The following is a 461,373-nucleotide window of genomic DNA, read 5'->3' on the forward strand; positions in this document are numbered from 1 at the left end:
GAACAGTCTTTTATCAGCGAATATATTGAGTTCACCCGTTACCGCAAATCCAAGGAAAGCAAGGATGCAGGCGACTATCGCTACAAACCTGAGAACAAATCAGAGAACGATTCTGAAGAAAACGATGCGTAAGTGATATGAGCAGCATCCATAGACTGAATGTACAAAAACCTCTGGACTAATCCGAACACACTCGGAGACAGTTCAGAGGTTTTTTGGTGTTAACTATGCTTGATGCCCTTATTTACGAAAGACAAGAGTTTCTTTGCCCAGCAGATGGGGGCGGAGTGTGTTCCAGATCTGAAGACACTGCTCCTGAAGTTCCCAAGCTGCCATGCCAAGGAGTCGAACGCCGATGCCTCCGGTTGCCAGCAAACTTGCACCTGCGAGCATTCGCCCATCTGGTGGCAGCGCAGATCTGACTTGCTCCAACTCCGCAGTACCAAGCCCGGGGGCAATCATCCATAACGCAGCGGTATGTGTGTAGTGAAGGAGAGACGCTGAGTGTTTGGGATCATCGGTATCCGGTTCGAGTCCGAATCGATCCCAGACAGCCAGTTGCTCACCTTGCCATATCTCCGTCAAGCTGCGGTAACGCTCGAATTGGAACGCTTCTCCCCGATGAATCCGTCCGGCAGACCAGATATCTGCATAGGCCAGGATTGCCTGTTCTTCCAGCTCAAAGGTTACAGCGAGCGAAGAAGAACTTCCCTTGAATGGAATGACGCATTCAGGAAAGTATTCCAGCGTGGCCCCCTTTCCCAACCTAAAGTGATGATTAACGGATGAGGGAATGGAAGGTGTAGGATGAAGCCTGGTAGCTGACGTGCTGCTCAGCATGACATGGGTGCCTTCACCTAATTCCCACTCGGAATGATAATGATCCCCGTTAAGGACTCCGGGCGAGACGTCTGACGTGTACACACATAATTCGGTTCCGCCTCCGGGAGGTCGAAAGGATCGGCTAAACCGGAGGGGTGCGCTGTAATAACGATCAGTCATGACAGTCCGGTCGCCTTGAAAGGCAAAGGTGGCCCGAAGCTCGCTGCGGCGTGTGACGGGCGCACCTGCACTTTCATTCCTATTTATCTCTGTTCCCGTGGGGACAGGAGATGAATTAATGCGAGTGAGTGCCATGTTCATGGCTGTGTGAATGCAGATGTGCAGCGGAAGCATCGTCATCCATATATTGATGTTCAAGCCAGTGGACAATCTCGGATACACCTTCACCGCTCATTAGATTAGACATGACATAAGGGCGGCCTTCGCGTACCCGTTCGGTATCATTTTTCATAACTTCCAGGCTTGCGCCAACGTAAGGGGCGAGATCGGTTTTGTTGATTAACAACAGATCTGAACGCGTGATACCGGGACCGCCTTTGCGAGGGAGTTTCTCTCCTTGGGCAACGTCGATAATATAGATGAACACATCAGCGAGTTCCGGACTGAATGCAGCGGAGAGATTGTCGCCGCCACTCTCGATGAAGATCAGTTGCAGATCCGGGAAACGTTCAATCAACTCGTCAACCGCTTCGAAATTCATGGAGGCATCCTCACGAATAGCCGTGTGCGGGCATCCGCCTGTCTCTACGCCGATAATACGCTCTGGTGCCAGGGCGTTCTGACGCAGCAAAATCTCGGCATCTTCCTTGGTATAAATGTCATTGGTGATGACAGCAAGGCTATAACGTGTACGCAGTGCCTTGGACAGCTTCTCCACAAGGGCTGTTTTACCTGAACCTACCGGTCCACCAATTCCAATTCGCATCGGACGACTCCGATCAAATGCCTTACGTTCCCACTCCGGATGATGCGTATGATTAGCTCCTCCACACATAACAATTCCTCCTAAGTTAGATAAAAGTTGTAGTTAAGACATAAACAGCCGCGCGGGTAAGGTCTCATGCCGCATGGCGTAGATTTCCTGGGCGATTCCGAAGCTGTGCATATCTTCCGGGTCATTGTCCCGAATGAGAGCCCATTCCGCTTCGATAACATCAAGCAGTTTCTGAATCAACATCTGCGCTTCGGTTTGTCCGATGGGCAGCAGGCGAAGTGCGCTGTTCACATAAGCGTTCACTGAGGTATACAGATGCCCGGTAACGGCTTCATCCAATTCAATCTCTAGTTGATAGTTGATATAACCGTGAATGGTCGTGATGCCACAATACGCACCGTATTCCCGTATGGCCTCATCAACCAGGGAAAAGTCCATCCATGGATAGAGTGAACGGGCCAGTTTGAGCAGTCTCTTTCCCATTTTGTGGCCGCTTTCCCTGAGTTCCCGAGGGGAGCGCTGGGCGTGGACACGTTTGTCATACAGGGCAAGTAGAGCGGCATCTTGCTGTTTTATCGCCTGATAGACGCCTTTGATGGCAAGACCATCTAGTCGTACAAGACTGGAGTGAAGCTGGCTGCGAATAAACTGTTCAAGCTGCGCGGTATTTTGCACGGTGCCATCATGCGTGTAAGCTTCCAGACCGAAGGAATGGGAGAAACCACCGATGGGCAGGGCCGAATCCAGCAGCTGAACATAACGGAGTAGCTTCGTGCCACTGTTCATCATGAGTGCCCCCTTATCAGCTAATCCGTATTCCTATCAAAACATAAAGTACCGCTGTGCCATAGGCAACTCGTCTGCGGGTTCGCAGGTGAGAAGCTCACCGTCGGCGCGTACCTCGTAGGTTTCGGGATCGACTTCAATGACAGGGGTGACGTCGTTATGAATCATGTCTTTTTTGCTGACTGAGCGACAGCCTTTAACGGGTTCAACCCGCTTTTTCAGGCCCAATGACTCTTTGATCCCTGCTTCTGCTGCGGCTTGGGAGACAAATGTGATCGATCCGCTGGCAATGGCGCTACCATAGGCTCCGAACATCGGTCTGCCAAATACCGGCTGAGGTGTCGGGATGGACGCATTGGGATCACCCATCTGGGCAAATGTGATCATGCCACCCTTAATGACAATCTCGGGTTTAACACCGAAGTAAGCCGGTTTCCATATGATTAGATCTGCCAGCTTGCCAACTTCCACCGAACCGACGAGATGACCGATTCCGTGAGCGATAGCTGGATTGATAGTGTACTTGGCGACATATCGCTTGATCCGATCGTTATCGGAGGGAGAATTCGGGTTGAGCTCAAGTTTGCCGCGCTGTTTTTTCATTTTGTCGGCTGTCTGCCAGGTGCGGATAATGACTTCGCCCACTCGGCCCATGGCTTGAGAATCGGAACTGATGATGCTGAACACGCCAAGATCATGCAAAATGTCTTCGGCTGCGATTGTTTCGGGACGAATCCGCGAATCCGCAAAAGCGACATCTTCCGGGATGGAAGGGTCCAGGTGATGACACACCATCAACATATCGAGATGCTCTTCTACAGTGTTGCGTGTGTACGGTCGTGTTGGGTTGGTTGATGAGGGGATAACGTAGGACTCCCCAGCGGCCCGGATAATATCCGGTGCGTGTCCGCCACCAGCGCCTTCCGTATGGTACGTGTGGATCGTCCGGCCGTTGATTGCAGCCAGGGTGTTTTCGAGAAATCCGGTTTCGTTCAATGTATCGGTATGGATAGCCACTTGAACATCATGTTCCCCGGCGGCAGTCAGACAAGCGTCGATAGCGCTCGGGGTAGTGCCCCAATCTTCATGTAGCTTCAGGCCGATTACCCCAGCTTCAATCTGTTCAATTAAAGGTGCGGTACTGGAACTGTTGCCTTTGCCAAGGTAACCGATGTTCATGGGAAAAGCTTCTGCGGACTCTAGCATCCGGTGGATGTGCCAGGCTCCTGGTGTGCAGGTGGTGGCTTTGGTTCCTGTTGCTGGTCCTGTTCCCCCGCCGATCATGGTCGTGACCCCGGAGGATAACGCAGTCTGAATCTGCTGTGGGCAGATGAAATGAATATGGGTATCAATACCGCCAGCGGTTACAATCATGCCTTCACCGGCGATGATTTCGGTGGAAGCACCGATGACCAGTGCGGGATGAACACCATCCATTGTATCCGGGTTGCCGGATTTGCCAATGGCGCAGATGTGACCATCCCGAATGCCGATATCCGCTTTTACAATGCCCCAATGATCGATAATGATAGCGTTGGTGATAACAGTATCAGGAGTGCCGTCGCTTCGCAGAGCGGTGGTGGACTGGCCCATTCCGTCGCGGATAACCTTACCACCTCCGAACTTGCTCTCATCTCCGTATACGGCATAATCATGTTCAATCTCTGCCCATAGTTCGGTATCCGCAAGTCTTACGGCATCGCCGGTTGTCGGTCCAAACATGGACGCGTATTGTTCACGGCTCATTCGTTTCATGAAGGTTCACCTCCATCTGGTATGGGAGGGGAGAACGTCTTCAGAAATGCCTCCAGTTTCAGTGGATCAGGAGCTTGATCCGCAGAGCCTTCGGTTAATCCGTTGAACCCGTGAATTTGGCGTTTGCCGCCAAAGGTCGTGAGTTCAACAGGTTTCTCTTCACCGGGTTCGAAGCGAACTGCGGTGCCTGCCGGAATGTGCAGGCGATGTCCAAAAGCTGACGTGCGATCAAAGTCCAGTGCTGCATTAACTTCATAGAAGTGAACGTGAGAGCCGACTTGGACGGGGCGGTCGCCGCGGTTAAGGACAAGGAGTTGTAGGGTTAAACGATCCGGATGACAGATGATGTCGTCATCTGGCTTCAAACGGTATTCACCAGGAATCATGGTTTCTCCTGCCTTTCTCAGCGGATGGGTTCATGTACAGTAACCAGTTTTGTACCGTCAGGAAATGTGGCTTCTACCTGTACTTCAGGAATCATATCGGGAACACCATCCATACAGTCTTCACGTGTCAGGATGGTGCCTCCGTATCTCATTAATTCGGCAACACTCATTCCATCCCGTGCTCGTTCCATCAGTTCGGAGGTCAACAAGGCGATGGCTTCGGGAACATTTAACTTGAGTCCGCGTGCTCTTCGTTCACGGGAGAGGTTAGCGGCCACGGTAATCAGGAGTTTTTCTTTTTCCTGCTCAGTCCAGTGCAAGGCAATCCGACCTTTCGCTTATAGTGTCTGATATGTTCATGAATCAAGTTATATGTTAAATATACTCACACAGGGTGATTTCTTTGTCAATAAGCTTCAAGGCATATTAGCAGTATGCATGAAACAGGTAGGCATGAAATAAAATTATGTAAGCTATATTGACATGAAGAGTGTAACGCTCCATAATTTGGATCAACGAACATTTCGGACGCAAATGACCTTAATGTTCGTCAATAGACTAAAAAAAGGGAGTGTAGGCTATTGAAGAAGAGGTCGGTCAAGTTATGGAGTATTTTGCTGGGTGCGGTCATTGTGATGACAGGATGTGTGGAGGGCACTGCGCCGCCTGAGGCTTCAGGTTCAGGTGGTACAGGAGAACCATCTGCATCCGGTGAACCGATTAAAGTTGGCATTCTTCACTCTCTCAGCGGAACGATGGCGATCAGTGAAGTATCTGTTAAAGATGCGGAGATGCTTGCCATTGAAGAGATCAACGCCGCGGGCGGAGTTTTGGGTAAACAGATTGAGCCTGTAATTGAGGATGGCGCTTCGGATTGGCCTACTTTTGCGGAGAAGGCTGGAAAGTTACTGCAACAGGATAAGGTCGCTGCTGTATTTGGTGGATGGACCTCTGCAAGTCGGAAGGCTATGCTCCCGGTGTTTGAACAGAATAAAGGTTTATTGTTTTACCCGGTGCAATATGAGGGATTGGAATCGTCGCCAAATATTTTTTATACAGGAGCAACAACCAATCAACAGATCGTTCCATCCGTAACCTGGTTACTGGAGAACAGGGGCAAGACGTTTTATCTGCTCGGTTCAGATTATGTATTCCCAAAAACGGCCAATCAGGTCATTAAGGCGCAACTCGCAGCAGAAGGCGGCGAAGTGGTGGGTGAGGAATATACACCGCTGGGACATACCGATTATAGTACCATCATTAGCAAAATCAAAGCTGCGAAGCCGGATATTGTATACAATACACTGAACGGAGATAGCAATGTGGCCTTCTTCAAACAATTGAAGGATGCCGGAATCTCCTCGGTTCAGATGACAACCCTCTCGGTAAGTGTGGCGGAGGAAGAAATCCGTGGTATTGGCGCAGACGTATTGAAGGGACATCTGGCTTCGTGGAATTATTATCAGACAACAGATACACCTGAGAATGCAACATTTGTTGCCAAGTATAAAGAAAAATACGGTGCTGATCGAGTGACAGCGGATCCGATTGAAGCGGGATATGTGGCGGTTTATCTCTGGAAGGCGGCGGTGGAAAAAGCAGGATCAACCGACGTGGAGAAGGTGAAGGCAGCTGCCAAGGGTCTGGAGTTTGATGCCCCGGAAGGTAAGGTAACCGTGGATGGAGAGAATCAGCATATCTACAAAACCGTACGGATCGGTGAGGTGCAGGAGGATGGGCAGTTCAAGGAATTGTGGAATTCTGGTGAGCCTGTCAAGCCGGACCCTTATCTGAAAACGTATGAATGGGGAGCTTCCCTCAGCGCTAAATAACATAGAAACCTCGCAATAAAACAGGCAACTCGCTTCAAAGTAGCCGAAACATAAACGAGGGTGTGACAACACACCCTCTTACCATATCGCGGTAAAGCGTTACTGTGATGTGAAAAATGTTACTGCCGCTAATTGAATTCATGTGAAATATCGAGAGTCACGGTATGGAGGAGGGGATAGCGATGGATATGTTTATCCTGCAGATGTTCAATGGTCTGAGTATCAGTTCAATTCTGTTGTTGATTGCATTGGGGCTTGCAGTAACGTTTGGGCTGATGAATGTCATCAATATGGCGCACGGTGAACTGATCATGATTGGTGCATATGCAACGTATGTAACACAAAATCTGTTCATGTCCTATGCTCCAGCGGCGTGGTTTGGTGCCTACTTTGTTGTGGCTCTACCGATTGCGTTCATTGTAGCTGCTCTGATTGGCTGGTTGCTTGAAGTGGTGCTGATCCGGCATCTATATGGCAGGCCGCTGGACAGTCTGCTGGCGACATGGGGTGTAGGCATGATGCTGCAACAACTGGCCCGTACCATATTCGGAGCACCCAATGTGGGAGTATCCAGTCCGGCTTGGCTCAATGGGGGATTGGCGATCTCGGATGGGATTGTATTTCCGTATAAACGAATTTTCATTATCGCACTGGTTGCGGTTGTGCTGCTGTGCATGTATCTCTATATCTATCGAACATCTTCTGGAAGACGAATGAGGGCTGTGATGCAGAATCGGAGCATGGCGGGGTGTCTTGGGATTTCGACCCGGCGGGTGGATGGCATGACCTTTGCGATTGGTTCGGGCATTGCCGGAATTGCTGGCTGTGCATTAACGCTCATTGGTCCGATTGGTCCTTCGCTTGGTACGTATTATATTGTGGATGCGTTCATGGTGGTTGTTTTGGGTGGTGTGGGAAAATTGGTTGGAACCGTGTGTGGTGCACTGGGGATTGGTATGTTCAACACGCTGTTCGAAACCTATACCTCGGCCTCCATTGGCAAGGTGCTTGTGTTTGTATGTATCGTTGCTTTCCTGCAATGGAAACCACGTGGCTTGGTCGCGATGCGCACACGGAGTCTCGATTAACGTGAAGAAGGGGGGTTAGTTCATGTCCGCTTTACTCAAGACTGGCAGTCTGAAAATGAGGATTATCTGGGCGGTTGTACTGATCATGATGTGTCTTGCTCCACTAATCTCCACGGAGTTTCGTCTGAGTCTGTTAGCCAAGTTTTTGGCGTTGGCAATCCTGGCCATTGGTCTCGATCTGATCTGGGGTTATGGGGGTGTGCTGAGTCTTGGGCATGGTGTGTTCTTTGGGCTAGGTGGATACGCGATGGCGATGTATCTGAAGCTTCAGGCCAGTGGAGCAACACTTCCTGACTTCATGGGATGGAGTGGTCTCAGTGGTCTGCCGTGGTTCTGGGAACCCTTTCGCTCTTTCCCGGTGGCGCTGTTATTGGGGATAGCCCTTCCGGCATTGCTCGCCTTTGCCCTGGGGTGGTTTACGTTCCGTAACCGGATCACCGGTGTTTATTTTACCATCCTGACTCAAGCCTTGGTTCTCATTACGGTAACACTCTTTGTAGGTAAACAGGAATGGACGGGTGGAACAAATGGCATTACCGGATATAATTCGATCTTTGGTTTTACACTTCATTCCGCTGGAACGACGATTGCTCTCTACTATATAACGCTTGCTGTTCTGGTGATCGCTTATATGCTCTGTCGTCGAATGGTGAACAGTCGGTTCGGCCAAGTGCTCGAAGCTGCGCGGGATGGGGAGAATCGGGTACGATTCCTCGGATATGATCCGGCAGGATATAAAACGCTGGCTTTTGCTTTTTCCGGTGCGCTTGCAGGCATCGCGGGCATGTTGTTTGTTCTTCAGGTGGGTATTATCTCGCCATCAATGATGGGGATTGTACCCTCCATTGAGATGGTCCTGTGGGTTGCGTTGGGTGGTCGCGGTACGCTTATTGGAGCGGTCATCGGAGCAGTGGTGCTGAATGCAGCCAAAACAGGCATAAGTGAGGCTTATCCCGAAGGATGGCTGTTTGTCATTGGTGGGCTCTTTGTAACGGTCGTTTTGTTCATGCCAAACGGAATTGTAGGAGTGTATCGTCATGTCGTTCGCTTGCTGAAGCGGAGAGGAGAGAGTACGCATGTCCAAGTCACTCGGGAAAAACCTAAAGTCTACTGAGGAATCAGCGGTGTTGGTAGCCGAGGATATTACGGTGGCCTTTGGTGGGTTCGTTGCTGTCAAAGGCATGAATCTGAAGCTGCATGAACATGACCTGCATTTTCTAATCGGACCCAATGGTGCAGGGAAAACAACGATGCTGGATGTGATATGTGGCAAAACAAAACCCATGTCCGGTTCGGTGAAGATGGGGGATGGCACGGAATTAACGCGACTGAAGGAGCACCAGATTGTTCGCAAAGGTGTGGGACGCAAATTCCAGGCGCCATCGATCTTTGCAGGTCTGACGGTACAGGAGAATCTGACGCTGGCAGCGGAGACTCGCCGTTCCCCTTTGCAAGCCATCGGTATTCGTCGATATGGGAAAATGAGTGCTGCCATGGAGCATGTTACCCTCCAGATTGGTCTGCAAGACCGCGTTGATGCTCGTGCAGGAGCGTTGTCGCATGGGGAGAAGCAGTGGCTGGAGATTGGCATGCTGCTTCTGCAGGAGCCGCGGGTGTTGTTGCTGGACGAACCAGCTGCAGGCATGACGGATGAAGAAACACACAAGACCGGGCGACTTCTGCAAGAGATTGCGCGTGAACGCTCGGTTGTGGTGGTGGAGCATGATATGGAGTTTGTGCGAGAGTTCGCAGCCAAGGTAACGGTGATGCATGAAGGAAAACTGCTGAAGGAAGGTACGATGGCGGAGGTACAGGCAGACCCGAAAGTGGCAGAAGTGTATCTGGGCAAAAGGAGGGATGACCATGCTGTCGCTGCAACGAATTGAATCCGGCTACGGGGAAAGCAATGTGCTTCGTGGTGTGAACCTGGATGTACAGCCTGGACAGGTGGTGTGTCTGATGGGTCGTAACGGTGTAGGTAAAACAACGTTGATGAAAACATTAATGGGGCTGCTCAAAACACGCAAGGGCAGTATTCAGTGGCAAAATCAGGAGTTATCCACCTTGGACACAGCCAAGCGGGCAAGGGCAGGGATTGGGTATGTACCGCAGGGGCGGGAGATTTTCCCGCAGCTTACGGTGAAAGAAAACTTATTGCTTGGTCTGGAGACAAGTGCACCGGGAGTAAAAACGTTCCCGGAGGATGTACTGGCGATGTTTCCAGTGCTTGCTACGATGTATGGACGGCAGGGCGGGGATCTGAGTGGTGGACAGCAGCAACAGTTGGCGTTCGCTCGGGCATTGGCTTCGCGTCCGGGGTTGTTGCTCCTTGATGAGCCGACAGAAGGCATCCAGCCTTCTATCGTGGAGGACATTCGGCAGGTTATTTTGCAGCTCAAGGCAAAGGGGAACCTCTCGGTTCTGCTGGTAGAGCAGAGTATTGATTTTGTACGAAGTGCCGCAGATTACATCTATATCATGGACAAAGGAACCATAACCCTGCATGGGACACCGCAAGAACTGGATATGTCGCAGTTTGAACATCATCTCTCCGTATAGTTGTAGTTAGTCGGCCAGTGGAGAAAGGTTTCAGGAGCGCTTGTCCAGGATATTCGAGTATTTCGGATATAACCGCCGGATGCATTCCGGACAGATGTCATGGGTGAATTCGGCGTGGGTATGCTTCTCCAGATAACTCTCAACGGAGTTCCAGTGTTCCTCTTCGTCCTTGATTTGTTTGCAGACGGCGCAAATAGGCAGCAGTCCGCGCAATGTGCGCACTTCGGACAATGCCTTCTTCAATTGGTGTTCTGTCTTTCTCTGTTCGGTAATATCCATGTGTGCAATTAAAGCAAGATCGGTATCCAGAATTGAATTTGAATAAGATAGAGGGGTGAGTTCTACACGAAACCACCTCTTTTCGTTGTATACAGTATACACGCAGATGTCATATGTATGATTTCGATTAAAGGGTATTCCGCGTTCTTTCAAATTCTGTGCGACAAGTGCCATGTTAGCGTTCTTGCCTCGTTTTGCCCAGGCTTCCGTCAGGTGCAGGTAGTGTCTATGACTACTGTGTATATCCGGGTTTGGTGAGCATTGACCAAGTCCCTGTTGCCAGGCACGGTTACAACTTTGGATAATCCAATTGTCATCAACGATGATGAGCTGGTGACGTATGGACTGGAACGACAGCCTCTCCAGATCGGATGTAACATGTCTCATGGATGAGACCCTCCTTTGGCAGAAATCTTATCTCAGTTCATCTGGAATGTCCAAAATATCAGCGACCAGGTGCCTGAATCGGGTTGCTTTGCGTGTGCCGTGAATGAGATTGGATAAACGATAGGGTGGGATGCCATGCTGTTCACAAAAGGTCTTCTGGTCCACTTGAAGTTCGGTTAGCCGTCGTTTGATGGCCCATCCGAACGGAGTAACTGGTTTTTTCTTGTTCAAAAGGGTTCACCCCTGGTTAGAATGTAGTATTCAGCCGCCCTTTCTTCATGTAGTATATATAGAAATGCGAGCTGTACGTTTCATTATATACGTAAATTCGTCATCTAACAATTAAAAAAGACGGAAAAAAGTGTATTTTGTGATTATAAATGGCGTAAATACGTAAATAAAACAAATAAAATGACAAAAAACACGTCGGCAAGGAGGTTGCCGCGTGTTTTTTAGTTTGTTTGAATGAAGGGGAGCAGGCATGAGGAGGAAGAGGATTAGGCCCTGTAGGCATGAAGTCCAGCTCCGAGCATATGGAAACTGGGGAAAAACGATTTCATGGACATCGAGGTTGGCTGTGCCAGTCCATCCGCAGCCGAGGCGCTGACGGTCTTCCATTCATTCTCCAGATCTGTGGCCAGGCGGACCATCAGATCCTTGGTTGTATCGTTGTTCAGGGGAATGACTTTGGAGGCTTCGGTTATGCAGGCATTCATGGCTGAATGCAGGTAACCAAGGACCGCCTCCTCGACCGGGATGTCGAGGTGGTGGTTAATCCAGGCGTGAACAGTGGAGAGGCAGCCAACCGAATCATATTTGGCAAAGATCTGTTCGAGCTGGCTGAATTCAATCCAGGGGTGCAGAGCGCGTGCGAGTCTGATCAATCGTTTACCCATGGCGGCAGCTTGTTCTCTGAGATCTCCAGGGGTTCGCTGAACATGGACGAGCTTGTCGATCAGAGCTATCCGCCATGTATCCTTGTGATCTGTTGCGGTATAGATGCCTTTGATAGCCATACCTTCAAGACGAACGATGCTCGGATGCAACTGACAACGCATGAATGATTCGAGATCTTCAGCATTACGAATGGTACCCTCCCTGATATGGATATCCATGCCGAAGGAATGGGTGAACCCTCCAACCTGAATAGAGGAATCAAGCAGTTTGACATAATCGAGCAGCTTATTCCCACGGTTCACAATCATTCGCCTCCTGTGTTCGTTAAATGTCACTTAAAGTAACATTTATATTCCTTTTTGTTTGCTTTATGTTTGAGAATCCGAATTATATGATAGTTATCATCCCATAAATGTCCGCTTTTTGTCAATAGTATCCGTTAAATTTAATGTATTAAATCTGGAATTTAATATTTGTGTTATTTTATATAACTTATCGTGTTATTTATGTGGCGAAGTGCAGGGAGGACTATATAAGGAAGGACTATATATAAATGAATCAACAAGATCGGCTCAAGCCGGAAAAGAGGGGATCAAATCTAATGATATGCAGTTCATGGGTAAAGATGACGAGATTATGCGATTTTTGATGAAAATGCCTAGCTGAAAAAGAAGTATTAAATAATACTTTACTTTTAGTTCTGAACCCGGTATAATCAATTCTGTTGCCGATTATTTACGACATGCGGTCGTGGTGGAATGGCAGACACGCTATCTTGAGGGGGTAGTGGGCGTATGCCCGTGGAGGTTCGAGTCCTCTCGACCGCATCATATGAACGATTAAAAAGAAGCTTTCCATTAATGGGAAGCTTCTTTTTTTTGTCTTTTTCGAACAGTATGACATCTGGGTTGAAAAAAGGCCATCCATTACCGGAGGAATGTTGCTCTACCTTCCGGCTACGGGTGGCCTGTGTATTATTTTTGCAGCAAATTCTTGATATCTTCTTCAATCTTGTCCGGTGTTGTTTTGGGAGCATAACGTTTAATGACCTGTCCGTTCTGATCCACGAGGAATTTGGTGAAATTCCATTTGATTGCTTTGGAGCCGAGCAGGCCAGGAGCTTCTGTGCTCAGGTGTTGGAAAAGAGGGTGAGCGCTTGAGCCGTTCACATCAATTTTCTCAAACATGGGGAAGCTCACGCCATAATTCATCTGACAGAACTCGGCAATATCGTCGGAAGATCCTTTTTCCTGTGCAAACTGGTTGCTTGGGAAACCAAGCACTTCAAATGGAGCATCTTGAAATTTGTCTTGCAATTCTTGCAGACCTTTGAATTGAGGGGTAAGGCCGCATGAGCTTGCCGTATTCACAATCAGGAGCACTTTGTCACGGTAGTCGGACATTTCAACTTCTTGACCGCGAAGGGTATTCACTTTGTAATCGTAGACTGTCATCTAAATCGCCTCCATTTATTTACTCTTATATCTTCTATTATATTGGTTGCAATTAAATATTGCAAAACTAATATGGTGTTAAAAGAATCAAAACAGGCAAGTTGTGCAGAATACGTGAATGAATTGCGAAGTGATTTACGCCAGAGTGAGAATTAGATAGCCTTGAAGAGATAGATAGAGTATAACTTTGTTGTAAGCGTTATTATGGATAGGAATTGGCAAAAATCTGCCGATTTGGTGATCTGGGCGGACTTTACACCGACATGGCATGGGTGTATGATTCATAACGTAATTTCAATTTAAACTAAAATGTACTTGAAAAACGAAACAAACGATAATATCGCTCGATCTTATCCTTAAGATATACGAACGATGTTTTAATCGCTGAGTTTCCATTCATTGATGAGTGGAAAACGGGGGAACCAACGGAATGCGCTGTCCAGGACAGTGGGCATTCATGGGGTGAATTTTCCGGTGACAGCCGGAAATAGGGCGACTCTCGCGCCCGAATCCGTCAGCTAACCTCGTAAGCGTTAAAGGGAGAGGCAACAAGCCGTACGCTGGTTCATGGTGTTTTCGCCATGGGTTATTTAAGAAGCGTTCGGGAGGCCTTGGTCCCCCACGCTTCTTTTTTGTTGTCTTTTCACGCCAAGGGAGGAACGAATGATGGATACTGAGATGGTCTTAGTGACTGCTCCAAATGAAGCAGGACGCAAATTTATCAAATTGCTGATGTACAAAAAAATGCCGTTTGCCGTTCTAACCAACAGTGCAGGGGAAGAGCGAAGACTCCGTAGAATCGGAGTAGAACATGTCATTCGCATGAATACGGCTGCAGCTCAAAAATGGTTTTTGCCGCAGGGCAGCGTAGGCAACGTGTTTATTTTCGAGAACAGTCTGAATCTGACCTGTCGTTATTTACAGATCTGCCGTTCATGGACATCGAAATCCCTGTGCGTCATTACGGAGCAGAGTCATCCTAAGGGCATCTATCGGGGCATGGGCGCAGACCGGATTGTATATTCGCTCAATGGGGAAGTTGGCTTTCTCCTCAATGGTTAATGCCATAGCTTCTGATTGCTCAGGTGTAAGGTGCCTGTTATAATTGAATGTATTAGAATCAATTTCAGAATTCACTCAAGGTATTATGAAATTGATTCATCGATAAACGGAAGTTTGAGGAGACTCATGCAGGATGGTGAGTCTTCTTTTTTATGGTTTCTATAGGTTGTTCAAAAAGTCCGCTTTTGATTACGAAGGATGCCTAACGGCATCATCAGCATCGAATATGAAATTCAGCCGAAATGTCCGTGGCTCACGTAGTTTTCCCTACGCTCCGCTACTCCATTTCTAGCTTCATTCCATCTTCTTGGTACTGAAAACCAGACTTTTTGAACTCGATTAGGATCAGGAATCACCTGTGGCTTACAAGGAGGAATTGGCGTGCCGGATGTAGGTGGATTGAAATGGTTGTTTTTTGATGTTGGAGATACGCTGGTGGATGAATGGGAGCCGGTTGATGATATTATCGGACAGTTTGTCCGTGAAGCTTGTGCTTTGGGGTATCCGGTGACAATTGAGGCGGTACGCGAACTGTTCGCGAGCTGTTACCGAAAATATGAGCAATGGCCTATGAGAGTGGCGATTCGCACATTTGTTGAAGACGAGGGGCATCAAAAACAGATTCAGGACAAGCTGAAGTTTCAAAAAGATCTTGAACGTCCTTTTCCTTCAGCAGATTTTGTTCTTCAGCAGTTGTCACGGCATTATCGCATTGGCATTATTGCCAATCAGAGTCCTGGAACGGAAGAGAGACTGGAGAGTTACGGCTTGCGGAAGTATGTTGATGTTCTGGCATGTTCAGCTGAAGAAGGAGTGTCCAAGCCAGACCCTGAGTTATACGCTGTGGCCTTGAAGCAGGCAGGTTGTGAACCGGAGGAAGCCGTCATGATCGGAGATCGGATCGATAACGACATTATACCTGCTCGGAATCTGGGCATGCGTACGATTCGAATTATGCAGGGTTACGGAAGATTCCAGCCAGATCTATCGGATGACAAACGTGCGGATTGGACTGTTGAATCATTGGATCAACTCTTGCCGTTACTGATGCCAAATCAGGATTAGATTCAGATGGTTGTTTATTGGATTGCAACAATAAAGGCTGATCAACTGGGTATAAAATACCGGAGTTGATCAGCCTTTTTAGTATTTAGCCAATTAAAATGAGATTAGAACAACCGGATCGTCTGAATGATCAGATATACATTCAGCACAACGATAATCGCGGCAATGACCCATGAGATGATTTTGAGCCACAATTTGTTGGCGAATGCACCCATGCTTTTTTTATCACTTGTGAACATCACCAGGGGAATTACAGCAAAGGGCAATTGAAGCGACAGCACGACCTGGCTCAAAATGAGCAGTTCTTCTGTGCCATGTTCTCCTGCAATGGCTGTCACAATTACCGCCGGGATGATGGCGATCAGACGTGTGACCAGTCTGCGTAGCCAAGCCGGAATTCGAATGTTCAGGAAACCTTCCATAACGATCTGCCCAGCGAGTGTACCTGTAAGGGTAGAGTTCTGACCTGATGCTAACAGCGCCACACCGAACAGGATACTTGCGACCGTAGTACCCAATAGAGGTGTCAGCAGATGATAGGCATCAGCGATCTCAGCAACCTGCGTCATACCAGCACTGTGAAATACAGCGGCAGATACAATCAGGATGGCTGCATTGATGAACAGGGCCAGTGTCAGCGCAATCGTAGAATCCATGGTCGAGTACCGAATGGCTTCTTTTTTGCCCTGTGGTGTCTGTTCGATCTGACGGGTCTGCACAATGGAAGAATGCAGGTACAGATTATGCGGCATCACGGTTGCTCCGATAATACCAATGGCAATATAGAGCATAGCCGGGTTTTGCAGGATCTCAACATTTGGTACAAAACCATGGAGAACACCGCCCATATCCGGTTTTGCCAGAAACAGATCAATCCCGAAGCAGAGGGCAATTGTTGCCATCAGCACAATGACGAGAGTTTCCAAAGCGCGGAAGCCTTTGTTTTGCAGAACAAGAATCAGGAGTACATCAACTGCGGTGATGATAACGCCGTATAACATGGGGATGTTAAATAACAGTTTTAATGCGATGGCAGAACCAATGACTTCAGCCAGATCGGTAGCTGCAATGGCAAGCTCACACAGAATCCATAACATCATAACAACAGGCATGCTGAATCGTTCACGACAGGCTTGAGCCAGATCCCGTCCAGTGACGATACCGAGCTTGCCAGCCAGCGACTGAAGGACAACGGCCATCAGGTTCGATAACAGGATAACGGATAACAAGGTATACCCGAACTGCGAGCCGCCTGCGATATCTGTTGCCCAGTTCCCCGGGTCCATGTAACCTACGGCAACGAGGTATCCTGGGCCTACAAAGGCGAGGAATTTCTTCCACCATGCAGCATTCTGCGGAACTTTCATGGAACTATGTGCTTCTCCAAGGGAAGGGGCCATGCCCGCAGTAGATAATGATTCTCTTGAAGGAGCGTTGAACGGATTTTTTTTACTCATACGATAATCACCTGACTTTGAATTATTGATTTGGAGATATTGATGCGGTACAAACCGCTCATGATATATCTAAATTTTTATGTTTATTGTTACATTGTACTCCTTCAATTATTTTTGTCTAGTGCAACTTTTATGTATCAGCACAAAATTTCGGTTGTAGCTTGAATATGCCCCTTCGTATATTACCCAACCTTAGGGAAAATACAGCCATGGCATTGAAATGCATGAAAATAATAAAGTTGTAAAAGCTGATAAAGATACAAAATTGCGTTTCAAAATGAGCCAGAAGTTTAAATTGAAAGGAAGGCAGTAAAAAACTATATGGATAAGGGAGAGATTCTGAATGGAAGCTTTATATACAGCAGTAGCGACAGTTAAAGGTGGACGTACAGGTTCGGTGACTTCTTCGGATGGCGTGCTTAAGCATGATCTGAAAATGCCAAAAGAGCTTGGTGGCTCCGGTGGTGAAGGTACTAACCCTGAGCAACTTTTTGCCGCTGGATATGGAGCATGTTATGAAAGTGCCCTTGCCAATGTAGCACGCAAAGCAGGTGTGAAATTGGAGGATGTGGTCGTTACAAGTAACGTATCCATTGGTAAAGACCCTGCGGATGACGGTTTTCAGCTGTCTGTTCGTCTGGACGTTAGCATGCCTGGTGTAGATCACAGTCAAGCAGAGGAACTGGCCCGCAAGGCGCATGATTTCTGTCCATATTCCAAAGCAACACGCGGCAACATTGATGTTGTATTAAACGTAGTTTAAGATTTGACTCCTGGTAAGTAAAGGGAACATATAGAGCAGGTTATCCCAGATACCTGATGTTCGACTACAAAGCCCTGCTGGCAATCGGCAGGGTTTTGTGTTGATTATCATATAAGGACATGATGCAGGAGATTAGATGCCAGATCGCGTACTATTTTACATAATTGCACTCTCACTTCATGCTACACATTCCATAAAGGGGGAACGAAGATGAGTATTGAAGAGATGATCGAGCGGCGATTTGTGTGTACAAAATGCAGGGGCACGGATTGTAACATTAAGGAAGTTTCCATGTCAGGAGCAGGCCTGAGTAAGATGTTTGATATACAGCATAATCACTACCTGTTCGTGGCTTGTGCTTCCTGCGGGTATGTTGAAGTATTTGATCCGGATGTCTTGAAAGGGAAAAAACAGGGACAGGTAGGGACGATTCTGGATATTCTGTTTGGCGGGTAGACATGCGCGAGTTGACATTGATCTGAATTTTCTTTAATATAACTTAGTACTGAGTAGTGTCATTGCATGAACCAAATTTGAATTAAACAGGTGATATCCATGTCTTATAGACCGCGTATTGCAGATTTAGAATTAGCTTATGGTAACAAGGAAGACGGATTGTATGAATTCAAAATGAATTTGGTAGACGGTACAAAATGCCGTGTATTCTACACCCGTTCACCGGAATGGAAGATGACCAATATCAGCCGTCTGCAGAAAACCCCTTGTCCAGTATGTCGCAAAGATTTCATTTGCAAATGTATGGACCAGTGGGCAAGTGACCTGCATCAACAGATGATCGATGACCAATGGATGGAAAAGGCAGTTACGGAATAATTGTCGGACAGATACGAGCGTGGGCACAATGCCTGCGCTCTTTTTCTTTATATTTCCCATTTATGCGTGTTCAAAAAGAGCGGTGTTCAGTCTTTTTGAACTACCTCTAGAAATAAATTTAGAATTAGTGAACAAGAAGGCCCAGATTGGGTAAGTTACTCTAACCGCAACAATAGGAGGCAGCCAATATGACAGCAAATCAAACAGATGTGCATCAGGGACATCCGATCGTACTGGTGGATGGTGTCTGTCACTTCTGCCAGGGCTTAACCAAATGGATTATCAAGCGTGACCCGGAAGGAAAATATCATTTTGCATCGCTTCAATCGGATGTAGCCAAGGAATTGCTGAAGAAAGGCAATTTGTCGACAGATAGTATGGACACCTTTGTGCTGATTGAAAATGGAAAATACTATACACGTTCAACCGCCGCACTGCGATTGGCTAAGGGTCTAAAGTTTCCTTATCCGTTGTTATATGTGTTCATCATGATACCGAAATTTATTCGTAATGCAGTCTATAACTGGGTTGCTCGCAACCGTTATCGCTGGTTTGGCAAGGATGAAGCGTGTATGTTGCCTACACCGGAGATCAAAGATCGATTTCTGTGAAAAAGTCTCGTGCGACACATTGTATCCAAATTTGATGATTAATAGCGGAAATAATTGGGTAATGACTACAGATCATATCTATTTTGGGAGGAAAACAACTTGAAGAAGTGGACTACATTAATTATCGGGGCATTATTAGCAGTAAGCTTGGCAGCATGCGGAAACGACACAGACAACACGGCAACGCCGCCAGCGACCAACAATGAAACATCTAACGAGGGTAATACACCTGCGGAGCAGGAAACAAAGATCCCTACCCTGGATGAGTTGATTACCAAAACGAATGCAGCAACCAAAGAAATGAAAAGCTTCACAACTGAAGCAAACATTGATCAGAATCTGAAACTGGATGCTGGTGAACAGTCACAGGATCAACAGGTTAAAACATCGCTCAAAATGGATATCATCAAAGATCCAATGATGATCTATCAAGAGATGAAAATGGAAATGTCTGGGCAGGAAGCGCAGAATGTAAAGCAATACATCACTTCAGATACGATCTATTCACAAGTGGGAGAACAATGGGTTAAAATTCCTGAAGCTCAAACCAAAGAATTGGTGGAGCAGATGAAAGCAAGCATGAATCCAGAAGGTGAATTGGATCAGTTCAAAAAGATTGAGGAAGACACCGAAGTTACAGAAGATGGCGACAATTATGTCATTAACGCTAATGTATCCGGTGATAACGTAAAGGAACTGGCCAAAGCCGTGATGGAGCAAAACGGATCGAATGCCCAGACCCAAGCGATGCTTGAACAAATGAATATTACAAGCATGAAGATGAAATATATGATTAACAAGGAAACCTATCTGCCTGCAGGTACGGATGTAAACATGGTCATGGAGATGGAACAGAATGGACAGAAAATGACGATGGACATGAAGATGAACAGTACATTTTCTAACCACGATCAAGTGGAAGAGATCAAGATTCCACAAGAAGCATTGGATAGCGCTAAATAATTTGGTTATGCCAAATGTGCTGAAGATGATTTAATGCGGTAAGCGAGCATCAATGTATGCCGTTTGTAGGGCACCTCTGAACTAGATTTGTGTGAGCCGAGAGGTTTACCGGATTAGAATCAGGGGTGTTTTTCTGTTTAGCGGAGATTATGGTCAGGGTTGAAGGTGTTATAGTATAGTCATATTGAAGTAGAGAGGGGAGATATAAGATGATTGAATATGCACACATTCACCATGTTAGTCTGGCTGTACGTGATCTGGAAATCGCGAAAAAATTCTATTCGGGGTTACTGGGCATGCAGGAGATTGAACGTCCTCCTTTCCGCTCCACAGGTACATGGTATGCTATCGGAAGTCAGCAGCTTCATCTGCTTCAGCACCCGGAGGGTCACACGTTACGCGAAGCGGGTATTGATACTACAGACGGTCACTTTGCGATCTGGGTCACCAGTTATTCAGGGACTATAGCCTGGTTGGAGCAGCAGGGAATTGAGTATGAAGCAAGACCTGACAGTGTGGCTGGATTCGCGCAGATTTTTGTGCTTGATCCGGACCGTAACATTATTGAGTTCGATTCACCGTACAACTCTTAAGGGAAAAAGGGTTAGAATAAATCCCTTGCTCCCCCAGAAATTGTATGCTATATTATCCATACATTCATAGCACGTGACGGAAGCACCGTCCAAATATCGCATACTCATGCGGTTATTGGACGGTGCTTTTTTGTGCTTTTTGACAGGGAGGGAAGGAAAAGTTGATTGTACTGAAGGTTGTTCTGGTTTCAAAAGATAGAGATTACATTAGCGCCTGGCTTGATTATGTACAGGGAAATTCATCTGGTCTTCATGTGCGTTTCACAGCATTCTCCCAAGGGGATTCGTTCAAGGATCACATGAAAGAGCAAGAAGGTAGAGAATTACCGGATCTGGTTATTGCGGAACCGGAGTTTCTGAATGACTGGCTGAATAACGGGGGAGAAGTATCAGGTGTACCTTGGCTAATGCTTAGTGAAGGGATGGAGGAGGTGGATGAGGCTAAGCGGCTGATGAAATATCAACCCTTGCCTGCTTTGCTGGATGCTGTGATGCATGCTTGCCGGCAGCCGCGCCGTAAGAAGGTTCACCATCCAGGGCAAGAGACTCTCTCCATCGGTGTAGTATCCGCTTCGGGTGGAAGTGGCAAAACGGCAGTGGCCCTGCATATGGCGAAGCAATTGGGACTTGCAGGATATGCTGTTCTCTATCTTAATCTGGAGACGCTGGACAGTACGCTCCCGTTTCTGGAAAAGGGACTTACTAGAAGTGGGCAGCGTCACCCGGATACGGAGACGGGATTGTCACGCCTGTTATACGATCTGAAGGTGGGCAGAAAAGAATCCGGCAAGCAGTTACAGTTACAATCGAAGGGCGTAGACGGATATGTGGTCCGGCATGAAGCGCTGAAATCCGATGTGTTCTGGCCATTATCGAATCGGAAAGAACTGTTGCAAATGACTCGTGAGGATACGTCGAATCTGCTTCGTTATTTAACAGATTGTGGACAGTATGACGTGCTGATTCTGGATGGGGATTCCAGTTGGGATGGGCGCAGTGAAGGGGTGCTGGATACTGCAGATGCATTTGTCTGGCTGGTTGAGGATGATATATCTGCCATGCATCGTTGGGGACAATGGTTACAGCATGCTGAGCGTACGAAGCCAGATTTGTATGAAAGTATGCTCGAGCGTTCACGCTTTGTGGTTAACAAATATCGGGACAATGTCGTCAATGCACTTCCACGCCCTGATCTGCATCTGGATGCAGTGTTGCCCTATATCCCTTCTTGGAAGCAACTCAGTCAGGAGGAAGTCATGCTTAGTTCTCCGATCTTCCAACGTGAAGTGAAGAGATTATGTGCCATGCTGGTACAAGATGGCGAAGAAGAATTGAAGCAGACCGGACGAATTCAGAAGCAGGATCGGTGGGCGTTATGACGGATTCATCCAATAGAATACTGGATCGTGAAGAACAGTTTCAGATGATGCGTAGGGAAGTCAGGGCTGGCCTCGATTTAACCTCTTCCGCAGGAGATGATGAACTGTGGCAGGGGATAGAACGCAAAGTTCTCACCGACCCGAAGCTGGATGATCTGACCTCAGGAGAGCGTCATACGCTGGTACAGCGATTGTTTGATTCCTTTCGTGGATTGGATATTTTGCAGCCACTTGTGGATCATCCCGATATTACGGAAATTATGATCAATAGTCACAAGGAGATTTTTGTGGAGCAGGAAGGTGAAGTCAGCCAGATCACCCTTGAATTTGAGTCCAGGGAACGGCTCGAGGATATCATCCAGATGATTGTGTCCGGGGTAAACCGGATTGTGAATGAGTCTTCTCCAATCGTAGATGCCCGTTTAAAGGATGGTTCGCGGGTCAATATCGTGTTGCCTCCTATTGCCTTGAAAGGACCCACGATGACGATTCGTAAATTCCCCAGTGAACCGATGAAGATGTCTGATCTGATTGAAAAGGGAGCCCTGCATGAAGAAGCGGCAGAATTATTGCAGCAGTTGGTACGGAGCAAATACAACATCTTCATTGGAGGTGGGACCGGATCGGGAAAAACGACCTTTCTGAACGCATTATCACAGTTCATCCCTGCCGATGAGCGGATTATTACCATTGAGGATTCGGCTGAGTTACAGATTGTTACGGTACCCAATCTGGTATCACTGGAAACGCGGAATGCAAACACCGAAGGCAAGGGACAGATATCTATTCGGGATCTGATCAAATCTTCCTTACGGATGCGTCCGAACCGGATTGTGATTGGGGAAGTCAGGGGCGCAGAAGCGCTGGATATGTTACAGGCCATGAACACAGGACATGATGGAAGCTTATCAACTGGGCACGCCAATACCATCTCGGACATGATCAGCAGACTCGAAACGATGGTGCTTAGCGGTGCGGATCTTCCTATTGCGGTTGTAAGGCAGCAGATTAGTTCAGCAATCGATATTTTTGTACATCTGTCCCGGCTACGAGACCGCTCACGGCGGGTGACAGAGATTAGTGAAGTGATTGGCATGCAGGACGGTGAGGTTATGCTGAATCCACTGTTTCGTTTCCAGGAACAAGAAGAGCGTGAAGGCAAAATTATTGGCGGGTTAGTGCAGGTTGGAAAGTTGAATCAGGTGGATAAAATTCAGATGGCTGGGCTCGGGGAATGGCTGGATGAATACATAGAACAATATAGTGTTGGAATAGATTCATCAGATAACAACATGAATTAAAGCCATTGGAAGGTGATTACTGTTGGGTGAAGCCAGACAGATGTTGACGGATTACACCGTATATACGCTTTCCCGGAGACAACGAATGGTCTGTATGCTGATTAGTGGTCTGCTGTTTTTTGGCATCGGAATTCTGTTCTACCATCACTGGTTGGCTGGAGCGATCCTGGCTGCGGGTTGCATATGGGTACCAAAACATTGGACTAAAGTGCTGTTGGAACGAAGAAGAATGACACTCAGTTTACATTTTAAGCAAGCGTTATATGCATTATCTTCGGCACTGGCCGCAGGAAAATCGGTGGAAAATGGATTCAAGGAATCCGTGGAGGATCTGCGGATGTTGAACCCGGAAGCGGATACCGATCTGATTCGTGAGTTCACGATATTGCGGACACGGATGGAGTATGGACAACCAATTGAAGAGGCACTACAGGATTTTTCGGATCGGGCGCAGATTGAAGATATTACGAACTTTGCAGATGTGTTCATTACGTGCAAACGAACTGGCGGGGATCTGGTTGAGGTTGTGCGTCGTACCTCTGCGGTGATTGGTGAGAAGCTGGATATTCAGCAGGATATTATGGTCGCGGTATCGCAGAAAAAGTTCGAATCAAAGGTGATGTTTGCCGCTCCATTTATTTTTCTGATATTCCTCAATCTGACCGCCAAGGACTTTATGGAGCCGTTATATAGCGGGATGGGGTACCTCATCTCTAGTGGAGCATTGGTAGTACTCGCCTGCTGTTATATGTGGATTAATCGCATTATGGATATCAAAGTATAAGGAGCTGAAACGATGCTGCTTCCCGTTATAGTCGCAGGGATGCTCGGAGCGGGATGGCTGGTGCTGGATCGAACCCGGGGGCAGACCTACCGGCATCTGCGCAAGCTGGATATGGAAGGATTACGACTGAAAAAATTGCATGGTCCCTTCCTGTTTATATTGGACAAGTTCGAGATTGGACGCAGATTGCCAGTGCTCATGTTTCGAATGCAACATGCCATTCAGAAAATGTACGGCATACAGCACAGTGGAGAGAAAACGATGCTGTATTGCGCCGAGATGTTGACCTACACGTGGCTCATGCTGCTGGTGGGCTGCCTGTTATCACTCGTTGGAGATATGGGCATCGGAGGTATGGTGGGTGGGCTCGCGCTCGGTGCAGCGTTGCCTTTTGCGCTCTACAAAGACCTCAATACAAAGGTACAGCGAAGAGACCAGGATATTCTTATGGAACTGCCTGAGCTACTGAACCGAATTGTACTGCTGGTTGGCGCAGGGGAAACCGTGCAACGTGCCATCGTTCACTGTGTGACAAGCCAGGGGGAACGGAATCATCCGTTGTACAACGAACTCAGAAAGACGGTGGGGGATTGGAATAATGGTTACTCTTTTCAACAATCATTTGAACAGTTCAGTCGTCGCTGCGGCGTACAGGAAGTGACGATTTTTACGACAACAGTGCTGCTGAATTTCCGACGTGGGGGAGGTGACTTTGTATTGGCGCTGCGGGATCTGTCACATGTGTTGTGGGAGAAACGCAAGGCTGTCAGTCGGGCGAAGGGAGAACAGGCTTCTTCCAAACTGGTGTTTCCAATGGTACTGATCTTTTTTACGATTGTGGTCATGATCGGGGCACCTGCTTTTATGATGATGAATATGTAGGAGGAATTGGGATGATGGAAGTGTTAAAAAACAAGGTAAGCGCATTTTGGAAAGAAGAGGACGGACTCGGCACGTTGGAACTGATTCTGATTATCGGGGTTATTATCATTATTGCTTTGATTTTTAAAAACCAAATTAAGACGTTGGTAGAGAGACTGTTAACTAATGTGAGTAATAAAAGTAATGAATTTTTCGAATAACAAGTTCAAAAAGGAAGAAGGGAGCTTCACCGTTGAAGCTTCCCTGATCTTCCCTGTTGTGCTGTTTATTCTTGTGTTATTGCTTTTTTTCACCATGTACATGTATCAAAAGACATTCTTGAATCAACATGCTTATGCAGCTTCGGAACGTGCAGCCTATAGCTGGGACAACAGCCACAAACAGGCGATGACGGGTGAATATGGTGTTGGAGAACATGACAATCTGTACTGGAGACTGACGGACGATCGTATGCTTGGAGCACTGTTTGGCTGGGCGGGAGCGGATAATCAGGTTAGCGTCTCTATACCTGGTGGTGAAGGTGGCAATCTCTCGGAACAGAAATTAGCACAAGCGGTGCAACATATGCCCTCAGCTATGAAAGGAACGATTGAGTATCAGAATTCTCTGATTCAGCGGAAAGTAACAACCAAGCTGGAACAAGTAATTTCTTTGCCTCTTCCTTCTTTTTTGTTCGATTCAGGTAACCGTGTCCTCACTCAAGGATCGTCCGCAGTTGTTGAACCGGTTGAATTCATTCGAACGGTAGATTTAATCCGGTATTATGCAGCCAAGTTTAAAGGGAAAGGCGGTGCGGCGACCAGTACAGCGGCAGAAGCCGGACTGGTTGTGCAGCATTTTGGCAAAAGCAAAAAGTGAGAAAAGGAGGAGGGCGGAGCTGTTTAGAAAAAAAGACGGTGAGTCGGGAGCCGTAACCCTTTTTTTAATATTAATATTGGCCGGAGTTTATATGTTTGTCGCAATATTTATTGATTACGCTCGTATAGCGGCATTCAAGGTGCAGACCGAACGCATGACTCATGCTGCGATGAGATCCGTCATGTCAGCCTATGACACATCACTCCGGGAGTATGGTCTATTCGGGTATGGCGACAGCAGTGGGGATGCAATTATGGCTAAAGTGTTGAATGATAGCGTGAAGCCTTCAGCTGTAAAAGATGGATTCCCCATTCTGGATATCCAGTGGGATACAACTTCGCTGAGCATGGAGCGTGAACTGGGCAGATACGATATATTTAATCGCCAGATTCAGGAGGATATGAAGTATCGGGCTCCGGTTGATTTTACCCTTGAAGTGATCAATCGGTTCAAACCGATATCAGACGAGATGAAGGAAGCCGCGCACACGGTAGACTTGCTGAAAAAATTACAGAAGTTATATGACAAACGTGAAGAATTACTGGATGAAGCCATTGCCAATCAGACAGAATCCGCGGAGAAACTGAAGAATCTTCCAAAGTTGATCATGGACCCGCCTTCACAGGCCATCTATGAAGAGATGCTGGAAGATACACCAGAGACAGCTGCCGAGGCAGCGGCACGTTATGCAGATTATCTGAACAAGAAACAGGCGGATGAGGGACTGCCATTCAGAGAGCAACAATACATATTGGAACTGGCTCGTTATCGGACTGGTGTTGGTAATGTGGTGACAGGCATCAGCATGATCATACAGCCCGCGTTACAGGCCCATCAAACAAAGCTGGAGGAAGCACAGTCCAAAATCGAAGAAGCGCGCAAAGTTAATGAGGAAATGAAACGTGTGATCGCGGAGGGGGAGAACCGTTCGCAGAATGCGAGCTATGACAACGTGGGCAACTCGAGTTTGCCTGGAACGAGTCCTGCATCTACTGGATCAGGCAGTGAAGCTAAAAGCACGCGTTCTCTTGCTTCGGAGCTTGTGAGGGCAGATAGCCTATTTGATCAATTGAAGGCACGGGTTGTTTCCCAGAATTCGGACTTCTCTAACGTCAGAAGAGACAACATGGAATTGAATACACAGCTTCGCAGTGTCACGGCCATGAGCGGTGTTCCGATTAAACCGGCGGTCAGACAGGCAAGTCAGGTTACGGAACGATATATTGACACCTATGTACGTAGCGGTCCTTCCAATCTCATCCAACAGAGTAAACAGCAGCTGGAGAGTGGTCGTGGGTCGGATGCCCAGCGCAAAGCAAATGACAAAGAATCCAAAGGGAAATTGAAGGAAGTCAAACGAATCTTGTCGCAGATTCAGAATGGAAGCTCGGGTTCCATGGACGCTTTCAAACAGTTGGAGGAATATTACAACGCTAATATTGCTTTTAACGAGGCTAGTCGTGAGGAAGCCAAAAAGGCAGAGATTGCTGGAGATCCCTATGACTCTGGTGGCGATGCCATGAAAGGGATGGACAGTTTGTTTGGCGGGATGTCCGGTCTGCTGGACAGTCTTGGCGACGAATTGTTTCAGAATGAATATGCTTTAGCCTATTTCAACTCCATGGATTTTGGTCAGTTATTTACCTGGACTGAAGGTAGTGGAGATGCTGGTGATGTTTTCAAACTGGAGAATCAGGAACTGGAGTATATCGTTTACGGGTTTCATAATCCTTCGGGTAACATCGCTGCGGCATATGCGGAGATATTTGGTATGCGGCTGGCTATTCGGACGGCAGAAGGGTTAATTGAGCACAGCAAGCTTGGGAATCCACTTCTGGTTTTATCGGCGGCAATCTTATACGGGATTACAAACGCCATCGCGGATATGGTGAAACTAGCAAAAGAGGGCAGTGTGGAATTGTCCAAGTATATCAAAGTCAAACTGACGTACAGGGACCATCTCCGATTGTTCCTATTGATGCATAGCAACAATGAACGCAAAATGTCCAGAATGCTGGCGCTAATTCGAATGAATACCGGTGTGAATCCAGATGAGAAACAGACGTATGCTTCGGGTAACATGCGTAGTAGCATCAAGCTGTGGTTTTTACCAGGGGTGGTTAGAAGCATCGGTGCAGTTATGGGTAGTGCGGACCAAGTTGAAGATGGACGATTTTTCATTGAGCGGAAGGCGGATTATTCCTATTGAATGATCAGGATCGTTTCGGTGGAGGGATTATGGATAAGCAGCAACATTATGAAAAAGAAAGCGCACAAAAGCAGATTCGTTTAACACGAATAATCAGATTGCAGCGTTTGAAGTCTCTCAAAAAGCAGATATGTTCTCAAAAAAAGGAACAGGGTAGCATGGTTCTGGAAGCTTCACTGGTGTTACCTGTCTTTATATTCTTTATCATGTTTCTCATCTTCATAGTGCAAATGACTCTAATCTCCACAGCGTTACAGAGCACGGCGGGTGAAGCGGTGAAGCAATTGTCAACGAAAATATATCCCGTTTCCCTTGCATTCACACCTTCTGATTCTGCTGGCGGAGAAGGTTCAGGAGGGGGTTGGAAGATACCAGAGTTATCACTGACGGAATGGGCAGAAGGTTATGCTTCTTCTCTACCCGAGCCTTTAAGTGATTGGGTACGTTCAGCGGCGGCCAGTGGTGAACAGCCACTACAGGAGATCAAAACATCCGTCTTGGAAACCGTACTTGATCCCACGGTAAAACCGCTGCTTCGACCTTTTATCGAGCCAACGCTGCTTAATATGGAACGTGTTCATGTGAATGGTATTTCGATACCTGATCTCAAAAACAAAACAAATCCATATTTCCGACTTGAACTGAGTTATGAATTGCCTATAAAAGTCCCCTTTCTCAGTAAACGGCTTCGGATTCAGGCTGCTGCGGCAGAACGGGTATGGATTGGAGATACCGGAGAAGGATCAGATGGCAGCGCAGGAGACGGGGATACTGCGGGTTCAGCAACGGTACTGTCGAAGCCTGACCCGGCATACATAGGCAACAATGCAACGATTAAGGTGAAGGTAGAACCAGGAGCGACAGCCAACTTAACGATATTTTACAAGTCAGGTGAAAGTTCTGCGAAGCACATCGGCTGGGCCACCGCAGATGAGAATGGAATTATTGAATGGAATTGGTTTGTTGGTACTCGGACAACAGAAGGAACATGGAGTTTTGTTGTCGAGACAGGGGACGGTGCCAAGACGGAGACTACGTTTACCGTGGCCTCCAGAAAATAAGTGAGGAGATGATGGAGGTGGAGTGGTTTTACATTGCCTGTGGCATATACATCATTGCAGCTTTTATTACAGATATTCGTTCAATGAAAATTCCAAATCGATTGACTTTACCCGTGACTGTTGCAGGCGTATTGGCCCACATCATATGGGGAGGTTGGGATGGTTTCTTGTTCTCAGCCGCTGGATTTGCAGCAGGTTTTGGCATTTTGTTTCTGATGTATGCGATTGGAGCCGTAGGGGCAGGAGATGTGAAATTGTTTGGTGGGATTGGCGCATGGACGGGACTTGCTTTTGGCATTCATGTCATTATTTACTCCGTTTTGTACGCGGGCGCAATTGGTCTAGTAATACTTCTATTCCGTAAAGATTCAGCGAAACGAATTCGAGGCATGGCAGGTAGTCTTGCAGGTTTTTTCATGCTCGGTTCGCTCAAGCTGGTAAACAAAGAGAAGACATTGAAGTTTCCGTTTATGCTGGCGGTGTTACCTGGATTTATCACGGTCCTTGTCTCAGGACTTTTCCCTTAAGTGAAGAAGTAGAGAAATTTGAGAATAACAATGGAAAGAGAGGATTGGCATGTATGGATTAACGAGAGATTTTATTCGTAACGGCGGAGCGTTCATGGTTTTGGAGAAAGCAGACGGGTTACGAATGGAGGAATTGAGCCGTGTACAGATGGGGATGTTGTCCTCCAATCAGATTCCGCGACTTCTTCCTGTTCATATTCGGGAAGTCGATCGAAATGTAACTTTGCAGTACGACATATCAGGGTACAAGATGTTATCTCAGATGTTAAAGTCAAGCAAAATCAAATTGCGTGTTCTGTATGGTTTGTTGTTCCAACTAGCCGATGCCTTCACGGAATGCCGACAGTATATGTTGGAGCCTCGTAAATTATTGATCCAGGAAGAGTCTTTGTTCATTAACGGTTCATTCGAACAGGGTGAACTTGGAATGGTATATGTGCCAATCATGGATACAGTTGAAGTTGATCCAACACCTCAGCAATTCCGTGAACTAGTGATCAGATTGATGGCACATGTACAGGAACTGCAGGGAGAAGGTATTCAGCGTGTTCTGCAGTTATGTGACAACGAACGCTGGGATATCAGACAGTTGCGCGAGCTTCTGCTGGAGTTATACGCTGACGAGCAAGAGAATGGAGGAGGCGCAGCATTTCTCTCGTCCAGAACTTTGGACACACCCAATGATCCAAGAGGTGATCTTCATTCGTCGATTTCTGAGCGAGATAGCAGGCTAGCCACTGGTACTTCTCGGCCATATCAACCCGGTCCTCCCGTTCAAAATGTTGGTGTAGGGCCGCAACTAAATTTCCGTCAGCCGCAGAAAACAAGTGAATTCGAGGTTGAAGACATTCCGGTGAGATCTCGAACCTTTCCAGGCAGGCGCTCACCTGAGCAAGTTCCATTAGAGAGTTCAAACGGTATGGATAAGAAAGGAAGTAACTCGTATGATTCGCTAGAGCGTGTTGATATGGAAGTGGAGGAAAAGCCTGGATCTTCCAAAGTAACTTATATCATATTGGGCTGTATGGTTGCCATGGCATTGGTATGGAGATTTATTTACATGGAGCAACCGGGACAGACGCAGATGATCCTGTGTATGGTACTCAGCCTTGGCTTGCTTGGTGTAGCAGGATGGACGTGGAAGCGTAAGGGAAGCCCTCATAATGCCTCAGAGAATAAGCGGTCTTTTTCATTCAATTTAGGTAAGAACAAAGGTAAGCAGACGGATGATGAAGAGGAGCAATTTCAGGAGAGTTGGCGCTGGAATGCAGCTGAAAGGCCAGTGGAACGCATAAACCAAACGGTTGCATCCGCCTCAGAAGGTGGTAGCGAGCATTCCCGTTTTCAAAATTTGCATATGGCATCTGAACACTCCGAACCACCGTTCGTTCAACGCCATGTGGAAACGGTAGCTTCAACTTCAGAGCTAATTCGACAGGATGCAGTTGCAGAGGCAACCGTGAATTTGCAGAATCTGAGTGGAAGTAATGTTACAGGGGTAGGCCCGGTGATGGCGTTTTATTATCTTGAACGAAGATCGGGAAGCAGTGACCAACATGAACGGATGGATGTGCAAGGAGCATCTTTTGTCATCGGAAGATCAGCAGACATGGTTCAGTGGGTGGACAAAGCGACCGGGGTGTCCCGTGCTCATGTGGAATTGAGCCGGAACAAATCGGGCTATGTGATTAAGGATCTGGGTTCCGTCAATGGAACCATTCTTCAGGGCAATATTCTTGCTCCGTATAAGGAGTATCCATTGGCGGATGGAGACACATTTACACTTGCGGAATCAGTCTACACTTATCGGTCGGTTGGATAAGACATAGTTCAATCAGTCAGATAAGCCGCGGTGTTTCAGATCTTCCAGTGCCTGGGTTAAGGTTGGGAAGGTGAACTGGAATCCGTGGTCGAGAGCTTTTTGCGGAATGACTCTCTGCCCTTGAAGCACGACAACGGATAGTTCTCCGACCAAGGTTTTAATCAGGAAGCTGGGTACGGGGAACCAGTGAGGGCGATGATACACTTTACCGACCGTACGACCGAATTCATCATTGGTAACAGGGTTCGGTGAGGAAGCATTGACCGGACCTGACACTTGTTTATTTTGAATGCTAAAATCAATGAGTCTTACGATATCCATAATGTGAATCCAGCTAGTCCATTGCTTGCCACTGCCGATCTTGCCACCAACACCTAGCATATAAGGAAGTTTCATCAATGGAAAAGCACCTCTTTTATGTCCAAGCACCAGACTCACCCGGATTTTAACGAGTCTTACATCTTTGATAGCATCTGCAGCAACTTCCCATTGTTCCGAGACCCGGGAGGGGAAATTCATTGATTTTTGCGGACTGCTCTCGTCAAAGGTTTCGTTAGGAGAGGTTCCATAGATGGCCATGGCAGAAGCCTGAACGACCACTTCCGGCTTTTGTTCAAGGGATTCTACCAATCGGGCTACCCGCGCTACGGTCGTGACTCTGGATTCAACAATTTCCAGCTTCGCCTTGGTTGTCCAACGTTGATTCAGCGTTTCTCCGGCAAGGTTAACGAGAGCGTCCATACCTTCCAGCAAGTGAGGTTGTTCTTCGACTTGTTCCCACGATATATATGTAAGATTTTTACTTGGATTATGCAAGTCAGGCAGTTTTCGTGTAATAACTTTCACATGGTGCCCGGCTTGCAACCAGTAATCTACAAGTGCTCCTCCTACAAATCCGGTACCTCCACAAATGGCAATTTTCATATCAAACATCCTCTCTGTATTTTCACTGCGCTGATACATACCGTTGGATCGACAAACAGCCCCGTACGGTAAGCAATGCCTGTTGGGAACAACTTACCTGACGGAGCATATCTGTATCTAATTAACCAAATCTATATGCCACTTAACTCATCTTTTATTTTATTTAATCAAATGTTGATAAGGGGAATAATCGATTTTGTTTTTCTCCAAAAATTTTACCAAAAACTTATTGTCCCGCTTCGGTGTGGCAATAATGTATCCTTTGATGCAATGATCTCTCGATACTTCCGTGGCATTGTCTTCGACTGCAATCTTACCGATCTCTGCAGCAATGGAATGTTTGGCGATGTCACGAAATGGCCCGGGCACAGGCTCCACTAGTTGATCCAAAAAAGCTTTGGCTTCATCTGTCCATAAGTGACGGCTGGCTTCAACCCAATAATTCTGCCAATCCAGTTTGGACTTTCCGTCTGCTTTTGGTAGCACTTTCAAAAACTTGCGCATCATGAAAAATCCACCGATACACATGCTGCCTAGCAATAAAAAAGTCCAGAATGCGATCGTATTCATAAACCAATTGCTGGGGGAATAGCTGTTCAGTATTATCGCGTAGGAGTCGAAAATCATTGCGGAGTCACCTCGGTTCATTGATTTTCACGGAAAGACGGATTCCGCCTACCCATGTTCCACATATTAGCTGTAAAAAATAGCCTCTATCCCGAATTATAGCGCATTTCTAGATTTATTTCGATAATCGCGTTAGAATAAGGGATAATTCAGAATAAGGGGGATCAATAATGCTGAAAATCGGCTCCCACGTGTCCTTTTCGGACAAGGGATTATTGAGTGCAACGAAGGAAGCGTCCTCGTACGGTTCCAGTTCGTTTATGATATATACGGGTGCACCACAGAATACACGTCGCAAGCCAATTGAGTCCATGTATATTGAAGAAGGCAAGGTTGCCATGCAAGAGGGTGGAATGGAAGATATCGTTGTCCATGCACCGTACATTGTTAATCTTGGCTCATACAAAGATAATACGTTTAGACTGGCTGTAGATTTCCTTCAGGAAGAGATTCGTCGGACACATGCTATTGGTGTGAAGAACATCGTATTACATCCCGGCGCATTTACAGACAAAGATGCCCACTATGGGATCGGACGGATCGCAGAAGGATTGAATGAAGTGCTGGAGGGTGTGAAAGACACGGATGTGAACATCGCTCTGGAGACCATGGCTGGCAAAGGTACGGAGATGGGTCGCAGTTTCGAAGAGATCGCTCAGATTATCGAGAAAGTAACATATAACGAGCGCCTGACTGTGTGTATGGATACATGTCACATTCATGATGCCGGATATGATATCGTTAATGATTTTGACGGTGTACTGGAACAATTCGATCGTACGGTAGGACTTGACCGCATTGCCGTAATGCATATTAATGATAGTAAGAATGCTGTGGGTGCGCACAAGGACCGTCATACACCAATTGGCTCTGGCTGGATCGGGTTTGAAGCGATTAACAGCATCGTCAACCATGAGAAGCTTCAAGGACGTCCATTTATTCTGGAGACACCTTGGATTGGTAAAGAGTCCAAGACACAGCGTCCAATGTATGAGGTTGAGATTGCGCTGCTTCGTGGGGATGTTGCCGGTCGATTTGGCCAGGAATTCCTGACTGAAGTAGAACAGTTGCAACACTTTTTCAAAGGTAAAGAGATTGAGTCTCGTTCGTATATTCTGGATGTGTGGACGTTGCTCAAAAATGATGCCAAAGCCAAAAAGGCAGATCCGCGCGAACCGCTGGAACGCCTCTATGACATGGTGACTGAAGCTGCACTATTCCCGCATTTGAATGAAGAACAACTGAATCATCGCTTGATTGCATGGCTTGCGGGTTAATCCCGCAGGTCATGGCTTAATTGAAGGAGGAAGAATAACCCGATGGAGATCCACGCTAAACAAGTACGCCCTGATTCTAAAAACCGCGCCGATCGTGCGCGCATGCTTATTTCCTGTCCTGATGGTCCAGGAATTGTAGCTGCCGTATCTCATTTCCTACACCAGCATGGTGCAAACATTGTTCAGTCGGACCAGTATACAATGGACCCTGCTGGCGGCATGTTCTTTATGCGAATTGAGTTTGATCTTCCGCAATTGTTGGTCAATTTGCCGAAACTGGAAGCCGATTTTGCAGAAGTGGCAAGCCGTTTCCAAATGGAATGGACGTTATCTGCGGTTAGCCGCAAGAAGAAACTGGCTATCTTTGTATCCAAAGAAGATCACTGTCTGGTTGAATTATTGTGGCAATGGCAGGCAGGCGATCTGGATGCCGATATTGCTCTTGTGGTCAGCAACCATCTGGACATGAAGGATTATGTAGAATCATTTGGCATTCCATATCATCATATCCCAGTTACAGCAGATACGAAGAAAGAAGCGGAACAGCGCCAACTGGACGTCATCGGCAACGATGTGGATGTGATCATTTTGGCTCGTTACATGCAGATTATCTCTCCGATGTTCATTGAGCACTACCGCAATCGAATCATTAATATTCACCATTCGTTCCTGCCAGCCTTCGTGGGTGGTAAACCGTATGCGCAGGCGTACAACCGCGGTGTCAAAATAATCGGTGCGACAGCGCACTATGTTACGGAAGAACTGGATGGCGGCCCGATTATTGAACAGGATGTGCAGCGTGTAAGCCACGGGGACGATGTAACCGAGCTGAAGCGTATTGGACGTACCATTGAGCGTGTTGTGCTCGCACGTGCCGTGAAATGGCATGTCGAAGACCGCGTGCTTGTTCACGAAAATAAAACCGTTGTATTTTAAGCTCACGCTTTAATACTGTGCAAGGTTGATTCGGAACCACGTAATAGACTAACAATAAAGCGACCCCAATTCGTTTACGAAGCGGGAGTCGCTTTTTTTGTTGTGTTGATATACTTTCCGCACAAGCCAAGCACAATACCAAACAGCAGATGTCCAACAATCCAGTAGAGGATGGCGGACACATCGTATAGGTCTGGCACACGTGATGACATTTGATAGAGTGGGATATAGAGCAAGGACGAGACCGCACCAAGTAAAATTCCTTTGATCATAGGGCGGCCTGAATGCCTTACCCACCACAGATAGAAGATACCGATGACAACGGACACGATTAGATGCAGAGAAAATTCAATGATTTCGGGTAAGGTTGGTGGAAGACCAGGCACAAAATCAATATTCAGCAGCAGGGTATATACTTGTTCACCTGTGTTGGCCTGAATCATTTTGAGGAAAAATCCCAGGACAACTCCGGAGAGAATCCCCGTTAAAATACCAGATATCCAGGGTAATGAGTGTTTTAGCGATGTTGATGGGTGAGCAGCAGGATCTGGCATAATCGCGACCTCCTATGATTGACGCGTGTACATCTGAAAAAAGTAAACCACAGCCCGACTTTCGAATCCATATTCAGGAACATTATATGTGAATTGAGGATGAATATCTAAAAAATGCATGGTTTTCAGGTTAAAGGTTATACTTCATGCGATGGATTTGCGAGGCGCCTTAAGTCTGTTTTTGGAATTTAGTACCTTGTACAGTACGATTTTTGCTTGATAGGCCAAGGAATATTCATCACAGAGCACCGATTTTTCACGAACTTCTAAAAGAAGGTTATGGAAAAGCTTCACGCCAAGTGATACAATACAAAAGTGAATAAGTCAAAATGAAACACTCAAGCGGATTCACTTATTGTGAAATTCGGTTTGCTTGTATGATGAGAGGGATTCGCTTGCGCACCCGACTTATCTAAAGACATGAGGAGGACAAACCATGACTGACAAGAACGAAGCGATTCAAAAGGACGAGAACACTACAATCGACAACCTGTCGATTACTACCGTACGTACTTTGGCGATTGATGCAATTGAGAAGGCAAATTCCGGACACCCGGGTATGCCTATGGGCTCCGCTCCAATGGGGTACCAACTTTTTGCAAAAACGATGACTCATAACCCGGACCACCCAACTTGGGTTAACCGGGACCGTTTTGTCCTGTCTGCAGGACATGGCTCCATGTTGCTGTACAGCTTGCTGCACCTGAGCGGATATGATCTTCCAATGGAAGAACTGAAACAGTTCCGTCAATGGGGAAGCAAAACTCCGGGTCACCCGGAATTCGGACATACTGCAGGTGTTGATGCAACTACAGGCCCACTGGGTCAAGGTATTGCAATGGCTGTAGGTATGGCGATGGCTGAAGCTCAACTGGGCGCAACATACAATAAAGACAAATTCAACGTAGTTGACCACTACACTTACGCAATCTGTGGTGATGGTGACTTGATGGAAGGTGTATCTCATGAATCAGCTTCCCTTGCTGGACGTTTGCACTTGGGCAAACTGATCATGTTGTTCGACTCCAATGACATCACGTTGGATGGTAAATTGGATCTGTCTTCTTCCGAAAGCATCGCGAAGCGTTTTGAAGCTTATGGCTGGCAAGTGCTGCGCGTTGAAGATGGTAACGATCTGCCTGCAATCGAAAAAGCAATTCAGGAAGGTCAAGCAGATACACTGCGTCCTACACTGATCGAAGTTAAAACGGTTATCGGTTATGGTAGCCCGAACAAACAAGGTAAAGGCGGCCACGGCGGTACTCACGGATCTCCACTGGGTGCAGACGAAGCCAAATTGACTAAAGAGTATTACAAATGGGTTTACGAAGAAAACTTCCACGTACCAGCTGAAGTTCGCGATCACTTTGCACAAGTGAAAGATCGTGGTATCTCTGCTAACAAAGCTTGGGACGAGAAATTTGCCGAGTACAAAAAAGCTTTCCCTGAGCTGGCAGCTCAATTCGAAACAGCGATTAACGGCGACCTTCCAGAAGGTTGGGACCGTGATCTTCCTAAATATGCAGCAACAGACAAAGCTCTTTCCACTCGTGTAGCATCCGGTAACGCTCTGAATGGTCTGGCGCACAACGTGCCACAACTGACAGGTGGATCTGCTGACTTGGAAAGCTCCACAATGACTCACTTGAACAACCTGGAGAACTTCACACCTGAAGATTACTCCGGCCGTAACATCTACTTCGGTATCCGTGAATTCGGTATGGCTGGAGCAATGAACGGTATGGCACTGCACAGCGGTGTGAAAGTATTCGGAGGTACGTTCTTCGTATTTACCGATTACCTGCGTCCGGCTGTTCGTCTGGCTGCCCTGATGGGATTGCCTGTAACGTACGTTCTGACTCACGACAGTATCGCTGTTGGTGAAGACGGTCCTACGCACGAACCGATCGAGCAATTGGCATCCCTGCGTATCATTCCTAACCTGACGGTTATTCGTCCGGCTGATGGTAATGAAACTTCGGCTGCTTGGGCTTACGCGCTTGAGAACAAGAGCAACCCGGTTGCACTCGTACTCACTCGTCAAAACCTGCCGATCCTGGAAGGTACGGTTGAAGGTTCACGTGAGAACGTGAAACGTGGTGCTTATGTTGTCTCTGATGCAAAAGATGGCAAAGCGGTAGCACAAATTATCGCTACAGGTTCTGAAGTGCAATTGGCTGTTAAAGCTCAAGTAGCACTTGCAGAACAAGGCATCCAAGTTCGCGTAATCAGCATGCCAAGCTGGGATCTGTTCGAGAAACAAGACAAAGCTTACAAAGAGTCCGTTCTTCTTCCGGATGTTAAAGCTCGTCTTGCGATTGAAATGGCTTATCCAATGGGCTGGGAGAAATATGTTGGAGATCAAGGTGACATTCTCGGAATCAGCACATTTGGTGCATCCGCGCCTGGCGACCGTGTTATCCAAGAGTATGGCTTTACGGTGGATAACGTGGTTAGCCGCGTAAAAGCATTGCTGTAATAGCTTCATAAGCGCTGCTATGATTGGGAGGGCGTCATGCTGTCCTGATCCATGGCAGTAATTTATTTCCGCAGAGATGGGCGGTGACTCGTTATCGCCTTGATCTGTTTTGCCTTTTGTTTTCATTAACTTCAGGGGAGCGGGTACGCATGTCACAATTCGATCAAGTCAGTGTAGTGAAAGAGGCCAACATTTATTATGATGGTCAGGTAACCAGCAGAACGGTTATTTTGGGGGATGGCAGCAAAGTGACTCTGGGCATCATGCTTCCAGGCAGTTATGAGTTCGGTACGGATTCCCGTGAAATTATGGAGATTCTGTCTGGAGATCTGAAAGTATTGCTTCCCGGAGAAGAAGAGTGGCAAGAGATTCAAGGTCAAGCTACGTTCCACGTGCCTGCCGAATCCAAATTTAAACTGGAGATACGCAGCGTTACTGACTACGTCTGCTCGTACCCGGCGGAATAACATAAGAAGGGTAAGCAGAACCGCAACCCGCGGATTCGGTTTACCCTTTTTGCTTCTTGAATTCTAACGACAAAGTTCGAGCTGCAAGCTTGTCAGCCCCGTGGATTTGAAGTATCCTTAAGGCAAGTTGTTTAGAATGGAATACGGACATAATATAAGAGGTTGTTCAAAAAGTCCGCTTTTGATTACAAAGTTTGAACACGCACTATAATCGAAATCAGGAGGTTTTTGAGATCATGGCAAAAAAAGTGACATTTGACTATAGCACGGCATTGCAATTTGTAAATCAGCACGAAGTGGATTATTTCGCAGAACCGATTCGTCTGGCTCATGAGCAGCTTCACAACGGAACAGGAACAGGCTCCGATTATCTGGGCTGGATTGACCTGCCAACGGCTTATGACAAAGAAGAGTTTGCTCGCATTCAAAAAGCGGCTGCCAAAATCCAAAGCGACTCCGAAGTACTGATTGTTATCGGTATCGGTGGATCATACCTGGGTGCACGTGCAGCGATTGAAATGCTGACTCACTCGTTCTATAACAATCTGCCAAAAGACAAACGCAAAACGCCTGAAATCTATTTTGCAGGAAACAATATCAGTTCCACATATGTAACTCATTTGCTGGATCTGGTTGAAGGCAAAGATTTCTCCGTCAACGTTATCTCCAAATCCGGTACAACAACAGAGCCGGCAATTGCTTTCCGTATCTTCCGTGCAGCACTGGAAGAGAAATATGGTAAAGAAGAAGCTCGCAAACGCATCTATGCTACAACAGACAAAGCACGTGGTGCATTGAAAGAACTGGCAAATGCAGAAGGATACGAATCTTTCATTATCCCGGATGATGTAGGTGGACGTTACTCCGTTCTGACAGCTGTAGGTTTGCTGCCAATCGCAGCAGCGGGTATCAGCATCGAAGAAATGATGCAAGGTGCGGCTGACGCATCCAAAGAATACAGCAACCCGAACGTAGCTGAGAATGAAGCATATCAATATGCTGCTGTTCGTAACGCATTGTATCGCAAAGGCAAAGGCACTGAGATCCTTGTAAACTATGAGCCATCCCTGCACTTCGTGTCCGAGTGGTGGAAACAACTGTTTGGAGAGAGTGAAGGTAAAGATTACAAAGGGATCTATCCTGCATCCGTTGATTTCTCTACAGACTTGCACTCCATGGGTCAATTCATCCAGGAAGGTAGCCGGAATATCTTCGAAACTGTTATCCAGGTTACTGAAGTTGCTGAGCATATCTCAATCAAATCCGATCCGGACGATCTGGATGGTTTGAACTTCCTTGAAGGCAAAACTATGGACTTTGTTAACAAAAAAGCGTTCCAAGGAACACTGCTTGCACATACAGATGGTCAAGTACCAAACCTGATTGTGAACATTCCAGATATGACTCCATATTCTTTCGGATATCTGGTATACTTCTTTGAAAAAGCATGCGGTATCAGTGGCTACCTGCTGGGCGTCAATCCATTTGACCAACCAGGCGTGGAAGCTTACAAGAAAAATATGTTCGCATTGCTGGGCAAACCAGGCTTTGAAGAAGAGAAAGCAGCGCTCGAAGCGAGACTTTCCGAATAATTCATCGGTCTGCTCATATAGTTGAATAAGGTAATGTAATTCTAACCGGTAATCACTGTTTGTGTAAGATGCAGGGTTCCCGGATGTAGATAACCAGGGCAGTTCGTCCGCGTTCGCGCGGTGAACTGCTTTCTTGTAAAATGGACTCAGGAAAAGATCAGAAAGTTGGATTTAGGATGATTGAACGTTATCGCACGGTTCGAGGACCGGGCAATCTGGAAATTGTAATCAAGAAGTCGCGATTTATCGGTCATATTATGCCGGTCACGACAGAGGAAGAGGCTGTTGCCTTCATCGATGAGATCAAGAAAAAACATTGGAATGCCACTCATAACTGCTCTGCATACATGATTGGGGAGCGGGACGAGATCCAGAAGCAATCCGATGACGGTGAACCCAGCGGAACAGCAGGGAAACCCATTCTTGAAGTGATCAAAAATCAGAAATTAAAAAATGTGGCAATTGTGGTTACGCGATACTTCGGGGGAATTATGCTTGGAGCTGGCGGGTTAATTCGTGCTTATACGGATGGAGCTGTAGCAGCCATTGAAGCCGGAGAAGCCATTACCAACGTGCTGCATCGTGAAGTGTTTGTTGAACTGGATTATACGTGGCTGGGTAAAGTGGAAAATGAGTTAAGAAGCCGGGAAGTCCGTACAGGTGAAACTGGATTCACCGATAAGGTTACGTTGACTTGTCTTCCGCCGGATAGTGAAACCGAGGCTTTTATAGCCTGGATCACGGATTTGACGCAAGGGCAATCCCGGATCACGGAGGGACAGCGGCTTTATTTTATTGAAGGGGAATAAAATATATGGCTAGAAGAGCAGTCGAACAGGAGTTGTCGAGGGAGCGGATACTGGAGGCGGCGAGGCACCTTTTTATTACCAAAGGATACCGCGCCATTTCGATGCGAAGCATCGGCCAGCATCTGGGCTATAGTCATGGGTCGCTGTATTATCACTTTAAGGAAAAGGCAGAGCTATTCTATGCCATCGTGGTTGAAGATTTCAATCATTTGGGGCATTTGCTGCTACAAGCCATGGTCAGGCCAGTTCGTGATGATGTGAGCAAGGTAGAGCACATTATGATGGAGTTTATTCGCTTTGGTCTGGAGAATCCATACCAATACGAAATTATGTTTATGATCAGGGACGAAGAACTGTTGTCTTATTGTCGTACCGAACAGGGACGTTGCTTCGAATTGTTTGCATCGATTATAAGGCAGTATATGAATGAAGCGAACTGTACGGAAGAGGATATTCAAAGGGTACCGCGTACGCTATTTTTGGCTATGCACGGATTCATTTCTTATTACATTCAGGACCGTTTAACGTTTGTGGAGATTGAATCGTCTGCGCTGTCTCATGTCAAAGTGCTGTGCCGCAATCTGGGTCAGCAGCCTGGCGACCAATAATGGCGCTGTTGTTGCACCCCTACACTTCAGGGCGGTGATTTGTCATAACTTTAATTCTTTATAACGTTGTCTCGCGAAAGTTAATATGCGCAGTAGACCAAGTCAGGCGGCTCCGACCCGAAATGAGGGTGGACCGCCTGTTTGTGTTTGCAAAAATGAACGAGTAGGTGGCAGGCCTATTGGACCCAACTAACCTTCCATGATTTTGAGAAAGTACTCCCGCTCACGTGGTCCATCGAATTCGCAAAAGTAAATGCCTTGCCAGCGGCCAAGCAGCAGTCTGCCTTCGTGAATAATCACCGTCTGTGATGGTCCTGTTGTGATCGATTTCAGATGAGAGGCTGTATTGCCTTCGGCATGTCGATATTCGGGATGCTCCCAGGGGTACACCTCATCCAGGCGTAACAAGACATCGTGTTTCACATCCGGGTCTGCATTTTCGTTGATGGCAATACCTGCCGTCGTATGTGGACAGTAGATGAGCACCGTCCCATTCTGCACCCCGCTACTCTGGACAACCTGCTTTACGTCCCATGTGATATCCTTCATTTCATCTCGTGTGGAAGTGGATATATTCTTCTTGTATAACATGTTAAATCACTCCTTAGGATCTCATTTCTTACCCTCGATTGTACCTTAACCACTACATACCAAACAAACCACATATGAAGACGGATATTTGAATCGCGCAATAACGGAGAGGTCAGAAATAACCTGAAGAAGCGGAAGCTAAAAGCTTTCTGTAGGAAAGCTGCTTCGGAAGCATAAGTTTCGCCTTTATCACCGGATTTCCCCTTAAAAAGGGGATCAAAGAAATCTGGGGATAACAGTGATCGGAAGGTTGTTCTGGCTGCGCAGTGTACAGTGCGATTTTTATTAATCGTTCTCATATGTGGCCCAATTATATTCAATAAAAGCATTGACGATTAGCACTGCAAACTGGTAAAGTATCAGAAAAGCAAAACCAAGTAGACTAATGGGAATAATATTAAAGTAATATCATCCAATTTAGGAAAAATGTCGTATTGAAGCCAGGAAGACTGCCGACCGGAGCTAAAGCCGGAGGCTGGGAGGGAACGCAGCAATGAATACCGTTCTTCGTCATAAGGGATGGACTTGGGGATTCCGCAGTACCGTATTGTTATATTTTATCGTACTTATTGTACTTCCAATCATCGGTGTGTACGTCAATTCCTTCTCTGAAGGATGGAGCAACTTTGTTCAGAGCATTATGGACCCCATCGCGTGGAAAGCCGCACTGCTGACCATTCGGCTGGCTGTCATTGCCACGCTGATTAATGTGGTTTTGGGCACGATGATCGCCTGGGTTTTGACAAGGTATCGCTTTGTGGGCCGATCGTTTCTCAATAGTCTGGTTGATCTCCCGTTTGCACTGCCAACAGCGGTGGGCGGCTTGATGATTATGCTACTTTTGGGTCCGGTCAGTGCCATTGGGAAACTGGCAGAATCTATGGGATTTGAGATTGTATTTCACCAGCCCGCCATTGTTATCGCGATGACCTTTGTCACGTTTCCGTTTGTTATCCGTGCAGTGCAGCCTTTGCTGGAAGAAATAGATCCTTCCGAGGAAGAAGCCTCGTACACGATGGGGGCATCCAAGGCTCGCACGTTCATGCAGGTTATTCTGCCTTCCATGGCACCTGGCATGATCAGTGGGGGGATGTTGGCTTTCTCCAGAGGACTGGCTGAATTCGGGGCTGTTGTGCTGGTGGCTGGTAACATTCCGGGAAGAACACTGACTGCTTCCGTATTTATCTACGGGGAGATTGAAAGTGATAATCCAACGGGGGCTGCTGCTGTATCCGTGTTGCTCCTGACGCTCTCCTTCCTGATCCTCTGGCTGATCAATCTGGTGCAGATGCGGGGGAGAAGACGATGAGACGACTGTTAATCGGACTGACGTTTGCGGTATTTATTGTACTGCTGATCATCCCGCTTGGACGCATTTTTATTGGCGCATTTGAAGACGGGGCAGGTGGATTCCTGAAAGGGTTAATGCGTCCTGAGGCGTTACATGCCTTGATGATGACCGGACTGGTGGTTCTGGTGGTCACCCTGTTAAATACATTGTTTGGCATCATGATGGCTCTTTATCTGGTTCGTGCCGGATGGCTGAGTGAACGGATAAAAGGGCTGCTAAACAGCATTGTAGACCTGCCTTATGCCGTATCTCCTGTCATTGGCGGTTTGATGATTGTGTTGATGTTGGGACCTAACAGCATTATGGGTGCTTTTTTTGAAGGGGTTGGATTCAATGTGGTCTATGCCTTCCCAGGTATGGTGATCGCGACGTTATTTGTTACCTTTCCACTGATGGTCAGAGAGGTTATGCCTGTACTGCAGGAACTCGGTTCTCAGCAAGAGGAGGCCGCATCTACACTTGGCGCCTACGGCTGGAGAACGTTCTGGAGTGTGACATGGCCTTCGATCCGCTGGGCGGTAGTGTATGGTCTAGTCTTGACGGTTGCGCGCTCGCTTGGGGAATTCGGTGCAGTGCTGGTGGTATCCGGTAATATCATGAACAAAACGCAGACAGCAACAACCCTGGTGTATCAGGATGTAGAGAATTTTAATGTAGCAGCCGCAAATGGTGTGGCATTGGTGCTGGTCACCTTCTCCGTCGGGCTGCTGCTCATGATGGAATGGGCCAAGAAGCGAAAGGAAGTGCATTGATATGCATGTAGAAGTCCGTGATCTGAACAAACATTTCGGTGATTTTCATGCGGTAAAAGATGTCTCATTCGATATTGCCAAAGGCCATCTGATCGGTCTGCTTGGACCCAGCGGAGGTGGGAAAACATCCATTCTGCGGATGCTGGCGGGTCTGGAGAATCCGGGTTCCGGAGAGATTCGCTTTCACGGAAAAGTCGTGAATCATCTGCCTCCACAGGAGCGGGGCATCGGATTTGTATTCCAGAACTATGCCTTGTTCAAACATATGACGGTATTTGAGAATATCGCCTTTGGACTCAAGGTCAAGAAGACGCCAAAAGCCCAGATCCGTGATCGGGTGATGGAACTGGTTGAATTGACCGGGTTAAAAGGTTTCGAACAGCGCTATCCACATCAGTTATCTGGTGGGCAGCGTCAACGTGTTGCTTTTGCCAGAGCACTCGCCCCGGAGCCACAGCTGTTATTGCTGGACGAACCGTTCGCGGCCATTGATGCCAAGATCCGTCAGGAACTGCGTTCATGGTTGCGTGAGTTGATTGAGCGAGTGGGAATCACTTCGATTTTTGTAACGCATGACCAGGATGAAGCGATTGAAGTGGCGGACGAGATTATGATTATCAGTCAGGGTCGTCTGGAACAGAAGGGCACACCTTGGGATATCTACAAAAACCCGCAGACACCGTTTGTCGCTACATTTATCGGGGAGTCTACGGTTGTGGAGGATGCCTCCCAGTTGAAAGGATTCGAACATGCCGTCGAGGGTGAACATACCAAAGCGCTGATTCGACCGGAGTATATTGAGATCGGTTTGAAAAACGAGTTCACCATGCTTTCTGCTACGGAAAAAGGCACAGTCAAACATCTTCATTTCCGCGGCAGTGAATGGATGGTAGAGGTGGATGTACAGGGTCATAAGTTAATCACATATCGTTCCCTGGAGAAAACGACATTGGAGATCGGTCAACAAATTCGCGTCCTTGTACACCGTGCATACCTGTTCAATGACTCCAACAGTTGGGTGGTTGAGAACCGACTGAAGGAAGATCCGATGCCGGTGATGATTTAGATCAAGTGGAAGAAAGGGGCTGCCCATGCAGACGAGGAAGAAGAAAGCCATACTCTTATATGTCGCCCTCATGCTTCTGCTCGTCTGCATGACCGCTGGATGCAGCAAGCAGGAGGAGTCAAGCGAACAGAACGAGCCCTCTGGTAACGATTCATCCAATACGCTGGTGATTGGTGCTTATAGTGTAGCGAAAGATGCTGTAGGCGAATTGCTACCCAAGTTCCAAGAGGAGTGGAAGGCAAAAACCGGACAGACGATTAACTTTCAAGAATCCTATGAAGCTTCGGGCACACAGGCAAGAGCCATCGTTGGTGGATTCGAGGCTGATGTGGCCTTGCTCGCGATGGAGAGTGATATCGAGAAGTTGGTCAAAGCCGATCTGGTTAGCTCTGATTGGAAACAGACCCCTAATGAGGGCATGATCACCCGTTCAATTGTTGTTCTGGGCACAAGAGCGGGCAACCCGCTCGGTATTCGTGATTTTCAGGACTTAACCAAGCCAGGAGTGAAGGTACTGTACCCCAATCCAAAGACATCCGGAGGCGCACAATGGGACATTAATGCCATTTATGGTGCCGGATTGAAACTGTCGGAGGAGCAAGAGGGGAAGAAAGATCCTGCCGCAGCCAAGGCTTTTCTCGAACAGGTACATCGTAACGTTGAATCATTGGACAAGAGTGGGCGTTCTTCGATGGCGGCATTCGAATATGGTGTCGGTGATGTCATCGTCACGTATGAAAATGAATTGCTTGCCCGGATCGCCAAAGGTGTAGATTATGACATCGTCATTCCGAAGAATACGATCCTGATTGAGAACCCGACAGTTGTGGTGAATAAATATGCCGATAAACATGGGAATCGTGAACTTGCGGAAGCTTTTGTCGCATATCTGCGTACACCAGATGCACAGCGTATTTTTGCCAAGCATGGTTTTCGTTCAGTAGATCCGGATGTATTTGCACAGACGGAGTCGACATTCCCAACGCCAGAAGGACTATTTGATATCAACTATCTGGGTGGATGGGACGAGGTACGCAGTACGTTGTACTCCAAACGCGGCGTGTGGTATCAAGTGCTCGCTGGATTATGAGTATTGCTGATGTAATCGAATAGGTAAGCGAGCATGTAGATACTAAACCTTCATTTCAATGGAAGTAGAGATGGAGGTTTTTTACTGCCAAAAGGTTATAATAGAGGTATACTGAATCATGATTGTTACATAGTACTAGCAGGAAGGTGTGAGTTGGATGAGTGCAGAGATCAAATTATCCCAAAGTACAGCAATTCGACTGGAGCAGGCCCGCGGTAAGGGGATGACTGAGGAAGAAATTTTAAAAGCTATTCAAGCGAAAGACGTTTCCGCTTTTGACGCCGTGTCTGAAGAGGAATACCGATATAACGAATTTTTCTCGTATGCGGATGAGCATGGTGAAAATCTGGAGGCAGCAGTAAAAGATGGCTACCGGATTACCTTTAACACGCGTGGTGGACTTGGAATCTGGTTGGAGAAAGCCTTCAAGGTACAGCCCGAGAAAGACTTCACAGTGGGTGAAGGAATCATCACCGGATTACAGTTGAAACCGGAGCAGGCAGAGGTACTGGCGAAGCGGCTTGCATCGAACTGGGTCATTACGGATTCGAAGGATGTACCTGCGGGTCGGGAACTGACATTGAAGCTGCGAGCACTGGTATAATTCCAGCGATAGGTGGGTGTGACTCGAATTAATTAGTCGTGGCCTGTGTAAAAGGTAAGGCCTGATCTTCATGCGGATGACCCGCTTATAAGGTTGCATCACATGCTGACGAAGCGTACGCTCCCGAATGGAGCGAAGCATGGAATTAAAGTCTGACGGTGAACGGTCAGACCACAGACTGTCCCGAATTGCAGTGGAGAACTGCAGCGGGATGGTCTTTTTTTTGCAAAAACGGAGGTGGACGATTACAATCTACATATCATTAATTCAGGGGGAATGCGGATTGGATCAGCTAACATTTCTGGGCACAGGCGATGCGATGGGTGTTCCACGTGTGTATTGTGATTGCGACGTATGTACAGAGGCGAGGCTTACGGGAGAGAATAAACGGAAACGCTCTTCTGTTCTGATTGACGGTGGTGGGGATGGTGCGGGTGAACAGTTCATGATTGACTGCGGACCAGACTGGAGATCACAGATGGAGGATCAGGGATTACGTATGGTGCATACGCTGCTCATCACTCATGCCCATTTTGACCATATTGGAGGATTGCCAGAATGGGCGGATGCATGCCGCTGGTTGGGTGTAAAGGGGCGTTTGTATGCACCACGTGAAGTGATTGCCGCCATTCAGGGACAGTTTCCTTGGTTGGCTCGTCATATGGACTTTCTGGAAACGGATGATGATATTGAACTAGGCGGCTGGAAGGTACATTCCTGGAAAGTATGCCATGGACATAACGGGTATTCGTACGCCTATCGATTGGATCAGGGTGGGTATAGCTGGGCGTATTGTTCAGACGCTATTGACCTGAAGGATGCCGAGAAAGAGCCGTTGCACGGACTGGATCTGCTGGTGCTTGGAACAAGCTTTGTGCATGAGCGTGCGGAATTCTCAACACGTTCCGTGTACGATATGCGTGAGGCGCAGGAGCTGCTGTGGGAACTGAAGCCAGGTCATACATATTTTACACATATGTCTCATGACGTCGATGTACGGCAGAATTATAATCTGGATGGAAGTATTACGATTGCCCTTACCGGGATGAAGGTGCCGCTTGGAACATTAAAGCTGGAAACGAATGCGTAACTCAACTTAACTAGCGTAACAAAAATAAATTCAGAAGAGCGTATCCTTTACAAGGGGTTCTTCGTTTACATAGTGTAAGTCAAAATCAATCAGGAACCAGCAAAGGGGGGCCCCCAAGATGGCCTTTGTGAAGTCCGTGGATTGCAGAATCAACAGACCACATGATGATGGTAAACAAGATAAATTCAATATTGAATTTAATGGCAACGACAGAAAAAATCAATTGAACCCAAGCATCCATACCGTACTACCCGATCTGATGGGTTCGTTGTATGCGTATTGTCTATCTCTGACGAAATCAGTTCCAGACACGGAGGATCTGGTTCAGGAGACCTGTCTCAAAGTGTTGTCGTCGAGAGTGGTTGGAACTTCCGGGATGAATAAAGATATAAACTGGGAAGCTTATCTGATTCGTATTGCTCGCAACAGCTGGATTGATATCTTACGTCAGCGGGAGAGATTGGCTTATAAACTGGATAGCTTGAAGCCGCTCCTTCACGAAATGGAGGAGGAAAGGCGATTCGAGGAATTGGAGTCTGCCGTACAACTTCTTGTAAATACGCTACCACCGTGGCAGCGAGTGATATATGTATTACGTGAATTAATGGGTTATAGGGCGGCAGAGACTGCGGAAATGCTGGATACGACAGAAGGCGCTGTGAAAGCAGCGTTAAGTCGTGCTCGCTCTGCCATAGCTGAAGTGAGGCACAGGTTGGAACAATCGGACGCTGAATTGCAGTATGAGGAAGGCGCAGTCGAGGACAATCGGGAGGAACTGCGCAGCTATCTGCTGGCATTTCGTAATGGAGATACAGCTCGAATTATTGATCTGTGCCTGAATCAGACTGATGATCCGATGGCTGTGGCGGGCACGATTTTGCAGCAGGCTTTGCCGTCTCCATCCATGCAGCCAATGATGTACGGGTACTCCACTTCTAGTATGAACTCGATGTCGTATGGAGGTGGGTACACGGTCAACATGGTTGCCTAAACCGAGGAGGCGACACACATGAATGTAGTACCCTATGTAGTGGAACAGACAGCTCGCGGAGAGCGGAGTTATGATATTTATTCACGTTTGCTCAAAGATCGGATCATTATGGTGTCTGGAGAAATTGAGGATCAGATGGCAAATGCCATCGTGGCTCAGTTGTTGTTTTTGACTGCAGAGGACCCGGAGAAGGACATCCAGATGTACATCAACAGTCCTGGTGGGTCGGTGACCGCAGGATTTTCGATCTATGACACGATGCAATTTGTGAAGCCGGATATCTCCACAATCTGTACAGGTATGGCGGCAAGCTTTGGCACGATATTGCTGGTAGGTGGAACAAAAGGCAAGCGTATGGCATTGCCAAACAGTGAGATCATGATCCATCAGCCACATGGCGGTACGCGAGGGCAGGCGTCGGATATGCTGATTCATGCTAACCGTATCATTCAGCATCGTCAGCGTCTTAACAAGCTGTTAGCCGACCATACAGGGCAGTCGATTGAGCGGATTGAGAAGGACTCGGATCGAGACTATTTCCTGACCGCTGCGGAAGCAGTCGAATATGGATTGGTGGATAAGGTCATATCCAGCACATAACATTAGCCTGGGAGGTCATATGACCTTTCGGGCTTGATTAATCAAGAGGACGAACAGGAAACTGACGTCCTCTTTTTGTCGTCCAGATTAGCTAGCCCGTGTCTATGGATCGAATCAGAATGAGAATAATGTGAAATAAAGATTGACCATCGGTAGGTATAGTGTATATATTATATATACACACTATACCTACTGGAAACTACGTAACATCAATGAGGTGAGGAAAGATTAACATTTTAATATCGAATGCTTCGAGCGATCCGATCTACATGCAGATTCTAACTCAGATCAGACAGAGCATCTTGAGCGGAGAATTGGTTGCTGGAGATAGTCTTCCCTCCATTCGGCAGCTCGCCAAGGATCTGCAAGTCAGTGTTATTACAACTAAACGTGTCTATGAAGAGCTGGAGAAGGAGAAACTGATCGATTCAGTTGTAGGCAAAGGGAGCTTTGTATCCGGAGCCAATCAGGACTTTATTCGAGAGCGGCGGATGAAACAATTGGAAGAAAAGATGCTCGAAGTGATTCGTGAGAGCAGAGAACTGGGCATGAGTTCACAGGATGTAATCCATCATCTTACATTGTTGGTTGAGGAGGAATAAGCATAATGAACGCTATCGAATTACGTAATGTAACCAAAACGTATCCCTTATTTAAAGTAGATAATGTATCTCTGGATGTGAAAAAAGGGTATATCACGGGACTTATTGGTCCGAATGGGGCGGGAAAGAGTACTTTGATCAAAATGATCACGGGTCTGATCCAGCCCGATAAGGGGAGCCTCAAGACATTGGGCAGTGAGATGCCAAATCAGGAAGTTGATATCAAGCAACGCCTTGGCATTGTGTCAGATGAATGCTTTTATTATGAGCATCTAACGATCCGGGAGATGACACAAATGATCGCTCCTTTTTACACCAAATGGGATAATAAAGCGTTCAATGACTACTTGGATCAGTTCGAACTGTCTCCCAAAAAGAAAATCCAGGATCTGTCAAAAGGCATGAAGATTAAGTATTCTCTCGCCGTAGCTTTGTCGCATGAAGCGGATCTGCTGATTATGGATGAACCGACATCCGGGCTTGATCCTGTGTTTAGGCGGGAACTGCTTGATCTGCTTGCAGATATGATACAGGACGAAACAAGGTCTATTATTTTCTCAACGCATATTACGACGGATCTGGAACGTATTGCAGACTACATTACGTTTATTAATCAAGGGAAACTGGTGTTTAACGAGGCAAAAGATGATGTGCTGGAAAGGTATACGATTGTAAAAGGGGATATGGGTCTGCTTGATTCCGACATTCGGAAACATTTCATCGGAATACGCGAGACAGCCGTTGGTTTTGAAGCATTGTCGGATCATAAGGCAGAGGCCGAACAGTTATTTGGCAGGTTAGCTCTTTTACAAAGACCTACGTTAGAAGACCTCATTTATTTTACGGCGAAGGGAGGACGCAAATATGCTTAACTTGCTTCGTAAAGATTTCATTGTACTAAAAAGTTCACTGTGGACGATTGGGTTATACCTGGTGGTATTTAGTCTCGCCTTTATACCTAAGAGTGAAATGTCAATGTATTTTGTAGGCATCTACACAGCCTTTGGTTCGGTCATGCTGGCAACCATGATTGATATCAAAAACCATAATCACAATTTCCTGGTCACACTCCCCGTTAGCCGCAAACAGATTGTAAAAGCCAAGTACCTTTCTGCTATAATCTATACGTTATTCGGGGTACTCGCGTCGTTTGGGATTCACCAGCTTGTGAACCTGAATTATCCTGAACTGAACAAGCCGAATTATTCACTTAGGGATATTGTCATTGCCGTAGGCATGGTGCTTGTATTAGTTTCCATATACATGCCTCTTTTCTACGGACTTAGCAAAAAAGGTGCTGGTATCATCAATGCGATATTCATGGTCTGCATGATTATACTGGCGCAACCCGTTGCGTACCTCATGAGTATGGCCAACGAGAACGGTATGATTACCACAACGACAATGGCATCGGTTTCTATAGGCATTATAGGTTTGTTTGTAGTGTCTTATCTTATTACGATCCGCCTGTTTGCAAGAAAAGACCTTTAAGCACAGAGCGGGTGCAGGTAGAGAATATAGAACACCAAAAGTAAAGTCGCCATAAGGCGACTTTTTTTGATGCAGCAGGGTGAGAGGGCAATTGCACTTGATATTCTTCGGATTGGCTTCAATCCAAGAGTATCAAAATGTTACATTTCTTTCGCAAGCGTAATGAGCCTGCTCATCCCTTCCCGAATCTGCTGCTCATGCGCATAAGAGAAGGACAAACGTAGCTTGCGGCTAGCTGAATTATCCGAAGAATCAAATACGGTTCCGGGTACAAAGGCAACGGATTGTTCCATGCATAGGTGGAGCAGTCTCCCTGTATCCACACCCTCAGGAAGCTCCACCCAAAAGTTGAGTCCGCCCTCCGGCCGGGTCCACGTCCAGTCCGTTTCCAGCAGAGATTGTTCCATCACTTCCATCCGTAGCTGGATGGCGGTCCGCAGCTTGGACAGATGTTGATGCATGCGTTCTGACTGAAAATAACGGAGAAAAAGCTTCTGGTTCAGAAGGGGCGATCCGTTATCTGTCAGTGATTTTACAGCCTGTAGTCCTGGCATGAAACGCTTACGGCATATGATGGCTGCAATCCGCAGCCCGGGTGCAACATACTTGCTGTAACTGCGAATGTACAGAGTGTGTCCAGTGGTGTCATAGGTGAAAATCGGTGCAGGAGGTTTCTCCTTAAAATAGATATCATAGGTGCTGTCGTCTTCGAGCAGAAAACAACCATACTGTTCTGCTAGTTCAGGTAACTGCTTGCGCTGTTCTACTGGAACGTTAACGCCGGTTGGATTATGAAAAGTTGGCGTCGTGTAGAATAAGCGTGGTTTCTCCGATTTCATCAGATGTTCGATCTGCTCCAGATCATAGCCATCCGAGTGAATATCCGTAAAGATCAGACGAGCACCTTGTTTACGGAAAATCTCCATTGCTGGTCCATACGTAGGCCGTTCCATCAACACCCGATCCCCGGGTTTGACCAGCGTCCGCGAGATGACGTCAATCGCTTGCTGGGCCCCCGATGTAATGAGCACTTCGTCTGCGGAGAGATAGAAGCGTTCTTTTTTCGTTAGATGGCTTGCCAGCGCACTTCGCAACTCCAGATCTCCCTGAATCGTGGAATACGTTCCGAGCAAACGGGGATATTGATCTAGCAGATCACGCATTAGTTCTCCCCAATAACGGTTGGGCAGCAGAGAGGGATCGATTAACGATTTGGAAAACTGGTATTCTGCTTCAAGGGACTGTACCCGTGCTAGTGAATCCCAATGCAGCCAGGCAGACACGGCGGGATCATCCGCCTGATCCGTTACTGAGAATGGAGTCGCTGGGCTGACATAATAGCCAGACTTATCCTTCACATAAACATTCCCACGTTCTTTTAACTCCTGATAGGCTTTGAATACGGTCAGACGATGTACGCCGAGTAGCTCGGACAGGCTTCGTACAGATGGCAGTTTTTCATGTTCGGCCCACTCTCCCGCTTCTATACGTACAACGAGATAATGGATGACTTGCTCATATAATTTCAGGCTGTTATCTGTCATCATCATGGTTCTGCCCACCCGGCTCACACTCCTTTTGAACTCTATTGTAACAGCTAATGGGAGAAAACTGTTCTGTTTTGTTCATTCTGTTCTGTAGACCATGAGATATGATGGAGAACAGATAAAGGAGTGGTTATCATGGTGGGGATTGCATTTACGGTTATGTGTCTTATTTTCGGTACAACATTTCTGGCTATTAAAATTGGAGTAGAGGCAGGCATGCCGCCTTTTCTGTCAGCCGGATTGCGATTTTTAATCGCGGGAGCGCTGATGTTTGCATGGATGAGGATGAAGGGCCAAGTGAGCTGGTCGCTCCTGTTCCGCAAGGAGATGTTGTTAACGGGAGCGGGGCTGACCTTCGGCACTTTTGCCACATTATATTGGGCTGAACAGCATGTGAGCTCGGGTGTGGGTGCCATTCTGTCAGCGACAGGGCCGCTGATGATTATGTTGATGCAGACGGCGCTGTTACGGCAAAAAACATCTGCCCGTATGATTGTGGGCTGCCTGATCGGGTTCACCGGTGTGGTACTGGTTGTGTTGCCAGGTGTATCGCTTGGTGCAGGTTCCCTATTCATGTGGGGTTGTATCGCGGTACTAGTGGGGGAAGTCTGTTATTCAGCAGGTGCATTGTACTCCAAAAAGGTTATTCATCAGTTCAAGGAGGCTAGTCCTGTAGCGATCAATGCGGTGCAGATGATGTATGGGGGACTGCTGTTATCCCTGCTCTCGGTCGGAACGGAATCGTGGAATATGTCTGCTCTGGACTGGGTGCCTGCCGTCTCGTCGATCATCTATTTGACTGTCATCGGCTCCATGGTGGGGCATAGTCTGTTCTATTGGATTATGTCGCGTACCAACCCGTTGTTTCCAGCAACATGGTTATACATTTCACCACCCATTGCCGTAGGGCTTGGTGCTGTTGTCTACGGTGAGCATGTCAGCTGGGTTACATGGATCGGTGTAGTGCTGGTCGTTTCAGGTCTGCTGGCGATGAATGAGAAGGTGAGCGGTTGGTTGAAGAAAAGAAGTCGTGGGAGGATGACAGTGCAGGCTTCCGAATCTGTTTTAAAATAGGTAAAGTTTGAAGGTATGCAGCTCAATCTCAAAATCAGCCATTGATTTTAGGTTGAGCTGTTTGTTATTTCAACATGATATTCTCGTTAACCAGTAGGTAGTAATATTCATCCATCTGTTCTGCCGTGACATTTTCTTCGAAATGTTGTATCCACCACATCACAAGTAAACGAATCACCCCCGAGTGAAACTCGGCAACAAGTTCTATGGGAAGTGAAAATTGTTTACCTCTTCTCTTCAATTCCAGAAAATCCCGTCTGAATATCTCTCCGATATAATGTATGAAAAAGTTGTTAAACCCCTCATCCTTCTGTTGGGTCTGCACAATTGTCTCCAGTACATTTCCAAACAGAATTTTAGATATGCTTTGCAAAGGCTGCTGTAACCGGTCTTCTACATTCATGTGTAAATAATCCCGAAGGACCCAAGTTAGGGTGGAGGACAGTAGAGCAAATTTATCCTTGAAATGTTTGTAAAACGTTGTTCGGTGAACCATAGCTTTGTCACATATCTCATTAATTGTGATGTTGCTGAATAGCTGGCCTTTCTCACATAACAGATCGAGTAGCGCCATCGTTAACAATTTATGAGTTCGGGTAACTCTCAAATCCACCTTTTTATCAATCATTTTCATCTACATCAGTTCCTTATTGTAGTTTAGCTATATAGTATCAACACATTGATTCTTACATGATACGAGATTTCAAGTGTATATTGGTATTATAAGTAATTTTTTGATAGGGCTACAAGTGTAGATAAAATATGATGGATTAGAGAGGATGAAGTGGCGATGTCCGACATGAAAAAAGCTGTGGTAATCGGGGCAGGTATTGCAGGGTTAATCACTGCAAGGATGTTATCTGATTATTATGATGAGGTATGTATCATTGAGCGAGATGAATTGCCTTCTGAGCCGACGAATCGGCAGGGTGTGCCTCAATCCTTTCATCCACATCGTGTATTACCGCGCGGCGGACTCATTCTGGAACACTACTTTCCCGGATACAATGACGAATTGGTCGCGCTTGGTGCCATTCCTTCACATGAAGAGAAGTTTATGATTGCCAATCGCTACGGTACATTAGTTAATATGGCGAATGCTGCTTCCTCATTCAAAATTGCATCGAGCAGCAGAGCCCTGCTGGAATGGGTACTGCGTCAGCGAGTCCAGAACATAGATCATATAAGTTTCTTAACGAGTACGGAAGTTACCGGGTTAATGGCATCAGAAGATCAGCGTTTGATTACAGGCGTGTATACCAAAGAAAGAGGCCGGGATAACCGGGAAGCAATGCTTGTAGCAGATATGGTTATTGATGCCGCGGGACGTTCTTCCAAATTGATCAGATGGCTTGAACAGATAGGGTTGTCCGTGCCTGAGCCGGAAGTGCTGAAGGTGTCGCTTGGTTACAGCACCCGCTATTATAAGATACCATCCTCTATTCAAAATGATTGGGGAACGGTGATAACAGAGTCCGATCCTGTGCAAGGAACTCGTGCAGGCATGTTGTGGCGCATTGAAAATGATATCGCTGGACTATTACTGTTCAACGCAGGAGGAGATGAATATCCTCCAACCCATCCGGATGAGTTCCAAGAGCAAATCAAACATCTGTTTGCTTCGGATGAAATCGTAGCTTTGGCAGACCAGTTGGAGCCGTTTCAAGGACCGCGGGGATACCGTATTTCCGAGTCTGTCCGTCAACATTTTGAACTGATGGAGAATTGGCCCTCCGGATTACTTGTCCTTGGCGATGCATTTTGCAGCTTCGATCCGATCCATGGTCAAGGCATGACGGTCGCTGCAATTGAAGCCGAGACCATAGCGAAATGTTTGGATGAGCAGCGAATGCATCCTGAGCCGCAGTTTGAGCGCCAAGTGTTGCTTCGTATGCAGCAGGCCATTGAACCGGCCTGGTGGCTTAGTTCTGTGGCCGATCTGCGTTGGAAAGGGGTCGAACATGTTGGGCCTTCCCGAATGAAAGGGGTTGCGTTTGCTCAGAAGTATATAAACTTGTTTACTAAGCAGGCGATGAAAAAGGCGAGTCAGGAAAATAATAAAGATCTCTTTTTTACCCAGTTCCTGATGAATGCTCTAATCCTTCCTCCAAGTGAATACTTTAAAGGTGAAATCCTGAACATGATCCTGAACGACAATGGTTCCAAAGAAGAAATGGAGTTAAGAGCAGAGCTTGGTGTCCAAGATCCGGAGTTATTCCAGCAAAGAATAGATGAGATCATTCCGTCATTTCAACTGGAATTTGATGGGCAAATAAAAAAACTGCTTGAGTCTTTCCAGCATGCCATGAGTAAGTAAAACAATAAATCGTGGTGCGTGAAAGTTACCGCATTGTTGCTCTCAAAACATAAAAAATAACAGAAAAATATACCAAATATAATCGCTAAATAGGATAATGAACATATTTTAAAAATCAAAAAAACAGCCCTGCACGGCGAAATTCGCCGACTGGGCTGTTCGTTGATCTTATTTACTCTGCGTTCAGCACAAACTTCTCGATAACTTCTTTCACGCCGTCTTCGTTATTACTCGCCGTAATGTAATCTGCCAGCTCTTTCAGCGCAGGAATGGCATTTCCCATCGCTACACCAAGACCAGCAACTTCGAGCATCTCATGGTCGTTCCAGGAGTCGCCGATGGCAATACACTCGCTGAGCTGGTGACCGAAATGGTCAGCCAGGAAGGTCAGGGCGTGACCTTTAGTTCCTTCATTGTGCATGATCTCCAGGAAGTAAGGTTTGGACTTTGTGATATGGACTTGAGGTCCGAGCAATTCACGCAAGTCAACGGCAACCTTATCCAAGTAGTCTGGCTCATCGATAATAAGCAACTTTGGTGTTTTTTGTTCGATGACTTTGATGAAATCAGATTCGATGTAATATTGGGTGCCGTTTAATTTGGCATAATCACGCAGCTTGTCGTTTTCCTCACGGGCATATAACTTATCGTCAATGTATGTTTGAAGGTGGAGATTGTTCTCCAGGCAGTAATCATACAATTTGCGGGAAGCTTCCTGTGGAACGTAACGCTCATAGAGGACTTTTTCGTCCAGCAGGTTTTTCACCAATGCGCCTTGATACGTAATGATCGGCACGTTAAGTCCTGTTTGACGAGCCAGTGCTTGTGCGGAAGCATAAGCACGTCCAGTCGCCAGCGTTACAGTTACACCATGGGCAACTGCTTGTTCCAGTGCAGTCTGTGTAGCAGGGGTTACTTCCTTGTTGTCGTTGATCAGTGTGTCATCAATATCGATTGCAATCAATTTGTAGCTCATCTGTGTTTCTCTCCTTTTTTATCTGTATCTATTTGTATCTATACCCGACTTAATCTATATCAGTTCAACTAAACGTTTTACACGATAACGGAGAGGACAGAAAAAACCTGAAGAAGCGGAGCGTTCGCCTGAAAGCTTTCTTAAAGAAAGCTACATCGGAAGCATAAGCTATCCCCGGATTTTCCCTTTGAAGAAGGGAATCAAAAAATCTGGGGATAACAGCGATCGGAAGGTTATTCTGTCATCGGAGTGGCAGGTGTAAACATTCTTGGGTTGAACTTATATACCTACTCTTCCAAAAAAACAAGGCCGATAAAGTCTTCCAGCTCAAGGTTGCCGAAGTAATGTTTTACATCCAGACCTTCCAGAGCTGTACGCACCTCGGTTTCCTCATACCTCTTGCCGCGCAGCATATTTTCGATATCCGCCACATCGCCTACACCGAAGAAGTCGCCAAAGATTTTGATATCTTCGATGCGTCCATCCTTGATGTTCATGCGCAGATCGATGATGCCAACAGGGAATTTGCGTGTGTGCTTCACATTGCTTTCCGGAGACAAGCCATAGTTCCAGTCCCAGTTGTTATAACGCTCAGCGGAGATTTCCTTAATTTTGTCCCAGTCCTTGTCAGTCAGCTTGTATTGCGGGACGTCCTGTGGCTCCATTCTGAAAATGTGACGTAACAGCTCATCGCGGAACTGCTCAATCGTCAGGTTGGTGTCAATCAGATCCCGTATGTTGGCGACCCGGCTGCGCACGGATTTGGTGCTCTTAGATTTGAATTTTTCGGGATTGACGTTCAGGGAAGCCTGAACATGCTCCAGATTCAGATCAAACATCAATGTGCCATGACTGAACATGCGCCCACGTGTGGAAAACTGGGCGTTGCCCGAAATTTTCTTTTCGCCGACTTGCAGATCATTACGCCCGGTCAACTCGGCATTTACACCAAGCTCGTGCAAAGCTTCAACCACAGGTTGGGTGAACTTGCGGAAATTGTGGAAGGATTGACCGTCATCCGCTGTAATAAAGCTGAAATTCAGGTTGCCCAGATCGTGATATACCGCTCCGCCTCCAGAAAGACGACGAACCACCTGCACACCGTTATCCTGAACGTACTCGATATTAATTTCTTCAATCGTATTTTGATGTTTTCCGATGATGATCGACGGACGGTTGATGTAGAACAGCAGATAGCTGTCATCCTCCATCGGCAGATGTTTCAGAATGTACTCCTCAATCGCAAGGTTTACAGAAGGATCTGTAATGCCCTGGTTGTCTACAAACAGCATGGTCATTCCTCCATTAATGTATGTGAGGGATTGCTAGTCCCTTATGTAGTGAACCTTGTATATCAAAAGGAACCGAAATTCCTCTTCTATTGTAAACGAATTATGGTTGGGACACAAAGAAAACAGGATTGACCCACACCTCCCGTGCCATCCATAATAAAAAGGACATACAGAAAGGATGACGGAAGAATGACCGGTTATATCGAAGTGTTCGGACATGGCGGGGACGTGGAGACGGCTGCGTCACGATTTGGGAGGGAAGCCGCTGATTTTCTGGATTTCAGTGCCAACATTAATCCACTCGGTCCACCCAGAGGGGTGCTGGAGGCTATACAGCAAGGATTGCAGTCGGTGATTCGGTATCCCGATCCGGCGCATCGGGAATTCAAAGCACTACTGAGCGAGCGTCTTGGTGTGATGCAGGAGCAGATTTCCGTGGGCAACGGCGCAGCCGAAAGCATGGCGCTCATTCTGCTGGGGCTTGCCCCGCGCAAGGTGGGTACCGTGGAACCGGGATTCTCGGAGTACCGGGCGTTGGCACGACAATTCGGTGCCGAGGTGGTGCATACGGAGGGAAGAGAAGAACTGGCGTGGCGAGCGGAACCCGAGGACATCGAGCAGCTCATGGAAAAGGTAGACCTGCTCTTCCTCGGCCAGCCCAACAATCCAAACGGTGTACAATATCCGCTTGAGGTATTACAGAGGCTTGCCCGCAAAGCGGAAGAAACGGGAACCGTACTTGTCATTGACGAGGCCTTTATGGATTTTATTCCGGTAGACCGGCGTCAGTCCCTGGCAGCACAACTGAATGACTATCCGAATGTGATCATCATTCGCTCGATGACAAAGTTTTATGCCATACCGGGCTTGCGTCTCGGATATGCTCTGGGCCGTGCCGAATACATTCAGGCGATGACAAAGAAACAGGTGACCTGGAGTGTCAACGGTCTGGCGCTCATGGCAGGGGAAGCCTGTCTGCGCAGTGGAGAACGGTACGAACAGGAGACCATGTCACAGATCACGCGGGAACGGGGGCGTCTCATCGAAGGGCTGAAGGCGTACGGATGTACGGTGACACCGGGAGAGGCGAATTTTATTTTGGCACGTGTGCCGGCCCCTTGGACAGCGGCATCAATGCAGGAGGCGCTGGGCCGAAGAGGCATTCTGATTCGTAGCTGTGCCATGTATCCGGGGCTTGACAAAGGGCATGTACGTTTCGCGGTCAAGGATGCAGATGCCAATGCTACATTACTGGAAGGGCTGGGCAGCGTGCTGGAAACCAAGGGATATCCGAATGTCGATCAGACGAAAGATGAGGAACAGGGAGGGAAGCGGCAATGACACTCCCGTTTTATAACTACTTTACGAATGGAGAAACAGAAGAGAATGAATATGCTTCCTCTTCCTGGCCGGGACTGAAGATATCCGCACATGAACGACATATCAAAGCTCAGAGCCCAAGGTCTGCCCAAGCGCTGTCGAGTGCGGTATATGGCGGCGGGATGCTTGAACTGGATCGCATATTTAACATCTATGTGGACAGGCATTACCGCTGTGATGATCCGCCGCGTGATATCGAACAAGCGCTGAATGAATGGCATGAGCCACGCGATCAATGTGCCGGATTATTGACGGCCGTAAGGCTGGAGCATAGCTCCATTCAGGAATATACAAGTGAGGAATTTGGCCTTCTGTGCTGCACCACTGCGGGTGTATCAAATGCCGCACGAGCGGGATCGGAGAGAACGGTATTTGATGCGGCGGGAAATAAGACGATGTCTTCCGGCAGGAAGCGCTCTGCTCCTTCAGCACGGAATCTGACGATGCCATCCTATGTCCCGGGTACAATTAACATCATGCTCTGGTTGAATGGACGCATGACCACCGGGGCGATGGTGAATGCAGTACAGACGGCGGTGGAAGCCAAAGCGGCCGCGCTGGCGGATGCGGGTGTTCTGGATTCGGAGAACGGGTTGCCCGCTACCGGCACCACAACCGACGCCATTGTGATTGCGGTAGGTCAGGCAGTGGAGGAACCTCAGCCGATGATCACTTATGCCGGGACAGCGACTACGGCAGGGGCGGCGATTGGCAGATTGGTATACGACACGGTGACAGAGAGCCTTCGGGCCGGACTGTTATGGAAAGAGAGGGTCAGGAACAAATGACTTTTGAGCTGGAGCATCTATGGACCTGGCCGTTCTGGACAGGCATGGCGGGAGCCTGGATTATTATACTAGCGTACCTGTTGGACCGATGTATCGGAGATCCGCGCTGGATTCCCCACCCCGTGATTGGCATGGGAAAAGGCATCTCGGCGTTGGAGCGTGTTATTCGCTCGCGTGTGATCACAGATTCGGGACTGAAGAGAGCCGGGCTGTTGTTCCCGATGGTGATTGCGGGGGGGTCTTTTGCCATCACATGGGGACTCGTATATCTGCTTGGGCTAATCGACCCTGTCATTGCAACAGTAGCTGAAGTGGTGCTCATAGCAACGACCATTGCTTCAAAAGGACTGAAGGATGCAGGCATGGAAGTATATCGTCATCTGAAGCAGCAGGATTGGCCGGCGGCCAGACGTTCACTGGGCATGATTGTTGGACGTGATACGGCGCATCTGGATGAACCCGAGGTTGTGCGGGGAACGGTAGAGACAGTTGCCGAAAATATCGTTGATGCCATTGTATCGCCTTTATTCTATGCGCTCATTGGAGGAGCTCCACTAGCCATGGCTTATCGCGCCGTCAACACGTTGGATTCCATGGTCGGATATAAAAATGACAAGTATCTGCATCTTGGCTGGGCCTCGGCCCGTCTGGATGATGTGGCGAACTGGATACCTGCCCGGCTGACCGCGATTCTGTTAATCGTGGGTGCCTGGGTCATGAAGCTGGACGCCAAAGGAGCAGCACGCATGGTTGCACGGGATGCAAGACTACATCCAAGTCCGAATAGCGGTTTTCCCGAATCAGCGGTGGCTGGAGCACTGGGCATCCGGCTTGGCGGACATAACGTGTATCACGGCGTTGCTTCATTTCGTGCCTACATGGGTGAAGCCACACGGCCGATGGAAGCCGAGGATATTGTGCAAACGTCACGTCTGATGTTCTGGTCGGCAGGGGCTTTTGTGGTACTATGCGTGTTCATAACGCTGGGTGTGTGGCTGGCAGGAGGGACGTTGTTATGGCCGTAAATGAAGAGAATGCAGGCAATGAAGTACATAGGGATCAACCCGGGCCGCTGAAACGAAACATTCTGTGGGTCCGTCATGGGACAACGTTGTGGAATGTGGAAAAAAGATACCTGGGGCATACCGACATCGGTCTGCTGCCAAATGCCAAAGAAGAGCTGGCTCCGCTTCATGAACAATTGAGCGGTGTTTCGTGGAATGAGGTATATTGCAGTGATCTACTTCGCTGCCGACAGACGCTGGAACAGATTCTTCCTGATGCCATCGGACAGGTGAAGTTCGACTCGCGCCTGCGCGAGAATGATTTTGGACAGTGGGAAGGGCTGACGTATGAGCAACTCAAGGATAACCCTGAATACCGAAACTGGATTGATGCGCCGCAGGAGGTCACTCCGCCCGGAGGGGAGTCGTGGCAGGAGTTTACCGGACGGTTAGATTCCTTTCTTCGAGAGATGTTGTTGGAGGGGCGTTCTTCGATGCACGTTGATGAGGGGCGCGAGTCAACCATAGTTGTGGTTACGCATGGTGGTGTCATCCGGTATGCCTTGTCCCGTCTGATTGCCGGGCTTGGGTTCTGGGATACACATGTAGTACCGGGACAGGCGATTCAGGTTCAGCTTGATCAACAGGGGAATCAGTGGTTTGGCAGCAGAGTGACTTTTCCGCCGATCGGGTTGTAAGGATGTACAATATACCCTATAATCACAACAGAAGTGTGACTTCAGCATGGATACAGATACGCTGCAGGTGTGAAGCCTGAACGAGTATGTAGCATGCAGAAATTACACGACAATGGTTTACCATATCAGCGACCAAGGGTCCCGCGTGTGAAGGCTGTTTTCATGGCAAATTAGTATGAGTCATGAACACACAAGGGTGAAATGGGGAAGCCGGTGCAAATCCGGCACGGTCCCGCCACTGTAAAACAGGATGATTCCTGTAAGTCAGGTTACCTGCCCTGGACGTACAAACCGGTGTTCCTTCGAGGAAAGGACAGCGTTTCGGGCTATTCTATGCGCATGGACAACCCTTGGTTGAACATGTACAGATCGCCATATGCGAGACGTCATCCCTGATCCTGGACGTATGGATTGGGGATTTTTTATTGTTCATGTAAGATGAACCGAGACCAATTTTACACGAGGTCACTCCGATTGCAGTACCATCTTCCGATCGCTGTTATCCCCAGATTTTTTGATTCCCTTTTTTGAAAGGGAAAATCCGGTGATAAAGGCGAACACTTCGTTTCTTCAGATTGGTTCTGCACTCTCCGTTAGCGTGTAAATATTGCAGTTCAAACCTTACACAGGAACACCAAGGCATGGGGAGTAAGAGTTTGAGCACGATGCAAGAAAATAGTACAAATAGAGAAGGGGAGAATAACAGAATGAATTTCAAGAATTGGAAAAACGTAGCGTCCCTGCTAAGTGCAGCGGCACTCGCACTGGCTTTGGCCGGATGTGGCAATGCAACAACAAACGAGGGCACAGGTACTTCACAGCAACCGGCACAGGAGCAGTCCCAAGGCCAGGCGCAGACGGACCTCAAAACACAATATCCACTTACCGTTACGGATGCAACGGGTGAATCGTTCACCTTTGAAAAGGCACCGGCCAAAATCGTATCCGTGTCTCCGGCTGAGACGGAATCCCTGTTTGCCCTTGGTTTGGACGACCAGATCGTTGGTGTATCCGACTATGATGATTATCCGGAAGCGGCAACAACCAAAGCTAAAATGGGCGGTATCACCAAGCCCAATGAAGAGTCTATTATTGCAGCTGAAGCCGACATTGTCTTCACAGGTATCTCCATGAGCGAAGATGCAGTGAAGAAACTGCGTGAACTGGGCATTACCATTTTTAAAACGGATCCTAAATCCATTGACGATGTGATGAACAATATCGAAACCTTCGGTAAAATCACCGATCATCAGGAAAAAGCACAAGAAATCATCACACAGATGAAACAGGACGTGACGGATGTAACCGAAGCGGTGAAGGCAGTTAAACCGGAAGAGAAGAAAAAAGTATACGTTGAATTCTCCCCGGGCTGGACTGTGGGTAAAGGCGAATTCATGGATGAACTCATCACTGTAGCTGGTGGTAGCAATATTGCTTCGGACAAAGAGGGTTGGTATGAAATTAATGAAGAGAACGTGATTGCCTCCAACCCGGATGTGATCCTGTATGCCAACGATGTAATTGATGAAAACTCCAAAACACTGGATCAGATCATCAAGGCGCGCAGCGGCTGGGATCAAATTACGGCTGTGAAAAATGACGCGGTTATTGGCCTGGATGCCAACCTGCTGAGCCGTCCGGGTCCACGTGTAACTCAAGGGTTGAAAGAAGTAGCCAAAGCGATCTACCCTGACTTGTTCCAATGAGTAAAAAGCTGATCCTGTTCGGAACGACGGGCATGGTGCTGCTGGTGCTCACCGTGCTCATCTGCACGGGCATTGGTTCAGTAGCGTTGCCGATCCGGGATATTGCAGGCATCCTGATTCACAAAATTCCCTGGGTGGGCGATTGGATTACAGCGGATTGGAATAAGGCAGCCGAACAGATTATCTGGAAAGTCAGATTCCCACGTGTACTGCTTGCCGTGCTCGTGGGCGCATCGTTGGCAATTGCCGGTACGGGATTCCAGGGGGTTCTTCGGAACCCGCTGGCAGACCCGTTCACCCTGGGCGTATCATCCGGTGCTTCGGTGGGTGCAGCCTTTCTGATTTTCTTCGGATTGCAGTATGCACTGATCGGAATCTGGACGTTGCCACTGGTGGCGTTTTTGACGGGTGTAATCACGTTATGGTTTGTTATGGCACTGGCTCGTGAAGGGCGTAAAATACCTACACATAGCCTCATTCTGGCTGGTGTGGTCATGCAAAGTTTCCTGGGCGCAGTTGTTTCCTTCCTGTCGACCATGTCGAAACAGACGATTAATGAAATTATATACTGGACGATGGGAAGTCTGGCTCTGCGTGGGTGGTCGTATACGGCCATCCTTTTCCCGTATTTTCTGTTAGGGCTGGTCTTTCTCTGGAGCCGCGCACGCTCATTGAATGTGCTTGCACTGGGAGAACGTCAAGCGTCACATATCGGGATCGGAGTGGACAGGCTCAAGTTGTCGGTGCTGGCAGTTGGCACATTGTTGACTGCTGGGGCTGTCTCGGTATCGGGTGTCATCGGATTCGTTGGATTGGTGATCCCGCATATGTTGCGGCTGCTGGTGGGACCGGATTACCGACTGTTGGTACCTTTGTCTGCCATTGGTGGAGCGATCTTCATGGTGTGGGCCGATACCATTGCAAGGTCGTTGCTGGCACCAACTGAAATTCCGCTCGGTGTTGTCACCGCCTTTGTTGGTGCGCCGTTCTTTGCTTACCTGCTGAACCGGAACAAAAAGTTGCAGAAGGGGATGATGCCATGAATTCCAGTACCAGTTTCAACTCGACTTCACTTATCTCCATTAAGGGAGCAGGGAAGTCATATGGCAATCATCAGGCACTGCACAATGTAGACTGGCATGTTGGCGAAGGTGACTGGTGGGGAGTTGTCGGACCAAACGGCAGCGGCAAGTCCACCCTGATCCAGCTTATTGCCGGAACGGAACAGTTAAACGAAGGTCAGATCCGTATCGATGGTCGAGATATCGGCTCTTACAGCCGTAAGGACCTGTCACGCATGATCGCTGTATTGCAGCAGGATGGCTTGCCAGCCATCTCCTATCCTGTAAGAGACGTGGTGGAGATGGGGCGATATCCATACCAGAACTGGCTGGGGCGGGAAACGGGTGATGGGGCACTTGTAGTGGACAGGGTGCTTGAAGACCTGGGATTGACAGAACTGGCGGACAGACCGCTGGATGCACTCAGCGGCGGGCAACGTCAGCGGGTCGCACTAGCCAAAGTTATGGCTCAGGAGCCGCGGTTGCTGCTGCTGGACGAGCCGACCACGTTTCTGGATATTAAATATCAATTGCAGTTCATGGAATTGTTATCGGCATGGCGACAGAGAAATAACATTACGATTGTGGCTGTGCTGCATGATCTGAATCTGGCCGCGTTATTTTGCGATCACATTCTGGCGCTGCGTGAGGGCATGGCGGTTGGAAAGGGTACGCCTCATACATTGATCAACGATGAGAATATCCAGGATATATTTCGCGTCAAACCCGCGATTGTCTCTCATCCCGACCATGCCATACCTCAACTGCTGTTGCGGCGGGACATCGATTAAATGAAACGGGGCAACCCATATTTTGATGAAGGAAGTGCTGGTTGTATGAATAATGAACAGGTGTTGGAGCATTTAACAAGTAAGATTACTGCTCCTGACCAGGAAGTGGCGGCAGAAACCTCTGCGCACGTGGATTCGTTGACGAAGCCGCCGGGGAGTCTGGGCAAATTGGAAGAGCTGGTGATCCGTCTGGCAGGCATGACTGGCAATGCACGTCCGCGTTTTGATCACAGGGCGGTCATTGTCATGGCCGCAGATCACGGCGTAGTGGAAGAGGGCATCAGTGCTTTTCCTGCTGAAGTGACCCCGCAGATGGTCCTGAATTTCCTCGCTGGAGGTGCGGCGGTGAATGTGCTTGCCCGTCACGCCGGAGCAGATGTGATCTGTGTGGATATTGGTGTGAATGCCGATCTTGAACATCCGGACCTGCTTTCCCGTAAAATTCGTAAAGGCACGGCCAACATGGCCCGGGGTGCAGCGATGACCCGGGATGAGGCAGTCAGCGCTATCCTTGCAGGAGCCGAAGTTGTATCAGCAGAGGTGGCGAAGGGAACACAGCTGTTTGTCACCGGGGAGATGGGAATTGGCAACACCACCGCAAGTGCTGCGGTAATGAGCGCGTTAACCGGAGTTGCACCAGCTGCCGCTGTGGGGAGAGGTACAGGGATTGATGATGCAGGCTTGCAGCGCAAGGCTGCTGTAGTCAGCCGGGCGCTTAGCGTAAACGCACCAAACCCGGAAGATGCACTGGATGTTCTGTGCAAGGTGGGTGGACTGGAGATTGCCGGACTCACAGGGGTTATCCTCGCAGCAGCTGCTCATCATTGTCCGGTCGTTGTAGACGGGTTCATCTCTACCGCCGCAGCGCTGGTGGCGAGACAACTTGCACCTCTGAGTACAGCTTATATGATCGCTTCTCATACCTCACACGAAAATGGACATGAAGCGCTGCTGCGTGAACTGGACCTGAAAGCGATGCTGGATCTGGACATGCGTCTGGGTGAAGGCACGGGCGGCGTGCTTAGTCTTCATCTGATTGACGCAGCCTGTCTCATTCTGAATGAGATGGCAACCTTTGCAAGCGCGGGTGTCTCGGATGGAACAAGCCCTGCTCCAGATTCCGTTGCGTCGGTTGATTCATCCCTGCAAGGAGAGAGTTCACGATGAGTGTACTGGTGACAGGCGGCGCACGCAGTGGCAAAAGCTCCTTTGCCGAGCGTCTCTGCATGCAGCGTTCCTCGGAGGCGTGGTATGTGGCGACAGCTCAGGCGTACGATGATGAAATGCGTGAGCGTATCGCGATGCATCAGCATCAGCGGGAGGCATCAGGGTATCTGTGGCACACGATGGAGGAACCGATACATCTGCCTGCTTTGATAAGCCGCATGGGTGAAGGGCATACAGGGACTTCTGCACCCACCATTCTGGTGGATTGCCTGACGCTGTGGCTGACAAATGTTTTGTTAGCGCATGAGCATGACGAGAAGCAGGTGTTACAGGGACATTTGGACGCGTTGGTTGAAGCGATTCGAACCTATCCCGGTTTGCTTGTTTTGGTTACAAATGAAGTGGGAGATGGGATCGTACCGGAATATGCCCTTGGCAGGAAATATCGGGATTTGGCCGGTGTACTGAATCAGCGTATTGCGGCGATATGCGGTGAAGTGTTTCTGGTGACCGTAGGCATTGCGATTGAACTAAAAAGCAAGGAGTACCGCTTATGAAGGATGGCACGCCTGCTCCTCAGCGCAAACATGCGGCGGCAGCCGCTTTTCAATTTTTGTCCCGTTTCCCTGTCAAAATGCAAATCGATTTTGTCCCGCCATTGCTGCGGGAAAGTGTAGTCTTTTATCCGCTGGTCGGTGCTGCGATTGGTCTGTGTGTCTGGCTCGCGGGAGCCTTAAGTGGTGCAGTGCTTCCGGCCTTTCCGGCTGCCGTCCTGACCCTGACGTTATGGGTATGGCTAACCGGAGGGCTCCATCTTGACGGATGGATGGATACGGCGGATGGCTTGCTCAGTTATCGTACACGTGAGCGGATGCTGGAGATTATGAAGGACAGCCGTGTCGGGGCAATGGGCGTGATCGCCTGCGTGTTGCTTCTGATGATGAAGGCTGCGCTGATCGCCGATTTTATTGCCCGGGGCCAGTGGGTGTACGGTGCGCTGCTGATCCTGCCCATGATCTGGAGCCGCTGGTTCATGGTGTATGCAATGTCGGCCTGGCCGAATGCGCGCGAAGATGATGGACTTGCCGTATTGTTTAAAGGTCTGGGTGAGAGGAAGGAGGTCCAGCGTGCACGAAGTTCAGCTGTGGGCCTGACCTTGGTCGCAGGGGCACTTACGTTTGCCTCGGTGTGGCTTTTCAAGCCGGATATGGGGATTGCGGATGCGATGGTGAGTGGGCTGGGAACACTGCCATGGTGGCTATACCCGGTGACGGCAGTTATTATACTGCCTGTGGCGTGTTATTATATCGGCCGATTCGTGGCTGCCCGGATCAGTGAACGGCTCGGTGGTTTAACCGGGGATACGTATGGTGCCATGAATGAGCTGCTGGAGGCGGCTTTGTTGACCGTGCTGAGTGTGCTTCAAGGACTGTTCTGGCTGTAACTTTTGAAATATGAAGCAGTATGGAAAGTGTTACGCATGAGGTTGGGAGTAAGGTGATCTGGATATAACATGGAGACAGGGGGAGAGAGCGTGGAAGATAAGCCATCACAACCAGCGGCGGTACTGATGCTGCAAGGAACGGCTTCCGATGTGGGCAAAAGTGTCATCACAACGGCATTGTGCCGGATTTTTAAGCAGGATGGCTTCAAGCCTGCTCCGTTCAAGTCACAGAATATGGCATTGAATTCCTATGTGACGGAAGATGGCAAGGAGATTGGTCGGGCCCAGGGGGCACAGGCCGAAGCCTGTGGTATTGAGGCGACAACCGATATGAATCCAATCCTGATCAAGCCGGTGAGGGACATGCATTCGCAGATCGTGGTACATGGTGTACCTTTTGCCCAGATGAGTGCATCGGACTACCGTCAGCATTTCCTGCCTGAAGCAAAGCAGACGGTTATGGATGCGTTGAACCGGCTACGGGATACCTATGATATTGTGCTGATGGAAGGAGCGGGCAGTCCGGCCGAGATCAATCTGAAGGACCGGGATATCGTCAACATGAATCTGGCAGGCTGGGCCGATGCGCCGGTGATTCTGATCTCCGATATTGATCGGGGCGGAGTGTTTGCTTCCATTGTAGGTACGCTGGAGCTGCTGGAACCCCATGAGGTGGCGCGAGTCAAAGGGTTCATTATCAACAAGTTCCGCGGTGATCTGTCCCTGTTGCAACCAGGACTCGACTGGCTCGAAGAACGGACAGGCATTGCAGTATTAGGTGTTTTGCCTTACATAAGAGATATTCAGATTGAAGCAGAGGATTCGGTGGTGCTGGACTCCATGCGTCATGGTAAATCCGGCAAAACCGAGCTGGATCTGGTGGTAATCCGATATCCGCGAATTTCCAACTTTACAGACTTTGACGCACTTTCCCGTGAACCGGATGTGAATGTGCGTTACGTGACCTCGCCAGAGGAATTGGGTAGTCCGGATGCCATTCTTCTACCAGGTACGAAGGATACCATAGGTGACCTGGCATTTCTGCGTGAGTCTGGGCTGGAGCAGGCGATTGCGAGCCAGACCGAGCGTGATCATGTTCAGCTCGTAGGAATATGTGGCGGATACCAGATGCTGGGACGTCATCTGAAGGACCCGTTTGCTGTGGAGGCCAATCAGATCCAGGAAGCAAAAGGACTTGGCTGGCTCCCGCTATCGACAACATTTCTTCAGGAAAAGCAGACCGTCAGAGCTTCCGGACGGGTGCAGCCTGATCACCCGATTCGTCTGTATGGTGAGCAAGATGTAGCAGATGCTTCATTACCCATTAACGGATATGAGATTCATATGGGCGTTACGGAGTGTCACGAGCCTGAACGTGTAACCGCATTGTTTGAAATCTCGCATCCAGGTGGTCAACCTTTCCAAGAAGGCTGGGGCTCAGTAGATGGCAGCGTGTGGGGAACCTACCTGCATGGTTTGTTTGAAAGTGATCAATTCCGACGTTCGTGGCTGAATGCCTTGCGTGCAGGAAAGGGGCTGGCTCCACTTCAGGAGACGTATAGTGCGCATGAGCGTAAGGAGATGGAGTTCGATCGGGTAGCTGAATCGTTGCGTTCAGCATTGGATATGAAGCGTGTGTACGAGATTATGGGTGTTCAGGCACCCGAGTGAAACAACAATACCCCCATGTCGGACAAACCGTTCTATAGAAACGGAATGTTAGCGGCATGGGGGTATTGTATATCCTATGATTAAATGAGGTTTAAAACAGGTGATGATAGGTTAATGGTTAACCTGTTAGTTTATTTTGAAATTTTTCATAGCGGATTGCAGCTCTACAGCTTGTTCATGCAGATGACGAACTGTATTCGAATGTGAGTCCATCTCGCTGAGCTGCAGATCTGCTGTTGAAGCAATCTGTAACATGCTCTCACGGGATTTGGTCGTAATCTGTGCCGTTTCTTCAACGGATGCACTCACTTCTTCAGCACCAGCAGATACTTGTTGTGTAGAAGCCGAGACGGTCTGAATGGTCAGATTCACGTTCTGAATCAATTCATTCAGTTGCTGGAAGGCAGAGCCTGCTTGTTGAACGACCCTTGTGCCTGAACCAATCTCCTGGGTTACACGGTTCATGGCATCAACCGAGCGTTCAGCATCTTCACGAATGGTACCCAGATAATCCGAAATTTCTTCGGTGGCTGTCTTGGATTGCTCGGCAAGTTTGCGAACTTCTCCAGCAACAACAGCGAATCCGCGGCCATGCTCTCCGGCACGTGCTGCTTCGATGGAGGCATTGAGTGACAGCATGTTAATCTGTTTGGTGATTTCAAAAATCGAAGCAACAATGGTGCCGATGGCTACCGAACGTTCATTCATAGTTTCAACATATCGCAACGATTCGCTTGCTGTCTGGCCTACACGCTCCATCTGCTCAATGGCATTCTGAGCCAGTCGGTTACCGTTAACTGCCTCGTTGGCTGCTTCACCAATCTGGTCAGACACTTCAGCAGAAGAAGAAGCAATATGCATGATACCTTGCGTAATTTCTTCCATAGCTCTGGCGTTCTCGGATGCGCTTGACGCAATGCTGATGCTGCCTTTTTCTGCATCTTCTGCAGAGCGGCTGGAGTTTCGAACCATACCGGACATCGATTCAACCCGCTGAAGCAGGTCATTGGAGCCTGATACAACTTCATTGGACGTGGACAAGGCACGGCTAATCATTTCTTTCAGGTTATGCGTCATCGTCTGGAAGCTTGCGGCAAGCTGGGCAATTTCATCTTTACCTTTGATCTCTAGTTCAGCGGTCAGATCACCCTGGGATATTTGTTTGCTATGTTGGACGAGCTTGATGATTGGTTTGGTAACTCTTTTGATCATACTAGTGGAGATAAGCCAGCCGAGCACAAACACTAATGCTGTAATCCCAAGGCACAACCAGAAAATCTGGGTAATCTTGTCTTGAATGAACTGGGCATCCATGCTCACAGCCATAATCATGTTACTTCCTGCAATGGGGATAAAGGCTGCTTTATGTACACCAAAGGAATCGGAGTAGACCTCGCTGATTACCATTTCTTTGTTCTCAATAGCTGCATTCATTGCGGGTTCTACACTAATTTCATCCTGGGCTTTCATGTTTGAAGAAGGGTTGGCCACAACGACTTTGGCTGAGCCATCTTGAATAGCAACAACGTAAGCCGCATCCAAATTATGTTCTTTTGCTTTATCTGCCAGGTACGATTCCACGGTCATGGCAGCACCTTCAGAACCGGCTCCGCCACTCTGTACCTGTAGGATTTTGGATGCTGAAGTATTCTTGTATATATCCTGAATGGACGTGTTTAGGACTTTGTCAAACTGCGGTAGCACGTAGCTTTGAATAATATTCATCGATACGGCATAAAAACTAATACTGAACAACAGGGAAGCAACCAGCAGAACGAGGAACAAGGTGCCTCTGATTTTACCGGCAACGGTGCGATTACGAAACATATGATCATCCTTTCACGTCAAGTTCATTAACATTGTCGCTTTTCCGTAATCCTAAGACCTATCTACCAATGAAGAAAGACCTAAATTGAACATTGAGAAAACTTGGGAATAAGCGGATATACCTATATTACAAAATTAACCGGAGGTTGAATAGAACAATTTTCACGATTTGGTGTATTTTTTTCAGAAATAGATGAATCTGTTACATGCATATTACATAATATCAATTAATACCTACCAGAATAGTTTGTTATATGTTATATTGTAAAATGTCTTTGTCGGAAGTACAAAAGATAGAAGAGAAAACCGGATATTCTCCGGTTACACACATGCCTGAGGAGGATTTAAAGAAATGGATACTTTTCTAGTCATATTGAATGTAGTGGTTATACTTGCCTTACTTGGTATCCTCTACTGGATGCAGAAAAAGCATATCTCCTTTACGAAACGCGTATTTGCGGGTCTGGGACTGGGGGTTGTTTACGGGGTTATTCTTCAATTGGTGTACACATCAGGTTCTGATGTAGTTACGAAATCAGTCGATTGGTTCAATCTGGTCGGTTCAGGATATGTTCGTTTGTTGCAAATGGTCGTGATCCCATTGATCATGGTGTCGATCATTTCGGCCATTATGAATCTGAAGGGCAAACAAAATCTCGGCAAAATGAGTGTTTCCATTATTGCCATTCTGTTGATCACCACAGCGATTGCCGCAGGGGTCAGCATTGTGACCAGTCTGGGCTTCAACCTGACTTCCATTGAGATTCAAGGAGGAGACCGGGAGAATGCGCAGATTCAGAAGGTGGAGGAACGGCTTGTTGATGTGAAGGATCAGACCATCCCTCAGCAAGTGTTGGAATTCATTCCTTCGAATCCATTTGCAGATATGACAGGAGAACGTCGTACATCCACACTGGCGGTGGTTATCTTCTCCGCGTTTATCGGTGTAGCCGTTCTTGGACTGGATCGCAAAAAACCTCAGCAGGCGGAGACGTTCCGCGGTATGGTTAATGCGGTATACGCGGTGGTTATGCGAATTGTTACACTGGTGCTGAGGCTTACGCCTTACGGGATTTTAGCACTGATTACAAAGGTAACGGCGACAACCAATGCGGAAGAGATATTAAAGCTCATCAAATTCGTGATTGCATCTTATATCGCGCTGGCGATCATGTTTATTATTCACCTGATCATTATCTCGCTGTCTGGGTTCAACCCGATTACGTATTTGAAGAAGGTGCTGCCAACACTGGTATTTGCCTTTACATCCCGTTCAAGTGCAGCGGCGATCCCGCTGAATGTGGAGACTCAGACGAAGAAACTCGGCGTATCGGACGGCATTGCGAACCTGTCTGCAAGCTTTGGGGCTACGATTGGGCAAAACGGGTGCGCCGGGATCTATCCGGCCATGCTGGCGGTGATGATTGCTCCGACGGTCGGCATCGACCCGCTGAGCTGGGACTTCATTGTGACTTTGATCCTCGTAGTCATGATCAGTTCGTTTGGTGTGGCTGGCGTTGGCGGTGGGGCAACCTTCGCTTCCCTGATCGTATTGTCCACCATGAATCTGCCTGTGGCTCTGGTTGGACTGCTCATTTCCGTGGAGCCGCTGATCGACATGGGTCGTACAGCGCTTAACGTGAACGGGTCGATGACATCAGGACTCGTAACGAGCAGAATTTTGAAGGAAAACGATCGGGACACGTTTAACGATCAGAGTCGTGAGCTGGATTCTGCGGCTCAGGCTTAATACAGAATGGATTAGATAGAAGCTCACATTAAGATAGCTAGAGCCGTCTACAAATCAAGTGAGAAAAGCCGTCCTTCGGAGGAATCCGGAGGGCGGTTTTTTTTGCGGCAATCAAACTATGCTGTGCACAGTGGTGAAGCAGTCTTCTTTTTCTATACACGGTGCAAGGGGAATAGAGGTAGGAAAAACTAGTATGGTCGAGAGGGAAGCGGAGGAATATAGAAGGGGTCGTAGTCACTCAGGCACGCTTGGAGTTATTTAGTTCTGTTCATGGGACGAGAAATGTGATAGAGTATTCATGTTTTGGCCCTGAGCCAAACCGCGGTTCGTAACCATCCCGCGTAATCAAAACTAGGAAGGCAGTGTATGTATTTATGTTTAACTTAGGGTGGGGAGCAGTTTTTGTTCTCGTAACTTATGGATTTTTCCTGCTGTGTTACCGCTTGTTCGGTAAAAAAGGTCTCTATGCCTGGATTGGTGTGGCTACGGTTATAGCCAACATTCAGGTGACCAAAACGATAGATATCATGGGAATTGTACTGACGTTAGGCAACACGATGTATGTCAGCATGTACCTGACCAGTGACCTTCTTAATGAAAAATATGGACCAGGTGAGGCACGCAAGGCCGTATGGTTTGGATTCTTCACGCTCATCATGACAACGGTTCTGATGCAGATGGTGTTGTTCTTTGAACCGGCACCAACAGACTTTGCACAGGAATCTATGGCGAAGTTGTTCGGTCTGCTGCCACGTTTGGCACTCGGAAGTCTGACAGCGTACTTCATCAGTCAGTTCCTGGATGTACGATTGTACTCCTGGCTGCGCAAGGTGGCCCCAGGGCGCAATCAGTTGTGGATTCGCACCAACGGTAGTTCGATCATCAGTTCATTTGTGGATACACTGGTGTTCTGCACAATCGCGTTTGCGTTCATCTATCCTTGGGATGTTTGGCTGGAAATCTTCCTCACGACGTATATTATCAAATTTGTATTAACTGCGGTCGGAACGCCGTTTCTGTATGCTGCACGTAGCTTTAAGTTTAAGGATGAAGCTTAGACAATATTCAAAGAGTATCACTTGAAAAAAACCTCTGCGCGGTCAATTGTAATTCGGACTCTGCAAGGTTTTTTTTCATAGAAAAGACCCGAAACAAGAAAATCCTTTTTACATTTTTATGAAAAAGTTATAATATAAACGACCTGTCGTTATGAGCGTGTATCAATAGGAACGATCATTTCATACAAAGGGGAATCGCACATGTACTCTACACTGCGTTATACACTGGAAAGCAATGGCACAACCTACGAGAATGATAGCATTAATGCCTCGTTATTGGTGGAGTTGATCTCCAATCTGGAATTGCAGGAATTCGTAGTACTTGTACCTTCCGAGCTGGTGGAGGGAAGTATGTATATGCAGGCTGCTGCGCTTGAGGAACCAGGGCAGATGGTGGCGGAGATTCGTTTGCAGGAAGGCGAGGACGGTTTCCGACATTACAGCTGCAGAACAACAGATACGACTGGGATTATTCAATGGTTTCTGGATTACTGGGGGAAGCAACAGCTGCCACAGCTGGAGTCTTGGCAGGATATCACGCATGAGTTTGACTAATGGTAAATGAGTGAGCAGGAATAAAATTACGTAGAATGCAGACGGAGTAATTTAGGATATGCTTTGTATTAATTAAAATCCCGCAATCCATGATATTTATGGATTTGCGGGATTTTTGCGTTCGCGTGTGTACGTGCTACTTTTTCTGTATACAGGCCTGAGGCGTACGCGAAAGGAGTATATTATTTTGAAGATACGGTTCAGCACAGTTTTGTGCAGTTTAGTTCATGATGCATAATATCGGCTAAGCATTGATGTATCTGGGCTATTTTTGACATAGATCCAATTGGATTAGTCAGTAAGGATTTGCAGTTCTTTTGGATATGTCGTCAGAACTTCGATACCCGTCTCGGTCACAATTACATCATCTTCGATACGGACGCCGCCTGCTGCGGTATAGATGCCCGGTTCAATCGTGAATACGGTACCTTCATTCAGGATGTCCATATTCTCTCCATGAAGAGAAGGATACTCATGTACGTCGATACCCAATCCATGGCCTACTCTGTGCATGAAACGTTCGCCGTATCCCGCTTCTTCCGTGACCTGGCGTGCTGCACGATCCACTTCGGCGCAGGTAATGCCTGGTTTCACGATTTGGATAGCAGCTTCGTTTGCTGCGAGCACAGTGTTATAGATGGTTTTGAGTTCAGGAGAGATGTCACCAAAGGCGAATGTACGTGTGATATCCGAGGCATACCCTCCAGCATACACACCCATGTCAAACATCAACAGGTCACCATGTTGCAGTTTCCGTTCACCCGGTGTACCGTGTGGCAGACCTGTTTTGGGTCCCGTGAGCACCATGGTATCAAAGGAAGGACCATCGGCACCCAGCTTTTTCATCTGATACTCCATCTCTGCGACAAGTTCGATCTCGGTTACGCCTGTGCGAACATGAGAGAGTCCTTGACGCAATGTTTCTTCAATCAGATAAATGGCGTGGCGAATGCGGGCTACCTCATCCGGTGTTTTTTTCACACGTAATGTGCGAAGCAGGGGGCCAACATCTTCAAAGCTGGCAGCACCGAGAGCGGCGGTCAGTTGTTCATAACGTGCGACTGTTACGTATTCTTTTTCAAGACCTACCCGGCCCAAGCGCCCCTGATAACGATCAAACAAAGCGTATGGGTTATCGGTATCCGTGTGAGTGGCAATGTTGGATACCGAGGAAGCGGCAGCGGCAGCTTCTGCGTCCAGTGCGGGTACAATCAACAGGGGCTCTTCGCCGCTTGCGAGCACCAGACCGAGGAAGCGTTCATGCGGATTGCTCGCAAATCCAGTTAAATAGTAGATATGTTTTGGATCTGTGATCAGCATGGCGTCCAATCCTTGCCCGGACAGATCGGCTTCAAGACGAGATAAAGGGTTTTGATTCATAAGTGTAGTTGTCCACCTTTCCATTCATACTATCCTTCTATTATAAAAGATTATGATGGAATTCCAAACTGCGGTGATTTCATATCGTCGGAATACCTTGAATTCTCGGTTTAAGCGGCTGGTATGAAGGGTAATACAGGGCGAAACCGCTTAACAGATGAATAATAACACCACAACAATAGAGAGCAATCCATTAATAATACGTTGAAGCTTGACTTATTTATTTTATACAGAAGAACGAAATACGAAGGGAGATGTAATCATGAATAATCGAGTAACCGTTCCGCTGTATGCTTCATTATTAAGTGTGGCACTGTTAACCGCGTCATGTTCTTCAGGCGAACCTTCTACGGGAGGAACAGAGCAGACGTCTCAGGGACAGGGAACAGGTCAGGGACAGACGGCCAACGGAGGCAATACCGGTGCAAGTGGAAATGAGAGTGGAGCGCAGGGAGAGACGGTTATTCCGTATCAGGCTTCCGTACTGGTTGAAGGACTGAATGCACCATGGGAGATTGTGAGTGTGCCTGATGGTCGGATGTTTGTAACGGAACGCCCTGGTGCGATTCGGGTCATTGAGGATGGAAAACTAGCACCTGAACCACTGATTGATTTCTTAGCCCCGTTTAATGAAGAAGGTGAAGGAGGTGAAGGAGGTCTGTTGGGCCTTGCAGCTGATCCGGACTTTGAGGAGAACGGTTACTTGTATGCATACCACTCCTATCTGGAAGGCGACGATATTGCGAATCGGGTGTTACGCCTCAAGGTGAATGATGGCAAAGCGGTCATAGATCAAGAGTTGCTTGGTAACATTCCAGGCGGAACGAATCATAATGGTGGGAGGATCAAAATTGGCCCGGACAAGTTGCTCTATATCACGACAGGTGAGCGTTATGAACCGGAACTGTCACAGAACAAAGATAGCCTTGGAGGTAAAATATTGCGGATAGGTCTCGACGGATCGATCCCAGCAGACAACCCATGGCCGAATTCACCTGTATACAGTATGGGACACCGTAACGCACAGGGACTGGCATGGAATCCGGAAAACGGTTACCTCTATTCCACGGAGCATGGTCAGCGTAATCATGATGAGATCAACCGGATTGTGGCCGGAGAGAATTATGGCTGGCCCGAGGTAGAAGGAGACGACGATGACAATGGCGCATATCAGGCTCCGCTTGCACATAGTGGGAACGATACATGGGCGCCGTCTGGTGTAGCTTTTGTAGAAGAAGGACCTTGGGCTGGATCACTGATTGCTGCAAATCTGCGTGGAGAGCAGCTGCTGAAGGTCACTCTTTCGGAAGATGGCACACAGGTGGAGAAGGTGGAACCCATCTTCGAAGATGAATGGGGCCGGATTCGTAATGTGAGTGCTGGTGAGGACGGGAAGTTATATGTGCTTACGAACAATCGGGATGGACGAGGATCGCCACGTGATGGAGATGACAAGCTGATTGTACTAACTCCGGAGAGCTGAGTCGGGGTCAGGGGAGAGAAAATCAGTGTTGTAGGACAACGTCGAACCGAACTCGTCTCCCCGTAAGGTAGTGGATGGAGTAAGTTTAAAACGAACGGTTGCCGCTTATCTTGAGCCAAAGCCCTGAAGTGCTCTGAATCTGAATCGCTCTAAATAAAATTTTTCTAAAGAACCTGACGCACCTTAAATAGAGGTTTGGCGGCGTTCATAGAATTTAACGAACCTCAGCCACGCTATAATGCCAAAATTCACTCGAAACCTGCGGAAAAACCAATGAAATGAGTAACTAAGGTGTCTGGAGTTCGTTAGAAAAACTTGATACTCAAAATACTGCGTATAGGGTGTCTGAGATTCGTTACAAAACAACACCAGTGCAGTAGAGTAGTAGAAGTGCGTGGTTAACTAAAGGAGCTGTCCCCGTCAAGTTCATGACATTGGGACAGCTCCTTGATTGTAATGTATGTGTCATCCTAATCTTGAATGAGCTACAACGCACAATGCCGCACGAAGAGAAACAGCGTTAATAGGATGCGTTATCGTTCCAAAAAACTCACAGCTCCGCGTTCTTTACTACTCTGCGCTCTCCGCAAGTGTGGCAATACGCTGAGCCGGATCATTCATGTACTCTCCACCGTGATAACAGAGAACCTTATTGAGCTTAAGGTCGGTCAGTTTCTTCAGGCTTCGCAGCGCTTCAGGCATGTCCGGTGTCGCTTGTGGTGCAGGGCCAACCAGTTCATCATCGACCACACGAAGTTCATCGGCAACGAGCAGGAACTGTTGCTCCCCGAAATACAGGCAGATATGACCTGGTGTATGTCCCGGTGTATGAATGACCTGTGTACCACCTTGAAGGGGTAATATGTCCCCGTCTGCCAGCGCTCTGCTAATGTTCACTTCAGGGAGCTGCAAGAGCAGTTGATCTGCCAGTGCCAAAACGGGCGCGGGTAGCAGAGCACGACGTTCAGGCGTGAACTTGATCAAAGGTTTCTCACCTGTTAGATATGGAATCTCATCGGCATGTGCCCAGATTTCCAGATCAGGGATGGCATCCAGCAGAGCTCCCAAGTTACCGATATGATCGATGTCCTGATGAGTAATAATCACACGTTTGACGTCCGAGAGCTGTACGCCCTCTTGTTCCAATGCGGATTGAAGTTCTGCAAATTGTCCGATCATGCCTGTATCCACCAAGGTAACGCCATCTACATCACGAAGCATGACGGGGAATATGGGGCTGTTCCCGGAAGGTGTGGGAATCTGAAGATTTAGCACAGTAATCGAAGTTGTTGGATGGCTCATGGTTATTCGGACCGTAGTCCGGTACACCTCCTTATATTTTTTAGCGATGATTGTTGTTATTCAGGGCGATTATATTTCAAGTGTTTTCTATATTTTTTTACCGTATGGAGCAGTGCTTCGAACGTTTCTTCTTCATTACTGCCGTCCTTAACGATGGTGACAAATGAGAAATTATCATGAACAAGTTTGTTCCTCGTCTGAAACACCAGACTAAGGGCTTCAGCGAAGTTTTCTTTTTCGGGTTCCAGAGCAATGAACTCTTTACTCAGTTCGGCCTGAATAATCTCCATGTTGGAGCGTGCACGGTAGGCAGGAGTTTTCATCAGCTGAGTCGAATTAAACTTTTTCTGATATACGTCTCTGTACAGTTGATGTAACATTTGTTCAATAATGGCGCATAGTTCGATGACCAGTGAAGCATATCTTCGGTTTTTACGTTTTCGGGTGAGCTCACGTGTTTCTTCTTTGTCCAAAATACCGTATTTTTCATACAGCGTAGAATCAACGTTCTGCAAGATTTCCTGATATTCCTGTTCGAGTAGTGCGATTTCAAGTTTGGCTTGTTTTTTAACTTTTTTAAAATCCTCTTTGGTCAGCATACTTGTCCTCCCATGGAAACCGAGATGTGATCCTATCATTATCTCATATTGTCCGTCGTCGCGCCTCTAATTTCGGAACCTCAGGTTCAGAAGGGAAGTACCTCATGTCCAATCAGACAGCAATTGTAACAGGAGCTAACTCAGGTATGGGGTTGGCAACCACCATTGAACTTGCAAGGCAAGGATATCGCGTAATTATGGCATGCCGCAGTGAGAAGCGCGGACAGGAGGCTCTTCAGGAAGCTGTGCGTCAGTCCGGTTCTTCTGCGATTGAATTGATGCTGTGTGACCTGGGTTCACTCGAAAGTATACGCCAGTTTGCCGGCACATTCCGCGAGCGTCATGATCACCTTGACGTTCTGGTTAATAATGCGGGGGTAGTGATGGTTAAGCGGAAGGAAACCTCAGACGGGTTCGAACAGAGTATCGGCATTAACCATCTGGGACATTTCCTGCTGACCTTACTTTTGATAGAACCTCTGAAAGCTGCGAAGCAGGGACGGGTTGTGAACGTTTCGTCAGGTGCCTACAAGGCCGGCAAAATCCACTTCGAAGATCCACATCTGCACAAAGGTTATAATCCGATCAAAAGTTATGCTCAATCCAAACTGGCGAACGTGCTGTTCACTCGTGCACTGGCTAGCAAACTGTCAGGTACGTCTGTCACAGTGAACTGTCTACACCCTGGTGCGGTGGGAACGAGTATTGGCGTAGATCGCAATACCGGATTTGGCACACGCATTATGGCGTTTGCAGGTAAACTTCCATTCTTTCTGTCCCCTGAAGAAGGGGCGCGAACGGCTGTTTATCTGGCCACAAGCCCTGAAGTCGTCGGCATCACCGGTCGTTACTTCTATCAACAGAAAGAGCAGCAGCTGAAGGCACATGCCGTTGCCGATGCTTCAGCTGAGCGTTTCTGGACGTGGAGCGAAGAACAGGTGGGGCTAAGAGATGACGAGAAGTTGTAATTCAGCACAAGCTGATGAGTGACTCATGAATAGAGTCGTTACATATTTTATACTTTTGCCTTCACAGCTTGTTGAATCATTTCGATAACAGCTTCAATACGTTGGATGCCTTGATCTCCCTGACCGTATGCACGGACAGAGGCGGATGAGGCATTTTTCTCATTCTCACCAAGCACGAGCGAATAAGGCACTTTTTCCATCTGGGATTCACGGATTTTGTACCCGAGCTTCTCGCTACGAAGATCTGTTTCTACCCGAATGCCCGCAGCACGGAGTTGGCTCTGTACTTGGAGTGCATAGTCTTCGTAATGATCTGATACAGGCAACAGCTTCACTTGCACAGGTGCGAGCCAGAGTGGAAATGCTCCTGCATAGTGTTCAGTCAGGATGCCGATGAAACGATCGATGGAACCGTAGATGGCACGATGGATCACGACAGGACGGTGTTTCAGACTATCTTCGCCAATGTAAGTGAGGTCGAACTTCTCCGGCATTTGAAAATCAAGCTGGATTGTTCCGCACTGCCAGCTACGCTTCAGCGCATCGAGGATATGAAAGTCAATTTTCGGTCCATAAAAAGCACCGTCCCCTTCGTTAATGCGATACTCCACGCCCCGACGATCTAGTACATTTTGCAATGCGCGTTCCGCTTGATCCCACAGCTCTTCCGATCCCATGGAATCTTTCGGACGAGTGGACAATTCAATCTTATATTCGAATCCAAAGATATCGTACATACGTCCGATCAGTGAGATCGCCTGATTGATCTCGTCCTCGATCTGCTCTGGCATGACGTAGAGATGGGCATCATCCTGGCAGAATGTCCGCACACGCATCATGCCGTTCAGGGCACCTGAGAATTCATGACGGTGAACCTGACCAAATTCCATCATGCGAATTGGTAATTCGCGATAGGAATGAAGTGTATTTTTGAAGATCAGCATATGCCCAGGACAGTTCATCGGTTTCAGTGCAAAAGTGGCATCGTCCACTTCTGAGAAATACATATTGTCCTTGTAATGCTCCCAGTGACCGGATTGCTCCCACAGACGATTGTTCATCATAAGAGGAGTCCGAACTTCCTGATACCCTTCCTGCAATTGCAACTCACGGGAGAACTGCTCCAGTTCAGTGCGAACAGTCATACCTTTGGGCAGATAGAAGGGCATGCCGGGCGCTTCTTCGGAGAACATGAACAGTTCAAGCTCTTTGCCAAGTTTACGATGATCCCGTTTCTTTGCTTCTTCGAGCATGTGCAGATGTTCATCCAGTTGGGCTTTGTTCGGGAAAGCAGTGCCGTAGATACGTTGCAGCATCTTATTATCCGAGTTACCCCGCCAGTACGCACCAGCTACATTCAACAGCTTGAACGCTTTGATCCGACCAGTGGATGGAAGATGGGGACCGCGACACAGATCGAAGAACTCTCCTTGATCATAGATCGAAAGCTCGGCGTCCTCTGGCAAATCCCGAATGAGTTCAAGCTTGTAAGGGTCCTGGATTTCTCCGAAGATACGGAGGGCTTCCTCCCGGTTAACGACCCGGCGACTGATCTTATGATTTTCCTGAATGATTTTGTTCATTTCCCGTTCAATGGCAGCCAAATCACTGATGGACAAGGCATGCTCCAGATCAACATCGTAATAGAATCCATCTTCAATGACTGGGCCGATACCCAGTTTCACTTGTTCTGCACCGTAAATGCGTTTGAGCGCCTGTGCGAGCACATGTGCTGCGCTGTGACGATAACGATACAGACCTTCCGCACTTTCTAAAGTAACGATAACAAGTTCGCAATCTTGCTGGAGCACCCAATCGAGATCGACATTTTGAACATCTACAATACCGCCGATAGCCTGTTTCCCAAGACTTGTACTGATAGATGAGGCAACCGCACCTACAGTGATGCCTGCTTCGTAAGAACGTATCGCGCCACCTTGCAGATGGACCTCAATGGAATGACTGGATGGTTGAAGATCATTTGCTTGGTTGTTTATTTCGTTACCTGATTTGTTGCTTACTGAGTTACTGTTTTCTTGTTTGCTCATGTGAACCACTCTCCATTTCTTAAAATGAAAGCGCAAAAAACACCCGTCCCGGAAAAGGGACGAGTGCGCTTGGCTCGTGGTTCCACCCTAATTTTGGTTATGGTGCACCCTGCTCTCGGCCAGCCGCCGGAACAGAAAACATCATAACCCTCATTGGAATCCGTTATCGGGGATCAGGCGGTGAACTCTACTGGCAACAAGCCAAACATCCGAGGGAAGTTCGAAATGCTGAGGTTCGAGGTCACGGCTGCAGAGGGGTAATTCCGGTCCGTTCGCTGAAGAAGGTTTCACCAATCCCCTCTCTCTCTGGGCAGCACGCAAACGAAATCATGTCTCTGGTCATCGCCAAATATGTTAGATCAACTCATTCAAATTATTCTGAAATGTGTTGCATTCAATATTAATATATTGGAACAGGTGTTATTGAGTGTCGATTATATAGACTGAAAATGGAAAGGTCAAGCGGAACATTTTAATTGGTTTCGGACGGCCCATCCCATATTAAGCGAATGATCGTTCCTTCACCAGGGGTGGACTGTACCTCAATACGACCATTCATGGCTTCGATCAAACCTTTGGTTACCGCCATGCCCAGCCCTGATCCAACGTCCGATGTACCTGTATCTGTACCGCGATAGTATCGTTCAAATAACTTCCATACCATCTCGGAGTCCATGCCTCTTCCATTATCGGCAAACTGAATGCTGAATTCATCTGATTGCTTACCAGAATGCACACTGACAACCAGGATGGACTCGGGCGGATTATGAAGAAGGGCATTGGCGGTCAGATTATCCACAATTCGTTCAAACGACGGAATATGGACAAGTCCATACACAGGCACTTCGGAAGGTTGAAATAGGATGCGACCTTCCCCATATGCCGGATTCCGTTCTGCGCGCTGGATCAGATCACGGAGTAACGTATTTACGTCAGTCTCTTCCACCACAGGTTGATATCCACCACTGCGTAATCGATAGGTCATGGCAAGGTCGTTGACAAGCCTGTCCATATACATGGACTTATCGAGCATTATGCCTGCGAATTCCCTGACTTCCTCCGCGGTCCAGCTATACTTATCCGCCTCAAGCATATGAGCATATCCCTGAATGGAGGAGAGGGGGGTCTTCAGGTCATGTGTTATGCCAGCAATCCACTCCTCCCGCAGAGAATCGGTCTGTTTCCGAAGTTCTTCATCTTGCTTCAAAGTATGAGACAGGGCCTGCATGGAGCGAAGCACTTCAGCATACACGTTGTATTTTCGCTTCCACTTTCCGTTACGACGCTGACTGCGAGGCACTCCAAAGGCTCCGGTAGGTTCCTCGTAATGTCCTCGTTCCAGACGCTGTAACCATTGGAGCATATGCAGCATGGGTGAACCGAATCGGTTGGCATACCAGAAGGCAAGCAAAATGAGCAGAATGATGATGGATACAATCAATACAACCAATGCCGGTTCCAGAATAAAATTGTAGGGGTTCTGATCACTGTTCAACGCCGGATCAACAGGGATGCTAATCAGCCAAGTGGTTTCACTCTGTTCGTCGTACCACGTTGCAACAGACAGGCCAGATCGACTCGGATAGCGAACTTGCAGAACGAGTTCCTGAATGGTGTATTCGGTCGGTACGCCCATGGCTGGTTTGTTGAAGGAAGAAATTTCACGTCCTGACGGGTCCAATATTTGAAGATAAGCATTGGCAGTACGAAGGGCCTCCTGTTGGTTGGGCTGAAGATTAAGCTTCCCGTTGGTAAAAGCAAGATCTGAACGAATGTTATTCATTAAGGACTTGGCCGGGTTACGCTCACCATATAACAAGGTAAAATCCTTTCCGTTCTTCTCCCGGATCAGCATGGCGATCTGATAAGGGAACGGCTTCTGGCTTTCCCAGTATGCAATCAATTCCCCCGGTTTATAGTGAGTAGGAACATCGGCAGGTGTGTGATATTCATCAATGGCGTAACCTTGTTCATCCAGAACCTGGAGCCAGCCTTGATTTTTGTCCACTTGCTTCAGCAATTCGGGGTCATATCGGATGGTGTCATCCGGCATGATCTCTGCTGTACTAATCAATTGGTCCAGACCGTTAAGAGCAAAATCATCGATCAGATTCACTTCATTTACCTTTTGCACGACCCAGTAAGTGGCTACAGAACCAAGCAGGATGATAAGAACGACTGCACCGGCAAGCATCCCGATAAACCGGGTCATTAACCTGCGACGAATACTCATGGGCGTGACACATGTTCCGGCTGAATCAGTTTGTACCCCAGACCCCGGACGTTAACAAGAAACACCGGATTGGAAGGATCGGCTTCAATGCGCTCCCGAATGCGGTGAATATGAACCATCACGGTATTGTCATCACTAATGGCTTCCGAGCCCCAGACCCGCTCATATAGATCTGATTTGGTGAAAATTCGATTGGGATGTTTGCAGAAAAAGAGTAACAGTTGGAACACAAGTGCCGGACAAGATACGGACTCACTTTCAACACGAAGTTCACCAGCCCACTCCAGCACTTGAAACCGTCCAAAGTCGTACACGCCTTCCGATGTGCTGGGAGATGACGTATTTACGTTAGATGGGACATGATCCGAGATCGCTACGCTTTTAGATGGTAAATAACGCTTCAGTAATGATTTAATTCGAGCAACGACTTCCAGCGGATTAAAGGGTTTGGCGACATAATCGTCGCCACCAACGGCGAATCCGGTTAATTTGTCATAATCGGTTGTTTTGGCCGTTAGAAACAGGATGGGCGCATCGGTGACCTGCCGTAGAAAAGGACAGATTTCCAGTCCACTTTTGCCAGGAAGCATGATGTCGAGCACGATGCAATGATACGTCTTGTTGTTACATGCCTCGATGGCAGCTTCGCCTGTTGTAACGGTATCAATATCGAGAAACTGCTCTTTGAGCAGAACGGTTTTGAGCATATGCAGAATAGCCTGTTCATCATCCACAAGCAGTAATGAGACGTTATCCATAGTTTAAAAATGACCTCCTGATCCTTCCGTTGTGTGTATTGCTAATCATACCATCCAAGAAGGCTGTATAGCGTACGAGCTATCTTAACGGAATCTTAATTATACAACCTCAAAAGGCGTTGCAAGTTTAACTACATGTAAGATGGGGTTAGACGAAGGATAAGACTCATTCTGTACACTTAACTGGAAAGTATAACGATTAGGGCGTGTCTAAAAACTCCGAAGGGAGCAGATTTTGCCGAATTTTCGTTCCAAGCAAGGAAGTTTTCCGCAGGCGTGCCGGGGCACGTCAAGGGAAATTGACGCAGCAGGGGGCGAAAAGGCGGTAAAAGATGCACTTCAGCGAGTTTTGAGACGCGTCCTAGCAGAAGGGATGTTGAGAATGAACAGAGAAGGTCATCTGAAATCAGAACAAAATACACATTCAAAATTACAGAATAAAAAGGGCTGGAAGGTGCTTGCGATTACCCTTGGAGCTTGCGTGATATTGTCTGCTTGCGGCAACAGTAACTCCATTACTTCCGACCAGGCGGAGCAGCAGTCAGCCGAACAGGCGTCCAATAATGAAGCGAGCGAGAACTCCAATCAGGAGCAGAACTCAAGTTCAGAGGTGAGCGCGGTGGTTACACCGGACAATTTCATAGATACGCTGATGAACGGTTCAAAGGATGCAATCTATAATCAATTCTCTCCCGAATTGAAGGGGACGTTAACGCTTGAACAGTTCAAAACGACGGCCGATCCTTTTTTGGAGGGTGTTGAATCATGGGAGCAAGTGGTAGACGCCAAAATGAATCAAATATCTGAGGTGGCCTGGAAGGATCAGACTGGGACGAAAGGAATTCGAGCCTATTTTTCCGAAGAAAATCAAATTGAAGGTCTCTCGATCCAACCGCTGCAAGCTCATGAGGACACGGATGCCAAATTCACCAAAACGGAATTTCAATTGCCGATGAAGGGGGAATGGTACGTATTCTGGGGAGGCAATGATGCCTTGTCGAACTATCATTATGAGCATGAAACCCAGCGGTATGCGCTGGATATCGTTCGGACCAAAGAACAATCCAGTTATCAAGGTGATGCAACGGCAAACGAAAACTACTATGCTTTTGGTGAACCACTTTATGCAGCTGCCGATGGTACTGTCGTCGAGATCAAGAACGATATACCGGACAATGTGCCGGGTGTCATGAATCCGGAAGAACCGGCTGGTAACTATGTGGTAATCGACCATGGCAACAGTGAATACAGCATCACCGGGCACATCAAGAAAGGCAGTGTTTCGGTCAAAAAAGGAGATAAGCTCAAGCAGGGGGACCCTATCGGTGAGCTTGGTAATTCGGGAAATTCCAGTGAAGCTCATCTGCATTTCCAGGTATCGGATGGCCCGGATCTGTTCACATCTCGCTCAATTAACATTCGTTGGGCAGACCAGAGTCAGCAGTTCACTCGTGGGAACACAATACAGGGACTTCCAGAGTAATGATGGTGGCGTATCGCCCGCGGTATTGATGAGTAATTCTCTGTCAGAATGTTAGAGGTGACGAAAACTTCTCTTCTCCGTTATAATATCCTCTATGATAATAGAACGATCTGGAATGATGGAGGAATAGCGATGAAACTGGAAGATGTGCAGATTGAATATGCGCGCCTGGAGGACTTGCCGAGGATTGTGGAGATTTATAATTCTACTATTGAGGGCCGTATGGCAACAGCGGATTTGGAGCCAGTGACGGTGGAGCAACGTTTGCCTTGGTTCGAGGAACATACACCGGAACATCGTCCGCTTTGGGTGATGAAGCAGGCAGGACAGGTGGTAGCTTGGGCGAGTCTCAGCTCGTTCTATGGACGTCCTGCGTATAATGGAACGGTGGAAGTCAGTGTATACGTGGATCAGCAATGCCGCGGAATTGGGGCTGGTGGACGTTTGCTCGAAACGGTATTTGCGGCATGTCCTGCACTTGGAATTAAGACTATTCTTGGATTTGTCTTTGGGCATAACGAACCGAGTCTGGGGTTATTGCGCAAGCATGGTTTTGAACAATGGGGTTATTATCCCGAAGTGGCCGTGTTGGATGGTGTGAATAGAGATCTGGCGATTTTGGGCAAAAAAATATAAGTGTCGTTCTTATTCGTAACATAAGAACACTGAAAACCTCCAACCTAAATTAATAGGATTGGAGGTTTTTTTGTCGTTCGACTATATTCTATGCTATGTGAAAGTGTAGGTTGTGTTTACACGCCAAGCTGCTTTTTAATCTCTTGAATCTGTCCCAGATGACGTTCCTCATGATAACTTGTAAAGTCAATCCATTGGGTAAGATCCATCTCACCAAATACGGGATGAGGAAAGGACTTGCTGCGCAGCAGGTCAGGATCATGATCCAATGCAAAGTTGTTTAACGCTTGGTGAGATTCGTCCAGATCACTGCGGACGTCTGCAAGTGCTTCAGGCGCTGCTGGAGGCTGAAGATGGGGTGGTGCCTCGACGGAGCGGCTGCGGTCCAACGATAATTCATATGGTTTTTTGTCCACAGACACCGTCTGTTCCTTCTCGAGGGCCAGGCGGGCTTGTTTTCCAATAACATTTTCCATCAGATTCAGATGTCGTAGTACTTGCATAATACTCCATTGTTGGGGTGAAGGTTTTCGGTTCAATTGTTCTTCTTCGAGTCCAGAGACTGCTTCCCAGATTTGGTTGCGTATATTGTCATTACGAGTAAACATTGTGGAATCCTCTCCTTATATACAGGTTCTATGATGCGGGTAGTCTGTGTATGTTCATTACCCCAAATGTGGATGCTTATTCTATAAGCATTGAGAATGGAAAGAGTGAATGCGAACCTGGGCAACATTATCCTTTGTTAGATGTAATTCGTGGCAAATAAAAAAAAGCCGTTCTCCATGAACGGTTCATTTAAATCCATCCCAAGTCCAAAAAAAGATTGACGGGCTGACCCCGGCAAACTATAATCGGTACAAGTAACTTGATATGTAAGGAGTCCTGACATGATATGTTAGTAATCGACGAGGTGTATCACCATACAGCATTGCAAATATCATCGTCCGATTTATTGTACCTTATCGAACGGCTGAAGGTCAAAAAAGAAAATGAGATCCAAACGCTCAAGCAGAAGATCGAACAGTTCGAACAAAAGCGTCGAGCGGAAGAGATCGCTTATCAATCGTTGTCGCCCGTACGCAAATGGTTCGCGGGCCGCCCCGCATCCCATCATCAGGCGGTGGAGTATATGGTGCAGGTGAAGGAACGTTTTCGCAAGATGGAACAGATTCGCAGACGCATACGTGAATTAGATCAGATCTCAGAACGAATTAAGCATCCGGACAGCATTGAGCGGGACGAGATTGAGCTTGCGCCCGATACAATCCGTGAGCTCAGACAGCTTAGTGAAACGGAGGATGTACAAGCATGACTTTGGAGACGTTAAGCACCGGGATTGATACGGTCTGGGTCGTACTGAGTGCAGCGATGATTTTATTGATGGAGGGTGGATTCGCCCTGCTCGAGGCTGGCTTTGTGCGTTATAAAAATAGTGTGAACATTATTATGAAGGTTTTTGCTGACATTACGATTGGGACGTTACTGTTCTATGCGATCGGTTTTGGACTGATGTATGGTTCGGACGTTGGCGGTTTTGCGGGAGTAACGGGATTTTTCCTGAATGGGGATTTGTCTCACCTGGACGTGCCGGTATCTCTGGAGACATTCTGGTTGTTCCAGGCGGCCTTTACCATTGCCGTTATTTCCATCGTTTCGGGAGCGGTAGCCGAGCGGATCAACTTCCGTGCTTATCTTTTGTATATCATATTGATGACGGCAATCATCTATCCGATTGGTGGACACTGGGCATGGGGCGGCGGCTGGCTTAGTCAGCTGGGGATGCAGGACTTTGCCGGTTCGGCTGTCATCCATGCACTCGGCGGATTCTCGGCATTGGCGGCTGCGATTATCATCGGCCCGCGTAAAGGGAAGTACACGCCACTTGGCGTAAGTGCCATTGCACTCCCGAGCAATCTGCCACTGGCATCTGTAGGTGCATTTCTGTTATGGTTCGGCTGGTTTGGCTTCAATGCGGGTAGTACACTCAGCGCGACAGATGTAAGAATTGGTCACATTGCGATTGTCACGATGTTATCTGCGGCTTCGGGTGGTGCAGTTACGCTACTGTATACGTTATTCCGCTTCAATCGTTCAGATGCACCCTCGGTCATTAACGGTTCGCTTGCAGGACTGGTCGGTATTACGGCAGGCTGTGCTTTTGTTGGCGATGTAGCAGCGATATTCATTGGGGCAGTATCCGGCTTGTTGATGATGGCTGCCACTAACTGGCTGGACCGTCGACAGATTGATGATCCGGTTGGTGCTTTCCCGGTGCATGCTGCATCAGGAATGTGGGGCACGATTGCTGTGGGTCTGTTTGCCACGGATGGTGGATTATTCATGGGCGGCGGCTGGAGGTTGCTGGGTGTTCAGGCACTTGGCCTTACAGCCCTGGTCATCTGGGGATTCGCCATGACCTGGATCGGGCTGAAGTTGATTGGCAAAATTGTGCCTGTACGTTCGACAGAAGAAGAGGAAGATCTGGGTCTGGATATCAGCTATCATGGGGTGATGGCAGCCCATCAGGCCCATGAATTCCTGGACGGTGAGGAGCATATGCGTGCTTACCAGGAAAAGTCTTCTGATCCAAATCGTTAAATGGAATATAGGATAAAGAAGTAGACTGACAAGGAGTGTCAGTCTCTTTTTTCTATATAAATTGAACTACATATTTACACGAGAACGTAGAGGACAGAAAGAACCTGAAGAAGCGAAGAGTTCGCCTTTATCCCCGGATTTTTACCTTTGCAAAGGTGAATCTAAAAAAGTCTGGGGATAACAGCGATCGGAAGGTTGTTCTGTCATCGGAGTGGTAAGTGTAAAATATTCTTAAGTTCAATTTATACAGAAGCAGGGAAAGACGTCCGGGCAGAAGAATATACAGGTGTGAACCTGAATATGTCTCAGCATAGGTGTATTGTCAAAAGGGGAGGATCTATATGATTAAGCCAGAACAATGTGAACGTCTGACCAGAAAAGCCCGTAAAACACTTGAGGAATATGGATTGGGAGTTGCTGCCGATCTGCTGTTGTCCTCAAGCCGCTGGGGAATTCGCCTCGATGTATCCACACTGGACGAATATCGCAGAACAGGAAACTCACGTGTGGGTGGACATCCGGATTTGCCAAGTCGCATGGAATGGCCCGTAGCACAAGAAGGAGTTCCAATGACTTTCCTGGCCCAACTGAACCTGGTGGATTTGTCGCCGTATACGCCGAATGATGGGCGCGGGACTTTGCCTGAACGTGGAATGTTATACTTTTTCATTGGCACGGATGAATCTGCTTGTCCCATTGAACATCGTGTGATTTTTGAGCCGAGTTCTCATAACCTGATAAGGCGAGAGCCTGAAGGTGATACCGCGCTGGATGGAGCCCCGTTTGTTGCACATTCGGTGACCGTGCTGCCTAATCTTGAGTTTCCTACATATGCATACATTGACGCCAATGCGCTGAATGAGCTCTCGCCGCTTCGGCTTGAGACCGATGAGACCGAATCGGAAGTAAGTCTGTATGACCGCTACCTTGAATTCGAGTCGAGCTGGAATCATCCAAGTACGCTGAATTGGGGTGGGATGTTTGGATACCCTGACGGGCAGCATCCGGATGCCGAGCATCGTGCCTTGTTACAGATCGCACTGGGAGAAAAGTACGATTATAATGAGCAGGAGTGTGAGAAGAAGCTGACCAAACATTACGGCGGTGATGAGGATCGGACACGGCAGGAACTATCCGATACGCTGCTACTGTTGAAGATAGATACGCATGATGCTATTGGTTTCCAATGGTGGGATTGCGGGGAGCTGCAATTTTTCATTCGCAAGTCTGACTTGGAGGCTGGACGATTCGAGCAAACGTATTGTTCGTTATACTCAAGTTGAGCAAAGATTTGAAAACAAATAGGCAACAAAATGTCCTGAATCCCGTCTATAAGAAGGAGGAAGGACTTTTTTTGTTCGTAGATTGATAGATTTGGGGTATATATTAAGGAGGGGTATCTTGGTTGAAAACCGATCATATGTTCTGTATAATGGGATAAAAAGGAAGTGTAACTGTTGATTCAATCTGCGTTTAAACATATTGACGTGGCTGTAACATCTTTAATCGATATATGTGATCAGCTGTCGGAAGAAGATTTGGCTTTGACTCCAATTGAAGGTAAACGGCCTGTTGGAGAACTACTAGCCCATTTGTCTGTGATCTGCCGAGCGGATGTTTATATTTCCGAAGGTGCATCGGAAGAAGAGATGGCTCAATTCTATGCAGAGAATCAGCTGCATTCGCTCCGTGAGATCAAGCAGGCTCTGATTGATAACCAGATGTATCTATACCAACGGTACAGGCAGTTTAACACGGAAGAGTTATTACATGTGACGGATTCGTACTGGGGAGCTTCCTATAGTCGGCTGGAGTGGTTACTTGAGATTATGGGGCATGTATATCATCACAGAGGACAATTGTATACGATGCTGACCCTGACGGGCAAAGAACCCGAATCAGTACTTTTTAAATAGAAACGGATAGAATACATATAAGCATGTTATAGGAAATATCATGGGTTAAAGTGGGAATAGACCGACGATACTACACGCCATACGTGAAATAACGGAGGATTCGGGACGTGGAACAACACGATACATGGAATGCATCGATGGACAATACGTTAATTGACAGGTTAAAACAGATTCCTGAACTTGGTCAGGCCACGCGGATTGAACCTGTTATGAAGGGTTATTCAGCAGATACTAAATTCAAAATGTTTATCCCTGGTCAAGGCCATGTGCTGGTGAGGGTGTATGATATTGCTGAGGAATGGATGAAGCAAAGGGAATATCAATATTTGCAGAGCATGCAACAATTAGGTGTACTGTGTCCAGCAACGTTGGGCACAGGTAGATTGGATGAGAAGAACGGATATATGATTCTTAGCTACATTGAAGGCGAAGATGCTTCCGAGAGACTGCCTCAGCTGAATGAACAGCAGCAGTGGGCGGTTGGTTTGGAAGCAGGAGCGCAGCTACAGCTGATTCACCAGTTGCCGATGGAGGGACAGATCGAATCATGGTACATACGCAAGAGCACCAAGCATCAACGTTACGTGGAGCGCTATAAACAGTGCCCTATCGTGATGAAAGAGGATCATGTTATTCTAACGTTTATTGCAGACCATCTCGGTTGGATGAAAAATCGTCCAGATGGATTTCAGCATGATGACTTTCACCCGAGCAATCTTGTCGTTAAGCAGGATAAACTCGTAGGAGTGATTGATTTTAATCGTTATGATCAAGGTGATCCCATTCATGAATTTTTGAAGCTGGGTTTGTTTGCTTCGGAGATCAGTATTCCATATTCCATAGGTCAAATTCAGGGCTATTTCGATGGCAATGAACCGGATGAGTTATTCTGGAGATTGTATTCACTGTATACGGCTATGGCGCTGGTGTCTTCTGTAGTGTGGATTCAGCAGGTGAAGCCTGAAGAGACGCTTGAGATGATGGCCAAGATCGAGCGTGTCCGTGAAGATCACGATGATTTTCGCAGTTTCATCCCTCGGTGGTATACTTTGAACAGGTAAGGAATTATGGAAGGGAAAGGAATAATGCCGTGGCACAGCCAGCAACCATTCTGCTTGTGGATGATGAGCAGGAGATTATTAAACTGATGGAAATTTATTTTGGCAACGAGGGTTATCGGATTCTCACCGCGAATGATGGGCTTGAAGCACTGGAACAATTGAAAAAAGAGTCGATCGATCTCATTATTCTGGATGTCATGATGCCAAATATGGACGGAATCGAAGCTTGTATGAAAATTCGGGAAGAGCAGAAAATGCCGATTATTATGCTGTCCGCCAAAAGTATGGATATGGATAAAATCACAGGGCTAAGCATTGGTGCCGATGATTATGTGACCAAGCCGTTTAACCCGCTTGAACTTGTCGCACGGGCGAAATCCCAGCTGCGCAGGTATCATACCTTCAATGAAGGTCGGGAGAACAAAGAGCACGAGTGGGTTATTGATGATCTGGTCATTAATACCGATACACATGAAGTTTGGGTGGACGAGCAGCCGGTTCGTCTGACTCCGCGTGAATTTGCTGTTCTTGAATTACTGGCTCGTCACCAAGGTTCAGTACTTAGTATGGAACAGATCTATCGTCAGGTCTGGAAGGAAGAATTCATGGAGTCGAATAATACCGTCATGGTGCATATTCGCAAGATTCGTGAGAAGATTGAACTCGATAGCAAACATCCCAAGTTCATTCAGACCGTATGGGGTGTTGGTTACAAGATGATCAAACCGCAATAAACATGTTCATCCACAGGATGTCGTGTAACATGAACACATTCAGGGAGTTCCTACTATGAATTCAAAGTTGATTAATACAGTCCGATGGAAATTTATCTATGCATTTCTGCTGAGCGGTATATTAACTGCAGTTATTTTGTACGGAGGTAGTAAGGTGGGGCAGACCATCCTGGAAGCTCAGACGTATCCGGATTATTCCATTCCAGCCCAAGGGATCAGGTGGTTGGTGAATAATATCGGTTCGGTGCCTTTGATGATTGTGGTAGGCGTGCTTGGTTTTGTGCTGTTTTTTTTCCTGTTCTCACGCAAGGTGATGCGGGTCCTGGATGAAATTACGGCGGGGATTCAGGAGGTTGCCAAAGGAGAGTTATCCCATCGCATCGAAGTGAAAACCTCGGATGAATTCGGAGTCGTTGCTGCAAGCATTAATCAGATGGCTGAACAATTGCAGTTATCGCTTCAGGAAGAGCGTAATGCAGTTGCTGCCAAAAACGATCTGATTACGGGGATATCACATGATCTGAGAACACCACTCACTTCTATTCTGGGATTTCTGGAGTACATCGAGAAGGATCGCTACCAAGATGAGATTGAGATGCGCTATTACGTTAGCATTGCCTATGAGAAATCCTTGACCCTTCGCAAGTTAATTGATGACTTGTTCGAATATACGCGCGTGAGTGGCGGGAGCCTTCCGTTATCTCTGCAAGCGTTGAACCTGAATTCGTTTCTGATGCAGCTGGCTGAAGAGTTTGCTCCCATGCTGGAGGATGCTGGCATGACCTACAAGATCATCGGCGGGCAAGACCCACTATGGATACAAGCTGCTCCGGGGGAGCTTGTAAGAGCATATGAGAATCTGTTCAGCAATGCCATTCGGTATGGTTCGCAAGGTAAACGAATGGAGATTGGGCTGGCCCTTGAAGGTAAAGAGGCTGTAGTCCGCATCAGTAATTATGGTGATCCGATTCCGGCACAAGATCTGCCACATCTATTTGATCGATTCTATCGGGTAGATAAATCCCGTTCCCGCGATACGGGAGGTACCGGTCTCGGCCTGGCGATTGCCAAATCGATGATTGAATTACATCGAGGAAGTATCGTTGCTTACAGTGAAAATGGCAGAACGGATTTTGTTACCCGTTTCCCTGTAACCGTTGCTTCACCAAGTAATTACTCAGAGGAATAAAAATTAAGAATTTGGTAAGAAGTTAACCACTATCTCATTAAGAAATATTCGGTATTCTACCTCTATTACCATATTATTGTATAGAGGGGGATACCGAATATGAAGTCTCAATTCAGTACAGTAAGACTAAGATACATATACATTGGAGGAGCAAGCGCGTTACTGAGCGCAGCGCTCCTTTTTGTCGTTTATCACGTGCTACGGTTTGCCCACAATCACATCCTTCCAGATGCAGCACGGATAACGCGTATGATGAACTGGGGAATCAACCATATCGGAACAAAGCCGCTCTTTATCTTCATTGGAGGAGCCATGTTTGTGATCTTTTTCTGGATTCGATCCCAGAAGATTGCGGAAGATTTCAGTCAACTTGCACGCGGAACAGCCGAACTTGCATTGGGCCACAATCCTGGAAGAATTGATGTTCTAAGTGGTGGTGAACTACGACAAATTGCTGCAAATCTGAATAGGATTGCTATTCTCCAGCATGAGGAAGGACTGAGCAGATCAGAACCGAAACATGAGAGCAGAGAGGCAGAGGGAGCGTCTATTCAGCATGAGCAACCCGGCCTTCAGCAACATAATGAAGAAGACAAGGAGAACACTCAAACTATTTCTACACAGGTTGACCTACCGATAAAACTTACTCTCTACGGTATTCAATCTTCTCTGGATGAGATCATCCAAGGGCGGTGTCAGGACGAGATGGAAGTTCAGCATTGGGTCAGGTTGGCGTATGAACAGACATTGCTGCTTCATCATGCTCTGGAGATTACACAACGAGATAGACAGGAACACGAAGTTTCAATTGAACGGGTACACAAGGAGCCTGAATGTTGAAACACGGGAGCAAGCGATGGATGTATTACGTTTTTGATGTTGCAGTGGTTGTAGTTTTGATATTGACCCTTTTCTATCTCTATCTGATTACTTATGGCGAAGGAATGCTTCGCAATCGTCCAGAGGCCATGCAGGTGGCCTCTTCAACCATGATTACGAATGCAGAGGGGACCGAAATTTCGAGGTTGCATACGGAGACCAAAGGGTATTCCGAATATGCTGAACTGAACGCTATGCCAGATTTATTAAAGATGGCTTTTTTGGCTACAGAAGATCGACGTTTCTACAACCATGATGGACTGGATTTCATCGGACTTGGCAGAGCCATTATGCAAGACATCTTACATATGAATCTGAGTCAGGGAGGAAGCTCCATTACGCAGCAACTGGCAAGAAATCTGTATTTGAATGGGGATAAAACGTTGAGTCGAAAGGTGAATGAGATATCGATTGCGATGGCCCTGGAGAAGAAGTATAGCAAGGATGAAATTCTGGAAATGTATCTGAATCAGATCTACATGGGACACCAGCAGTATGGTGTAAAAGCGGCAGCCTGGCGGTATTTCGGAATTAAGGATATGCACCAATTGAAACTATGGCAGATTGCTACATTAGCTGGAATGCCTAAAGGTCCATCCATATACAATCCAGTAGATTATCCTGAACTTTCCAAACAAAGACGTGCCGTTATCCTTGGACTAATGCATGAACAGGGACTAATTACACGAAAGCAGGTGCTCCAAGCCCGTGATGTCGATTTCACGCCGCCTGAAACCGTATTGAATGCAACAACTTCACCGGGCTTGAGCGAGCCCGCATATGTGTCTGCCGTGGATGCTGTGATTCAGGAGGCTTCTCGGCTCACAGGTAAAAGTGAAGCAGAGATTCAATCGGCAGGTTGGGTTATTCAAACTGGGCTAGACGAACAGGCACAACTGGCGATGGAAGAAACATTTGCAGACGCTACCCGATTCCCCGATGATCGCCAAGACGAGCAGGTCCAGGCAAGTATGGTTATTATCGACCAGCACAACGGTGAAGTGAAAGCGATGATGGGTGGACGTAATCCTTTAAAAGGGGGCATCAACCGGGCGATTATGGATGCAAGGCAGCCAGGTTCATCTTTTAAACCGATTATTGCATATGGCCCTGCGTTGGAGTCGGGGAAGTTCAAGCCAGAGAGTATACTACCGGATAAACGCATGCAATATGGCAGCTATCAACCTTCCAATCTCGGTGGGCGTTACAGTGGTTCAATAGCCATGTCCCAAGCCTTGCAAAAGTCTATCAATGCCCCAGCCGTATGGCTACTTCATGAGACCGGACTGAACGATGCACATCAATTTGCGGCACGACTCGGTATTGAACTGGGGAAAGAAGATCTAAACCTCTCAATTGCCTTGGGAGGTGTGCATCAGGGAGTGTCGCCAATGAAGATGGCGCAGGCCTATACGGTGTTTGCGAATCATGGCAAATTGAATACAGCCCATCTGATACGCGAGATTACAGATTCACAAGGACGGACAATATTTGCTCATAAGTCGGAAAATAAGCAGGTAATCTCCTCCAGTACGGCGAATGCCATGACCAGAATGCTGCAAAATGTAGTCAGTCAGGGAACAGGAAGCCGGGCACAACTCGGTCAGCACAAGGTAGCAGGGAAAACGGGAACAACACAGGCTGCATTACCTGGTGTGGGAAGAGAGGCCAATCGGGATCTATGGTTTGTGGGCTATACGAGCAACTGGACTGCGGCGGTCTGGATGGGATTTGATCATACGGATGCAAAACATTATATGAAGTCAGGAAGTGGTGTTGCAGCGGAGTTGTTCGCAACAGTGATGAGACGTGCTACCCAATAGAATGCAAGAGAGAGACCTTAGTCCAGATGGTTCTTTCCTTCTCTTGGATAACACAGAATATAGCTTCTAATGTATAATATGTGTCTTATCTATCGTAAACGGAGGCTGAAATGAACTATAAATATAGGAACTCGGAACTGGATACAAGCTCGCTGCAGCCTAAAAGTGGTATCAGACCGGAACGGCCTGGCATCTCCGGATTAGGCGGATGGCTTATATTAATTCAGATTGGCCTGTGGGTCACACTGGTGCTTCTTATTGCGGATATGTCGCAGGTAAATGTCATTATGGATCCAGCAAGGTGGGAGGGTGTCCGTGGTGTTGATCCGGAACTTTATACTGAAGGGATACGCCCGCTCCTTTGGTTTGGAGTCATAAGCAGCGTCATTTTACTAATGCTCGTTATCGTGAATCTCGTACTGCTTCATAAGAAAAAAAGGCGATTTCCGCGCATGATGATTATTCTGTACATTGCAAATGTATTCATTGGAGTCGTGACATGGATCATGATCGCACGAATTGAGATTCCGAGAGAGCAACATGTGCTCGATCCAACATCAGCATTTAATTTAACAATCCGATCGCTTCTGACATGTTGTATCTTTATCCCGTATTTCCTACGGTCGGTACGTGTGAAAAATACGTTTGTGAAGTAAATAGAATATTGATTGATCTGCTGCTCTATAATGCTCTATAAAAAACGACACGTAAGGCCCGTAGGTATACAAGATTTTATCCTGTATGCTAACGGGCCTTACGTGTGCTGAATATGTGAAAAGAACGATTATTTCGATGATGATTTTGCCCAAAGTGAGGCGGGAATTCGGCGTATCATCTGGTTTAATACCTCTGACAGCACGAGGCCTACGGCAATAGCGCCGGATAACATGAGTGCCTTGGCGGCCATCTCCATAGCGGCACTGTAGTCATTTTGCACAAAACTTCGCATCGCATTATACGCCAGTCCACCAGGAACCAGAGGGATGATGCCTGCGACGCTGAAGATGATAACGGGTGCGCGAAACATGCGAGAGAATACCTGGCTGATGACACCTACGGCTATGGTCGCTGCAAGTGTAGCAGGAACCGCATCCGCTGCATATTCAAGCACGATATAGATAATCCAGCCGATCATGCCGACAAATCCACCGTGGAGCAGCATGCGCCGTGGTGCGTTGAAGATGATCCCAAACGCGGCTGAGGCGACAAAACTGGTCAAGGCTTGTTCAATAAAATGGAGCATATCCTGCATTCCTCCGTCTTACATAAAAAGTGAAAATACAACTGCAATGCCTGTACCTATAGCAAAAGCAGTCAGAAATGCCTCGGCTCCCTTGGATAATCCGGAGACGAGATGTCCGGCCATCAGGTCGCGTACAGCATTGGTAATCAGCAACCCCGGAACCAGCGGCATAACCGAACCAATAATGATTTTGTCCCGTTCATGACCCACTCCCATATAGATCAGGAGAAAAGCGAGTAAGCCAATAACAAAGGATGCCGTAAGCTCGGCAAAGAATTTGACCCGCACCAACCTGTGAAAGGCAATAACGGCTGCATAACCTATGCCCCCGCAGATTAACGCCGGAAGAAAGTCGCTCCAGCCCCCGCCAAACATAATGGTAAAACAACCACTGGATAACGCTGCGGCCGTAAGCTGCACAGCCGTTGAATAGGAGGAGGGCTTTCCTTCGATCTGTATCAACAGATCATGGGCTTCCTGAGCGGATAGCTCACCTTGTCCGATGCGACGGGAGACCGCATTCACCTCGGACACCTTGTCCAGATCCGTCGTACGCTCGGAGATACGAATGAGCTTGGCAGGTTCGGTTGCATCAACAGAGAAGAAGATGCCTGTCGGAACAACGTAACTGTGCGAATGGGGTAAGCCCAGCGCAGCTGCCATACGTTTCATCGTATCTTCCACACGGTAGGTTTCACCACCGCTTTGTAGCATGATTTTGCCTGCGAGCAGACAGATGGCAATCACGCGTGATTGTTCAGTAGGATTGCTGCCAATCATACCCGTCTCGGCTTGTGATACGGGTGATGAATCATGACGTATGTATTCCAACCGGATCAAGCTCCGTTTCATATGAGATATGGGGTGGTGCGACACCATTGTATCATATTTCACACGCTCGCAAGGAATCATACCGCACCATCGCCAAGACGATAAAAAAGCCTCGTTCCCAAGACTTGAAGATCTCAGGAGCGAAGCTTCTTGGAACAGGTTCGGATATAGAAGTACAATACCACTACATCAACAGTGTGATAACCAACAATTCATACAGCACAAGCGGCAAAATCGTTGGTCCAAACAAAGCGCGCGGTTCAGGATATCCATGCATCGGGGTAACCTGGAGATACAAAATTCCCCGGTCTGCACTGATGACGACACCTTCCCACACTTGCCCATCGATATTCTGGACTTGTACCTTCTTGCCTATATGCTGCCGAGCTGTATGATGAAGCATATTCCGCACATTTTGCACGGATTGAAGCATCGGTTGATTGGCTTGATACACGACACGTGTGGATGGCGTGGATGTGGATTCAGACATGATGCACAACCCTTCCTCAAAATAAGTTCTTACTTCAAGGTATGCATCTGCCTATAAAAGGTGATTACACAAACGCCATCTCAAGGCTCCCGCGTCCATTTTCATAAGCGACTTTGCCCAATGCTCCATTCACAAAGGTGAGCTGCGGCGGAACATGGCCGAGATCCACATCGTACAGTACAGGGACATCCAGACCCCCAAGTGCAGAGGATAGGGCATCGGTAAAATTAAAATCGGCTGTATCGGAATAACCCGCAGGTCGTCCAATCATGAAACCTTTCACACCTGCAAACCAGCCAGCCTGTTTCATCTGCCACAGATGACGGTAGATATCCCCCGCATTCATCTCACAGCTCTCCAGATACCAGATGGTACCTTCGACTGCACAGTATTGCTCCAGATAGGATGCAACAGGTGCATATGGCGTGCCAATCAGACTGGAGATTGTATCCATACAGCCACCGATCAGCCGACCGGAGAACGACACAGCGGTATCTGCATCTTCCGAGTGGCCGAGCTGTTTCCATTGCGAAGGTGTATCCAGGTTAAATCCAGGCAATTCCGGTTTCCATGCCGATTGATAATGTGTGGAAGACGATTGTGTGATCTGTCCGCCGTATTTGGTCTGTAACACATCAATCCAGCGCGCAGTCACGGGATCGAGGGCGTTTGATCTTAGATCAACATAGTTGGTGCCATGTGCTGATGCTGTTCCGGTGATCAGGGTATAGGCGAACAGGAACGTACTTATATCCGAATATCCCATGACCCATTTGGGCGGTAATGTTTTCAAAGCTTTCCAATCCAGCAGGGGGAGGATATCCATCAGAAATTCCCCGCCCCATGGAGGGATAATGGCTTGAATATTTGGATTGCGGAAAAACTCATTCATCTCTTCGGCGCGTTCCTCTTTGGAGGCACTCACACATTTGGTGTTGTGGCGGAGCGATGGGCTTTCCAGCACGCCAAAACCAAGGCGCTCCATATTACGTTTGCTCTCCTCAAGATAATGGTATAGGGATTCGCCTACACCGCTGGAGGGTGCTGCTACACCGATGGTATTTCCCGGAGCGAGTGGCTGCGGATAACGGATGGAACGTTGATTCATATCTAAAGACACCTTCCCTATGAACATCATTGCTCGTAATAATGAATGTTTCCATTATATAGAATATTTGCGATAATCACAGCCTACTGGTAGAAAATTAAGGATTAACAGGGATGTCCAATGAGAAGGGAGACTTTACTTTCATCGGATAGGTGGAGATGTTCATTTTCACTTCCCCTTTTAATTTGGCTCCATTTTTGATAGTAGAAGAAACAATCGTATGACTGTCATCCGTTCCCTCTCCACTACTCCAACTGGAGCCAGGGACTTCATATGACTTCCCTGTACTGTCTGTAACTTTCCTGAAAGTTAGAACGAACCCACCGTCCATCCTGCCAGCAACGGAGAAGTCAATAATTAGATCTTTGCCTTCGACCTTGCTGCCTACCATCTTCAATCCAGGTGGTCCACCTGTAATCTGGCGTGACTTCAGATCAAGGGAAAGATCCAGATTCTTTTTATCCAATCCCGAGAAGCCAGATCCCTGCAAGGTCAGCTTTTTCGGTATGGAGAAGTACATGCTTTCGAAGTAAATGGAGCGTTCATCTCCACCTGTCGAGGTATCTGTTCTCCACGCGCGACCTTGTTCGTCGACCAGTTGAAGATCGCTGAGCCCAAATACCTTTTTGGTATTCTTTGGATCAAAATTCACATCAAGTACAAGACGGGTTGGATACATAGTAGCCTGTTTCACATCAATACGCTGTCCATCCACTGTTAACGTCTGATTCACAGGAATGACCTTTTTCATGCCTTTGGTAAGATTCTTGTCTACCGGGAACGTTATTTTCCACTTTTCTGCACGCGTTGTATCTCTGGCCTTAAACACGACGCTCAGCTCTTCAGGAGGAGAGGTTCCATCCGTGAAGATCACGTCTATCATATTCTCATTCACATTCTCGTCTGGTGAAGGTGTTGGATAAGCGTGAGTAAACGCAACTGGAAGATCATTACCGTTCTCATCGAGCAGATCAATATCATAGTTGAATTTCTCGGGATCTTTCATGCCTTTCATCGTGTAAAAAATAACCATACGTGACTCGTCTGTGATAATGCCATCAACGGTCAAGGAAGTACCATCATGCTCGTCGGTGACACCGATCTTCTGCAAGAGAGACTGATCGATCGCCATCATTAATCCTTTGTCCTGGCGAATCATGCTCACAATGCCTTCCATGCCAGGCAATTGCTCCACAAAGGACGCAAAGGCGGGAGAGACACGGATACATCCGGTAAATAGCAGGATCAGGGCAGCTGCTGAGATGGAGCTCATATACCAACGCAGTCTGGACTTTCGCTTACGGGCAGCCTGGCGGATTCCGGACTGCACAGCCTGATAGGCGGCGGAATCGGGCACAGGCATTGTTTCGTACTCCGTCTTTCGAGCATTCAGACGTTCTTCCAATGTGTCGAATGAGTTTTGTTCATCCGTCATGAGGATACATCTCCCTTCGTTTCAAGTTGATCACGGAGCTGTCCGAGTGCCCGATGTAATCGGGATTTTACGGTTCCCGTCGGGATTTCGAGAATATCGGCAACTTCAGTTAAGGAGAAACCTTCGAAATAACTCAGGATAATAATCTGTTTGCAATCCCGGTCAAGGGTGGATACGGCCGCAGCAAGATCGGGGTCCGCAGGACGATCCCAGCTGCTGGATTCATGAATCTCGGTGACGGGACTGAACCGACTTTTGCGTTTGCGTTCGTCCGCACAGTAGTTGAGCAGAATGCGGATGAGCCAAGTGCCAAAGTAGGAGGGCTCTTTTAATTTTTTGAGTTTATGGAAGGCCCTGAACGTTGATTCCTGAATCGCTTCGAGCGCATCACCTTCGTTATGCAGGTAGGCATAGGCGATACGGTACAGTTGGCTCTGATGTAATTCCATTAAGGCTGTAAAAGCCTCGGCATCCCCTTTTTGTGCGGCGATGGTGAGCTGAAGAGGGGTCACATGGCTCCTCCTTTCATGGATATGTTGAGTATTAGACCGCATAAGGCACCAAACGGTTCTTATTTTCTTAGAAAATATGTATATACCTGATTTCTATATAGTTGAACTACGTATTTGAATGAGAACATACAGGACAACAAATAACCGTCAGACTTTCTCTTTGTACTCCAAAAAGAGTCTTGACGGTTATTCGCGTATTGCTTACGTTATCCAATCATTATTGCTGATGCGCTGTAATGGCTGCTCGTAGATATGAAGCTGTAGACGTGTTACCACGTTCAAGTGAAATATCCAGTGCGGTCTGGCCCGCTGAGTTCAGCACGTTTGGATCAGCTCCATGCTGAAGTAACATCTCGATAAGTTCGATCTGATCCGTATGAAATGCTGCGGAGTGCAACGCATATTGTCCATCGCTGTCCAGAATACCCGTGGATGCCCCATGTTCGAGCAAAAGTTGGATAACTTCTGGTGAACGTTCTCCCGCAAGCGCGGCATGTAGTGCAGTATTGGACGGGATAAAGGAAATCTTGGAATGAGAAAGGTTGTTAACATCTGCTCCATGCTCCAGAAGAAGACGAACTACTTCTGCTTGTCCATAATGAGAGGCATATCCCAGCGGAGTTAACCCATCCTGATTTTCAATATTGGTGAGTTCCGGGTGAGAAGCGAGCAATAATTGCAGGTTGGCCACATCTCCAGACTGTGCAGCCTGAAATAGTTGATTAATCTGTTCTGCATGATTCATAAGGAATACCTCCATCTGATGAGATATTAGAATTTACAGGGATTCATTATACAGCTTCTTCACAGCTTCCAGCCCCGGTACCGCAAAGCAGGCGAGTGGAGAGGGCAGATCATTCAATGGGAACCAGCCGATCTCACCGATGGCTCCGCCTTCTTCCAGATTACGAGCATGACCGCCAATCACCTTGGTGGAATAGAGCACGGATATCCAATGTTCCTTCTGTTGTGGCTGGATCGTCTCCGCCGTGCAGAGCAGACTGTCAATGGCGATATCCAGATTCACTTCCTCCTTGATTTCACGGATGACGGCAGTCTCCAGTGATTCGTAGGGATCGACTTTCCCGCCGGGAATACTCCAGGTGTGCTGCTCGGGCTGGCGATTCCGCCAGGCGAGAAGCACTTCGCCCCGTTCATTGAGGATGACCGCACCTACGCCGATACGAGGTGAAATTTCAGATTCACCTTTTGGAACAGAACTTAATTCCGACATTGACAGCGCAGCTTGTTCGTTCCCATTACGTTGTGAAAAACCACCCGCGTCCATTTCCCCAGATTGAGGAGTGTGAGTAGACTGGAATGACAATGGAAGCCCAGACTGCGCCGACCATTCTTCGGCAAGGATACTCATCGAGATCAGGTCATAATGCATGCCATCCCGCAAAACTGCAGAACGCTGGCGACCCTCTTCCCGAAATCCGACTTTTAGGTACGCACGTCTAGCCGCTTCATTGTATTCAATGACTTCCAGCGCAATCCGGTTCAGGTTCAATTCGTGGAAGCCATATCGAAGAATCAGAGCCAGAGCGTCGCTTCCGTAGCCTTTACCTCGATCATTTTCTTCGCCGATACCAATGGCCAGACGAGCCGACCGATTGTTCCATTCAATTCGGTAGAGGGCTGTGAATCCAATGAATCGGTTACCCTCCAGTGTACGCAATGCAAATTCAAATCCGTTGTCTCGGCGGACAGACGAAGAACCCGTTTCATCCGGCGTTAACGGGATCGCGATATCGGTATCCATGTTGCGCAAATATTCATAATCATCTGTGAAGCGGGAGAGACGCATGCAATCTTCCGGGCATGGGGCCGCTAATCTGACTTTGGAACCTTGAAAACCATTTAAATGACGTGGAGACATGTTGCACCTCTTTTATACGATATGAAATCATTCGTTTCTTCCCATTATACTACGAACAGGAGAGGATACCGAAAAATGGCACCAAACGAGCTACACTCAGGGAAAAACAACAAAAAAAAGCAGCCGTTTCGGGCTGCTTGTACATTCATTATTTCAGATCATTCAATAAATTCTTCATTTTTTTGTAATGTCCACTGACCCGATCAACCATGTAGTTATACATGAGCTGATTCTCCGAAAGATTCGCCATTTCCTTGTCAATGTCAACGTTATTGTTGTTATTGTTCATGGCTGTTTCGTTGTTCTCGACAATTCGGTACTGTACGATGGAAGAATTGGGATCACTGATAGGAAAGTGTTTGTCATGAGTCCGCTTCATGGCGAGCTGATCTGTTTTGCCATTTTCAACGATACGTCTCAGCTCTTCCTGAAACTCTACCGTTTTCTTTTTGTAGTTAGGCGTGTCTGCATTGGCTATGTTGTTGGTAATGGCATTATGCTGTGCAGTAAGCGCTTGTAACAGTGATTCGTTACGTCTTGTCGTATTCGTTTCGATCACGGGCTCAGTCTCCTTCACTGTAGATTGTACAGTTACTTCTATAATAAGAAATTAAGTTGCACACTGTCAACATAACAAAGAAAAAGACAAGCACATGCCGGAGGCCCCCCGATAAGAAGAACCCTGCCTTCATGAAATCTTGTCTTAGATTTTGCCCTAATGGATCAGCGTTGAACAACCTCTTTAAGAGGGACGATTAATATTTTTGCCGTAATAGATTTCGTCCATCTCCAGCTTCAGCCATTCTGTAATCTCCTGTTGTTCCTTCTTGCTGAGCTTATCCTTGGTGTACCCAAACAGATAATTGTCGAGATCAAATTCCCTCAGTTTACATTTGGTATGAAAAATATTCTCCTGATAGACGTTCACGTCAATCATGTCAAAGCTACTCTTGATCTCATCCGGAATATAATTCTGAATCGAGCCGATCTCATGGTCAATGAACAGCTTGCGTCCGCTCGTATCCCGCGTAAAACCACGGACCCTGTAATCCATCGTCATAATGTCCGTATCAAAGGAGTGGATCAGATAATTCAGTGCCTTAAGCGGTGAGATCTCACCACAGGTGGAGACATCAATATCCGCACGGAAGGTACTGATACCTTCACTAGGATGAAATTCAGGGTAGGTGTGCACAGTGATATGGCTTTTATCCAGCTGCATGACAACGTTATCGGGCAGAGGGCCGGGAGATTCATCAAGTGATTCTTCGGGGATCTCCACGATTGGACCCTCCGAGACAAGCATCGTAACACTCGCACCTTGAGGCACGTAATCCTGCTGAGCGACATTCAGCACGTGGGCTCCGATGATATCGGAGACGTTGTTCAGAATTTTGCTCAGCCGTGCGGCGTTATACTGTTCATCAATATATTCAATGTAAGCTTCGCGTTCGTCTTTGGTTTTGGTATAACAAATATCGTACATATTAAAGCTGAGCGACTTGGTCAGGTTGTTAAATCCATGCAGTTGAATGCGCTGCTCTGGCGTAATTGTCATGGTTGCAGTTCCCCTTATCCCATACGACATATCATCGCAGTTATAATACTACTTATACCCAACCTGCCTCGAAAAAAAACATATGTACGTCATTCGAAATACGATTTTCCTCTGATCACAGCTATGCATGAAAGGACTTCAGATAATCTACATTTTTTCAGAATGAAGAATCGTCGAAGTCCGCAATATCGTTCATGCGCTCATCCTCAGCTACAGATTGAATATCCTCTGAAGTGACACTGATGATTGTATAGTCCGCGTTCTGCTGTTTCTTCACGGCTTTTTCCTTCACAAAACGGGGACTGCCTTCGCCGGCATCTTCGTCATAGACGAGTAGAAGACCGTCGCTTTTACGCAGCAACAGGTCATCCCGTGCAGTGAACTGCCACGGCCCGATATAAGGTTGATTGCTAATCGCACCGTAATAGTCCACACCCGAGAGGATGGAACGGTAATACTCCTGCTTGTCTTCTTTCCATTGCTCCTCCGGGTTCTGAAAGGCAGTGATGATCGACAGTTTCAGATGTGGGTACGTCTTCTTCAGATCAATCACCACTTCGCAGGCCCACAGGTCCACACCGTATTGTCCCGGCGTCAGCACCCATTCCAAACCATCCTCGACAAGGGGAGTGAGGCGGGAAGAGATGGCTTTTTTGATAAAAGGAATACCTTCATGCTTCTGTCCAAAAATCTGCAATTCATGTGCCCGGTAACCGGTGATTAACAGGTTTTTCAGTGTCCGTTCCTCCTTTCAGGCATGATCAAGGTAAAGTTATTTCGCGGGTGGAGTTTCTGCACGGAACGGATACAGGAATGGCTTCGGAATATCCGTTTCGAATGACATTAACTCATCCGTTGTGGGATGGATAAACGAGAGTATACGTGCATGAAGTCCGAGACGGCCAAGGTCTCTTGTGCGTGCACCGTATTTTCTGTCACCAGCAATCGGATGTCCGAGATCTTCCATATGCACACGAATCTGATTTTTACGCCCTGTCTCCAGACGCACTTCCAGCAAGGAGAACTCACGGTTCGATTTCAGACGTTTGTAATGTGTGATGGCATGTTGTCCATCATTCGGACGAGAGCTGGAGTACATTTTCAGCGTTTTGGTTTCCTTCAGCCAGGAAGAGATGGTGCCTTCTTCTTTGGCTACCGAACCTTCAACAAGGGCAACGTAGACGCGGTCTTGCACATTTTCCTTCCAGTTGTTTTGCAGTTTCTGCTGTACCTCTTCACTTTTGGCGAACATCATCACACCCGATGTATCCCGATCCAGACGATGGACAACAAAGATCCGGTTGAGCGGATTGGTGCGGCGCACATGCTCTGTCAGTTGGCGATAAGCCGTCAGGTCATCTGTCTTGTCAGCGGCAATGGACAATAGTCCGGCTTCCTTGCGGATCACAATGATATCATCGTCTTCATGCAAAATGTTAATACCCGTCAAGGATGGAGCAGCAACTGCACCTTCTTTTCGAATGTAGACAATCTGACCTGGCGTCAGCGCTTCATTAAACTTGGTTACAACCTTCTGATCCACGGATACCTGTCCACGACCCAGAATGGACTTCACTGCGTTCCGTCCTGATTTCAGATGCTGCAACAGGAAGTTCAACAGTTCATCCGGTTCAGTTACTTTGTACTGGCGTGGTGGTTCCTGCTTGCGATAGTAGGAATTGCCTGGTCGTTTGGATGCGCTGGCATTTTTGGGTTTGTTGCCTCCAGCTTTCTTGGGTGCACCCGATGATTTCGCGGTTATTGGCTTCTTATTCTCCTCCGTATTGCGTGATGCGGGAGCACCTGATGTTTTGGCAGATGAGAAGTTGGACTTGCCGGAACGTGCTGAAGATGAACCTGCATAAGATTTCCCCTTGGCCGAGGCCGATGTCTTGCTGGTTGGACGTTTGCGTTTATTCATGAATAGTAATCTCCTTCTGAACAGCCTGTACCGCTTGTGTGCATACGATCCGTTCATTTTCGTTATGCAGTTCAATATACCATTAACAGTCGACAAATAAAAATAGGTTCATACAATCTGCTATACATCCAATCATAAGAGTAGTGAGATTCATAGGATAGGGTATCCCATAGCATTGGAGGTGTTACTCATGGGCGTGTTTCTCGATATGAGAACTTCGATGAACTCGGCAACCGTAGGACAGCCCGGTTTGTCACTGTCAGAATCCCCGACAGCTTTTGGCACCATTGGTCTACAGACGCAGGGTGTGGTGAATCCCATTATTACGTTGAACGGGACAGTAGGTGTTACGGGAGAACTGGGAGATACCTTTGTTGTGGAGCTTGTGCGGGGTTTTTTATATGATCCTTTCTATATCATCTACCGTGCTGAAGGTACGATTGGACAGAACGGAGGTGCCGAATTCCATTCGTTCACAGCTCAGGATCTGTCTGCACCACCAGCATTGGAAAGTGTGTATACTTCGTTCATCTCGGGGGTGTCCACAGCAGTAAGAACCGGGCCGGAGATGTTATACGGTATTGCAGCCACCGTTTAGTAGTGAAAGGCGAAATATAACAGGCAGAGTGCTTCGTCATCACTTCTGTTGACGGCAGAGTTCGCTTCATACCCCAGATACGCAAGACAATGCAACGATAGGTTTCGACTAGCGCTCAGCAAGAAACCCCCGGCTCAAGAAGTCGGGGGTTTTTGCCGTACAAGCAACTGCACGTTTCAATACAAATCACGAAACTAAAGTTTGAAACTGTCCAGGATCAGTTGGCACGGCCTTTCAGAATGATGTTGTTGGCTTTGCCAAAGTCAATGGCCACTTTGCCTGCAAGTGCAGCTGTTCGCTCCGCAAGGATAACCGCGTTGACGCCACAGGAGAAGAGAGCGACATCGAAGGTATGTTGATTATTCTGAATCCAGTGCAGCGTTTCATCCATTTGATCATAGCTGTCGAAGGGCAGGGCAGTCACAATGTTCAGATTATACGGATCACGTTCGAGCATGGCACGCAGAGCCTCAATTTCACGAGTAACGAGTAACACACGCTTGCCTGCAAGCATCTGCCAGAAACGCGGGTTCTGCGCCAGTTCCCGATTAACACAGGCGTGACAAGTCATCGGAGGAGAGATGCCAAAGTGTGCAAATACCATGTCGGTCAGGGGTCTTTTAAGATAATCGGGAGCATTGATGGTGCTGTCACCACGAGGAAGAATGCCCACGATATCGGCACGTTGCAAGGAAGCGGCGACTTCATCCCGTAGTTTCGGGTTGGGAAGACGAAGTCCCTTTTGCCCTAAGTTGGCTTTCTTAGCCCAACGCTCCTGAAGGACCTGTTCCGTGGGCCATACGGTTTCTTGAGACATGACGATATTCTCGCCATCACCGACTCTTACAAGAGACAGCGGTCGGTGTTCCAGAAGTGCCGCTTCGAGCTGATCAAGCACACCTTCCATTTCAAGATAGATCGAATTCATTTGATGGGTTGCCTCCTTTGAAAATTGAACTGTTCTATTCTATGTTGCGAATACCGTAACGATATGTACGTTCGACCCAAAGGGCGCCATCTTCGGTTGTATATCAATCTATTTATATGAAAGTTAGTACATCTGTCGGTACCGCTTCTATCAACGTTTCATACGATATAGAGTGCTGGATTCACAAGCGAGATGTGGCTTGAAAGCGATCAGATAGATAGAAGATGGTCTTCGTAGGAAGACGGCATCAAAACTATGAAAACAGTCTGTATCCGGTAAACGGAACTTGCAGCGTTCATGAGGAGGAATGTTATGTCCAGGAAAGTTGTGATTGAGATTAACTTTAACAATTACGGGATGGACCCACAGCGATTAACGCGGGAATGGCTGGAGCGTCGGATGGGCATCTTCCGCACGTTCACATTGCATTGCCTGAAGGCGCAGACGAATCAGGATTTCCTCACAGTGGTGAAGTTGTCCAAGGAATCCGGGGAATTAATGCAGGAGATTCTGGCGGGTCAGGAGCCGCTTCCCTCCAATATTCGTTTTGGAACCAATATGGAGAGTGTGCGTGCCATTTTGGCGTTTGCCAATGGTTCGGAGCAACTCTATATTGCCCGTCTGGATTCGGATGATTTATACCATAAAACCTTTGTTCAACAGCTCTACGATATTCAACCACAGCAGCAGACGATGGCATTGATTAACCAGAACGGATATCTGTGGGACAGTGTGAATAACGAGATGGCCCCAGCGTTTCACCGTTCTCCACAGTTCTATGTCTACTTATATAAGACAGCCGAATACGCAGCAGGATACCGGGTCAAGCTTCCGGGCAGAGGTACACATGGCAATGTCATTGAACTGCCGCACGAGCTGCTTGCTCCGCGCAATTATGTCAACATCGTGCATTCGAGCAATACTTCAACCAAAAAGGTACCGCCCAAAGACCGGTTAAGCCGGGATGAGATGGCACAGGTACTACGCGAATTCATGATCTGATCAGGGAGGGATTCATCCATGATTCAAGGACAAACGATTCTGATCACTGGAGGAACGGGCTCCTGGGGTCAAAAGCTGACTGAGGTACTGCTGGAGCAGGACCCGGCTGAGATTCGCCTTCTGTCACGTAATGAATACGCCCAGATTGCGATGCAGCGAGAGTTCAACCATGATCCGCGTCTGCGATTCATCATTGGGGATATCCGCGATTATCGGGCAGTGGAAGATGCATGCAGAGGTGTGGATGTGCTCTTCCATCTGGCTGCACTGAAGCATGTTCCGGTCTGCGAGGACCAGCCAGATGAAGCGTTCAAGACCAATGTGATCGGTACCCAGAATATTATTCGGGCTGCGATACGCATGCAGGTTGCCAAAGTCATCGATGTGTCCACAGATAAGGCGGTAGATCCGATTAACGTATATGGCATGACAAAGGCTTTGGGTGAAAAAATGATGATTCGTGCCAACTGGCTAAGTGAAGGTACCCGGTTTGTCTGCATCCGCGGGGGCAATGTGCTTGGAACCAGTGGCAGTGTTGTGCCCTTGTTCCGTCGTCAGATCGATGAAGGCAAAAGCCCGACCATTACGGACAAAGGCATGACCCGTTTTTTCCTGACGCGTACCGAAGCTATACATTTACTGCTTAAGGCGGCTGAGGCGGCCGTGGGCGGAGAGACTTTTGTGATGAAAATGAAAGCTTGCAAGATGACGGAACTTGCATCCGTCATGTTGGAACAGGCAGGTCGTCCATCCTTCGATTATAAGGTGACGGGAATACGTCCAGGCGAGAAATTACATGAAGTCCTGATCTCGCCCTATGAAGCGCCGCGTACGTATCAATATGATGCGCAGTATTATGTCATCCTGCCGGAGCACAAGGACAAGAGCCTGACGGATCAGTACAGCAGTCTGCCACGTGTGAACTTCTCCGAGTATCGCTCGGACAGTGCCATGATGAACAAACCAGCGATTGCCCGGTTTTTGCGTGAAGGTGGCTATATCGATTAGGGTGTATCTCAAAACTCGTTCGGAGTTTTCAGACACGCCCACCGAGGGGAGGCGGAGCGTTTGGAGGTGGTAGGAATGGAAGAAAATCATCAGCACAACCAGCACGAAGGTAATGAAGAGTTACAGCAACGTACCCTAATACAACATATTAATGACCGCTCCCTAAAAGCTGTTGTCATTGGTCTAGGCTATGTTGGTTTACCCATGGCTGTAGAGATAGCACAGGCCGGTTATCAAGTCCACGGGATTGACATCGATACTTCGAAGGTAGCTAAGCTGTGTGCCGGGCATTCGTATGTCATAGGTATAGAAGATGATGTTGTGCAGTCGCTTATGCAGGCTGGGTTATTCACGGCAAGCACCGATTATGCAGCGGTGGCACAGGCCAATGTCATTGTAATCTGTGTGCCCACCCCGCTGACTGCCGAGCATCAACCGGATATCTCGTATATCTCGGCCGCGGTGGATGGCATGACTCCGTATTTGCAGGAAGGCAGCCTGGTTATTCTGGAAAGCACGACATATCCGGGCACAACGGAGGAACGCGTGAAACAACCGATTGAAGCGGCAAACGGCTGGCGAGCTGGAGAACAGTTCTACGTCTGTTATTCTCCAGAGCGTGTAGATCCGGGCAGTGTGCATTATGGTGTGAAAAATACCCCGAAGATTATTGGCGGTTCGACACCCGCATGTCTGAATTATGGTAACCAGTTCTACGGCTCGTTCCTCAACGAAGTTGTTCCGGTTAGTTCAACAACGGTAGCGGAGACGGCAAAGCTGTTCGAAAATACATTTCGCAGTGTCAATATTGCACTCGTGAATGAGCTGACCCCAGCCTGTGAACAGATGGGGGTAAACATCTGGGAAGTACTGAATGCGGCGGCAACCAAGCCGTTTGGTTATATGCCATTCTATCCCGGTCCCGGCATCGGCGGGCACTGTATCCCAATCGATCCGATCTATCTGTCCTGGGCTGCAAACCGTCAGGGATCGGAGCTGCAATTCATCCAGCTGGCGGATGCAACCAATCGACAAATGCCAGAGAGAGTGGTGAAGCGTGCCTCGGAGCTGCTGGAGCAGAATGGTGTAACTATGCGAGGAGCACGTGTTGTACTGGCGGGTATGGCTTACAAAAAAGACATTGATGACCTGCGTGAATCGCCAGCGCTGGACGTTTATCGGCTGCTAAGCGCAGCGGGCGCAGATGTGGTTTTCACCGATCCAATGGTGCCTGTCTTCCGTAAGGATGATGGTACAGTGCTGCACTCTTGTCCAGCGGTGCCAGAATTATGGACAGGAGCTGATCTGGTGATCATCACCACGGATCATTCGGCATTCGATTATCAGGAGATGGCAGACCATGCAAAGCTGATTTTTGATACACGCAATGCAACGGCCGGATGCCTCGGGGGAAATATTGTGGTGCTGGGTCAGCCGGTTCACCGGGTGAAAACGGGAGAAACCTATGGCCAATCATGATCGAGTGAGTGAACGCTATTACGGCGAGATTAATTCGGAAGATTCTCATGAAGCGACGAGAACGCGTATCCACTGGATGTGCCGTGAGGCGACAGGCAAACGCATCCTGGATGTCGGGTGCAGTCAGGGCATTACGTCCATTCTGCTGGCACGTGAAGGATTTCGTGTGACAGGGATCGATCTGGAAGAAGAAAGTGTCCGGTATGCGCAAGCTGAGCTTGCGAAAGAGTCTAGGCCAGTTAGGAACAATGTGGATTTTCGAATGCTGGATATTACGCAATGGAAAGTAAGGACTGCCTTTGATACTGTGCTGCTTGGAGAAGTGCTGGAGCATTTTGCTCATCCGGAGACGTTGTTGATCCAGATTTATCGGCTGTTGCAAGAAGATGGGACGTTGGTTGTGACTGTGCCGTATGGGTATCACCCGTTCTATGACCACAAGCAGACCTTCTATGCGGGAAGCCTGGCGATGACCCTGATGCCGTATTTTGAAGTCTTGAAACTCGAAATTCATCATAAATATCTATGTTGCGTGGCCCGCAAACGGCGGAATACACAGCTGCATATGTCGCCGACTTTGGACCAACTGATGGAGTGGATGGAGCTGGATCATGTCCATTTTGCCGAGGTGGAACATCAGCACCTCCGCGTAATGAAACAGCGCAAGAAGGCATTGGACAGTGCGGTGGAGCAGGTGAAACGGCTTCGCCGTCAGGAGAGTGGGGAAGGGTAGCGGTGAAGGTAGGGACAGTGGCAAGGGCAGGGGTATTCTAACGAATCTCACACGTCTTATTTTGATGAATTAGACGAGATGAGAAATGTAACGAATCTCAGCGGCGCTATTTCATCTGAAAGCTGCGATAAACGACGAATGGATGCCTATAATGCGAGAATAGCGGGTCTCAGATTCGTTACATTTACCAACTGGCTGAAATACACCGAATAGCGTCGCCTCAGTTCGTTAGCCACAGTGAAGATGAAATAAATTCTTTATTGAACTTTGAGATTTGGGAGAATGAGTGTGAAAGCAGCCTCTTGTAGTGGTAGCGCTGATTCTTGGTTTACAAGTTAATCGTAAGTTTGAAGAGAAAATTGGAGTGGCTTAGTACCAGTACCTGGTCAATGAAAGAACAAACCCGTTATGACATTTCGCAATACGCGTACGACAGGAAGGGGCTCAAAACGTGATCACCATCAGTCTGTGCATGATTGTGAAGAACGAGGAACGCACGCTGGCGCGCTGTCTGGACTCGGTTGCCGGCATCGCGGACGAGATCGTCATTGTGGATACCGGTTCATCGGATCGCACGATGGACATCGCTGCGCAGTATACCGACCAGGTCTACACATATGAATGGACGGAAGACTTTGCCGGAGCGCGGAATGAGTCATTCGCCAAGGCCACGCAGGAGTATATCCTGTGGCTGGATGCGGATGATGTGCTGCTGCCCGCGGAACGGGCGAAGCTGGAGGTGTTGAAGCAGCAGCTTCCGTCCGGGGGGAAGACGGAAGCTGTGATCTTGAACTACACGCTGGCCGAGGGAGCGGAGGGAAGTCCACTTGTGACGGACCGACGCCTTCGCCTGGTCAAGCGGGATGCCGGGTGCCGCTGGCATGGCCGGCTGCACGAGCAGCTTAGCTTTCCGCGGGGCGAGGTCATTACGGCAGATATTGCCGTCACGCATCGCCGCGAAGCGGGACATCATTCGGCGCGAAACGTGCGCATTCTGCGCAAATGGATCGCCGAAGAGGGCGTAGCCCAAGGTCGCCTGCTGTTTTATTATGCAGGCGAATGTTATGACCGCCAGCGTTATGCGGCGGCGGCACTCGGTTACGCGAAGCTGCTGGAGCAGCCAAGCGGTTACCGCGAGGATCGCCTGATTGCCTGCGCGCGGTTAGCGGAATGTTATGAACGACTGGGTGAGCCGGGCCGTAAGCTCGGCGCATTGCTGCAGTCGTTCCAGTATGATCTGCCACATGCCGATTTCTGCTGCGCTATTGCGGCCTGTTTCCATGAACGGCAGGAACCCGTCTCGGCGATCTACTGGTATATGCAGGCGGTGGACGTGAGCAGCCGCGATCCGGGTCTGCGCCCGGTGCCTATGGCTTGCCGTACATGGCTGCCACATGCTCGTTTATCCCTTTGTTATGCCCATCTGGGCAACTGGGAGCAGGCACTCATGCATAACACCAAAGCCCGTGAGTACTTGCCCAACGATCCCGGGTTGCTTGCCAATCGCCAGAAGCTCGAAGTTGTGGTACGCAAAGAGATGAAGGAGCGGGAAGAACGTGGTGAAGTGTCACCGCGTAAGTAGGGAGACGAACTGGGACAGATGAGGACAGAAGGGTTTGACGCGGGATTAGGAAATAGGGGGAAATAAATTGAAGTAGAAGTGAAATAACAACAAAAACTAATTCGTTGCTGGTAGGATGCGATAGGGCGGATCAGTGAAAATAAGGGTTGAGTGGAAATAGAGTGTAAGGCACAATTGCGAGCAGAAGCAGAAGCAGAAGCAGAAGCAGAAGCAGAAGCAGAAGCAGAAGCAGAAGCAGAAGCAGAAGCAGAAGCAGAAGCAGAAGCAGAAGCAGAAGCAGAAGCAGAAGCAGAAGCAGAAGCAGAAGCAGAAGCAGAAGCAGAAGCAGAAGCAGAAGCAGAAGCAGAAGCAGAAGCAGAAGCAGAAGCAGAAGCAGAAGCAGAAGCAGAAGCAGAAGCAGAAGCAGAAGCAGAAGCAGAAGCAGAAGCAGAAGCAGAAGCAGAAGCAGAAGCAGAAGCAGAAGCAGAAGCAGAAGCAGAAGCAGAAGCAGAAGCAGAAGCAGAAGCAGAAGCAGAAGCAGAAGCAGAAGCAGAAGCAGAAGCAGAAGCAGAAGCAGAAGCAGAAGCAGAAGCAGAAGCAGAAGCAGAAGCAGAAGCAGAAGCAGAAGCAGAAGCAGAAGCAGAAGCAGAAGCAGAAGCAGAAGCAGAAGCAGAAGCAGAAGCAGAAGCAGAAGCAGAAGAGGTAGAATAGATGTGATAGATAAGTTATGTGCTGCCATATATTTAAAGTTCCATAGCTACGAAGTTGTTAATAAACAAGCATATTAGATCACAATGAAGTATAAGTAATTACACGATAACATGTAGAACAAGCGTAGCCCCGCTTAACCGAAAGAGTCGGTGAGCGGGGCTTTTTACGCTTCTCGTGGCGCGTGTACCTCTTGCCATGGTGTAATGAAAGTAGCATTTGGTGAAATTTTCACAAGGCATACAGAGCATTGGGACTTTTGACATGCGGTGCAGTGAGGATTACTCATCAAGATGAGCCGTCGAGTGTTCAAGGCCATCATATTAGCGGCTAAGTTATTTTACTTTTCGGGTGCTGGGCATCGCACAGACTGGTCCTTCATTCGTAAGCTTTTGCAAGCCCAGCCCCAGCCATCATATATTTCGTCATCGATATTGAGGGTCATGGTCTCATCCGTATATTCATTCCAGTTTTCAATCCGGAGTATGTTTTCACTGTCCCATTCGAGATGGTTATTTCCGTGGTGCTTGGCACGATAGATCGTTTTTACCGTGGCGTCCTCAGGTGCATTTGTCTTCTTAACATCGAACCAGATTGTAACGCCGCCTGCCGCACCACCGTAAGGTAAACCGTAAATTTCGGCAGTATACTCACCATTCCTTGAAGGCATGGAATAACTCAATTCCCCCAGCTCAGAACGGTCAAACGTGGAGAAGTAAGGACGGAGCCAGAAATACAGGAATACAGCGGCAAACAGTACAAGAATCAACAATGTAAATGTAGTGAGAATAGGGTGTCTACGTATCCAAGGTTTGCGAGAATCTGTATGGGATGAACTTGAATTAGCTTGAGTATTTGAGTCCATAAGGTTGAACCTCCATTTGCAACTTACAGTGAAATTTGCTTTGCAGGAATATAAATGTCCAACTCTCCGTAGTGGTCCTGAGCCAGACTGCCGTCAATTCTTTCAAAATAGTATGGATCACTCTTCTCGTACCCCGAATGGCTCTGCCAATATTCATCGATAAATGTCCAGACACTGTCCAGATGATCAATATTGATGAGACTTGGATGGAAATCACAGACAAATTTGAATACGGCATACTGGTTGGCCGGGACCTCAATTCCGTCCAGTTCTTCAGGGATATGATCCAGACTGGTGACCTCTACAGACGGCTGATATGTACTGTAATCCTCGTTAATTTCATTGGTAAATCCGATATATACGTTGGGTTGCAACACGTTAGGAATCGAATGAAAGTGTTTTTCGAAAAAGTCGTTGCCTGCTGAATTGGCTTCATAGTGCTCTTCGTTATCTGCATACCGAATGTGGGACCGTTGCCCAATGAGTTTCATAGCCGGTTTTCGTACATACGTTGGTTTGAAAATGTATCCATATGGAAGCGTTGTGATCATGGACGAAGTCATGCGGGCTGTAAATTCAAGGTCTCCAGCTCCCTGTTTGCGATACTGCAGGGGGGTAATGCCGAAGGCTTGTTTGAAAGCACGTATGTAGGATTGTTCATGTTCAAAAGCGTAATGTCCGCTGATATCGATGATTTTCCAATTCAGGTTCACCAATTGCTCCAGGCTGCGTGCCAATTTGCGTGAGCGAATGTATTCTCCAGGCAATTGTCCGCTGACATGTTTGAACATGCGATGCAGGTGGAATTTGGATATATGAGTCACAGATGCCAGATGATCCAGCGTTAATTTGTCTTGAATATGGTCTTCTATGTAGTCGAATAGCTTATCCAATGTGTCTAGCAGATCATGTTGCATATCAATCTCCCTACTTCTAATAGTACTTACAGCAATAAATGTTCATTTTTTCCTTATCACCGATGATATCATAACCAAGTACATAATTTAATGACAAGATTGGAGAAAGCATCCATGTTTGCTGACAAAAAAAATTATACAACGTTAGGCATGTTAACTCGATTATGGACACTAACGGGCAAGTACCGTATGTTCATCATTCTGTTACTTTTCGCCGCATGTGTGGTCTCCCTGATTGAGGTCGGTTATTTGGAATCGATCCGAAGACTGGTCAAAGGCGCGACTGAAGCACAGTTTTCGTTACTCTACTCAGGGTTGATCATAGGCGTTAGCATTGTAGTATTACGATTGATTGTAACCGCATTCATGACGAGGGTCGAGACGTTATTCCAGCAAAAGACATTATTGTCTGTGCAGTCTCTACTGCTCTCATCCTTTAGCAACACAGAGACACGCAATCTGGCACATTATCATACGGGTGACCTAACCTCTAGGGTCTGGACTTCAGCCAAGGAAGCACAGAAGGGGATAAACCAACATGGCATTGAACTCGCCAAAAATATCATTCAGCTGATTCTTGCCTTTGCTTACTTCAGCTGGGTGAACTTGCCGCTGTCGTTGGCTATCATTGCATTCACATTGATCTATCCTCTTGTAACGGTAGGACTTGGTAAACGTCTACAAAGACGGCATGATCAGTTGAATACCAGCGCAGCGTCAAGAGATGAGATACTGACTGAAATCATCCAAGCCCCAGTTGAGATCCGAAGTTACGGACTCGCGGGTTATGTACACCATCATTTTAAAGATCGAATGGATCAAGTGTTCAGATATACGATGTCCGTATCTGTGTTACAACGACTTTCGGAAGCAGCCGGACGGGTCTCCACGTATGGTGGCATGATTCTGATTCTCTATCTAGGCGGCATGCAGGTCCTGAATGGACATATGGATGTAGGCGGACTGGCAGCTTTTCTGGTAGCAAGTAGTCAGTTAACACGTCCGATTGAATCGTTATCTGGGTTGTGGAATGATTTTATTGGTTCGGCTTCTCATGCGTCCAGAATCTTTGAAGTGCTGGATTTGGAGAGAAAGAACACGGTTGCTAATACCGGTACAAATACATATGTACGGTCCGATACGCATTTAGGCCAGCTTGAAAAACAATCTAAACCGGCTGGCATCAACGTGCAGCATGTGTCTTATAGGTATGCGGAGCAAGAAGAAGTGTTAACAGATATTTCTTTTGAGGCCAAGAAAGGAAAGCTTACTGTAATCACGGGGCCAAGTGGATGCGGGAAAACCACGTTATTGAAATTGATAGCCGGATTAGATAGACCTGTTACTGGTTCGATCCAGGTCATGAATCAGAAGAATTCACTGAAGGATATGCACGAAGTTCAGACAGGGCATGTCAATCAGGTGTATGTTCCGCAACAAGCCTTTATCTTCACAGGTACAGTGGAAGAGAATATTGTTTTTGGACAAGAGGGGATATCTGCGGATCAAGTAAAGGTTGCGGCCCATATGACGCATGCACATGACGCGATTATGCGTCAATCGCTCGGCTATGGGACAGAGCTTCAGCCGCAAGGCGGGACGATGTCGGGTGGTGAGCTTCAGCGTATTAGTTTAGCCAGAGCGATGCTGAGGAACCCGGATATTCTATTGTTGGATGAACCGACGTCATCCCAAGACCCGTGGCATGAGCAGCGATTGAATGATCTCTTTGCCCGAATCACTGCTGACAAAGGCACCACGGTTATTGCAGTTACTCATCGATTATCGCTGATAGAACGGGCGGATCAGGTCATCTATATTCAGAAAGGACGCGTCAAAGATACGGGGACTCATCGTGAATTGCTGGATCGTCCAAACGGATATCGAAGTTATATTGCGGAGCAGGATACGGAAGTGGAGGAACAGCATGAGTAACAAGATTGAAGATGCAGCATATGCCGATGACGTTGAAATGAAAAGCAGTCATGAGAAAAGCGGAGCATATGAGATAAATGAAAATAATGAAAATGAAAATATCGAAAATGAAGCTCATCATCAGATGAACGAAAGTGATGTTCCAGATGACCCAAAACAAGCTGTATCATTGGCAACGGTATGGCCCGTTATTTTTCGCTGGATGAAGCCTTATGGATTAGCTGTAGCGATCTTGTTCATTTTTATCGCAGCAGATGCGGTCTTTGATTGGGGACTAGCCTTTGTACAGGGATTCTTCGTGGATGCTATTCATGATGGGGGACAGGAACAGCTTAATGCTACCGCAATGATTTTCATCGCCATTCTGGCAGGATTTATTGTATTGCTCGCGATGCATCGTTATGTGCTGGTATGGCTCAAGGAATCGATGCAACGGGATATGTCCATGGATCTGTTGAAACTGTTAAACCGGATGCCCTATTCCTGGGTGCGCAGACAGAAGTCCGGGGATGTGATGCTTCGCATCAAGGAAGACACCAAGCATGGTGCAGAAGTTGTGGAGGCTATTGCAGAGGGTGTTACGGTTGTATTCATCATTGCTCTATCGCTGGGATACTTGTACAGAGCAGACGCATGGGTTGCGGTTATTGCCTTGGTAAGCGCAGGGGCAATCTGGTTTACGGCGAGGTTGTATGATCAGCGAATTATACATCTGTCCGATGAGGTCGAATCCAGGGAAGGCGAGTCCCAAGAACAGATTCAACAGTATGTTGAAGGGATACCGGTGATTCAGATGTATAATGCTTCACCGTGGTTTCTCGCACGATTTCGAACACAACAGCAATCACTGAATCGTGTTCAGGCTAAGTTGCAGATGACCCTGAGTATGTCGGATAACGTGGCGATGGCGGTGTTTGGCCTGGCTCAATTGGCAGCGTTGTTCCTTATTGCTTTGTCAGCGGCTAGGGGAACTTTGTCTCCGGGCATGGTTGTTGCAAGTAGTCTGCTGTTTGAACTGGTGGTGTGGCCAGTACTCGGCTTGTCCAGCCAGTGGAGTCAGATGCAAGCCAGCGTGGGTGCATTTGGACGTATCTCTGCATGGTTGAAATTGGCGGAGAACAAGAGGGCAGACACATCCAATACTAAGCACGAGGAGCTTGCACAGGGAATTTGTACCCAAGATCAAGGGAGTACACAAAAAGGGGCACATAAAGAGAACGAAATTGCTATGCTACGTCTTCAACAGGTTACGGTAACCGATGAAGACAGTGGTCGGAAGATTTTGGATCAGATTACGCTTAATCTGGTTCCTGGTGAACTGGTTGCGGTAGTTGGCGCCAGCGGTGCTGGCAAATCTACACTGTGCCAAGTGTGTGCAGGGTTGATCGAGCCAATAAACGGAAGCGTATTACTGGGTGATAAACATGTTGCAGAGTATGTAGAGATGGATGACCAGTCCAGACTCACGTATATGCCGCAGACACCTACTTTTTTCACAGGAACGATTGAAGATAATATTCGTCTGAGTTCAGACGTTACATTGGACAGAGTGAAGTTTGCGGCAGAGCAGGCAGGTTTGCATGAATATATTGAGGCACAGGAAGGACAATACGCAGCAATGTTGCATGAGAAAGGGGCCAATCTATCTGGAGGCCAGCAACAGCGACTGTCGCTTGCTAGACTCTTTACGAGGTCATCCGATCTGTATATTCTGGACGAACCAACGTCATCATTGGATATTCAGACAGAACAGAACGTAATGAATCACTTGCTGAACTTTATGAAAGGCAGCATAGGATTGCTTGTCACACATCGTATGGAGGTAGCTCGTCAGTGCTCTCGCATCCTTGTGATGGAACATGGCCGAATTGCGGAGGATGGGACGCATGAACAACTGATGCAGAGGAAAGGATTGTATTATCGTATGAATGCAAGAGGCGGTGATACAACATGAATGAATCTGGGGTTAAGAAAGTAATGGATACGCTGGAGTTCTTGAGTCAGGATCGGGAAGCACGTCGTTTGTATGAAGAGCGGCAGAAGTATTTGCATGACGAAGCTTCCATGATTGAGTGGGCTACGGAAAAGGGAATAGCTCAAGGAACAGCCAAGGGGATAGAAAAGGGATTAGTAGAAGGGGAAAAAAGAAAGATGATTGAGATTGCGAAGAAATTCCTCTCACTAGGGCTCGAAGTTTCTGTTATTGCAAAGGCCAGTGGTAAGCCGGAGTCTGAGGTAGAGTCGTTAAAAGATTAAAGTGAAGTTGTAAGGTTGTAAGGTATAGTAGCTTCACCAGATGAATGGGTACGGGTACACTAGCGTGATATGAGTGTGTCGGTTGTGAATAAAAGTTTACAGCAATCGTTTTGTCCAACTAAGGCAGGACGGTTGTTTTTATTTTGTTGAAGGGGCTTCAAACGTTTTACAGTAAAACGCGGTTGCTCATTCGGGGCTGGGCCGTTAAACTAAAGGGAGCGGCGTTTGCTTGACGGACAAGTCATGAGAACGCCATTTTGTTGTCAAGGATGCGGGATATGTGCCGCTTTCGGATGTCAGAATCGGATCGGACCAAGCTGGTGGAAAAACGCCGGTGATAAGTAAGGAGTCTTTACATGAGTGTGCAAACACCTACATTAGAAGAAGCGCAGGGTCTCCTGCAAAAATATTATGGCTACCCCGACTTCCGTGAGGGACAGAAAAAGATTGTAGCCAGTCTGCTGGAACGTGAAGATACGTTGGGTATTATGCCAACCGGGGGCGGTAAGTCGATCTGTTATCAGATCCCCGCTCTGTTATATTCGGGTCTGACGCTTGTTGTCTCCCCGTTGATCTCATTGATGAAGGACCAGGTCGATGCGTTGACGACCGCCGGAATTGCTGCCGCGTATATTAATAGTACACTGAGCGGCAAAGAAGTGAATGATCGCATCCGCGCGGCGCAGCGCGGTGAGCTGAAGTTGCTCTATGTCGCGCCTGAGCGACTGGAGCTGGATTGGTTCCGCGAGGAGATGGGCCATTTGCCGATCTCTTGCGTTGCCGTGGATGAGGCCCACTGTGTATCGCAGTGGGGGCATGATTTTCGGACAAGCTACCTGGCGGTAGCGCCGTTTGTGGACAGTTTGCCGGAGCGGCCGGTGGTTGCGGCCTTTACGGCTACAGCGACGCCCGAGGTCATGGGGGATATTCTGCGGCTGCTGCGTTTGCAGGACCCGCAGACGTATGTGACCGGACTTGGGCGGGATAATCTGGCGTTTAGCGTGCTGCGTGGCGAGAGCAAGAAGGATTTTGTCCTGAATTATGCGCGCGAGCATGCCAGCGAGCCAGGTATTATATACGCCGCGACCCGTAAGGACGTGGACGATCTGCATCAGCGTTTGTTGCAGGCGGGATTGCCCGCAGGACGCTACCATGCCGGCATGACGGACGATGAACGGTCCCAGAGCCAGGAAGCTTTTTTGTACGATGATATCCGAGTGATGGTGGCGACCAATGCTTTCGGGATGGGGATTGATAAGTCGAACGTGCGTTACGTTATTCATAACAGCATGCCGAAAAATATGGAGGCATACGTGCAGGAAGCCGGACGTGCAGGCCGGGATGGAGAGCCAAGCCAGTGTATTCTGTTATTCGGGGCACAGGACATTATCACCCAGAAGTTCTTGATTGAGCAGAATCCGATGGACGGCGACCGCAAACAGAACGATTACCGGAAGCTGCAACAGATGGTGGATTACTGTTACACGACGCGTTGTCTGCGCAGTGCGCAGCTGGATTATTTCGGTGAGGTGCATGACGATACACCTTGCGGTACTTGCAGTTCCTGTACGGACGACCGCGAGTTGGTAGACATGACGATTGATGCACAGAAAATATTCAGTTGCATTCACCGCATGCGTGAACGGTACGGTGTATCGCTGGTCGCTTCTGTGCTCAAGGGCTCCCGTGCCAAAAAAGTGCTCGATTACGGCTTCAACTCTCTGCCAACCTACGGCGTGATGGGTAATCGGACAGAGCGTGAGATATCGGAGATCATCAACGTGATGGTATCCGAAGGATATCTGATGCTGTCTGAGGGACAGTATCCGGTTGTGCGTTTGCAGCCACTAGCGGTTGAAGTGCTCAAAGGCCAGCGTGAAGTGATGCAGCGTGTTGTCCGCAAGACAGCGGCAACAGCTTCGGGTACGAACTATGGTGGACGCCGCGGACGCGATGCGATGCCATCTGCGGTTAATGAGACGGTATTTGAACAGTTACGCCTGATCCGGCGCGACTTGGCGGCGAAAGAGCATGTACCTTCATACATTATCTTTAATGATGCGACCCTGCGTGAGATGAGTGTGGTATGTCCACAGACAGAACGTGACATGCTGGATATCAAAGGGGTCGGTGAGGTCAAGTACCGCAAGTACGGACTTCCGTTCCTGGAGTTTTTCCAGAAGCAATCGGGCGAAGAAGTGGATACAGATGATGATGCGTTTTACGAGTATGAGTGAGTATGAAATGAGTAAGAGTGAATTGAGTATGAATTGTTAATTTTCACTTTCCAATCTTTGAAGTTGGTTGTCGCGTCTCTGTAGAGTGGACAAATGATGGCGAATTGTCTTTCAAAGGGTGGACATTGGCGTTAGGAATGGTCGACCGTATCGTATACAACATGTAGGTTCTAGGTGCGGGTTTTGTGCTGTATGTTGTGGTTCGGGTTTGACGGGGTGTATATGTCTTTTTGAAAAGAGTGTCCACTCTTTGAAAGACAAAAGTTGGATATGTCCATGAGACATGGAATGGCTAGTTCAAAAGAGGTTTAGATGAACAGCATCCGGGGCAGGATGGCTGTGCAGCTTTCCTTTTATCAAAAAAATATGGTCTGGGTGTCCAGGCAAAGGTTGTGAACCATGAAGGTTATTCTTTCTACATTAAATGCAAAGTACATCCATACCTCTTTGGCCTTGCGATGTCTGAAGGCGTACAGTGAGAAGGATTTTGATATTGACCTGGCGGAGTATACGATCAAGGACCCGGTGATGAATATTGTGTCTGATCTGTACCAGCGCGGCGCGGACGTGATTGGTTTCTCTTGTTACATCTGGAACATTGAAGAGACGATCAAGGTCATTGATAACCTGAAAAAGGTTATGCCGAACGTGAAAATTCTGCTGGGCGGGCCGGAAGTGTCCTACGACACGGAATATTGGATGAACCGGATTCCCAATGTGGATTTCATCGTGATGGGTGAAGGGGAAGAGACGCTGCATCAGCTTTTGATGGAGCTGGAAGGAAGCAAGAAGTTCCACTTTGTCTATGGACTGGCATATCGCAAAGGGGAAGAGGTCATTCTCATGCCAGGACGCCCGAAAGCGGATCTGAACGATCTGCCATCACCGCACCGTTTTGATGAGGATATCCCGGAGCTTGGGAAACGGGTTGTTTATTTTGAGACCAGTCGGGGCTGTCCGTTCAGTTGTCAGTTCTGTCTGTCCAGTATAGAGGTCGGCGTGCGCTATTACGATATTGAGCGGACGAAGTCGGACATTCTGTACCTGATTGAGAAGGGCGCAAAGCTGATTAAGTTTGTGGACCGGACGTTCAACATCAAGCGGGATTATGCGCTCGAAATGTTCAAATTCCTGATCGAGAATCATCAGGGGACGGTGTTCCAGTTTGAAATTACGGCGGATATTATGCGTCCCGAAGTACTGGACTATCTTGCAGAGAATGCGCCGCCGGGCACATTCCGGTTCGAGATCGGGGTTCAGTCCACGAATGATCCGACCAATGAACTGGTGAAACGTCGCCAGAACTTTACCAAGCTGAGCCGGACCGTGAACAAGGTAAAAGCCAGCGGGAAAATCGACCAGCATTTGGATCTCATCGCCGGACTGCCGGAGGAAGATTACAATACGTTCCGCAAAACGTTTAACGATGTGTTTGCACTGGGGCCGGAAGAGCTTCAACTCGGATTCCTCAAAATGCTACGTGGTACAGGTCTGCGTCTGGATGCGGAGAAGTATAACTACACATACATGGATCACGCGCCGTATGAGATTCTGGGCAGTGACGTGTTGCCGTTCAGTGACATCGTACGCCTGAAGCGGCTGGAGGATGTGTTGGAGAAATACTGGAACGCACACCGGATGGACCATACGCTGAAGTATCTGATGGAGCAGGAGTTCAACTCGCCGTTTGATTTCTTCCAGGCGTTCGGGGATTACTGGGAAGGTCAGGGTTGGCAGAAGATTGGTCACCAACTGGAGGATTTGTTCACTCGTCTGCACAGCTTCCTGGAGTCGCGGAATACGCCGCATATGGATATCGTGCTTGGCCTGATGAAGCTGGACTATTTCCTCGGTCACAAATACAAACCACGCAAAATCTGGTGGGAAGATCCGCTTCAGAAAGACCAGTGGGCGGGTTATATGAAAACGTTGGCTGAACGTCCAGAAGACGTTCGACTGCCACGTGTTGCCGGCGCCGCAGGCACGGCTTGGTTGGAAAGCAGCGGCACGGGTGCGAGTGTCGCTGCGGGAAGTTCGGCTGCTGCCGGAGAAGACTCTGCCGCAGATGCGGCGGGTGTGATCGGCAGCGAAGTCGGGGATGCAGCGTCGCTCACTTCGGGCGACGCAACAGGGTCCGCCGCGGATGGAGCGGCGGACATGGTGGACGGCAACGCTTCGCGTGCGTTGCCGATGACCTCGGCCATGACCGCACAGACGGTCATGGGTGCCCGTGCTTTCGCCGACCTTGGTCTCGGCGAAAAGGAACTGCAGAAGCACACCGTATTGGATGTGCTTCCGTTCCGGCTTGAGCGTGTGCTAGCTGGCGCCAGCCCGCTTGCCGCGAAAGGCCGGACGCTGCTGGTCGTTGTGTACCAGCAGCATGAAGGGCAGCAGGCGCAGTATTACACGCTGCCGCTGGGAGAAGAAGCCGCTGCTATGTAGGTGCAGCGGCCTGAGATAAGCTGTATGGCCTATTGGCATCATTCAGCAGGAAGATGTGCCACAGCTTTACGGTCCGTGGCACGTTTGGGGCAGGCATCACCGCTATGTGCGGGGGATGCCCGACTTGATGAGCACCGCGCTATTGACCGCGGTGCTTCTCAATGAGGTGCTGCCCATTGGGCGCAGCACCTCATCCTTACGCGGCTTGTCATTGCACAAGTCGCGCTCCGTACTACTTTTTACAACAGCATATATGTTCCGAAAGCATCGGAAGGCCGTCTGATTCCCTAGGGGATGAAGAAGGGCCTTCCTTTTTGTTTTTCAGAATGATAGCAATAGCATAAACAACCCAATCGAAGGAGAGTTTCCTATGAATGAACATGCTACTACCACAGAGACGATTACCATAACAAAAGGTTCCGCTGAATTACTGCACATCTACATCCCGTATAACCCTGCATATATTGAGCGCATTCGTCGGATCAAGGGCAGAAGGTGGGAATCCAAACCAAAAGTGTGGATCATCCCTTACACCAGAGCCGCTATACAGGAGTTCATGAATCAATTTGATTCAGAAGATGTTCAGATTGCCCCGGAGTTGTGGGTGGAAAGCGAGGATTTACAGCAATGGAAAACTAGCAAGGGAAGTAATCAATGGAGCAAAGAGCCGTTACAGAAGGCATTAACATTACGAGGATACAGCCGCAAAACGATCAAAGCCTATTGTAATCAGGTCGAACGTTTTCTAAGGAGCATTCCTCGTGAAAGTACAGATATGACTGCATCCAATGTGCAGACTTATTGCTTAGGTTTGCTAGAGCAAGGCATCTCCCATTCAAGCGTGAATCAAACGATCAGCGCAATTCGCTTCTATTGCAAACATGTACTCCATCATCCTACAGATATCCAGTATATTCGTCCCAAAAAGCAGATAAAATTACCTAAAGTCATGTCAGAAAAAGAAGTTGCTCAACTGCTCAAATCTGTTACCAATCTAAAGCATAAGACGATTCTGTTTCTCACGTATTCTTCTGGTCTTCGTGTTTGGCGAAGTCGTTCGTCTTCAATGCAGCGATCTGGATATTGAGCGTCAGACACTTATTGTACGGCAGGGAAAAGGTCAGAAGGATCGGAGAACTCTTCTCTCTAACCTAGCTTGGGAAATTGTGCAGGAATACATTATGGAGTATAGACCCAATCGTTGGTTATTTCCGGGACAATCTTCGGATCGGCCTCTTACCGAACGCAGCGTACAGAAGGTTTTTGAAGAAGCTAGACAACGCGCAGGTATTGTAAAAAAGGTTAGTATTCATGCCTTAAGGCACTCCTTCGCTACGCATTTACTGGAAAACGGAACAGACTTGCGCTACATTCAGGAGCGACTTGGTCATACGAGTGAACGAACAACTCAGCGATATACGCATGTGAGTATGAAAAATATTCAATGTATTCAGAGCCCGCTGGATCGTTTGGATCTGGGAGAGTGAGTTCTCCTATAAATCTACCTTTTTCACCAAATTATTCTTCGCAAATACTACAGCATCGGTTATCATAGACGTAGTTCGGATATCAGGCAAGATCTGTGGTATTTACGAAGTGCATAAATTAGATGTTAGCCGAAATCCGTAGAGGAGAATATAGATTATGAAACAGAGATACAAATGTCCTTGCTGTGGTTACTTAACCCTTTTCGAACTGTTTGAAATATGTAGCATGTGTAACTGGGAAGACGATGGACAGGACGACTCGCATGCTGAAGAAAGGTGGGGAGGGCCAAATGGAGACTATACATTAAGTGAAGCAAGGGCGAATTTTAAAAGACATCTCCATATGTATAGAGAGCCAATTGAAGATAAATATGAATACTCACTAAAAAAATTATTAATCCAAAAACATCACATATACATAGAGAACAATGAAATGGCGTTATGGGAACAAATAATTGATGTTAAGACTAAGTTAGATAACCTTATAGGGGAAAAGATCACTAAATACGAAAAAGATATAGAAAATCGTAGAAAGAATGGATATGAAGGTGACTCAGAGGACATCGGCTAACATAACATTCCTACGTCGTCGCTATCGCTCCTTGGTCGCCAAGAGGATTTTCTGAGAAGTGTAATCAGGCGACACATTCAATCGGCTAAGTCTGACGACCCGGACCTACGGTCCTTAAGCCGCTTGAACGTCAGGAATGGTAACGTTATCCGAAACCTTTCATATTTCTCGAAGGAGGATTCGAAGATGAATGTAAAAGAAAAATTTAATGCAAGTATGTATGTTGATATGTATCATGACTCATTTTTTCACATTCAGTCAAGTTTTGAGGGGGTTGAAGAATGTAAAAATAATCCTCAAATGAGAATAGAATTACAGGGATATGCTGAAGATGTTTTCAAACATTCGCTAACTGTTATATTTTTCACAGTTGCTACACTTGAGGCTGCTTTGTTTATTTATGGAAATACCATAACTCAACCAATAATCAATTCCACAAATATAGGTGCGTTTAATAGATGGAATAGAATTATAAAAGAGAAAACTAAAAAATCTAAACCCATTAACAATAAGCTAGCAAAAAAGGTGAGAAAACTTATTAAATTAAGAAACGAAATAGTTCATTTACAACCATTACAAGATCGAATTGAATTATTAAGCATTATCGAATTTATAAAGGATCTTAGAAATGAAGCTAGAGAAGCTGCAAATACAACAGAAGAATTTCTTTTAGCAATTCGAAGCTATGATGAAAGTAGTGAAATAATGAATGAAGTTTTAGAGAGAATTAATTATTGGAAGTCATATATAGACATCGGAAAATAATATGAGGTTTAGGGCTTCGGATAACATAATATTCAAGCAGCGGCTCCGTTGGAGCCTCGGTCTGCGGGATGGATTTCAAAGAGGGATTTCAGCAGACAACCCCGTTGGGGTTCATGAATACAGGAACGTTAGACGAAATAGCCTATTAAGTGATTAAAGGAGAGATACAATGGAAATCATTTTTCTGAGACCTGGAGTAGAAAATGAAGCTTTAAATGAAATTATTTCAGTAATTAATAACACAGAAAGAATTATAAGAGTAGCAGTTGCATATTTCACACATCCTCAGATAGCCACGGCCTTAATAAATCGTAATAAACAGGGAAGGAGGACACACTTTTTATTAAATACATCTGATATTATTCGCCCAGTAGGTGCTAGTTCGGAAATAGTAGTTTCTAAAGAACTGATGAAAGTAATTAATGAAGCTGACTACAACACTGAACTAAAAATAAAAAGCCTTGGACTAAGATCAAGAGGCAGGTATCAAAATATGCATCATAAATTTATGGTTTCAGATGATGTTGTGATATTTGGTTCAGTTAATTGGACTACAGCGGCACTGCATGGAAATTATGAGTGTTTAATTAAAACGAGTGATATTGAATTGATCGAAAAATTTATTGAGGAATTTGATGAAATCTGGAATCATGCTCAAGAGCTATACACTGATAAAGGTCAAATAAGGAGAATAATGTGTCCTGTATGTGAGGATTCAGAAGGGGTCGATTTTGAAAGTTACGGACCAATATGTACTTATTGTGGTCATAAATTTAATCTAGTATAGAACTTTGCAAGTATTTCAAGAAGACAGGCAACAACGTCTAACATAATATTCACGCTACGGGCATTCGCCCTAGGTGCGGCGTTTGCCGGACACTCAGCATGTGCTGAGTCGTGAATACAGGAACGTTATACGACAGAATCAAACAAAAAAAATCAAAGATAATGGTTAAAGAAAATTAATTCACATACATAGAATATTTATGGAGGTGTAGAATGTATCACAATTTTGTGCTAGTCCAAAAAATAAATAAACATGCAGACTTAAAGGTTTACTTTGCAACAGGACAATACATCAATTGGACCTATGAAACAATGAAAAGTCCCTCTAAGAAGCTTAATAACCCCATGTTTCCTATAACCATTACTGATCAGAGAGTAACAATCCAAGAGAAGCCAAAAGGACGAGAAACAAGTTGTTATAGAACCACTGAAAATAAAATTAGATTCATAGACGACTATGGAGTCCCCGAAGGATTTGTTATATGTGTAACAGGACCAGAAGGCTACATACCTAAATTAATAAAATTCGGTCCAAAGCCTAATGTATATAAACAAGGATTTTCCTATGAAAATCCTGGAATATTTGATTTCTATGTTAATGCAACTACAAGGGAGGCATCAATACTAATTCATACTACTGAAAGATCTTTATTCAGTATGGCAATTGATTTTGAGAAATATGATGGCGATTTCAATATACATAGAAAGACTAATTATCATGATACCTTTGATTTAACGATAGCTTTAAATGCAGGCAAATTTGAAGAAGTGACAAAAAAAGATGTACAGGACATCATGCCTAACATATTGGAATCACAGTCTGAGGAAATAGTCGAAGTAATGAATGAATTGATAGAACACCTTAATATAAGAGAACATAGTAGTGTACCTAATGCTCTTAAATTGAAAATTTCTAATGTGTTTAATAGTGTACTTGCCACAACTTCCGCCACAGTTACGATAGTGGATTCATACATTAATGATGGAAGTACGGGGAAGATACTTAAAACTTTAATAGAATATTTTTCTCAATAGTAAGTTGTTTAAATAATAATGAAGAATTAATTATGCGAGTATATCGAGAAGAGTGATTCCATCGTATAACATAATATTCATGCTGCGAGCATTCGCCGGACACTCGACATACGTCGAGTCGTGAATACGGGAACGTTAGGCAAAATAGACTGTGAAAGGATATATATATGATAACAATCTCATGTACTAAGAAGCTATTTGATTCTAGCTCTTTTATCGAAGAACAGAACAATGAATTAGAGGATGAACTCTACAAATGGCATGCCAATGTATTTCGAATGGCTAAAAAGAATAACTTAATTATTATGAATAATAAGACAAGGTATTGCTTTATCTTGTTTGGAATAAGGAAGGAGCACTATAAGAACTTTAAAGAGATATTCCTCAATGCACTTATAGAAAACTTAAAGGCGGAAGGAATCTCTGAACCCTTAATTAACAACTACATTAGTAATGCAAACAGTATGAAGTTCATCAAAACGTATGATAGAAGCGTCCTTGGATCAATGACAGATATGGTTAAAATGACTGAATTCATGATTGAAGATTATCTACCAATACAAGAAATGAATATCATCGAATTAAATAAAATAAACAACGACACTCCATTAGTAAAGCTAAAAAAATTCCCGAATCAATTTATGAGGGAGGCTCTTAGTATCTGAGCCTACAGTCTACTCCGTCTAACATAATATTCAGGCAGCGGGCATACGCCCTTGGTTCGGCATTCGCCGGACACCCAGCATGCGCTGGGTCGTGAATACAGGAATGTTATAAGAAATCAAATTAAAGGAGAAACAAAAGTGGGAAAGAAACTAACTATATTTCTTGTAGATGGCTCAGAAACAGGGCCCAGAACAATTGAAATCGGTAATTGGTCAGGAAAGGCTGTATACTCACAACGCTCTTCTCTGCCCCAAATTATAGAGCGCTCTGAGTTTAATAGACCTGGAGTGTATATTCTAAAATCTTTACCTAACAGCGACAACTATAATGAACGTATATACATAGGGGAATCGGAAAATCTCAAAAAGAGATTAAAGAAACATTTAGCTGATTCTGATAAGGACTTTATTGAAATTGTAGCTTTTATAAGCAAAGACGAAATGCTTACTAAGTCTCATATAAAGTATTTAGAATCTCGAATTATCTCTTTATCTAAAGATGCGAAAACAGCCGAAATTGATAATTCCAATCAGCCTGAACTAACGACTCTCCCTGAAGCTGATATTTCGGATATGGAGTACTTTTTAGAACAGATGAAGTTGATTTTTCCAGTAGTTAATTTTATGTTCTTGGTTCCCTCTATCCTCAAACAATCAATTGAGACTGTGGTAGCGCCGCTACAAGTTAATGGTGACATTGTATATAAACTGAAAAGCAAAAAAGCTTCTGCTAAATTAATTGAAACTGAAAAAGGGTATGTAGTTCTGTCTGGATCTCAAAGCTGTAAACAAACATCAAGTTCAATCTCTGAAGGATGGATCAAGCAGCGAAATAAGTTGATAGAAACCGGAGTTCTAATCGATGGCGGAGAATTTTATATATTTAATGAGAATGCGATTTTTTCTAGTATTAGTGCAGCGACTGCTGTAGTACTGGGGCGTCAAGCCGCAGGCCCTGTGGAGTGGATAGATATTAATGGAAGGACATTCAAGCAGAATCAGGAGAAGAAATTCGAAAGTGAGAGCAATGAAGATTAATTCGACATCACCTAACATAATATTCAAGCAGCGGCTCCTTCGGAGCCTTGGTCTGCGGGAAGATTTTCGGAGTGTTCTGGGTCTTGTATTCGCCGGTATGCATGATATGAAGCGTAACGTACAAGAAAAAAAGAATCGGGGAACCGATTCTTAAAGTAAGTCTCATTATTACAATTTAACCGAGTAGCCAATCTTACCTCAATCTCGTACTTCATGATAGATACCAGTCCACGGATCAAAAACGTATGAATTTACTTTTGAATTTTTTTCCACAGAAAACGTATAACCTTTTTTTAATTCATTAGATTCATTTTTTATTAACGTATTCTTCTGCTTATTAACCACATAAGGTTCTTCTAAGTTCTGAGTGACCTTAGCTACCGCACTTTCATACGTGTATTGAGGAAGGGTTACAGTTACATAAATTGGAATAAATATTAAAGAAAGTGTTTGTGAAAAAAGTGCTATTTCTTTACGTTTTTTGCTTGGTTGAGCTTTTAAGAAATAACTCAACACCATGAAAAAAACTAACAATCCAATAAAAGCAACCACATCCAAAACATTATTGTGACGATATTGTAAAAAAATTAAAAAAGACACTTCTATCAGACAAGCAAAAATTATTAGTTTTCTATACATCATATCTCCTTTGAATAAGTAGTTGAAGCTAACATCAATTGGCGTCAACTTATCTTAACTATATATTATTGAGTGGACTGTTTCTATATAGCCTTAGTTAAGAAGCCAAGTATTATATGCTCCGATTATACAAAAATAAGTATCACTTCTTCCATCTCCTTCAACTCTAAGCGGTACCCATTGAATGTTTCCGTCTTTGTATTAGTCTCCTTAGCATTTACGATAGTTCGCTTACTGCGCAAGCCAATCTCTCCGTTAGATCTCACTTTCCAAATCCTGTGCAGCAAATCTTTCATAAACTCGACAACGTATTGTAATATGAAGTGCGACACCTATTGGAAATAAATAAAAAAGGGTCCATGGCCGGATTCGTGTAGAATGAAGTCACCACAACACCATTCACTCAGGGAGAATCCACCATGAGTTACACACATCTTAGCATAACCAAACGCAGCAAGAAATCCTCCACCAGCAGGGCAAAAACTCACGAGCGATCGCAAAGGAGCGGGGCTCTAACACGTATTCACGCATTTGATAGTCTAAAAAGAATGCACTTGCGAAGAATTCGTTGACAACGTATAACATAATTTTCAATCAGCTACCTCGGGGGATGCACCGCGATCATTGACGCGGCGCTTTCCCCGAGAGTTGCTGCGCCTATGGGACGCAGCAGCGTAACACAAGCTGCATGGCCGAATGCATCATGCAGCAGGGGGAAGCGCCACGGCTATGGGGTCGTGGCGCTTTGTGGCGTGCATCACACAGCGTAGCAACGGTGGATGCACCAAGTGCTGCCATCACGGAAGCGTGCTCGAGATGGCAGCATGAGCACCGCGCTGATGCACTCGGTGCAACTCCGTGAGGTACTGCCCCATTGGGCGCAGCACCTCACCCTTACACAGCTTGCCCTTGCACAAGCCGTGTCCCGGTTTCTTTTACAAGTAAAGCATCATTCAAATCGGAGAAAACAACATGATATAATCAAAACAAAATGGATCAAGGAAGGATAGTTAGAAAACATGGATGATTTTACGAAGAAACGCATTCAAAAGATTATGGACCATTACACCGAAAATGCAGTACCTGAGCATGTGAAAAGTCAGATAAAGATTAGTTATAAAATCAGAGGCAACCATGTGACGTTGATTGAAGAAAGACAAGCCTTTCAAAGCGATCAATGGGTACAGATGCCGGTAGCACAATTCAGAATGGATGAGAAGGTATGGAAAGTGTATTGGCAGGACAGTAAAGGAAAGTGGTATTACATCGATGATATCGATCCGAACGAAGATTTTGAAACACAGCTCAAGATCGTGGACGAAGGTCATAACGGAATGTTCTGGGGTTAATATTTCTGAAAAGGCGTTGGGGGGTTGAGTAACCCAATTAATATTAAAAGATCTGAATATAAAACCGCAAACCTTTGAAGAGACGGATACCTTCTTTAATCTGGCATTCATCTTTAAAGTGAACTTGGAGGCCACAGAATGGATCTGAAGACGTACCTGGCAGAGCATTTTCCAAACCTGACCTTAGAACCGCCTCTTTTTTATAATTGGGATGTTGCAATACGATTCGAACTTGGCAATCCACTAATGTTTGGAATGAATACAGAGCATTACATGGAACAAGTGTATCATCGATCACTCGAATTATTTAAAGCTCTTCATGATCAAGAAGATGAAGTCCTATTAATAACTCAAGCTTATTTTGCAGATAAGCTTAAACACAAAGTGGAAAAATTGAACCTGTACAGAAAATATATCAAGAAGAAAGGGCCGATTAGAGCCTTGAGCCTTGAGATATTTCCAGGTTTGGATTGTGAACCGGATGACATCCTAAACCCAAGGAACAACATGTATAGGTATTGGACTAAATGTAGAGTTGAGGGCTTGAGATATAATCAGTTAATCAAAGCTATATGTAATCATGAGGTTGGAATTAAGCCAAAGATATATCATAGGGTGTATTTCATTAATATAAGTAAGAAAACGATATTTCATATCTATGATGATAGAGGTTGCGATGTGATTTCAGCATCAAAAGAAGCACTAACGGATATCTATACAGAATATAACGATTGGATTCTAGATTATGATCGACACAGAATTAACAATATATTTATAGGATAATGGGGTGGATGATCCAAGGAAGTTCCCAGATGTTGATCGCACAGGGATAATGTATTATTTGAAATACAGGTTTGGAAAGAACTTTAAGAGTGTTCCGATGTAAGGAGTATGGATTATGGATAAAAAAGAGAAGAAGATTATTATTGCTATAATTGTACTTGCTGTAGTTGTATTAGGAGTTATATGGTACCTAAAAGTAGGCTATCTATTAAAGAAACCGGAGATGCCTGAGGCAAATATTGCAATTCAGACCCAAATGGTGGATGGTGGTGCGATCAGTTTACGAAATGCTGATTATACGGAAAATCAAATCAAGATTGGATATGAAGTGAAAGGGTTTAGTTTGGAGGAATATAATATTGCTTGTGAGCTTTATCGTGACGGACATTTGATTTCAACTTCTGGCTCAACAGGTGGAGGTTTGATAGAACTGGACGAAAAGCATTATTACTTCATCGGTTATGAGAATATAACTGAAATGACTTTGCCTGAATCTATACATCTAAACGTGAAGATTAAAGTGATACCCAATGATTTTAGACAAAAATCGATAACTTTAACATTTGACGTTAGTCTTGATAAAGAAGTGAAATAGATTAAAGAGGGCAGTAAATTTTGATAAAAGAAATTCAAGGGGGTCCTATGAAGACCATCGTTTATATGGTAAGGCATGCGGAGTCACCGTATACGGAAGGAACGGAAAGAACGAGGGGGCTTACCCTACAGGGCAAGATGAATGCAGAACGAATAACGGAAATATTAACGAATGAAGGAATACATGCCATTGTCTCAAGTCCTTATGCCAGGGCTATTCTGACCTTAGAGGGTGTGGCAGCAGCGTTAGAATTAGATATTCAGATCATGGAGGATCTGCGGGAAAGGCATTTTTCAGATGATATGATTGCGGATGAAGAGTTTGAGCCTGCTTCGAAGAAGATGTTCGATGACCCGGATTATGCATTGCCAGGGGGCGAGTCGAACACGGTTTGCCAGAGTAGAGCAGTGGGCGTGTTGAAACAGATATTAGAAGAATACAAGGGTGAAAAAGTGGCGATCGGCACACACGGACATGTAATGACGTTGATGATGAATTACTTTGATTCGAGTTACGGATTGGATTTTATGAATCAAACCAAGAAACCGGACATTTATCGACTACAATTTGACGAGATGGAATTAGAGAACGTGACAAGGCTATGGAGCGAATGAAAGTGAGTAAGCGAGAACGCTTGTTCATAATTTTGGTTACAGGGGAGTGATTCCAATGACGTTACAAAACTTGTTTCTTGGAAAACCAACGAAACTATGGAATGAGAGAATGATTGAAGGCGGAGATGAGCTTTTCACAGAAGAGAGATTACTCATGTCTGATCAAGCCCTAGATACATATTTGCACCAATTAATAGCATTACAAGAAACGCAAGATTCTGAGCGCATGATGAAGGCTGTAGAAGAAGTTGTGCTTAGGTTTAATGAAATGAATGAGGCCAATGGTTATTTTATTGAGACGATGGAACGTGAAGAATTGGCTGATTTTATAGACAAGGCGGCTAGACTGGCTGGATTAGACATCCAGGAGGATGAAGACATTACGGAAGAATGGAGAGAGTGGTAATTCGGCAGAACAGTGTTTTCCAATTTTAATGATAAGGGTGATCAATATGGAACGAGGACTCATTATATTTTTGAACGGAACGTCAAGTTCGGGGAAGACAAGCATTGCGATGGAAATGAAAAATCAGGGAGACATTCCGTTTCATCATCTATCTGTAGATCAATTTCTGCATAATTATGATCAGTTTATCGACAATACATATCCAGATATGAAACCAACAAGAGAAGTGGAACACCATGTGATGACCGATATCCTGTTCGATCCCATCAATTCGATGTACTGTGCAACCATTAAGCTATTTTCGGAAATGGGTTTGAATGTCATCGTGGATACAGTCATCAGCAATGACAAGTGGTTTAATGATTTTTATGAGTTACTATCGGATTATCCGATATTGTTTGTAGGCGTGCAGTGCTCGAAAGAGGAACTCACCAGAAGAGAGCAGAGCAGGGGAGACCGCGAGATTGGACTTGCCCATTCCCAGTTTGATTACATCTACTCCTATGATGAATATGATCTGGAAGTGAATACGGAAGAGCTTAGCTCAGCTGCATGTGCGGAAAAGATATTAAGTTATATGAAGTCTGATCAGGAATACTCGGCATTTAAGAAATTAAGCAGAAGAGAGGTAAAAACACCGTAAAAGAAATGAATTCAAGACCAAGGCTGGTAAGGTGGTCAAAAATTGGAGATGGAGGATTAGACCTCAAGACAAAGTCTGTATTTTGCAAACAAATTTGGATATAGTTCGCTTGAAGTAGTTTATAATCAGCTTAAGGAGTAAGGAGGAGTCGAGCATGATTATTTTCAAAGCAACCCAACTCACATTAAAAGATCTTCATGCCAAACCGGAAACCATCCAAGACAGCGATGACTTCTTTAGTTGGCATGCAAACTTCTTCACGTTGTATGGCAGAAAACACTATGTGTTTATGAATGATTTGTCCAGATTAAGCTTGACTGTCGATGGGATTAGAACGAATCAAGCGAATAAACTGGCAGGAATCTTTAAAAAGAATTTAGAGGACTATTTGGCCGTTGAGAAACTTCCTGACCACCTGGTGAACTATTATTTGGAAAAATGTAATGAGAGCATGATCACCAAAACCGATAGTCGAAGTGTTATAAGTACCATGAATGAAATCATGCTTGTGATGAAGACGCTTGAAGTTGAAGATAATGATTTTCGTGATAAAGATGAACGGCATATGAGGAATAATAGATCTATGTATAAACCCATCGACTATAAAAAACCCATTGAGATATTTGTTAAAGAGCTTCAAACACGGTTTGAAATGGAGAGTTAGAGAAACTGGATTTTCATCGGAGACCTCTAATGCAAAAACAGTATAAGATAGATCATGGTGGGTTATTCCAGCAAACCACATCTGGTCAAGTCAGACGTCTCGAATACGGTAAAATGAGATCAGGAGATATGTTAAAATTACAGAAAGTAGAACTAACTCAATAACAGGAGGTAGAACACATGAAATGGCAAGAAGTTAGAGAACTGTTCCCTGACCAATTTGTTCTGGTTTCTATCATTCATTATCATGAGGAAGATAACAAAAAAATAGTAGATGAAGTTGCACCAATCCGAACCATATCAGAACGAGATGTAAATAAAGAGTTTTTTCAAGTAGAGCCTGGTAACGTCGTGTATCATACTTCAAATCAAGACTTTGTGATCAACCTTCGCAGAGATCCATTAATGAGAGTGAGACGTAATACGAATGAAAATTAACTATGATGGTCAGTTAATTACAACGTCACTCACCATTACATTTAGAGGCAGAGTATTAAGAATAGATGATGTAATTATAGATACAGGATCCTCACATACGATCTTTTAGAGGAAGTCGGTGTGACCTATGAAACCGGCGATTCGATATATGAAGCATACGGGATTGGAGGAAGTATTCCTTTCTACACCAAAGTCATGGACAGGATTGAAATAGGAACAAAAAGCATTGGGAATATAGAAATAGATGTAGGCATATTACCTAAAGAACATAAAGGGCTTCTCGGATTGGATATTCTGAAACAACAAAATTTTATAATTGATCTGAAAATATTAGAATTACATTATTGAAAATTATAGTAATGAATGAGACCTATTTATAGTGCGTTTCGGATAATAAGATACATATACAAGTGGTTTTTACCTAACAAATTTTGTTGGGTTTTTTTGTTCTAGATCCTACGCGCTTTTCAACAGTTGAATTATGCTCTTATCCCATTACTCTAATCCGTAACCAACACTAAACATAAGCACGATTCGCTGCCATGAAACCGATTGCCCGTTCTCCGGTTTGAGCACAAGAAGCATGGTTTATTTTCTTCCAAGAAGCTATTGCCTTTCTCCGCACCATGTCGCATTAGTCCGGCTCAAATGTCGCAAAAGTACATGGTAACGCGATGCGTAGATCGTATATACTCTCTTTATGTTTCGATAATGAAAATCATTATCAGTATTATACATAAGGGGGATTCATCATGAATCAAGGAACAAAGAGGCAGGCTGCCGGAAGCAAGGCATATGCTGCTCACAAATCACGATTATTCATGGGCTTGATGTTGGCCCTTATTCTTGTCCTGACGGCTTGCGGTGCCGCAACAGGTACAGATAGCGGTAAACAATCTGGGGCAACGCCAGCGGAGACAGCTGCGAATGCGGAAACGCAGACGGACGGAGCTTTTCCCGTAACGATCACACACATGAAGGGTGAGCTGACGCTAAACGAAAAACCACAGAGAATTGCAGTCCTTGATGTTAAGTTTCTGGATCAAATGTTAGCGGTTGGTGAGAAGCCGGCTGGCAGTGTTATCGCTGGAGGTAATACCGATTATCCAGAATACTTAGGCGATCAGCCGAGTGATGTACAGGTTCTGGGTACACGGGACGAGCCTAATCTGGAAGCGATTGTAGCCTTGGACCCGGATCTGATTATTATGACGGATTTCCAGGAGAAGCAGTATGAGAGTGTAAGCAAAATTGCACCTACTCTCGTACTGGACTTCTACGAAGACTGGCGTGATACGTTAGCCACAGTTGCTAAGATTACAGATAAGCAGGACGAAGCGGAGAAAGTGCGTACAGCCTATGAAGAGAAAGTTGCTGGACTGAAGGCTAAGCTGGCGGAGAAGATGGGCGATGAAACGGTAGCTCTTATTCGTCCGAGAAAAGAAGGCATTCGTGTTCATGGTATCGAGCATCGCACAGGCGGCATTCTGTATCAGGATTTGGGTTTGAAAATGCCTGCACTTGTTGAGGGAATCAAGGATGATACTTCTGTTGAGATCTCGATGGAGAAAGTCCCTGATATTAAGGCAGATCGTTATTTTGTGCTGTCGGATGAGCTGTTTGCGGCAGAGGCAGAGGCTATGTTAAGTAATCCCGTGTGGAAGTCCCTTGATGCTGTGAAAAATAACCGCACGTATGACGTTAACTCAACATTGTGGATTGCATATTACGGACCTCTTGCGATTAATCTTATTGTAGATCAGGCATCGGAAGCCCTGCTCGGATCGAATTAATATGAACCCATATCTCTCGACAGACTTATGGAAAGAGACAGTGGAGGATTATTCGATCTTGCTCGGTGAGCCACCTGAACATAGTGTCCGTACCATTGCTCTAAGTGAGTTGCATGACGAAGCGGCATGCCGAGAGTACATCAGCTGGTTTCAGGAGTACATCGATGCTCCTGACATGAAGGTTGCCGCTTCCATGTTAGCCAAGCGAATTGGCTATCTGTGGACGGCTCCGCTGGTGACCGCGATGACTTTTCATCATCAGCATGTTTCGTTTCAGCTGGAGAACAGCTTTCTCTATCATCCGGCGCTCTCAGATCATGAGGGCGGCACACGATTTCCTTTTCTAGCGGTGAATGGACTTCAGGCTGAAGGACTAACGGGAGACAGGGCAGTGTGGCGGGAAAAGGTGGTCGAGGAGATGTTTGCAGTACAACTTACACCGCTGTTAAAGACGCTTGCTGCGATTGCGCCACTTTCGATGAGTATTCTCTGGGAGAATATCATGGTACGTATCGGCCGACTATTCGCTCCTGATGAAGCCGAGACTGAGCAGGAAAGTAAGATCATTCGAGAGGACTTTTCATATCTGACGCAGGTGGCATCCGGGGAAGTGTTTGGTGAGAGGAAGAATCCGTTAACCCGCTTCACCGATTGTAAGGACAATGTGCATGTTGCCAAAAGCGAGCGAATTACCTGCTGTTTCTATTACCAGATGTCAGGCGAATATTGTCTCAAATGTCCGAAAATTGACAATGAGAAAGAATCTCAACTAAAATGACAACAGCAACAAATTTACCTTTGCTATTGTCAGGAGATGAGAAAAATGCCGCTGCAAGAACAGACAAGTCTATGGAGTGATACGGCGATCAAGATGCTTGACGGGTATAGCGGTACTTTGCAGACAGGTAGCGTTTTACACGAAACGGAATTAACTTCAAATGTGCTGCTGCTGGCATATGGAGGGGAAGGGGAGCTTGCAATGGATGGCGAGGGTTGCCACATTGGAGCTTCTTTTGCTTGTCATGTGGTGAAGGGATCATCGTACACGCTGACGGCCAGATCAGTTTCGGAGAGGAATCACAGCAGAAAACTGTTAGGGTTCAGAAATACGCAACCTTTATGTTTTGATGGGACTATCCATATAATGGTGTAAAAAGAGTTGATATCAGATTGCCACAAAGTCCAGCTTGTACATCAACTTTTTAGTCAATTCCAAGCTTTAACCAACGTTTGTTCATCAGTTTACTTATCAGAACACTCATTACAAATAAGATACCATTATAGACAATAACCGTTAATACATTACTTAGAGAAATGAAATTGCTCCCTTGTACAAACACTTGGTCAATATGGGAATAAAGGAGATTCGAAGCGTCGAATACAGCAACATATGTTAATTTATCAGAACTAGCTACTAAAACGACACCTAATATCCAGTATAAGATGCTTAAACCAATACTCATCAAGATGTTAGATGAAAGCAAACTGATTGTCCCAATAATGAGGATATATTGTGTGACTACAGACGTCAACAAAAACACCATAAGAAAAAACAGGCTAAAATCCTTGTACATCATAGATACAAATGAAAGTAATATTGTAATTAAAATAAGCGATTCCATAAAAAGTACAGCAACTTTATTCAAAAAAAATCTAAGACTGTCATACGATAATAATCTATAAAACAGAATGGTTTTATTAGAGTATTCTTTATTAACGAAGAATGCAATGATAAACGAGAACATTAAAAATCCAAATTGAGTAAACACAGTATACGTACTGAAGAGATACTCTCGATAACTTAGAGATGTAACTTTATCAATTCCAATAGGAAGGAACCAACCGATTAAGAACGACAATACAAAAATAAGTGCCAGAAACATAAATACTTTATTAAATAGGCTTTTTGCAAATTCAATCATAGTCACTAGTCCTCAATATATATTTTTATTAGTTGATCTTTGTCCTCGTATTGCACTAGTTTTTTGTCTTGAAAGAGGAAGTACCTTCCCTCGATGTTTTTGAGATCTGATAAATTGTGAGTGATGTTTAATATGATTTTGTTTGAATGCTGCTTGCTATAGATATTAAGAAATTGGTGAATCTCATTGACTGTTTTTTTATCAAGAGAATTAGTGATCTCGTCCAGAATGATAATCTCTTTATTTTCTAAAAGAAATGATACCAGCTTAAGCTTCTGTTTCTGTCCATCACTTAAATTTTTAATGAGAATGTTGGATGGTATATTTTCAATATTCAATAAATCACTAAGCTGATCCAACATCATCCGATCATATCTTTTAATTAATATCTTAAAAAGCAATTTTGCGGAAATATCTTCAGGTATATTAGAATAACTTGAGATTACGGTTAGATTTGAGGATAGTTGTTTCGGGAAAAAACCGCTCTTATTTAGAATAAAGTCTTTCGCCAATCTGGATTTCCCCACACCGTTCTTCCCTACAATATGGTTGACACTCCCTGGTTGAAAATGTAAATGTGCGTGATCAAGCAAGAGATTATTTTTGATTCTTAACGTATAGCCACTTATATCTAAAACCATGGCATGAATTCCTCCTCTTTTAAAACCACAATAATACTGAACGTATAGCTAGTAAAACTCCAATAATCTGAATTATTTTAATAATCAAATGATTTTTCTTAGAGTTTTCAAATTCATCTTTATTTAGGAGTGTAAGTAAAATTTTATATCCATCAGAGTTCAACACGGGGATCACATTCCATAATAATGCTAAAAAGAAGAAAATATATGATACCGACAATATATCCATTTTCAAGAATAACGTATTGATGATCTGGAACGTTAAAATAATGAATAAATTTATGTAAATACCTGCTGAATGAACAATGAGCTTTTCTTTTTTGGATAACATATAAATATCGTTTAGTTGAACATAAAAAGAAGGAAAAACATAAAAGTTCATTTTGAATCCAACTTTATTATGCTTCCGCCCAAAAAAATTCATGGATTTTATGTGGCCTAGCTCATGAATAAAGACATTAAAAATCATGTAAGAAGCAAAAATGAAATAGTTTTTCAGGTTATGTTCAAACCCAGGGAATTTATAACCGAAAAAATGAATAAAATAAAGATTAGACACAAGTAGTATTAAAAAAATTGTGATATAAATGGTGAAATTCACAGAATTAATTTTACTCTTATATTCGGTCAACTGCTCCTTTAAAGTTTCATTTAAATGGATAATACTTGTCTTATAAAATTCTTTTTTGCACTTATCTTTAACAAAGACTTCGTTTTCTACAAAAATTTCATATTCTTCGTTTTCAAACGTAAAACACTGCTTCATACCATATTCTCGTAGTAATTCATCATATATGGTGTTAACAAATCAATATTCTCTTCCGTTTTAAATAAAATATTGCAAATGTTACATATTGATGAAAATTGTTCCGGAATTTTAATATGATTAAATTCAGGGTTGCTCTGAACTATATCAATAAACCATTTAAACCCTTCCTTTCTCATAATGTAAAATAGAAGATTGGCGTTTAATTTTTCAATGGTTCTGTCAAACGTTTGATCCATACTTTCTCTCAAATGCAATTTGGTATCAAATACCGCTGGCGAGCAACAAGGATATATTTGACCATCAAAATGATACACGACTTCAAATCCAGGACAATGCAAACTCCTTTCGTTACTGAGTTTATAAATATGTTGAAAGCTGTCCGGTTCTTCATGTTTTGCTTCTCCAACTGGCATGAGTGGGAACTTTGTCACTCTGATCCCAAGCAAAGATTCTCCCATATATTCTAATATACGATTAGACATTTTACTTTTTGTTACAGCCATATTTAGCGCCACGCTCGTATTAGAGAAGTCTCTGCTACATTCCAGTATATTTTTAATGGCGTCTGCTTTAACGTATGGTTCATGAAATTCATCATAACTTATTGTTAGATTGGTCACATTGTAATACTCCATGTCGTTAAAATACTGTTCTGTTTTTTTTCTACTCATACCCCAAAAGCCGTTACTAATAAGGGTGATTCTCTTCTGATGAGGTTTTATAATTTCTAATAGCTCTTGTAAAAATGGATAGTTCAAAAAAATTTCTCCACCTGTGAATGAAATCAAGTTTACTTTTTTATTTTCAGCCAATTCATGGGCAAGTTGTCTTATGTAATTTGGCTCCATAGACTGAGTCGAGGCTGGAGAACAAGAAAAGCAGCAATGAGCGCAGGCTGCGTTACATTTCGCTCCCAGGTTTATGACCGCATTGTTATACATGAACATTTCCTTTCTACCGTTCTTAAATGAAGTGAGATGTAAAAGCGTTATTTCATACACAGTCGCTCGAAATTCCTACTAAATAATTCCTAATAAAGTAGCCAGACCCCATAATTAGTGGTTGGCAGTCTTCAGGCGCAAATTGTGCCAGAGCTCACATGAGTAATTCCCGTATGTATCAAAATTGATGAAGAAGCTTGGAGCTTTAGATGACTCAACCACTAATTTGAGTTTTAGCTTTTATGGAATTCACAGATTCAGAAAAGACATTTTACTTGCTTCCGCCTCCTGAACCTACAATCCAAGCACCCTCTCCAGATCTGACAAAATACCACATATCATTAACTTTAGCCAGTTTCTCCGATTTAGAAATCAATTCTTTAATCTCTAATTTTTTCATATGTATTCACCTCCTTCTAATTACCACCATTATACATGTAATTGTTATACAGACAAGTTAAAAATATGTGAAACCTATTAAATGATTGGATACTGCTGGGGATTAACGAGACTTTGATCAACATTGCTGAATCTTCGCCTAACAACTGAATATTCGTTTCCCTCATAGTGTTCTGACCATTGCTTTGCCTGAGCTGCATGACGAAGAGGTGTGCCGAGTCCGAAAATTGACAATGAGAAAGAATCTCAACTACAATAACAACAGCAATGATTATGCCTATGTGATTGTCAGGAGATGAGAAAAATGCCGCTGCAAGAACAGACAAGTCTATGGAGTGATACAACGATCAAGATGCTTGACGGGGATAGCGGTACTTTGCAGACAGGCAGCGTTTTACACGAAACGAATTTAACTTCAAATGTGCTGGTGCTGGCATATGGAGGGGAAGGGGAGCTTGCAATAGATGGCGAGGGTTGCCACATTGGAGCTTCTTTTGCCTGTCATGTGGTGAATGGATCATCCTTTACGCTGACGGCCAGATCAGAGGACATTCATTATATTGTCATTATGTACAAGGCTTCTTCCATAGAGGGTGCCTCTCTTGTTGTGCCTTCATATCGCAAGCACCCGCTGCGCAGGTCATTTGTTCAAAACTCGGCAACCCATGCGGAATGGATCGAAAACGCCGAAAAAATCGTTGTCAAATGGCGCCGCGGTGAAGGACTGGAACGTTTCTATGCCAACGCTTTGCTTCAAGGAATGATCTACGAGCTGATCATGGAGTATGAACGGGGTCAAGGGGGAGCGGAGTCCGACATGGTGGATGTAGTCGCTTCTTATATCACATCGCACTATCGTCAAAACTTGGAGCTAAAAGAGCTGGCAGCCCTGGCGGGCTGTAGTGTAAGACAGCTGCAGCGACGATTCAAACAAGAGAAGCAGCTTGGACCGATGGAATACGTCATTCAGCTGCGTATGGAAAGTGCCTCACGCATGCTGCGTCATACGGATGCGTCCATTGGGGAAATTGCTGAAAAAATGGGCTACCGCGACATGTATTATTTCAGTAGGGCATTTAAAAAATATAATGGCGTCCCACCGCTACATTACCGGCATGCCGCCGCTTCGAGAAGAGATGCAGACTATGCGAATGCTTTGCTGCAACATCGCACAGCTTCTTCCTATGAATCAGCCGAAGGCCCGGTCATCTGCCATATGCGCGGGGAGTACACCGTCACCGAAATACCACAGCGTATAGCTGTCCTCGATGTGCAATATGCTGATCATTTGCTTGCACTGGGCTTGTCTCCGGTAGGAAGTGTCGGACTTGGAAGTACCGTGTTAACGTTCCCTCAATCACTCCGGTCAGGACTCCAGCATACAGCATTACTTGGTACGTATGAATACCCCGATCTCCAGGCGGTAGAGCGACTTGCGCCGGATCTGATTATTTGCACCGAGGTGCATGATCAGCACCATGAACTGTTAAGTGGAATCGCTCCAGTACTCATGTTCAAGCGTAACGAAAACTGGCAGACCATTCTAAGTCTGTTCGGTGAACTGACAGGCAAGCGAGCAGAGGCCAAGCAGATTATCGCGGATTATCATCGCCGAACAGCTTTGCTATCCGAGGAATTGTCCTCCGTACTGGCAGGAAAAAGTGTGGCATTGATTCGTCCACTCGATTCCCTCGTGCGCGTCCATTCTGCTGCTCATCGCACAGGCGCTGTGTTGTACCGGGATCTGGGTCTGCCCGTTCCGTTATTTGTGGCAGATACCACCGACACGGCCTATCATATCTCGGTTGAGAGATTACCTGCAGTACAGGCTAGCCACTACTTTTTGCTGAGTAATGAGTTTATGCAGGATGGGATATCTGCGACCGAGCAACGTGTCTGGGGGATGCTCGATACGGATGAAGGCCAGCACATACACTCGGTCGATGCCGCAACATGGATCGGTTGTTATGGGCCGACAGGTATTAATGGGATAGTGGATCAGATTGAACAGGCGTTGTTGGCTTGATAGGTAGTTGCTGGCGCTAGCCCGCTTGCAGCGAAAGTTGGTACGCTCTACCTTTTTTAAAGTTGATATGTTCCAAATGCATCGGAAGGTCGTCGGATTCCCCATGGGATAAAGAAGGGCCTTTTTGTTTTATTACTATACGGAAGGTTCCACTGCATACTCGCGTCCTGTACAACCCTGCATATATTCAGCGTATTCAAAGCCTATTGGATCGATTGGATAAGGGGTTGAGAAAACTAATAAATCTCCCTTATTAGCCAATTCACCTTCGCAATTGTAACAATATGGGTTATCATATACGTAGTTCAGGCACAAGTAGGAGGTGACTTAATGAGAAAAAATATTGCAATAATCATACTAATGGTTGGATTGGTAATAAGCATGTACTTCAACTATCAATTCAAAGCGTACAAAGATAATCAAGAAGTTGAATACACGGTTAAACTAAATCATGGAACTCAAATGGGTATAAAAGAATCAATCTTTAATTTAGATAATGTGATAAAAAGCTTAGAGGACGGCTCTTCGAAGGAAACAGTCATACATGCCTTAGGAAATGTGGCGGTATCTTTGAAAGTTGGTGAAGAATCATTTGTCTTTCTGAAATCCGACTTCAGGGAAGATCAATTATCATCAACTTATTTAATCTATAATGTGTTTAGAGATATGTATACGCATATAAGAGTAGAAATCATAGGCGAAATTTTATCGAATAAGATATCGCTAGAAAAAGAATCGAGAAATCAACTGATTAAGGATATTGGAGTGCTTAAACAAGATTTGGAGTATATCGATAGTCAATTTAACGAGGATATTCTGAAAGAACAAAGTCCTAAGTGGATTGAAAACAGATGGAAAGAGTTAATTGGAGAGATTGTAAATCGAAATACGGATTATAAATTATATGAAAGAATGAAAACGAAATATAATCTATAATGAGTTCGTGAGAGACTATGGATATAGGCGGATAACCCCGCACCAGCTAACTGTGCTCATGCAGCCGCACCCTTTCGGGTGCTTTTAAGCCGGTGGTGGGTTAGCATCTACGAAACGACATCAAACCATAAGGAGGCCAATTACGTGATTAGATTGTGTAAAAGCATGGATACGGATGTAATGTATCAGATTATTAATGATGCAGCAAAGGCATACAAAGGAGTAATTCCTGACGATAGGTATCATGAGCCTTATATGACATTGGAAGAGCTAAAGTGCGAAATGAACGATGGTGTAGTATTTTGGGGGTTTGAAGAAAAAAATCAATTATTAGGAGTTATGGGAATTCAAGATAAGGGTGATGTATGTTTAATTAGACACGCATATGTACGAACAAACCAACGGAATAGCGGAATAGGTACGAAGCTTTTAACTCATATGGTGGCTTTAACAAATAAACCGATCTTAATAGGGACATGGGACTCAGCTGAATGGGCTAAGAAATTTTACTTAAAGAATGGTTTTAAACTGGTAGCACCTGATGAGAAGAAAAAGCTATTAAATACCTATTGGAATGTTCCAGAAAGACAAATTGAGACCTCTGTAGTCTTATGCGATAGCAAGAGGGCCACTTGACAAAATTTCAGAATATACAAGTTCAAATTAAATTAAAATTGGTTTCGTATAATATCATATTCCCGCGTAGGGGCTTGCGCCCTTTGATCTGCCCGTAATATTTCTGTGGAATGGATTAGCAGGTACATCCATTCCCTAAGATAAGGGCTATCTAAAGGGGGGCGTCGTGATGCTGGAACATTCCAGAAATTAATAAATCAAAATTTGAAAAGAGGTTTTTTCCTAAAACCGCTTATGTTTAGTTCTGGACGCTTAAGTGAAAGACTATAAGGAGGGACATAATGAAGCTTTTTCGTGGAAAAGAAGCTTTAATTCAAGATACTGATCTTATAAAACCTTCAATATATACGCCTCTTGGAACAATTGAACTTTCACTTGCTGCCTCTGGCGAATGTTATTTTCCTACTCACTGTACTCAGCTCAAACATGGCGGATTGCTCTACCAATATTACTACGACTCGTTTGATTGCGAGTTAGTGCTCTGTAATCTGAACCACAATCTTTCTTCACCTCAGGAAGTAGACGAATGCTGGGGAGCCGTATTTAGAATCAAACCCAATGCATATCATCAGATAAGCACTTGTAGCTTTTCTGCTTTGTGGAAAGAGGGATACAGCTGGGAAGATTACGGATCTGACACGGGAGAAAATCTTGAAGCTGTCGAATATGAGAATGAACAGTACCGCTTACACATAGGAACCCAAGAAGAACCACTGATAATGGGAAAAAGAAAACAAGGTGATAGGACTCCTAAATCTCTTGCTTTGAACTTTGCTTTTGAGAAGTGTAGTTTTGTCTTACATTCTGATCAAGGCATTGAAGTATCTATGACAGAGATTAATTCCCACCAGATATGCCAAGTACATTTTTTAATAGCTTGGAAGAGAAAAATAGAAGAGGATATTTCTACTTGGTTAGCTGTAGACCAGCCCACAAAAGAAATCTTAAAGGGAGAAGATATTTGGTAAACGATAAACGAAAAAAGTCTATAAGGACCAAGAGATACAACTTTGAGCAAGTGGTGGAAGAGTTGTAGTACTTTACATAAAAATAGAGGATGAATTTTGATATACGTCTAAGGTAGAAGGAGAGAATGTAAATGAACAACTTAAGCTCTCATAATTGCAATCTAAATATAAGATATGACCTGCCTGATGAGGTGTGGGCTAAAGTTTCTAAAGTATATGAGCGGATGCCAGGGTGGATTGGTTATAAAAGTGAAATTCCATATTGGTTCGGAACTGAAGAGGATGATGTTTTCATTGAAGCATCCGTTGAGGCTAGTGGATTATCATTTTATGCACAGATGGATGATAATGATTGGAATGCATGGATAGAAACATTTAAGTTGGAAGCTACAAAAGTGTTGGGTTTTGATGTTGGTGAACCTGAAGATGGATATATGTGATGAATGAACGAGGCTGTGAGATTCATGGGCAGTGAATACCGCCGCAGGATGGCACAGGTGCCTGGATGTATTGGTGCAAATCATCAATGGTAAACCCATTAAGTGGCATGATAACTCCACTGAGCTGCGTAAAATCTACAGTGAAGCATTCAAGGTGGAGGATCTAAACCAATAAAATGATCTAAGAAGGATAAAAAGAAAAAATGATAAACTCTATTAGCATTGATGAACGGAATGGGACCACATTTAATGAAGAGATAGTTATGAACCCTACATGGGCAGACAGTTTACGTTTTTTGAAAAAACTCGATGGAGATAAATTTACATTAGTTTTTTTTGAGGTATCTGACACAGGTTCAGCATTAGTTGGAGGCGGACCGGAATATTTTGTAGTGTCTATTACAATGGATGAACATATATATACGCTTATGAATGATAAGCAGGGAAATAGTGAAATTTCTCTAGTTATTGGTGGTCAGTTAGGAAATTATTGCGATAACATTTGTATAGAATTAATACCCATGCTTGAAGTGCTAAAGTATTTTTATGAAACTGGTAAACTACACGAATCACATCAATGGAAGAAAGAATAATTACTGGTCAGTTAGGGTTCTCGGGCTCGTAAACACAAGAACGCTATGTGCAATTGTATTAAAAGAGTTAGAGTAGGTGAGTTCAGTGGTGGAGAGAAAATTCAAAAGTCATTTTTTTTATATTGTTCTACTGTCAGTTCCATTTGTAGTATTAGAGATTTTACTTTTATTAAAATATCCTAACACCGGGTTAGGCAGGATTATAAGCTTGCCCATGACCTTTTTGATGAATGGTGTGATTATTCTGATCTCATCTAGTTTAGTTTATTATTTGCTTAGATACACCAGATTTAGAGTTGTTGGGCGAGTTATTCTAGGATTAACGATATGTTTAACTCTTATCGTAACAGTATGGTTGTATCCGCAGGATTCATCCAAACATATTTCAAAAACTATAGTAGAAGATATTAAGAGTTTATGGAGTAAATGAGGAATTCGCTTGGTATATATTTTCTGATTAATTATTATTTCTAAAAAATCCATACATCAATTCTTAAAGAGGTGAAACTCCTGAAAGACAAAACCAAAGTGATGGCCTATTTTTGTTTATTTGGGGATGAATTCGATCCGAATCATGTAACTTCAATACTTAGAATCGAACCTACCAATACGGCTTACAAAGGCGACATAATTAACAAAAAGCATCGAATAAAAGAAACATCATGGACATTAGGTACGGATTATGAAGAATCATTAGATGTAAATCACCAATTAATAAAAGTAGTCGATATGTTAAGAAACAAAGTAAAAGAGATCAACTCGATTCGAATTGAACATCAATTAAGAACAAAATTTTTCATTGTAATAAGAATAGAAGAGGGGAAAACGCCTGCTCTTTATTTCGATTCTGATTTTATTGAATTTGTTAATATGATTCATGCTGAAATTGATGTTGATTTGTATGCAAATCCATATAATGATGAAAAATTGGAATAAGAAAATAAAGTTTGTAAGACACGCTTTGAAGGAATGGACATTAGATAACATTATGTAGGAATAAACGAACCTTAAGGCTCATCAATATCGGATAACAAAGTGTTTATGATGTGGGACAAGTATCCTTTTTGTTGAAAATAGTGGTGTTTTTCTTAAAGGAGGATTTTAAATAATGAGAAAACGACATTCTATTGAAAAAGCGGAGTGGTCAGAAACAAGAGAGACCCATTATCACAAAGACTGCAAGGATATTGTATTTTCATTTGGCGATAGACTTATTGAAGTGGATGGCACGGTTTATTTGAAACGAAAAGAAGTCGAGATTAAGGTAATAAAACCTCTTAAACGAAAAACATTTTGGTATGAAACATGGCTAAGGATCAAAGAAATCTACAATACATAGTCTAATATAAATTCAACATGATCGCTTAAGAGCCAGTGAAGGCTGATTAATCATTTGGTGAGTAATATTTGGTGGTAATTGAATGACGATAATTTGTCTCGAAGGTGCCAGTTCTGTAGGTAAAAGTACCACTTGTCAGCAGTTCGCTACACAATATGATGCATTTATAGTTCCAGAAACAGGGTTCCTTTTTGAATCTCCTCAACTTGACGGTAAGGAACTTATGATGTGGTTGCTGGAGAGACAAATCGATAGATGGCATATAGGATATGAGAAGAATCAACAACATGAGTATGTGATATTGGATGGCGATGTATTTAAGATTTGGTACAGCTGGATATATGGTTCTGAACACCTATCTTTAGATGAAACAGCGAACTTTTTTAGAGAGAAGTTATTGAAGAATGAAATATCATTACCGGATGCTTATGTACTATTCTGGGCTGAAGAAGTTGAGCTACGCAAGCGAAAGGAGATGGATCAGACAAGATCCAGAAGAAATTTTGATAAACATCTGTGCATGATTGAACCTCAAATGAGATACTTCCATTACCTTAATGAACTGGTACCAGGATATGTGGGGATTCATAAAGCAGAGACTGTAGCAGATAATATACATCATATTGTAAAGCATTGCGAAACATTACCGGACATAAAAAAACGAGAAATCGAAATCTTTGATAAAGTAATTGATTTCTATAAAAGTACTACTCCTTAATCTTAGTGTGATTCTTATAACAGATCCCAAAGCTACTCTAGCTATGTCTTAGATAACTGACCCAATACTGCGAGTAAAGGAAAAAGAAATATGCGAGGTGCGTTATGGGCGTAAGAAAAAAATATAAACGTAAAATCGTTCGCTCCAATCGATTATTTTATTGGTATGTTGAACCGGATATAGACGATGAAGGGAAAATCAAATTACATATCGTTTCTGAGGATAAGAAGTTAATTGTCACTTATGAAGTGGGACAACATAGTATTAAGAACAAGACCCCATATATAGTCATCATCGGAGAAGAATTCGAAGGCTGGACAACAGAATATATAGGATACAGAAGAGTACTAACACCGCAATGGAGCGATGAGATCATCACGCCAAAATTAATAGGTGAAATCATTGATTGGTGCCTCTTGAAAGATAAAGAAATAAACATCGTTAATTGGAAAGGTCAAATTCTTCGGCCTCTGTCCTGAATGGAGTGTAATTGTATTTAAGAATAATTTAGATTCGTGAGGACTCTTTTGAAAACGCATACTCGAAAACAAGAGATGTAATTATCATTTCATATAAAAGGAGAGAAGCTAATGCAGATGAATCGTGGACATCACACGGTTAACAAAGTAATCGCTTGTGTTCTGTCATTCATATTTATCATTATGGCAATAGCAGTACCTGCCCACGCTGATGAGAAACAGGTTGAGACTACACCATCCAGAATTCCTTTATCCAAGTTAGAGGAAACGATTGATGCTTATGTTGCCTCGTTTGAGAAGTATACCGCTGCCGTTTCGGTTGTGGCTATCAAAGACGGTGAAACCATTGTGAATAAGGCATATGGTTACGCAGATATTGAGAATCAGCGAAAGGCGGATACCTCTACTGTTTTTGAATGGGCTTCCATATCGAAACTGTTGGTCTATACGAGTGTGATGCAGCTTGTCGAACAAGGAAAGCTTGATTTGGAAACGGATATCCAGGAATATCTGCCAGAGGGATTTTTCAAAAAGCTGAAATATGATGATCCGATTACGCTAATGAACCTGATGCATCACAATGCGGGTTGGGAAGATCAAACAGCGGCCGAGGTGTTTTATTACTCTGAGGATGAAACGTTAGAATTAGGAGAAACACTGCGTAGAAATGAGCCGAAACAGATCTATAAACCAAATAGCATAGTGGGTTATTCGAACTACGGCGTTGGTCTAGCTGGTTACATCGTGGAAGAGATAAGTGGCCAACCTTTTTATGAATATGTCAATCAACATATTTTCGAACCGCTTCATATGAACGACACTTCAATTCATCCAACGGGACAAGATCATCCAGACCTAGTACAAAGAAGGAATGAGATTGAAGGGTATACGAAAGATTTGAAACTGATCCCTGAGAACAGAGGATACGTAACATTCTATCCTGCCGGGGCAGCGATTGGGACAGCAGAAGATTTAGGCAAATTCCTTGCAGCGCTGATGCCTGTAGATGATAGCAATGTATTATTTAAGAACAGGGATACGTTAAACGAAATGTTGTCGACAAGTCTCTATTATGACGGGACTTCTACTCCGCGATTTGCGCATGGGTTTGTTGAGATGGAATACTGGGTGCCTACACTGATGCACGAGGGGAATTTGAAAGCATTCTCCAGCAAAGTTGTCTTTGATCCCGAATCTAAATTTGGGATGGTCGTCATGACAAACCAGTCTTTTGAGGAAATTTATTATTATGGACTTATCAAAGAAATTTTTGGTGATAACGTCAATTCTAATAGAATTATTTCGGAGGGGGGAGGATATTTTCAATCCGCACGACGGGCAGCATCTAAATTTACTAATTTATTTACGGCTCTTGATATAAGGAAATTCACAAAAGCTGAATTAAGTAGTTCTTATCATGTTGTCGAGCATAATGGTGTTGTTGATAAAATTTCCTTTACTCCTTACATTGATTACTTGCCTATATCGAATGTAAAGGTAAACTTGATTAAAATATCTTTTATTCCTGCTTTGATTGCCGCCATTTTCACTTTAATTGCTTTGATCGGCTATGTAATCCGGATGCTTTTTAATAAACTAAATAAACGAAGAAATCCTAACACTAATTTTAATAAATATCATCTTGCAATTAACTTTGCAGGTGTGGCACTCCTTCTTAATCTTTTCATCCTACAAACGAAGTTGAAATTTCCAAATTATCCTGCTTATTCTTCGATACGGATCAATTTATTGTTTAACCTACTTTATGTGGTTCTAGCAGTGGCGTATCTTGGCTTGCTTATGTTCAAACTACGGAAGAACAATTACAGCAAAAAGCAAAAGGTGATGTACATCATGTCCGGCATCTCGGCTGCTATATTAGCTGCCTTTGTTGTGGGGTGGAATTTGTATGTTTAGATGGGCAGAAGCTAAATATAGATATTTCAAACATTACAAAGGCTTGCGGATGACTCCTATATATAAGTGATATTAAGTGAGGTCAATTACAAAGACATAAAGACAGCAGTTCCTTATCGGGACCTGCTGTCTTTAAATTAGTTGGACAAGTATATAAACAAAGTCAAAGGTAACAACAAAAATGATCAGGGCTCTAATTTAGATCCTTCACTGGCTTAGTGCTACAGGTATTTGACACAGTTAATAAATGAACGGTAAAATCCAGATATTCCCTGAATTAAGAAACTAAGTATTTCGTTAGTAGGTGTGAGGTATTCTATGACGAGAATTATGATTACGCCAGAGCAACTTTTCGCAATTAGTAAACAGTTCTATACAGCTTATACTACTCTTCAACACATGAATGAAAGTCTTCTACGAAGCATGACTGATATAGAAGCGAACTGGGATGGGAGTACTAGAGAAAGGTTCTACTATGATTTCAAGAAGTCACACCTTGTTATGACTGAAGTTGTCACACTTATGAGTTCAATATCAACTGTGTTACATAACCATGGAGAACGATTTCTCCAAGCTGATCGCGAGTCGGAAGGGCAAGTAGACATGAACTGTTTACCACCCCCACCGAATGCTTGTGGCCCACAGGAAGGTGTAGACGATCGTAATGCAGTTGAGAAGTCTGTAGATAGTTTAAAAGAGCTAGGACAAGCATTTATACAATCGGCAGACGACCGATATCAGAAGAGATATGATAGTGTAGGCGGATTTCTGGATTACTGGACATTTGGTATTCCGAGTGGACTCGTAAACGGGTATGTTGATCGAGCTGACAAAGCTTTTGAGTCGCCTCAAGACACACTGAACTGGTTGACATTTGGAGTCCATGGAACGATTAGGGAAGCCGTTTTGCCTACAAATGCTTGGTCAAGTGAACATTGGGCAAGTATGCTTGGTACAGGTGGTATGGTATTAGGCGTCAGCTCTGTTTTCAAACCTAAGCTACATATCGATACCCCTGTCAAATACGATGGCGCGGTAGATTTTAGACAGATTCTCAGTGACGGACAACGCAATGAGCTTCCGCTTACGGATAACCAAAAGATTGAGATAAAGAGTTACTTGAACAAGCTTGATTTCCCCGAAGAAAATATCTTAATCGCACAACCTGGTTATTATGATACCTGGAATACAGGCATGATGTATAATCGCTTGGTCATCAATACGGATGTCTTACCAGCAGCAGCCCCGGGAGTAGGGACTTTGAGTGCGAATACACGCATTTCAATGAATGCTACACTAGCTCACGAGATTGTTGGGCACTATGAGGCTTCTATCGCAGGCAGATCGTTCCCACTTTATGATCTTCCTCCTGAAGTCATCAAAAGAAACTATGCTCTTGATGAGGCTCAGGCAAGTATCCGGGCAGCAAGGTTTGCTCCTGAACTCAATTCTACTGAACGGTATGCTTTATTGAGAGACGCGATGGTTAGACTTCGTAATGCCGATCTCAGAGTGCGAGATGTCAAAGGCGAGCTATTCATAGATCAGAGATAAGGAGGCCATACAATGGAAACTAAAATACTGTTTGGCGTGGGGTTAGTCTTCGATACTCCGGAATTCGGAACCATCGTTATGGGGGCTAATGAAGAGTTGGATGAACTACTTCCTTCAACAATCAAAGAGATGATCGGTAAACAGATTATCATCAAAAAAACGGATGGGGAAGAGCAAATATTTGAAGTTGTCTCTACTCAAATTAACCATTCTATAGCCGGTAAAAAAAATATCGGTATATGTTTGGGTAAAAGTATATCCCCAGACGAAATACCTGCGGGTTCAATCGTCTACTGTTATCCATGAGGAAAAATTGACAGTAGGTATACTTTGTTGAAGCTACATGGAGTGGCAGCATTCAATTCAGATATGAAGGGATACTAGATGATAAGTTATAAACCATTTCAAAAATTGTTGATTGACAGGGAGATTAAGAAGCAGGATTTATTGAGAATGACGGGGATTTCATCTGCAACGATGGCAAAGCTCAATACGAATGAATATGTATCGTTAGAGGTAATTGATAAATTAAGTACGGCATTGGAATGCCAACCTGGAGATCTTTTGGAACATCTAACAGACCAATGAAAGAATAGTATAAGAGGATGTTGGTTAACTCGAAGATGTGATTCCGTCGTATAACATAATATTCAAGCAGCGGTTCCTTAAGAGCCTGGGTCTCCGGATAGATTTCGGAGGAATTTCAGCAGACAACCCCTTCGGGGGTTTATGAATAAAATAAAATGATTGGATTTACTTAACAGGAGGAAATATGTTAGAGAAGCTAAATATATATAATTTTGGCCCATTTAAAACATTTGAAATGAACTTCAATAAAGATATAACAATTATTCTCGGCCCAAATGCTTCTGGAAAGACGCAATTGCTTGGAGCTATAGTTGGAGTTTTTTATGGACAAGATTCAATTTCCGTAAACGATAACACAAACACAGAAGAAATGCGTCTTTCTTTAAAATTTAAGTTTCCAGATAGTCAAGTTGAACTAATACGAGGCTATACAAACAATAAATTTTATGTTGAGAATCACACACACTATATCTCAAATAATAAAATATTTCGTCTTAAAACTAATGATATCAATGAATATTATCAATTATAAAAATAATTTGACTGAATTCAACATAGAACTTATAAAGAAGCATCTTCTTCAATTTCAAATTAAGGATACTTCGATGGACTTATTACTAAGGATAATTAATCGTATTGAAAAAACAAAAATTAAGAATTCGTATAAAATTCATTCCGGCGGAGACATGTATATTTTAGAACTATTGTTTTATTTGTCTATAGCCTTGGAAGATAAAACAAAATTGATTATTATTGATGAATTTGCAGGTATGCTTGATTCTCATTCAGCTTCAGCTCTATGGGATTTAATAATTGAAGTGTCAAAACGAATGCAGGTAATTATATCTATGAGTGGTTATCGTGTCCCACCTTTAGATCTTGAAAAGTCTATCAGAATATTACCTTCAGTAGATTACAAAAAAAGAAATAATATAAACTTTAATTATAGGTTCTTCGATTCTCTTCTTATCGAAAATCGAATATTTAACTCGTTAAAAAATAAAAATAAAATAGTTAAATACCTTATAAATACACAAGTTGAATTCGAGGAAAATATTACTATGGAATTTAAAGAAGTAAAAGGAGGTAATCCTGTAGACTCAATTCTAAGTGTCGTGGATCAATATGTAGTGGCTTATTTAAATGTAGAGAGAGATACAATTGGGACAATTTTATGGGGAATTAGTGATGATAGAATTGTTAAGGGGGTACGGCTAAACTATACCGAAAGGGATAGACTAAGAAGAGAAATAGTTAACAAACTTTCTCAAGTAACTCCTCCTATTCCAAGTCAAGTTTGTTCAATTTCATTAGTTCAATTGTATGATGAAAATATGAATATAGTAACTGATAAATATATTATTGAAGTTACTGTTCTTCCACATCAATCTGAATATTTTTTTGCTAATGGTAAAGATGAAGTTTATATAAAGACAGATGGCGGAAAACGAAGACTTAAGGCACATGAATTACAAATTGAACTGAAATCTAGAAAATGAATCAAGTGAAAGTAGTATGAATAAATTAAAGCATATATATGCATTTATTCAAGTTTTTTAAATATTGAAAATGAAGTATAAGAAAGAAGCGTTTCTAAAATAGTCATTGAAGTATTGACCGTCGTATAACAATATATTCACGCTGCGGCTCCGTTGGAGCCTTGGTCTGCTGGAAGGATTTCGTGGAAGTATATCGGCAGACAACCCCTTTGGGGTTTCATGAATACAGGAACGTGAAAGAATGGGAAACCATGAAGGAAAGAATAAGATGAAGAAGCGCGAGTTCCTTATCGGCGTTTTTGGCTTAGGGTTAGAACGTTTAAAAAAGCAAAGCGATTGACAAAGATAAGAATGATGAAGAAATGAAGGCAAGATTTGAAATTGGAAGCACGGTGTCACTTCCGATCAGACAGATAAAGAAAGGGAATTTAGTAAGTATTTCAAATCAAAGGAAGTCTGAAAAAGATTGAGAACGAGCTAAAAAATCATTGGAGAAAGATAGAAAGAAAGCATAGAATTAAAGAGGAAAAGATCAAATAGGATTAAGAGAATTTGGGAAGATCACAGGCAGCATATAACATAATATTCACGCGGCGGGCATACGCCCTTGATCCGGCAGTCGCCGGATACTCGACATGCATCGAGTCGTGAATACGGGAACGTTACATGCAACCTGAATAGCAGAAGAAATATAGAGAACCAAATAAATCAGACTGGCCAATTTAATTATTGGCCAGTCTGATTTGTAGTGAGTCTCTTAGAGATCAGTCAAAAGTCTACATCTGCTTCGTTGATTTCATCGAGTATGTCATCAAAATCTGTAAACTTATCTTTGTTGAATTTTACTTCTTCCTTTTTAAGTTTTTTTAGAATTTCTTTCTTTTCACCAGCATCTATTGTTTGTGAAGTGGAAATAGCATTAATAATGTCCTTAATTTCGTATATGTAATAACCATCGGTTGGCACAGATAAATCGTCTATGTCTTCAATATCTAGATCTTCATCTACAGCAAAATCAGACTTGTCTTTTTGAAATTGATCAACAAGATAAGCTTTCAAGTCTTCTTCGTCATCGAAACCTCGAACAGTAGATTTGTCTGCAGGAACGAGTAGATACTTTTGCAAGAAAATCACTCCCAAACTAAAGTTAGATTTTATAATACAACGATGCTTGATTACAAAGGAATTATATAACAATAAGCAAGAGCTGTAACTATCTAAATAGAAAAACATATATTTTTACATGAGAGAAATTAAAAAAGTGTAGAATGCTAAAAAAATACTGTAAAAATATAGAAATAAAGCATGAAGTCAAAGAAGTAAATGAATAAATAAGTTTAAGAGGATCTAAAAAACAGGCAGTATATAACATAATATTCAGGATGTGAACATTCGTTCTTGGTCTGGCATTCGCCAGACATCCGACATTCGTCGAATCGTGAATACAGGAACGTTATATGCAACCTGAAAGACTGGGAAATCATAAGAGAGATTGAAATGAAGAAGCGCCGAATTGCTTATCGGCGTTTTTTGTTTAGGGTTAAAAATCAAAGGGAATACAAAGCTAAAGAACAATTAAATGAGAAAATCAAGGGTTAATACATGAAGCACAAAGTTGCTTCAGATCAGATGAATAGAAAAGAAGATCAGAAAGAGAAATTTAAAAGAAAATAGAGCTGAAAAACGTATTAAGACCTAAAAAACCATTGTGGAAAGATAGAAAGAAAGCATAGAATTGAAGAAGGAAATAATGAAATAAGATTAAGAGAAATTGGAAGGTCACAGGCAGCATATAACATCATATTCAAGCTACAGGCATAAGCCCTTGATCCGGCAGTTGCCGGACATCCGACATACGTCGGATCGTGAATATAGTGAACGTTATACGACAGAATCAAAAACAATAATAGAAAAGAGGATCATATGATCCTCTAAATGCTAGAGTTTTGCAATTCACAAAAGAGTTGTAAAGCGTCTTTGAAACCTTGTATGTAGATACTTCTTTCTAAGATGGATTGAAGAGAAATTTGAGCGTCTTCGTAAAGAAAAACCGTATGTTGAAGTTGATCAGGTAAAGCATCACGAAGTGTTTTAAAGTATTGATCTGCCTCCGTAGAAAGCTGATTGTATTCCGTATGACATTCCACAAGCTCAGTATAGAGTAACTCTAAACGTATTCTTATTAGTGGTTCTGTTAACGATTCTAATGTATTAACCATATAATTAATCCTCCTTATAATTAACTTTGCGAAGTTATTATATAACCTTATAAGGTTAATTACAAGGTGAATATTTGACTTTGTAGAGTTAAAATTTTGCTTTTCGTTGATGATTATTGATGTGGAAGATAAGATAGAGCTATGGAGGGGAAAAGATGAAAGTAATCAAGTGCAATATACGAGAACTCATGGCAGAACATCGAATAGATGATATAACCGAATTGATGGTGAGATCAGGCTTAAGTCGTAACTCAATCAACAAGTTATATAGAGAGACGAATATAGAAACAACAAAATTAGAAACACTATTCAAGTTGTGTGATACGTTTAATTGTAAGTTGTCTGATTTAATCGACTATGTACCAGAAGAAAATAAATAGTGAGAGGCGTTTCGAGAAGAGATCTCGTCGTGTGACATAATATTCGAGCAGCGGCTCCTAACGGAGCCTTGGTCTGATGGAAGGATTTAGGAGGGAGTTTCAGCAGACAATCCTTGGGTTTCATGAATACAGGAATGTTATGTGAAATACTCGTAAATTATAAATAATGAAATGTGAAATAATTGATAGATTTACATATTACTCAGATATTATTTTCAAGTAAAAAAGAAAATAGAAGAAAGAAAAACTTTATGAATGCTATGAAGTATACTCGGAGGGCATATATGACAAAAAAAATCTTATTGGATTTCTCAGATTTTTATGAAGATAGATACGAATACAGTCGAACTGGGCCAACTGATAATATTTTAACTCAAGAATACAGAAAACCCAATGATGTCAGCAACTTTTTTAAAAAAAGGGGTTTTTGTCCATTTTGCATGAAAAACATTCCGGAAGTTTTTAATAAGACAGATAAATTTACTATGGGTAAAGAAATGTGGACATTTATCAAAGTATGGGAATGTGACTCGTGCAAGTGGTGGGAATACTCAGATCAATTTAGCGAAGAGGAAGATCATATTTCAGAGTTACATACACAAAACTCGGATATTTTAAGACATGGAATTGTTAAAAAATTTAATATTGGTGACAAACAAATTCCAATTAATACACTTATAGACGAACTTATGAGAACAAAGGAGATACTATATAGTATCGATCCTTACAAATTTGAAGAAATTGCTCAACATGTATTTTCTGCATATTTTAATTGTGAGGTTAAACACGTCGGTCAAACTGGTGATGGCGGTATAGATTTAATTATTGTGCTTTCAGATGATCCAATTTTGGTACAAGTAAAGCGAAGGACGTCTGCAAACCATATTGAGTTAGTGAGCGGTATCCGGGAGTTTATTGGATCTATGTATATAAAGGATGCTCGGAAAGGAATATTCTTATCAACTGCAAAAGACTTCTCTAAAGGAGCCAAGGAAACAGTGAATGATGTTTTAAATAACAGAAAGTTTGACTTTTTTGAACTGAAGGACTTTAAGAGTTTCTGCGATATGTTAAGCGTTCTGAAAACAGAAGACTATAAACCATGGAATAAATTTATTAAATAAGTTTTGCTTTAAGTGTTGATGGGAAATGAGTTCTTTATGTAGTAAATCAAAGAAGGGAAGTCCATCACATAACAATGCATTCACGATGCTGGTTGCTAACGTACCCCTTGGTCCACACCGAGGGATTTCAAGGAAGAGGAATCAGGCAGTGAGGTTCTTGATTGCAATACGTTATACGACAGAACGAAGTAAGTATGATGAAGTTATCTCAATTAATGAAGAGTTAATAAATCTTAAATTGCGGTGAAGAGCTACAAAAAGAATTAAAATTCTTATAACTGAAAGGCGGATTTATATGCAATCTCCCTTTATATCGCGTGTGAAAGTTGAAAACTTTAGAAACTTTAGAAATGTAGATGCTTCATTGAGCCATAAGCAAATTATCATTGGTGAAAATAACGTAGGTAAAACCAATCTTATCCGGGCTATACAGCTTATCTTAGATCCAAGATTAAGTGATGAAGATCGTATGCTAGGAGAGTCTGATTTCTACAATGGAATATTAGATCCTTTAGAAAATGGTGAGGAGATCAAAATTTCTATTGAGGTTCAAGGATATGAAAATAACAAAACTTTACTTGCCGTCTTATGCGATGCTTCGATTTCTACAAGTCCGGCAACTCTAAAATTCACATATCGTTATTATCCTATATCTAAAGAAGACGGTTCCAAGGAGTATAACTATACAATTTACCAAGGGAACAATGAGGCTAATCTTTTTACGCATAAACAACGAAAATACTTCAATATTAGAGTGATCAGCGCTTTAAGGGACGTAGAAAATGAAATGAGAAATTCAAGGAAATCTCCAATTATTGAGTTATTAAAAGAATATGAATTTAACAAAGATGAGTTAGAAAGAATAGCTTCTAATTTGAAAACAGAGAGTAACGAATTGCTTTCTATGGATGAAATTCAGGATGCAATTACTAAAATGAATTCTCGTTTTGGCAAAGTGATTGGAATTCAACCTGATTCTGAATTGCAGCTTGAAACAATGGACTTCCAAGCGAATCGACTCATTTCAGCACTTAAACTAGTGATGGGCCAGCATAAGAGATCTACGAGTGAAACTAGTATGGGATTAACGAATCTCCTTTATATTTCCCTTATCTTACTTTTGCTTGAAGATAAAACTATCCCAAGTCTTTTAAGTACCACTCAATATCATTTTTTGAAAGAACTAGAAGGTTCAGAAATACTTGATGATTGTTATGAAGAATCTGATAAAGGTAACTTCAAGTTAAAAAACGATATAGAAGAAACAATATCAAGAACCTTATATGCTTTTATGGACAGTCCTAGCAGAGAGGCAAAAGGATTTACTCTTCTCGCCCTTGAAGAACCTGAAGCACATTTGCATCCTACTTTGCAGCGTATTATTTATAGAGATGTAATGCAGGGAAATACATCGTTACTGATGACGACTCATTCTCCTCATGTTACCTCTGTTGCTCCTCTTGAATCTATTGTACATTTGCTTTGGACATCTGATGGAACTCTTGTAAATACAACTGCAAATATCAAATTACCCCCTAATGAAAAACAGGATTTAGAAAGGTACTTAGACGTAAAGCGGGGAGAATTGTATTTTGGAAAAGCTGTTATTTTGGTAGAAGGAATAGCAGAAGAATATTTGATTCCTAAATTCGCAGAATTACTCGACAAGCCGTTAGATTCTAGGGGGATTTTGGTTTGCAATATTAACTCCACTAATTTCACTCCATACGTAAAATATCTTTATGAACTTGGAATTCCGTATGTATGTATAACGGATGGTGATTACTACATCATTGTTGAGGATAAGGAAGGAAAGGAATCTAGAAAGTACGGTCTAATGAAAGAATCTGATCACGAAAATTTTGGATACTTAGGAAATGAAATTATAGGACAACTTTTAGTGGACCTAAAAAAAATAAAGACTCTTCCTGATGATATGTCATGGGTAGAACAGGATGAATTATTTTCTGAGCAAGGCTTCTTTCTAGGAGCGTATACCCTAGAAACAGAAATAATGGCAAATTGTAAATCTAACATATCGGCCCAAGAAAAGATCTGGCAAACCTTTAATGAGTTAACAAGCGGCGGCGATCAACAAAAAGAGAATTTCAAAAAAGAACTAAATGAAGGAAAGTATGATGCCTGCTTGAGAAAAATAGAAAACAGCAGTAATGGAATAGGTAAAGGTCGCTTCGCCCAACGTCTTTCTATGAAATGTACAAAACATCATATTCCAAGCTATATAGAAGATGCTATTGATAAAATTTTTGAAAAAGTAGATGGTCTTATATGAGTAGTAGTTATATAGAGAAGCTACTTCAAATCAAGAAAGATCCTCATCAACATGAGGCTTTCACTTCTAAAACAAATACAGTAGTTATTGCTGGGCCTGGAAGTGGAAAAACTACTGTTTTAACTCTCAAAATAATGAGTTTACTTCATGATGCAATTGCCGAACCAAGAGGTCTTGCTTGTATTACTTATAGTCGTGCAGCAGCCAGAGAATTTGAAGAACGGTTACTGTCATACGGGTATCAACCCAAAAGCAATGTATTTCTTGGCACTGTTCATGCTTTTTGTATATCAGAGGTTATCGCACCTTTCGCACATCTTTCTATTTACGAGATTCCTTTGCCATTAAAAATCATTTCGGAAAAAGAAAGAAAGCTATTATTTAACGAGGTGTGCAGGGTGCTGCATATATCGAATGATGATTTAAAGATTGAAGAAATGGATAAGGAACGAAATTTAATTATTGAAGGAATAAGTAAAGTGCATATTCCTAGCTATGATCTAGCATTAAGAGTCGCTTTAGAATTTGAGGATAGACTACACGCTAGTGGCAGAATAGATTACATTGATGTTGTCAAATGTTCCACTTTAATTATTCAAAAAGAAAAGTATGTTAGAGATTGCTTGGAGGCTAAGTTCCCTTGGATTCTTATTGATGAGTATCAGGACTTGGGTAAGCCTCTACATGAAATGGTTCTATCCCTTTTTAATTTAACAAAAATTAAATTTTTTGCAGTGGGTGATCCCAATCAATCAATATATAGCTTTGCCGGAGCGATACCTGATTATCTATTAGAACTATCTGCTTTAAGAGAAATGAGTTCCATCGAACTGCTAACTAACTTTCGAAGTAACCAAGGCATTATAGATGCCTATACACTTGCAATGCCTCCGGCCAGCATTAAAAATTATAAAGCCGGAAGTAGATTTAATGAAGAAGCTGAATTTAAATTTGTAACTTGTAACGAGGGCCTTGAGGATCAATATCGAAAGGTTGTAGCATCGATTATTCCAGAATGTATTCAAAATGATGTTCCATACAGAGAAATATGCGTTTTAGTTGGTAGTAATGATAACGCTAAGAAACTAGGTGAGCTTTTTCAAAGTGAAGATATCCCATATTACATCAACAAACGTAAAGACTTCGAAATCACAGAGATCGTTAAATGGTTAATTGGATGTGCAAACTGGTGCTTAGATTCAACTAAGGAATCCTTCTCTGATTTATATTTATTTTGGGCAAATATTTTCGGGGTTCATAAAGGACACTCCATTACAAATGATGTTGTTAAACAAAAACTCTTTTATGCAGCCCTTACTCAAAGCAAGCAAGCATCTGACAACCTTTCAGATTGGCTTGATTGTATAGACGAACAGGTACAGTTGCTAGATCTACTTTTTGAATCTGACTTTTATTCAGACGAACATGAGAATTTAAAGAAACTCAAAGAACTTGCATATGATGGTGAGTTTCAAGATTTTTCTCTAAAAAACTTTGTGGGGATTTTAAAATCTTCTGATCGAGTGACTATTTCTACTCGACATAGCTCGAAAGGATTAGAATTTGAAGTTGTTATTTTGCTGGGATTGGAAGATGGAAGTTTCCCTTTTTTCAAAAGTATCAACAGTAAAGATCCTAGCAAGTTAGAAGAAGAATTCAGAGTTTTTTTCGTCTGTATAAGCCGAGCTAAAAGAGCTTGTTACTTAGTCAGATCACTAAAGCAACGAAATAAATATGGAAGAATATTTGATAAAGAGCCTTCAAGATTTTGGACGATGCTCTATGACGTGTATGGCGATTAATTACTTCTCTGTAACTCCTACCTTGAACTTTGTTTATTACGATGAGATGAGGCTCACAGTCAGCCTATATGCCCAATGTGAGCCTCATCTCATATTAGGCTAGTTTCTTTCTATTCGGTATTTTCTAAGGGTGCCGGAGTTTCCAGATGTTTTGATTATAAAAAATGTGTGAATATCCAGTTGTTCAGTAGAAAAAAAGGCTCTTCACCGTAACGTTTCATTCACAGACTTCAACTAAGAAACAGAAAACAAGCTGCATTCCCGATGTCGTAGAATTGTTGGAACATATAACGGTTTAATGAAAGAGTAGAATATAAGAGGGTGATGGTTAACTCGAAGATGTGATTCCGTCGTATAACATAATATTCAAGCTGCGGCTCCTTCGGAGCCTTGGTCTGCGGATGAATTTCGGAGAGGCATTTCAGCAGACAACCCCTTCGGGGTTCATGAATACAGTAACGTTATGTGAAATACATTAGGCGCCAAGGAGAGTATTTATGAGGATATTAGAAAGCCATCCAAGTGACTGGAAGGAATTAGAGGTGAAAGTTGCAAAGATTTTAAACGCTTCCGGATTCAAAGCAACAGTAAATAAGCAAATTAAAACAGTTAGAGGACATGTAAATGTTGATGTATATGCAGAAGATGTTAAATCTATTCCAAAGTCAATAAATTTATTCGAGTGCAAGTATTGGTCAGCAGATATTCCTCAAGCAGTGATTCATTCTTTTAGGACAGTATTAAATGACTTTGGGGCCAATAGTGGATTCATAATTGTTAAGAACGGTTTTCAATCAGGTGCTTATGATGCAGTTAAGAACACAAATGTTCATCTTTTAAGTTGGAATGAATTTCAAGATGTATTCATAGAAAGATGGCTTGAATGTACATTAGATACACTTAATGAAATTAGTCTACCGCTAAGGGATTATACTGACCCATTAGATATGGATAAGTTTTACGAAAAAGCTTCAGATGGTGATAAAGAAATCTACAAGAATCTCTGCGTTAAATATGTAGGAGTAGCACTTTACTCTAGTAAATTTCTTTACCAATTTCAAAGTGGAGTAATGCAAATTAAAAAAGAAGAAGTTGATCAAGTAATAGATAAAGCAATAAAGGAAGAATTATTAGGTACAACACGGTTTCGCTCATACTCCGATTATTTTGAATTTTTGTATGATAATTGTATGGAAGGGATGAGAGAGTTTGAATTACTATTTGAAAAGTATAACTGAGAAGGATGCACTTCACATAACATAATATTCACGCTGCGGACATTCGCCAGGCACCCGACATGCGTCGGATCGTGAATACAGGAACGTTATAGGAAATCAGCTTGCAGAAAATTTTTAATACCTAATGAGGTGAACACATGCAGAATGTAGATGGATTCTTGAATTTGAAAATCAGCCAACTTTCAACTTATAGAAATGAAAAAATTGTACTATTTTATGAGTTTTACAGAAACATACCTAATGAAAAGTTAAAAGAAATATTTTCAATACTTCATAGTAGCTTGAATGATTTATTCTCATTTATGAATAGTAAAAACAGGCCGGGGTTAGGTGGGCATTATAATGCTCATGAGAGTAGATCTCTGATCGAAATAATCGATAATATAAGAGTTCTTCAAACTTCCCTTAAAAATGATTATAGTTTTGAAATAGATCAAGAATATCAAGATACTATGAATTTTTGTGAGAAGTTTTTATCGGATAGTGGAGGCAGCGCAATTCCAGATGAATTAACGCGAATTAATATAATCGAAGATAGACCAGTATTTATATTACTTGATACAACAGTAATAAAAACGTTAAAAGCAACAGCTACAATAGACTTGAAGCAAATAGGAGAAGGTTCATATGCAAAGGTCTTCAAATATAAAGATCCGTTTTATGATTGTGATTTTGTAATCAAAAGAGCTAAAGAAGATTTAAGGGAAGACGAATTAATCAGATTTAAGAATGAGTACAACGACTTAAAGGCTTTAGATTCTCCATTTATTATTAAGGCATACTACTATGACGATGAGAAAAAAGAGTACACAATGGAATATGCAAATAAAACTCTTGAAAAGTTTATGAGTGAGAATAATACCAAATTAAATTTAGATAGAAGACGAATTTTGATAAATCAATTGTTGAATGCTTTTGAATATATACATTCAAAAGGTTATTTGCATAGGGATATTAGCTATCAAAATATTCTCGTGAAAATTTATGAAGATAGTTCATTAATGATAAAGGTATCAGACTTCGGTTTAGTAAAACGACCTGATAGTAAGCTTACGCGGCAGGGAACAGAAATAAAAGGAGCTATTAATGATTATTCTGATCTTGCTGTAGTCGGATTTGAGAACTACGAAGTACGTCATGAAACGTTTGCCCTAATCAAGATCATTTACTTTATTTTAACGGGGAGACAAACAAATTTTCATAAAGAAAAGAATGATGTCGTTAAGGAGTTTATCTTAAAAGGAATATCGTCTGACAAAAATGAGCGATACTCATCTATAGAACAAATTAGAAGGAAATTAATAGAGGATGTATACCCTGCTATAAGATCAATGAAGTGATTTCGACGAAGTTGCTTACATCCTATAACATAATATTCACGCTGGGGACAGACGTCCTTGATCCGGCATTCGCCGGATACTCGACATGCGTCGAGTTGTGAATACAGGAACGTTATACGCAACCCATGAATCCAAAAAAACTATTTTGGAAGGAATAAATTAAATGGAAAACAAAGAAACCTTAAAACAAGAATTTTTGAAAGCTAATCCATTATATCAACGGCTATCGTTCAATATAACCGAATCTCTAAAATTCTTACTTAAAGATAGTGGTATCCCATATTTAGACGTATATTCAAGAGTTAAAGAGTTTGATTCATTTTTCGATAAGATAGATCGGAAACAATATAAAAAACCATTTGATCAAATTGAAGATATTTGTGGTTTACGTATTGTTTGTTACTATCCTTCTGACATTTTGCAAATTAAAAAAATAATAGCCGAAGAATTTGTCATTGTGAATTCAGAAGATAAGGTTGATAATCTTGAACCAGACAAATTTGGATATAGATCTCATCATTTCGTTGTAACGCTAAGACACGAGTGGTTAAACGTTCCCAATTACAGAGGATTAGAAGGTATAAAAGCTGAAATTCAAGTACGAACGATATTGATGCATGCTTGGGCAGATATCTCTCATAAGCTATCTTACAAAAAGAAAGAACATATTCCAGAATTATTTCAGAGAAATTTATTTCAATTAAGTGCATTGTTTGAGATCGCAGACGATAGATTTGAAATGCTTCGAGCAGAGCGTGAAAAATATCGTAATAGTATGATTAACAATGGACAATTCAATCTTGTTCAAGAACTAAATTTAGATAGTCTCCAAGCTTTTTTGGACTTTAATTTTCCAGATCGAGTTAAAGACACCGATGATATTATAGATTTATTGGACGAATTAATGAAATACGAAGTTTCTTTAGAAGAATTGAATGAATCATACATTAAAGTCAAGGGATTATTACCTGAATTTGAGCAGGAAGTTTTCTATGAGAACAATATAGGTATTGACGAAGAAGAAAGTAGATGGACTCAGTGTGGAGTTGTTAGAAGTTTCCTAATCCTAACAAACGATCGCTATTGGGAAGATAGATGTTCTGAGTTTCCAAATAGCGTAATTGAATTAAGACGAAAACATAGAGATAAAGTAAAGAGTATTGAAGCTTGATCGATGAAGCCGGGGCAGCGTATAACATATTATTCACACATCGGGCATACGCCCTCGGTCCGGCAGAGTGATTTCAAGGAGGTAGAAGTAGCCGGACACATACGACTCCGTCGGGCGTCGTGAATACAAGAACGTTATCCGAAACCCCTTGGAGATACAAATAAATTATTACGAGGTGTATTTTAGATGTCAATTTCTTTGAGTTCGGAAATAATTCAAACAGTAAGGGAATTTCTAGATATCGATTATGAAATTACTCCAAGTGATTTATATGAAAAATTATATCAATACAGATCTAAAACTCATCCTGATTTATTTATTGACAAAGATGAAAAATCAGCTGCTGAGAATAGGTTTAAGGATTGTTATAAATACTTAGATGAACTATCAGATTATATAAATAAAGATAGGATGATTAACCCAAAGGAACTAACTGTATATGACAAAGAATTTGAAATGCTTCAGAGACGGCAAGAAATGATAAAAAATGAAAAAGAATTGGAAAGATATAAGAATGAGATTCTGTTTCTTCAATCATCAAGCATTAATTTATCAAATAAAGTAAAATCACTGGAAAGCGAAATGAAAACTTTACGAACAAGTAAAATTTCGGAGAAATCTGATGAATTAATATCAACATATAGACCAACCTCAAAAAACTTTAAAGTATTAGGAATAACTATTGTACTTTCGACGTTAATTGCAGTGTTGACACAAATTGAGCAAATTACGGGCAAAATTTTAAAATATTCTCCTTTAGACAAATCAATTTTAAATATTATTGTTTTTACTGTCTTTGTTTTCGTGATTGTATTCTATCTAAAGAAGTTCATAGAACATAAAAGAGTTGAGGGATTTATAAAGGTTATACAATCTCAAAGAAGTATAAATGGATTCTATGAATATTTAATGGAAACTGCGAAAGATAAGGAGTTTAGTGATTATGATGTTTACCAGTATATTGAATTAAGACTCGAACCACAGAAGTTCATTTCGAAGCATATTCTTTCTAATATGAGTAAAGTTAATAAAGAAGAAACTTATGAAGTGTTAAAGGAGATTTTTATTTATAATCTCTTGATAAAAAGTTTAGTAGTGCATGTTGGGGCTGAAAATCTAAATCAAAAGTTTAAAATGAAAAAATCTAACTCATATAGTTTTGATGACATTAATTTAGACTTTGAATTCTAAAAAAACTTGCAAATAAAAGTAGGGAAAAATAGAGGTTGTATATCCTAGAAGAAGGGGCATCGGATAACAATTCATCTACGCTGCGGAGCTGATGCTCCTTGGTCTGCAAGATGAAATTCTAGGAAGTATATTCAGCAGACAACCCTCACAGCCTAACCGCATCGCGGCCAGTCGCTACGCTCCTTTAAGGCAGTGAGGGCTCGTAGATACCCGAACGTTAAACAAAACCCCTAAACAAAACAAAAGATACAACACATTTGAAAGTTGAGGATGAGATTAATGGAGGATCGAGTAGGAGCTTTTTAAAGCCTTGGTTGGAGGGGGGAGAAATTTCTTAACAGACAAGTGAAATTGCTGTGACTGTGAGGTTAGATAGGAAGCTGAGAGTTCGTCTTATTATTGACACCGAAAGTTTATATCGGTGTTTTTTTATTTTTAATTCGACTGCCGCATTAAAGCAATCATAGTTTATCTTAAAATTTGGTTTAGATGAAAATATTAGTATTCAACATCGGGTATAGATAATCGCTTTAAAATTGACTGTTCACGTCTAGTCTCAACAAGACATGGTGCAGTTAGACCCATCAGAGAGGTGGATGTATGAGCCGTTTGCTTGACTTATTTGGAAGAGGAACGGCGCAAGCTTAATCAACTTGGAGAGGCATCCTTGAAGCAAGCGATTCCGTTGTGGGAGAACCCTGAGGTTCAGGAACAGAGCCGGAGGGTGGATGAACTGGTGGCCCAAGTGAGTGAGATGAAGGCGAGACATAACCGAGTTGTAAGATGATGAGAGAGGTACAAAATGCGTAGGGGAGGAGAAGCAATGGAATTTCCACCGTGGATGCAACAAGCGATTCAAGCAAGGCTGGATGAGGTGACTGCCCGGCTTGAACATGATCCTGAACTGAGTCGAGTACGTGGGGGAACAGACGAAGCATTTGAAGTTTTGTTTGCAGGTAAAGATGTCGAGCAAACACCTGAATATAACGAGTGGGAGAATCGTTTTATTGTTAGCAAAGGCATAGAAAATGAGCGGTTGTATATGCAGGGACTACGAGATGGCATTCAGCTCACAGTATCCTTGCTGGGTCAGTCGAAGTCGATGCCAGAGGAGACCGATACAGAGGCTTGATCCACTAAGGCGAACCCAAAAGTCAGGGGAAGCTGCCTAATGGGAAGCTGCCCAATCTTAACTTAAAAACCGGAGCCGAAGCGTGAATCTATCGCTTCGCTCCGGTTTTAATGCTCTACTTTTCCAAATTCTAAATTAAGAAAAGGAGGGCTTTGAGTATGTGTTAAGCATAAAGAAACAAGGGTAGAAGCGAGGTGTGGTTATTTGAAAAAAAGATCTAAATACTTAATCGTGCTTTTTATGTTTATTGCGATTGTGTTTATTCTTCTTTTTTTGAATACCAATAAAAATGAAGCCAATGAGCTAGTGGTTAATGGCAATATCATTCACGTCAAAAACTTTGATCTGAATGCCAAATCAACGAATTTAAAGACAATGACAGAAGGATCAATATTCGTTGAGGGTGAGAAGGAGCATATTGATCTTATCAAAATAGTAGCACATGTAGAGATTGACCCTGCTGACTGGGGTGGTGTTGCATTTTATATCCCTGATCAATGGAGTGTCTCCAGTATAACCAGCAGTTATCCTGAACATCAATCGAAGTTGAAGCCTGCTGAGTATGTATCCACCTGGATGAATTCTTCTGATGACTCTTCATGGCGCACAATGATTGAAATTGGGAGAGAACGAAATTACATAGCAAATGGCGGAGGTACTGGAACGATTGTGATCGAGTTAAGTCAAGATCAAAAGGATATGTCCCTCCCTCTGAGTCATTAAAAATTGGTATTGAGGTCGGATCATAAGAGAAAAATGGAAACCGAATTATGGGTACAGATTCTGTTAAAGTTGCTGTATTTTGAAGTATTTAATCGTGATTCTTTTATTTGGCAAACGAAAACTAAAGGAACTTGACCTAATGTTCATAAAAAAAGAAAATATCCAAACTCCATTAGTCACAAAATAGACACAATATTAAGTAAACATTTTCCATATATGTTACGTTTGTATAAATAGAGGGTTCAACATTTAGTTATCGCGAGAAAGCTGCTTGTATTCGTTAAATGACAGTGCAGATTCAGATTGTTATTAGAGAGATTTTAATGCTCTCTTTTACAATAAATATGCTTGTTAAATTATCGGGATGAAGGTGGACTTACTAAAAGCTCGAAGGTTCTATTTTATTTTAAAGATAGAACGTTTGAGACTCGTTCTTTACAAGGGGGGCTTAGTTAATTTCACAAGGAAATTTAGTATGTTTTGTATTTCATCAAATGCTGAACAAATTTATACGGAGAGGTGAATATTTTGAAGAAACGTTGGATGGTAATGTTAACCTGTTTAATGGCTGCATTCCTCATTACAGCATCTGTAAAGGCAGCAAGCTCGGATTATTATAGCGGATCATGGGATACAACTAGTACAACCAGTTTAGGTATAGCAGTAGGGTCGAGTATGTCATCCAATTTAAGTTCGTTTCAAAGCTGGTATACCGGATGGAATGGTGTATCCTCCAAAGTAGGCTTGGCAAAGCCTTATGAACAATCAAGTCTAGATCAAACACCACACTTCGCAAGAATCAATATTATTGGAAAGAATCTTGGTTCTACAGGTAACTGGGCAGAAGCTTGCAATTATAAATATAGTGTTATATGGGGTTACTCGTGTGATTGGAGCGGATCTTGGAAAGACTCCATTATTGAATTTAATACCAACACGGATTCAAACACGAAAGTAGGGTATTCGTTTCATAGTGCTAATTTAAAGAAAAAAATATTCCTGCACGAATTGGGACACTCATTAGGACTTAAACATCCAGATACTACTTCTAACGCCATCATGAAACAAGGGGATAATGGATACTATGTTGTACAGACCTATGATAAGTCAAATATAAAAGAGAAATATGGAAATTAAACTTTGGAGGTGCTGACATGAAAAAGTGGATAATGGCAGGGGTTATAGCTGTGATGGGGGTTAGCCTTTTTTTTGGATATAAGCATTTAAATGCACAAGAACTACGTCCAGATGCAGATTACCACAATTACGCTCTTTCTGAGATAGAATCATTAGCTACTGTTATAGTGGAGGCTGATTGGGAAGAGGAAACGAATTCAATCGTTGAATTAGATCAAAAGGATAAGTATCCATTGGACACACGTACATTTTCAAATATAAAAGTGAAGAAAGTATATAAGGGTGCAGTGAAGGAGGGGGAGGAACTAAACGTAGTTGAATACTATGCCAAGTGGAGAGATGTAGCAGGTGCATATGTAAAATATCCAAATGAATTGTATCAACCTTTAACGTCGGATAAAAACTATCTATTGTTTTTATATCAAAGTCCAGAGGAACCTTCAGGTTCATATGAGATCATCGGCAACCATCAGGGTAAATATGTTTACCCGGAAAGTCAAAGTAATATGAGTATTCAATCCACTAGTGATCTGGATATTGCCGAAAAAGATGAACATTATTCTGCCTTATATAATGAGGTAAGTGAAAAGTATTTTAAGTAGCACAATGGATATTATTTGAATTACAGAGGGGAAGCGACCCTGATCTACACTTAAAAACCCGAGCCGAAGCGTGAATAACTCGCTTCGGCTCGGGTTTTAACGCTCTACTTTTCTAAAATCCAATTCTTACTTCGCACTTACCGATTTAAACCAATCATTCACTTCTTGCGTGATCTGATCTCCGCCGTTGGATTTCCAGTTGGCGACGAATTGGTCAAAGGCATCAATAGGCAGATTGCCGTAGATGATTTTGTTGAAGGTTTCCATCTCGGACTGGCGGAGCAGATTCCATTTGGATACCATGGTTGGTGTTGCAGCACCAGTAAAGTAGTTTTGTTTACGGACGTCGATCTGGGACATAACCACTTTACCTGCATACCAGTTTTCCGGTTTACGGAATTCGGCCATTTGTTTCTCGTACGGTGTTTCAGGCTTCTCGCCGTTGGCTAGCTTCACGAGTGTTTTCATGTACAGATCCGGGATACGTGCCGGGCCGGTCAGGAAAGGGAATTCGTTGGAGAAGTCTTTGATCTTCTCTTTGTCACTGGTCGGTTGTCCGTCAATGATATCCCAGTCATAACCTTTGGCGAAGCCGTATTCATACTCACTGCCCGCAGCCGGGTTAGCCAGGTTATCGAGCAAGTAGTTGTAATACAAGAAGATTGCTTCTGGATGCTTCGCATCCTTGTTAATCATGATACTTGCGTTGACACCAGAGTTCTGCCACTTCGTACCGATCTTGCCGTCTGGGCCCGCTGGAACAGGGTAAGCTTTATACTTTGAGCCAGGTACGTTCTTCAGCAGGTCAGGTGCAGGCCAGTCCGGTACCCAGTTTGCGCCAGGCAGAATGCCTGCTTTACCAGCTGTCCAGCTTTCAGCGGATTTGCCTTCGTCCCACAGAGCGGAGTCAGCGTGGATATAACCTTTATCCATCCATTCAGCTAGCTTGGCAAGGGCTTGTTTGGCACCCGGGTTAACGGAGCCGTACTCGAGGTTGCCGTTTGCGTCTTTGTTCCATTGCTCCTCGATTGTGCCGTATGCACCGAACAACCAGTCGAGCTGACCCATCCAGGTGTTGGTGTTATTTTTCAGCGAGATCGCCAGCGGGAATACTTTGTCTGGAGACAGACCGTCCGGGTTCTCGTTTTTGAATTTGTCCATGATGTTCTCAAGGTCTGCAATGGTTTTCGGAGCTTCCAGGTTCAGCTTCTCCATCCAGTCCTCGCGGAGCCAGAGCAGTGTATCGTCGTTATCGGTGTACTCCATGATCGGCATGTTGTATTTCTTGCCGTCCTTGGTGAACGGATACCACAGTTCAGGATGTGCTGCTGCGTGATCTTTCAGGGTCTGACTCGCGTACTTGTCGAACAACTCATCAATTGCGATGAATTGACCGGAGTCGATCAGCTGATTGGTCAATACCGCATTGGTAGGTACTGTTACGAAATCAGGCAGTTTCTCGCCAGAGGCGATAGCCAGTTGCAGCTTTTGTCTGTATTGATCGTCATTGGCTGGATACCAAGTATCTTTATGCTTCATACCCAGCGTTTCGAGCATCCAGCGATCGTGCACGTTATTTTCTTTGGTATCTCCTTGCACGTATTTCTTCGGCATCAATACCGAACTGAACTCGATCGGTGGGTCATATTTTCCTTTAGCAAAAGCAGCTTCTGCTTCAGCTGAGCCGACAGTTCCCGGCGTATTATTACCATTGTCACTGCCTGTCTCGCCACTGCCGCACGCAGTGATCGTAATGAGCGCGATAACCATGAGCAGTGACCACCATGTTTTTTTGAATTTGATCATTGTTCAATCCCCCTACGGTGTATGATCTTTAAAAATGCGTGTTCAAAAAGGCCGGTTTTCAGTACCGAGAAGATGGGATGAAGCTAGAAATGGAGTAGCGGAGCGTAGATAGAGCTACGTGAGCAACGGACATTTCGGCTGAATTCCATATTCGATGCTGATGATGCCGCTAGGCATCCTTCGTAATCAAAAGCGGACTTTTTGAACAACCTCTACAATGTAACTGTACCAATTTGGACGGGAGGGCATCTATATGAGTTTGTTAGTTTCCATAGGACTCTATTAGTGAATGTGCAAAAAGATCGGTTTTCAGTCATGTTATTTATGCTGGTCTCTGTATTCCTGCGGTGTAACGCCAAACTGGCGTTTGAACACTTTGATAAAATAAGCTGGGTCCATATAGCCAATCTCCATGCTGATTTCGTACACTTTTTTGGTGGTCGTGACCAGCTTGTGACAGGCCCGATCCATGCGCAGGCGTGAGATATAATCACTGATGCCTTCGCCCGTTTCGATCTTATAGATTTTGGATAAATGGGTCGGGTGCAGATTGACATGGTCAGCGAGCACACGCAAAGACACATCCAGATGCAGGTTCTTATCTGTAAAATCCTGAATCTTCTTCACATACTCGGAACGAATGTCCTTGATCTCGTTGGACGTGCCTTCCTTGAGTTTGCCCAGTACACTGAGCGACCATTTCCGCAATTTGCTGATGGTAGCGAAAACTTCCCCACTTTGCAAATCCTCGACATCATTTCCCATTAAAGTGGTCAGAGTCAACTTGTTCCGATGGGCAATATTGGTGAATGAAGCCGTAATAAGAAAACCTGCCTCCATACAGTGCTCCCATGATTCCGACCATTTCTCATCCAACTCGGCGCAGACCGCGCGTATTTTCTCCTCCGCTGCATCCCATTGTCCGCTCTCTAGCAAACTAATAAAGGTGGGCGGGGTGTACAGAACATCCAAGGGACCTTGTGCCGCAGGTGTCTCGACATCGCTGACACGCATGACAAATTCGCGTTCGTCTCCAACGATCTGCCGGAAATAAGCGGAAGCCTGACGGAAACGATCGTAGAGCTGATCCGGAAAGGTGAACCACTCGGTGATAACGATGGAGAGGGAGCCTTTCAGAAACTGTTTTACTTTGGATTGGAGCTGAATCGATAGCTTCTCCAGAATGGTTTCTTTCCCAATATCGCCTTTCCGATCTTTAAACTGAAGTAAAAACACGAGATATCCGTGCTCCTCCTTGACGCCCCAAACTTCCATAAACTCACCCATAATCTCTTCCGCCATATTGATGATCGCATATTCGATCAGGGTCTGATCATTGCTGTCATAGTGTCCGAATTCTTCTTCCAGACGTACCAGCATTAATGCGGCATCCCCGGTATGAAAGGGCAGAGCGTAATTGGCTAGCTTACGCTCCCATTCGGCAGCGGCGATTCGTTGTCCCTGTAAAGCTCCTAGGAGTAGTCGTCCCCGCAAATGGGGGAGATTCTCTCGCAACGTAAACTGCGTTCGTGTCAGTGAACTGACAATTTCCCATTCGTTGTTCAATTGATCGATGGCCTTCTGAACAGCCCCCATTAATTCATCATCTGTCGGCGGTTTTAGCAGATAGTCTACAGCCTCGAACTGGATGGCTTTTTTGGCGTAATCAAATTCGGAATACCCGGATAACAGGATACATTTTATTTTTTTGTCCCGGATGCGGATGCGTTCAATCAGTTCAATTCCTGTCATTTCGGGCATCTGGATGTCCGAGATCACGATATCGATGGGGTGGGTGTCGATCATTTGTAGTGCTTCGTGTGCTGAGTATGCTTTATGCACATGTTCGATCCCCAGCGTGTGCCAGGGCTTGGTCATGGACAGGTTATCGACCCAGTGTGCTTCATCGTCTACGATCATCATGTGCATTATAATGTCTCCCTTGGTGGTTGAACTAAAGGTATATTTACACTTGCCACTCCGATGACAGAACAACCTTCCGATCGCTGTTCAAGCCCCATTTTCTGAATTAAATGATTATAAGGTTAAAATGGTGCTTGAAAGGCGAACGCTTTGCTTCTTCAGGTTTTTTCTGTCCTCTACGTTCACGTGTAAATGGTTCGTTCAAAATCAAATAGTCAACGTATATTATCGGTATTACCTTTATCGGAATCTGTATCCTCTTTTGGTATCTCCCAGATGATTTCGGTTCGGAATCCGCCAAGTGGGGATGGGCCGAATAGGAGGTAGGAGTGACTGCCGAACAGGTGCGTGATTCGTTGGTACGTATTCCAAAGGCCGCAGCCCATTTCTTCTTGTAAAGGTTCCTGCATCTTCAAGTTCAGCGCTTCGTACTGTTCCGGGCTTAAGCCAGGACCATCGTCGTCGATGTATATTCTGCCAAAACCATTCAATTGCTCCCCGGTAATTCGGATTTCCCCGGATGAATAGGACTTCGCCACGCCGTGTATGACGGAATTCTCAACCATCGGCTGAAGCATTAATCGTGGCACCGACTGGGAGAGCATATCCTCAGGGATATCGATGTGATACTCAATACGACCATTGCGCAGCTTCTGGATATCCAGATAGTTGATCAGCAGCTTAATCTCTTCTTGTAGCGACGACGTCTCCCGTTCCATACGGGTGGTGTAGCGATAATACGCACTTAGGTTATGCGCCATGGAGACGACAGCTTGCTCGTCCTTCATCTGAGCCATGTTGATGATATAACCAAGACAATTATATAGGAAATGCGGATTGATCTGCGCTTGTAATTGCTTCAGCGTAGCTTCCCGGGCTCTAATTTTCTCATGGAACACATTCTCGATCAGATCTTGAATCTGATGGGACATATCGTTGAATCGGCGGAACAGGAATGAGAACTCATTCTGGTTTTTGCTATACAGTCGGACAGAATAATCCCCTTGCTCTACACGGCGTAAGCCTTTAATTAGCTTTTTGATTGGATATTGAACATTTCGGTACAGCAGGATTGAAGCAGAGATGCCCACCACCAGCAGCAAAATCATACAGGTGTAGAACAGATTTTGACTCAGCGAGATGGGCTTCAAAATCTGATACAGTGGAATCACGTCAACCAGATGCCAATCCAGATAAGTGGACTTCACGGAACTAACCAGATAGTTCTTACCGTTCAGCTCTACGACATCCTGTGTAGTATCTTCCGGAGAATGCGTGTCCAGATACTGAATGAGTTCTGCGGATAATTGCTTGTCCGCGCTGCGATTGAGAATGGGGGAATTTCCTTTGTGATACAAGAAAGGATCGCCTTGTCCGCCCGCTTTATACGTATCCAGCATATTTTGAATGTTCTCGTAGCTGAAGCTGGCTTCAATCACCAGGTTACTTCCCGTGAGCATCCCCGGCTGTGCCAAGGAATCGGTATAGAACCAATAGAAGGAGTTCAGTTCGTCCTGTGATGCGGCACCCTGATCCCCATAGGTCCATCGTCCACTCATATTTTTTTTCAAATACGCCTCATCATACCCTGTCGTTTGATTGTAGTTAGCGATGACATCCTTATTCTGCTGTGAATGCACCGCATATCGGGTGGGCCATATATCCGTAACGCCGGTTTGCAGCATCATCTTCTCTTGTATCACATAACGGGTCTGCATCCGGTCGTACCGATCATCCCACATGTTGAGGCCGTTGAATGCTCTGACATTGGGGTCTCGGGAGAGAATCAGGCTGAAATCCATCATCTGATTGATGCGGGAGTCGATCTGACTGGACAGAAACGTGAGCTGTTTCGTGTTGGAGATCTGCAGTTCTTTGCTGACGACATCATAGGTGACGTTATTCGAGTAGGTGTACATGATTAGAATGGGGATGAACAAGACCACAATTAACAAGTTTATTTTGGCAAAAAGACTGAATGGGGATCTGGTTTTACCTTGAAAAGGCATTAAGCGCTTCCATATATACATGAAAAGTCTCCTTCTAATTCGTGTGTAAACTACCTCTTCTGATGATACCCTAACAAAACACTATCAAGCCTAACAATGTTATATAGCAGACCTCAGAATGGCTTGATACTATTTATATCAGAGAACCCGATCACACACAAAAACTTTTTTTGGGAACAGGAGAAGCGCTATGGAGGCTAAATTGGAGGGTAAGCGGATCCCGCAGGCAAACGTTGGGAACAAGCTGGATAAAAAGAGAAAAAAACGCTACAAACAGCCATGGATTCTGCACTTTATGGTGTTGCCGGCGGCCATTATGGTCTTTATATTTTCATACATTCCGATGTCCGGGATTTTGATGGCATTTCAGGATTATAAACCTGCACTGGGATTCTTTAATTCCGAATGGGTAGGACTAAAGCACTTCAGGTACATGTGGGAAAATGATTATTTCCTGCAAATTACGTGGAACACGTTATTTTTTGCCTGTACGAAGATCGTCATGAATCTGATAATTCCGTTTATCTTTGCCTTATTGCTCAATGAGGTACGGAAGATGGCGCTGAAAAGAACGATTCAAACGCTCGTGTATCTTCCACACTTTCTGTCTTGGGTTACGCTATCAGGCATTCTGATCGACATTCTGGCCCAGACGGGTATTGTCAATCAGTTCCTGGTTTCGGTATTCGGCATCAAACCGATCTTCTTCTTGGGGGATGGCAGCTGGTTCCGATTCACAATTATTGCGAGTGATGTCTGGAAAGAGTTTGGATTCAACACAATTATCTTCCTCGCGGCACTGTCTGGCATTAACCCTGCACTTTATGAAGCAGCTGAAGTAGATGGGGCAGGACGCTGGAAACAAACGATGTATATTACCATCCCGGCACTGATTCCCATTGGGATCGTAATCGCAACCTTGGCACTGGGTAATGTGCTTAACGCCAACTTTGACCAGATCTTTAACTTATATAGTCCGTTGATTTATCAACAAGGAGATATTATCGATACGTTTGTGTACAGAGAAGGTCTGCTTAGTGGGCAGTTCAGTTTCGCTACCGCCGTGAATCTGTTCAAATCGGTCATCAGCCTGATCCTGATTGTGATCTCGTACCGACTGGCTTACCGATTCGCCGGATATCGAATTTTCTAGAAAGGATGACAAACGAATGTACCATAAAACGATGCCTTACCGCATATTCAGCATATTCAACAATGTGTTATTGACCATCCTTTCACTGCTCTGCTTGCTGCCTTTGTATCACTTGCTCATGGTATCACTTAGCGCATCTGCACCTGCCAATGCGGGTCTCGTAACGTTCTGGCCAATTGGATTTACACTGGAGGCGTATGCCAAGACATTTGCCAATACCAACTTCCTCTCTTCCTTATGGGTATCTGTGGAGCGGACGGTACTTGGTACTGGACTTGCGTTAATCGTCAATACGATTGCAGCCTATGCGCTTTCCAAAGAGACGCGGGTGTTCCGCGCACGTAACATCTATCTATGGTATTTTGTCATCACGATGCTGTTCAGCGGTGGCCTCATTCCGGGGTACATCCTGATTCTGAAGCTGGGACTGATGAACACATTGCTGGCCTTGATCCTGCCAGGATTGGTTGCAGTGTTTAACATCATTCTGTTGCTGAATTTCTTCCGTACCGTTCCGAAGGATCTGGAAGAAGCGGCATTTATCGATGGCGCAGGGCACTTTAAGACGTTTATCAAAATCTATCTGCCTGTCTCGGTACCCGTTATTGCAACGGTTTCGCTCTTCATGATGGTTGGGCATTGGAACGCATACTTTGACGGAATCATCTACATCCGTGATGCGGAAAAGCTGCCACTTGCGACTTTCATGCAGACGATCATCGTGCAGGCCGATATGTCGAAGCTTGATCCAGAAGCGGTGAAGAACCTGTCCCAACGGACCATTCGGGCTTCGCAGATCTTTATTAGCGCACTGCCGATCCTGCTCGTGTATCCGTTCCTGCAACGGTATTTCGTGACTGGGATTGTTGTAGGTGCTGTGAAAGAGTAGTTGAATGTAGGGAATGAATAGGATTGCAAAATGGAGTCACTGAACTGGGGAAGGCCAGGGAGGTGGCTTCTTTTTTGTGTATGGATAAAGAAGGTTGCATATATGTAGTGTATTACCTTTATTTGAATAAAATGGTACGATGATAGCTGATTGAAAGTTATCTTTATTATTCATATCAGAGGGTGTGTACGAAGTGAAAAAAATGATAATCGTTACTCTTGCTTTGTCGTTAGTAAGCGCTTCTCTTGCTTTTGCAGCGACAAGCGCACCACAGAAGATAAGTATATTTTTGAATGGAAAAGAACTAAAGACCAGGGCAGGGACAGAAGTCAAAATAATTGACAATCATGCTTATATCCCGGCCAGTGTTCTTCGTGATGCAAGATTTGCGGTAGAGTATAAGAACTCCAATCTTAATCTAGTGAATAGCTATTCTCATTACACTAAAAATTTAATAGAGATGCATCTTTCCAATCATGAATTTACAAGCAAATTCAACAAGATCGAGCAAGAAGTGGTTGATGTTCTTAGTAAAGTGATATTAGAAGAGCAAGTTGACATCTCCAGATTACAACAGTTAATAAAGGAAGCCGAATTTAAGGGCTGGATCCGTCCAGAGGTGTTTACTCCAGTACAAGACTATAATTCATTTGATTTTTCTGATGCGGGTTATAGTGTGGAATCATATAAAAAAGCGAGTACTGAGTTAATAGCCTATGTTCATACCGGGGACAAGGAAAGATTAAAGTCTTTCCACGAAGAGAGAAAAAAGGCGCTTGAGTATTACGATTCTTACACATATATGTATGATCGTATTTTTAAATTGAGCTATATTAGTGCAACAAAATAGGAAGAGAATAGTAATGATGATAAGTGCGGGAGGGAATTCAAAATGGAATTTAGAAGAATAACTTGGGATAATTTTATCGAATGTATTGAACTTAAAGTCACTCCAGACCAACAAAGGTTCATATCCTCGAACCAACATGCACTTGCTGAAGCGTACGTTGCCTCAGATGAGGGGCAGATTATTATTACTTTTGCAGTCTATAAGGAAGACAATATGGTAGGTTTTATTTCGATGTACTATGATGACGGGGATGGCAATTTTGATTATAGCAGTTATGGCATCTTCAAGATGATGATTGACCAGCGATATCAAGGTAAGGGATATGGTAAAGAAATGGTAGTAAAAGCAATTGAGTATGCGAGGACTTTCCCACGTGGAAAAGCCAAAGTTGTAGAACTCACCTACAAACCTGAAAATGTCGTTGCGAAGAAAATTTATGACTCTCTTGGTTTTATTCAAACTGGTGAAATATTGGCATGTGGCGAAGTACAGGCGGTATTAACTTTGTAATTGTCCGTTACAGCTCCAATCCTGCTCTTTCTTCATGAAATTTACACCTTGATTTGGCTATTCAAATCACCTATTTCCGAATTGGGCGAATTCCAAATTGAGAGAGGATGAATACGATGATGGATCAAAACTTGAAACAAGCAATAGTCAGGGGAGAAACTTCGCTAGGCATTGAATTTGGATCCACACGAATCAAAGCTGTACTCATAGATCACCATTTTAATACCATCTGTTCCAGCAGTTATGAGTGGGAAAATCAATTGATTGGCGGTTACTGGACTTACCATATCGATGAAATGATTCATGGGTTGAAACAAACTTATCATCAATTAAAGCAAGAGATTGAAAAAAAATATGGCGTAACGATACAAAAAATTGGCTCAATCGGATGTTCTGCTATGATGCAGGGTTATATTGCACTTGATCAAAATGGGGAGTTATTGGTTCCGTTTCGTACATGGCGTAATGCCACAACGGGGAAGGCTGCATCAGAGCTAACCGAGAAATTCCAGACTAAAATTCCAGAGCGCTGGAGCATCGCACATTTGTATCAAGCGATTTTGAACGGAGAAGAGCATGTTACGAACATCAATTATATTACGACGTTATCGGGTTACATACATCGGCTGTTAACTGGCAGTAAAGCTATTGGTATAGGGGATGCCTCAGGTATGTTCCCAATTGATGAATCCACACTGGAATACCATGAAGATATGTTGAAGAAGTTTGACGATATAATTGCCGACAAAGGCTACACGTGGAATCTTAAAGATATTTTACCTAAAGTGTACACTGCAGGTGAACATGCCGGATATCTTAGTGAAGCTGGTGCCCGACTGTTAGATCCATCAGGTAACTTGGAATCCAATATTCCACTTTGCCCTCCGGAAGGCGATGCTGGAACAGGCATGGTTGCTACGAATAGTGTCCAAAAACGTACGGGCAACATTTCCGTAGGTACATCGATTTTTGCCATGATTGTATTAGATAAAAACCTATCTAGGGTATACCCTGAGATTGACATCGTGACTACACCTGATGGCAATCCTGTGGCTATGGTTCTTGCGAATAACTGCTCCAGCGATATTAATGCCTGGGTCGACTTGTTCCGTGAGTTTTATGAGGCGATGGGACAGAAGCCCGATATGAACCAGTTATTCAGTGTGTTGTTCAATGAAGCACTGAAAGCTGACGCTGATGGCGGTGGCTTACTGAGCTATGGCTACTATTCAGGCGAGAACATTACAGGAATTGCAAAAGGTCGTCCATTGTTCGTACGTTCTCCAGAGAGCCGCTTCAACCTGGCAAACTTTATGAGAGTCCATCTGTTTGCTGCGTTTGCTGCACTAAGGCTCGGGCTGGATATTCTCACACAGAAGGAGCACGTAACGATTGAGCACATTTGGGCGCATGGGGGATTGTTCAAAACCCCACGAGTCGCTCAAAAAATATGCGCATCCGCACTGAATATTCCCGTGTCGGTCATGTCTACCGCTGGTGAAGGTGGCGCATGGGGAATGGCTATTTTGGCTTCCTACATGGTTAATAAGCAACAGCACGATAGTTTGGCGGATTACCTTACCACTAAGGTGTTTATTGATGCAGAAGGACAAGAGGTTTCTCCAAATAGCGCGGATGTGAATGGATTTGCCTTGTTCATGGAGCGTTACACGGAAGGACTGGCCATTGAGCAGTCAGCGGTAGATCATTTCTTGGAAAATGGGAAGAAAGCCTAAGATGTAATTATATTTCTTGAACAGAGGAAATTGGAACGAAGCCCGTTGCCTACACTATGCAGCCCTGCTATAATTTCGATATATCTATCGTATTGGGGGTTATGACGTGGCAATATGGATGATGCCGGATTGCTCGTTCGCTAGAAAGCCTTATGCAAAGCCTGAATAGGGGCGGACTTTGTGTAGGGCGCGACAAAATGAGATTGTTTGCCCTGGAATCAACATCAACATAATGTTACATCCCGCAGGCTTTGCACCTTACTTTATTTTCTTAATAAATATAAGGGGCTGAAAGCCATGCAAACACCATTTATTCAAAATCATCAATTTAATTATATTCAAAAACAAACTGATTTCCTGCTGAAAACGCTACGCTCGGTTGTGGATCCAAAAGTATTGGAAACTGTCCGTTATACGGTCGGCACAAATGCGGTGAGCATCTTCGATGAACTCACTCAGGAGCAGAAGCAACTGCTGGAGCAGTTATCCACGTATGAGACGACACATGAATTGCAGACCTATCTGAACCAGCTCGAATCATATCTGATTCCATATCCGCAAGTATCAGCGAAGCAGATTCAGAAGCTTTTTCCAAAGGCCAAGAAGCTCAAAGTGCCCGATCTCGAATCCATCGATTACGCACACACAACCTATCTGAGATGGACTGACATTGCGACGAGCCGTTTGTTCATCGTGTACCCGTACGAAGGCAGATTCCTCGGTATTGAGGGACGGATTACACCTACGAACAAAAAGGGGTACTGCATGTTCTGTCATCGTCATCAGGAGCTCGGATTCTTCAACGTGAAGACCAAGGCTCATTCGCCGGATAACTTTTCTTCCATTGCCCAGTACGTATGCATGGATAACACAGCTTGCAACCATAGTATTACCGATATCACTATGCTGGAGAAGTTTCTTCTCTCGACAGTAAAATAATGCAAGACACACAGGCAGGGTCGCTCTTCGGAGCGACCTTTTTGCCGTGTTCAAGTATAGTAATCCGCTATTGAACGTACCACAAAACTTCAGAATTCATATTCGGGTCATACCTTTTTTCTCATACGATCATGAAGTCGGAATATCGTTGGCATAGTTCAGTCCCAAGTGATGTGCATGGTTCAGCAGTGCCTCATAATGCTCAGGCTTGGATTCCAACGTTTCATATAAGTACTCAACCCTCGATTGGGACACGCCGCAGTAATCGGCAATCCCCACATTGAGCAGGTTGGCGATCGATTGACCATAGTTGCGCTTATGCATCTGTTCTTCCGTCACACCCGAAAGAGCGATCCACAATATCTGCTGATGAGAGAGCTTGTTCGCGCCGTAGGCAAATCCGTTGTTCATGACACGATCCACATAACCTTTCAACATGGCTGGCAGATGCCACCACCAGAGAGGAAACACAAAAGCCACAGCATCGTGTTTCTTCAACCGCTTCATCTCCGTTTCAACCTCAGGCGAGAACACCTGATTTTCTTGGGTATAGTCTGGTTCATCCATCTCTCGGAGAATTGGGTCGAAGCCAATCCCATGCAAATCCAATATCTCATAACCGTGACCGGCATCGGTAAGACCCTGTGCAAAACGTTGAGCTACCTGAAAGGTCAAGGAGTCTTTTCTTGGGTGGGATACTACAACGAGTACGTTCATCTTATCTTTCACTACCTTTCTGGATTCCAGTCTTGTAGCCATAAATCAGTGGCTGATGCTATTATAAACAGGTATGAAAACATCTGGAAGTACGCACTTTGATGTTCTATAGGAAGAATGAAGTGCCATAGGAACATCAAAGTACCCTAAATGAATGCCTTGAAATAGATTTGAATAATGGAAAAAATAGCAGAAAAAAAGATCATGCTTCACCTTGATAGCCTATTTATGGAGGGGTTCAAAAATGACAGAACATGGAGAAACGAGTGCTCCAAAAAAATATAAAGTAGGCGTGGAAGCGGCCTTGGAAGTAATGGGTGGGAAGTGGAAGCCTTTGATTATTTATCATTTGATGACCGGACGGAAACGTACGTCGGAGCTTCGGCGGTTAATACCGGACATTACGCAAAAGATGCTGACAACACAGCTCAGAGGACTTGAAAAGGATGAGATCATACAGCGCAAGGTATATTCAGAGGTACCTCCCAAAGTGGAATATGAGTTGACGGACTACGGCTGGGGACTCAAGCCTGCCCTGGACCATTTGTGTTATTGGGGAGAAGAGCATCTGGATAAAATCCACGGAGATAAGTTTAAAGTTTTGGAGGACTTCGATTCTGAAGAGAAGGGGGCGAGAAATTGAATGGTGCGGAGCACGTGAAACAGGTAGTCCCTATTCGTTGTGAAGGCGTGGCTGTAGTTCTGTTGAAGAAAAGCCTCGATCAATACCGTGTACTGATGCTAAAGCGGGCTGGTCGTATGTTGCATAACGAGTGGTGTTATGTTGGCGGCGGGATAGAAAAGGGCGAGAAGGCATGGGAAGCTGCACTTAGAGAAGTTCATGAGGAAACAGGTATTACGGAAGTCCGGTTGTATTCTGCCAATCAATTCGAACAATATTATTCACCCATGGGGGAGTATATCTATACCGCTCCCGTATTCGTAGGATATGTGGATGAAGGCCAGGTTGTCCGGTTAAATCATGAACATATCGAGTACCAATGGATGACGTTTGACGAAGCTAAAGAAAATGCGGCATTGCCCGGAATTGATGATATTTTGGATTTTGTTGAAAAGCATTTTGTCAGAAAAGCCCCTTCCGAGTGGCTTCGGATTAATGGTCAGAATAATTAGGAGGTGGAACTCATCACATACAAGACGATTTATCCAAGAGCATGGTTGAGCCTATTATGTATGTTGGTCATTGAAGCTATGTTTTTCAGAAATATTATTTATGATGAAAATGGTATTATGAAGTACTTCCTGATCGTTATATTGACCTTTATTCTCGGTTATATCTTTTTTCTGCTCTGGCGTTTATTTTTCACTAAACCCAGTATTACGCTGGAAAGCGATCATGTGATTTCTACGAAAAACCAGAGATATGATGCATCTCAGATTGAGTGTATTTATATGAATTACAGACGGATTGGCATCAAACTCTATGGTAAACGGTTAGTGCCGATGGATCTATGTTTTTATTTTCAACGAGGTCAGGAGTCCGCAGGCGTAGAATCAGTGTATGAATGGGCGGCGCGAAATGACAAAGAGATCAAATATAAATTTTTTCAAACCTTGGGGTAGAACAGTGTTTGTGAATATAAGGAATCGTTAGGGCTGAAGATTTTGGAGGAGTAGCGATGCAAACAATAGAGCAGTTTCTAACGAGATCAGGTCTATGCTTCAATAGCAAAGTAGATTCTGTAAATCAGCAGGAGAGATGCATATGAAATATCTAACAAAAGAATGGTATGAGCTTTGTCAGCAGACACATCTTCATTTTGGTTTAAGAGTACATAACGGAGCTTACGAGTCAGATGAGGATCTATTTTTAAGGCTGTATAAAAGAAAGGAAAAAGCACATGTGAAGCAGGAGCGAGAGCAATATAACTTGGACCCACGTTTCATGCTGGAGCATGATGGTCAAGTACTTACTCGCGTAGACAAAGCTTTCGGTGAGGAAGAAGTGACTGAAGAGGATCAGATCGTATTTCACATGCCTCCGGAAGAACGAGCGCATATCGAGAAACTCATTGCAGAATATGATGTACGTCCTCCGTTTGATGAGAAGAAATGTAAGGAAGAGTACAAAGAATCGATAGAGTGGAATTTTCAATACAAGGCGGAGAATTTGCCACAGGACATCGTTGAACAAATTGCGGATATTCGTGTATTTACGTTGGGTTACTGCACGAGAGAAGTTATGCTCCAGCTGAATAAACAGAGTGCAGAGAATAGAAGAGAAATGGAACGCATATCGAAAGAATTTAGAGAAGTGATGATCGCACAGGATATTTCCGATGAAATATATAGCCGGGTTCAATATCATGATTGTACAGTGACGGAACTGCTGACAGGGGATGAAGTGGTCATTCGTTTTGACACCCGTGGGGGCTTCACCAATATAAATAAACTTACGCTCGTTGCGCCGGAAATCCTTAAGCAAGACGGTGGGATTGTAGGCAGTTACTGGATGTATCAAGAGCTGTATCGGATGGATAACGGATATGAGCTTCATGTTTTATTTGATGGTGCGAATATGCCTGAATTGATTGTTCGCTGTGCTGACATTCTCGTAGAGGTAGAATGAGAGAGGCCAAGAGGATGAATATGGAGGGAATAGAGATGGAATGGACCACCAGTACCTTTGGTTATTTATCTACTCCCGTATTTGTCGTGGGCATTGCATGTTACTTCTTTCCTGATTTTCTATACAAAATATTTGTCCTGATAAGATATCGAGAAATAAAACCGAATTACGAGTTTGAAGATAACCCTCCTAACAGTGATATCCCTAAACATATCGAAATAATATTAAAAGTACTAGGCACCATAATGGTTATACTAGGGACCATATGGTTTTGGTTTTCGAAAGAGTTTTATGACTTATTATTTTGACAGCAAGGAGTTGGACACCATTTTTGAATTTATCTGGACTGTAGTGATCTCAATTATAAGTTTAATTGTCGTTCTTATCTTTGCTGCAATTGTACGTTATGCGATAGATTCATCCAAAACGTCTAAAAAGCTGGATGTATTAATCAAAGAAGTACACTATCTGAAAACTGAAATTAAAAAATTGCAACACCATAAGCAGCAAGATGGTAGCAAGCATATTATTGACGAGAAAGTATAGATGAACGACAAGACTTGAAATTTTTCTGAGAAGGGAACGGACCTTGATGAAACCACAGGGGAACGTACAAGCTGTTTTTATAGACAGAGATGGAACAATTGGTGGTACAGGTCATTTTATTCATCCGAGAGATTTCAGATTATACCCCAATGCTCAAGAAGCAATTATGCATTTAAAGCGAGAAGGAATTATGGTACTGGCTTTTACGAATCAATATCGAATCTCACGTGGAGAAGCAAGTGTTGAGGATTTTGAAGAGCAATTTCGTGAGTATGGATTCGATCACTCCTATATATGTCCGCATGAGCAAGAATGCAGTTGCAGAAAGCCTAAACCCGGAATGTTATTACAGGCCTCCGAGGAACACGGTCTGGATTTATCCAAATGCATAGTTATTGGAGATGTAGGAGATACAGACATGCTTGCTGCCCATGCCGTAGGAGCGACCAAGATTATGGTGAGAACAGGGTGGGGGGAATCTTCACTAACCAAATTCAGAGACAAATGGACGGAGACCGAACCTGATTATATCGCAGAGGATATTTGGGATGCCGTACAATGGATCATTCATGGAAGAGAATTCAGAGAATAATTTTTAGCTCCAACCAAGAAGAACGAGCCCATTTTGAAAGATAATTCAACCCACTGTGCAACTGGAATTCAAACACATCTTATGTTCACCAAATGAATTCAGATCCTAGTTATTATGAGGAGAACCATATGTTAATTAATCCAACGATTAATGAGATCAATGACTTATTCAAGATGCATTCTATCAACGAAGAAATATCTGAAATTCAAAGTTTGTCAGGTACCACAGCTGGACGTATTTATCGGTTGAGTACAAGTCTGAATAAGCACTATATTTTGAAATCAGATGAACCCGAACAGATTCACATCGCCCAGAAGTTTTTGGATACGTATAAGAATTCTTCGTTACTGCCTGAAGTTTTGTTGACGGATCCGGATAACACTTATTTCATTTATACGTATATGGAAGGTACGACCCATTTCAACCGGGGCCTGAAGAGAGACTGGTTAACTCGTCTGGTGAAAGAGTTATTCAATACATATGTGCGTTCTACAGATACGAAATCATGGGGCAGAATAGAGTTCCCACAGAGGACATGGAAAGAATTCAATCAGATTAGTATTCATGAAGCAAAGATGAATATCGGAAGTGTTTTAACGACAGATGATTATAATCTGGTTCAATCCAAAGTGGATCGTCTTTTTCATGAGGAAGAAGAAAAGTTTCTTTTACATGGCGATACGGGGGTTCATAATTTTGTATATGATCAAAATGAACTCATCGGCGTTATTGACCCATCTCCAATGGTTGGACCTATCCTCTATGATTTCTTGTATGCTTTTAGCTCTTCGCCGGATGATATCAACACCGAAACATTATTTGCTACGTTCGAACTTTTAGAGCAAGTAGATATGGATAAATCCAGATTGATAGAGGAAGCTCTGGTCCATCTATATTGCCGAATTGGGCTGAGTAACAAGCATCATCCTGATGATCTGCCTGAGTATTTGAAGGCTTGGCATGAATGGAAGCGATTATGTCAGGAACTTTGAACTAACAAACTTTTTACAGCTATCGCAAGTGCCTTAGTTCAGACTATACAAGACAGGAGAGATATCACAAGTTGGATAACAAAAGGTTTTTGAATCGTCCGAATTCTTGGACGACCTCCGAGATGCTTCATGGCGACTTACTTGCCAGTAAAGAACTTATCTATGACAAGTGTGGCTTTGTATGCTCACAACTACATGAAGAAACACAAAATGCTGAATATGGTGCATATGTGTTCACCATAAATGCTCTCTCCATTCGATTTCGCGTCGCCAAAACCACGCCAACCAAGATCGGACAATTTGTTACCCTATGGCAGCGGAGTGAGGATGGAACGACACAGCCATATGATGGATCAGATCCAGCAGATGTGTATGTCATTAGTACGCACACAGGCAGCCACTTTGGGCAATTTGTATTTCCGAAGCATGTATTGTTACAGCGAGATATCCTATCGGATCAAGGCAAAGGTGGCAAGCGCGCAATACGTGTATATCCGCCTTGGGACAAACCAACAAGTAAACAGGCTCTAAAAACGCAGCAATGGCAGCTGGAATACTTCTTGGAAGTACCTTTTACCGAACAATTGAACTGTGATCAAGCCCGGGTACTTTATGGCACCAAACGATTGAAGTAAGTGATAAAGTAGCCCAGCATCTCCAAACTCTTCTCCTCTGAATATCAGCTTGTCACCGATCTTTTCGTCATATCTCCTCTAATCGTTATTTCCCAGTACTGAAGCATGTGTTATGTCCTCCATTTGTTAGAATAGTGAACGTCAGTTCAGTTGATTTTTTTGAAATTTGTGCTTGCCTTAATGTGAACATTAAGCCTTAGGATGTAAAAAAACCGGCCAAATGCATCCAAAAATGAATATAAAGGTGGAGTCAGCAGTATGGCTTTCTCGATAAAAGAAGCTTCGGAGCAGCTGGGTTGTCCTGCACATAAAATTCGTTACTACGAGAAGGAGGGAATGCTCCCTTACATTCAACGGGATCAACATAGAAATCGGATGTTCGAGGAAGAACATCTGGATTGGATGAGACTGATGTCCTGTTTCAGGGCAACGGGTATGAAAGTATCTACACTGAAACAGATGGTTAGTCTGGCACTGGACGGGGATTCAACGATTCCACAACGGAAAGCGATCCTTCACGAATATAAGCGCCATAATTATGAATTGTATGGCGTTTTTTGGCATTTTCGGCTGGGAAAACAAAAAACGCATGTTCAGAATCGGTTCAGAATCGTTTGTTATAATTCACGTGAAGTTTCAAATTTTAAATGTAAATGAGGAGGAACATGATTTGAAGGGGAGCATAGGGGGCAAAAAGATGGCATCTTTCAAACGAGGGCTAGTGATTATGCTGGCATTTTTGATAATGGTGGCATTCATGACACAAAATTCTGCGCAAGCTGTTTCTGGCGAATGGGAACAGGTGAGTCCATTCCCTACGGCTAATTCGATTAGTGCTGTAGCCTATGGCAACAATAAATTTGTCGCTGTGGGACGAAATCAAGTAATTATCACTTCCACTGATAGTAAGAATTGGATAGTCTCGGACCATCCACAAGCAGTGAATTCCAATCTAGCAAGTATCATCTACGGTAATGGCAGATTTGTCGCAGTTGGATCAAGTGGTTTGATAGTAACCCTAGTAGACGGTGAAACTCAATGGAAAATTCAGAGACAGAATATCACCTCTTACGCTATAACTAGCGTTGTATTTGCCAACGGGAAGTTCGTAGCAGTAGGGGCCAATGGAATTGTTATGACATCCACAGACGGGATAACTTGGACGGGGCAGCCAGTAACCAGTACATATCATATGGGTGTTACTTACGGCAAGAATAAGTTTGTTGGTGTCGGGCAAAGAGGATCTGTGATCCAATCTGCCGATGGAACTACTTGGAGCACAGCAACAGTCAACAATACCTATATGTTTAATGGAGTAACTTATGGCAATAACAAATTTGTAGCTGTTGGTCAAGGTGGTTTGATTGCCACATCCAGTGATGGTAACAGTTGGACAACCGCAATCAGCAATTCCACGGTCACGTTTAACACAGTGACTTATGACAACCTTAATAACTTATATGTAGCAGTCGGTGGAGGAGGCACCATTGTGACCTCAGCTAACGGAACGAACTGGACAGTTCAAACCACAGGTACTATAAAGGATCTTAATGGTGTTTTTGCTAGGGATGGTCTCATTTTTGCTGTTGGTTACAGTGGTGTGATCTTAACCTCTAATAATGGAATGACTTGGACAGATCAGTTGAGGGGAACAGCTGCAGGTCTTGAAAGCCTGACTTATGGCAATGGCATATTTGTTGCAGCTGGTTATGAAATGATAGGATCGACGAGTCTGATAGGTGCAATTTACACATCTGAAGATGGACAAAATTGGGTAAACCGAAAAAAGGCAGTTTTTCCGTATAAACGAGATTATATCAGTAGTGTTAGCTATGGTAACGGCAAATTCATAGCCGTAGGGTATAAAGAACTTTCCGGACTCTCCAATACTGGGCTTATTATGACCTCATCTAACGGAGTATCTTGGACAGAGCAATTATTAGATGAAGGGACACTCTTGGATAGCGTATATGGTGATCATCAATATGTGACTGTAGGGGCTTTTGGCAAAATAATGACTTCACCGGATGGTGAAACTTGGACGAGCCGAACAAGTGGAGTGTCAGTTCCGCTTACTGACATTAGTTATGGAAATGGTTTATATGTTGCCGTAGGCGGGAGTACAGTTGTGACATCGCCTGATGGGGTTACATGGAAGGAACAACCGAGTGACTCTTCAAGGTATATATATGATATCGCATACGGTAACGGTTTGTTTATTGCCGTTGGACCAAGTGGAAAAATCATCACTTCTTCCAACGGGGAAAACTGGAGTACTGTAACGAGTACGGTAAATAATGTGCTTCAAGGTATACATTATGACATGAATGGATTTAAGGCTACTGGTAACTCTGGAGTCCTGCTTACTTCACCGGATGGTATCACTTGGACCAAGCAAATAAGCGGGACAAAGGTTGATCTGCGCGGCAGCATCTCAAGCGGAAGCGAGGATGTAGTGATAGGTTTGGATGGACTTATTTTGCGGAAATCGGTTATGAACAGCACGATCGATCCTACAACCGCTTCTTTTGACAAAAACAGTTCATCTGCAGATTACAAGGATATTGAAACAGAAGTCGTCTTAAATGGGAATGAATTCACTGGAATTGAAAATGGAGCCGAGAAGCTCGTATTGGACAGCGATTACAAGATGGTTGCGGGTACTGTGACGATCCGTAAGGAGTATTTGGTCAAACAAGCAGAAGGAACAATAGACCTGAACTTTACCTTTAGTACAGGGGCTACACAGAAGCTGGTAGTTACAATTAATAACACTACACCAAAGGTCGTGACGGTTAGCTACTTACAAGGAGAGCATGGGACAATCGACGGCACGAGCGAGCAGGTAGAGATTGGCGGACATCCAGTAAACGTGCCTACAGTCACGCCTGCTAAGGGGTACCATTTTGCAGGATGGAGCAGCGATGGTGGCATCACTAAGCTTAGTAGTCATGAAGTAGGTACATCCACAGTAACAGCTAATGTAACGTATACTGCACAATACACGGTGTTTGTCATGGGAGATGCAGATGGCGACGGTAAAGTGACTGCTGCTGATGCACTTTTGTTAACCAAATACATGAAAGGCAAGATTACACTTACGCCGGAGCAATTGCACGCGCTTGATATGAATGGTGATGGGAAATGGGACGATGAGGATGTCAAAGCGATTCTTGCCATCGCCATAGGAAAGGGTTGATATGATGGCTTGGAAAAAATGGATTTCAATAATGATGGCGGTCGTTGTATTTTTAACTTTTGGAACAATGGGTTATGCCGAATCTAGTTCAGATGTAGCTTCAAACTCGATTAAGGTAAGCAGCGAACAAGGATATCCTGGAGATTTCGTTGACATTTCGGTACATTTGACACCGGAGGATCTGATCAATCACTATGACATTTCGATTGGATTTGATGAATCTACGTTGGCGTTGGTACCTGGAAATGAAGTGACAGATGAGTTGGGGGTCATTTCTGATGAAGGGGGTTTTGAATCGGATTTTTCTAGTAATGGGACGATCAATATCAAGGCTAATCCAGTATTCATTACAGAAGCAGATACAAAGGCATTCACTCTTCATTTCAAAATCACGGACTCTGCAGAGCCTGGAGACTGGGATTTTAATGTGATAAAACATGACCTCTACGAGGGTGATGAACTCGCTTCCACCTCAGTTGAGTCTGGGAAGGTAACGGTAAAGACAAAAAGTACGATTAAGCATACTGTGACATTCGACTCACAGGGAGGCAGTGTTGTAGAGAGTGTGACCAACGTGGACAGCGGCAAGACGATCAGTGCTCCTCCAGCGCCGACGAAGGCGGGCTACTCGTTTGCAGGCTGGTACAAGGATGCGTCCGTTGCGGATGCATGGAACTTTGAAGAAGACGCGGTAACGTCTGATATGATGTTGTATGCGAAATGGACGCGGCACGCGGTGCAGATTCAGGTTGGCTCGGTGAGCGGAATGCCTGGCTCCACGGTGGACGTACCAGTCACAGTGACCGACTTAACTTATGGAATAGCAGCCTATAGCGTACAGCTTGATTTTGACACAGAAGATTTGGAAGTAACGGGAGTTACGGGAAACGTTGGAGATTACTTCGACTCCAATTACGATAACGATGCAGGCTGGCTCAAAACAGTATGGGTAGATAATGATGGGGGAGATACACCGATCCTTGCCGGAGAGAGAATGTTTACTGTTAGCTTCAAAGTGAAGAGCGAGGCAGTGTTAGGCGAGAAGGCGCTGACAGTGCAGACAGAAGATTCCGCTCTATTCTCCATCATGGATGAATCAGGGATAGAGATGAACAAAACGCTTACCCCTGGCAAGGTAACCGTAATCGAGGGACCAGTGCAACATATGGTTACATTTAACTCGCAGGGAGGTAGCGAGGTTTCCAGTATCTCCAATGTGAATAGTGGCACGACAATCAGTGCTCCGACAGCACCGACGAGAGCCGGTTACACATTTGCAGGTTGGTACCAAGAAGCAGCGGGTACAAATGCTTGGAACTATGCAACGGATATAGTCACCTCGGATATGACATTGTATGCGAAGTGGACAAGCAATGGTTCGAACAATTCGAACAACTCAAATAACTCAAATAACTCAAATAACTCTGGCATGCCATCCGTTCCAAGTACGTCGTCCGACGATAAACCAGTCGGTTTTCAAGTCATTGTTGACGGTATTGTGAAAGACCAAATTGCTACAGGATCGACGGCTATAGAGAACGGAAAATCGGTGCTGAAGGCTACAATTGATTCATTCAAACTAGCTGATCAACTTAAGAAGGCTGCTGACAAATCCACCGTGGTCATTCCTGTGACCGCCAAAACAGACAAAGTATTAGTGGTTTTGACCGGTGAAGCAGTGAAAAGTATGGAAATTAAACAATCGATCTTGGAGGTACAAACGACAAACGGTACCTATAAGCTGCCTGCTGGGCAAATTAACATCGATGATATTTCCTCTAAACTGGGCGAACAAGTTAAACTTTCTGACATTGTCGTTCAGGTGGAGATTGCTAAGAGCGATGAGGATACAGCTGTTCTCGCCAAGACTGCTTCTGCGCAAGGAGGCTTTGAGGTTGCTGCCCCGCCGGTCACTTTTAATGTAACAGCTTCTTACAATGGTAAAATAGTAGCTGTTGAGCAGTTTAGCAGCTACGTGGAACGTGAAATTCCGCTTCCCGCTGGTATCGATGTGAGCAAGGTGACGACGGCAGCCGTGCTGAATTCAGATGGCCGTGTACGCCACGTACCAACCTATCTCACGACTCGTGAAGGGAAGAATTATGCGACCGTGAACAGTCTCACCAACAGCGATTACTTCCTGATCTGGAATCCAAAGACCTTTGCGGATGTGGAAAGTCACTGGTCAAAGCAGGCCGTTAATGATATGGCTTCCCGATTGATTATCAAAGGTAAAGATGAGAATCATTATGAACCGAATGCTGTCATCACTAGAGCAGAACTTACAGCCATTATGGTTCGTGCGTTGGGCTTGTCTGACACTGGCACCGAGAGTGCATTCAATGATGTCTTGTCCAGTGATTGGTACGCAGGCTCTATCGCTAAGGCTGTGGAGTATGGCTTGATTGAAGGCTATGAGAACCGGACCTTTGCTCCTAACCAAGCTATTACTCGGCAGGAAGCATTGGTGATCATAAACCGGGCGATGAGACTGGCGGGTATAGCAGCTGACGGAGCCTCTCCAGACTCTCTGCTTTCTCCATTCGCAGACCAAACAATGGTTGCATTATGGGCAAAGCAGGCCATGGCTGCAGCTGTGAAGAACAGACTTGTAGAAGGATCGAATGAAGGCTTGATGCCTACAAAGAACCTTACCCGAGGTGAAACTGCAGCAATAGTGCAAAGGTTTTTGATAGAGACCAATCTAATTGATAACCCGAATGACTGATGGGATAATTTACTGATGTACAAAACTAGGCTCTATGTTTTTAATAGAGCCTGGTTTTTTTGTTGTTAATTGATGATGAGCAGGGAACATACATGCTAGGGCTCTTTAAAATATCGGTATTGTTATATATACTAATGATAGTTTAACCCTACATAGAGAAGATCACGGAGAGGAGCGGTTTTTATTATGCCGACCTACTACTACCTTGCAGCAGTTTTATTAGTTGTAACAGCCTATTTGGTTCGACGTAAGCTCAAGATTTTCCGTCCAGCAGCAGGAAGACGCAGAAAACAGATGAAAGTTACGTACAGACGAAAAAAAGCACCATTGAATCTTGGACTTCGAGAAGAAGTCTCCTATCAGCAAACCATTCTTCAATTGGAGAAGAGTTACAATAAGCATTTTGCCAACAAACTCAAGATCCGAATTCAAAAGGAATATCCTCACATGAAAACGCTGGAGTATCGGTGGAAATTGATAGAGCTTAAGCGATATTTCATTATGGCTTCATTACTTAAGCAGGTGCCCATGTTCAGTGATGAAGTTGATGATTTGTGGCATGAGATGCTGATGTTCACGAAATCTTACGCTGATTTTTGTGCAGAATTCATGGGTTCCACGGTGCACCATGAGCCGGCAATCACCCGCCGCGAAACGCCAGGAGCACGTGCATGGTTTGATTGGGTGTACTGTCAATTATTTGAGTTCACTCCCTACAGTGCTGCAATCTGGGGTGATTTTTTCACTTACCCATTAACCAGTGATGTACAGAAGCTGATCGCACAGGGAGATCAATCTGAACTGGTGAATGAACTGTTTCATGCCAGACGCAAGCAGGAAGATCCTGAAGCTGCTCAGGTGATTGCCTACTTGATTGATCAACTACGTAGATCCGCAACGCTAAGTGAAGAAGAGCTATCTCCAGCATTTTCCGGAAGTAGCGATGTAGCTCTCGTCATGGCTAGCGCCATGGTGTATTACTCCATGCATAGCGAGGCGACATATGGGCTACACATGGGGCGGCTAGAACAGGAAATTCTTCCACAGGAAAAGGCAGCCTATGGTTCCTCGTCAAGCAGTGGCTGCACGAGCAGTTCCAGCTGTTATGCTGATCAATGTACTGACAGTAGTAGTTCCTCGGGAGGATCTGGATCATCCTCGGGGTCATCTTCCGACTCTTCTTGCAGCTCATCCAGCTGTTCATCTTGTGGTGGTGGCGGAGATTAATGAAGTTGAGTATTTGGGCTACAGTGACTCTGTAATCTTGAATGAAACAGTCACAAGACCAATGAAGATTGCCGGAAAGGAAGATCATATGCGAAGCGACAAATTTACACCGTATTTAAGTTTTATAGGTTTTGGTTTAGTCATTCTGACCTTAAGCGTGAATGTAAGCTTTAAGCAAGGAATTGAGAAAGGCTTGGATGAAGTCCAAGCTGGAACGCGGAAAAATGAACAAAGAAGACTACTTGGATCAGATCAAGAAAGTTAAGACCAGTTTGGGAATCAACATCAGTTATGTTGTCATCCTGTTGTTTCAGCTTGGATACGTCATTATAAACTGGGACGAGGTTAATGTTTAGTCTTCTGACCGATCTTTCCTGAAGTTTGAATAGAACATACATAACATTTAGGAGGAATATTCATTGAAAGCATTATCAATCGTTAGCCTTATTGGGTTCTTACTCAATTTTTTATTAATCGTAGTTTTTATAGATGGTTCGCAAGAAAGTGCGGAGGTAGCGGCAGGTTTGGGGATTTTGGGTGTCCTGTATGGTCTGCTTTTCTCAATTCTAGCCTTGATCATATCAAGCAAGAGAAAAAAGACCCCTGTGAATGTTCATGAACAACTGTTACAGTTGGGGGAATTAAAAGAGAAAAATATCGTTTCAGAATATGAATTCGATCAAAAAAAAGAGAAGTTACTCTCCAGATATAAGTAGTCCAGAGCCCGCTGCGGTTAGGTAAAGGCTATTCTATTTTCTACTCATACCAAAAAGCTGAACTTAGGAAAATAAAAACAGGGCGTTCCTTTCATCGGGGAATCTGCCCTGTTTTCATTTAGAAGCAACTAATATTTGTTACCCATCTCAATGGTGATGATGCGCATGGGCATCTGGTGCGTCGCCTTTGACGGTACATAATACCGAGGTGTCATGCAGATGTTTTTCGGACTCTACTTGGAGCGTCACATGTTTGATTTCTTTATGTTCCAGCATGTGTTCGATCTTCTGAACCAGGATCTCGGATGCATAGACATCCATCGTTCCATCCACCACGATATGTGCGGTCAGCGCATTCAGGTTACTGGTAATGGACCAGACATGCACATCATGAACACCTTTGACGCCATCGACTTGTTTGATGGTCTGCACCAGTTCATTCACATCCACATTGGCTGGAGTGCCTTCCATCAAGATATGCAGGGATGATTTGGTGACATAGAACCCACTACGCAATACCAACGCCGCGACAATTACACTCGCCAGTGGATCGGCCCAACCCCAGCCAAAGAACATCATGAGCAGGGCTGCCGCAATGGCCCCAACCGATCCCAACATGTCGCTGATGACATGGAGATAAGCCCCGCGCATATTCAGGTTATTCTCCGTATCGCTACCACGCATCATGATCCAGGCCACCAGAATATTGATGAGCAATCCAATGACGCTGATGATTAACATGCCTACGGTTGCGACTTCTGGCGGGTTGATAAAACGCCCAATCGCTTCGTAGAAAATGTAGAGTGCAATGGCGATTAACGTAATTCCGTTTAACGTAGCGGCCAAAATTTCAAATCTTCTGTAGCCGTAGGTTTTGCCGGTATTTACTGCTTTTTCACCAAAGGTGAACGCCAGCAAAGCGATCCCGAGCGCAATGGAATCGGACAACATATGACCTGCATCCGAGATAAGCGCGAGACTGTTAGTGATGAATCCACCAATGGCTTCAACGATCATATAGATGGTAATAATAATGAAGGAAAACAACAGGACTTTCTTGTTATTGGTGGTGTGAGCGTGATTGTGTCCATGATCGTGCCCATGGTTCTGATCGTGATGATGTCCGGACATATAAATCCTCTCCTTTGGAGCCTTGCTCCGTTATGTAATATGGTTTCTAGTGGAATATAGATGATTCTTGGCAATGTGTGATCATCTACAAATGAATATATGAGCGTTTGTTCATATGTTATGGATTTATTATAGTTCTGCCTCTTAGTAGTGTCAACCAGATTTAAGAAAATATAAACATGTCCAAGGTGTCTCCATGCATGTGCTGGCGAATAAGATTGCTTTTATGCTACCATCTGTGCAGGATCAAAGTGAGATGTACTCGTTACATAGAAGGGCGGACAACGATATGAAACATCTGCTGCTGGCAGACGATGATGCCAATATTCGAGCACTCCTGCGGCATGTCATGACCAAGGAAGGGTATCGGGTACATGAAGCGCAGGACGGACTGGAAGCGGTCAAACTGATGCAAGAAACACCGATCGATCTGGCGATCTTAGATGTGATGATGCCAGGCATGGATGGACTGGAGTTATGTGATTACATTCGACAGCATTACGACATTCCAATTATGTTGCTGACAGCACGAGATCAGCTATCCGATAAGAGAGACGGTTATTTGAAAGGAACAGATGAATATGTGACCAAGCCATTTGAACCGGAAGAACTGGTCTATCGGGTAAAGGCGTTGTTTCGTCGGTACCATCGCACATCCAGCGATATCATCCGTATGAACCGGATTGTCATTGACCGTAACAATGTGGAGGTTACCGACGGGCAATCCATTCTTTTTTTGCCGATGAAAGAATTTGAATTACTCTCACAGCTGGCCCAGTTTCCGGGCCGTTTGTTCTCGCGGGATGAGCTCATTCGGCTCGTATGGGGAGCAGACTACGAAGGAGATGACCGTACCGTTGATGTACATATCAAGCGATTGCGTGATCGTTTTGCCGATTATACGGACGATTTCATCATCCAGACTGTGCGGGGTATTGGTTACAAGATGGAGGTGAAAGCACCTTGAGGACCTTGTACGTCCGGGTATTCCTCATTACAATTGCGGTGATTATGGTCAGCGGCATGCTCGGTTTTCTTTTGTCCAACATCTACTATCATACAAAGCTCAAGGATTTTAATGATGAGAAGCTGGTGGGCATCGCGTCGCATATGAAGCAATTTGTGGAGCAGCAACCCGGCACGATGGAGCAGTATTTGAACAATGCCGCCGCACTTGGGTACGAAATCTATGTGACGGATGGAAAAGGCAACGACCAATTCTACGGCCGCGAATTTCGAGAGAAAGATTTGGACAAGCAAGCTGTAGAACTGGTGTTGAATGGTGAGGTATACCATGGCGTCGCCCAGTTTCCAAGCAAACCGTTTATTACCGGATTCTTCGATAATCAATTAAGCAATACCGTGGGTGTTCATCTACAGCTGGACAATGCAAATTACGCACTCTTTATGCGTCCGGATGTAATTCTGCAATTCGGTGAGCTGCGGATCTTTTTTGCGCTGATTGGAGCATTGACGATAGGTATTAGTATCCTGATCTTTCTGATCAGTACCCGCTATCTGGTCAATCCGATTGAACGTCTGTCCGAGGCGACCAAGCGCATTGCACAAGGAAAATATAATCTAATACTACCTACTGCACGGCGTGACGAGATTGGACAATTGGCCCAGCATTTCATGACCATGAGTCGTGAATTGGAGAGGGTAGATCAGGCGCGGCAGCAGTTTGTATCCAACGTATCCCATGAGATTCAATCACCTCTGACCTCGATTCAGGGTTTTGCCCAATTAGTTGCGGATCGGGATCTACCTGAACAGGAGCGGGAGCACTATGCATCGATCATTGAGGAAGAGAGTCGTCATCTCTCCTTGCTCAGTAAACAACTGCTTTTACTGTCCTCCCTTGAACAAGGCAACGAAGATCTGTCTAAAGTAAAGTTCTCTTTGCGAGATCAATTCCGGCAAGCGGTTCAGGTGTTGCAATGGCAACTCGAAGAAAAAGAACTGCTGCTTCGGATATCGGTGCCCGAATCCATCCAGCTGGTCGGCAATGAAGTGCTGCTCATGCAGGTGTGGATGAATCTGCTGGGCAATGCAGTGAATCATCTTCCACAGGGAAGAAGCATTGAGATTCATGCCGAGCAGTCGGATAACCAGTGTGTGATTCAGATTCGGGATACAGGAGACGGGATTGCTGCGGAGCATCTGCCTTTCCTGTTCGATCGATTCTATCGGGTGGATCGTGCGCGGGAACGTTCTTCTGGACGAACCGGGCTTGGACTTGCCATTGTGCAGAAAATTATCCGAATTCATGACGGTACAATCGAGGTTTCCAGTTCGCCTGAGGGTACAGTCTTCACGGTGACACTTCCGCAGATGTAATCTGTTATTCATTTGCCGTTCATTTTCGCCTCCTATACTTGGGTTATCAAGAGGGAGGTCACAGAACATGTACTTGGCTATTCGGGAAATGAGGTATGCCAAAGGGCGCTATGCCTTAATTGCTACAATCATGGTACTGGTTTCATTTCTGGTACTGTTTGTTACAGGTCTTGCACAGGGGCTGGCGTATGATAACGCAGCTTCGGTCAAAAATATGGCAGCAACCCACTTTGTGCTGGAGCAGGATTCGAATCATCGATTTACCCGGTCACAAGTGGATCAGGATCAACTTAATCAAGCTCGCTCCGCAGTGGGGCAAGAGAACGCTGAGCCACTCGGTGTGAAAATGACAACCGTCAGTCCAACCGGCGACACAAAAAAGATCGATGTCACGCTGTTCATGGTTAATCCGGAGGGCTGGCTTGCTCCAACGGTGACTGAAGGGTCTCCGATTACAGATCAGACAAAAGGGCAGGTTGTGGTGGACCAAAAGTTGTCTGAATCTGGTGTCACGATTGGTACCGTTCTGGTCGATCAAGCTTCGGGAACGGAGTGGACCGTTGGTGGATTTGTACAAAATGAGTCCTTCAGTCACTCCCCGGTCGTATTCCTGAATGAACAGGAATGGCTCGCACTCCAGGGAAGTTCACGGACTTCTCAAGCTTCAGCAGACACCAATGCGAATGCTCCGATTCCGATATACAATGCTATTGCGATTAAGGGTGCAGGCGAGCAGGTAGACGGCCTGAGTGCTGCAATACCAAATACAGAAATAATTACGAAGTCGGATGCTGTATCGGCCATTCCTGGATATAAGGAAGAGCAGGGATCGTTGCTCATGATGATTGCATTTCTATATATCATCTCGGCGTTTGTGCTTGCGGTATTCTTCTATGTCATCACAATTCAGAAGACGAGTCAGTTCGGCATATTAAAAGCCATCGGAACGCGGAATGGTTATCTGGCGGGTAGCGTTTCGTTACAAGTTCTGGTCTTGTCAGTTGGTAGTCTGGTCATTAGCGTACTGTTGGTTCGACTGTTCGAGTCCATCTTGCCAGCATCAATGCCATTTCAATTAGGCTTGTCCACTCTCGCACTGACCTGTGTATTATTCATACTCATGTCTGTGGCGGGTTCGTTATTCTCGGTGTGGAAGGTTAGCAAAATTGATGCACTTGATGCGATTGGGAGGACAGCAGCATGAGAAACCGATTGGTATTACAGGGAATTACACAGACCTTTGAAGATGGCGGCAGCAAACGCACGATTCTGGACAAACTGGACCTTGAGGTTGCTGAAGGGGAACTTGTGGCTGTGATGGGGCCTTCCGGCTCGGGCAAAAGTACATTCTTGTCCATTGCAGGCGCACTTCTTGAACCGACGGAAGGACAGGTTTTGCTGGACGGAGACTCTATTATGGGCAAAAGCAAACAAGATATATCCGATGTACGGCTTCAGCAACTCGGTTTTATATTTCAAAGTGCCAACCTCATTCCTTATCTGAAAGTAGAAGAACAGCTCATGGTCGTTGCAAAGCTCGCCGGAACGGAAAAAAACAAGGCGGAGAAGCGCGTTCATGAGCTATTAGACACGGTGGGGTTGACCCATCGGCGGAAGGCATATGCAGAGAAGCTGTCTGGCGGAGAACGTCAGCGGGTCGCCATTGCAAGGGCATTGATGAACGATCCGGCTGTCCTGCTCGCAGATGAACCGACAGCCAGTCTGGATGCGGAACGTGGGCTGGATATTGTAGGCATGATTGCACGGCTCGTGAAAGAGCAGGGCAAGAGTGCAGTGATGGTTACGCATGATGAGCGGATTTTGCCGCTCTGTAGCCGGGTTCTTTTTTTGGAAAATGGGAAACTGGTGCAGCATTAGGGAGAATGGCCTGAGAGTCTGGAGAGAACACTGTTCCAAGGCTTAATTGCAGAGAGCGTAAGAAGAGGGTCACGTATTCCCCGGTGGGAAGGTGGCCTTCTTTCTATGTTTTCGACTATAATTGGAAGAATAGTGGAATTAAATAGAGAGGATCGGGTGCGGATGAGTAGCTTGAGTGCGGAATTATTTCCGGCGCTGAGTACGTCAATTCATTGGGGAATTATTGAGGCAGAGTTCAGATTAAACGAGATCGTGGATGAAAAGCTGGTGAGTAATATTAGCATCATTCCGTTTGTCGGGGATCAATGTGTTGTCTTCCAACTGGATAATGGAGCCTGGGAGCTGCCTGGGGGTACGCTTGAAGCAGGTGAGCATTACATGGATGGACTGAAGCGTGAACTGATGGAGGAGCTTGGGGCAAACATGCGGTCCTATCAGATCTTTGGTCAATTCTATTGCACATCCAGTGCTTTGGAACCGTATCGGCCGCATATTCCGCATCCCCATTTTGTACGAATCATCGGATATGGAGATGTTGAACTTGTCGGTGATCCACTGAATCCGGAAGATGGCGAGCAGGTGGTTGCGGTGGAAGTGGTAGAGATTGATAAGGCAATCCGAAGATTCCAGGAACAGAACAGATATGACATTGCGGAGATGTACAAACTGGCTCATATGCTACGAGAAGAAGCTAAACAGTCAGGCAAGGGCCCAGGTATTATAATTCCAGATAACTTACGGAGGTAATGATGATTCGAGATAAAATTAACGAGCTGCTGGATGCGTTACCCGAAATGGAACTGAACCGAGCATATTGGGGGATTGAGCGTATCCATCAGGAATATATGTTCAAGGAGAAATTGCAGGATAAAGGGGTTGTCGTATCCGAACTGTATGAGGAATCCGAAGGGATTGTACAGCAATGGGACAGCGTATTTGCCCATAATATCGATGATGTGGTCAAAGAGTCTATCCATTATAGCCAGTACAAGTGGCATATGTTCAGTTATGAACAACAGAAATGTCTGACACATGATGAAGCACGAGATGCTTTCAATGCCGAGCCGAAAGATGAAGTATATGTGATGTATGAAAGTGGTGGTTGGGTGCTTTTATACGAAAACGCGAATCGGATTATTGCAGCGGATTTTGATTCGGAGCAGGATATCTATATCTTCGACCGAGCGTTTACATGGACGTACGTGTATACGCACGAATCCATGTGTGGCCCTTATTTTTATAAAATAGAACAAGCATGATTCTGAACAAAAAAGGGTAACAACGAATTAAATAAACTTTGCCTTGGGAGTGATATCAATGCAGGAACTTTTTAAGAAGATCATCAAAACAGACGTCAAACCCGTATTTGCCAAACACGGCTATTCGAAGAAAAATCTGAATTTCTACAAAGCGGATGGAAACCTCGCATATAAGTTCAACATTCAAAGAGCAAAGTATAACACCAGTAGACAAGTCCAGTTTTATGTTAATTGTGGTGTTCATTCCACCGAACTTGCGGAGTTGCATTCCGTTGGATTGAATGGAGACATATTGGAGTTCACATCTCATTTTACCTGCCGAATCAGAGAAATAGCCCCTTCCGCTCCGGCCCACTATACCTTAACGCCTGATATCGATCCAGACGCTTTATCGAAAGAACTGGTGTCACATTTGGAAGAGGGTATGTCATTCTTACACTCGCTAACAGGGGCCAAAGATATAGTCCATTATTATATGGACAAGACAGCGCTATATTTAAGCGAAGTAACCTTCCGCTTCCTGCTAAAAGCCGGCAATACGGAAGAAGCCAAGCATTATTTACAGCAACTGCACGCCAAATACGGAGCCGAAAAGCGCTGGACGATATTAGAAAAGAAATATGCAGCCGTTTTTGCCGAGTACGGATTATAAGTTATATGGTAAGAAAACAAGCCGAATTCATAACCTAATTTCAATTTGTTTGGAGCTGAATTTAACAATAATTAAAATTGCGATTCCTTCCAATAATATGTCTGAGATAAGGGTGTTAATTTGGAAGGACTGATAATCATGAGTAATATACGGGTTCTACTTTATATAACGTGTGCTCAATAGTTGGACCGAGATCAGCATCCAATTGGTGAAATTTAATCCTGAAGTATAGACTCTTTAGAAAGTTTTTTATGTTATTCTTTTGCCTAAACGCGGGAAGAAATTCTGCATCTTTCTCTACATCACCAAAACGTTGAATCCATTGCTTTATGTAAGTCTCACTAAGTATCTTTCTATTTAAGACACTAATGATGGATTTCACCATTCTTTCATCTTCCCCATCGGAGTACACGCGATCTGTGACGGTTATCTTTTGATAAACTAGGTCGAGGATAGTTAAGAGATCGGTCTCATCTAGTTCGCTACATTGAGCTAAATCATCCAAAACATCTGCTGCGTGTGCTATGGCATGAGCCCAGCCTTTTACTTCGTCATGTCCACGGTAATCACGCTCTTTTTGTACATTGTAGAATACGTTCCCTTTTATCTGATGAATGTGTTCTTTTGAGAGAAATGGTGATTCTCTATGCCTGGATAAAAAGAGCGATATAACCAACATAGAGAAAGATCGAGTGAATACAGCGTCTGAATTTGTTTCTCCAAGTCTAAAATGCAAATGGTTTTCATCCAAGACTACGGGTAAGATTTGCTCTAGTTCGTACACAGTCAGAGCATGACCAGGAATCCAATTCGATAAGGTTGTGTAAATTAATTCATCACGTAGCTGGGCATCCAAAGAACCGATGTTATGTATCATTTCTTGTACTAATGGAAATATATCTGAAGGTGCTTGGTAGTCATTCTCTTTTATTAATAACAACTTGTCTTTTAATTCCATTCTACACACTCCTATGAGTAAACTATCATTCAGGTTGCCTTGGTTATATTATACAATTTATAAGGAGTGATGCCCACATGGCAAACGATAAAGGAACACTCAGAACATGCGAACAAGGACATTTGTATTATAAAAAAAGTGATTGCCCAACCTGTCCGACGTGCGAAGCTGAACGTAAACCGACAGAGGGATTTCTAGCCTTATTGTCAGCTCCCGCCAGACGGGCCTTGGAGAATGAAGGCATCACAACACTACTGCAACTTGCGGAGTACACGGAGAAAGAGATCCTGAAACTTCACGGAATCGGGCCATCTGCCATGCCCAAACTGCGAAGCGCTTTGGAAGAAGAGGGATTGTCTTTTAAGAAATAACCCTCTTCACGCTGTTCCACTAATCCAAACCAGAAGCGGAAGTAATCTCCTCCATCGTTACCCGATACAAGAAGTTACCTTCACTGAGTAGCAGACGATGTTGGCGAAAATCCTGTCGTGCCTGCTTGAAGGGGTGATCATCTTCATTTAGCAAATCAATCTTCTGCCCCTTGCTCATTCTTCCGGGCTTCTCCATTTTCTTAAGGACAAACGTACCTTGTTTACCGTACCCGGCATCGAACAAGAAATGATAACCATCCGTACTGAGGCCAGAGGAACCGGAGATGTTTGGATTCATAAATGTTACGTTAGGTTCACTGGTTCCCCCTGAGATACAACCGAGTTCAAAATCGGTATAGAAGTAGAACCAGATCTGCTTCTCATTCACCACATTGAGTGCGTAACAATCTGCAATGTCAGCTGCGCTGTTTTCGTACACTTTATTACCGTGCTCATCCCAGGCCAACAGACCGTTTGATCCAATTGGATCGGCCCATCCGTAGTTACCAAATACCCCTTCATCAAAGTAACTGGTCCAGATTGTTCCCTGCTCTGTGACCTGTACACTTTGGATACCGTCTCCCAACAGAAACTCGCGAATTGTATTTCCGTCTAAATCACACACTTTGGCGTTCAAATCAAATTGTTCATTTCCGTAATTCGCACACCGTGCTCCGACGAGCAGCAGATGATCATGTAATGGTTGTACGTAATGATAATTGAACGTCTGCCCCCAGATGACAACTTCCTCAATAGTTTGATCTGTCACAATAAGCACTTTGTACGTATAGCTTTGCTTCAATTTACTTTGGACGAACATACCTCGCTCTCTCTCGGGGATCTGATTCATCAACAACACATAGACAAGGCCATCACCGCCCCACTGGGTGGAAACGATATCGAAGTCCTCGACATAATTTGAAATGTCGGCAAAAGGCAAAAGTTTTACTTTAGGATTGGGCATATCCATATCCTCCTTTGTAGTCAAATGCAGAGTCACCATCTGCATCTGTATAAGAGGATTATGACGTTCACGTACTAAACTGAACATGGCGGAAGTATAGCGAAGGTCTTCTATGGCTTTTGCAGCGTATGAGTAAGATCTTTTGAAAATGCTGCTTCGTCCTTGACACTCGTAGTACAATAAGGAAGTTGTGTAAAATTCTATATGAGAGGAGGACGGAGAGATCGCTATAAGGAGAGTGTGAAAATACATACAACGCACGTGAAGTAAAGGGATAGAAGCACCCGTAGATTCGATTTGCATTATTACTATTACGAGGAAGACTCATCTCAGAAAAACAAAACTGCATAAGGAAGTGTTACGAGGTGGAACCACATATTCAAGAGCAAAAAACAGACTACCGTCCACTAGGCGTGTCGGGATTGGGTGGTTGGCTGATTCTCATCCAGATTGGATTATTTGTTACGGTAATTCTACTTGCAGTGCAATTATTTCAGCAGATAATACCCACATTCACAACTGAGACTTGGGAAATGCTAACTTCCAAACAATCAGACTATTATCACCCATTATGGGGTCCAGTACTTATTTTTGAGATGGTGTACAATACGCTGTTTTTATTATTCAGTGTATATACAATTTTTGTGTTTTATAGCAAGAAAGCAATATTACCCCGTCTGATGATCATCTTCTATGGTCTCAGTCTGATTGTAGGTATTATTGATTACCTATTATTGCTCCAGATTCCGTTAGCAAAAGAATTGGAAGATGGAAGCTCGATCAGAGAAATTGCTAAATCTGTCATCACTTGTGCCATTTGGATTCCTTATTTTATCAAATCCGAGCGAGTTCATAACACATTTGTAAGATAAATGGTAAGCAGGAAATGCCCGATCTTGGATAGAAGCTATCTGAGGTCGGGTTTATTGTATATATGCCGGGCTAGTCATACAGTGTAAAGGTACATTGTTCATTATAGAAGTGAAAAGGAGGAGAGATCTTGAAGATTTATCTGGTAAGGCATGGGATGGATGAGGAAGGGTATCGAGGCGGATGGAGCGATCGTGGACTTACGGAACAGGGTCATATTCAATCAAAGAAACTGGGAGAGCATTTGCATCGTTACGCTGAGGAGTACAACATACATACGATTATTAGCAGTGATCTTCCTCGTGCAGTGCAGACTACACGGGAAATTGAGAAACAATTAAACATGCAAGCTAGCTTAATGAAAGATTGGCGGGAGATGAATAACGGAGATTTGGCAGGCATGCTCCATAAGGATGCTGAAGAGCATTACCCAGGGATTTATTTCAACACCCTTGAGATGGATTCGCCTTTTCCAGGAGGAGAAAGTCCAGGGGATTTTTATAACCAGATAAGCATATCTTTCGAGAATCTTCTTAGAGATATAGAGGACCAAACAGTCAAGTCCAATGTTCTATTAATTACTCACGGCGGAGTGATTAACATCCTGTATTATCTGCTTGAGAAGAGGGAATGGAGCAATAAGTCCAGCTTTTATCCCATGGACAACACCAGTGTACATACCGTTGAAAAGGGAAGGCATGGTTGGAAACTTAGCAGTGCAAATGTGTTAAGTCATCTACATTAGTTGTTTTCATGATAGATTAAATAGAAGACGGAGGCGATGACATGAGCGATAAACCAATTGAACTGTTGCAACGTTTAAAATCTTTATCCGGCCCTTTTCCAACGTGGGATACGGGGCAGTTGCCGGATCGGCCCGGGAAGCTATTCTTGGATTGGTTGAGATTGGCGGTTGAGAACGAAGTGAAAGAACCTCATGCTATGACAATCTCCACCGTGGATCAAGACGGTTATCCTGATGCGCGGGTGTTGATTTTGAAAAACGTAATTGACGAAACGTTTTATTTTGCCTCCAGTTCGGAGAGCCGAAAAGGGCAGCAGTTGAAGGAGAACCCTCATGTGGCTCTCACCTTCTACTGGCCTTCCCTTGGAAGACAGATTCGGATAAGGGGAATTGCCGAAGATTGTGGAGATGAAGCGGGTGCTGATGATTTCCGCAAACGTTCAGCTGGAGCGCGAGCAGTTGCCATGACAGGGCATCAGAGTGAGGTTTTGGATAGCGAGGAAGTGCTGGATAGTTCCATTGAAGCTCAGAAGGAAAAAATAAGACGTGACCCCAGTGTTGTTACACCTCATTGGCGTCTATATGCCGTGAATGCACAAGAGGTGGAGTTTTGGCAGGGAGATTCGGAGCGCAAGCATGTACGAGTCCAATATGTAAAGCAAGATGGGCAGTGGAAGACACTCAGATTGTGGCCTTGATTGTACAACAGGTGAGTTAGGCAACACGGACCGAACTGCTGTGTGTTTCTTTTTCCTAACAATCTGAGGGAGGATAAATCTATGAAAACGATTGAAAGTTTCTTCAAACCATTTCCCATGTTGGAAACCGAACGGACGTTACTTCGACCTCTTACCTATGATGATCTGGAGGATATGTATAGTTACTGCGTTGTACCTGCTGTATCGGAGTTCACCACCTGGGACGCGCATCAGAGCAAAGAAGACACCAAAGCTTTTTTAGATTTTGTCATGAGTCGCTATGAGACGGATCTAATAGGCCCATGGGGGATTGAAGATAAACACACCAAGAGGCTGATCGGTAGTTGTAACTATCTAGGGTGTGATAGCGATAACAGGAGAGTTGAGCTGGGATATGTGTTATCTGATCAATATTGGAATCAAGGCTACATGACTGAAGTAGTGAAACGAATCATCCGATTTGGATTTGACGAAATGGGGCTCGAGCGAATCCAGGCCAGATGTTTAGTGGAAAACACAGGTTCTGCCAAGGTCATGGAGAAGGCAGGCATGCAATTCGAAGGTGTGCTGAGGAAATACATGAAGGTAAAAAATGAGCTTCAAGATCTGAAGATGTATGCTATCGTAAAAGAAGACTTCTATACTCGTGTTAAATAAAGAACGTATTTTTGAAAGGGCGATCGAGGATGAACAAAGGAATTCTGTATCTTATGTTATTCATGACTTTTTTAAGTAGCTCAGAAGTGACATACAATCGTAATGCCGTTTCAAAAGAACCTCCTGCATCTCATGCAACAAAGATATTTACTGAGGATGAATTCCAATTTCAGATTAAATCCAAAGATATTACGATTAAATTAGGAAGTACTCGTGAAGAGGTTGAGCAGCAACTTGGACTCCACGTGGATTATTACTACTACACGAATGTCTATCAGTACAAAGATATGAGAATTCATTACAAAGATGGCATTGTGGATGGCATTATGATTGATGGCCCGGCAAAGTTCAAAACGTACAAAACGCCAAGCGGGATAGGTTATGGAAGTACAGTTCAGGAGGTCTTCCAAAAATACGGCAAAAAAGCTTTTATAGATACTAAAAAAGGAAAAGTAAAAAGTATTACATATGTCATGGAGGAAAATAAACAAGGTAATTACCATGTCATACCGTCCTTTGATCATGCAATATTGGAAGGAGGATTTGAGAACATGAAAGGGTTGTCCATGAATTTTGATCAAAAGGGTCGTGTGTCATTCATTATGCTGGCGAGCCATGAGTTTGCCTATAATCCTGAGTTCAACAAGGATGACATACAATAGAGGATTATGGGATTACCTTACATCACTCCCGATCATTGAGGAAATGGGTTTTATTTTTGTTTTCAGCAAGCAACGTACATAATGTCATATCTTGAACCTGGTGCCTTCCGCTATAATCTTCAAGTTATCCAAATGTGGATTGAATGAAAGAACCAGGAGGTACAACGAATTGACGACCAAAAACAAATATAAATCACTCGAATTGGAAACCCCCGGCGTATATGAGCTAGAAGGGCTTGAAGTGGGAGTGACATCGAACTGCAATTATAAATGTGACTACTGCTGCGCCTACAATCGGGATGATGGAGCGTGCATCAATAGTCAGGAAGTCATCCGTATTATTAGTGAGCTTCCTCGTCTCAAGCGAGTGCGATTGTCAGGGGGAGAAGTTACTCTGAAATATCAGGATTGCCTGGAGATTGTGACGTACTGTGCGGCACATGGCATCGATACACAATTGAACAGTAATGCCAGTCTGCTGACTGAAGAACGAATCATGGCGTTGCGTGATGCAGGCTTGTCCAACATTCATATCTCGTTCAATTATACGGATGCGGAGTCGTATGCTACGTACTACCACGTGCATCCTCGCATGTATGAGAGACTGGAGCAGAATATCCATATGTGTACGGAAGCTGGTCTGGAGACGGTGCTGGAAACGTTACTGTTTGAGGGTAACCAAGCGAACATGCAGGCCATTAGCGATAAGGTGTATGATCTGGGTGTGCGCATCCATGAGATCCAGAACAGTATTAAGATGCCGCATACCGACTGGACCCAGATTGTATCCAAAGAGTCCCTTGTTCGATCTGTTACGGAATTAATTAAACATAAAAAGCCAGATACAACGCTCTATTTCACCTGTATGGATCGGTTCGCTGAACAGTTGAATTTGCGCGAACAACCTGGTGTGTATTTCTCTAATTGTGTGGATGGCACGAAACAGCTGCATCTGCACGGCAACGGGGATATTCTCATCTGTGAATTATGCCATCCTGTTGTGATTGGCAACATCTATACTGGAACGTCGTTGAAGGATATTTACGCTCAGCAGCCCCCGGCGTTAACGGAATTCCTGGAGAAGCGGCCTTGTCCCGCGTACGATGCTCTTTTTGCAGATGCATAACAGGAAGACCTGTTGAAGATATGTGATATGAATGTTGAACGAATATGTACACGATATTAGTGGCCTTAGGGTTATATAGATTGAAAATCAAGGTGATCTGATTTCCTCAATGGGAAAACGGATGGCCTTTTTTGATTGAACTATTCATTTACACAATAACAGCGATTGGAAGGTTGTTCTATCATCGTAGTGTCTGTGTGAATATTCTTTAGTTCAATTGATATGGTTTCAGATTCATTTAAGCTACCCAGCCTAATATGGCCTTAAGAACTTAGATGAAGAGGTGAGCTTCACATGATAAAGATTGATGAGAAACCAACCCGGAAAGAACCACATAAACGACCGATCTCTCCAAGAAAGCACAGATGGCTCATCATCACACTTGTCATCGTGCTTGCAGTAGGTGGAATCCTGTACAGCCTGGCTGACCGTTACCTGATCCGGCATGTGCAGGTGGTTGTGGCGGATGAGAACACGGCAACGGTAGCAACGGGCAACGCCAATGATTCCAGCAGTACTACGACCACTACGACTGAAGTGAATGCAACGTCAGATGATTGGAATTATTCGAGTGATGATATGAAAGTCAGTATTGAAAAGGTACAGACAGGATCAGGCTCGGATCAGATTGCGTATTATGTCGCCGATGTTCAGCTAACGGATGCAAGCAGCCTGCGAACTGCGCTAGCGGACAACAGTTTTGGAACGAACATCACCGAGAATACGTCAGAGATTGCTGCTGCCAATAATGCGATCTTGGCCATTAATGGTGACTACTACGGATTCCGTGATGATGGTGTCATTATCCGAAATGGAACGTTGTACCGGGACAGCCCAACGCGGGATGCACTTGCCCTATTCAACGACGGTACGATGAAAACATATAACGAGAATGAAATTTCTTCCTCGGAACTGCTGGCTGAAGGTGCAACCAATACACTATCCTTTGGGCCCATTCTGATTCAAAATGGCGAGATCGTCAGTGATTTTAGCAGTGTGAAAATCGATAACAACTTTGGCAACCGCTCCATCCAGGATACAAATCCAAGAACAGCGATTGGCATGATTGCTCCGAATCATTACGTCTTTGTGGTGGTGGACGGACGGCAGGACAACAGCCGAGGCATGACCTTGGCAGAACTGGCTGATGTCATGAAAGGTCTGGGAGCAACCGAGGCCTACAATCTGGATGGTGGCGGTTCATCCACCATGTATTTTATGGGCAGAGTTGTCAATAACCCGCTGGGGCGTAACCAGGAACGTGGCGTAAGTGACATTTTATATCTGACGGAGGGACAAGGATCATGACGATATTAATTCCATCATATGAACCCGATGTGCGTTTACTGAATCTCGTTTTGCAACTGCAAACCTTTAAACTTGGACCCATTGTGATTGTGGATGATGGCAGTGGCCCCGGTTACCGTGGAATTTTTGAAACGGCAGAAGCGTATGGCTGTACGGTCCTGACACATCCCGTCAATCTGGGTAAGGGCAGGGCCTTGAAGACTGGCTTTCAGTATATTAAGGAGTATGGACCTCAGGGCGGTATAGTGTGCGCAGATAGTGACGGACAGCATCTGCCACATGATATTAAGCGTATCTTCGAAGTGCTACTCGCACAAACCACAACAGGAATTGTACTCGGCAGCCGTCGCTTCAGTGGTAAAATTCCAGCACGTAGCCGGTTTGGCAATACAGTCACAAGGGCGGTCTTTTCCCTCACAACAGGTACCAAAGTATATGACACGCAGACCGGTCTACGCGGTTTTCCCTACTCCATGCTGGACTGGCTGAACCAGATTCCCGGGGATCGGTTTGAATACGAGATGAACATGTTGTTAACGGCACACAAGGAAGGGTATGAGATTACGGAGGAGTTTATTGATACGGTGTATCTGGATCACAATGAGTCCTCTCATTTCCGCCCACTGGTAGATTCGTTCCGGATCTATATGCCAATCCTGATGTTCAGCACATCTTCGGTGCTATCGGCACTGATTGATTTTGGATTACTGTTCGTCATCCAGTATTTGACGCATAATCTGTTTCTGTCGGTTGTCGCAGCAAGGCTGTGCAGCTCCATCTTCAACTACACGATTAATCGAAAGTACGTATTTTCCGCTGGACGAACCTCTAAGGTTCGGCAGTCTTTGCCCAAATACTTCTCACTTGTCCTACTGGTGCTGTTATTAAACTACGGTTTATTGTATTTTTATAATGAAAAATTAATTATCCCGCTGCTCGCAGCTAAGCTGCTGACCGAGGTATCCATCTTCCTGTTCAGCTATTGGGCACAGCGCAGATTTGTCTATTAACTCTGAGGAGAGAGTAAGCCACTGGCTTGCTCTTTTTTGGTTGAAACGGTTTCATATGTACCCCGAAATAGGTTACGATGGAGTGGGATATAAGGAGCCTTATTTTAGGTGAAATGGATGTGGACTGATGTTGAATCGTGTGCGCAAGGACTTGCGTTATTATCTTCAGGAGCATCAGGATCGGAAAAACCGCATTTTGCATTACTTCGCGTTTTTGTCGGCGTTTGTGGCATGGATTTTTTTGTTTATTGATATCAAAGTCACGCTCCTACTCGCTGTCACCCATTACGCTTTATCCTGGATGGGGCACTTCTATTATGAAGGCAATAAACCCGCAGCTTTTCGTTATCCTCATAATTGTAAATATTCTTTAGTTGAACTTATATAAATAAATGTGGGAGGATGATTATGTATCTTCGAAGTGTGGAACTCCTGTCGGCCAAGATCGAGAATCGGAACCAATATCCTTTTGACATCCCCGCGATCCGGTCCTTGGAACGATTGGAGCTCACGAATAACGTTACTTTTTTTGTAGGTGAAAATGGTTCTGGGAAATCTACGCTGCTCGAAGGCATCGCTCATCAATGTGGATTCAATACCGCAGGGGGCGGCAGGAATAATACCTATGAGACACATGCTTCGGAATCCTCGCTCGGGAATTATCTCAGGCTGGCCTGGTTACCCAAAATAACGAATGGTTTCTTCATGCGCTCTGAATCGTTCTATCAATTCGCATCACATGTCGATCAGATGCCGGCATCGCTTCAATATTATGGCGGGCGTTCATTACATGAACAATCACATGGGGAGTCTTTTCTCAGTCTGTTCGTCAATCGCTTCAGTTCCAAAGGCATCTATCTGCTTGACGAGCCCGAAGCCGCTTTATCTCCAGCTAGGCAGCTCTCCTTATTGCGTATCCTTCATGATTTGTCGGGCACTTCACAATTTATTATTGCGACGCACTCACCCATTTTACTGGGGTATCCGGGGGCAGAGATTTTAAGTTTTGACGATAGCCATATTCAAGAGGTAGCCTATGAGGAGACCGATCATTATCAGATTACTCGCAGCTTTCTGGAGAACCGCGACCGGATGCTGAATGAATTATTTAAAGATTAAGTTCTCAGTTTAACAAGGGAAGTCACTCAACCATGCGACATGAAATTTATTTATGAGGAGAGATTGGATGAAAGTAGGTTTGCTTATTGTTGATATGCAGGAGAGTATTGTGCGGAAAAAGATGGATCAGACTTCGATAGACCATGCCTGTGAGTACATTAACCATGTGGCTAATGTGCTGCGTTCGAATGATCATACGGTCGTTCACGTGCAGGATGTGGAGGGCATGGAGGAGGCAGTGTCAGATGAGTATCGCATCATACCCGAGGTGGACGTGAATGAGAAGGATCTCACCGTTACCAAGGAAGCCTCCAATGCCTTCTGGCAGACCGATTTGGAGCAGGTGTTGAAGAGTCATGGAGTTGAATTGGTGATCATCGCCGGTTTTGCCGCAGAGGAATGTGTTCTATTCACCTACAACGGAGCGATGGAGCGAGGTTTCCGGCCGGTGATGTTGCAAAATGGAATTCTTAGCACACATCCCGAAGCAGTGACTTCAACGTACAGAGATCGCAATGTGATCTCATATCCTGTGGTTGATTATCTATATAAGTTCAACTAAAGAGGTTTACACTGAGCACTCCAATGACAGAACAACCTTCCGATCGCTGTTATCCCCAGATTTTTTTGATTCCCTTTTTAAAGGGGAAATCCGGTGATAAAGGCGAACGCTCCGCTTCTTCAGGTTATTTCTGTCTTCTCCGTTTTTGTGTAAAAAGTTTAGTTGAACCTATATAATTCGATAATTATTAGCTAAGTGCTAATGGATATTTGGTGAAAAATAAAGACAAGACCAATAATCGGACTCTTTAGGGAGTCTTTTTTTGTCCAAATGTTCATGTCCACTGTGAAAGTAAGGTTACTCCATGGTTTAAACCAAACTTTGCCTATATCTGCTGTGGTTGAAAGAATATATTGAGAACAGGGCACAGCAAACTCGTTGTGGACATCGGTAATGTCATGTATGGACCACTAGCCAACTCATTAACTGAGGGAGATGTGCAATGAAGATGAATGTACAAATTACGAGTATTTTGGCAGAACAAAAGGAATTGTTCCTCAACCTGTACAACTTGTACTTATATGATCTGTCCGAATTTTCTGGCGAGGATCTACTTGAAGAGGGGAAATATGATCCAACGAACACCTATCTATATCTGGAACGCGATGAATTACATCCGTTTTTGATTCAGTATGAAGGAAAGGTTATTGGATTCGTACTGGTCTGCTCACCTCCATATGTGCCGGAAGGTGTGGATTATACCGTGCAAGAGCTGTTCTTGGTCAAAAAATATCGCGGACAGGGGCTGGCAGCCCAAGCGGTTGACTTGGTTTTTGCTCAATTTGAGGGTACATTCAAAGTGGAACAGCTTGCTAATAATGCGGCAGCAGTTTCGTTCTGGAAAAAATATTATGAGCAACATCAGATAGAATATACTGAGTCTGAATATAACATTGAAATTGACAACATCGCTGGTAGCCACCGGATTTTGTCCCAGACTTTTGTGCGTGAAAGAGAGAAATAATATTTAAATTAGAAGGTGATTAGTATGTTCATTATCGTAGCAACCAAGGGGAGTTTGAAGTGGGTTTCGGGTGTATTCCAGGCAGAAGATGTAGCTAGACAGTATATGGATCTCATACCCGAGGAGCTTAAGGGATTACCAGAAATTCATTCAGATAGAGAACATCACATATCCATTTTATATTATAGAGCGTCAGGATTCTCCATTTAGGTTTCTTGGTAAAGATGAAGTGATTGCACTTTTTGATATAACAGATGTGTCAGAGGATGAAGATGAGGTGCACTTCAATATCTACACGATTGATTCAGATTATAGATCGAACAAACCTGGAACAGATTATATGGGAGCACTGAGGCATGATCATGTGACCAATGAATCTATAGAGATGTACCGAGAAGAAGGAACAGCATTTCTGATTAGACGAAGGATTTTATGAATGTGAGCATTGAGGAAACTAACGATTCAGCACTTTAGTTTACTACCTAATTTAATAAACGAGGATACCTATGGATACGACAACGAGGTGTCCTTTTTTTTGTTATATTTCAGTTCTGATGTGATAGGGAGGAGTAGAAAAATGTATACTGTATGCACCGAAAGTTGGGCTCTAAACTCTTTAACAGACTGGGTTTTGTAGCCATATTTCATGGTCAGTATTTTATGTATACTATTGCTGATCTTTGTGATAAGTTGAGCGAGTAAGATCCAGTAATCATACTATGAGTGAGAGGACTAATATCATGAATTGTGCTAAAAAGCTTGTGACCACTCTATTGATTACAGTTATGTTGTTTTCATCGTTTAATGTAGTATTGGGTGCCGCCGAATCTTCGGCATCAGACATCGAGGGAAACTGGGCAGAAAGCCAAATTACGAAATGGATCGACAAAGGTTTTATTCATGGTTATGAAGATGGCAGCTTTAAACCGAACAATACCATAACAAGAGCAGAGTTTTTCTCATTGGTTAATCGTTCATATGGATTTACTGAAACAGCATCTGTATCCTTCAAGGATGTTACTTCATCTAACTGGGCATATGCTGAGGTTTCCAAAGCTGTAAAAGCTGGATACATAAAGGGTTATAGGGACGGTACAATCGGTGCCAATAAACCCATTACTAGACAAGAAGTTGCAGTTATTATCAATGATCTTCTGGATCTATCGAATGAAGCTAGTACTGGAAATCACTTTACGGATTCCAATATGATAGCCTTATGGGCTAAAAATTCGGTAGATGCTATAGTGGCTAAAGGGATTTTACAGGGCTACGATAATAACTTCAATCCGAATAAACCGATCACTCGTGCTGAAGCAGTCGTTGCGCTGGATCGTTCAGTGAATGCAAGAGCAACGGATTACAGCTTAGCTGGAACATATGGCCCTGAGGCGGGGACGCAGACCATTGATGGGGATGTGCTCATTAGCACGGCTGGGGTTAAATTGAAGAATATGATCATCAAAGGAAACCTATTATTTAGTGAAGGTATCCAAGAAGGAGATGTACACCTTACGAATGTTACGATTAAAGGTGTGACACGGGTAGAGGGTGGGGGCGTTAGTACCATCTATTTAAAAAATACCGTAACATCTACCCTTATTGTTGATAAGAAAAAAGGACCCGTTCTCATTATTGTAGAAGGTTCAACGACAGTTGGAGAAGTAACCATTCACTCCCCTGCTACGCTACAAGAAACGGATATTACGGGGAATGGCTTCGGCAAGATTACATTATCCGAGCGGTTACCTGCGGGTTCAAAAGTAGGTTTGAAAGGAACATTTGATTCCTTAATCATTAAAGGCAGTGGGGTTCAGGTGGATATTCCTGAAGGCCGTATTAAGGACGTTATCGTAGCAGTTACAGCAACGGGGACGACTCTTAACTTAGGCACGGATGCAACGATTGTAAACCTTTTCTTAGATGCAGTCGCTAAAATTCTAGGCACGGGTACTATTGAAAAGGTGACGCTGAGTTCCGTTGCTAAAGGTGGTACGACTTTTGAAACTACAATTCGACTGTTGGATAAAGTCATAAATACAGTGACTCCAGCTACTCCAACTGCTCCTGTGACTTCACCTTCCACTGGAGGAACGGATACAATCGCTCCTACTCTGTCCAATGTAACGAGTGGTCATATTGCAGGTGGAGATCCTGTGGTGGGTAGAAGCAATGAAAATGGGTATCTGTATTTGGTTCCTTCCGCAACACCAAAAACAATCACAAGTTTAAATCAATCTGTTGCAGGATTGTTAGGCAAGAAGCAGTCTGTGATAGCAAACTTAGATGCCACAATTAATACAGTGGGATTAGCTTCAGGTACGTATGTCGTATATGCCGTTGATCTCGCGAACAATATATCGATGGCTTCGGCAGAGATCGTGATTGGTACAAATCAGTTAACCGTTTCGACTCCAGTACTCTCAACCGAGAAAATGTACGATGGAACGTCTTCGGCTACAGTAATAGCAGATTCACTAACCGGAGTTGCTGCTGGAGACCATGTAACCGTGAGTGCAGCAGCCACCTACAATGATGCAATAATAGGCACAGGTAAAACAATAACTGTAGTTTATACGTTGGGCGGAGCGGATGCGGCCAAGTATATTGCGCCTGCAAACTATATAATCCAGACAGGTGCCATTACAGCCGCACAGTTGACGATCGGGGAGCCGATGTTGACTGTTATTGAGAAGACAGATGGAGATTCATCGGTAGTCGTATCTTCCGGTTCCTTAGTTGGGGTTGTTCCAGGTGAGGATGTGACGGTGAGTGCAGAGGCGGTATATGATACAACTTCCCCGCCTAATTCGGCACTTGTAACTGTGGTTTACACAATAGCTGGTACGGATAGTGGCAAATATATTGCTCCAGCTAATAATACGAATTACACTGTTTATGTACAATACACCGGACATACTGGGATTATCCTAGACCTGATAACAACTTCCAAAGAGTATGACGGAACTTTAGCATCAAATGTAGCAGCGGGTTCTAGAGAAGGGGCTTGTCCAGGTAGTGGAATTTGTCCAGGGGAAGACGTAACGGTAGGTGCTTCAGGAGCTTATGATGATACACATGTAGGAACAAATATGAAGATAACCGTATCGTACACTCTATCGGGTAATGGTGCAGGAAATTATTTACCGCCAACCAGTATCGAAGTGAATACAGGTGTGATCACTGCAAAGCAATTGATGATCACGGATCCGACATTAATACTCTCCAAAGTATATGACGGAACTCTTGCAGCAAATGTAACACCAGGAGTATTAACTAACGTGATCTATGGGGATGACGTACAAGTAAATGCTGTAGCGACATACAATAATGCAGCTGTTGGTACCAGTAAAGTAATAACAATTAAGTATACTCTTACAGGGCTTGATGCAGGAAATTATATTGCCCCAGCAACTCAGACGGTTGGTACGGGGGAGATTACTGCTACACCCTGATATTTATGTATGAAGACCATTTTCATTAGTGACTTTTCTGATGAAGGTATAGATGCTAATAGAGTCTCCACTGTCGAATAAGACTGTGGAGGCTTTTTTGATTTTCTGAAAAGAGTAGAATATAAATGGTAGAGTTCAATGCTCAAAATGATTTCGCATTTACCAATACATGGGTTATGATGAATTAAGAGGATTGAACAGATATTGAAGCATGGGGAACTGTAACGGAGGTGCGGGTATGTCGAAGCATCATTTTGTTATTGAAAACAAATCGCAAGTAAACGAAGATATCTATACTTTCTATTCTTGGGACTCTAACGGCGTGATACATGGAAATGGATTAACCACAGAGAATCATGCGACCTTGGAAGACGAATTCATTGCGTACATCTATGATTCCCTTTGCTGGTTGGATACATGGAATCCATCTACCTGTATGAGATGTAGTGGACTGAACAACTATGGATTAACCGTTATTGAAGAGCAGGATGTTTTGTTGAAGTTTCATCAACTGATTCGGGCTTGGATGGATCTATTCAGCCATGCGACGGATCCGATTGTTCTAACAGGGAGTTACTGTGTTGATGGGAAAGAACAGAAGGGCAGTTACGAGAAACTCGTGTACAACAAAGTTGAATTAATCAACGAATTAAACAAGCTTGCGAACATGGCAAAGTACGCTGAGATAAATGGGAAATGTATTGTACATTTTGGAATATGAATCAATAGAAAAGGTTCCTGATTAAAATCGTAAGCTGTTGAAGTAATCCAACAGAGAGGAGCAAGAATAATGACTAGTCGTATTGTAGTTACGGGTGGAGCTATTATTCGAGATCATATGGGGAGGGTTCTGCTGCAAAAGAGATCAGATTATGGAGATTGGGGATTACCCGGTGGTGGTATGGAACCAGGTGAACGAATCGAAGAAACCATGATTAGAGAAGTGAAAGAGGAAACAGGGCTTGAGGTGAATTCTTATGAATTGGCCTCCATCTATACGGGCGAGAGGATGCACTATACGTATCCGGATGGAAATGAAGTAGTATTTGTAATGTTTTTATTTGACGTTATTGCGGAGTTGGAAGGAAAACTCTGTGATGATCAATTAACTCTTTTATTTGAAGATGAACAGAAGGAGTCATTACAGCTTGTTTTTAAAAGCCTGGATGAGATTGATATTTCCACAATTAACAATGTGCAGAAGCCTATATTTGTAGATTTGAAGCAAGGAGAGTCTAAATTGCTACGCCAGTAATTGCGTAAATATAATAGCCCAAAATGAATAGAGGTTAGATTATGGTGAAAAACATGGCAATAATTCAACCTTTTATCCCAGCATTTTCTGTTCAAAATTTGGAGTGGGTTGCTGGGTTGAATCTGTATATAAAACAAGACAAATATTATGAAAATATTTCGATAGCAGATATTACATTTTTAATAAAATTATTAAATGTTACATATGAATTACTTCTTAGATTCACTAATATTGAAAGTTTTCATTATAAGCCTCATGGTGTTCTAGTTCAGATCAGTGGGTTTAAGATTAAAGATCTGAAAGACCACGGATATCATCCGATGAAATATTACGTTGAAGACTATGAGGACGGAATATTAGGATTTTATTGTGAGGATATTGAATTGATACATGTGCAAGAGAGTGAGCACTTAGCTTTGTAAGTCATAGAACATCATAGTTGAGCCTTTTAATAAAGAAAGGAGTTTTTACATTGCCTTGGCCGATGGTACATTTTGCAATTGCATCCGAGTTGATATCCGAGCCATCCCCTGAATTGTTATTGGGGAGCCTTGCTCCTGATTCGATCCATGTAAGAACTAATCTTCGTACAGAAAAGGCAAAAACCCACCTCATGCCGGAGGCAGGAAGATTTGCAACAGACGAAGAACTTAAAGACTTTTTTGAAACCCAAAAGAAGTTAGCTTATAGTGATCCCAAATTCCTGCAATATCTGTGCGGTTACATCGCCCATATCTATACGGATCGCGTGTGGACATTCGATATGTATCCTGCATATGAAGTCCACCCCAATGGAAGAAGCGTGTATACACAGGATGTCACAAAGTTAGAGTTTATGATTCTACAGAATTGGAAAGGGGCCCATGAATGGTTAAATGAGCTGAACGTGGGAAAAGCATTTGATTTAGGTGGATTGCTGGAATCCGAAGTGTATCAGTATAGGGAAGAAAAACTGGAGTTTTTAGTTAACCCTGACAACGAACCTTTGGGTGATTTAAATATGTTATCCATGGAAGCTATGGAAGAGTTCATACATAAAACGGCGTTAGCGCTAAAAGAATTGTATACAAAATGGAATGTGTATGAAGATTTACGCAGCAATGAAGGCACTGCACAAATTCGTTCGCATGCTGCATTCGAAGATCAATGAGATTATTTTAGCTGTAAATGCAGGAAATATTGCGGCACAGCGGTTATATCTGAAAGTAGGTTTCCAGTTAATCTTGCATCATAGAATCACATAAAGGAGGAAGGACATGGACATCGTTATGACGCTTGAACCGCACGGATGGCTGGATATCCTGGTTCAACCTGATCAGGGAGAACAGATTGAGATTCCGGTTTCTTTTTTGTCGGATGCGGTGGATGAGATAGCACGTCAATTCGTTGCATTGCACAAAGGAGCCACGGAGGTAACCATGACTATGCAGACCGAACCTGGAGAATATCGCTTCTGGATCAAGAAACGTTCGCAGGTAATCGTTCAATTCATGGTGTATGAGATGAGTGATAACTTTAGCACGGAAGCCGTTACAGAGGGGCGATTGCTTATGTCTGAGGAGTTATCCTTGGTCAAGTTGACTAAGCTATTTTACAGAGAACTAAGCAGAATGAAGGAAATGGGACCGGAGGAATATCACAAACGGTGGAGTTTTGAATTTCCCCTGAATGCCTATGAGCGGATAGGCAGGGTCGTCCAGATCCGATGAAATCGAATGTGTTTGACGAGAAGGAGGGGTGACATGGTGAACATACATAAGGGAAGATACTCCGCTCAGATTGAGGGAGAATTTGTTGTTTTTATCATCGGAATGAGGATCAATCGTCTGTGGGCTATACACAAATGGTTGCCTGTCTTTAAGTCCATGGGACCGATGATTAAAGAACTGTATATGAATCCGGAGACTGGATTTCTGAGTACAGAGTATTTTATAAGTTGGCGTGGGGTGACGCTACTACAATACTGGCGCTCTTACGATGAATTGGAGAAATACGCACGAGGCGGATTACACTTGGAAGCTTGGAAAAAATTCAACCGATCCATTGGTACTGACGGAACAGTAGGGATATATCATGAAACATACAAGGCTCAGTCGGGTTCCTTCGAGACCATATACGCCAACATGCCCAAATTCGGATTAGCTAAAGCTTCTGACCATGTGCCTTCGACAGGGAAAATGGAGACATCCAGACGCAGAATGGGCGGAGAGAATGACCCGGCCGTGGAAGTACCAGAGAATCCTTAAATAGGTAAAAAGAAAGGGGCATGTTATGAAGGCTAAACTTCGACCAGAAGATATATATTCAAAGCAACTTAGCTGGCTGTGTATTGAACCAATGCTTGTTTCGGTACGGGGCAGAGATATGGCAGCCAAAACAGAGATATACCGAATGTTACACGAAGGGCAACAAGCTTTATTTCTGTTCTATTCCTATCACAATCACACGAAAAGTCTGGCAGAATTTTATTGGTTTTCGGCATATAACATCATTGAGATCAAAAGCTGGAATGGAATAAAAAATGGGATGCACTTTTTTCATTTAGATGAGATGGTTAATGTACTTGAACAGATTGAAAGTCTCATTACGGACAAAAATAAAGTGGGTGAAGAGTGGCTTGAGGTGCTGGCAACAGATCTGGATAAGGACCCAATCTTGCTTCAGAGAACAGAGGTGTTATATGACACCTATCAGACCGTGGCGCAAGCAGCTATTACACATATGAATGAGATGATCCTGCAAAATCGGGATATGTATCTGGAGATTGAGTAAGGTTAACGTAGCACCTCCTTATATTAAAAGAACTGCTCCCATGGAGTGGTTCTTTTTAGTATTTATGCAGTACCGATGCAACAAACTTGCAAAATCATGCAACAAAACGCAATACAGTGGGATTGCCGTAACTATGCTTGTAATATGAGTTGTGAGAGGAGGGGCAAACACATGAAAGTCATTTTTGAAGAGGACACGACAGTTGAAAAAAGGTTAGCCAAGGTCATAACCCATCCTGCGGAGAAGTCGAAGTGGGACCGTATTCAGAAGGCAATCTGTGAATCGGAAACTCAATTAACGGTCATCCATGCCAAGAATAATCGCAATATACAGATCCAGTTGAGCTCAGTGGTTGCCTTTGAATCAGAGGATCGGATGTGCTGTGTCCGGGTGATCTCAGGTGAGAGGTACTTGCTTCATAAACGTCTGAAATTTGTAGAAGAGGATCTGGATGACCTTCATTTTGTAAAAATAAATAATCAAACGATCATCAATACGCGGTACATCACCGCATTCTCTGCAACAGACCAAGCTCGAATTAAGGTAGACCTGAGCGATAGCTCCAGTTACTTCGTCAGCCGATTTTATATTAAAAACTTTAGGGGGAAATTATCATGATTACTCAACTTAGAAATTCTTTTTTTCAAGTATTCACTATAATGACGCTATGGATCACGTTCTTGGCTACAATATTCTTTGGTGATCTGCCCATTCAGATGTCCTATTTATGGAACATAGCGGGTATTGCTTTTATTGCAGCTTTGTTGTTTGGAATGATGTATAACATACTGTGGAACTATTTTACGTTAAAACCGGTATGGAATATCGTCATTTCTTCCACATTCAATATTGCAGGAGGTATGGCGATGGTATGGTTATTCTCGGTAGACATGTTCCAATTCATCGCTCCCTGGTTCCCCGGCATGTGGTTATTATCTATCGTGCTACACGTCATCGCTTTTTATTTTTATGCTAGAATGGATAGCAGGAAAAAAGCGGAAGAGTTAAACAACATTCTCAAGTAGGTAAGGGGAACAAATATGAACGAGGAAGAACTGTTGCAGCTGTACGGATTGGAGCCTAGAACCGTATGATTTTGTTAATTTCTCCAACGCGGAATGGGTCTCACACTATAAATAATATTATGGTGTTTGATTCGGATTTATAAGGTATGGAAGGAGGGGGACTATGCCAAGTTTGCATGACAACATCATATTAAGTTACGAAGTTGATTTAGAGAACAAAAGAATCAGGATGCGTACTCGTTCAAGTCATGATGTGTCGAAAAATATGGATGTTTTATTCTCTGGTGTAATGGCCCATGCGTTTGATACACCGCTGCATGGCAGCATTATTTTGGATCTGGATGAGTGGGAAATAGAGCATTTTATCCCTTATAATCGAGAGTTGTTAGAATCGGGGATGGGTCAGGGGTGGCCTGCCAGTTATGATTCCTATGACGAATTGCAAACTCGGCTGATAGAAGAGAATTACAAGTACATGGTGATCTCATCCTCGTATGGATTGAGTGGTTGGGTTTTGGCAAAGAACGTAGAGATTTCTGTTCAAGAAACGGGGTGAGCGGGATGGAGCGTGAGAACACGCAGCATGGTAGCAAGAGGGGCGGAGGACTAAGAACGGGCATTGTTGTGCTTGTTGTTCTGTTCGTTATTCTAGTCATGACCAATCCAAACGAAGAAGATTTTGTCGCATGGCTTGCAACTGAACATAACATCCATTCTTCGTATGATGTGAATGAAGGCAGGACGTTTACGCAGACGATCGACGGTGAAGAAAAGACGCTTCATTATAAAGGTGGACATATACTGCATATGGGAATATTTTCAACATATAGTTACCTTTTCTCGGATAATGAAGAAAAAGAGATCCAGATTGAAGCGGTCGGCATAATAAATATGTTATTTGATAGATAGGTAGATTGATTGTGGACAGTTACAAAAGTTGAGTGAAAGTTCTGCTGTTAACCACGCGCTTTGCATGATGTAACTCGTGCAGAGAAGCGTGGTTTTTTGCGCGAAATGCGATAGAAACAGAGATGGTTTACTTCGTTTATTCGCAAATTCCACATTATGGGTTATGATGTACCTTGAGAGAAAATTTTACATACATAGGAAGTCTCTATTTTAAATAAAAGTCATTTAAGGTCTTTACCAGGGGAGTGTTATCCATGACTAAATGGAGGGCTGATTATGAAAAAGTTAACCGTAGTTTCAGTATTATTTCTACTTCTGGTGGCCTGTCAGAACCAGGAAAACACTGAAGATGCACAACAATCAATAGATTCCTTGGCTCAAAGTGTCACAGCAAAAGAGACACAACAGGATGAAGAAATATCGACATCCCATGAGAAGGAAGACATCCCACCAGAGTATCTCGATGAAACAAACTATACCGGTGACAAATTGGAAATCGTCAAACTTATGAATGCCCGTATACGTTATTTATACGAAAAGGATGAAATAGCATATATGAGTTTGATTGATCCTGAATCTCCTATATCAGGTATGGGAAGATACAAAGTTCTCAAGGTTACTTCCATGAGCGATATCACTATACAGGAGCAAAGGAAACTCTATCAGGCAGTGGTGATAGTTAATGAGATAAATGAGAACGACGAAGAGTATAGCAATACGATGGTGTTTTGGAAAAAGAAAGAAGATGGCGATAACGCGCAATGGATTTTTGCAGACATTGATTAAGCACAGTAGAACACTGTCTTGATCATGGAGCTGAAAATTTTATACAACCTAAAGGATGATGTAATGATGGATAGGCGATTAATACTCATTGAAGGGTTACCGGGTTCAGGCAAATCAACGGTTGCCAAAATGGTATCCGAAATTTTGATAGGACAAGGCAAAGAGGTACAACTATTTCAAGAAGGGAACCTGGATCACCCTGCTGATTACGAGGGCGTATCTTTTTATTATGCAGGAGACTTCGAGGCTTTATTGGGCACGCATGAAGATTACAGAGAGGTTCTGGAAAGCAATGCGATTGCCTATGATCAAGGCTTCCTGATTCCATACCGTAAGATGAAAGAGCAATGGGGAATAGAGCTTCCCGATCACATTGTACAGGATATTTTCAGACGAGATATTTACGAAATTCCTTTTGAGCAAAATGTTAAGCTGATCACCAGGAAGTGGCAAGATTTCTCCCAAAACGTGTTAAGAACGAATGATGACTGCATCACGATATTTGAATGTTGTTTTATCCAGAATCCACTAACCATGGGTCTTGTAAAATGCAATCAATCCAAAGAGCAAAACGTGCAGTATGTATTGGAACTTGGGTGTATCATTCATGCTCTGAACCCGCTTCTCATCTATATCGACCAGAAAGATATATCCTATACATTTGATAAGGCGGTTAGTGAAAGACCAAAAGAATGGTCAGAGGGATTCATTAATTACTATACGAACCAGGGTTTGGGGCAGGCACAGGGTTATCAGGGTGTTGAGGGTACGGTACAGGTTTTGCAGGAAAGAAAGAAGCTGGAGTCCGAAATCTATGGGTTACTTCAGATGGATAAGGTATGGCTGGATAATTCGGATTATGACCGCGAGGCTTGTAGGCACAAGCTAGAAAAGATTCTGCAGTAACCTTAATGAAATACGAATACATACCGGAGGTCAGTTTTATGACATTTTATGGAGTAGCCTTAATTGCAATAACCGCAATCTTAATTATTATCGGTGTTCGAAGCAAACGGAAAGTAATTCTTAGATGGGGCATAGCCAGTTTAATTTTATTGCTCGTACTCATCATTCCCTCATTCATCATGGGATTCATGGACGGATTTGCTGATGGATGGTCAGCGAGATGACCACTGCAGATAACAATAATGTATCGTATGAACAAAATAACAACAAATTCAACTTCCGTGTGGCAGGTATTGTGATGGATGCGGGAAGAGTTCTTTTGCATACGACTGAACAGGATGATTTCTGGAATCTGCCCGGAGGTCGGGTGAAATTAAACGAGACAACAGAAGCGGCTATTGTACGAGAAATGATGGAGGAACTGGGTGTTCATGTAGAAGCGGAAAGGCTCGCATATGTTAGTGAAGATTTCTTTGAATATGATGGCCTGAAGTATCATGAAGTTGGCTTTTATTATCTCATCACATTGCCGGAAGCCCATAAACTATATAGTGAAACTGAATTCAAAGGTCTAGAGGATAACGGTAAGTTAATCTTCCGATGGTTTTCCTTGGACGAACTGGAGCGGATGGAAGTATATCCTGTGTTTTTGAAAAAGGAACTGACTAACCTTCTTGATGCAAAAGGCATCAAACACTTCATTCAGAAATAGAGGAATAGGTGCCTATGGACATTACATTTATTCGTCATGGTCATGGCGAACACTTGATGGATTACCCAAATCAATTAAATTGTCAGCATCCGGGCCTCACTGAATTGGGAAAAAGTCAGGTTATAGCGTTGCGTAAACAAGTGGTTTTTGCGCCTGAAGACGTCATTTTGGTTAGTCCAACGAAACGTACTATTGAAACAGCACAACTCCTAACCCCTAACAAAAATCTTGTGTTCTTCAGCCCGCTGGTTGGCCCAAGAATGTTTCTTCAGAATCCAGAGTTTGTACCTTTCGTCTGTGATCAGATCTATTCCAAGGAAGAGTTCAGCCATCAGTATACTGACATAAGAATGCTTAATTTGGGGTTGGATTGTTGGGAAGAAAGTATTAATCAGATGGATGCAGATCGGTTCCAGATATTAGCTGAAAAGCTTCTTGAATGGTGCAGGCAACAGAGCGGCAATACGTTTATCATTTCACATGACGGTACGATATCGAACTACAGGATGTTACTCGGAGAAAAAGAGTTAACCAAAAGTGATTTTCTGGGTGAAGCCGGGCAGTACACAATCCGAAACGTTTAACGATTAAAGGTGATTCCGTCAATCTCTTCTATTACACATTGCACAAGGAGTCTGTTTTGTAGGTGGTCTATAACTGTACTTAGGGGGACTTTCAAATGAAGTTATCGGATTATGAATATTTAACTTTGGCTCTGGAAGAAGCAGAACAATCACTTATTGAAGGAACGTATCCGATTGGTGCGATAATCGTGGATGTGGATGGGATTGTCGTGAGTAAAGGCAGGAACCGAGTTTTCTCGGATTGCGACCCCACCGCACATGCTGAGGTGGATGCCATTCGTCGGGCAGGAAAACATTTGCTGGATGTAGAGAAGAAGAAATTCTCGAAGAAGAAAGACTTGACGCTTTATACTACCTGTGAACCTTGTCCTATGTGCTCTTGTACCATATTAATGTCGGGTATTAAAAAGATTGTATGGGCAGCGGATGATGAAGAATATGGCGGACTTCGACGTTTCAAGGAAGGGCCTCATTTTATCCATATGTTTGACACGTTATCCTGTGTTGCAGCACCCTATCTTGATCTGGAAAACAGACAGAGAGCTTTGCTCGCCAAATGGAATATTGGTAGAGGTGTGCTTAATACAGAGTGGGAGATTCCGAAGCAATGATCTTTTTTATAAAGGGGATGAATACACATGGAATTCGTGGGAGAGAAGGTAAGAATAACAACAGTCACAGAGCAGGACCTCGACTTCATATGTCAACTTGAATGTGACACAAATATATGGAGCTTTGAGGAAACTGTTGAAACGGATGAGGAAAAGGTCCGTGAGAAATATGGCAGCCATTTTGCTGTCGCAGATGAGAAACCGTATGCCTATGATTTTGTTATACGCCGCTTGAATGATCCGGAAGATACACCCATTGGTATTGTTCAGATGTGGAGTTATGTGGATTACCGAAAAAGCTGGGAACTTGGATACGGTGTGCTTTCGGAATACGCAGGCAACGGGTATGGGAGCGAGGCTACACATCTTTTGTTACAATTTGCGTTTCAAGAGTTACAAGCTCATAAGGTCGTCGGTATGTGCAATTCACAAAACGTTCGCTCAGCAGCACTGATGAAGCATGTGGGTATGACACGGGAGGCCGTCTACCAGGAAGAACTATGGTGGAACAATCAGTGGACAGACCAGTACTTTTTCTCGATTTTGGATAGAGAATTTAAGTCAGTCTAATAGGTACGGGAGGAAATAAGATGACTACGTTGGTTCTGTTGTGTTTCTCGTAAATTAGGGCAAAGGTGGTTATAACCATGGGGAGAATTACGGTTTATCATTATGATGCTTTCTCTACCGTTCCGGGTCAAGGTAACCCGGCAGGAGTGGTTTTTGATGCGGATCATTTCAGTGAGACGGAGATGCAGCAGATCGCTTATAAGGTTGGTTTTAATGAGACAGTATTTGTGTTGAACTCTGAAATAGCTGACGTCAGATTACGTTATTTTACACCGGGACATGAGATTAATCTGTGTGGTCATGCCACAATGGCATCACTGTATGGTTTGAAGACGCGTGGGATGTTAAGTGACAGCGAGTTAATCACAATTGAAACCAATGTAGGTACATTACCCATACGATTTGAGCGCAATGCCGACACCATTTACATGGAAATGAAACAGGATCAGCCGCAGTTTATACCATTCCAGGGGGATATCGAGAAGCTGGTAAGCGCCATCAATCTCACTCTGGATGATGTTGACCTTTCAACTCCAATCGTTTATGGAAGTACGGGAACCTGGACGGTATTAATCCCGATTCGTGATTTGAACTCTTTTATTAAAATGAAACCGGATTCTTCCCTGTTCCCTGAAATTTTAATTGAGAATCCCAAAGCTTCCCTACACCCCTTTTGTTTCAAAACCCGTGATTCCGATGCGATGATGCATGCCAGACATTTCTCTTCACCTTACTCTGGTACGACGGAAGATCCAGTGACTGGAACAGCCTCCGGGGTGATGGGTGCTTATTATTTAACCTATGTGAAACCAGAGATTGATGAGGTACAGTTTGTGATAGAGCAAGGGCATGAGATTGGAAGAGATGGAAAGGTTCAAGTGAGTGTGATTCGGGATGGTGAGGATATGGATGTCAGAATGAAGGGGACAGCTGTATTTGTGCGTGAACTAAACGTTGAATTGGACATTTGATCATATACGAAAGCAAAAAGCGCGAAGGGAGATTAACATTTTGCAAATTATTGATATTCGGCAGAAGCCGGACGTGATGCAAGAAGCAGTACAGTATTTCTGGAAACAATGGGGCTCGGAATCAAGCTTCCATTTCTATCGGGATTGTATAGAGCGTTCTGTGGATACAGAGAGTGATGTGCCAAGATTTTATGTGATGTTGGACGGAGACCGAATTGTCGGTGGGTACGCTTTGTTGCGAAGTGATCTGAATAGCAGGCAGGATCTCTTTCCCTGGTTTGCATGTCTTCATGTTGATCCAGAATATCGGGGCCGAAATCTGGGTGGACAACTTCAGACCCATGCATTAAATGAGGTGAAAGCAAAAGGGTATGACAAGCTGTATTTATGTACTGATCTGACTGATTATTATGAAAAAAATAACTGGGCCTATATCGGCAAAGGATATCTGCTCGATGATGAAGAGACGAGAATCTATGAATATACGATTTGATAGAGGTTACACACGCTTTATGGCTTTGTCTTGAATTCGGGAGGAATGAACCTATGATTACCGAGATTAATAAACATGATTTCCACAAAGTAAAACATCTCACGGACTCGTGTCAGAATATTGAAGTCAAGGCGGTGGCGTCTGGCTTGAACCCGGGACGGATATATGTAGATGATGCAGAGAATATCACAGCAGCTCTAATTTGGGTACATGGACAATCTGGTTTTCAGTTGATCGGAGATTCTCGAAGTGAACCCTTTTTGAATGAATTGAAAGAGTACATGCGGGAACGTATTGAACCTGAGTTATTGGACTTACATATGCATGCTGTTGAAATTGGTGTGGTGGACGAAGCCTGGGAAGATTTTCTTCGGCACATCTCCGGGAAAAGAGATATCTCCAGTGATATTCAGCATGTATTCAAGTTGAATCCAAATTCGATAAGTCAGCAAGCACCTCTCGACATATGTGCTTCACAGGACGAGAAAGTCAGAATTCTCAGGATAGATGAAGTACTATTAGGAGAGAAAAGATATAACAATTCTCCATTCCTGAAAGATAAAATATCTCACTTTTGGAAGACAATAGATGATTTTTTACAACATGGCTTTGGCTATATTGCAGTGCATAACGATGATATCGCGAGTGTTTGCTTTTCGGCATTTATCGCAGATCAGACACATGCGGTTGATATTGAAACGGTTGAAGTCTACAGAAGAAGGAATTATGGTGCGATGGTGGCAAAAGCTTTTGTGGAAGAATGCAGTCGTGTAGGTATACATCCGTATTGGGATTGTTCACCGGACAATACAGGCTCAATTCGTCTGGCAAAAGGTGTGGGGATGTCACTCGATTTTAACTATAGAGTTTACTGGTATGATCTATCCACATAGATGGGTATGAAGGAGGATGTGCTGTGAGCGAATCATTACAGGATCAGATTCACTTTCTCATTGAGATTGATAAACTCAAAACGATTGAACGAAAGACGAGAATTATGCACGGTGAGAGACTTGAAAATGATGCGGAGCATTCCTGGCATCTGGCGATGATGGCCTTGGTTTTGCAGAGTCATGCCAACAAGGATGTGGATATCCTCAAAGTCATTAAGATGCTTCTCGTTCATGATCTGGTCGAGATTGATGCCGGAGATACGTTCGCTTATGATACGGTGGGACACACGGATAAATATGATCGTGAACTCAAAGCAGCTCATCGGCTGTTTGGTATGTTGCCTAAGGAACAGGCTGAAGAACTACTCCAATTATGGTTAGAGTTTGAAGCAAAGCAGACGCCTGAAGCACAATTTGCCTCATCTCTGGATCGGTTGCAGCCTCTGATACATAATCATCAGAATGAGGGAGATACGTGGCAGAAATATAACATTACAAGTGATCAGGTATTAAACAGAAACCGTGAGATTGCGAACGGTTCCGAAACATTGTGGGAGTATGCGCAGCAGCTTATTCAGAAATCCGTAGATCAGGGAATCTTGACCAAATCATAAGGGTAGGTTTCACGTATGCACTTTGAAGATGGGGGAGAAGCATGGATGGGATATATCATGGAGCTAAGAAAACTGGTGGGCCCGCGTCCTCTAATTATGGCGGGCTCATGTGTACTCGTGTTCAACGAGGAAGGTCACCTGTTGCTACAAAAACGTACAGATAGCTTGGATTGGGGGACACTTGGGGGATCCATGGAACCCGGGGAGTCTTTGGAGGAAACAGCTGCGCGGGAATTGTATGAAGAGGCCGGACTGAGAGCGGAATCATTCAAACTCATTAGCATTTTTTCAGGTGAGGACATGTACTATCAGTATCCACATGGTGATGAAGTTTACAACGTCATGGCTGTTTATGAAGCTTCAGGTATCAAGGGCAGCCCAACCATTTTGGATGATGAAGGGCTGGAACTCCGATATTTTGATCTGAATCAGCCGATCCCTGAGATCAATCCGTTTACGGAATATGTGTTGAAGAAGGCAGGATATATTAGAACTCACTAGTAAGAGGAGGGTATGTTATGACGCAGGACTTCTATTGTGAGTGGTAAAATTCAAGTCAAAGTTGTCATGGAAACAAATAACGTTATGGCTTATCACCATACCCGACCATACTACGAACACCATATCGTGGTGATTCCCAAGATTCATATTCAGTCCTTCATTTCAGAAGAGGAAGAGAATAATGATGAACTACTCTTAGAAATGATGCGTGTCATTAAAAAGATTGCTGCTGACTTGTTAGCTCAGACAGGCTCGTCGAAGATTATAACTAACTTGGGCAGTTATCAAGACTCGAAGCATCAGCATTGGCATATAGTCAGTGGTGAGCGAACTTAGGAAACTGTATACCAGATTAAAAAACTTCCACCGTTCACATACGGATGTGGAAGTTTTTTTGTTTTGAAACAATAAGCATACCTAACAACTCTCACATCTACCAAAAAAGTTAACTAAGGAAAAATATGCTAGAATAGGGAGTGATGATTTAAAAGGGTAAAATAGGAGGAATTATAATGATGGTTGGTTCTATAGTTACGATATTTGCAATGTTGATTAATGTGTTGTTATATGGACTGGGCGTGTATGCGCTGATCTTGTTTATTAAGCTGGCCCGGCGTGGGATTCAGGCACTGGATATCTACCTGTATGAGAAACGGGGAGAGCGTTTTTAACGTTCACCATCTCACACTCGAACAGAATTATCATTTTTCTCTCAGTGTTTTATCTTTCCTGATCTAGTATGATTAACGCATCAATCCAGTAAAGAGAGGGTTAATGACATGGATGCTTTTTTAGAGCAAATTAACAAGTTAAACGAGCTTCAGAAAGACTTGGTTAGCATACATCCTTTGTTTGCAGAACATTATCCAGTGGTTGTAGCCTATGAAGCTTTATTATATATCTATGATTATTCGTCCAAAACGCAACAATATGAGTGGGTGAAGACGGTACCGGACGATTTATATATTCCAGATGAATGCCTTGCTGCGATGCCGGTGCATCATATGAACGGACGAATGTGTGCGATTGTAACGGATACAGCGTTCAAAGATCTGGAGCAGAAAGTTTATCTGTTCCACGAATATGTTCATTGTTATATATATGAGAAATATGATGAGCGGATCGTCAACCGTCTTCAAATTAAGCATAAAATGGACGAGCTGAAGCGCGTAACATGGGAACTGGATTATGAATTTCCGTACGAAGATGAAATCGTTGTGGAGCGGATAAACTCATTGTTGTCAGCTTTGAAGAGTAAAGACCTGACGCAAGTACACACAGCTAGAAAGGCGTTGTTCACTTCATTAAATGAAGAACAAGCCGAGTATTGGAGCTGGTTGGAGTGGAACGAGGGTTACGCGCGTTATATTGAGAATCTGATTCGGGCAAAATTCGGGCAGGAAAGCAATCATATGGGAGACACTGCTCCGTTTAACCGCTTGATGTTCTATGAGTGTGGGTCGGAATATATTAGTCTGCTTGTGAAGGAGCATCCGGAGTACCACACGGATCTGGAGCAACTGTTTGACCGCATGCAAGTGGAGAGAATTCAGGGTTAATCACGCATCTACGGTGAAAAAAAGGTGGAACCTAGCGAAGTCTCACTATTCCAGTGATCTGCGTTGCACCAGTAGGTTATATCGTTTCTTTTTATTAAGTATAGTAGAATACTTCCCGATAAAAGGAGATCAACTCTATGCCGTTACCTATGGTTCATCTCAATATTGCTAATCTGATTGCAGACTCGCTGCAAATTCAGGCTGATCGAGGTTCATTATATCTGGGGAATATCGCCCCAGATTCCATACATATGCGCGAAGGTACAACCAGAGATGATAAGGAATACACCCATTTCAACCCAAAAGATGATGGAGATTACGTTGGTGAATTGAAGGATCTTTACTCATTCTATATGCAACAACTTACCGATGAAGGATGGAAGTGGTTTGTGCGAGGATACTTTATGCATGTGCTAACAGATTATTACTGGTTCCGTAGTGTGCATCCCGAATTCGTCGAACGGGTCAACAAGGTAGATCAACATATAGGCAGTAGCAGATCGAAGGATGAACTAGCGCGTTTATATTACCAGGAGACGGACCAGATCGATTTCAATCTCTATCAAGGTTCGAGTTGGAGCGAAGAGGTATGGCAGGTGCTCAACAGTTCACCAGGTTATGACATGACGGGTCGTTTAACTGCTGATGAGATTGTGCGCTGGCGGGACCACACGTTTTCTTTTCTTAATGGGGAAGAACCGGGAATTACTCCTGAGTTCATCACGGGTGAGAGAGTTCAGGTATTTGTGGAAGAGACCGTAGAGCGACTGATAGCTATGTTGTCTTCATGGGACCCGGAGTTACGTAACTTGATATGAATATAGATAGTTAGTGCAGTTGAGTCATTTCATTATATACTGTATTTATTACTTCTCTACTCATTACTAGTTTATTTAATACTAAGTCAGGGAGGCACGCAGTATGGTGAAATATGTAGGAGTGTTGCTCGTATTTGTCATTGCCACGTTCATTGCAGGGTGCAGTAAACCGAATGAATCGAACGCGGAAGAGGGGCTTCCTCTGTTGATCACCTTAACGTGTAATCCAGACCTCACCTTGGAACCATGTCAAGATGTTGAGTTTGATCGATCTGATGAGATACGGATCGTGATGGAGGCAATACATAAGGCAGAGCGTATGCCGGGTATTCTCAATTATAGTGCACAGTACGACATGAGCATAACAAATGCGGACAGCTCGATAACACGGTATGATTTTTCATTAGGAATGGATCCCAAGATGCAAGGCCTGTTAGTAAACCTTGAAGACACGAACACTGGATATAGCATTCCTCTTGAGGATTCGAATCAACTAAGAAGGCTGATTCAGCGACGTACAGATTAAGAAGGTATATGGGACGGAGAAGAACCTGTGGATGACAAAATTACCATTGAACCTTTGACGCGATCGGATGCAGATGGAGTGTATCAGGTGTTCGAGACAACCATCCCCGCAGCATTTGATCAGGAGGGAATAGGCTCGCTTCTGGATGATATTCAGGGTGAAATAACACACAAAAAAGTGATGATTCGCAAGGCACTGCAAGCAAAGGACAACATCGAAGCAAGTGTATTTTTCCTCGTCGCCAAAATGGGAGATGTTATTGTAGGCACAATCTCGTATGGACCGTGTGGTAAGGAGATTCGAGAATGTACAGAGGGCCGGCTGAACGATACCGGAGAACTGGGTAGCCTGTATGTGTTGCCCGAGGTTCAAGGACAGGGGGTTGGTTCGGCGCTCATTCTTGCACTGGTTAGTGAACTGCAACGGCTGGGAATTCAGCAATTCTGCCTGGATAGCGGTTACCAGATCGCACAGAAGAAGTGGCAACGCAAATTCGGTGAACCCTATGTGGTGGCGAACAACTATTGGGGCGAAGGAACAGATCATATGGTTTGGCTGTGTGAAGTACAGGATTTTATAGAGGTTGTTCAAAAAGCCCGCTTTTGATTACGAAGGATGCCTAGTGGCATCATCAGCATCGAATATGGAATTCAGCCGAAATAAGCGGGAGGCTTACGAAGTATGTTTCCTGAGGAAACATTGTAGTTGCTCACGTAGTTTTCCCTACGCTCCGCTACTCCATTTCTAGCTTCATCCCATCTTCTCGGTACTGAAAACCAGTCTTTTTGAACATGCACTAAAGTAAAATGAAATGAACAAAAGAGATGACGACCTGTATTGTATAGGGGTCATCTCTTTATCTTTTTGCATCGATCGTGGACGATTGTTCGTACATTGTATCATGTGGTTTTTATGTACCCGAGGAAAAAAGGAGTGAACATATGTCAATTCAGTGGAATACACCCGAGCAACGGTTATCTCCTCATGCAGTAAACCTGTGGAGAATTAGCGCCATCATATGGAATGCAATAGGTTTCCTGATCCTTGCCGTACTGTTAATACTCGACTCCATCTATGGATGGAAGACGTGGATTGGGTGGTTGTTGTGGGGCGTTACGGCCATATCTGTGCTCTATGCGGTGTGGGATATTTTCATCCAGCCTTCATGGTTATACAAGCATTGGTACTATGATGTGAATGAGGAGTTCCTGCAACTGAAGCGTGGGGCGCTAACCAAGGTACATCAGATCATCCCCATGGCGAAAGTGCAATCGGTTACAACAAATCAGGGACCTTTAATGCGAAAATATGGACTCTATTCCGTATCGGTTGGCACGATGGGTTCATCGCATGAAATCCCGGCATTGCCAGAGGAAGTCGCACTTGCACTCCGTCATCAGATTGCGTCCTATGCGCGGATTAATGAGGTGGATGAATGATCGATATGAAGCGACATCATCCATTAACCATGCTGTGGAGCTTGTGGAAACGGGTAAAGAATTGGTTCGCTATCGTCCTTTTTTTGTTTGTTTTCCGTCAGGGCTCGGAGTCCCAATGGATATTCTATGGAAGAATCGCTTTTTATGTAGGTGTCTCCATTAGCATCCTGTCCATGATCCTGAAGTGGTTCACCTCGCGTTATGTAGCAGACGATACAGCCTTTCATATCTATAGTGGTGTGTTTAACCGTACCCGAAGAACGATACCTTATACGAAGGTCCAGAATGTGAATCGTCATACAACGTTGTTTCATCGGTTATTCAGGGTGACGTCGATTCGATTCGAGACCGGAATTAAGGGAGAAGATGCTACCTTTCAGTTACACGTTGTTTCACTTTCCGAAGCGGAACAGCTGGAGAAGATTGTAGCAGGTCATATGGCTGAAGAAGCAAAAACAGTAGGAGCAACAGAGGAACATGATAGGTTGGATGCAGTTCAGGTTATGGAAGAGGGAGAGGCGCAATCCGAACCTTTTATAACTGATGAAGTCATGTCTCTGCCTGCAAAAGAAAAACAGGAACGGGTTGTTCATTATCATTCCACCCGCAAGGACATATTCAAAGCATCCTTTACCTCGCTCAGCTTTCTCGTACTGATTCCGGTCCTGGCTACGCTCTATTCCTGGGTGAAGGACTTCTTCCCTGATGAAGAAGTAACGGAAAGTTTGTTATTAACCTGGCTTGATTCCTGGTGGATTGCCGGTTTGATGATTTTAGTTTTATTGATTATATCTATTGCTCTGGGCATAGTCAGAACCTTCGTAAAGTATGGTAATTTCCAGATCACCTCGGATGCCAAACGGATCTATATCTCGAAGGGCATGATGGAGCAAACGTCATTTTCAATCCTGAAAGAGCGAGTCCAGGCCGTGAAAATTACACAGTCACCGATGAAAAGGCTGCTTGGATTAGCGGAAGTAGAACTGACCACTGCAGGTAGTCTGGGGGAATCCGAGCAGGAGGTGAACTCGCTCTATCCTTTCTTGCCTGTGAAGCAAGCCTATACCCTGATTGAGGAGATCCTGCCATCCTATCGGGTTACGCAGGAGATGGAAAAACTTCCACGAATATCACTATGGCTGCGCCTGCTCAAACCAAGCTGGGGGTGGATCATAATTACGGGTTTATTGTGGTATTTCAAACCATTGGTGTTTGGGCAGAAACATGCCTGGTGGGTGATTTCCGCGATTCTGCTCGTGTGGATTGCAACATGCAGAGTGATGGACTTTTTCCATACCCGATACATTCTGCATCAGAATTTCATTCAACTTCGAACCGGTGCGCTCACTTCAACCCTCTTCATCTCCAAACGTGAGAAAGTCATCGAAGTGCAGATCACCCGTAATGTGTTACAGCGTTGGTTCGGTGTGGCTTCCATTCATACGGTAAACCGCGCCAAGCCAGTACTGCATCATCGGGCACATGACATTTCCCTGGATACGGCCAAATCATTTCAATCATGGTACATGGGTCGTACCCAAGATGTTCAGACCCGTTAATTGCAAGAGCAAGTGCAGGAAGACCACACAAGGTTATTCTGTGCTTGCTCTTTTTAATTGAAGACAGAGGAGGAAGTAAATTTTGATTAGAGCTGTATTCTTTGATGTGGACGGTACGTTGCTGAGCGAAATAGATCGGAGTTTATCACCGCGTACAGCTGAGTCGATCCGGGAATTGATTCGTAAAGGCGTTCAAGTTGTACTCGTCACAGGCAGGCCCTATAATTTATGCGAAGAATTCAGAAATCTCGGAATCGATACAATCATTTCGGCTAATGGGGCATTGATCAAAGCAGGTGATGAAGTGATACATAAGTCTGTACTTTCAGCACAGATGGTTAGAGCATTCAGTGAGTTTGCCGAGTTGCAGGGGCACAGTATTTCATATTTTACAGAGTCATTTGAGACGAACGGGTTGTGTACAACAGATGGTCGTGTTACTGACGCTTTAAGAGATACGCTTGGACTTATGGATTCCCCACAGAAAATCAGCATGTTGGAACAGGACGTATATTGCATTTGTTTATATGCGGATGAAGCGGAGACGGAGAAATTCCAATCCAGATTTCCTTCCTTACGATTCGTGAGATTCCATCCGTATGTAGTGAATGTGCTGGAAGCGAGCGAAGTCAGCAAATCTATAGCCGCAGAGAAAGTTCTCGACTACCTGAAGATATCCAGAGAGGATACAATGGCCTTTGGCGATGGGGAGAATGACGTGGATCTGCTAGTGTATGCGGGAATCGGAATTGCGATGGGAAATGGCGGAGAACGAATTAAACAAAGCGCCGATTATGTCACCCTGCGGGCAAGTGAAGATGGAGTCACCCATGCATTGAAGCAATTTAAGATTTTATGAGAATGGATCGGCTAAAAAGATGAAGGATATCCAAATTGTGGATTTTATTGTAGAATGATATAGCACGTATTAAGCCCTAAAGCATAGGGTGTTGATCGAAGGGTGACTTATGAAAAAGGTTGTTATCGTAATCCTGTCTCTTGTCGTACTTGTTGGTGTATCCTCTTCCGCTTATGCTCATCCAGGCAGACTGGATAAGAACGGTGGACATAACTGTTCAGCCAAATCCAAACAAAAGGGTCTGTGCACGGGTTATCACTTTCACAAAAAGAAAAAATGAGAATGAGCTGTACAAGATAAACCCGGCCATCGTTCAATGTATGGTTGGGTTTGCATGTGTACCATTGATTTAAAATGATGGAGGCGGTTACACCATGCAAATACAGGAGATATCGGTGTGGAATCATGACGATTTAGTGGCGATGCTGGTCGAAAGCTCCAGTGAGGGGTTCAGACATATCGAGCGATTAATCCATGAATATGAGACAGGAATCAATACATTCGAGCAAGAAGATGAAGCGCTTTTTGAATGCAGAGTGCACGATAAGGTGGTTGGGATCTGCGGTCTGAACAGAGATCCTTATTCTGAAGTGACTGATACCGGAAGAATTCGCAGGCTTTATGTGATGAGAGAATTTCGAAGACATGGGGTTGGGCGCAGGCTGATGGATGCGGTTATTCATAAAGCGGAAAAACATTACGCTCGACTGGTTCTGTACACGGATCAACCGGTTGCCGGCTCTTTTTATCGCGACTTGGGATTTAGAGAAGTGACGAGTATGGAGAAGATAACGCATGTACTAGAATTGGGGGAGAAGAAAGATGGATCATATTAAAGCCGTTATTTTTGATTTGGACAATACAATTCTGAACAGAACAATGACCTTTGACGGCTTCACGCAGAGTTTGATTAAAACCTATTTTGGTCACCTTGAGTCAACCGAAGATATAAGCAAACGAATTATTGAACTCGACCAGGATGGTTATAAGGACAAACCCCTTCTGTTCAACGAGTTGTTGAATGAACTGCCTTGGGCAGAGTATCCGCCACATGCAGAACTGATGGAGTTCTATGGCAGAGAGTATGTGCGAAGTTCAGTTCTGATGGAACAGGCGCGAGAAGTCGTTCAGCATCTTCGGGGGAAATATCAAACCGGGTTAATTACCAATGGGCAGACCGATATTCAGTATGGGAAGATCGATCAACTCGGTATCCGGGATGATTACGACCATATTATTGTTTCAGAAGAGGCTGGAGTCAAAAAGCCCGATCCACGCATATTTCAGCTTGCGCTAGATCATTTCGGTCTAAGCCCAGAGCAATGCATCTACATTGGCGATCATCCGGTGAACGATATTGAAGGAGCAGCAAGCGTAGGCATGAGCACCATCTGGATGAAGGTCAACCAGCCGTGGCAGGACAGGATTAAAACTAGTCCTTTACATACGATTGAGCATCTAAGTGAGCTAAAGGAATTGCTGTAGAAGGCGGTTATATAAATTGAATATAACATTTACACAAAACGTAGAGGACAGAAATAACCTGAAGAAGCGGAGCGGTCGCCTTTATCCCCGGATTTACCCTTTAGGAAAGGAATCAAAAAATCTGGGGATAACAGCGATCGGAAGGTTGTTCTGTCATCGGAGTGGCTAGTGTAAATATTCTTTAGTTCAGTTTAAATAGATAAAGACTCCTATAATCCCAGTTTGGAAAGCGAGGAACATATGGAAATTAGACAGATGGCTACAGCGTTTTTGAGCAATGGCTCAGACATGCTGATGATGAAGAAGGCGGGTAGCAGATTGTTTGATTTTGAATTCTGGGGTGGCATTGGCGGACATCTGGAACAAGGGGAACTGAACACACCCATGACCGCCAACTATCGGGAGATTGAAGAAGAGACCGGGTTCACGCAAGAGGATGTCGAACACTTTCGGCTTCGATATATTCTGTTGGAAGTTAACGGTGGTGAGATTTGGCAACAGTTTGTATATTTCGGAGAGACGACGCATCGACATTTTGTGCCCTCGGATGAAGGCGAGTTATTCTGGATACCACTGGATGAGGTGTTGGACTTAAATTCGTCTATTCTGATCAAAGCAACGCTTAGGCACTATTTACAACACCCAGGAGCAGAGGACATCTGGATTGGCAACGTTCAGAGCGGAACAGACCTAAAGAACACTCCACAGGTAATATGGAACAGAATGCAGGAAACGTTATCATTTGAGCCAAAGGGGGTTAATCGATAATGTTGAAATATAGAATGGAAAGAAAAAAATTGAGATGGATAAATTACCTGTTGATCACTGTACTGATTGCTATCATTCTTCCGAGTAGTCATGTGGAGGCAGGCAGCACGATTACAGTGAAAACGAAGGTCCAATATTACAAAGGACAGCCATACATACATCTAACAGGTGGTAATAAATCTGTGACGGATAAACTGAACAAGACATTTAAACTCCACGCAGTGAAAGCAGCTCGCCTGGACAAAGAAGAAAAGAAATCAAACAAAAAATATTTCTACATCACCATGGCCAGTGTAAAATACAATGCAAAAGAAAAGTTATCTGTGGTATATGAAGATCATGTGTACACTGGCGGAGCACATGGAATGGATGCGACAAAATCATATAACTATGATTTAAGAACGGGGAAAGAACTGAAGCTAAGCAAGTATGTTAAAGACGATACTCAAATGGAGAAAGTAGAGAAATCAATCTCCAACAGTCTATTAGCCATGTATAATGCAGGAGTTTCTATTTTTGAAGAAAATATTTATGATTTTCAGCTTGATCAAACATCTGAATTCTTTTTATATGACAAAGGTATCGTCATCCGATTCCACCCTTATGAGGTTGCACCCTACGCTAAAGGGTTTGTAGATATCAAAGTCCCGTTCAGTAAATTCAACCAATAGATTGTTTGTAATAAAAGGCATGATCCAGTTCAATGAGGTCATGTCTTTTTCTATTTATACAATCATTCAAAATACTCTAAATAATTTCAATAACTTCGGCTTCTATGTTTCTACATACGGAATAAATAGCTTAACCCATTCCAAGAAGGAGGTTTTGTTATGAAACGTATTGGAAACATGTTTCAGGCTGACCGTAGCAGAGTGTAAATGCTATGGCAGCCTGAACGAGCGAACCGGTTTAATTTAGCATAGGGCAGAGGCGATTGTTATGGGTTGTTGGAAGAAACTCAGTTCGTCAAATTATGCTGTAATAATTCGATCTTTCGTTTGTCTGTTCCGATGTTCTATCGCTTCCTCATAATCCCCGATCAGTGTATCAAAAATATGCTCCCACGACCGCTGCTCAGCCAGCTTTCTGCCTTCCAGTCCCATCATCCTCAATTGGTTCATGTGATTTCCCCAGAGACATATCTCCCGAATCAGTGCATCAGCCTGACCTGGCTCGAATAACACACCATTGCGATGGTGGGATACCAGATCCTTTACACCTCCAGCATTGGCCGCCACCACAGGGAGTCCTGAAGCCATCGCTTCCAGTACCACATTGCCAAATGTCTCCGTAGAGGAAGGAAACACAAACAGATCTGCCGAAGCATACATAACAGCAAGTTCTTCGCCATGCATATAACCTGTAAAGGTGACATTGGGTGGGGATTGCAGACGCATTTTCGGGAGAGATGGGCCGTCGCCAACGATGATCCAGTGTACACGGGACTGCATTTCCTGGGGCAACTGCTGCATGGTAGTCGTGAGTGTAGCGATATCTTTTTCCGGGGCAATGCGTCCAACGTAGAGTAGAATAAGGGGAGCGGTGATGTGGTATCGTTCACGGATATCCGAGCTGCGTTTATCAGGGGAGTACAGGTTGCAATCAATCCCGCGAGACCAAAGTTTCAGACGCTGAATGCCTTGGGTTTGCAGGGTGTTTAACGTTTCCTGCGATGGAGTTAGGGTTGCATCACAGGCACGGTGGAACCACTGGATATACTTCCAGTAGAGAGGAATCATACTTTTCAACCGGTAGTATTCGAGATAACGATCGAAGTGGGTATGGTAGGAGACAACATGCGGAAGATGGTGTTTGAGCGCATACCTCAGACCAAGCAGCCCCATATTAAAAGGCGTGGCGATATGCAACAGATCGGGTTGAAAGGTTTGTAGCTGCTTGTGTGTGTCTGCTCTGTTGGGTAGAGCAATGCGGCATTCGGGATACAGAAAAAAAGGGATGTTGGCAACCGATCGGACTTGAGTCTCATGGCTTCCTTCAATGACGGAGTTCGGAGTAAACAGCAGATGTTCAATTCTTCTGCGGTTCAGATGGTTACTCAAGCGGTGGAGCGTGCCAGCAACACCATTGGTTTCCGGAAGATAGGTGTCTGTGAACAAGGCCAGGCGCATCATTACCCCTCCCAAGACTCGTGATGCCAAGATCATAACAGCGGAACATTTTCCCGAGGTCAAGTGCACGTTAACTTGATGATATTCCCTGTAAAATGACTTCGCCACGAACATGTAAACTTCCATAACTTCAATTTGTATAGCGTATTCTGCTATGATGTAATAACGTGTCGGCGTATATATAGAAAGAGAGATACAGGAGGCAGAGAAAGATGAACAAGTTACAAGAAGAATTGCAGGAGTTGTTACCACTTGATCAGCTTGAAGAGATGTCAGGTGAAGAAGTGGTGGGGAGTGTTGCCATGGACCTTTATCGGGCTGAATTTGCGACGATTCGAGAAAGTGGGTCGGAACTTCCGCAAGTATTGCGAGATATCATTCTAATCATTGATCTGGATACCGAGCTGTCCATGAACGGGATGACTGGTTTCCTTGAAAATGCCAGCGGGCAGTATCTGGGTGAGACGATAACAGCTATGGAGCGGATCGGCAATGATGCAGATACCGTGATCCTGAAGAAGATAGAGCAGATGTTGTCCAAAAGCGGCGTAACCCAAGGGCAATTACGAGATAATGTGAATGGCCTGTCCGAAGATGACATCACGACAAGCCTGCAAACACACGGGGAACAGATTCATGAGGTATTACAGCAGATTGAACTGGAAGCCGCGAATTTGAGCATGCAATCGGATAACGAAGAAAGCTTTGACCTGCTGTATCAATATGTGGACGAAAATAAAGAACGTTTGAAACAGGAGATGCAACACGTTTTGTCTAATTGAGTGGGAAGAGGAGGCAAAATGACAATCATGAACAAACGATTAGCGCTGGAATCCTTTTTGGTTACCTTGTTATTCATCATCGGTTTTGTAGCTTGGAATGTCGTTCAAGGCATGATCATGACCATGAATTATGTACCTGATCTTACGAACACCGCTTCTTCTGTTACCCCATTGCAATCCAAGATTGCTTTTGGAAGCCGTGTTCAATGGGATACAACATCCATGATTATGGCTGTTTCCGGATTTATTTTGCTAGCCGCCGCATATTACGGTCTTCGATCAGGAATGCAGCGTTGGACACAGCGTTCTTGATGTTTTATCCGCTTAGAGTCCATGTTCTGTACTTACTTACGTTGCCTTTGTAGCATATCAATTGAAACTCATTTACAACTGCCCTGAGTCTATTAGACTCAGGGTTTTTGCTATGGCTAATGTTTTTCCGCTTCGAAGGGGAAATTTTCTAGATCCAAGGTCAAGGAAGAATCCGTTACAATGATCTTGTAAGCGCTTATCGTTTTGGATAGAGAGAGGAGGAGAGACAGAGATCATGATTACAACCAATCAGATTTATCTCGATCAGACATTGCATAGCAAAGAGGACGTATTTGATTTTATATCTGCGGAGGCAGAGCGTTACAGCATCACTACAAACCGTGCACAACTTGCGGCTGATCTGTGGGAACGCGAACGTGTCTACTCCACCGGACTTCAGGATCACTTTGCAATTCCCCATACCCAGAGTGAAGTTGTAACACGTCCGGCAGTGATGGTCATTCGATTGCGTGAGCCCATTGATTGGGAATCTCATGACGGCAAGCCGGTAAAATATATTTTTGCCATCCTTGTGCCTAAAGGTCGTGTAGACGTATCCCATCTACAAATTATCTCTTCACTTGCCACCTTATTGCTGGAAGATTCATTCAAAGAGGCCATCGCGGAAGCGGTGCAGCCGGAAGATGTATATGCGTTGCTTCATCAATATACGGAAGGACTGGTGTCATAATGAAAATCGTAGGTGTAACGTCATGTATCGCAGGTCTCGCCCATACCCCGATGGCCGCCAAAGCATTGGAGAAAGCAGCTCAGCAACTGGGATATGAGATCAAAGTGGAACAGCAGGGAGCCATGGGACAAGTCAATAAGCTGACGGAAGAAGATATTGCTGCAGCGAATTTTGTACTGATTGCAGCGGATCAAACGGTGAAGGACATGGATCGGTTTGGCGATAAAAAAGTCGTACGTGTCAAAATTGGTCATGCCGTAAGTCAGGCAGAAGCGGTATTAACCAAAGCCGTCGAGGCTGTGAACGCACAAGCTTAACCCCACCTTCCACATGAGGAGAGAGTACGATGAGAAAATGGTTTGGTGAAGCAAAAACACATCTAATGACAGGTATCTCCTATCTGCTGCCGGTCATTATCGCGGGTTCCCTGGTCGTTGCCATCTGTAAAATTATCGCACTATCGATGGGCATTACCGATCTTGATCCGTACAAGGATGGAAGCGGATTCTTGCATATTTTATATCTCGTGCAAAATGTAGGATGGAGCGGCATCGGACTATTGACGATTGTCCTGTCCGGTTACATTGCCTACTCGATTGCCGACAAACCTGCCCTGGCCGCAGGTCTGATCGGCGGGGTGCTGGCACAGCAGACCAACGCCGGTTTCTTGGGCGCATTAATCTCAGGCTTCTTTGCCGGATACATCACCTTGTGGGTCAAAAACAAAGTCAAGATTACAGGTCCAGCCGCTGGCTCGGTACCGTTAATCATTTTACCGCTGATTACCGTAGGTTTAACCGGATTTCTGATGGCGGTCATTCTGGGTGGCCCGCTGGGCGCACTGAATGAGTATCTTATTGCTTGGGTTCAAAACATGAGCCAGAGCGGAACGAATACCATCCTACTTGCTATTATTCTGGGAGCGATGATCGGGTTCGATCTTGGTGGACCTGTCAACAAAGCGGCATGGATGGCAGGCAATGCCCTGTTCCTGTCCGGTGTCTATCTGCCGAATATTTTCATTAATATTGCCATCTGCATTCCGCCGCTTGGTTATGGTTTGGCAACATTGCTGATGAAGAAACGTTTTTCCAAAACCTATCAGGAAGCGGGAAAAGGTGCAGTGATTATGGGTGTGATCGGTATCACGGAAGGTGCAATTCCGTTCACACTGCGTAACCCTGCCAAAATGATTCTGGTCAACATGTTTGCCTGTGCAACGGGCGCTGCCTTGACTGCACTGCTGGGAGCACATATCATCATGCCACCAATTGGCGGCTTATATGGAGCTGTGTCAGTAGGTACCCCAATCGCGTACCTTGCCGGAGGCATTGTCGGCGCACTGATCGTGGCGGGTGGCACCATGTTGGTGAACTTCCGCGATGAAGAAGAGAAACAGCCTGCCAAGACTCAGGAAGCTTCAGTGAAGAAAAACGGGGAAGAAATAGAACTCGTTTTTGACTAAAAAAAGCATCTGGAGGGATATAGAGATATGAGTGAGAGAAATCGTACCAAAGTACATGTGATTCCACATACGCACTGGGACCGGGAATGGTATTTTACGACCTCCCGTTCCAAAGTGTATCTCGTCAAACACGTCAAGGAAGTATTGGATGCACTGGAGAATATCGATGGATTCCATTATTACCTGTTGGATGCACAGGGCTCGCTGCTGGATGATTACATCCGCTGGTGTCCCGAAGATGAGGAACGGATCCGCCAACTGGTTTCTGCCAAACGACTGATGACGGGACCCTGGTATACACAGACGGATCAATTGGTTATTTCCAGTGAATCCATGGTCCGAAACCTGTATTATGGTATGAAAACAGCACAAAAGTACGGACATGCGATGAAGGTTGGTTATGTCCCGGATGCGTTTGGACAATCAGCACAGATGCCGCAGATCTATCGCGAGTTTGGCATTGAACGTTTCCTGTTCTGGAGAGGCGTATCAGATAATACGAATCCACATACCGAGTTTACGTGGGAAGGATCGGACGGCAGCCGTGTATTTGCTGTACAAATGCCATTCGGATATTACTACGGTGGTAACATTCCAGAGAATGAGGAAGATCTAATCCCTTATCTGGAGAAACAGATTGGTGCGCTGGAACGCAAAGCCTCGACCAAACATATCTATTTCCCTAATGGGTTTGACCAGGCGCCTGTCCGGTTGAACCTGCCGGAGTTGATTAAACGGTTCAATGCACTGGATACAGAACGCGAATATGTGATGAATGAACCGGAACGTTTTCTGGCGGAGATCGAAGCGGATAGTCAGGATCTGCCTGTACTTCGAGGTGAATTAATGGAAGCCAAGCACATGCGGATTCACAAGTCCATTTTTTCCACCCGTGCGGATCTCAAGCAACAGAATAACCGAATTGAGAATCTGATTGCTAACACGCTCGAACCTGTACTTGCCATTAGCCATTCTCTCGGGCATGATTACCCGCATCGCATTGTGGAGGACATCTGGAAGCTGTTGTTTGAGAATGCGGCACATGACAGCATCGGTGGCTGTAACAGCGATACAACGAATCAGGACGTTGCGTTCCGTTACAAACAGGCCTATGATATCGCACTGAATTTGCTTGACCTGCATATGCGGATGATTGCTTCAACGATACAGCAGGAGGAGACATTTGCGTTCACCCTGTTCAACACGCTACCGTATGTGCGAGGCGGGGTTACTGAGATTGAAGCTTATATTCCGGAAGAATCCTTTGTGATTCGGGATACGAAGGGGCGCGAGCTGGCCTACACCATTGTGGAAAAAGTAGACCAGACCGATTATGTGCTTGGACAGCACATCGATCTCAATCCAAGCCGCAAAGTACATCTGCCGGAACGGGTATATCGCGCCAAATTGCTGGTGGAACTGCAAGAGGCCCCGGCGATGGGTTACACCCAGATTGTTTTTGATTTCAGTCAGGGCGCTGCACCTGTCATTGAACGACGTAACGAGGACAAGATTGAAAATGAACATTTCACTATTGCGCTGCAAGCAAACGGCACCTTGCAAATTACAGATAAGCGATCTGGCCAAGTGTATGCGGATCAAATGGTCTTTGAAGATAACGGGGATGACGGAGATTCCTACAATTATTCTCCTCCCGAGCGGGATCTGATTGTTTCTTCGGCAGGTAGCCAGATGAGTGCGACGACCACCCAAACGTCTGTATCTCAGACACTATCCCTGCGTTTCACGTTGGATGTTCCCTACGATCTGGAAGAGCGCGCCGCAGGTATCACGTCGGGAGCATTGCCAATGCAAGTGGAGATATCTCTTCGCAAAGGAGAGAATCTGATCCGTTTCCAGGTTCAGGTGCAGAATGAGGTGTTCAGCCACCGTCTGCGTGTCCTTTTTGATACAGGAATTGCTTCCGCCCTATCCATTGCAGACCAGCCTTTCGGTGTGATTGCTCGTCCAACCTCATTGCCAGAAGTGGAAGTATGGGAGCGCGAACAATGGCAGGAGAAACCGATCACTATTGAAGCGATGCAGAGTTATGCGGGGTTGAACAACGGTACGCGTGGTATGGCTGTGATGACGGAGGGTGTACGTGAGTATGAGATTGTTGGCGAGCAAATGGATACCATTGCCCTGACCTTGTTCCGTACTTTTGGTTTCATGGGTAAGGAAAACCTGTTGTATCGTCCTGGCCGGGCCTCCGGTGAGAAAATTGTGGCTACACCTGATGCGCAATTGCTTGGCGAGCTCTTCTTTACCTTTGGCCTGCATATCCAGGCTTCCGGATTCAACGAAGCGAATGTAGCTCGTGCTGCACGTGAATATTTGACACCGATCAGCAGTTATCAGCAATGCGACTTTTTGAACGGACGTCTGATCTTTGCTTTCCGCGATGAGGAACGTGTTCTTGATACAGACTACAGCCTCATGTCGTTCAGCGACGATTCCAACGTGGTGTTAAGCAGTTTTAAGAAAGCAGAGCAGAGTGAGGGTTACATTGTACGTGTCTTCAATCCATATTTGGCGCAGTCTGCAAACGTGAACATGCACTTTAATCAACCTGTACATGCAGAGCGTGTATCTCTTGGTGAACAACCACTGGGGCCTCAGCAGAGGTTAACCGATGGAGAAAAGGTCGTTCGTTTGCCGGAACTCGCACATTGTAAATTGATGACGGTACTTGTATCGATATAAGGTGGGCTTTAGTTTGACACAATCCTGATCAGAAGGGAGGTCGGATATCGGTATGATTTTTCCAACTAAACGGTTGAAAAAGCTGTTCCACCTCATTCATGGTGAAGGACAGGAACAGGCTTGGACGAGCCAAGCACTTGCAGACAGGCTGGAAGTTACTGTACGTACTATTCGGGATGATCTGAAAAAGCTGGATCTTATCCTCGCGGGGCATGGCGGGAGCCTGGAATCCAAGCGTGGGCGGGGTTATTCCATTCGTGTGCATGATGCGAAGCGGTATAATGAGCTGTTGGAGGAACGGAAGGATGATGGGCAAAAAGGTGCTCCAGTACCTGGTTCGCCTGATGAGCGTATCCGTTATGAATTGTTCAAGCTGCTTGGTGAACCGGGTCATATCAAGATGGAAGACCTCGCTGATCAGCTGTATATAAGCCGTGCAACGATGAACAATGATCTGAAAATCATTCGTCAGATTCTGGAGAACTACCAACTTCAGCTTCAGATCAAGCCAGGACATGGTGTGAAGGTCGTCGGAGACGAGCAAAGGTTTCGCTATTGCCTTGCCGAGTACGCCGATGCGCGAGATGAAGAACTGGGCCCCGAAGGAATGACCGTTGCACAGGAACGTTTGTTGTACCCAATCGAACCCGCACACATCCGCGAGATCGTCATTCGCCATGTAGGCAAACAGAATGTTCGTATTGCAGATGTGGCCCTGAAAGATCTGATTACGCATCTGGCTGTTATGGTATTACGTATTAAGCAGGGACATGAACTAGAGCAATTCGAGAAAGTGGAGGCGAATGTTCAGGATCAGCAACTTGCGCAGCAGATTATTCAGGATCTGGAGTTGTTATATTCCATTCATTGTCCAGTTGGAGAGCGAGATTATCTGCTGCTGCACATTGTTAGCAAAAAAATGACCGCTACCGATTGGAATGGACTAAAAATTGACCCATTATATGTTGCTGTACAGCAGATGCTGAGTCATATCTATGATCGGTACACCTATGATCTGCGTGATGATGACCGCTTGCCAAATGATCTGTATGCGCATCTGAAACCCATGATTACGCGCTTGGAACATGGCATGAATATGCGGAATCCACTGTTGGGACATATACGTAAATATTATCCGCTGGCCTATGAGATTACGATCAGTGCAGTGAAACAGCTACAGACATACGTACCTCATGAGATCAATGACAGTGAGATTGGTTACCTGGCTCTTCATATTGGTGCAGCATTGGAACGTAAATATCAGATTCCTCATCGCAAACGGAAATCCGTATTACTCGTCTGTGGGTCAGGATACGGCACAGCCCGTATTCTTGAATCGAGATTGCGTTCGTTATTTGCCGAGCTGGAGGTCTCTCGTGTGGTTTCGCTACGGGAGTATGAGGAGATGGGGAGTGTACCCGAAGATTTGGTTATTTCCACGATCCGGTTACGGGAGTCCAAAGGCAAGCCGTCAGCTGTCATTGCTGCGATTCCATCGGAACGAGACATGGCAACGATCACTCATCTGGTGCGAACTAGTGATGAGCAGGAGGAAATGACGCTGCTGCGTTACTTTGATCCAGCGTTGTTCATGTTTCGGTCCGATCAGCCTGACAAAATGACACTTATGGCTGAGATGAGCGGGGCGCTGTTGGAGAAGGAAATTGTAACGGAGCAATTCTGGCCAGCTGTGCAGGAGCGGGAAAAGATGGCTTCAACCGCGCTTGGAAGAGGTATGGCGATTCCGCATCCCATGGAGCTGAGTTCAACTCGTACGACCGTATCGGTATGTCTGCTTGAGAAGCCGATTCCGTGGGATGAGGAGAATGAAGTACATGCTGTATTTATGTTATCCATCTGCAAAGAGGATTACGAACAGGCTATGGGGATCTATGATCTGTTTGTAGAGTTGATCCGACAGGAGGAGCAGCTGGAAAGCCTGCGATCCTGCGGTAGCTTCGATGCCTTTGCCCAACTTGTATGCGAAACGTTGAGTCTAAAAAGTACCGAAGCGTATTAATATATAAGTTCACTAAGGATAATTCCACTGACACTCCGATGACAGAATAACCTTCCGATCGCTGTTATCCCCAGATTTTTCTGATCCCCTTTTCGAAAGGGAAAAACCGTCCTTCATCAGATTTGTCTGATAGAGGACGGTTTTTATTCGTTAACACAAACTATAGATTAGATATGTTTGGAAATGATTTCTTCTAGTCCTTGAGCGACAGAATGCGCCCCTCGCGCCAGATGTCTTTCATATAGATGCAGGCGGACAAAACTTTCATCCGTGCCCATCGCTTCCGAGAATATTCCACTGAGTCCACGAGCGCGGCGATCGATCTGTAATAGCAGCTCCAGCGAATCGCCCATGGGATAGAACAGCACTTCCAACTCATCCAGATGCCCACGAAACTTGTTTGTTGGTACAAATTCGAATTCCTGCACAAATGGCAGATTACCGCCCAGCTTCGGCGCATAGTCATTGGTTACTTCACGGAGCTTGAAACCAAGGATATCAATTGCATCGAGCACGGTGTTCATGTCTTTGCTAGGAACAACATGCAGTCTGTCCCGGTCTGAGGGGTCTACAGCACTTGAAATATCGAGGCCCGTCTCCACCCATACCTCTGCACGATGCAGTGTAATTGGCAGATTTTCTGGGAGGTCAAATGAAAAGTCTTTCTCCAATTTGGCTCCAGGCTGTAAGGTGAAACCTTCGGTGAGCAGATATTTGGCTATAACGGCTGTTTCTTTTACTTTACGATCATCGTGCTCCCGTATGTAATGGGTTTTGATTGAAAGATAGATTCGATCTACGTTCTGTTCCACATCTCCACCTTCAATGTACACAACCCCCGAGATGATTCCTCCAGGCGTGACCTCTGGTGTATGCAATTCCGTATTTACTTTGGCTGCTCCAACACCTACACTGGCTAACATTTTCTTGAAAAATGACATGCGCTCTACCTCCAGATCAGATGGTTTATTATATGGGATACATACGGCTTCGACCTTAATACGGAAGCTGGAAGAGAAGCGTTTCATATTTTAGCAAAGATATATCGTATATCCAAACAGGAGAATCGACGTACCTATGTCGAATGTTTAAATAAAGGGAATTTTTGTCAGGGGGAACTCTATGAGCATGGAATGGTACGATATGATTGCACAACGTAATGGGGGATACAAGGGTAGGGCTTTGTATACGCTGGAAGGTAACTCTGCTGAAGATATTTTTGAAGAGCGGTTGATTAAGCTTCTGCCTCAGTATACATCCGTGCTCGATGCAGGCTGTGGACATGGGGAGTTTACGTTGAAAATGTCGGAATATACCGATCACATTATAGGGGTTGATAATTCGGAAGAGATGATAAAGATAGCTCGGAACAGTCTTCATTCAAGCACGAAAACAAATGTGAAATTTGTCTGTGTAAGCACGAAAGAAAAGATGCCATTTGAAGATAAGCAATTTGGTCTGATCTATGATCGCAGAGGTCCAACTTCCATTATTGAGCATGGGAGATTGCTACAAAAGGGTGGAGTTATGATTGGTATTCATACGGATATAACAAAGGTACGTGAGCGTTTGGAAAGAAATGCGTTTAAGGAGATCAAGATTGAGGAATATAACGAAGCACTTATGATTTTCTCGGATGAAAAAGAGTTTGCCATCTTTCTCTCCGATATCCCCGGAAACCCGGATTATACACAGCCTGAGTACCGGGAACAGCTGAAAGTCAAGCTGAAGGAGAACCGGGTTGATGGTAGAACTGCTGTAAGAGAATGCAAGTATATTTGGCAGGCCATAAGGAGATGAAGCCGATTGAATATAGAATTTTCAGAACAGAAATATGGTGAAATGGGTGTCAAAACCAGCTTCGAGCAGATGGCAAACGGGGAACAAAAATATAAAATGATATCAGAAGATGGCAGTTATTATTGCAGAACCGTTGCTTCATCCCACGGAGCTTGGCAAAACAGTCATGTACATATCAATCTAACGGAGTTTTATGTGGTGCAAACCGGATGGATTGCGTATGCCAGTTATGGAGACGATCAGACATTTTCGATTCGAGTGATGCGCGCAGGAGAGCACATCATTGTCCAACCTGGAATCCACCATAATATATACATGTCTGCACATAGCGCGATACATACCATCAAGCATGGATTGAACACCTCCAGTGATTGGACGGCATCCCCTGAGTTGGATAGGTTAACTCAATCTTTAACAGAGAAGGAGCTACTCCAGAAGTATGATTAATTAGACGGGAGGATCAGACAGATGCGTAAAAATACAATATTTTGGATTACGGGAGTAACGATAATTCTCTTGGTGACTCTGCTCATATACAGCTATGTTATTCCAAGTGTGAGTGCCCAGGATGTTGTGATGGCAGGCACAATCAGGCAGATTGATACGGATGTAGTTGAGGTAGAGTTAGAGATAACGCGAAAAAGAGAAGACAAGGACCAGCATATGGTGTATCCCGTTGTCCCTGGATGGGAAGGGGTCACATTCACTGAAGAACAAGATGATGCGTGGTACATGCCCTCGTCTGTTGGCAGCTCCTATCTTGATCAAGTCATTCTGGAAAAGTATCTGAAGGCGCAGGGGATGACCATGAAATCATCTGATAATCTGATAGGGTTTGCGATACCTGATGAGATAGGGAGCTACAAGTTGCGGTTAACGCTCAGATCTTTGGATGGAACGACTCAGCCGCTTGAGAATCCCGTGGTGTATTATGTTCACAACGAGCATTTGTTAGGGAAGGATCTGAGTTGGGTTACGAGTGAGAATCTGGAGATCAATAAGGAGTAATCAGAATGATGAATGTATATGAATCGAATGAAATCACTGTACGTTTCTTGGACACAGAAGATGAACAACATCTGGTGAAGTGGCTGTCAGACCTGGAAGTTCTTCAATACTATGAAGGGCGTGATCGGCCGCATGATCTGGAACAGGTGAGAGAGCATTTTTACAATCAGAAAGATGGTGCTACTCGTTGTATCGTTGAGTATGGAGGACATCCGATTGGATACATTCAGTTCTATGAGCTTGAGGAAGAAGAGCGAACGGAGTATGGTTATGGAGACACGGATGAGATCATCTATGGAACGGATCAGTTTATTGGTGAGGTAGAATACTGGAATAAAGGCATTGGTACACAGTTGATGCAATCCATGCTTGCTTATCTGATTAATGAAAAACAAGCCCGTAAAGTGGTTATGGACCCTCAATCCTGGAACTTAAGGGCGATATCCTGTTACGAGAAATGTGGTTTCCAAAAGATTAAGCTGATGGAGAAACATGAGCAGCACGAAGGACAGATGCGAGACTGTTGGCTTATGGAATATGCCCTGTAGATCCTGTTTAAAGTTATTTGAATCATATAAACAAGGAGGAATAATGGATGGATGAAAGATTTCCGATAGGACCATTTGTACACACGGGTGAAGTTACTTTGGCACAGCGGGAGAAGTGGATTCAGGACATTGCTGAGTTGCCTGAACGCGCACGAGAAGCGGTAAAGGGACTGAGTGAAGAGCAATTAAGTCTGCCGTATCGAGAAGGTGGATGGATGCTCAAACAAGTCATTCACCACATGGCAGACAGCCATATGAACAGTATGATTCGTTTCAAGTTGGCACTGACAGAGGATACACCAACGATTCGGCCTTATTATGAAGAGCGCTGGGCTGAACTGAGTGATTCACGAGACCTGGATGTCGAATTCTCGCTTCAGATTCTGGATGCCCTCCATCGTCGTTGGGTGTTTCTGTTAAACGCGCTGACAGATGCAGATTATGCCAAACAGTTTTATCATCCCTCATCGGAAGAAACGACAAGACTGGATTACAATCTGGGCATGTATGCTTGGCATGGCAAACACCATGTTGCTCACATCACATCGCTTCGGGATAGATTGGGAATATAGCTATTAGAAATATCTTTTAAGGAGGATTCATCAATGAGTGTACATATCAGACTATTAAATGAGAACGATCCTGTAATCATATCAAAGGCGTTTCAGGAGCAGGGTTGGGGGAGATCCCCTGAGCAGTATCTTCATTACTTGGCTGAACAACAGAATGGGGAACGCGTAACCTTGGTAGCCGAGTTGAATGGAGAATTTGCCGGATACGTGAATGTATTGTGGAATTCCAGCTACCCGTCTTTCAGGGAACAAGGCATTCCCGAAATTAACGATTTTAATGTACTAATGAAGTTCCAGCGCCAAGGTATTGGTTCACGGTTGATGGACCGAGCAGAGGAAGTTATTCTGGAACGAACGGATGTAGCAGGCATTGGTGTAGGTGTGTTTTCCGATTATGGCAAAGCGCAAGTTCTATATGCCCATCGCGGGTACATACCAGACGGTCACGGTGTACACAAACATGATCATTACATTCAGCCGGGTGAAGAAACGATTATGGACGACGATGTTGTACTTTATCTTACGAAGAAGTTAAAAGCCACGCAATAAGTCTAATGTGTAGTTAGTATTTGCAAAGAAAGATGATCAAAAAGCTGTCTTGCATGTTATACTCTATTGGAATTTGAGGAATGATAAGCAGGATGTTGAGAGATTAGATGATCAGAGGAGTGATTGATCCATGTTTAGCAAAGTCGGCCAGATTATGTTGTATGTCAACAATCAGGATGAATCACTGGCATTTTGGACGGAAGTTGCGGGGTTCCACATTGTGGATGAAGTAAACCTTGACGAGGGTATGAGATGGATTGAGATTGCGCCTACCCCAAATTCGCAGACGAGCATTATTCTTCATGACAAGGAGTTTGTGGAGCGGATGTCAGCAGGTGTAAATTTGGGCACACCTTCATTAATGTTCTTCACCGAAAATCTGGATCAGTTATATGCCGACTTGGCTGGTAAACATGTAACGGTTGGAGAGATTGTCGAGATGCCAACGGGGCGTGTCTTCAACTTTGCTGATAACGAAGGAAATTACTTTGCAGTCTTGGAACGGGCGAAGTAAATTACAACTTAAAACCGCTAAGATTGTAAGCGATCGACATCCATGTCGGTCGTTTTTTTGTTGGGAAAAAGCTTATGTTTTGGAGTAGAAAAGCACAAGAAAAATAGAGAACTACTGGGTAAAAATGTTATAATAGAGTGTGGCTGATTTATTGAAAATGATGAGGAATGAATAGTCGAAAATGAAGGTTTGAATGGAGCAGTTAAGGAGGAATGTGGTTGTGGAAAAGACGATTAAAAGTGTACAGGATCTATATGATATGCTCGATGCGGATTTCAGATCTGCCAAGCAGTTTTGGGAACCTTTCTATGAGGATCGGAACAGACCAATCCCCTTTTTCCCAAACAAACCGGATGAGAATCTGGTAGCGCATGTGAACGAAGGTGTGCTGAGCGGCGGTAAGGCACTGGAACTGGGGTGTGGCCCGGGCAGAAATGCGTTGTATTTAACCCGCCAAGGATATCAGGTAGATGCTTATGATCTTTCGGAGACAGCTATTGCTTGGGCTAAAGAGAGGGCGGCAGAGGAGCAACTGGACGTGCATTTTGAATGTCGATCTGTGTTCGAATTGTCCCCAGAGCAAGAATATGATCTTGTCTACGACTCGGGTTGTCTGCACCATCTGTTGCCACATCAGCGCATTCCCTACATAGAGATGATCCACAATGCACTCCGGCCTGGAGGATACTTTGGAATGACTTGTTTTGCTCCTGGTTTTGGCGATATTGGTGGGCCTGAGATCGTTATGAATGATTGGCAGGTGTATCAAGAGAAGTCGATGCGCGGTGGTCTTGCGTTCACGGAGGAGAAGCTTCGCTACATGCTGGAAGATGGCTTTGAATGTGTGGAGTTCCGTGCAATGAAGTCGCTGGAGCAACATGAACCGTATTTTGGTGTACCTTTTCTCTGGGCCACGTTGTGGAGAAAGAAAAACTCGTAAGAATAGTGAAATAAACATGCATTGAAAATAGAGGAGGAGTGGTATCGGAATGGGAACAGAAACAGGAAAAAGACACTTTATCATTACAGGCACATCCAAAGGGATCGGTTTACAACTTGCAGAGTTATTATTGGCTAAGGGGGATTACGTTTACGGTATTTCACGCGGGGGTTCGGATCTGTTGGAATCAAGCGAGGAATGGAGCGGTCGTTACCGCCATGTTCAGTATGATCTTGCCGACCTGAATGGGATCGATGATTTGGTTACACGCATATTGGACCAAATTCCGTCTCAGGAAGCCGATTTCATTGGACTTATTAATAACGCAGCGATGCTAGAGCCTCTAAAACCTATCGATCAGTGCAGTGCGGCAGAGATAAGTCAAAGTCTCAACATCAGTCTCGCAGCACCAATGATATTGAGTTCATCTTTTATTCAACAAACAAATCACCTGTCCGCCAGACGTAAAATTGTTAATCTCTCATCGGGTTCGGGAAGTTATCCCGCGCCTTCAATGGCAGTGTACTGTACATCCAAGGCAGGTATGAACATGTTCACCCAATGCGTATCTTTGGAACAAACGGGCCAACAGAACCCTGTTGAGATTATTGCTTTTGATCCGGGGATGGTTGATACGGAATTGCAGGCTGTTGCACGAGGCAAAAGTGCAGAGGAGTTCGCCCTTGCGGGTATGTTCAATCAAGTATATGAAGCAGGCCAATTAAGATCGCCACGAGACGTAGCGGTGCAGTTGATCGAGCGGATGGACGAACACAGTGATGCAAGCCATGTTATACACACTGTTGAGAGCTAATATGATATATGTATTTCGGATTGTTATCTTTACGAAGTATGGATACCTTTTGATATAAGCCCAACTTCCCTGTACACTGGAATCAGCGATCGGAAGAACGATTCGTAACGGTAAAGGTGATCCTGCAACAACGGAGTCTATTTACCTTATTCAACCTTAGAAGATCAGAAACGTGGTGAATCTCTTGTTTAAAATTATGCTCATTGAAGACGACGAATCGTTATTCAGTGAAATCAAGGAACGTTTGTCCCAATGGTCGTATGATGTGTATGGTGTGCAGGATTTTGGAAAGGTATTGCAGGAGTACAGCGTAATTCAGCCGCAACTGGTCATTATTGATATTCAATTACCACAATATGACGGGTTCCATTGGTGCCGGATCATTCGTTCGCACTCCAATGTGCCGATTATCTTTTTGTCCTCACGGGATCATCCTGCGGATATGGTTATGTCCATGCATTTGGGTGCAGACGATTTTATCCAGAAGCCTTTTCACTTCGATGTATTGATTGCCAAGATCCAAGCGACTTTGCGGAGGGTGTATAACTATAATACAGAGCATATTGAACTCCGAACTTGGCGCGGTGCGGCTATTGAATATGTGAAAAATACACTGACCTGCGGGGATGAATCTGTCCTGTTGACCAAAAACGAAATGTTCATCCTTAAAGTGCTGGTCGAGCATAAAAATCAGATTGTTACCCGTGAGGATCTCATCCGGAGCTTGTGGGATCATGAGCATTTCGTGAGTGACAATACGCTAACAGTTAACGTTAATCGGTTACGGAAGAAGCTTGAACCCATCGGCTTGGAGCGGTACATTGAAACCAAAGTAGGTCAGGGGTACATGGCAACGGAAGAGGCAGAAGCATGATCGGAAAGTACATACGAGAAAGGGCTAGTTGGTTATGGCTACTGGTAAGCATGCAACTTATTATTTTATTGGTGGCCTACCTGGACTCGTCCATTCCATTCCAATCTGTGGTGTATATCGTAGGACTGAATGTAGTGGTATGCCTTGTTTTTATCTGGGCGAGATACCTGAAAGAGACCCGTTTCTATAAAAAGTTGAGCATCTGGGATCATACCTATGATCTGGGAGAACTTGATATCGCCGAAAGTCCATATGAGCAGATTGTACATGAGGCCGTCAGTTCCCAGACACAGCGGTATCGTAAGGAGTCGTCACATCATTTTATCGCTCTGGAACAGGAGAAGGACGAGATGTTGTCCTGGATTCATGAGGTGAAGACCCCACTGACAGCGTTGCAACTGATGATCGAGCGCTTACCAGATGACAAGTTACAGAGCCAAATGACATATGAATGGTTACGAATTCATCAGTTGCTGGATCAGCAGCTTCACCAGAAGCGTATTCCGTTTATGCATAATGATCTGTTCATCGAAGAGACGGAACTTGAACCGGTATTGAATAGCGAGATACGAGCACTGAAATCGTGGTGCATTTCCAAAGGCATTGGCTTTGATGTGTCTTTAATGGTATCGCGCGTGCTCACAGACAGCAAATGGTTAGGCTTCATCCTCCGGCAGTTGTTGAGCAATGCGGTGAAATATAGCGATTCATCGGACATCCTCATTGAAAGTTGGGAACAGGATGGACACATCATACTCATGATTCAGGATCACGGGCGAGGGATTGAGACTCAAGATCTGCCGCGTATATTTGATAAAGGATTTACGTCCACCCGAGGCAGAATGGATGGGGCGGCTACCGGGATGGGGCTGTATCTGGTTCGTCAGGTGGTCCAGACGCTTCATATGAGCATTCATGTAGAGTCTTCTCTTGGTGAGGGCACAACCGTCACACTTACTTTTCCGCGAAAAAACGACATGGTGCATCTTGCAGGCGTGTGACAACAATGTCACATGCTTTTTGGTTTTGTTCGGTGAATCACACGATAACACTGCACATCCCGATTATGATATAGACACGAGCATTTTGCAGAAGATCTAAGAGGAGTGAGCGGGATATGTGGATACTGGAAGCCAAAAAAATTCATAAAGTCTATGGTAATAAACTGAATAAACAGGAAGTGCTGAAGGGGATTGATCTTGGGGTAAGCAAGGGAGAGTTTGTTGGTATTATGGGGCCTTCGGGTTCGGGTAAAACGACGCTGCTTAACGTACTTTCCTCCATCGATCGGGTGAGCCAGGGCACGATAGATATTGAGGGCAAGGAATTCACCGGAATGAAGGAGAAACAGCTGGCTGAGTTCCGCAAACATCATCTGGGCTTTATTTTTCAGGAATACAATCTTCTGGATACCCTTACGGTAAAGGAAAATGTATTATTACCGCTCTCGATTACGAGCATTCCAAAGCAGGAGGCACACCTGAAGTTTGAACAGATCGCGCGTGAACTGGGAATCTACGAATTGAAAGACAAGTATCCATCTGAGATTTCAGGGGGTCAGAAGCAGCGGACTTCGGCAGCACGAGCATTTGTCCACGAGCCGAGTATCATTTTTGCGGATGAGCCGACAGGAGCGCTGGATTCCAAGTCCGCTTCGGATCTTCTCGGCAAGTTAAGTGATATGAACAGCGCACGAAAAGCGACTATTATTATGGTTACCCATGATCCGGTTGCCGCAAGTTATTGCAGCAGAGTGATCTTTATTCGAGACGGTCAGATCTACACCCAGTTGAATAAAGGAGACGAGTCACGGCAATCGTTCTTCAACGATATTATCAAAACCCAGGGCGTATTGGGTGGTGTGCAGCAATGAGCTTGAATTATATTATCTTCCGCAATCTCAGGAAAAATCTGAAGAATTATTATCTCTATGTGTTTGCGCTTGTGTTCAGTGTGGCCTTGTATTTTTCCTTTGTGACGTTACAGTATGATCCTTCCATGGATGAGGTGGCTGCTTCAACAAAAGGTGCGGCGGCTATAGGCGCATCTTCGGTATTATTAATCTTTATTGTCGGCATTTTTTTGCTCTATGCCAATACGATCTTTATCAAGCGGCGTAGCAAAGAAATTGGATTATTTCAATTGATCGGACTGACAAAAGGCAGAATTTTTGTTATTTTGAGTGCGGAGAACAGTATCCTTTATTTTGGCTCCATGGCTATTGGTGTGTTAATTGGGTTTCTTGCGTCCAAGCTGGTATTGATGATATTGTTCAAAATTCTCGGTGTGGATGCGATTACGAAACTGTATTTCTCTCCGATGGCACTGATGCAAACGGTGATTGTCTTTACGATAATGTATTTGCTCATCATGCTGATGAACTACACTTTTATCAAGAGACAGAGCATTCTCTCGCTCTTTCGGGTATCGGCCACTTCGGAGCAGCAGGTGCAGAAGATGTCATTTGGACAGATGATTATTGGCTTCTTGGGCATTGCCCTGATTGTGTATGGATACTTTATGTCTGCACGGCTGTTTAGCGGTGAAGCAATGGATATGCAGCAGTTGATGTATACGATGATCCTGATTCTCTTCTCGGTCATACTGGGGACATACCTGTTCTATAAGGGGTCGGTAAGTACTATCTTTAATCTGATTCGCAAAAGCAAAAACGGCTACCTATCCATTCATGAGGTGTTATCGTTATCTTCAATCATGTTCCGCATGAAGTCCAACGCATTGCTGCTCACAATTATTACAACCGTTTCGGCGCTTGCTATTGGCATGCTGTCACTCAGCTACATTTCGTATTATTCGGCAGAGGCTCAGGCGAAGGAAAGCTTGCCAGAGGATTTTTCATTTGCTCAGGTTGAGGTGAAAAATCGCTTTGTAACGGAGTTGGAACATAAACAGATTCCATATGAGGAGAATCATAGACAGCCTATTTATATTGAAATTGATGCTCATGAAGTGATGGATGAGTCCATGACGGAAAAGTACCTGTTCAGTAGTGTGTTGAGTGACAAGATGGTAGATAACATTGATCTGCAACCAGGCGAAGCGGTCTTCATGGGATACGGAAAAGCCATTCAGCAGTTGATTTCCATTCAGGAGACAGGTCCAATTGTCTTGCATGGATTGAAGCGAACGCTAGACCAACAACTGATCGGAACCACCCAAAAGGGGGTTCTTCCTGGATACTATTCTGGGGGCACGCCTGTAGCGGTAGTAGATGAAACGGTATACCAGCAGTTGCGGCAGGATCTCGATCCCGAGCTGCAAAAATCCGAGTGGGCGGATTACTATGGTGTACGTATTCTGAATGAGGGGCAGGCTGAAGAGGCATATGCCGTATATAAGGAGCTACAGTTGGAAGCACCGAGCTTCTCCCAGATTGAGTTCAGAAATAACCAACGTAATAATATGGGCTTAATTATGTTCATTGTTGGTTTCCTTGGTTTGACGTTCTTGATTACATCGGGATGTATCCTGTACTTTAAACAAATGAACGAGAGTGAAGAGGAGAAGGACAATTATACCATTCTGCGAAAACTCGGATTTACACAAGGCAATCTGTTGCGTGGAATTCAGATCAAGCAGTTGTTTAACTTTGGTATTCCGCTTATGGTGGGGCTGAGTCATAGTTACTTTGCCGTGAAATCAGGTTGGTTTTTCTTTGGTACGGAGCTGGCGACACCTACGGTCATTGTCATGATAGTCTATACATTGTTATATTCGATCTTTGGTCTGTTGTCTGTGTGGTACTATAAACGGGTGATTAAGGAAGCTTTGTAGAATTGGGATCACGAGTATGCTGATTTAGCAAAAATAGGTTGAGTAAAGGGCAGCTGTAATGATTACAGACTGCTCTTTTTTCTTTTTCTAAGTATAATGCCTCATGAAAAAAAGGATGATTATGGAATTGAGTCGAAATGATGATAGAGTCCATGCTTCTGATTCATGTATAACGGTGAAACGAGGGGAGTGGAGTAGCGTGCCTGGAGTTCTATATGCCTCGAAGAAAGAGTTAAGTGAGACGATTCGACGCACCTATGAATTGTTTGAGGGTGAGTTCAATGACATCCATAACAGCGACAAAGATAAGTGGGTTGAAGGTGTGGACAAGACGCCTGCCCAGATGATCGCCTACCAGTTAGGATGGATGAACCTGGTGATGGAGTGGGAGAGAAATGAACAGTTGGGACATGAATGTCATATGCCTGCACCAGGGTATAAATGGAACCAACTGGGGCAATTAAATGAATCATTTTACGAAAAGTATTCAGGCTATACGCTGGAGGAGTTACGCTCATTGTTTCGGGAGACAGAACAACAATGGCAGAACTGGATTGCCTCGCTGAGCGAAGAGGAATTATTTGTACAAGGGATAAGACAGTGGACGGGGACTAAGCCCGGATGGGCTATGGTGAAGTGGATCCAGATTAATTCGGTAGCTCCTTTTAAATCCTTTCGGACCCGATTACGTAAATGGAAAAAAGGTCACTTAGCCAACATGGATGAGGGGAGAATAGATGTCTAATGAATCTGGCAAATAAAATCACGTTGGCTAGAATCGCGTTGATTCCATTGTTTATGATCTGTTTTCTCAATCAGCAAAGCGTGATGATTGCACTAATTATATTTGCAGTAGCGGCAGGTACGGATAAATTGGATGGATATGTGGCGAGGAAATATAACCAAATCACGAATCTGGGAAAGTTGCTTGATCCACTGGCGGATAAACTGTTGATTGCGGTAGCGCTGGTCATGATGGTTCAGGAGAATATGATCAGTTCATGGATCGCTGTAATCATTATAGGACGTGAAATTGTCATTACTGCATTGCGAATGGTAGCCACAGAACAGGGTATTGCTCTTGCAGCGGATCGATATGGTAAGATCAAAATGGTGCTTCAGGTGGCAGCGATCATTGCCATTTTGTTGAATAATGTTCCGTTTAGTTTGTTGACTGATATCAGAGTGGATGTGGCATTACTATGGGTTGCAACAGGCGTTACTCTCTTATCCGGAATGAATTACATTATCGTAAATTATAAACTGTTGAGATAAAAGGAGTAATTAGGAGATGTCTAAAGGAAATATAATCCCAAGTACCGAGCAAGATTCAGAGTATGTTCGCGAGCAACTTATCGCATTTAATGCTGCACATGTGAGTGAGGAATTAAGGCATCGGTACGAAGAACTGAATTTCAATATCAAAAATGAGACTGGCGAGATTGTTGCAGGTGTGCTTAGTACACTTTGCTGGAACTAGCTGGAGGTTGATATTCTTTGGGTGGATTCTGAACAACGGCATCGGGGATATGGTTCACAGTTGTTACTTGAAGTTGAGCGAATTGCGCGAGAGAAATCTTGTGATTTTGTCATGTTGAACACCTTCTCCTATCAAGCACCGGAATTTTACAAGAAACATGGCTACCAATTGATCACAACGATCGAGAATGCACCGACTGGACACAGTCATTATTATTTTAAAAAAGACCTCACTTAAGACAGACAAAGCATGCGAAATAAGAAAAATCAGGAGGGTTATGATGGTTACCATTAAAGGAATCGAACTTGAAGATTTACCGGCACTAAGCCAGCTATACCATGAGTTGATGGGGATGCCTACCAATGAACAGCAGATGAAAAAGATGTTTCATTACATACAGCAGAATGGCCATTATCATGTGCTTGGGGCATTTTACAATGGCAAACTGGTTGGGTCCGTTATGGGGGTTGAGTGTATGGATCTGGTAGGGCCATGCAAACCGTTCATGGTTGTGGAGAATGTGATTGTATCGGATCAGGTACGCAGGCAGGGCATTGGGCAGAGGTTAATGCTCCAGATTGAGCGGATTGCAAAAGATATGGGTTGTGGTTACATGATTCTGGTGTCTGGCGATCAGCGTAAGGAAGCACATATATTTTATGAGAAGTTAGGTTTCAAGGATGAGAAGGTTCAGGGTTACCGGAAGCATCTTTAACAGACAGGTTCAAGTGAAAATTTCTTACACGAGTGGAAGGATTACTTAAGGAACACGGCGAATAAGGCATAGTCTTAACAAAAGAAACGAATAAGAGGGAGGCACTCTCGTGTTCAAAAAATGGGCTAATGTTTTCATGGTTCTGAGCCTGGTATTCGCCGTATGTTCCCCAACCTCCTATGCTGCCGCCAAAACGGTTAAGGTAACCGTTACGCTGGTGAGCGCAGAGCTTGTCGAGAATAACTCTGTCGGTAATGAGTGGGCCATCGGAGCAAGTGTGAACGGCAAAGATCTGGAAGAGGGTTCGTCAGTCACTTTAAACCTGAAATCCACGGGTACATTGAAACTGGAGGCCATCGCCGAAGAACAGGACAAAATTCCCGATTACGGGGATAAAAGCGCCAACGTCAAACTATCTTCGTTCTCCAAATCAACCAACAAGACACTTTCCGTGGTGGTGACCGAGAACAGAGGCCGATATTCTGGTAACACAGCGACTTGGGCGTTCAAGTTTAAGATTAGCAAGAAGTGAATAGGAACCAACCGTGAGAAAAGAGAGCTGAGCTCTCTTTTTTTATGCGTAAATAATTGTTGATCTAAAGTAAGGCGACGTTTCTAGCCACGCTAATCTTTGTTAAACTAATGAGAACAACAGTATAGAAATAAAAGATGTATTTTCAAAAAAAAGTACATAGGAGGTTAACACAATTATGCGTATCGTAGATAACATTAAAGTCTGGGGGGAGCCGCTGGAGAACGCCGTAAGTCAGGCGGTGACTTGCTCGCAATATGGAGATGTATTGGGTGTGGCTCTGATGGCCGACCATCACAAAGGTTACTCGCAACCCATCGGTGGTGTTGTCGCTTATCGGAATATGATCAGTCCGTCAGGTGTCGGATATGATATTGCCTGTGGCAATAAGGCTGTGCGTACAAATCTGATGTGGGAAGATATTCGGGATCAGATTGTAACGATCATGGATGACATCAATTCGACCATTTCTTTCGGCGTGGGTCGTAACAATCCAACACCCGTAGATCATGAACTGTTCGACGACGCGAGCTGGAAGCTGTTTGATACCATTGAACCGGGATTACAACATAAGCTGAAGACACTTGCACGCAACCAACTCGGAACCGTAGGCAGTGGCAATCATTTCGTGGATATTTTTGTAGAAGAGGCAACGGGGAAGGTGTGGATCGCGAATCATTTTGGCAGCCGCGGGTTCGGTCATAAAGTGGCGAGTGGGTTCCTTAACCTTGCGGCAGGACGTCAGTTCAGTGGCAAAGCTCCTGGCGAATCGATGGATCAACCGCCTACGTTGTTTGACCTGAACAGCGAAATGGGTGATATGTATTGGGATGGAATGATTCTGGCGGGCCGATACGCCTATGCAGGACGTGACTATGTTATTGAACAGGTGCTCGGAATTCTGGGGGCAAGTGCTGAATATGCCGTTCATAACCATCATAACTTTGCCTGGAAGGAACAACACATGGGTGAAGAGGTAGTTGTGGTCCGCAAAGGTGCAACGCCACTGGCACCCGGGCAACTCGGTTTTGTCGGAGGCAGTATGGGTGATATCTCGGTAATTGTGGAAGGGATCCACAGCGAGGAGAACACCGAGTCATTCCGCAGCACCGTACATGGGGCAGGGCGCACGATGAGTCGAACCCAGGCGGCTGGCAAAATGAATTACAAGCTGCGCACACGCATGGGCGGTGAGATTAGCGAAGCACAGATGCATGAGGCGATTCGTGCCTATGGTGTCGAACTGCGGGGAGCGGGCACAGACGAAAGTCCGTTTGTGTACAAGAAACTGCAAGACGTGCTGAACGCACATGCGAATACGTTGAAGATCAACCATGTGCTGCGTCCCGTTGGTGTCGCCATGGCCGGAGGTAATGAATTCGATCCGTATAAGGATTAGTCAGAGAGAAGAGGGTGAACTTCATGAGGAATTGTGCGATATATAGCTGTCAGTTTGACCTGGATCAGCTGTTTGAATTGATTCAATCCATTTATCCTGAGGGTACGATTGAACGCCGGGAAGACAAGACCCATATTCAAGTGACTCAGAAAAAATGGCTCAGTAAGAAAACCAAAGGCTTTAATATCATGACCAGCCAGACACATCCTGAGGAATTTACGACAATGATTCAGGGGATGCTTGGATTTTTGAGTCAGATTGAAGGGCGCAATGCTTCGCTACAGGAAAAGGTATTGATCAAATGTTCCACATTGAACATGGTGGTTGGTATTGAGACGGAAGAGGATATCTCGGAAGAATTCTTCGGCGAGTTATTACGGTTGGCTGATGCGCTGGATGCTGTTATCTTCTGGGGAGGTGGATCTCTGCTGAATGCACAAGGTCAGCTATTGCTGGATGTGAATGGAGAATCTGAGGTGGAGGATTACACGGTGACAGCGCACACCAGTTTCCTTGACGGTAACAGACCGCAGTCGGAGTCGGGCATTCAACGTAAAGCGCGGTCAGAGCAACTGTTGACTGAACAAGGCATTCCGTATAATGCGAACTTGCCCGCGAGGGCAGGAGACGAGCACACCACGATTCGGAGTAAAGAGGAAGTCGCGCGTCGTGCGGTTGCCCTATGTCTTGCCGCGCTTAAGGGTGAGTGTCTGGGAGCCGGCGAAAGTGCGGATGATACCGCAGCACTGGTTCAGGAAGTGATCGACAAGTATGAGGCTGGATCCTTTTTCTCACCCGTAGAGAAGAGGTTTATCGACCAGCAAGGAGCAGAGCAGCAGGAGATCATCTCCTTCTCTTGGGGATATGAAGCGTACCACGTGATGTTGTGGGCGCTTGGTTATGTGAAGGAACTGGGTGCACCAACGGAGTTGTGTAACGTAGGGAAGGATGTCGGTTATTTGCAACAGAAGGATAGTTTTACCGACTTTCTCTCCGATGCATCTCTGCGCAGCAAGAGCGAGATTCTGGATGAAGCAGATCTGATCTACCGTTATAACTGGGTGTGCGTTGATAGTCGTGTGAATGACAAAACACCTCCCGCTGGCCTGAATGGTGGAGTGGCTTATGAACGTCACCGGGCATTGAACTGGCTGATCTGTTATCTGGATCAGGCGTGGGATGATGTGCGTACAGACACGTAGAACAGGATGATGTGACGGCCTATTGTAAATAAACAATAAACATTACACAACATACAACAATACAAATACCCCTATAGCCGCACGAATACGGTTAAAGGGGTATTTGATATTCTGCCATATTATCCACTATGTCTGCCAAACTGTTCACGAATAATGACATCAGCAAGAATCAACTTTTTCTCGACGTTGCTCTCTGGATTCGCAATGCGCCATAACATCTGATCCACTGCACGCGCACCGAGCAACTCCTTGTTCACATTAACTGTGGCAAGTAATGGGATATTGTCGTATAGATTATCAAATCCCGTGACAACACACTGATCGGGTACACGAATACCCATACTCTCAAGGGCTTCTATGGTGTATAGCCCATAGAAATCATTCGCACATACAAACACTTCAGGCAGGTTATCCTCACTGATCACCGAAGTGAACGTCTGGCGGAACTCATCCAAGGCCTGATTACTCAGCTCGGGAATCTGATGTATTTCCATCCCATGACCCATAAGCACAGAAGTATACGCAATCCAGCGTTCATAGAAGCTATGAGCATCCCCGATATTGCCAACGAACTGGAATGTTTTGAAACCCTTGCGGAGCAAATAGAGCATGATCTCTCGCATGGATGCAAAGTTATCGGTGAATATGCTGTCACTGTGAAAAACAGGGTCCAGATGATCCACCATCACAACCGGAATACTGAGACGCTTGATTTCAAGCAGAATCGGGGTAGAGATAGAGCCGACGGTAATGATTCCTCGAATGGCATCCGGGTTGAGCAGGGTAAATAGCTGGTCTGCTGAGGGTTCCGTTAAGGTCAGAATATTAATACCTTTTTGGTTCAGTTTGGAAGAAATCCCGTTAAAGACGGGTCCCCAGTATACGGAGTCTTGATTTTGGTACCGAACATTGGGAAACAAAATCAAGATCGTTCCGCTTGAACGTGTGTTCTTCGGTTCCTGAAGTTCATGGCTGTTATACAGTTCACCAGACAACATGCTGTTATCTTTGAAATATCCAAGTTTGCCAGCGGCCTTGAGAATGACATCCCTCGTTTGATCGCTAACTCCCGATTTTCCAGACAAAGCTCGTGACACCGCGAATTTCGACAAACCCGTAAAATGTGCAATCTCCTGAATTGTTACCTTTGTCTTCATCATACCATCCTTACACTCGTAGTTCTGCCGTATTCCTTATTTGGAGCGATATCCAACGATTCTAGTATAGCATGATGTATTTCTCTTAATCTAATAACGGACAGAGAATTCAAAATGTTAGTAATACACAGTATTTTAGGATGAACGTTCAACGTGACGGTAAGCATATTTTCAGATAGTATGACGAAATTTGTCTGCTTAATTATTATTTTGTTATTTTATAAAAATAACAAAATAAACAAAGTTATAATCATAGCTTAATAAGCATGTACTTAGTGGACGTACTCATGAATAAGATAAAATACAGGATAATTTGAGCTTAATCAGCATTTTATCAGAGTAATTAGAAAATGTTAACAACAAAAATGTTGACGCTTACATTTTGCTGTGTTAAATTTTGTTTGTAAAAAGCAAACAAAGAAATAACAAATGGTGGTGGTTGTTTATTTTCGATTGGTTGATGAATGGGGTTAACGATTTAGGGTGAACCATGATTGGTATACACATTCGGGGAGGTTGTTAAAATCATGATGAGAAGATGGAATGTTCTACCTCTGATGTTATTGGCTGTGATGATTTTTGTATCCGCTTGCAGTGGTGGGGGGACAGCGCAGACGGGGACCGAAGCAGAGGGAATAACGAACTCAGGTAACAGCACCGAGGTCGCTGAGACAGAGAAAGAGGGCGAAGCGGAAGAAGCTGTGGTTAATGTGCCTGATCTGGGTGGGCGTGTCATCAAGGTCGCGGCCTGGTGGGACTTGAAACCGGCGGGAGAGACGGCCTCCGATAAGGCCAGACTTGATAAAATTGCAGAGGTCGAGAAGAAATACAACGTAAAACTGGAGTTTGTTAACGTACCTTTTGAAGAATACATGAACAAATTCACAACGTCTGCACTGGCTGGCGAACCGTTCGCCGACATCGTTCAGATGGAGTACAAATCCGCACTACCCGCCATCCTCAAAGGGCAACTATTGCCCATCTCCGAATTCACTACACCTGAGAATAACATCAACCAAGAGGCTAACCTGATTGCAAAATTTCCTGCCATTGCAGGCAACGAATATGCCTTCGAATCTCCAACCAGCATTGGTCTGGGACTTCACTATAACCGTGACTTGTTCAAAAAATTATCTTTGCCTGATCCTCAAGAACTGTATAACCAAGGCAAATGGGATTGGGACAAATTCATGGAACTTGCCAAACAGGCAACCAAAGATACCAATAACGACGGCAAAACTGACGTATACGGATTTTCTGGCTGGGCGCTTGATGTCGTTCGTCATTTTACCGCAGCCAATGGTGGAACGATCGTGGATGATACCAATAGCAAAGAAGGATTGTCCGATCCGAAAACGATTGAAGCTGCCGAATTCGTCAAACGCCTGTATAACGTGGAAAATGTCGTGAAGGTCAAAACCGGCGACAAAACCAATTGGGAGGAAAGCAATACGTTCAAAGATGGAGATGTAGCTCTGTTCACCGCTGCTGAATGGCAGTTGGGCGATCTCACCTTTGCTGTTGGTGTTGTGCCGATTCCGAACGGGCCACAGGGTAGCAAAGAGGTAACGTATGCAAACAATGCAGCATCAGCGAAGTTCATTCCAAAAGGTGTGGAAGATCCAAAGATCGTCTACCAAATCTATGAAGAGACCTTCGACATCCCGCAGATTGAAGAGTATCCAGGTCAAGATTATTTGGAGAGTCGTTATACCGACGAGAAGGATATTGCGATCATTCGCGAGCACATCGCTGGAACCGGCCGCATCTTGCTGGATGATGCCTACACAGGATACCCTTTCGGGGATTATGTGAACGATATCATCAAAAACAATGCTTCCGTGACAGCAACAGCCGAGAAATACAAGGCACAGGCACAAGCTGCAATTGATAAACTCGGCAAACAATAACAACACTTATCACCAGCAAACGATTCAGGCAGGGGGGCTCGTGTCGGCAATGTTGCACGGAGCCCCTTTTCCTGAACCACCAAATCGGCATTGCTGGCATCAGCCTTGATGAGGAGGACTCGTAGGATGGCTGGAATTCTACAACGTAAGACATGGATATTGTCCACAGTAATCATCGTGGCGGCAGCCTGCATCATTCTATATATAACTTCCGGCGCTGATGGAAAGAGTGCAAACATTCCACCTGGCAGTCTGCCTGCCATTGAAGTGGATGCAGTCTTGCAGCAGACCCGGCAGAAAAAGGGATACGAACAGTATCGATCCGGAACGGATCAGGCTACACAGCCGAATGTGGACATCACCATTGAAGCAGGAGATTACATAAAAGCCGAAGGTGAAGACGTCCGCAAACTGACTAATTATGAAGGAATGGATGGTGTATCTCTCCATACCGGAGAGACCGGACAAGTCGATTGGACGATTAATGTGCCGGAGACCGGGCTGTATAACCTGTCCGCAATCTATTTTCCCGTAGAAGGCAAGAGTTCGGCCATTGAGCGTGCATTGTACATTGATGGTGAACTTCCTTTTGCGGAAGCCGCCTATTTGCAGTTTGACCGGGTATGGGCGAATGAGAAAGATGTCGTTGAACAGGATAACCAAGGCAATGACCTTCGCCCGAGACAAGTGGAGCAGCCACGCTGGCTGGAAGAAACGTTTCAGGACTCCGACGGGTACGAACAGACTCCATTCAAGTTTTATTTGGAAAAAGGGGAACACACGCTAACGCTAAAATCATCGCGTGAACCCATGGTGATTCGGTCCATTCGTCTTTTCAATGAGAAGACAGCTGTTCCTTACACAGAGACTGCAGGGGCACAACAATCGGACTCCTCTGGGCAGCCGAAGGATGTACTGATTCGCATTGAAGGAGAAGCCGCGATTGCCAAATCTTCACCTACGTTATACCCGACCAGCGAAAGGTCAAGTTCTGCTGTATCTCCTTATAGCGCTTCCCAGGTACGCATCAATACGATTGGCGGCTTTAACTGGCGTCTGCCAGGACAATGGATTGAATGGGAAGTGGATGTGCCGGAAAGTGGACTGTATCATATCGGTTTTACCGCTCAGCAGAATTTTGTCAAAGGCATCTATTCTACACGCAAACTGACCATCGATGGTGAAGTTCCGTTTGCAGAGATGGCGAAAGCACCTTTCCGTTATCAAAGTGACTATCGTATTGACGTGATGGGCGGCAAGGAAGCATACAAGTTTCACATGGAAAAAGGAAAACATGTGCTGCGGCTGGAGAACAGCCTCGGGGATTTTGCACCGCTTATCCGCAATGTGGAGGACAGTCTGTACAACTTGAACTCCATGTACCGACGTATTCTGATGATTACAGGCACCAAGCCTGATGAATTCCGGGATTACCGGGTGGAAAAACAGATTCCGAACCTGCTGGAAGTGTTCAGCGGAGAAAGTAAACGTCTCAAGGACGTGGCTGCACAGCTTCGTCTCCTGTCAGGACAGTCCAGTGATCAGGAAGCGCTGATTAAGACGATGGCGCTGCAGCTGGACGAGATGATTGATAAGCCAGATACCATTCCAAGACGGCTTGCGGCTTACAAAACCAATACAGGCGGTCTCGGCACATGGGTGCAGCAGGCACGAGAGCAGCCCCTTGAGATTGACGCACTGTACGTCACTTCGATTGACCAAGATATTCCCGGAACAGGTATGGGGCCACTTGCCAAGCTTGGTCATGAAGCGAAGATATTCTATCATTCGTTCTTCATTGATTATAACCAGATCGGCAATGTAGCCACATCGGAAGATCAGCGTACGGTAACAGTCTGGATTGGTAGCGGACGTGACCAGGCGAATACGATGAAAGCGATGATTGACAAGACCTTCACACCAGACAGTGGCATTAACGTGAATCTGAAGCTGGTGAATATGGGAACCTTGCTGCCAGCGACTTTGTCCGGTGAAGGTCCGGATGTAGCGATGCAGATCGGCAATGATCTGCCGGTAAACTTTGCGATGCGGAACTCGGCTGTAGATCTGACGCAATTCAGTGATTATAACACCGTGGAACAGGAGTTCAGGGAAAGTGCAATCGTGCCGTATGCCTATGATTCAGGCGTATATGCCCTGCCGGAAACGCAAACTTTTAACATGCTGTTTTATCGTAAAGACGTGCTCGAAGAACTCGGACTTGAAGTGCCTCAGAACTGGGAAGATGTCGAAGCTCTGCTCGCGATTCTGAGCAAAAATCATATGGAATTTGGTATGCCGATTGTGACCCAAGCGAATATGCAGGGTGTCAATATTCCGCCGAACTCTCAGTATGCCACGATGCTGCTTCAGAACGGCGGCGCCTTCTATCGGAACGATGACAAGGAGTCGGATCTGGATTCAAGGATCGGAATTGAGACGTTCAAGCAGTGGACGGAATTCTATACCGATTACAAGCTGGAGCGGGAATATGACTTTGCCAACCGTTTCCGTACAGGACAGATGCCTATTGGACTAACGGATTACACCATGTACAACCAGTTGTCTGTATTTGCACCGGAGATTCGCGGACTATGGGGATTCGTTCCAGTGCCGGGAACCGTTCAAGCAGATGGTACCTTGAATCGGGACGTACCGGGTGGAGGTAGCGCGGTCATGATGCTGGAGGGTGCCAAGGATCAGGATGCGGCGTGGGAGTTCATGAAGTGGTGGACCAGTACACCGATTCAGGCGGAATTCGGACGGGAGATGGAAGGACTGATGGGCGCAGCTGCCCGGTATCCAACGGCCAACATCAAGGCGCTGGATTCCCTGCCGTGGCCTGCGGAGGATTACGCCAATCTCAAGGCACAATTCGAAACGGTGAAGGGCATTCCTGAAGTACCCGGTGGTTATTTTACAGGCCGCCATCTGTTCAATGCATTTTACAAAACCGTTGTTGGCCAAGTGGAAGCCAGGGAATCCATCATGGATTATACCCAATATATTCAGGACGAGATTCGAGTCAAACGTAATGAATTTGGTCTTCCGTAAGCAGAGGGAGGGTTAATCGTGCCACAAATATCACTCCGAGACGGACAAGACAGTCCTCCTGAGAAAGCGTCAAGGATGGGCATGAAATCGTGGTGGAGCTGGAAGCTCCAGGAAATGAAGGCCAGCAAACATTCCTATGTTCTGCTTGCACCTTATATGCTCCTGTTCCTCATGTTTACCGTGATTCCGGTTGTCATCTCGATCATACTCAGCTTCACCTACTTTAACATGCTGGAATTCCCGCGTTTTATTGGCTGGCAGAACTATACTCGCCTGTTTCTGGAGGATGATGTATTCCTGATTGCAATCAAGAATACGTTGTTGTTCGCCATCATTACCGGACCGATCAGTTATATTGCTTGCTTTGTCTTCGCGTGGATCATTAATGAGTTAACACCGAAATGGAGAGCGTTCATGACGCTGATCTTCTACGCGCCCTCCATTTCGGGCAATGTGTATTTTATCTGGCTGATGATCTTCTCGGGAGATCGTTATGGTATTGCCAATGGGCTGTTGATCAAATGGGGGTTTCTGCTGGAGCCAATCCAGTGGCTGAAGACGGAAGCCTACATTATGCCTATTCTCATTCTCGTGCAGCTATGGCTGAGTCTCGGAACCGGATTTCTTGCGTTTATCGCTGGTTTGCAGACGGTGGACCGGACATTGTACGAAGCGGGAGCGGTGGATGGGATCAAGAATCGCTGGCAGGAACTATGGTACATTACCCTGCCTTCGATGCGTCCACAGTTGATGTTCGGCGCAGTCATTCAGCTGACAACCTCGTTTGCCGTGGCCGATGTGTCAATCGCACTGGCCGGGTTCCCGAGTGTGAACTATGCAGCAGAGACGGTGGTAACCCATTTGATCGACTTTGGTACTACGCGGTTTGAGATGGGATATGCATCAGCAATTGCCACCGTACTGTTCATGATTATGGTGGGCACCAACTTGCTGGTACAGAAACTGCTTCGAAGGGTGGGAGAATAGTTATGGCTGCAATTGCGACAGGCAAAAAACGCGTGAATCGCTCGCTATCGGGAAGCCTCTCCCTGTTTGCCCTTCTGCTCGTATTTGGTGCCTTCATGGTGCTACCGTTGATCTATGCGATCAACAATGCATTCAAACCATTGGATGAGATTTTCACCTTTCCACCAACGCTGTTTGTCAAAAATCCGACGTTCAGCAACTTTACGGATCTGCTGAATCTGCTGAGTGACTCGTGGGTGCCGTTCTCACGTTATATATTCAACACGGTATTTATTACAGGTATCGGTATCGTAGGCCATGTGCTGCTAGCTTCCGCAGCGGCCTATCCGCTTGCCAAACACAAGTTTCCGGGCAAAGTATTCATGTTCCAAGTGGTCGTACTGTCACTGATGTTCACACCTGCGGTGACGGCCATTCCAAACTATATGATCATGTCATGGCTCGGATGGATCGACACGTACTGGGCCGTCATTATTCCGGCATTTGCCTATTCACTCGGGTTGTATCTGATGAAACAGTTCATGGAGCAGATCCCGGATGCACTGCTGGAAGCAGCCAAGATTGATGGTGCCAGTGAATACCGGATCTTCTGGTCCATTGTTATGCCCAATGTGAAGCCCGCGTGGCTTACATTGATCATTCTGCTGTTCCAGATGTTATGGGGCAGTGATGGCAATGGGTACATCTACAGCGAGCAGCTCAAGACCCTGCATTATGCAGCAGGGCAGATTATTCAGGGCGGAATATCCCGGGCAGGAGCGGGTGCTGCGGTAGCACTGATTTTGATGAGTGTGCCGATCACGCTATTTATTTTCTCTCAGAGCCGAATCATTGAGACGATGGCGAGTTCGGGCATGAAGGATTAAGGGGGAACGATATGGCACGCACAGTGAAAAGATGGCTTGTTCTCCTGGCGGCAGTATCTCTGCTGCTGGTGAATGCCGTGCCTGCGGCGGCCTCCCCGGCGCCGTATGAGAGTTATAACTACAACTACTGGAAAGAGGCTGTACCTTCACCGGATGCCTATCTGCCCGAGCGTACTCTATCAGGCCGTGATCTCGGCATTAGTGAGTTTAAAGACCCTGGTGATGTGAATGTTTCACCTTCCGGGTTGATCTATATTTTGGATAGTGGCAACAGCCGAATTGTTGTATTGGACCCAGGCTTTAAGCTGCTGCGCGTCATTGATGGATTCATGATGGATGGTAGCAAGGAGACCTTCAACCTTCCGGGCGGATTGTTCGTGGATGAGCAAGAACGCATATACGTCGCCGATACAGGCAACGGTCGTGTGGTTGTCCTGGATGGAGAAGGGACACTGATTCAAACCATCACGAAGCCCGAGTCGGATATCCTGTCGACCCAATTCCAGTTCCAGCCTTTGAAGCTGACGGTGGACCATGTAGGCCGAGTGTATGTTGTGGCGCAGGGGGTCTACGAAGGGATTATGCAGTTTGACGAGAGTGGGAAATTTATCGGATATGTCGGTACCAACAAAGTGGAGCGGGACTACGGCGAATATATCTGGCGCATGTTATCAACCAAAGCCCAGCGCGCACAGATGGTTCTCTTTGTTCCAACGGAGTTCTCCAATGCGGATATTGACCACAAAGGATTTGTGTATGCAACGAATATTGATCCCGGCTCAAATGAACCGATCAAACGGCTGAATCCGTCTGGTGAAGATGTACTGAAGCGGTTTGGTTATTACGACGTCAAAGGCGATATCCGGTTCCGCAACAATCCGGGTCCATCCAAACTGATCGATGTGAAAGTGCTGGGCGACGGCATGTACAGTGTATTGGATGCGACACAGAACCGGGTGTTCACGTACGACGATGAAGGTCATCTGCTCTACATATACGGTGGCAAAGGAAATCAGGTGGGCACGCTCAAAACACCTGTCGCGATTGAACAATCAGGTGAGCATCACTTGGTTCTGGATCGGGGCAAGAACAACCTTGTTGTCTATGAGCCAACCCGTTTTGGTGCCCGTGTGAATGAAGCGGTGGTACTCCACTATCGGGGCGAGGACACGGAGGCCGTGAATATATGGAGAGAAGTGCTGAAGCTGAATGCCAACTATGACATCGCTTATATCGGTATCGGCAAGTCCTTATTAATGGAGAAGAAAAACGAGGAAGCGCTAGGTTACTTCGAACTTGGAATGGACCGCAAGAGTTATTCTGTCGCGTTCAAGAGGCATCGGCGGGAGATGATGAAAGAACATTTTGGTACATTCCTGACCGTTGCAATCGCGCTGATTGTCATTCTGATCCTGACCCGGGTAGCAGTTAAATGGAGACGGAGGAGGCAGGTTGATCGTGAAGCAGGATTTCATTAAGTTTCCGCTGCATCTCATTTTTCACCCCATTGATGCATTCTGGGACCTCAAGTCGGATAACCGGGGACGGCTGTTTGTTGCTTTTGCAGCATTGGCGCTTACCATTGTTATGATGGTTTTGCAAAAGCAGTACGCAGGATTTCTCGTTAATTACATCGATCCTCGTACGATTAATAGCATCATCGAAATCGCCACGGTTGCAGTACCTTTCTTTCTATGGTGCATGGCCAACTGGGCGGTAACAACTTTGATGGAAGGGGAAGGCAAGTTCAAGGAAATCGTTCTGGCGACAGGTTACTCGCTCATTCCGGTTATTCTGATCTATGCCCCAATGATCGTGATCAGCCGTTTTATGGTGCAGGAGGAGACTGCTTTTTATTATCTGTTCAATAGTATCGCGTTTTTCTGGTTTGTACTGCTTCTGTTCATTGGCATGATGACGGTACACCAGTACACGGTGATTAGAACAATCATTACGATGGTGCTGACGCTCATTGTGATGGGCATTATCGTATTCCTTGGCGCGCTGGTCTTCAGCATGTTGCAACAGTTGTACGAATTCGGTTATAACATTTACCGCGAGTTGATTTTTCGGACCTAAAGGAGGCGGCATCCGTGAACAAAAGGCAACGATTATATACGGTGCTGGCTGGTGGTACAGCTGTAATCATGATTGCAGCCGGGCTGCTGTATATAAACAACAGGGGAGTTCCTGCCGTAGAAGCCGCGGCTTATCTGGATACGACAACCAAAGCCATGCCCGTCACGGAAGAACCGTTACAGTTCCTTAGTGACTCCTCGCAGGGTGTGCCTGGTATGCAGCTGGTCGCCGAGGATCAGGGACTCGCCCTGTATTATAACGAGGAGACAACGGAAATTGCAGTACGTGACGGGAAAAGTGGAGAGATCTGGTATAGCAACCCGAAAGAACGGGCTGAGGATGGTCTTGCTTCCGCATATGAAAAAGAAGTGCTGTCCTCCCAGTTGAATGTGTCTTTCCGGGATTCGATGGGCACACTGGAGAACTTTCCGAATTTCAGTTCCAGTATCAGCAACAAACAATTCACTGTGGGGCAGATCGATCAAGGGATACGGGTGAACTATACACTTGGTGATACATCACTTGGCATTGATGCGCTGCCTAAACTGATTAGCAAACAACGACTGGAGGAGAAAGTGCTTTCCAAGCTGGATGCTACTGTGGCAAGGTACACATCTGCCCGATATTATCCAACCAAGAACAATCCGGATATTCTGGAGCGGCTGGATGGTCAGATCTCGAAGCAGCTTGTGCTGAACAAGATGTTGGGAGCCTTTGAGACGGCGGGGTACACGGCGGACGATCTGGCTTTTGACAATCAGGAGAATGGAGTCGAAGGCGGAGGTGTATCGGATAAGCCTAGCTTCGTCATTTCTGTGGAATATCGACTTGAGCAGGGGGCACTCGTTGTGACCGTGCCTCTGAGCCAAATAGAAGAAAGTGGGCAATACCGCATTCGGAATATTGATTTGCTCGCTTACTTCGGTGCTGCGGATACAAAGGGCGAGGGTTACATGCTCGTACCTGACGGTTCCGGCAGCCTGATCCACCTAAACAACGGGAAAACCCAGGAAGAGCAGTATGTACAGCGCGTGTACGGCGCAGACCCCAATGATAATTCGCTCAGTCGTCCTCAGGTTAGTGAATCCGCGTATATGCCTGTGTTTGGTCTGAAGAACGGGGAGAATGCCTGGTTTGCGGTGATTGAAAAAGGGGACGGCATTGCCAGTATCTCCGCAGATATTGGAGGCAGGCAGAACAGTTACAACCACGTGCATGCAACCTTCTCCCTGCGGGGTGAGGATGAACTGGAGATGTACACCTCGCAGAAAATGCAGGAGATCCAGCTGCTTAGCGAAGAGCCTTACCGTGGAGATATTCAGGTCCGTTATCATTTCCTTCATGGAGAAGATGCCAGTTACTCGGGTATGGCCCGCCTGTATCAGCAGCAGTTGATCGAGCAGGATGTATTGAAGCCGCTCGCAGAACAGACGGAGTTGCCGTTCTATGTGGATGTGCTTGGTGCAGTGGACAAAAAGGCTTCGTTCCTGAGTGTGCCCTATCGGACCACTTTAGCCATGACGACGTACGAACAGGCCACCGAAATGGCGGCGAAATTACAGCAGGATGGTGTGAACCGCGTACAAATGCGGTATCAGGGATGGTTCGGCGGTGGCATCAGCCATCATACGCCAACCCGGGTGAAGTTGGACAGTGAAGTAGGCAGTCGTTCCGAACTGCAAACGTTGTCCGCTAAGCTGGAGCAGTCGGGTGGAGCTCTGTTTCCGGATGTGGCTTTCCAACATATTTATCACGATGATATGCGCTTTGCTCCTTCCTCGGATGCAGCGCGGTTTGTAACAAAGGAGACAGCAGAATTGTATCCGTACAATCCTGCACTTAATCGCATGGATCAGAGTAGGGACAGCTATTATTTGCTCTCAGCGGCCAAGCTTCCTTATGTAGTGAGTGAGTTTGCTGACAAATTCAATCAACTGGATCTCGGCGGGTTATCCCTTCGTGATCTTGGGCAGATCCTGACTTCAGATTATCGGGATAGTCGGGTGATTCATCGAGAGACGGCGAAAAACATTGTGAAGGAGCAGCTGGGCAAGCTGGAACAGTCCTATCCGAACCTGATGATATCTGCTGCAAATAGCTACGCTTGGGGAAGTGCGCAACATGTTGTAAATGTGCCCGCAGGATCGAGTCGGTTCAATATTACCGATGAAGAAGTTCCTTTTTATGGGATGGTCATTCATGGATACATGAACTATGCGGCATCTCCGATGAATACGTCGGGGGATCAGGATCTCCGCAAACAGTTGCTGCGCAGTCTGGAACTCGGGGCAGCTCCGTATTTTCAATGGACCTATGAACCATCATCCAGGCTAAAGCTGACGAATTATGATTCGGCCTACGCAACGGAGTATGCATATTGGGTGGATGATGCCGTTGCCTTGTATAAGCAGGCCAATGAAGTGCTGGGAAATCTGGCGAATGAGCAGATTCTCAAGCATGAACGCATTCAGGATGGCGTTGTCCGGATCACCTATACTGGGGGTACATCCATCCTTGTGAATTACAATGCGGATGCAGTAACCGTGGATGGAACAACGGTTGGCGGGACGGACTATGTGGTGGGAGGAGTGAACCGATGAGAACCATTCGATTATCGCTGAAGTCACGGAGAGCGCTGCTTGGACTTGCATTTATATCGCCGTGGCTGATCGGTTTCATCTTCCTCTTTGCCACACCACTCCTGCAATCAATTCGGTTCAGTCTGAGTAATCTGTCCGTTGCTCCGGGCGGGTACGTTCTGGAATACGTTGGATTTAAAAATTTCAAGGATGCGCTTCTGGTTGACGCGACGTTCAACCGGATTCTGGTCGACTCGGTTGGAGCGATGCTACTGAATGTGCCGATGATTTTGTTCTTCAGTCTGTTTACGGCCACACTGCTTAACCAGAAGTTCAGAGGCAGAACGATGGCACGTGCCATCTTTTTCCTGCCGGTTATTCTGGCTTCGAGTGCAGTCGCAGCAGCTGAGTCTGCGGGATTAATCAATCTGATGGGGGATGCGAGTGCGGTGGATGCATCAGCCGATGGTGGTGCTTCGTTCAACGTGGTATCCATTGTGCGGATGCTGGCGGATGTGGGATTACCGATGGCCTATGTGGATTACATTGTAGAAGCCATCATGCGGATCTATGAGATTATTAGTAGCTCAGGTGTTCAGATTCTGATCTTCCTCGCCGCGCTGCAATCGGTACCGGGATCGATGTATGAGGTTGCGAAGATCGAAGGGGCGACAGCTTATGAATCATTCTGGAAAATTACATTTCCCATGGTCAGTCCGTTGATCCTGACAAATGTCATCTATACGATCATTGATTCATTTGCCGGGAGTCCAGTCACACAGGCCATCTACCAAACCGCATTCAAAACGCAGAACTTTGGCTTAAGCTCGGCGATGTCCTGGCTGTACACACTGGTGATTGGTCTTGTCCTGATCGTAGTGGGCTGGGTATTGTCACGGCGGGTTCACTACAACTGACGGTTAATATTAAGGGAGGCTTCAGATTATGGCTGCATCAGGGACAGATCGCATGGTGGTAGTTCCGAAGCAGAATTATCACATGCATCGGGTGCGAAACAAGACATCGGACCTTCTCTATTCTATATTCAGATATGCACTGGTCATCGGCATTTCATTTATTATTTTGTATCCATTATTTCTCAAAGTGTCAGTTGCGTTCAAGGATAAGCAGGATATCTACAATCCGACGATTTATATGATTCCCCAGCATTTTACGCTGGATAATATTCGGCTTGCGGCGCAAGTGATGGATTACCTGCCTCTGCTGGCGAACACGTTATTGTTTGTTACCATCACAACGCTTCTGACAGCGATATCCTGTGCACTTGCCGGATATGGCTTCGCCCGGTTTTCGTTTCCGGGTAGTAATGTGCTCTTCATCCTGGTGATTCTGACGATTCTGGTGCCGACAAGCACGCTTATGGTGCCAATGTATCTGCATTTCCGCAGCTTCGACTTTCTAGGCATCATCCAGTTGTTCACTGGAACAAATGGCATCAATCTGCTGAATACGTATTGGCCTTCCATGATTACGGCTGCTACAGCGGGAGGGCTGAAGGCGGGGCTGTTCATCTATATTTTCCGTCAGTTCTTCAAGGGCATGCCAAAGGAAATCGAGGAGGCCGCACTGATTGACGGTGCAGGCGGATTCAAAACGTTTGCTCGAATCATGCTGCCCAATGCAATCTCGCCGTTGATTACGGTTATTCTGTTTTCGTTTGTATGGCAGTATAACGATACCTTCTATTCGGCATTATTCATGAGTGAAAGTCCACTGATCTCGCTGAAAGTGGCTTCCTTACCTGCTCAGGCGAACCAGTTGATTCCGCAACTGATGGGCTTTGGCTCGAACTCGGGCATCAAGGCCGATCCAAACTATGTGGCGATGATTGTGGATACAGGCATTTTGCTGGCTATTGCACCCCTGATCATTTTGTATCTGTTTGTGCAACGTTATTTCGTGGAGAGTATTGAACGTTCCGGTGTAGTGGGTTAACATGGTAAACCCAATTGGAGGTGTAGAGATGACAGTGTGTGAGATCAGCAGAGTTCCGGTGAATAAAGCAGCGACTCCCGAAGCAAAAGAACTGATGGCGTTCCTGGTAGAGTGTTATCAAAAAGGGATGTTGTCAGGCCAGCAGGATTATAGCAATCTAAACTGGATTAATGAAAATACAGGCCGGAAACCAGCTGTGATTGGCTTTGATCTCATGGAATATTCGCCATCAAGAACAGAGCGCGGTGCGGTCTCCCAAGAGATTCGGGATGCGATAGACTGGCACAAACAAGGCGGGATCGTGACACTATGCTGGCACTGGAACGCACCGACGGATCTGATCGATGAACCGGGTAAAGAGTGGTGGCGGGGGTTCTATACGGATGCTACCACCTATGATCTGGGTTCAGCGCTGGCGCATCCTGAATCGGAAGCATATCAGTTATTGATTCGGGATATCGATGTTATTGCTACACATTTGCAAGAGTTGAAGGATGCTGGTGTGCCTGTATTATTTCGACCACTTCATGAAGCGGAGGGTGGCTGGTTCTGGTGGGGAGCGAAAGGCCCCGAACCTGCCAAACAGTTGTATCGTTTGTTGTATGATCGATTGGTTCAAGAACATCAGCTGCACAATCTTATCTGGGTCTGGAACTCGGAAAAACCGGAATGGTATCCAGGGGATGATATCGTGGATATTGTGAGTGTAGATGTATACCCGGAAGCGGGAGATCACAGCCCGCTGGCGGCACGTTACACCAACCTGCGAGAGCTTGTGAAGGATAGTAAAATCATTGCACTGGCCGAGAACGGCTCCATCCCTGACCCTAAGCAGATGAAGGAACAGGATGTACACTGGAGTTGGTTCTGTACCTGGACAGGTGGATTCCTGAGAGACGGGACGCATAATGATGTGGCGTTTTTAAAGAGAGTGTATAACAGCGAAGAGGTCATTACGCTCGATCAGTTACCGAAGTGGAGTTGGTTATAAGAACCCCACTTCCAACTTGAATTGGAATCAATGAAGCGTTAGTATTCGCTGTAAGAATTCATGCGAATACTAACGCTTCATTTGTTGGTAGCGCACGTATGTAAATGGAACCCCTCTTCCGAGAAACATTGGAATCCGGTTGAACAAGAATCTAGTTTGACGGGTGTAACATAGCTTGGATATTGGGATATAAATTCACGCTGGAAGTGAATAAAATATACGATTGATTCACTGTACGGATCAGAATCCTCTCGCTTGTGCCATTGACTGGACCGATCCGAATGGCGGATGGTTCGCTTCCACCGTACGTATCATCCAGGGTGACCAATGTGATATGTGTGATAGGAATTTCAATTTTGGAAAACTGCCACCGGATAACCAGTTGATCTTCTACTTTTTTCACGTTAACACCAAACATAGGATGACCTCCTGTTGTGATTCAAATTATTGAAGTAATCTCGTATGTCCAGTTTATCATATTTTGGATAAAATTACCTTATTAATAATAAAGAGTTCCGATTTCTATCAACTGATATCAGGGATGGGAACTTAATGAAAAACCTACAGGATTAACCATGTTACATATCGAATACAAATAGAGAAATTAGAAAACTTATACTCCAACACAAAGGGTGTGCCACATGACGAATCTATTCGAACATTGTTCAGGTCAAACATTATCCGCCAACCTGGGATGGCTGAACGAGCCAACAGATTGGTCCGTTGAAGACGGCAAAGTAACGATAACCGTTTCGCCGATCAGTGACTTTTTCATTGATCCGGGTGGTGAGCCGGTGAAAGCTTCAGCTCCATTTTTACATACGATAGTCAAGGGAGATTTCAGCATCGTCACTCGAGTACAGGTGGACATGAAAGAACAGTATGATTCGGGCTGCCTGATGGTGAGGGTTGACGATACGAATTGGGCTAAAGTTTGCTTTGAATATTTTGAAGAACAGCCGTCTATTCTTAGTGTTGTTACTCGTGGTAACTCGGATGATTGTGTATCAGCACCTGTAGACGTTAATAAGCCTTATTTACGTGTAGCCCGGGCAGGCAACAGCTTTGCTTTCCATTATTCTCAAGATGGAGAGAAGTGGAAGCTGGTTCGTTATTTCGGACTCGACTGCCCGGAAGAGATCAAAGTTGGCATTGTGGCCCAATCCCCCATTGGGCAAGGGACCACGGTTACTTTTACTGACGTAGAGCTTCAACATGGGGTGACCGGAAGTGTTCGCCGGGTAAAATAACAGCGATCAGAAGGTTGTTCTGTCATTTATTTCACCCGAATTAACATTCCGAACAGACCGAGTATAGCAAAGGCCAGAAATGCCGTTGTATTGGAAAACACTTCGATCGTATAACCTGCCATAGATGAGCCAAGGAATTGCCCAACACCCAGCGCGAGAAAGGCAAGGCTAATTCCGATGGACACATTTGGACTGAATAGTCTCGTCGCCCAAACGATAAATACACTTGTCAGGAAAATATACGTGCTGCCAAATATGATCGCAGAGATGAGACTGGCAGTCATTGATGGCAGAAGGATAACCCCGAGCGAAATAGCCAATAAAAGTATGCCTATTCGGTAGGACCACCCAATCTCGAATCGTTCAATAATGCGACCAGCGCATCCACCGAGTATCCCCATAACCCCCATCACAATCCAGAACAACACGGCTTCCGAATCGGAGGCCCCTTTCTCGTCTGTGAGGAAGTTCCGGGCAAAGGTCCAGTAGATTGCAGAACTGAAACCTGTCAACAGACAAGCCATGAGCAGAGCAGACCCTGGTCTGGTAGGTTTCATACATGTCCAGAGAGATTTGGTACAAGGAAGCGTCTTGGTTGCCGGAATAACACGTCTGTTCCACAAAAGAACCACAACACCGATTACAGCAAACAGGATGTAGGTTAGACGCCAGTAATCCGTGAACAGCCAGTAGAGTGGGCCCGATATTACAATCCCGAAGCTGGTTCCGGTGTTAATCCAGCTGTTGCCTCTTGCTTGTAGCTCGGGAGCAAGCTCGGCATTAACCGTGTTACCGAGGGCTGGAGAGGCCAAGCCTGTACTCAAACCTGCTAGAAATATACTAAATGTAAGAACCCATGCATTCTGAGCCAAGGCGATGCCGGTTAATCCGAGCACTGCGCTGATCCCTGCCAATTGAATGACATAATGATGTCCCTTGCGATTAATCAACAATGGTGCAGTTAGAAGGGACAGACAGTAGGCAATATACGTTCCTGAGTTAATCGCGCCAGAGGCTGCATCATTCAATTGTAAGGCTTCCGAAATTTCCGGCATAAACAATCCATAACTGAATCGCCCGAATGCATAACATACAGCGATAAGTGCAATGCCTGGAAAGATAATTTTTTTCATTAAATCCACCGCCTTTTAGATAGAACGATCATTATATTTCTCATTAAATAAAAAAGTGAGTTGAACTACTAACTCACCCGGAATAGCATTAATTGAAACTGGTCTGCGTCAAATGGATCAGTTCACGGCAGACGTTATTTACATTTTCTGTCTCAGCAAGTGCCGTGGAACCCTCCAGCAGCAGGGAGAATCGCAATAGATCTCGATCACTTGCAACAGGCGCCAATGTTTGAATTAAAGTTCGCATATGTCTTTTGTGCGCATTTACTGTCTGGACGATGATATGGTCTGTATGACCTCCGAATTCTTCTTTGGCGCGTAAAAATAAGCAACCTCGTGATTCGTGTTCCTTCAACCAGGTTGCATGTCCTTCAGCCAGATTGAGAAACATAGGTTGTGCTTTATTGTCTGCATATTGCCTGAGCTGTTCTAAATAACGCTGTTCGCGTCGCAAGAGTACCTGGACAATGAGATCATCCTTGGACTCAAAGTGATTGTATAGCGTCATAATCGCAATCCCGGCATCCGTGATAATCCGCTTCAAACCGATGGAATGGAAGCCATGGAGGTAGAATAATTCTTCAGCCACGTTCAAAAGCATTTCTTTTTTGCTGCTCATATTCAATGATACTCTCCCTTCAAAATAAGATAGAACGATCATTATACTTGTAGGCTATAATAATTCGTAGACATTGTCAAATGTTGTGACTCCCCTTTTCTTTGGTTAGTTCAAAGCCTGGGCAGGGCGTTATATGAACAACGTCTTTGCACATTAACCGGACATATGAGAGCACAACATGACAGGTTTTTGGGTGGTTTATCCGTTATATTAGACATCAAGGAGTGATTATTACATGAACTGGATCAACGCATTACAGGTCGCTATTCAATATATGGAAGACCACTTGCTCGAAAATATGACGATGGAGCAGATTGCAGCACAGGTCCATATCTCTCCTTTTCATTTTCAACGTACCTTTGCCTTATTAACGGATGTTACTGTAGCCGAGTACCTAAAACGCAGACGATTGACACTGGCGGCACATGAGCTTCTACAAAGTGATCACAAAATCATTGATCTGGCGTTTAAATACGGTTATGACACACCGGAATCTTTCTCCAAAGCATTTCGTAGACAACATGGGATCGCACCCAGTGAGGCTCGTAAGAATGGTAACGCTATCCAATCGTATAATCGTCTGGTGATTCAAGTGAGTCTAAAAGGAGCAGAACCGATGAAATATAAAATCGTTGAACATCCCGAATTTACGTTGGTCGGAGTAGAGCAGACTTTCTCATATGCAGATGGAGAACATCTGCAAGGAATCGGAAAGATGTGGCAGGAAGCGTGGACGAGCGGTACAGAGGATCGTTTATTTGAACTGAACAACAGGGATATTCCAGGGTTACTTGGCGTCGTTGTGGATCAGAGCGAAATCCAGGAAAAACAGATGCAATACTGGATTGCTACGACTTACGATGGTGAAGTACCGGAAGGATTATCAAGCTTCACTATGCCTGCTTCCAAATGGAGTGTATTTGAAGTAGAAGGCCCGATGCCGGAGAGTATGCAGCTTCTATGGAAACGGATTATTTCGGAATGGTTTCCATCCAACCCGTATGAGCACGCATATATGCCGGAGCTGGAAGTATATCCGGGGCCCAATCAACCGCCACAAATCTGGATACCGATTAAATAAATTTTAACCGTTTCAAACTCGATCATTGTAGCCCATAAACATTCGGATAACCGAAGCTGTTTATGGGTTATTTGGTTGTGATTAATCAGAGATTCGAAGTTGTACAGAGGATGTTCAAGCGTTGTTCATTTTATTGCGGATAGGTAAACATGATATATTGGAACGAAGGTTAACAGCAATAAGAGGACAACGAGGTAAACCGCAGGAGGCAGATATGTTATATGAGAACCCATTCATTCAGACGATCATCCAACACGAGCAATTAATGCGTGACCTGCGGAGAGTTCGTAGTCTCCATTTGCCTCAAAGTTACATAGGTGCAGGATATATTCGTAATTATTGAATAATAAGTGATTTGCGGAATAGTGGGTACAAGAAGGAGTGTCTACGGATTTGATAAAAAAGTTCTTACAAAAAAATGGACTGATCATTGATCTTGTCCTGTTGGCATGTTTTGTGGCGTTCCTGGCCTTCTGGGGCCAAAGATTCCCAGTCATGTTTTTCGGAATGATCACGGTGGCTTTTATCGTTCTAAGACGGATTGACTATCAGAAGCATGTTATTCTGAAACGGATTATCCTTACCGGAATTAGCGTGGCTGCCGTCTCTTTTGTCATTATCGAAGCCCTTGTATTCACACAGCTCGGTGCGAATGATCCGGATGAGGCAGACTATGTCATTATTCTGGGTTCAGGCATCCGTGGAACGGAATTGTCATTGACCCTGAAACAAAGGTTGGATGCAAGTTTGGACTACATTCGCAGCCACCCTCAGACACCCGTCATTGTATCGGGTGGGCAGGGACCTGGAGAATCCATTCCTGAAGCGCTCGCCATGAAAAACTATCTAATTGAACAGGGGATTAACCCCGTCCAAGTCATTATGGAAGATCGCTCCACAAGTACACAGGAGAATTTGGCCTTTTCCAAAAGAATCATTCTTGAATCCGGGTTAGAGCACCCTGAGATCATGATTGTCACCAGTGACTATCATATGTTCCGTTCCAAATACATCGCTGTCAAGAACGGTTATGCAGCAGAATACGGCATATCGGCCCCGTCACCGGGTTATCTGAAACCCGTCAACATGATCCGTGAATATTTTGCTACGATCAAAACATTTATCTAATGCACATGACAGAAAAAAGCAAACAGGACGAAGCGGAGATCTATGATCTATGCTTCGTCCTGTTGCATATAAGGATGGCTATTGCTCCTTAACGATAGGTTATTTTTCTGAAGGAGCAGGTACAGTTACTGAAACCTTATCCCCAGGGAGAGCTACCATTTCAGGAGATTCACCAGTAAAAGGAACAGTGGCTGATTCTACAACTTTAGCCTCAGAAGGTTCAGTAGTAGATGGAACAGTAGTAGAAGGTACAGTAGCAGACGGAACTGGCACAGCTTCGGAAACTTCATCCTCAGGGAGAGCCACGATCTCAGGAGTTTCGGAAGTAGAAGGAGCAGTTACAGCTTCGGAAATTCCAACCTTGTTGGGAGAAGCTACGATTTCAGAAGATCCACCCGTAGAAGGAACAGTCACAGCTTCAGAAGCCTCAGCCTCCACTTTAACCGTGTGGTTTGATGCCCATACGGCGGTGGACGTACTTACACCTGTAATAAGCAGGAGGGCTCCCATACTTAACATCCAATGTTTCTTTTTCAGTTTCTTTACATTAAACATAATCATCAATCTCCTTTTTAATTGTTTGCCTTCACCCGATAGGGACGAACAAAATTGAGCAGGCATTTTCTTGGTTCCCGCCATCACATTTAAAATTGTCTCACCATATCGTCTGCGTTCTTCGTGGGACATCTCTTTCACCACATCTTCATCACAGGCCAACTCGCTCCAGGTATGAATGTCCCTGCGAATCATATGAATCAGGGGATTGAACCAGTGCAGGGCACTAACCCCCAAGGTCAAAGCTTTGACCCACAGATCTTTATGTTTTAGATGTACCAACTCATGATGAATTACCATACTGATGTCCATTTTCACCGTATTTTCGGGTGGCAGATATATCGTGGGTTTAAACAAGCCAACCAGTATAGGGCTTCGTACTAGCGTGCTGTGAGCAAGCGTGATATTACGTTTGAGACCCAAAGCTTCTTTGATTAATGGTAGCTGTACAGCTGCTTCACTATGACAGAGGACTGGGGTACGTGTACGAGATAATTCATTCAGAAATCTTCGATAACAGTACACCTGCCATGCAGAAAAACCAATGACTCCAATGCCCCAGACGCATAACAAGAACCAGGCTGTGGTTACCGAGATGGTTTGTTCCGGGATAAACGTTCCTGCAAGTACATCCGAAGCTGCTGCATTCTCCGTACCTGGTATAGTTGATGTCGTTTGGAATGCAATATCCAAAAGCCATGAAAGGCCAAGAGATACCGGGAACAGATAAAACAAGATAGCCAGTTTACCGAGTCTGTAGAGCCACTTGGTCGGAAAGACAGAACCGGGTATAAGTCGTAGTGCCAAAATACAAACAGAAACGATACTTCCCGCCACGGTCAGGCTGCACAGAATCTCAAAAAAGATATTCATCATCTGCACCTACTTTTCCGAAAGCCATTTTTTCAGTTCTGAAATGTCATCGTCTGAAAGCTTGTCACCGTCATACATGGCCGAAACCAAATTCTTGACTGAACCTTGATACAGTCCATCAAGAACATGCTGCGTTTCCTGTAGTTTGTAATCTTCGGGTTTCAGAAGAGGCTCATAATCATTGGTCCGTCCACGTCTCGTGACGGTAAGAGCGCCTTTATCCACCAACCGTGACAGAAAGGTAGACATGGTCTGCGCTTTCCACGCTTTCCCCTTCTCAGCAAATATGTCTAATAGTTCTGTGGAGGTGACCGGTGGGGCGCATGACCATATAACAACCATTAACTCCATTTCTGTTTCGGATAATTTTTGAATCTGGTTCACAGTGAACACTCCTTAACATCGTTATGCGTCCATAACGATCGTATTACTACACTACGTAGTACGTATAAACTACTACAACTTGTAGTGGATAGTCAAGTTATCCTGATAGATGATTGCCAAACCATGTTATAATATAGGTCATTAATAGAAGAACGATGTAGGAGTGAATGATCATTACAGCATATCAATTACCTGCTCTCTATGAGCAGAAGCGAATTTCAATGCAAGCGATGGAAGAGATTGTACGCCTGTTGGCGCAGGCACCACTATTATATGATGATGGACAGGGCATCCAGGTTCAGGATTACATGGGAGGCTTGGAGGTCGAACTTGAGCATGAGGTACGCCGTGCAGTGACCGAGTTGTACGAACTGGCTGTTCAGGCCTGCCGGGTCTTCGCCGATCCATTGGCGTACGAGCAACTTCAGGATGCGCTTGGGTTACAGGCTGAGTTATGGCAGGAGGAAGTGCTTACTCTTGCAAAGTGGATGGACTGGCTGAAGCAGATCAGTGAAGGAAAGAGAACACTGCCCGAGTACAACTTTACAGCCATGCTTGGCAATCTGCCAGATGGATTCATGATCCATGATTTTTATGATGAACTCCGATATCAGCTGGAACAAAACCCTGCAAACGCATGGGCTATCGAAGAGCGGGATCGCTTGTACGCAGCTCTTGGTGCGAAATAAATCAAACCAACGGGTCACCGGCGGTGTTAATCTAATATCTGTATTTTGCATGCATAGAAACATTCCAATCTATATCTTGCGAATTCTTTACCCAGTATGGGAAATGAGGGGATACCGTGAAGAAGGTTGTATTAGCTGGTGGAACGGGATTTGTTGGACAGGATTTTGCCCAAAGATTCAGAAAGCTGGGGTATGAGGTGTTAATTATCTCGCGTCAGCCCGGTCATATTGCCTGGGAGGATCGTGCAGGAATTATAGGGGCACTGGAAGAAGCAGAAATGTTGATTAACCTGGCAGGTAAATCGGTGAACTGCCGTTATACGGATGAGAATCGCAAAGTCATTCTGGAATCCAGAACCCGTACAACGCGCATTCTCGGGGAAGCCGTCCTAGCTTGTAATCAACCTCCCGAACTATGGATTAATTCGAGTACAGCGACCATATACAGACATGCTGAAGATCGTCCCATGACGGAAAAAGAGGGCGAGATTGGCTCCGGATTCTCGGTCGACGTTGCCAAGGCATGGGAACAGGCTTTCTTCGAATTCAGTCTGCCGTCTACGCGTCAGATTGCACTTCGGATTGCGATTGTGCTGGGCGAGGGCGGCGTGATGGTGCCCATGACGAACCTCGTCCGTTTTGGACTGGGAGGATCTCAAGGCGCAGGAACACAGCAGTTCAGCTGGATTCATATCGAGGATCTCTTCCGCATGGTAATTTATCTGCAAGAGCATCCACACTTGAATGGTGTGTTCAATGCGTCCTCTCCGCATCCGGTGACGAATCGGGAGCTAATGGCGCGTCTGAGAGAACAGATGGGGGCGCGGATTGGACTACCTTCTCCTCGCTGGATGCTTGAACTGGGCGCACGCTTCATTCAGACCGAGACGGAACTGGTTCTCAAAAGCCGTTGGGTGATTCCCGAGCGAATGGAGAGGGAAGGCTTCACGTTCACATACGGTACACTAGATGCAGCTCTTGCCGAGATTTTGAATAAGAAGAAATGACATTTCATAACAAAAGAAAACACAACAGGAAGGGCAGAGGCATCTGCCCTTTTGTTATATATGTTCAACTAAACATTTACACGATAACGGAGAGGATAGAAATAACTTGAAGAAGCGAAGCGGTCGCCTAAAAGCTTTCTGAAAGAAAGCTGCATCGGAAGCATATGCTTATCCCCGGATTTCCCCATTTTACAAAAGGAATCAAAAAAATCTGGGGATAACAGCGATCGGAAAGTTGTTCTGTCATCGCAGTGTCTGTGTAAGTACAATTAGCTGAATATATATTAATCAGTCAGATGAACAGAAAGAGGTTGGGGAAATGCAACTTAGAAGAGTAAGGATCGCGGGAACAGGGAAGTACCTGCCTGAACAGGAAGTCACCGATGAGGAACTGGATCGCCGCTTGGACGTGCCTGCGGGCTGGGTTAGCAAAGCTACAGGCGTAGGTGTACGTCATTATGCTTCGGGTGAAGAAACCTCCTCTTTTATGGGCGCGCGGGCTGCGGAAGCTGCACTGGCGGATGCAGGATTACAATTCAGTGATATCGACTGTCTGGTGTGCACCAGTGGCACGAAGGAACAACCGTTGCCAAGTACGGCGGTATTTATCCAGCAGGCCATGGGGCAGGAAGATTCTGGCGTACCTGCTTTTGATATGGATGCAACCTGCCTGAGTTTCCTGAACGGACTCGATGTGATCTCCTATATGGTAGATGCCGGACGTTACCAGCGAGTATTGCTCGTAGCCACCGAGATTGCCTCAGCCGGACTGAATTGGTCTGATAAAGAGAGTGCGGCCCTGTTCGGAGATGGAGCGGCCGCTGTTATTATTGAGCGTTCGCCTGAAGGGTCATCCTCTCAGATTGTACATGCTTCCCTTCAAACCTACAGCCGAGGTGCTCGCTTCTCGGAGATTGCAGGTGGAGGTACACGGCTGCATGCTTCGAATTATAAGGCAGATCAGCCTGAACCCTACCTTTTTCATATGGATGGACAGGCGATCTTCCGCATGGCTTCCAGACTTTTGCCTGGATTCATTGGTGATATGCTGCAGGCGACCGGGAATCGAATGGAGGATTTCCAATTGGTCATTCCTCATCAGGGAAGTGCGATGGCGATGAGACTGATTCGCAAGAAGCTTGGCATTGCTGAAGATCGGTTTATGGACATCACACGAAATCACGGCAATACGATTGCGGCATCAATCCCGATGGGGCTGCATGAAGCGATTAAACAACAGCGTATTCAGCGTGGAGATCGGGTGTTGATGATTGGCACGGCTGCCGGATTATCATTGGGAGGACTCATTTTTGACTACTAGATCTGGGAAAACTGGACATCGTACAGCTGATTCTCTCCGTGTGTTGCTTACAGGCGGAAGGGCTCCCGTAACGCTTGATCTGGCACGCATGCTTCGCCGAGCAGGCCATCGGGTCTATGTTGCGGAGAGTGCCATACGGCATCTGACCAGATCATCCAGTGCAGTGGAACAGTGCGCTGTGGTCCCATCGCCGCGTCATGACACAGCTGCGTATCTGGCGGAGTTGGAACAGTTGGTTCAGGATTGGCAGATTGACCTGCTGATCCCAATGTGTGAAGAAGTCTTTTATGTTGCCCAAGGGGCAGACAGATTGCGTGTATATTGCCGTGTTCTGGTTACAACTCTGGAGCAGCTGCATGAGCTGCACCATAAATATGATTTTATCCAGCTTGCAGGGTCACTTGGTCTTTCGGTTCCGGATACACACCTGATCCAAAGTCGGCAGGAATGGATGGAAGCTCAGTCTGTTCTGGGAAAAGTAGGAGATTGGGTATGGAAACCGGTGTATTCCCGCTTCGCAGCCAAAGTTCGCATGCCAACACTCATGAACGATGAGGCTAGGGCAGGGACGGATCAGGAAGGAAACGTAAGTGAAAAGAAACGTCGACATTTCCGTAACGACCCTCCGGACGAGGTAGCACTATCATCTATTTCACCTTGGGTTGCACAGGCCTACATTCCTGGTCAGATGTTATGTACATACAGCATAGCGTATGAAGGGCAACTGGTTGCACATGCCACTTACGACAGTCGCTATCGTACAGGAAGCGTGGGAGCCAGTGTTTTTTTTGAACAGGTGGAACATGAGGATGCCCTTGCGTGGGTGAGACAATTTGTTGAGGCAACGGGGTTTAGCGGACAGATTGGGTTTGATTTTATAGAAGGTCAGGACAGGCGAGTGTACGCGATTGAGTGTAATCCGAGGGCAACGAGTGGGATTCATCTGTTTCACCCCGGAGATGACTTGGTGCGTGCATTGACTGAACCGGAGACGTTGGTCAAGGAAGGAAAAATGATCACGCCCGCACGGGGCAGCAAAGCCATGCTCATGCTTCCCATGCTGGGAAGTGGAGTACAGCAGATCTTAGGCAAAGGAAAGCTCCGTGCATGGATAGCAGCATGGCGTGGAACCAGGGATGTGGTCTATGTAGGGCAGGATATCCAGCCTGTATTGGAACAATTCGGAGTGGTGCTAGCCGCATGGCGTCTGGCAAGATCGCAGAAGTGCTCGCTGACTGAAGCTTTGACTCATGACATAGAATGGAACGGTGAACAACAATGAATAGAGCATTGGTTACGGGAGCTACGGGATGTCTGGGCAGGCACCTAGCGATGCGGCTTGCCAAAGAGGGATGGGAAGTCACTGGCATGGGCCGACAGCCAAAGGTTGGTGCAGAACTTGAGTTGGCAGGAATCCGATTCCTGAATGGAGATATACGGGATGAGGCTGCAGTGAACGAAGCGTGTGTGGGGCAGGATATGGTCTTTCACTGTGCGGCACTATCATCGCCATGGGGTAAATATCGTGACTTTTACAGCAGCAATGTGGAAGGAACGCAGAATCTTGTAGATAGCTGCCTGCATAATGAAGTACAGCGATTCATACATGTCTCAACTCCGAGTATATATTTTAATTACAATCCGCGATATAACGTACATGAGAATGATCCGTTGCCATCCAAACCAGCCAATCATTATGCAGCCACGAAGCTTCTCGCTGAGCAGGTTGTAATGGAGGGGCATGCGAAGGGACTTCCATCGATCATGATTCGACCGCGAGCGATCTTTGGTCCGTATGATCAGACGTTATTTCCCAGAATTGTCGCAGCAAACGCAAAATCGGGCGTGCCCATGATCGGTGGTGGACAGGCTTTAATCGATCTGACATGTGTGGATAATGTGGTGGATGCCCTATTATTGTGTCGCGATGCCTCTGACGAAGCGCTCGGCAGAGCCTACAATATCTCGAATGGCGATCCAAGGGCGTTTAATGAGTTGGTGAGCAGTCTGTTTGGCATGCTGGATATGCCCTTGCGTCGTCGAAACATTCCTTATCGGATGGCATATGGTGTGGCAGCGTTGCTAGAGCGAGTTCATGGCTCTATTCCTGCGTTGGGTGAACCTGCGTTGACACGGTATACAGTCGGCTCCTTATCCATCCCACAGACGTTGGATATTACGGATGCACGGGAGCAATTGGGGTACGTCCCTCGGGTGTCCATTGAAGAGGGGTTACAACAATTTGCAGACTGGTGGAAGGCTGAATCATGCTGACAACAACTCCGGTGAAACTATATTTGGGTGCGGCGGGTTACTGTACACATCCAGAGTTTCTGACGCTGCGTGGTGGTCGATTGAGTCCAGTACATTTCCCGGCAGGATTTGCCTGCATCATTCATCCCGTACATGGACCGATCCTGTTGGATACGGGATATAGTTCCCGCTTTTTTGAGGAAACGGCTCATTTGCCTAATGCAATGTATCGTCATATTACACCAGTGGTCTATCGTGAAGAGGATAGTGCCGTTCATTTTTTGGCTCGAATTGGACTGAAAGCTTCGGATATTCGGTATATCATCCTCTCTCATTTTCACGGCGATCATATTGCGGGTGTACGAGATTTCCCAGAGGCACAATTCATCTATCTGCCAAGAGCCTATGATGCTGTGCGCTCACTTGGTCCGATTGCGGCTGTAAAAGCAGGTTTTCTTGCGGGGCTGTTGCCCGAGGATTTTATAGTCAGATCATTGCCAGTTACGTGTGAGCCTGAGCGATGGATAAGAGCGGGGGAAGCTTTCCCTTTTGATGAGGTCTACGACATCTTTGGTGATGGCAGTCTGCTTGGGGTGGATGTATCCGGTCATGCGGAAGGCATGATGGGACTCCTGTTGCGCACAGAAGAACATGACTATTTTCTCTGCGCGGACGCGGTATGGTCGAGTCGGGCTTTTCGTGAACAGCGCAGACCGAATATTTTTGCTGGAATCATTATGTCGAATCGACAGGAATACCATCGTAACTTTGACAAGCTGGTTCAGCTGCATCAGCAATCTCCCCACATTCGGATTGTGCCGAGTCATTGTCGAGATGTACTGGACGCTTGGGGTGCAGGAGGGCTGAAACGATGAGTAATACCTTTCGTATTGTGGTTCATTATGCACTCGCACGTGGGCTGCGAACATGGAAAACACGAGAACAACTTGAGCGCTGGCAAGAGCGCCGGATTATTCGGCATGTTCATCAGATCCGTGCCCGATCTCCGTTTTACCGGAAGTGGTGGGGTGGCGTGGACGCAACCGACTGGAGAAGCTTTCCGTTGATTGACAAATCAACCATGATGGAATATTTTGATACACTGAACACGGTGGGTATTACCAAGGACAAAGCGCTGGCTCTTGCAGGTGAAAGTGAAGAAACACGTGACTTCAAACCTTCCATTCAAGGTGTGACGGTTGGACTGTCTTCGGGCACGTCAGGGAACCGGGGGATATTTTTGGTGAGTGATCGGGAGCAGGATGCGTGGACGGGTACGGTGTTGGCCAAGTTGCTGCCTGGTGGACTGTGGAAACCTGCGAAGATTGCGTTTTTCCTGCGGGCCAACAGTAATCTGTATGAATCGGTGCAACGTGGAAAATTGCAGTTTCAGTACTTTGATCTGCTGGAACGTGTGGAGACCTTGGTTAAGCGGCTGGAAACCTACCAACCTACCGTGTGGGTGGCTCCTCCATCCATGCTGCGTCTGTTGGCGGATGCGTATGTGGCAGGATATCTGACTGCTGTACCGGATAAAATCATCTCTGTTGCCGAGGTGCTGGACCCCCTGGATCGCAAGGTGTTGGAGAAGATCTTCGGACAGACCGTTCATCAAGTCTATCAGTGTACAGAAGGGTTCCTGGGTGCAACCTGTCGTTATGGCACACTGCATTTGAATGAAGATATCGTGCATATTGAAAAAGAGTTCATTGATCCCGCCACCCGACGGTTCGTGCCCATTATTACGGACTTCTCCAGAACATCACAGCCGATCATCCGGTATCGGCTGAATGATATTCTGACCGAGGCGGCGCTGCCATGTGCCTGTGGTTCCCCGTTTACTGCCATTGAGCGGATTGAAGGCCGCTGTGATGACACGCTTTATTTTTCAAACATGCATACGGGTGAGGCGGTACCGGTCTTTCCGGATTTCGTTACCCGTTCGGTCATTGCGGCTTCGCCGGATATTGAACATTATCGTGTGGTGCAGCAAGGGGACGGAACAATGGAGGTATCCCTTCGACTTGGCGGGAACGCAGTGATGGCTCAGGTTGAGACCAATGTACTGCTGGAACTGATGAAGCTGGGAGAGCGGCTTGAATGCACCTTACCTGAGATCAGATTTGTACCGTATACGTTTGAACCGGGACTTACGAAGCTGCGCAGGGTGGAGAGACGGCATAATGGAGTGGCGGATTAAGCAGCAGGGGCCGTGCGGTATAGGTAGGAACGGGAAGTAAGTAATTTACCGAGGAAAGAAGGACACACCGTGACAGTAGAGGAAAACTTAACAGAAGCCGGACAGGGACGGATTAATGCAGGTTCTGATGTAGTGAAAAAGACGAAGGAAGGAACTAACGCTCCGGTGGCCTTAATTACGGGTACATCCAGTGGTTTCGGTATGCTTACCGCGATCACCCTTGCCAAGCAGGGATACCTTGTTGTTGCTACAATGCGTGATCTGAGTCGAAGAGAAGAATTGGTGAAACTGGCTGAACAGGCGGGGTTAGCTGAACGTTTGCAATATGTGCAACTGGACGTGACCGATGCTGAATCGGTGCAGAAAGCTGTGCGGTCCGTACTTCATAATAATGGCCGAATCGACATGCTGGTGAACAATGCGGGATTTGCGGTGGGCGGGTTCATTGAGGAAGTGTCAATGGAGGATTGGCGGCGCCAGATGGAAACAAATCTATTTGGATTAATCGCTGTGACACGTGCGGTCCTGCCTGTGATGCGTGAACAGAAGCAGGGGTTAATTATAAATTTGTCCAGCGTCAGTGGGTTGTCCGGTTTTCCAGGGTATGCGCCCTATGCTGCCTCCAAATTCGCTGTGGAAGGATTCACGGAAAGTTTACGGCATGAGATGTCTTTGTTCGGTGTTCGGGTGGTATTAGTTGAGCCTGGCTCTTATCGCACACCGATCTGGAATAAAGGTTTGGGTGAGATTCACCGGAGCGAGGACTCTCCGTATAAGCATAAGCTGGACGCGGTTCTTCGTTATTCCAAACATGCGAGCGAGACGGCACCTGATCCACAGGAGGTAGCCGATCTGATTGGCCGAATTGCACGGATGCGTGCACCAAGACTTCGATATGCTTTGGGAAAAGGTTCGCGTGTGCTCATCATAGGTAAAGTACTGCTACCCTGGAAGTGGCTGGAGTGGATCATCGCCCGTGGATTAAAATAGAGATAAGGTACGAGTCACGATTGCGTATTTTCCGAAAAGGAGAGATTAGCCATATTCGAATTTATCGTCATTATTTTACTTCTTGCGATTGTGGGTCTGCTCTTTCATATCAATAGTAAGCTGCCAGCGCGTGACCGGGTGAAGGAAGCAATGGAACGGGATCGGAATCAGAAACATAATCAGGATGCTCCAAATTAAAACGCGGAGGTTACCAATGAAAATGGCATTCGTTTTGTTTGATGGACTGACTTTCCTTGATTTTGCAGGATTTTATGATGTGATCAATCGGTTGAATTTCTTTGAACCTACCAAAGGAACGACGTGGGAAACCTGTGCCATGACAGACCAGGTCACGGATGAGTCTGGTCTAACATTGAAGGTGGATCGAGTGAAGCCTGACCTATCGGAATATGATCTCGTGTTTATCCCCGGAGGCATGGGAACGCGCAAGCTTCGATATGACGAGACCTTTGTAGGTTGGCTGAAACAGGCTGAGTCTGTGCCTTTGAAGGTTTCGGTGTGCACAGGCTCTCTGCTGCTGGGTGCGGCTGGTTTTTTATCCGGCAAAAAAGCAACAACACATCCCCGTGCATATAATTTGCTTGAGCCGTATGTCACCGAGGTGATTCAGAAGCGGATTGTAAAAGATGGAAATGTAATTACTGCCGGTGGTGTGGCCACGTCCATTGACCTTGGGATTTATGTTGTTGGGTTGCTTGCAGGACAGGAAGCGGCAGCGAATGTAAAACTTCAGATCGATTATCCTTATGAGATGCAGGGAGTGGTCGAAGAATGAATGCAGATCGCAAGCAAGAGACTTATATCATTCGCAATATTCAGCGGGATGAAGCAGACATCTACTGGCCTTTGCGACTGGAAGCACTGAAAACACATCCTGAAGCCTTCGGGGCTTCGTTCGAGTTGTCCATTCAACTCCCCATGAGTGAAGTGCAGGAGCGCATACATAATGAACCGGATGATTATATTCTGGGAGCATACACAGAAGAAGGAACCTTGGCGGGAATGATGGGTTTCAAAAGAGAATATGGCCTAAAGCTCAGGCACAAAGGCATGATCTGGGGCGTCTATGTTGCTCCGCCATATCGGGGAAGTGGGCTGGCTTCGCTCTTGCTCCGCGAGGTGCTGGATCGTGGAAGACATCTGGAAGGCATCAAGCAGATTAATCTGAGTGTAGTGACAACGAATGAATCAGCCCGACGTTTATACGAGCGATATGGATTTGAAGTTTTCGGCATCGAGCGTAACGCATTGGAAGTCAACGGTCAGGGATATGATGAGGCGCATATGAATTACTTTTACACGGAGCATTCAACATTGAATGAAGATACCAGCACAGGAGGAGTCCGATGACAGATCAATTTGAACTTGAGATCGACGGTGTTTCCTTTGTCTTAAAAGAGTCTCATTCTTTCGACTGGTTACAGCCCTTGGGTACGGTCTTTCGCGTATTCGATCAGCAGGATTCAGGGAATCTCTCTTTTGGTATTGTGCAAAAGGATGGAAAGCGATTGTTCGTTAAATATGCGGGAGCACATACAATTCATGCGAATCATACGGGAAGTCCCCCGGAAGCCATTCGTAATCTGAAATCATCTGTTTCCGTTTACGAAGATTTGGCGCATGACACGTTGATTCGACTAACGGATCATTTTGCAACGGATGAGGGGTATGCCTGTGTATTCGATTGGGTGGATGGGGAGTGTTTGCATTCCCACTGGTATTTTCCGCCTCCGGCCAAATATGAAGATCCGCGTTCGCCCTACTATCGGTTCAGACAACTCCCAGTGCAGACAAGTATTCAGGCAATGGAGCAGATTCTGGATTTTCATATCGAGGTGGAACGAAGAGGCTATGTGGCTGTAGATCTGTATGATGGCAGTCTGATCTATGATTTTGACAGAAACTTTATGAAAATTTGTGATATCGACTTGTATCGGAAGGGCTCTTTTATCAATACCATGGGTCGTATGTGGGGATCTTCCCGCTTTATGTCTCCCGAAGAGTTTGAGCTAGGTGCACCCGTAGATACTGTTACCAATGTATTCAATATGGGGGCAATGGCGTTTGGTTTGCTTGGCGGGGAGAAAGATCGTTCCTATGCCAGATGGGATGCCGGAGAAGCGTTGTATCAGGTTGTGATACGTGCAGTGAGCGATGATCGGTCCGAGCGGTACGCAACGATTGCGGAATTGGGTGACTCCTGGAAACAAGCCGCGATTAAAGGTCAATAGTGAGTGGGTGGAATTTTCGCAAATATGCAAAATCCATTCGTATATGTGTGTGAAATCCCGTATAATGGAAATTATTAAGGGGGTGCAGATGATGTGCAGATATGCCTTGTCAGGACCATATAAAGACATCTATGCATGTTTCATTTGTCGCAAATCATTTAAACAAGTTTCCAGACATGACCTGAGCCCTGAGGTGGTGGCACAACTTGAATATAAATGCCCGCAATGTGCCAAGTCTATGGTCAGCATGGGACAGGATTTCCAGGCGCCCAAGCAAAATGATACCAAACAATGGACCAAAGTGATGATGCTGTATCGTCATGGTTTTACCTATCATAATTGCGGGTGCGGGGCTGGATATCGACCTGCAGAATTACGTCAATTATCCGAATTTCTGGAGCAGCAGGAAGCTGGTAAAGGCAGTGTAGGCAAACGATTATTGCGAAGGTTAACTTCATAGTTATGGTTCCAAAATCCAACCTGTCGTCTATGGGAATGTTGAAAATACAGGTGAGTACTTTATATAGTATTAACGAGCAGCAGCGTCTATTAAGCATCAACGAGCCGGGTGGTGGGCAGGCTCCAGCCATTTTTATCGGCATGACTTCTGCTGGTTCACTGATCTATTATCATGAGCAGTTACCGCCGGATCTAATGGATGAGTTGGGGAAGGATTGCGAGCTTCCATTGGATATTCCGAAACTGATTCGAAAGGTGGAGAACTTTGAGCCAGTTAACCGTGTGTGGATGGGACCCGCCTATGCTTTTCCTGAGATATCTTACAAGTGGAATCAGAAGGTTCAGTTGATTGGTCAGGAGCAGCGTTATTTGCTGGCAGAGCATTTCCCTGAATTAACAGACTACTTATATGAAAAAAGCCCTGTTGCCGCTTATGTTATTGGGGATTCTGCTGTGGCAGTGTGTTGCTCCGCAAGGTTTTCCGATCATGGGGCGGAAGCGAGTCTGTATACGGCACCCGGTTATAGAGGACATGGATATGCAGCGGAGACAGTAAAGTGCTGGCAGTATTATGTCAAGGAGCGTGGACGCATGCCAATCTACAGTACATCTTGGGATAATCTTGCTTCACAGCAAGTTGCCCGTAAACTCGGATTAATTCAGTTCGGTGTGGATTTCAGTATCACAACTGTGGATTTGAGGAAGGACTGTGATGTCTGATGATTCGCACTTTCGTACAAAAGGATCTGAAGTATGTCATTGAAGCGCATATCCGAATTTATCGAAACGAGTATAATTATGATCATAGCTTTGCTGAATTTATCACCAATGGCGCGCGTAGATTATATCAATCTGTGGGCTTTGAAGTGAAGGAAGTCCGCAAGCAGATGTTGTCAGGTCAGGAGCTTACCGAAGAACAATGGGAACTTGTTCTGTAGTTGGCCGGGGGCTTGAGCATGAAAGCCGGATCTGTTGTTTTAACTCATTGTTGAAAGGAGTGGCACAGTGAATAGCAGAAGACTGATTCTGGGTTTGTTATCCGTATGCACAGCCTTGACGGTAGTAGCATGTTCGACTCGGACAGAAGACCAAGCATTATCAGAAACCATTGAAAGCAAGTTGCAGCAGATGGTTAGCGACCCTGTCCTCGTGACCAGCAGTAATCCCAATGATTATATTGGTGGTAACCGGGAGGCTTACGACGACATCTTGAATACGGGTGAGGCAGGACTGCCTTTCCTGTTACAGCAGCTCGAATCCAGTCCGGATAATGGTCTCAAGGAATGGATCATGGCTCAGGCAAGTACTGAACTGCTCGGAGAGCATAACCCTGTAGAGGCGTGGCATAGTGGCAAGGACTGGCTCAAGCAGTATAAAATGAACGTAGAATAATGGTTTATCTTCTCTATAGTACCTGACTTAGCGGAAGTAATAGAGGGGGCGGAATCGATTCTGAAGAAGCGATAGCGTTCGCCTTTGTCTCCGATTAGAAGAACGATCCGTAACCGGAATGGTTCCCGCAAGCCGTCAAGCACTGTAGTGTGTGATGAGCCGGAAGTACAAACCTCACCTCCAGTCAGCATGAGCAGCATTGAGAGGTTCTTGGAACCCGAAAGAATACATTATAGAGGTGAAATCCTTGAAAAAGAAAATTGCTTTTTTTGATTCAGGCATCGGTGGTTTAACCGTTTTGCATAAGGCATTACAACAGTTTCCGGAAGAACAATTTCTGTATTATGCGGATACTTTGCATGTCCCTTATGGAACCAAATCTGCGGATGAGGTTAGAGGACATATTTTTGATTGTGTGGAAGCCATCGTTCAGGAGGATGTTCAAGCAATAGTGATTGCTTGTAATACAGCAACAAGTCTGGCTGTGAAGGATCTGCGCGCCAAGTACGATATCCCGATCATTGGCATGGAGCCTGCGGTGAAACCAGCCGTGGAGATGAATCGTGATAGTGGAAAGAGAGTGCTTGTATTTGCCACGGCCCTCACCTTGAGCCAAACCAAGTATAACGAACTGGTATCGCGTGTTGATGATCACCACAGTGTGGATTCCATTGCGCTGCCGGAACTTGTGGAGTGGTGTGAACAACTACATTTTGAACCGGACAAAATCGCTGATTATTTCAGGTTGAAGCTGGCAGATCTCGATCTTCATGGGTATGGCACAGTGGTGCTTGGTTGCACGCATTATCCATTCTATACGTCCATTCTGCGCACGGTTCTGCCCGATCATATACAGATTATTGATGGCAGTACAGGCACGGTGAACCATCTGAAGCAGCAGCTTGGACTGGTGGCTCAACATGGAGACAGAACAGGGAAAGAAGTCACTTTCCTCAGTTCATCAGGCCGACTGGAAGAGCAGGAGAAGATGTACAGTGCACTTCAATATCTTGAGATGAACTCCAAGTAAGTTACACCATAGGAGGTGATAGCTATGCAGTCGATTTATCTTATCCGTCACGCCAAGGCCACAGGGCAGGAACCCCATGCAGAGCTTACAGATGAAGGGATCAGGCAGGCTGAAAAACTTGCAGATATCTTGGCTCATCATTCCATAACGTATATTGTCTCCAGTCCATGGAAAAGGGCTGTTCAGACGGCTATGCCACTGGGCATAGCAACGCTGCAACATATACATACGGATGAACGTCTCCAGGAGAGGATACTTAGCTCTCTTGATCTGTCTAACTGGATGGATGTACTGAAACGTACATACGATGATGTGGATTGGGTGGAAGAAGGCGGGGAATCTTCGAGAAACGCGGCTGCAAGGGGGCTGGCACTACTGGAAGAGTTGTGGAGCAGACCGGAACAGCACGCGGCCGTGGTTACACATGGAAACTTGTTATCACTGCTTATTCGTGAGTATGAACCATCCTTTGGTTATGAAGAGTGGAGCAAACTGTCTAACCCGGATGTGTATGTGCTGGAGAGACAACGACCGGATGCAGGGCTGTCCACCATTCGAAGAATGTGGACAGATTAAACAGCAAAAGAGTGCTCCAGCGATATTATATCAGCCAGAACACTCTTTTCGTTTATCCACGGGGCAAGTTTACAATGCGGCAATCATGATCATAACCCATCCAGCCAAAAATGCGACTCCGCCAAGTGGGGTAATGGCTCCCAATTTGCGAACACCCGTAACACTTAAAACGTACAGGCTGCCAGAGAACAGGATGATTCCGGCGAACATCAGCCACCCGGCAAGCATGACGAGCGAAGAGGATTCAAGGCGGTCTGCCAGCAGTCCGATCAGGATGATCCCAAGTCCATGGATGAGGTGATATTGAACACCGGTTTCATAGATTTTGATCATGTCAGCGGATAGTTTGCGCTTGAGCGCGTGTGCGCCAAAAGCACCCAATGCAACAGCCAGGAACATCATAATACTGCCGAGTATAATCAGGGTTTGCAATGTGTTTTTCTCTCCTTTTAAGGGTAATTAGATATAACATCAAAGTGTACTGCACGAGTGTTGTCTACAGTTTGCGCAATTGAATCTGCCCAATGGAGTGATCGGCTTCCTTTTTCAGAATCAGTCTGGCACGTCCTTTGGTTGGCAAAATGTTTTCATGCAGGTTTTTGGCATTGATATCTTGCCAGATCTGGTTGGCCGTACGTACGGTTTCTTCTTCATCGATATTGGCGAATCGTTGATGGAAAAAGGAATCTGTGTTCTGGAACGCTGTATTGCGGAGTAGCTTAAAACGCTCAACGTACCAGTGTCGTATATGCTCTTCTTCCGCATCAATGTAGATGGAAAAATCGAAGAAATCACTAACCAGCAAAGGCGTTTCCTTTTTGATCTGAAGTACATTGATACCTTCAATAATGAGAATATCCGGTTGACAGATCTGCTTCTCTTCTCCTTGAATGACATCGTAGGCGAGGTGAGAGTAGACGGGTGCTTTCACTTCGGGTTTGCCAGATTTCACATCACCCATGAAGTGAATCAGGGATTTGATATCATAACTTTCCGGGAATCCCTTGCGGTTCATGATGCCCTTCTCTTGCAGCACCGCATTGGGATATAAGAAACCGTCGGTTGTGACAAGGTCAACCTTCGGGCTATTCTTACCTCTGGCGAGCAGTGCCTGTAGTAAGCGGGCCGCTGTACTTTTGCCCACGGCAACACTCCCCCCGATTCCAATGATGTAGGGAGTGGGGAGGGCTTCTTTTTTCATAAAGGAGGCCGTCAGTTGATTCAGCTCTCGTGAAACTCTTGCATATAGGTCAATAAAGTGGGTAAGAGGCAAATATATATCTTCGACTTCTTGAATCGATACCTCTTCATTCAATCCCTTTAACTGTTCTAATTCGGCTTCCGTCAGTGGAAGAGTGGTCTGATGTTCTTTAAGTTCAGCCCATTCCTTGCGGTTAAACTCGATGTAAGGAGAGTATAAATTCATGAGATCCCGCTTTCTGTATGTAATATAATTGTGGACACAACCTTTAGTGTATCAAATTTCAGGAAACTGACAACACCTTTACATTGTGCCTTTCATAATGCCTTTCGTCAAAATGGAGCAAAAAACAACTTACTAGGAAAGTTTAACCCAATTTATGTTAAAGTCAACGTATACCATGCGGAAGGGTGACAGCAAATGATCGTATATGAGAGAGAGCATGATTTTGTTTTGACTGCACAGCATGAGCATGGATTAGTAGCCGGAGAGATGGCTTCCCACTGGAAAAATGAATTACTAGCCGATGCTGCGCATCGGGATGAATTGATTCTAGCGGCCAAGGAACATGACCGTGGTTGGATTGAACTGGATTCATCTCCGTTCTGGAATGATTACAGTCAATCGCCGTATTCGTTTCGTGACTTTCCATTGCGTCCGCGTTTTGTATTCTACCATAAAGGGATTGAAGAAGTTCGTCAGAAAAACCTCTACGCCGGATTATTGTGTAGCTTAATGTACACGGAGCTATTTCAGAAAAATCTGGGGGCCAATGCTCAGGATGATGATGACATCCGAGATTATCTGGAGCAAGAACACGAACGTCAGCTGGATTGGGAGAAACAGCTTGGTGGTGAAGCTGAAGCACTGAAAAAGAGGCTGCAAAGTGATGTGGAGATTATGCTTTTCTGTGATCAGCTCAGTCTGTTTCTCTGTATGGAGGAACCTGGAACACCTGCTGCGCGTTATGATTTTTTTGCAGAAGGGCTCAGTTGTACATTTGATGCCTGTTCCAGACAACCGATTCAGGCAGAGTGGTTATCCAATGAAAAAGTAGGCCTGTCTTTTTTCCCGTTTGATGAGGACTTTACGATCGTTTTACCATATAAATCGGTACCAAAGGCAAGTATCCGCAAATTTGGTATGCAACAGGCTTATCGCCGGGCTGAATGGAAGGAACGCCGGGTGTTGATTACGGAATTGCACTGAGAACTGGAAACTCCAGGCTTGAGGAAATAGCAGCATAGAATATAACAAAACAGGCGGGCTTCTGATGTACAGGTGTACAGGGCGTCCGCCTTTCGTATGCATATATATCATCATAGACTATACTGTGAGACCGGTGAAAATACGAATGAATCAGAGTGGGAATAAAGAAGGAAAACACAGGTTATTCCCAGAAATGTTAGTGTACAACAGAGAAACGCATGTTAGCAGGAGGACGAATATGGATACTAGAATAGAGATATTAACGATGTGTATGGTATGGGACAAAACGAATGATCAGGTGCTGTTAATGAATCGGCCGGACCGCAAAGGATTTCCGGGATACATCGCTCCTGGGGGGAAGGTAGATTTTCCGGAGAGTATCGTGGATGGTGCCGTGCGGGAGGTTCTGGAGGAGACAGGGCTAATAGTTAATGAGATTACATATAAAGGGCTTGATGAGTTCTGTGATCCCGAACAAGGATTGCGGTACATGGTATTTAACTATTTGGCGACTTCATTCGAGGGTCGGTTATTGCAAGATCCGCCCGAAGGCGAGCTGTTATGGGTGCCGATGAAGCGGGTTTTTGAGCTGCCTATGCAGGATTGGTTCGCTGAACGTTTCCCACGTTTTTTCCAAAAAGGCACTTTTGAGCGGAGTGTGATCTGGGAGAAATCATCCGGACGTACGTTGCAAGAAACATTTATGGTGTATAGCGATTCCGTACTTGAACAGAGTGGGACCCGATAAGTTAAACCGTCAGAAGGAGGAAAAATCATGGGATACCAGCATGCCCTGCAAGGATACATTGCGGCGCCGCTTGATGGGGAATGGAAATTAATTCATGAGCATTTAAGCTTGGGTTAGGATAAAAAATAATGCCTCATAATGTATCATCCATATCTATATATTTATATCCAAATATTATGATATAATGAAGTTTACTATTTTTATAGGAGATGACTAGTCTGTGGGTAATAGTGTGTGATTAATAGATTGAGTAAACTAGTTTGTTGAAATGAAGAATGATATATTTGTGGATTTGCCATACATAGGCTTCTGCAAACAGAACGTAAATGAATATTGTACGATGAAAAGGTGGAGATTGGCATGAAATTGTCGTTCCGGATTTTGGACTGGGAAGAAGAGAGACCCTACGAACTTTTGTTGATGGCTGATCCTTCAAAAGCAATTGTGGATGAATACCTGAGTCGGGGTGTTTGTTTTATTGCCGAGTATGAAGGAGAGATGGTTGGGGAGTTCGTATTGTTGAAGACTCGTCCAGAGACTGCGGAGATTGTTAATATTGCCGTACAGGAAGAACTGCAGGGACAAGGTGTAGGCAAACACATGATTAAGGAAGCGATGGAAGCTGCACGTAGATTGGGATGCCGAATTCTCGAGATTGGGACGGGAAACTCCAGCTTTCATCAATTGAAGTTATACCAACGTTGCGGTTTCCGCATTATCGGGGTTGATCGTGACTTCTTTGTGAGGCATTATGAGGAAGAGATTATAGAGGATGGTATCCGCTGTGTGGATATGATCCGTATGGCCATAGATCTGGATGCTGTTACAGAGGATGAAAACGAAAGGAAGAGTCCTTAAGTGAATCGGCATACACATATTGGGGTATATGGCTTGGTAGCTTGGGAGGGCCAATTCCTGTTGATTCATAAGGCTCGCGGAGCATATCAGGGGCAATGGGATTTACCAGGCGGAAGGCTGGAATTTGGCGAGCAGCCAGAGACTGCTCTTCATCGTGAGATTGAAGAGGAGACGGGCCTGACCCATCTACAAGTGATGATTCGTTCTGCGGAGTCTACGGTACTGGAATGGGTGTATCAAGGTGAGCCGGAAGAGTTGCACCATATCGGGATGTTGTATGATGTTGTTTTGACCGCAGCCAGTCAGCCGGATCATATCAAAAAAGAACCCGATGGTGAAGATTCGTTGGGCGCGGACTGGTTTACACTGGAGCAAGTTAGAGATCTTTCCCTAACGCCGTTTGCAGAGTATATGATTAGCAAAAGTACATCTTAATGTGCATCCTCAACTTTATTGTTAACTTAAATTTGATGAATCCAAAGAAGCTGCTCGGATAATTTATGTCTGGGCCAGCTTTTTGCTGTGGGTCTCCTGAAGAAAACCCTAATTATTTGTTGAATGTGACGTCAAATGGTTAATGTTTAACTTGACGGTTTGTTTTTGCACATAATGGACCACAATTCAATTAAGGAGGTAAAATGGGAGATCGTATGCCTATTTTGTTGTAATTAAGCGTTCGTTGTTCTACCCAAATTGATCGATTTATTCGATTCATCTAATTTATGCATCAATTGAACTAAAAATAGGAAATGCTCCTGAGCGTAAAAGTTTATAGAATAGATAGTAGAACATGGACTTCACTTGAAGAAGTGGAGAAAGTGTAACCTTCGAACGGATCAGGACAGTATTCGACATCTGTGCGACGGTATATACAATCATTGTTTTACTTTGATTTTGAAAACGCAGACAAACCTTGACGGGAGCGTCGGACTAACGTTACTACCACCAACAGCACGATTATTGGACTTCATGAAAAATTTCGCTTAAAATGTTGAACGAACGCAAATTACGGCTTAGTCAATGATTTCCGTCAAAAACTTATGACTAAATCAAGACGGAGGGAACGTCGATGACGATCGTGGAAGGCAACAAGAAGCCCTGGGAAAGTTACTATGGCCCCAATATGGGATACGTACAGGAACAATATGAATTATTCACTCAAGACCCTGGTTCGGTTACACCGGCTTATCGTGAACTATTTGAACAATGGGGTGCACCGCCGATGTCTGGCAGGGATGCACGCACAACCTTGAATTCCGGCAACGCCCAATCGGCTTCCGGAAGCGTAGACATTCAACTATTACAGAAAGCGGTTACAGCGGGTAAACTGGTATGGAACATCCGCACCTATGGTCATCTTGCTGCAGATATAGATCCGCTTGGAATCAGTGAAGATACAGACACATCTTTGCTGGAACCTCAGCATTTTGAATTAAACGAAGAAGATCTGAAAGCTTTGCCTGCTTCCCTGATCTGGGAAGGTGCAGATGGGCAGACAGCAACCGGATGGGATGCAATCCAACGTTTGCGTCAGATATACACTGGACCCATGGCATACGAATTCAGTCATGTGCACGAAGTTCAAGAGCGTGAGTGGCTGAATCGTCGTGCGGAATCTCGGACATCACCGGCTCCACTTACGCCGAAAGAACGTAAGGCTTTGCTGGAACGTTTGGTTGAAGTCGAGCAATTTGAAGATTATCTTCACAAAACATTTGTTGGGCAGAAACGTTTCTCCATCGAAGGTAACGATGTGCTTGTGCCGATGCTGGATGAAGCTGTTCGCATCATGGCAGAAGCCGGATCAAGCCACATTCTGATGGGTATGGCCCACCGTGGACGGTTAAATGTACTGGCTCATGTTTTGGGCAAACCGTACAGCAAGATTTTCTCTGAATTTCATCATGCTCCGAACAAAGATTTGGTTCCATCGGAAGGTTCGACTGGGATCAACTACGGTTGGACGGGGGATGTCAAATATCATATGGGTGCCAACCGTTTTGTGAAAGACGGGGAAACTGTGCAGGCACGCCTTACTCTGGCGAATAACCCGAGCCATCTGGAATACGTTAATCCGGTTGTACAAGGGTTTGCTCGTGCCGCTCAGGATGACCGTCGTGACCCTGGATATCCGAAGCAAGACGTGACGAAGGCAGCTACCATTTTGATGCACGGTGATGCAGCATTCCCTGGAGAAGGGATCGTTGCAGAGACGCTTAACTTCAAAGCTCTGCCAGGATATCAGAATGGCGGAACCATCCATATTATCGTCAACAATCGTCTGGGTTTCACTACAGATAGCAGTGATTCCCGTTCAACGTACTACGCAAGTGACCTTGCTAAAGGGTACGAAATTCCGATTGTACACGTGAATGCGGACAATCCGGATGCTTGTATTGCAGCCATTCGTATGGCAGCCGAGTATCGCAATCGCTTCAAAAAGGATTTCCTGATCGACTTGATCGGTTATCGTCGCTACGGCCATAACGAAACCGATGATCCCGAAACAACTCAACCTATCGTTTATGACAAGGTGAAAAACCATCCAACGGTAAGCCACTTGTATCAGGATCAGTTGAAAGAGGAATCGATTATCGATGATGCATCCATTACGAGCATTCGCGATGGAGTAACGAACAAATTAAAAGAAGCTTATGACCAGATGAAGAAAAATGAAGTACATGAATATTATCAGCGGAAAATCAGTGAGCCGGAGGCTGTTACGATTACTCCGACTGCGGTACCGCTTGAGAATCTTCGCAGCATTAATGCCGATCTGCTGAAATGGCCTGAGAACTTCAATGTGTATCCGAAGTTACAGCGAATTTTGCAACGCCGGAGCACTTCCCTGAACGAAGGGGAAAAAGTGGATTGGAGCCTTGCGGAGACACTCGCATTTGCAACCATTCTGGCAGATGGCAAGCCAATTCGGATTAGTGGACAGGATGCCGAGCGTGCTACATTCGCTCATCGGAATCTGGTGTTGCATGATTCGGAGAATGGAGCAAAGTTCTGCCCATTACATCACTTGCCACAGGCAAGAGCATCCTTTGCAATCTATAACAGTCCGTTGTCTGAAGAATCCGTTGTTGGATTCGAATACGGATATAACGTATATTCACCCGATACACTGGTCATCTGGGAAGCTCAATTCGGTGACTTTGCCAACTGTGCACAGGTTATCTTTGATCAGTTTGTATCAGCGGGTCGTGCCAAGTGGTCTCAGAAATCCAGTCTGGTCATGTTGCTTCCACACGCGAATGAGGGTCAGGGACCTGAGCATACAAGTGCTCGTCTGGAACGCTTCCTGCAGCTTTGTGCAGAAGACAACATGACGGTTGCCAACTTGTCGAGTGCTTCGCAGTACTTCCACTTGTTGCGTCGTCAAGCTTCGTTGACTGAAACGGAAGATGCTCGTCCACTTGTGATGATGTCACCGAAAAGTCTCATTCGGAATCCGCGTGTTGCTTCACCGGCAGTCGAATTCAGTGAAGGCAAGTTTGAGCTTGTGCTGGAGCAAGCCGGACTGGGTACACAGCCGGATCGCGTAGAGAGCATTATTTTGTGCAGTGGCAAGATTGCCATTGACCTGGAAGATGCTTTTGAAAAAGATAAAGCAGATTGGTCATGGCTTCACATCATTCGAGTGGAACAGCTATATCCGTTCCCGGCAGAAGAGATTAAACGCATACTCGCACGTTTCAGCAATGTAAAAGAACTGGTATGGGTACAGGAAGAAAACAAAAACATGGGTGCCTGGACATACATGGAGCCTCGTCTTCGTGAAGTTGCCCCGGAAGGCACAACCGTTAGATACGAAGGTCGCCCGGAACACGCAAGTCCTTCCAGCGGTTATCAGCTTGTGCATAGTATGGAACAGCAACAGATTATTACATCTGCGTTGAAACAAACGACGAAGAATAATATTCCACTGGGGAGGTAACAGCTGTGAGTGAAATTAAAGTACCTGCAATGGGTGAGTCAATAACTGAGGGAACTGTATCCAGATGGATGGTTAAAGAAGGGGATACCGTTAATCAGGGTGATGTGCTTCTTGAACTGGAAACGGATAAAGTAAATATTGAGATCAGCGCAGAAGAAAGTGGCGTGCTGGAGAAGATCATTCGTCAGGAAGGAGAGACGGTCGTGATCGGTGAAACGATCGGTACACTCTCAGCTGGTTCTGGAGGAGGAAGCGGTGCACCCGCTTCCGAACCAGCAGCTGAAGAGAAAAAGGCCGTTACTCCTGCACCTGAAGCTCCAACACCACCACCAGCACCTGTTGCGGCAGCACCGGAGTCATCCGATAGTGCCAAGACGGCTTCACCGTCTGCCCGTAAGCTTGCACGTGAACGTGGTATCGAACTGGATCAGGTTCAGAGCAAAGATCCGATTGGACGGGTATACCAGGATGATGTGAAGAGCCATAACAATCAGGCGCCTGCACCTGCTGCTCCACCTGCGAGTAAAGCTCCAGCAACACCAAGTGCGCCGGCAGCTGGAAGTTCTACCTATACCAAACCAGTGGAGCGTCAGCGGATGTCTCGCCGTCGTGCAACCATTGCGAAACGTCTGGTAGAGGCTCAGCAGACAGCAGCCATGTTGACTACGTTTAATGAAGTTGATATGACTGCCATCATGGATGTACGTAAACGCCGTAAGGACAAGTTTAAAGAGAAACATGAGATTAACCTGGGCTTCATGTCCTTCTTCACTAAAGCGGTTGTGGGGGCTCTGAAAAAGTTCCCTACAATTAACGCAGAGATTGATGGCGAAGATGTTGTACTCAAAAAGTATTATGATATCGGCATCGCCGTATCTGCGAAGGAAGGACTGGTTGTACCGGTTGTGCGTGATGCAGATCGTCTGGGCTTTGCCGAGATCGAGAAGAGCATTGCGGATCTGGCATCCAAAGCTCGTTCCAACACGCTGGCGTTATCTGATCTGCAAGGTGGAACGTTCACCATCACCAATGGTGGAACATTTGGTTCCTTGTTGTCTACGCCAATTCTGAATACACCTCAAGTGGGTATTCTGGGGATGCATAAGATCCAGCTTCGTCCAGTGGCGATTGATGCAGAACGGATGGAGAACCGTCCAATGATGTACATCGCGTTGTCCTACGATCACCGGATTATCGACGGTAGTGAGGCTGTTCGCTTCCTCGTAACCGTGAAAGAACTGCTTGAAGACCCGGAATCCCTGTTAATTGAAGGTTAATCCATAACGTTTGATTATAGCTATTATTCATATCGCTTAACAAGAAAACCCCTGAACTGGTGCGCAGCGTGAGCTGTACATCCGATTCAGGGGTTTCTTTTTGCTCTTGATATGTCTCCGACTCTATTATATAGAGTCAGCCGTCTCAGTCAGGTTCAACGGACTAGAGTGTGTATTCGGGCCAGAGGTATTCCGCTCTAACCAGTTCACAACATGCTGAGCCACTTCTGTCCGGTTGATCTCATGCAGCATTTCATGCCGTCCATCCGGATACAGGCGATACTCAATGTTCTCCAGCCGAAGCTTCTTATACTGCGAGACCAGATTAAGAACGCCTTTGCCATGAAGTCCGACAGGGTCCTTCTCACCTGAGAACAGGTATACGGGTTTGTGTTTGGGTATGCGCTCCATATTGTGTGGAAGATGGACTTCAAGCAGCAATTTGAAGAAGTCGCGGAAAAAGCCTGCTGTACAGACTGCTCCGCACAGGGGGTCATCAATGAATCGCTGAACCTCTTGTGAGTCCCGGGACAACCAATCAAACGGTGTCGTTGCAGGGCGGAAAGAGCGATTAAATCCACCAAATACAATCGCGTTGAGCAGCATGCTGGGGTGGGTAGCCCCCTGAATGCCGCATTGTAAAAAGGCGAGTTTCTCTCCAAACCGGAGCAGACCGCGTCTGCCGTTTGTCCCGGATAAAATAAAGGCATGGTACTGCTCATGACCAGCGTACATGAGATGTTGTACCAAGAATGAGCCCATGCTATGTCCCATTAGAAATAGGGGCACCCCAGGATTCTCTTTGGCGGCTACTTCGCCCAGATTGATCATATCACTCGCCATCCAGCGGAAGGCATCGATACCAGCATTACCAAGCAACTTGGCATTCTCCACAGTTTTGCCATGACCCCGATGGTCATTGGCATAAACCGCATAGCCATTTTGGGTAAGGATGTCGGCAAATTCGGCGTATCGGGCTGCTGTCTCGCCCATGCCGTGTGCAATTTGCACTACACCTTTAACGTTGCATTCCGGATCGGGAAGCCAGCGGTACACATGAATACGGGTACCTTCACTAGCGACCAAGGCAAAGGTAGATTCCTGCATCTCGTGTAATTCCTCCTTCACAGGTTACATATAAGCTTGATTTAGGGCAGATAAGAGCGAAGAACAGTGGTATTCCCGTTCAATGTATAAGAACCCAGATTGGCTGGCAAGAGATAACATTGTCCAGCTTTCAATTCAATGCTGTCTGATTCAGCATGTGCCCACTCCAAAGTTCCTTCTCCTTCACAGACAACGAGAATCGTGAAGCTGTCAGGATTGGTGGAGAGTTCCCAACGTTTATTCACAATACCTTTTTCAACTACAAAATAAGGGCATTCCGCAAGCTTGAGCCATTCACCAGGAGTAGCGTTATTTGTTTTCATCGTTGAGGCACCTGCGCCCTCATAGGCGGTGACATTTAATGAGTCTTCAACATGCAACTCACGTGGTTTACCATCCAGCCCTGGACGATTATAATCGTATATGCGGTACGTCGTATCCGAGTTTTGCTGAATCTCAGCGACAACGACACCTGCACAGAGCGCATGCACTGTTCCGGCAGGGATAAAGAACGTATCGCCGGCCTCTACAGGTACCTGACGAAGGGTATCCATCACCGTGCCGTTTTCCAATGCTTCTTTTAATGTTGCCCGATCAACGCCTTCGTTCAAGCCATAGATGATGTGTGCGCCCGGTTTTGCGTCGAGTACATACCACATTTCTGTTTTGCCAAGCTCGCCTGGAGGAAGTGCCTCATAATCGTCTGTTGGATGAACCTGAACGGACAGGTCATCGTTGCAGTCAAGCAGCTTAATCAGAAGGGGGAAACGGCCGCCTTTTTCAGAGACACCTTTGGTTCCAAGCCATTCGGTGCCCAGTTGTTCACGAACTTCATCCAGACCCTTGCCAGCCAGTGCTCCATTTAATACCTTGGTTGTACCGTTGGGATGATCTGCAATCATCCATCCTTCTCCGATATGTCCTTCAGGGGGCGTAAGGCCGAATTGCTCCAGCGCACGACCGCCCCACACACGTTCTTTGAACTCAGGTTGGAATTGTAATGGGTATGGCGTAGACATCAGTAATCTCTCCTCTAGTATATGAAATGGTGGATCGCTTTAATCAGTCATGGGCATGTAGTCGCCATGAGCAAACAAGTGAATACGTTTGCATATGTAGATGTAGAACACAGATCGCAGTAAGAAAAAGCCGTTAATAGCTCGCCTTGCGATTGTGTCTAGTTTATTGTATTTGGTGAACAAAGGAAATTATTTTTTCTCGATTCCGATCAGAAAAGGAGAAGTTTCTCGCTGCAATTGGCGATAGATCACAACCTGTGCCTGTTCCACCGGCAGCGCAGAGGACCAGTCCAATACAGCTTCTGCTTCCTGTGCCCCTCCGTCATGACCGGGGTAGAGCACAACCGTAATAATTCCGCGAGGACGTAATAAAGCGAGTGCAGCCTCGAGTGCAGCGATCGTGCTGTCAGTCTCGGTGATGATGGAGGAATCTGCACTTTCTGAAGGCAGGTACCCCAGATTGAACATAACTGCACCAACCGTACCAAGCCATGACTCAGGAACTGCTTCTGCCATTCGATCATGGCTTAGTTGAAGCATGGAGATGGAGCCAAGCTTGGCTTCATCATTTTGTTTTCGAATCCGGGCCTGTGCCAGCGTGAGGGCTTCACTTTGAATATCGAATCCAATGACTTGACCACGCCTGCCTACTTGTTGTGCCAAAAATAGTGTGTCTGCTCCTGTACCCACCGTTGCATCTATCGCCAGATCACCTGGCTGCAGACGGGAAGCAATCCACTGATGCGCACAGCTGAGAACCGAAAGAAAGCCCATCTATGCTCGCCTCCAATACTTACCTTGCCATGAATCCCGCTCTCGCAGCTCACGATCAATGGAGTTTAACACTTCCCATTTGTTCATGGACCACATCGGTCCAATCAACAGATCACGTGGTGCGTCGCCTGTAAGACGGTGTACGATCATTTCCGGTGGAAGCATCTCCAGTGTATCTACGATCAGCTTGATATACTCGTCCTGATCCAGAAAACGTAAAAGACCAGCTTCGTATTGTTTCACCATTGGTGTTTTGCGCATCAGATGCAGCAGGTGAATCTTGATTCCCTGTACATCCATATTGGCAACTGCCCGTCCAGTGTCCAGCATCATCTCATGTGTCTCTTGAGGCAGACCATATATGATATGTGTGCACACACGTATATTCCGTTTGCGCAGTTTCTCAACCGCTTCTTCATAACACTTCGTGTCGTGCGCGCGATTAATCAATGTTGATGTGGAATCATGGATGGTTTGAAGCCCCATCTCAACCCACAGGTAGGTGCGCTCGTTCAGTTCAGCCAAATAATCAACAACGTCATCTGGCAAACAGTCCGGGCGAGTGGCGATGGACAAACCAACAACACCGGGTTGCTCAAGAATTTCTTCAAAATATTCGCGCAGCTCCTCAACCGGAGCATACGTATTCGTATAGGCTTGGAAGTAGCCAATATAATGGGCTTTAGGCCACTTGAGGTGCTGTTTATCTCGAATTGTATTGAATTGGGTGACCAGATCTTCACGTCTGCTGCCAGCAAAATCGCCTGATCCACGCGCACTGCAGAATGTGCAACCACCTTTGGCAATGGAACCGTCGCGGTTGGGACAGGTGAATCCAGCATCCAGCATCACTTTGAAAACCTTATTGTTAAATTGATCTCGCATCTCATAATTCCAGGTATGGAATCGTTTATCTCCCCACAGGAGAGGGGACTGTAATGCAGGTGCATTCATCTTCAGGGTACTCCTTTGGCTGTCGAATTACCGTAATCATACGTGAACAAAAGAAGAAGCGCTATGCGATTTCCGTCATAGACGATGGATAGCGATTATAGGTGTCTTCATGAACTTTAGCATTTTGCATTATTCGATTTCAATCGCTCACGGGTACAAGATATGGACAGGAAAAAGCATCCTGATCCATATCTTGCTGATTGGAAGACGCTTATGGGATTTATGCAAAATGCTCACTTTATCATTGTATCAAAAAACTAAAAAAAAAGGGAATCGAAACGCAAAAATAGGCCGTAAAATCAAGGTTTTCTCCTTGCTATAGTTTACACCTTATGTTATATTTAAATCAGCGTCAGACACCATCTAATGGGTATTATTCATCATAGCATTTGAATCAACGTTGACGTCATGGACCATACTATACCGTGAGGTGATATGAATGAATTCCCAAGTTAAAAACAATGAGTTGAATCATGTGTCTGTTGAATTGACGGCAGAAGAAGCACTGGCTTTAACAGGTGTTCGTTTTAATGGAAATCCGAAAGTGAAAGCGGCTGCAAGACAAAAAGTTCGCGATGCTTTCGAAAAGACATTTGATTTTTCACACCAAGATAAGGTAGACTATGAACTACTAAAGTAGTTGGACCCCAATTCCAAATAAATCGAAGAGGGAATCTTTGAGATTTGCCCAAAGTGGCAGATCCGAAGATTCCCTTTTCATTGCTCTTTACAATTTGCCAGTTCTTCGGCAAAATAAGTCTGAGACAAGTATGGGACAAACGGAGGAATAAAATGCGTTTACGTGGCAGAAAAGGGATAAGAGAAAATCTGGAGCAACAAGTTGATCTTGTTGTACTGGACCCCAAGCAACATAAAGGAAAATGGTCTGAACTGTTTGGCAATGATCACCCGATCTTCGTGGAATTTGGTATGGGTAAAGGTCAATTTATCAGCCAAATGAGTTATAAATATCCGGAATTTAATTTCATCGGTATTGATATGTATGATGAACTGGTGCGTCGTGCCAGTGAGAAAGCTCGTAATGCGTGGAGTCAGGCTGATGTGGAGACACCCCCTAACCTGAAGCTTGCGCTGGCAAATATCGAACAGATCGAAGAAGTTTTTGAACCGGAAGAACTGGAGCGCATTTATTTGAACTTCAGTGATCCTTGGCCAAAAGCAAAGCATGCACGTCGTCGGTTGACGCATCCGCGCTTCCTGAAGAAATACACGGAATTGCTTAATCCCAAAGGTCAGATTCATTTCAAAACCGATTCGGAGACGCTGTTTGATTTCTCACTCAACGCCATTGCCGACTTCGGCCTACAAATGACCAATATTTCTTTGAATCTGCATCGTGATGGTTTGAATGAAGAACATGTGATGACGGAGTACGAGCAGAAATTCATGGGTAAAGGTATGAACATTCACCGGGTTGAAGTGATTGTGGGTGAAGAGGCCCTGCGTGAGTATCAGCAGACACGTCTGGACAAGTATAAAGTTCGTGAAGCTTCGGATGAGTCTGGTGAAGATCAGGAACAGGAATAAATCGAAATCTAACTTAAACTCATTAAATAAGAGCGACACATGAGGTGAATGATTCATTCTCATAGGTCGCTCTTTTTCTGCATTAACAATCGATGTGCATTACTCCATAAACTCAAGTCTGGGATGATTTCAAAAGTTTTCTGAATGAAATTCTTTGCGGCGATAATCGTTTGGTGTAACCCCATTGAACTTTTTGAACATGCGATAGAAGTATGAACTGTTGGTGAATCCGGTCCTCTCGGCAATGTCGGCAACGGAGTTTTCTGTCTCCACCAGCAGATGCTGGGCCTTGGCTATGCGGGTTTCGTTAATTACGTCCGTGAGCCCTTTCAGGGTGAGCTGTTTGTAGAGCCTGCTTACATAGATGGGCGACATGCCCAACTCATCTGCGATAGAAGTTAGACATAGATTGGGGTCCGCATAGTCCCGCTCAATAATGCCATTGATTTTACGAATCAACTCTTCGTGCTTCAGTGTACGTTTCTCCTCGACTTTGGAACCAAGCTCATCAAACATCCGATAGAAGTGTTCATGTACTTCACTGATGTCTTCCGCGTCTTTGACAGGCAGCATTAGACCATCCGAGACTGAATCAAGCGTGAGTTGATTATTCTTCTTGAGGGTATTTCGTACATGGTTCAGTGTCATCGTCAGATGGGATAAGGCTAGCTGGAAGACGGTAAATGGATATGCAGCTGTTTCGCCCACGATATCTGCATAGACTTGTTTTGCTTCTTGCGTCTTACCTGTCATTAGATGATCAACAAGTTGTCTTTCCTTACCTGCTGGGAATGCGTACTCCTTGGCGTGATAAGCCATGATGTCAGAGGTATAGATCAGACAGCCCGGTCCCATGAACAAACGATGCAGTGAGGCTTCGGCTGATCTGGTGTAGGATGCAATACTGTCTTCCAATGAATCTTCTTCCGTGCCGATCGTACAGGAGATGGAGCATTTCAAATGGGTCATTACAGCTGCCTGCATCATACGTAGCAGCTCTTCGATCCGGTTATGAGCAGGTTGCTCAAGTTCATGGCTTTCCGCTTTTTCATTGAAGATGAGTGTGATCAGATCACCGCCCATGTCCACAGCTTCCGCATTGTAGTGGAGATCGGCTGTCTCGGTGCAGATGTTCATCATGGCGTATTTTACAAGTTGGGTCTCATCACGATACGTTTCGCTGAATTCGGTAAAATGGTCAATACGCAGCAATACCAGTCTGGATGCACGCTGAACATCAATGGAGGAACCATAGAACTTCATCCGTTCTTCCAGCATACCTCCAGTTACTGTTTCGCGGCCCTGTAGGGCCCCTCGTAGAAAATCCTGCCGTAACAAATGAAGACTGCCACGTCGCTCTGCTTCCATTACACGTAAACGAACAAGCACCTTATCAATAGGGTGATATAGTTTTCGGGACACAAGGTAAGAGAGCAGTAACCCTGCGAAGAAAAGTCCAACACAAAACAGAACGGTATGTGTGCGCATACTCCGTATATCTGAGGTAATCAGATCATAAGGTGTTATTCTTACATAACGCCAACCTAGGTCATCGGGAGCGGTATAGGTGATGAGAGATTTTTCTCCGTCGACCTTCTCGGTAAAGTAAGCTGATTGCCCCGTATCCTGCAAAATTGGCTTCATAAAAGCTTCGCTGGAGAGATTTTTCATCAATGCACGGTCGCCAAAGTCAGATAAAAGGTCTCCATTCTCATTCACGATAAAGGTTTTGCCGGGTTGATCCACAGCATTCATATTTGGACTGAGCCAATCATCCTTGATATTAACGATGACAGCATAGTTTAGCTTCGCGTTATCATTAATTGTGTCATAACAGAGATAGGTGTAGCTGTTAACCTCTGTTGCTTCGGTAGAGCCGACCTGATATGTACGCGGGATGGGCACAAAAGGTTTATAGTCATGGAAGCGTTGGAGGATGCTTGTAATCCCCTGATCATCGATCTCCGAGACGGACTGCTGCCCATTGCGCACGTCGGAACTGATAAAGAATTCATTGCTTTTGGAGTTATATACATAGATGGATTCGATAAAGGGAAGGGACATACGGTAGTTGTCTAGCTGCTCCATCGCCGATGTGATCTCATAAATATTTGGTTTGGAATAGAGCAGTAATGAAGAGATGGTGTAGTCCTGATAAATCTGATATGACAATGATTTTGCAGTCTCGGTCATTTTGGCCACTTCACGGCTGGTTTGAGTAAGACTGTTCATATCTGTACGATACACCTGACGAAGAGCAATCCGATTATAGTTGACGTACAAAATAGAAGAAACCACAAGTAAGGTAGCGACGGTACTGATAATAATGCCGATCAGAATCCGTGTGAAGACCTTTTGACTGTCCTCTGAACGTTTACGCATTCTTCTTCCCCCTCGAACCTCCTGTTTTGGGTGAACAACATAGAATTTCATATACATACGTGAGGCTTCATAGTTGGATGAGCAGAAGAGCAAGAGTAACTTGAATTATATATTATGTATGCGTTTACATCAATGATGGACAGGTTGTTTTGCCTGTTTTCTCTACATAAAGTTCAGCTTTCGCTGGATTGTTCACTAGGTGTAGCCTATGCACGATATCAACATTTGTGAACAGATGTGTGTCGATGTCTGTTCATTTCATGGTTCGTTCGTTTTGTTCATAGTTCATTTCGCAGAATCGTTCATTTTCTGACGGGAAGCTTCAGTATTCGTGAGTGAAGAGAGCATCTACAATAAAAAGAGAGCTCCACCACGCAGCACCGCAAGAAATTCGGGAGGGATCGAGCCATGCTCAAAGAATTGAACAAAAACAAAATCATGTTTCTGATGCTGTTGCCCACGCTGATCTTTTTTCTGATTAACTCGTATTTTCCGATGGTCGGCATCTATTATGCGTTCACCCGGTATGATTTTGAAGGCGGATTATTTGGTAGTCCATTTGTCGGTCTGGAGAACTTTAAGTTCCTGTGGCAATCCGGAATGCTGCTGAAGCTCACAACCAACACTGTGGGTTACAATCTCGCCTTCATTATATTAGGAAACGGTCTGGCGATCTTCTGTGCGATCATGCTTAGCGAAATCCGGGGCAGGTTATTCAAAAAAATCACGCAATCCGTCATGTTTTTGCCGTATTTCATCTCATTTGTACTATTAAGTGTAATCGCTTACAACATGTTCAACTACGAGTCGGGTTTTGTGAACACGGTGCTCAAACGTTTTGAGGCCGGCCCGGTCGACATTTATAACACACCCTGGATCTGGGTGTTCCTGATCATCATCTTTTATCTGTGGAAAAATCTTGGATACAGCATGGTCATCTATCTGGCCGCCATAACGGGTATCAGTGATGAGTATTATGAGGCTGCCCGAATCGACGGGGCCAATATATTTCAGCGGATCTGGTACATTACAGTACCGATGCTGAAGCCAACCTTTGTCATCCTGTTGTTGTTCTCACTCGGCAGCATTATGAAGGGGCAGTTTGACCTGTTCTATCAACTGATCGGCAACAACGGGGTGTTGTACAACGCTACAGATATTATTGATACGTATGTGTATCGTTCACTGAAAGTAACGTTTGATATCGGGATGGCAACGGCTGCTGGTCTGTATCAGTCCTTGTTTGGATTCATTTTGATCATGACCGTCAACTATATTATCCGCAAAGTAAATGAGGATTACGCCTTGTTCTAGAACGCCCGCAGGGCAGGAGGGAGAACGATCATGAACACGCCAATGAATACTCACACTCGTACGAATACTCGTCTCAGAGATTCGGAATTCACTTTCATGTTTCAACTGATTTCCTACAGCTTCATCATCATTTTATCAATCATGTGCTTGCTACCGTTCCTGCTGATTCTATCCGGTTCATTCAGCAGCAACGAGTCCATTGTGAGGGATGGTTATCACCTCTTTCCAACGGACTTTTCCCTGGAAGGTTACAAAATGGTGTTCAAATTCCCGACTCAGGTACTCAAGGCTTATGGAGTAACGGTCTTTACAACGGTGGTGGGGACTACGCTAGGGCTGTTCCTCATCACGATGGCCGGATTTGTGCTCCAGCGTAAGGATTTTAAATATCGGAACACGTTCTCGTTTTTTATCTACTTCACAACCCTGTTTGGTGGGGGACTTGTGCCTTGGTACATTATGCTGGCGAACTACTTCAATCTCACAGATACGTACACCGTACTTATTTTCCCGGGGTTGATGACGCCATTCCTCATTATCCTGATGAAAAACTTCATTCGCTCGGCAGTGCCGGATGAATTGATTGAGTCCGCCAAAATTGATGGAGCGAATGACTTCCGCATCTATTTCAGCATTGTGTTGAAACTGGCGATGCCTGGTATCGCCACCGTAGGGCTGTTTTTGGCACTGGGTTACTGGAATGACTGGTTTACCTCATCCCTCTTCATTAACAACCCGGATATGTACCAACTTCAATTTTATCTCTACAACACGATGAACACGATTACATTCATTGACCAGATGGCGATTGGCACAGGGATCACACTCAGTCAGGATGTGCCTACCGAATCAACCAAGATGGCAATGGCTATCGTTGTAACGGGACCGATTTTGTTCCTGTATCCGTTTGTACAACGTTATTTTGTTAAAGGACTCACCATTGGTGCAGTGAAAGGTTAGAACGTGAACGCGCTGTGGGCGTCAGGCCACTGATATCATTTCAGGTCTGAAACATGGCGAGTCTGCGCTAACATATAAAGGTTCACCACAAAAAGGGAGGATGCGTATGCGTAACAAAACAATTCGGCACCTGTCTCTGGTACTTGCCCTGATGTTGTTCGCCGGGGTACTTGCCGCATGTAATAACGATTCGGGGGGATCGACGCAAGGAAGCGAGCAGGGAGGAACATCCGGGAACAAAGGCGAGAAAGTCACGCTCCAATTTTACATGCTTGGGGATGCTCCGAAAGATCTACCTGTTATTGAATCCGAGATCAATAAGCTGGCGGAGGCTGATCTGAACGTCAATGTGAAATTCAACTACACCTCATGGACCGACTGGGATCAAAAATATAAACTGCTGCTGTCTTCCGGACAGCCGATCGATCTGATCTTCACAGCGGATTGGACATTCTACCAGTCCTATGCCAAGAAGGGCGCGTTCCTGCCACTGGATGAAATGCTGCCTACGGCAGCGCCGGCGCTGAAAGCTCATGTACCTGATGACATGTGGAATGCTGTCAAAATCAATGACAAAATCTATACTGTTCCATCAACTTGGATTGAGTATGTAACCGAGGGAATTGCGTACCGTGAGGACTTGCGCGAGAAGTACAATCTTCCAAAACCGGAATCCTTGGAGACGCTAGAAGCGTATCTGGAGGGCATCAAAGCCAACGAACCCAATATGATTCCGATTGCGGATAGCAATGCCAACCATACCCATGGTATTCGTCAATTGACATCCAAGCTGGTTAATACAGCAGGTCAACTTCCATATGGACTGGATATTATGTATGAAACACCAACAACCGTGACGTCCTACTGGGGATCGGCGCAACATCTGGAAGACCTGAAAACATACAAACGCTGGATGGATAAAGGCTTTTTCCCGAAAAACGTACTGAATGTAAAGGATACTTCCAACTCATTGCTGCAAAATGGAAAAGCGGCTGTTGTTCTGTCCGGGGAGAACCCGAACAAATTTAATGCAGATGTTATCAAGGTGCAGTCTACTCATCCAGATTGGAAACTGGCTTATTTCCCGTACCCGAATGCGAAAGGGTTTGCACAACCGGTTCACCCGATCCACAATGGTTTTGCGATTCCGCGTAGCAGTAAAAACCCGGAAAAAGCATTGGCATTTTATGAGAAACTGGTGACAGACAAACGATATAATTGGTTGACTGAATACGGCGTTGAAGGCAAAAACTTCGAGGTAGATAATGGATACTACAAAATGGTCGGAGATGCACAAACCAACGGCTTCCCGCGTGAAGGCATGAATGGCTGGGCTTGGCGTAATCCGGAATTCATGCTCTATGACAAAACCTTTGATGACGTGCTGACCATGTTTGAAGATCTCGACAAAATCAAGAAGCCGGATATTTATACCGGATTTGCTGAAGACTGGACACCGTACCAAGCCGAGAAGGCTGCATTGGAACAAGTGGAAAAACAATATCTGTATCCGCTTAATGTAGGTTTGGTGGCAGACGTAGAGGCTGGATTGAACACATTTATGGAGAAGGCTAAACAAGCAGGATTGGAAAAAATTCAGACAGAATACACCAAGCAGTGGCAGGAGTATTTGAAGTCAGCAGGCACTCAATAGTTTGTACTTTCCTTCATAAAGAAAAGGTGCCTTCAGGTTCGAAGGCACCTTTTCAATGTGGTTGCAGGCTTGTTTGAAGCCGTTGGTTAGAGGCATGATTGGACGAAGAATACGGGAAGCGACATCCTAATGGGATAAATTCATAAACGGGCCTCTTCTGCGGATGAAGGACGAACGTCCTCCAGCAGATCGATAATACTTTGAGCGCTCTGCATTGGATGAACCTTGGCGATTTCCGCCAGATGACGTTTGCGTTTACGTACAACATCCGGGTAGTGATGCAACAGCTTGTTCATCCATTTAACCACTACGTCGGGCGAAGTTATGGGTTCTCCCAACCCTCTTGCCGTAAAATAATGGACGTTTTCTTCTTCCTGACCAGGTATAGGATTGTGGAACAACATGGGAATTCCTTTGGCCAAGCCTTCACTGCATGTCATTCCCCCAGGTTTGGTAATCAGAAGGTCGGATACTTCCATTAATTTGTCCACTTCGTTGGTGTATCCCATAATGTGAATGTTTTCTTTGCGATACATGGGGTTCTGTTCCATGCTGATCCGTGTTTTATCGTTGCGACCGAGACAAAAAATGATCTGAATATCTTCATGCCAGCGTGTCAGCAGCGGATGGACCAGCTTGTCGCTGAGCATTCCCCAACCGCCGCCCATCACCAGTACAGTAGGCATGTTCTTGAGGTTAAATCTGCTTCGGATCTCTTCTCGCCCGGGATGCTCCCAAAAATTTGGATGCACCGGAATGCCCGTGACTCGAATGTTGTCTGCAGGTACGCCTCGTAGCATTAGTTTGGACTTAACCTCATCTGAAGAAACCAGATAAAGGTCTACTTCACGGTTAATCCACGTCCCATGTGCATCATAGTCGGTGATGACTGTGCATAGGGGAACCTGTACACCCAGACGTTTCAGTCTGGATATGACAGCACTTGGAATCGGATGTGTACAGACAATCGCATCGGGACGTAACTGGCGCACAACGCTGCGTGTGTGTGTATAGAACAGTTTATGCAACGCCAGTGTGGTCAGCCTGTTCAATGATTTTTTATATTGGTGTCTGTATACGTATCCGAAAAGTTTGGGTTGGTTGGTAACCGTTTTTTTGTATGCTGTTATAATCAGAGGTGCAACCTTTGGATTTAAGAAACTTCCCAATTCAAGCACTTTTGTCTGCACGTCTGGCGAGAGCTTTCGCAAATTGCTGGACAGTGCATAGGCGGCTTGAGTATGACCCGTACCAAAGCCTTCAGATAATAGTAATACTCTTTTTTTCTCCACGCTTACTTCACCTGTTCCTGCTAGGTTTTTCTGAGTCTAACATATCGGCTTTAAGACCAGAATGCAACTGTTGCAAGTGCGACTAAAGTACCTATTGTGGCACCCGCCAGAACATCGGAAGGATAGTGTAACCCCAGATAAATTCGAGAGAATCCGACAATAAGGGCCACAGGCAACAATATTAGCAATAAGATTGGATCAGTGGTCATAAAGGGAACTGTGACCGAAAAAATGGCAGTTGTGTGCCCTGAAGGAAACGAGTGATCCGTCAGGGGATTACGGAACGTAATTGTATCCGGCAAGGCCAGATAAGGTCGAATGCGGGGATACAATTTTTTCGCGATGGCTACAGGGATGTGGCTGACCGCAAGGGCGATACATGCCTGGAGTCCTGTTGTGCTCCATGGAGCTGGAGCAAGCAGCCAGATTAACAACGATATTGCAATAGATGAAGTTGCTCCACCCAGATGGGTGAAATAATACAGCCAAAAATTCATAAAACGATTATGAAGTCGGCCGTTGATCCACATAAAAACATTTCGATCATAATCTTGAAACTTTAAGAATAAACGGCTCATATTGGCCTCCTGCCAGTCAGGCCGCCCGTAATGGCGGCATTATTTCCGGTGATTTTCTGCATCCGGTTTCGTCCTGATTAGTATATAACCGTTTTTCATGAACTTGAGGTTATTTCAGGTATATGTTTATCATATTTTTAAATGTTGTCCTTTTCAAGAAGAACCCATGTAAAGAAAGTGAAATTCATGTTAAAGAGTGGATATATACCCATCTTAACTTTTTGACTTGGGTCAGCCAAAAAAGATACAATGATTCAACATGGCTGAAATGAGGTAAAAAAAATGTGAGTTCTGTTTCAAACTTTTTGAGGTCTGTTTGCGTTATTTGTTATAGAGCCTCTGACGAAGAATAACATGCTGATGAAAAAAGCAGGGACTTTAGAAATAAAAATCAAGTAAACGGCTGAAAATAAGATATAACAGGCATGAATGCGAGGTTGTGGTATCACGAAGTGTCTATTCAGCGTTTAAAGATCACATTTCTGCTTCAAAAAGTGGAATTGGGGTTTTGACAAATGACTGAAAAGGATACAGAATCGATAAAGCAGCCAACTGATAGCAACCAAGCTTTGAAACATTGCCTGATATATTCACGTAGTACACAAAAGAACAGGGTCATATTCTGCAGATCAAAAAAAAATAAATTGCAGAATCAGGAAGAGAAATGCTTGAGTAAACTGGGTTTTGAAAAAAAGGGGGTAACAGAGAACGATGTTGGACGCTATATTCGTCACGATGCAGGTCATTCTGGCACTGCTAGCCGTGTACCAATTCACGTTTTCGCTGTTCGGTCTGATTAAGAAAAAGAAAAAGAAACATTATCCGGCGACAAAATCATTCGCTGTACTCGTCGCAGCACACAATGAGGAACAAGTCATTGGTGCCTTGATGGAGAACTTGAAACAACTTGATTATCCGGAAGATCTGTACGATGTGTTTGTCATCTGTGACAACTGTACGGATGGAACGGCTCAAATTGTCAGAGAGCATGGATTAAACGCCTGTGTACGTACCAATGCCGATTTAAGAGGTAAAGGGTACGCCATCGAATGGATGCTTAAGTACCTGTGGAAATTGCCACGTCAGTATGACGCAGTTGTTATGTTTGACGCGGATAACCTGGTTGACCGTAACTTCTTGCTTGAGATGAATGATGACTTGAACAATGGTTCGCGTGTTATCCAAGGATACATTGATACGAAAAATCCGGAGGATTCCTGGATTACAGCAGCTTACGGTGTATCTTACTGGTACATCAACCGTCTGTGGCAGTTGTCTCGTCATAACTTGAATATGGCGAATTTCCTCGGAGGAACCGGAATGTGCTTTGAGACCAACCTGTTGAAGGAAATTGGTTGGGGTGCAACAAGTCTGGTTGAGGATCTGGAGTTTACGATGCGCAGTGTGCAACGTAATGTGTATCCTGTTTTCAACTATGACGCCAAAGTATTTGATGAGAAGCCATTAACATTTAAAGCTTCAGCGAGACAACGTCTGCGCTGGATGCAAGGTCACTTTACAGTTGCACGTAGATACTTCTTCCCGCTGTTATGGCAGTCCATTAAGGAAAGAAGCCTGGTGAAATTTGACCTTGCTATCTACGGAGCCAATGTCTATGTGGTGTTGCTTACGTTCCTGATGACGGCTGTGATGTGGGTAGACATGGCTATATTCAGTGGTCCGCACATTGCTAATATTTATGGATACTTCCCGTTATGGGTTGGGTTCGTGGCTATTGGTTTGAACATTCTGACGTTCCTGTTGTCCATGGCGCTGGAGAAGGTTACCTTTGCCAAAGTTTATCTATATCTGATTTTGTTCCCGATCTACCTGCTGTCTTGGTACCCGATTACGTTCTACGCTTTCTTTACGCAGAACAACAAACAGTGGAGCCACACTCAACATACACGTGTTGTACGGTTGGATGAGGTACAGAGCAAGCAAGGGTAAGGAACATGCGTGCGATACTTTGTTGACATCTGATATAACAAATGTATAATTTGCGAAAAAAAAGTTGTGAAAAATGTTGACAATGTGTTTCATGGGTGATATAGTATTCAAGTGCCTTAAAACGAATAGTAATGGAATCACAAGCAGAAGTCCGACTTCTCACCTGATCAACAAACATGTTGGCTGGTCAACGATCCCAATAATTTATGAAGTGTATACTCATGAAGAATTGTGTTGATTACAGGGATGTCGGTAGCTTGACCGGCATCCCTTTTATTTTTGTGTAACTGGATATTCAAAATGACCTGGAGGTGGACGATTATTAGTAAAGATCACATGATTAATGATGAGATTCGGGCGAAGGAAGTACGCCTTGTCGGAGCTGAAGGAGAACAAATTGGGATTACGCCCATTCGCGAAGCACTGCAAATGGCGATTGACCTGAATTTGGATCTGGTCAATGTGGCACCACAGGCTAAACCGCCGGTGTGTCGTATTATGGACTATGGCAAATTCCGCTATGAGCAACAAAAGAAAGATAAAGAAGCCCGTAAGAACCAGAAAATTGTTGATATTAAAGAAGTATGGTTCCGTTCCAATATTGAGGAGCACGATTATCAAACGAAGCTTCGTAATGTAGTTAAGTTTTTGAACGAAGGCGACAAAGTGAAATGTTCTGTTCGTTATCGCGGACGTGAAATTGCACATGCCGCGATTGGTCAACGGATTTTGGAGCGCGTTAAGGTAGAAGTTGCAGAACTTTGTACTGTTGAACGTCAACCGAAATTGGAAGGCCGCAGTATGATCATGATTTTGGCTCCTAAAGCCTGATAACATTGGAGGAGGAAACACAAAATGCCTAAAATGAAAACACACAGCAGTTTGAAAGGACGCTTCAAAATTACCGGTTCCGGTAAGGTCCTTCGTTACAAAGCTCACAAAAACCACTTGCTTTCCCACAAATCCAAACGTGCTAAGCGCGTTCTGAACGGTAACCCAGTTATGGCTGCCGGGGATGTTAGACGTTTGAAACAAGGCTTGGCTAACTTGAAAGGCTAATTTTAATTAGTACATTCCGTATGGGGGATCGGCTACGGCCGTACACATACCACGGATACATTTATATTTATTTGGGAGGTTCTTTAATATGGCAAGAGTAAAAGGCGGTTTTGTAGTACGTCGTCGTCATAAAAAGGTTTTGAAACTGGCAAGAGGTTATTTCGGTTCCAAACACCGTATTTTTAAAACAGCTAACGAGCAAGTAATGAAATCCCTGGTATACGCATACCGTGACCGTCGCAACACGAAACGTAACTTCCGCAGACTGTGGATCGTTCGTATCAATGCTGCAGCACGTATGAATGGTTTGTCTTACAACAAACTGATCCATGGTTTGAAACTTGCTGGAGTAGACATGAACCGCAAAATGTTGGCTGATCTGGCCGTTAACGACATCAATGCGTTCAACTCTTTGGCTACTGTAGCTAAAGGCAAAATCAACGCTTAAATTGTATGATACAAGCCGCCGTACCTATATGGCGGCTTTTTTTACGGCTTGGAAGAAATTAGAAGATGAATCTCTGAATGAGTAGAGCGAATAGGCTGTAGTCTGGAAGGGAACAATGAAACCAGATAACTGGTGAATAACGGTCCATTGGAATACATAAAATACGAACGGTGAAATAATACAAATAAAAACAGGTAAATCCCTCTCATCACTAAAGTTCACGATATGTTTTTGTTATATAACATCACATCGTTGTAACGTTAGTGTGTTAAATCGCTAAATTATTAAGCGTTTTCAATAAAAAAAGAACAAAAATATGTGATTTTTGGTGATGAAACATCTGGATTTTAACACTGGTTGATTGTATAATCACCTCTAGTAGGCTAGTCCTAGATTTTTCTCTCCATGTCATAATGTTCGGTTTTTCGACAGATGATAGGATGCTTCAAGGGTGAGAATGCGCTTTTAATGTCGAAGAAACCATACATTCTGCATAAAAGTCATTCCTGCTATCTGTTAACCGTTCAATTGTAGGCTGGATTGGAATGAGGGATATATCATTAAGGGGGAAAAAGAGAAATGAAAAAGATGCTCAGCTTGTCTTTGGTAATGTTGCTGGCGGTATCGGTTATGCTCGCAGGTTGCGGTAGCAAACCGAAAGAAGAAACAAATGCCGGAGGAGATACAGGTGGCACATCCACTGAAGCGAAATCCGACCTCAAAATCGGTATGGTTACTGACGTAGGTGGAGTTAATGACAAATCCTTTAACCAATCCGCTTGGGAAGCTCTGCAAGCGACTGAAACAGAAACAGGTACTGCTGTTAAATACCTGCAAAGTAAATCCGATGAAGAGTACATTCCTAACCTGAACGAATTCGTTAAAGGCGGATATGATCTGACTTGGGGTATCGGTTTCCAATTGGCTGATGCAATCAAAACTGTAGCTGAGCAAAACCCTGATGCTAAACTCGCGATCATCGACAGTGTTGTTGATGCTCCTAACGTTAAATCCGTAACATTTGCTGAAGAAGAAGGATCTTACCTGGTTGGTGTTGTGGCTGGTCTGACAACAAAATCCAACAAAATTGGTTTTGTAGGCGGTATGGAAAGCCCACTGATCAAAAAGTTTGAAGTAGGATTCAGAGAAGGCGTTAAAGCAGTTAACCCTGATGCTCAATTCATTTCTAACTACACAGGTGCATTTGATAAACCTGACTTGGGTAAAGCAGCAGCAGCAACACTTTACAATGAAGGCGTAGATATTATTTTCCACGCTTCTGGCGCAACAGGTAACGGTGTGTTTAACGAAGCAAGTGCTCGTAAGAAACAAGGTCAAGATGTATGGGTTATCGGTGTAGACAAAGATCAATCTCTTGAGTTTGGTGATGAGATCACTTTGACTTCCATGATCAAAAAAGTTGACGAAGCAGTTAAGCGCGTTAACAAAGAAGTAGTTGATGGTACATTCGCTGGTGGTTCCGAGAACCTGACTTTGAAAGAAAACGGCGTAGGTATTGCTGATACCTCTACTGCCAATGTATCTGCTGATACACTTGCAAAAGTAGAAGAGTACAAAGAAAAAATCATCAGCGGCGAAATCAAAGTTCCTACAGAGTAATTTTGATCTAAGTCGCAAATGAATAATCATTGGGGCCGGTCTTGACCGGCCTTATGATTGCAAGAACAGGAACATTTGATCAAGTCATCATAACAATTGTACAAGGTCACTGTGCACCAACGCTCCGGTAGGAGCTTTTCTTAAGATAATGGAATTGAGTTGTTCTTAATGAGCTGAACCATTCGATTATCGCAAGAAAAACTTCAGCTAAGCGCGGTCTGTCTTCTTTGAAAGTACGTCGATAGACGTTTTTTTTTACGTTTGCGGAACCACACTATATCAGTTATAAGGGTGATTACATGGGTGCAGCAACCCCCGTCGTTGAGTTAAAACAAATTACGAAGCGTTTCCCAGGCATTGTTGCCAACGACGCCATCAGCCTTCAGCTTCGTAAGGGCGAGATCCATGCGCTACTGGGCGAAAACGGCGCTGGTAAGTCAACGTTGATGAATATTGTATTTGGTCTCTATCAGCCAGATGAAGGTTCCATTGAAGTGAATGGCAAGCCTGTCATCATCGACAGCCCTAACCGAGCGATCGATCTTGGCATAGGCATGGTGCATCAGCATTTTAAACTTGTACAGCCGTTCACGGTAACAGAGAACATTATTTTGGGATCTGAACCAACGAAGGGTCTCAATATTAACTATAAAAAAGCAGCCGCTGAAGTTCAGCGTCTTTCCGAACAGTATGGACTGAAGGTGAATCCTCATGCCAAAATTCATGATATTTCTGTCGGAATGCAGCAACGTGTAGAGATTGTTAAAACGTTGTATCGCGGTGCAGACATTCTGATATTTGACGAGCCTACAGCCGTATTGACTCCTCAAGAGATCAAAGAACTGATGATCATCATGAAGAAGCTTGTAGCTGAAGGAAAGTCCATTATTTTGATCACGCACAAACTGAAAGAAATCATGGAAATCTCCGATACGGTAACGATTATTCGTCGGGGTAAAGTGATTGATTCGGTCAAAACTTCGGAAACAAATCCGAATGAGCTGGCAGAGAAAATGGTGGGGCGGAATGTCACATTCAAAGTGGACAAAAAACCGGCTACACCTGGAGCCAATGTGCTCGAAGTCAGTAAATTAACGGCCAAGAATAAAGAAGGTATTTCGGTTCTGAACCAACTTAACCTAAACGTACGTGCAGGAGAGATTGTCGGAATCGCAGGCGTGGATGGTAACGGGCAAAGTGAACTGATTGAAGCTCTTACCGGACTTCGTAAAGTAGAGAGCGGTTCGATTCTTTTGGAAGGCAAGGAGCTGTCCAATCATTCTCCGCGCCATATCTCGGAGTCGGGTGTAGCCCACATTCCGGAAGATCGCCATAAACACGGACTTGTACTTGATTTTTCAGTGAGCGAAAATATCGTTCTGGAATCGTATTATAAAGCACCATACACCCGTAAAGGGTTCCTTAACTTCGATGCCATCAAACAGCAGGCGAAGCGGCTTGTTGAGGCATTTGACGTGCGTACACCAAGCATCGAGACCAAAGCTCGGTCCTTGTCCGGAGGAAACCAGCAAAAGGCCATTATCGCCCGTGAGGTAGATAAAAACCCTGAACTGCTTATCGCTGCGCAACCAACACGTGGTTTGGATGTAGGGGCTATTGAGTTCGTGCAAAAGCAACTGATTGCACAGCGCGACCAAGGGAAGGCTGTTCTGCTGATTTCATTTGAGCTTGATGAGATTATCAATGTATCTGACCGAATTGCAGTTATTTATGAAGGACAGATCGTTGGCGAGGTGCTGCCGGAAGAAACCAATGACAGGGAGCTCGGCTTGATGATGGCGGGCAGCACCCAAAAGAGAGGTACTGCGCATGAATAACGTATTGAGATGGTTTACCCGAGATTCATTTATTTTGCCTGTAGTAGCTATTATTATGGGTCTTATTCTCGGTGGAGTTGTCATGCTGATTGGTGGTTACAATCCAATTGAAGCCTATGGTGCATTGTTCACCAAGGTATTTGGCGACATGTACAACTTTGGTGAAGCAGTACGGGAAATGACGCCACTGATCATGACTGGACTCGCATTTGCATTTGCATCACGTGCAGGGTTGTTTAACATTGGTGGAGAAGGTCAATTTCTCGTTGGTATGACCGCTGCAACATTTGTTGGTGTTAAGTTTGCAGGTTTGCCGATCTACCTTCATGCGCCACTGGCTTTGATTGCCGGTGCATTGTTTGGTGGTCTGTGGGCCGCGATTGCTGGTTATCTGAAAGCAGCGCGTGGGGTCAATGAAGTTATCAGTAGTATCATGTTGAACTGGATTGGTCTATATCTCGCCAACCTTATCGTTCGCCAATTCTTGCTGTTGAAGGGCGAGAATCGTTCCGTGGATATCAGCGAATCGGCTTCGATTAGTTTGACATGGCTCTCTGAGCTGATGGGCAATTCCCGTGTACACATGGGGACGTTGATTGCCCTTGTGATGGCTGTGCTCTTTTATATCTATATGTGGAAAACAAAACAAGGTTATGAAATCCGCGCGGTAGGTTACAACCCTAATGCCGCTGAATATGCAGGTATGCATGTTAACCGGAATATCGTAAAAGCGATGTTTATCAGTGGTATGCTAGCCGGTCTTGGTGGTGCATTCCAGGTTCTTGGTGTGTTCCAATACCAAACCGTAATGTCGGGTTCACCGGGAACAGGCTTTGACGGAATTGCAGTTGCCCTGATTGGTTTGAATCATCCGTTTGGGGTGTTATTGGGGGCAGTGTTGTTTGGTACCCTCACGTACGGATCTGCAGGTATGAGTTTTGCTGCGGATGTTCCGCCTGAGATTATTCGGATTGTGATCGGTTCGATTATCTTCTTCATTGCGGCACAAGGCATCGTGCGCTGGATACTTAAACCGTTCTATTCGAAGCGTAAGAAAGAGAAGGTGTTGTAGATGGACTTGTTGACAATTGGGCAAATTATCAATACGACGCTTGTCTTTGCTACGGCATTGATTTTTGCATCACTCGGCGGAATTTTTTCGGAAAAATCAGGTGTAACCAACCTTGGACTTGAAGGTTTTATGGTCTTTGGTGCCTTTGCAGCTGGAATCGGGGCGCATTATGCTCAAGAAGCGGGCATGGGCGGAACGACATCGGCCTGGATGGGGGTTTTGCTCGCGATTGTATTGGGCGTAATGGTATCTCTGATTCATGCCGTTGCGTCTATCACATTTAAGGCAGACCAGATTATCAGTGGTATCGTCATTAACTTTTTGGCAGCAGGAAGTACGTTGTACTTGGTTAAACTGTTGTTTGAAGGTTCTGGTGATTCACCGTTGGTTCAAGGCTTCAGCAAGTTTGATGTGCCATTGTTGAAAGACATTCCTTTGCTTGGAGAAGCCTTCTTCAAGAACGTATATCCAACAACATATCTGGCCATTCTGTTCGTATTCCTGACGTATTACATCATGTTCAAAACGCCATTTGGTCTGCGCCTTCGTTCTGTAGGTGAACATCCAAGTGCGGCTGATACGGTTGGTGTTAAAGTGCTTCGTTATCGCTATATTGGCGTTATGATCAGTGGTGCGCTTGCGGCTATTGGTGGAGCTGCGATTACGTTGACGACTACGGGTACATTCTCACACAATACGGTTTCCGGCCAAGGTTATATTGCCATTGCAGCTATGATTTTTGGTAAGTGGAATCCGATTGGTGCCTTTGGTGCGGCTGTCTTCTTTGGATTCTCACAAGCGATCCGAAACTATGTACAGTTGTTTGAATGGTCACAAAGTATTCCCCAGGAAATTATTTTCATGTTGCCTTACCTGCTTACCATCATCGTTCTCGTTGCAGCGGTTGGACGTTCTTCGGCTCCGTCTGCACTCGGTGAAGCATATGATCCGGGGAAAAGGTAACAACCTTTTCTATATCAGTTTAGCTATTCAGAGTTTTGATAAAGGGTCCGCCTTGTGCGGGCCTTTTTTGTTTTTTTGAGCGTCACCAAGCCACTTTTTCACGTTTAACTTGGTTCTCGTGCAGATACCCATATTTTCAGGTAGGGACAAAGAAACAGGCGAATTCAGTGATGGACGAATACACTGTTTTGAACGATCCGAGGAGGAGGGGAAAGTATGAAACAACAAGTTACGCGTGATGAAGCGATGAAATTAATAGGCAAAAATATTGTTGCAATCAAAAAAGACGGCACTCGGGTTACGGGAAAGCTGTTGAAAGTATCGGGCAACAAACTGGTACTCAAGCGTTTGAATGGCAAAAAAGTACGTACAAAAGCGATTCTGCCACTGGTATTGTTTGATCTGCTCGCTATTGCCACACTGCCTTATGCTTATGGAGGTGGTCCCGGCTTCGGTCCCGGATATGGACCTGGACCAAAACCAGGCCCTGGATATGGTCCAGGCTACGGACCGGGATATGGACCTGGAGGATCTGGTGGCGGATATGGACCTGGTCCTGGATTCGGCCCTTATGGTCCAGGTCCACGCCCACCAGGATTTTTCTAGGACATTCTATAATGTTTTTTCCAATTCGTAGCAGCGGCTTATCATGATGTATCGAATCGCGCTGTATCCATTTTTTTGATAAAACTGAAGCCCTTTGGTATTTCCCTCATCCACCATCACTTTAGATCTTCGACAACCCCGAGATACCGCAAAGCTCTCTGCTTTGAGCAACAAAGTTTGCCCGTAACGTTTGCGTTGTTCTTTCGGACTAACGGCCATCATATCGACATAGAGCAATTCCCCATGCATGAGAAAATGGATGAATGCCACAGCAGCTTTGTCTGGCTCCGGCGAGACAACAAAGGTCATGCCCCTGTTCATTCGCAGGGGTATTTCTTTGCGGATTTTATTAATTTCCTTTTCGCTCATATGGGATAAAGGAACAAGTTGAGTGTCAATCAGCTTCATGATGGCGCCATCATCCAGCTTGGATGTGCGTTGCCGAATCACCATGCGGAGCCTCCTTTCAGGACCAGTCGTGCTGCTCGTATATCCTATGCCTGAAGTAAGATAAAAGGTGACTGAATGAAGCGCTAGGATTAGGGCAACCTTATAGGCTGAAGAGGGAGGAAGGAAGGTTCTCTGAATTTTTATGCAAAACAGGTATTGACTTATCGGTTGGAGGAATCATATAATGTTCCTAACATTTAACGAGAATATTTCATCGGCTATGAAGAGGACGAAGTTTTAAGGGCTCTTTTGCTCAGAGAGTGGCTGGAATTGCTGAAACCACCACCATTATCCCTTATATACGAGCTCACCTCGGAGCTGTTTTCCTGAAAAGCACTGGATGTCACTCCTTTCGCGTATTAGGGAAAATCGTATGTCTGCGTTACAGACAACAGGTATGGGAAACGACTATGTTCGTTTGAGCTATTCGTTTTGTTGTACCTGGTAAGGTCCGTTATTGCGAAATTTCGGGCAAAGTTGGGTGGTACCACGGAAGCGATAACCTTTCGTCCCTCGCAAGCATGAACTTGTTTGCAGGGGATGGAAGGTTTTTTTTGTAACTTTAAATGTCAGAATGGTGTAAATTCCGAGAGGAGGATGACTAATGGGAGCTCAAATTCCAGAAGTACGATCGACAGATGAATTACGTGAAAAATGGATGAAGCCGGAGGTCATTAGCGGTTCCGAGATTCTGCTGAGAAGTTTGTTGCTTGAAGGTGTGGATTGCGTATTTGGTTACCCGGGTGGCGCAGTGTTGTACATTTACGATGCAATGTATGGTTTCGAGGATTTCAAACACGTCTTAACCCGTCACGAACAAGGTGCAATTCATGCAGCTGACGGATATGCACGTGCAAGCGGCAAAGTTGGTGTTTGTATCGCTACCTCCGGGCCGGGAGCAACCAATCTGGTTACTGGAATAGCCACGGCATATATGGATTCTGTGCCGCTGGTTGTCATTACGGGAAATGTTAATTCCAGCCTGATCGGCTCGGATGCTTTCCAGGAAGCGGATATTACCGGGATTACAATGCCGATCACCAAACACAGCTATCTGGTAAAAGATGTTAAGGATTTGTCGAGTATCATTCATGAGGCATTCCATATTGCCAACACCGGCCGTAAAGGTCCTGTACTGATCGACATTCCGAAAGATGTCTCAGCCAACAAAACCTTGTTTGAACCAAGTACTGAACCTGTTACATTAAGAGGGTACAATCCACGGACAGTACCAAACAAACTGCAGGTTGACCGTTTGGCTCAGGCCATTCAGGAAGCAGAACGTCCAATGATTCTGGCCGGTGGCGGTGTGGTATACTCGGGAGGACATGAAGAACTGTTCGAGTTTGTTGAGAAGACAGGTATTCCGATTACGACAACCCTTCTGGGGCTTGGTGCATTCCCAAGTGGGCATGAACTATGGACAGGGATGCCAGGAATGCACGGAACATACACATCCAACCTGGCCATCCAACAGTCGGATCTGCTGATTAATATCGGCGCACGATTCGATGATCGGGTAACAGGTAAGCTGGACGGATTCGCTCCACATGCCAAAATCGTTCATATCGATATTGATCCGGCTGAGATTGGTAAAAACATTGCAACCGATATTCCAATCGTTGGTGATGTGAAGACCGTACTTGAAATAGCCAACAAAGAAGTTGGACGTGCAGAGCGTGCAGATGCATGGAGAGACCAGATCAAACAGTGGAAACAAGAGAAGCCATACAGCTATACGGATTCAGACGAAGTGCTGAAACCGCAGTGGGTTGTTGAAATGTTGAATGATACAACCAAAGGTGAAGCGATTGTGACTACGGATGTGGGACAACATCAGATGTGGGCGGCACAATATTACAAGTTTAATCAACCACGTTCATGGGTAACTTCGGGTGGTCTAGGAACGATGGGCTTTGGATTCCCTTCTGCAATTGGTGCTCAGATGGCCAATCCGGACAGACTCGTTATCTCCATTAACGGTGACGGCGGAATGCAGATGTGTTCCCAAGAACTCGCAATCTGTGCCATTAACAATATACCGGTAAAAATTGTGATCATTAACAATCAGGTACTTGGAATGGTTCGCCAATGGCAGGAACTCATCTATGAGAACCGTTACAGCCACATTGATTTGGCAGGAAGCCCGGATTTTGTAAAACTGGCTGAAGCATATGGCGTGAAAGGATTGCGTGCAACGAATAAGGAAGAAGCAGCGCGTGCTTGGCAGGAAGCTTTGGATACACCAGGACCAGTCGTTGTAGAATTCGTAGTACGCAAGGATGAAAATGTGTATCCAATGGTTCCGCAGGGAGCAACAATTGATCAAATGCTGATGGGGGATGCTGACGAATGATTAGACATACGATTTCAATATTGGTAAACGATCAGCCAGGCGTCCTTCAGCGTGTGTCAGGGTTGTTCGGTCGACGCGGATTTAACATTGAGAGTATTACCGTAGGTCAATCGGAAGAACCAGGACTCTCCCGGATGGTTATTGTCACCATTGGTGACGATAAAACGCTGGAGCAGATTGAGAAACAATTGTATAAAATCATCGATGTTATTAAAGTGGTTGATTTCAGCCTGAAACCGATGGTAGCCCGTGAACTCGCTTTGATTAAAGTGAAAGCAGAGCCTTCCGAGCGTCCTGAAATTCTGGGTGTGGTAGAAACATTCCGCGCATCCGTTGTAGATGTTGGTCCAGGCAGCCTGATTGTGCAGGTAGTCGGAGATACGGACAAAATTGATGCTATGATTGAATTGCTCAAGCCATATGGCATTCGCGAATTGTCCCGTACAGGCATAACTGCATTGGTACGCGGCAACGTATAAAGCTATAATGAATGAAGAGGGACGACGGTTAGCTAACATATACAGTTGATCTTATGTGAGTGTCAGTCCCTTAACAGTTGTAATTTAACATTTTAGTGATGTAACGCTTGAAAATATAGCTACATTCCCGCATTAATGGGCGGGTGTCTGAACGGATCGGATCAGACCAGAGATTGCTTTTGACACTCCAAGCGAGGCGGTCCCTTGAGACACCCGCTCATTAATGAAGGGTTCTTTACAATACAAAGGAGGACTTATAAACATGCCAGTAACTACTTATTATGAACAGGATGCAGAGCTTAACGTATTGAAAGGAAAAACGATCGCGGTAATCGGTTATGGTAGCCAGGGCCACGCCCAAGCTCAAAACCTTCGTGATAGTGGATTGAACGTAGTCATCGGACTTCGTGAAGGTAAATCCTTCGACACTGCAAAAAATGACGGATTTGAAGTTCTGTCCCCGGCTGAAGCAACAAGCCGCGCAGATGTAGTTCAAATCTTGCTGCCAGACGAAACTCAAGCTTCTGTATACAAAAACGAAATCGAACCAAACCTGAAAGAAGGCGCTGCATTACTCTTCTCACACGGTTTCAACGTTCATTTCGGTCAAATCGTTGCTCCAAAAAACAGCGATGTATTGCTGGTAGCTCCTAAGTCCCCTGGTCACATGGTACGTCGTACTTATGTGGAAGGTTTTGGTGTACCGGGCCTGATCGCGATTGAGCAAGATGCAACGGGTAAAGCTAAAGAAATCGGTTTGGCTTATGCTAAAGGTATCGGTTGTACACGCGCAGGGGTTATCGAAACTTCCTTCCGTGAAGAAACAGAAACAGATCTGTTCGGTGAGCAAGCTGTTCTGTGTGGTGGTGTGAGTGCATTGGTAAAAGCTGGGTTCGAAACATTGACTGAAGCGGGTTACGCTCCTGAAATGGCATACTTCGAATGTCTGCACGAACTGAAGCTGATCGTTGACATGATGTATGAAGGCGGACTTTCAAGCATGCGTGATTCCATCAGTAACACAGCTGAGTACGGTGACTATGTAACTGGACCTCGTGTTGTAACTGAAGATACGAAGAAAGCAATGAAAGAAGTGCTGACGGATATCCAACAAGGTAAATTCGCACGCGACTTCATTCTGGAAAACCAATCCGGACGTGCATTCTTGACAGCAACTCGTCGTAACGAAGCTGAACATCCAATCGAAGTGGTTGGCGGACAATTGCGTGAGATGATGCACTGGATCAAGAAGTAAGCATTAACTTCTAGAGCATGCACTTTAAGGTAATCAAGTAAACTTAGAGCTTTAACTGGGAATAGCGGCCGTGCTTATGCGTGAGCCGCTATTGCTGGTTCAGAGAAACATATAATAACAAGTACAGGAGGTGCGAAGCGTGCGTAAAATCTATGTATTTGACACAACGCTACGTGATGGAGAGCAATCCCCGGGAGTCAATCTGAACACTCGTGAAAAGGTGGAAATTGCCCATCAGCTCGAGCGGCTTGGCATTGACCGGATGGAAGCGGGTTTCCCGGCGGCATCTCCAGGTGATCTGGCAGCTGTCAATGCAGTAGCAAATGCGGTCAAAAATGTGACTGTAATTGGCTTGTCCCGTTCCAGAGAGCAAGACATTGATGCGGTTAAGGAAGCACTTAAAGGTGCACAGGACCCGTGCATTCACGTTTTCCTGGCAACTTCACCTATTCACCGCCAACATAAATTGCGCATGGACAAAGCGCAGGTACTGGATACAGCTCGTTCCGCGATTCGTTATGCAAAGAAAACATTCTCGAAGATTGAATTCTCACTTGAGGATGCAGGTCGTACTGAGTATGATTTCCTCGTGGAAATGGTGAATATGGCTGTTGAAGAAGGTGCAGCTGTCGTGAATATTCCGGATACGGTTGGTTACCTGAGCCCATATGAATACGGAAACATTTTCAAACATCTCAAGGAGAATGTACACGGTATTGAAAAGGTACAGCTGAGTGCCCACTGCCATAATGACTTGGGTATGGCGACGGCCAATACACTTGCAGCCATTCTCAACGGAGCCGATCAGATCGAAGGTACGATCAATGGCATTGGTGAACGTGCCGGAAACACGGCGATCGAGGAAATTGCTATGGCGCTGGAGACACGTCAGGAATTTTTCCAGGCGAAAACATCGCTGCAGTTGTCTGAAATTGCACGGACCAGTCGTTTGGTTAGCCGTTTGACAGGTATGGTTGTGCCTGGAAACAAAGCCATTGTTGGGGCGAATGCCTTCGCACATGAATCCGGCATTCACCAGGATGGCATGTTGAAGGAAAAAACCACGTACGAGATTATGACTCCAGAGTCCATCGGTCTGAAGGAAAGCAAACTTGTACTGGGTAAACATTCTGGTCGTCATGCCTTCCGTGAACGGTTGATTGATCTGGGATATGAGCTGGAAGAAGAAGCATTGAATCGTGCTTTTGCTCAGTTCAAAGATCTTGCTGATAAGAAAAAAGAAGTTACTGACGAAGATCTGCTCGCTGTAATTGAAGAGAAATTGCAGGATGCACCTGAAGTGTATAAACTGGAATCGATCTTTGTTACGTACGGAGATGAATCGGTACCAACGGCCAAAGTCCGCATTGCAACGCTTGACGGGGATACGCTTGAGAAGCAAGCAGAGGGTAACGGATCGGTAGATGCAATCTACAATGCGATTGACCAAGTGAGTGGGGAAGACGTAACGTTGTCGGACTACTCCATCAAATCGGTAACACATGGTAAGGATGCATTGGGTGAAGTACATGTTGTGCTGACACAGAATCAGGTTTCGGTACAAGGACGTGGCGTAAGCACAGATATATTGGGTGCAAGTGCACGTGCCTATGTAGACGGCCTGAATCAATTGATTGAGAAGCGCAAGACATATACGAACCGTGTAAACGTTAATCTTTAGGCTCCAATGCAAGAAGCACGCACCTTTCATTGAACTGAACTTTAAGCTGAGACACATGTATGCTACTAGAATGATCTATCTTTAATTTAATGGATATAGAAGATCGTTCGGCTTGTTTTGTTACGTTTAGTGAGGTACGTAAAGAGTCTGACTCTCCTGTGGAGGGCCAGACTCTTTTGCTTATTATTTATATGATTATGGCAGTAAAACACAGAACCTTTTCTACGCTTCCTATTGTATTGGCTTACGCCATCAAGCTATTACCATGCGTATGCATTAGGTGCATGTCCACCTGGACCCGGGAAAATCTCATCCAGACGTTTGAGCACGGCTTCATCCAAAGTCACGTCCAGACATTTGAGTGCGGTCTCAAACTGCTCCAGCGTACGCGGTCCGATAATCGGGGCGGTCACTGCCGGATTGGCTGCAACCCATGCCAAAGCCACCGTATCCTGTGGTTCACCGAGATCACGACACAGTGTGGCAAAGTCTTCAAGCTGAGTTTGCTGCTGCTCGATCCGTCCAGCGATGCCCCCGCTGCGTGTTCCTTCCAGCTTCTGCAGAGCGTTACGTCCCAATAAACCACCATCCAGTGGACTCCATGGAATGACGCCGAGGCCCAGCTCTTTGGCTGCGGGCAGTACTTCCAACTCAGGCAAACGACAGTTGAGACTATATTTATGTTGTTCGGAAACCAGGCCGAGGAAATGACGATTCTTGGCTTCACTTTGAGCGATTGCAATCTGCCATGCAGCAAAGTTACTCGATCCTACATAACCGATTTTACCCTGATGAACGGCATTCTCGAACGAACCCCACAGCTCGTCCCACGATATGGCAGGGTCTACATGATGCATCTGGTATAGCTCGATATGATCGGTCTGTAAGCGGCGGAGGGAACCCTCCAGATGCCGTCTGATTTTGTAGGCGGAGAGGCCAGCTTCGTTGTTGGGGCCATCTGTATCATCATGCATGGAGCCATAGACTTTGGTGGCCAGAACTACTTTTTCACGTCTGCCCCCACCTTGGTTGAACCAGCGTCCGATAATTTCTTCGGTAAGGCCGGAATTTTCACCCCAACCGTAGATGTTAGCGGTATCAAAAAAGTTCACCCCTGCATCAAGTGCTGCGTCCATAATGCGGAAAGCTTCTTTTTCATCTGTAGCAGGCCCGAAATTCATGGTACCGAGACAGATTCGGCTGACCTTGAGGCCTGATTTACCCAAATACGAATATTGCATATTGCTTATCCCTCCTGCGTACCTGATTTGAATTCAGCTATATTTTAACCCAGCCGGGAGGTCAGAACAACTTGGAAAGGCCAATCTCTATTGGCTTATAGGTAAAATCTATTAAAGTCATAGATTGTATATCTTGGTCAAATGACCTTGGAATATGATACAAAGGAGAGAGTTAATATGAGACGTTACTTTATGAATAATTAATGAATGAAATATAAGGAGTGGACAACCCAATGGCAGACGTGAAAAAAATTGCAGTTATTGCAGGTGACGGAATTGGCCCTGAAGTCGTAGCTGAGGCTGAGAAAGTTCTTAAACGTACGGAGGAAGTATTCGGTTATCGTTTTGAGACAGAGCATGCGTTGTTTGGCGGAATCGCGATTGATGAGAAGGGTACGCCTCTTCCTGAAGAAACACTGACTGTATGTAAAAGTGCAGATGCAGTCCTGCTTGGAGCGGTTGGTGGTCCAAAGTGGGATAACAACAGCAAGGAGCTTCGCCCGGAAACAGGCCTGCTGGGTATTCGCAAAGCACTTGGATTGTTCTCCAACCTGCGTCCGGCTGTTGTATTTGATTGCTTGAAGGATGCTTCAACTCTGAAGCCTGAAGTACTGGAAGGTACAGATCTGATGGTGGTACGTGAGTTGACAGGTGGGATCTACTTCGGTGAGAAATTCAGACGTGAAAGTGCACAGGGCGAAGAGGCAGTAGATACATGTGCATATAATGTAACAGAAGTGGAGCGGATCGTTCGTCAGGCATTCGAAATTGCGCAAGGACGTCGCAAAAAGCTGGCTTCTGTAGACAAAGCCAACGTATTGGAAACTTCCCGTCTCTGGCGTGAAGTCGTGAACCGGGTAGCACCGGATTATCCGGATGTTGAACTGGAGCATGTACTGGTAGACAACTGCGCGATGCAATTGCTGCGTCGTCCGTCCAGCTTCGATGTCATCGTAACGGAAAACATGTTCGGAGATATCTTGAGTGATGAAGCAGCGATGTTGACAGGTTCCATCGGTATGCTCGCATCTGCATCACTGGGAGAGGGCAGCTTCGGACTCTATGAACCGGTACACGGTTCCGCACCGGATATCGCAGGTCAAGGTCTCGCTAATCCGATTGCAACCATCCTCTCTTTGGCGTTGATGTTCCGTACAACCTTTGGGTATACAGAAGGTGCGGATGCCATTGAAGCAGCTGTGTCGGATGTATTGAATGCAGGACACCGCACGAGTGATATTGCTGTAGACAAGAGCACAGCGATCAGCACGACCGAAATGGGCGATTTGATCGTGGCGGCTATTCAGAAACAGGCGTAATTATATTACCAACTACAGGCAGCCCTTTGTTTCCAGTTATGGAATGTACAGAGGGCTGTTCCTTTATCATTTTTGCCACGAAAAATCCTTATTTATAATGATTATAAAAAAATAATGTTTATAATCTTGACTTTGGGAAGTCCGGATGATAACATTTTACTTGTACTTGTTATCAAGGTTCAAATCATTTTAATTACAGGAAAAGCGTTCGCGTTTTTCTTGATGATGAGCAATCCGCAAGGATGCTTACATAATCCCAAAGGAGGAATTTTTAGTTATGGCAGAACGTTTGGTAGGTAGACCAGCACCGGATTTCGCAATGGAAACAGTATCGGGAGACGGACAAGACTTCGGTTCCGTTAAACTGTCCGATTATCGTGGCAAATGGCTTGTATTCTTCTTTTATCCTTTGGACTTCACATTTGTGTGCCCAACTGAAATTACAGCTTTGAGCGTTGCTTCCGAGCAATTCAAAGCTTTGGATACTGAAATCCTTGGCGTGAGTGTAGACTCCGTACACAGCCACAAAGCATGGATCAATACACCTGTAGACAGCAATGGTCTGGGTCAATTGAACTTCCCGCTGGCTTCTGACATCACGAAGCAAGTGGCTAAAGATTACGGCGTTCTGATCGAAGAAGAAGGCGTAGCATTGCGCGGTCTGTTCATCATCGATCCAGAAGGCGAACTGAAATATCAAGTGGTTAACCACAACGATGTAGGCCGTAGTGTTGAAGAAACACTTCGCGTACTGCAAGCACTGCAATCCGGCGGATTGTGTGCAATGAACTGGAAACCAGGCGACACTAACCTGTAAGCCAAGTTAACTTGAACGGTTTTTGTTCAAGCCCTCATCCCGTTAGGGATTGAGGGCTTTTTGCACCCTTTTGCCGGAAGTTATCACGAAGTTAATCAAAAGTGTTTGAACAAGCGGCTAAGCGTGTTAATAATATATTAGAAGAAAGTCTTCTTTTTATCAGTTGAAAGAGGAATTGATGGCCTTTAAGGCGAATAGGGTATGGAAACCCGGTAAATATTCCGGTGCTCTGCATTTATAATCTGTACATGAATGTGATACACTGATGGAACTATTCCTTTTCGGAAGTGCTGTAAGTGTACGGGATGGCATTTTAACAAAAAAGTCCCGGCACGTAATAAGGAGGGTGAACAAAAATGAGTTACTGTTGTGGGGCAAGTATGGTTGGAACGAAGGGCACGCTGAAGCATTACCGCACCCAGGTTCATAATGTTCCCCTGCTGTTTTGCCCGGTGTGTCACCGGGTTGAGGTGCATTATAAAGTGGAAAACGAATACGAAATCCTGGCTGAATATGCGCATGGAGACGGTGCATCCGAGATCGACTTTCAAGATTATGTTACAGAAGATGAGGATGCGATTTTTGAAAACTGTGTAAACCGTGAGAGCGAGGATGCCATGGTCATTGTGCAGCGCCAGATTGATATGGCTCTGGATTTGCTCAGGCTCGCCAAGGAAACCAAAGACGAGAAGTGGGAAAGCGAACTTAAACGTCGATTAGCTGTGATGAGTCAGCGCAGACTGAAAATTCAGCATAATAAGACCGGACTATAGATGCTCTCGGATATATCACCAATTAAAGATATTAAAAACGAAGCTGATTTGCCTACTGGGTGAAACGGCTTCGTTTTTGTGCTGTGTTCTGGAACTAATTCGAGGTTTTTTTTAAAATAATTTCCATTCGACACTTTCTCCGATTGACTCTCTTCTATAAACTTGTCTATGATAAAAACAGACTTGCAAAAGAGGCGGAGCAAAAAATGTTCGTGTTTGGGAATAGGAGAAGGTCAGAATGGGACAAACGTATATGATTTTCCGGATCGACTGTTGGTTACCGGGAATAGACCAGCTTGAGTTCCGGCCATGCCATCCATATTTTCGGCTCAGCCCCCCAACGAAAGGGCACCGGTAATGAAAAATAAAATCGGCCCTTCCTGTTTCTGTGATGATATGATGTCCGAATGGCAAGTTTATCATTTACGTGAAAAGGAGGAACCTGACATGATTAGTGAATTTCAGGATACAGTGCCTCAACCAACGGATGGTTTCCCGCCTGTGCATCTGGATAACAACAAGTACGAGAATGTACTGGAACATCTGGATAGCGGTATTATGTTGTTTGACAGTCACGGTGTATTGACGTTTATTAACGTTCAGATGGCAAAGTTGTTGGAACTTCCAAGAAGTCTGTTGAGCGGCTGCACCCTGATGCAAATGCTGCATCATCCGCAGATGAGCCGATTCAAGAAAAAGAAAATTTTACGTATCTATCGGGAAACTATTTTTCACCGTAAGCGCTATCATGAATTGATTGATGAATACGGAAGGCATTGGCTGGTTACTGTGACGTACGGTGATCAGATGGATGGCGACTTCTTGTTCAGCGTCAAAGATGTATCTGATTATAAACAAATTGAACAGACCGCTTATCAAAATGACAAACTTGCGATGCTGGGGCGAATTTCAGCATCTATTGCTCATGAAATTCGTAATCCGTTGACTGCAATCCGTGGGTTCATTCAACTGCTCAGGCCCCATTTGCTGCAGCTCGGCAAAGACGAGTACGCTCGAATCATACTGACGGAGATTGATCGGGCGAATGACATCATCTACGAATTTTTGAATTCTTCCAAACCGTCAGCTCCACAGAAGACCGTGATATCCGTCGACTCTTTGCTCAAAGAGGTGGTCTTGCTGACCGAAAGCGAAGGGTTGATGAAGGGATGCGAGATCGTACTGGATGAAGGGGATGCCCCGCTGAATGTGTCCATTGATGTCAAACAGATTAAGCAGGTTATTTTGAATATGGTGAAAAACGCAATGGATGCCATTGAGGAAGTTGGCGAAGAACATACGGGTCTAATTCGAATATCTACCGCCACGGAAAACAAGTTCGTGCAGATCTCCATCGCGGATAACGGTCATGGGATGGACCATAACACGCTTGTACGTCTGTTTGATCCATTCTTCACGACCAAGGAGAGCGGAACGGGGCTTGGACTTTCGGTGAGTTACCGAATCATCAAGAACCATGGAGGCACCATCTCTGTGGATAGCAAAAAGGGTGAAGGCACGCGGTTTATAATTATGTTACCCTTGGTATATTGAGAAAAGCGGGGAGTCGAGGAGTTGGCCATTTGCCAACTCCTTTGTTTTATGTTGCTAATAACGGTTATAGTTAGTAATGAATGCGAATACATAAGCTCCATAACGGAAGGATGAGATGCAGATGGAAATCCAAGGAATGGAACGAATGAATCAACAATTGATGGATCATGTGGGAAAAGTGATTGTGGGAAAAGAGCATACGATAGAGCTGGTGATGACAGCGATCATAGCGTCAGGACATGTGCTGCTGGAGGATGTACCGGGTACCGGAAAAACGATGCTCGCCAAATCGGTAGCTTCCTCATTGGACTGCACATTCCAACGCATCCAGTTTACACCGGACTTGCTGCCCTCTGACTTAACAGGGATTCATTTTTTTAATCAAAAAGAAGGGGATTTTGAATTCCGACCCGGCCCCTTGTTTGCCAATCTTGTACTAGCCGATGAGATTAACCGGGCTACACCGCGTACACAATCAAGTTTGCTGGAGTGTATGGAAGAGCGCCAGATCAGTATCGACGGTTCAACGAGACAGCTGGAACGGCCATTCATCGTTATCGCCACCCAGAATCCTGTAGATAACCAAGGAACTTTTCCGCTACCTGAAGCGCAGATGGATCGTTTTATGATGAAAATTCGCATGGGTTATCCAAGCAGTGAAGAGAGTGTAGAAATTTTGAGACGTACGGTAGCCAGTCGTTCTGTTGATGATCTCTCGGCAGTGATCAGTCGTGAAGAACTTTTGAAGGCGCAGGATACGTATAAAACAGTGCAAATCAACGAAGATCTGCTACGATATATCATTCAGTTAACCGAAGCGACAAGGCAACATCCAGAGCTCTCGCTTGGCGTAAGTCCACGAGGGGCTCAGGCATTACTCAAGGCAAGTCAGGCATGGGCTGCACTGCATGGCAGAGACTTTGTTTTGCCAGATGATATTAAAGTACTGGCGGAACCTGTGCTGGCCCACCGACTGGTATTCCGTAACCGGATCAGACAACAAGAGGGCTTGGCGGAGCGTATCATCCAGGAACTTCTGAATCAGACAGAAGTGCCTACGGAGAATCTCGCTACAAGCGGGCGTTAATCTTATGGCATTATTATGGCTTGTCCTTGTTGGAGGCATTGTCGTTGTTATACATGGTGTGTGGTTTGGACGACCTGCACTGCGAAAACTCAGATACAGCAGACAATTCAGCAAGCTGCGTTGTTACGCTGGAGATGAACTTGAGATGGTGGAGACGATATCGAATGAGAAACGAGTCTCCGTACCGTGGCTCAGACTTGAATCGATGATGCCAGTGTCGTTTGTATTTCGTTCCGGCTCAGGTATGGATATTAGTCAAGGCGAAATCTATCAGAACCATAAGAGTATTTTTACGTTAAAACCGTTTACTCGTATTACGCGCAAACATCCTTTTACATGTACTCAGCGTGGAATTTATCCATTAAATACAGCAACGATGACAGGTGGGGATCTCTTTGGCGTGTGGCGTTCCACCAAACCGATTCCTTTGCAAATGTCTATGATCGTGTATCCTTCATTAGTGAATGCAGAGGATCTTCCTGCAATTTATCAGGTATGGCAGGGAGAAGTGGAAGTATCACGATGGATCGTTGAAGATCCTTTCTTGATTCTGGGTGTTCGGCCTTATGGTGCAGGCGACCCCATGAATCGTATTCACTGGAAAGCGAGTGCACGTACAGGTGAATTACAGGTCTACAAGCAGGGATGGACGGCTGATCCGCAATCCTGGATAGTAGTCAACATTCAGGAATCTGCAGATATGTGGAGTGTTGTTACTCGACCGGAAAAGATTGAGCGGGCACTTCGTTACGCTGCCACGGCTGCAGTGGATGCCATCGGTAGAGGGTTGCCAGCAGGTTTCGCCCATAATGGTTATCATGTGGGTGGAGGCCGCGATACACTTCGGATTGAACCGGATTATGGCACGCCTCATCTGGAACGGTTACTGGAAGCTATGGCTGAGACAGAGTTGAAATGCATGGTGCCCATGGAGCAATTCCTGAATGATGAAGTACGTCTGAATGAAGAAGCACAGCAAATCCGCAGCTATCTGCTGATTACATCCTATGTATCTGCCGCTATGGAGCACGAGATTGCACGTCTGCACGAACAAGGACATCGTGTAACGATTCTCCCGGTAGAGGACGTGAAGGGTAATACGAAGGCGGTGAGTGCATGAGGAACAGACCGGTAGCAACGACCACAGGACTCATAACAATGCTTGCCGTCTTGATGGCTGGCATATACCTTTTTCCGATATTTACGCTTGCTTCATTCTACGCAATGGAACATTTGCCGTACACATTATTCATCCTGGTTGTTCTTGTAGGTTGGTTGGGACAATTCATTCAGCATAAAATTCCAGGTTTTAGCGAGAAAAGTACACTCATTCGTGGACTAGCGGCACTCGTCATAGGATTTCTCTTCGCACTCGTTGTTGGGTTGAGCCTTATTCTCCCGTTGCCGGATATCATCACATTGGTACTGTGTGGAGTCATCTCGGCTTATGCAGGTCTGACCCTCCAGCCAGTCTTTCATTCTGTATTGTTATGGCGCTTGCAGATTATGGGTGTAATCAGTGCAATCGTGCTTATGATTGCTTCGAACTCGTTGGAATTCATGCAGCCGATACAAACCTATACCCTATGGATCTATATTGCCGGAGTGATCAGCTTTGCCTTTTGGCTAGTTGGACGATATATGCTGCAACTGGATCAGGCAATACTCAATGACGGCAAGAGAAGATTGGTATTAAGAGATTTTGCACGTGCGAATCATCAGCGGTTCATGTGGATGTTTATTGTTATCGTAGCGATTGGTGCTTTCCCAAGTCTGGCTGCCTGGCTGGGACCGCTGCGTGATCGCTTGCTCGCATGGATCAGGGGATGGTTTGGTCCGATTTCCGGCGAGGAGCCACGATTACCAATGGACAACCCCAATCAGCAGTTAAATATACCGAATGACTGGAGAGAGCCGCCATCCGAGCCCTCAGTCTTCTGGAACATCCTCGGATGGGTAGTGATGTGTGCTGTAGCAGGAGCAATCCTGTGGTTGCTTCTGAGGTTGGGTCAAAAAACGATAAACAGACTTATGGACCGATTCAAGGGGATGTTACAACCAGGTGAAAAGAAGGCAGAACCACGGACGGAGTATATCGATGTCAGTGAGACGCTTGATGCGCCAGCAAAAGTCCGAAAGAATTGGTTTCGGAAGAAAGAAGCGCCACCTGCACAGGATGCCGAACGTGTTCGGTATTACTATCGGACTTGGATTGAAAGAGCCGCTCATCGAGGCGTGGAAATACAGGGGACACACACTCCGCTGGAGGCTGCACAGACCATTATTCAGAATGGTATGAAGGTAGAAGAAGATGAGCTGTCTGCGAGACTGCCAGATACGTATAATGCCGTTCGTTATGGAGAGAAAGCTCCCGATCGTTCCGATATGGTTGAGATTGACCGAATCTGGAGATCTTATCGAAGTAAATAAGTCCGGAATCCCTTTACTTTTCTTGTCACGTTCAAGTATCATGAGAGGAATACACAAGTTGGTCAGAAAAGGAGCAGACATTAATGAAGACAAATCATTGCAAAATTGTAGATTGTACGATCCGTGATGGCGGATTGGTGAATAATTGGGACTTTAGCGTGGACTTTGTTCAACAGCTATATGCTGGATTGAATGAAGCTGGCGTTGATTATATGGAAATTGGATATAAGAACTCTCCGAAGTTGCTTAAAGGTGCCGAGGAAGCAGGACCATGGCGTTTCCTGAACGATGATTTCCTGCGTAAAGTTATTCCTCAAAAAGGCAATACCAAACTGTCTGCGCTGGTTGACGTAGGTCGTGTGGACGAAAATGATATCTTGCCTCGCAGTGAGAGCATGCTGGATCTGATCCGGGTTGCCTGCTACAGCAAAGATGTAGACAAGGCACTTGCACTGGTTCAAACATTCCATGATCGTGGATATGAAACTACACTTAATATTATGGCACTCTCCAATGTTATGGAGAATGAATTGCTGGAAGCATTTGAATTGATCAAAGAAAGCGCTGTGGATGTTGTTTACATTGTAGACTCCTACGGTAGCTTGGACCATAATGATGTGAAATATCTGGTAGAGAAGTTCAAGACTCACTTGCCTAACAAACGTCTTGGTGTTCACACACATAATAATATGCAACTTGCGTTTTCTAACACATTGGTTGCGGCAGAACTTGGCGTTGAACTGCTTGACGCTTCTGTGTATGGTATGGGACGTGCGGCAGGAAACTGTCCAACCGAATTGCTCGTAGCTCATCTGAAAGGAACAAAATACAATCTGCGTCCAGTACTTGGTGTATTGGAACAGTTGATGGTTCCACTCAGAGAAAAAGAAGAATGGGGTTACATTCTGCCTTACATGATTACAGGCGCGTTGGACGAGCATCCACGTTCAGCAATGGCGATTCGCTCATCGGAAGACAAGGATAAGGTTGTTGATTTCTATGATAAATTAACAACACCAGAAGTGAATTTTGAGAAGTAATATAGTCTGAAATACAGTTGCAAAATAGGAAAACATGGACTCTAACTGGAGATCCATGTTTTTTTAGTTCTTAATGCCTTGTTTTTCTATATATTTGTGAATAAATATTCCTAGGAGTAACTATTTTTTAGTTCACGTATACAAAATTAAATGTTATTATGTACCAGATAGCATGTGTATGCATGTGAATTGAACGTTGGTTAATATGTTTTTTGTCGAATCGTGTAGTAAGTTGTTAAGTTTGGTTAATGTAATTCAGGATAGGTGATCCCGGGAAGGAAAACACGGCATGAAGGTTAATCTGCAAGATCAGAGAAAAATAATTTGGGTCGCTGTGGGCGGCTTATTATGTTTCCTCGCAAGTCAATGGTTTCGTTCTTCTTCAAGCTCTGATCTGATCATATCGGGTTACCCGGTTTTGACACTCTTGGGTGGATTTGCTGCGGTAGCGGCTTGTATCGGCATCTATAATCAAAGCTGGTTGTTTCGGACACAGAAGCTAACGCTTCGGAGGACATTATTGACAACACTCTTTTTATTGATTGGACTATTTGAACTGGTTCATATCGTTTCATTTGCAGAAGAGATTCCAAATGGAGCCATGATGGAATCGGAGTTTTCCTTAATGATGTCAACCATGGGATCTTTGGTATGTTCCGTAGGTTTACTGCTCGTGTATACCTTAAATGAGAAAGAGTTTGCATTACCACGCAAATTCTTACTGTTAAGTGGGACATTGGGTACCTTTGTTATTTTGTACATACTGGCTATTCAGGAATGGAGCATGTTGCCGAGTATGCTTGATGGGGAAGTGCTTGGTGGTATCTTCACTCGAGTTCATCTTATGGTTGGATTGCTCTATGGCATTATTGCAGTTCTTTTGTTTGTACAATGGAAAAAAACCAAAGACAGTGATTTACCAACCATTCTATGTGGCATTCTGTGTTTCTTTTTTGGTGAATGTTATTTTGTTTCAGCAACTGGGGTGAACGATCTCAATCTGTTATTAGGATTGCTGAGTAATTGTATGGCATATTTTTTCATCCAAAAAGGACTGTATACGTCCGTAGTGGACACACCTTTCCTGCAACAGCAGGTCGCGGAAGCCAAGATGAACTATATTGCTCATCATGATGATGTAACGGGACTTCCAAACCGTCGTCGCCTTTCACAGCAGCTGAAAAAGATGATGGATGACGCCGTGGTGCAGGAACAGCTTGTTGGTGTATTGGTCCTGAATATTAATCGGTTCAAAACCATAAATGATTCGCTTGGACAGCAAGCAGCTAACCGTGTTTTGCGTCAGGTAGGTCAACGACTGAAACAATTGTCCCTTCCAGGAGAAGAAGTCTTTGGATTGGGAAGAGATGAGTTTGCATTAACGATGACAGATTTCAGTTCAACCGATACAGCGTTGCGTCGGACAAGATCCATTTTGCAACTTTTTGAGAAGCCCGTCTTGGTTGATGGCAATGAGTATCATCTGACACTTGGAATTGGGATGGCCATTTTCCCACATGATGGGGAGTCACCACTGGAGATTATTCAGAATGCCGATACGGCTTTGCACAGTGCAAAGGAACAAGGAATGGAACTGAATCGTTTTGCCCATGCGATGCAGATGAAGGCACAGGAGCGTTTGCAGCTTGAGAATGATCTGCGCAAGGCGTTGGATCGAGGTCAGTTCTACCTGGTCTACCAGCCGCAGGTTAATCTGCAAAGTGGGCTAATCGTTGGCATGGAAGCCTTGGTGCGTTGGCAGCATCCGCAACGAGGCTCGGTATCTCCGGCGGACTTTATTCCTCTGGCAGAAGAGAGTGGGCTCATTGTGCCACTTGGAGAATGGGTGCTTCGTGAAGCGTGTGCACAGAACAAACAGTGGCAGGAAGCCGGTTATCGTAAACTGTGTGTTTCGGTGAATCTGTCGATGAGACAATTCAGGCACTCCCATTTGTTGGACAATATCAATGGCATTCTCAAAGAGACGGGACTAGAGCCTGTATGGCTTGAACTGGAGATTACAGAGAGCATGACATTTGATAAAGACCGGTCATTCGAACAGTTGCGCAAAATCAAAGAAATTGGTGTGCATATCAGTATTGATGATTTTGGAACGGGATACAGCTCGTTGCACTATCTGAAGGATCTGCCGATTGATCGGCTTAAGATTGACCGTTCATTTGTGAATGAAGTCATGGAGGACAGCAATAACGCAGCGATCGTATCTACCATCACCTCAATGGCGCATCATTTACAACTGAAAGTCACAGCTGAGGGTGTGGAGAACGAAGATCAGATGGTCTTTCTTCGCAATCAACACTGTCACGAGGCTCAGGGTTATTTCTTCAGCAAACCGATTAAAGCCGCTGAATTTGAAAAGCAGTTTTTGAGAGATGTGGATAAGCCTACAGGATAGGGAACAGCGGGGGCGCGAGGGTGCTCCTGCTTTTTTTTGATGGATGCGTAATGAAAAAAATGGAAAATATGACTTGCATGCTATAGAGGATCATGGTATATTATTATTTGTAAAATCACTGTTAAATTCCTAAGGAACTTAACAATAAATCTTCAATCATGCGGGTGTAGTTCAATGGTAGAACTTTAGCCTTCCAAGCTAATAGCGTGGGTTCGATTCCCATCACCCGCTTAACGAAGTAGTACCGGAGTCCTTGCGATGCAGGGGCTTTTTCTATTACCTTAAAAGAAATCTCGTGGTAACAGCGATCAGAAGATTGTTCTGTTTTCGGAGTGGCGAGTAAGTAAGTATTCTTTAGTTTAATGTATATACCCTTTGCTTTTTTCCAATGATCTGGTACAATAACGGAGAAATTGATACTACACATGAATGAGAGGTAACCATACGTCCCATGAAGTAAAACACATGAATTGAACCCCAGTTAACTGCAGACGGTTTTATGACGCAGTCAGCCAGAGCGGCTGAGCAATGAGGGGATTCGTGTGTCCAAATTCAGCTATGGGAAAAGGTATGGAGCAAGTAAGCCATTGAGGTTTACGTGTACCCTGTATTTTGGGTTTCTTTGTTCATGCCGTAGCTTACCTTAGATCTGTCTTTGAATGCTTGATCCAACCCTGAATTGCCAAACCGCCGGCTGATGCCAGCGGTTTTTTTTGTTCAGCAAAAAGGATGCAGGAAGGATGAGGCCTCATGATGACATTGGTACGCTTACATGAAGTATCAAAAGAATGGAACGGTATTGAATTGTTTACAGGATTAAATTTGGAGATTAATGAGGGCGAACGACTCGCCATTTTGGGTCGCAACGGATGTGGCAAGACAACGTTGTTACGTATCATTTTGGGTGAGGAGCATGGTGGAGGACGGATTGAACGTCATATCCCTCAGCAGGAATGGGGGTTCATGCGCCAGCGCTCGGAGATTGAGACCGGGATGAATGTACTGGATGCGGTCCGCCGTGAGAGCGGTCAGATCTATGAAGTGAAACGGAACTTGGAAGAACTGGAACAACGGTTGAGCATGAGCACTGAAGCGGATGAAGAGCTGCTTGCAGCTTATACACAAGTGATGGAGCAATATGAACAGTTGAACGGTTATATGTGGGAGACTGAGGTAGAGAAAGTACTGACTCGCCTTGGATTATCCGCAGAGCATTGGAACAGACCCTATCATTCCTTGAGCGGTGGACAAAAAACAAAGGCTCGTTTGGCGGGGCTGCTTGTCAGCAAACCCAAGTTCCTGATCCTGGATGAACCGACAAATCATCTGGATGAGGGAAGCATGCGCTGGCTGGAAGAGTGGTTATCCTCATATGAAGGTACGTTGTTATTTGTATCACACGATCGTACGTTTATTGATCAGGTAGCAACAGGAGTCATTGAGTTCAGTCCAGATGCCCTGACCAAATACAAGGGAGGTTACTCCGACTACAAGATCCACAAAGAGCGTGAATTACGCGAACAGGAAACGATCTACCGCAGGCAGGAATTGGAACGTAAGGCGTTGGAAGAAACGATTCGAAATTATCAGGAATGGTTCCATAAAGCGCATAATTCGGCGACTGATGTGGAGGTGAAGATCACCCAGAGTTTCTACAAAGCCAAAGCCAACAAAAATATTTCACGTTACCATGCGAAACAAAAACAGCTGGAACGTTTGGAGCGGGAACGGGTGGATAAACCTCGTGAAGCTGCAAAGTTGAACATGGAATTACAGATGAATCCACTGGCTGCACGCCAGCTGATTGCGCTGGAAGAAGTGAGTTTTTCATATACGGGAGACAAAACATTGCTGCGCGATCTTCGGATTGCTGTGGAACGTGGAGATCGGCTTGCTGTACGAGGTCCTAATGGAACGGGCAAGACAACACTGCTGAAGTTGATGATTGGTGAACTGGAACCTTCGCAAGGCAAGGTCACACGGCATCCACAGCTGAAAATCGGTTACTTTTCACAGGAGCTGGAAGGGCTCCCCGAAAATCAGACGCTGCTGGACAGCTTGCTTACTCTTCCATCCATGACACAAAGTGCGGCACGTACCATTCTGGGATGTTTCCTATTTTCCAGAGATGATGTATTCAAGCGCATTGGGGATTTGAGCATGGGGGAAAAGTGCAGAGTGGCATTTCTGAGACTGTACTTTGGCGGAGCCAATCTGCTGGTGCTGGACGAACCGACCAACTATCTGGACATCGATACCCAGGAAGTCATGGAAAATGTATTAAAACAAGCTTCAGGTGCTTTGGTGCTTGTATCCCATGACCGGATGCTGACGAAGTCACTCGCGAATCGGTTATGCGATCTGGAGGCTGGTGGCACAGCAACTCTGTTTGAAGGAGGTGTGTCGGATTGGGAGCAGTCCACCAAACTTCGGGAGGTGGCGCTGGAGACCCGGGAATCCGATGACGAGCGGTTACGATTGGAGATGCGCCTATCGGAGTTGCTGTCTCCTGTGAGCACTGCTGGGAAAGACAGTCTGACACAGCCCGAGCATTCGAATGAGCGAGCAGTCGAGGCAGCTGAGATTCGCGAAATCCAGCAGCGCCTGAAACAATTGAAAGATAATGGTGCAAGCATAAATTAGAACATGGACGGCTTGCTATTTCGATCTATTTTGCATATAATTATGAACGATCATCGATGATTACATCGATATAGGTAAACTAAGCAAACGTGATGATGGAGATAAGTAAGCAGTGCCTCTGGACAGGGAGGAAGCGCCGTAGATTGAGAGCGTTTCTGTAGAACAAGGCTGCCGAAATTCACTCCGAAGCGGTTCCCTGAACCTGTTTGTGTGCAGACACAGAGGCAACAGTAGGGGCAAACGGTTAACGGTCGTTATTCCGTACAAAGTGAGACAGAACCAGTTGCAGGCCATAAGGGCCACGCAGCAATGGATGTCTAACAAGGGTGGTACCACGGTCTTTTCGTCCCTTCAGGGGAGAGAAGGCCTTTTTTTGTTGCAAAAACACCACAAAAAGGGGGCAATTACACATGAAAGAACGTTTAGAGGCATTGAAGATCGAAGCGCTGGAGCAGTTGTCTGGTGTGAATGATCCGCAGACGCTCGGTGATCTGCGTGTAAAGTATTTGGGGAAAAAGGGTGCATTAACTGAGATTTTGCGTGGTATGGGTGCGCTTAGTGCGGAGGAACGTCCAGTTATTGGTCAAGTCGCCAATGATGTTCGGGCTGCCATTGAGGAAGTCATCGACAGCAAGCAGGATCAGTTCCAGAAGGAAGAGACGGCGAAGCGTCTGCAATCCGAGAAAATTGATGTGACCCTGCCAGGACGTCGCGGACGTCAAGGCGGGCTGCATCCACTGACCAAAGTGGTACAGGAGATCGAAGATATTTTCATCGGTATGGGATACCGCGTTGCGGAAGGTCCTGAAGTCGAAATGGATTATTACAACTTTGAAGCATTGAATCTGCCGAAGAATCACCCGGCGCGCGATATGCAGGATTCTTTCTATGTTACCGAAGACTTGTTGATGCGTACCCATACATCTCCGGTTCAAGTACGTACCATGCAGAGCATGAAGGGCGAAGTGCCTGTCAAAGTCATCTGCCCAGGTAAAGTATACCGCCGTGATGATGACGATGCGACACACTCTTTCCAATTCAACCAGGTTGAAGGATTGGTCATTAGCGAAAACATTCGTATGAGCGATCTGAAAGGAACCCTACTGCAATTCGTACGCGAAATGTTCGGTTCCCACACAGAAATTCGTCTGCGCCCAAGTTTCTTCCCATTCACAGAGCCAAGTGCGGAAGTGGATGTAACTTGTGTACAATGTGGCGGCAGCGGCTGTCGCGTATGTAAGCAAACAGGCTGGCTTGAAATTTTGGGCGGCGGTATGGTTCACCCGAAAGTACTGGAAATGGGTGGATACGATCCGGAGAAATACAGTGGTTTTGCATTTGGAATGGGCGTAGAACGTATTGCGATGCTGAAGTATGGTGTCGATGATATCCGTCATTTCTACAATAGCGATCTGACCTTCCTGAAGCAATTTGGACGGCTGTAACTTTAAGACAAGAAAGATTAACCATATAGAGCAAGCGAATGAACCGGGAACACCAATTTATAGATGAAGGAAGTGAACGTCCATGAGAGTATCGACAGATTGGCTGTCTGATTATATTTCCCTTGAAGGTGTGACGCCACAGGAATTGGCTGAGAAAATCACCCGTGCGGGTGTCGAAATTGATGTAGTGGAGAACCGCAACAAGGGCGTCAATAAAGTTGTTGTAGGTTATGTGAAGAGCAAGGAGAAACACCCCGATGCAGACAAACTGAATGTATGTGTCATCGATGCTGGTCAGGAAGAAGATCTGCAGATCGTGTGTGGTGCGAAAAATGTGGATGCAGGCCAAAAAGTAGTCGTAGCCCTGGTTGGAGCAAAGCTCCCTGGTGGATTGGATATCAAAAAAGCCAAACTGCGCGGTGTTGTCTCCCTTGGCATGATCTGTTCCGCCAAAGAGCTGGGCATGAACGACAAATTGTTGCCGAAAGATCAGCAGGAAGGTATTCTCGTTCTGCCGGAACAAACAGAGGTTGGCACGCCAATCAGCCAGGTTCTTGGTCTTGACGATCATGTTCTTGAACTGGACCTGACACCGAACCGTTCCGACTGTCTCAGCATGCGTGGTGCAGCTTATGAAGTGGGTGCCATCCTGGGTCGTGAAGTGAAGCTGCCAAGTCCCAAAGACCAACTGGTTGAAATTGGTGATGCAGCCGCGAATCATATCTCTGTAGAGATCAAGGCACAGGAGCAATGCATTCACTATGCAGCTCGTTATGTAACCGGCATTAAGCTGGGTGCTTCCCCGCTGTGGATGCAAAACCGTCTCATGGCGGCAGGTGTTCGCCCAATCAATAACATCGTTGATATCACGAACTATGTCATGCTGGAATACGGTCAACCGCTACATGCATTCGATGCGGATAAGCTGGAAAAGGGCCATATTGAAGTGCGGATGGCCAACGAAGGCGAAACGATTGTTACGCTGGATGGACAAGAGCGTAAGCTGGAGCCACACATGTTGCTCATCACGGATGGCGTGAAACCAGTAGCCATCGCTGGGGTTATGGGTGGCGAGAATTCCGAGGTATCGGAAGACACGGTGAATCTGTTGCTGGAGTCCGCCAAGTTCGACGGCGGAACCGTTCGGAAAACGTCACGCCAACTGGGGCTACGTTCCGAAGCAAGCATGCGTTTTGAGAAGGAAGTAGACCCGGGTGCGGTGATTACGGCTTTGGATCGTGCGGCTGAACTGATTCAGCGTTATGCTGAAGGTGAAGTGCACCAGGGAATCGTGGAAGCTGGAGCAGAAGTTGCGGAGAAACGTGTAATTCAATTGTCGCTGGACAGACTGAATCGTTATCTGGGAACTGATCTGTCTTTGCTTGAGGTAAAAACGATCTTCGCTCGCTTGCACTTTGCATGTGGTGATGCTGATCAAGGATTGCTGGATGTGGAAGTGCCAACACGCAGAGGGGATATTACGCTTGATGTAGACTTGTTTGAAGAGATTGCACGCCTGTACGGATACGACAACATTCCAACCACATGGATTGAAGGGCCGACGACTCCAGGGGCATATACACGCTCTCAAGCAATGCGCCGCACGATTCGTGGATTGCTCTCAGGCAGTGGCTGGCAGGAAATGATCAGTTACTCCTTTGTACACCCGGATAAAGCGACATTGTTTCCGGCATTGACACAAGGCAGTAAAGCCGTGAAACTCGCGATGCCTATGAGTGAGGACCGCAGTGTGCTTCGTACGAGCATTTTGCCGCAAATGCTGGATGCAGCGGTGTATAACATGAACCGTAAACAGGATTCACTGGCTGTATTCGAAGTGGGCAATGTGTTCTTCACCGAAGAAGATCAATTGACCAAGCAACCACATGAGATTCCGGTACTGGGCTTGCTGCTCACCGGGAATCGTGCAAGCCAGCAGTGGAATGTTGGAGCGGAGAAAGTAGACTTCTTTGATCTGAAAGGTGCTCTTGAGCATCTGTTCGCCTATGTGGGACTTGAACAACGCATTCGCTTGGTAGCAAACAGCCCTGAAGGATTCCACCCGGGACGTTCCGCATCGGTTTACCTGGAAGGTAAGGATGGCGGGGAAGGTACATTGATCGGTACAGTGGGTCAATTGCATCCGGAACTGCAACAGCAGTATGATCTGAATGATGTGTACATCGCAGAGATTGCACTTGAATCGATCTATAATGAAGCAGACGCTGACATTCGTTATCGTGAGCTTCCGCGTTTCCCGGCCATGGAACGTGATATCGCGGTTGTTGTGAATGAGGATATTGAAGCAGGAGATATGCTGCGCGCCATTCGTGAATCGGCGGGTGAATTGTTACAAAACGTACAGGTATTCGATGTGTTTACTGGCAGTAAACTGGGCGAAAACAAGAAAAGCGTGGCAATGGCACTGGTGTACCGGAATCGTGAACGTACACTGACCGATGAGGAAGTTACTGAAGTTCATGCCCGTGTAGTGGCTCGTCTGGAAGAGCAATTCGGAGCGGAATTGCGTAAATAGGACAAAAGAAGATTTTTTGAACAAAGATTAGCAGGAATTGTTTGAAGTCACATCGAATCCTTAGCATTAGAGGATCGATGTGACTTTTTTGTGATTACAGCTTAGAATCAACATACAGACTTGAAGGAGGGCACAACTGTGACTACACCTGATCGTACACGCGTCACCGTAGAGATCTACGGGACTTCCTATAAACTGGTTGGCAGCAGTGCCGACTATATGAAACAAGTAGCTAACCTGGTGGATGAGCGTATGGGCGCAATCTCCAAGCAAAATTCCCGTCTGGATACTCCGCGTATTGCGGTACTGGCGGCTGTACATATGGCTGAACAGTCTCTTCAGACTCAGGAAATCCGTAATGAACTGAAGATGCTCACTGGAGAACGTACAGAACTGAGAAACGAATTGAATCGGTTAAACGCCATACAAAATGAACATCAACAAGAATTGGAACGGCGTGACCAGGCTCTTGCTGATTTGCAACAGCTGAAGATTGAAGCAGAGCAGGCGTTGCAAAAGTCCGAATCGGACAAAAATTCAGAGATAGCCAAGTTGAATAAGCTGCTGGAGCAAGAACGCGCTCAAGCAACGGAGCGAGTGCAGAAATTGCAGGCCCAAGCGACAGCACAACTGAAGGAAGCAGAAGCCAAGGGAACGAAACAGCTGAAGGAAATGGAAGAGAAAGCGGCTAACCAGCTTAAAAATGCACAGGCACAGGCTGCTTCCCAGCTCAAAGAAGCTCAGAACCGTTCTGTAGCCGAATTGCAGCAGGCGCAGGCCAAAGCTGCGGCGCAATATAAAGAGTTGCAGGACAAGACTGCAGCTCAATTAAAAGAAGCCGAAAGCCGTGCCGTTGCAGAACGTCAACAGATTGAAGCCAAGGCTGCGCAGCAGGTCCAGACAGCCAAGGAAGAAGCCGAGTCGGCCATTTTGTCCGAGTTGGAGCAGGCAGAGAGCAATCTGAAGAAAGCTCAGGAAGAGGCAGCGCTGCAATATAACGAACTTCAGCAACAGATGGAACTTCGTCTTCAACAGGCTGAAGAAAAAGCGCTACAACAGACACAAGAGCTCACGGATCAGGCGAATCAGGAACGGGCTGACTTGCAGGAACAAGCGGAGCAGAAGCGCCTGACTGAGATAAATCAGTTGAATGCGGAGTTCAAGGCGTTATCCGAGCAGTTGGAACTCGAATGGATGGAAAAAGAAGCAACCCTCGAGGAACAATTGCAGCAAGCCAAGGAAGCAGCAACGTCCCAGGCAAAAGAAGCCGAAGCGGCGGCAGAGGCCTTGTTGCAAGAAGAACAGGGCAAGCTCAAGCAGCAACTTGAGGACCAACGTAAACAGGCGGAGACTCGACTATTAGATGTCGAAGAGCAATTAGAAGAAGTGATGACCCAGCTCATCAGTGCACAGGACATGGTTGCAGAGCAAGAACAGCAGCTTCAGCACGAGCGTGGTCAATTGGAATCGTTACGTCATGAGCATGGGGTCCGTAAACAGGAGCAGGAAGTTCAGACTCGCCGAATTACGGAACTGGAGCAACAACTGGAGCAGTTGAAAGAGGACCGTTCCCAGTTGCAGGAGCTACTGCGTGAAACGGAACAGGCTGCCCAGCAATCCCGTGATTCACAGGAACAATGGAAGCAGAAGTATAATGAAACTGTGGATAGAGAAACCTCTCTCACAGCACAGCTACGCAAACTTCAGGAGCAACATGCACAGCTTGAACAGGAAGTTCAGAAGCTTCGTGAGGCTGAAGTGAAGTCGGAAGAGGAACAGCGCAGGTTGCATAAGGTGCTTGAACAGGCTCATGCTGCGGTGCGTACATTGCAGCATGAGATCGGCACGCTTACGGAACGTGAGCAGTCCTGGAAGGACCTTGCTGAGCAGCGATTGGCTGAGATCGGAGACCTGGAGAATCAGATTCTTGAAGTTGCTGAACAAAATGAAACGTTGGAGTCTGGTGTGCAATCCCTTCATGATGAATTGTCCGTGGTGAAGGAAGAGTCTCGTTTCAACCATGAAGAGGCTGTGCAATACCAGAAGGATGCAGAGCTTTTGGAAGAGAAACGCAATCAGCTTGAAGTTGAGCTAAATGTTGTTCGGGAAGAGCTGAACCGACTTCAGGATAACTATAAACAAATCCGTAATGATTACAGTGATGCATTACAACGGGAAGAGAATTACAGTTCCAAGCTGGATGAATTGAGCAAGGAGAAACAAGAGATTGTGAGCTCACTTGAAGAAGCGAGACAGTCTTCGGCTAAACTTTCCGAGCGTTACTCTGAGCAAGAGAGCCGGCTAGCCCAGACTGAGGAAGAAGCGTTGGAATGGCAGATCAAATACGAAGAACTGTCAGCCAAACAGACCGAGTTGGCATCCCGTCTGGAGCAGTTGACAAGACGTGAAGAAGAACTTCGCTCAAGTGTTGAACAAGCAGAGCAGAACGACCAGGTGTGGCAACGCCGTGCAGATGAATGGGCGGCTCAGGAACAATCCTGGCAGGAACGCTGGGCTACACTTGAGAATGAACTGACGGTTTGGAAGAGAGAAAGTGCTGCAAGTAGTGAGTTGCTGGAGGGACTGGAGCAAGAACGACAGCAACTGGACAAGTTACGTGCAGAAGCGACCCAAGAGAAAGAGATCATGGAAACTGAACTGCTTGAGATGGGGGAGCGTTACGAACTAGCGGCCAATCAATTACGTTTGTTACAGGTTGAACGTGAAATGGAGCAGGAGAAGGCAGAGCAGCTGAACACGGAATATCGTCAGTTGCATGATGAATATACGAAATTGCAGACGGAATATAACGAATGGATTGAATTGATTGAACAGGACCAGGCCTAGCGGAATGAATGTAGCAGAACTGGCTCGTGGGCAACGTACTCTGGTACAATTTGTTATACTAAAGAAGGAGCTCCCGTCGCTGCGGGGGCTCCTTGTCTTGAATACTATTCTTCAACGATAATTTTGGAGATCATGCTGCTGTGTCCTGAACCACAGAAGACAGAACAGGACATTTCAAACTCACCAACTTTGTCCGGGGTTATGACTTTGGAGCTATTTCTGGTATCCAGTTGAAGATTCAGCTCAGGCACAAGGATACCGTGATTTCCGTTTTCATTTTTATAAACAATGTTAACGGGAACGCCTTTTTTAAGATGGTACTCAGGTTGATCGAATTCATAGTTACTCGCCTTGATGACCAATTCTTCACTGGCTGTAACTCCAGCATCAGCATCGGATCCATTGCTGCCAGATTCTGCGGACTGTTTTGCTCCTCCACATGCAGTGAGGACCAGAATTAACATACAGGCAGCAAGCCATGTTATGCCTTTCTTCATCATGTGCCTCCTTAAAGCGTGATATGGATAAAATTTGAATGATTGCTCCAGTCATCATACCGCAATATGTGGATGCCTGTACACGCTGCGTATGTCGTTTTCTTGAAAATTGTACATGTACGGCAGAGCGTGTGTACTGCCCGAATGAAATAAACCCCTTCCGGCACAGGGCCTTCAGAGGTTTAGGAGAATACATGGGGACGTTAGGGTGAAGTGGAGATTAACTTTTGGAGCTTCGTCCGGCATCAAAAGGGGTGGATACCGGGATGAAGAGATCGATAATCCCGATAACCAGCGCAGCGAGAATGGCACCGAGCAGGCTGACTTCAACATGATCTACAACATATTGACCAAGCCAAATCACCAGTGCGCTAACGATAAATCCGACAATACCGCGACCAAACGGGTTGACTCTTTTGCCGAAGATACCTTCAACGATCCAGCCGAGCAGGGCAATGACAAGAGCAAGCAACAGAGCGCTCCAGAAGCCACCAACGGCGAATCCGGGAACGATCCAGCTGACCACCATTAATACAATTGCAGCGATGACAAATCGCACGACATGTCCCAGGAAATTCATGGTGTTTACCTCCTTTTATTCGGATTGAACTGAGCAGGGCAACTCCAAGGGGATGGAGAGGTTGCACAATCCTGACACCTGTAGTTTGTGGTGTTATGGTTGAAGTTATGTGTGGAAGGATTCGTTAAATAGCGTAAGAAAGTTTCTTTCGTTATAATACAGATATAGTTTGGAAGGAGTTGTACACTTGGACACGAAAATTTTACACACACTGGAATATCGCAAAATTTTAAATACATTGCTCAGCTTTGCCCAGACGACCATGGGAAAAAAGAAAGCGGAGCAACTTGAACCAAGCAGTGAACTTGAAGAAGTGAAGCGATTGCTGCAGCAAACCGATGAAGCCTTCACATTTGATCGCCTGAAAGGCTCACCGTCGTTTGGAGGAATTGTAGATATTACGGCTTCCATCAAACGTGCTGAAATTGGAGGCACACTTAACCCTCACGAACTTTTGGGAATATCCAATACAACCTTTGCGGCGCGGCGATTGAAACGTCAGATTGGTACTTTGCATGAAGATGAGCCCATCGAATCATTGTTCTATATCAGTGATCAACTGTCAGAGCAAAAAACGCTTGAGGATGCCATCAAAATCTGTATTGACGATAATGCAGAGGTTGCCGATAGTGCAAGCGTAACGTTGGCGCAGATTCGTCGTGAGCTGCGAGGCGGAGAAGCGCGAATTCGCGAAAAACTGGATTCCATGATTCGATCCTCTACCGTATCCAAGATGCTTCAGGATCAGCTCATCACCATCAGAGGAGACCGTTTTGTTATCCCGGTGAAAGCTGAATATCGTTCATACTTTGGCGGGATTGTGCACGATCAATCTGGTTCGGGTGCGACATTGTTCATTGAGCCGGAATCGATTGTTGCAATGAACAACAAATTACGTGAAACCCGGATTCGGGAAGAACGCGAAATAGAAATTATTTTGCAGAAATTGACGGCACTTGTCAGTGAGCAGGGAGAGTGGCTGTTGTATGATGTCGACTTGCTGGGATCACTTGATTTTATCTTTGCCAAAGCACGTCTGGCTCGTGAACTGAAAGCAACATTGCCTCGCATGAATGACCGCGGGTTCCTGAAGCTCAAGAAAGGCCGTCATCCACTGATTCCGATTGAAAACGTGGTTCCAATTGACATAGAGTTGGGCAATGATTACACATCCATTATCGTGACAGGTCCGAATACGGGTGGTAAAACGGTAACGCTCAAAACAATTGGATTGCTGAGCCTGATGGCCATGTCCGGTTTATTTGTTCCGGCTGAGGATGGCAGTCAGTTATGTGTATTTGATGCGATCTATGCAGACATTGGGGACGAGCAGAGTATCGAGCAGAATCTGAGTACTTTCTCCAGTCATATGACCAACATCATTCGCATTCTGAAAAACATGACACCAAAAAGTTTGGTATTGCTTGATGAACTTGGCGCAGGGACAGATCCGGCTGAAGGTTCCGCACTGGCGATCTCCATGCTGGAGCATATGCACCGGACGGGATGTCGCATGGTTGCAACCACTCACTACAGTGAACTGAAAGCATACGCATATGAGCGTAAAGGTGTTATTAATGCCAGCATGGAATTTGACATCAACACACTGAGTCCAACCTATCGCCTTCTGGTGGGTGTACCTGGACGAAGTAATGCATTTGCCATTGCAGAGCGACTGGGATTGCCGGGTTACATTCTCGACTACGCCCGTGGCGAAGTGAAGGAAGAGGATCAACGGATTGAGCACATGATTGCTTCTCTTGAAGAGAACCGTCTTACGGCTGAACAAGAGCGTGAGAAGGCAGAGAGCTTGCGCCAGGATATGGAGAAATTACGCAGTCGTCACCAGACCGAACTGGAGAAACTGGAACAGCAACGTGATCGCCGGATTGAAAAAGCAGAAGAAGATGCACGCAGTATTGTGGACAAGGCTCGCGCGGAAGCGGAGAAGATTATAGCAGATCTTCGCCTGTTGGCTATGGAAGAAGGTGCTTCCGTGAAGGAGCACAAACTCATTGCTGCCCGCAAACAGCTGGACAAGGCTGAACCGGAGAAACGCAGAAAAACGGTTAAGAAAACGGCAACAGCGCCGAAGACTCGTGCTATCGGTCCTGGTGATGAAGTGCTTGTCTACAGTTTGAATCAAAAAGGCCATGTTGTAGAGATGGCGGGCAGCAAAGACGCTATGGTACAACTGGGGATTATGAAAATGAAAGTGTCCCTGGATGACTTGGAACTGCAGCAATCGGCTCCCGCAGCCAAACCAAAGCAAAAACCGGTAACGGGTATGAAGCGCACACGTGATGACAATGTGAAAAGTGAATTGGATCTGCGTGGTACCAACCTGGAAGAAGCCCTGATGGAGACAGACCGGTTCATTGATGAAGCTTTCCTTGCCAACCTGGGCCAAGTTTATATTATTCATGGTAAAGGTACAGGAATTTTACGTTCCGGTATTCAGGATTACCTGCGTAAGCATAAACATATAAAAAGCTACCGGCTGGGCAATTACGGAGAAGGCGGTAACGGTGTGACCGTCGCAGAATTGGAATAGCCGGTCCATGAATCAATGATATTCTGCGACCTTATTCATGAAGGTCGCAGATGGGGAGAGGGGAACGGTGCGTGATAGAAAGCATTGACCAATTGCTGTCTCATCCCTTGGGGATGGTACTCGGTTTTTTCTCGGTAGCGATTATGGAGCTGCTCGTATTTCTGGCTTGTTTCGAACTGGTGACTAAGTATAAATGCTGGACGGAGATCAAGAAGGGCAATGTGGCCGTTGCGATGGCTACAGGAGGTAAGATCTTCGGGATCTGCAACGTATTGCGGTTCTGCATACAAGCGAAATCTTCGGTGTATGAAGCCATGACGTGGTCATTTGTAGGGTTTATCCTTCTGCTCATTGCCTACTTTTTGTTCGAATTCCTGACACCCGTGTTCTCCATTGATAAGGAGATCGAATCGGATAACCGAGCTGTCGGATTGATATCCATGATTATTTCAGTCTCGCTGTCGTTTGTAATTGGCGCGAGCATTATCTAGGGGGATCGGTCATGAAGATATTGATACGAATTCTGTTTGCGGCATCGATCGTGTTTTTTGCCATCGGTGTCATCTATGTAATGAATACATGATTATATGAAAGAGAAAGGTTGATCAATATGGAAACAACAGTATGCCCTTGGTGTCAGACGGAGATTGTATGGGATGAGGAGCTCGGTCCTGAAGAAGAGTGTCCTTATTGCCACAATGAGTTAAAAGGATACCGTACACTCAACATTAACATCGATGATGAAGAGAACGATGAAGCTGAGGACGACATCTATGATGTAGACGATGTAACGAACGAGAAACAGACTACGGATCTTTCGGATCTGTGGGGGGATGAAGTTGAACTCAAATTGCCGGAGTTGCGAACGTTAACCAAATACGCGGATGAAGGTAATGATCTCATTCAGTATGAACAAGGTGTACAGAAGCAACTTGATCATCAGGAAGAAGTACCAGAGTGCCCGAATTGCCGCGAATTCATGATTCTCGCAGGTACACAAGCTGCAACGCAGGATAACTTCACACCAGTTGCTAACGCAGCTTCAGGCGAAGGGTCACTATTGGCATCACCGTTTAAAGTATTGACCTATGTATGCTCGGGATGTTTCCAAGTTCAATACAGTCTGTCTGAGGAAGATCGTCTGCGTCTGATCAAGAACCTGAGTACGCAGGAATAAACATTTCGGAGATTCTAACCAATTTCATAGCAATCCTGAAGATTCATCATGTTTTCCTCTTGCTTGGGGCACGTTAACCCTAAGACCTACCTGTACATAGTTCACTTCAGGTGGATGAAGGAGGAGCAGATGAAGATTACTTTAGGCCGACAATCCATTCTGCTTTTGGGCGTGAATGGATTGTTTGCGTTAGCCGGAGCGCTGTCGGGAACCTTTTTGAATGTGTTTCTGTGGAAAAGCCGTCCGGATTATGCCATGTTGGGGTGGTTCACTCTCAGCCAGCAATTGGCCATTGGACTGACATTCTGGCTTGCTGGCAAATGGGTCAAGGAACACAATAAAATGAGTGCACTACGACTAGGTACTGCGCTGTCCGGCATATTTTATATGATAGTCCTCTGGGCTGGGTCCAAAGCTGTAGACTGGATATGGCCTCTGGGTATGCTACTAGGTTGTTCCTTGGGGTTATTCTGGATTGCATTTAATGTTGTGTATTTTGAAATAACGGATCGGGAAAACAGGGATCTATTCAATGGCTGGGTCGGGTTACTTGGTTCGATGACAGGAATTATAGGTCCATGGTTCTCCGGTCTGATTATTACTCGCATGACAGACAACACAGGATATCGGCTCATCTTCACGGTATCACTCGTTATTTATGTCATAGCAGTAGTTTTTAGTTTTTTTCTGAAAAAAAGAAAGGTGAGCGGTACATACCGCTGGTCGGAACCTTGGATACAGCTATCCAAGCGGGATAGTCCCTGGAGGACCTTAGGTTTGGGTTTATTCGCTCAGGGTGCACGTGAAGGTGTCTTTGCCTTCCTGATTGCACTGCTTGTATATTTGGCTACCGCACAGGAGTACAAATTGGGGCAGTTCTCACTCATCACTTCTGCTGTGGCACTAGTAAGTTATTGGGCAGCCGGGAAATGGTTCAAACCACAGTATAGATCAAAAGGCATGTTCATTGGAGCCCTCATTCTGCTTGTTGTGCTTCTTCCTCTTCTCTGGAAAGTGACCTATGGGACGCTGTTAATCATGGGGATTGGGAGTGCTGTTGCGATGCCGTTATATGTATTACCGATGATATCAGCGGGATTCGACATGATGGGCACAAGTGGCGAAAATGTGGAGAAAAGGGTTGAACTTGTCGTTTTGAGAGAGTTATGCCTGATGCTTGGCAGACTATGTGGGTTGGCCATATTTATTGTGACGGTCTTAAATGCTCCGTCTCTACGCATGTTAACCTGGCTTATTATTGTCCTCGGTGCTTCTCCGCTAATTGGATGGATCTTTATGCGCAAGTTATTGAACCGAACGGAAGGGCAAGAGCCCACGGCTTAGCAGGCTTCCCAATATATAAACAGGGTACAGCGACGGGAAAAGAGAACTTTCCGTGTGCTGTACCCTATTTGTAGTTGTATTGATTCAGTTGTTGGTTATACAGGAGATGGTTTACTTGTACGTGTGAGAGAGAACAGATCCATATCAGGGTTTTGTTTGCCAGTAATAGCATCCACAATTAAAGAAGCAGCAATCATGCTGTATACGGTCCCGTTACCTCCATATCCTTCTACAAAATATGAATGCGGATAATCGGGATGTGTACCGATCAGGGGGAGGCCATCATTCGTATTACCAAACACAGCGCCCCAGGCATAATCGACTTCAAGATCATCTAAAGGGAAATAGGAACGGACCTCTTCCAGGAGTGTATCTCCCCGGTGTTTTGAACGTATTTCACGTTGATCCTCTCGAGGTGTTTCTTCATCCAAACCGCCTGCGATGATTCTTCCGTCCGGTGTTGTTCGCATATACAAATATGGGCGAGCTGTCTCCCAAATCATGCTGTGTTCAAACCATTCACTAAGATCAGACAACGGTTTGGTAGCAATCGCGTAGGTCGTTTTCAGATAGGCTCCGCGATCCTTTTTGATGTCCTGTGTCTCGTAACCGGCAGCAAATATGACTTTCTTGGCACGGATTTTACCGTTGGCAGTGTGGCAGACTACACCATCTTCATCGTATTCACAGTGTATCATCTCCGTCTGACCATAGATTCGAGCGCCACGCTTATTGGCGGATTCAAACAAGGCATGAACAAAACGATAGGGGTTCACTTCCGCATCTCCCATGGTGTACAGTGCAGCGGGTTTGCTGAAGGGGAAATGCTGGCTTATTTTGTCGGCATCCCACAGTTCAGCTTCAAAACCATAACGCTTCAAGGTCTGATATTCTTCCTCCAATAGGGCCACATCATCTTCACTGCTCGCAAAACAAAGACTTGTTCGTGGGATAAACCAAGGGTCTGTATCCAGGCTGTCTGCAATTTGAGCAAGTTGTTTCATGGCTTCACGACAAAGCTCATAAAAACGTACGCCTGTGGCTTCACCAAAAGTGTGGATACATGAGGTTAGTGTCTTGTCATTGGTGTATTGTAAAAGACCTGTATTGGCAGAACTGCTGCCGTTGGCAATGTCTCGCTTATCAATCACAACAGTGTTAACACCCTGTTCCGTGAGTAGTTTAGATGTCAATGCGCCCCCCATGCCCCCACCAATGATGAGGCAGTCACAAGAGATGTCTTCTTGCAGAGCAGAATAATTAAATGTTGAATTGAAAGTGGAGGGCCAGAAAGGTGTGCCATAGACCAGATCCATTAGAAACATCTCCTTTATAATTTAAATTTGTATACTTTTGTGTGACCGGGTTAACAATAATTGCGCATAAACTTTATGCCGAGGAGGCCATCGAAACATGCAGAATCATACTATGCAAGCGCTGAGTCCCAAGGAATTGAACTACATTGCGGACTCTATCACCAATGAAGAACTGCTGATTAAGCAGTGTGCAGCCACAGCTTCCATCACACATAATCCACAAATTCAACAAGCTCTGAATCACTATGTTCGCTCACATGAACAACATCTGAACACGCTTGTCAATGCACTGCAGCAACATCAGTCTCTTGCACCGGCGCAAGTCAGTAATTGAAGACAACTCTAACTGTATAGGAGGAAAACGCATGTATTCTCAATCTTTATCATCTAATGGCGCTTTTATGCAGGAGCAGGATCTGCTGAAGTCGATTCTTGCAGATTTAAGACGAACCTCGCGCGAATATACGACTGCGACAACGGAAGCTTCCTGCCCCATGACACGTCGAATGTTCACAGACCTGACGAACGATACCCTAAGATTACAAGGGGAACTGTTCAATCTGATGCAGCAAAACAACATGTATTCTGTCTCGTCCAAGGCACTTCGTCAGGACGTGGACAAGCAAATTCAGTCCGCCCACCAGACCCAACAAAAGTGTCAGCAATTCATTCAGGAAAAGAATACGCAGAACAGTTCATATAGCCAAGCTCCTAATGTGTCTCAGCATCAACCGAATTACGGTAACCCTTATTACATGTAACCTTTGCAAAAGAGGTTTGAAGCACCTAACGTTACAGGACCATACCACCGCTTGCCTGAATTCAGGGCAGGCGGTCTTTTGTCTATGCATCAACGTCAAATTCATGTAATATAAGTATTAATTCATTTTCAGGAACCTGGATGACGCTGGAGGGAAAACCATGAAAGATTTGAACGATCTGCAATTAAAAGTTCTGGATCTGCTGAAGGAAGACGCGAGAAGGACTCCCGCACTGCTGTCGACGCTGCTGGGGGAGTCGGAAGACAAGATCAAGAACGCCGTGGCACAGCTAGAACAAGACCACGTCATCGTGAAATACGCAACCGTCGTGAACTGGAGCAAAATAGATGATGAAAAAGTAACGGCCCTGATTGAAGTGCAGATCACGCCGGAGCGTGGTCGTGGTTTTGAAGGGATTGCCGAACGTATTTATCTCTATCCGCAAGTAAAGTCCGTATATCTCATGTCCGGTGCATACGATCTGCTCGTTGAAGTGGAAGGTGGCAACCTGCGTGAAGTCGCTAATTTTGTGTCGGAGAAACTGTCTCCGATAGACTCTGTACTTTCAACCAAAACGAATTTTATTCTTAAAAAATATAAGCAGGACGGGATTATCTTTGAAGACCATCAGGAAGACAACCGTCTCATGATCTCGCCGTAAAGGAAGATGTGTCATGATAGTGAATGAACAGACAACCGGGAACAACAAGAAAATGACATCTTATCTGGCACCCCTCGTGCAGCAGATACCTCCATCCGGAATTCGTAAATTTTTTGATCTGGTTGGAGACAACAAGGATATTATCACATTGGGTGTGGGTGAACCTGATTTTGTTACCCCTTGGCATATGCGTGAAGCTTGTGTATACTCGCTGGAAAGAGGTATGACCAGTTACACATCCAACGCAGGTATGCCGAAGTTGAGAGAAGCCATCAGTGAATATTTGGATACTCAGTTTGATACCAAATACGATCCCAAGGATGAGATTATTGTTACCGTGGGTGGCAGTGAAGCGATTGACTTGGCTTTGCGCGCATTAATCGTACCTGGCGACGAGATTCTCATTCCTGAACCTTCGTACGTGGCGTATTCACCAATCGCTTCTATCGGTGGCGGTATACCAGTTGGTGTTGAAACCTACGCGAAAGATCAGTTCAAGTTAACGGCCGAAGCACTTGAAGCTGGTATCACACCGAAGTCGAAAGTGGTTATTCTGTGTTATCCGAGTAATCCCACTGGAGCCATCATGACGTATGAAGAGTGGTTGCCTATTGCTGAAGTGATTAAAAAGCATGATCTGATTGTGATCGCGGATGAAATTTACGCTGAATTGACGTATACGCAAAAACATGTTAGTTTTGCAGCTATCCCTGACATGAAGGAGCGGACTATTCTCGTAAGCGGATTTTCGAAGGCTTTTGCAATGACAGGTTGGCGGATCGGTTACATGTGTGGTCATCCTGAGCTTATTGCAGCCATGCTCAAAATCCATCAGTATACGGTAATGTGTGCGCCGGCCATGGGTCAGGTTGCTGCACTTGAGGCGTTGACGAATGGTTTGGGTGAGAAAGATCGGATGGTAGAATCGTATAATCAGCGTAGACGTTTAATTGTGCAGGGCTTCAGAGATATTGGACTTGATTGTCATGAACCTCAGGGAGCATTCTATGCATTCCCGAGCATTCAAAAGACGGGTATGAGTTCAGACCTGTTTGCTGAGCGATTGTTAACGGAGAATAAAGTGGCTGCTGTTCCGGGCAATGTTTTTGGCCCTCAGGGTGAAGGCTTCTTGCGTTGTTCTTATGCTACTTCTGTAACTCAATTAAATGAAGCTTTGGAACGAATCGGAAACTTTGTTTACAAACTGCAAAAAGAGGGTTAATACTAAAGTAGAATCTTTTTACAAATGTGACATTTTTATCATTGGAAAAAAATAACTTTCTTTTACAAAATAATGTGATATAATTTCAATTTGAAATAAGTTTTCATAAATTTGGAAACCATTTTTCCAAGGAGGGGTTAGCTTTGTTTTGTGTTGAATATGATTTACCGACGAATCGTGGGCACTATCTGGCAGAAGGCGATCATGGCGACCGATGGTCGGTGAAACCCGATAACGCATCTTTGCATGACATTTCCTTGGAAGATGAAATTCATATGCTTCGTCGCAAGATGGAACAGATCTTCCTCGAAGAGAAATCATTCACATCCGATATTGTAATTGAAATCAGCAGTTTGCTGGATTTAAAGATTAATGAATATATGAAGGCTAACCCGATTAAAGCAAAATAACGTTTATGCTGGATTGAAACGTTTCATTAATCGAATTAGAAAGTAAAGAAAGGGAGACCTGAGAAGGTCTTCTTTTTTTGTGTGAAAAGGCAGGGTGATCCCCCGATAAGCCAGGTTATTTTTTTGCGTGGAACAATTGTGATATATTGGACATAGGAGACTAAAGGGGGAACTGGAATGAAGAGATTTTGGGGGCTTACTGCAATCATTTCTATCGTTTTTCTGCTTGCTGGTTGTGGAGGTAAAGATGGTTTTTCCATATTCATCATTGATAACCAAGGAAATCCATCTGTAATCTCAGAGCAGTTACAGGCCAATCTGCAACAGAAACTGGGCGAGGAACCCAAGGTAGAAGTGATCACCAGTGCGATGTATGATGTTCAGAAAATTATGGTAGAATATGCGGCTGGAGGACATGATATCTTCATATTGCCTGAAACCGACATGAAACAATACGGAAGTAATGGCTCCAATGTTCCGCTGGATGATACTTTTGATCCCAAGAAGTTTGAACGGGGTGTATTTGAGGGTGGAGTATTGGTAGAGAAGGGTGAAGGAGATGGAGGTTCAGATCTCAAGCAAGAATCACATCTTTACGGCATTCCACTCGAAGATATGAAAATGTTTAAAGATGTAGAATATGCTGCGAGCAATTTGTTCGCTACCATTCCAGTGTCATCTTCTAATGTCGAAGAATCCAAAAAAGTGCTGAAGGCGCTGACAGAGTAAAGAAAATTCAGAATGGCTATGGAAGGAGGGAAGCGGATTGCTGATTACGGTCACAGGCGGCATAGGTAGTGGTAAAACCCGGTTTGCCCTCAAGTACGCAGCCGGGATTAGCCGGGAGGGTGTATATTTATCCACCGGTGATCATGATCCCGTTATTCCCGAATTGCCATCCGCTCATTATCGTGCCATTCATGCCGGGAACGGTCAGCATCTGACAGAGGTGATCACCCAGATTAATCGGGAATCCAATCTGTTTTTGGCGGATCAGCGAATTGTAATTGTAGACAGTCTGACCTCCTGGATGGCTGCCGGTTTCAGGGCAACAAAGGATCTGGATCATCAGCGTTCAGAGACACAGCTTTTGCTTGATGCATTATTGTCTTATCAGGGGAAGTTGCTTGTGATTACCAATGAAATGCATGGCACATTGCATCCTACCGAGGAAGAACGAATATTTACAGCGAGAATGGCTTCGGTTAATCGGATGCTGCAGATACATGCTGAAAAGATGTACTTGCTGGTATCTGGTCTGGCTATCGATCTTAAAAGTCAGGGCATGCGAAATGAAGATGAACGATAGCGAGATGACATAAACGGGTGACATAAAGAAGCCTCCTTAACCACGAATTGGTGGCGAGGAGGCTTTATTTATTAAGCTATTCTTTTTATTTCTGCTTTTTGCTACGTCTGATCCACCAGATGATACATCCGATGAGAATGATGGCCAGAATGACATACACTACAATGGAATAGACGTCCATAAAGTGCAAAATGCTCTCCCATGATGCGCCAAGCGCAGCACCAACGCAGACAAGAATGACATTCCAGATTAATGTACCAATGGTTGTAAAGAGAAGGAATAAACCAAATTTCATATTGGACATGCCTGCGGGAATGGAGATAAGACTACGGACGAGGGGAACCATTCGGCAGAATAATACGGTCCACATGCCATATTTGTCAAACCATGCATCGACACGGTGAATATCCTCTTTTTTGATGCGCAGAACATGTCCCCAGCGTTCCACAATTTTCTCAAGGCGTTCGACGTCAATGAGTAAACCAATACCATACAGGATCACAGCACCAAAGACAGAACCAATAGTTGCGGCGATAATAACTCCTGGAAGAGTGAGACTGGTATAGGTGGTCATGAATCCGCCAAACGGCAAGATGATTTCGGATGGAATTGGGGGAAATACGTTCTCAAGAGCAATGATGAGTGCAATGCCTATGTAGCCGTATTGTTCCATGAAATCGGTTATCCAGTTTTGCATAATCGTCTCCTTTACTTTTGGTTTCCTTTGATTTGTCGTATACTCGGCAGAGCACACCAATTCTTATATACGTGTAAAGCGATAGACGGGTTTCTGAAAAAATGGCATTCCCGTATTCATTATTATATTACCAATTGGAGGGATAACGATGGGCATATATACACGAACAGGTGACGAAGGACAGACTTCGGTCATCGGTGGACGCGTCATCAAGGATGATGACCGAGTTGAGGCTTATGGCACGATTGATGAATTGAACTGTTTTGTAGGCCAGGCGATCAGCCTTATTGACTCTGCTCAAGGGGAATTTGAAGATCTGCGTGAACATCTGCTGGAAGTTCAGCAGGAACTGTTTGATTGCGGGTCGGATCTGGCCTTTGTGAAGATTAGTGAGACCAAATATAAGGTGAGAGATGAAATGGTCACACGTCTGGAACAATGGATCGACCAGTATGATGCAGAGAACCCAAAAGTGGAACGGTTCATTATTCCTGGTGGCAGTCAGCTGTCTTCTGCTCTTCATGTGTGCCGTACTGTATGTCGTCGCGCAGAGCGTCGCACGGTAACACTTGGACAACATACAGATATTAATCCGTCTGTACGACGGTATCTAAACCGACTGTCTGATTATTTCTTCGTGGTTGCACGGACGGCCAACGCGAGACAACAGGTGGCCGATATTGAATATGTGCGGAGCAAAAAAGTCTTCCGCCGCAAAGAATGAGCCAGTACTATTCGCCGATTGTCTACACGGTGACCGAACAAGAAGATGGCTGGCTGCTGAAGACCGTGCTTCAGCGGCGGCTGCTGGTGTCGCGTAAGCTTTTGTCCAAAATTAAGCTGACGGAGCAAGGTGTCATGCTTAATGGAGAGCGCGTGTACATTAGCGTCAAGGTAGCTACGGGTGATGTCGTTGAAGTTCGGATGGAGCAAGAGGAATCGGATGATATTTTGCCCGAGCCTATTCCATTTACCGTTCTGTATGAAGATGAGCACTTGCTTATTGTCAACAAGGATGCGGGCATCATCGTTCATCCAACACATGGACATTACACGGGGACTTTGGCAAATGGCATTGTTCATTACTGGAAAACCAAGGGTGAGCGTTTCCGGTTCAGACCGATTCATCGACTTGATCAGGAAACGTCAGGTGTGCTCGCAATAGCCAAGAACCCTTATGTGCATCAGCATGTTTCTGAACAGATGATCGCTGGAACAGTAGACAAGAAATATATTGCACTTGTGCACGGCAGCCCTGTCCCGGAACAAGGGGCAGTAGATGGCCCGATCGATCGCGATCCTGAAGAGCCACACCGCCGAATCGTAACACCTGATGGTTACGCTGCAAGAACGTTGTACACAACCTTAACACGTTGGTCAGGGGGTAGCGCCAGTGCGATAAGCCTCAAGCTGGAAAGTGGCAGAACCCATCAGATCAGGGTACATATGACGTCCATCGGCTGCCCGTTGATAGGTGATCGAATGTACAAGACACTACCTGTGCATGAGATCGATGAGCAGACCATGGCTGTTCGAGAAGAACGGGATACCTGGATCGAACGCCAGGCATTACACGCTTGTGAATTGACGTTTGAACATCCAATTCTAAAGGAACGCATAACGTTCCAAGCTCCTTTTCCAGCAGATATGGCCGCGCTAGAGAAGCGTTTGAATGATGAGGCAGCTCCCAGAGAAGAACTGTAGGAAGCTGCGAAGGGGCTCTTAGTTTTGCACCTCGTATCGCAGTTTCCTGCACAGCCTGTCCTGTTTGGAGTTCAACGCTGTTTGTCTTACCCTTGTGAGGGATGCTTAATGCACCCGAACAACATGCCGTAGGCTAATCTTTATGGTTCTATGGTTAATGTATTGATGTTTACCAATTTGATGTTAAATATTTCAAGAATTCAAATCTCAAAAGCTTTTAAGGATACAAAAGCTGTAAGATTTTGATCCGAAAAAATATAGACGAATGTGAGTTTTTGATCTCATTCGCAAAAGTCAGTAAAATTACATGGCGATGGTATCGATTTGGAGCGACTTTTGGATTTGCGAAGCAAACCAAGGGAAGCGAGAAGTCGAAACCGGAGCATTTGGAGGAACACATACCATGAGTAACTTAAAAATATATCAATATGCCAAATGCGGCACATGCCGCAAAGCTGTAAAATGGCTTGAAGCTCAAGGACATGAGCTGGAGTTAATCCCTATTTTTGACTCACCGCCTTCAGAATCTGAACTAACAGAACTCATCCAAAAGAGCGGGCTGGAAGTGAAAAAGTTCTTTAATACGAGTGGGGAAGTATACAAAGAACAACAATTGAAGGACAAGCTTCCAGGCATGTCCGCTGATGAACAGATTCGTTTACTGGCTTCCAATGGTCGACTGATCAAACGTCCGATCGTTACGGATGGAGAAAAGGTGACGGTTGGATTCAAGGAAGAAACGTACGAGCAGGAATGGAATAACGCATAAACGCGCTGAATATCAGCCTTGAATTGTTCAAAATTCAGGGCTTTTTTGGCTGAACGATGGTTGGCGGAACTATGCTATAATGATAGAATTAGTTTCGATATTTTATATGCTAGATTTAGATAGGAGAGAACAAATTCAAGTGAATCAACGTAATGAACCTACTTTGTTGCTGGTAGACGGTATGGCGGTGTTGTTCCGTGCTTTTTATGCGACATCTGCAAGCGGATATATCAGACGTACAAAGGCAGGATTGCCTACCAACGCAGTCTACGGATTTATCCGTTATTTCTGGGATGCGGTTCAGACTTTTGGGCCAAGTCATGTCGTATGTTGTTGGGATATGGGCGGTAAGACGTTCCGCGGTGAAGAATATGCAGCCTACAAAGGCAACCGGGCCGAAGCTCCGGATGACCTGATTCCCCAATTTGCTCTGATTCGTGAAGTGATGGATAGCCTGGGTATTCCGAATATAGGTGCACAAGGATTCGAAGCCGACGATTGCATCGGGACGCTTGCGAAGTATTATACCGAAGAGACCGATATGAATGTTATGGTACTGACGGGTGACCACGACATGTTGCAACTGATCAATGACCGCACAAGTATCATTATTATGAAAAAAGGCCATGGCAACTACATGGTGTACAACCCTGAAACGCTCATGGCTGAGAAACAACTGACACCTCGTCAAGTGATTGACATGAAGGGTCTGATGGGAGATGCCAGCGACAATTATCCCGGAGTAAGGGGAATTGGTGAGAAAACAGCGTTGAAGCTTGTACAGGAATACGGCTCCATTGAGGGGATTCTGAGCAACATGGATAAACTGACCCCTTCGGTGCGTAACAAGATTGAGAATGATTTGGACATGCTTCATCTGTCCCGCAAACTGGCAGAGATTCATTGTGCTGTTCCGGTTGCCTGTGCACTGGATATCTGTGAATTGTGTCTTGATCCGGATATGGTGATGGACAAGTTTGAACAACTTGAGATGAAGAGCCTTGGCTCTTGGATGGGAGTGGCAATAGGGTGAGCAACATGAATAACGTACGAACAGGCAAAAAGTGGTGGACAGGGGCTATGGCCCTCGTCCTGGCCTTGCCCGTAATACTTTCGGGAGCAGTAAGTGCACCACAGACAGTGGATGCCAAAGCAGCAATTAACACCAAAGTACAGAAAGTAAAAGCAGCAGGACGTAATTTTACCGTACAGACCGTTTCGATTCCAAAGGGAACACCGGTTACCGTGGGACTCGCGAAGAAGCAAGTTGGTCAGACGGCAACATTGCCATCGATTGTGAAAGCCTATGGTGCGCAAGCAGCCATTAACGGAGCATTTTTTGAAGCATATAACGGAGCACCAGATCCATACGGTATGTTAATAGCAAATGGTAAGGTCATACATATTGGAAGATACGGAACATCCATCGGATTTAAGGAAGACGGCTCGGCGATCATGGATTCACTTCAGGTGAGTTTGACAGGTAAAGTAACGGATACAAAAGGTAAATCACGGAGTTGGTATGCAACCTTTATTAATCGAACACCTTCAGCGAACGCAAGCATTACGATGCTGTATACGCCTGAACGAGGTGCCACAGTTGGATTCAAAGGTGGCACTGCGGTTGTCATGGAGAAAGGTATCGTGACCAAAAAAGTGCCCAATACAAATGTAGCGATTCCTAAGAATGGCTCGGTACTGGTTTTCACAGGTAATCAGAAGTCTTCTTCGGACCGTTTCACCGTTGGTTCGACCGTAGAAATGAATTATAAGTATACGAACGCAGCAGGCAAAGAGATCCCTTGGCAAGATGTAGTGACTGCTGTTGGGGCAGGACCCCGTCTGGTAAAAGACGGCAAGGTAGCTGTCAATCCGACGAGCGAAGGTTTCAAGGATGCCAAGATTCTTAATGCTTCCGGAGCCAGAAGTGGTATTGCGATCATGGCGGACGGTTCTGTTATGCTGGCTACCGTTTCCGGAGCAACAATCAAGGAGTGGGCAGCGGTGATGCAGAAGCTTGGTGCCAAACAGGCCATGAATCTGGATGGCGGTGCTTCCTCGGGTATGTATGCCGGTGGCAAAATGCTGACTTCTCCAGGCCGGCTCTTGAGTAATACACTCGTATTTGGCGGCTCCGTGCGTTAAAAGAAAGTGATTATGGGAGGTATGACGCAAATGACACTCACATCTGATCGAAAGCCAGGGAAGGGCAATACAGCTGTTCTGGCCATTAATGTAGGACTGCCGCAACCGCTCCCTGGGCAGAAGCGTGAAGTGCTGAGCGGCATTGTGAAACATCCTGTATCCGACGCGGTTTTCCTGTCATTCACTGGAATGACAGGGGACGCTCAGGCGGATCTGGTGCATCATGGCGGCCCTGACAAAGCCGTTTGTGTATACGATTACAGTCGTTATCTGGTGCTCGAACAACTGATGGATCGTAAGCTGGATTGGGGAGCTTGTGGAGAAAATCTGACGGTTGAAGGCTGTGCCGAAGAAGACGTACGGATTGGTGATGTGTACGAGTTGGGCGAAGCCACAGTACAGGTCAGTCAGCCCAGACAACCTTGCTTCAAGCTGGGTGCGAGGTATGACTATAAGGAGCTGCCTGTTTATTTTCAGGAGAGTGGATATACCGGCTTTTACTTTCGTGTACTGCAAGAAGGTGAGGTAAGGCCTTCATCGATATTTCGACGGATCAGCACCGATCCAGCCTCAATGACGGTTCTTGAAGCCAATCGAATCATGCATCAGGGGAAAGAAAATGTCGAAGGTATTCAGGCGTTGCTGGCCATTCCTGCGCTGTCAGACAGCTGGAGGCAAACGTTAATGAAACGATTGTCCAAGCTGGAGAACAAGTAGCAGGCTAATTATCGTGTCATCAAGTAAAGCAATTCGAATTCCTTTTTAAACTAACTTGGGAGTGTGACTAACATGACGATCTTAGGCGCAATTGAAGCAGGCGGAACCAAATTTGTATGTGGTATTGGCACAGAAAACGGAGAAGTTCTGGAACGCGTAAGTTTTCCAACAACAACACCGGAAGAGACCATGGCTCAAGTGATTTCATTTTTTGAAGGCAAAGGCATTGAAGCTCTGGGTGTAGGTTCATTCGGTCCGATTGATCCGATTGAAGGAAGCCCAACATATGGCTATATCACAACAACACCGAAACCACATTGGGGACAGTATAACGTGATTGGCAAGCTCAAGGAGCATTTTGATGTGCCGATGACATTTGATACGGATGTGAATGGTGCGGCACTTGGAGAAGCAACCTGGGGCGCTGCACAAGGTCTTGAGAGCTGTCTGTATATCACTGTGGGTACAGGTATTGGTGCAGGTGCTGTGGTTGGCGGTAAAATGGTCCATGGATTGTCACATCCAGAGATGGGACATATCATTGTACGCAGACATCCGGAGGATACATACGAGGGTTTCTGTCCGTATCATGGTGACTGCCTCGAAGGCCTTGCAGCAGGACCGGCCATTAACAAACGTTGGGAGCAACCGGCTTATGAACTGCCTGCAGATCATAAAGCTTGGGAGATCGAAGCACATTATCTGGCACATGCACTGATGAATTATGTTCTCATTCTCTCTCCGCAGAAAATCGTCATGGGTGGCGGAGTAATGAAGCAGGAGCACCTGTTCCCGATGGTCCGTAGCAAACTGCAGGAGTTGCTGGCTGGATACGTTCAGCATCCGGCACTTCAATCCGACATTGACCAGTATGTTGTTTCACCAGGACTTGGTGACAATGCGGGTCTGTGTGGTTCACTGGCGCTTGCCAAGTTGGCATTGAATAAGTAGGTCATTAAGGGATTGACGAATTTTACCATTGTGGTATGATATGGGCAACAGCATAGTACGGTTAATGAGGAAGCACCTCTCTTGCATGGATTTTGCAGGAGGGGTGTTTTTTTGTGCTGCCTATAGGTAGCATCTTTAACTCGTATAAGCTGAATATTCAAAGGGAGGGAACGAAAATGGAAGTCATTTTCATGAACAGATTGTCCAGAATGTCAGATCAGAATGCAGAGTATGCACAGTTATGGATTGGGGAAGAGGAAGATAGTTGGCAGCTGGGATGGAGTCGCTACGAGGAAGGAGAGCGTGAGGACAGCATCTGGTATGAGGGGACTTCTTGGGAGGAGCTGCTTCATATTTACCGTCATCAGCTTGCCATACAGATGAGTGAGGGGTACCGACCGCAGTTGCAGGGGTTATTTCATGAGAATGATGATCTGAAGTCACGCAGTTATGGTGGACAGCGGCTCCATTGTTACAGTGAGTTATACGGCAATGAGCAATTATATACGGATCTGTGCACATGGCGCAGGAAGAGAGCTGTGTCTGACCGGAAGGCACCGTATTTTATTGCAACAAATCGTCTGCTGCGTTTGATCAGTGCCTTTGTTCCGCAATCGCTGGATGAACTGATGCAACTTCCGGGCGTAGGAGAGAGCAAAGCAACTGAGTATGGTACGGAATGGATGGAGATTACAACCGGACTGGAGCGTTCAACGACATTCCCGCTGGACTGGGTATACACGGCGCTGAAGGAAGAAGAGTATGAGAGTTGGTTATACAAGCAGAGAGAGCAGAAGTACAAGCAGGAACTTGATAAGTTCACCACACGTAAGCAGGTGCTTGAAGGCATGAAGGAAGGGTATACGTTAGAGGAGATTGTTAATCGATCCGGATTATCCCGACGCGAGTTGGTTGAGCTGTTAGAGGCACTGGATCACGAAGGTTATGACACCGATTGTCTTCTTGATGTGGAGCTGGCAGTGATGCCAGAGAACGAACAAGAGGCCGTATGGAGTGCGTATGAGGAGCTGGGAGATACGTTCCTGAAGCCAGTATTACATAAGGTGTATGGAGGAGAGAAACCCGATGGAGGAAGTCTGGAGCAGGTCTATGAAAGACTGCGCATGATTCGAATCCGCTTCCGTCGGCACGCAGAGACAGAGAAGAATGTTGGTTAATAATCAGAAATGAAAAAAGACGAGGCGTTTCTCCCGGAGGAGCGCTTCGTCTTTGTTATTTCATAAAAGTTCATACCCAGTCTTTCTTGCGGAAAATGAAGAACATGCTCAGGCCCAGTGTAACCATCAGACCAATCACAACAAAATAGCTGTATTTCCAGTTAAGCTCTGGCATATTCGTAAAGTTCATGCCGTATATACCGGTAATGACTGTCAGCGGCATGAAGACCGTGGTAATGGCGGTAAATACACGCATGATCTCATTCGCCCGGTTCGCAATACTGGATTGGTAGGCTTCTCGCAAGTTGCCCATCAGGTCGCGATAAGTCTCAAAGGTTTCAGATATTTTTACAGCATTCTCATAGATGTCACTGAAATACTTTTGCAGTTGATCATCGATGAGACGCAGATCTTTTTTATTCAAGGTGTTAATAACCTCTTTCTGAGGTCCAAGGACTTTTTTCAGCCACAGAATCTCACTGCGTAGCCCGATGATTTCATTCAGATGTGACTTTTTGGTGTGCATCAGAATGTCTTCCTCAAGCTTCTCGATCCGTGCTTCAATTCGGTCACCTACGGTGAAATAATTATCAACAATCAAGTCAACCAGCAAATACAGCAGACGATCCGGTGTACTGATTTCCTGTTCCCACAGGATGGGTTTCAGTGTACGCAATTCGCTGACCTTGTGCTTGGTAACACTAATAATGAAATGTCTGCCGAGAAACAGGTTGACCGCACGTAGAAATATCTCTTCATCATCAAAACGGATGCTATTAATCACAATAAAATAATGGTTCTCATAAATTTCAATCTTCGGACGTTGTTCTTCGTCACTAAGACAGTCTTCCACAGCCAGATCATGCATCAAGAACAGCGGCTGAAGTACCGCCAAATCGTCTACGTCTGCATCAATCCAGTAAAATCCTTCCGCTGGTGGAGTCAGCGCCTGCTGAATGTCGTCCACCGGAATAAATACACCGTTGTTAACCAACCGGATTTTCATCGTTAATCTACTCCTTCTGCACCCGCCAACTTGGCGGATATTATCATTATGGGCGCAAAAAGAACAAATCAGCCGGTCGGCAGCGGAGCCTGGAGATCAGGGCTGCGTTCACTATATAATCAAACGGAAGTCACGTCCCGCTGCCGGCATGCTGATGTCAATTCTCTATGCAGTTTGTCGGAATTCGGCTGCCAGTCAGGCCTCGGGTCGCCATCCATTTAATATGTCACCTCTCACATAAGGGTTTATAACACCTTGTTTAGTATACCGCTGGTACAAGGTGCTTTCAAGCGCAAAAATGTGTCTATTTCGCGCCCTGAGGCAGTGTATGACAACGGATGATGAACGGTTCCGATCTGGGAAGCAGACATCGAACTGCATCTTGACGTGAGGGCATTAATGTAATAAAGTAGACGGTGAACCATATTTAATTACAATCTAATACAGCGAAATCTTATCAAGAGTAGGTGGAGGGACTGGCCCGATGAAACCCGGCAACCGGCGGTATACCGCACGGTGCTAATTCTTGCAGTGACTAAGTGTCAAGTGGCACTGTTGTAACTGAGAGATGAGAGAGGCGCATATCTTTTTTACATATGACCTTTCTCGAAATCCGAGGAAGGTCTTTGTTATATGCCCCGACTTCTCAGCAGTGATTTTCGCTAAGGAACTTGAGGTTGTTTGTAACGTTGGATGAAAGAGCAATTCAATGTTTTTACAAGCTCAAGGCAGTCTATAACTGTATTGATGTGAAGACATCAAGCCAAGGGTGGCTGCATCTATCTATGCACAAGGAGGAGTTAGACTTACTATGCCAATCAAAATACCCGATACTCTACCAGCAAAAGAAGTACTTGAAGGAGAGAATATCTTCGTCATGGATGAAACTTCTGCATATCAGCAGGATATTCGTCCACTCCGTATCGCTATATTAAACCTGATGCCCACAAAGGAAACGACCGAAACACAATTGCTTCGTCTGGTGGGAAACACGCCTATTCAGGTGGATGTCGTTCTTGTACATCCCAAATCCCATACGTCGAAGAATACGTCTCAAGAGTATTTGGATCTGTTCTATAAAACCTTTGATGAGATTGAGCACCGTCGTTTCGATGGAATGATCATTACGGGTGCCCCGGTGGAACAGATGGATTTCGAAGACGTGAACTATTGGAATGAAATCCAGGAGATCTTCGAATGGACCAAAACCAATGTGACTTCAACCCTCCACATATGTTGGGCTTCTCAGGCAGGTTTATACCATCATTTTGACGTACCCAAGGTTGCACTTGATGAAAAGTGTTTTGGCGTTTTCCCACATACCATCAATAAACCACATGTTCCGTTGTTGCGTGGATTCGATGAAGTATTCAACGTTCCACATTCCCGTCATACGGAAGTGAGACGCGAAGATATTGAAAAGAATGAGAATTTAGAGATTTTGGCTGAATCCGAGGAAGCGGGGATCTTCCTGGTTGCTACCAAAGACGGCAAACAGATTTTTGCCACAGGACATGCCGAGTATGACCCGTTCTCATTAAAGTGGGAGTATGACCGGGATGCAGCCAAAGGGTTGGATATCGCATTGCCTAGGCATTATTATCCGAATGACGACCCTTCCCGTGTGCCACCAGCTACTTGGCGCGCTCATGCCAACTTATTATTCTCTAACTGGCTCAATTACTATGTGTATCAAGAAACACCTTACGATATTGGCCCGCAAATCTAATCGAGATTACAGGAGGATGCAGCAATGGAAGACAACAACAAGTTGAAAATCGAAAGCCGCTTAGCACAAATTGGGTCCATCAATGAACCGGTAACAGGCGCCATTAACTTTCCGATCTATCAATCCACTGCGTTTCGCCACCCTAAGCTTGGACAAAGCACGGGGTTTGATTATATTCGTACGACTAATCCAACCCGTAAAGTATTGGAAGAAGCCGCCGCAGCGCTGGAGTCCGGTGATGCAGGGTTTGCCTGTAGCTCGGGAATGGCTGCGCTGCAAACGATTTTTGCCATGTTTGGTCAAGGGGATCATCTGATTGTATCGCTGGATCTGTATGGTGGAACCTATCGTCTGCTGGAACGTATTCTGTCCCGTTTCGGCGTAACTGCTAGTTATGTGGACACGAATGACCTTGTAGCACTGGAGAAGGTTCGTCAGCCGAATACCAAAGCTGTATTTATTGAGACACCAACCAATCCACTGATGATGATCACCGATGTGGAAGCCGTTGCTTCCTGGGCGAAAAGTTACAACCTGTTGACCATTGTTGACAACACGTTGTTGACTCCATTTTTCCAACGTCCGATTGAACTGGGTGCCGATATCATCATTCATAGCGCTACCAAATATCTGGGCGGACATAATGATGTGCTCGCCGGACTAATTATTACCAAAGGTGAGGCGTTATCTGCTGAGATGGCGTTCCTGCATAATTCCATTGGAGCGGTATTATCTCCAAGTGACTCCTACCAGTTGATGAAAGGTATGAAAACGCTGGCTCTTCGCATGGAGCGTCATGAGCACAATGCACTTACTATTGCCAAATACTTGCTTGAGCACCCAGCGGTGGTTGAAGTGTATCATCCAGGTCTATCCGATCATCCGGGGTATGAGATACAGAACAAACAATCTACCGGTAACACAGGTATCTTCTCTTTCAAAGTGAAGGATGCACGTTATGTTGAACCGTTGCTGCGTCATATCAAACTCATTGCTTTTGCCGAAAGTCTCGGCGGAGTCGAATCACTTATGACTTATCCCGCAGTACAGACTCATGCGGATATTCCGCTTGAAATTCGTGAAGCCGTAGGTGTGGATGACCGTCTGCTCCGGTTCTCTGTAGGCATTGAACATGCGGACGATCTGATTGCAGATCTCGGCAATGCTCTGACAGCTGCACAACAGGAAGTGGAAGGAGGCGTGCACTCATGAGTGAGTCCAACAACAAGCCCAATTCCGAGTTGAAATTTGATACCAAATTGCTCCATTTTGGCGATGAGATTGACAAAACGACTGGAGCCTCCAGTGTACCGATCTACCAAGCATCAACATTCCATCATTTTGATATCTTCAATCCGCCTCAACATGATTACAGTCGTTCGGGTAATCCGACACGTCAGGCTTTGGAAGATTACATCACATTGCTGGAGGGCGGCGCACGAGGCTTTGCCTATTCTTCGGGGATGGCTGCGATCTCAAGCGTGTTCATGATGTTCTCCGCAGGGGACCACATGATTGTAACGGAAGACGTATATGGAGGTACGTATCGTTTGCTTACTTCCATATTAAGCCGTATGCAGATCGAGACAACCTTTGTAGACATGACCAATATAGATGAAGTGAAAGCGGCACTCAAGCCAAACACCAAGGCAGTTTATATGGAAACACCGTCCAACCCTACACTGCGAATTACGGATATCGCTGCCGTAACTGACTGGTCGAAGGAACATGACCTGATCACGATTCTGGATAACACCTTTATGACACCTTACTATCAGCGTCCAATTGAGCTTGGTGTGGACATCGTCGTACATAGTGCTACGAAGTTTCTCGGAGGTCACAGTGATGTACTTGCAGGGTTAGCTGTTGCTCGCACGGAATCACTTGGCGTACAACTGAAACAGCTGCAAAATGGACTTGGAACTGTACTCGGGGCACAAGAATCCTGGCTTTTGATGCGCGGGATGAAAACCTTGGGGGCTCGCATGGCTCATAGTGAACGGAGCACAGCCAAACTGGCGGCATGGCTTAATGAGCGCAGTGATATTACCGCTGTCTTTTATCCTGGACTGGAGGATCATCCGGGCCGTGAGGCACATGAGCGCCAGTCCACAGGATATGGAGCTGTCGTTTCTTTTGACGTCGGTTCAGGTGATCGTGCAAAAGCAGTTCTTAACCGGGTGAAGCTACCTATTGTTGCTGTAAGCTTGGGAGCTGTGGAGAGTATTCTGTCCTACCCAGCGATGATGTCTCATGCGGCAATGCCGGCTGAGGTTCGCCGTGACCGTGGCATTACAGATGGATTGCTGCGCTTCTCCGTAGGTCTGGAAGATATCGAAGATCTGATTGTAGATTTGGAGCAAGCACTTCAGGAATCCTAACAAAAAAGGATGCCCGAATACGCCGATGTGTATCACTTAAGTTCGAACTAATTCTTTTCCATATGTAAAAATTTTTACTTATTTTTAAAGCACCTGTACATAAGGTGCTTTTTTTCACATGTAACCTGTGTTACGATATGTGGAGTACAGAAATACGATGTTGCCACCAGAACTTGCTTCTCTTGAACAAGTTGGGACGGATCGTTATATAATTTCTCTTCATGAGGGAGGCTTTTTTACGATGAGTACGGTAGACCGTATCTTAGATAAAGCCCTTCGGGGCGAACGTTTGGACTTGGAAGACACGATTGAGCTATTTGAATCGAATGAAGTGGACAAAATCGGGGCAGCTGCTAATGTCATTATGAAACGCATGCACCCTGAACCATACAGAACATTTGTAATTGGGCGTAACGTCAACTACACAAACGTGTGTGATGTGTACTGCCGTTTTTGTGCTTTCTACCGCAGACCTGGTTCGGATGAAGGTTATGTGCTTCCGGACGAAGTTATTTTCCAGAAGATTCAGGAAACGGAAGATGTGAATGGTACCGAGATTTTGATGCAAGGTGGAACGAATCCAAACTTGCCTTTCAGCTATTATACAGACCTGTTGAAAGCCATCAAAGAGCGTTTCCCAAACATCACGATGCACTCTTTCTCCCCAGCGGAGATTATGAAAATGGTTGAAGTATCCGATGGCCTTACATTGGAAGAAGTTGTTCGTGCCATTCACGAAGCTGGACTGGATTCCTTGCCTGGCGGTGGCGCTGAAATTCTGGATGACCGCACACGTCGGAAAATTAGCCGCTTGAAAGGTTCATGGCGCGATTGGATGGACGTTATGCAAACTGCACACCGCATCGGTATGAACACCACGGCAACGATGGTTATCGGACTTGGTGAATCGATGGAAGAGCGTGCATTACACTTGCTCCGTGTACGTGAAGCTCAGGACGAATGTATTGCGAACAAGTATGACTCCGAAGGTTTCCTGGCGTTTATTCCTTGGACTTTCCAGCCGGATAATACAAACCTCAAGCTGGAGCGTCAGACTCCAGAAGAGTACTTGAAGACTGTAGCCATCAGCCGCCTGGTACTTGATAATATCAAGAACATTCAATCCTCTTGGGTAACGATGGGTCCTGAGATCGGTAAGAAGTCGCTTGAATTTGGCTGTAATGACTTCGGTAGCACGATGATTGAAGAGAACGTTGTATCTGCTGCTGGTGCAACTTACAAAGTTAACATTGAATCCATTCTCCGTTTGATTCGGGAGTCCGGTTATATCCCGGCACAACGTAACACCCGATACGAGATTGTGCGCATGTTCGACGAAGAAAATGCCGTACATGAAGATTTCGTAATGCAGAACTAATTCTAATTAATTCAATACTACTCTTTATAAACTTTGATCGTTAGATAAGTATTTATGAAGCCATGCCCGCTGACTACTCCGTTTGGAGAGACGGCGGGCTTTTTGATTTCTTTCTGCGGTTCGAGGTCATCAAACAGTACATGTTACGCAATTGCCGATATTTTATATTGAAATTGAACTGTTACAATGAAAGGGAACTTGTGTAGTCAGACACGCTGGAAGGGGTTAAACCGATGAAGAGAAGAATACTTGGCAAGACGGAACTGGACGTACCTGTATTGAGTTTTGGAGCATCCTCACTCGGTTCTGTATTTCGTAACATTGACCGGGACGAAGGGATTCGCACTGTACATGCGGCCGTAGATGCGGGGATGAATTACATAGACGTTTCGCCTTACTACGGGCTGACAAAAGCGGAGTCCGTGTTGGGTGAAGCCATCCGTAGCTTGCCGCGCAGTTCATATATGTTATCAACCAAAGCCGGACGGTATGGGGAAAATGAGTTTGATTTTTCACGTCAGCGGATTCTGGATAGCGTGCAAGAGAGCCTGGATCGACTGCATACAGACTATATCGACATTCTGTTCCTGCATGATATTGAATTTGTGCCAGCAGAGATCATCGTAGAAGAAGCCTTTCCAACGTTGCTGCGTCTGAAAGAGCAGGGAGTTATACGACATGCGGGCATTTGTGGATTGCCCTTGCCGTTGTTCGAGAAGGTTCTGCCACAGATCGATGCGGATGCGATCATCTCGTATTGTCATTATTCATTGAATGATACCTCATTATTATCGTTATTGCCCCTGTTGGAAAAAAAAGAAATTGGCCTCGTCAATGCTTCGCCTCTTTCTATGGGCTTGTTGAGTACCCGAGGGGCTCCTGCCTGGCATCCGGCAGATGATCGGGTGAAAGAGCTCTGCCTAAAGGCTGCCCGCTTCTGTGCAGAACAAGGCAGTGACATTACCAAGTTGGCCGTGCAATTCTCCACGTCGAATGAACGAATTCCGACAACACTGGTGAGCAGTGCCAGCCAGCGCAATATCCTCAATAATGCAGCCTGGATAGAGGAACCGATGGATCAGAGCCTGCTGGATGAAGTGCTGCGCATTCTGGCTCCATTGCATAACGAGACATGGTCAAGCGGAAGACCTGAATATAATACGAAGCCAAGCAACACGACAGCAGAAGCATCCAAGGGGGAACTACGATGAGAGCCATTGTATGTGAAGAAATAGATCAATTAAAGCTCCAGGACCTGCCTCAACCGGAACGAGCAGAAGGAGAGGCGTTGGTTGCCATTCGGCGGATTGGGATCTGTGGAACGGATCTGCATGCGTACAAAGGCAACCAGCCATTCTTTACCTATCCTCGTGTTCTGGGCCATGAACTGGCGGCTGTTATTGAAGAAATCGGTCCGAACGAGGCTGGGTTACAGCCTGGGGATCAGGTAAGTATTATTCCGTATCTGCACTGCGGTCACTGTATTGCATGTCGCAGTGGAAAAACCAATTGTTGTGCGTCCATGCAAGTCATGGGTGTGCACGTAGACGGAGGCATGAGAGAAAAAATCAACGTGCCTGTCTCACATCTGCTCTCAGCAGAGGGTTTGACACTGGATGAGACGGCAATGGTAGAACCATTAAGCATTGGAGCCCATGCTGTCAGAAGAGCAGGAATTAAACCTGGTGAGCATGTGGTTGTGATTGGAGCTGGACCCATTGGATTGGGTGTGATGGCATTTGCCAAACAGGCGGGGGCGCGTGTTATTGCCGTTGATCGTAATCTGGACAGGCTGGAGCTTAGCCGGACTTGGGCTGGAGCGGATGACCTGGTACAGGCCAATGAACATGCTGTACAACAAGTAGCTGAAATTACTGGTGGCGACTATGCTACAGCTGTCTTCGATGCAACAGGTAACGTGAATTCCATGAATGGGGCCATTCAATATGTGGCGCATAGTGGTCAACTCATTTTTGTAGGACTGGTGAAAGCGGATATTACCTTTCATGACCCCGAATTTCACAAGCGGGAGATGAGCATCCTGGGCAGTCGAAACGCAACCTGTGAAGATTTTGAACAAGTCCTGTCGACCTTGCGTCAAAAGAAATTAAGCATGGATGGGTATATCACACACCGAGTGGAATTTGATGAGTTACCTACTGCAATAGATCAATGGCTTTTGCCAGATTCACATGTAGTCAAAGCTATCGTTGAACTATAATATCAATTAATTATAATAACAGAAAAAAACGCTCTCTGACCTTGGTGGACAATACTGTCCATCCATAGGGGAAGAGAGCGTTTTTTTATTTTTCCGGATTCGTTACAATACCCGCATGTGGATCAATGTGACGCACAATGGACTTCAACCAGATCATCTCCAGCACATGTACCTCATAATAAAGTGCACCCGGGATTTGCCTGATCCATCCTTCCGCCATCGCGAGTTGTGTTGAGTCAGAAGTGGCTTCCAGAATTCCAGGTTCACGGCGTAGCCGTTTGCGTACAGCTTTTTCAACTTGAGAGCTTTGTGTGGTCAATATGCATACTTTGCGTTTGGAAGAGAAGCCCCTGAACGCAATGTACACCATTTCATAAGCAATAAGGTAGGCGATTACGGAATACATCGCTTGGTCCCAGCCAAAGACAAAACCAGCGGCTGTCAGTATCAACAAGTTAAGAAGCATGATTATTTTTTCGATAAGCATCCGTTTTCCGCTAAACACACGTTCAGGTGGGCGGGAAGACGGATCACCGATTTCCAGCGTATCCAGTGTCCCGCCATACCGCACGACGAGTCCAATTCCGAGTCCGAGGCATAATCCGCCAAACATGGCAGCAGCCAGCGGATGCTCTACAAGTGGCGGCATGGGATGAAGCACAATGGCACCGATCGAAAAGACAACCAGACCTAGAACAGTAACCAGTACAAATTTCTTCTGCACAATCTTGTAAGACAGAAATATAAACGGCACATTGAATAAAAATAGGAACAAACCAATCCTCATTTCGGTCCAGTGGGCGAAGAGTGAGGAAATACCTGTAATGCCTCCAATAATAATCTTATTGGGGTGTAAGAACAATTCGAGTCCCACGGAGGCCAGAATTCCGCCCGCAATAACGAGAAACAGGTTTAACCAGCGGCGGGTAGACGATATCCTGGTCTTGGCGGTGTTTGGCACCGGATTAGCCGATATCAGAGGTGCTTTCATAGGTCATCCTCCTTAGTGCGGCTTTCGAGCCATTCTCCCTGGGTTAGTCACAGAAAGATCGGCGTAAGAGCCGCGAAGTACGTTAGTATGTCTGTTCTGTACAGACATAGGGATTATCCTTCTTTCTGCAGAACCTTTGGTTCTTCTTTCTTTTTCCGAGGATCTTTGAACTTGAATATTTTATCCAATAAACGGAATACATGTTTGGACTCTTTGGTTAATAAAGGACCCAGAATGGCCAGAATTAGGACATACAGCGCGGCAAACGGTTGAATCATTGGCAACAGTCCCCCGGCTTTACCCATGTTGGCCAAGATGATGGAAAACTCACCCCGTGACACAATGGTTAATCCAATATTCGCCGATGCTTTGGGTGATAGTCCTGCACTGCGCCCGGCCAGCATACCCGCTAGGAAGTTACCGAACAATGTAATAACAACTGCAATCAGAGCTAACCATACGGCATCGCCACCCAAGGACAACGGATCAATGGACAATCCAAAGCTGAAGAAGAAGATGGCTCCGAAGAAGTCACGGAACGGTAGAATCAAGTGCTCAATCCGTTTTGCGTGCTCTGTTTCAGCAAGCACCAGACCAACCAGTAATGCACCAATCGCTTCGGCAACATGAATGGTTTCAGAGAAACCAGCTACCAGGAACAAGGCTCCAAATACAACGAGAGAGAATAGCTCATTCGATCGAATTTTAAGCAATTTGTTTAGTAGCGGTGTTGCTTTGCGTCCAAGGATAATCACGATAAGCATGAATCCGAGGGCAATAAGTGCGGACATGATGACGCCTCCGATGGAGGATGAATCACTAAGCACAAGTCCGGACAAGATCGAGATATATACAGCGAGGAATACATCTTCGAACATAATAATACCCAATATCATCTCTGTTTCCGGATTGGCCGTTCGTTTCAAATCGACGAGTACCTTGGCCACAATGGCACTGGAAGAGATGGTAGTTATACCTGCGATAATAAGTGCTTCTGCAACTGGGAAACCGGACACAAAACCGAATATTAATCCCAGCGTAAAGTTAATGCCGATGTAGATCGAGCCGCCTACTGCAATGGAGCGACCCGATTTAATTAAACGACCTACCGAGAATTCAAGTCCAAGGTAGAAGAGAAGGAACAGGATACCGATCCGACCCATAAATTCAATAAAAGGCTGACTCTCAATAAAACGGAAGTCCAGATGCCAGATTTTCATGGCATGTGGCCCAACGGCCATCCCGATCAGAATATAAAATGGAACGACCGAAAATCTTAGTTTTGCCGATAAAAGGCCGGCTGCTGCAATGAGCACAAGGGCCAGACCTACTTCGAATATCAAATGATCCATCTATTTACCCCCTTCCAGTCAGGAGGAGGGATTTAAACAGTTTCTGCTGATTGCGTTCGCCAACGGCTACCACCGTGGATTCTGCACTGATAACTACCTCCGGACCTGGGCTGATATGTTTTTTGTGATTTTTCTCTACAACGGCGATAACCGTTGCCCCAGAGTTTTGACGTACGTCCAATTCACCGATGGATTTACCGATACTTCCGAAGGATGGTTCGATTTTGTACCACTCGATAATCAGGTCGTCAAACGTTACTTCAATATTTTCAAGCTGTTTTGGTTTGTAAGTTAATCCGCCAACAATAGCAGCAATCTGTCGTGCTTCGTAATCGTCAAGTGTGATCATCGAGATGCTTTGATCGGGATCATCATACTCGAAGTGGTACATTTCCCGGCGACCGTCATCGTGAATAATTATGACAATTTTATCACCGCTGCTTGTTTCAATCTGAAATTTTTTGCCGATTCCCGGCAAGTCTGTTTCGCGTACATCCATGGATTGTTGCCTCCTTATAATTAGGGGCTGGCCATAGAAGACAGGCTTATTTCCCGAAAATGATTAATCTGCTGCTCAAGGGAACATCAAAAGATGCGGGTAAACAGAGCCAGAAATTCCTGACACAGCCATATGATTTGAATTTGTCGGTGTGGGTACAACAAAAATAGGTACTGTCATAAACATGGGTTTATCTAACGTGTGCTAAAAGGGTTATAAGTTATGCACAAGCGCACCGTCTTAAATTACAGAGGTGTCTTCATGCAAAAGCAACCTGTAAATACGTCGTAACGGCTAGTGAAGAGCGTTCACGTATTTTGGTGCTATAGGGGTGAGGGATACATACATGCTGGTAAACTTAATAGGTAGCAGAAATAATCTGCGTTTAAACAGACAATACCACGGTTTAAAGGACAGACCCGTTGTAGGGATTCGCAGCATCAATAACAATGCGAGGACAAGAAAGACAGGCTTATTATGCGTAACCGCAATCAGCTTGGACATAACTTGTGGATATTTGCGAATGACAGGTTTCTGCTGGGATTCGGGTATTTGCAACAGCACTTCCTTGTTGGAAGTTGCTTCTACAGACACCCCAACGGCAGATTCGGACTGCATCGGAATAGGGAAGCACAAGGCTTGGAAAACGCACAAAATGATAATGATAGTGTAGTGGAGTATTCTAGGTTGTTGTCTCATTTTGGCTTCCCTCCTTTCCCGTGAAATATACTGTTATTAAAATAATAACACATTTTTGTCTTAACTCCAAACCTCTTTATAATATACTGAGAAATCATGACACGCTTTCCATCAATCCGCTTCGTATATCCCCATCGGCCTTGCCATATACTTTGAACAGGAAGGAAAGGAGTGATTCTTGTGGAACTGTTTGCTGTATGGACCGATGTATCGGGGCAAGAGGAAGCGGATCAATTTTATCGTTGTGTCAAGGAAAAAACCAAAGGTTTACATATAAGTAAAAGAGGATTTCGGCTCACCTTCAAACATAATGATGGAAGAGCAACCTGGGTGTGCAGAGGGAATGAGAATCACGAAGACTTCCAGCAATGGCTTCCCCGGATCAGTGATCTGCTCTCCCTTGGACTCGCCGACTTCATTATGGAGACACAAGAACGGAGCATGGTGGAGGATATGATCGCCAAGGCGTGTTCTGTCATGGATGAGCATGAGGTGGAAAAGGTCAATCGAATCTGCATGCCACTTCTATTAAATGGTGATCTGGATCAGCCCGGACTTCGAGAGCGCCGTCGTACTACGTTAGCCAGTGGACTACGGCAGGACCTAGAGGATGTTCACTTTTTTCACCTTGAAGGCATTATCAACTTCCGCATACGGCCATATAAGCAGGAGCTTCAGGAATTAGTGGAGTATGCGCTGGATGAGTTCTGGATGGATCGGCAGTATGAAGAGTTTATGGGGTTGTTAAAATATTTTGTGTTTTTTCAAGAAGCCAAAGTACCTCTGGTTCATCTTGTACACAAGGGAATGCATGAATTTCAGGTCCTGGATGCTGGACTTAATCTGTTACCCGTGCAAAAGGATGAACAGGTCGTTGTGGAAATGCCGGGTCTTGAACTGGAGATGGATATTGAAGATATGATTGTAAGTACACTCATCTCAATCTCTCCTGAGAAGGTCATGCTCCATACACGCACCCCGGATCTGCCAATCATCTCGACCATATGCCAGATCTTTGAAGACAAAGTGCAAATATGTCATCATTGCCCGGAATGCGAAGTGCTGCGCTCAGGATTGTTGACAGGTCTTGACGCAAGTGATCTCGGCAATTATAATAACTGTTGATCCATGAATTTTTCATGTGAACCATTGAACCAAAAGCGTTGACAAAGACAACAACCACACGCAAGATCGGTGCAGAGAGAGGAACCAAGGCTGAAATTTCCTCCGGATATCCCGTATGGTTTACCCCTTTGTAGCTGCAATTTTGAAAGTGGAGTTAGAATATCGCCTTTATTGGGGATTATCCGCGAGTAAGGATCTGCCGGGTCATGCCCGTTATCGTCATGCCAATGAGGGCTGTATTTCCGAATATGGATGAATCAGCTGAATTAGGGTGGAACCACGAGTATATATCACTCGTCCCTTTGCCGGGACGGGTGTTTTTTGCGTTCCTTTGCAAAATGACTGGAATAGCAATAGATAATCAGTCCATAAATATCTGGACACAAAGGTTACATTAACAGGAGGAATGAGACAAATGGCAGTGAACATTAAATTACCGGATGGTTCGGTACGTGAGTACGCGGATGGCAGTAGCATTGAGGACGTAGCCGCTTCAATTAGCAGCGGATTGCGCAAAAATGCCGTAGCCGGCAAGCTGGATGGTATCGTGGTGGACTTGTCCACAACACTTCATGAGGGAGCATTGGTGGAGATCGTAACTCTGGATTCACCAGAAGGACTTGAAGTGATGCGTCATAGTACAGCTCACTTGATGGCTCAAGCAGTGAAACGTTTATATGGTAACAAAGAGGTACGCCTCGGTATCGGCCCTGTCATTGAAGATGGTTTCTACTATGATATGGACCTTGAACATGCGCTCAATCCTGAAGATCTGCAAAAGATCGAGAAGGAAATGGAACGTATTGTGAATGAGAACTTGCCAATTGTACGTAAGGAAGTTAGCCGCGAGGACGCGATCAAAACGTTCGAAGAAGTGGGCGATCCTTACAAACTTGAGTTGATTCGTGATTTGCCAGCAGACAGCGTGATTACGATTTATGAGCAAGGTGAATTCTTCGACTTGTGTCGTGGCCCTCACGTACCATCAACTAGCAAAATCAAAGTGTTCAAACTGATGAATGTCGCGGGTGCTTACTGGCGTGGAGATAGCAAAAACAAAATGCTTCAACGTATCTATGGTACGGCTTTTGTGAAAAAAGCACAGCTGGACGAGCATTTGCACTTCCTCGAAGAAGCTAAAAAACGGGATCACCGTAAGTTGGGTAAAGAGCTGGAAATGTTCACATTCTCCCAACTGGTCGGTCAAGGCTTGCCAATCTGGTTGCCTAACGGTGCGAAGCTGCGCCGTACTCTGGAGCGTTATATTGTGGATCTGGAAGAAAGCCTGGGATACCAGCATGTATACACACCAGTTCTGGGTAACGTGGAATTGTATAAAACATCTGGACACTGGGAGCACTACCAGGAAGATATGTTCCCGAAAATGGTAATGGATAACGAGGAACTTGTTCTCCGTCCAATGAACTGTCCTCACCATATGATGGTGTACAAGTCCAGCATGCACAGCTACCGTGATCTGCCAATCCGTATTGCAGAGCTTGGTATGATGCACCGTTATGAAATGTCGGGGGCATTAACAGGTCTGCATCGTGTACGTGCAATGACACTGAACGACTCACACATTTTTGCACGGCCGGATCAGATCAAAGAAGAGTTCGCTCGTGTTATCGAGTTGATTCAAACAGTCTATAAGGATTTCGGTATTAACGAATACCGTTTCCGTCTGTCCTATCGTGATCCGCAGGATACCGAGAAATACTTCCAGAACGACGAGATGTGGGAGATGTCCCAACGCATGCTGCGTGAAGTTGTGGAAGAACTTGACCTTCCATTCTATGAAGCTGAAGGTGAAGCGGCGTTCTACGGTCCGAAGCTGGATGTACAGATCAAAACAGCTCTGGGCAAAGAAGAGACATTGTCTACGGTTCAACTGGACTTCCTGTTGCCTGAGCGCTTTGAACTTGAATATGTGGGCGATGACGGACAGAAACATCGTCCAGTCGTTATTCACCGCGGTGTAATTAGTACAATGGAACGTTTCACAGCATTCTTGCTGGAGAACTTTGCAGGAGCTTTCCCATTGTGGTTGTCTCCGGTACAGGCAAAAGTGATCCCGGTATCCGGAAACTTCGACGATTATGCGCGTGAAGTGGAAGCGAAACTGAAACGTGCGGGAATCTCTGCTGAAGCCGATCTGCGGAACGAGAAGCTTGGATATAAAATCCGTGAGGCGCAGCTTGAGAAAATGCCTTATATGTTTGTTGTTGGTGAGAATGAGCGTAATGCAGAAGCCGTATCCGTGCGTAAGCGTGGAGAAGGCGATCTGGGCATGAAACCGGTCGATGAAATTATCGCTCAATTGAAAGAAGAAATTGCAACACGTTTGGTATAAATGAACAAATGATCTATCAGATAACCAGTGCATAAGTTGCGCTGATCACTCTGAATAACGTCTGAATAACATGGGATTGACCTATGTTATTCAGGCGTTTTTTCGTAGTGTTTGCAGTAAAAAGTATAGATTAATTGCTTTTTGGAAAACCTTTGCAGTGAGGGGGAGGTTATACAATGAAAAAGCAATTCTCAATTCAAAAGGAACATATACGGGGTTTATTGGTTGGCTGTGTAATATTCGCCGGGATGATGATCAACCTGAATCAGGCGGATGCCTATACATTTGAAGAGGAAAGTACAGTACTGCATGTCGAGAGTCAGAGCAGCGGCATTGAAGGTCCAATTATTGAAACTTCGAGCAAGTCTGATCAAGAATTTCCGGAACAGGTTAGCCATCAATACAGCGATGAGGCTCAGTTGACGACCATGGTGTATATGGCTTTATTGTGGTCACCACAACCAATGGTCATTCCAAGACCTGAGCTTCCAGAGAAACAAGTGGCAGATCCGTCTATGCCTGTGCTTGCTCCGCGTTCAGAACAAATCCTGGGTACACAAAAGGTTACAGCAACGGGATATACGGCAGGTGTTGAGTCTACAGGAAAAGGACCCAAACATCCTCAATACGGAATTACGTATTCCGGTGTCAAAGTACGTCGTGATAAAGAAACAGTTTCCACGATTGCAGCTGATCCAAAATTGTTCCCAATGGGTTCCATTCTGTACATTCCAGGCTATGGTTACGGAATTGTTGCAGATACGGGTTCAGCGATCAAAGGTAATAAAATCGATCTGTATTTCCCGACAACCAAGCAAGTGTACAAAGAGTGGGGCAAAAAGGATGTGGAGGTACAGGTGATCAGGCAAGGAGCTGGGAAATGCACAGAAAAGATGCTCAGCGAGTTGGCCGATGCAATCGATGTGTACAAATCTGTACCTGATTCGTGGTTGGACAAGGCCATTTAATTTCACATGTTGAACATGAATAACTGAAGTGCTCTCTTCACATAATACTGACTGGGGACGAACCCCGCGGTGTAGCAATGCATCGTAAATATGAAGAGAGAGGTGATTCGTTGTGGCTAAAAAATCACAAGGGTACCAAACGCCAAACGAGAAGTACAATGCAGAGTTTGGAGAAGAGAATGCAGCAGCAAAAGTGAAGCAATCCGCTCAAAACAAAGTACAAGATAATTTCCAAACACCTGATGAAAAATACAATGCCGAGTTCGGTGTAGAAAACACAGGCCAAACTGGCCAAGGTCAAGGCAAAGCATCGAAATACAAAAAATAATTGAAGATTCATTAATCAAATGAAGATTCAGCACCCTGGAGCTGCAGCTCCGGGGTGTTTTACATATGCGAAGTTTTTTACATTAATATCCTCCCATCTCAGTCTCAAGACCGAGATGAATTCCACCTGCCGCCGCTGTTCTCATTGTCTTGTCTGAGTTACACTGATTACATAATACAGACAAAGGAGACATGAGCGATGAAACGATCGACGCGTGACCGCTGGTGGGTTGGCATACCTCTTATTGCTATTGGTGCGATGATCTTGTTCAGACAATTGGGATATGACATTGATGTAGGATATATTTTCAGAACATATTGGCCGTTATTTCTAATCTGGTGGGGGGTCAAAGGAATCTCCGAGATTCGTCGCAACGGGGGTTACGCCTTTATAGGACCGGTAATTGTACTGGCAATTGGTGGTTACTTTCTTGCCCGTAACCTGGGATGGATTGATTACTCCATGGGGGAGTTCATTCGTTATCTGATCCCGGTTATGCTGATTGGCGGAGGATTGTTCGTACTGATCGGGCCACGACGTCGTGATCGGAAACATCATGACAAGATGCAGCCACCTCCAGCACCTGAGCAACCTTATAAACCGTTGGCTCCGGAGGATCTGGAGATGCCGTCATCGTTTGACGAACAGTTCGAGAAAACATTTGGCAAACCAAAACAGGAACAGAAAAACGATGCACATGGCCCTCACTTCACAGGATCAACGGATTCATCATCACAAGGGCATCAATATAAGAAGAAACATCAATCGTATAACTCTAACGATACCGGATACGGAGAACATTATGATGATGGCTACGGAAATGGTTATGGGGATTATGGCAGTGGCAATACCATTAATAAATCGGCGTTCATCGGTGATCTGTACATGGGGCAGGAAGTGTTCTCGTTGAAACCAATGAACATCTCGGCTTTTATCGGAGATACTGTAATTGATTTGACGAAGGCACAGATTCCTTATGGGGAGACGAAGATTGTCATTTCTTCATTTATTGGGGATGTGAAAGTATTTGTTCCGGAAGATATGGATCTGGGTGTGACGGTGACGACAAATTCCTTCATTGGAGATATGTCACTGTTGAATCAGAAACGCGGCGGATTCCTGAGTAGTGCCCAGGCTGAAACTGCCCATTACCATGAAGCAAGCAAAAAGGTACGGATTATTGTAAGTGTGTTTATCGGAGACGTCAAAGTGAATAAGGTGGGTTAATGCATGATTCGAACAATTCTCAAGGCCAATAAATGGGAACTGATGATGTATTTTGCGCTAACTGGTCTGATTACACTGGGCGGATTCTATCTATTGTATGGAGAGGTGTTGATGGGGGCTGGTCGTCAGCGGGCATGGACCTATGTTGCCGTTGTTGTGCTGGCCACCGCTATAACCGGATATATCGCTGCATTACGACTCCAACGCAAGATCGACCTGCTTGATCTCAACATGTTGAAAGTATCCAAGGGTAATCTGGCGGTGCGCATGCCTGAAGCGGATGACGCTTCGTTTGGTCGTGTCTATCAGGAGTTCAATGTCATGATGGATTCGATTGAGAAAAAGATGAGACTGCTTCAGCGCCTCGGTGAGCAGGAAGTCATTGAGAAGGAGCAAGCCTCGGAGCGGGCTGTGCTTGAAGAGCGCAAACGAATGGCAAGGGACCTCCATGACACGGTTAGCCAGCAGCTGTTTGCCATGCATATGTCGGCTTCGTCCTTACCGCGACTGCTGGAGATGAATCCGGAACATGGCGGTAAAGTACTGGACCAGTTAATCCAGATGTCGCATATTGCACAGCGTCAGATGCGAGGACTTATTGCCCAACTTCGACCGGTGGAGCTGGAAGGGCGTGACCTCACCGCAGCACTGGATAGTTGGTTTCCTGATTATTGCAGGCAGAATGGTCTTAAAGGTGTGAAAGAGCTGGAACTGGATGGCGGAATCTCGGATGCCATTGAGCACCAGCTGTTTCTTGTTATTCAGGAGGCGGTTGCCAATGTTGTGAAGCATGCAGAGGCTGGAGTGGTTAGTCTGTCCATACGGGAGAGTGAACATCAGATCAGTATGAGCATCAGCGATGATGGTCAGGGATTTTTACAGCAAGCGGAGCGTCCGGGTTCATACGGGTTATCTACCATGCGTGAACGGGCGGAGAAGCTTGGGGGGCAAGTTCAGATTATATCGAAACCGGGAGCGGGAACGACGGTGCGGGTATTGATCCCGAAATTCCCGAACGTTCCTGAGTGAACCAGAGGGGGAGACGCAATGAGTGGTAAAGTAAACGTGATGATTGTGGATGACCATGATATGGTGCGCATGGGCTTGAAAACATATCTGATGCTGGAACCTACTTTTCATGTGATGGGAGAAGCGGGCCATGGGCAGGATGCGCTTGATCAGTTACGTAAGTTAAATGATAGTGAAATGCCGGACCTGATTCTGATGGATCTGATGATGCCTGTAATGAATGGCGCTGAAGCAACAAAAGCCATCATGACTGAATTTCCAGGGATGAAAATTGTGATGCTCACCAGTTTCCTGGAGGATGATCTGGTTGTACAAGCGATTGAAGCGGGTGCGGTAAGTTATGTACTGAAGACAGTCTCTGCTGAAGAACTGATCTATGCTCTGCAAGGGGCATATAGAGGCATGCCTGTTATGACAGGTGATGTTTCGCAGGCGTTAACCCGGGGAATCAGACAACGTACAGCGAGAGAGAGTGAATCGGGACTGACTGAACGGGAGAAGGAAGTGCTGCTGCTTATTGCAGAGGGAAAGACCAACAAAGATATCGGAGAAGAATTACATATCAGTATCAAAACCGTCAAAACACATGTAAGTAACCTGCTGATGAAATGTGAGATGGACGATCGTACACAGTTGGCCATCTATGCGCATCGTCAGGGATGGGTGAAAACGAAAGGGTAAAATGCTGTCGTGACGGGGAAAAGAGTCTATTCTTATGTGCTTTTATCTCCTTTTTAATTGTTTTTAAGGTACGGTTAAGGTTTAAAGTACAAAATAAGGACAGTTAAAGAATATCTCTTGCGAATAAGAGATTGGGAGGTAGAGAGGCATGGACGAACGCAACTATAGATCGAACCGTCAAGACGAGGAAAACGAAACCAAACAAACGGAGAATCGCAATTCTTCCGGAACGGACGAATCCTCCTATTATTATTCTTATGGACCTTTTCAGTCCGTGAATCAGGAAGATACAGCAAATCACATGGGAAGCACTAATCAGCGTGAAGAAGGAAATGTAGAGATTACAAAACCTGATCCGGTGAGACCCGTACCTACTTACTATAATAGTGAACCATCCGAACAAGCGAAAAGATCATCAGCAGGCGGCGGAAACGGCTCAGGTAACGGTGGAGATCAAGGGAATGGCGGCAAAGGCAACTGGAACTATAATAACCGCAAGCCACGTTCTTCCGTAAGATCACTTCTATTTTCCTTTATTGCCGGGATGCTGGTCATCACCGTTCTCATGTACACAGCTGATAGAACAAACATGTTCACACCGGAGACGGCACTTACGAACACAGACAATCAAAGTTCAGGACAGGAAGCGTCCACAAACACAGGCGGAGGCAACAATGTCACAGCGTCGTTACTGCCAACAGGCAAAGAAGATGTGTCTTCCGTAGTAACAAGTACAAGTCCGGCTGTCGTCAAAATCGAAACACTCGCGAAGCAGTCCTCACGTACAGGATTGGGTCAGGGTGGATCAAATACAAGTGATCCGCTGTACCAATACTTCTTTGGTAATGGGGGCGGAACGGAAGGCAATCAAGGCCAAAGCCAGCAACCACAAAGCGGTAATCAGCTTGTGCCTATGGGCATTGGTTCCGGGTTCATTTTTGACAAAGAAGGATATATCCTGACGAACCAACACGTTGTTCAGGGTGCAGATGTAATCCAGGTAACCCTGGAGAACAACAGCAAGCCTTATGAGGCTAAATTGCTGGGAAGCAGCTTTGATCTGGATTTGGCTGTATTGAAAATTGAGAAAAATAGTGGTGACGATGCGTTCCCTGTAGCTCCACTGGGTGATTCCAACAGTACTCAAGTCGGTGAATGGCTTGTAGCTATTGGTAACCCTGAAGGATTCGAACACACGGTTACAGCAGGTGTACTGAGTGCCAAAGAACGTACGATCAGCATTCCAGATGAAGAAACAGGAAAAACACGTGAGTACAGCCATTTGCTGCAAACAGATGCTTCGATTAATCCGGGTAACTCCGGTGGTCCGTTGCTTAACCTGAATGGGGAAGTTATCGGAATGAACGTTGCAGTAAGCGCAGATGCACAGGGAATTGGTTTTGCAATCCCGTCGAGCGTCATCTCTGAAGCCGTTAAATATCTTAAAGAGAACAAAGAAGTTCCCAAAGAGCCAGTACCCTTTATCGGTGCGTCTCTGATGGCTCTCACGCCTGAAGTTGCTAAACAAATGGGAACAGACGTTACCGAAGGTTCAGTTGTAGCCAGCACGATCTTCCAATCACCGGCTTACCAAGCAGATCTTCGTGCATATGACATCATCACAGGTGCCAATGGTACGCCGTACGCGACAAGTCAAGATCTGATTGATTTTATCAAGAAACAGGAAATCGGTAGTGAAGTTACACTGAACGTGGTGCGTGATGGTAAGAAGATGGATCTGAAAATCAAAATCGGCAACAAAAATGATTTTGATACTTCACAAACAACAGATACACAACAGCAGCAACCATAAATATTAGGTAAGGATTGACAGAACGGAAGGGTTTGAAGGCCCTTCCGTTTTTTTGCCCTGATGAAGCAGAGTTACAATGGACCAGGACGAATTGGAGACGCCTACTTGAAGATGCAGATTGTGCTTCTGCCTGTTACAATGGGATAAAACGTTAGGATAAAGGAGAAAGACCACCATGCGCTCAACTATTTTGATTGTGGATGATGACGAAAAAATTGTATCCATGCTCCGCCGGGGGCTGGCTTTTGAAGGATATGAGGTACAGACGGCTTCCAATGGAGCTGAAGGCCTCAGCAAACTGATGGACAAGGAGCCGGACATCGTTGTGCTGGATGTGATGATGCCGCAGATTGACGGATTTGAGGTATGTCGCAGATTGAGAGAAGCAGGCAGTAAAGTGCCTGTGCTGATGCTGACGGCCAAGGATGAAGTACAGAGCCGGGTGACCGGACTGGACACAGGAGCCGATGACTACCTTGTAAAACCTTTTGCGCTGGAAGAATTATTGGCACGTGTCCGTGCATTGCTGCGCCGCAAGTCAGATAGTGCGGGTACGCCGGACAACCGCTTAATGTATGAAGATATCATTTTGGACAATGACTCACGTGAAGTATTGCGAGATGGGCAGCGTCTGGAGCTGACTGCCAAAGAATTTGAACTGTTGAATCTGTTCATGCAAAATCCAAGACGGGTACTGTCCCGTGATCTGATTATGGATAAAATCTGGGGTTATGATTACAGCGGTGAGTCTAACGTGCTTGAAGTATACATTGCCATGCTCAGACAGAAGACTGAAGAATACGGTGGCAAACGTCTAATCCAGACCATCCGGGGAGCCGGTTATATTCTGAGAGGTGACTCCTGACATGTCCATTCGGTTAAGACTAACCGCATGGTATTCTGGTATTCTGGCCGCCGTGCTTATTTTTTGGGGCGTTGTCATCTATGCCTTTGTTTATTTTAATTCCTATCAGGAAGTCGAACAGCAATTAAAGGTGAAAAGTGCCCGGATTACGGATCAAATTGGTGTAAATCCTCTTTCGCAGTCGTTGGATCTGGACCCATTTACAGAGAGCCAGCTTCAGGAGGCACAAATTTACATTCAACTCTGGGATTATCAGAGTCGCTCAGGCATAATTTCCGGCAATATGAAAAAACTGGAGATTCAGTTTCCGGTATTAAAAGCCAATGAAATTCTTGAAAAGCGAGGCATATCCAAGATCTATGTGGATGGTACACCGTTTCTGGTGAATCAGCTTCCCCTTTCTCTTCAGGGAACCAATGAAGTACGTGGGATTCTTCAGGTTGGTGCCAATGTAAGTTCACAGGAGCGCTTGCTGGAAGCGTTGCTTAATATTTTGGTTTTTGGCTGGCTGGTAGCGATGGCATTGGCTATTACCTCAGGTCTCGTCTTGGCTCGCAAGTCGATGCGTCCGCTCGTGACTGTCATTGATGCCGCCAATCAGATTCAATCTGGAGATGACTTAAGTGTACGTATTCAATATGCTGGGCCGAAGGATGAGATCGGGCGTCTGATTGAAACGGTGAATAATATGCTTGAACGTACAGAATTGTCATTCCGTGGTTTGGAGGAAACGAATGCTGCCCAGCGCCGCTTTGTATCCGATGCATCGCATGAACTGCGTACGCCGCTGACCACCATTCGCGGGAACGTAGACTTCTTGAAGAAGCTGTGGGATCAGGAAGGAAGCGACCGACCGAATCTGGATGAGGAGACTGTCAAACAAATGTCGCTGGAAGCCATTGAAGATATGGCGGACGAGGGAAAACGTATGAGCAGGCTGATCAGCGACATGTTATCGCTGGCGAGAGCGGATACGGGTCAGAAAATTGAACTGAATCCGATCCCGCTGCAGATACTCGTACAGGAAGTAGCACGCAGAGCACAATTTCTGGATCGTCAGGCAGACTGGCTTCCAGGAGATTTTTCCATCCTGAACGGCATTTATGTGAATGGTAGCAAGGACTATCTGCAACAGATGCTGTTTATTTTCATCGAAAATGCGTTTAAATACACACCTGAAGGCTCTGTGACGCTGGATGCCGTATTATACAAGGGCCAGGTGGGACTACGCATTAGCGACACCGGTATTGGGATGGATCGGGACGAAGTGCCGTTCATCTTTGATCGTTTTTATCGGGCAGATGAATCCCGCGGGGCTACACCGGGCATAGGTCTGGGACTTTCGATTGCGAAGTGGATTATTGAGGAACACCATGGATCGGTTGAGGTTGTGACCAGACGTGGAGAAGGAACCACCTTTATTATCTGGTTGCCGGTTGTCTTTGCTCCGCCTATCGAATAAAGGTATAATAGACAGGACTGCAATTACATCGGCAACGTTGCCGAGAAAGAAAGCGGGTGGCAACCAAGTGGAAGTACTACGAATTTCGCCGCGGGGATATTGTTACGGCGTTGTGGATGCGATGGTGCTCGCGCGTCAAGCGGCACGCAATCTGGATTTACCACGACCTATTTATATATTGGGTATGATTGTGCATAACCAACATGTGACGGATTCCTTTGAAGATGAAGGTATTATTACATTGGATGGTCCGAACCGGATGGATATTTTGAGCCAAGTGGAGAGTGGCACGATTATTTTCACAGCTCACGGTGTATCTCCTGAAGTGCGCAAGTTGGCACGGGACAAAGGATTGACAACAGTGGATGCAACATGCCCTGATGTCACCAAGACCCATGATCTCATTCGGGAGAAGACGGCAGAAGGTTATCAGATCATCTATATCGGCAAAAAGAATCACCCTGAACCAGAAGGTGCCGTTGGTGTTGCACCAGATCTCGTTCATCTGATCGAGAAGGAAGAAGAGATCGAAGAGCTGAACGTATCTCCAGGCAAAATCCTTATTACAAATCAGACAACGATGAGCCAGTGGGATATCAAGCACATTATGAGCCGTCTGCTGGAGAAGTTTCCGGGCGCAGAGATTCATAATGAGATTTGCCTTGCAACTCAGGTTCGTCAGGAAGCTGTTGCGGAACAGGCAGGTCAGTCGGACCTGGTTATCGTGGTGGGTGATCCTCGCAGCAATAACTCTAACCGTCTGGCACAAGTGTCGGAGGAGATTGCGGGTGTTACGGCCTACCGTGTATCTGATGTTTCCGAGATTCAGCAAGAATGGCTGAAAGGTGTAAATAAGGTGGCGGTTACTTCGGGTGCATCAACACCAACACCGATCACGAAAGAAGTCATCCTTTACCTGGAACAGTATGAACATGACAAGCCGGAGACGTGGGAGATCAAACGTACCGTGAACATGAGCAAACTGTTGCCTCCAGTTAGAGAAAAAACACGTACACCTTAGGAAATGTAAAAGTAAGTCTAAGTGTATGTGAATTAAAAACGAGATGTGAATGAGAAGAATCCTGTTATGCAGATCCGAATGTCGGAGCCTGTGGAGCAGGATTCTTTTTTTGTATATGGATAAGGAATGTGTACCTTGACGCAATCAGATAACTATGGTATATTCACTTTAACGGATAAAAGCTTAAAAGCGAACAAGCGTTTAAGCACGACAGAATTTTTATATTTAATCAGACGCACGTTAAGGAAATTATTGTGCTCTCATACAAGGAAGGATGGGAATTAATATGATCGTTATTGCAGGCAAAGCTACACCGGAGGAACAGATTCAGGATATCGTTGCAGTTATTGAAAAAGAAGGGCTTCAGGTGCATATCTCTCGCGGAGAGGATCGTACTATCATTGGTTTGATTGGTAAAGTTGAACCTAAAATGCAAGAGCATCTTCGCCAAATGAAAGGTGTCGAGAATGTCGTTAAAATCTCGAAGTCTTACAAATTGGCAAGTCGTGACTTCCATCCGGAAGATACGGTGATCTCCATCAAAGGTGTAGATATCGGCGGAAAAGAACTTGTTGTCATGGGCGGACCATGTGCGGTTGAATCCGCTGCACAGATTGATGAGATTGCCGGGCTTGTGAAAGCTGCTGGTGGGCAAGTGTTACGTGGGGGAGCATTTAAGCCTCGTACGGGTCCTTACAGCTTCCAGGGAACGGGTGTAGAGGGATTGATCATGATGGCGGAAGCAGGCAAGAAACATGACCTGCTGACCATTACTGAAGTCATGACACCTGAGTATGTGGATATTTGCGCCGAGTACGCAGATATTCTGCAAGTAGGTACACGTAACATGCAGAACTTTGACCTGCTCCGCAAATTGGGCGAGTGTGGTAAACCCGTATTGTTGAAACGTGGTTTCAGTGCGACATACGATGAATTGTTGAATGCGGCTGAATACATTCTTGCGGGTGGTAACCCAAATGTTATGCTGTGTGAACGTGGTATTCGTACGTTTGAATCCTACACACGGAATACGTTGGATCTGTCAGCGATCCCTGTTCTGCAGTCTCTGAGCCATTTGCCGGTTATTTCTGACCCGAGCCATGGTACTGGACGACGTGAACTGGTGGAACCGATGACAAAAGCTTCCGTTGCTGCGGGTGCCAATGGCCTGATCATTGAAATGCATACCGATCCGGATAACTCCATGACAGGAGATGGTGTGCAATCCTTGTTCCCTGACCAATTCGCTAACCTGTTGCAGGATCTGGAGAAATTGGCACCAATCGTGGGTAAATCATTCAGCACAGCCAAACAACCGGCAGAATTTTTCCCGGCACGTGTAGGCGTGTAATAAGAATTTCATAGTCAAGGTCTGGATCATCATCCGGGCATCTCCTCTGATCTCGTTCATTGTAACGGAATCAGATAGATGCTCGGTTTTTTGCATATTTTGCAGTTTTGAACGTATTTATTAATCAATAGTGATAAGAAACATTTATGATGTGAAGTTTTTCCCATGATTTAGGTTAAAATAGAGGGCGCTTTACCGCATTAAACCAGTTAAATGTATATAAAACTAGTTGTTATATGAATTTATGTTATTTATAAAGTGTGAGTATATCTAACATCCCTTCAAAAAATACCTTACATAAGTATTGACGATGTCATGTTTTAAAATTTATAATGACGACAGAAAAAAATTCGAATTTAGACATTTTCTTAGTGGGGTTGTTTAATGTTCGGAATATTTGGGAGGACGAATACATGTCGGTTGAAAACGTATTGAAATCAATTCAAGAGAACAACATCGAGTGGGTAGATTTTCGTTTTGTAGATTTAGCTGGTCGTGCACATCACATCTCGTTGCCAGCTTCGGCTGTTGATGCAGACACGTTCGTAAATGGAGTAGCTTTTGACGGTTCTTCTATCCAAGGTTTCCGCGGAATTGAAGAGTCCGATATGGTTATGATGCCAGACCCTGAAGCGACTTATGTCGATCCGTTCACTGCACACCCTACATTGAATGTTATGTGTGATATCTTCACTCCGGATGGCGAGCGTTATGAGCGTGACCCACGCAGCATCGCTGTTAAAGCAGAAGCTTTCCTGCAAGAAAGCGGCGTAGGTACAACAGCATTCTTCGCACCTGAATCCGAGTTCTTCATCTTCGACGATGTTCGTTATGAGAGCGGCACGAACAGCTCTTCCTACTTCGTAGATTCCGAAGAAGCTTCTTGGAATACCAACCGTCAGGAAGAAGGCGGAAACCTGGGCTTCAAAGTTCGTACTAAAGGCGGATATGTTCCAGTAGCACCAGTGGATACACAACAAGATATTCGTAGCGAAATGTGTCGCCTTTTGGAAGAAGCTGGCCTGTCAATCGAGCGTCATCACCATGAAGTGGCGACAGCGGGTCAAGCCGAAATCAACTTCCGTTTTGATACACTGAAGAAAACAGCAGATAACCTGCTTGCATACAAATACATCGTGCACAACACTGCACGTCAATATGGCAAAGTAGCAACATTCATGCCAAAACCATTGTTCGGTGATAATGGTAGCGGAATGCACGTTCACCAATCCATCTTTGATGGCGATTCCCCATTGTTCTATGACAAAGCGGGATATGCTAACCTGAGTGAAATGGCTCTGCACTACATCGGAGGTATCCTGTACCATGCTCCGGCACTGATCGCTTTGACTAACCCTAGTACGAACTCGTTCAAACGTCTCGTACCTGGTTACGAAGCACCAGTTAACTTGGTTTACTCCAAAGGTAACCGTTCCGCAGCAGTTCGTATTCCGGTTGCAGCTGTGACACCAAAAGGTTGTCGTATCGAGTTCCGTACACCAGACTCCACAGCTAACCCATACTTGGCATTCTCCGCAATGTTGATGGCTGGTCTGGATGGAATCAAACGTAAAATCAACCCAACTGAGCTTGGATATGGTCCTCTCGATAAAAACATCTATGACCTGTCTGATGCAGATAAAGAAAACATCCGCAGTGTGCCAGCTTCCCTGGAAGAAGCACTTGATGCTCTGGCAGCTGACAACGAGTTCTTGACTGAAGGCGGCGTATTCACAAAAGACTTCCTTGATAACTACATCAACCTCAAACGTGATGAAGCGAAAGCAGTAGCGATCCGCATTCATCCGCACGAGTACAGCCTTTACTTCGACTGCTAATCTGTCGAGGTCGGAACAGTTCTTGTTCCAACTTAAAGCCTCCGGGACACGCTCTCGGAGGCTTTTCCTTAAATTAAACAATGTAGTGCTTTAACTTTGCAGGGTGATAAAGGAATTTGATAACCTGAATTCAACACTTCAGTGCATATTGCCCTTGAAGCAGATAGAGAATACTGATATCATAGCGATAATATTCACTTTGAGTGCATTTTGCACAAATCCATAGAGCGTCTTTCAATAAGTAAGATATAGATCAAAATGTTTCAATTTGTCTATACGTTGGTTGGATCAGGATGCTTCTTCCTGTCCAACTCTTATACCCGTGAGCGATTCTAATCGAATTGTGCAAAATGCTGTTTGGATGTCAGAGTTACGGATGGAAAGGGCGGGGGATTTTGTGACAAAAAGAGCGTATAACTTTAATGCAGGACCTGCGGCGTTACCACTTGAGGTACTGGAGCGTGCACAGGCGGAATTTGTAGATTTTCGTAATACAGGCATGTCGATTATGGAGATGTCTCACCGTGGAGCGGTGTATGAGTCTGTACATAATGAAGCTCAGGAGCGGTTGTTGTCGCTTCTAGGCAGTCCAAAAGGATACAAGGTTCTCTTTCTGCAGGGCGGTGCAAGCACTCAGTTCGCGATGTTGCCAATGAACCTGCTCGGCGCAGGGCAGACTGCAAGTTACGTGATGACTGGCAGCTGGGCGAAGAAGGCTCTGTCTGAGGCGAAGTTGATCGGCGAGACACATGTTGCTGCATCTTCGGAAGCAGAGAAATTTATGAAATTGCCGGATGTTTCGAATCTGAGTTTGCCAGAACGTACGGCTTATGTGCATCTGACTTCGAACGAAACGATTGAAGGTACGCAATTCAAGTCGTTCCCGGATACCGGTTCAGTACCTCTGATTGCGGACATGTCGAGTGATATTTTCTGTAAACCATTTGATCTTAATCAGTTCGGCATGATCTACGCGGGTGCACAGAAGAACCTGGGTCCATCCGGAATTACGGTTGTAATTGCTCGTGAGGAACTGGTGAGCGAATCGCCTAAAACGATTCCAACCATGCTTCGTTACAGCACACATGTAGATAACAACTCCCTGTACAATACGCCGCCATCCTTCTCGGTATATATGGTGAATGAAGTATTGAAATGGATTGAAGAACAGGGCGGACTGGCTGGTATTGAGCAAAAAAATACGAAAAAAGCGGAATTGCTTTATAACACAATTGATGCTTCCGGTGATTTCTACCGTGGTTGTGTTGAACAAGAAGATCGTTCCCTCATGAATGTAACCTTCCGTCTTGCTTCTGAAGAACTGGAGAAAAAGTTCATCAAGGCTTCGGAGGAAGAAGGATTTGTAGGTCTGAAAGGACATCGCAGTGTGGGTGGTCTCCGTGCCTCCATTTATAATGCTGCTCCTTATGAAAGTGTTAAGGCACTGACAGACTTCATGAGCCACTTCCAGAAGACAAATGGATAATTAAGTATAGGGAGCCTTCCACATTGACGTGTGGAGGGCTTTTCTTTAAGATTAGAGGGTTGTCGTCAACATGAAATGAAAAGGAGATTGAACACATATGGCTTTACACATCGTTCTGGTTGAACCAGAAATTCCGGCGAACACAGGCAATATTTCGCGTACTTGTGCGGCAACCGGTACCCATCTGCATCTCGTACGTCCACTTGGATTTCGAACAGATGATGCTACATTGAAACGTGCAGGGCTGGATTACTGGCATGCTGTCCATATTGAATACCACGACTCATTTGCTGAGGTTCAGGAAAAATATCCGGAAGGTCGTTTCTTCTATGCAACTACGAAGGCCAAGAACCGATATAGTGATTTTAATTTTCAGGATGGGGATTTCCTCGTTTTTGGTAAAGAGACTAAAGGCCTGCCACCTGAATTAATTGCTGCGAATCCCGATACATGCATGAAAATGCCAATGACTGGTGACGTTAGATCATTAAATCTGTCCAATTCGGCAGCAATTATTGTATATGAAGCGTTACGCCAGCTCAATTTCCCCGGGTTAGAAGGATAAATTGAGGTTATAAATGACGGCTAGAATTCGGTAAAAAAACATTTTTCAAAAAAAAGGACAAAAAATGTTTATTTCCAGCAGGATTCGACAAAATCTTGGCGAATCTATAAACATAGTACAAATGTACCTAGAAATTTAGAGTAAGATAGGAGAGGTGTGCCGTAGCTATGAAGCCAGCTGGAGTAGTTCGCAAAGTTGACCAATTAGGTAGGATCGTATTGCCTAAATCTTTGCGTAAAAGGTATCAAATGAATGAGGGAGATCCTGTAGAAATCTTAGTACAAGGGGACCATATTATCTTGGAGAGATATCGTCCAAAATGTATTTTCTGCGGATCCATCGAGGAAGTCAACGAGTTCAAAGAGCGTTACATATGCGCACAATGTTTAGATGAAATGACTCAGCTTCCACAACACGGATAAGAAATAACGTCATGGGGTCCATTGACCCCGTGGCGTTTTTTTTGTTTTATTCTCAATTGAATGGCATAATTGCAATTTGAAAAAAAGATAAAATACGTATACTAACGCTGGGTGTAAAGGGGTAAAACCTCATTCCACACGGCATTCAGGATGCTTTGCATATTTTCTTCCTCACTATTAATACATATGACAGCTTCCTTTGAGGGAATTATGATACACAACTGACCATAGGCACCATCGGCGCGGTAAGCGTCATGAGAACACATCCAGAACTGATACCCGTAACCTTTTCCCCAATCTCCGTCTCCAGTCGTTTCGATCTGCTGGGACGTAGCCTGTCGAATCCAATCCGCAGGTACAATCTGTCTGCCTTCCCAAAAGCCCTCCTGCAACAGTAACTGTCCAAATCGACTCAGTTCCTCATTGCTTATCCAAAGACCTGCACAGCCAAGCGTTACGCCGAGTGGAGAGGTTTCCCACTCTACATCATGGATGCCAAGCGGATCAAATAACCGTGGAGTCAGGTAATCTTTCACGGTTTGGCCGGTAGCAGCCTGTAGCATGGCTGAGATCATAAATGTATCCCCGCTGCTATATGTAAATTGTTCTCCAGGTACCCTGTCCAGAGGCAGAGACATATAATATTTCGCCCAGTCCTTTTCGGTCAATGAAGCTCGTTCATCAGCCCAAAGAGGGGGAGAGTCATGACCCGAAGTCATTCGGAGAAGATCACGCAGTCTCAATTCTTGCGGCGATGGGAGATTGCGTTGTGCAACGGATGCATGATCATAAGAGAAATAATCACCAAGTGTCGCATCCAGATGTATCAGACCTTCTTCAAGAGCAAGACCAACGGCCATACATGTGAAGGATTTACTGATGGAATGTTGTACCCTGCGCTGATCCTTATCCCGGTCCCAATGGGCAAGCAGATGCCCTTTTTGTAATATACGAATGGAAAAAACATTCAATTGTTGCTCCGTAATCGTATGAATGAAACCTTTGAGTTGCTCAGACATATTAACCTCCCTAATATCAGGTGAAACCTGAGTAAAATCGGTTGGTGAAACGTTTCCGTAATTCGAATGCAAAATCAGAACCCATGTTAGTATAAACCTGGTTTGGTGTCAATTAAAGTTGTAATAGCACTTACTAAATTTTCATTTTTTCGTAATAATAGTGTCTTTGGACGCAAATTTAGACTTAAAAGAGCATTTTTTTGAGAAAAAAACGCGAAATTTGTAAAAAGGTTATTGACAGGATTTACTCATCGGGCTTATGATTTATTCGAAACGATTCGAAGAAATCGCTTCCACATTAAAAGTGTTGTAATGAAGTCCATGTGGATCAACGTTGGTTATGTTTTGAAACGATTCGAGAAAATCGTTTCGATAACCCATCGTAATACAAGGGAATCTACAACAGCCTGCAATCCAACGCCAGAGAAACGAATGAGTAAAGACAGCAGGCGATGATGAGAGGGGTTACATTTATGGCACATATAACGATCGAAACTGGATCGCCAACCTTATGCATGAATACCAGCATACATGTTGTGTCCAGTGACTCCGGAGAGACTTCAGGCGGTACACTATATCTGTTGCACGGGGCAGGCGATAATGCGAGTACCTGGCAGCGGTTAACCACAATTGAGATGTATGCAGCGCAATATGGCTGTACGATCATTATGCCGGAAGCGAATCGAAGCTATTACACCGATATGGAATACGGCCTGAATTACTTCCACTACATCACTCAGGAGTTACCTGAAATATGCAAGCGTCTGCTCAATCTGAATCCTGATCCGGAGAAAACATACGTTGCAGGTTTATCCATGGGTGGATATGGTGCACTGAAATGTGGACTAACTTATCCAGAGCGATATCGCAAAGTAGTGTCTCTATCCGGCGTAACGGATATCCAGACACGGCTTCATGATCCCCATATGCCAGCGACAATGATCAAGGAAATGAAAGCGGTTTTTGGAGAACGTTTACAGGTAAAAGCCGATCAGGATATTTACGCACTGTCGGCCAAGCTGCTGGAACAGGGTGTTCCTTTACCGGATATCCTCAGTTGCTGTGGCGATAGTGACCCCTTTGTAGAGATGAATCGCGACTATGCGAGATACATGCAGGGGACTGCCTTTGATTTTCGGTATGTGGAGACGCCGGGGGCTCATGAATGGAGATTTTGGGAGCACCACCTGAGAACGATGTTTGATTTTCTGTACAACGACAAGACCATAGTAGAGTGAGGAGATGCAATGTGAAACCTGCAGCCGAAGGACCTAGCAAAAAGCTGAAGGGAAACGTGAAGGGCAATTCGCTCTGGACTGAAATCTGGAAGCACCGAATGACATACACCCTGCTTATTCCGGGGCTTGTCTGGCTAATTCTGTTTGCCTACATGCCGATGGGTGGCCTGTCTCTGGCATTCAAAGATTACAAGGCCAACCTGGGCATCTGGGGAAGTCCATGGAGCGGATTCGAGAACTTCAAATATGTTTTCCGTGATCCAACCTTTATCGACGCAGTATGGCGTACGCTGTACATCAATATTCTGAAACTGATTATTCAGTTCCCGTTCCCGATCATTCTGGCGCTGTTGCTGAATGAATTGCGGATGCGCAGAGGAAAAAAATTGTTCCAAACCGTTCTTACATTCCCGCACTTCCTTTCCTGGATCATCGTATCCGGGGTAGTCATCAATGTACTGGCATATGACGGACTGGTAAATAGCGCGCTCGGATTACTCGGATTGCCAACGATTAACTTCCTGGGGTCCGAATCCAACTTTGTACCCATGTTGCTGTTGACTGATATTTGGAAATCAAGTGGATGGGGCGCGATTATATTCCTGGCTGCCATTTCCGGTATTGATCAGGATCAGTATGAATCAGCACAGATTGACGGGGCTTCCCGTATGCAACAGATGTTCAAAATTACTTTGCCGAACATCCTTCCAACCATCACAATCATGTTTATTCTCTCGGTTGGTGGATTGATGTCTTCCGGGTTTGACCAGATCTTCAACTTGGCAAATGCCGCTACCAAAAATGTATCGGAAGTACTCGATGTATATATCTATCGGATTACGTTCCAGTCATCTACCGATTTCTCATTCTCGACAGCGGTCAGCTTGTTCCGTTCCCTGGTGAATATGGCCTTGCTGCTTCTTGCTGACAGATTTGCCAAGTGGCTTGGCGGAGACGGTTTGTTCCGATAAGAGAGGAGGAAAAATGAGATGAGCAAGAAAGCTAACAAAAAACCGAGAATTGGTACAGAAAAAATGACACTTCTCGATTACATTATTTTCGCCGTATTACTAGTGCTTGCCCTGATGATCCTGATTCCGTTCTGGAATGTCATCATGATTTCGTTTGCAACACAAAAAGAATATGCTGACAATCCATTTTTGATGTTCCCTAAAGAATGGACATTGGATTCCTACAAGGCATTGTTCGCTGACGGAACGATTCTGACGGGGTACAAAAATACAATTATATTGCTAGTCATCGGCTTGCCACTCAGCTTGTTCCTGACAACAAGCATGGCATATGGCCTTAGTCGCAACAAATTTCCGTTTAAGAAATTTCTCTTTTTCCTGGTACTGTTCACCATGATCTTTAATGGTGGTATCGTACCGCTGTACCTGATCATGAAATCACTTCATCTTACAGGTACGCTGTGGTCCGTTATCCTGGCGGGAAGCTTCAGTGCTTTTAACATGATTCTGATGATGAACTACTTCTACACCTTGCCTGAATCACTCATGGAATCGGCGAGACTGGATGGAGCCGGAGAGTGGAGAATTTTGTTCTCCGTTGTTCTTCCGCTGGCTACACCAATTATGGCTACAATCACGTTGTTCTACGGTGTAGCTTACTGGAACAGTTGGTATGATGCGATGATATTCCTTCGAAAAGCGGATCAGTTACCGCTCCAGAATGTACTCCGAAATATTATCGTGACATCTACGACGAATGCATCCAATGCATCCAGTGTGGATGCTGCTCAAGCAAGCAACTTCTCAATGGGTATGAAGATGGCGGCCGTATTTGTCACCATGGTACCAATTATGTGTTTCTTCCCAATGCTGCAAAAACACTTTGCCAAAGGGGTATTAACAGGGGCAATCAAGACCTGATATACGTATAGGATTTTGCAATAAAATTCTACTAAAAACATGGGGGTAAAACATGAAAACGAAAAAAAAATTGTCAGTAAGAGCTCTCTTTGCCATCACGCTTAGTGTAGTTATGCTGATGGTGACCGCTTGTTCCAGTCAAGGAGCTTCAGGTGGTAACGAAAAAGATGCAGAGGGAAATTACAAAGACAACCTGACCATCTCTGTAGCTAACCTGACAGAAATCAAAAACGGGAACCTGGATAATGATTTCCACAAGTTCTGGACAGACAAATTTAATTTGACATGGGACTACAACTATATCGATTGGGATTCATGGGGCGAGAAGCTTCGTCTGTGGATCAACTCTGGCGACTTGCCGGATGTAGCGGTATGGAACTACGTACATGGCGATGCCATTAACAGCATTGAACAAGGTTTGTTCTACAAATTCCCGGATGACTGGAAAGAACGCTGGCCTAACGTGGCAGCAGCTTACAATTTGACGGGTCTTGGAGACAAGTTGGAAGAATTGACAGGTGGAACATATGTCCTGCCTAGACCAATCTATTTCGAGAACAAACCAGCTGACCCACTCACGAACCAAATTGGTGTCATTGCGCTTCGTAAAGACTGGGCTGAAGCGGTTGGTTTTGAACTGAAAGATGCTTATACAACAACCGAATTGAATGAATATGCTGCGCTAGTGAAAGAAAAAGATCCAGGCAAAGTGGGTAACAAACTTGTACCTCTGTCCTACAATGCGGCAGATGCTATGACAAACATGATTATGCCAAACAGTGTGCATGCCATGACTGACTCTCCGTTCTACAAAGGTGAAGATGGCCAATTCCACTGGGGACCAGCAGATCCTGAAACGCTGACAGGACTTAAATTGATGCAAAAAGCCTATAAAGATGGACTGCTCAATCCTGAGTTCTACACATGGAAAAACAATGAAGGTCAAAACAACTTCAAAGTAACAGGTACAGCTGCTGTAACAAGTCTGGGCGGACTGGCTTCCTACAGACAAGGTCTGGATTCCGATATGAAAAAAAATCTGGGTGTAGATAGTGATGAACTGGTACACACAGCAATCGTAGTAGGCGATGACGGTAAATACCGTAACATGGAACAAGCCAACTTCTGGTCTGCATTGATCTTCAATCCAGACATTAGTGACGAGAAATTCGAACGGATCATGGATCTGATCGATTACTCCGCAACAAAAGAAGGACAGTTGCTCATCAACATGGGCTTTGAAGGAAAAGATTGGAAATATGATGAAAACAACGAACTCGTTAGCTTGTTGCCAGAAGGAACGGTATTGGAAGATAAATATCCAGCTCGTTTCGAAGGTCTTTATCTGCTTGGTGACGACTTCAGTGTTGTAAACCCTGCAATCAAAAAAGATTACCGTGATAGAGCCGTGAAATTGTTCGAAGAAAAAGCAAAACTTGGTACAGAAGGCAAATCGCTTGCACCATACGATTGGGATGTCAACCTGTACGATTCCAAAGCTAAGAGTCAGGCTTCATTCGACTACCAGAATGAATATGCCAACTTGATCCTCAAAAACGGAGATCTAGAGGCAAACTGGAAAGAATGGGTAAACAGTAAAATGTCCCTGGTTCAACCTTATCTGGATGAGCTAAACGATAAATTCTAGTAATCATTCAGTAATTAATTTTGAACCCGGTGCGCGGTCTCTCCCCGAACGCAGCCGGGTTCTTTATTTCAACAACTTATAGTGGAGGATACGATCAGATGAATAACGAGCAGTTGCTAGATCTGGTAAGACAGATGACGTTGGAGGAAAAAACAGCTCAGCTTCTTCAGTTGACTGCAAACTTTTATGAAGGAACAAATGTTGAAGGTCAGATCACAGGGCCGATGGAAGAGATGGGAATTACGGAGCAGTCCGTAGATGCCAGTGGGTCCATTCTGGGGTTGTCCGGTGCGCAGGCCATCATTGATGTACAGCAAGCTTATATGCAAAAAAGTCGTTTGGGCATTCCGCTTTTGTTCATGGCTGACGTAGTTCATGGATTCAAAACCATTTTCCCGATTCCACTGGCGATCGGTTGTTCATGGGACACAGAACTGGCTGAGAAAAGTGCTGAAATTGCAGCACGTGAATCAGCTGTATCCGGTTTGCATGTTACCTTTGCACCTATGGTGGATCTGGTTCGTGACCCGCGCTGGGGCCGTGTGATGGAAACGACAGGAGAAGATCCTTATCTGAACAGTTTGTTCGCGGCTGCGTTTGTACGTGGATATCAGGGCGACAGCTTGAAGGATGAGCCAGATCGTCTTGCAGCCTGTGTTAAACACTTTGCGGCGTATGGAGCGGCTGAGGGTGGTCGGGATTACAATACGGTGGACATGTCTGAGCGTAACCTGCGTGAGTATTATTTGCCAGCGTACAAAGCAGCATTGGATGCGGGCGTGGAGATGGTTATGACTTCGTTCAATACGGTTGACGGTATTCCGGCAAGTGGCAATGAGAAGTTAATGCGTGGCATTTTGCGTGACGAGTGGGGCTTTGATGGTGTGTTAATCTCGGATTGGGCTTCCATTCGCGAGATGATTGCGCATGGTGCTGCAGAAGATGATCGTGAAGCGGCATATCGTGCCATTCGCGCAGGAGTAGATATGGAGATGATGACACCTTGTTATGTGCATCATTTGCCTGAACTGATTGAGAGTGGTGAAGTGGATGAGAAGCTCATTGATGAAGCCGTTCTGCGAATTCTGCAGCTGAAAGAAAAGCTGGGATTGTTCGATAACCCACTTCGTGCAGCTGATCCTGAACGTGAACGTGAGATTGTATTCTCCAAAGAGCACCGTCAGGTATCGTATGAACTGGCAACGAAATCAGCTGTCCTGTTGAAGAATGATGAGAGCGTGCTTCCACTTCAACCTGACGCTAATGTTGCCCTTATTGGTCCTTTTGCACAGAGTCCTGATATTTTGGGCTGGTGGTCCTGCGAAGGAGTTAAGGAAGATGCAGTTAAGTTGGGAACAGCTCTGCAAGAACGCCTGACGGGTGGGAAAGTTCAATTTGCTCAAGGCAGTAATGTTCATACGATTACAGCTGAGCAGATTGCCGAAGCCCTGGAAGTGGCAAGCAAAGCAGACCTGATTGTCCTTGCTCTTGGTGAAGACTCCGAGATGAGTGGAGAAGGTGGCTCGCGCACGGATATTCGTCTGCCAGCAGCCCAATTGGAATTGGTTAAACAGCTCAAAGCAGCGGGAAAACCGATTGCCAGCGTTATTTTTAACGGCCGTCCATTGGATCTGCATGGTGTAATCGATGAATCGGATGCCGTTCTTGAAGCCTGGTTCCCGGGTAGTGAAGGCGGAGCCGCGATTGCAGATGTTCTGACAGGTGTAGTGAATCCATCCGCACGTCTGACGATGTCCTTCCCGCAGTCCGTAGGTCAGATTCCGGTCTATTACAACCATTTCAATACAGGTCGTCCACTGAACCCGGAGAAGACGGAAGAACGTTATGTCTCCAAATACATTGATAGCCCGAATGAACCTTTGCTTCCGTTCGGTTATGGTCTCTCATACACTTCGTTCTCTTATGGTGATCTTGAAGTGTCAAGTAATGAGATGACTACCGAAGAGTCCCTGAGCATTCAAGTACGTGTAACGAACACGGGTGAGCGCGCAGGCGTGGAGACTGTTCAGTTGTACGTTCGTGATGTAACGGGTGAAGTCGTTCGTCCTATGCGTGAGCTGAAAGGATATGTGAAGCTTGCACTGGCGCCAGGCGAGAGTGGTACAGCCACGTTTACGTTAAATGAAGAACAGCTTCGTTATCACCATTCTGACTTAAGCTACCGCAGTGATCGAGGCGAGTTCCATATTCTTGTGGGTGCAAACAGTCGGGATACTCAGAAGAAATCATTCAGACTTGTTTAATCTGATGAATGGAAAGAGTAATGTGTCAGGCCTTTTGTTATGGAAGGCCTGATGAACATAACAGGGGAGCGAAGAATGTGGTCAGTATCAAGGATATCGCCAAACAGGCGGGAGTTTCCATCTCTACTGTGTCATATGCGCTGAATGGCAGCAACAAAGTGACCGATGAGACGAGTTCCAAAATTTTGGCCATTGCCAAAGAACTGAACTATGTTCCAAATGCCGCAGCAAGAACACTGAAGAAGAGGGAATCCAAAATTCTAGGTGTATTCTTGACCGATTTTAGCGGAGATGTGTATGGAGACTTGCTGAGTGGCATGAAAGCCGTATGTAATGCTCAAGGCTATGACCTGATCGTGTGCAGTGGTAAACAATCCCATCGCATGCTTCCAGAGAGGATGATTGATGGTGCAATCATTTTGGATCATACGTTTGCAAGTGAGGAACTAATGCAGTATGCCGATCGTGGGCACAAAATCGTTGTATTGGACCGTGAGATGGACCATCCCAACATTAATCAGGTTCTGCTGGATAATAAAGCCGGGGCGACACTTGCGATGGAACATCTGATTGAACAGGGACATAAGAAAATCTACGTGGTGACAGGACCGGAAGGTTCGTTTGACTCTGTGCAGCGGTTAAAGGCTGTGAGACAGGTTGCAGAACGTGAAGCCGGTGTGGAATGGATTGAGATCACGGGAGATTTTGAGAAGAGTAGTGGAGAACAAGCCGCAGATCAGATTGTGCAGGTGTATGATGGACCCGCAGCGGTATTCTGCCTCAATGATGAGATGGCTATTGGCTTGTGTGATCGTCTGGCAGACAGTGCACTTGGCGTTGGTCAAGAGATTGATGTCATCGGATTCGACAATATTGAATTGAGCAAATACGTCCAGCCGAGATTGGCGAGCATTGATTATTCCAAGCGCAAGTGGGGATCACTCGCTGCTGAACAATTGATCAAAATTATTGCTGGAGAACCCGTTGATCATGAACGAATTTATGTGACATTAGTTGAGGGTGGGTCGGTGAGTGGGCCTATTCCGTCTGATTCTGTTATATCCATGCGGAATGACCGGGCGGTTAGCTATTGATCCCGAATACAGCAAGAGACAAGGCTTAGAAGAATCGAATCATTCTTTTAAGCCTTGTCTCTTGTTATTTAGAGGATGAAGCAATAGAAAAAGCCTCTCCGGAGAGAGGCTTGGCCTTTACAAGCCTTTTGTTTTGTCATTGTTGTAGGATGAAGTGAGAATGCCTGTAATGAAGAGAGTCAATACGATTGCAATAATCCAGAATGTCAGTGAAAATGACATGCCCTTCGCACCTCCTGCACAAGCTCATTTTCTTCTATTATAACCATTATAGGTAGAAAAGAAATGCTTCACCCTATTATTTGTAAAATAAAAAGTGTGTGGGAACCGGTCTGAGGCTGCCATCTGAAGGGTTATTCACAACCCGATTATTCAGAATAAGCGAGGATGATCCACCGCCATCCAGATTATAGGCGTCAATCACCCCAAGCTTGTACAATCGCCCTTGCAACTCTTCAAGGGTAGCACCGGAACTTCCGCCCTCATTATATCCGTCAACTACAATAATCAATAACTGATCATCTTTATAATTGCCAATGACTGTACGTGGTGCTCGTTTGGGTGATACTTTCCACTTGTCGGGAATTGGGGGTTTCCGCCCATTCTGTAGCAGCACCGGAACAAACGTAGCCCCGAATTGTGGTTGCAGGCGATCCAGTGAGTTTTTGTCGAAGAACTTGCCTCCGACCAGTTTACCGGCATCGTTAAGTCCTACAAAAAACAGATCTTTGAAACTGGCCTGAAAACCGTTCACGTACTTCCCGTCCATGACGGTTGTGCTAAGTGGATAACGTTTGCCCCCACTGTCAGCAAATCCACCTGCGTTAATCCCGGCAATTGCGCCGTTACGCTTCACAGCCTGCATGGTCGTCTCAGAACGCCCAGGTTCACTGTCTAGAGCCATCTGCATGGCTGTAGGGTCTTTTAGCTTGATCTTCATGGCATAGCCCTTATAGCTGCCAGGATTCACTCTGTACATTTCAATCGTTAGCCGTTCACTGTCTACCCGTTCAAATGGAACGCCAAGCTTGGATGAAATCCGGTTGTTGTAAATCTTTTCCGGACGATCCGCTTGGGTGGAAGCCTTCTGCACAAGTGTAGACATCGTACTTGTTGTTTTATTATAGAGCTGTGTCGTTCTTTTAATAGAAGAAGAAGTCTGGACAGCAGCATCTTTTGCCCCCGCAAGCTCTTGGCTAATTGCTTGGGTCCGGGGTGTAATCGTATCCTCTGACAGTTCGGTAGGCATCAAACCTCCGGGTTCAAGTGGAGGACGAAGCAGCAGCAGGCATAATATCAATCCAACAAAAGGAGCGAGTGCAAGCATAAAAAAACGATTAACCTGTTTGACGGGTGTAATCATTTGAGCAGGTCCATCTTTTTCTGGAGTGTCTCCAGTTGTTTTTTGACTTCGCTCAGCTGGGTATACAGTTTGTTGCTGTTATCCGTTTTGTCACTTGCATTATCCTTGGTGAAAGTCAGCAATTCATTGAAGGATTGAACCTGTCCCTGCAGGTCTTCTACTTCCTTTGATATCGTTGTTAGCTGATTTTCGTAGTCGGTTTTTAGCGCTGCAATCTGCTGCTGATTATGGGCTTGAAGCTGGTTAATCATCTGTTGCTGGAGATGGTTACTATAATAGTAGGTTCCAACGACTCCTAGTGCAATGAGAACAATCCACATTACCAGAAACAGTTTGATTGAAGATCCAGCCTTGCCTTTGGCGCTCCGGGTGTGATGGATGTCAGAGGACGGGTCAGATGGTTTCATATCATCACTCCTGGTCATTTATAGGTACAAAAAAATTTCCAGTCCTCATTCTATCATGCCCCTATTGATTACGCAAAAATGAAATTCTTTACTTAATAGAGTAAAAAGAGATTGCATCGGAAGGAAGTCCTAGGATACAATTTCTTATAGATGCAATAAGTAGGAACTTTGGGCAGGTTTTTCGACTTTTTTAGATAGAAATGCAGGAAATTTATACTATATTTTGACCTTTCCGGGGATGGAAAGATGGACGTCATGGTGTTTTTATAACAAAATACAGTGAAAATAGAGCTTTTTTATCGGCTTCCTCCTGTATTTTTCTGTTTTTCGACATAATCCGACCTATGCTTCTTCTATACTCGGATTGTCGCATAGACGATGAAATCATCATGACAGAATTTAAAAGTTATTTGTCCAATACATAACAGGGGGAACAACAATGAAAAAAGTATGGCAGGTGGTCATCATAGATATCCACCCCACCAGCATGCTCGGTACAAAATTGATTTTGGAAGAGCAGCAAGATCTGACGGTACGTGGTATGACTTCGACCGGAACAGAAGGGCTCGATCTGGTGAATATTCACCAGCCTGATCTGATTCTGATGGATTATCGTCTTCCGGAGGGTCAGGCAGATCAATATATTGCCCAGATGAAGAATCTGTCAGCTCACAGTCACATCATTATTTTGACGGATGAAGACAATGTGAAGCTGTTTCGTCATCTGATGAGCCTTGGTGCAAGCGGCATGTTATCCAAACAGGCTTCCCCTAGCCAGCTGATTCATCTGATCTCTGGATTGCGTGAGGGCCATGTGTCCATTCCATTGTCGTGGTTAAACAGTGCGGAGTGGGCGCAACCTGTGGAGTCTCCGACAGAAGCACGTGTTATTGAATTAACAGAAACCGAAACTTTTATCATGGAAAGAATTGTTCAGGGTGTAACCTATGATAAAATAGCGAATGAGATCAACGTTAGCAGACGTTCCATTGATAATTACCTGCGTAAAATATACGTGAAGCTGGAAGTGAGCAGTAGAGCACAGGCCATTGAACGTTATGCCTTGCATGCAAGACAAGTGAAGACGGGATCCTGACGAAACAGGTTTGTTCTTCCCATGATCACAACAGTTCGGTATGCATCCGGTCATATTCGATGGCGAGCAGGAATAGGTTGTAGGGCTGCGGACTGCGAGTACAGTTTCGGAATAGGGACGAAAGGGGAACGGATCGATGAAATATTTCTTTGCTTCCCGTACCAACAGGCTTTTGTCATCACCACTGAGGGATATACGTGAGATGTCTGGCAGGGATTATTTCATTTCTCTGGCGGAAGAATTGCCTGCGGAGGAGTTGTTTCCTTTCAAATTGTTGGAAGAAGCAGCGGTGTCTGTCTTTAGTTCAGGCCCTTCCGCATTGCAATATGGAGAGCCAGCAGGCTACACACCCCTAAGAGAGTGGTTGAACAAAGACTGGAATGCACGCAAAGGCATACGAACGGTACCCGAGCAGATTCTGTTGACCACTGGTACCCAGCAGGCCATCGATCTGGTGATGCGTCTATTGCTTGAGCCAGGAGATTCTGTACTGGTTGAACATCCCACATCTCCAGGCTGTCTTGAGGTTCTGGAGATGCAAGGAGCCAAGATTGTGCCCGTAATGGGTGATCGGGACGGCATACTTCCAGACCTTTTGGAGCATCACATGCAGCAGGTTAGACCGAAGCTGCTTTTTGCTGCACCCAGTTTCTCGAATCCGACCGGTGCTTTGTGGAGTATGGAGCGGCGGGAGGCAGTCCTTGAGCTGTGTTCGCGCTATGGTGTACTGCTCGTGGAAGATGATTCTTACGGAGAGCTCCATTTCGATGGGCTTGAGCCAACGGAATTCTATCGTAAATATCCTTCACTTTTTGCACTGGATACTGCCGATCAGGGTGGACATGTTCTCTACATTGGTTCATTCAGCAAAACAGTAGCGCCCGCTCTTCGAACCGGATGGGCCGCTGGACATCCTGCGCTGATTCAGGCAATGGCCTCGGTTAAACGAATTGCAGATGGTCAGTCCAGTCCGATGAATCAGCGGCTGTTGTATCAATTGCTTGCCCATTCCCCATTTCGTTGGAGTGATCACCTATCGATGTTGAATCGGGAGTATAAGACAAGACTCAAACTGATGCTTGAACTGTTGAAGAGGCCGGGCTGGAAAGGGTGTCAGTACAACATCCCTGAGGGCGGAATGTATCTGTGGGTACAGTTGCCGGAAGGATTGGATAGTGGCGCTCTGCTTAAGGCGGCTTTGCCCAAAGGTGTATCCTTTCTTCCTGGATCACTATGCTCCACAGGTGTACAGGATCAACGTTACATCCGATTGAACTTTAGCCACCCGGGCCGGGATGAATTGCTACTTGGCATGAACCTGATCAGTGAAGCCATTTCCGAATTTACGGCTCGTAGCTAAGTCAGATCAAAAATAGATTTTGTAGCAAAAATTAAAATTGGTTCATGACCAAAGTGATTACGTTATTGCATCCACTAACATTTTTATATATAATATGAATTAATGAGTTGTTGGTTTCTTTATATAAGCTACAATGGTGGCCAGTTCAGGAAAAGCACTCATATATTTTATTTAACGGGGGAAAATTCAACATGTCTAATATTTTATTTGTTAAAGCAAATGACCGTCCTGCAGATCAAGCAGTCAGCGTTAAATTGTACGATGCATTCTTGAGCGCATACAAAGAGTCCCACCCAGGTGACACAGTTACTGAGTTGGATCTCTACAATACAGAATTCCCATTCTATGGTAACACTGCTATCACAGGTACTTACAAAGCAGCTAACGGTTTTGAACTGACAGCTGACGAGCAAAAAGCAGCTTCACTTGCAGCACAATTGCAACATCAATTCCTGGCAGCTGACAAAGTTGTATTTGCATTCCCACTGTGGAACTTCACTGTTCCAGCTCCATTGGTAAACTACATTGCTTACCTGAGCCAAGCTGGTAAAACATTCAAATACACTGCTGAAGGTCCTGTAGGACTTGCTGGCGACAAAAAAGTAGCTTTGCTTAACGCACGTGGTGGCGTTTATTCCGAAGGCCCAATGGCAGCTGCTGAAATGTCCCTGAACTTCCTGAAAACAGTTCTCGGCTTGTGGGGCATTCAAAACCCTGAAGTGGTTATCGTTGAAGGACATAACGCTTCTGCTGATCGTGCTGAAGAAATCGTTACTGCAGGTCTGAAATTGGCTTCCGAAGTAGCAGTAAAATTCTAATAACAATCTTCTATATAGAACACATCAAAACACCTGTAGTCTCCAGTGGAGATTACAGGTGTTTTTTTGCCTTCTCATTTTTTTTCACATCCGTTACTTCAGATGATTCCATATCAGATATGGCCTGTATTTTTTAAGTACTGCTCCACTGTTTCAGCGATGTGTGCAAGTCGTCCTTATTTTCACCAGATACAGAATACGTTACATCGAGTTCATTAATGGTTCGTTCAATCATATCATTATCCTCAAGCATGTGTGCATGCTCGGTTAACGCCTGTACTCCCTTAATCGTCAAAATATACTTTCCACGGGAGAGGCGTTCAAACCAGCCATAATAATTTTTTTGCAGAATTGCTGCGGCAGAACCTACGCCTGTCTGTCTGGCAAGGTTGGCCGGAGAGGCTTCTCCGTTCGTCCGTAGAGCGGATGCGACACGCAAAGCCTTCTCACGATATGCTGTGACCAGCTGTCTTCGTGTGCTGCCTCCCGTATTGTAGTCTCCGCTGCGTTCGTCGAATTCCTTGAGCAATCGTTTCCGCCGAACACCGCTTTTACGGGCAACCTGATTGGGGCCAGTGAGGGGGATCAGGGCGGAGGGCTCGCACAATACATCAATCAGGGGAGCTTTGGTTTTGTAAAATGTGACAGTCAGCAGCCCCAGACCGAGCTGTCTGCATAGTGCGGTCAGTTCGCTCCAGCGTTGGTTCACGGCTCCGCGTTTACTGCGATTGCGCTCGACGGCCAGATACACGAACGGGCTAAGTTTCAAGCGCTGCATGCCCTGCAGCAACAGGGAGAGGTTAAATGTTTTTTTCATCTCCACAATGAGTGGTTCGTCCTGGTCTGATCTGACTCCGACGAGGTCACAATGTCTGACTTCCGCCTTGACGTCGAAGCCACGCTGCTCGAAGAAAGTCTTCACGGGCGAATATAATTCGGTTTCGTATTTCACTGCCATCGTCCGTGCTCCTTTCCAGAAGTGGCCTGTCTCTGACCATGTGTTGTCCGGTTTCCTGAATTTAGAACCCTCATTATATCATATTCGTTCTTTTTTTTCTGAAGGCACAAGATGTCTGATAGAACAGGGAAAAGCCAAAATTCGAAGCGGTTGATTGAAAAAAAGAGGTCAACTTATCCGAATTGCCGCATAGGTATGTAATACACTTTTCACAACAAAACAAGACGTTTGGACAGAAGGTGGCGGGACAACACAGGACCGCAAGATTGGTATTCAAGCAGGAGCCGCAATTCTATTGATTTCTTCATACCATTCGGAATGGTTGACAATCACACTAAAGGAGCCATGGGAGGTACCAAGCATGAATATTTTTGAACGCGTTGCGGAACATCGGGCAGAGAGTGACCGTTTGACATGGAACGGAACATTTGAAGATTATATTGCACTGCTGAGAGAGGACCCGACTCCGGCAATGACGGCTCACGCCAGAGTGTATGAGATGATTGAATCGTTTGGGGTGGAAGAAGTAGGTGGGCATAAGCGGTACAAGTTTTTTGAACAGGAGATCTTTGGGCTGGACCGTTCGATTGAAAAGTTGGTTGAAGAATACTTTCACTCGGCTGCACGCCGTCTGGATGTACGGAAGCGGATCTTGCTCCTGATGGGTCCTGTAAGTGGAGGGAAATCGACGCTGGTGACGCTGCTGAAGCGGGGGCTTGAACAGTTCTCGCGGACAGAGAAAGGTGCCATATACGCCATTGATGGATGCCCGATGCATGAGGAACCGCTACATCTGATTCCACTGGAGCTTCGTCCTGAAGTGGAAAAGGAAATTGGAGTCCGCATTGAGGGTAACCTTTGCCCATCCTGCCAGATGAGACTTCGTACCGAATATGGTGGTGATATCAGCAAGGTGCCGGTGGAACGGGTCCTTGTTTCCGAAGATAATCGGGTGGGGATAGGAACGTTCAGTCCATCTGATCCGAAATCACAGGACATTGCCGATCTGACGGGGAGTATCGACTTCTCCACCATTACGGAGTTTGGTTCCGAATCCGATCCACGTGCCTATCGTTTTGATGGGGAGTTGAACAAGGCGAACCGTGGGTTAATGGAGTTCCAGGAGATGTTGAAATGTGATGAGAAATTCCTATGGAATCTCCTGTCGCTCACGCAGGAAGGAAATTTCAAAGCGGGACGTTTTGCCTTAATCAGTGCGGATGAAATGATTGTGGCGCATACGAATGAATCGGAGTATAAATCTTTTATCTCCAACAAGAAGAATGAGGCACTGCAATCCCGGATGATTGTCATGCCTATTCCGTACAACTTGAAGGTATCCGAGGAAGAGAAAATCTATGCCAAGCTCATTCAGCAAAGTGACATGAAGCATGTTCATATTGCACCGCATGCACTGCGGACTGCAGCCATTTTTTCCATACTTACCCGCTTGAAGGAAACGAAGAAACAAGGCATGGATCTCGTTAAAAAAATGCGCATGTATGATGGTGAAGAAGTGGAAGGATACAAAGAAGCTGATCTGCGCGAGATGCAAAATGAGTATCTGGATGAAGGGATGTCCGGCATTGATCCACGGTATGTCATTAACCGGATCTCCAGTGCTTTGATTAAGCAAAATCTTCAGTGCATTAACGCGCTGGATATTCTGCGGGCGATCAAGGATGGTCTGGACCAACATGCCTCGATCACGAAGGAAGAGCGGGAGCGTTATCTGAACTTCATTGCTCTTGCACGCAAGGAGTATGATGAACTGGCCAAGAAGGAAGTGCAGAAAGCATTTGTTTACTCATTCGAGGAATCCGCAAGAACGTTATTCGAGAATTACCTCGATAACATTGAAGCATTTTGCAACTGGTCCAAGATGCGTGACCCGCTCACGGATGAAGAGATGGACCCGGATGAGCGTCTGATGCGATCCATAGAGGAACAGATCGGGATCTCCGAGAATGCAAAGAAAGCGTTCAGAGAAGAGATTCTGATCCGAATCTCGGCATACTCCCGCAAGGAGCGCAAGTTCGAATACAGCAGCCATGACCGTTTGCGTGAAGCGATTGAGAAAAAGTTGTTCACCGATCTGAAAGATATTGTCAAGATCACAACCTCAACCAAAACACCGGATGCAACACAATTGAAACGTATGAATGAAGTCATTAAACGTTTAATTGAGGAACATGGATACACCGCAGCCAGCGCGAATGAACTGTTACGTTATGTGGGTAGTCTGCTTAATCGCTAATCGGCAACGAACCATTCCGGATCAGGCTCCTGATGCCTGTTGTGAGGCTCCTTCACAGCAGGGTCAGGGCCTTTTTAATTACATGAAGGTCATATTAGTCTAAAAAGCTGACAAATAAGGTTAATTTTAAAGAGAATTAGTTCTAATGGTATATGTATATTTAGGTATTTTAGTCTATAATCAATACATATATTTACAATTTAAAGTAATTTAGTGTTTATTAAGGAGCTGACTGAACCAGATATGAGCAGTATTTCCGCAACAAGACAGAAGCAACTTGATTACATGGGATTAACCGCAGGGGATCTAAAACTGCTTGCCGATCATCGGCCTGTTTTTAAAAAAGTCGTTAATGAAGTGGTGGATCATTTCTACAATCATGTGGGGAATTATCCTGAATTGGTAGATCTGATCGCTCGATTCTCTACCATTGATCGTCTAAAAGAAACACAGAAGATGTACTGGTTATCAATGACGGATGGAATCGTGGACGACGCATATATTGAGCAACGGATTGCGATTGGACTTGTGCATTCACGGATTGGTCTGTCTGAAGATTATTATCTGGGTACCTATATGGTCTACCTGGATATTGCAACGAGCATATTCCAACAGGTTATCCCTGATTCCTGGCATCTTGTCATTCAAGCGCTCAGCAAAATGTTTAATCTGGATTCACAGCTTGTCCTTGAAGCCTATGAGAAGAAAGAAAAAGAAAAGTTACATCAGCTTGCCGATGACCAACAACATACATTACAGGCAATTACGCAGATTACCCAAGAGCTTACAGGCATGATTAGTGAATTAAATGAAAGTGCAATGGCTATATCGAGTGTTGCCAAAGAAACAGCGGCTTCTCAGGATCAGGCTCAGGTTCTGCTTACCGAATTAACAGGAGAGATCCAGCAGATCGGAAAAATGGGTGAACTCATTCGCGAGATATCGGATCAGAGTCATCTTGTCGGCCTGAATGCAGCGATTGAAGCTGCTCATGCAGGAGAGTTTGGACGTGGCTTCGAAGTAGTCGCTAGTGAGGTGCGCAAGCTTGCAGCCAGTTCCCGGGATGCCCAGGGTAAGATTCAGTCTAATCTGGAGAAGATCATGAAGAAACTGAGCAGTGTGCAGCAGGAGTCGGATCATACGTCTCGCGGAGCACGTAGCCAAGCTTCACGCTCGGCTGAACTCGCTGTATTTGCAACAACAATGGAGAAACTGTCTCTGGATTTGAAGAATCTGGAACAGCAGGAATAGAGCTTAAAAGCATTAGGAACCTTCCATACCGTTTCAGGCTGTTTTAAGCTATAATGGGTAGACAAACCTGCCGATGTTATAGAAAATGCAGCCGGAGACAGGGGATTCGAAAGAGGTTGAGGTGATCAGATGGCTTCTATCCATGATGTAGCCAAGGAAGCGGGAGTATCTGTTGCAACCGTTTCCAAAGTGATAAACGATTATCCTGATGTAAGTGAAAAAACACGCAAAAAAGTCAATATAGCCATCGAATTATTGAAATATCAACCCAATGTGGTCGCACGTGGACTTGTCAAACGCCGTTCATGGACGGTGGGAGTACTGTTAACAGTTCCGTTTACGAACCCTTTTGTGTCGGAGTTGCTGGAAGGGATCAAGACAGCGCTGGAGAACAGTGGATATGACCTGGTCCGGTTGTCTACTCGATTCGATGATCCGGCGTACTCGTTCATCAAACATTGCCGCAGTCGTAATGTGGATGGCGTTGTGGTATTCGGGGAAGGCAGAGAAAACGCGAGTATTCAGGAACTGGTGGATGCAGAGATTCCAACGATGTTTGTTGATACGGACATGTTGGGCAAACGTGCCGGTTACATTACTACGGATAACGCGAACGGGATCTCGATGGGTGTCAAACATCTGCATGAGCTTGGGCACCGCAAAATTGCCTATATCTCAGGGACACTTGGACCTGCTGTAGCCAATCTGCGATTGGAAGGATATCGGGAAGGGCTGCGAGAATGCGGCATCCCGTATTCTACGGTATATCTGGAGATCTGCGATTATTCCTTCGACGGGGGAAGCAAGGCTGCCCGACGATTGCTGGCACTTCAGGATCAACCAACGGGAATTGTCTGTGCATCAGACATGTCTGCTTTTGGTGCGATTCATGAAATTGAAAAGCATGGACTGAGTGTACCGGAAGATATCTCGGTTGTCGGGTTCGATAACACGTATTATGCTGAGGTATTCAAACCGGGGTTGACCACGGTGAATCAGAATATCTATTCCATTGGCATTAAGTCCATTGAATATCTGATTGCCATGATCGAGAATCCATCTTATTCTCCTCCTGTGGTGACGGAACCTTCCAATCTGGTCATCCGTCAGACGACAGCACCTTTAAAAGACTAAAAACGTAAATAGTAAAGATGTTTACACGAAGCACAGCTAATAAGCTGTGCTTTTTGTCGTTCTATATCTCATTTGGAAACATATGGATTATGGAGTGGTGCAAATCCTATAGTTTAACGGGTAAACAAAGTTTGCTGGCAATCGTATAATGAAAGTGCTTACAATTTTCTGTCCATTTGCATCTATCCATCCTGTATAACGATCTTGTAAAGGGCTGGCACATGGCAGAGCAAAGGTTATTCTTCACAAACAACGAACCAAGGAGGAGATCGGATGCATTTGAGAAAATGGTGGAGCTTGTGCTTGTCGGCTGTATTGATCTTCAGTTTGTTCCCAAGTGTGGGAACAGGAGGGACACGTGCTTCGGCAGCGGACGTTAAGACTGGCGATGATGAAGTACTGTTCAAGGCTGATTTTGAAGATGGTGTGTTGGGACAATGGCGTCCACGTGCAAGTGAAAAGCTTGATATCGTAACGCAAGTAGGTCATGACAGTACACGCAGCCTGAGAACCTCTTCACGTACCGAAACGTTCCATGGACCCTTAGTTGAAGTGCTGGATCATGTACAGAAGGGCAGCACAGTTCATATTTCATTTTGGGCCATGTACGATGAAGGGCCGGACAGTCAGGTCCTTAACGGTGCACTCGAGAAAGAATACAATAAAGACGCTTCGAGTCTTGAATATGCTACCTTTGCCTCCGCTACCTTGAACAAAGGACAGTGGAAAAAAGTCGAGGCCGATGTGGTGATTCCCGAAGAAAATAGTGGCATCACCGGATTCCGCATGTATGTGGAGACACCATGGAAGACGTCAGCGGAAGTGACGCCGGCAGATACGATTTCATTTTACGTGGATGATGTTCTGATTACGGCTGCTCAGAAAATTGAAATTGAGAAGGATATTCCGAATCTGGTCGATATCGTGGGACAAAATTACGCAATGGGAGCTGCCATCAACCAGTCTGCACTAGACGCGGAAAACCAGCATTCCCAGTTGTTGACGAAACACTTTAATAGTATTACAGCGGACAATTTTATGAAAATGGATGCGATGCAGCCCAAGGAAGGAGAGTTTGTCTGGTCAGAGACAGATCGCCTGGTGAAGTTTGCCGAAGCAAATGACATGGAAATCAGAGGTCATACGCTGTTATGGCATAGTCAGGTGCCGAATTGGTTCTTTACTGATCCGAATGATGCATCGAAACCTGCCACGCGGGAACAGTTGCTTGCAAGGATGAAAACCCATATTCAAACCATCGTGACCCGGTACAAAGGAAAGGTTCATACATGGGATGTCGTCAATGAAGTCATCTCAGACGGAGGTGGCTTGCGGAATGAGGCCAGTAATTCCAAGTGGAGAGATATTATTGGGGATGTAGATGGCGACGGAGATGACAGTGATTACATTGAGCTGGCTTTCCGTTATGCACGTGAGGCTGACCCCGATGCTGTACTGGTGATTAATGACTATGGAATGGAGGGCAATGGAAACAAGGTGAATGATATGGTGAAGCTTGTAGAGAAGCTGCTTGCCAAAGGAACACCGATTGATGCGGTTGGATTCCAGATGCATGTATCCATGTACGGACCGGATGTAAAGCTCATTCGTGAGGCTTTTGAGAAAGTGATCGCTCTTGGTGTAAATGTACAGGTTACAGAGCTGGACGTTTCGATCTATTCGAGTAATTCTGAACTGGAGATGCCTGTCACAGATGAATTAATGCTGCAACAAGCTTACCGTTATCGTGAACTGTTCGACCTGTTCGACGAGCTGGGAAAACGCGGCGTAATGGACAGTGTTACAGTATGGGGACTTGCGGATGATGGTACATGGCTTGATAATCATCCAGTCAAAGGACGCAAAGATGCACCATTGTTATTTGATCGTAAATTAAAAGCAAAACCGGCATTTTGGGCACTGGTGGACCCTACCACCCTTCCGATCTATCGTAATGAATGGACAGCATTGAAGGCCAGCCCTTCTTTCCCAAATCACAAAGGACAGGAAGATATTCTTTGGGGTGCTGTGAAAGGACTCGAAATTAATCATCTGGCAGATGGTACATCTGCGGTTACGGGTGAGGCTCGTATGATGTGGGATGCCAAAAAGGTGAATTTACGAGTTGAAGTGAAGGATACCACACGTCGCAAAGGGGATCAGGTGCAGGTTTTCCTCGCGGAAGAAGTCAAGGGGACAGGCGCTGTAACTTCTGAAGCTGATCTGTCTGCCAAGAAGAAAAATCCGCCGTCTGCAAATGGTCAATATACATTTAAACGGGATGGCGGTAAAGGCAAAGATAAAAATACTTACAACGTACAGGAGACAAAAACCGGGTATGTTGTATACGCATCACTGCCTATGTCAGCTGCTTTACTTACCGAAGGCCAGGTCTTGTCTCTGGATTTTCGGATTACGGATGAACATGCTGCTGGAAAGACAGCGACCATTGTTTGGAATGATATTTCCAATCAACAGCCCGACAAACCAGCCAACCGGGGCAAACTGAAGCTCGGTTCTGTCTTGAAACAAACCAAGGTCACTTATGGCAAACCTGTCATTGATGCAAAAAAGGATAACGTCTGGAAAAAAGCTGCATCTGTTAAAACGGATGTCTGGGTGGTCGGAAACTCCGGTGCAACGGCGACTGCACAGCTGTTATGGGATGAGAAATACCTGTACGTATTGGCAGATGTGAAAGATCCATTGCGAAGCAAATTAAGTTCTAATGCACATGAGCAGGATTCAATCGAGATTTTTATCGACCCGAGCAAAGATCAGACAACATTCTATCAGGAGGATGACGCCCAGTACCGGGTCAATTTTGATAATGAGGCTTCTTTTGGTGGAAATGCACGGAAAGAAAGTTTCAAATCAGCTACCCGATTAACAAGCGGAGGGTATACAGTTGAAGTGGCAATCCCACTAGACAGCGTTCGTGCTGAAGGGCAAAGATGGATTGGGTTTGATCTTCAAGTTAATGATGATGGCGCGGGAGATGGCAAGCGAAGCAGTGTGTCCATCTGGAGTGATTCATCAGGTAATTCTTATCAAGATACTTCCGGTTTTGGCAGTCTGTTACTGACTCGTAAATAGAATATTTAGTTGTGAATTAGAATATGAGAATGTTAGTTATTCAACATTGTATATCTGGAAATAAGTGTTGATTTTAAAGGCTGGGACGTTTAGACTATATACATTCATATAAACGGGTTCCAATGTATGACAACGGCTTCAACTAAGTCTGTTGTCACGAGTCAAATGATGCGGAGGGAGTGCCTGTCATCCAGACAGCGCACTCGCTTCTTTTTTACATTTTTGCATACATACAAGGCATTTCCCGGTTGAAAGGACAGAGTGAGTGGAGCACCTACATGGCACGTACAACTTAGAACTTGTTATTTTATCCTATATTATTGCATCGTTAGCTTCATACGCTGCCCTTGACCTTGCAGGCCGTGTAAGTCAGGCTAGCGGGATGGCGCGGAATGTATGGCTTACCTGCGGTGCAGTATCGATGGGGCTGGGAATCTGGTCCATGCATTTCGTAGGTATGCTGGCTTTTGTTCTGCCTACGCAAGTCTCCTATTCCACCGGTAAGGTTGTTTTATCTGTTCTACTTGCTATTGTCGCATCGGGGGTGGCCTTGAACATTGCGGGTAGACAATCGGGCAGGATAAGCAAACTCATGATTGCTGGAGTACTGATGACCGCGGGGATCAGCTCGATGCATTATGTGGGAATGGCAGCGATGTCAATTCCGGTTACGTATGAACCAGGCAGAGTGGTGTTATCTATTCTGATTGCAGCGCTTGCTTCATTTGCGGCATTGTGGCTCATGTTTTTCTTCCGTTATCATCAATCAAGACATACTTGGGTTTACAAGATGGGCAGCGGTCTCATTATGGGTATTGGAATCTCTGGCATGCATTATACCGGGATGTCAGCGGCACATTTCCATCATTCACATGGCTCGATGGTAAGTTCAGGTATGCAGATTGAGCCAGGTATTCTCGCCTACTTGATCGCATCGGGCACATTTATTGCTTTGGGTTTGACGTTGTTTGGCATATTTATCAATCAGCGAATGTCACAGAAAGATCGACGGATTCATGAGAATGAGCAATGGTATCAGGCCCTGTATCATAACCATTCGGATGCTATTATTTCAGTGAACAAGGAAGGTATTGTTAAAGGGATTAATGCTGCTGTAACAACAATCACCGGATATCCTGAAAAAGAGGTCATGGATCGTTCCATTGATGAGATCGCTCAGCAAATCGATATAGAGTGGATAAGTGAATTTGATTCCATCGATTGGGATGATCATGGGCTGGAGCAGGCGCACTACATGGCCAAAATGAGAGATGTACAGGGTGAACTTCTGGACCTTAGTATTGTTGTAGTTCCTGTTGTCATTGATGGCAGACATGTGGGAAGTCACATTTTGATCAAAGACGTAACGGAGGAGAAGCAGGCTCAGGAGAAGATTCGTCACCAAGCTTTGCATGATCCGTTGACGGGGTTGCCCAATCGGCGCAAGTTGGATGATGTGCTGGCTTGTACGATTAACGATTCAGCAGAAAAAGGGAATTCTTTTGCCGTTATGGTGATGGATATAGATCGTTTCAAGATGATTAATGACTCGCTGGGACATTCCATTGGAGATGTATTTCTAAGAGAAGTGAGCAACCGGATCATGAAAGCCATAGAAGCTTCTGATCCCTTGGCTATGGAAAATGTCATGCTGGCCCGGATGGGCGGGGACGAGTTCACACTCGTTGTGACCCAGGGTCAAGCGACAGAAGTAAGAGTGGCAGAACTTGCAAAACAGATTGTTGAAGCCATTCAGTTACCTTATCGACTGAAGGAGAATGACTTTTACGTAACCGCCAGCATTGGAATTGCGATGTATCCGGATCATGGAGTGGGCGTGGATGCTTTGCTGAAACATGCGGATTCCGCCATGTATGAAGTGAAGAAAAACGGAAAAAATGGTTTCCAATTCTACACGGCCCAACTGGATTCGGAACTATATGAACGCATTGAGCTGGAGGGTTATCTTCGTAAAGCGTTGGAACGCGATGAGATGGTCCTGTACTATCAACCACAGATTCGTACCGAGGATAGCCGCATGATTGGTGTGGAGGCTCTCATACGTTGGAACCATCCACTCAAAGGTCTGCTCGCACCCAATGTGTTTATCCCGCTTGCAGAAGAGACAGGCATGATCTATGAGATTGGCAATTGGACGCTGCGTGAAGCATGCAGGCAGATGAAACTCTGGCATGCCAGTGGCGGACCACTCATTCCGGTATCGGTTAACTTGTCCAGCCAGCAGTTCCACCAATCCAACTTGGTAGAACAGGTCAAGAATGCACTCTTGGAGACAGGGCTGGATGCTCGATATCTGGAACTGGAAATAACAGAGAGCATGATGATGGACGCAGCCGTATCCACGGCGATTCTTAATGAACTGACAGCACTGGGTGTGAAGATCAGCCTGGATGATTTCGGTACGGGATACAGTTCACTGAGTTATCTGAAGCATTTCCCGATTCACAAGCTTAAGATTGATCGTTCGTTTGTGACGGACATTACAGAGAGTCACAGCGATCAAGCCATTGTGGCGACCATTATATCGATGGCACAGAATCTCAAGATGGAAGTCATTGCCGAAGGCATTGAGACGAAAGGCCAACTGGATATTCTGATGCAGAATGACTGCCGGGAGATTCAGGGCTATTATTTCAGTCGCCCACTGCCGGCAAGTGAAGTGGAGCATGATTTTTTTGTGCCGCTGCGATTGCAGGGTAATGGTACACCACCGGCACCATCCTAATTTTATGTATGCCAAGCGGCAAGTCCCCGTTTATGTCGGGAACTTGCCGCTTTTTTATGTCTTATCTTTTATTAATCATTAAACTCACCCATGAGGAGCATTTATATTTTCGTTTCCTATAATGATAATCGAAAACCTTACATAAACTTGCGGTGGTGTTTCTTGCCATCATACGTAAACCAGATCGGTTTATCCTCGACACGTGTCTCCACATGCACGGTACGTCCCCAGAGGCGATACAGATAAGGCAGAGTGCGTTCCATATATTTCAGATCCAACTCAATGCCTTCATATTGATGCTTGAGCACGAGTTCCCCTGTCCGCAGATAATCAGCATCTTGCACGACCAAGTAAGGGGAGCCCCCGTTGACACGTGAAAATACGAGCTGATCCCGTATGTTCTCCCAGGACTTGTCGGTGATTTTCCAGTCCGGGCCTTTTTTCTCAAATACGTAGAGGTCCAGATCCTCGGTTAATTGCTTGGTCATGTAATTGCGGATAAAGGAGGTATCGGAATCGAATTCACGCACCTCGAACATTTTGGCACGACCTTGCCCTGGTTTGCGGCCCCAACGTTCCTGTTCTTCACGGGTTGGGTTATCCCAGCGGCGTTCAATATCCTCGAAAATCTTCAGTCCCAAATAATACGGATTCAGACTTTGTTTGGATGGCTGCACCACGGAGGAGTTGAGTTTGGCAAATTCGATCGTATCCTCACTGTTCAGATCGAGCTCACGGATAATGCGTTGATGCCAGTAGGATGCCCAGCCTTCGTTCATGATTTTGGTTTCCATCTGTGGCCAGAAATATAACATCTCCTCACGCATCATACTCATGATATCCCGTTGCCAGTCGGTCAACACTTCGGAGAATTCCTGAATAAACCACATGACATCCTTCTCCGGTTCAGGCGGAAAATGATGAACCTGAATACCTTCAGCGGGTGCTTCTTCGGTCTGCACGTCATCAAGTGACCACAGATCATCATAGCGGCCTTCCGGCCGTGGTTTTTTCTCACCGCGCTGCTCCCGCATTTTCATCTCCATGTAACGTTGTTTGTCCAAATGGCGGGGTTTAATCAGCTGTGGGTCCACATGTTCCTGAATTGCGATCACGGCATCGATAAATGCTTCAACCGCTTCCGTTCCGTATTCCATCTCATAATTGCTGATCCGATCCGCCGTAGCGGCCATGCTTTCGACCATATTACGGTTGGATTTGGAGAAGCGGGCATTGTTTTTGAAAAAATCGCAGTGGGCCAATACGTGGGCTACGATCAATTTGTTCTGAATCAGGGAATTGCCATCCAGCAAGAAGGCATAACAAGGGTTGGAGTTGATGACAAGCTCATAAATTTTACTGAGTCCAAAATCGTATTGCATTTTCATCTTATGAAATGTTTTGCCAAAGCTCCAGTGGCTGAATCTGGTCGGCATGCCGTAGGCTCCAAATGTATAAATAATATCCGATGGGCAGATTTCGTACCGCATGGGGTAATAGTCCAGACCAAAACCATTGGCAATCTCCATAATCTCGGCAATAGCGTATTCTAGGTCGCGGATCTCATCTGTCATCTAACGCTGCCTCCTTCCCGTTTCTGGAAAAAGCTGCGCAAAGCTTTGTACACTTCGCCTTTTTCTTTGATCACATAATACATGAACTGATCCATCTTGATATGACGGTAAGCCGACATCAGTGTGCTGCTGCGGTTGTACTGATTCACTTCGCCGTATCCAAACATATTGCTACGCTTCATTAACTCACCGATCAGCTTCACACACCGTTCGTTATCCGAGGTCAGATTATCCCCGTCAGAGAAGTGAAAAGGGTAGATGTTGTAGCTTGAAGGTGGATAACGACTGTCAATAATATCCAGTGCCTTCATATATACAGAGGAGCAGATGGTGCCTCCGCTCTCGCCACGGGTAAAGAACTCTTCTTCGGTTACTTCCTTGGCTTCCGTATGATGGGCGAGGAAAACAATCTCAACTTTCTCATACTGACGGCGTAGAAAACGGGTCATCCAGAAGAAAAAGCTGCGCGCGCAGTATTTCTCAAACGAACCCATGGACCCGGATGTATCCATCATGGCAATAATAACGGCATTGGATTGTGGAATGATTTTGTCTTCCCATGTCTTGTAGCGCAGGTCATCCGGACTGATGTGATGGATGCCTGGCGTACCAGTCGTTGCATTGCGACGCAGATTCTCCAGAATGGTACGTTTCTTGTCAATATTGGACTGCATGCCTTTTTTGCGAATATCGTTGAAAACTACCGTATGTGTCTCAATCAGGTCTTTATCTTTCTGCTTCAGATCGGGTAATTCCAGCTCAGCGAAGAGCATATCTTCCAATTCCTCAATACTCACTTCGGCTTCCACAATATCATGACCAGGCTGATCACCAGCTTTTTCGCCTTTGCCGGGTTTCTGCGAAGCAGAGGGATCCCGACCGATGACGTCTCCGACCTGACTGTCACCGTCTCCTTGACCGACATGTTTTTGCTTCTGGTAGTTATACACAAAACGGTACTCATCCAGACTGCGGATTGGTACCTTGATGATTTGTTTTCCATCAGACATGATGATGTTTTCTTCCGTAATCAGATCAGGCAGATTCTGCTTGATGACATCTTTCACCTTTTGCTGATGGCGCTGTTGGTCCTGGTACCCTTTGCGGTGAAGCGACCAATCTTCCTTCGACACAACGAACGAGTAAGGCTGGTGTGAATTTGACATGTAGGCACCCCCCATTGATTACGCGGCACAGTTTGGCCTGTCGGTAATTAAGTATATTCACGGGCGAGGACGATATGTGATGAGAGTGGATATAAAATGATACAATTACGCAAGTTCACCTCAGAGGTAAGGTGAGTCGTAAGAACAGAACTGCACCATTTTTTACAGAAATAGTGAACAAGTGTGATATCCTTCCTTTACAATAGGAGAAAGACATCGATCTGGCATCTAATAGAGGTTGTTCAAAAAGTCCACTTAGACTTGTTGAACTCGCACTAATATAGAGATGCATGTAAAGGAAGGATTTATGTGAATAAAAAGGCGATCAAGGCTTGGATTATGTATGATTGGGCCAACTCGGCTTATGCAACAACTGTGCTGGCCGCAGTACTGCCTGTATTCTATGCATCGGTGGCTGCAACAACGCTGGATACGGATACCGCCGCCTCCTACCTGGCCTATACACACTCCATTGGCATGTTGTGCGTAGCTCTGCTAACACCGTTGCTAGGCACGCTAGCTGATTTGTCAGGACGGAAGGGCGACTTCCTGCGTGTATTTGCAATTATAGGCGTCCTTGCTACATTGGGATTCAGCGCAATCGGTGAAGGGGACTGGTTCCTTGCTTCCGCGTTGCTGGTCATATCTACAATCGGTTTTGCGGGTGGTAACACCTTTTACGATGCAATGCTGCCGGATCTCGTACCCGTGGAACGAAGGGACATGATATCCTCCAAAGGTTATGCCTATGGTTATATTGGAGGAGGCTTGTTGCTTGCAGTGAACCTGCTGATGATTCAGCAACCGGGCTGGTTCGGGATGAGCAGTACACTGGCAGGCACAAGACTTGCTTTTATCTCCGTCTCGTTGTGGTGGTTGCTGTTCTCGATACCGATCTTCCGCCATGCTCCGAGACGGCCTGCATCACCGGATCTGCCCGGAACGTGGACAGGGTACGTTGCGGTGGGCGTGCGCAGACTGCGGCAAACCTTTCGTCAGATGCGGCGTTTTCCCCAGTTAATCCGCATGTTGGTGGCTTTCTGGTTTTTTAATGACGGCATTAATACCATCATTCTAATGGCTACGATCTATGGGACAAGTATAGGCATAGGCACAGCCGACCTGATGCTCGCGCTACTGTTAACCCAGTTCATCGGGTTCCCGTGTACATTGTTACTGGGAGCATGGGCACAGCGTTGGGGAGCAAAGCAGGTATTAATCGTTAGCTTATCGGTCTACATATGTATTGTGATTCTCGGTTATTTCATGACACAAGCGATCCACTTCTATGTGCTCGCCGGGCTGGTTGGTGTCGTGCAGGGTGTGAGTCAATCCACAGCGCGTTCCCTGTTTAGCAATCTGATGCCAGCAGGCAGAACAGGAGAGTATTTTGGTTTTGTGAATATTACAGGCAAATTCTCTTCGATCTTTGGTCCATTTGTGTTTGGTTATGTTGGGCAGATCACTGGTTCCACACGTTGGGGTATTCTGTCGCTCATCTTCTTTTTCGTCGCGGGCATTGCTGTATTGTTAACCGTGAAGGTACAGAAGGGGATGCAGGATGCTACACGGGCAGATCAGGAAGAAGAGCGAAATGGGAGCGTTGGAGCTACTGGGAAAAGTTCAGATGTAAGATTTACCTGATGGTTGTTCACCCGTTTTCATATTAAGTTTCTCAACGGATTACGTATGGCTTCAGGCATTGTTCCTCACAGAACATGTCTGGAGCTTATTCGCGTTTGTGCAATCAGAACATAATTGATCCATGAATAAGTGCTTAAATGACAGACAGCAGAATACAGTGAAAGAGTATCAATTTATGAAAAGGTGAAAATAAAAGATTGACATGATACATTTTGTATCATAGAGTAAAACTATAAATACATATTGTATCCGAGAGTTGTCGAATGTAACCATGTGTTTTGCTTCATTCCCGGGTGAACTTCCGACGGAATATTGCAAAATGCTGACCTATAGCGTGCATATTACTCGTTTTGCCAAACACAAAGGTAGAGTCTGGTCTATCCCAGCTACACATTTATACTAATGAACAGAGGAGAGGCTGCCATTGATCGATGCTCAAGGTAACGGACTTGTTTTCTTACTATGTGTTCCCCGTAGTGGTAGTTCCTTATCCACCGTAATGCTGCAAAATCATAGTCGTATATTTGCCACCCAGGAAATGTGGTTTCTGATGAATCTTGTCGATTTACCCAAGGCTGATTCACGTGCTTACGGTGGCAGCTCCATCATGCGCCAGTTCTACAATGCCATGGTATCTGAGGATGTCTTCGAGAAGGCGTGCAGAAGTTTTGCTCTTGAAGTCTACAATGGATTCCTGGAGGGGAGCGGAGCAGACTTCGTCGTTGATAAATCTCCGCGTTATTATTACATGCTGGAATGGCTGGATCGTCTGTTCCCACAGTCCAAGCGCATTCATCTCCAGCGTAATCCTCTGGCCGTAGTAGCATCATTCAAAAAGGTAAACCGCCACACAGGAGAAGGATTCGACCTGATTCATAGTCTGCAGAGCCCCAAATTAAATATGAAATCCGTAGATCTCACACTTGGGATGCTCCGCTTGAATGATTATTTTGCCAAACCCCATTCCAATGCGTATGAATTGCAATATGAACGATTGGTTTCCAATCCTCAGGAAGAACTTGAGAAACTATGCGCGTTTCTGGGAATTCGATATGAACAGGGAATGGAGCAGTATGGACAGTTTCTGGACAGTGCCAAGTCTGACATGTTCTACAGTATGGGCGTGGGTGATCCTTTCCTCTCTTCGCATCAAGAGGCACATCAGGGTTCTGTTAACAACTGGAAAAACATATTAGAACCACATGAAGTTGAACTGTATTGCCGTGTGATGGGGGCAGATCTGTTCCACCAGATGGGATACAGTGAACAGCTCGCAGAAGCCGAACAATGGACGGGTGTACATTATGATGCAAGTCCGGATCAAGAGGTCATTGACCGAATCACGCATCAGTTGACAGCAGCGACCGGTTGCCAGTGGCAACCACAATACCGAATGCAGCCGGCAGATTCTGTCGTTCATGATCCGGTTGGGAATCTTAATGACCCAGTTGTCGAAGAACCGGAAAAGACAGACCCGACGCTAGCTGCACTGGTAACGATCAGACAGTTGCAAGCCGCATTACGTGCAGCAGATCATCGTCTGGAACGGGGTTACAGTGAGCGAGAACGCTTGAAAGTCCAGCTGGCTTCTGCTCAAAGCAAAATACAGCGTATCAAATCATGGGTACCATTTGGTCATCAGATCAGCGCATGGGCTTCACAGCGCAAGATTCTACGGGGAGGCAAGTCATGAGCGCCATAGCAGGAATTGTTCACAACGATGGTCAGCAGGCGCTATGGGAAGACAGCTGGCGTCTGTACGCAAGCCTGGGGCATGTCCCTGCGGATACAACAGGAGTATGGAAAGGCAATGAGGCGTTCCTCAGCTGTCATGCCCAATGGATTACACCGGAATCGGTTAGCGAGAAGTTGCCTTTATATGATGAGGAAAGTGGTCTGACCATCACGGCAGATGCCATTCTGGATAACCGGGAACAACTGGCAGATCAATTACAAATATCTAGAGCTGAACTGGCTATGTTGGCGGATAGTGAATTGATCTTGCGTGCCTATCAGCGCTGGGGAGACGATGTAGCCGTCCGATTGCTGGGGGATTTTGTATTCGCGATATGGGATGAGCGGAATCGAAAACTGTATGCAGCGAGAGACATTACAGGCATGAGAGCTTTTTATTACCGACATGATGGTTCACGTTTTGCTTTCTGCACACTGATGAATCCGTTGCTCGGGCTTGAAGGGGTACATAAAGAACTTGATGAGACCTGGCTGTCCGAATTCCTTGCCATTCCTGACATGCATGATTCAGCAGATATCAATTCAACTGTATATCGGGGAATAAGCCAGCTGCCTTCTGCACATACACTTGTCTTCCGGGATGGGAGACTGGAGCTGAAGCAATATCATCGCTGGAATGAAGTGGAACCTCTAAGGCTTAAATCCGATGGCGAGTATGTAGAAGCGTTTCGGGAGGTCTTTGGGCAGGCGGTTGGATCACGATTGCGAACGCACAGACAGGTGGCTGCTGCATTAAGTGGCGGACTGGACTCGGGAGCCGTGGTTGGTTTTGCTTCCGGAACACTGAGAAGTCAGGGCAAACGGCTGCAGGCCTATAGTTATGTTCCCGTACCCGATTTCACAGATTATACGTCGAAAACGTTGCTCGCAGACGAACGGCCCTTCATACGTTCCACGATTAATCATGTCGGCAATATCACAGAGAACTACCTCGATTTTGAAGGCAGAAGTCCACTCAGTGAAGTAGATACCTGGCTCGACATTATGGAAATGCCCTATAAATACTTTGAAAATTCATTCTGGATTCGCGGATTCTATGAAAAAGCGAGCCAGCAAGATGCAGGCATCCTGCTCACAGGGGCACGTGGTAATTTCACCATCTCCTGGGGACCGGCTCTGGATTATTACGCCAGTCTACTGAAAAGTGGCCGCTGGTACCGCTGGTTCCGTGAGATGCAGCAGTATAGTGAACGAACGGGCATGCCTTTCTCACGTATAGCCAAGATCACCGGGAAAAAGGCATATCCGGATTGGTTCAAGGCTCAGTCCAAAGGAGCCAGCCAGGCCGCATCCGTACAATTGATCCATCCTGACTTTGCGCAGAGAACGGGTGTACTGGAAAGACTCAAATCCATTATTGTTCTGCAGGGCGGTGCCCAGGCTGATGCACTCAAAGTACGTGCCGAGAAATTTAATAACCTGGCCATCGCCAACAAAAACGGTGCTGTAGCTACGAAATGTTCTCTGCGTTACCGCGCTTGGGAACGTGATCCGACAAGTGATGCCAGAGTCATCCGGTTCTGTCTGTCCGTTCCGATTGAACAATATGTGAAACAAGGGACGGATCGTTCATTGATTCGCCGGGCTACTTCACCGGAATTGCCTGACAAGGTCAGACTGAATCAGCGGGTACGGGGTGTGCAGCCTGCAGATTGGTTACATCGCATCATTCCGAATTGGGATGCTTTTACCGCCGAGTTACGTGCTTTGTGTTCTGACAGCAAGGTCGCTGGCATATTAAACACGGAGCGTATCAAGTCTGCCCTGGCCAATTTCCCGAGTCCAAGACCTGAACTTGCTTCGCATCCAGATCTGCGATTGATGATGCATAGTCTGATTGTCTATCGGTTCATTCGGAAATTCTGATATAGCCCGGTGAACTGTGGGCCCGGATTTTTCTTACATTTGACTCATGATAGGAGGTGAATACGATGCAAAGGGAAAAAAAGGAATGGCAAGAACCAGCACTGGAAATATTGGAAGTCAACCAAACAATGGCGGGCACAGGTTACAAACATATCGACTGGGTTACGGTTCACGATGCGGATCTCTACGGAACTAGTTAGAAAGCTTTACCATATGCCATCATACTTAGAAGTGCGAAAAGGAGGTGAATACGATGCAAATGGAAAAAAAGGAATGGCAAGCACCAGCTCTTGAAGTGTTGGAAGTCAATCAAACAATGGCCGGTACTGGCTACAGACAAATTGACTGGATCACGGTTCACGATGCGGATCTGTACGATCCAACTTCCTAAGTTGTTTAGTTTTATGAAGTGTCATCATACTTAAAGGGCGGAAATGCAACAAATCCAGCTTTTCGCCTCCGCCCTTATATTGAGCAACATGAATATAAGGGCTTTTTTTTACATTTTATTACGAAGGAGGCGTCGTTCATTGTTGCCTTTGCATTATGTGGCGTATGGTCTGCGCTGGTCGAGTCAAATTCGAATGCCTGAACTACAGATCGCACCCAAGGATGCAGAGACTGATTTTGATGTCGTGGATGTGCACATCGAGTCTTCAGATCTGGCCCTATTGTGGGAGGGTTGGGATGTAGGCAACGACAACTTTGTGGCACGAGAGGGCAGTCTTTTTTTCAAAATCGAAGATACAGGTCTGTTTCTAATGGAACAAGGAAAGCGCATTGTTGTATCCCCTCAGCCAGGAGCGGATGAGAAAAAGGTCAGATTATTCATCCTGGGCACCTGTATGGCGGTCATTATGATGCAGCGTGGCATTCTTCCATTGCATGGCAGTGCAGTGGTTATTGATGGCTGGGCTTACGCATTTGTCGGACATTCGGGAGCAGGCAAATCGACACTGTCGGCCGCACTGGCATCACGCGGATATCCACTTCTCACCGATGATGTTGTTGCACTGACCTGGGATGCCGGAGGAAGAGCTATCGTATCACCTGGTTACCCGCAACAGAAGTTATGGCAGCCCAGTCTGGACGGCTTCGGCATGAAGGAACAGGATTATGCAACGGTTCACGCAGAGATTACAAAGTATGCGATACCTGTTCAGCACTATTTTCATGAGATGGCCGTACCACTAGGTGGAATATTTGAACTTGCTCCACAACCGGAGGCAAACCATACATCTGTTCAACTGGTGGAAGTGACGGGGCTGGAACGACTGCATCTGTTATGCTCGCATACGTTCCGTGGTGGACTCGTTGCAAGACAGGGACTGGCACAATGGTTGTTTGAGACGGCTTCAAGACTTTCAGCAAGTGTGGAGATTGGCAGATTGGTCAGAACGGGTGCTGAGTTTACAGCATTTGAGATGGTGAATCGGATCACAGATCATATACGTAAAGGAGTGCATACAGGACAATGACAGCGACTACGCCGATGAATGTGGAAGACCGGGTAACCCGGAAGGAAGGCAATCTGGTCAGTGATATGGGCAGTGAGAAAGTCATGATGAGCATTAGCTCTGGAAAATACTATAATCTCGGGAGTACCGGTGGACGAATCTGGGATCTGATCGCAGAAGAACGCACGCTGGGTGAAGTTGTTGAGGTACTTGCTGCGGAGTATGAGATTGAGCCAGATGTATGTCGTGAGCAGGTAGTACAATTCCTGGAACATCTGTCCCGTGAAGGTTTAATCGACGTTACTCGCGGAGTGTAGAATGATGTTGCGAAAAATAAAGGCTTATCTCTCGCTCCCGCGGTCGATGCGTCGACTGGTATGGGAGGCCTATATCCTCCTTGGCTGGGCACGCATACAGAAGGCTATGCCATTCGCTAAAATCGCGCCAGGGCTGGGTACGCCTATGGTAGAAACACCGATGACAGGACTCGAACGCAGGGAGGTCATCACTATACGGAATATTTCCAAAGCAATTTCGCTCGCCAGCAAATATACGTTATGGGAAAGCCGCTGCCTTGTAATGGCGATTGCCGGGATGAAGATGCTTGAGCGACGCAAGATAGAGAGTACGTTATACATGGGGACTGCACGGAATAAGCAAGGACATATGATGGCTCATGCCTGGCTGCGAAGTGGTAAATTGATCGTGACCGGAGCTGATACTATGGACCAATATACGGTTGTCGGTGTGTTTGGCAAACGGTGTCCGGAGAAGGGATCTGGGGAGATTGTCTATGATACATGAAAGTGAACTCTATTCATCAGGGTTTCCGAAGGAGCTTAAGCTGATTTTGAGCATGATTAGAGGTGATCTGACGGCTCTATCCCCTGAAGAACTCAAGGCGGGTTTGCAAGGAACCGATTGGCAGCTTTTTCTGCGGCTTGTCTATCATCACCGCTTATACTCTGTCCTTTATTTAAAAATGAAAGAATTAAGCTCTGCAATCATTCCTGCAGATGTTATGGAGAGTCTGAGACAACAATATACGGTCAATACGTTTCGCATGTTACATCTGACAGCTGAGATGGAGCAGGTGTGTGGAGCTTTTCGTGAATGTGGTATCCGCAATATTACACTAAAGGGGCCAGCGCTCGCCCATGATCTCTATGGCGATGTATCGATGCGAACCTCCAAAGACCTGGATATCCTGATTCCGTTTGATGATGTGGAAGCGGCTGAAGGCATTCTGGCTACCCTCGGATATATATCCAAGGAAGGGGAGCGGGCACCTACGGTGCGCAGCTGGAAATGGCGGGAACATCATATCTGTTACACCCATCCGGTCAAAAGGACTCAAGTGGAGATCCATTGGCGCTTGAACCCGGATTCGGGCAAAGAAACCGATTTTGAATTGCTGTGGAAACGCAGCCGGTTCAGTTCATACACACAGACACCTGTCCGTATGCTCGAACAAGAAGACCTATGGGCCTATCTCGTAACTCATGGTGCACGACACGGCTGGTTCAGACTGCGCTGGTTACTGGATATCGACCAGATGATCCGCAGCATGCCACTTGATGTGAAGAAATTAGAGAGACGTCTGAAAGCGGAGGGACGTTTATCCATTGGTTCACAGGCTCTTTATCTGGCCTCGGAGCTACTGAATACGCCGCTGGATGTAGAGTACAGGTCCTTGATGTCCTTGAGTGACCGTACAGGCAAGCGATTAGCCAACGAAGGCGCAAAGTTCATGAACGACATGCTGGAAAGTCCGGCTGATATGAAGTCTTATCAATCGTATTTGTTTAAACTTCGAAGTACAAAACAGAAATGGTTTTTCTTTATTGAACGTTTATATCCAAGTACATGGGATGTGGATCAACTGCCGCTTCCGCGTTCTTTGTTTTTTCTGTACTTTCCGTTACGTCCGTTTCTCTGGTTCTGGCGGCGAATTAAAAGGTATACGGTGACGGAAAGGGGTAAAGTATGATCTCGGAATTAAGGTATTTCATGCGAAAGTTGCATCATGTCACGGGGCCCATTTTATATTGGAATCTGCTAGGGATGATCTGTATCAGTCTCATGGAAGGGATCGGTATCTACATGCTTGTTCCGATGCTGAGTCTGATTGGCATATTTGAGATGGGCTCCACAGGCTTAAACATTCCCTGGCTTGGCGACGTGTTGAATCGTTTTTCTGAAAATAGCCAATTGTTACTCGTATTGTTCACCTTTGTGTTGATTGTCTCCGGACAGGCCTGGATGCAGCGTCTCCAGACGATCCGTAATACTCGAATCCAACAGCAATTTGTACGAACGCTG

Annotated in this window: 459 protein-coding genes, 2 tRNA genes, 4 pseudogenes and 3 riboswitches (2 of these 468 running past the window's edge); of the genes and pseudogenes, 374 read left to right on the forward strand and 91 right to left on the reverse strand. The window is 45.3% G+C overall.

Features of this window, described 5'->3' with window-relative positions; all coding sequences use genetic code 11:
- Positions 1–132 carry the final stretch of a helix-turn-helix domain-containing protein gene (locus NST38_RS07135; protein ID WP_076251530.1) on the forward strand. 294 nt of this gene lie to the left of the window's left edge, so 132 of the gene's 426 nt are visible here — the last part of the coding sequence; its start codon lies off the left edge, out of view; the stop codon is at positions 130–132.
- 108 nt (positions 133–240) lie between these two features.
- Here NST38_RS07135 and NST38_RS07140 read toward each other — a convergent pair whose 3' ends face one another.
- The 6 genes from NST38_RS07140 to NST38_RS07165 are packed head-to-tail and all read right to left on the reverse strand — an operon-like array spanning position 241 to position 5,024.
- Positions 241–1,200 (reverse strand): urease accessory protein UreD, encoded by a 960-nt coding sequence (locus tag NST38_RS07140; RefSeq protein ID WP_179087873.1) that lies wholly within the window; start codon positions 1,198–1,200, stop codon positions 241–243.
- Positions 1,118–1,837: an urease accessory protein UreG gene (ureG, locus tag NST38_RS07145; RefSeq protein WP_017690021.1), complete on the reverse strand. Its 720-nt coding sequence runs from the start codon at positions 1,835–1,837 to the stop codon at positions 1,118–1,120. The genes NST38_RS07140 and ureG overlap by 83 nt, the downstream gene beginning before the upstream one ends.
- Positions 1,838–1,870: 33 nt before the next feature.
- Positions 1,871–2,563 carry an urease accessory protein UreF gene (locus NST38_RS07150; RefSeq protein WP_076251534.1) on the reverse strand — a complete coding sequence of 231 codons (693 nt, stop codon included), beginning with the start codon at positions 2,561–2,563 and terminating at the stop codon, positions 1,871–1,873.
- Positions 2,564–2,599: 36 nt separating this feature from the next.
- On the reverse strand, positions 2,600–4,318 hold the full coding sequence (gene ureC, locus NST38_RS07155; protein ID WP_036610857.1) for an urease subunit alpha: 1,719 nt from the start codon (positions 4,316–4,318) through the stop codon (positions 2,600–2,602).
- The gene (locus tag NST38_RS07160) at positions 4,315–4,704 is read right to left on the reverse strand and encodes an urease subunit beta (protein WP_076251536.1); all 390 of its coding nucleotides are present in this window, start codon (positions 4,702–4,704) and stop codon (positions 4,315–4,317) included. The genes ureC and NST38_RS07160 overlap by 4 nt, the downstream gene beginning before the upstream one ends.
- A gap of 17 nt (positions 4,705–4,721) precedes the next feature.
- Complete coding sequence (locus NST38_RS07165; RefSeq protein WP_036669066.1) at positions 4,722–5,024, reverse strand: urease subunit gamma; 303 nt, start codon at positions 5,022–5,024, stop codon at positions 4,722–4,724.
- A 261-nt stretch (positions 5,025–5,285) separates the two neighbouring features.
- Here NST38_RS07165 and urtA point away from each other — a divergent pair, with 261 nt between their 5' ends.
- The 5 genes from urtA to urtE all read left to right on the forward strand — a co-directional run bounded on the left by urtA (position 5,286) and on the right by urtE (position 10,183).
- Positions 5,286–6,536: an urea ABC transporter substrate-binding protein gene (urtA, locus tag NST38_RS07170; protein ID WP_076251538.1), complete on the forward strand. Its 1,251-nt coding sequence runs from the start codon at positions 5,286–5,288 to the stop codon at positions 6,534–6,536.
- A 182-nt stretch (positions 6,537–6,718) separates the two neighbouring features.
- The gene (gene urtB / locus NST38_RS07175) at positions 6,719–7,624 is read left to right on the forward strand and encodes an urea ABC transporter permease subunit UrtB (RefSeq protein WP_036610830.1); all 906 of its coding nucleotides are present in this window, start codon (positions 6,719–6,721) and stop codon (positions 7,622–7,624) included.
- A 22-nt stretch (positions 7,625–7,646) separates the two neighbouring features.
- On the forward strand, positions 7,647–8,738 hold the full coding sequence (gene urtC / locus NST38_RS07180; RefSeq protein WP_076251733.1) for an urea ABC transporter permease subunit UrtC: 1,092 nt from the start codon (positions 7,647–7,649) through the stop codon (positions 8,736–8,738).
- Positions 8,701–9,510, forward strand: a complete 810-nt coding sequence (gene urtD / locus NST38_RS07185) for an urea ABC transporter ATP-binding protein UrtD (RefSeq protein ID WP_076251540.1) — start codon at positions 8,701–8,703, stop codon at positions 9,508–9,510. The genes urtC and urtD overlap by 38 nt, the downstream gene beginning before the upstream one ends.
- Positions 9,488–10,183, forward strand: coding sequence for an urea ABC transporter ATP-binding subunit UrtE (gene urtE / locus NST38_RS07190; RefSeq protein WP_076209466.1), 696 nt, complete (start codon positions 9,488–9,490; stop codon positions 10,181–10,183). The genes urtD and urtE overlap by 23 nt, the downstream gene beginning before the upstream one ends.
- Positions 10,184–10,213: 30 nt before the next feature.
- Here urtE and NST38_RS07195 read toward each other — a convergent pair whose 3' ends face one another.
- The 3 genes from NST38_RS07195 to NST38_RS07205 form a co-directional block, all read right to left on the reverse strand.
- A complete protein-coding gene (locus NST38_RS07195) occupies positions 10,214–10,849 on the reverse strand; it encodes a hypothetical protein (protein WP_053061478.1) in 636 nt (211 codons plus the stop codon).
- Positions 10,850–10,876: 27 nt separating this feature from the next.
- Positions 10,877–11,080, reverse strand: coding sequence for a hypothetical protein (locus NST38_RS07200; protein WP_017690011.1), 204 nt, complete (start codon positions 11,078–11,080; stop codon positions 10,877–10,879).
- Between the two features lie 266 nt (positions 11,081–11,346).
- A complete protein-coding gene (locus NST38_RS07205) occupies positions 11,347–12,048 on the reverse strand; it encodes an urease accessory protein UreF (protein ID WP_161799427.1) in 702 nt (233 codons plus the stop codon).
- 442 nt (positions 12,049–12,490) lie between these two features.
- Here NST38_RS07205 and NST38_RS07210 point away from each other — a divergent pair.
- Positions 12,491–12,573 (forward strand) — tRNA-Leu (locus tag NST38_RS07210).
- 147 nt (positions 12,574–12,720) lie between these two features.
- Here the strand turns inward: NST38_RS07210 and NST38_RS07215 are convergent.
- The gene (locus NST38_RS07215) at positions 12,721–13,200 is read right to left on the reverse strand and encodes a glutathione peroxidase (protein ID WP_036610823.1); all 480 of its coding nucleotides are present in this window, start codon (positions 13,198–13,200) and stop codon (positions 12,721–12,723) included.
- 372 nt (positions 13,201–13,572) lie between these two features.
- Positions 13,573–13,748: riboswitch (cyclic di-AMP (ydaO/yuaA leader) on the forward strand.
- Between the two features lie 118 nt (positions 13,749–13,866).
- Here NST38_RS07215 and NST38_RS07220 point away from each other — a divergent pair.
- Both NST38_RS07220 and NST38_RS07225 read left to right on the forward strand, forming a co-directional pair.
- Entirely contained in the window at positions 13,867–14,262 is a 396-nt protein-coding gene (locus NST38_RS07220) for a hypothetical protein (RefSeq protein ID WP_076251542.1), read from the forward strand.
- A gap of 381 nt (positions 14,263–14,643) precedes the next feature.
- Entirely contained in the window at positions 14,644–15,327 is a 684-nt protein-coding gene (locus tag NST38_RS07225) for an HAD family hydrolase (RefSeq protein ID WP_076251543.1), read from the forward strand.
- A gap of 104 nt (positions 15,328–15,431) precedes the next feature.
- On the opposite strand, the gene NST38_RS07230 is transcribed toward NST38_RS07225, so the two are convergent.
- Positions 15,432–16,727, reverse strand: a complete 1,296-nt coding sequence (locus NST38_RS07230; protein ID WP_036669231.1) for an Nramp family divalent metal transporter — start codon at positions 16,725–16,727, stop codon at positions 15,432–15,434.
- Between the two features lie 400 nt (positions 16,728–17,127).
- Between NST38_RS07230 and NST38_RS07235 the strand changes: the two genes are divergently transcribed.
- From NST38_RS07235 to NST38_RS07310, 16 genes are all read left to right on the forward strand, one after another.
- Positions 17,128–17,547, forward strand: a complete 420-nt coding sequence (locus NST38_RS07235; RefSeq protein ID WP_036610819.1) for an organic hydroperoxide resistance protein — start codon at positions 17,128–17,130, stop codon at positions 17,545–17,547.
- A 210-nt stretch (positions 17,548–17,757) separates the two neighbouring features.
- Positions 17,758–18,003, forward strand: coding sequence for a zinc ribbon domain-containing protein (locus NST38_RS07240; RefSeq protein WP_036610816.1), 246 nt, complete (start codon positions 17,758–17,760; stop codon positions 18,001–18,003).
- 99 nt (positions 18,004–18,102) lie between these two features.
- Positions 18,103–18,381: a hypothetical protein gene (locus NST38_RS07245; protein ID WP_036610814.1), complete on the forward strand. Its 279-nt coding sequence runs from the start codon at positions 18,103–18,105 to the stop codon at positions 18,379–18,381.
- Between the two features lie 188 nt (positions 18,382–18,569).
- On the forward strand, positions 18,570–18,992 hold the full coding sequence (locus NST38_RS07250; RefSeq protein ID WP_076251545.1) for a thiol-disulfide oxidoreductase DCC family protein: 423 nt from the start codon (positions 18,570–18,572) through the stop codon (positions 18,990–18,992).
- Between the two features lie 99 nt (positions 18,993–19,091).
- Positions 19,092–19,955: a DUF6612 family protein gene (locus NST38_RS07255; RefSeq protein ID WP_036669080.1), complete on the forward strand. Its 864-nt coding sequence runs from the start codon at positions 19,092–19,094 to the stop codon at positions 19,953–19,955.
- A 209-nt stretch (positions 19,956–20,164) separates the two neighbouring features.
- Positions 20,165–20,548, forward strand: coding sequence for a VOC family protein (locus NST38_RS07260; protein ID WP_017690000.1), 384 nt, complete (start codon positions 20,165–20,167; stop codon positions 20,546–20,548).
- Positions 20,549–20,709: 161 nt separating this feature from the next.
- Complete coding sequence (locus NST38_RS07265) at positions 20,710–21,927, forward strand: nucleotide-binding protein (protein WP_076251547.1); 1,218 nt, start codon at positions 20,710–20,712, stop codon at positions 21,925–21,927.
- Complete coding sequence (locus NST38_RS07270; RefSeq protein ID WP_101314092.1) at positions 21,924–23,228, forward strand: CpaF family protein; 1,305 nt, start codon at positions 21,924–21,926, stop codon at positions 23,226–23,228. Before NST38_RS07265 ends, NST38_RS07270 begins: the two co-directional genes overlap by 4 nt.
- A gap of 40 nt (positions 23,229–23,268) precedes the next feature.
- The gene (locus NST38_RS07275) at positions 23,269–24,012 is read left to right on the forward strand and encodes a type II secretion system F family protein (RefSeq protein WP_076251735.1); all 744 of its coding nucleotides are present in this window, start codon (positions 23,269–23,271) and stop codon (positions 24,010–24,012) included.
- 12 nt (positions 24,013–24,024) lie between these two features.
- Positions 24,025–24,894 carry a type II secretion system F family protein gene (locus NST38_RS07280; protein ID WP_047842033.1) on the forward strand — a complete coding sequence of 290 codons (870 nt, stop codon included), beginning with the start codon at positions 24,025–24,027 and terminating at the stop codon, positions 24,892–24,894.
- Between the two features lie 11 nt (positions 24,895–24,905).
- Positions 24,906–25,094: a Flp1 family type IVb pilin gene (locus NST38_RS07285; protein WP_036669085.1), complete on the forward strand. Its 189-nt coding sequence runs from the start codon at positions 24,906–24,908 to the stop codon at positions 25,092–25,094.
- On the forward strand, positions 25,078–25,752 hold the full coding sequence (locus tag NST38_RS07290; protein WP_076251550.1) for a TadE/TadG family type IV pilus assembly protein: 675 nt from the start codon (positions 25,078–25,080) through the stop codon (positions 25,750–25,752). The genes NST38_RS07285 and NST38_RS07290 overlap by 17 nt, the downstream gene beginning before the upstream one ends.
- Positions 25,733–27,961, forward strand: a complete 2,229-nt coding sequence (locus NST38_RS07295; protein ID WP_256720036.1) for a hypothetical protein — start codon at positions 25,733–25,735, stop codon at positions 27,959–27,961. The genes NST38_RS07290 and NST38_RS07295 overlap by 20 nt, the downstream gene beginning before the upstream one ends.
- 29 nt (positions 27,962–27,990) lie before the next feature.
- The gene (locus NST38_RS07300; RefSeq protein ID WP_076251740.1) at positions 27,991–29,022 is read left to right on the forward strand and encodes a hypothetical protein; all 1,032 of its coding nucleotides are present in this window, start codon (positions 27,991–27,993) and stop codon (positions 29,020–29,022) included.
- Positions 29,023–29,033: 11 nt separating this feature from the next.
- Complete coding sequence (locus tag NST38_RS07305; RefSeq protein ID WP_076251552.1) at positions 29,034–29,549, forward strand: A24 family peptidase; 516 nt, start codon at positions 29,034–29,036, stop codon at positions 29,547–29,549.
- Positions 29,550–29,598: 49 nt separating this feature from the next.
- Positions 29,599–31,371, forward strand: a complete 1,773-nt coding sequence (locus NST38_RS07310; RefSeq protein ID WP_076251553.1) for a DUF6382 domain-containing protein — start codon at positions 29,599–29,601, stop codon at positions 31,369–31,371.
- 12 nt (positions 31,372–31,383) lie between these two features.
- Here the strand turns inward: NST38_RS07310 and NST38_RS07315 are convergent, their stop codons facing one another.
- Positions 31,384–32,295, reverse strand: a complete 912-nt coding sequence (locus NST38_RS07315) for a TIGR01777 family oxidoreductase (protein ID WP_076251555.1) — start codon at positions 32,293–32,295, stop codon at positions 31,384–31,386.
- Between the two features lie 159 nt (positions 32,296–32,454).
- Positions 32,455–32,922 carry a DUF2621 domain-containing protein gene (locus NST38_RS07320; protein ID WP_036610792.1) on the reverse strand — a complete coding sequence of 156 codons (468 nt, stop codon included), beginning with the start codon at positions 32,920–32,922 and terminating at the stop codon, positions 32,455–32,457.
- Between the two features lie 170 nt (positions 32,923–33,092).
- Here NST38_RS07320 and NST38_RS07325 point away from each other — a divergent pair, with 170 nt between their 5' ends.
- A complete protein-coding gene (locus NST38_RS07325) occupies positions 33,093–34,199 on the forward strand; it encodes a deoxyribonuclease IV (protein WP_036669096.1) in 1,107 nt (368 codons plus the stop codon).
- A gap of 42 nt (positions 34,200–34,241) precedes the next feature.
- Positions 34,242–35,135 carry a formyltetrahydrofolate deformylase gene (gene purU, locus NST38_RS07330; protein WP_017689986.1) on the forward strand — a complete coding sequence of 298 codons (894 nt, stop codon included), beginning with the start codon at positions 34,242–34,244 and terminating at the stop codon, positions 35,133–35,135.
- A gap of 74 nt (positions 35,136–35,209) precedes the next feature.
- On the opposite strand, the gene NST38_RS07335 is transcribed toward purU, so the two are convergent.
- Positions 35,210–35,689, reverse strand: coding sequence for a hypothetical protein (locus tag NST38_RS07335; protein ID WP_341343870.1), 480 nt, complete (start codon positions 35,687–35,689; stop codon positions 35,210–35,212).
- Between the two features lie 436 nt (positions 35,690–36,125).
- Between NST38_RS07335 and tkt the strand changes: the two genes are divergently transcribed.
- The 5 genes from tkt to NST38_RS07360 all read left to right on the forward strand — a co-directional run bounded on the left by tkt (position 36,126) and on the right by NST38_RS07360 (position 41,644).
- Entirely contained in the window at positions 36,126–38,168 is a 2,043-nt protein-coding gene (gene tkt / locus NST38_RS07340; RefSeq protein ID WP_076251558.1) for a transketolase, read from the forward strand.
- Positions 38,169–38,317: 149 nt separating this feature from the next.
- Complete coding sequence (ppnP, locus tag NST38_RS07345; protein ID WP_017689983.1) at positions 38,318–38,635, forward strand: pyrimidine/purine nucleoside phosphorylase; 318 nt, start codon at positions 38,318–38,320, stop codon at positions 38,633–38,635.
- 236 nt (positions 38,636–38,871) lie between these two features.
- Entirely contained in the window at positions 38,872–40,227 is a 1,356-nt protein-coding gene (locus NST38_RS07350) for a glucose-6-phosphate isomerase (protein WP_017689982.1), read from the forward strand.
- A gap of 176 nt (positions 40,228–40,403) precedes the next feature.
- A complete protein-coding gene (locus tag NST38_RS07355) occupies positions 40,404–41,036 on the forward strand; it encodes a YigZ family protein (RefSeq protein ID WP_036669098.1) in 633 nt (210 codons plus the stop codon).
- Between the two features lie 5 nt (positions 41,037–41,041).
- The gene (locus NST38_RS07360; RefSeq protein ID WP_036669101.1) at positions 41,042–41,644 is read left to right on the forward strand and encodes a TetR/AcrR family transcriptional regulator; all 603 of its coding nucleotides are present in this window, start codon (positions 41,042–41,044) and stop codon (positions 41,642–41,644) included.
- Positions 41,645–41,833: 189 nt separating this feature from the next.
- On the opposite strand, the gene NST38_RS07365 is transcribed toward NST38_RS07360, so the two are convergent.
- The gene (locus tag NST38_RS07365; protein ID WP_036669103.1) at positions 41,834–42,235 is read right to left on the reverse strand and encodes a secondary thiamine-phosphate synthase enzyme YjbQ; all 402 of its coding nucleotides are present in this window, start codon (positions 42,233–42,235) and stop codon (positions 41,834–41,836) included.
- 493 nt (positions 42,236–42,728) lie between these two features.
- On the opposite strand from NST38_RS07365, the gene cysT reads away from it, so the two are divergent.
- From cysT to NST38_RS07420, 11 genes are all read left to right on the forward strand, one after another.
- Complete coding sequence (gene cysT, locus NST38_RS07370; protein WP_341343871.1) at positions 42,729–43,544, forward strand: sulfate ABC transporter permease subunit CysT; 816 nt, start codon at positions 42,729–42,731, stop codon at positions 43,542–43,544.
- The gene (locus tag NST38_RS07375) at positions 43,541–44,338 is read left to right on the forward strand and encodes a sulfate ABC transporter permease subunit (protein ID WP_036610772.1); all 798 of its coding nucleotides are present in this window, start codon (positions 43,541–43,543) and stop codon (positions 44,336–44,338) included. The genes cysT and NST38_RS07375 overlap by 4 nt, the downstream gene beginning before the upstream one ends.
- A 1-nt stretch (position 44,339) precedes the next feature.
- On the forward strand, positions 44,340–45,404 hold the full coding sequence (locus NST38_RS07380) for a sulfate/molybdate ABC transporter ATP-binding protein (protein ID WP_036610770.1): 1,065 nt from the start codon (positions 44,340–44,342) through the stop codon (positions 45,402–45,404).
- Positions 45,405–45,429: 25 nt separating this feature from the next.
- On the forward strand, positions 45,430–46,494 hold the full coding sequence (locus NST38_RS07385) for a sulfate ABC transporter substrate-binding protein (protein WP_076251560.1): 1,065 nt from the start codon (positions 45,430–45,432) through the stop codon (positions 46,492–46,494).
- 157 nt (positions 46,495–46,651) lie between these two features.
- Positions 46,652–47,098 (forward strand): hypothetical protein, encoded by a 447-nt coding sequence (locus NST38_RS07390; protein WP_036610767.1) that lies wholly within the window; start codon positions 46,652–46,654, stop codon positions 47,096–47,098.
- Between the two features lie 283 nt (positions 47,099–47,381).
- Entirely contained in the window at positions 47,382–48,188 is an 807-nt protein-coding gene (locus tag NST38_RS07395) for an MBL fold metallo-hydrolase (protein ID WP_076251562.1), read from the forward strand.
- Positions 48,189–48,306: 118 nt separating this feature from the next.
- Positions 48,307–49,179, forward strand: a complete 873-nt coding sequence (locus NST38_RS07400) for an RNA polymerase sigma factor (RefSeq protein WP_036610763.1) — start codon at positions 48,307–48,309, stop codon at positions 49,177–49,179.
- A gap of 18 nt (positions 49,180–49,197) precedes the next feature.
- Complete coding sequence (clpP, locus tag NST38_RS07405; protein WP_036610761.1) at positions 49,198–49,779, forward strand: ATP-dependent Clp endopeptidase proteolytic subunit ClpP; 582 nt, start codon at positions 49,198–49,200, stop codon at positions 49,777–49,779.
- 227 nt (positions 49,780–50,006) lie between these two features.
- Positions 50,007–50,381 (forward strand): GntR family transcriptional regulator, encoded by a 375-nt coding sequence (locus NST38_RS07410; RefSeq protein ID WP_036610760.1) that lies wholly within the window; start codon positions 50,007–50,009, stop codon positions 50,379–50,381.
- A gap of 5 nt (positions 50,382–50,386) precedes the next feature.
- On the forward strand, positions 50,387–51,253 hold the full coding sequence (locus NST38_RS07415) for an ABC transporter ATP-binding protein (RefSeq protein ID WP_036610757.1): 867 nt from the start codon (positions 50,387–50,389) through the stop codon (positions 51,251–51,253).
- Positions 51,246–51,872 (forward strand): ABC-2 transporter permease, encoded by a 627-nt coding sequence (locus NST38_RS07420; RefSeq protein ID WP_076251564.1) that lies wholly within the window; start codon positions 51,246–51,248, stop codon positions 51,870–51,872. The genes NST38_RS07415 and NST38_RS07420 overlap by 8 nt, the downstream gene beginning before the upstream one ends.
- Before the next feature lie 140 nt (positions 51,873–52,012).
- Here NST38_RS07420 and NST38_RS07425 read toward each other — a convergent pair whose 3' ends face one another.
- Positions 52,013–53,434 carry an aminotransferase-like domain-containing protein gene (locus NST38_RS07425; RefSeq protein ID WP_256720037.1) on the reverse strand — a complete coding sequence of 474 codons (1,422 nt, stop codon included), beginning with the start codon at positions 53,432–53,434 and terminating at the stop codon, positions 52,013–52,015.
- Positions 53,435–53,554: 120 nt separating this feature from the next.
- On the opposite strand from NST38_RS07425, the gene NST38_RS07430 reads away from it, so the two are divergent.
- Positions 53,555–54,493 (forward strand): DMT family transporter, encoded by a 939-nt coding sequence (locus NST38_RS07430; protein WP_076251565.1) that lies wholly within the window; start codon positions 53,555–53,557, stop codon positions 54,491–54,493.
- 64 nt (positions 54,494–54,557) lie between these two features.
- Here the strand turns inward: NST38_RS07430 and NST38_RS07435 are convergent, their stop codons facing one another.
- The gene (locus NST38_RS07435) at positions 54,558–55,127 is read right to left on the reverse strand and encodes a TetR/AcrR family transcriptional regulator (RefSeq protein ID WP_076251567.1); all 570 of its coding nucleotides are present in this window, start codon (positions 55,125–55,127) and stop codon (positions 54,558–54,560) included.
- 156 nt (positions 55,128–55,283) lie between these two features.
- On the opposite strand from NST38_RS07435, the gene NST38_RS07440 reads away from it, so the two are divergent.
- Positions 55,284–56,810, forward strand: a complete 1,527-nt coding sequence (locus tag NST38_RS07440) for an NAD(P)/FAD-dependent oxidoreductase (protein ID WP_076251569.1) — start codon at positions 55,284–55,286, stop codon at positions 56,808–56,810.
- Between the two features lie 172 nt (positions 56,811–56,982).
- On the opposite strand, the gene NST38_RS07445 is transcribed toward NST38_RS07440, so the two are convergent.
- Both NST38_RS07445 and NST38_RS07450 read right to left on the reverse strand, forming a co-directional pair.
- Positions 56,983–57,786, reverse strand: coding sequence for a Cof-type HAD-IIB family hydrolase (locus NST38_RS07445; RefSeq protein ID WP_036610742.1), 804 nt, complete (start codon positions 57,784–57,786; stop codon positions 56,983–56,985).
- A 287-nt stretch (positions 57,787–58,073) separates the two neighbouring features.
- Positions 58,074–59,078: a lipoate--protein ligase gene (locus NST38_RS07450; protein WP_036610740.1), complete on the reverse strand. Its 1,005-nt coding sequence runs from the start codon at positions 59,076–59,078 to the stop codon at positions 58,074–58,076.
- A 189-nt stretch (positions 59,079–59,267) separates the two neighbouring features.
- On the opposite strand from NST38_RS07450, the gene cobD reads away from it, so the two are divergent.
- The 11 genes from cobD (at position 59,268) to NST38_RS07505 (ending at position 70,788) form a co-directional block, all read left to right on the forward strand.
- On the forward strand, positions 59,268–60,419 hold the full coding sequence (cobD, locus tag NST38_RS07455; RefSeq protein WP_076251572.1) for a threonine-phosphate decarboxylase CobD: 1,152 nt from the start codon (positions 59,268–59,270) through the stop codon (positions 60,417–60,419).
- Positions 60,416–61,246: an adenosylcobinamide amidohydrolase gene (locus NST38_RS07460; RefSeq protein WP_076251574.1), complete on the forward strand. Its 831-nt coding sequence runs from the start codon at positions 60,416–60,418 to the stop codon at positions 61,244–61,246. Before cobD ends, NST38_RS07460 begins: the two co-directional genes overlap by 4 nt.
- Before the next feature lie 44 nt (positions 61,247–61,290).
- Positions 61,291–62,271: an adenosylcobinamide-phosphate synthase CbiB gene (cbiB, locus tag NST38_RS07465; RefSeq protein WP_076251747.1), complete on the forward strand. Its 981-nt coding sequence runs from the start codon at positions 61,291–61,293 to the stop codon at positions 62,269–62,271.
- Entirely contained in the window at positions 62,262–62,948 is a 687-nt protein-coding gene (locus NST38_RS07470; protein ID WP_083684496.1) for a histidine phosphatase family protein, read from the forward strand. The genes cbiB and NST38_RS07470 overlap by 10 nt, the downstream gene beginning before the upstream one ends.
- Positions 62,949–63,094: 146 nt before the next feature.
- Positions 63,095–63,243, forward strand: a riboswitch (cobalamin riboswitch).
- Between the two features lie 412 nt (positions 63,244–63,655).
- Entirely contained in the window at positions 63,656–64,654 is a 999-nt protein-coding gene (locus NST38_RS07475; RefSeq protein ID WP_047842049.1) for an ABC transporter substrate-binding protein, read from the forward strand.
- A complete protein-coding gene (locus tag NST38_RS07480) occupies positions 64,651–65,697 on the forward strand; it encodes a FecCD family ABC transporter permease (protein ID WP_076251575.1) in 1,047 nt (348 codons plus the stop codon). The genes NST38_RS07475 and NST38_RS07480 overlap by 4 nt, the downstream gene beginning before the upstream one ends.
- Positions 65,694–66,506, forward strand: a complete 813-nt coding sequence (locus NST38_RS07485) for an ABC transporter ATP-binding protein (protein ID WP_076251577.1) — start codon at positions 65,694–65,696, stop codon at positions 66,504–66,506. Before NST38_RS07480 ends, NST38_RS07485 begins: the two co-directional genes overlap by 4 nt.
- Positions 66,507–66,551: 45 nt before the next feature.
- Positions 66,552–67,673 carry a nicotinate-nucleotide--dimethylbenzimidazole phosphoribosyltransferase gene (gene cobT / locus NST38_RS07490; protein ID WP_076251752.1) on the forward strand — a complete coding sequence of 374 codons (1,122 nt, stop codon included), beginning with the start codon at positions 66,552–66,554 and terminating at the stop codon, positions 67,671–67,673.
- The gene (gene cobU / locus NST38_RS07495; protein ID WP_076251579.1) at positions 67,670–68,230 is read left to right on the forward strand and encodes a bifunctional adenosylcobinamide kinase/adenosylcobinamide-phosphate guanylyltransferase; all 561 of its coding nucleotides are present in this window, start codon (positions 67,670–67,672) and stop codon (positions 68,228–68,230) included. The genes cobT and cobU overlap by 4 nt, the downstream gene beginning before the upstream one ends.
- Positions 68,227–69,117: an adenosylcobinamide-GDP ribazoletransferase gene (gene cobS / locus NST38_RS07500; RefSeq protein WP_076251581.1), complete on the forward strand. Its 891-nt coding sequence runs from the start codon at positions 68,227–68,229 to the stop codon at positions 69,115–69,117. Before cobU ends, cobS begins: the two co-directional genes overlap by 4 nt.
- A gap of 69 nt (positions 69,118–69,186) precedes the next feature.
- A complete protein-coding gene (locus NST38_RS07505) occupies positions 69,187–70,788 on the forward strand; it encodes a cobyric acid synthase (RefSeq protein ID WP_076251584.1) in 1,602 nt (533 codons plus the stop codon).
- A 126-nt stretch (positions 70,789–70,914) separates the two neighbouring features.
- Here the strand turns inward: NST38_RS07505 and NST38_RS07510 are convergent, their stop codons facing one another.
- A complete protein-coding gene (locus NST38_RS07510; protein ID WP_076251586.1) occupies positions 70,915–72,615 on the reverse strand; it encodes a methyl-accepting chemotaxis protein in 1,701 nt (566 codons plus the stop codon).
- A 352-nt stretch (positions 72,616–72,967) separates the two neighbouring features.
- Here NST38_RS07510 and NST38_RS07515 point away from each other — a divergent pair, with 352 nt between their 5' ends.
- From NST38_RS07515 to NST38_RS07525, 3 genes are all read left to right on the forward strand, one after another.
- Positions 72,968–74,365 carry an L-cystine transporter gene (locus NST38_RS07515; protein ID WP_076251589.1) on the forward strand — a complete coding sequence of 466 codons (1,398 nt, stop codon included), beginning with the start codon at positions 72,968–72,970 and terminating at the stop codon, positions 74,363–74,365.
- 374 nt (positions 74,366–74,739) lie between these two features.
- Positions 74,740–75,423, forward strand: coding sequence for a queuosine precursor transporter (locus tag NST38_RS07520; protein ID WP_076251591.1), 684 nt, complete (start codon positions 74,740–74,742; stop codon positions 75,421–75,423).
- A gap of 201 nt (positions 75,424–75,624) precedes the next feature.
- Positions 75,625–75,978 (forward strand): hypothetical protein, encoded by a 354-nt coding sequence (locus NST38_RS07525; RefSeq protein ID WP_036610715.1) that lies wholly within the window; start codon positions 75,625–75,627, stop codon positions 75,976–75,978.
- Between the two features lie 291 nt (positions 75,979–76,269).
- On the opposite strand, the gene NST38_RS07530 is transcribed toward NST38_RS07525, so the two are convergent.
- Entirely contained in the window at positions 76,270–77,358 is a 1,089-nt protein-coding gene (locus NST38_RS07530; protein WP_076251593.1) for a M24 family metallopeptidase, read from the reverse strand.
- Positions 77,359–77,620: 262 nt separating this feature from the next.
- Between NST38_RS07530 and NST38_RS07535 the strand changes: the two genes are divergently transcribed.
- Positions 77,621–78,841 carry a PQQ-dependent sugar dehydrogenase gene (locus NST38_RS07535; protein ID WP_076251595.1) on the forward strand — a complete coding sequence of 407 codons (1,221 nt, stop codon included), beginning with the start codon at positions 77,621–77,623 and terminating at the stop codon, positions 78,839–78,841.
- 570 nt (positions 78,842–79,411) lie between these two features.
- Here NST38_RS07535 and NST38_RS07540 read toward each other — a convergent pair.
- Both NST38_RS07540 and NST38_RS07545 read right to left on the reverse strand, forming a co-directional pair.
- Positions 79,412–80,143, reverse strand: coding sequence for an MBL fold metallo-hydrolase (locus NST38_RS07540; protein WP_076251596.1), 732 nt, complete (start codon positions 80,141–80,143; stop codon positions 79,412–79,414).
- A gap of 56 nt (positions 80,144–80,199) precedes the next feature.
- Complete coding sequence (locus tag NST38_RS07545; RefSeq protein ID WP_036610708.1) at positions 80,200–80,742, reverse strand: hypothetical protein; 543 nt, start codon at positions 80,740–80,742, stop codon at positions 80,200–80,202.
- A gap of 104 nt (positions 80,743–80,846) precedes the next feature.
- On the opposite strand from NST38_RS07545, the gene NST38_RS07550 reads away from it, so the two are divergent.
- A complete protein-coding gene (locus NST38_RS07550) occupies positions 80,847–81,710 on the forward strand; it encodes an SDR family oxidoreductase (protein ID WP_076251598.1) in 864 nt (287 codons plus the stop codon).
- 47 nt (positions 81,711–81,757) lie between these two features.
- On the opposite strand, the gene thrS (NST38_RS07555) is transcribed toward NST38_RS07550, so the two are convergent.
- The 3 genes from thrS (NST38_RS07555) to NST38_RS07565 all read right to left on the reverse strand — a co-directional run bounded on the left by thrS (NST38_RS07555) (position 81,758) and on the right by NST38_RS07565 (position 86,749).
- A complete protein-coding gene (thrS, locus tag NST38_RS07555; protein WP_256720038.1) occupies positions 81,758–83,758 on the reverse strand; it encodes a threonine--tRNA ligase in 2,001 nt (666 codons plus the stop codon).
- 472 nt (positions 83,759–84,230) lie between these two features.
- Positions 84,231–85,991 carry a sensor histidine kinase gene (locus NST38_RS07560; protein WP_076251600.1) on the reverse strand — a complete coding sequence of 587 codons (1,761 nt, stop codon included), beginning with the start codon at positions 85,989–85,991 and terminating at the stop codon, positions 84,231–84,233.
- A complete protein-coding gene (locus NST38_RS07565; protein ID WP_076251601.1) occupies positions 85,988–86,749 on the reverse strand; it encodes a response regulator transcription factor in 762 nt (253 codons plus the stop codon). Before NST38_RS07565 ends, NST38_RS07560 begins: the two co-directional genes overlap by 4 nt.
- A gap of 382 nt (positions 86,750–87,131) precedes the next feature.
- On the opposite strand from NST38_RS07565, the gene NST38_RS07570 reads away from it, so the two are divergent.
- Together NST38_RS07570 and NST38_RS07575 are read left to right on the forward strand one after the other, a co-directional pair.
- Positions 87,132–88,232 (forward strand): M23 family metallopeptidase, encoded by a 1,101-nt coding sequence (locus NST38_RS07570; protein WP_179087874.1) that lies wholly within the window; start codon positions 87,132–87,134, stop codon positions 88,230–88,232.
- Between the two features lie 132 nt (positions 88,233–88,364).
- Positions 88,365–88,868 carry a GNAT family N-acetyltransferase gene (locus tag NST38_RS07575; protein WP_036610704.1) on the forward strand — a complete coding sequence of 168 codons (504 nt, stop codon included), beginning with the start codon at positions 88,365–88,367 and terminating at the stop codon, positions 88,866–88,868.
- Between the two features lie 116 nt (positions 88,869–88,984).
- On the opposite strand, the gene NST38_RS07580 is transcribed toward NST38_RS07575, so the two are convergent.
- On the reverse strand, positions 88,985–89,476 hold the full coding sequence (locus NST38_RS07580; RefSeq protein ID WP_076251602.1) for a DinB family protein: 492 nt from the start codon (positions 89,474–89,476) through the stop codon (positions 88,985–88,987).
- Positions 89,477–89,763: 287 nt separating this feature from the next.
- On the opposite strand from NST38_RS07580, the gene NST38_RS07585 reads away from it, so the two are divergent.
- From NST38_RS07585 to NST38_RS07630, 10 genes are all read left to right on the forward strand, one after another.
- Positions 89,764–90,183: a hypothetical protein gene (locus NST38_RS07585; protein WP_076251604.1), complete on the forward strand. Its 420-nt coding sequence runs from the start codon at positions 89,764–89,766 to the stop codon at positions 90,181–90,183.
- A complete protein-coding gene (locus NST38_RS07590) occupies positions 90,180–91,469 on the forward strand; it encodes an ammonium transporter (protein ID WP_036610695.1) in 1,290 nt (429 codons plus the stop codon). The genes NST38_RS07585 and NST38_RS07590 overlap by 4 nt, the downstream gene beginning before the upstream one ends.
- 341 nt (positions 91,470–91,810) lie before the next feature.
- Positions 91,811–92,752, forward strand: a complete 942-nt coding sequence (locus NST38_RS07595; protein ID WP_076251609.1) for a DUF1963 domain-containing protein — start codon at positions 91,811–91,813, stop codon at positions 92,750–92,752.
- A gap of 174 nt (positions 92,753–92,926) precedes the next feature.
- Entirely contained in the window at positions 92,927–93,385 is a 459-nt protein-coding gene (locus tag NST38_RS07600) for a DinB family protein (protein WP_083684499.1), read from the forward strand.
- A 107-nt stretch (positions 93,386–93,492) separates the two neighbouring features.
- The gene (locus tag NST38_RS07605) at positions 93,493–94,446 is read left to right on the forward strand and encodes an aminoglycoside phosphotransferase family protein (RefSeq protein ID WP_081745937.1); all 954 of its coding nucleotides are present in this window, start codon (positions 93,493–93,495) and stop codon (positions 94,444–94,446) included.
- 29 nt (positions 94,447–94,475) lie between these two features.
- Positions 94,476–95,180: a response regulator transcription factor gene (locus tag NST38_RS07610; protein ID WP_026081203.1), complete on the forward strand. Its 705-nt coding sequence runs from the start codon at positions 94,476–94,478 to the stop codon at positions 95,178–95,180.
- 55 nt (positions 95,181–95,235) lie between these two features.
- Positions 95,236–96,369, forward strand: a complete 1,134-nt coding sequence (locus NST38_RS07615; RefSeq protein WP_076251613.1) for a sensor histidine kinase — start codon at positions 95,236–95,238, stop codon at positions 96,367–96,369.
- Positions 96,370–96,468: 99 nt separating this feature from the next.
- On the forward strand, positions 96,469–97,209 hold the full coding sequence (locus tag NST38_RS07620) for a hypothetical protein (RefSeq protein WP_076251615.1): 741 nt from the start codon (positions 96,469–96,471) through the stop codon (positions 97,207–97,209).
- A gap of 20 nt (positions 97,210–97,229) precedes the next feature.
- On the forward strand, positions 97,230–99,071 hold the full coding sequence (locus NST38_RS07625) for a transglycosylase domain-containing protein (protein WP_256720039.1): 1,842 nt from the start codon (positions 97,230–97,232) through the stop codon (positions 99,069–99,071).
- 110 nt (positions 99,072–99,181) lie between these two features.
- Positions 99,182–99,727: a DUF2569 domain-containing protein gene (locus NST38_RS07630; RefSeq protein ID WP_076251619.1), complete on the forward strand. Its 546-nt coding sequence runs from the start codon at positions 99,182–99,184 to the stop codon at positions 99,725–99,727.
- Between the two features lie 128 nt (positions 99,728–99,855).
- Here the strand turns inward: NST38_RS07630 and NST38_RS07635 are convergent, their stop codons facing one another.
- The 13 genes and pseudogenes from NST38_RS07635 to NST38_RS07695 form a co-directional block, all read right to left on the reverse strand.
- Positions 99,856–100,314, reverse strand: coding sequence for a threonine/serine exporter family protein (locus tag NST38_RS07635; RefSeq protein ID WP_076251620.1), 459 nt, complete (start codon positions 100,312–100,314; stop codon positions 99,856–99,858).
- A gap of 18 nt (positions 100,315–100,332) precedes the next feature.
- Entirely contained in the window at positions 100,333–101,094 is a 762-nt protein-coding gene (locus NST38_RS07640; protein WP_036669533.1) for a threonine/serine exporter family protein, read from the reverse strand.
- A gap of 235 nt (positions 101,095–101,329) precedes the next feature.
- The gene (locus NST38_RS07645; RefSeq protein WP_036669286.1) at positions 101,330–101,635 is read right to left on the reverse strand and encodes a hypothetical protein; all 306 of its coding nucleotides are present in this window, start codon (positions 101,633–101,635) and stop codon (positions 101,330–101,332) included.
- A 64-nt stretch (positions 101,636–101,699) separates the two neighbouring features.
- Positions 101,700–102,743, reverse strand: a complete 1,044-nt coding sequence (locus NST38_RS07650; RefSeq protein WP_076251622.1) for a S66 family peptidase — start codon at positions 102,741–102,743, stop codon at positions 101,700–101,702.
- A gap of 97 nt (positions 102,744–102,840) precedes the next feature.
- Positions 102,841–104,178, reverse strand: coding sequence for a DUF4179 domain-containing protein (locus NST38_RS07655; protein ID WP_076251624.1), 1,338 nt, complete (start codon positions 104,176–104,178; stop codon positions 102,841–102,843).
- Entirely contained in the window at positions 104,175–104,690 is a 516-nt protein-coding gene (locus NST38_RS07660; RefSeq protein WP_256720040.1) for a sigma-70 family RNA polymerase sigma factor, read from the reverse strand. The genes NST38_RS07655 and NST38_RS07660 overlap by 4 nt, the downstream gene beginning before the upstream one ends.
- A gap of 217 nt (positions 104,691–104,907) precedes the next feature.
- Positions 104,908–105,435, reverse strand: a complete 528-nt coding sequence (locus NST38_RS07665; protein ID WP_076251628.1) for an ankyrin repeat domain-containing protein — start codon at positions 105,433–105,435, stop codon at positions 104,908–104,910.
- 33 nt (positions 105,436–105,468) lie between these two features.
- Positions 105,469–105,924 carry an NUDIX domain-containing protein gene (locus NST38_RS07670; protein WP_036669535.1) on the reverse strand — a complete coding sequence of 152 codons (456 nt, stop codon included), beginning with the start codon at positions 105,922–105,924 and terminating at the stop codon, positions 105,469–105,471.
- 159 nt (positions 105,925–106,083) lie between these two features.
- Positions 106,084–106,572: pseudogene (locus NST38_RS07675) on the reverse strand (GNAT family N-acetyltransferase); the annotation flags it as partial.
- Positions 106,573–106,720: 148 nt separating this feature from the next.
- Positions 106,721–107,131 (reverse strand): flagellar basal body rod protein FlgB, encoded by a 411-nt coding sequence (flgB, locus tag NST38_RS07680; RefSeq protein WP_036610664.1) that lies wholly within the window; start codon positions 107,129–107,131, stop codon positions 106,721–106,723.
- Positions 107,132–107,314: 183 nt separating this feature from the next.
- Positions 107,315–108,130 carry an adenosylmethionine decarboxylase gene (gene speD, locus NST38_RS07685; RefSeq protein ID WP_036610662.1) on the reverse strand — a complete coding sequence of 272 codons (816 nt, stop codon included), beginning with the start codon at positions 108,128–108,130 and terminating at the stop codon, positions 107,315–107,317.
- A gap of 157 nt (positions 108,131–108,287) precedes the next feature.
- Positions 108,288–108,866, reverse strand: a complete 579-nt coding sequence (locus NST38_RS07690) for a DUF1273 domain-containing protein (protein WP_076251630.1) — start codon at positions 108,864–108,866, stop codon at positions 108,288–108,290.
- Between the two features lie 36 nt (positions 108,867–108,902).
- A complete protein-coding gene (locus NST38_RS07695; protein WP_101314085.1) occupies positions 108,903–110,051 on the reverse strand; it encodes an RluA family pseudouridine synthase in 1,149 nt (382 codons plus the stop codon).
- A 190-nt stretch (positions 110,052–110,241) separates the two neighbouring features.
- Here NST38_RS07695 and NST38_RS07700 point away from each other — a divergent pair, with 190 nt between their 5' ends.
- On the forward strand, positions 110,242–110,649 hold the full coding sequence (locus tag NST38_RS07700) for a hypothetical protein (protein ID WP_076251631.1): 408 nt from the start codon (positions 110,242–110,244) through the stop codon (positions 110,647–110,649).
- Between the two features lie 217 nt (positions 110,650–110,866).
- Here the strand turns inward: NST38_RS07700 and NST38_RS07705 are convergent, their stop codons facing one another.
- Positions 110,867–111,577 carry a GT-D fold domain-containing glycosyltransferase gene (locus tag NST38_RS07705; protein WP_076251633.1) on the reverse strand — a complete coding sequence of 237 codons (711 nt, stop codon included), beginning with the start codon at positions 111,575–111,577 and terminating at the stop codon, positions 110,867–110,869.
- Positions 111,578–111,889: 312 nt separating this feature from the next.
- Here NST38_RS07705 and NST38_RS07710 point away from each other — a divergent pair, with 312 nt between their 5' ends.
- The 6 genes from NST38_RS07710 to NST38_RS07735 all read left to right on the forward strand — a co-directional run bounded on the left by NST38_RS07710 (position 111,890) and on the right by NST38_RS07735 (position 118,071).
- Complete coding sequence (locus NST38_RS07710; RefSeq protein ID WP_076251635.1) at positions 111,890–112,579, forward strand: glycosyltransferase; 690 nt, start codon at positions 111,890–111,892, stop codon at positions 112,577–112,579.
- A gap of 18 nt (positions 112,580–112,597) precedes the next feature.
- Positions 112,598–113,587, forward strand: coding sequence for an SDR family NAD(P)-dependent oxidoreductase (locus NST38_RS07715; RefSeq protein ID WP_076251637.1), 990 nt, complete (start codon positions 112,598–112,600; stop codon positions 113,585–113,587).
- Positions 113,588–113,662: 75 nt separating this feature from the next.
- The gene (locus tag NST38_RS07720; RefSeq protein WP_076251639.1) at positions 113,663–115,066 is read left to right on the forward strand and encodes a nucleotide sugar dehydrogenase; all 1,404 of its coding nucleotides are present in this window, start codon (positions 113,663–113,665) and stop codon (positions 115,064–115,066) included.
- Positions 115,067–115,070: 4 nt separating this feature from the next.
- Positions 115,071–115,799, forward strand: coding sequence for a class I SAM-dependent methyltransferase (locus NST38_RS07725; protein WP_341343872.1), 729 nt, complete (start codon positions 115,071–115,073; stop codon positions 115,797–115,799).
- Between the two features lie 451 nt (positions 115,800–116,250).
- A complete protein-coding gene (locus NST38_RS07730) occupies positions 116,251–117,381 on the forward strand; it encodes a glycosyltransferase family 2 protein (protein ID WP_341343873.1) in 1,131 nt (376 codons plus the stop codon).
- A gap of 150 nt (positions 117,382–117,531) precedes the next feature.
- A complete protein-coding gene (locus tag NST38_RS07735; RefSeq protein ID WP_341343874.1) occupies positions 117,532–118,071 on the forward strand; it encodes a hypothetical protein in 540 nt (179 codons plus the stop codon).
- Between the two features lie 337 nt (positions 118,072–118,408).
- Here NST38_RS07735 and NST38_RS07740 read toward each other — a convergent pair whose 3' ends face one another.
- Both NST38_RS07740 and NST38_RS07745 read right to left on the reverse strand, forming a co-directional pair.
- Entirely contained in the window at positions 118,409–118,933 is a 525-nt protein-coding gene (locus NST38_RS07740; RefSeq protein WP_341343875.1) for a DUF5412 family protein, read from the reverse strand.
- Positions 118,934–118,956: 23 nt separating this feature from the next.
- Positions 118,957–119,850: an AraC family transcriptional regulator gene (locus NST38_RS07745; protein ID WP_338708083.1), complete on the reverse strand. Its 894-nt coding sequence runs from the start codon at positions 119,848–119,850 to the stop codon at positions 118,957–118,959.
- Between the two features lie 114 nt (positions 119,851–119,964).
- Between NST38_RS07745 and NST38_RS07750 the strand changes: the two genes are divergently transcribed.
- The 13 genes and pseudogenes from NST38_RS07750 to NST38_RS07810 all read left to right on the forward strand — a co-directional run bounded on the left by NST38_RS07750 (position 119,965) and on the right by NST38_RS07810 (position 135,067).
- Positions 119,965–121,785, forward strand: coding sequence for an ABC transporter ATP-binding protein (locus NST38_RS07750; RefSeq protein ID WP_341343876.1), 1,821 nt, complete (start codon positions 119,965–119,967; stop codon positions 121,783–121,785).
- 202 nt (positions 121,786–121,987) lie between these two features.
- On the forward strand, positions 121,988–123,739 hold the full coding sequence (locus NST38_RS07755) for an ABC transporter ATP-binding protein (protein ID WP_445933724.1): 1,752 nt from the start codon (positions 121,988–121,990) through the stop codon (positions 123,737–123,739).
- A pseudogene (locus NST38_RS07760) lies at positions 123,736–124,041 on the forward strand (Rpn family recombination-promoting nuclease/putative transposase); the annotation flags it as partial. The gene NST38_RS07755 and the pseudogene NST38_RS07760, both read left to right, overlap by 4 nt.
- Before the next feature lie 356 nt (positions 124,042–124,397).
- Entirely contained in the window at positions 124,398–126,278 is a 1,881-nt protein-coding gene (gene recQ, locus NST38_RS07765; protein WP_036669316.1) for a DNA helicase RecQ, read from the forward strand.
- A 399-nt stretch (positions 126,279–126,677) separates the two neighbouring features.
- Positions 126,678–128,720: a B12-binding domain-containing radical SAM protein gene (locus NST38_RS07770; protein ID WP_036610630.1), complete on the forward strand. Its 2,043-nt coding sequence runs from the start codon at positions 126,678–126,680 to the stop codon at positions 128,718–128,720.
- Between the two features lie 370 nt (positions 128,721–129,090).
- On the forward strand, positions 129,091–129,807 hold the full coding sequence (locus NST38_RS07775) for a tyrosine-type recombinase/integrase (RefSeq protein WP_341343879.1): 717 nt from the start codon (positions 129,091–129,093) through the stop codon (positions 129,805–129,807).
- Positions 129,761–130,207, forward strand: a complete 447-nt coding sequence (locus NST38_RS07780) for a tyrosine-type recombinase/integrase (RefSeq protein ID WP_341343880.1) — start codon at positions 129,761–129,763, stop codon at positions 130,205–130,207. The genes NST38_RS07775 and NST38_RS07780 overlap by 47 nt, the downstream gene beginning before the upstream one ends.
- Positions 130,208–130,364: 157 nt before the next feature.
- Positions 130,365–130,778 (forward strand): CPCC family cysteine-rich protein, encoded by a 414-nt coding sequence (locus NST38_RS07785; RefSeq protein WP_341343881.1) that lies wholly within the window; start codon positions 130,365–130,367, stop codon positions 130,776–130,778.
- 186 nt (positions 130,779–130,964) lie between these two features.
- Positions 130,965–131,543 (forward strand): hypothetical protein, encoded by a 579-nt coding sequence (locus NST38_RS07790; RefSeq protein ID WP_341343882.1) that lies wholly within the window; start codon positions 130,965–130,967, stop codon positions 131,541–131,543.
- Between the two features lie 169 nt (positions 131,544–131,712).
- On the forward strand, positions 131,713–132,330 hold the full coding sequence (locus NST38_RS07795) for a phospholipase D-like domain-containing protein (protein ID WP_341343883.1): 618 nt from the start codon (positions 131,713–131,715) through the stop codon (positions 132,328–132,330).
- 212 nt (positions 132,331–132,542) lie between these two features.
- Positions 132,543–133,364: a hypothetical protein gene (locus tag NST38_RS07800; protein WP_341343884.1), complete on the forward strand. Its 822-nt coding sequence runs from the start codon at positions 132,543–132,545 to the stop codon at positions 133,362–133,364.
- Between the two features lie 167 nt (positions 133,365–133,531).
- Positions 133,532–134,029, forward strand: coding sequence for a DUF6933 domain-containing protein (locus NST38_RS07805; RefSeq protein ID WP_339188955.1), 498 nt, complete (start codon positions 133,532–133,534; stop codon positions 134,027–134,029).
- Positions 134,030–134,167: 138 nt separating this feature from the next.
- On the forward strand, positions 134,168–135,067 hold the full coding sequence (locus NST38_RS07810) for a GIY-YIG nuclease family protein (RefSeq protein ID WP_339188953.1): 900 nt from the start codon (positions 134,168–134,170) through the stop codon (positions 135,065–135,067).
- Positions 135,068–135,265: 198 nt separating this feature from the next.
- Here the strand turns inward: NST38_RS07810 and NST38_RS07815 are convergent, their stop codons facing one another.
- Complete coding sequence (locus tag NST38_RS07815; protein ID WP_341343885.1) at positions 135,266–135,706, reverse strand: hypothetical protein; 441 nt, start codon at positions 135,704–135,706, stop codon at positions 135,266–135,268.
- A gap of 688 nt (positions 135,707–136,394) precedes the next feature.
- Here NST38_RS07815 and NST38_RS07820 point away from each other — a divergent pair.
- The 13 genes from NST38_RS07820 to NST38_RS07880 all read left to right on the forward strand — a co-directional run bounded on the left by NST38_RS07820 (position 136,395) and on the right by NST38_RS07880 (position 144,143).
- Complete coding sequence (locus NST38_RS07820; protein WP_341343886.1) at positions 136,395–136,568, forward strand: hypothetical protein; 174 nt, start codon at positions 136,395–136,397, stop codon at positions 136,566–136,568.
- Between the two features lie 157 nt (positions 136,569–136,725).
- Complete coding sequence (locus NST38_RS07825) at positions 136,726–137,055, forward strand: DUF3024 domain-containing protein (RefSeq protein ID WP_341343887.1); 330 nt, start codon at positions 136,726–136,728, stop codon at positions 137,053–137,055.
- Between the two features lie 138 nt (positions 137,056–137,193).
- Positions 137,194–137,838, forward strand: coding sequence for a DUF3885 domain-containing protein (locus NST38_RS07830; RefSeq protein WP_036669326.1), 645 nt, complete (start codon positions 137,194–137,196; stop codon positions 137,836–137,838).
- 115 nt (positions 137,839–137,953) lie between these two features.
- Complete coding sequence (locus NST38_RS07835; protein WP_036669330.1) at positions 137,954–138,433, forward strand: hypothetical protein; 480 nt, start codon at positions 137,954–137,956, stop codon at positions 138,431–138,433.
- Between the two features lie 47 nt (positions 138,434–138,480).
- Positions 138,481–139,047 (forward strand): histidine phosphatase family protein, encoded by a 567-nt coding sequence (locus NST38_RS07840; protein WP_036669545.1) that lies wholly within the window; start codon positions 138,481–138,483, stop codon positions 139,045–139,047.
- A gap of 55 nt (positions 139,048–139,102) precedes the next feature.
- The gene (locus NST38_RS07845) at positions 139,103–139,453 is read left to right on the forward strand and encodes a hypothetical protein (RefSeq protein ID WP_036669332.1); all 351 of its coding nucleotides are present in this window, start codon (positions 139,103–139,105) and stop codon (positions 139,451–139,453) included.
- A 46-nt stretch (positions 139,454–139,499) separates the two neighbouring features.
- Positions 139,500–140,096: a chloramphenicol phosphotransferase CPT family protein gene (locus tag NST38_RS07850; protein WP_036669335.1), complete on the forward strand. Its 597-nt coding sequence runs from the start codon at positions 139,500–139,502 to the stop codon at positions 140,094–140,096.
- Positions 140,097–140,250: 154 nt separating this feature from the next.
- The gene (locus NST38_RS07855) at positions 140,251–140,760 is read left to right on the forward strand and encodes a DUF6933 domain-containing protein (RefSeq protein ID WP_036669337.1); all 510 of its coding nucleotides are present in this window, start codon (positions 140,251–140,253) and stop codon (positions 140,758–140,760) included.
- A 179-nt stretch (positions 140,761–140,939) separates the two neighbouring features.
- Positions 140,940–141,197, forward strand: coding sequence for a hypothetical protein (locus NST38_RS07860; RefSeq protein ID WP_036669338.1), 258 nt, complete (start codon positions 140,940–140,942; stop codon positions 141,195–141,197).
- Between the two features lie 120 nt (positions 141,198–141,317).
- Complete coding sequence (locus NST38_RS07865) at positions 141,318–141,545, forward strand: hypothetical protein (RefSeq protein WP_235193759.1); 228 nt, start codon at positions 141,318–141,320, stop codon at positions 141,543–141,545.
- 404 nt (positions 141,546–141,949) lie between these two features.
- Positions 141,950–142,990, forward strand: a complete 1,041-nt coding sequence (locus NST38_RS07870; protein WP_036669341.1) for an ABC transporter substrate-binding protein — start codon at positions 141,950–141,952, stop codon at positions 142,988–142,990.
- Between the two features lies 1 nt (position 142,991).
- The gene (locus tag NST38_RS07875) at positions 142,992–143,768 is read left to right on the forward strand and encodes an IucA/IucC family C-terminal-domain containing protein (RefSeq protein WP_036610604.1); all 777 of its coding nucleotides are present in this window, start codon (positions 142,992–142,994) and stop codon (positions 143,766–143,768) included.
- Between the two features lie 45 nt (positions 143,769–143,813).
- A complete protein-coding gene (locus NST38_RS07880; protein WP_341343888.1) occupies positions 143,814–144,143 on the forward strand; it encodes a hypothetical protein in 330 nt (109 codons plus the stop codon).
- Between the two features lie 774 nt (positions 144,144–144,917).
- Here NST38_RS07880 and NST38_RS07885 read toward each other — a convergent pair.
- From NST38_RS07885 to NST38_RS07900, 4 genes are all read right to left on the reverse strand, one after another.
- On the reverse strand, positions 144,918–145,553 hold the full coding sequence (locus NST38_RS07885) for an ATP-binding cassette domain-containing protein (protein ID WP_036669344.1): 636 nt from the start codon (positions 145,551–145,553) through the stop codon (positions 144,918–144,920).
- A gap of 19 nt (positions 145,554–145,572) precedes the next feature.
- Positions 145,573–146,319 carry a peptidase gene (locus NST38_RS07890; RefSeq protein ID WP_341343889.1) on the reverse strand — a complete coding sequence of 249 codons (747 nt, stop codon included), beginning with the start codon at positions 146,317–146,319 and terminating at the stop codon, positions 145,573–145,575.
- A complete protein-coding gene (locus NST38_RS07895; protein WP_036611077.1) occupies positions 146,316–147,263 on the reverse strand; it encodes a YydG family radical SAM peptide epimerase in 948 nt (315 codons plus the stop codon). The genes NST38_RS07890 and NST38_RS07895 overlap by 4 nt, the downstream gene beginning before the upstream one ends.
- Positions 147,264–147,534: 271 nt before the next feature.
- Entirely contained in the window at positions 147,535–147,663 is a 129-nt protein-coding gene (locus NST38_RS07900) for an epipeptide YydF family RiPP (protein WP_036669347.1), read from the reverse strand.
- 303 nt (positions 147,664–147,966) lie between these two features.
- On the opposite strand from NST38_RS07900, the gene NST38_RS07905 reads away from it, so the two are divergent.
- The 17 genes and pseudogenes from NST38_RS07905 to NST38_RS07985 all read left to right on the forward strand — a co-directional run bounded on the left by NST38_RS07905 (position 147,967) and on the right by NST38_RS07985 (position 161,355).
- Positions 147,967–149,688 (forward strand): helix-turn-helix domain-containing protein, encoded by a 1,722-nt coding sequence (locus NST38_RS07905; protein ID WP_341343890.1) that lies wholly within the window; start codon positions 147,967–147,969, stop codon positions 149,686–149,688.
- 330 nt (positions 149,689–150,018) lie between these two features.
- Positions 150,019–150,624 carry an oxidoreductase gene (locus NST38_RS07910; protein WP_341343891.1) on the forward strand — a complete coding sequence of 202 codons (606 nt, stop codon included), beginning with the start codon at positions 150,019–150,021 and terminating at the stop codon, positions 150,622–150,624.
- 144 nt (positions 150,625–150,768) lie between these two features.
- Positions 150,769–151,260 (forward strand): GNAT family N-acetyltransferase, encoded by a 492-nt coding sequence (locus tag NST38_RS07915; RefSeq protein ID WP_036669356.1) that lies wholly within the window; start codon positions 150,769–150,771, stop codon positions 151,258–151,260.
- 281 nt (positions 151,261–151,541) lie between these two features.
- The gene (locus tag NST38_RS07920; protein WP_341343892.1) at positions 151,542–152,228 is read left to right on the forward strand and encodes a hypothetical protein; all 687 of its coding nucleotides are present in this window, start codon (positions 151,542–151,544) and stop codon (positions 152,226–152,228) included.
- 131 nt (positions 152,229–152,359) lie between these two features.
- Complete coding sequence (locus NST38_RS07925; RefSeq protein ID WP_341343893.1) at positions 152,360–152,668, forward strand: hypothetical protein; 309 nt, start codon at positions 152,360–152,362, stop codon at positions 152,666–152,668.
- Positions 152,669–152,871: 203 nt separating this feature from the next.
- Entirely contained in the window at positions 152,872–153,261 is a 390-nt protein-coding gene (locus NST38_RS07930; protein WP_341343894.1) for a hypothetical protein, read from the forward strand.
- Between the two features lie 501 nt (positions 153,262–153,762).
- On the forward strand, positions 153,763–154,197 hold the full coding sequence (locus NST38_RS07935) for a DUF4279 domain-containing protein (RefSeq protein ID WP_235193760.1): 435 nt from the start codon (positions 153,763–153,765) through the stop codon (positions 154,195–154,197).
- Between the two features lie 172 nt (positions 154,198–154,369).
- Complete coding sequence (locus NST38_RS07940; protein WP_341343895.1) at positions 154,370–154,600, forward strand: hypothetical protein; 231 nt, start codon at positions 154,370–154,372, stop codon at positions 154,598–154,600.
- An 82-nt stretch (positions 154,601–154,682) separates the two neighbouring features.
- Entirely contained in the window at positions 154,683–155,318 is a 636-nt protein-coding gene (locus NST38_RS07945) for a chloramphenicol acetyltransferase (protein WP_341343896.1), read from the forward strand.
- 104 nt (positions 155,319–155,422) lie between these two features.
- Positions 155,423–155,797, forward strand: coding sequence for a hypothetical protein (locus tag NST38_RS07950; RefSeq protein ID WP_341343897.1), 375 nt, complete (start codon positions 155,423–155,425; stop codon positions 155,795–155,797).
- Positions 155,798–155,908: 111 nt separating this feature from the next.
- On the forward strand, positions 155,909–157,714 hold the full coding sequence (locus tag NST38_RS07955) for a serine hydrolase domain-containing protein (protein WP_341343898.1): 1,806 nt from the start codon (positions 155,909–155,911) through the stop codon (positions 157,712–157,714).
- A gap of 330 nt (positions 157,715–158,044) precedes the next feature.
- Positions 158,045–158,290: pseudogene (locus tag NST38_RS07960) on the forward strand (WXG100 family type VII secretion target); the annotation flags it as partial.
- A 27-nt stretch (positions 158,291–158,317) separates the two neighbouring features.
- Positions 158,318–159,268: a WXG100 family type VII secretion target gene (locus NST38_RS07965; RefSeq protein WP_341344277.1), complete on the forward strand. Its 951-nt coding sequence runs from the start codon at positions 158,318–158,320 to the stop codon at positions 159,266–159,268.
- A gap of 12 nt (positions 159,269–159,280) precedes the next feature.
- Positions 159,281–159,574 carry a hypothetical protein gene (locus tag NST38_RS07970; protein ID WP_338708093.1) on the forward strand — a complete coding sequence of 98 codons (294 nt, stop codon included), beginning with the start codon at positions 159,281–159,283 and terminating at the stop codon, positions 159,572–159,574.
- Positions 159,575–159,652: 78 nt separating this feature from the next.
- Positions 159,653–159,856: a helix-turn-helix domain-containing protein gene (locus tag NST38_RS07975; protein ID WP_338708094.1), complete on the forward strand. Its 204-nt coding sequence runs from the start codon at positions 159,653–159,655 to the stop codon at positions 159,854–159,856.
- Positions 159,857–160,040: 184 nt separating this feature from the next.
- Entirely contained in the window at positions 160,041–160,388 is a 348-nt protein-coding gene (locus NST38_RS07980) for an AAA family ATPase (protein WP_341343899.1), read from the forward strand.
- Positions 160,389–160,461: 73 nt separating this feature from the next.
- Positions 160,462–161,355 carry an AlbA family DNA-binding domain-containing protein gene (locus NST38_RS07985; protein ID WP_341343900.1) on the forward strand — a complete coding sequence of 298 codons (894 nt, stop codon included), beginning with the start codon at positions 160,462–160,464 and terminating at the stop codon, positions 161,353–161,355.
- A 768-nt stretch (positions 161,356–162,123) separates the two neighbouring features.
- Here NST38_RS07985 and NST38_RS07990 read toward each other — a convergent pair.
- Entirely contained in the window at positions 162,124–162,480 is a 357-nt protein-coding gene (locus NST38_RS07990) for a hypothetical protein (RefSeq protein ID WP_338708096.1), read from the reverse strand.
- Between the two features lie 806 nt (positions 162,481–163,286).
- Positions 163,287–163,574 (reverse strand): DUF6809 family protein, encoded by a 288-nt coding sequence (locus tag NST38_RS07995; RefSeq protein ID WP_338708097.1) that lies wholly within the window; start codon positions 163,572–163,574, stop codon positions 163,287–163,289.
- A gap of 155 nt (positions 163,575–163,729) precedes the next feature.
- Here NST38_RS07995 and NST38_RS08000 point away from each other — a divergent pair, with 155 nt between their 5' ends.
- From NST38_RS08000 to NST38_RS08060, 13 genes are all read left to right on the forward strand, one after another.
- Positions 163,730–163,954 (forward strand): helix-turn-helix domain-containing protein, encoded by a 225-nt coding sequence (locus NST38_RS08000; RefSeq protein ID WP_338708098.1) that lies wholly within the window; start codon positions 163,730–163,732, stop codon positions 163,952–163,954.
- 284 nt (positions 163,955–164,238) lie between these two features.
- A complete protein-coding gene (locus NST38_RS08005) occupies positions 164,239–165,078 on the forward strand; it encodes a restriction endonuclease (RefSeq protein WP_338708099.1) in 840 nt (279 codons plus the stop codon).
- A gap of 319 nt (positions 165,079–165,397) precedes the next feature.
- The gene (locus NST38_RS08010; protein WP_341343901.1) at positions 165,398–167,371 is read left to right on the forward strand and encodes an ATP-dependent nuclease; all 1,974 of its coding nucleotides are present in this window, start codon (positions 165,398–165,400) and stop codon (positions 167,369–167,371) included.
- Positions 167,368–169,173, forward strand: coding sequence for an ATP-dependent helicase (locus tag NST38_RS08015; RefSeq protein ID WP_338708101.1), 1,806 nt, complete (start codon positions 167,368–167,370; stop codon positions 169,171–169,173). The genes NST38_RS08010 and NST38_RS08015 overlap by 4 nt, the downstream gene beginning before the upstream one ends.
- A gap of 497 nt (positions 169,174–169,670) precedes the next feature.
- Positions 169,671–170,411 (forward strand): restriction endonuclease, encoded by a 741-nt coding sequence (locus NST38_RS08020; RefSeq protein WP_338708102.1) that lies wholly within the window; start codon positions 169,671–169,673, stop codon positions 170,409–170,411.
- A gap of 137 nt (positions 170,412–170,548) precedes the next feature.
- The gene (locus NST38_RS08025; RefSeq protein ID WP_338708103.1) at positions 170,549–171,751 is read left to right on the forward strand and encodes a protein kinase family protein; all 1,203 of its coding nucleotides are present in this window, start codon (positions 170,549–170,551) and stop codon (positions 171,749–171,751) included.
- 163 nt (positions 171,752–171,914) lie between these two features.
- Complete coding sequence (locus NST38_RS08030; RefSeq protein WP_338708104.1) at positions 171,915–172,922, forward strand: GTP pyrophosphokinase; 1,008 nt, start codon at positions 171,915–171,917, stop codon at positions 172,920–172,922.
- A gap of 186 nt (positions 172,923–173,108) precedes the next feature.
- The gene (locus NST38_RS08035) at positions 173,109–174,113 is read left to right on the forward strand and encodes a hypothetical protein (RefSeq protein WP_338708106.1); all 1,005 of its coding nucleotides are present in this window, start codon (positions 173,109–173,111) and stop codon (positions 174,111–174,113) included.
- Positions 174,114–174,726: 613 nt separating this feature from the next.
- Complete coding sequence (locus NST38_RS08040; RefSeq protein WP_338708107.1) at positions 174,727–174,900, forward strand: aspartyl-phosphate phosphatase Spo0E family protein; 174 nt, start codon at positions 174,727–174,729, stop codon at positions 174,898–174,900.
- A 36-nt stretch (positions 174,901–174,936) separates the two neighbouring features.
- The gene (locus NST38_RS08045; protein ID WP_338708108.1) at positions 174,937–175,245 is read left to right on the forward strand and encodes a hypothetical protein; all 309 of its coding nucleotides are present in this window, start codon (positions 174,937–174,939) and stop codon (positions 175,243–175,245) included.
- A gap of 204 nt (positions 175,246–175,449) precedes the next feature.
- A complete protein-coding gene (locus NST38_RS08050; protein WP_341343902.1) occupies positions 175,450–175,968 on the forward strand; it encodes a hypothetical protein in 519 nt (172 codons plus the stop codon).
- Positions 175,969–176,496: 528 nt separating this feature from the next.
- On the forward strand, positions 176,497–177,105 hold the full coding sequence (locus NST38_RS08055; RefSeq protein WP_341343903.1) for a hypothetical protein: 609 nt from the start codon (positions 176,497–176,499) through the stop codon (positions 177,103–177,105).
- 17 nt (positions 177,106–177,122) lie between these two features.
- Positions 177,123–177,707 (forward strand): hypothetical protein, encoded by a 585-nt coding sequence (locus NST38_RS08060; protein ID WP_341343904.1) that lies wholly within the window; start codon positions 177,123–177,125, stop codon positions 177,705–177,707.
- Between the two features lie 126 nt (positions 177,708–177,833).
- On the opposite strand, the gene NST38_RS08065 is transcribed toward NST38_RS08060, so the two are convergent.
- The 3 genes from NST38_RS08065 to NST38_RS08075 all read right to left on the reverse strand — a co-directional run bounded on the left by NST38_RS08065 (position 177,834) and on the right by NST38_RS08075 (position 183,466).
- Entirely contained in the window at positions 177,834–179,513 is a 1,680-nt protein-coding gene (locus NST38_RS08065) for an ABC transporter substrate-binding protein (RefSeq protein WP_340936548.1), read from the reverse strand.
- Positions 179,514–179,831: 318 nt separating this feature from the next.
- Positions 179,832–181,442 carry a response regulator transcription factor gene (locus tag NST38_RS08070; protein ID WP_076252707.1) on the reverse strand — a complete coding sequence of 537 codons (1,611 nt, stop codon included), beginning with the start codon at positions 181,440–181,442 and terminating at the stop codon, positions 179,832–179,834.
- A 209-nt stretch (positions 181,443–181,651) separates the two neighbouring features.
- Positions 181,652–183,466, reverse strand: coding sequence for a sensor histidine kinase (locus NST38_RS08075; RefSeq protein WP_076252705.1), 1,815 nt, complete (start codon positions 183,464–183,466; stop codon positions 181,652–181,654).
- Positions 183,467–183,635: 169 nt separating this feature from the next.
- On the opposite strand from NST38_RS08075, the gene NST38_RS08080 reads away from it, so the two are divergent.
- The 6 genes from NST38_RS08080 to NST38_RS08105 all read left to right on the forward strand — a co-directional run bounded on the left by NST38_RS08080 (position 183,636) and on the right by NST38_RS08105 (position 189,522).
- A complete protein-coding gene (locus NST38_RS08080) occupies positions 183,636–184,598 on the forward strand; it encodes an ABC transporter permease (protein WP_370511435.1) in 963 nt (320 codons plus the stop codon).
- 16 nt (positions 184,599–184,614) lie between these two features.
- Positions 184,615–185,487: a carbohydrate ABC transporter permease gene (locus NST38_RS08085; protein ID WP_017689839.1), complete on the forward strand. Its 873-nt coding sequence runs from the start codon at positions 184,615–184,617 to the stop codon at positions 185,485–185,487.
- Positions 185,488–185,680: 193 nt separating this feature from the next.
- Positions 185,681–186,337: a hypothetical protein gene (locus NST38_RS08090; protein WP_076252703.1), complete on the forward strand. Its 657-nt coding sequence runs from the start codon at positions 185,681–185,683 to the stop codon at positions 186,335–186,337.
- A 42-nt stretch (positions 186,338–186,379) separates the two neighbouring features.
- Positions 186,380–186,847 (forward strand): GNAT family N-acetyltransferase, encoded by a 468-nt coding sequence (locus tag NST38_RS08095; RefSeq protein WP_076252701.1) that lies wholly within the window; start codon positions 186,380–186,382, stop codon positions 186,845–186,847.
- A gap of 119 nt (positions 186,848–186,966) precedes the next feature.
- A complete protein-coding gene (locus NST38_RS08100) occupies positions 186,967–188,583 on the forward strand; it encodes a xylulokinase (RefSeq protein ID WP_076252750.1) in 1,617 nt (538 codons plus the stop codon).
- Between the two features lie 297 nt (positions 188,584–188,880).
- Complete coding sequence (locus tag NST38_RS08105; RefSeq protein ID WP_076252699.1) at positions 188,881–189,522, forward strand: FusB/FusC family EF-G-binding protein; 642 nt, start codon at positions 188,881–188,883, stop codon at positions 189,520–189,522.
- Between the two features lie 129 nt (positions 189,523–189,651).
- On the opposite strand, the gene NST38_RS08110 is transcribed toward NST38_RS08105, so the two are convergent.
- Entirely contained in the window at positions 189,652–190,239 is a 588-nt protein-coding gene (locus NST38_RS08110; protein ID WP_076252697.1) for an NAD(P)H oxidoreductase, read from the reverse strand.
- A gap of 244 nt (positions 190,240–190,483) precedes the next feature.
- Between NST38_RS08110 and NST38_RS08115 the strand changes: the two genes are divergently transcribed.
- From NST38_RS08115 to NST38_RS08180, 14 genes are all read left to right on the forward strand, one after another.
- On the forward strand, positions 190,484–190,882 hold the full coding sequence (locus NST38_RS08115) for a winged helix-turn-helix transcriptional regulator (RefSeq protein ID WP_036610505.1): 399 nt from the start codon (positions 190,484–190,486) through the stop codon (positions 190,880–190,882).
- Positions 190,879–191,373 (forward strand): NUDIX hydrolase, encoded by a 495-nt coding sequence (locus NST38_RS08120; protein WP_341343905.1) that lies wholly within the window; start codon positions 190,879–190,881, stop codon positions 191,371–191,373. The genes NST38_RS08115 and NST38_RS08120 overlap by 4 nt, the downstream gene beginning before the upstream one ends.
- A 60-nt stretch (positions 191,374–191,433) precedes the next feature.
- Positions 191,434–191,823, forward strand: coding sequence for a hypothetical protein (locus tag NST38_RS08125; protein WP_341343906.1), 390 nt, complete (start codon positions 191,434–191,436; stop codon positions 191,821–191,823).
- 142 nt (positions 191,824–191,965) lie between these two features.
- The gene (locus NST38_RS08130; protein WP_341343907.1) at positions 191,966–192,829 is read left to right on the forward strand and encodes a DUF4085 family protein; all 864 of its coding nucleotides are present in this window, start codon (positions 191,966–191,968) and stop codon (positions 192,827–192,829) included.
- 291 nt (positions 192,830–193,120) lie between these two features.
- On the forward strand, positions 193,121–193,375 hold the full coding sequence (locus NST38_RS08135) for a hypothetical protein (RefSeq protein ID WP_341343908.1): 255 nt from the start codon (positions 193,121–193,123) through the stop codon (positions 193,373–193,375).
- A 46-nt stretch (positions 193,376–193,421) separates the two neighbouring features.
- The gene (locus tag NST38_RS08140; RefSeq protein ID WP_341344262.1) at positions 193,422–193,967 is read left to right on the forward strand and encodes an HAD-IIIA family hydrolase; all 546 of its coding nucleotides are present in this window, start codon (positions 193,422–193,424) and stop codon (positions 193,965–193,967) included.
- 128 nt (positions 193,968–194,095) lie between these two features.
- Positions 194,096–194,959, forward strand: coding sequence for a phosphotransferase (locus NST38_RS08145; protein WP_340032243.1), 864 nt, complete (start codon positions 194,096–194,098; stop codon positions 194,957–194,959).
- Between the two features lie 71 nt (positions 194,960–195,030).
- Positions 195,031–195,594, forward strand: a complete 564-nt coding sequence (locus NST38_RS08150; RefSeq protein WP_341343909.1) for a MepB family protein — start codon at positions 195,031–195,033, stop codon at positions 195,592–195,594.
- Positions 195,595–195,852: 258 nt separating this feature from the next.
- Entirely contained in the window at positions 195,853–196,251 is a 399-nt protein-coding gene (locus NST38_RS08155) for a MerR family transcriptional regulator (protein ID WP_083684648.1), read from the forward strand.
- A gap of 40 nt (positions 196,252–196,291) precedes the next feature.
- Complete coding sequence (locus NST38_RS08160; protein ID WP_257468239.1) at positions 196,292–198,793, forward strand: X2-like carbohydrate binding domain-containing protein; 2,502 nt, start codon at positions 196,292–196,294, stop codon at positions 198,791–198,793.
- A gap of 1 nt (position 198,794) precedes the next feature.
- Positions 198,795–201,521 carry an InlB B-repeat-containing protein gene (locus tag NST38_RS08165; RefSeq protein ID WP_076252677.1) on the forward strand — a complete coding sequence of 909 codons (2,727 nt, stop codon included), beginning with the start codon at positions 198,795–198,797 and terminating at the stop codon, positions 201,519–201,521.
- 186 nt (positions 201,522–201,707) lie between these two features.
- The gene (locus NST38_RS08170; RefSeq protein ID WP_341343910.1) at positions 201,708–202,748 is read left to right on the forward strand and encodes a hypothetical protein; all 1,041 of its coding nucleotides are present in this window, start codon (positions 201,708–201,710) and stop codon (positions 202,746–202,748) included.
- Positions 202,749–202,809: 61 nt separating this feature from the next.
- The gene (locus NST38_RS08175; RefSeq protein ID WP_341343911.1) at positions 202,810–203,013 is read left to right on the forward strand and encodes a hypothetical protein; all 204 of its coding nucleotides are present in this window, start codon (positions 202,810–202,812) and stop codon (positions 203,011–203,013) included.
- Positions 203,014–203,167: 154 nt separating this feature from the next.
- Positions 203,168–203,464 carry an SHOCT domain-containing protein gene (locus NST38_RS08180; protein WP_076252673.1) on the forward strand — a complete coding sequence of 99 codons (297 nt, stop codon included), beginning with the start codon at positions 203,168–203,170 and terminating at the stop codon, positions 203,462–203,464.
- 147 nt (positions 203,465–203,611) lie between these two features.
- On the opposite strand, the gene NST38_RS08185 is transcribed toward NST38_RS08180, so the two are convergent.
- Complete coding sequence (locus NST38_RS08185; protein ID WP_076252671.1) at positions 203,612–204,595, reverse strand: cation diffusion facilitator family transporter; 984 nt, start codon at positions 204,593–204,595, stop codon at positions 203,612–203,614.
- Positions 204,596–204,884: 289 nt separating this feature from the next.
- On the opposite strand from NST38_RS08185, the gene NST38_RS08190 reads away from it, so the two are divergent.
- From NST38_RS08190 to NST38_RS08220, 7 genes are all read left to right on the forward strand, one after another.
- Positions 204,885–205,562: a response regulator transcription factor gene (locus NST38_RS08190; RefSeq protein ID WP_076252748.1), complete on the forward strand. Its 678-nt coding sequence runs from the start codon at positions 204,885–204,887 to the stop codon at positions 205,560–205,562.
- Positions 205,559–206,935 carry a sensor histidine kinase gene (locus tag NST38_RS08195; RefSeq protein WP_076252669.1) on the forward strand — a complete coding sequence of 459 codons (1,377 nt, stop codon included), beginning with the start codon at positions 205,559–205,561 and terminating at the stop codon, positions 206,933–206,935. The genes NST38_RS08190 and NST38_RS08195 overlap by 4 nt, the downstream gene beginning before the upstream one ends.
- A gap of 67 nt (positions 206,936–207,002) precedes the next feature.
- Positions 207,003–208,139: an ABC transporter permease gene (locus NST38_RS08200; protein WP_076252666.1), complete on the forward strand. Its 1,137-nt coding sequence runs from the start codon at positions 207,003–207,005 to the stop codon at positions 208,137–208,139.
- Positions 208,136–208,813 (forward strand): ABC transporter ATP-binding protein, encoded by a 678-nt coding sequence (locus NST38_RS08205; RefSeq protein WP_076252664.1) that lies wholly within the window; start codon positions 208,136–208,138, stop codon positions 208,811–208,813. Before NST38_RS08200 ends, NST38_RS08205 begins: the two co-directional genes overlap by 4 nt.
- A gap of 162 nt (positions 208,814–208,975) precedes the next feature.
- Positions 208,976–209,560, forward strand: a complete 585-nt coding sequence (locus NST38_RS08210; RefSeq protein ID WP_076252662.1) for an NUDIX hydrolase — start codon at positions 208,976–208,978, stop codon at positions 209,558–209,560.
- A 2-nt stretch (positions 209,561–209,562) separates the two neighbouring features.
- Positions 209,563–210,072 carry a DUF4275 family protein gene (locus NST38_RS08215; RefSeq protein ID WP_076252659.1) on the forward strand — a complete coding sequence of 170 codons (510 nt, stop codon included), beginning with the start codon at positions 209,563–209,565 and terminating at the stop codon, positions 210,070–210,072.
- Positions 210,073–210,130: 58 nt separating this feature from the next.
- Positions 210,131–210,724: a DUF4304 domain-containing protein gene (locus NST38_RS08220; protein ID WP_076252657.1), complete on the forward strand. Its 594-nt coding sequence runs from the start codon at positions 210,131–210,133 to the stop codon at positions 210,722–210,724.
- Positions 210,725–210,860: 136 nt separating this feature from the next.
- Here the strand turns inward: NST38_RS08220 and NST38_RS08225 are convergent, their stop codons facing one another.
- The gene (locus tag NST38_RS08225) at positions 210,861–211,682 is read right to left on the reverse strand and encodes a DUF2785 domain-containing protein (protein WP_076252655.1); all 822 of its coding nucleotides are present in this window, start codon (positions 211,680–211,682) and stop codon (positions 210,861–210,863) included.
- Positions 211,683–211,759: 77 nt separating this feature from the next.
- Here NST38_RS08225 and NST38_RS08230 point away from each other — a divergent pair, with 77 nt between their 5' ends.
- A complete protein-coding gene (locus NST38_RS08230; RefSeq protein WP_036610457.1) occupies positions 211,760–212,053 on the forward strand; it encodes an RNA polymerase alpha subunit C-terminal domain-containing protein in 294 nt (97 codons plus the stop codon).
- Positions 212,054–212,072: 19 nt separating this feature from the next.
- Here NST38_RS08230 and NST38_RS08235 read toward each other — a convergent pair whose 3' ends face one another.
- Positions 212,073–213,017 (reverse strand): hypothetical protein, encoded by a 945-nt coding sequence (locus NST38_RS08235; RefSeq protein WP_076252653.1) that lies wholly within the window; start codon positions 213,015–213,017, stop codon positions 212,073–212,075.
- Between the two features lie 365 nt (positions 213,018–213,382).
- Here NST38_RS08235 and NST38_RS08240 point away from each other — a divergent pair, with 365 nt between their 5' ends.
- The 49 genes from NST38_RS08240 (at position 213,383) to NST38_RS08480 (ending at position 249,476) form a co-directional block, all read left to right on the forward strand.
- On the forward strand, positions 213,383–213,889 hold the full coding sequence (locus NST38_RS08240) for a DUF2569 domain-containing protein (RefSeq protein ID WP_076252651.1): 507 nt from the start codon (positions 213,383–213,385) through the stop codon (positions 213,887–213,889).
- A gap of 128 nt (positions 213,890–214,017) precedes the next feature.
- Complete coding sequence (locus NST38_RS08245) at positions 214,018–214,632, forward strand: histidine phosphatase family protein (RefSeq protein ID WP_076252648.1); 615 nt, start codon at positions 214,018–214,020, stop codon at positions 214,630–214,632.
- A gap of 41 nt (positions 214,633–214,673) precedes the next feature.
- A complete protein-coding gene (locus tag NST38_RS08250; protein ID WP_076252646.1) occupies positions 214,674–215,330 on the forward strand; it encodes a pyridoxine/pyridoxamine 5'-phosphate oxidase in 657 nt (218 codons plus the stop codon).
- Between the two features lie 81 nt (positions 215,331–215,411).
- Positions 215,412–215,987 carry a GNAT family N-acetyltransferase gene (locus NST38_RS08255; RefSeq protein WP_076252644.1) on the forward strand — a complete coding sequence of 192 codons (576 nt, stop codon included), beginning with the start codon at positions 215,412–215,414 and terminating at the stop codon, positions 215,985–215,987.
- Between the two features lie 29 nt (positions 215,988–216,016).
- Complete coding sequence (locus NST38_RS08260) at positions 216,017–216,649, forward strand: hypothetical protein (protein WP_076252642.1); 633 nt, start codon at positions 216,017–216,019, stop codon at positions 216,647–216,649.
- Positions 216,650–216,818: 169 nt separating this feature from the next.
- Complete coding sequence (locus NST38_RS08265; RefSeq protein WP_076252640.1) at positions 216,819–217,775, forward strand: radical SAM protein; 957 nt, start codon at positions 216,819–216,821, stop codon at positions 217,773–217,775.
- A 294-nt stretch (positions 217,776–218,069) separates the two neighbouring features.
- Positions 218,070–219,083 carry a phosphodiester glycosidase family protein gene (locus tag NST38_RS08270; protein ID WP_076252638.1) on the forward strand — a complete coding sequence of 338 codons (1,014 nt, stop codon included), beginning with the start codon at positions 218,070–218,072 and terminating at the stop codon, positions 219,081–219,083.
- Positions 219,080–220,093, forward strand: coding sequence for a bifunctional glycosyltransferase family 2/GtrA family protein (locus tag NST38_RS08275; protein ID WP_076252636.1), 1,014 nt, complete (start codon positions 219,080–219,082; stop codon positions 220,091–220,093). Before NST38_RS08270 ends, NST38_RS08275 begins: the two co-directional genes overlap by 4 nt.
- Before the next feature lie 127 nt (positions 220,094–220,220).
- Positions 220,221–220,481: a DUF962 domain-containing protein gene (locus NST38_RS08280; protein WP_076252634.1), complete on the forward strand. Its 261-nt coding sequence runs from the start codon at positions 220,221–220,223 to the stop codon at positions 220,479–220,481.
- Positions 220,482–220,501: 20 nt separating this feature from the next.
- Positions 220,502–221,212: an AAA family ATPase gene (locus tag NST38_RS08285; RefSeq protein ID WP_076252632.1), complete on the forward strand. Its 711-nt coding sequence runs from the start codon at positions 220,502–220,504 to the stop codon at positions 221,210–221,212.
- A 67-nt stretch (positions 221,213–221,279) separates the two neighbouring features.
- Positions 221,280–221,774 (forward strand): cysteine hydrolase family protein, encoded by a 495-nt coding sequence (locus tag NST38_RS08290; protein WP_076252630.1) that lies wholly within the window; start codon positions 221,280–221,282, stop codon positions 221,772–221,774.
- A gap of 442 nt (positions 221,775–222,216) precedes the next feature.
- Positions 222,217–222,738, forward strand: a complete 522-nt coding sequence (locus NST38_RS08295) for a GNAT family N-acetyltransferase (RefSeq protein WP_256720086.1) — start codon at positions 222,217–222,219, stop codon at positions 222,736–222,738.
- A gap of 740 nt (positions 222,739–223,478) precedes the next feature.
- A complete protein-coding gene (locus tag NST38_RS08300) occupies positions 223,479–226,190 on the forward strand; it encodes a YDG domain-containing protein (protein WP_076252623.1) in 2,712 nt (903 codons plus the stop codon).
- A gap of 238 nt (positions 226,191–226,428) precedes the next feature.
- A complete protein-coding gene (locus tag NST38_RS08305; protein WP_083684639.1) occupies positions 226,429–226,911 on the forward strand; it encodes a hypothetical protein in 483 nt (160 codons plus the stop codon).
- A gap of 69 nt (positions 226,912–226,980) precedes the next feature.
- On the forward strand, positions 226,981–227,445 hold the full coding sequence (locus NST38_RS08310) for an NUDIX domain-containing protein (protein ID WP_076252621.1): 465 nt from the start codon (positions 226,981–226,983) through the stop codon (positions 227,443–227,445).
- A gap of 41 nt (positions 227,446–227,486) precedes the next feature.
- Positions 227,487–227,867 (forward strand): hypothetical protein, encoded by a 381-nt coding sequence (locus NST38_RS08315; protein ID WP_076252619.1) that lies wholly within the window; start codon positions 227,487–227,489, stop codon positions 227,865–227,867.
- A gap of 50 nt (positions 227,868–227,917) precedes the next feature.
- Positions 227,918–228,595 carry a hypothetical protein gene (locus tag NST38_RS08320; RefSeq protein WP_076252618.1) on the forward strand — a complete coding sequence of 226 codons (678 nt, stop codon included), beginning with the start codon at positions 227,918–227,920 and terminating at the stop codon, positions 228,593–228,595.
- 106 nt (positions 228,596–228,701) lie between these two features.
- Positions 228,702–229,154: a hypothetical protein gene (locus tag NST38_RS08325; RefSeq protein WP_076252615.1), complete on the forward strand. Its 453-nt coding sequence runs from the start codon at positions 228,702–228,704 to the stop codon at positions 229,152–229,154.
- A 33-nt stretch (positions 229,155–229,187) separates the two neighbouring features.
- Positions 229,188–229,691, forward strand: coding sequence for a DUF4188 domain-containing protein (locus NST38_RS08330; RefSeq protein WP_076252614.1), 504 nt, complete (start codon positions 229,188–229,190; stop codon positions 229,689–229,691).
- 25 nt (positions 229,692–229,716) lie between these two features.
- Positions 229,717–230,217 carry a hypothetical protein gene (locus NST38_RS08335; protein ID WP_076252611.1) on the forward strand — a complete coding sequence of 167 codons (501 nt, stop codon included), beginning with the start codon at positions 229,717–229,719 and terminating at the stop codon, positions 230,215–230,217.
- Positions 230,218–230,388: 171 nt separating this feature from the next.
- Complete coding sequence (locus NST38_RS08340; protein ID WP_047842163.1) at positions 230,389–230,835, forward strand: LytTR family DNA-binding domain-containing protein; 447 nt, start codon at positions 230,389–230,391, stop codon at positions 230,833–230,835.
- Entirely contained in the window at positions 230,832–231,242 is a 411-nt protein-coding gene (locus NST38_RS08345) for a hypothetical protein (RefSeq protein WP_076252609.1), read from the forward strand. Before NST38_RS08340 ends, NST38_RS08345 begins: the two co-directional genes overlap by 4 nt.
- Positions 231,243–231,405: 163 nt before the next feature.
- Entirely contained in the window at positions 231,406–231,798 is a 393-nt protein-coding gene (locus NST38_RS08350) for a hypothetical protein (RefSeq protein WP_076252607.1), read from the forward strand.
- 5 nt (positions 231,799–231,803) lie between these two features.
- On the forward strand, positions 231,804–232,151 hold the full coding sequence (locus tag NST38_RS08355) for a hypothetical protein (RefSeq protein WP_076252605.1): 348 nt from the start codon (positions 231,804–231,806) through the stop codon (positions 232,149–232,151).
- Positions 232,152–232,427: 276 nt separating this feature from the next.
- Positions 232,428–232,937, forward strand: a complete 510-nt coding sequence (locus tag NST38_RS08360; RefSeq protein ID WP_076252603.1) for a hypothetical protein — start codon at positions 232,428–232,430, stop codon at positions 232,935–232,937.
- Between the two features lie 66 nt (positions 232,938–233,003).
- Positions 233,004–233,843 carry a hypothetical protein gene (locus NST38_RS08365; RefSeq protein ID WP_076252601.1) on the forward strand — a complete coding sequence of 280 codons (840 nt, stop codon included), beginning with the start codon at positions 233,004–233,006 and terminating at the stop codon, positions 233,841–233,843.
- A gap of 220 nt (positions 233,844–234,063) precedes the next feature.
- Entirely contained in the window at positions 234,064–234,555 is a 492-nt protein-coding gene (locus tag NST38_RS08370) for an NUDIX hydrolase (RefSeq protein WP_076252599.1), read from the forward strand.
- Positions 234,556–234,569: 14 nt separating this feature from the next.
- Positions 234,570–235,139, forward strand: a complete 570-nt coding sequence (locus NST38_RS08375) for a histidine phosphatase family protein (protein ID WP_076252597.1) — start codon at positions 234,570–234,572, stop codon at positions 235,137–235,139.
- Between the two features lie 95 nt (positions 235,140–235,234).
- Positions 235,235–235,750: a nucleoside deaminase gene (locus NST38_RS08380; protein ID WP_036610381.1), complete on the forward strand. Its 516-nt coding sequence runs from the start codon at positions 235,235–235,237 to the stop codon at positions 235,748–235,750.
- A gap of 27 nt (positions 235,751–235,777) precedes the next feature.
- A complete protein-coding gene (locus NST38_RS08385; protein WP_076252595.1) occupies positions 235,778–236,320 on the forward strand; it encodes a GNAT family N-acetyltransferase in 543 nt (180 codons plus the stop codon).
- 77 nt (positions 236,321–236,397) lie between these two features.
- Complete coding sequence (locus tag NST38_RS08390) at positions 236,398–237,291, forward strand: PhzF family phenazine biosynthesis protein (protein ID WP_076252593.1); 894 nt, start codon at positions 236,398–236,400, stop codon at positions 237,289–237,291.
- A 40-nt stretch (positions 237,292–237,331) separates the two neighbouring features.
- The gene (locus NST38_RS08395; protein ID WP_340389773.1) at positions 237,332–237,784 is read left to right on the forward strand and encodes a GNAT family N-acetyltransferase; all 453 of its coding nucleotides are present in this window, start codon (positions 237,332–237,334) and stop codon (positions 237,782–237,784) included.
- 53 nt (positions 237,785–237,837) lie between these two features.
- Entirely contained in the window at positions 237,838–238,677 is an 840-nt protein-coding gene (locus tag NST38_RS08400; RefSeq protein ID WP_076252591.1) for a GNAT family N-acetyltransferase, read from the forward strand.
- A gap of 23 nt (positions 238,678–238,700) precedes the next feature.
- A complete protein-coding gene (locus tag NST38_RS08405) occupies positions 238,701–239,291 on the forward strand; it encodes an HD domain-containing protein (RefSeq protein WP_076252589.1) in 591 nt (196 codons plus the stop codon).
- Between the two features lie 57 nt (positions 239,292–239,348).
- Entirely contained in the window at positions 239,349–239,792 is a 444-nt protein-coding gene (locus tag NST38_RS08410) for an NUDIX hydrolase (protein ID WP_370511434.1), read from the forward strand.
- Between the two features lie 36 nt (positions 239,793–239,828).
- Positions 239,829–240,128 carry an HIT domain-containing protein gene (locus tag NST38_RS08415; RefSeq protein ID WP_306068593.1) on the forward strand — a complete coding sequence of 100 codons (300 nt, stop codon included), beginning with the start codon at positions 239,829–239,831 and terminating at the stop codon, positions 240,126–240,128.
- 176 nt (positions 240,129–240,304) lie between these two features.
- Positions 240,305–240,463, forward strand: coding sequence for a hypothetical protein (locus tag NST38_RS08420; RefSeq protein WP_162158967.1), 159 nt, complete (start codon positions 240,305–240,307; stop codon positions 240,461–240,463).
- Positions 240,464–240,571: 108 nt separating this feature from the next.
- Positions 240,572–241,351: a hypothetical protein gene (locus NST38_RS08425; protein WP_076252586.1), complete on the forward strand. Its 780-nt coding sequence runs from the start codon at positions 240,572–240,574 to the stop codon at positions 241,349–241,351.
- Between the two features lie 137 nt (positions 241,352–241,488).
- The gene (locus tag NST38_RS08430; RefSeq protein ID WP_076252584.1) at positions 241,489–242,169 is read left to right on the forward strand and encodes a zinc dependent phospholipase C family protein; all 681 of its coding nucleotides are present in this window, start codon (positions 241,489–241,491) and stop codon (positions 242,167–242,169) included.
- A 103-nt stretch (positions 242,170–242,272) separates the two neighbouring features.
- Positions 242,273–242,695 carry a hypothetical protein gene (locus tag NST38_RS08435; RefSeq protein ID WP_076252582.1) on the forward strand — a complete coding sequence of 141 codons (423 nt, stop codon included), beginning with the start codon at positions 242,273–242,275 and terminating at the stop codon, positions 242,693–242,695.
- A gap of 27 nt (positions 242,696–242,722) precedes the next feature.
- Positions 242,723–243,301, forward strand: coding sequence for a GNAT family N-acetyltransferase (locus NST38_RS08440; RefSeq protein ID WP_076252580.1), 579 nt, complete (start codon positions 242,723–242,725; stop codon positions 243,299–243,301).
- 335 nt (positions 243,302–243,636) lie between these two features.
- Positions 243,637–244,134 carry a PH domain-containing protein gene (locus NST38_RS08445; RefSeq protein WP_076252578.1) on the forward strand — a complete coding sequence of 166 codons (498 nt, stop codon included), beginning with the start codon at positions 243,637–243,639 and terminating at the stop codon, positions 244,132–244,134.
- Positions 244,131–245,693, forward strand: coding sequence for a PH domain-containing protein (locus NST38_RS08450; protein ID WP_076252576.1), 1,563 nt, complete (start codon positions 244,131–244,133; stop codon positions 245,691–245,693). Before NST38_RS08445 ends, NST38_RS08450 begins: the two co-directional genes overlap by 4 nt.
- A gap of 82 nt (positions 245,694–245,775) precedes the next feature.
- Positions 245,776–246,552, forward strand: coding sequence for a Cof-type HAD-IIB family hydrolase (locus NST38_RS08455; protein ID WP_076252574.1), 777 nt, complete (start codon positions 245,776–245,778; stop codon positions 246,550–246,552).
- A 109-nt stretch (positions 246,553–246,661) separates the two neighbouring features.
- Positions 246,662–246,832: a YHYH domain-containing protein gene (locus NST38_RS08460; RefSeq protein ID WP_101314950.1), complete on the forward strand. Its 171-nt coding sequence runs from the start codon at positions 246,662–246,664 to the stop codon at positions 246,830–246,832.
- A gap of 94 nt (positions 246,833–246,926) precedes the next feature.
- Positions 246,927–247,388 (forward strand): GNAT family N-acetyltransferase, encoded by a 462-nt coding sequence (locus tag NST38_RS08465; RefSeq protein WP_076252572.1) that lies wholly within the window; start codon positions 246,927–246,929, stop codon positions 247,386–247,388.
- Positions 247,375–248,037, forward strand: a complete 663-nt coding sequence (locus tag NST38_RS08470; RefSeq protein ID WP_076252570.1) for an HAD family hydrolase — start codon at positions 247,375–247,377, stop codon at positions 248,035–248,037. Before NST38_RS08465 ends, NST38_RS08470 begins: the two co-directional genes overlap by 14 nt.
- A 240-nt stretch (positions 248,038–248,277) precedes the next feature.
- The gene (locus NST38_RS08475) at positions 248,278–248,805 is read left to right on the forward strand and encodes an NUDIX domain-containing protein (RefSeq protein ID WP_256720083.1); all 528 of its coding nucleotides are present in this window, start codon (positions 248,278–248,280) and stop codon (positions 248,803–248,805) included.
- On the forward strand, positions 248,805–249,476 hold the full coding sequence (locus NST38_RS08480) for a DUF3298 and DUF4163 domain-containing protein (protein ID WP_076252568.1): 672 nt from the start codon (positions 248,805–248,807) through the stop codon (positions 249,474–249,476). The genes NST38_RS08475 and NST38_RS08480 overlap by 1 nt, the downstream gene beginning before the upstream one ends.
- 300 nt (positions 249,477–249,776) lie before the next feature.
- On the opposite strand, the gene NST38_RS08485 is transcribed toward NST38_RS08480, so the two are convergent.
- Positions 249,777–250,934 carry a glycosyltransferase family 4 protein gene (locus NST38_RS08485; RefSeq protein WP_076252566.1) on the reverse strand — a complete coding sequence of 386 codons (1,158 nt, stop codon included), beginning with the start codon at positions 250,932–250,934 and terminating at the stop codon, positions 249,777–249,779.
- Between the two features lie 212 nt (positions 250,935–251,146).
- Here NST38_RS08485 and NST38_RS08490 point away from each other — a divergent pair, with 212 nt between their 5' ends.
- The 7 genes from NST38_RS08490 (at position 251,147) to NST38_RS08520 (ending at position 258,910) form a co-directional block, all read left to right on the forward strand.
- Positions 251,147–251,716 carry a DMP19 family protein gene (locus NST38_RS08490; RefSeq protein WP_036610334.1) on the forward strand — a complete coding sequence of 190 codons (570 nt, stop codon included), beginning with the start codon at positions 251,147–251,149 and terminating at the stop codon, positions 251,714–251,716.
- Positions 251,717–251,743: 27 nt separating this feature from the next.
- On the forward strand, positions 251,744–252,028 hold the full coding sequence (locus NST38_RS08495) for a hypothetical protein (RefSeq protein ID WP_143781021.1): 285 nt from the start codon (positions 251,744–251,746) through the stop codon (positions 252,026–252,028).
- A gap of 235 nt (positions 252,029–252,263) precedes the next feature.
- Complete coding sequence (locus NST38_RS08500; protein WP_076252562.1) at positions 252,264–252,719, forward strand: PTS sugar transporter subunit IIA; 456 nt, start codon at positions 252,264–252,266, stop codon at positions 252,717–252,719.
- A complete protein-coding gene (locus NST38_RS08505; protein ID WP_017689749.1) occupies positions 252,719–253,036 on the forward strand; it encodes a PTS fructose transporter subunit IIB in 318 nt (105 codons plus the stop codon). The genes NST38_RS08500 and NST38_RS08505 overlap by 1 nt, the downstream gene beginning before the upstream one ends.
- A 29-nt stretch (positions 253,037–253,065) precedes the next feature.
- Positions 253,066–254,184: a PTS fructose transporter subunit IIC gene (locus NST38_RS08510; RefSeq protein WP_076252560.1), complete on the forward strand. Its 1,119-nt coding sequence runs from the start codon at positions 253,066–253,068 to the stop codon at positions 254,182–254,184.
- A gap of 27 nt (positions 254,185–254,211) precedes the next feature.
- Positions 254,212–256,890: a mannosylglycerate hydrolase gene (gene mngB / locus NST38_RS08515; RefSeq protein ID WP_256720082.1), complete on the forward strand. Its 2,679-nt coding sequence runs from the start codon at positions 254,212–254,214 to the stop codon at positions 256,888–256,890.
- A 52-nt stretch (positions 256,891–256,942) separates the two neighbouring features.
- Positions 256,943–258,910 carry a BglG family transcription antiterminator gene (locus NST38_RS08520; protein ID WP_076252555.1) on the forward strand — a complete coding sequence of 656 codons (1,968 nt, stop codon included), beginning with the start codon at positions 256,943–256,945 and terminating at the stop codon, positions 258,908–258,910.
- A gap of 167 nt (positions 258,911–259,077) precedes the next feature.
- Here NST38_RS08520 and NST38_RS08525 read toward each other — a convergent pair whose 3' ends face one another.
- The gene (locus NST38_RS08525) at positions 259,078–259,851 is read right to left on the reverse strand and encodes a sporulation protein (RefSeq protein WP_074094224.1); all 774 of its coding nucleotides are present in this window, start codon (positions 259,849–259,851) and stop codon (positions 259,078–259,080) included.
- A gap of 181 nt (positions 259,852–260,032) precedes the next feature.
- Between NST38_RS08525 and NST38_RS08530 the strand changes: the two genes are divergently transcribed.
- The 20 genes and pseudogenes from NST38_RS08530 (at position 260,033) to NST38_RS08625 (ending at position 275,652) form a co-directional block, all read left to right on the forward strand.
- A complete protein-coding gene (locus NST38_RS08530) occupies positions 260,033–260,710 on the forward strand; it encodes a class I SAM-dependent methyltransferase (protein ID WP_076252553.1) in 678 nt (225 codons plus the stop codon).
- 6 nt (positions 260,711–260,716) lie between these two features.
- Positions 260,717–261,157: a hypothetical protein gene (locus tag NST38_RS08535; RefSeq protein WP_076252550.1), complete on the forward strand. Its 441-nt coding sequence runs from the start codon at positions 260,717–260,719 to the stop codon at positions 261,155–261,157.
- A gap of 21 nt (positions 261,158–261,178) precedes the next feature.
- Positions 261,179–261,718, forward strand: a complete 540-nt coding sequence (locus NST38_RS08540; RefSeq protein WP_076252548.1) for a hypothetical protein — start codon at positions 261,179–261,181, stop codon at positions 261,716–261,718.
- 8 nt (positions 261,719–261,726) lie between these two features.
- The gene (locus NST38_RS08545; RefSeq protein WP_076252743.1) at positions 261,727–262,266 is read left to right on the forward strand and encodes a GNAT family N-acetyltransferase; all 540 of its coding nucleotides are present in this window, start codon (positions 261,727–261,729) and stop codon (positions 262,264–262,266) included.
- Positions 262,267–262,313: 47 nt separating this feature from the next.
- Positions 262,314–262,838: a YfiT family bacillithiol transferase gene (locus tag NST38_RS08550; RefSeq protein WP_036610311.1), complete on the forward strand. Its 525-nt coding sequence runs from the start codon at positions 262,314–262,316 to the stop codon at positions 262,836–262,838.
- A gap of 33 nt (positions 262,839–262,871) precedes the next feature.
- On the forward strand, positions 262,872–263,387 hold the full coding sequence (locus NST38_RS08555) for a GNAT family N-acetyltransferase (RefSeq protein ID WP_017689739.1): 516 nt from the start codon (positions 262,872–262,874) through the stop codon (positions 263,385–263,387).
- A gap of 130 nt (positions 263,388–263,517) precedes the next feature.
- Positions 263,518–263,901: a VOC family protein gene (locus tag NST38_RS08560; protein WP_036610305.1), complete on the forward strand. Its 384-nt coding sequence runs from the start codon at positions 263,518–263,520 to the stop codon at positions 263,899–263,901.
- Between the two features lie 193 nt (positions 263,902–264,094).
- Positions 264,095–264,841, forward strand: coding sequence for a class I SAM-dependent methyltransferase (locus NST38_RS08565; RefSeq protein WP_036610302.1), 747 nt, complete (start codon positions 264,095–264,097; stop codon positions 264,839–264,841).
- A 49-nt stretch (positions 264,842–264,890) separates the two neighbouring features.
- Entirely contained in the window at positions 264,891–265,655 is a 765-nt protein-coding gene (locus NST38_RS08570; protein WP_076252546.1) for an SDR family NAD(P)-dependent oxidoreductase, read from the forward strand.
- A 184-nt stretch (positions 265,656–265,839) separates the two neighbouring features.
- Positions 265,840–266,529: a response regulator transcription factor gene (locus NST38_RS08575; protein WP_017689733.1), complete on the forward strand. Its 690-nt coding sequence runs from the start codon at positions 265,840–265,842 to the stop codon at positions 266,527–266,529.
- Positions 266,526–267,530, forward strand: a complete 1,005-nt coding sequence (locus NST38_RS08580) for a sensor histidine kinase (RefSeq protein WP_076252544.1) — start codon at positions 266,526–266,528, stop codon at positions 267,528–267,530. Before NST38_RS08575 ends, NST38_RS08580 begins: the two co-directional genes overlap by 4 nt.
- Before the next feature lie 116 nt (positions 267,531–267,646).
- Positions 267,647–268,402, forward strand: a complete 756-nt coding sequence (locus tag NST38_RS08585) for an ABC transporter ATP-binding protein (RefSeq protein ID WP_076252542.1) — start codon at positions 267,647–267,649, stop codon at positions 268,400–268,402.
- A complete protein-coding gene (locus NST38_RS08590; protein WP_076252539.1) occupies positions 268,399–270,324 on the forward strand; it encodes an ABC transporter permease in 1,926 nt (641 codons plus the stop codon). The genes NST38_RS08585 and NST38_RS08590 overlap by 4 nt, the downstream gene beginning before the upstream one ends.
- A gap of 199 nt (positions 270,325–270,523) precedes the next feature.
- Positions 270,524–271,069, forward strand: coding sequence for a ClbS/DfsB family four-helix bundle protein (locus tag NST38_RS08595; RefSeq protein ID WP_076252537.1), 546 nt, complete (start codon positions 270,524–270,526; stop codon positions 271,067–271,069).
- Positions 271,069–271,599, forward strand: coding sequence for a CDP-diacylglycerol--glycerol-3-phosphate 3-phosphatidyltransferase (gene pgsA, locus NST38_RS08600; protein ID WP_036610288.1), 531 nt, complete (start codon positions 271,069–271,071; stop codon positions 271,597–271,599). The genes NST38_RS08595 and pgsA overlap by 1 nt, the downstream gene beginning before the upstream one ends.
- A gap of 16 nt (positions 271,600–271,615) precedes the next feature.
- A pseudogene (locus NST38_RS08605) lies at positions 271,616–272,041 on the forward strand (GNAT family N-acetyltransferase).
- Between the two features lie 43 nt (positions 272,042–272,084).
- Positions 272,085–272,519, forward strand: coding sequence for a GNAT family N-acetyltransferase (locus NST38_RS08610; protein ID WP_076252535.1), 435 nt, complete (start codon positions 272,085–272,087; stop codon positions 272,517–272,519).
- Positions 272,520–272,628: 109 nt separating this feature from the next.
- Positions 272,629–273,051, forward strand: coding sequence for a hypothetical protein (locus tag NST38_RS08615; protein WP_076252533.1), 423 nt, complete (start codon positions 272,629–272,631; stop codon positions 273,049–273,051).
- A 178-nt stretch (positions 273,052–273,229) separates the two neighbouring features.
- On the forward strand, positions 273,230–274,450 hold the full coding sequence (locus tag NST38_RS08620) for an RtcB family protein (RefSeq protein ID WP_076252531.1): 1,221 nt from the start codon (positions 273,230–273,232) through the stop codon (positions 274,448–274,450).
- Between the two features lie 23 nt (positions 274,451–274,473).
- A complete protein-coding gene (locus NST38_RS08625) occupies positions 274,474–275,652 on the forward strand; it encodes a DUF4272 domain-containing protein (protein WP_076252529.1) in 1,179 nt (392 codons plus the stop codon).
- Between the two features lie 119 nt (positions 275,653–275,771).
- Here the strand turns inward: NST38_RS08625 and NST38_RS08630 are convergent, their stop codons facing one another.
- Positions 275,772–276,812 (reverse strand): LacI family DNA-binding transcriptional regulator, encoded by a 1,041-nt coding sequence (locus tag NST38_RS08630; RefSeq protein ID WP_235193769.1) that lies wholly within the window; start codon positions 276,810–276,812, stop codon positions 275,772–275,774.
- Between the two features lie 527 nt (positions 276,813–277,339).
- On the opposite strand from NST38_RS08630, the gene NST38_RS08635 reads away from it, so the two are divergent.
- The 10 genes from NST38_RS08635 (at position 277,340) to NST38_RS08680 (ending at position 291,231) form a co-directional block, all read left to right on the forward strand.
- Positions 277,340–278,719 carry an ABC transporter substrate-binding protein gene (locus tag NST38_RS08635; RefSeq protein ID WP_076252742.1) on the forward strand — a complete coding sequence of 460 codons (1,380 nt, stop codon included), beginning with the start codon at positions 277,340–277,342 and terminating at the stop codon, positions 278,717–278,719.
- Between the two features lie 126 nt (positions 278,720–278,845).
- On the forward strand, positions 278,846–281,773 hold the full coding sequence (locus tag NST38_RS08640; protein WP_076252527.1) for an extracellular solute-binding protein: 2,928 nt from the start codon (positions 278,846–278,848) through the stop codon (positions 281,771–281,773).
- 75 nt (positions 281,774–281,848) lie between these two features.
- Positions 281,849–282,760, forward strand: coding sequence for a carbohydrate ABC transporter permease (locus tag NST38_RS08645; protein ID WP_047842211.1), 912 nt, complete (start codon positions 281,849–281,851; stop codon positions 282,758–282,760).
- Positions 282,761–282,762: 2 nt separating this feature from the next.
- Positions 282,763–283,626, forward strand: a complete 864-nt coding sequence (locus tag NST38_RS08650) for a carbohydrate ABC transporter permease (RefSeq protein WP_017689719.1) — start codon at positions 282,763–282,765, stop codon at positions 283,624–283,626.
- Positions 283,627–283,637: 11 nt separating this feature from the next.
- Positions 283,638–285,104: an NHL repeat-containing protein gene (locus NST38_RS08655; RefSeq protein ID WP_076252525.1), complete on the forward strand. Its 1,467-nt coding sequence runs from the start codon at positions 283,638–283,640 to the stop codon at positions 285,102–285,104.
- Positions 285,085–285,705 carry a YIP1 family protein gene (locus NST38_RS08660; RefSeq protein ID WP_074094245.1) on the forward strand — a complete coding sequence of 207 codons (621 nt, stop codon included), beginning with the start codon at positions 285,085–285,087 and terminating at the stop codon, positions 285,703–285,705. Before NST38_RS08655 ends, NST38_RS08660 begins: the two co-directional genes overlap by 20 nt.
- A gap of 14 nt (positions 285,706–285,719) precedes the next feature.
- A complete protein-coding gene (locus NST38_RS08665) occupies positions 285,720–288,305 on the forward strand; it encodes a DUF5696 domain-containing protein (protein WP_076252522.1) in 2,586 nt (861 codons plus the stop codon).
- Positions 288,302–289,201, forward strand: coding sequence for a carbohydrate ABC transporter permease (locus NST38_RS08670; RefSeq protein WP_076209260.1), 900 nt, complete (start codon positions 288,302–288,304; stop codon positions 289,199–289,201). Before NST38_RS08665 ends, NST38_RS08670 begins: the two co-directional genes overlap by 4 nt.
- A 28-nt stretch (positions 289,202–289,229) precedes the next feature.
- The gene (locus NST38_RS08675; protein WP_083684636.1) at positions 289,230–290,240 is read left to right on the forward strand and encodes a carbohydrate ABC transporter permease; all 1,011 of its coding nucleotides are present in this window, start codon (positions 289,230–289,232) and stop codon (positions 290,238–290,240) included.
- A gap of 28 nt (positions 290,241–290,268) precedes the next feature.
- Entirely contained in the window at positions 290,269–291,231 is a 963-nt protein-coding gene (locus tag NST38_RS08680) for a glycosyl hydrolase (protein ID WP_076252520.1), read from the forward strand.
- A gap of 151 nt (positions 291,232–291,382) precedes the next feature.
- Here NST38_RS08680 and NST38_RS08685 read toward each other — a convergent pair whose 3' ends face one another.
- Positions 291,383–291,649 (reverse strand): SunI/YnzG family protein, encoded by a 267-nt coding sequence (locus tag NST38_RS08685; protein WP_036610266.1) that lies wholly within the window; start codon positions 291,647–291,649, stop codon positions 291,383–291,385.
- Between the two features lie 223 nt (positions 291,650–291,872).
- Between NST38_RS08685 and NST38_RS08690 the strand changes: the two genes are divergently transcribed.
- Positions 291,873–292,481, forward strand: a complete 609-nt coding sequence (locus tag NST38_RS08690) for a DUF1349 domain-containing protein (protein ID WP_076252517.1) — start codon at positions 291,873–291,875, stop codon at positions 292,479–292,481.
- Between the two features lie 26 nt (positions 292,482–292,507).
- Here NST38_RS08690 and NST38_RS08695 read toward each other — a convergent pair whose 3' ends face one another.
- Entirely contained in the window at positions 292,508–293,614 is a 1,107-nt protein-coding gene (locus NST38_RS08695; protein ID WP_076252516.1) for an MFS transporter, read from the reverse strand.
- 88 nt (positions 293,615–293,702) lie between these two features.
- Complete coding sequence (locus NST38_RS08700; protein WP_076252514.1) at positions 293,703–294,233, reverse strand: TetR/AcrR family transcriptional regulator; 531 nt, start codon at positions 294,231–294,233, stop codon at positions 293,703–293,705.
- 235 nt (positions 294,234–294,468) lie between these two features.
- Between NST38_RS08700 and NST38_RS08705 the strand changes: the two genes are divergently transcribed.
- The 3 genes from NST38_RS08705 (at position 294,469) to NST38_RS08715 (ending at position 296,442) form a co-directional block, all read left to right on the forward strand.
- Positions 294,469–295,314, forward strand: a complete 846-nt coding sequence (locus tag NST38_RS08705) for an AraC family transcriptional regulator (protein WP_076252512.1) — start codon at positions 294,469–294,471, stop codon at positions 295,312–295,314.
- A gap of 214 nt (positions 295,315–295,528) precedes the next feature.
- Positions 295,529–295,657, forward strand: a complete 129-nt coding sequence (locus NST38_RS08710; RefSeq protein ID WP_143781264.1) for a nucleotidyltransferase family protein — start codon at positions 295,529–295,531, stop codon at positions 295,655–295,657.
- Between the two features lie 50 nt (positions 295,658–295,707).
- A complete protein-coding gene (locus NST38_RS08715) occupies positions 295,708–296,442 on the forward strand; it encodes a YdcF family protein (RefSeq protein WP_083684630.1) in 735 nt (244 codons plus the stop codon).
- 99 nt (positions 296,443–296,541) lie between these two features.
- Here the strand turns inward: NST38_RS08715 and NST38_RS08720 are convergent, their stop codons facing one another.
- Entirely contained in the window at positions 296,542–297,870 is a 1,329-nt protein-coding gene (locus tag NST38_RS08720; RefSeq protein ID WP_256720081.1) for a M56 family metallopeptidase, read from the reverse strand.
- Between the two features lie 9 nt (positions 297,871–297,879).
- The gene (locus NST38_RS08725; protein WP_017689706.1) at positions 297,880–298,254 is read right to left on the reverse strand and encodes a BlaI/MecI/CopY family transcriptional regulator; all 375 of its coding nucleotides are present in this window, start codon (positions 298,252–298,254) and stop codon (positions 297,880–297,882) included.
- A 167-nt stretch (positions 298,255–298,421) separates the two neighbouring features.
- Between NST38_RS08725 and NST38_RS08730 the strand changes: the two genes are divergently transcribed.
- From NST38_RS08730 to NST38_RS08810, 17 genes are all read left to right on the forward strand, one after another.
- Positions 298,422–298,943, forward strand: a complete 522-nt coding sequence (locus tag NST38_RS08730; protein ID WP_076252508.1) for a hypothetical protein — start codon at positions 298,422–298,424, stop codon at positions 298,941–298,943.
- Between the two features lie 116 nt (positions 298,944–299,059).
- Positions 299,060–299,950 (forward strand): TIGR01777 family oxidoreductase, encoded by an 891-nt coding sequence (locus tag NST38_RS08735; protein ID WP_076252506.1) that lies wholly within the window; start codon positions 299,060–299,062, stop codon positions 299,948–299,950.
- Between the two features lie 319 nt (positions 299,951–300,269).
- Positions 300,270–301,271: a beta-ketoacyl-ACP synthase III gene (locus NST38_RS08740; RefSeq protein ID WP_076252504.1), complete on the forward strand. Its 1,002-nt coding sequence runs from the start codon at positions 300,270–300,272 to the stop codon at positions 301,269–301,271.
- Entirely contained in the window at positions 301,261–302,553 is a 1,293-nt protein-coding gene (locus tag NST38_RS08745; protein WP_083684627.1) for an ATP-grasp domain-containing protein, read from the forward strand. The genes NST38_RS08740 and NST38_RS08745 overlap by 11 nt, the downstream gene beginning before the upstream one ends.
- The gene (locus tag NST38_RS08750) at positions 302,550–303,545 is read left to right on the forward strand and encodes an NAD-dependent epimerase/dehydratase family protein (protein WP_076252502.1); all 996 of its coding nucleotides are present in this window, start codon (positions 302,550–302,552) and stop codon (positions 303,543–303,545) included. The genes NST38_RS08745 and NST38_RS08750 overlap by 4 nt, the downstream gene beginning before the upstream one ends.
- Positions 303,539–304,399: an MBL fold metallo-hydrolase gene (locus NST38_RS08755; protein WP_076252500.1), complete on the forward strand. Its 861-nt coding sequence runs from the start codon at positions 303,539–303,541 to the stop codon at positions 304,397–304,399. The genes NST38_RS08750 and NST38_RS08755 overlap by 7 nt, the downstream gene beginning before the upstream one ends.
- Complete coding sequence (locus NST38_RS08760) at positions 304,396–305,724, forward strand: F390 synthetase-related protein (RefSeq protein ID WP_076252498.1); 1,329 nt, start codon at positions 304,396–304,398, stop codon at positions 305,722–305,724. Before NST38_RS08755 ends, NST38_RS08760 begins: the two co-directional genes overlap by 4 nt.
- A 69-nt stretch (positions 305,725–305,793) precedes the next feature.
- Positions 305,794–306,714 carry an SDR family oxidoreductase gene (locus NST38_RS08765; protein ID WP_256720080.1) on the forward strand — a complete coding sequence of 307 codons (921 nt, stop codon included), beginning with the start codon at positions 305,794–305,796 and terminating at the stop codon, positions 306,712–306,714.
- Positions 306,715–306,928: 214 nt separating this feature from the next.
- A complete protein-coding gene (locus NST38_RS08770) occupies positions 306,929–307,510 on the forward strand; it encodes a DJ-1/PfpI family protein (protein ID WP_076252496.1) in 582 nt (193 codons plus the stop codon).
- Positions 307,507–308,085, forward strand: coding sequence for a GNAT family N-acetyltransferase (locus tag NST38_RS08775; RefSeq protein ID WP_076252494.1), 579 nt, complete (start codon positions 307,507–307,509; stop codon positions 308,083–308,085). The genes NST38_RS08770 and NST38_RS08775 overlap by 4 nt, the downstream gene beginning before the upstream one ends.
- The gene (locus tag NST38_RS08780; RefSeq protein ID WP_076252492.1) at positions 308,082–308,966 is read left to right on the forward strand and encodes a serine/threonine-protein kinase; all 885 of its coding nucleotides are present in this window, start codon (positions 308,082–308,084) and stop codon (positions 308,964–308,966) included. Before NST38_RS08775 ends, NST38_RS08780 begins: the two co-directional genes overlap by 4 nt.
- 64 nt (positions 308,967–309,030) lie before the next feature.
- A complete protein-coding gene (locus NST38_RS08785) occupies positions 309,031–309,426 on the forward strand; it encodes a hypothetical protein (RefSeq protein ID WP_341343912.1) in 396 nt (131 codons plus the stop codon).
- A gap of 35 nt (positions 309,427–309,461) precedes the next feature.
- A complete protein-coding gene (locus NST38_RS08790) occupies positions 309,462–310,145 on the forward strand; it encodes a GNAT family N-acetyltransferase (RefSeq protein WP_341343913.1) in 684 nt (227 codons plus the stop codon).
- The gene (locus NST38_RS08795; protein ID WP_076252485.1) at positions 310,145–310,363 is read left to right on the forward strand and encodes a hypothetical protein; all 219 of its coding nucleotides are present in this window, start codon (positions 310,145–310,147) and stop codon (positions 310,361–310,363) included. The genes NST38_RS08790 and NST38_RS08795 overlap by 1 nt, the downstream gene beginning before the upstream one ends.
- Positions 310,364–310,430: 67 nt before the next feature.
- Complete coding sequence (locus NST38_RS08800) at positions 310,431–310,817, forward strand: hypothetical protein (protein ID WP_076252483.1); 387 nt, start codon at positions 310,431–310,433, stop codon at positions 310,815–310,817.
- Between the two features lie 247 nt (positions 310,818–311,064).
- Positions 311,065–311,847 (forward strand): glutamate racemase, encoded by a 783-nt coding sequence (gene murI, locus NST38_RS08805; RefSeq protein ID WP_076252481.1) that lies wholly within the window; start codon positions 311,065–311,067, stop codon positions 311,845–311,847.
- A gap of 24 nt (positions 311,848–311,871) precedes the next feature.
- Positions 311,872–312,423, forward strand: a complete 552-nt coding sequence (locus NST38_RS08810; RefSeq protein WP_076252479.1) for a histidine phosphatase family protein — start codon at positions 311,872–311,874, stop codon at positions 312,421–312,423.
- A gap of 69 nt (positions 312,424–312,492) precedes the next feature.
- On the opposite strand, the gene NST38_RS08815 is transcribed toward NST38_RS08810, so the two are convergent.
- Positions 312,493–312,855, reverse strand: coding sequence for a DUF423 domain-containing protein (locus tag NST38_RS08815; protein WP_076252477.1), 363 nt, complete (start codon positions 312,853–312,855; stop codon positions 312,493–312,495).
- Between the two features lie 64 nt (positions 312,856–312,919).
- Positions 312,920–313,849 (reverse strand): type I pantothenate kinase, encoded by a 930-nt coding sequence (gene coaA, locus NST38_RS08820; protein WP_076252475.1) that lies wholly within the window; start codon positions 313,847–313,849, stop codon positions 312,920–312,922.
- A gap of 195 nt (positions 313,850–314,044) precedes the next feature.
- On the opposite strand from coaA, the gene NST38_RS08825 reads away from it, so the two are divergent.
- The 6 genes from NST38_RS08825 (at position 314,045) to odhB (ending at position 321,659) form a co-directional block, all read left to right on the forward strand.
- Positions 314,045–314,833 (forward strand): DUF3891 family protein, encoded by a 789-nt coding sequence (locus tag NST38_RS08825; RefSeq protein ID WP_076252473.1) that lies wholly within the window; start codon positions 314,045–314,047, stop codon positions 314,831–314,833.
- A gap of 238 nt (positions 314,834–315,071) precedes the next feature.
- Positions 315,072–315,581, forward strand: coding sequence for an 8-oxo-dGTP diphosphatase (locus tag NST38_RS08830; protein ID WP_076252471.1), 510 nt, complete (start codon positions 315,072–315,074; stop codon positions 315,579–315,581).
- A gap of 360 nt (positions 315,582–315,941) precedes the next feature.
- Complete coding sequence (locus tag NST38_RS08835; RefSeq protein ID WP_036610208.1) at positions 315,942–316,439, forward strand: GNAT family N-acetyltransferase; 498 nt, start codon at positions 315,942–315,944, stop codon at positions 316,437–316,439.
- The gene (locus tag NST38_RS08840; protein ID WP_036610206.1) at positions 316,440–316,874 is read left to right on the forward strand and encodes an NUDIX domain-containing protein; all 435 of its coding nucleotides are present in this window, start codon (positions 316,440–316,442) and stop codon (positions 316,872–316,874) included. It abuts the gene before it with no gap.
- Between the two features lie 634 nt (positions 316,875–317,508).
- Positions 317,509–320,382 carry a 2-oxoglutarate dehydrogenase E1 component gene (locus tag NST38_RS08845; protein ID WP_341343914.1) on the forward strand — a complete coding sequence of 958 codons (2,874 nt, stop codon included), beginning with the start codon at positions 317,509–317,511 and terminating at the stop codon, positions 320,380–320,382.
- Positions 320,383–320,387: 5 nt separating this feature from the next.
- Positions 320,388–321,659 carry a 2-oxoglutarate dehydrogenase complex dihydrolipoyllysine-residue succinyltransferase gene (gene odhB / locus NST38_RS08850; protein WP_076252469.1) on the forward strand — a complete coding sequence of 424 codons (1,272 nt, stop codon included), beginning with the start codon at positions 320,388–320,390 and terminating at the stop codon, positions 321,657–321,659.
- Positions 321,660–321,785: 126 nt separating this feature from the next.
- On the opposite strand, the gene NST38_RS08855 is transcribed toward odhB, so the two are convergent.
- The 4 genes from NST38_RS08855 to NST38_RS08870 form a co-directional block, all read right to left on the reverse strand.
- A complete protein-coding gene (locus NST38_RS08855) occupies positions 321,786–322,766 on the reverse strand; it encodes an alpha/beta fold hydrolase (RefSeq protein ID WP_101313293.1) in 981 nt (326 codons plus the stop codon).
- A gap of 41 nt (positions 322,767–322,807) precedes the next feature.
- A complete protein-coding gene (locus NST38_RS08860) occupies positions 322,808–323,785 on the reverse strand; it encodes a type I phosphomannose isomerase catalytic subunit (RefSeq protein WP_076252465.1) in 978 nt (325 codons plus the stop codon).
- Between the two features lie 189 nt (positions 323,786–323,974).
- A complete protein-coding gene (locus tag NST38_RS08865) occupies positions 323,975–324,559 on the reverse strand; it encodes a class I SAM-dependent methyltransferase (protein ID WP_036610195.1) in 585 nt (194 codons plus the stop codon).
- A complete protein-coding gene (locus NST38_RS08870; RefSeq protein WP_036669734.1) occupies positions 324,560–325,513 on the reverse strand; it encodes a TIGR01212 family radical SAM protein in 954 nt (317 codons plus the stop codon).
- Between the two features lie 439 nt (positions 325,514–325,952).
- Here NST38_RS08870 and NST38_RS08875 point away from each other — a divergent pair, with 439 nt between their 5' ends.
- Together NST38_RS08875 and trmB are read left to right on the forward strand one after the other, a co-directional pair.
- Complete coding sequence (locus NST38_RS08875) at positions 325,953–326,153, forward strand: hypothetical protein (RefSeq protein ID WP_036610190.1); 201 nt, start codon at positions 325,953–325,955, stop codon at positions 326,151–326,153.
- 152 nt (positions 326,154–326,305) lie between these two features.
- The gene (gene trmB, locus NST38_RS08880; protein ID WP_076252463.1) at positions 326,306–327,061 is read left to right on the forward strand and encodes a tRNA (guanosine(46)-N7)-methyltransferase TrmB; all 756 of its coding nucleotides are present in this window, start codon (positions 326,306–326,308) and stop codon (positions 327,059–327,061) included.
- Between the two features lie 129 nt (positions 327,062–327,190).
- Here trmB and NST38_RS08885 read toward each other — a convergent pair whose 3' ends face one another.
- On the reverse strand, positions 327,191–329,443 hold the full coding sequence (locus tag NST38_RS08885; protein WP_076252461.1) for an AraC family transcriptional regulator: 2,253 nt from the start codon (positions 329,441–329,443) through the stop codon (positions 327,191–327,193).
- A 408-nt stretch (positions 329,444–329,851) separates the two neighbouring features.
- Between NST38_RS08885 and NST38_RS08890 the strand changes: the two genes are divergently transcribed.
- The 3 genes from NST38_RS08890 (at position 329,852) to NST38_RS08900 (ending at position 333,371) form a co-directional block, all read left to right on the forward strand.
- On the forward strand, positions 329,852–330,757 hold the full coding sequence (locus NST38_RS08890; protein ID WP_017689672.1) for an ABC transporter permease: 906 nt from the start codon (positions 329,852–329,854) through the stop codon (positions 330,755–330,757).
- Positions 330,758–330,853: 96 nt separating this feature from the next.
- Positions 330,854–331,717 carry a carbohydrate ABC transporter permease gene (locus NST38_RS08895; protein ID WP_370511436.1) on the forward strand — a complete coding sequence of 288 codons (864 nt, stop codon included), beginning with the start codon at positions 330,854–330,856 and terminating at the stop codon, positions 331,715–331,717.
- 100 nt (positions 331,718–331,817) lie between these two features.
- Entirely contained in the window at positions 331,818–333,371 is a 1,554-nt protein-coding gene (locus tag NST38_RS08900) for an ABC transporter substrate-binding protein (RefSeq protein WP_076252459.1), read from the forward strand.
- 140 nt (positions 333,372–333,511) lie between these two features.
- Here NST38_RS08900 and NST38_RS08905 read toward each other — a convergent pair whose 3' ends face one another.
- A complete protein-coding gene (locus NST38_RS08905; RefSeq protein WP_036669745.1) occupies positions 333,512–334,663 on the reverse strand; it encodes a UDP-N-acetylglucosamine--LPS N-acetylglucosamine transferase in 1,152 nt (383 codons plus the stop codon).
- A gap of 50 nt (positions 334,664–334,713) precedes the next feature.
- Positions 334,714–335,241: a phosphatase PAP2 family protein gene (locus tag NST38_RS08910; RefSeq protein WP_017689668.1), complete on the reverse strand. Its 528-nt coding sequence runs from the start codon at positions 335,239–335,241 to the stop codon at positions 334,714–334,716.
- A 711-nt stretch (positions 335,242–335,952) separates the two neighbouring features.
- On the opposite strand from NST38_RS08910, the gene NST38_RS08915 reads away from it, so the two are divergent.
- The 9 genes from NST38_RS08915 to NST38_RS08955 all read left to right on the forward strand — a co-directional run bounded on the left by NST38_RS08915 (position 335,953) and on the right by NST38_RS08955 (position 344,797).
- Positions 335,953–337,191 carry a glycosyltransferase family 2 protein gene (locus NST38_RS08915; protein WP_036610177.1) on the forward strand — a complete coding sequence of 413 codons (1,239 nt, stop codon included), beginning with the start codon at positions 335,953–335,955 and terminating at the stop codon, positions 337,189–337,191.
- Between the two features lie 336 nt (positions 337,192–337,527).
- Entirely contained in the window at positions 337,528–338,022 is a 495-nt protein-coding gene (infC, locus tag NST38_RS08920; protein WP_017689666.1) for a translation initiation factor IF-3, read from the forward strand.
- Between the two features lie 24 nt (positions 338,023–338,046).
- A complete protein-coding gene (gene rpmI / locus NST38_RS08925; protein WP_017689665.1) occupies positions 338,047–338,250 on the forward strand; it encodes a 50S ribosomal protein L35 in 204 nt (67 codons plus the stop codon).
- Between the two features lie 88 nt (positions 338,251–338,338).
- Positions 338,339–338,698 carry a 50S ribosomal protein L20 gene (rplT, locus tag NST38_RS08930; protein WP_017689664.1) on the forward strand — a complete coding sequence of 120 codons (360 nt, stop codon included), beginning with the start codon at positions 338,339–338,341 and terminating at the stop codon, positions 338,696–338,698.
- Between the two features lie 579 nt (positions 338,699–339,277).
- On the forward strand, positions 339,278–340,318 hold the full coding sequence (locus NST38_RS08935) for a BMP family lipoprotein (RefSeq protein WP_076252456.1): 1,041 nt from the start codon (positions 339,278–339,280) through the stop codon (positions 340,316–340,318).
- Between the two features lie 299 nt (positions 340,319–340,617).
- Positions 340,618–342,156 (forward strand): ABC transporter ATP-binding protein, encoded by a 1,539-nt coding sequence (locus NST38_RS08940; RefSeq protein WP_036610171.1) that lies wholly within the window; start codon positions 340,618–340,620, stop codon positions 342,154–342,156.
- Entirely contained in the window at positions 342,149–343,228 is a 1,080-nt protein-coding gene (locus NST38_RS08945; protein WP_076252454.1) for an ABC transporter permease, read from the forward strand. The genes NST38_RS08940 and NST38_RS08945 overlap by 8 nt, the downstream gene beginning before the upstream one ends.
- Positions 343,229–344,191 carry an ABC transporter permease gene (locus NST38_RS08950; RefSeq protein ID WP_036610165.1) on the forward strand — a complete coding sequence of 321 codons (963 nt, stop codon included), beginning with the start codon at positions 343,229–343,231 and terminating at the stop codon, positions 344,189–344,191.
- A 216-nt stretch (positions 344,192–344,407) separates the two neighbouring features.
- Entirely contained in the window at positions 344,408–344,797 is a 390-nt protein-coding gene (locus tag NST38_RS08955; protein WP_076252452.1) for a hypothetical protein, read from the forward strand.
- A 6-nt stretch (positions 344,798–344,803) separates the two neighbouring features.
- Here the strand turns inward: NST38_RS08955 and NST38_RS08960 are convergent, their stop codons facing one another.
- Positions 344,804–345,247, reverse strand: a complete 444-nt coding sequence (locus NST38_RS08960) for a GNAT family N-acetyltransferase (protein ID WP_036611020.1) — start codon at positions 345,245–345,247, stop codon at positions 344,804–344,806.
- A gap of 604 nt (positions 345,248–345,851) precedes the next feature.
- Here NST38_RS08960 and ilvB point away from each other — a divergent pair.
- The 4 genes from ilvB to NST38_RS08980 all read left to right on the forward strand — a co-directional run bounded on the left by ilvB (position 345,852) and on the right by NST38_RS08980 (position 351,018).
- The gene (gene ilvB, locus NST38_RS08965) at positions 345,852–347,603 is read left to right on the forward strand and encodes a biosynthetic-type acetolactate synthase large subunit (protein ID WP_036610160.1); all 1,752 of its coding nucleotides are present in this window, start codon (positions 345,852–345,854) and stop codon (positions 347,601–347,603) included.
- The gene (gene ilvN, locus NST38_RS08970; protein ID WP_024628317.1) at positions 347,600–348,082 is read left to right on the forward strand and encodes an acetolactate synthase small subunit; all 483 of its coding nucleotides are present in this window, start codon (positions 347,600–347,602) and stop codon (positions 348,080–348,082) included. Before ilvB ends, ilvN begins: the two co-directional genes overlap by 4 nt.
- A 262-nt stretch (positions 348,083–348,344) precedes the next feature.
- Positions 348,345–349,337, forward strand: coding sequence for a ketol-acid reductoisomerase (gene ilvC, locus NST38_RS08975; protein WP_036669754.1), 993 nt, complete (start codon positions 348,345–348,347; stop codon positions 349,335–349,337).
- A gap of 139 nt (positions 349,338–349,476) precedes the next feature.
- Positions 349,477–351,018 (forward strand): 2-isopropylmalate synthase, encoded by a 1,542-nt coding sequence (locus NST38_RS08980; protein ID WP_017689653.1) that lies wholly within the window; start codon positions 349,477–349,479, stop codon positions 351,016–351,018.
- A gap of 260 nt (positions 351,019–351,278) precedes the next feature.
- Here NST38_RS08980 and NST38_RS08985 read toward each other — a convergent pair whose 3' ends face one another.
- Positions 351,279–352,259 carry an aldo/keto reductase gene (locus NST38_RS08985; RefSeq protein ID WP_076252450.1) on the reverse strand — a complete coding sequence of 327 codons (981 nt, stop codon included), beginning with the start codon at positions 352,257–352,259 and terminating at the stop codon, positions 351,279–351,281.
- A gap of 233 nt (positions 352,260–352,492) precedes the next feature.
- Here NST38_RS08985 and leuB point away from each other — a divergent pair, with 233 nt between their 5' ends.
- The 14 genes from leuB (at position 352,493) to NST38_RS09055 (ending at position 373,166) form a co-directional block, all read left to right on the forward strand.
- Positions 352,493–353,578, forward strand: coding sequence for a 3-isopropylmalate dehydrogenase (gene leuB, locus NST38_RS08990; RefSeq protein ID WP_036669759.1), 1,086 nt, complete (start codon positions 352,493–352,495; stop codon positions 353,576–353,578).
- 277 nt (positions 353,579–353,855) lie between these two features.
- Positions 353,856–354,395 carry a peroxiredoxin gene (locus NST38_RS08995; protein WP_036610146.1) on the forward strand — a complete coding sequence of 180 codons (540 nt, stop codon included), beginning with the start codon at positions 353,856–353,858 and terminating at the stop codon, positions 354,393–354,395.
- A 356-nt stretch (positions 354,396–354,751) separates the two neighbouring features.
- Positions 354,752–355,168: a hypothetical protein gene (locus NST38_RS09000; protein ID WP_017689649.1), complete on the forward strand. Its 417-nt coding sequence runs from the start codon at positions 354,752–354,754 to the stop codon at positions 355,166–355,168.
- A gap of 447 nt (positions 355,169–355,615) precedes the next feature.
- The gene (locus NST38_RS09005; RefSeq protein ID WP_036610143.1) at positions 355,616–356,722 is read left to right on the forward strand and encodes a PAS domain-containing sensor histidine kinase; all 1,107 of its coding nucleotides are present in this window, start codon (positions 355,616–355,618) and stop codon (positions 356,720–356,722) included.
- Positions 356,723–356,843: 121 nt separating this feature from the next.
- Entirely contained in the window at positions 356,844–357,809 is a 966-nt protein-coding gene (locus NST38_RS09010) for an AAA family ATPase (protein WP_017689647.1), read from the forward strand.
- A 4-nt stretch (positions 357,810–357,813) separates the two neighbouring features.
- Positions 357,814–358,929, forward strand: coding sequence for a DUF58 domain-containing protein (locus NST38_RS09015; RefSeq protein WP_036669763.1), 1,116 nt, complete (start codon positions 357,814–357,816; stop codon positions 358,927–358,929).
- The gene (locus NST38_RS09020; protein ID WP_076252448.1) at positions 358,926–360,239 is read left to right on the forward strand and encodes a DUF4129 domain-containing protein; all 1,314 of its coding nucleotides are present in this window, start codon (positions 358,926–358,928) and stop codon (positions 360,237–360,239) included. Before NST38_RS09015 ends, NST38_RS09020 begins: the two co-directional genes overlap by 4 nt.
- 83 nt (positions 360,240–360,322) lie before the next feature.
- The gene (locus NST38_RS09025; protein WP_036610133.1) at positions 360,323–361,279 is read left to right on the forward strand and encodes an aldolase catalytic domain-containing protein; all 957 of its coding nucleotides are present in this window, start codon (positions 360,323–360,325) and stop codon (positions 361,277–361,279) included.
- A 289-nt stretch (positions 361,280–361,568) separates the two neighbouring features.
- Entirely contained in the window at positions 361,569–363,695 is a 2,127-nt protein-coding gene (locus NST38_RS09030; protein WP_076252446.1) for a bifunctional diguanylate cyclase/phosphodiesterase, read from the forward strand.
- A 160-nt stretch (positions 363,696–363,855) separates the two neighbouring features.
- A tRNA-Gly gene (locus tag NST38_RS09035) sits at positions 363,856–363,926 on the forward strand.
- A gap of 519 nt (positions 363,927–364,445) precedes the next feature.
- Positions 364,446–366,338: a ribosomal protection-like ABC-F family protein gene (gene abc-f / locus NST38_RS09040; RefSeq protein ID WP_341343915.1), complete on the forward strand. Its 1,893-nt coding sequence runs from the start codon at positions 364,446–364,448 to the stop codon at positions 366,336–366,338.
- Between the two features lie 410 nt (positions 366,339–366,748).
- Positions 366,749–367,783, forward strand: coding sequence for a phenylalanine--tRNA ligase subunit alpha (pheS, locus tag NST38_RS09045; RefSeq protein ID WP_017689641.1), 1,035 nt, complete (start codon positions 366,749–366,751; stop codon positions 367,781–367,783).
- Between the two features lie 82 nt (positions 367,784–367,865).
- Entirely contained in the window at positions 367,866–370,319 is a 2,454-nt protein-coding gene (gene pheT / locus NST38_RS09050; RefSeq protein ID WP_076252442.1) for a phenylalanine--tRNA ligase subunit beta, read from the forward strand.
- Positions 370,320–370,457: 138 nt separating this feature from the next.
- A complete protein-coding gene (locus NST38_RS09055) occupies positions 370,458–373,166 on the forward strand; it encodes a hypothetical protein (protein WP_076252440.1) in 2,709 nt (902 codons plus the stop codon).
- Between the two features lie 104 nt (positions 373,167–373,270).
- Here NST38_RS09055 and NST38_RS09060 read toward each other — a convergent pair whose 3' ends face one another.
- Both NST38_RS09060 and NST38_RS09065 read right to left on the reverse strand, forming a co-directional pair.
- A complete protein-coding gene (locus NST38_RS09060; RefSeq protein ID WP_036669784.1) occupies positions 373,271–373,663 on the reverse strand; it encodes a cytochrome c oxidase subunit II in 393 nt (130 codons plus the stop codon).
- Positions 373,664–373,883: 220 nt separating this feature from the next.
- On the reverse strand, positions 373,884–374,243 hold the full coding sequence (locus NST38_RS09065) for a phage holin family protein (RefSeq protein WP_036610114.1): 360 nt from the start codon (positions 374,241–374,243) through the stop codon (positions 373,884–373,886).
- A 187-nt stretch (positions 374,244–374,430) separates the two neighbouring features.
- Between NST38_RS09065 and NST38_RS09070 the strand changes: the two genes are divergently transcribed.
- The 4 genes from NST38_RS09070 (at position 374,431) to NST38_RS09085 (ending at position 379,318) form a co-directional block, all read left to right on the forward strand.
- The gene (locus tag NST38_RS09070) at positions 374,431–376,797 is read left to right on the forward strand and encodes an endonuclease MutS2 (protein ID WP_076252437.1); all 2,367 of its coding nucleotides are present in this window, start codon (positions 374,431–374,433) and stop codon (positions 376,795–376,797) included.
- A 50-nt stretch (positions 376,798–376,847) separates the two neighbouring features.
- Positions 376,848–377,288 carry a DUF350 domain-containing protein gene (locus tag NST38_RS09075; RefSeq protein WP_082219034.1) on the forward strand — a complete coding sequence of 147 codons (441 nt, stop codon included), beginning with the start codon at positions 376,848–376,850 and terminating at the stop codon, positions 377,286–377,288.
- 119 nt (positions 377,289–377,407) lie between these two features.
- Positions 377,408–377,974 carry a hypothetical protein gene (locus NST38_RS09080; RefSeq protein WP_036669791.1) on the forward strand — a complete coding sequence of 189 codons (567 nt, stop codon included), beginning with the start codon at positions 377,408–377,410 and terminating at the stop codon, positions 377,972–377,974.
- Positions 377,975–378,103: 129 nt separating this feature from the next.
- Positions 378,104–379,318, forward strand: a complete 1,215-nt coding sequence (locus NST38_RS09085; protein WP_076252435.1) for an MFS transporter — start codon at positions 378,104–378,106, stop codon at positions 379,316–379,318.
- Between the two features lie 95 nt (positions 379,319–379,413).
- Here NST38_RS09085 and NST38_RS09090 read toward each other — a convergent pair whose 3' ends face one another.
- Positions 379,414–380,634, reverse strand: a complete 1,221-nt coding sequence (locus NST38_RS09090; protein WP_076252433.1) for an NAD(P)/FAD-dependent oxidoreductase — start codon at positions 380,632–380,634, stop codon at positions 379,414–379,416.
- Positions 380,635–380,731: 97 nt separating this feature from the next.
- On the opposite strand from NST38_RS09090, the gene NST38_RS09095 reads away from it, so the two are divergent.
- From NST38_RS09095 to NST38_RS09125, 7 genes are all read left to right on the forward strand, one after another.
- Positions 380,732–380,968: a hypothetical protein gene (locus NST38_RS09095; protein ID WP_036610100.1), complete on the forward strand. Its 237-nt coding sequence runs from the start codon at positions 380,732–380,734 to the stop codon at positions 380,966–380,968.
- 31 nt (positions 380,969–380,999) lie between these two features.
- Positions 381,000–381,395 (forward strand): spore coat protein, encoded by a 396-nt coding sequence (locus NST38_RS09100; protein ID WP_017689630.1) that lies wholly within the window; start codon positions 381,000–381,002, stop codon positions 381,393–381,395.
- A gap of 160 nt (positions 381,396–381,555) precedes the next feature.
- Positions 381,556–382,056, forward strand: a complete 501-nt coding sequence (locus NST38_RS09105) for an Lrp/AsnC family transcriptional regulator (RefSeq protein ID WP_024628343.1) — start codon at positions 381,556–381,558, stop codon at positions 382,054–382,056.
- A gap of 13 nt (positions 382,057–382,069) precedes the next feature.
- The gene (locus NST38_RS09110; RefSeq protein WP_036610094.1) at positions 382,070–383,278 is read left to right on the forward strand and encodes an aminotransferase class I/II-fold pyridoxal phosphate-dependent enzyme; all 1,209 of its coding nucleotides are present in this window, start codon (positions 382,070–382,072) and stop codon (positions 383,276–383,278) included.
- Between the two features lie 188 nt (positions 383,279–383,466).
- Positions 383,467–383,688, forward strand: coding sequence for an aspartyl-phosphate phosphatase Spo0E family protein (locus tag NST38_RS09115; protein WP_179198508.1), 222 nt, complete (start codon positions 383,467–383,469; stop codon positions 383,686–383,688).
- 177 nt (positions 383,689–383,865) lie between these two features.
- Positions 383,866–384,417 carry a hypothetical protein gene (locus tag NST38_RS09120; protein ID WP_076252431.1) on the forward strand — a complete coding sequence of 184 codons (552 nt, stop codon included), beginning with the start codon at positions 383,866–383,868 and terminating at the stop codon, positions 384,415–384,417.
- 37 nt (positions 384,418–384,454) lie between these two features.
- Complete coding sequence (locus NST38_RS09125) at positions 384,455–384,997, forward strand: bifunctional adenosylcobinamide kinase/adenosylcobinamide-phosphate guanylyltransferase (RefSeq protein WP_036610092.1); 543 nt, start codon at positions 384,455–384,457, stop codon at positions 384,995–384,997.
- 85 nt (positions 384,998–385,082) lie between these two features.
- On the opposite strand, the gene NST38_RS09130 is transcribed toward NST38_RS09125, so the two are convergent.
- On the reverse strand, positions 385,083–385,694 hold the full coding sequence (locus NST38_RS09130; protein ID WP_036610090.1) for a DedA family protein: 612 nt from the start codon (positions 385,692–385,694) through the stop codon (positions 385,083–385,085).
- A gap of 148 nt (positions 385,695–385,842) precedes the next feature.
- Between NST38_RS09130 and NST38_RS09135 the strand changes: the two genes are divergently transcribed.
- The 8 genes from NST38_RS09135 (at position 385,843) to NST38_RS09170 (ending at position 393,158) form a co-directional block, all read left to right on the forward strand.
- Complete coding sequence (locus NST38_RS09135) at positions 385,843–386,418, forward strand: cob(I)yrinic acid a,c-diamide adenosyltransferase (protein ID WP_036610088.1); 576 nt, start codon at positions 385,843–385,845, stop codon at positions 386,416–386,418.
- Positions 386,415–387,398, forward strand: a complete 984-nt coding sequence (locus NST38_RS09140; RefSeq protein WP_076252429.1) for an RluA family pseudouridine synthase — start codon at positions 386,415–386,417, stop codon at positions 387,396–387,398. The genes NST38_RS09135 and NST38_RS09140 overlap by 4 nt, the downstream gene beginning before the upstream one ends.
- 403 nt (positions 387,399–387,801) lie before the next feature.
- Positions 387,802–388,167 carry an arsenate reductase family protein gene (locus NST38_RS09145; protein WP_047842267.1) on the forward strand — a complete coding sequence of 122 codons (366 nt, stop codon included), beginning with the start codon at positions 387,802–387,804 and terminating at the stop codon, positions 388,165–388,167.
- A 139-nt stretch (positions 388,168–388,306) separates the two neighbouring features.
- Positions 388,307–389,200 carry a 5'-3' exonuclease gene (locus tag NST38_RS09150; protein WP_341343916.1) on the forward strand — a complete coding sequence of 298 codons (894 nt, stop codon included), beginning with the start codon at positions 388,307–388,309 and terminating at the stop codon, positions 389,198–389,200.
- A gap of 5 nt (positions 389,201–389,205) precedes the next feature.
- Positions 389,206–390,312 carry a phosphodiester glycosidase family protein gene (locus NST38_RS09155; protein ID WP_306068570.1) on the forward strand — a complete coding sequence of 369 codons (1,107 nt, stop codon included), beginning with the start codon at positions 389,206–389,208 and terminating at the stop codon, positions 390,310–390,312.
- Between the two features lie 30 nt (positions 390,313–390,342).
- Positions 390,343–391,029, forward strand: a complete 687-nt coding sequence (locus tag NST38_RS09160) for an MOSC domain-containing protein (protein ID WP_076252428.1) — start codon at positions 390,343–390,345, stop codon at positions 391,027–391,029.
- 72 nt (positions 391,030–391,101) lie between these two features.
- Positions 391,102–391,980, forward strand: coding sequence for an ROK family protein (locus NST38_RS09165; protein ID WP_047842269.1), 879 nt, complete (start codon positions 391,102–391,104; stop codon positions 391,978–391,980).
- 176 nt (positions 391,981–392,156) lie between these two features.
- Positions 392,157–393,158 carry an HRDC domain-containing protein gene (locus NST38_RS09170; RefSeq protein WP_076252426.1) on the forward strand — a complete coding sequence of 334 codons (1,002 nt, stop codon included), beginning with the start codon at positions 392,157–392,159 and terminating at the stop codon, positions 393,156–393,158.
- Between the two features lie 70 nt (positions 393,159–393,228).
- Here NST38_RS09170 and corA read toward each other — a convergent pair whose 3' ends face one another.
- Complete coding sequence (corA, locus tag NST38_RS09175) at positions 393,229–394,164, reverse strand: magnesium/cobalt transporter CorA (RefSeq protein WP_047842270.1); 936 nt, start codon at positions 394,162–394,164, stop codon at positions 393,229–393,231.
- 451 nt (positions 394,165–394,615) lie between these two features.
- Positions 394,616–394,739, forward strand: a riboswitch (SAM riboswitch).
- A gap of 236 nt (positions 394,740–394,975) precedes the next feature.
- On the opposite strand from corA, the gene metA reads away from it, so the two are divergent.
- From metA to NST38_RS09205, 6 genes are all read left to right on the forward strand, one after another.
- Entirely contained in the window at positions 394,976–395,893 is a 918-nt protein-coding gene (gene metA, locus NST38_RS09180; RefSeq protein ID WP_036610071.1) for a homoserine O-acetyltransferase MetA, read from the forward strand.
- A gap of 24 nt (positions 395,894–395,917) precedes the next feature.
- The gene (locus NST38_RS09185) at positions 395,918–397,105 is read left to right on the forward strand and encodes a PLP-dependent transferase (RefSeq protein WP_076252424.1); all 1,188 of its coding nucleotides are present in this window, start codon (positions 395,918–395,920) and stop codon (positions 397,103–397,105) included.
- Positions 397,102–398,274, forward strand: coding sequence for a trans-sulfuration enzyme family protein (locus NST38_RS09190; RefSeq protein ID WP_036669808.1), 1,173 nt, complete (start codon positions 397,102–397,104; stop codon positions 398,272–398,274). Before NST38_RS09185 ends, NST38_RS09190 begins: the two co-directional genes overlap by 4 nt.
- A 241-nt stretch (positions 398,275–398,515) precedes the next feature.
- Positions 398,516–399,652, forward strand: a complete 1,137-nt coding sequence (gene mqnC, locus NST38_RS09195) for a cyclic dehypoxanthinyl futalosine synthase (protein WP_047844209.1) — start codon at positions 398,516–398,518, stop codon at positions 399,650–399,652.
- 233 nt (positions 399,653–399,885) lie between these two features.
- Positions 399,886–400,863: an aldo/keto reductase gene (locus NST38_RS09200; RefSeq protein ID WP_036610063.1), complete on the forward strand. Its 978-nt coding sequence runs from the start codon at positions 399,886–399,888 to the stop codon at positions 400,861–400,863.
- Complete coding sequence (locus tag NST38_RS09205) at positions 400,860–401,873, forward strand: zinc-binding alcohol dehydrogenase family protein (protein WP_076252422.1); 1,014 nt, start codon at positions 400,860–400,862, stop codon at positions 401,871–401,873. The genes NST38_RS09200 and NST38_RS09205 overlap by 4 nt, the downstream gene beginning before the upstream one ends.
- 85 nt (positions 401,874–401,958) lie before the next feature.
- Here NST38_RS09205 and NST38_RS09210 read toward each other — a convergent pair whose 3' ends face one another.
- The 4 genes from NST38_RS09210 to NST38_RS09225 all read right to left on the reverse strand — a co-directional run bounded on the left by NST38_RS09210 (position 401,959) and on the right by NST38_RS09225 (position 405,414).
- Positions 401,959–402,864, reverse strand: coding sequence for a YitT family protein (locus NST38_RS09210; RefSeq protein ID WP_341343917.1), 906 nt, complete (start codon positions 402,862–402,864; stop codon positions 401,959–401,961).
- 113 nt (positions 402,865–402,977) lie between these two features.
- A complete protein-coding gene (locus NST38_RS09215) occupies positions 402,978–404,216 on the reverse strand; it encodes a cation:proton antiporter (protein ID WP_036610060.1) in 1,239 nt (412 codons plus the stop codon).
- A gap of 4 nt (positions 404,217–404,220) precedes the next feature.
- Positions 404,221–404,715 carry a cation:proton antiporter regulatory subunit gene (locus NST38_RS09220; RefSeq protein ID WP_036610059.1) on the reverse strand — a complete coding sequence of 165 codons (495 nt, stop codon included), beginning with the start codon at positions 404,713–404,715 and terminating at the stop codon, positions 404,221–404,223.
- A gap of 294 nt (positions 404,716–405,009) precedes the next feature.
- Complete coding sequence (locus NST38_RS09225; protein ID WP_051447154.1) at positions 405,010–405,414, reverse strand: hypothetical protein; 405 nt, start codon at positions 405,412–405,414, stop codon at positions 405,010–405,012.
- Positions 405,415–405,594: 180 nt separating this feature from the next.
- Here NST38_RS09225 and NST38_RS09230 point away from each other — a divergent pair, with 180 nt between their 5' ends.
- From NST38_RS09230 to NST38_RS09305, 16 genes are all read left to right on the forward strand, one after another.
- Entirely contained in the window at positions 405,595–406,539 is a 945-nt protein-coding gene (locus NST38_RS09230; RefSeq protein WP_124113713.1) for a putative sporulation protein YtxC, read from the forward strand.
- 415 nt (positions 406,540–406,954) lie between these two features.
- Positions 406,955–408,892 (forward strand): threonine--tRNA ligase, encoded by a 1,938-nt coding sequence (gene thrS, locus NST38_RS09235; protein ID WP_036610058.1) that lies wholly within the window; start codon positions 406,955–406,957, stop codon positions 408,890–408,892.
- A gap of 428 nt (positions 408,893–409,320) precedes the next feature.
- Positions 409,321–409,860, forward strand: a complete 540-nt coding sequence (locus NST38_RS09240; protein ID WP_081595013.1) for a 3D domain-containing protein — start codon at positions 409,321–409,323, stop codon at positions 409,858–409,860.
- Positions 409,861–409,972: 112 nt separating this feature from the next.
- Positions 409,973–410,188 (forward strand): hypothetical protein, encoded by a 216-nt coding sequence (locus NST38_RS09245; protein WP_036610057.1) that lies wholly within the window; start codon positions 409,973–409,975, stop codon positions 410,186–410,188.
- Positions 410,189–410,386: 198 nt separating this feature from the next.
- On the forward strand, positions 410,387–411,415 hold the full coding sequence (gene liaF, locus NST38_RS09250; protein ID WP_036610055.1) for a cell wall-active antibiotics response protein LiaF: 1,029 nt from the start codon (positions 410,387–410,389) through the stop codon (positions 411,413–411,415).
- A 3-nt stretch (positions 411,416–411,418) separates the two neighbouring features.
- Complete coding sequence (locus tag NST38_RS09255; protein WP_076252420.1) at positions 411,419–412,444, forward strand: HAMP domain-containing sensor histidine kinase; 1,026 nt, start codon at positions 411,419–411,421, stop codon at positions 412,442–412,444.
- 18 nt (positions 412,445–412,462) lie between these two features.
- Positions 412,463–413,125 carry a response regulator gene (locus tag NST38_RS09260; protein ID WP_017689597.1) on the forward strand — a complete coding sequence of 221 codons (663 nt, stop codon included), beginning with the start codon at positions 412,463–412,465 and terminating at the stop codon, positions 413,123–413,125.
- A 148-nt stretch (positions 413,126–413,273) separates the two neighbouring features.
- A complete protein-coding gene (locus NST38_RS09265) occupies positions 413,274–414,938 on the forward strand; it encodes a S1C family serine protease (RefSeq protein WP_036610051.1) in 1,665 nt (554 codons plus the stop codon).
- A gap of 175 nt (positions 414,939–415,113) precedes the next feature.
- On the forward strand, positions 415,114–415,803 hold the full coding sequence (locus tag NST38_RS09270; RefSeq protein ID WP_036610048.1) for a response regulator transcription factor: 690 nt from the start codon (positions 415,114–415,116) through the stop codon (positions 415,801–415,803).
- 1 nt (position 415,804) lies between these two features.
- Entirely contained in the window at positions 415,805–417,265 is a 1,461-nt protein-coding gene (locus tag NST38_RS09275; protein ID WP_036610045.1) for a sensor histidine kinase, read from the forward strand.
- A gap of 67 nt (positions 417,266–417,332) precedes the next feature.
- Positions 417,333–418,286 (forward strand): 4-hydroxy-3-methylbut-2-enyl diphosphate reductase, encoded by a 954-nt coding sequence (locus NST38_RS09280; RefSeq protein WP_036669829.1) that lies wholly within the window; start codon positions 417,333–417,335, stop codon positions 418,284–418,286.
- A 286-nt stretch (positions 418,287–418,572) separates the two neighbouring features.
- On the forward strand, positions 418,573–419,637 hold the full coding sequence (gene aroF / locus NST38_RS09285; protein ID WP_036610039.1) for a 3-deoxy-7-phosphoheptulonate synthase: 1,065 nt from the start codon (positions 418,573–418,575) through the stop codon (positions 419,635–419,637).
- 413 nt (positions 419,638–420,050) lie between these two features.
- A complete protein-coding gene (gene glnA / locus NST38_RS09290; RefSeq protein WP_036669830.1) occupies positions 420,051–421,475 on the forward strand; it encodes a type I glutamate--ammonia ligase in 1,425 nt (474 codons plus the stop codon).
- A 397-nt stretch (positions 421,476–421,872) separates the two neighbouring features.
- A complete protein-coding gene (gene serC, locus NST38_RS09295; protein WP_076252731.1) occupies positions 421,873–422,961 on the forward strand; it encodes a 3-phosphoserine/phosphohydroxythreonine transaminase in 1,089 nt (362 codons plus the stop codon).
- Positions 422,962–423,058: 97 nt separating this feature from the next.
- A complete protein-coding gene (gene trmL, locus NST38_RS09300; protein WP_017689589.1) occupies positions 423,059–423,526 on the forward strand; it encodes a tRNA (uridine(34)/cytosine(34)/5-carboxymethylaminomethyluridine(34)-2'-O)-methyltransferase TrmL in 468 nt (155 codons plus the stop codon).
- 167 nt (positions 423,527–423,693) lie between these two features.
- Positions 423,694–423,948, forward strand: a complete 255-nt coding sequence (locus NST38_RS09305; protein WP_036610032.1) for an AbrB/MazE/SpoVT family DNA-binding domain-containing protein — start codon at positions 423,694–423,696, stop codon at positions 423,946–423,948.
- Positions 423,949–424,049: 101 nt separating this feature from the next.
- On the opposite strand, the gene NST38_RS09310 is transcribed toward NST38_RS09305, so the two are convergent.
- On the reverse strand, positions 424,050–424,967 hold the full coding sequence (locus NST38_RS09310) for a serine hydrolase domain-containing protein (RefSeq protein ID WP_076252418.1): 918 nt from the start codon (positions 424,965–424,967) through the stop codon (positions 424,050–424,052).
- 473 nt (positions 424,968–425,440) lie between these two features.
- Here NST38_RS09310 and NST38_RS09315 point away from each other — a divergent pair, with 473 nt between their 5' ends.
- The 6 genes from NST38_RS09315 (at position 425,441) to NST38_RS09340 (ending at position 433,103) form a co-directional block, all read left to right on the forward strand.
- Positions 425,441–426,205: an alpha/beta hydrolase gene (locus tag NST38_RS09315; RefSeq protein ID WP_036669834.1), complete on the forward strand. Its 765-nt coding sequence runs from the start codon at positions 425,441–425,443 to the stop codon at positions 426,203–426,205.
- An 11-nt stretch (positions 426,206–426,216) separates the two neighbouring features.
- Positions 426,217–427,176: an ABC transporter permease gene (locus tag NST38_RS09320; protein ID WP_017689585.1), complete on the forward strand. Its 960-nt coding sequence runs from the start codon at positions 426,217–426,219 to the stop codon at positions 427,174–427,176.
- A gap of 18 nt (positions 427,177–427,194) precedes the next feature.
- Entirely contained in the window at positions 427,195–428,097 is a 903-nt protein-coding gene (locus NST38_RS09325) for a carbohydrate ABC transporter permease (RefSeq protein WP_036610027.1), read from the forward strand.
- 52 nt (positions 428,098–428,149) lie between these two features.
- Positions 428,150–429,745: an ABC transporter substrate-binding protein gene (locus NST38_RS09330; protein WP_076252415.1), complete on the forward strand. Its 1,596-nt coding sequence runs from the start codon at positions 428,150–428,152 to the stop codon at positions 429,743–429,745.
- 98 nt (positions 429,746–429,843) lie between these two features.
- The gene (bglX, locus tag NST38_RS09335) at positions 429,844–432,009 is read left to right on the forward strand and encodes a beta-glucosidase BglX (protein WP_076252413.1); all 2,166 of its coding nucleotides are present in this window, start codon (positions 429,844–429,846) and stop codon (positions 432,007–432,009) included.
- Positions 432,010–432,086: 77 nt separating this feature from the next.
- Positions 432,087–433,103, forward strand: coding sequence for a LacI family DNA-binding transcriptional regulator (locus tag NST38_RS09340; protein ID WP_076252411.1), 1,017 nt, complete (start codon positions 432,087–432,089; stop codon positions 433,101–433,103).
- A gap of 298 nt (positions 433,104–433,401) precedes the next feature.
- Here the strand turns inward: NST38_RS09340 and NST38_RS09345 are convergent, their stop codons facing one another.
- Together NST38_RS09345 and NST38_RS09350 are read right to left on the reverse strand one after the other, a co-directional pair.
- Complete coding sequence (locus tag NST38_RS09345) at positions 433,402–434,466, reverse strand: phosphodiester glycosidase family protein (protein ID WP_076252409.1); 1,065 nt, start codon at positions 434,464–434,466, stop codon at positions 433,402–433,404.
- Entirely contained in the window at positions 434,463–434,873 is a 411-nt protein-coding gene (locus NST38_RS09350) for a uroporphyrinogen-III C-methyltransferase (protein ID WP_051447152.1), read from the reverse strand. The genes NST38_RS09345 and NST38_RS09350 overlap by 4 nt, the downstream gene beginning before the upstream one ends.
- A gap of 439 nt (positions 434,874–435,312) precedes the next feature.
- Between NST38_RS09350 and NST38_RS09355 the strand changes: the two genes are divergently transcribed.
- The 3 genes from NST38_RS09355 (at position 435,313) to NST38_RS09365 (ending at position 438,147) form a co-directional block, all read left to right on the forward strand.
- On the forward strand, positions 435,313–435,969 hold the full coding sequence (locus tag NST38_RS09355; RefSeq protein ID WP_017689577.1) for a response regulator transcription factor: 657 nt from the start codon (positions 435,313–435,315) through the stop codon (positions 435,967–435,969).
- Positions 435,970–436,105: 136 nt separating this feature from the next.
- On the forward strand, positions 436,106–437,329 hold the full coding sequence (locus NST38_RS09360) for an aminotransferase-like domain-containing protein (protein ID WP_036610015.1): 1,224 nt from the start codon (positions 436,106–436,108) through the stop codon (positions 437,327–437,329).
- A 191-nt stretch (positions 437,330–437,520) separates the two neighbouring features.
- A complete protein-coding gene (locus tag NST38_RS09365) occupies positions 437,521–438,147 on the forward strand; it encodes an FMN-dependent NADH-azoreductase (RefSeq protein WP_341343918.1) in 627 nt (208 codons plus the stop codon).
- A 133-nt stretch (positions 438,148–438,280) separates the two neighbouring features.
- Here the strand turns inward: NST38_RS09365 and NST38_RS09370 are convergent, their stop codons facing one another.
- A complete protein-coding gene (locus NST38_RS09370; RefSeq protein WP_076252408.1) occupies positions 438,281–439,105 on the reverse strand; it encodes a DUF2161 domain-containing phosphodiesterase in 825 nt (274 codons plus the stop codon).
- Positions 439,106–439,466: 361 nt separating this feature from the next.
- On the opposite strand from NST38_RS09370, the gene NST38_RS09375 reads away from it, so the two are divergent.
- From NST38_RS09375 to NST38_RS09395, 5 genes are all read left to right on the forward strand, one after another.
- The gene (locus NST38_RS09375) at positions 439,467–441,362 is read left to right on the forward strand and encodes a PrkA family serine protein kinase (RefSeq protein ID WP_076252406.1); all 1,896 of its coding nucleotides are present in this window, start codon (positions 439,467–439,469) and stop codon (positions 441,360–441,362) included.
- Positions 441,363–441,605: 243 nt separating this feature from the next.
- Positions 441,606–442,613: a globin-coupled sensor protein gene (locus NST38_RS09380; RefSeq protein ID WP_076252404.1), complete on the forward strand. Its 1,008-nt coding sequence runs from the start codon at positions 441,606–441,608 to the stop codon at positions 442,611–442,613.
- A gap of 129 nt (positions 442,614–442,742) precedes the next feature.
- A complete protein-coding gene (locus tag NST38_RS09385) occupies positions 442,743–443,747 on the forward strand; it encodes a LacI family DNA-binding transcriptional regulator (protein WP_076252402.1) in 1,005 nt (334 codons plus the stop codon).
- Positions 443,748–444,020: 273 nt separating this feature from the next.
- The gene (locus NST38_RS09390) at positions 444,021–446,843 is read left to right on the forward strand and encodes an endo-1,4-beta-xylanase (protein ID WP_076252400.1); all 2,823 of its coding nucleotides are present in this window, start codon (positions 444,021–444,023) and stop codon (positions 446,841–446,843) included.
- Between the two features lie 265 nt (positions 446,844–447,108).
- On the forward strand, positions 447,109–449,589 hold the full coding sequence (locus NST38_RS09395) for an EAL domain-containing protein (RefSeq protein WP_036610003.1): 2,481 nt from the start codon (positions 447,109–447,111) through the stop codon (positions 449,587–449,589).
- A gap of 137 nt (positions 449,590–449,726) precedes the next feature.
- Here NST38_RS09395 and NST38_RS09400 read toward each other — a convergent pair whose 3' ends face one another.
- Positions 449,727–451,163 (reverse strand): SpoVR family protein, encoded by a 1,437-nt coding sequence (locus NST38_RS09400; protein WP_076252399.1) that lies wholly within the window; start codon positions 451,161–451,163, stop codon positions 449,727–449,729.
- Positions 451,160–452,329, reverse strand: coding sequence for a sporulation protein YhbH (gene yhbH / locus NST38_RS09405; protein WP_036609998.1), 1,170 nt, complete (start codon positions 452,327–452,329; stop codon positions 451,160–451,162). Before yhbH ends, NST38_RS09400 begins: the two co-directional genes overlap by 4 nt.
- Positions 452,330–452,638: 309 nt before the next feature.
- Between yhbH and NST38_RS09410 the strand changes: the two genes are divergently transcribed.
- The 10 genes from NST38_RS09410 to NST38_RS09455 form a co-directional block, all read left to right on the forward strand.
- Positions 452,639–453,973 carry an MFS transporter gene (locus NST38_RS09410; protein ID WP_076252397.1) on the forward strand — a complete coding sequence of 445 codons (1,335 nt, stop codon included), beginning with the start codon at positions 452,639–452,641 and terminating at the stop codon, positions 453,971–453,973.
- A 424-nt stretch (positions 453,974–454,397) separates the two neighbouring features.
- Positions 454,398–455,666, forward strand: a complete 1,269-nt coding sequence (locus NST38_RS09415; RefSeq protein ID WP_076252395.1) for a sulfotransferase family protein — start codon at positions 454,398–454,400, stop codon at positions 455,664–455,666.
- Complete coding sequence (locus tag NST38_RS09420; protein ID WP_036609989.1) at positions 455,663–457,594, forward strand: asparagine synthase-related protein; 1,932 nt, start codon at positions 455,663–455,665, stop codon at positions 457,592–457,594. The genes NST38_RS09415 and NST38_RS09420 overlap by 4 nt, the downstream gene beginning before the upstream one ends.
- 65 nt (positions 457,595–457,659) lie before the next feature.
- The gene (locus tag NST38_RS09425; RefSeq protein WP_105598020.1) at positions 457,660–457,794 is read left to right on the forward strand and encodes a paeninodin family lasso peptide; all 135 of its coding nucleotides are present in this window, start codon (positions 457,660–457,662) and stop codon (positions 457,792–457,794) included.
- 53 nt (positions 457,795–457,847) lie between these two features.
- Positions 457,848–457,985, forward strand: a complete 138-nt coding sequence (locus tag NST38_RS09430; protein ID WP_174806426.1) for a paeninodin family lasso peptide — start codon at positions 457,848–457,850, stop codon at positions 457,983–457,985.
- A 139-nt stretch (positions 457,986–458,124) separates the two neighbouring features.
- Positions 458,125–459,072 carry a hypothetical protein gene (locus NST38_RS09435; RefSeq protein WP_076252393.1) on the forward strand — a complete coding sequence of 316 codons (948 nt, stop codon included), beginning with the start codon at positions 458,125–458,127 and terminating at the stop codon, positions 459,070–459,072.
- Positions 459,069–459,368 (forward strand): lasso peptide biosynthesis PqqD family chaperone, encoded by a 300-nt coding sequence (locus NST38_RS09440; protein WP_017689560.1) that lies wholly within the window; start codon positions 459,069–459,071, stop codon positions 459,366–459,368. Before NST38_RS09435 ends, NST38_RS09440 begins: the two co-directional genes overlap by 4 nt.
- A gap of 4 nt (positions 459,369–459,372) precedes the next feature.
- Complete coding sequence (locus NST38_RS09445) at positions 459,373–459,855, forward strand: lasso peptide biosynthesis B2 protein (RefSeq protein WP_076252729.1); 483 nt, start codon at positions 459,373–459,375, stop codon at positions 459,853–459,855.
- A 52-nt stretch (positions 459,856–459,907) separates the two neighbouring features.
- Complete coding sequence (locus tag NST38_RS09450; protein ID WP_256720091.1) at positions 459,908–461,041, forward strand: nucleotidyltransferase domain-containing protein; 1,134 nt, start codon at positions 459,908–459,910, stop codon at positions 461,039–461,041.
- A protein-coding gene (locus NST38_RS09455) for an ABC transporter ATP-binding protein (RefSeq protein WP_179087903.1) crosses the window boundary here: on the forward strand, positions 461,041–461,373 show its 5' portion. It continues 1,485 nt past the right edge of the window; 333 of the gene's 1,818 nt are visible here — the first part of the coding sequence; its start codon is at positions 461,041–461,043; the stop codon falls past the right edge of the window. The genes NST38_RS09450 and NST38_RS09455 overlap by 1 nt, the downstream gene beginning before the upstream one ends.

It is taken from the genome of Paenibacillus sp. FSL H8-0104 (assembly GCF_038050215.1).
Lineage (GTDB): Bacteria > Bacillota > Bacilli > Paenibacillales > Paenibacillaceae > Paenibacillus > Paenibacillus amylolyticus.

Bases quoted from the DNA above. Each gene is read 5' to 3' on its own strand.
- ureG (WP_017690021.1), bottom strand. From the start codon at position 1,837: ATGTGTGGAGGAGCTAATCATACGCATCATCCGGAGTGGGAACGTAAG.
- NST38_RS07150 (WP_076251534.1), bottom strand. From the start codon at position 2,563: ATGAACAGTGGCACGAAGCTACTCCGTTATGTTCAGCTGCTGGATTCG.
- ureC (WP_036610857.1), bottom strand. From the start codon at position 4,318: ATGAAACGAATGAGCCGTGAACAATACGCGTCCATGTTTGGACCGACA.
- NST38_RS07160 (WP_076251536.1), bottom strand. From the start codon at position 4,704: ATGATTCCTGGTGAATACCGTTTGAAGCCAGATGACGACATCATCTGT.
- urtB (WP_036610830.1), top strand. From the start codon at position 6,719: ATGGATATGTTTATCCTGCAGATGTTCAATGGTCTGAGTATCAGTTCA.
- urtC (WP_076251733.1), top strand. From the start codon at position 7,647: ATGTCCGCTTTACTCAAGACTGGCAGTCTGAAAATGAGGATTATCTGG.
- urtD (WP_076251540.1), top strand. From the start codon at position 8,701: ATGTCCAAGTCACTCGGGAAAAACCTAAAGTCTACTGAGGAATCAGCG.
- urtE (WP_076209466.1), top strand. From the start codon at position 9,488: ATGCTGTCGCTGCAACGAATTGAATCCGGCTACGGGGAAAGCAATGTG.
- NST38_RS07195 (WP_053061478.1), bottom strand. From the start codon at position 10,849: ATGAGACATGTTACATCCGATCTGGAGAGGCTGTCGTTCCAGTCCATA.
- NST38_RS07215 (WP_036610823.1), bottom strand. From the start codon at position 13,200: ATGACAGTCTACGATTACAAAGTGAATACCCTTCGCGGTCAAGAAGTT.
- NST38_RS07220 (WP_076251542.1), top strand. From the start codon at position 13,867: ATGGATACTGAGATGGTCTTAGTGACTGCTCCAAATGAAGCAGGACGC.
- NST38_RS07230 (WP_036669231.1), bottom strand. From the start codon at position 16,727: ATGGCCCCTTCCCTTGGAGAAGCACATAGTTCCATGAAAGTTCCGCAG.
- NST38_RS07235 (WP_036610819.1), top strand. From the start codon at position 17,128: ATGGAAGCTTTATATACAGCAGTAGCGACAGTTAAAGGTGGACGTACA.
- NST38_RS07240 (WP_036610816.1), top strand. From the start codon at position 17,758: ATGAGTATTGAAGAGATGATCGAGCGGCGATTTGTGTGTACAAAATGC.
- NST38_RS07245 (WP_036610814.1), top strand. From the start codon at position 18,103: ATGTCTTATAGACCGCGTATTGCAGATTTAGAATTAGCTTATGGTAAC.
- NST38_RS07250 (WP_076251545.1), top strand. From the start codon at position 18,570: ATGACAGCAAATCAAACAGATGTGCATCAGGGACATCCGATCGTACTG.
- NST38_RS07260 (WP_017690000.1), top strand. From the start codon at position 20,165: ATGATTGAATATGCACACATTCACCATGTTAGTCTGGCTGTACGTGAT.
- NST38_RS07270 (WP_101314092.1), top strand. From the start codon at position 21,924: ATGACGGATTCATCCAATAGAATACTGGATCGTGAAGAACAGTTTCAG.
- NST38_RS07275 (WP_076251735.1), top strand. From the start codon at position 23,269: ATGTTGACGGATTACACCGTATATACGCTTTCCCGGAGACAACGAATG.
- NST38_RS07280 (WP_047842033.1), top strand. From the start codon at position 24,025: ATGCTGCTTCCCGTTATAGTCGCAGGGATGCTCGGAGCGGGATGGCTG.
- NST38_RS07285 (WP_036669085.1), top strand. From the start codon at position 24,906: ATGATGGAAGTGTTAAAAAACAAGGTAAGCGCATTTTGGAAAGAAGAG.
- NST38_RS07290 (WP_076251550.1), top strand. From the start codon at position 25,078: ATGAATTTTTCGAATAACAAGTTCAAAAAGGAAGAAGGGAGCTTCACC.
- NST38_RS07300 (WP_076251740.1), top strand. From the start codon at position 27,991: ATGGATAAGCAGCAACATTATGAAAAAGAAAGCGCACAAAAGCAGATT.
- NST38_RS07305 (WP_076251552.1), top strand. From the start codon at position 29,034: ATGGAGGTGGAGTGGTTTTACATTGCCTGTGGCATATACATCATTGCA.
- NST38_RS07310 (WP_076251553.1), top strand. From the start codon at position 29,599: ATGTATGGATTAACGAGAGATTTTATTCGTAACGGCGGAGCGTTCATG.
- NST38_RS07315 (WP_076251555.1), bottom strand. From the start codon at position 32,295: ATGAAAATTGCCATTTGTGGAGGTACCGGATTTGTAGGAGGAGCACTT.
- NST38_RS07320 (WP_036610792.1), bottom strand. From the start codon at position 32,922: ATGATTTTCGACTCCTACGCGATAATACTGAACAGCTATTCCCCCAGC.
- NST38_RS07325 (WP_036669096.1), top strand. From the start codon at position 33,093: ATGCTGAAAATCGGCTCCCACGTGTCCTTTTCGGACAAGGGATTATTG.
- purU (WP_017689986.1), top strand. From the start codon at position 34,242: ATGGAGATCCACGCTAAACAAGTACGCCCTGATTCTAAAAACCGCGCC.
- NST38_RS07335 (WP_341343870.1), bottom strand. From the start codon at position 35,689: ATGCCAGATCCTGCTGCTCACCCATCAACATCGCTAAAACACTCATTA.
- tkt (WP_076251558.1), top strand. From the start codon at position 36,126: ATGACTGACAAGAACGAAGCGATTCAAAAGGACGAGAACACTACAATC.
- ppnP (WP_017689983.1), top strand. From the start codon at position 38,318: ATGTCACAATTCGATCAAGTCAGTGTAGTGAAAGAGGCCAACATTTAT.
- NST38_RS07350 (WP_017689982.1), top strand. From the start codon at position 38,872: ATGGCAAAAAAAGTGACATTTGACTATAGCACGGCATTGCAATTTGTA.
- NST38_RS07355 (WP_036669098.1), top strand. From the start codon at position 40,404: ATGATTGAACGTTATCGCACGGTTCGAGGACCGGGCAATCTGGAAATT.
- NST38_RS07360 (WP_036669101.1), top strand. From the start codon at position 41,042: ATGGCTAGAAGAGCAGTCGAACAGGAGTTGTCGAGGGAGCGGATACTG.
- NST38_RS07365 (WP_036669103.1), bottom strand. From the start codon at position 42,235: ATGTTATACAAGAAGAATATATCCACTTCCACACGAGATGAAATGAAG.
- cysT (WP_341343871.1), top strand. From the start codon at position 42,729: ATGAATACCGTTCTTCGTCATAAGGGATGGACTTGGGGATTCCGCAGT.
- NST38_RS07375 (WP_036610772.1), top strand. From the start codon at position 43,541: ATGAGACGACTGTTAATCGGACTGACGTTTGCGGTATTTATTGTACTG.
- NST38_RS07380 (WP_036610770.1), top strand. From the start codon at position 44,340: ATGCATGTAGAAGTCCGTGATCTGAACAAACATTTCGGTGATTTTCAT.
- NST38_RS07385 (WP_076251560.1), top strand. From the start codon at position 45,430: ATGCAGACGAGGAAGAAGAAAGCCATACTCTTATATGTCGCCCTCATG.
- NST38_RS07390 (WP_036610767.1), top strand. From the start codon at position 46,652: ATGAGTGCAGAGATCAAATTATCCCAAAGTACAGCAATTCGACTGGAG.
- NST38_RS07400 (WP_036610763.1), top strand. From the start codon at position 48,307: ATGGCCTTTGTGAAGTCCGTGGATTGCAGAATCAACAGACCACATGAT.
- clpP (WP_036610761.1), top strand. From the start codon at position 49,198: ATGAATGTAGTACCCTATGTAGTGGAACAGACAGCTCGCGGAGAGCGG.
- NST38_RS07415 (WP_036610757.1), top strand. From the start codon at position 50,387: ATGAACGCTATCGAATTACGTAATGTAACCAAAACGTATCCCTTATTT.
- NST38_RS07420 (WP_076251564.1), top strand. From the start codon at position 51,246: ATGCTTAACTTGCTTCGTAAAGATTTCATTGTACTAAAAAGTTCACTG.
- NST38_RS07430 (WP_076251565.1), top strand. From the start codon at position 53,555: ATGGTGGGGATTGCATTTACGGTTATGTGTCTTATTTTCGGTACAACA.
- NST38_RS07435 (WP_076251567.1), bottom strand. From the start codon at position 55,127: ATGAAAATGATTGATAAAAAGGTGGATTTGAGAGTTACCCGAACTCAT.
- NST38_RS07440 (WP_076251569.1), top strand. From the start codon at position 55,284: ATGTCCGACATGAAAAAAGCTGTGGTAATCGGGGCAGGTATTGCAGGG.
- NST38_RS07445 (WP_036610742.1), bottom strand. From the start codon at position 57,786: ATGAGCTACAAATTGATTGCAATCGATATTGATGACACACTGATCAAC.
- NST38_RS07450 (WP_036610740.1), bottom strand. From the start codon at position 59,078: ATGCTGTTTGTAGACAACCAGGGCATTACAGATCCTTCTGTAAACCTT.
- cobD (WP_076251572.1), top strand. From the start codon at position 59,268: ATGACCGGTTATATCGAAGTGTTCGGACATGGCGGGGACGTGGAGACG.
- NST38_RS07460 (WP_076251574.1), top strand. From the start codon at position 60,416: ATGACACTCCCGTTTTATAACTACTTTACGAATGGAGAAACAGAAGAG.
- cbiB (WP_076251747.1), top strand. From the start codon at position 61,291: ATGGCGGGAGCCTGGATTATTATACTAGCGTACCTGTTGGACCGATGT.
- NST38_RS07470 (WP_083684496.1), top strand. From the start codon at position 62,262: ATGGCCGTAAATGAAGAGAATGCAGGCAATGAAGTACATAGGGATCAA.
- NST38_RS07475 (WP_047842049.1), top strand. From the start codon at position 63,656: ATGAATTTCAAGAATTGGAAAAACGTAGCGTCCCTGCTAAGTGCAGCG.
- NST38_RS07480 (WP_076251575.1), top strand. From the start codon at position 64,651: ATGAGTAAAAAGCTGATCCTGTTCGGAACGACGGGCATGGTGCTGCTG.
- NST38_RS07485 (WP_076251577.1), top strand. From the start codon at position 65,694: ATGAATTCCAGTACCAGTTTCAACTCGACTTCACTTATCTCCATTAAG.
- cobT (WP_076251752.1), top strand. From the start codon at position 66,552: ATGAATAATGAACAGGTGTTGGAGCATTTAACAAGTAAGATTACTGCT.
- cobU (WP_076251579.1), top strand. From the start codon at position 67,670: ATGAGTGTACTGGTGACAGGCGGCGCACGCAGTGGCAAAAGCTCCTTT.
- cobS (WP_076251581.1), top strand. From the start codon at position 68,227: ATGAAGGATGGCACGCCTGCTCCTCAGCGCAAACATGCGGCGGCAGCC.
- NST38_RS07505 (WP_076251584.1), top strand. From the start codon at position 69,187: ATGGAGACAGGGGGAGAGAGCGTGGAAGATAAGCCATCACAACCAGCG.
- NST38_RS07510 (WP_076251586.1), bottom strand. From the start codon at position 72,615: ATGTTTCGTAATCGCACCGTTGCCGGTAAAATCAGAGGCACCTTGTTC.
- NST38_RS07515 (WP_076251589.1), top strand. From the start codon at position 72,968: ATGGATACTTTTCTAGTCATATTGAATGTAGTGGTTATACTTGCCTTA.
- NST38_RS07520 (WP_076251591.1), top strand. From the start codon at position 74,740: ATGTTTAACTTAGGGTGGGGAGCAGTTTTTGTTCTCGTAACTTATGGA.
- NST38_RS07525 (WP_036610715.1), top strand. From the start codon at position 75,625: ATGTACTCTACACTGCGTTATACACTGGAAAGCAATGGCACAACCTAC.
- NST38_RS07530 (WP_076251593.1), bottom strand. From the start codon at position 77,358: ATGAATCAAAACCCTTTATCTCGTCTTGAAGCCGATCTGTCCGGGCAA.
- NST38_RS07535 (WP_076251595.1), top strand. From the start codon at position 77,621: ATGAATAATCGAGTAACCGTTCCGCTGTATGCTTCATTATTAAGTGTG.
- NST38_RS07540 (WP_076251596.1), bottom strand. From the start codon at position 80,143: ATGAGCCATCCAACAACTTCGATTACTGTGCTAAATCTTCAGATTCCC.
- NST38_RS07545 (WP_036610708.1), bottom strand. From the start codon at position 80,742: ATGCTGACCAAAGAGGATTTTAAAAAAGTTAAAAAACAAGCCAAACTT.
- NST38_RS07550 (WP_076251598.1), top strand. From the start codon at position 80,847: ATGTCCAATCAGACAGCAATTGTAACAGGAGCTAACTCAGGTATGGGG.
- thrS (WP_256720038.1), bottom strand. From the start codon at position 83,758: ATGAGCAAACAAGAAAACAGTAACTCAGTAAGCAACAAATCAGGTAAC.
- NST38_RS07560 (WP_076251600.1), bottom strand. From the start codon at position 85,991: ATGAGTATTCGTCGCAGGTTAATGACCCGGTTTATCGGGATGCTTGCC.
- NST38_RS07565 (WP_076251601.1), bottom strand. From the start codon at position 86,749: ATGGATAACGTCTCATTACTGCTTGTGGATGATGAACAGGCTATTCTG.
- NST38_RS07570 (WP_179087874.1), top strand. From the start codon at position 87,132: ATGAACAGAGAAGGTCATCTGAAATCAGAACAAAATACACATTCAAAA.
- NST38_RS07575 (WP_036610704.1), top strand. From the start codon at position 88,365: ATGAAACTGGAAGATGTGCAGATTGAATATGCGCGCCTGGAGGACTTG.
- NST38_RS07580 (WP_076251602.1), bottom strand. From the start codon at position 89,476: ATGTTTACTCGTAATGACAATATACGCAACCAAATCTGGGAAGCAGTC.
- NST38_RS07585 (WP_076251604.1), top strand. From the start codon at position 89,764: ATGTTAGTAATCGACGAGGTGTATCACCATACAGCATTGCAAATATCA.
- NST38_RS07590 (WP_036610695.1), top strand. From the start codon at position 90,180: ATGACTTTGGAGACGTTAAGCACCGGGATTGATACGGTCTGGGTCGTA.
- NST38_RS07595 (WP_076251609.1), top strand. From the start codon at position 91,811: ATGATTAAGCCAGAACAATGTGAACGTCTGACCAGAAAAGCCCGTAAA.
- NST38_RS07615 (WP_076251613.1), top strand. From the start codon at position 95,236: ATGAATTCAAAGTTGATTAATACAGTCCGATGGAAATTTATCTATGCA.
- NST38_RS07620 (WP_076251615.1), top strand. From the start codon at position 96,469: ATGAAGTCTCAATTCAGTACAGTAAGACTAAGATACATATACATTGGA.
- NST38_RS07625 (WP_256720039.1), top strand. From the start codon at position 97,230: ATGTATTACGTTTTTGATGTTGCAGTGGTTGTAGTTTTGATATTGACC.
- NST38_RS07630 (WP_076251619.1), top strand. From the start codon at position 99,182: ATGAACTATAAATATAGGAACTCGGAACTGGATACAAGCTCGCTGCAG.
- NST38_RS07635 (WP_076251620.1), bottom strand. From the start codon at position 100,314: ATGCTCCATTTTATTGAACAAGCCTTGACCAGTTTTGTCGCCTCAGCC.
- NST38_RS07640 (WP_036669533.1), bottom strand. From the start codon at position 101,094: ATGATTGGCAGCAATCCTACTGAACAATCACGCGTGATTGCCATCTGT.
- NST38_RS07645 (WP_036669286.1), bottom strand. From the start codon at position 101,635: ATGTCTGAATCCACATCCACGCCATCCACACGTGTCGTGTATCAAGCC.
- NST38_RS07650 (WP_076251622.1), bottom strand. From the start codon at position 102,743: ATGAATCAACGTTCCATCCGTTATCCGCAGCCACTCGCTCCGGGAAAT.
- NST38_RS07655 (WP_076251624.1), bottom strand. From the start codon at position 104,178: ATGACGGATGAACAAAACTCATTCGACACATTGGAAGAACGTCTGAAT.
- NST38_RS07665 (WP_076251628.1), bottom strand. From the start codon at position 105,435: ATGAATCATGCAGAACAGATTAATCAACTATTTCAGGCTGCACAGTCT.
- NST38_RS07670 (WP_036669535.1), bottom strand. From the start codon at position 105,924: ATGTCGGAATTAAGTTCTGTTCCAAAAGGTGAATCTGAAATTTCACCT.
- speD (WP_036610662.1), bottom strand. From the start codon at position 108,130: ATGACAATTACGCCAGAGCAGCGCATTCAACTGCATGGATTTAACAAC.
- NST38_RS07695 (WP_101314085.1), bottom strand. From the start codon at position 110,051: ATGAATAAACGCAAACGTCCAACCAGCAAGACATCGGCCTCGGCCAAG.
- NST38_RS07700 (WP_076251631.1), top strand. From the start codon at position 110,242: ATGGGCGTGTTTCTCGATATGAGAACTTCGATGAACTCGGCAACCGTA.
- NST38_RS07705 (WP_076251633.1), bottom strand. From the start codon at position 111,577: ATGAATTCGATCTATCTTGAAATGGAAGGTGTGCTTGATCAGCTCGAA.
- NST38_RS07710 (WP_076251635.1), top strand. From the start codon at position 111,890: ATGTCCAGGAAAGTTGTGATTGAGATTAACTTTAACAATTACGGGATG.
- NST38_RS07715 (WP_076251637.1), top strand. From the start codon at position 112,598: ATGATTCAAGGACAAACGATTCTGATCACTGGAGGAACGGGCTCCTGG.
- NST38_RS07720 (WP_076251639.1), top strand. From the start codon at position 113,663: ATGGAAGAAAATCATCAGCACAACCAGCACGAAGGTAATGAAGAGTTA.
- NST38_RS07740 (WP_341343875.1), bottom strand. From the start codon at position 118,933: ATGGACTCAAATACTCAAGCTAATTCAAGTTCATCCCATACAGATTCT.
- NST38_RS07745 (WP_338708083.1), bottom strand. From the start codon at position 119,850: ATGCAACATGATCTGCTAGACACATTGGATAAGCTATTCGACTACATA.
- NST38_RS07750 (WP_341343876.1), top strand. From the start codon at position 119,965: ATGTTTGCTGACAAAAAAAATTATACAACGTTAGGCATGTTAACTCGA.
- NST38_RS07755 (WP_445933724.1), top strand. From the start codon at position 121,988: ATGAAGCCTTATGGATTAGCTGTAGCGATCTTGTTCATTTTTATCGCA.
- recQ (WP_036669316.1), top strand. From the start codon at position 124,398: ATGAGTGTGCAAACACCTACATTAGAAGAAGCGCAGGGTCTCCTGCAA.
- NST38_RS07770 (WP_036610630.1), top strand. From the start codon at position 126,678: ATGAAGGTTATTCTTTCTACATTAAATGCAAAGTACATCCATACCTCT.
- NST38_RS07775 (WP_341343879.1), top strand. From the start codon at position 129,091: ATGAATGAACATGCTACTACCACAGAGACGATTACCATAACAAAAGGT.
- NST38_RS07785 (WP_341343881.1), top strand. From the start codon at position 130,365: ATGAAACAGAGATACAAATGTCCTTGCTGTGGTTACTTAACCCTTTTC.
- NST38_RS07790 (WP_341343882.1), top strand. From the start codon at position 130,965: ATGAATGTAAAAGAAAAATTTAATGCAAGTATGTATGTTGATATGTAT.
- NST38_RS07795 (WP_341343883.1), top strand. From the start codon at position 131,713: ATGGAAATCATTTTTCTGAGACCTGGAGTAGAAAATGAAGCTTTAAAT.
- NST38_RS07800 (WP_341343884.1), top strand. From the start codon at position 132,543: ATGTATCACAATTTTGTGCTAGTCCAAAAAATAAATAAACATGCAGAC.
- NST38_RS07805 (WP_339188955.1), top strand. From the start codon at position 133,532: ATGATAACAATCTCATGTACTAAGAAGCTATTTGATTCTAGCTCTTTT.
- NST38_RS07815 (WP_341343885.1), bottom strand. From the start codon at position 135,706: ATGTATAGAAAACTAATAATTTTTGCTTGTCTGATAGAAGTGTCTTTT.
- NST38_RS07820 (WP_341343886.1), top strand. From the start codon at position 136,395: ATGGCCGAATGCATCATGCAGCAGGGGGAAGCGCCACGGCTATGGGGT.
- NST38_RS07825 (WP_341343887.1), top strand. From the start codon at position 136,726: ATGGATGATTTTACGAAGAAACGCATTCAAAAGATTATGGACCATTAC.
- NST38_RS07830 (WP_036669326.1), top strand. From the start codon at position 137,194: ATGGATCTGAAGACGTACCTGGCAGAGCATTTTCCAAACCTGACCTTA.
- NST38_RS07835 (WP_036669330.1), top strand. From the start codon at position 137,954: ATGGATAAAAAAGAGAAGAAGATTATTATTGCTATAATTGTACTTGCT.
- NST38_RS07840 (WP_036669545.1), top strand. From the start codon at position 138,481: ATGAAGACCATCGTTTATATGGTAAGGCATGCGGAGTCACCGTATACG.
- NST38_RS07845 (WP_036669332.1), top strand. From the start codon at position 139,103: ATGACGTTACAAAACTTGTTTCTTGGAAAACCAACGAAACTATGGAAT.
- NST38_RS07850 (WP_036669335.1), top strand. From the start codon at position 139,500: ATGGAACGAGGACTCATTATATTTTTGAACGGAACGTCAAGTTCGGGG.
- NST38_RS07855 (WP_036669337.1), top strand. From the start codon at position 140,251: ATGATTATTTTCAAAGCAACCCAACTCACATTAAAAGATCTTCATGCC.
- NST38_RS07860 (WP_036669338.1), top strand. From the start codon at position 140,940: ATGAAATGGCAAGAAGTTAGAGAACTGTTCCCTGACCAATTTGTTCTG.
- NST38_RS07870 (WP_036669341.1), top strand. From the start codon at position 141,950: ATGAATCAAGGAACAAAGAGGCAGGCTGCCGGAAGCAAGGCATATGCT.
- NST38_RS07875 (WP_036610604.1), top strand. From the start codon at position 142,992: ATGAACCCATATCTCTCGACAGACTTATGGAAAGAGACAGTGGAGGAT.
- NST38_RS07880 (WP_341343888.1), top strand. From the start codon at position 143,814: ATGCCGCTGCAAGAACAGACAAGTCTATGGAGTGATACGGCGATCAAG.
- NST38_RS07885 (WP_036669344.1), bottom strand. From the start codon at position 145,553: ATGGTTTTAGATATAAGTGGCTATACGTTAAGAATCAAAAATAATCTC.
- NST38_RS07890 (WP_341343889.1), bottom strand. From the start codon at position 146,319: ATGAAGCAGTGTTTTACGTTTGAAAACGAAGAATATGAAATTTTTGTA.
- NST38_RS07895 (WP_036611077.1), bottom strand. From the start codon at position 147,263: ATGTATAACAATGCGGTCATAAACCTGGGAGCGAAATGTAACGCAGCC.
- NST38_RS07900 (WP_036669347.1), bottom strand. From the start codon at position 147,663: ATGAAAAAATTAGAGATTAAAGAATTGATTTCTAAATCGGAGAAACTG.
- NST38_RS07905 (WP_341343890.1), top strand. From the start codon at position 147,967: ATGCCGCTGCAAGAACAGACAAGTCTATGGAGTGATACAACGATCAAG.
- NST38_RS07910 (WP_341343891.1), top strand. From the start codon at position 150,019: ATGAGAAAAAATATTGCAATAATCATACTAATGGTTGGATTGGTAATA.
- NST38_RS07920 (WP_341343892.1), top strand. From the start codon at position 151,542: ATGAAGCTTTTTCGTGGAAAAGAAGCTTTAATTCAAGATACTGATCTT.
- NST38_RS07925 (WP_341343893.1), top strand. From the start codon at position 152,360: ATGAACAACTTAAGCTCTCATAATTGCAATCTAAATATAAGATATGAC.
- NST38_RS07930 (WP_341343894.1), top strand. From the start codon at position 152,872: ATGATAAACTCTATTAGCATTGATGAACGGAATGGGACCACATTTAAT.
- NST38_RS07940 (WP_341343895.1), top strand. From the start codon at position 154,370: ATGAGAAAACGACATTCTATTGAAAAAGCGGAGTGGTCAGAAACAAGA.
- NST38_RS07945 (WP_341343896.1), top strand. From the start codon at position 154,683: ATGACGATAATTTGTCTCGAAGGTGCCAGTTCTGTAGGTAAAAGTACC.
- NST38_RS07950 (WP_341343897.1), top strand. From the start codon at position 155,423: ATGGGCGTAAGAAAAAAATATAAACGTAAAATCGTTCGCTCCAATCGA.
- NST38_RS07955 (WP_341343898.1), top strand. From the start codon at position 155,909: ATGCAGATGAATCGTGGACATCACACGGTTAACAAAGTAATCGCTTGT.
- NST38_RS07965 (WP_341344277.1), top strand. From the start codon at position 158,318: ATGAACTGTTTACCACCCCCACCGAATGCTTGTGGCCCACAGGAAGGT.
- NST38_RS07970 (WP_338708093.1), top strand. From the start codon at position 159,281: ATGGAAACTAAAATACTGTTTGGCGTGGGGTTAGTCTTCGATACTCCG.
- NST38_RS07975 (WP_338708094.1), top strand. From the start codon at position 159,653: ATGATAAGTTATAAACCATTTCAAAAATTGTTGATTGACAGGGAGATT.
- NST38_RS07980 (WP_341343899.1), top strand. From the start codon at position 160,041: ATGTTAGAGAAGCTAAATATATATAATTTTGGCCCATTTAAAACATTT.
- NST38_RS07985 (WP_341343900.1), top strand. From the start codon at position 160,462: ATGGACTTATTACTAAGGATAATTAATCGTATTGAAAAAACAAAAATT.
- NST38_RS07995 (WP_338708097.1), bottom strand. From the start codon at position 163,574: ATGGTTAATACATTAGAATCGTTAACAGAACCACTAATAAGAATACGT.
- NST38_RS08000 (WP_338708098.1), top strand. From the start codon at position 163,730: ATGAAAGTAATCAAGTGCAATATACGAGAACTCATGGCAGAACATCGA.
- NST38_RS08005 (WP_338708099.1), top strand. From the start codon at position 164,239: ATGACAAAAAAAATCTTATTGGATTTCTCAGATTTTTATGAAGATAGA.
- NST38_RS08015 (WP_338708101.1), top strand. From the start codon at position 167,368: ATGAGTAGTAGTTATATAGAGAAGCTACTTCAAATCAAGAAAGATCCT.
- NST38_RS08020 (WP_338708102.1), top strand. From the start codon at position 169,671: ATGAGGATATTAGAAAGCCATCCAAGTGACTGGAAGGAATTAGAGGTG.
- NST38_RS08025 (WP_338708103.1), top strand. From the start codon at position 170,549: ATGCAGAATGTAGATGGATTCTTGAATTTGAAAATCAGCCAACTTTCA.
- NST38_RS08030 (WP_338708104.1), top strand. From the start codon at position 171,915: ATGGAAAACAAAGAAACCTTAAAACAAGAATTTTTGAAAGCTAATCCA.
- NST38_RS08035 (WP_338708106.1), top strand. From the start codon at position 173,109: ATGTCAATTTCTTTGAGTTCGGAAATAATTCAAACAGTAAGGGAATTT.
- NST38_RS08045 (WP_338708108.1), top strand. From the start codon at position 174,937: ATGGAATTTCCACCGTGGATGCAACAAGCGATTCAAGCAAGGCTGGAT.
- NST38_RS08060 (WP_341343904.1), top strand. From the start codon at position 177,123: ATGAAAAAGTGGATAATGGCAGGGGTTATAGCTGTGATGGGGGTTAGC.
- NST38_RS08065 (WP_340936548.1), bottom strand. From the start codon at position 179,513: ATGATCAAATTCAAAAAAACATGGTGGTCACTGCTCATGGTTATCGCG.
- NST38_RS08070 (WP_076252707.1), bottom strand. From the start codon at position 181,442: ATGCACATGATGATCGTAGACGATGAAGCACACTGGGTCGATAACCTG.
- NST38_RS08075 (WP_076252705.1), bottom strand. From the start codon at position 183,466: ATGTATATATGGAAGCGCTTAATGCCTTTTCAAGGTAAAACCAGATCC.
- NST38_RS08080 (WP_370511435.1), top strand. From the start codon at position 183,636: ATGGAGGCTAAATTGGAGGGTAAGCGGATCCCGCAGGCAAACGTTGGG.
- NST38_RS08085 (WP_017689839.1), top strand. From the start codon at position 184,615: ATGTACCATAAAACGATGCCTTACCGCATATTCAGCATATTCAACAAT.
- NST38_RS08095 (WP_076252701.1), top strand. From the start codon at position 186,380: ATGGAATTTAGAAGAATAACTTGGGATAATTTTATCGAATGTATTGAA.
- NST38_RS08100 (WP_076252750.1), top strand. From the start codon at position 186,967: ATGGATCAAAACTTGAAACAAGCAATAGTCAGGGGAGAAACTTCGCTA.
- NST38_RS08105 (WP_076252699.1), top strand. From the start codon at position 188,881: ATGCAAACACCATTTATTCAAAATCATCAATTTAATTATATTCAAAAA.
- NST38_RS08110 (WP_076252697.1), bottom strand. From the start codon at position 190,239: ATGAACGTACTCGTTGTAGTATCCCACCCAAGAAAAGACTCCTTGACC.
- NST38_RS08115 (WP_036610505.1), top strand. From the start codon at position 190,484: ATGACAGAACATGGAGAAACGAGTGCTCCAAAAAAATATAAAGTAGGC.
- NST38_RS08125 (WP_341343906.1), top strand. From the start codon at position 191,434: ATGTTGGTCATTGAAGCTATGTTTTTCAGAAATATTATTTATGATGAA.
- NST38_RS08130 (WP_341343907.1), top strand. From the start codon at position 191,966: ATGAAATATCTAACAAAAGAATGGTATGAGCTTTGTCAGCAGACACAT.
- NST38_RS08135 (WP_341343908.1), top strand. From the start codon at position 193,121: ATGACTTATTATTTTGACAGCAAGGAGTTGGACACCATTTTTGAATTT.
- NST38_RS08140 (WP_341344262.1), top strand. From the start codon at position 193,422: ATGAAACCACAGGGGAACGTACAAGCTGTTTTTATAGACAGAGATGGA.
- NST38_RS08145 (WP_340032243.1), top strand. From the start codon at position 194,096: ATGTTAATTAATCCAACGATTAATGAGATCAATGACTTATTCAAGATG.
- NST38_RS08155 (WP_083684648.1), top strand. From the start codon at position 195,853: ATGGCTTTCTCGATAAAAGAAGCTTCGGAGCAGCTGGGTTGTCCTGCA.
- NST38_RS08160 (WP_257468239.1), top strand. From the start codon at position 196,292: ATGGCATCTTTCAAACGAGGGCTAGTGATTATGCTGGCATTTTTGATA.
- NST38_RS08165 (WP_076252677.1), top strand. From the start codon at position 198,795: ATGATGGCTTGGAAAAAATGGATTTCAATAATGATGGCGGTCGTTGTA.
- NST38_RS08170 (WP_341343910.1), top strand. From the start codon at position 201,708: ATGCCGACCTACTACTACCTTGCAGCAGTTTTATTAGTTGTAACAGCC.
- NST38_RS08175 (WP_341343911.1), top strand. From the start codon at position 202,810: ATGAAGATTGCCGGAAAGGAAGATCATATGCGAAGCGACAAATTTACA.
- NST38_RS08185 (WP_076252671.1), bottom strand. From the start codon at position 204,595: ATGTCCGGACATCATCACGATCAGAACCATGGGCACGATCATGGACAC.
- NST38_RS08190 (WP_076252748.1), top strand. From the start codon at position 204,885: ATGAAACATCTGCTGCTGGCAGACGATGATGCCAATATTCGAGCACTC.
- NST38_RS08200 (WP_076252666.1), top strand. From the start codon at position 207,003: ATGTACTTGGCTATTCGGGAAATGAGGTATGCCAAAGGGCGCTATGCC.
- NST38_RS08205 (WP_076252664.1), top strand. From the start codon at position 208,136: ATGAGAAACCGATTGGTATTACAGGGAATTACACAGACCTTTGAAGAT.
- NST38_RS08210 (WP_076252662.1), top strand. From the start codon at position 208,976: ATGAGTAGCTTGAGTGCGGAATTATTTCCGGCGCTGAGTACGTCAATT.
- NST38_RS08215 (WP_076252659.1), top strand. From the start codon at position 209,563: ATGATTCGAGATAAAATTAACGAGCTGCTGGATGCGTTACCCGAAATG.
- NST38_RS08220 (WP_076252657.1), top strand. From the start codon at position 210,131: ATGCAGGAACTTTTTAAGAAGATCATCAAAACAGACGTCAAACCCGTA.
- NST38_RS08225 (WP_076252655.1), bottom strand. From the start codon at position 211,682: ATGGAATTAAAAGACAAGTTGTTATTAATAAAAGAGAATGACTACCAA.
- NST38_RS08230 (WP_036610457.1), top strand. From the start codon at position 211,760: ATGGCAAACGATAAAGGAACACTCAGAACATGCGAACAAGGACATTTG.
- NST38_RS08235 (WP_076252653.1), bottom strand. From the start codon at position 213,017: ATGCCCAATCCTAAAGTAAAACTTTTGCCTTTTGCCGACATTTCAAAT.
- NST38_RS08250 (WP_076252646.1), top strand. From the start codon at position 214,674: ATGAGCGATAAACCAATTGAACTGTTGCAACGTTTAAAATCTTTATCC.
- NST38_RS08255 (WP_076252644.1), top strand. From the start codon at position 215,412: ATGAAAACGATTGAAAGTTTCTTCAAACCATTTCCCATGTTGGAAACC.
- NST38_RS08260 (WP_076252642.1), top strand. From the start codon at position 216,017: ATGAACAAAGGAATTCTGTATCTTATGTTATTCATGACTTTTTTAAGT.
- NST38_RS08270 (WP_076252638.1), top strand. From the start codon at position 218,070: ATGATAAAGATTGATGAGAAACCAACCCGGAAAGAACCACATAAACGA.
- NST38_RS08275 (WP_076252636.1), top strand. From the start codon at position 219,080: ATGACGATATTAATTCCATCATATGAACCCGATGTGCGTTTACTGAAT.
- NST38_RS08280 (WP_076252634.1), top strand. From the start codon at position 220,221: ATGTTGAATCGTGTGCGCAAGGACTTGCGTTATTATCTTCAGGAGCAT.
- NST38_RS08285 (WP_076252632.1), top strand. From the start codon at position 220,502: ATGTATCTTCGAAGTGTGGAACTCCTGTCGGCCAAGATCGAGAATCGG.
- NST38_RS08290 (WP_076252630.1), top strand. From the start codon at position 221,280: ATGAAAGTAGGTTTGCTTATTGTTGATATGCAGGAGAGTATTGTGCGG.
- NST38_RS08295 (WP_256720086.1), top strand. From the start codon at position 222,217: ATGAAGATGAATGTACAAATTACGAGTATTTTGGCAGAACAAAAGGAA.
- NST38_RS08300 (WP_076252623.1), top strand. From the start codon at position 223,479: ATGAATTGTGCTAAAAAGCTTGTGACCACTCTATTGATTACAGTTATG.
- NST38_RS08305 (WP_083684639.1), top strand. From the start codon at position 226,429: ATGTCGAAGCATCATTTTGTTATTGAAAACAAATCGCAAGTAAACGAA.
- NST38_RS08310 (WP_076252621.1), top strand. From the start codon at position 226,981: ATGACTAGTCGTATTGTAGTTACGGGTGGAGCTATTATTCGAGATCAT.
- NST38_RS08315 (WP_076252619.1), top strand. From the start codon at position 227,487: ATGGTGAAAAACATGGCAATAATTCAACCTTTTATCCCAGCATTTTCT.
- NST38_RS08325 (WP_076252615.1), top strand. From the start codon at position 228,702: ATGGACATCGTTATGACGCTTGAACCGCACGGATGGCTGGATATCCTG.
- NST38_RS08330 (WP_076252614.1), top strand. From the start codon at position 229,188: ATGGTGAACATACATAAGGGAAGATACTCCGCTCAGATTGAGGGAGAA.
- NST38_RS08335 (WP_076252611.1), top strand. From the start codon at position 229,717: ATGAAGGCTAAACTTCGACCAGAAGATATATATTCAAAGCAACTTAGC.
- NST38_RS08340 (WP_047842163.1), top strand. From the start codon at position 230,389: ATGAAAGTCATTTTTGAAGAGGACACGACAGTTGAAAAAAGGTTAGCC.
- NST38_RS08345 (WP_076252609.1), top strand. From the start codon at position 230,832: ATGATTACTCAACTTAGAAATTCTTTTTTTCAAGTATTCACTATAATG.
- NST38_RS08350 (WP_076252607.1), top strand. From the start codon at position 231,406: ATGCCAAGTTTGCATGACAACATCATATTAAGTTACGAAGTTGATTTA.
- NST38_RS08355 (WP_076252605.1), top strand. From the start codon at position 231,804: ATGGAGCGTGAGAACACGCAGCATGGTAGCAAGAGGGGCGGAGGACTA.
- NST38_RS08360 (WP_076252603.1), top strand. From the start codon at position 232,428: ATGAAAAAGTTAACCGTAGTTTCAGTATTATTTCTACTTCTGGTGGCC.
- NST38_RS08365 (WP_076252601.1), top strand. From the start codon at position 233,004: ATGGATAGGCGATTAATACTCATTGAAGGGTTACCGGGTTCAGGCAAA.
- NST38_RS08370 (WP_076252599.1), top strand. From the start codon at position 234,064: ATGACCACTGCAGATAACAATAATGTATCGTATGAACAAAATAACAAC.
- NST38_RS08375 (WP_076252597.1), top strand. From the start codon at position 234,570: ATGGACATTACATTTATTCGTCATGGTCATGGCGAACACTTGATGGAT.
- NST38_RS08380 (WP_036610381.1), top strand. From the start codon at position 235,235: ATGAAGTTATCGGATTATGAATATTTAACTTTGGCTCTGGAAGAAGCA.
- NST38_RS08385 (WP_076252595.1), top strand. From the start codon at position 235,778: ATGGAATTCGTGGGAGAGAAGGTAAGAATAACAACAGTCACAGAGCAG.
- NST38_RS08390 (WP_076252593.1), top strand. From the start codon at position 236,398: ATGGGGAGAATTACGGTTTATCATTATGATGCTTTCTCTACCGTTCCG.
- NST38_RS08400 (WP_076252591.1), top strand. From the start codon at position 237,838: ATGATTACCGAGATTAATAAACATGATTTCCACAAAGTAAAACATCTC.
- NST38_RS08410 (WP_370511434.1), top strand. From the start codon at position 239,349: ATGGAGCTAAGAAAACTGGTGGGCCCGCGTCCTCTAATTATGGCGGGC.
- NST38_RS08420 (WP_162158967.1), top strand. From the start codon at position 240,305: ATGATGGTTGGTTCTATAGTTACGATATTTGCAATGTTGATTAATGTG.
- NST38_RS08425 (WP_076252586.1), top strand. From the start codon at position 240,572: ATGGATGCTTTTTTAGAGCAAATTAACAAGTTAAACGAGCTTCAGAAA.
- NST38_RS08430 (WP_076252584.1), top strand. From the start codon at position 241,489: ATGCCGTTACCTATGGTTCATCTCAATATTGCTAATCTGATTGCAGAC.
- NST38_RS08435 (WP_076252582.1), top strand. From the start codon at position 242,273: ATGGTGAAATATGTAGGAGTGTTGCTCGTATTTGTCATTGCCACGTTC.
- NST38_RS08445 (WP_076252578.1), top strand. From the start codon at position 243,637: ATGTCAATTCAGTGGAATACACCCGAGCAACGGTTATCTCCTCATGCA.
- NST38_RS08450 (WP_076252576.1), top strand. From the start codon at position 244,131: ATGATCGATATGAAGCGACATCATCCATTAACCATGCTGTGGAGCTTG.
- NST38_RS08460 (WP_101314950.1), top strand. From the start codon at position 246,662: ATGAAAAAGGTTGTTATCGTAATCCTGTCTCTTGTCGTACTTGTTGGT.
- NST38_RS08465 (WP_076252572.1), top strand. From the start codon at position 246,927: ATGCAAATACAGGAGATATCGGTGTGGAATCATGACGATTTAGTGGCG.
- NST38_RS08470 (WP_076252570.1), top strand. From the start codon at position 247,375: ATGGATCATATTAAAGCCGTTATTTTTGATTTGGACAATACAATTCTG.
- NST38_RS08475 (WP_256720083.1), top strand. From the start codon at position 248,278: ATGGAAATTAGACAGATGGCTACAGCGTTTTTGAGCAATGGCTCAGAC.
- NST38_RS08480 (WP_076252568.1), top strand. From the start codon at position 248,805: ATGTTGAAATATAGAATGGAAAGAAAAAAATTGAGATGGATAAATTAC.
- NST38_RS08485 (WP_076252566.1), bottom strand. From the start codon at position 250,934: ATGCGCCTGGCCTTGTTCACAGACACCTATCTTCCGGAAACCAATGGT.
- NST38_RS08490 (WP_036610334.1), top strand. From the start codon at position 251,147: ATGAACAAGTTACAAGAAGAATTGCAGGAGTTGTTACCACTTGATCAG.
- NST38_RS08495 (WP_143781021.1), top strand. From the start codon at position 251,744: ATGAACAAACGATTAGCGCTGGAATCCTTTTTGGTTACCTTGTTATTC.
- NST38_RS08500 (WP_076252562.1), top strand. From the start codon at position 252,264: ATGATTACAACCAATCAGATTTATCTCGATCAGACATTGCATAGCAAA.
- NST38_RS08505 (WP_017689749.1), top strand. From the start codon at position 252,719: ATGAAAATCGTAGGTGTAACGTCATGTATCGCAGGTCTCGCCCATACC.
- NST38_RS08510 (WP_076252560.1), top strand. From the start codon at position 253,066: ATGAGAAAATGGTTTGGTGAAGCAAAAACACATCTAATGACAGGTATC.
- mngB (WP_256720082.1), top strand. From the start codon at position 254,212: ATGAGTGAGAGAAATCGTACCAAAGTACATGTGATTCCACATACGCAC.
- NST38_RS08520 (WP_076252555.1), top strand. From the start codon at position 256,943: ATGATTTTTCCAACTAAACGGTTGAAAAAGCTGTTCCACCTCATTCAT.
- NST38_RS08525 (WP_074094224.1), bottom strand. From the start codon at position 259,851: ATGTCATTTTTCAAGAAAATGTTAGCCAGTGTAGGTGTTGGAGCAGCC.
- NST38_RS08530 (WP_076252553.1), top strand. From the start codon at position 260,033: ATGAGCATGGAATGGTACGATATGATTGCACAACGTAATGGGGGATAC.
- NST38_RS08540 (WP_076252548.1), top strand. From the start codon at position 261,179: ATGCGTAAAAATACAATATTTTGGATTACGGGAGTAACGATAATTCTC.
- NST38_RS08545 (WP_076252743.1), top strand. From the start codon at position 261,727: ATGAATGTATATGAATCGAATGAAATCACTGTACGTTTCTTGGACACA.
- NST38_RS08550 (WP_036610311.1), top strand. From the start codon at position 262,314: ATGGATGAAAGATTTCCGATAGGACCATTTGTACACACGGGTGAAGTT.
- NST38_RS08555 (WP_017689739.1), top strand. From the start codon at position 262,872: ATGAGTGTACATATCAGACTATTAAATGAGAACGATCCTGTAATCATA.
- NST38_RS08560 (WP_036610305.1), top strand. From the start codon at position 263,518: ATGTTTAGCAAAGTCGGCCAGATTATGTTGTATGTCAACAATCAGGAT.
- NST38_RS08565 (WP_036610302.1), top strand. From the start codon at position 264,095: ATGGAGCAGTTAAGGAGGAATGTGGTTGTGGAAAAGACGATTAAAAGT.
- NST38_RS08570 (WP_076252546.1), top strand. From the start codon at position 264,891: ATGGGAACAGAAACAGGAAAAAGACACTTTATCATTACAGGCACATCC.
- NST38_RS08580 (WP_076252544.1), top strand. From the start codon at position 266,526: ATGATCGGAAAGTACATACGAGAAAGGGCTAGTTGGTTATGGCTACTG.
- NST38_RS08585 (WP_076252542.1), top strand. From the start codon at position 267,647: ATGTGGATACTGGAAGCCAAAAAAATTCATAAAGTCTATGGTAATAAA.
- NST38_RS08590 (WP_076252539.1), top strand. From the start codon at position 268,399: ATGAGCTTGAATTATATTATCTTCCGCAATCTCAGGAAAAATCTGAAG.
- pgsA (WP_036610288.1), top strand. From the start codon at position 271,069: ATGAATCTGGCAAATAAAATCACGTTGGCTAGAATCGCGTTGATTCCA.
- NST38_RS08610 (WP_076252535.1), top strand. From the start codon at position 272,085: ATGGTTACCATTAAAGGAATCGAACTTGAAGATTTACCGGCACTAAGC.
- NST38_RS08620 (WP_076252531.1), top strand. From the start codon at position 273,230: ATGCGTATCGTAGATAACATTAAAGTCTGGGGGGAGCCGCTGGAGAAC.
- NST38_RS08625 (WP_076252529.1), top strand. From the start codon at position 274,474: ATGAGGAATTGTGCGATATATAGCTGTCAGTTTGACCTGGATCAGCTG.
- NST38_RS08630 (WP_235193769.1), bottom strand. From the start codon at position 276,812: ATGATGAAGACAAAGGTAACAATTCAGGAGATTGCACATTTTACGGGT.
- NST38_RS08635 (WP_076252742.1), top strand. From the start codon at position 277,340: ATGAGAAGATGGAATGTTCTACCTCTGATGTTATTGGCTGTGATGATT.
- NST38_RS08640 (WP_076252527.1), top strand. From the start codon at position 278,846: ATGGCTGGAATTCTACAACGTAAGACATGGATATTGTCCACAGTAATC.
- NST38_RS08645 (WP_047842211.1), top strand. From the start codon at position 281,849: ATGGGCATGAAATCGTGGTGGAGCTGGAAGCTCCAGGAAATGAAGGCC.
- NST38_RS08650 (WP_017689719.1), top strand. From the start codon at position 282,763: ATGGCTGCAATTGCGACAGGCAAAAAACGCGTGAATCGCTCGCTATCG.
- NST38_RS08655 (WP_076252525.1), top strand. From the start codon at position 283,638: ATGGCACGCACAGTGAAAAGATGGCTTGTTCTCCTGGCGGCAGTATCT.
- NST38_RS08670 (WP_076209260.1), top strand. From the start codon at position 288,302: ATGAGAACCATTCGATTATCGCTGAAGTCACGGAGAGCGCTGCTTGGA.
- NST38_RS08675 (WP_083684636.1), top strand. From the start codon at position 289,230: ATGGCTGCATCAGGGACAGATCGCATGGTGGTAGTTCCGAAGCAGAAT.
- NST38_RS08680 (WP_076252520.1), top strand. From the start codon at position 290,269: ATGACAGTGTGTGAGATCAGCAGAGTTCCGGTGAATAAAGCAGCGACT.
- NST38_RS08685 (WP_036610266.1), bottom strand. From the start codon at position 291,649: ATGTTTGGTGTTAACGTGAAAAAAGTAGAAGATCAACTGGTTATCCGG.
- NST38_RS08690 (WP_076252517.1), top strand. From the start codon at position 291,873: ATGACGAATCTATTCGAACATTGTTCAGGTCAAACATTATCCGCCAAC.
- NST38_RS08695 (WP_076252516.1), bottom strand. From the start codon at position 293,614: ATGAAAAAAATTATCTTTCCAGGCATTGCACTTATCGCTGTATGTTAT.
- NST38_RS08700 (WP_076252514.1), bottom strand. From the start codon at position 294,233: ATGAGCAGCAAAAAAGAAATGCTTTTGAACGTGGCTGAAGAATTATTC.
- NST38_RS08705 (WP_076252512.1), top strand. From the start codon at position 294,469: ATGAACTGGATCAACGCATTACAGGTCGCTATTCAATATATGGAAGAC.
- NST38_RS08710 (WP_143781264.1), top strand. From the start codon at position 295,529: ATGTTATATGAGAACCCATTCATTCAGACGATCATCCAACACGAGCAA.
- NST38_RS08720 (WP_256720081.1), bottom strand. From the start codon at position 297,870: ATGAATATCTTTTTTGAGATTCTGTGCAGCCTGACCGTGGCGGGAAGT.
- NST38_RS08730 (WP_076252508.1), top strand. From the start codon at position 298,422: ATGATCATTACAGCATATCAATTACCTGCTCTCTATGAGCAGAAGCGA.
- NST38_RS08740 (WP_076252504.1), top strand. From the start codon at position 300,270: ATGCAACTTAGAAGAGTAAGGATCGCGGGAACAGGGAAGTACCTGCCT.
- NST38_RS08750 (WP_076252502.1), top strand. From the start codon at position 302,550: ATGAATAGAGCATTGGTTACGGGAGCTACGGGATGTCTGGGCAGGCAC.
- NST38_RS08755 (WP_076252500.1), top strand. From the start codon at position 303,539: ATGCTGACAACAACTCCGGTGAAACTATATTTGGGTGCGGCGGGTTAC.
- NST38_RS08760 (WP_076252498.1), top strand. From the start codon at position 304,396: ATGAGTAATACCTTTCGTATTGTGGTTCATTATGCACTCGCACGTGGG.
- NST38_RS08770 (WP_076252496.1), top strand. From the start codon at position 306,929: ATGAAAATGGCATTCGTTTTGTTTGATGGACTGACTTTCCTTGATTTT.
- NST38_RS08775 (WP_076252494.1), top strand. From the start codon at position 307,507: ATGAATGCAGATCGCAAGCAAGAGACTTATATCATTCGCAATATTCAG.
- NST38_RS08780 (WP_076252492.1), top strand. From the start codon at position 308,082: ATGACAGATCAATTTGAACTTGAGATCGACGGTGTTTCCTTTGTCTTA.
- NST38_RS08785 (WP_341343912.1), top strand. From the start codon at position 309,031: ATGGAAATTATTAAGGGGGTGCAGATGATGTGCAGATATGCCTTGTCA.
- NST38_RS08790 (WP_341343913.1), top strand. From the start codon at position 309,462: ATGTTGAAAATACAGGTGAGTACTTTATATAGTATTAACGAGCAGCAG.
- NST38_RS08795 (WP_076252485.1), top strand. From the start codon at position 310,145: ATGATTCGCACTTTCGTACAAAAGGATCTGAAGTATGTCATTGAAGCG.
- NST38_RS08810 (WP_076252479.1), top strand. From the start codon at position 311,872: ATGCAGTCGATTTATCTTATCCGTCACGCCAAGGCCACAGGGCAGGAA.
- coaA (WP_076252475.1), bottom strand. From the start codon at position 313,849: ATGAATTTATACTCTCCTTACATCGAGTTTAACCGCAAGGAATGGGCT.
- NST38_RS08825 (WP_076252473.1), top strand. From the start codon at position 314,045: ATGATCGTATATGAGAGAGAGCATGATTTTGTTTTGACTGCACAGCAT.
- NST38_RS08830 (WP_076252471.1), top strand. From the start codon at position 315,072: ATGGATACTAGAATAGAGATATTAACGATGTGTATGGTATGGGACAAA.
- NST38_RS08835 (WP_036610208.1), top strand. From the start codon at position 315,942: ATGAAATTGTCGTTCCGGATTTTGGACTGGGAAGAAGAGAGACCCTAC.
- NST38_RS08845 (WP_341343914.1), top strand. From the start codon at position 317,509: ATGACGATCGTGGAAGGCAACAAGAAGCCCTGGGAAAGTTACTATGGC.
- NST38_RS08855 (WP_101313293.1), bottom strand. From the start codon at position 322,766: ATGCAGGAATCTACCTTTGCCTTGGTCGCTAGTGAAGGTACCCGTATT.
- NST38_RS08860 (WP_076252465.1), bottom strand. From the start codon at position 323,785: ATGTCTACGCCATACCCATTACAATTCCAACCTGAGTTCAAAGAACGT.
- NST38_RS08865 (WP_036610195.1), bottom strand. From the start codon at position 324,559: ATGGGCTTTCTTTCGGTTCTCAGCTGTGCGCATCAGTGGATTGCTTCC.
- NST38_RS08870 (WP_036669734.1), bottom strand. From the start codon at position 325,513: ATGAATGCACCTGCATTACAGTCCCCTCTCCTGTGGGGAGATAAACGA.
- NST38_RS08875 (WP_036610190.1), top strand. From the start codon at position 325,953: ATGAATTCCCAAGTTAAAAACAATGAGTTGAATCATGTGTCTGTTGAA.
- trmB (WP_076252463.1), top strand. From the start codon at position 326,306: ATGCGTTTACGTGGCAGAAAAGGGATAAGAGAAAATCTGGAGCAACAA.
- NST38_RS08885 (WP_076252461.1), bottom strand. From the start codon at position 329,443: ATGCGTAAACGTTCAGAGGACAGTCAAAAGGTCTTCACACGGATTCTG.
- NST38_RS08890 (WP_017689672.1), top strand. From the start codon at position 329,852: ATGCTCAAAGAATTGAACAAAAACAAAATCATGTTTCTGATGCTGTTG.
- NST38_RS08895 (WP_370511436.1), top strand. From the start codon at position 330,854: ATGTTTCAACTGATTTCCTACAGCTTCATCATCATTTTATCAATCATG.
- NST38_RS08900 (WP_076252459.1), top strand. From the start codon at position 331,818: ATGCGTATGCGTAACAAAACAATTCGGCACCTGTCTCTGGTACTTGCC.
- NST38_RS08910 (WP_017689668.1), bottom strand. From the start codon at position 335,241: ATGAGCCGTTTATTCTTAAAGTTTCAAGATTATGATCGAAATGTTTTT.
- NST38_RS08915 (WP_036610177.1), top strand. From the start codon at position 335,953: ATGTTGGACGCTATATTCGTCACGATGCAGGTCATTCTGGCACTGCTA.
- infC (WP_017689666.1), top strand. From the start codon at position 337,528: ATGATTAATGATGAGATTCGGGCGAAGGAAGTACGCCTTGTCGGAGCT.
- rpmI (WP_017689665.1), top strand. From the start codon at position 338,047: ATGCCTAAAATGAAAACACACAGCAGTTTGAAAGGACGCTTCAAAATT.
- rplT (WP_017689664.1), top strand. From the start codon at position 338,339: ATGGCAAGAGTAAAAGGCGGTTTTGTAGTACGTCGTCGTCATAAAAAG.
- NST38_RS08935 (WP_076252456.1), top strand. From the start codon at position 339,278: ATGAAAAAGATGCTCAGCTTGTCTTTGGTAATGTTGCTGGCGGTATCG.
- NST38_RS08940 (WP_036610171.1), top strand. From the start codon at position 340,618: ATGGGTGCAGCAACCCCCGTCGTTGAGTTAAAACAAATTACGAAGCGT.
- NST38_RS08945 (WP_076252454.1), top strand. From the start codon at position 342,149: ATGAATAACGTATTGAGATGGTTTACCCGAGATTCATTTATTTTGCCT.
- NST38_RS08950 (WP_036610165.1), top strand. From the start codon at position 343,229: ATGGACTTGTTGACAATTGGGCAAATTATCAATACGACGCTTGTCTTT.
- NST38_RS08955 (WP_076252452.1), top strand. From the start codon at position 344,408: ATGAAACAACAAGTTACGCGTGATGAAGCGATGAAATTAATAGGCAAA.
- ilvB (WP_036610160.1), top strand. From the start codon at position 345,852: ATGGGAGCTCAAATTCCAGAAGTACGATCGACAGATGAATTACGTGAA.
- ilvN (WP_024628317.1), top strand. From the start codon at position 347,600: ATGATTAGACATACGATTTCAATATTGGTAAACGATCAGCCAGGCGTC.
- ilvC (WP_036669754.1), top strand. From the start codon at position 348,345: ATGCCAGTAACTACTTATTATGAACAGGATGCAGAGCTTAACGTATTG.
- NST38_RS08985 (WP_076252450.1), bottom strand. From the start codon at position 352,259: ATGCAATATTCGTATTTGGGTAAATCAGGCCTCAAGGTCAGCCGAATC.
- leuB (WP_036669759.1), top strand. From the start codon at position 352,493: ATGGCAGACGTGAAAAAAATTGCAGTTATTGCAGGTGACGGAATTGGC.
- NST38_RS08995 (WP_036610146.1), top strand. From the start codon at position 353,856: ATGGCAGAACGTTTGGTAGGTAGACCAGCACCGGATTTCGCAATGGAA.
- NST38_RS09000 (WP_017689649.1), top strand. From the start codon at position 354,752: ATGAGTTACTGTTGTGGGGCAAGTATGGTTGGAACGAAGGGCACGCTG.
- NST38_RS09005 (WP_036610143.1), top strand. From the start codon at position 355,616: ATGATTAGTGAATTTCAGGATACAGTGCCTCAACCAACGGATGGTTTC.
- NST38_RS09010 (WP_017689647.1), top strand. From the start codon at position 356,844: ATGGAAATCCAAGGAATGGAACGAATGAATCAACAATTGATGGATCAT.
- NST38_RS09015 (WP_036669763.1), top strand. From the start codon at position 357,814: ATGGCATTATTATGGCTTGTCCTTGTTGGAGGCATTGTCGTTGTTATA.
- NST38_RS09020 (WP_076252448.1), top strand. From the start codon at position 358,926: ATGAGGAACAGACCGGTAGCAACGACCACAGGACTCATAACAATGCTT.
- NST38_RS09025 (WP_036610133.1), top strand. From the start codon at position 360,323: ATGAAGACAAATCATTGCAAAATTGTAGATTGTACGATCCGTGATGGC.
- NST38_RS09030 (WP_076252446.1), top strand. From the start codon at position 361,569: ATGAAGGTTAATCTGCAAGATCAGAGAAAAATAATTTGGGTCGCTGTG.
- abc-f (WP_341343915.1), top strand. From the start codon at position 364,446: ATGATGACATTGGTACGCTTACATGAAGTATCAAAAGAATGGAACGGT.
- pheS (WP_017689641.1), top strand. From the start codon at position 366,749: ATGAAAGAACGTTTAGAGGCATTGAAGATCGAAGCGCTGGAGCAGTTG.
- pheT (WP_076252442.1), top strand. From the start codon at position 367,866: ATGAGAGTATCGACAGATTGGCTGTCTGATTATATTTCCCTTGAAGGT.
- NST38_RS09060 (WP_036669784.1), bottom strand. From the start codon at position 373,663: ATGAAGAAAGGCATAACATGGCTTGCTGCCTGTATGTTAATTCTGGTC.
- NST38_RS09065 (WP_036610114.1), bottom strand. From the start codon at position 374,243: ATGAATTTCCTGGGACATGTCGTGCGATTTGTCATCGCTGCAATTGTA.
- NST38_RS09075 (WP_082219034.1), top strand. From the start codon at position 376,848: ATGGGGAGAGGGGAACGGTGCGTGATAGAAAGCATTGACCAATTGCTG.
- NST38_RS09080 (WP_036669791.1), top strand. From the start codon at position 377,408: ATGGAAACAACAGTATGCCCTTGGTGTCAGACGGAGATTGTATGGGAT.
- NST38_RS09085 (WP_076252435.1), top strand. From the start codon at position 378,104: ATGAAGATTACTTTAGGCCGACAATCCATTCTGCTTTTGGGCGTGAAT.
- NST38_RS09090 (WP_076252433.1), bottom strand. From the start codon at position 380,634: ATGGATCTGGTCTATGGCACACCTTTCTGGCCCTCCACTTTCAATTCA.
- NST38_RS09095 (WP_036610100.1), top strand. From the start codon at position 380,732: ATGCAGAATCATACTATGCAAGCGCTGAGTCCCAAGGAATTGAACTAC.
- NST38_RS09100 (WP_017689630.1), top strand. From the start codon at position 381,000: ATGTATTCTCAATCTTTATCATCTAATGGCGCTTTTATGCAGGAGCAG.
- NST38_RS09105 (WP_024628343.1), top strand. From the start codon at position 381,556: ATGAAAGATTTGAACGATCTGCAATTAAAAGTTCTGGATCTGCTGAAG.
- NST38_RS09110 (WP_036610094.1), top strand. From the start codon at position 382,070: ATGATAGTGAATGAACAGACAACCGGGAACAACAAGAAAATGACATCT.
- NST38_RS09120 (WP_076252431.1), top strand. From the start codon at position 383,866: ATGAAGAGATTTTGGGGGCTTACTGCAATCATTTCTATCGTTTTTCTG.
- NST38_RS09130 (WP_036610090.1), bottom strand. From the start codon at position 385,694: ATGCAAAACTGGATAACCGATTTCATGGAACAATACGGCTACATAGGC.
- NST38_RS09135 (WP_036610088.1), top strand. From the start codon at position 385,843: ATGGGCATATATACACGAACAGGTGACGAAGGACAGACTTCGGTCATC.
- NST38_RS09140 (WP_076252429.1), top strand. From the start codon at position 386,415: ATGAGCCAGTACTATTCGCCGATTGTCTACACGGTGACCGAACAAGAA.
- NST38_RS09145 (WP_047842267.1), top strand. From the start codon at position 387,802: ATGAGTAACTTAAAAATATATCAATATGCCAAATGCGGCACATGCCGC.
- NST38_RS09155 (WP_306068570.1), top strand. From the start codon at position 389,206: ATGAATAACGTACGAACAGGCAAAAAGTGGTGGACAGGGGCTATGGCC.
- NST38_RS09160 (WP_076252428.1), top strand. From the start codon at position 390,343: ATGACACTCACATCTGATCGAAAGCCAGGGAAGGGCAATACAGCTGTT.
- NST38_RS09165 (WP_047842269.1), top strand. From the start codon at position 391,102: ATGACGATCTTAGGCGCAATTGAAGCAGGCGGAACCAAATTTGTATGT.
- NST38_RS09170 (WP_076252426.1), top strand. From the start codon at position 392,157: ATGGAAGTCATTTTCATGAACAGATTGTCCAGAATGTCAGATCAGAAT.
- corA (WP_047842270.1), bottom strand. From the start codon at position 394,164: ATGAAAATCCGGTTGGTTAACAACGGTGTATTTATTCCGGTGGACGAC.
- metA (WP_036610071.1), top strand. From the start codon at position 394,976: ATGCCAATCAAAATACCCGATACTCTACCAGCAAAAGAAGTACTTGAA.
- NST38_RS09185 (WP_076252424.1), top strand. From the start codon at position 395,918: ATGGAAGACAACAACAAGTTGAAAATCGAAAGCCGCTTAGCACAAATT.
- NST38_RS09190 (WP_036669808.1), top strand. From the start codon at position 397,102: ATGAGTGAGTCCAACAACAAGCCCAATTCCGAGTTGAAATTTGATACC.
- mqnC (WP_047844209.1), top strand. From the start codon at position 398,516: ATGAGTACGGTAGACCGTATCTTAGATAAAGCCCTTCGGGGCGAACGT.
- NST38_RS09200 (WP_036610063.1), top strand. From the start codon at position 399,886: ATGAAGAGAAGAATACTTGGCAAGACGGAACTGGACGTACCTGTATTG.
- NST38_RS09205 (WP_076252422.1), top strand. From the start codon at position 400,860: ATGAGAGCCATTGTATGTGAAGAAATAGATCAATTAAAGCTCCAGGAC.
- NST38_RS09210 (WP_341343917.1), bottom strand. From the start codon at position 402,864: ATGAAAGCACCTCTGATATCGGCTAATCCGGTGCCAAACACCGCCAAG.
- NST38_RS09215 (WP_036610060.1), bottom strand. From the start codon at position 404,216: ATGGATCATTTGATATTCGAAGTAGGTCTGGCCCTTGTGCTCATTGCA.
- NST38_RS09220 (WP_036610059.1), bottom strand. From the start codon at position 404,715: ATGGATGTACGCGAAACAGACTTGCCGGGAATCGGCAAAAAATTTCAG.
- NST38_RS09225 (WP_051447154.1), bottom strand. From the start codon at position 405,414: ATGAGACAACAACCTAGAATACTCCACTACACTATCATTATCATTTTG.
- thrS (WP_036610058.1), top strand. From the start codon at position 406,955: ATGGCAGTGAACATTAAATTACCGGATGGTTCGGTACGTGAGTACGCG.
- NST38_RS09240 (WP_081595013.1), top strand. From the start codon at position 409,321: ATGGTGTATATGGCTTTATTGTGGTCACCACAACCAATGGTCATTCCA.
- liaF (WP_036610055.1), top strand. From the start codon at position 410,387: ATGAAACGATCGACGCGTGACCGCTGGTGGGTTGGCATACCTCTTATT.
- NST38_RS09255 (WP_076252420.1), top strand. From the start codon at position 411,419: ATGATTCGAACAATTCTCAAGGCCAATAAATGGGAACTGATGATGTAT.
- NST38_RS09260 (WP_017689597.1), top strand. From the start codon at position 412,463: ATGAGTGGTAAAGTAAACGTGATGATTGTGGATGACCATGATATGGTG.
- NST38_RS09265 (WP_036610051.1), top strand. From the start codon at position 413,274: ATGGACGAACGCAACTATAGATCGAACCGTCAAGACGAGGAAAACGAA.
- NST38_RS09270 (WP_036610048.1), top strand. From the start codon at position 415,114: ATGCGCTCAACTATTTTGATTGTGGATGATGACGAAAAAATTGTATCC.
- NST38_RS09275 (WP_036610045.1), top strand. From the start codon at position 415,805: ATGTCCATTCGGTTAAGACTAACCGCATGGTATTCTGGTATTCTGGCC.
- aroF (WP_036610039.1), top strand. From the start codon at position 418,573: ATGATCGTTATTGCAGGCAAAGCTACACCGGAGGAACAGATTCAGGAT.
- glnA (WP_036669830.1), top strand. From the start codon at position 420,051: ATGTCGGTTGAAAACGTATTGAAATCAATTCAAGAGAACAACATCGAG.
- trmL (WP_017689589.1), top strand. From the start codon at position 423,059: ATGGCTTTACACATCGTTCTGGTTGAACCAGAAATTCCGGCGAACACA.
- NST38_RS09305 (WP_036610032.1), top strand. From the start codon at position 423,694: ATGAAGCCAGCTGGAGTAGTTCGCAAAGTTGACCAATTAGGTAGGATC.
- NST38_RS09310 (WP_076252418.1), bottom strand. From the start codon at position 424,967: ATGTCTGAGCAACTCAAAGGTTTCATTCATACGATTACGGAGCAACAA.
- NST38_RS09315 (WP_036669834.1), top strand. From the start codon at position 425,441: ATGGCACATATAACGATCGAAACTGGATCGCCAACCTTATGCATGAAT.
- NST38_RS09325 (WP_036610027.1), top strand. From the start codon at position 427,195: ATGAGCAAGAAAGCTAACAAAAAACCGAGAATTGGTACAGAAAAAATG.
- NST38_RS09330 (WP_076252415.1), top strand. From the start codon at position 428,150: ATGAAAACGAAAAAAAAATTGTCAGTAAGAGCTCTCTTTGCCATCACG.
- bglX (WP_076252413.1), top strand. From the start codon at position 429,844: ATGAATAACGAGCAGTTGCTAGATCTGGTAAGACAGATGACGTTGGAG.
- NST38_RS09345 (WP_076252409.1), bottom strand. From the start codon at position 434,466: ATGATTACACCCGTCAAACAGGTTAATCGTTTTTTTATGCTTGCACTC.
- NST38_RS09350 (WP_051447152.1), bottom strand. From the start codon at position 434,873: ATGAAACCATCTGACCCGTCCTCTGACATCCATCACACCCGGAGCGCC.
- NST38_RS09355 (WP_017689577.1), top strand. From the start codon at position 435,313: ATGAAAAAAGTATGGCAGGTGGTCATCATAGATATCCACCCCACCAGC.
- NST38_RS09360 (WP_036610015.1), top strand. From the start codon at position 436,106: ATGAAATATTTCTTTGCTTCCCGTACCAACAGGCTTTTGTCATCACCA.
- NST38_RS09365 (WP_341343918.1), top strand. From the start codon at position 437,521: ATGTCTAATATTTTATTTGTTAAAGCAAATGACCGTCCTGCAGATCAA.
- NST38_RS09370 (WP_076252408.1), bottom strand. From the start codon at position 439,105: ATGGCAGTGAAATACGAAACCGAATTATATTCGCCCGTGAAGACTTTC.
- NST38_RS09375 (WP_076252406.1), top strand. From the start codon at position 439,467: ATGAATATTTTTGAACGCGTTGCGGAACATCGGGCAGAGAGTGACCGT.
- NST38_RS09380 (WP_076252404.1), top strand. From the start codon at position 441,606: ATGAGCAGTATTTCCGCAACAAGACAGAAGCAACTTGATTACATGGGA.
- NST38_RS09385 (WP_076252402.1), top strand. From the start codon at position 442,743: ATGGCTTCTATCCATGATGTAGCCAAGGAAGCGGGAGTATCTGTTGCA.
- NST38_RS09390 (WP_076252400.1), top strand. From the start codon at position 444,021: ATGCATTTGAGAAAATGGTGGAGCTTGTGCTTGTCGGCTGTATTGATC.
- NST38_RS09400 (WP_076252399.1), bottom strand. From the start codon at position 451,163: ATGACAGATGAGATCCGCGACCTAGAATACGCTATTGCCGAGATTATG.
- yhbH (WP_036609998.1), bottom strand. From the start codon at position 452,329: ATGTCAAATTCACACCAGCCTTACTCGTTCGTTGTGTCGAAGGAAGAT.
- NST38_RS09420 (WP_036609989.1), top strand. From the start codon at position 455,663: ATGAGCGCCATAGCAGGAATTGTTCACAACGATGGTCAGCAGGCGCTA.
- NST38_RS09425 (WP_105598020.1), top strand. From the start codon at position 457,660: ATGCAAAGGGAAAAAAAGGAATGGCAAGAACCAGCACTGGAAATATTG.
- NST38_RS09430 (WP_174806426.1), top strand. From the start codon at position 457,848: ATGCAAATGGAAAAAAAGGAATGGCAAGCACCAGCTCTTGAAGTGTTG.
- NST38_RS09440 (WP_017689560.1), top strand. From the start codon at position 459,069: ATGACAGCGACTACGCCGATGAATGTGGAAGACCGGGTAACCCGGAAG.
- NST38_RS09445 (WP_076252729.1), top strand. From the start codon at position 459,373: ATGTTGCGAAAAATAAAGGCTTATCTCTCGCTCCCGCGGTCGATGCGT.
- NST38_RS09450 (WP_256720091.1), top strand. From the start codon at position 459,908: ATGATTAGAGGTGATCTGACGGCTCTATCCCCTGAAGAACTCAAGGCG.